This is a genomic window from Streptomyces sp. NPDC104307 (assembly GCF_055584045.1).
The window spans coordinates 1-341,056 of the sequence record NZ_JBVJMU010000001.1 but is presented as its reverse complement, the minus strand read 5'-3'; the positions used below and the strand labels follow the sequence as shown (position 1 = coordinate 341,056).

The 341,056-nt window shown below is 71.2% G+C and carries 242 protein-coding genes, 4 pseudogenes and 1 riboswitch; of the genes and pseudogenes, 134 read left to right on the top strand and 112 right to left on the bottom strand.

Going from position 1 to position 341,056, the window contains the following annotated elements; genetic code table 11:
• Positions 1-127: 127 nt before the first annotated feature.
• Positions 128-1,447, top strand: a complete 1,320-nt coding sequence (locus tag ACZ601_RS01230) for a tetratricopeptide repeat protein (protein WP_469531848.1) — start codon at positions 128-130, stop codon at positions 1,445-1,447.
• Positions 1,444-3,162, top strand: a complete 1,719-nt coding sequence (locus tag ACZ601_RS01225) for an urease accessory protein UreH domain-containing protein (RefSeq protein WP_469531846.1) — start codon at positions 1,444-1,446, stop codon at positions 3,160-3,162. Before ACZ601_RS01230 ends, ACZ601_RS01225 begins: the two co-directional genes overlap by 4 nt.
• A 1-nt stretch (position 3,163) precedes the next feature.
• On the opposite strand, the gene ACZ601_RS01220 is transcribed toward ACZ601_RS01225, so the two are convergent.
• The 4 genes from ACZ601_RS01220 to ACZ601_RS01205 are packed head-to-tail and all read right to left on the bottom strand — an operon-like array spanning position 3,164 to position 15,646.
• Positions 3,164-3,964 carry an ABC transporter permease gene (locus ACZ601_RS01220; RefSeq protein WP_469531844.1) on the bottom strand — a complete coding sequence of 267 codons (801 nt, stop codon included), beginning with the start codon at positions 3,962-3,964 and terminating at the stop codon, positions 3,164-3,166.
• A complete protein-coding gene (locus ACZ601_RS01215; RefSeq protein ID WP_469531842.1) occupies positions 3,961-4,974 on the bottom strand; it encodes an ATP-binding cassette domain-containing protein in 1,014 nt (337 codons plus the stop codon). Before ACZ601_RS01215 ends, ACZ601_RS01220 begins: the two co-directional genes overlap by 4 nt.
• A gap of 38 nt (positions 4,975-5,012) precedes the next feature.
• A complete protein-coding gene (locus ACZ601_RS01210; protein ID WP_440578049.1) occupies positions 5,013-5,219 on the bottom strand; it encodes an MbtH family protein in 207 nt (68 codons plus the stop codon).
• Positions 5,216-15,646, bottom strand: coding sequence for an amino acid adenylation domain-containing protein (locus ACZ601_RS01205; RefSeq protein WP_469531840.1), 10,431 nt, complete (start codon positions 15,644-15,646; stop codon positions 5,216-5,218). The genes ACZ601_RS01210 and ACZ601_RS01205 overlap by 4 nt, the downstream gene beginning before the upstream one ends.
• 445 nt (positions 15,647-16,091) lie before the next feature.
• Between ACZ601_RS01205 and ACZ601_RS01200 the strand changes: the two genes are divergently transcribed.
• Complete coding sequence (locus ACZ601_RS01200; protein WP_440578490.1) at positions 16,092-16,388, top strand: hypothetical protein; 297 nt, start codon at positions 16,092-16,094, stop codon at positions 16,386-16,388.
• A 99-nt stretch (positions 16,389-16,487) separates the two neighbouring features.
• Here ACZ601_RS01200 and ACZ601_RS01195 read toward each other — a convergent pair whose 3' ends face one another.
• Both ACZ601_RS01195 and ACZ601_RS01190 read right to left on the bottom strand, forming a co-directional pair.
• Positions 16,488-18,281: an ABC transporter ATP-binding protein gene (locus ACZ601_RS01195; RefSeq protein WP_469531838.1), complete on the bottom strand. Its 1,794-nt coding sequence runs from the start codon at positions 18,279-18,281 to the stop codon at positions 16,488-16,490.
• A gap of 111 nt (positions 18,282-18,392) precedes the next feature.
• Positions 18,393-19,634, bottom strand: a complete 1,242-nt coding sequence (locus ACZ601_RS01190; protein WP_469531835.1) for a benzoate/H(+) symporter BenE family transporter — start codon at positions 19,632-19,634, stop codon at positions 18,393-18,395.
• Positions 19,635-19,790: 156 nt separating this feature from the next.
• On the opposite strand from ACZ601_RS01190, the gene ACZ601_RS01185 reads away from it, so the two are divergent.
• Positions 19,791-20,387, top strand: coding sequence for a helix-turn-helix domain-containing protein (locus tag ACZ601_RS01185; RefSeq protein WP_469531833.1), 597 nt, complete (start codon positions 19,791-19,793; stop codon positions 20,385-20,387).
• Here ACZ601_RS01185 and ACZ601_RS01180 read toward each other — a convergent pair.
• The 3 genes from ACZ601_RS01180 to ACZ601_RS01170 all read right to left on the bottom strand — a co-directional run bounded on the left by ACZ601_RS01180 (position 20,360) and on the right by ACZ601_RS01170 (position 24,704).
• Entirely contained in the window at positions 20,360-21,991 is a 1,632-nt protein-coding gene (locus tag ACZ601_RS01180; RefSeq protein WP_469531831.1) for an ABC-F family ATP-binding cassette domain-containing protein, read from the bottom strand. The genes ACZ601_RS01185 and ACZ601_RS01180 overlap by 28 nt on opposite strands.
• A gap of 81 nt (positions 21,992-22,072) precedes the next feature.
• Positions 22,073-23,707 (bottom strand): ribosomal protection-like ABC-F family protein, encoded by a 1,635-nt coding sequence (abc-f, locus tag ACZ601_RS01175; protein ID WP_469531829.1) that lies wholly within the window; start codon positions 23,705-23,707, stop codon positions 22,073-22,075.
• 253 nt (positions 23,708-23,960) lie between these two features.
• Positions 23,961-24,704, bottom strand: a complete 744-nt coding sequence (locus ACZ601_RS01170) for an IclR family transcriptional regulator (protein WP_440577227.1) — start codon at positions 24,702-24,704, stop codon at positions 23,961-23,963.
• Between the two features lie 291 nt (positions 24,705-24,995).
• Here ACZ601_RS01170 and ACZ601_RS01165 point away from each other — a divergent pair, with 291 nt between their 5' ends.
• Positions 24,996-25,352 carry a VOC family protein gene (locus tag ACZ601_RS01165; RefSeq protein WP_469531826.1) on the top strand — a complete coding sequence of 119 codons (357 nt, stop codon included), beginning with the start codon at positions 24,996-24,998 and terminating at the stop codon, positions 25,350-25,352.
• A 62-nt stretch (positions 25,353-25,414) separates the two neighbouring features.
• Positions 25,415-27,793 carry an ATP-binding cassette domain-containing protein gene (locus ACZ601_RS01160; protein WP_469531824.1) on the top strand — a complete coding sequence of 793 codons (2,379 nt, stop codon included), beginning with the start codon at positions 25,415-25,417 and terminating at the stop codon, positions 27,791-27,793.
• Here ACZ601_RS01160 and ACZ601_RS01155 read toward each other — a convergent pair.
• Entirely contained in the window at positions 27,778-28,614 is an 837-nt protein-coding gene (locus tag ACZ601_RS01155; RefSeq protein WP_469531822.1) for a glutathione S-transferase C-terminal domain-containing protein, read from the bottom strand. The genes ACZ601_RS01160 and ACZ601_RS01155 overlap by 16 nt on opposite strands.
• Before the next feature lie 270 nt (positions 28,615-28,884).
• Positions 28,885-29,031: riboswitch (SAM riboswitch) on the bottom strand.
• A 555-nt stretch (positions 29,032-29,586) separates the two neighbouring features.
• On the opposite strand from ACZ601_RS01155, the gene ACZ601_RS01150 reads away from it, so the two are divergent.
• The 8 genes from ACZ601_RS01150 (at position 29,587) to ACZ601_RS01115 (ending at position 38,383) form a co-directional block, all read left to right on the top strand.
• Positions 29,587-30,591: an amino acid ABC transporter permease gene (locus ACZ601_RS01150; RefSeq protein WP_469531820.1), complete on the top strand. Its 1,005-nt coding sequence runs from the start codon at positions 29,587-29,589 to the stop codon at positions 30,589-30,591.
• On the top strand, positions 30,588-31,439 hold the full coding sequence (locus ACZ601_RS01145; RefSeq protein WP_469531818.1) for an amino acid ABC transporter ATP-binding protein: 852 nt from the start codon (positions 30,588-30,590) through the stop codon (positions 31,437-31,439). The genes ACZ601_RS01150 and ACZ601_RS01145 overlap by 4 nt, the downstream gene beginning before the upstream one ends.
• A gap of 160 nt (positions 31,440-31,599) precedes the next feature.
• Positions 31,600-32,625, top strand: a complete 1,026-nt coding sequence (locus ACZ601_RS01140; protein ID WP_440578696.1) for an ABC transporter substrate-binding protein — start codon at positions 31,600-31,602, stop codon at positions 32,623-32,625.
• Positions 32,626-32,701: 76 nt separating this feature from the next.
• Positions 32,702-33,427 carry a GNAT family N-acetyltransferase gene (locus ACZ601_RS01135; RefSeq protein ID WP_469531817.1) on the top strand — a complete coding sequence of 242 codons (726 nt, stop codon included), beginning with the start codon at positions 32,702-32,704 and terminating at the stop codon, positions 33,425-33,427.
• Positions 33,428-33,540: 113 nt separating this feature from the next.
• Positions 33,541-34,761, top strand: coding sequence for an LLM class flavin-dependent oxidoreductase (locus tag ACZ601_RS01130; protein WP_469531815.1), 1,221 nt, complete (start codon positions 33,541-33,543; stop codon positions 34,759-34,761).
• Between the two features lie 18 nt (positions 34,762-34,779).
• Positions 34,780-36,153 carry an NtaA/DmoA family FMN-dependent monooxygenase gene (locus ACZ601_RS01125; RefSeq protein ID WP_469531814.1) on the top strand — a complete coding sequence of 458 codons (1,374 nt, stop codon included), beginning with the start codon at positions 34,780-34,782 and terminating at the stop codon, positions 36,151-36,153.
• Positions 36,150-37,241 (top strand): LLM class flavin-dependent oxidoreductase, encoded by a 1,092-nt coding sequence (locus ACZ601_RS01120; protein ID WP_469531813.1) that lies wholly within the window; start codon positions 36,150-36,152, stop codon positions 37,239-37,241. Before ACZ601_RS01125 ends, ACZ601_RS01120 begins: the two co-directional genes overlap by 4 nt.
• A 14-nt stretch (positions 37,242-37,255) precedes the next feature.
• Positions 37,256-38,383 (top strand): MsnO8 family LLM class oxidoreductase, encoded by a 1,128-nt coding sequence (locus tag ACZ601_RS01115; RefSeq protein ID WP_469531811.1) that lies wholly within the window; start codon positions 37,256-37,258, stop codon positions 38,381-38,383.
• Between the two features lie 12 nt (positions 38,384-38,395).
• On the opposite strand, the gene ACZ601_RS01110 is transcribed toward ACZ601_RS01115, so the two are convergent.
• Together ACZ601_RS01110 and ACZ601_RS01105 are read right to left on the bottom strand one after the other, a co-directional pair.
• Entirely contained in the window at positions 38,396-39,310 is a 915-nt protein-coding gene (locus ACZ601_RS01110; protein WP_469531810.1) for a serine hydrolase, read from the bottom strand.
• Complete coding sequence (locus tag ACZ601_RS01105; RefSeq protein WP_469531809.1) at positions 39,307-40,179, bottom strand: LysR family transcriptional regulator; 873 nt, start codon at positions 40,177-40,179, stop codon at positions 39,307-39,309. The genes ACZ601_RS01110 and ACZ601_RS01105 overlap by 4 nt, the downstream gene beginning before the upstream one ends.
• 132 nt (positions 40,180-40,311) lie before the next feature.
• On the opposite strand from ACZ601_RS01105, the gene bla reads away from it, so the two are divergent.
• The 8 genes from bla (at position 40,312) to ACZ601_RS01065 (ending at position 48,486) form a co-directional block, all read left to right on the top strand.
• Positions 40,312-41,241, top strand: coding sequence for a class A beta-lactamase (gene bla, locus ACZ601_RS01100; protein ID WP_469531808.1), 930 nt, complete (start codon positions 40,312-40,314; stop codon positions 41,239-41,241).
• Positions 41,242-41,311: 70 nt separating this feature from the next.
• Positions 41,312-42,187 (top strand): glycosyltransferase family 2 protein, encoded by an 876-nt coding sequence (locus tag ACZ601_RS01095; protein ID WP_469531806.1) that lies wholly within the window; start codon positions 41,312-41,314, stop codon positions 42,185-42,187.
• A gap of 277 nt (positions 42,188-42,464) precedes the next feature.
• Entirely contained in the window at positions 42,465-43,226 is a 762-nt protein-coding gene (locus ACZ601_RS01090) for a DeoR/GlpR family DNA-binding transcription regulator (protein ID WP_469531804.1), read from the top strand.
• A gap of 107 nt (positions 43,227-43,333) precedes the next feature.
• A complete protein-coding gene (locus ACZ601_RS01085) occupies positions 43,334-44,698 on the top strand; it encodes an ABC transporter substrate-binding protein (protein ID WP_469531803.1) in 1,365 nt (454 codons plus the stop codon).
• Positions 44,695-45,678: a carbohydrate ABC transporter permease gene (locus ACZ601_RS01080; protein WP_469531801.1), complete on the top strand. Its 984-nt coding sequence runs from the start codon at positions 44,695-44,697 to the stop codon at positions 45,676-45,678. The genes ACZ601_RS01085 and ACZ601_RS01080 overlap by 4 nt, the downstream gene beginning before the upstream one ends.
• Positions 45,675-46,568 carry a carbohydrate ABC transporter permease gene (locus tag ACZ601_RS01075; protein ID WP_469531800.1) on the top strand — a complete coding sequence of 298 codons (894 nt, stop codon included), beginning with the start codon at positions 45,675-45,677 and terminating at the stop codon, positions 46,566-46,568. The genes ACZ601_RS01080 and ACZ601_RS01075 overlap by 4 nt, the downstream gene beginning before the upstream one ends.
• The gene (locus ACZ601_RS01070; protein WP_469531798.1) at positions 46,565-47,554 is read left to right on the top strand and encodes a zinc-dependent alcohol dehydrogenase family protein; all 990 of its coding nucleotides are present in this window, start codon (positions 46,565-46,567) and stop codon (positions 47,552-47,554) included. Before ACZ601_RS01075 ends, ACZ601_RS01070 begins: the two co-directional genes overlap by 4 nt.
• On the top strand, positions 47,551-48,486 hold the full coding sequence (locus ACZ601_RS01065) for a PfkB family carbohydrate kinase (RefSeq protein ID WP_469531796.1): 936 nt from the start codon (positions 47,551-47,553) through the stop codon (positions 48,484-48,486). The genes ACZ601_RS01070 and ACZ601_RS01065 overlap by 4 nt, the downstream gene beginning before the upstream one ends.
• A 243-nt stretch (positions 48,487-48,729) precedes the next feature.
• Here the strand turns inward: ACZ601_RS01065 and ACZ601_RS01060 are convergent, their stop codons facing one another.
• Entirely contained in the window at positions 48,730-48,909 is a 180-nt protein-coding gene (locus ACZ601_RS01060; protein ID WP_440577277.1) for a hypothetical protein, read from the bottom strand.
• A gap of 233 nt (positions 48,910-49,142) precedes the next feature.
• Between ACZ601_RS01060 and ACZ601_RS01055 the strand changes: the two genes are divergently transcribed.
• Positions 49,143-49,970 carry a hypothetical protein gene (locus ACZ601_RS01055; RefSeq protein WP_469531794.1) on the top strand — a complete coding sequence of 276 codons (828 nt, stop codon included), beginning with the start codon at positions 49,143-49,145 and terminating at the stop codon, positions 49,968-49,970.
• Positions 49,971-50,038: 68 nt separating this feature from the next.
• Complete coding sequence (locus ACZ601_RS01050) at positions 50,039-50,752, top strand: class F sortase (RefSeq protein WP_469531792.1); 714 nt, start codon at positions 50,039-50,041, stop codon at positions 50,750-50,752.
• Between the two features lie 773 nt (positions 50,753-51,525).
• On the opposite strand, the gene ACZ601_RS01045 is transcribed toward ACZ601_RS01050, so the two are convergent.
• The gene (locus ACZ601_RS01045; RefSeq protein ID WP_469531791.1) at positions 51,526-52,884 is read right to left on the bottom strand and encodes a COG1470 family protein; all 1,359 of its coding nucleotides are present in this window, start codon (positions 52,882-52,884) and stop codon (positions 51,526-51,528) included.
• 330 nt (positions 52,885-53,214) lie between these two features.
• Here ACZ601_RS01045 and ACZ601_RS01040 point away from each other — a divergent pair, with 330 nt between their 5' ends.
• From ACZ601_RS01040 to ACZ601_RS00960, 17 genes are all read left to right on the top strand, one after another.
• The gene (locus ACZ601_RS01040; RefSeq protein WP_440577281.1) at positions 53,215-53,937 is read left to right on the top strand and encodes a helix-turn-helix transcriptional regulator; all 723 of its coding nucleotides are present in this window, start codon (positions 53,215-53,217) and stop codon (positions 53,935-53,937) included.
• Positions 53,938-54,082: 145 nt separating this feature from the next.
• The gene (locus ACZ601_RS01035; protein WP_469531789.1) at positions 54,083-57,277 is read left to right on the top strand and encodes a hypothetical protein; all 3,195 of its coding nucleotides are present in this window, start codon (positions 54,083-54,085) and stop codon (positions 57,275-57,277) included.
• Entirely contained in the window at positions 57,274-57,978 is a 705-nt protein-coding gene (locus tag ACZ601_RS01030; RefSeq protein WP_469531787.1) for a Pvc16 family protein, read from the top strand. Before ACZ601_RS01035 ends, ACZ601_RS01030 begins: the two co-directional genes overlap by 4 nt.
• The gene (locus tag ACZ601_RS01025) at positions 57,975-60,143 is read left to right on the top strand and encodes an ATP-binding protein (RefSeq protein ID WP_469531785.1); all 2,169 of its coding nucleotides are present in this window, start codon (positions 57,975-57,977) and stop codon (positions 60,141-60,143) included. The genes ACZ601_RS01030 and ACZ601_RS01025 overlap by 4 nt, the downstream gene beginning before the upstream one ends.
• 185 nt (positions 60,144-60,328) lie before the next feature.
• Positions 60,329-61,882 carry a phage tail sheath family protein gene (locus ACZ601_RS01020; protein WP_469531784.1) on the top strand — a complete coding sequence of 518 codons (1,554 nt, stop codon included), beginning with the start codon at positions 60,329-60,331 and terminating at the stop codon, positions 61,880-61,882.
• 34 nt (positions 61,883-61,916) lie between these two features.
• Positions 61,917-62,357, top strand: a complete 441-nt coding sequence (locus tag ACZ601_RS01015; RefSeq protein ID WP_024494932.1) for a phage tail protein — start codon at positions 61,917-61,919, stop codon at positions 62,355-62,357.
• A complete protein-coding gene (locus ACZ601_RS01010) occupies positions 62,354-62,848 on the top strand; it encodes a hypothetical protein (RefSeq protein WP_469531782.1) in 495 nt (164 codons plus the stop codon). Before ACZ601_RS01015 ends, ACZ601_RS01010 begins: the two co-directional genes overlap by 4 nt.
• Positions 62,845-63,003: a DUF6760 family protein gene (locus ACZ601_RS01005; RefSeq protein ID WP_185092612.1), complete on the top strand. Its 159-nt coding sequence runs from the start codon at positions 62,845-62,847 to the stop codon at positions 63,001-63,003. The genes ACZ601_RS01010 and ACZ601_RS01005 overlap by 4 nt, the downstream gene beginning before the upstream one ends.
• Before the next feature lie 2,098 nt (positions 63,004-65,101).
• Positions 65,102-66,076 carry a hypothetical protein gene (locus ACZ601_RS01000; protein ID WP_469531780.1) on the top strand — a complete coding sequence of 325 codons (975 nt, stop codon included), beginning with the start codon at positions 65,102-65,104 and terminating at the stop codon, positions 66,074-66,076.
• A 24-nt stretch (positions 66,077-66,100) separates the two neighbouring features.
• A complete protein-coding gene (locus tag ACZ601_RS00995) occupies positions 66,101-66,526 on the top strand; it encodes a phage tail protein (RefSeq protein ID WP_073733939.1) in 426 nt (141 codons plus the stop codon).
• Positions 66,527-66,625: 99 nt separating this feature from the next.
• Positions 66,626-67,348 carry a CIS tube protein gene (locus tag ACZ601_RS00990; protein ID WP_440579320.1) on the top strand — a complete coding sequence of 241 codons (723 nt, stop codon included), beginning with the start codon at positions 66,626-66,628 and terminating at the stop codon, positions 67,346-67,348.
• Positions 67,345-69,159, top strand: coding sequence for a VgrG-related protein (locus ACZ601_RS00985; protein ID WP_469531778.1), 1,815 nt, complete (start codon positions 67,345-67,347; stop codon positions 69,157-69,159). Before ACZ601_RS00990 ends, ACZ601_RS00985 begins: the two co-directional genes overlap by 4 nt.
• Before the next feature lie 118 nt (positions 69,160-69,277).
• A complete protein-coding gene (locus tag ACZ601_RS00980; protein ID WP_311301568.1) occupies positions 69,278-69,595 on the top strand; it encodes a PAAR domain-containing protein in 318 nt (105 codons plus the stop codon).
• Complete coding sequence (locus ACZ601_RS00975; protein WP_073733935.1) at positions 69,595-70,017, top strand: GPW/gp25 family protein; 423 nt, start codon at positions 69,595-69,597, stop codon at positions 70,015-70,017. Before ACZ601_RS00980 ends, ACZ601_RS00975 begins: the two co-directional genes overlap by 1 nt.
• The gene (locus tag ACZ601_RS00970; protein ID WP_469531775.1) at positions 70,017-71,975 is read left to right on the top strand and encodes a putative baseplate assembly protein; all 1,959 of its coding nucleotides are present in this window, start codon (positions 70,017-70,019) and stop codon (positions 71,973-71,975) included. Before ACZ601_RS00975 ends, ACZ601_RS00970 begins: the two co-directional genes overlap by 1 nt.
• The gene (locus tag ACZ601_RS00965; RefSeq protein ID WP_469531774.1) at positions 71,972-72,535 is read left to right on the top strand and encodes a phage tail protein; all 564 of its coding nucleotides are present in this window, start codon (positions 71,972-71,974) and stop codon (positions 72,533-72,535) included. The genes ACZ601_RS00970 and ACZ601_RS00965 overlap by 4 nt, the downstream gene beginning before the upstream one ends.
• Before the next feature lie 4 nt (positions 72,536-72,539).
• Positions 72,540-73,634, top strand: a complete 1,095-nt coding sequence (locus tag ACZ601_RS00960; protein ID WP_469531772.1) for an NADase-type glycan-binding domain-containing protein — start codon at positions 72,540-72,542, stop codon at positions 73,632-73,634.
• A gap of 56 nt (positions 73,635-73,690) precedes the next feature.
• On the opposite strand, the gene ACZ601_RS00955 is transcribed toward ACZ601_RS00960, so the two are convergent.
• The 4 genes from ACZ601_RS00955 to ACZ601_RS00940 form a co-directional block, all read right to left on the bottom strand.
• Positions 73,691-74,380, bottom strand: a complete 690-nt coding sequence (locus ACZ601_RS00955) for a haloacid dehalogenase type II (protein ID WP_469531771.1) — start codon at positions 74,378-74,380, stop codon at positions 73,691-73,693.
• A 130-nt stretch (positions 74,381-74,510) separates the two neighbouring features.
• Positions 74,511-75,275: a phosphatase PAP2 family protein gene (locus ACZ601_RS00950; RefSeq protein WP_469531769.1), complete on the bottom strand. Its 765-nt coding sequence runs from the start codon at positions 75,273-75,275 to the stop codon at positions 74,511-74,513.
• A gap of 5 nt (positions 75,276-75,280) precedes the next feature.
• Positions 75,281-76,234, bottom strand: a complete 954-nt coding sequence (locus tag ACZ601_RS00945; RefSeq protein ID WP_469531768.1) for a YihY/virulence factor BrkB family protein — start codon at positions 76,232-76,234, stop codon at positions 75,281-75,283.
• The gene (locus tag ACZ601_RS00940) at positions 76,235-77,989 is read right to left on the bottom strand and encodes a bifunctional phosphatase PAP2/diacylglycerol kinase family protein (RefSeq protein ID WP_469531766.1); all 1,755 of its coding nucleotides are present in this window, start codon (positions 77,987-77,989) and stop codon (positions 76,235-76,237) included. It lies immediately after the preceding gene.
• A gap of 279 nt (positions 77,990-78,268) precedes the next feature.
• Here ACZ601_RS00940 and ACZ601_RS00935 point away from each other — a divergent pair, with 279 nt between their 5' ends.
• The 3 genes from ACZ601_RS00935 to ACZ601_RS00925 all read left to right on the top strand — a co-directional run bounded on the left by ACZ601_RS00935 (position 78,269) and on the right by ACZ601_RS00925 (position 79,963).
• Positions 78,269-78,652 carry a VOC family protein gene (locus ACZ601_RS00935; protein WP_469531764.1) on the top strand — a complete coding sequence of 128 codons (384 nt, stop codon included), beginning with the start codon at positions 78,269-78,271 and terminating at the stop codon, positions 78,650-78,652.
• A gap of 101 nt (positions 78,653-78,753) precedes the next feature.
• Positions 78,754-79,188 (top strand): SRPBCC family protein, encoded by a 435-nt coding sequence (locus ACZ601_RS00930; RefSeq protein WP_440578347.1) that lies wholly within the window; start codon positions 78,754-78,756, stop codon positions 79,186-79,188.
• A 160-nt stretch (positions 79,189-79,348) separates the two neighbouring features.
• Complete coding sequence (locus ACZ601_RS00925; protein WP_469531761.1) at positions 79,349-79,963, top strand: hypothetical protein; 615 nt, start codon at positions 79,349-79,351, stop codon at positions 79,961-79,963.
• Here ACZ601_RS00925 and ACZ601_RS00920 read toward each other — a convergent pair.
• The 3 genes from ACZ601_RS00920 to ACZ601_RS00910 are packed head-to-tail and all read right to left on the bottom strand — an operon-like array spanning position 79,944 to position 84,657.
• Positions 79,944-81,254 carry an MFS transporter gene (locus tag ACZ601_RS00920; RefSeq protein ID WP_469531759.1) on the bottom strand — a complete coding sequence of 437 codons (1,311 nt, stop codon included), beginning with the start codon at positions 81,252-81,254 and terminating at the stop codon, positions 79,944-79,946. The genes ACZ601_RS00925 and ACZ601_RS00920 overlap by 20 nt on opposite strands.
• 11 nt (positions 81,255-81,265) lie before the next feature.
• Positions 81,266-83,275, bottom strand: a complete 2,010-nt coding sequence (locus ACZ601_RS00915) for a PEP/pyruvate-binding domain-containing protein (protein ID WP_469531758.1) — start codon at positions 83,273-83,275, stop codon at positions 81,266-81,268.
• Positions 83,272-84,657 carry an ATP-grasp domain-containing protein gene (locus tag ACZ601_RS00910; protein ID WP_469531756.1) on the bottom strand — a complete coding sequence of 462 codons (1,386 nt, stop codon included), beginning with the start codon at positions 84,655-84,657 and terminating at the stop codon, positions 83,272-83,274. The genes ACZ601_RS00915 and ACZ601_RS00910 overlap by 4 nt, the downstream gene beginning before the upstream one ends.
• 367 nt (positions 84,658-85,024) lie before the next feature.
• Here ACZ601_RS00910 and ACZ601_RS00905 point away from each other — a divergent pair, with 367 nt between their 5' ends.
• Positions 85,025-86,182: a PAS domain S-box protein gene (locus tag ACZ601_RS00905; protein ID WP_469531754.1), complete on the top strand. Its 1,158-nt coding sequence runs from the start codon at positions 85,025-85,027 to the stop codon at positions 86,180-86,182.
• 34 nt (positions 86,183-86,216) lie between these two features.
• Here the strand turns inward: ACZ601_RS00905 and ACZ601_RS00900 are convergent, their stop codons facing one another.
• Positions 86,217-87,080, bottom strand: coding sequence for a helix-turn-helix domain-containing protein (locus tag ACZ601_RS00900; protein ID WP_440578075.1), 864 nt, complete (start codon positions 87,078-87,080; stop codon positions 86,217-86,219).
• A 151-nt stretch (positions 87,081-87,231) separates the two neighbouring features.
• Here ACZ601_RS00900 and ACZ601_RS00895 point away from each other — a divergent pair, with 151 nt between their 5' ends.
• From ACZ601_RS00895 to ACZ601_RS00865, 7 genes are all read left to right on the top strand, one after another.
• Positions 87,232-88,278 carry an NAD(P)-dependent alcohol dehydrogenase gene (locus ACZ601_RS00895; RefSeq protein WP_469531752.1) on the top strand — a complete coding sequence of 349 codons (1,047 nt, stop codon included), beginning with the start codon at positions 87,232-87,234 and terminating at the stop codon, positions 88,276-88,278.
• Between the two features lie 152 nt (positions 88,279-88,430).
• A complete protein-coding gene (locus ACZ601_RS00890) occupies positions 88,431-89,252 on the top strand; it encodes a FadR/GntR family transcriptional regulator (protein ID WP_440578073.1) in 822 nt (273 codons plus the stop codon).
• Positions 89,253-89,458: 206 nt separating this feature from the next.
• Entirely contained in the window at positions 89,459-90,769 is a 1,311-nt protein-coding gene (locus tag ACZ601_RS00885) for an ABC transporter substrate-binding protein (RefSeq protein WP_469531750.1), read from the top strand.
• A complete protein-coding gene (locus ACZ601_RS00880) occupies positions 90,769-91,731 on the top strand; it encodes a carbohydrate ABC transporter permease (protein ID WP_440576487.1) in 963 nt (320 codons plus the stop codon). The genes ACZ601_RS00885 and ACZ601_RS00880 overlap by 1 nt, the downstream gene beginning before the upstream one ends.
• Entirely contained in the window at positions 91,728-92,603 is an 876-nt protein-coding gene (locus ACZ601_RS00875; protein ID WP_469531748.1) for a carbohydrate ABC transporter permease, read from the top strand. The genes ACZ601_RS00880 and ACZ601_RS00875 overlap by 4 nt, the downstream gene beginning before the upstream one ends.
• 60 nt (positions 92,604-92,663) lie before the next feature.
• Positions 92,664-93,878, top strand: a complete 1,215-nt coding sequence (gene manD, locus ACZ601_RS00870) for a D-mannonate dehydratase ManD (protein WP_469531747.1) — start codon at positions 92,664-92,666, stop codon at positions 93,876-93,878.
• A 51-nt stretch (positions 93,879-93,929) separates the two neighbouring features.
• Positions 93,930-95,975: a prolyl oligopeptidase family serine peptidase gene (locus tag ACZ601_RS00865; protein ID WP_469533771.1), complete on the top strand. Its 2,046-nt coding sequence runs from the start codon at positions 93,930-93,932 to the stop codon at positions 95,973-95,975.
• Positions 95,976-95,990: 15 nt separating this feature from the next.
• On the opposite strand, the gene ACZ601_RS00860 is transcribed toward ACZ601_RS00865, so the two are convergent.
• The 4 genes from ACZ601_RS00860 to ACZ601_RS00845 form a co-directional block, all read right to left on the bottom strand.
• On the bottom strand, positions 95,991-96,182 hold the full coding sequence (locus tag ACZ601_RS00860; protein ID WP_440576484.1) for a hypothetical protein: 192 nt from the start codon (positions 96,180-96,182) through the stop codon (positions 95,991-95,993).
• Positions 96,183-96,325: 143 nt separating this feature from the next.
• A complete protein-coding gene (locus ACZ601_RS00855) occupies positions 96,326-97,009 on the bottom strand; it encodes a response regulator transcription factor (RefSeq protein WP_469531745.1) in 684 nt (227 codons plus the stop codon).
• Positions 97,006-98,295, bottom strand: coding sequence for a sensor histidine kinase (locus ACZ601_RS00850; RefSeq protein WP_469531744.1), 1,290 nt, complete (start codon positions 98,293-98,295; stop codon positions 97,006-97,008). Before ACZ601_RS00850 ends, ACZ601_RS00855 begins: the two co-directional genes overlap by 4 nt.
• Before the next feature lie 7 nt (positions 98,296-98,302).
• Complete coding sequence (locus tag ACZ601_RS00845) at positions 98,303-100,546, bottom strand: MMPL family transporter (RefSeq protein WP_469531743.1); 2,244 nt, start codon at positions 100,544-100,546, stop codon at positions 98,303-98,305.
• A 590-nt stretch (positions 100,547-101,136) separates the two neighbouring features.
• Here ACZ601_RS00845 and ACZ601_RS00840 point away from each other — a divergent pair.
• The 3 genes from ACZ601_RS00840 to ACZ601_RS00830 are packed head-to-tail and all read left to right on the top strand — an operon-like array spanning position 101,137 to position 104,465.
• Complete coding sequence (locus ACZ601_RS00840) at positions 101,137-102,675, top strand: CDP-glycerol glycerophosphotransferase family protein (RefSeq protein ID WP_469531740.1); 1,539 nt, start codon at positions 101,137-101,139, stop codon at positions 102,673-102,675.
• A 3-nt stretch (positions 102,676-102,678) separates the two neighbouring features.
• On the top strand, positions 102,679-103,395 hold the full coding sequence (locus tag ACZ601_RS00835; RefSeq protein WP_440576481.1) for an IspD/TarI family cytidylyltransferase: 717 nt from the start codon (positions 102,679-102,681) through the stop codon (positions 103,393-103,395).
• A gap of 29 nt (positions 103,396-103,424) precedes the next feature.
• Complete coding sequence (locus tag ACZ601_RS00830; RefSeq protein ID WP_440576480.1) at positions 103,425-104,465, top strand: NAD-dependent epimerase/dehydratase family protein; 1,041 nt, start codon at positions 103,425-103,427, stop codon at positions 104,463-104,465.
• Positions 104,466-104,569: 104 nt separating this feature from the next.
• Here the strand turns inward: ACZ601_RS00830 and ACZ601_RS00825 are convergent, their stop codons facing one another.
• The 3 genes from ACZ601_RS00825 to ACZ601_RS00815 form a co-directional block, all read right to left on the bottom strand.
• The gene (locus tag ACZ601_RS00825; RefSeq protein WP_469531738.1) at positions 104,570-105,379 is read right to left on the bottom strand and encodes an acyltransferase; all 810 of its coding nucleotides are present in this window, start codon (positions 105,377-105,379) and stop codon (positions 104,570-104,572) included.
• 171 nt (positions 105,380-105,550) lie between these two features.
• On the bottom strand, positions 105,551-106,693 hold the full coding sequence (locus ACZ601_RS00820; protein WP_469531737.1) for a glycoside hydrolase family 3 N-terminal domain-containing protein: 1,143 nt from the start codon (positions 106,691-106,693) through the stop codon (positions 105,551-105,553).
• A 106-nt stretch (positions 106,694-106,799) separates the two neighbouring features.
• On the bottom strand, positions 106,800-107,684 hold the full coding sequence (locus ACZ601_RS00815; RefSeq protein ID WP_469531736.1) for a GH25 family lysozyme: 885 nt from the start codon (positions 107,682-107,684) through the stop codon (positions 106,800-106,802).
• Positions 107,685-107,987: 303 nt separating this feature from the next.
• On the opposite strand from ACZ601_RS00815, the gene ACZ601_RS00810 reads away from it, so the two are divergent.
• Complete coding sequence (locus ACZ601_RS00810; protein ID WP_469531734.1) at positions 107,988-108,437, top strand: spore-associated protein; 450 nt, start codon at positions 107,988-107,990, stop codon at positions 108,435-108,437.
• Positions 108,438-108,459: 22 nt separating this feature from the next.
• Here ACZ601_RS00810 and ACZ601_RS00805 read toward each other — a convergent pair whose 3' ends face one another.
• The 7 genes from ACZ601_RS00805 to ACZ601_RS00775 all read right to left on the bottom strand — a co-directional run bounded on the left by ACZ601_RS00805 (position 108,460) and on the right by ACZ601_RS00775 (position 115,470).
• On the bottom strand, positions 108,460-108,843 hold the full coding sequence (locus tag ACZ601_RS00805) for a DoxX family protein (protein WP_469531733.1): 384 nt from the start codon (positions 108,841-108,843) through the stop codon (positions 108,460-108,462).
• Positions 108,843-109,766: an NAD-dependent protein deacetylase gene (locus ACZ601_RS00800; protein ID WP_469531731.1), complete on the bottom strand. Its 924-nt coding sequence runs from the start codon at positions 109,764-109,766 to the stop codon at positions 108,843-108,845. The genes ACZ601_RS00805 and ACZ601_RS00800 overlap by 1 nt, the downstream gene beginning before the upstream one ends.
• 66 nt (positions 109,767-109,832) lie before the next feature.
• The gene (locus ACZ601_RS00795; protein ID WP_469531730.1) at positions 109,833-110,876 is read right to left on the bottom strand and encodes a hypothetical protein; all 1,044 of its coding nucleotides are present in this window, start codon (positions 110,874-110,876) and stop codon (positions 109,833-109,835) included.
• The gene (locus ACZ601_RS00790; RefSeq protein ID WP_469531728.1) at positions 110,873-112,339 is read right to left on the bottom strand and encodes a phenylacetate--CoA ligase family protein; all 1,467 of its coding nucleotides are present in this window, start codon (positions 112,337-112,339) and stop codon (positions 110,873-110,875) included. Before ACZ601_RS00790 ends, ACZ601_RS00795 begins: the two co-directional genes overlap by 4 nt.
• A 285-nt stretch (positions 112,340-112,624) precedes the next feature.
• Positions 112,625-113,284, bottom strand: a complete 660-nt coding sequence (locus tag ACZ601_RS00785) for a class I SAM-dependent DNA methyltransferase (protein ID WP_469533768.1) — start codon at positions 113,282-113,284, stop codon at positions 112,625-112,627.
• Positions 113,285-113,400: 116 nt separating this feature from the next.
• Entirely contained in the window at positions 113,401-114,663 is a 1,263-nt protein-coding gene (locus tag ACZ601_RS00780; protein ID WP_469531726.1) for a phosphatase PAP2 family protein, read from the bottom strand.
• 297 nt (positions 114,664-114,960) lie between these two features.
• A complete protein-coding gene (locus ACZ601_RS00775; RefSeq protein WP_469531725.1) occupies positions 114,961-115,470 on the bottom strand; it encodes a DUF4232 domain-containing protein in 510 nt (169 codons plus the stop codon).
• Positions 115,471-115,898: 428 nt separating this feature from the next.
• Here ACZ601_RS00775 and ACZ601_RS00770 point away from each other — a divergent pair, with 428 nt between their 5' ends.
• Entirely contained in the window at positions 115,899-117,287 is a 1,389-nt protein-coding gene (locus ACZ601_RS00770; protein WP_469531723.1) for an MFS transporter, read from the top strand.
• A 187-nt stretch (positions 117,288-117,474) separates the two neighbouring features.
• Entirely contained in the window at positions 117,475-120,393 is a 2,919-nt protein-coding gene (locus ACZ601_RS00765) for an acid phosphatase (protein ID WP_469533766.1), read from the top strand.
• A gap of 15 nt (positions 120,394-120,408) precedes the next feature.
• Here the strand turns inward: ACZ601_RS00765 and ACZ601_RS00760 are convergent, their stop codons facing one another.
• The 3 genes from ACZ601_RS00760 to ACZ601_RS00750 all read right to left on the bottom strand — a co-directional run bounded on the left by ACZ601_RS00760 (position 120,409) and on the right by ACZ601_RS00750 (position 123,659).
• Positions 120,409-121,176: a class I SAM-dependent methyltransferase gene (locus tag ACZ601_RS00760; protein WP_469531722.1), complete on the bottom strand. Its 768-nt coding sequence runs from the start codon at positions 121,174-121,176 to the stop codon at positions 120,409-120,411.
• 28 nt (positions 121,177-121,204) lie between these two features.
• Positions 121,205-122,818, bottom strand: coding sequence for an MDR family MFS transporter (locus ACZ601_RS00755; protein ID WP_469533763.1), 1,614 nt, complete (start codon positions 122,816-122,818; stop codon positions 121,205-121,207).
• 121 nt (positions 122,819-122,939) lie between these two features.
• Positions 122,940-123,659: a TetR/AcrR family transcriptional regulator gene (locus ACZ601_RS00750; protein WP_469531720.1), complete on the bottom strand. Its 720-nt coding sequence runs from the start codon at positions 123,657-123,659 to the stop codon at positions 122,940-122,942.
• Between the two features lie 138 nt (positions 123,660-123,797).
• Here ACZ601_RS00750 and ACZ601_RS00745 point away from each other — a divergent pair, with 138 nt between their 5' ends.
• A complete protein-coding gene (locus ACZ601_RS00745; RefSeq protein WP_469531718.1) occupies positions 123,798-123,989 on the top strand; it encodes a DUF1737 domain-containing protein in 192 nt (63 codons plus the stop codon).
• Positions 123,990-124,018: 29 nt separating this feature from the next.
• On the opposite strand, the gene ACZ601_RS00740 is transcribed toward ACZ601_RS00745, so the two are convergent.
• The 6 genes from ACZ601_RS00740 to ACZ601_RS00715 all read right to left on the bottom strand — a co-directional run bounded on the left by ACZ601_RS00740 (position 124,019) and on the right by ACZ601_RS00715 (position 131,090).
• On the bottom strand, positions 124,019-124,540 hold the full coding sequence (locus ACZ601_RS00740) for a P-loop nucleotide/nucleoside kinase family protein (RefSeq protein ID WP_469531717.1): 522 nt from the start codon (positions 124,538-124,540) through the stop codon (positions 124,019-124,021).
• Positions 124,541-124,729: 189 nt separating this feature from the next.
• Positions 124,730-126,049 (bottom strand): nucleobase:cation symporter-2 family protein, encoded by a 1,320-nt coding sequence (locus ACZ601_RS00735; protein ID WP_469533761.1) that lies wholly within the window; start codon positions 126,047-126,049, stop codon positions 124,730-124,732.
• A gap of 19 nt (positions 126,050-126,068) precedes the next feature.
• Entirely contained in the window at positions 126,069-127,118 is a 1,050-nt protein-coding gene (locus ACZ601_RS00730; RefSeq protein WP_469531716.1) for an isopenicillin N synthase family dioxygenase, read from the bottom strand.
• A gap of 214 nt (positions 127,119-127,332) precedes the next feature.
• Positions 127,333-128,658 (bottom strand): amidohydrolase family protein, encoded by a 1,326-nt coding sequence (locus tag ACZ601_RS00725; RefSeq protein ID WP_469531715.1) that lies wholly within the window; start codon positions 128,656-128,658, stop codon positions 127,333-127,335.
• Positions 128,655-129,992 (bottom strand): uracil-xanthine permease family protein, encoded by a 1,338-nt coding sequence (locus tag ACZ601_RS00720; protein ID WP_469531714.1) that lies wholly within the window; start codon positions 129,990-129,992, stop codon positions 128,655-128,657. The genes ACZ601_RS00725 and ACZ601_RS00720 overlap by 4 nt, the downstream gene beginning before the upstream one ends.
• A 171-nt stretch (positions 129,993-130,163) precedes the next feature.
• A complete protein-coding gene (locus tag ACZ601_RS00715) occupies positions 130,164-131,090 on the bottom strand; it encodes an NmrA family NAD(P)-binding protein (RefSeq protein ID WP_469531713.1) in 927 nt (308 codons plus the stop codon).
• Positions 131,091-131,192: 102 nt separating this feature from the next.
• Here ACZ601_RS00715 and ACZ601_RS00710 point away from each other — a divergent pair, with 102 nt between their 5' ends.
• The 3 genes from ACZ601_RS00710 to ACZ601_RS00700 are packed head-to-tail and all read left to right on the top strand — an operon-like array spanning position 131,193 to position 134,212.
• Positions 131,193-131,807, top strand: coding sequence for a TetR/AcrR family transcriptional regulator (locus ACZ601_RS00710; protein WP_469531712.1), 615 nt, complete (start codon positions 131,193-131,195; stop codon positions 131,805-131,807).
• 57 nt (positions 131,808-131,864) lie between these two features.
• A complete protein-coding gene (locus ACZ601_RS00705) occupies positions 131,865-133,034 on the top strand; it encodes a DUF1266 domain-containing protein (RefSeq protein WP_469531711.1) in 1,170 nt (389 codons plus the stop codon).
• Complete coding sequence (locus ACZ601_RS00700) at positions 133,025-134,212, top strand: DUF1266 domain-containing protein (RefSeq protein ID WP_469531710.1); 1,188 nt, start codon at positions 133,025-133,027, stop codon at positions 134,210-134,212. Before ACZ601_RS00705 ends, ACZ601_RS00700 begins: the two co-directional genes overlap by 10 nt.
• Positions 134,213-134,239: 27 nt before the next feature.
• Here ACZ601_RS00700 and ACZ601_RS00695 read toward each other — a convergent pair whose 3' ends face one another.
• Positions 134,240-134,746, bottom strand: a complete 507-nt coding sequence (locus ACZ601_RS00695) for a cupin domain-containing protein (protein WP_469531708.1) — start codon at positions 134,744-134,746, stop codon at positions 134,240-134,242.
• Between the two features lie 138 nt (positions 134,747-134,884).
• On the opposite strand from ACZ601_RS00695, the gene ACZ601_RS00690 reads away from it, so the two are divergent.
• The 10 genes and pseudogenes from ACZ601_RS00690 (at position 134,885) to ssuE (ending at position 145,123) form a co-directional block, all read left to right on the top strand.
• The gene (locus ACZ601_RS00690) at positions 134,885-135,319 is read left to right on the top strand and encodes an RrF2 family transcriptional regulator (protein WP_469531706.1); all 435 of its coding nucleotides are present in this window, start codon (positions 134,885-134,887) and stop codon (positions 135,317-135,319) included.
• Positions 135,320-135,372: 53 nt separating this feature from the next.
• Entirely contained in the window at positions 135,373-136,236 is an 864-nt protein-coding gene (locus ACZ601_RS00685) for a DsbA family oxidoreductase (protein ID WP_469533759.1), read from the top strand.
• Between the two features lie 583 nt (positions 136,237-136,819).
• Positions 136,820-138,395 (top strand): annotated as a pseudogene (locus ACZ601_RS00680) (ABC transporter substrate-binding protein).
• Between the two features lie 52 nt (positions 138,396-138,447).
• Positions 138,448-139,476 (top strand): ABC transporter permease, encoded by a 1,029-nt coding sequence (locus ACZ601_RS00675; protein WP_440578553.1) that lies wholly within the window; start codon positions 138,448-138,450, stop codon positions 139,474-139,476.
• Between the two features lie 2 nt (positions 139,477-139,478).
• On the top strand, positions 139,479-140,369 hold the full coding sequence (locus ACZ601_RS00670; protein WP_469531705.1) for an ABC transporter permease: 891 nt from the start codon (positions 139,479-139,481) through the stop codon (positions 140,367-140,369).
• Positions 140,370-140,413: 44 nt separating this feature from the next.
• Entirely contained in the window at positions 140,414-141,256 is an 843-nt protein-coding gene (locus tag ACZ601_RS00665; RefSeq protein WP_469533757.1) for an ABC transporter ATP-binding protein, read from the top strand.
• On the top strand, positions 141,253-142,122 hold the full coding sequence (locus ACZ601_RS00660; protein ID WP_469531704.1) for an ABC transporter ATP-binding protein: 870 nt from the start codon (positions 141,253-141,255) through the stop codon (positions 142,120-142,122). Before ACZ601_RS00665 ends, ACZ601_RS00660 begins: the two co-directional genes overlap by 4 nt.
• A 40-nt stretch (positions 142,123-142,162) precedes the next feature.
• Positions 142,163-143,503 (top strand): LLM class flavin-dependent oxidoreductase, encoded by a 1,341-nt coding sequence (locus tag ACZ601_RS00655; protein ID WP_469531702.1) that lies wholly within the window; start codon positions 142,163-142,165, stop codon positions 143,501-143,503.
• Between the two features lie 205 nt (positions 143,504-143,708).
• Positions 143,709-144,476 carry an alpha/beta hydrolase gene (locus ACZ601_RS00650; protein ID WP_469531700.1) on the top strand — a complete coding sequence of 256 codons (768 nt, stop codon included), beginning with the start codon at positions 143,709-143,711 and terminating at the stop codon, positions 144,474-144,476.
• An 89-nt stretch (positions 144,477-144,565) separates the two neighbouring features.
• Positions 144,566-145,123: an NADPH-dependent FMN reductase gene (ssuE, locus tag ACZ601_RS00645; RefSeq protein WP_440574840.1), complete on the top strand. Its 558-nt coding sequence runs from the start codon at positions 144,566-144,568 to the stop codon at positions 145,121-145,123.
• A gap of 169 nt (positions 145,124-145,292) precedes the next feature.
• Here the strand turns inward: ssuE and ACZ601_RS00640 are convergent, their stop codons facing one another.
• The 8 genes from ACZ601_RS00640 to ACZ601_RS00605 form a co-directional block, all read right to left on the bottom strand.
• Positions 145,293-146,162: a carbohydrate ABC transporter permease gene (locus tag ACZ601_RS00640; protein WP_440574839.1), complete on the bottom strand. Its 870-nt coding sequence runs from the start codon at positions 146,160-146,162 to the stop codon at positions 145,293-145,295.
• The gene (locus tag ACZ601_RS00635; RefSeq protein ID WP_469531698.1) at positions 146,155-147,144 is read right to left on the bottom strand and encodes a carbohydrate ABC transporter permease; all 990 of its coding nucleotides are present in this window, start codon (positions 147,142-147,144) and stop codon (positions 146,155-146,157) included. The genes ACZ601_RS00640 and ACZ601_RS00635 overlap by 8 nt, the downstream gene beginning before the upstream one ends.
• Entirely contained in the window at positions 147,144-148,442 is a 1,299-nt protein-coding gene (locus tag ACZ601_RS00630; protein WP_469531696.1) for an ABC transporter substrate-binding protein, read from the bottom strand. The genes ACZ601_RS00635 and ACZ601_RS00630 overlap by 1 nt, the downstream gene beginning before the upstream one ends.
• A 759-nt stretch (positions 148,443-149,201) precedes the next feature.
• Positions 149,202-150,725: an acetaldehyde dehydrogenase ExaC gene (exaC, locus tag ACZ601_RS00625; RefSeq protein WP_469531695.1), complete on the bottom strand. Its 1,524-nt coding sequence runs from the start codon at positions 150,723-150,725 to the stop codon at positions 149,202-149,204.
• Between the two features lie 99 nt (positions 150,726-150,824).
• Positions 150,825-152,075, bottom strand: coding sequence for a GAF domain-containing protein (locus ACZ601_RS00620; protein ID WP_469531693.1), 1,251 nt, complete (start codon positions 152,073-152,075; stop codon positions 150,825-150,827).
• Positions 152,076-152,193: 118 nt separating this feature from the next.
• A complete protein-coding gene (locus ACZ601_RS00615) occupies positions 152,194-152,787 on the bottom strand; it encodes an N-acetylmuramoyl-L-alanine amidase (protein WP_440574834.1) in 594 nt (197 codons plus the stop codon).
• A 354-nt stretch (positions 152,788-153,141) separates the two neighbouring features.
• The gene (locus ACZ601_RS00610) at positions 153,142-154,662 is read right to left on the bottom strand and encodes an SWIM zinc finger family protein (RefSeq protein ID WP_469531691.1); all 1,521 of its coding nucleotides are present in this window, start codon (positions 154,660-154,662) and stop codon (positions 153,142-153,144) included.
• Positions 154,659-157,571 (bottom strand): DEAD/DEAH box helicase, encoded by a 2,913-nt coding sequence (locus ACZ601_RS00605; protein ID WP_469531690.1) that lies wholly within the window; start codon positions 157,569-157,571, stop codon positions 154,659-154,661. The genes ACZ601_RS00610 and ACZ601_RS00605 overlap by 4 nt, the downstream gene beginning before the upstream one ends.
• Before the next feature lie 256 nt (positions 157,572-157,827).
• Between ACZ601_RS00605 and ACZ601_RS00600 the strand changes: the two genes are divergently transcribed.
• Together ACZ601_RS00600 and ACZ601_RS00595 are read left to right on the top strand one after the other, a co-directional pair.
• The gene (locus ACZ601_RS00600; protein ID WP_440574831.1) at positions 157,828-158,889 is read left to right on the top strand and encodes a fatty acid desaturase family protein; all 1,062 of its coding nucleotides are present in this window, start codon (positions 157,828-157,830) and stop codon (positions 158,887-158,889) included.
• Positions 158,890-158,985: 96 nt separating this feature from the next.
• On the top strand, positions 158,986-159,168 hold the full coding sequence (locus tag ACZ601_RS00595; protein ID WP_024489709.1) for a hypothetical protein: 183 nt from the start codon (positions 158,986-158,988) through the stop codon (positions 159,166-159,168).
• A 75-nt stretch (positions 159,169-159,243) separates the two neighbouring features.
• Here ACZ601_RS00595 and ACZ601_RS00590 read toward each other — a convergent pair whose 3' ends face one another.
• The gene (locus tag ACZ601_RS00590) at positions 159,244-160,134 is read right to left on the bottom strand and encodes a hypothetical protein (protein ID WP_469531687.1); all 891 of its coding nucleotides are present in this window, start codon (positions 160,132-160,134) and stop codon (positions 159,244-159,246) included.
• Between the two features lie 125 nt (positions 160,135-160,259).
• Positions 160,260-160,568 carry a hypothetical protein gene (locus ACZ601_RS00585; RefSeq protein ID WP_440574829.1) on the bottom strand — a complete coding sequence of 103 codons (309 nt, stop codon included), beginning with the start codon at positions 160,566-160,568 and terminating at the stop codon, positions 160,260-160,262.
• 163 nt (positions 160,569-160,731) lie between these two features.
• Here ACZ601_RS00585 and ACZ601_RS00580 point away from each other — a divergent pair, with 163 nt between their 5' ends.
• Positions 160,732-161,634: an oxygenase MpaB family protein gene (locus tag ACZ601_RS00580; protein ID WP_469531685.1), complete on the top strand. Its 903-nt coding sequence runs from the start codon at positions 160,732-160,734 to the stop codon at positions 161,632-161,634.
• 28 nt (positions 161,635-161,662) lie between these two features.
• Here ACZ601_RS00580 and ACZ601_RS00575 read toward each other — a convergent pair whose 3' ends face one another.
• The 3 genes from ACZ601_RS00575 to tatA all read right to left on the bottom strand — a co-directional run bounded on the left by ACZ601_RS00575 (position 161,663) and on the right by tatA (position 163,292).
• Positions 161,663-162,262, bottom strand: a complete 600-nt coding sequence (locus tag ACZ601_RS00575; protein WP_469531683.1) for a class I SAM-dependent methyltransferase — start codon at positions 162,260-162,262, stop codon at positions 161,663-161,665.
• 147 nt (positions 162,263-162,409) lie between these two features.
• A complete protein-coding gene (locus ACZ601_RS00570) occupies positions 162,410-162,985 on the bottom strand; it encodes a TerD family protein (protein ID WP_073733877.1) in 576 nt (191 codons plus the stop codon).
• 142 nt (positions 162,986-163,127) lie between these two features.
• Complete coding sequence (gene tatA / locus ACZ601_RS00565; RefSeq protein WP_073734671.1) at positions 163,128-163,292, bottom strand: Sec-independent protein translocase subunit TatA; 165 nt, start codon at positions 163,290-163,292, stop codon at positions 163,128-163,130.
• Between the two features lie 195 nt (positions 163,293-163,487).
• Between tatA and ACZ601_RS00560 the strand changes: the two genes are divergently transcribed.
• Entirely contained in the window at positions 163,488-164,975 is a 1,488-nt protein-coding gene (locus ACZ601_RS00560) for an LCP family protein (RefSeq protein ID WP_469531681.1), read from the top strand.
• Positions 164,976-164,991: 16 nt separating this feature from the next.
• On the opposite strand, the gene ACZ601_RS00555 is transcribed toward ACZ601_RS00560, so the two are convergent.
• From ACZ601_RS00555 to ACZ601_RS00545, 3 genes are all read right to left on the bottom strand, one after another.
• The gene (locus ACZ601_RS00555; RefSeq protein WP_469531679.1) at positions 164,992-165,456 is read right to left on the bottom strand and encodes a GNAT family N-acetyltransferase; all 465 of its coding nucleotides are present in this window, start codon (positions 165,454-165,456) and stop codon (positions 164,992-164,994) included.
• A gap of 119 nt (positions 165,457-165,575) precedes the next feature.
• Positions 165,576-168,299, bottom strand: coding sequence for a magnesium-translocating P-type ATPase (mgtA, locus tag ACZ601_RS00550; protein ID WP_469531678.1), 2,724 nt, complete (start codon positions 168,297-168,299; stop codon positions 165,576-165,578).
• A complete protein-coding gene (locus tag ACZ601_RS00545; RefSeq protein ID WP_073733875.1) occupies positions 168,283-168,648 on the bottom strand; it encodes an ArsR/SmtB family transcription factor in 366 nt (121 codons plus the stop codon). Before ACZ601_RS00545 ends, mgtA begins: the two co-directional genes overlap by 17 nt.
• 260 nt (positions 168,649-168,908) lie before the next feature.
• Between ACZ601_RS00545 and ACZ601_RS00540 the strand changes: the two genes are divergently transcribed.
• The 4 genes from ACZ601_RS00540 (at position 168,909) to ACZ601_RS00525 (ending at position 172,099) form a co-directional block, all read left to right on the top strand.
• Positions 168,909-169,322 carry a roadblock/LC7 domain-containing protein gene (locus ACZ601_RS00540; protein ID WP_311301506.1) on the top strand — a complete coding sequence of 138 codons (414 nt, stop codon included), beginning with the start codon at positions 168,909-168,911 and terminating at the stop codon, positions 169,320-169,322.
• 169 nt (positions 169,323-169,491) lie between these two features.
• A complete protein-coding gene (locus ACZ601_RS00535; RefSeq protein WP_469531675.1) occupies positions 169,492-170,763 on the top strand; it encodes a DUF6397 family protein in 1,272 nt (423 codons plus the stop codon).
• Positions 170,735-171,223: a GNAT family N-acetyltransferase gene (locus ACZ601_RS00530; RefSeq protein WP_469531673.1), complete on the top strand. Its 489-nt coding sequence runs from the start codon at positions 170,735-170,737 to the stop codon at positions 171,221-171,223. The genes ACZ601_RS00535 and ACZ601_RS00530 overlap by 29 nt, the downstream gene beginning before the upstream one ends.
• 222 nt (positions 171,224-171,445) lie before the next feature.
• Positions 171,446-172,099, top strand: a complete 654-nt coding sequence (locus tag ACZ601_RS00525; protein ID WP_440574821.1) for an LAETG motif-containing sortase-dependent surface protein — start codon at positions 171,446-171,448, stop codon at positions 172,097-172,099.
• 176 nt (positions 172,100-172,275) lie between these two features.
• Here the strand turns inward: ACZ601_RS00525 and ACZ601_RS00520 are convergent, their stop codons facing one another.
• Entirely contained in the window at positions 172,276-174,411 is a 2,136-nt protein-coding gene (locus ACZ601_RS00520) for a SpoIIE family protein phosphatase (protein ID WP_440577682.1), read from the bottom strand.
• 229 nt (positions 174,412-174,640) lie between these two features.
• Here ACZ601_RS00520 and ACZ601_RS00515 point away from each other — a divergent pair, with 229 nt between their 5' ends.
• The gene (locus tag ACZ601_RS00515; protein ID WP_469531671.1) at positions 174,641-175,708 is read left to right on the top strand and encodes an enoyl-CoA hydratase/isomerase family protein; all 1,068 of its coding nucleotides are present in this window, start codon (positions 174,641-174,643) and stop codon (positions 175,706-175,708) included.
• 13 nt (positions 175,709-175,721) lie between these two features.
• Here the strand turns inward: ACZ601_RS00515 and ACZ601_RS00510 are convergent, their stop codons facing one another.
• From ACZ601_RS00510 to ACZ601_RS00480, 7 genes are all read right to left on the bottom strand, one after another.
• Positions 175,722-177,185 carry an arabinose isomerase gene (locus tag ACZ601_RS00510; protein ID WP_469531670.1) on the bottom strand — a complete coding sequence of 488 codons (1,464 nt, stop codon included), beginning with the start codon at positions 177,183-177,185 and terminating at the stop codon, positions 175,722-175,724.
• Positions 177,185-178,714, bottom strand: a complete 1,530-nt coding sequence (locus ACZ601_RS00505; RefSeq protein ID WP_469531668.1) for a rhamnulokinase — start codon at positions 178,712-178,714, stop codon at positions 177,185-177,187. The genes ACZ601_RS00510 and ACZ601_RS00505 overlap by 1 nt, the downstream gene beginning before the upstream one ends.
• 16 nt (positions 178,715-178,730) lie before the next feature.
• Positions 178,731-180,776, bottom strand: a complete 2,046-nt coding sequence (locus ACZ601_RS00500) for a bifunctional aldolase/short-chain dehydrogenase (protein ID WP_469531666.1) — start codon at positions 180,774-180,776, stop codon at positions 178,731-178,733.
• A gap of 71 nt (positions 180,777-180,847) precedes the next feature.
• Positions 180,848-182,014, bottom strand: coding sequence for an L-rhamnose isomerase (gene rhaI / locus ACZ601_RS00495; RefSeq protein ID WP_469531664.1), 1,167 nt, complete (start codon positions 182,012-182,014; stop codon positions 180,848-180,850).
• A 214-nt stretch (positions 182,015-182,228) separates the two neighbouring features.
• Positions 182,229-182,456, bottom strand: coding sequence for a hypothetical protein (locus ACZ601_RS00490; RefSeq protein ID WP_469531662.1), 228 nt, complete (start codon positions 182,454-182,456; stop codon positions 182,229-182,231).
• 87 nt (positions 182,457-182,543) lie between these two features.
• A complete protein-coding gene (locus tag ACZ601_RS00485; protein WP_469531660.1) occupies positions 182,544-183,035 on the bottom strand; it encodes a hypothetical protein in 492 nt (163 codons plus the stop codon).
• A gap of 105 nt (positions 183,036-183,140) precedes the next feature.
• The gene (locus ACZ601_RS00480; protein ID WP_469531659.1) at positions 183,141-184,514 is read right to left on the bottom strand and encodes an FAD-binding oxidoreductase; all 1,374 of its coding nucleotides are present in this window, start codon (positions 184,512-184,514) and stop codon (positions 183,141-183,143) included.
• A gap of 173 nt (positions 184,515-184,687) precedes the next feature.
• Between ACZ601_RS00480 and ACZ601_RS00475 the strand changes: the two genes are divergently transcribed.
• Entirely contained in the window at positions 184,688-185,542 is an 855-nt protein-coding gene (locus ACZ601_RS00475; RefSeq protein WP_469531657.1) for a pentapeptide repeat-containing protein, read from the top strand.
• 12 nt (positions 185,543-185,554) lie between these two features.
• Here ACZ601_RS00475 and ACZ601_RS00470 read toward each other — a convergent pair whose 3' ends face one another.
• Positions 185,555-186,079, bottom strand: coding sequence for an SRPBCC family protein (locus tag ACZ601_RS00470; protein ID WP_469531656.1), 525 nt, complete (start codon positions 186,077-186,079; stop codon positions 185,555-185,557).
• 234 nt (positions 186,080-186,313) lie between these two features.
• On the opposite strand from ACZ601_RS00470, the gene ACZ601_RS00465 reads away from it, so the two are divergent.
• A complete protein-coding gene (locus ACZ601_RS00465) occupies positions 186,314-187,681 on the top strand; it encodes a radical SAM protein (RefSeq protein WP_469531654.1) in 1,368 nt (455 codons plus the stop codon).
• Between the two features lie 39 nt (positions 187,682-187,720).
• Here ACZ601_RS00465 and ACZ601_RS00460 read toward each other — a convergent pair whose 3' ends face one another.
• Positions 187,721-188,620, bottom strand: a complete 900-nt coding sequence (locus ACZ601_RS00460) for a LysR family transcriptional regulator (protein ID WP_469531652.1) — start codon at positions 188,618-188,620, stop codon at positions 187,721-187,723.
• Positions 188,621-188,735: 115 nt separating this feature from the next.
• Here ACZ601_RS00460 and ACZ601_RS00455 point away from each other — a divergent pair, with 115 nt between their 5' ends.
• Positions 188,736-189,626 carry an oxidoreductase gene (locus ACZ601_RS00455; RefSeq protein WP_469531650.1) on the top strand — a complete coding sequence of 297 codons (891 nt, stop codon included), beginning with the start codon at positions 188,736-188,738 and terminating at the stop codon, positions 189,624-189,626.
• Positions 189,627-189,689: 63 nt separating this feature from the next.
• Here ACZ601_RS00455 and ACZ601_RS00450 read toward each other — a convergent pair whose 3' ends face one another.
• A complete protein-coding gene (locus ACZ601_RS00450) occupies positions 189,690-190,382 on the bottom strand; it encodes an NADPH-dependent F420 reductase (protein WP_469533754.1) in 693 nt (230 codons plus the stop codon).
• Positions 190,383-190,558: 176 nt separating this feature from the next.
• On the opposite strand from ACZ601_RS00450, the gene ACZ601_RS00445 reads away from it, so the two are divergent.
• The 5 genes from ACZ601_RS00445 (at position 190,559) to ACZ601_RS00425 (ending at position 196,113) form a co-directional block, all read left to right on the top strand.
• Positions 190,559-191,110, top strand: coding sequence for a glycoside hydrolase family 25 protein (locus tag ACZ601_RS00445; protein ID WP_311301490.1), 552 nt, complete (start codon positions 190,559-190,561; stop codon positions 191,108-191,110).
• Positions 191,111-191,238: 128 nt separating this feature from the next.
• The gene (gene adhP / locus ACZ601_RS00440) at positions 191,239-192,264 is read left to right on the top strand and encodes an alcohol dehydrogenase AdhP (RefSeq protein ID WP_469531648.1); all 1,026 of its coding nucleotides are present in this window, start codon (positions 191,239-191,241) and stop codon (positions 192,262-192,264) included.
• 104 nt (positions 192,265-192,368) lie between these two features.
• Positions 192,369-192,638, top strand: a complete 270-nt coding sequence (locus ACZ601_RS00435; protein ID WP_073733859.1) for a hypothetical protein — start codon at positions 192,369-192,371, stop codon at positions 192,636-192,638.
• A 256-nt stretch (positions 192,639-192,894) separates the two neighbouring features.
• Positions 192,895-194,442, top strand: a complete 1,548-nt coding sequence (locus tag ACZ601_RS00430) for a carboxylesterase/lipase family protein (protein ID WP_469531646.1) — start codon at positions 192,895-192,897, stop codon at positions 194,440-194,442.
• Positions 194,443-194,946: 504 nt separating this feature from the next.
• Entirely contained in the window at positions 194,947-196,113 is a 1,167-nt protein-coding gene (locus ACZ601_RS00425; protein WP_469531645.1) for a S1 family peptidase, read from the top strand.
• A 112-nt stretch (positions 196,114-196,225) separates the two neighbouring features.
• Here ACZ601_RS00425 and ACZ601_RS00420 read toward each other — a convergent pair whose 3' ends face one another.
• Positions 196,226-196,489, bottom strand: a complete 264-nt coding sequence (locus tag ACZ601_RS00420) for a hypothetical protein (protein ID WP_469531643.1) — start codon at positions 196,487-196,489, stop codon at positions 196,226-196,228.
• 203 nt (positions 196,490-196,692) lie between these two features.
• Here ACZ601_RS00420 and ACZ601_RS00415 point away from each other — a divergent pair, with 203 nt between their 5' ends.
• The 4 genes from ACZ601_RS00415 to ACZ601_RS00400 are packed head-to-tail and all read left to right on the top strand — an operon-like array spanning position 196,693 to position 200,782.
• Positions 196,693-197,664, top strand: a complete 972-nt coding sequence (locus ACZ601_RS00415) for an alpha/beta hydrolase (protein ID WP_469531641.1) — start codon at positions 196,693-196,695, stop codon at positions 197,662-197,664.
• Positions 197,657-198,817: an acyltransferase family protein gene (locus tag ACZ601_RS00410; protein ID WP_469531640.1), complete on the top strand. Its 1,161-nt coding sequence runs from the start codon at positions 197,657-197,659 to the stop codon at positions 198,815-198,817. The genes ACZ601_RS00415 and ACZ601_RS00410 overlap by 8 nt, the downstream gene beginning before the upstream one ends.
• Before the next feature lie 10 nt (positions 198,818-198,827).
• Positions 198,828-200,117 carry a sensor histidine kinase gene (locus tag ACZ601_RS00405; protein ID WP_469531638.1) on the top strand — a complete coding sequence of 430 codons (1,290 nt, stop codon included), beginning with the start codon at positions 198,828-198,830 and terminating at the stop codon, positions 200,115-200,117.
• Positions 200,114-200,782 (top strand): response regulator, encoded by a 669-nt coding sequence (locus ACZ601_RS00400; protein WP_469531636.1) that lies wholly within the window; start codon positions 200,114-200,116, stop codon positions 200,780-200,782. Before ACZ601_RS00405 ends, ACZ601_RS00400 begins: the two co-directional genes overlap by 4 nt.
• A gap of 100 nt (positions 200,783-200,882) precedes the next feature.
• On the opposite strand, the gene ACZ601_RS00395 is transcribed toward ACZ601_RS00400, so the two are convergent.
• From ACZ601_RS00395 to ACZ601_RS00380, 4 genes are all read right to left on the bottom strand, one after another.
• The gene (locus tag ACZ601_RS00395; protein WP_469531634.1) at positions 200,883-201,398 is read right to left on the bottom strand and encodes a DUF6630 family protein; all 516 of its coding nucleotides are present in this window, start codon (positions 201,396-201,398) and stop codon (positions 200,883-200,885) included.
• A gap of 166 nt (positions 201,399-201,564) precedes the next feature.
• A complete protein-coding gene (locus ACZ601_RS00390) occupies positions 201,565-202,494 on the bottom strand; it encodes a TIGR03619 family F420-dependent LLM class oxidoreductase (protein ID WP_469531632.1) in 930 nt (309 codons plus the stop codon).
• 68 nt (positions 202,495-202,562) lie between these two features.
• Positions 202,563-205,772, bottom strand: coding sequence for an alpha-L-rhamnosidase (locus tag ACZ601_RS00385; protein WP_469531630.1), 3,210 nt, complete (start codon positions 205,770-205,772; stop codon positions 202,563-202,565).
• A 212-nt stretch (positions 205,773-205,984) separates the two neighbouring features.
• Positions 205,985-206,620, bottom strand: a complete 636-nt coding sequence (locus ACZ601_RS00380) for a DUF1707 SHOCT-like domain-containing protein (RefSeq protein WP_469531628.1) — start codon at positions 206,618-206,620, stop codon at positions 205,985-205,987.
• 472 nt (positions 206,621-207,092) lie between these two features.
• Between ACZ601_RS00380 and ACZ601_RS00375 the strand changes: the two genes are divergently transcribed.
• The gene (locus ACZ601_RS00375) at positions 207,093-210,491 is read left to right on the top strand and encodes a CARDB domain-containing protein (RefSeq protein ID WP_469531627.1); all 3,399 of its coding nucleotides are present in this window, start codon (positions 207,093-207,095) and stop codon (positions 210,489-210,491) included.
• A gap of 113 nt (positions 210,492-210,604) precedes the next feature.
• On the opposite strand, the gene ACZ601_RS00370 is transcribed toward ACZ601_RS00375, so the two are convergent.
• Together ACZ601_RS00370 and ACZ601_RS00365 are read right to left on the bottom strand one after the other, a co-directional pair.
• Positions 210,605-211,441, bottom strand: coding sequence for an alpha/beta fold hydrolase (locus ACZ601_RS00370; RefSeq protein ID WP_469531626.1), 837 nt, complete (start codon positions 211,439-211,441; stop codon positions 210,605-210,607).
• Entirely contained in the window at positions 211,438-212,031 is a 594-nt protein-coding gene (locus ACZ601_RS00365) for a TetR/AcrR family transcriptional regulator (RefSeq protein ID WP_469531625.1), read from the bottom strand. The genes ACZ601_RS00370 and ACZ601_RS00365 overlap by 4 nt, the downstream gene beginning before the upstream one ends.
• 580 nt (positions 212,032-212,611) lie before the next feature.
• On the opposite strand from ACZ601_RS00365, the gene ACZ601_RS00360 reads away from it, so the two are divergent.
• From ACZ601_RS00360 to ACZ601_RS00335, 6 genes are all read left to right on the top strand, one after another.
• Positions 212,612-213,445, top strand: a complete 834-nt coding sequence (locus tag ACZ601_RS00360; protein ID WP_440576234.1) for a sterol desaturase family protein — start codon at positions 212,612-212,614, stop codon at positions 213,443-213,445.
• A gap of 98 nt (positions 213,446-213,543) precedes the next feature.
• Positions 213,544-222,966: a non-ribosomal peptide synthetase/type I polyketide synthase gene (locus tag ACZ601_RS00355; protein ID WP_469531623.1), complete on the top strand. Its 9,423-nt coding sequence runs from the start codon at positions 213,544-213,546 to the stop codon at positions 222,964-222,966.
• A complete protein-coding gene (locus ACZ601_RS00350) occupies positions 222,956-224,632 on the top strand; it encodes a phytoene desaturase family protein (protein ID WP_469531621.1) in 1,677 nt (558 codons plus the stop codon). Before ACZ601_RS00355 ends, ACZ601_RS00350 begins: the two co-directional genes overlap by 11 nt.
• 59 nt (positions 224,633-224,691) lie before the next feature.
• A complete protein-coding gene (locus ACZ601_RS00345; RefSeq protein ID WP_469531620.1) occupies positions 224,692-226,383 on the top strand; it encodes a phytoene desaturase family protein in 1,692 nt (563 codons plus the stop codon).
• Positions 226,380-227,435, top strand: a complete 1,056-nt coding sequence (locus ACZ601_RS00340; protein ID WP_469531619.1) for an MDR family NADP-dependent oxidoreductase — start codon at positions 226,380-226,382, stop codon at positions 227,433-227,435. The genes ACZ601_RS00345 and ACZ601_RS00340 overlap by 4 nt, the downstream gene beginning before the upstream one ends.
• A 162-nt stretch (positions 227,436-227,597) precedes the next feature.
• Positions 227,598-228,749, top strand: a complete 1,152-nt coding sequence (locus ACZ601_RS00335) for a cytochrome P450 (RefSeq protein ID WP_469533751.1) — start codon at positions 227,598-227,600, stop codon at positions 228,747-228,749.
• Between the two features lie 40 nt (positions 228,750-228,789).
• Here the strand turns inward: ACZ601_RS00335 and ACZ601_RS00330 are convergent, their stop codons facing one another.
• Positions 228,790-229,710: a hypothetical protein gene (locus ACZ601_RS00330; RefSeq protein WP_469531617.1), complete on the bottom strand. Its 921-nt coding sequence runs from the start codon at positions 229,708-229,710 to the stop codon at positions 228,790-228,792.
• Positions 229,711-229,940: 230 nt separating this feature from the next.
• Between ACZ601_RS00330 and ACZ601_RS00325 the strand changes: the two genes are divergently transcribed.
• Positions 229,941-238,046 (top strand): type I polyketide synthase, encoded by an 8,106-nt coding sequence (locus ACZ601_RS00325; RefSeq protein ID WP_469531615.1) that lies wholly within the window; start codon positions 229,941-229,943, stop codon positions 238,044-238,046.
• On the opposite strand, the gene ACZ601_RS00320 is transcribed toward ACZ601_RS00325, so the two are convergent.
• The 3 genes from ACZ601_RS00320 to ACZ601_RS00310 all read right to left on the bottom strand — a co-directional run bounded on the left by ACZ601_RS00320 (position 238,021) and on the right by ACZ601_RS00310 (position 243,245).
• Entirely contained in the window at positions 238,021-240,309 is a 2,289-nt protein-coding gene (locus tag ACZ601_RS00320; RefSeq protein ID WP_469531613.1) for an FAD-dependent oxidoreductase, read from the bottom strand. The genes ACZ601_RS00325 and ACZ601_RS00320 overlap by 26 nt on opposite strands.
• A 66-nt stretch (positions 240,310-240,375) precedes the next feature.
• Positions 240,376-241,335: an aldo/keto reductase gene (locus ACZ601_RS00315; RefSeq protein WP_469531612.1), complete on the bottom strand. Its 960-nt coding sequence runs from the start codon at positions 241,333-241,335 to the stop codon at positions 240,376-240,378.
• A complete protein-coding gene (locus ACZ601_RS00310; RefSeq protein ID WP_469531610.1) occupies positions 241,332-243,245 on the bottom strand; it encodes a DUF8034 domain-containing protein in 1,914 nt (637 codons plus the stop codon). The genes ACZ601_RS00315 and ACZ601_RS00310 overlap by 4 nt, the downstream gene beginning before the upstream one ends.
• Positions 243,246-243,381: 136 nt before the next feature.
• Between ACZ601_RS00310 and ACZ601_RS00305 the strand changes: the two genes are divergently transcribed.
• From ACZ601_RS00305 to ACZ601_RS00295, 3 genes are all read left to right on the top strand, one after another.
• Positions 243,382-244,206, top strand: a complete 825-nt coding sequence (locus tag ACZ601_RS00305; protein ID WP_469531608.1) for an amidohydrolase family protein — start codon at positions 243,382-243,384, stop codon at positions 244,204-244,206.
• Positions 244,207-244,306: 100 nt separating this feature from the next.
• A complete protein-coding gene (locus tag ACZ601_RS00300) occupies positions 244,307-244,543 on the top strand; it encodes a hypothetical protein (RefSeq protein ID WP_440575543.1) in 237 nt (78 codons plus the stop codon).
• Positions 244,544-244,599: 56 nt separating this feature from the next.
• Positions 244,600-245,334: a GntR family transcriptional regulator gene (locus ACZ601_RS00295; RefSeq protein WP_469531607.1), complete on the top strand. Its 735-nt coding sequence runs from the start codon at positions 244,600-244,602 to the stop codon at positions 245,332-245,334.
• Between the two features lie 63 nt (positions 245,335-245,397).
• On the opposite strand, the gene ACZ601_RS00290 is transcribed toward ACZ601_RS00295, so the two are convergent.
• The 6 genes from ACZ601_RS00290 to ACZ601_RS00265 all read right to left on the bottom strand — a co-directional run bounded on the left by ACZ601_RS00290 (position 245,398) and on the right by ACZ601_RS00265 (position 254,097).
• The gene (locus tag ACZ601_RS00290) at positions 245,398-247,377 is read right to left on the bottom strand and encodes a right-handed parallel beta-helix repeat-containing protein (protein WP_469531606.1); all 1,980 of its coding nucleotides are present in this window, start codon (positions 247,375-247,377) and stop codon (positions 245,398-245,400) included.
• 109 nt (positions 247,378-247,486) lie between these two features.
• Positions 247,487-248,407, bottom strand: coding sequence for a carbohydrate ABC transporter permease (locus ACZ601_RS00285; protein ID WP_440575549.1), 921 nt, complete (start codon positions 248,405-248,407; stop codon positions 247,487-247,489).
• An 18-nt stretch (positions 248,408-248,425) separates the two neighbouring features.
• Positions 248,426-249,391 carry a carbohydrate ABC transporter permease gene (locus tag ACZ601_RS00280; protein ID WP_469531603.1) on the bottom strand — a complete coding sequence of 322 codons (966 nt, stop codon included), beginning with the start codon at positions 249,389-249,391 and terminating at the stop codon, positions 248,426-248,428.
• Complete coding sequence (locus ACZ601_RS00275; protein WP_469531601.1) at positions 249,370-250,620, bottom strand: ABC transporter substrate-binding protein; 1,251 nt, start codon at positions 250,618-250,620, stop codon at positions 249,370-249,372. The genes ACZ601_RS00280 and ACZ601_RS00275 overlap by 22 nt, the downstream gene beginning before the upstream one ends.
• A gap of 260 nt (positions 250,621-250,880) precedes the next feature.
• On the bottom strand, positions 250,881-252,818 hold the full coding sequence (locus ACZ601_RS00270; protein ID WP_469531600.1) for a heparinase II/III domain-containing protein: 1,938 nt from the start codon (positions 252,816-252,818) through the stop codon (positions 250,881-250,883).
• Positions 252,819-252,822: 4 nt separating this feature from the next.
• A complete protein-coding gene (locus ACZ601_RS00265; protein WP_469531597.1) occupies positions 252,823-254,097 on the bottom strand; it encodes an alpha-L-fucosidase in 1,275 nt (424 codons plus the stop codon).
• Between the two features lie 97 nt (positions 254,098-254,194).
• On the opposite strand from ACZ601_RS00265, the gene ACZ601_RS00260 reads away from it, so the two are divergent.
• On the top strand, positions 254,195-255,004 hold the full coding sequence (locus ACZ601_RS00260; protein ID WP_469531595.1) for an RraA family protein: 810 nt from the start codon (positions 254,195-254,197) through the stop codon (positions 255,002-255,004).
• Between the two features lie 147 nt (positions 255,005-255,151).
• Positions 255,152-256,276 carry a DUF5954 family protein gene (locus ACZ601_RS00255; RefSeq protein ID WP_469531594.1) on the top strand — a complete coding sequence of 375 codons (1,125 nt, stop codon included), beginning with the start codon at positions 255,152-255,154 and terminating at the stop codon, positions 256,274-256,276.
• Positions 256,277-256,488: 212 nt separating this feature from the next.
• On the opposite strand, the gene ACZ601_RS00250 is transcribed toward ACZ601_RS00255, so the two are convergent.
• Positions 256,489-257,226 (bottom strand): VOC family protein, encoded by a 738-nt coding sequence (locus tag ACZ601_RS00250; protein ID WP_469531592.1) that lies wholly within the window; start codon positions 257,224-257,226, stop codon positions 256,489-256,491.
• Between the two features lie 71 nt (positions 257,227-257,297).
• Entirely contained in the window at positions 257,298-258,137 is an 840-nt protein-coding gene (locus ACZ601_RS00245; RefSeq protein WP_469531590.1) for an SDR family oxidoreductase, read from the bottom strand.
• Positions 258,138-258,229: 92 nt separating this feature from the next.
• Between ACZ601_RS00245 and ACZ601_RS00240 the strand changes: the two genes are divergently transcribed.
• Positions 258,230-258,646: a winged helix-turn-helix transcriptional regulator gene (locus ACZ601_RS00240; RefSeq protein ID WP_469531588.1), complete on the top strand. Its 417-nt coding sequence runs from the start codon at positions 258,230-258,232 to the stop codon at positions 258,644-258,646.
• Between the two features lie 103 nt (positions 258,647-258,749).
• On the opposite strand, the gene ACZ601_RS00235 is transcribed toward ACZ601_RS00240, so the two are convergent.
• Both ACZ601_RS00235 and ACZ601_RS00230 read right to left on the bottom strand, forming a co-directional pair.
• Positions 258,750-260,042, bottom strand: a complete 1,293-nt coding sequence (locus ACZ601_RS00235) for an RICIN domain-containing protein (RefSeq protein ID WP_469531587.1) — start codon at positions 260,040-260,042, stop codon at positions 258,750-258,752.
• A gap of 247 nt (positions 260,043-260,289) precedes the next feature.
• Positions 260,290-262,575, bottom strand: coding sequence for a protein kinase domain-containing protein (locus tag ACZ601_RS00230; protein ID WP_469531585.1), 2,286 nt, complete (start codon positions 262,573-262,575; stop codon positions 260,290-260,292).
• Between the two features lie 577 nt (positions 262,576-263,152).
• On the opposite strand from ACZ601_RS00230, the gene ACZ601_RS00225 reads away from it, so the two are divergent.
• Positions 263,153-263,452: a hypothetical protein gene (locus tag ACZ601_RS00225; RefSeq protein ID WP_469531584.1), complete on the top strand. Its 300-nt coding sequence runs from the start codon at positions 263,153-263,155 to the stop codon at positions 263,450-263,452.
• A gap of 228 nt (positions 263,453-263,680) precedes the next feature.
• Here ACZ601_RS00225 and ACZ601_RS00220 read toward each other — a convergent pair whose 3' ends face one another.
• Positions 263,681-263,956, bottom strand: coding sequence for a hypothetical protein (locus ACZ601_RS00220; RefSeq protein WP_469531582.1), 276 nt, complete (start codon positions 263,954-263,956; stop codon positions 263,681-263,683).
• 428 nt (positions 263,957-264,384) lie between these two features.
• On the opposite strand from ACZ601_RS00220, the gene ACZ601_RS00215 reads away from it, so the two are divergent.
• The 3 genes from ACZ601_RS00215 to ACZ601_RS00205 all read left to right on the top strand — a co-directional run bounded on the left by ACZ601_RS00215 (position 264,385) and on the right by ACZ601_RS00205 (position 268,847).
• Complete coding sequence (locus tag ACZ601_RS00215) at positions 264,385-265,908, top strand: flavin monoamine oxidase family protein (protein WP_469533748.1); 1,524 nt, start codon at positions 264,385-264,387, stop codon at positions 265,906-265,908.
• The gene (locus tag ACZ601_RS00210; RefSeq protein ID WP_469531581.1) at positions 265,905-267,290 is read left to right on the top strand and encodes a glutamate-cysteine ligase family protein; all 1,386 of its coding nucleotides are present in this window, start codon (positions 265,905-265,907) and stop codon (positions 267,288-267,290) included. Before ACZ601_RS00215 ends, ACZ601_RS00210 begins: the two co-directional genes overlap by 4 nt.
• A 207-nt stretch (positions 267,291-267,497) precedes the next feature.
• Positions 267,498-268,847 carry an FG-GAP repeat domain-containing protein gene (locus ACZ601_RS00205; protein WP_469531579.1) on the top strand — a complete coding sequence of 450 codons (1,350 nt, stop codon included), beginning with the start codon at positions 267,498-267,500 and terminating at the stop codon, positions 268,845-268,847.
• Between the two features lie 2 nt (positions 268,848-268,849).
• Here ACZ601_RS00205 and ACZ601_RS00200 read toward each other — a convergent pair whose 3' ends face one another.
• The 4 genes from ACZ601_RS00200 to ACZ601_RS00185 form a co-directional block, all read right to left on the bottom strand.
• Positions 268,850-271,933, bottom strand: a complete 3,084-nt coding sequence (locus ACZ601_RS00200; RefSeq protein WP_469531577.1) for an alpha-mannosidase — start codon at positions 271,931-271,933, stop codon at positions 268,850-268,852.
• Positions 271,934-272,016: 83 nt separating this feature from the next.
• On the bottom strand, positions 272,017-273,033 hold the full coding sequence (locus tag ACZ601_RS00195; RefSeq protein ID WP_469531575.1) for a LacI family DNA-binding transcriptional regulator: 1,017 nt from the start codon (positions 273,031-273,033) through the stop codon (positions 272,017-272,019).
• 124 nt (positions 273,034-273,157) lie between these two features.
• Entirely contained in the window at positions 273,158-274,081 is a 924-nt protein-coding gene (locus ACZ601_RS00190; RefSeq protein ID WP_469531574.1) for an ROK family protein, read from the bottom strand.
• Positions 274,078-275,790 carry a class I mannose-6-phosphate isomerase gene (locus ACZ601_RS00185; protein ID WP_469531572.1) on the bottom strand — a complete coding sequence of 571 codons (1,713 nt, stop codon included), beginning with the start codon at positions 275,788-275,790 and terminating at the stop codon, positions 274,078-274,080. Before ACZ601_RS00185 ends, ACZ601_RS00190 begins: the two co-directional genes overlap by 4 nt.
• A gap of 270 nt (positions 275,791-276,060) precedes the next feature.
• On the opposite strand from ACZ601_RS00185, the gene ACZ601_RS00180 reads away from it, so the two are divergent.
• The 5 genes from ACZ601_RS00180 (at position 276,061) to ACZ601_RS00160 (ending at position 283,583) form a co-directional block, all read left to right on the top strand.
• Positions 276,061-277,377, top strand: a complete 1,317-nt coding sequence (locus ACZ601_RS00180) for an ABC transporter substrate-binding protein (RefSeq protein WP_469531571.1) — start codon at positions 276,061-276,063, stop codon at positions 277,375-277,377.
• Positions 277,374-278,315 carry a carbohydrate ABC transporter permease gene (locus ACZ601_RS00175; protein WP_469531569.1) on the top strand — a complete coding sequence of 314 codons (942 nt, stop codon included), beginning with the start codon at positions 277,374-277,376 and terminating at the stop codon, positions 278,313-278,315. Before ACZ601_RS00180 ends, ACZ601_RS00175 begins: the two co-directional genes overlap by 4 nt.
• 2 nt (positions 278,316-278,317) lie before the next feature.
• Entirely contained in the window at positions 278,318-279,148 is an 831-nt protein-coding gene (locus tag ACZ601_RS00170) for a carbohydrate ABC transporter permease (RefSeq protein WP_371631526.1), read from the top strand.
• Between the two features lie 116 nt (positions 279,149-279,264).
• Positions 279,265-280,440: a glycoside hydrolase family 76 protein gene (locus ACZ601_RS00165; protein ID WP_469531567.1), complete on the top strand. Its 1,176-nt coding sequence runs from the start codon at positions 279,265-279,267 to the stop codon at positions 280,438-280,440.
• 56 nt (positions 280,441-280,496) lie between these two features.
• The gene (locus tag ACZ601_RS00160; protein WP_469531565.1) at positions 280,497-283,583 is read left to right on the top strand and encodes a glycoside hydrolase family 38 N-terminal domain-containing protein; all 3,087 of its coding nucleotides are present in this window, start codon (positions 280,497-280,499) and stop codon (positions 283,581-283,583) included.
• A 116-nt stretch (positions 283,584-283,699) separates the two neighbouring features.
• Here ACZ601_RS00160 and ACZ601_RS00155 read toward each other — a convergent pair whose 3' ends face one another.
• Positions 283,700-285,604, bottom strand: a complete 1,905-nt coding sequence (locus ACZ601_RS00155) for an RICIN domain-containing protein (protein WP_469531563.1) — start codon at positions 285,602-285,604, stop codon at positions 283,700-283,702.
• 377 nt (positions 285,605-285,981) lie between these two features.
• Between ACZ601_RS00155 and ACZ601_RS00150 the strand changes: the two genes are divergently transcribed.
• Both ACZ601_RS00150 and ACZ601_RS00145 read left to right on the top strand, forming a co-directional pair.
• Complete coding sequence (locus tag ACZ601_RS00150) at positions 285,982-286,671, top strand: TetR/AcrR family transcriptional regulator (protein WP_469531561.1); 690 nt, start codon at positions 285,982-285,984, stop codon at positions 286,669-286,671.
• A gap of 252 nt (positions 286,672-286,923) precedes the next feature.
• Entirely contained in the window at positions 286,924-287,349 is a 426-nt protein-coding gene (locus tag ACZ601_RS00145; RefSeq protein WP_469531560.1) for a hypothetical protein, read from the top strand.
• A 37-nt stretch (positions 287,350-287,386) separates the two neighbouring features.
• Here ACZ601_RS00145 and ACZ601_RS00140 read toward each other — a convergent pair whose 3' ends face one another.
• The gene (locus ACZ601_RS00140) at positions 287,387-288,118 is read right to left on the bottom strand and encodes an SDR family oxidoreductase (protein WP_469531559.1); all 732 of its coding nucleotides are present in this window, start codon (positions 288,116-288,118) and stop codon (positions 287,387-287,389) included.
• A gap of 94 nt (positions 288,119-288,212) precedes the next feature.
• Between ACZ601_RS00140 and ACZ601_RS00135 the strand changes: the two genes are divergently transcribed.
• Positions 288,213-289,061: a LysR family transcriptional regulator gene (locus ACZ601_RS00135; protein WP_469531558.1), complete on the top strand. Its 849-nt coding sequence runs from the start codon at positions 288,213-288,215 to the stop codon at positions 289,059-289,061.
• A 120-nt stretch (positions 289,062-289,181) separates the two neighbouring features.
• Positions 289,182-289,715 (top strand): hypothetical protein, encoded by a 534-nt coding sequence (locus ACZ601_RS00130; protein ID WP_469531557.1) that lies wholly within the window; start codon positions 289,182-289,184, stop codon positions 289,713-289,715.
• 89 nt (positions 289,716-289,804) lie between these two features.
• Here ACZ601_RS00130 and ACZ601_RS00125 read toward each other — a convergent pair whose 3' ends face one another.
• A complete protein-coding gene (locus tag ACZ601_RS00125; RefSeq protein WP_469531555.1) occupies positions 289,805-290,629 on the bottom strand; it encodes an SDR family oxidoreductase in 825 nt (274 codons plus the stop codon).
• Between the two features lie 747 nt (positions 290,630-291,376).
• Between ACZ601_RS00125 and ACZ601_RS00120 the strand changes: the two genes are divergently transcribed.
• From ACZ601_RS00120 to ACZ601_RS00100, 5 genes are all read left to right on the top strand, one after another.
• Positions 291,377-291,595, top strand: coding sequence for an MbtH family protein (locus ACZ601_RS00120; protein WP_469531553.1), 219 nt, complete (start codon positions 291,377-291,379; stop codon positions 291,593-291,595).
• Between the two features lie 402 nt (positions 291,596-291,997).
• The gene (locus tag ACZ601_RS00115; protein WP_469531551.1) at positions 291,998-306,541 is read left to right on the top strand and encodes an amino acid adenylation domain-containing protein; all 14,544 of its coding nucleotides are present in this window, start codon (positions 291,998-292,000) and stop codon (positions 306,539-306,541) included.
• Positions 306,538-314,106 carry an amino acid adenylation domain-containing protein gene (locus tag ACZ601_RS00110; protein ID WP_469531550.1) on the top strand — a complete coding sequence of 2,523 codons (7,569 nt, stop codon included), beginning with the start codon at positions 306,538-306,540 and terminating at the stop codon, positions 314,104-314,106. Before ACZ601_RS00115 ends, ACZ601_RS00110 begins: the two co-directional genes overlap by 4 nt.
• Positions 314,107-314,259: 153 nt before the next feature.
• Positions 314,260-315,843 carry an FMN-binding glutamate synthase family protein gene (locus ACZ601_RS00105; protein ID WP_469531548.1) on the top strand — a complete coding sequence of 528 codons (1,584 nt, stop codon included), beginning with the start codon at positions 314,260-314,262 and terminating at the stop codon, positions 315,841-315,843.
• Between the two features lie 13 nt (positions 315,844-315,856).
• Positions 315,857-317,605, top strand: coding sequence for a thiamine pyrophosphate-dependent enzyme (locus ACZ601_RS00100; protein WP_469531546.1), 1,749 nt, complete (start codon positions 315,857-315,859; stop codon positions 317,603-317,605).
• Positions 317,606-317,784: 179 nt separating this feature from the next.
• Here the strand turns inward: ACZ601_RS00100 and ACZ601_RS00095 are convergent, their stop codons facing one another.
• Both ACZ601_RS00095 and ACZ601_RS00090 read right to left on the bottom strand, forming a co-directional pair.
• Entirely contained in the window at positions 317,785-318,186 is a 402-nt protein-coding gene (locus ACZ601_RS00095) for a squamosa promoter-binding protein 15 (protein WP_469531545.1), read from the bottom strand.
• A 288-nt stretch (positions 318,187-318,474) separates the two neighbouring features.
• Positions 318,475-319,737, bottom strand: a complete 1,263-nt coding sequence (locus tag ACZ601_RS00090; protein ID WP_440576349.1) for a glycoside hydrolase family 99 protein — start codon at positions 319,735-319,737, stop codon at positions 318,475-318,477.
• A gap of 355 nt (positions 319,738-320,092) precedes the next feature.
• On the opposite strand from ACZ601_RS00090, the gene ACZ601_RS00085 reads away from it, so the two are divergent.
• Together ACZ601_RS00085 and ACZ601_RS00080 are read left to right on the top strand one after the other, a co-directional pair.
• On the top strand, positions 320,093-321,679 hold the full coding sequence (locus tag ACZ601_RS00085) for a GH39 family glycosyl hydrolase (RefSeq protein ID WP_469531544.1): 1,587 nt from the start codon (positions 320,093-320,095) through the stop codon (positions 321,677-321,679).
• 292 nt (positions 321,680-321,971) lie between these two features.
• Complete coding sequence (locus ACZ601_RS00080; protein WP_469531542.1) at positions 321,972-323,183, top strand: ROK family transcriptional regulator; 1,212 nt, start codon at positions 321,972-321,974, stop codon at positions 323,181-323,183.
• A gap of 74 nt (positions 323,184-323,257) precedes the next feature.
• Here ACZ601_RS00080 and ACZ601_RS00075 read toward each other — a convergent pair whose 3' ends face one another.
• Complete coding sequence (locus ACZ601_RS00075; protein WP_469531541.1) at positions 323,258-324,613, bottom strand: enolase C-terminal domain-like protein; 1,356 nt, start codon at positions 324,611-324,613, stop codon at positions 323,258-323,260.
• Positions 324,614-324,910: 297 nt separating this feature from the next.
• Between ACZ601_RS00075 and ACZ601_RS00070 the strand changes: the two genes are divergently transcribed.
• From ACZ601_RS00070 to ACZ601_RS00055, 4 genes are read left to right on the top strand one after another with little or no spacing between them, the layout of a single operon-like run.
• Positions 324,911-326,146 (top strand): ABC transporter substrate-binding protein, encoded by a 1,236-nt coding sequence (locus ACZ601_RS00070; protein WP_469531540.1) that lies wholly within the window; start codon positions 324,911-324,913, stop codon positions 326,144-326,146.
• Positions 326,143-327,156, top strand: coding sequence for a carbohydrate ABC transporter permease (locus tag ACZ601_RS00065; protein WP_469531539.1), 1,014 nt, complete (start codon positions 326,143-326,145; stop codon positions 327,154-327,156). The genes ACZ601_RS00070 and ACZ601_RS00065 overlap by 4 nt, the downstream gene beginning before the upstream one ends.
• Positions 327,153-328,049, top strand: coding sequence for a carbohydrate ABC transporter permease (locus ACZ601_RS00060; RefSeq protein WP_469531537.1), 897 nt, complete (start codon positions 327,153-327,155; stop codon positions 328,047-328,049). The genes ACZ601_RS00065 and ACZ601_RS00060 overlap by 4 nt, the downstream gene beginning before the upstream one ends.
• Entirely contained in the window at positions 328,046-329,005 is a 960-nt protein-coding gene (locus ACZ601_RS00055; RefSeq protein ID WP_469531535.1) for an NAD-dependent epimerase/dehydratase family protein, read from the top strand. The genes ACZ601_RS00060 and ACZ601_RS00055 overlap by 4 nt, the downstream gene beginning before the upstream one ends.
• 287 nt (positions 329,006-329,292) lie before the next feature.
• Here the strand turns inward: ACZ601_RS00055 and ACZ601_RS00050 are convergent, their stop codons facing one another.
• Positions 329,293-329,865, bottom strand: a complete 573-nt coding sequence (locus ACZ601_RS00050; protein ID WP_469531533.1) for a hypothetical protein — start codon at positions 329,863-329,865, stop codon at positions 329,293-329,295.
• Positions 329,866-329,974: 109 nt separating this feature from the next.
• On the opposite strand from ACZ601_RS00050, the gene ACZ601_RS00045 reads away from it, so the two are divergent.
• Both ACZ601_RS00045 and ACZ601_RS00040 read left to right on the top strand, forming a co-directional pair.
• Positions 329,975-330,574, top strand: coding sequence for a TetR/AcrR family transcriptional regulator (locus tag ACZ601_RS00045; protein ID WP_469531532.1), 600 nt, complete (start codon positions 329,975-329,977; stop codon positions 330,572-330,574).
• Between the two features lie 98 nt (positions 330,575-330,672).
• Positions 330,673-330,892 (top strand): annotated as a pseudogene (locus tag ACZ601_RS00040) (hypothetical protein); the annotation flags it as partial.
• Between the two features lie 90 nt (positions 330,893-330,982).
• On the opposite strand, the gene ACZ601_RS00035 reads toward ACZ601_RS00040, so the two are convergent.
• Positions 330,983-331,348 carry a hypothetical protein gene (locus tag ACZ601_RS00035; RefSeq protein ID WP_469531530.1) on the bottom strand — a complete coding sequence of 122 codons (366 nt, stop codon included), beginning with the start codon at positions 331,346-331,348 and terminating at the stop codon, positions 330,983-330,985.
• A 174-nt stretch (positions 331,349-331,522) separates the two neighbouring features.
• Here ACZ601_RS00035 and ACZ601_RS00030 point away from each other — a divergent pair.
• Positions 331,523-332,350, top strand: a pseudogene (locus ACZ601_RS00030) (CehA/McbA family metallohydrolase); the annotation flags it as partial.
• A gap of 201 nt (positions 332,351-332,551) precedes the next feature.
• Here the strand turns inward: ACZ601_RS00030 and ACZ601_RS00025 are convergent.
• From ACZ601_RS00025 to ACZ601_RS00005, 5 genes and pseudogenes are all read right to left on the bottom strand, one after another.
• Positions 332,552-333,145: pseudogene (locus ACZ601_RS00025) on the bottom strand (helicase associated domain-containing protein); the annotation flags it as partial.
• Between the two features lie 766 nt (positions 333,146-333,911).
• A complete protein-coding gene (locus tag ACZ601_RS00020) occupies positions 333,912-334,934 on the bottom strand; it encodes a TniB family NTP-binding protein (RefSeq protein WP_469533745.1) in 1,023 nt (340 codons plus the stop codon).
• Positions 334,928-337,216, bottom strand: coding sequence for a Mu transposase C-terminal domain-containing protein (locus ACZ601_RS00015; RefSeq protein ID WP_469531529.1), 2,289 nt, complete (start codon positions 337,214-337,216; stop codon positions 334,928-334,930). The genes ACZ601_RS00020 and ACZ601_RS00015 overlap by 7 nt, the downstream gene beginning before the upstream one ends.
• A gap of 212 nt (positions 337,217-337,428) precedes the next feature.
• Positions 337,429-337,869, bottom strand: coding sequence for a TnsA-like heteromeric transposase endonuclease subunit (locus ACZ601_RS00010; RefSeq protein WP_469533743.1), 441 nt, complete (start codon positions 337,867-337,869; stop codon positions 337,429-337,431).
• Positions 337,870-338,083: 214 nt separating this feature from the next.
• Positions 338,084-340,486: a helicase associated domain-containing protein gene (locus tag ACZ601_RS00005; RefSeq protein ID WP_469531528.1), complete on the bottom strand. Its 2,403-nt coding sequence runs from the start codon at positions 340,484-340,486 to the stop codon at positions 338,084-338,086.
• Between the last annotated feature and the right edge of the window lie 570 nt (positions 340,487-341,056).

Genomic DNA, 341,056 nt, shown 5'->3' with positions numbered 1-341,056 from the left:
CGGGTGCGCCCGCGGCTCACACTGGTTCCGGCCCCGGCGCGCGGGTCGGCACACCACCGCCGCCTCCCCCCCCGCCCGTCCCACATCATTGGGAGAACCAGTGCCAGCCCCGACCGACCAAGCCCCCGTGCCTCCTGCCCGAACCGGTAGACGACGGCTGCGCAGTGCCGCGGTCACCATCGCCCTGGGAGGCACGCTGTTCACGGTCGGGGCCCTGGGCCTGGCCCCCCAGCAGGCGCCCGCTCCCACGGTCGCCGCCGGCCAGGACGCGCCCCGCGGCAAGGACGCCACCGAAGCCCTGCGGACCCATGTACGCAAACTGCCCGCCGACCCCGGCGGCTGGTCCTCCCTCGGCATGGCCTACGTACAGCAGGCCCGAAGCACGGCGGACGCGGCCACCTACGACCGGGCCCGCACCGCCCTGCGCAAGTCCCTCGCCCTCCAGCCGGCCGGCAACTTCGCGGCGGAGACCGGGATGGGAGCCCTCGAATCCGCCCGCCACGACTTCGCCGAAGCCCTGACCTGGGCGCGGCGGGCCACCACCGACAACCCCTACAGCGCACCCGCCCAAGGGGTCCTGGCCGACGCGCTCACCCAGCTCGGCCGCTACGAGGACTCCTACGCGGCGGTCCAGCGCATGACCGACCTCAGGCCCGACAGCAGCGCCCTCGCGCGCGCCTCGTACAGCTGGGAACTCCGCGGCGACACGGCGCGGGCACGCGACCTGATGAACAAGTCCCTCCAGGCGGCCGGCACCCCGGCCGACAAGGCGTTCGCCCTGACCCACCTCGCCACCCTCGCGCTGGAGACCGGCGATCCGGGCACCGCCCTGAAGCTGGCCGGCACCGGACTTGACGTACTCCCGGGCGACGCCGCCCTCCTGGAGGCACGGGCCCGCGCCCACACCGCGCTCGGCCACTGCGCGCAGGCCGTCACCGACTTCACCGCGGCCGTCGCCGCCGCACCCCTGCCCCAGTACCTTCTCGGACTCGGCGACCTCCAGCGGTCGCTCGGACACCGCGAGAAGGCCGAGGAGCAGTACGACGTACTCAGGGCGCAGGAGACCCTGAGGAAGACGAGCGGAGGGGTTCCGGACGCGGACGCGGTGCTCTTCGAGGCCGACCACGGCAACCCGCGAACAGCGGTCGAGATGGGGCGTGCCGCACTGCGGCAGCGGCCCTTCATCGCGGTCCACGACGCGTACGCCTGGGCCCTGCACCGGGCCGGACGCGACGCCGAGGCGGTCGAGCAGGCCGACCTCGCACTCGCACTGGGCACCGTGAGCGCGCCGTTCCACTACCACCGCGCGCTCATCAACCAGGCCCTCGGCCGGACCGGGGCCGCCCGCACCGACCTCCGTCGCGCCCTGGACACCGATCCCCACTTCCACCCGGTGGACGCCCCACGGGCACGCACCGCGCTCAGCAGAATCGAAACCGTCCGATGAACCGAACCCCCTCGCGCCTCCTCGCCTCGCTGACCCTCACGGGAACACTCACGGTGCTCCTGGCCGGCCTCGCCACCACGGCGCACGCACACCCCCTGGGCAACTTCACGGTCAACCACCACACCGGGCTCACCTTCCGGAAGGACGCCGTCGACGCGCTCATCGTGGTGGACCGCGCGGAGATCGCCACCGCACAGGAACGCCCGCGCGTCGACCGGGACCACAACGGCACCGTGGACGCGGCCGAGACCCGGTCCTACGCCGCCGGGGACTGCGACCGGCTCACCCGGCAGCTGCGGCTGGACATCGCCGGTGCACCGGCGCGCTGGAAGACCGTGCGCAGCACATTCGAGTTCCGGCCGGGCGAAGGAGGCCTGCGGACCAGCAGACTCAGCTGCGCCCTCGCCGCCCCCGCGGACCTGAGCGGACCCGCGGACATCGACGTGCGCACGGAGTACGACGAACGGCGCGTCGGCTGGCAGGAGATGACCGCGCGCGGCCTCGGCGTCACACTCACCCGCTCGACGCTGCCCACCACCTCGCCCACCGACGAACTCCGGCACTACCCCAAGGACCCGCTGGCCACCCCCCTGGACCAGCGCTCGGCCCGGCTGCGCACCGAACCCGGCGAGAGCCGGCCCGCAGCCGTGGCGCGGACGGTGCTGCCGGGGGCGGGCCCGGTCACGGCGGCGCTGGACAGGGTGTCCGGAGTCTTCGACACACTGGTGGGACGACGCGAACTGACCGTCCCCGCAGGGCTCCTGGCCCTGCTGCTGTCCCTCGTGCTCGGCGCCTCGCACGCGGCTCTCCCCGGCCACGGCAAGACGATCATGGCCGCGTACCTGGCAGGCCGCCGAGGCACCCCGCGCGACGCGGTCACCGTCGGAGTCACCGTCACCTTCACCCATACCGCGGGCGTGCTGGCGCTCGGTCTCGCCCTGCCGCTCGCTACATCGCTGGCGGGGGAGACCGTACTGGCCTGGCTCGGGCTCGTCAGCGGACTGATGGTCACCGGGATCGGTCTGTGGCTCCTGCGCGCCGCACTCACGAAACGCCCGGCCCATGGCCACCATCACGGTCACGGCCACCACCATCACGGTCACGGGCATGACCACGACCACAGTCACGACCGCGACCATAACCACGACCACGGTCACGACCGCGACCATGAACACGACCACAGTGACGATCCGGGGCACCATCACGACCACGCACCCAAATCGGCGCTCCCCCCGCCCGTCCCGGCACGGTTCGTGCCGAGGCGGCGGGCCCAGCCGGTCGCGGCCGAGGAGCACGGAACGGTCCTCGCGCCGGCCAGGGACCGTACCCACAGCCACGTTCCCCGTCCGGCCCCCGCGGGCACCCCGCGTCGAGCCGGGACGTCACGCGCCGGGCTGATCGGGATGGGGATCGCGGGAGGCCTCGTCCCCAGCCCCTCCGCCCTGGTCGTCCTGCTCGGGGCGATCGCCCTCGGGCGCACCGCCTTCGGGGTGCTGCTCGTCGTCGGATACGGCCTGGGAATGGCCGTGACACTCACTCTCGCCGGCCTGTTGCTCGTGCGGCTGCGGGACAGGTTCGAGGCGCGGGCGGACAAGTACGCCCGTCCGCGCGCCTGGTTCGCCCGGTTCGCGGGGGCCGGTCCGGCCGCCTCGGCCGCGCTCGTGCTGGCCGTTGGAGCGCTCCTGACCCTGCGGGCGGCGGCCGGCCCCTGGTAGGTCAGCCGAGCGTGATGCGCCGGAAGCGGGCGAGGGAGGCGGCCATGAACACCGCGACGACGACCGCCGCACAGAGGAGCGCATACGGCAACGCGTGCACGACGGGCCATGCCCCGCTCTCCGGCATGCCCACCGGTGGCGGATTGCCGAAGAGATCGCGCACGGCCGTCGCGGTGGCCGAGACCGGATTCCACTCGGCCACGGTGCGCAGCGGGCCGGGCATCGTGTGGGTCGAGACGAAGGCCGACGACACGAAGGTGACGGGGAAGAGCCAGATCAGGCCGGCGCTCTGGGCGACCTCCACGCTCCGGGCCAGCAGACCGATGGCGGCCCCGACCCAGGACATGGCGAACGCGAAGAGCAGCACGAGCAGATAGGCGAGGACCGCGTCGGCCACGGACCCGGTGATACGCCAGCCCACCAGGAGACCGCACAGCGACGTCACGGTCAGGGTCACCGCGCTCATGACCAGATCCGACAGCGTGCGGCCGAGGAGCACGGCGAGCCGGGGCATGGGCAGTGCCCGGAAGCGGTCCACCATGCCCTTGTCCATGTCGTTGGCCAGTCCCAGGGCCGTGAACGCCGCGTTGAAGGTGACCGCCTGGGCGAAGATCCCGCCCATCAGGAAGGTGCGGTACCCGGCGCCGCCGAGGCTGCCCCCGAACACGTACGCCAGAAGCAGCACGAACATCACCGGCTGCACCAGGGCGGCGATCACCGAACCCGGTGTGCGGCGCAGGTTGAGCAGATTGCGCCAGGCCACGATGGAGGCGTCGCGGCCCAGCCGCCTGAGCCCGGTCATCGTCGCGCCTCCCCGCCGCCGGAGGTGCCGACCGGCGGAGCGCTCGGCCCGCGCGCCGGATCGGGGCGCCCGGTCAGGATCATGAACACGTCGTCAAGGGTGGGCGGGGCGAGTTCCACGTCCCGGACACCGATCTCGGCCAGCCGCAGCCGTCCGAGCGCGTCCTCCAGGGTGAGGGCGCCGTGCTCGGTGGTGACCGTGAGCCGCCCCGTCCTCGGTTCCAGCACCGGGAGGTGCGGTCCCAGCCCCGCCAGGACCTCCGCGGCCGTCGAGCGGAGACGCGGATCGGGCACGGTCAGCGACAGCCGCTCGCCGCCGACCCGGCTCTTCAGCTCCGCGGCGGTGCCGCGTGCGACGACCCGGCCGTGCTCGATGACGACGATCGTGTCCGCCAGCTGATCGGCTTCCTCCAGGTACTGGGTGGTCAGCAGCACCGTGGTGCCGCCCGCGACCAGTTCCTGGATCGAGCGCCAGGTGTCGGCCCGGCCCCGTGGGTCAAGGCCGGTGGTCGGCTCGTCCAGGACGACGACGACCGGCCGTGCGACGAGCGCACCCGCCAGGTCGAGCCTCCGGCGCATGCCACCCGAATAGCCACCGCTCGGCCGGTCGGCGGCCTCTTCGAGGTGGAAGCTCTCCAGCAACTGCCCCGCTCTGCGCCGGGCGGCGTGCCGGCCCATTCCGTAGAGACGGGCGACGAGATACAGATTCTCGCGGCCCGTCAGCTTCTCGTCGACCGCCGCGTACTGGCCGGAGAGGCCCAGGTTCTTCCGGACGCCCTCCGGGTCCTTGCGGATGTCGCGCCCCGCCACCCACGCCTCTCCGCTGTCCGGCCGGAGCAGGGTGGAGAGGATGCGTACCGCCGTGGTCTTGCCCGCCCCGTTGGGCCCGAGCACACCCAGTACGGTGCCGGGTGCCGCTTCCAGGTCCACCCCGGCCAGAGCATGTCTGTCGCCGTACCTCTTGGTGAGCCCCTCGGCACGTATCGCCGGCTGGTTGCGCCGCTCCGTCATGGTTGCCTCTCGTCGTGCGGTCGCGGTGATCGGGCGGGTCAGGCCATGGCGACGCGGGCGCTCCTGGGCGTCAGATCCGTCCAGTGCACCTCGACGTAGTCCAGGCAGGCGGCGTGGTCGGCGGGTCCGTACACGGCCTGCCAACCGGCGGGGATCTCGGCGAAGGAGGGCCAGAGAGCGTGCTGGTCCTCGTCGTTGACCAGGACGCGGTGCTGGGTCTTCGGGTCGTCGAAGGGGTTGGTCATCGGGTCTCTCCCTGGGTGGTGTCGTGGCCGGCGCCGAGTGCGGCGGCCAGCGTGGTCCCGATCCGCGCGCGGGCGTCGGGCTGCATCATCTGGGCGTGCGCGCACGCCACGTCGTGGTTCTCGACCGGGCCGCTGATGTACGGGGCCCAGAGGCCGAGTCCGAAGGTGTCGGCGGGGCGGCCCTCGGTGGCGGTGAAGAAGAGGGCCGGACCCTCGAAGCGCCGGGGTGTGTACTTCCGCATCAGCCGGGCCTGGCCGGCGAAGTTGTCCACCATCGCGTCGATGACGGCGGGCTCCAGCGAACCGAGCGGGCTCCCGCTGCGGCGGAACGCGTCCCGTACGGCGCTCGCCTCGACCACGTCCTCCGGGCCGAGGCCCTCCTCGCCCACCCCCATGTTGGACAGCAGCGCCCGGAACACCGTGTCCCGGTCCGCGTTGTCGAGGTCGTCCAGCGGAGCCAGCGGGAAGGCGTCCAGAATGGCGAGCAGCGCCACCCGCTCCCCGGCCTCCTGGAGCTGGACCGCGACCTCCTGCACCACGTTGCCGCCGAAGGACCAGCCCATCAGGTGGTACGGGCCGGCCGGCTGGACGGCGCGGAGCTCGCGCACGTAGACGGCGGCCATCGCCTCGATGCTCTCCGGGAACGGTTCGCCGCCCTCCAGATTCGGCGTCTGCAGCCCGTACACCGGCTGGCCGGGATCCAGATGGGGCAGCAGACCGGCGTAGGACCAGGCGAGCCCGCCCGCCGGGTGGACGCAGAACAGCGGGGGCCGGCTGCCCGTGGTCCGCAGCGGGAGGAGCGTCGTCAGGGCACTGTCCTGTGCCCCGTCGAGGAGCCGTTCCGCGAGCCGGGCCACCGTCGGCGCCTCGAAGAGGGTGCGGATGCCCAGTTCGACACCCAGAGCGGTCCTGATGCGTCCGGCCAGCCGGGTCGCGAGCAGCGAGTGACCGCCCAGCGCGAAGAAGTCGTCGTCGATCAGTACGCGTTCGATGCCGAGCACCTCGGCGAACAGCGTGCACAGGACGTCCTCGCGAGGGTTGCGGGGGCTGCGCCCCGCGGCGTCCGTGACAGCGAGGGGGACCGGGCGGGTCAGGGCGTTCCGGTCCAGCTTCCCGCTCGGGGTGAGCGGGAGGCGGTCCAGGGACTGCCAGCCGGACGGGACCATGTAGCCGGGCAGGTGCCTGGCCGCGTACTCCCTGAGTGCCGCGAGGCGTTCGGGTTCCGCCGGGGCCCGCTCACCCTCCGGTGGGACGGACAGCACCACGTGGGCGTCGAGCCGGGTCCCCGCCGCGCTGTCCTCGTGGGCGACGACGGCAGCGGCCACGACACCGGGATGTGCGGTCAGCACCGTCGCCGCCTCGTCGGGTTCGACCCGGAAGCCGCGCACCTTGATCTGTCCGTCACCGCGGCCGCCGAAGAGGAGTGAGCCGTCCGGCGCGCGCACCGCGCGGTCGCCCGTGCGGTACATCCGGCTGGACGCGGGGCCGTAGGGGTCGGGCACGAAGCTGCGGGCGGTCTCGGCCGGCCTGTCGTGGTAGCCGTGCGCCAGGCTCTGTCCCGAGAGGTACAGGTCCCCGGTCACGCCCAGCGGGACCGGGCGCAGCCTCTCGTCGAGCAGCGCGACCCGGGTGCCGGACACGGGCCCGCCGAGCACCGGGCGGACCGTGTCGGAGATCCGGGCGACCAGGGTGTCGACGGTGGCCTCCGTGGGACCGTAGAAGTTCCAGCTCTGTACGTCCGGAACGCCGTGCAGCGCCGTCCACAGCGCGGCCGGGACCGCCTCGCCGCCGAGGATCAGGGCCGTCGGGCGATGGCCCGTTCCGGCCGAGAGCAGCCCCGCCTCCAGGAGATGGCCGACATGGGTCGGGGTCGACTCCAGGACGTCGAGTTCCCGGGAGCGCACGGCGTCCACCAGGGCCTCGGAGTCGCGTCGGGTGCCGTCGTCCAGCAGGTGGAGCTCATGACCGTCGATCATCCACAGCAGGGGGTCGAGGGACGCGTCGAAGGACAGCGCCGCGGTCAGCGCCACCCGCAGCCGTCGCCCGCCGCGCGCCCGGACGGCGGGTGCGAAGACCTGGTGTCGGTGGTGGTCCAGCAGCCGTGCGAGCGAGCCGTGTCCCACCCGTACTCCCTTGGGCCGGCCGGTGGAACCCGAGGTGTGGATCAGGTACGCGGCGTCGCCCCGGGCCGGACGGACCGTGGGCGGGGGAGTGGCGGTGGCCGGTTCCGGTTCCGCGGCGCCGCCGAGCACCAGCGGACGCCACCGGCCGGTCGGCCGGTGCCCGGTCGCCCCGGCGACGACGACCAGCGCGGGCCGGGCGTCGTCCAGCACCGCTTCGATCCGGCCGTCCGGGAGGCTCGCGTCGAGCGGTGCGTAGAGCGCGCCCGCCTTCAGCACACCGAGCAGCGCCGCGACGGAGTCGAGGGACCGGGGCAGCAGCACCGCGACGCACGCACCCGGCCGGACGCCCTCGGCGCGCAGCAGGGCCGCGATGCGGTCGGAGCGGGCGTCGAGCCGTGCGAAGGTCGCCTCGCCGTCCGGGGCGACCACCGCGACGGCCTCGCCGTGTGCGGCGACGGTCTCGGCGAACCGGCACAGGACGGTCCCCGCCCCGGTCGCGCCGTCGCCGCCGTCGCCGAGGGCGAGCAGCCGGGAGCGCTCCGGACCGGCCAGCACGGGCAGATCGGCGAGCCGGGTGTCCGGCGCGTCTACCGCGTGCGCCGTCAGCGTGAGGAACCACTCGGTGATCCGGCGGGCGGTGGCGGTGTCGAAGAGGTCCCGGCCGAACTCCAGGGTGCCGTCCAGGTATGTGCCGCCGTCGGCGTCGCCGTCCTGCCGTTCCGTGAAGCTGAACGACAGGTCGAACTTGGCCGCCGCCGTGTCGACCTCGTGGACCCGGGTACGCAGTCCGGGCAGCTCCGCGTGGGGCGGCAGGGTGTTGTTGAGGGTGAGCATCACCTGGAAGAGTGGATGGCGGCTGAGCGAACGCGCCGGCCGCACCTCCTCCACCAGCCGCTCGAACGGAAGGTCCTGGTGGGCGTAGGCGGCGAGATCGGTCTCCCGCACCCGGGCCAGCAGCTCGTCGAAGTCCGGGCCGCCGCTCAGGTCGGCGCGCAGGGCCAGGGTGTTCACGAAGAACCCCACCAGCGGCTCCAGCGCCTCGTCGGTCCGGCCCGCCACGGGGGTACCGATGGTGATGTCGTCGCCGGAGCCGGTCCGGTGCAGAACGGCGGCCAGCGCGGCGTGCAGCACCATGAAGGTGCTGGAGGCCGACTTCCTGGCCAGCCGCGCGATGCCCGCCGTCGTCGCCGCGGGAACACGGAAGGCGACGGAACCGCCCCGGCCGCTCGGCACGACCGGCCTGGGCCGGTCGGCGGGCAGCGGTGTCTCCTCCGGCGCGCCCGCCATCTCCGCCTTCCAGTAGGCCAGTTGGCTGGACATCAGTGAGTCGGGGGTATCGGTCTCCCCCAGCAGTCCGCGTTGCCACAGGGCATAGTCCGGGTACTGCACCGACAGCGGTGCCCGGCCGGGCGGCCGTCCGGCGGTCCGGGCCGCGTAGGCCTCGGCCAGGTCCCGCGCCAGCGGGCCCATCGACCATCCGTCGGCCGCGATGTGATGCACGACCAGGAGCAGCGTGTGGCGTTCCTCCGACGTGCGGAACAGCTCCGCGCGCAACGGGATCTCAAGGGACAGGTCGAACGGACGCCCCGCCGCCTCGCGCAGTGCCGTCCGGACATCGCCTTCCGGCACCGCCCGGACCGGCATGGCGGGCCGGGCACCCTCGGCGGGAAGGACGGCCTGGAACGGCTCGCCGTCGCGGACGGCGATGAGGGTCCGCAGGCTCTCGTGCCGGGCCACCAGGTCCGCCACGGCCAGACGCAGCGCAGAACGGTCCAGCACGCCGTCCAGATCCACGGCGAAGGCGATGTGGTACGAGGCTCCCTGCGGATCCAGCTGGTTCAGGAACCAGAGCCGTTGCTGCGCCGGGGACAGTGCGGGGCGGGCGGGACGCACCGTCGGCCGCAGCGCGGGCCGGGCCCCGTCCGCCCCGTCCAGACGTCTCGCGAGGGAAGCCGGGGTCGTGGACTCGAAGAGCGCGCGCAACGGCAGTTCCACCCCGAAGGCGGTCCGGATCCGGCCGACGAGGCGGGTGGCCAGCAGTGAGTGGCCGCCCAGTTCGAAGAAGTCCTCGTCCCTGCCGACGTGCTGGTGGCCGAGGCACTCGGCGAACAGCGCGCACAGGATCTCCTCCCGGGGCGATCGCGGCGACTCCGCCGTCGCCGGGTCCGTCTCCCGGCGGTGCGGGGTGCCGCCGCCCGCGGGGAGCGCCCGGAAGTCGACCTTGCCGTGCGGTGTCAGGGGCATCGAGCCGAGGTGCGTCACGGTGGCCGGCACCATGTACGAGGGCAGCCGTTCCGCCACGAAGGAACGCAGCTCGCGCGCGGAGGGACGGCTGCCGTCCCTCGGGACGACCCAGCAGGCGAGCTGCCCGCCGCCGTCCGCCTCCGCGACGGCGGCGACCGCGCACCGGTCCACATCCGGATGGCCGCCGAGCACGCTCTCGACCTCGCCGGTCTCCACCCGGAAACCCCGGACCTTGACCTGGCCGTCGGCCCGCCCCACGAAGACCAGCAGCCCGTCCTGCCGGCGTACGAGGTCACCGGTGCGGTACATGCGGGCACCGGGAGCCCCGTACGGGTCGGGGACGAAACGGGAGGCGGTGGCGGCCGGGAGGTTCTCGTAGCCGCGGGCCAGCCCTGCCCCCGACACGTAGAGCTCGCCGGTCGTGCCGGGGGCGGCCGGCCGCAGCCGTGCGTCCAGAACCCGGGCAAGGGTGCCCGCGACCGAACGGCCCAGGTGCGGGCGGACGCCGGGGGCAACCCGCCCCATCACGCTGTCGACGGTGGTCTCTGTGGGCCCGTAGAGGTTCCACACGGTGACGTCGCGGAGCGCGGCGAGCTCCTCCCAGAGCCGTTCACCCAGGGCCTCGCCGCCGAGCGCCACCACCTTCGGGCGGCGCCTGCCGGCGGTGAACAGACCGTTCGCCGCGAGTTGCCCGAGGAAGGACGGGGTCGTCTCGATGACGTCGATCGCGCGGTCGTGGACCAGAGCGGCGAGGGCCTCTGGATCCCGCCGGGTGGTGTCGTCGACCAGGTGGAGTTCATGTCCGGCGATCATCCAGAGCAGCGGGTCCCAGGAGGCGTCGAAGGTCATGGCCGCCGTCAGCGCGACCCGCAGCGGACGGCCGTCGTTGAAGGCCTCCGCCGGTTCCATGAGCCGCTCGCGGTGGCTCGCGTACAGGGCGGCCAGGGCGCCGTGCTCCACCGTGACGCCCTTGGGCAGCCCGGTGGAGCCCGAGGTGTGCAGGACGTACGCGGCGTCCCCCGGCCGGGGCGCGGGCGGCAGCGGACCCCCGGTGGCCGCGTCCCCGGGAACCGGCCCGTCCAGGAGCAGCCGGGGCGTCGTCGCGGGAAGGGAGCTCTCCGTGCCGCTCGTGGTCAGCAGGAGCCGGGGCGCGGCGGTGTCGAGTATCAGCTGGTTGCGGGCCGCCGGCTGGGCGGGGTCCAGCGGTACGTGGACGGCCCCGGCGCGCAGTACGGCCAGCAGCGCCACGATGTGCCCGGTGGTACGGGGCATGGCGACGGCCACCCGGTCCCCGTGGCCGGCCCCCGACTGCCGGATGCGCAGGGCGAGGTCCTCGACGCGGTCCAGCAGCTCACCGAAGGTCTGCCGCCCGTCGGGCGCGACCACGGCGGTGCGGCCGGGCCACAGGGCGCCGCGCGCGGCGAGGACGTCCAGCACCGTCCGGTCCGGGACGCCGCTGTCCGGGGATGCCGCCGGCGGGCGGGCGCCGGCCTGCCGCGACGGTTCGTCGAGCGCCTCGGCGCGCTCGGCGGGGGTGAGGAAGCAGACGTCGTCGGCGGGCCCGTCCGGACCGGCGAGCAAGGCGGTGAGCAGCCGGGAGAAGTGCTCGGCGAACCGTTTCGCCGTGGACGGGTCGAAGAGATCGTGGCTGAACTCCAGCTCCCCGTCGATCCCGGCGGGCGCCCCCGCCCCGTCGAAGCGCTCGGCCAGGTCCCAGGTGAGATCGAACTTGGCGCCCGCGCCGCGTACCGAGGACTCGTGGCTGACCGCGAGGCCCGGCAGCTCCGGGCGGGGAACGGGGGTGTTGTTGAGGCTGAACATGACCTGGAAGAGCGGGTGCCGGGAGGCGGAGCGCTCCGGGGCCAGTGCCTCCACGACGCGCTCGAAGGGCAGATCCTGATGCGCGTAGGCCGCGAGGTCGGTGCGCTTCACCCGGGCCACCAGCTCCCGGAAGCTCGGTGCTCCGGAGGTGTCGGCCCGGAGCACCAGGGTGTTGACGAAGAACCCGACCAGTTCGGAGAGGCTTTCGTCGGTGCGGCCCGCCACCGGGGTCCCGATCGCGATGTCGTCGCCCGCACCCAGCCTGCTCATCAGGGCCGCGAGCGCGGCGTGCAGCACCATGAACCCGCTGGCCCCGCTGTCGGCGGCCAGATCGAGCAGCGCCCGGTGCGCGGCCGGGCCGACGATGACCGGGACACGCCCGCCACGGCCTGAGGACCTGGCCGGGCGCGCCCGGTCCGAGGGGAATCCGGACTGCTCGGCCAGGCCCTCCAGCGCAGTGGTCCAGTGCGCGAGCTGGCGTCCCGCCACGCTGTCCGGCTGCCGCGGGTCCCCGAGCAGCGACCGCTGCCACAGCGCGTAGTCGGCGTACTGCACCGGCAGCGGCTCCCACCGGGGCGCACCGCCGAGGGCGCGGGCCGCGTAGGCGGTGGAGAGGTCCCGCAGCAGCGGGCCGACCGACCAGCCGTCCGCGGCGATGTGGTGGAGCACCAGCAGCAGCACGTGCTCACCGGCGCCGGTCGGGAACAGCTCCGCGCGCAGCGGAAGTTCCCGGTCCAGCGCGAACGGGGCGGGGTCGGGCCTTACCTCCCGCACGGCGCAGGCCTCCCGCACGACCAGGAGCGAACCGGCCGCACCCGGTTCACGTACGCGCTGGCGGACCCCTTCGGAGTCTGCGGAGAAGACCGTACGAAGGCTCTCGTGCCGTGCGACGACGTCATCGAGCGCCGCGGAGAGGGCATCCCGGTCCAGCGCGCCGGACAGGCGCAGCGCCAGCGGCATGTGGTAGGCCGTTCCGGCGTCGCCCATCGCCTCCGTGATCCACAGGCGCTGCTGCCCGAACGAGGCGGGCAGCCGCCGCGGGCGGGGAAGCACCGGGCCCACCGCGGGGCGCGCGGGCGGCGCGGTGTCCAGCAGCGCGACGAGCCCGGCGGGCGTGGGCGCCTCGAACAGGGCCCGGATCGGCAACTCGACGCCGAACCCGGCCCGGATCAGGCCCACCAGACGGGTCGCCAGCAGCGAATGTCCGCCGAGCAGGAAGAAGCCGTCGTCCCGGCCCACCTCGGTCAGGCCGAGGCACTCGGCGAACGCGGCGCACATCCGCTCCTCCTGCGGCGTGCGCGGCGCGCCGCCCCGGACGGCCACCGGGCGGGCCGGGGGCAGCCGGCCGGGGTCCAGTTTGCCGTTGGGGGTGAGCGGCAGCCGTTCCACCGTCGCGTAGTCGGAAGGCACCATGTGGCCGGGAAGGACCCGGGCCAGGGCGTCCCGCACGGCTTCGAGGCCGAGGGCGGCACTCGCGTCGGCGGGCACCAGATAGGCGGCGAGGCGCTCCTCGCCGCCCCCTATGGCGACCGGCGTCACCGCCGCCTCGCTCACCCCGGGCAGCCGGCGCAGGGCCGCCTCGACCTCGCCGGTCTCCACGCGGTGACCGCGGATCTTGATCTGGCCGTCGCCGCGGCCGAGGAACTCCAGCATCCCGTCCTCGCCCCACCGCGCGAGGTCCCCGGTGCGGTACATCCGGGCGCCGGACGGCCCGAACGGGTCCGGCATGAAGCGTTCCGCGGTGAGTCCGGGCCGGCCGGAGTAGCCGCGGGCCACGCCCTCCCCGGAGAGGTACAGCTCACCGCTGCCGCCGCGCGGTACCGGGTGGAGCGAGGGATCGAGCACATAGGCACTGGCGCCGGTGACCGGCCGTCCGATGACCGGGTTCCGGCCGGCTATCCGGGTCGTGACCGCGTCGACCGTGGCCTCTGTCGGTCCGTAGAAGTTGAAGACGAGGAGATCGTCCCGCTCGGAGAGCTCCCGCCACAGGGCCTCGTCGACGGGTTCACCACCGAGGGCGATGACGCGGGGCCGGTGGGCAGGCGCGGTGAGCAGGCCGGCGGTGAGCATCTGCCGCAGATAGGTGGGTGTCGTCTCGATGGCGTCGATCCGTTCCCGCACGAGGTGGTTCACCAGCGCCTGCGGGTCGCGCCGGACATCGTCGTCGATGATGTGCAGTTCGTGTCCCGCCGCCATCCACAGGACGGGGTCCCAGGACGCGTCGAAGGAGGTGGCCGCCGTCAGAGCGACCCGCAGCCCCCGGCCGTAGGTCTCCTCCGCCAGGGCGTGGGACTCCTGCCGGTGGTGTTCGAGGAGATTGCTGAGCGAGCGGTGCTCGACGACGACGCCCTTGGGCCTCCCGGTGGAGCCGGAGGTGTAGATGACGTACGCGGCGTCCCTCGGCCCGGGGCCGACCGGTGTGCTCACATCGGGTTCCTGCCGGACGAGCTCCGGATCCACCAGCGGCAGCGCCCGTGCGGGATCGATGACGTGCGCGGACCCGGAGCTCGCGACCAGCGCGGCCGGGGCCGAGTCCTCGATCATGAAGGCGAGCCGCTCCGCCGGATACGAGGGGTCGAGCGGCAGGTACGCGGCTCCCGAGCGCATCACCGCCAGCATCGCCACGACGAGTTCGGTGGAACGGGGCAGGCCGACGGCGATCTTCGCGCCGGGCCGCGCCCCGGCGGCGGCCAGCACCGCGGCGAGGGCGTCGACCCGGCCGTTCAGCTCCGCGAACGTCAGCCGGGTGCTCCCGGAGACGACCGCTGTCGCGTGCGGGGTGGCCAGGGCCTGCCGGTCGAGCTGTTCGGGCAGGGTGACCGGCACGCTGCCGGTGCTGTCAGGAGAGGCGCGGTGCGGCGCGGCGAGGCCCGGGACCAGCCGGCGTTCGGCCTCGCTGAGGAAGTCCAGCGAGCCGACCGTGCGGGACGGGTCGTCGGTGAACCGCTCGATCAGCCGGCACAGCCGGCGGTGGTGCCCGGCCAGCTCCTCGGCCGTGTAGCGGGCGGAGTTGCCGTGCAGGTCGATGTGGAGCCCGCCGTCCGCGTACGAGGCGTGCACGGCGACGGCGAGATCGTCCACCGGGCCGATGGACAGGTTGTGCAGGGTGGCCCGGTGCGGGCCGAAGCTGAGACTGTCGTCGAACGCCAGGATGTTGACCGTGGGGCCGCTCAACGGCACATCCGTACCGGTGAGTCCGAGATCCCGCCGGAGCTCCTCCGTCGCGTACCGCTGATGCCGCAGCACCTTGCGGGCCTCCGCCGACGCCCGCTTCGCCACGTCGGACACCCGGTCGGACGGGGCGAGCGCCAGACGCATCGGCAGGATGGAGCTGAGCATGCCCGGTGTGGCACGGGCCAGGGGAGTGCGCCGCGCCGTGACCGGCAGGCCCAGGACGGCCTCGCCGACTCCTCGGCTCCGGTGCGTGTAGACGGCCAGCGCGGTCATGAAGAACGTCGGCCAGCCCACCCCCGACTCCCTGGCCGCTGCGCGCAGCCGGTCCGCCCGGCCGGGCGACATCTCGGCGCGTACCCGCAGCGACCCGCGTCCGGAGGCGGGCCCGTTCGCGTCCGGCCGGGCGGGAACGGGGGAGTCCGACAGGTAGCGCGTCCAGAACTCCCGGTCTTCGGAGTGCCGCCCGGACGCCCGGTAGGCGTGTTCCTCGTCGATGAGCGGCGCGAGCGCGCCGCCGGTCGGTGGCGGTTCCTCCTGGGACGGGGTGAGCGCGGCGGTGTAGGCGTCGGCGATCCGGGCGAGAGCCAGGGCGGCGCCGTAGCCGTCGAGCGCCAGGTGGTGCACCTGCTGGTGGAAGAGATGCCGCGTCTCCGTGAGGCGGTAGAGGGTCAGACGCACCAGCGGGCCGGTGGCGATGTCCGTGGGCTGCCGCAGCGCCGTCTCCATCCGCCGCAACGCCTCGCCGTGGGGGTCCTGGTGGCCCGAGAGGTCGACCAGCGGGACGTCGAGCGGGGGCCGGTCCGTGGCGCCGGGCCGGTGCACCCGTTGGACGGGGACGCCGTCACGCTCGATGAAGGTCACCCGCAGCGCTTCGGTGCCGTCCACCACCCGGCCGACCGCGGCCCGCAGGACGGCTGGGTCCAGCGGTCCCCGCACATCGGCGTACTCGGCCACGTTGTACGCCGCGCTGTCCGCGCCGATGCGCTGCGCGAACCAGATGCCACGCTGGGCCGAGGTCAGCGGAAGATCATCATGCGAAGTCGTGTTGTGCGGTGCGTCGGTCACGCGTTCTCACCTCTGTGGAAGGCCTGCGGTGCGGGGACGGCTCGCGGCGGGACGCCGGGGCAGGGCGGAATGAGGACGGGCCGGTCCCGTGCGGCGGCCGGTTCCCCAGCGGTCGGCCGCCTCAAGACCGCGCCCTCGACCTGGGTCGGCGCGCGTTCACGCATCGCTGCTGTGAACCACACCTCTGACGCACCAGCACGGCCCCACACACCTCCGGAAATGCCACCGTCGCCCCAATTGGGCTATCACATCAGTCGTTCGGAGTCACAAAGGTGTTGGATTGGTGATGTGACGCGGGACACAGCGTGGCGCGGCAGGGGTTTGCGCTTCACGAGTGCGTATCAGTCGAATGACTCATCAATTCGAGCCATCGGGCAAGCCGGGAGCCCGGCGGCCTCGAATCGTCCATGTCGAATGTCGCGTACTCATGAGATCTGGAGTGTCCATGAACATCCCCTCAGCAGTCCCGCGTTGGTGTGCGGCCCTGGCAGCCGCGGGAGTACTGGTGATCACGTCGGCGGCCGGTGCGGGCGCGGCCGGGCGGACGGCCCCGGCCGGCGGCTCCATACGGGCGGCGCAGCCGGCCTCGGCCGTGCCCGCCTACCGCGGTGTACAGGGCGGCAATCTGTGCCTGCTGGCGCGCTGTTCGGTCGGGAGCTCCGCCGAGGGCGGGAACGCGGGACCGAGCAATACGCAGGGCTTCAACCTGTGCCTGCTGGCGCTCTGCACCGTGCGCCCCTGACCCGGCACCCCGGTGGCCCGGGAGGTCCACGGACCTCCCGGGCCACCGGGCTCTCACGCCCCGCCCGGCGCGACCCGGACGAGGGATTTCAGACGTGTGTCACGGGCGGGCCGGCTGGAGCCCCGCGTACACCCCGCCGTTGTCCAGCAGTTCGCTGTGCGAACCGACCTCCGCGATCCGGCCGCCCTCCATCGCCACGATGCGGTCCGCGTTCCGGATCGTCGAGAGGCGGTGGGCGACGACGAAGACGGTCCGCCCGTGCACCAGGCGGGAGAGCGCCTCCTGGACGAGGGCCTCCGAGCGGTTGTCGAGTGCGGAGGTCGCCTCGTCGAGCACCAGCACCCGGGGGTCGCGGATCAGCGCCCTGGCGATCGCGAGCCGCTGCCGCTGCCCGCCCGAGAGCCGTGCGCCCCGCTGGCCGACGACCGTGTCCAGGCCGAGCGGCAGCTCCCGTACGAACTCCAGGGCGTTGGCGTCCGCCAGGGCGCGCGTCAGTGTGGCCTCGTCCGTGTCACCCATCCCGTACGTCACGTTGTCGCGGATGCTGCCCTCGAACAGGATCGACTCCTGCGGCACCACCGAGAGGAAGCGCCGGTAGCTGCGCAGGTCGAGCCCGGCCATGTCGACGCCGTCGAGCAGGATGCGGCCGGAGGTGGGCCGGATGAAGCCGATGAGCAGGTTGAGGACGGTCGACTTCCCCGCGCCCGAGGCCCCCACCAGCGCGATCGTCTCGCCCGGCCGCGCGGAGAGGGTGAATCCGTCGACCGCCGGGTCCGCGTCGTCGTAGGCGAACCCCACGTCCTCGAAGTCGATATGGCCGGTGACCCGCTCCACCTGCGCCTTGCCCGCGTTCTGTTCCAGGTCCGGGGCCTGGAGCACCTCTCCGGCCGAACGCACCGACTCCAGGCCCTTGGTGAGCACGGGCGCCAGGCCGAGCAGGGTGGTCACGGAGCCGGTCAGCACGGTGAAGAAGGAGCTGAGCATCACGACGTCGCCCGCGGTGACCGGCATCCACCCGTGATAGGCGACCAGGGCGGAGCCCGTCAGGCACAGCACTCCGAGCGTGTTGAGGATGACCCAGGCCAGCGCGCCGAACCGGCCGTTGACCGTGTCCAGGCGAAGTCCGGCCGCGAACACCTGGCGGAGCGAACCGTCGACCCGGCCCAGCGCGGTCCGCTCCAGCCCGTGGGCGCGGGTGATCGGGATCAGCGTGGTCATCTCGCCCACCCGGGAGGAGAGTTGCTCGACCTCGCGGCGGAAGGACTCGTTGTGGCCGCGCAGCCGCGCGCGCAGCTTCATCACCAGGAACCCGGCGGCCGGCACCACCACGAGGAAGACGGGCAGGAACGCCGGTACGCGCACCCCGATGACGACCAGGCCGCCGACCAGGGTCACCACGGCGCCGAGACCCATGTCCGCGCTCTGCTGCATCATCTGTTCCACCGACTCCACGTCGCGGACCACCTTGGCCTGCAGCACACTCGAACTGACCCGGGCGTGGTAGCCGATGGACAGCTGCTGCATCCGGCGGCACAGCGCGGAGCGCAGGGTGATGCCCATCCGGCGGATGCTGCCGCCGAGGAGCCGTACGTACCACTGGTGGAGCGGGTAGTTGATGAGGAGGATGACCAGCAGGATGCCGGTGGACTCCCAGAGTCCGGACTCCGGGCCGTGCTGGACGACCACGTCGAGGACGGTCGCGGTGATCAGCGGAAGCAGCCAGATCGGGCTGTGCTTCACAACGAAGACGAGCACCGCGAGTGCCAGCCGGCCGCGGTCGGGGTGGAACAGATGACCGAGGGTGCGTACCGGGTTCTCACCGCGGTAGCGGTGGTCCAGGTGGTCGAAGGGGGCCAGGGGTTCGGCGGAGACGGGCGCAAGCGCTTTCGGCATGGAGTTCATCCCACCGTGCTCACGCCGTGCGCGGCAACTCCGTTCCACGGACAGGACAGGGGCCGCCGCGCACGCGGCCGGTCCGCCGGGTACCGGCCCCGGCGGCCGGCTCTACGGGACGCGGAGTTCGCGCGGTGAGGGCTGCGGCTCGGGGGCCGGGGCGGGGGTGTCGCGGCCGGTCCGCCCCAGCGAGGCGATCGCGCTGGTGATCAGGCCCGCCAGCAGCCCCCAGAAGGCCGAGCCGATGCCCAGGAGCGTCACTCCGGAGGCCGTGGCGAGGAAGGTCACGACGGCCGCCTCCCTGGACGACTTGTCGGCCAGGGCCGTGGACAGGGAGGACTCGATGGTGGCGAGCAGGCCGATTCCGGCGATCGCCAGGACCAGAGCCTGCGGCATCGCGGTCAGCAACGAGGCGACGGTCGCGCCGAGCAGTCCCACGCAGAGGTAGAAGACGCCCGCCCAGACCGCCGCGAGGTAGCGCCTGTCGCGGTCCGGATGGGCCTCCTCGCCCGTGCAGATGGCGGCCGTGATGGCGGCGAGGTTGAGGCCGAACGCGCCGAACGGTGCCAGTACGGCGTTGGCCGCCCCGGTCCACGTCATCAGCGGGGACACCGGCACGTCGTATCCGGCGCCCCGGATCACCGCCACCCCGGGCAGGTTCTGGGACGCCATCGTGACCACGAACAGCGGGGCGCCGACGCTGACGAGCACCTTCCAGTCGAACTCCGGTGTGACGAACACCGGGGTGGCCAGGGCGAACCGGACCCTGTCCGGCTGCCAGCCGCCGGTGAACAGGGTGGCCACCACCCCGGCGCCGAGCGCCAGCAGCACCGCGTACCGGGGGAGCAGGCGCCGCCCCAGCAGGTAGAGCACGAACATCGGGAAGGCGACCGCGAAACTGCCGTGCATCGTGCTGAACAGGCCGGTGCCGAACCGCAGCAGGACCCCCGCCAGCAGCGCGGCCGCCAGCGGCACCGGGATGCGGCCCATGACGCGGCTGAACCAGCCCGTCACCCCGCTCAGGAGGATGAGCAGCCCGGAGAAGACGAACGCGCCGACCGCCTGGGCCATGGAGACACCACTCAGGCCGGTCGCGAGGAGCGCCGCTCCGGGCGTCGACCACGCGGTGACGACGGGGGCCCGATAGCGCAGCGAGAGCCCGACGCAGGTGCAGGCCAGGCCGACGCCGAGCGCGAGCATCCAGGAGGAGATCTCGCGCGAGTCCGCCCCGGCCGCCTTCGCCGCGGTGAAGACCAGGGCCGCGGAGCTGGTGACCCCGACCATGACGGCGATCAGTCCGGCGGCCACGGCCGAGGGCGGCGCGGCCGAGCGAATGCGGGCGATCACGAACATGAGTGAGCCACTTCCCCTGTGCGGTGCGGGACGCCGTTGACCAGCGACGGGACCGGCGTGCCGCGAGCATGTTCCGTATACGGAACGTTCTGTTTATGGAACACTAGAGAGGCGGGCTGACACCCGTCAACCGGGAATGGAGGTGGGTGCGCGCCGATGGGGCTGAACGAGGACGTGGGGCGCAGGTTGCGGGCGCTGCGCCACCAACAGGACCTGTCCCTCTCGGAGTTGTCCCGGCGCTCGCGGGTCGGAAAGGGCACGCTCTCCGAGCTGGAGAGCGGCCGGCGCAATCCCACCCTGGAGACCCTGTACGCACTCGCCACCGCGCTCGGCCGGCCGCTCAGCGCGCTGCTCAGCGACCCGGCGCCGAAAGGCCGCCCCGGTCCGGGACGGGGCGCCGGTGCGGTGTTCGGCGCCGGCCCCGACGGCAGCCTCCCCGGGGTCTCCGGCAGCGCGGTCACCGCGGTTCTGCTGGAGCGGCATGAGGACGCGGCGGCGGTCACCGATGTCTTCCGGGTGACCATCCGGGCGGGCGCCACCCAGGAGTCGGAGGCGCACGTCCCCGGCACGGGGGAGAGCCTGATGGTGCTGGCGGGCACCGCGGTCGTCGGCCCGCCGCACGACACCCGGACGGTCGGCCCCGGTGCGTCCGCGCAGTGGCGGGCCGACGTGCCCCACATCTACCGCGCACCGGAGGCCGACGTGCACGGCATCCTCTTCGTCCGCTACCCGACGGCGGCCCGCTCCGGGTGAAGCCGGATGCCGCGGCCCTGCCAGCGCTCGCGCAGCCAGCGGTCATGGCTGGCCACCACGACGGCGCCCGGCCCCGATCCGAGCGCCTCCTCCAACTCGTCGCAGAGCCGCGGGGACAGATGGTTGGTGGGCTCGTCGAGCAGCAGGAGCTGCGGAGGCCGGGCCGTGAGCAGGGCCAGCGCGAGCCTGCGGCGCTGGCCGGCCGACAGCCGTCCCACCTGCTTGTCCAGATCCCCCTCGTGCATCAGGCCGAGCGAGGTGAGCGGCACCTCCGCTGCCCGGTCCACGCCCAGGGCGCGTTCGTACGTGTCACGGACGGTACGGTCCGGCCGGGCGAACCGGGTGTCCTGCGCCAGCAGCCCGACCGTCAGCCCCGGCCGCCTGCTCACCTCGCCCTCCGGGGCCAGGCGCCCCGCGAGCACGGCGAGCAGCGTCGACTTCCCCGCCCCGTTGCCGCCCGTGACCAGCAGCCGTTCCGTCGCCGCCACATCAAGCCGCTCGACCGCCAGACGGCCCGGCACCCGCACCCCGCGCAGGGATACGAGGGTGCCCTCGGCCGACGCGTCCGCGAGCCCCGAGTGCCGGAACCGCAACGGCTGCGGCGGCTCTCCGGTCCGGCGGCGCTCCAGCTCCGCCAGCCGGCGCGAGGCGTTGCGTACCCGGCGGGCGATCTGGCTCTGCACCCGGCCCGCCCGCAGGCCGTACCCCATCTTCTCGCTGTCGCGCGGACCCCGGTCCGGCGCGACCTGCCGCGCCGTCACATCCGCCGAGCGGCGCAGCGCCTCGATCTCCTCCTGCTCCTCGGCGTGACGCCGTTCCCAGCGCGCCCGCTCCGCCCGCTTGACGGCCAGGTAGGCGCTGTAGCCCCCGCCGTACCGCACGGGACCTTCGACGGCCGGATCCAGATCGATCAGATCCGTGCAGACCGCGTCCAGGAAGGCCCGGTCGTGACTGGCGATCACGACGGGCCCCGGCATCCCGCGCAGCTGCTCCTCCGCGAAGGCGGCGGCCTCGTCGTCCAGGTGGTTGGTCGGCTCGTCCAGCAGCAGGGCCGAAGGGCGCCGCACCAGCAGCGCCGCCAGCGACAGCCGGCCGCGCTCTCCGCCGGAGAGCGATCCGACGTCGCGTTCGTACGGCAGAGCCGAGAGCCCGAGCCCGGTGAGCAGGACGGCGGCGCGCCGGTCGGCGTCCCAGGTCTGCCGCTCCTCCGCCAGTTCCAGCCGCCGGCCGTACGTCGCCAGCAGTCCGGGGTAACCGGGGGAGTCCTGCGGGGTGCGGGCCAGCTCCTCGGTGAGCCGGTCGATGGCCGCGAGGTCCTCCCGCGCCTCGCGCAGGGCGTCGTCCAGCACGTCGGCGATCGTCGCCGTGGCGTCGAAAGCCATCTCCTGGTGCAGGAAGCCGATATCGGCGGGCCGGGTCACGCTGCCGCCGTCGGGCTCGTCCGTACCGGCGAGCAGGCGCAGCAGAGTCGACTTGCCGACACCGTTCTCCCCGATCAGGCCGATGCGGTGGCCGGGCGCTGCGGTGAGTGACACCCCGTCGAGTACGCGCTTCGAGCCGAGGGTGCGCACGAGGTCGTGTGCGAGCAGTGCGGGTGCGGTCATGGTGGTCCCCTCCAACGTGATCGGTTCGCGGCCCGCCGGGCGGTCGGCCTCGGGCGCGGGCCAGGACGGCACGTCAGCGGTTCACATCTGCGGAGCCCCGGTCTCCAGCAGCTCGCCTTCCGCCAGCCTCAGCCACCGGTCCACCCCGATCCTGGTGAGGAAGGGCTCGTCGTGGCTGACCACCACGAACGCCCCCCGGTACGAGCTGAGCGCGCCCTCCAGCTGATCGGCGCTGGTCAGGTCGAGGTTGTTGGTCGGCTCGTCCAGGAGCAGCAGCTGCGGAGCCGGCTCGGCGCACAGGACGCAGGCGAGGGTGGCCCGCAGGCGCTCGCCACCGGACAGTGACCTGACGGGCAGGTGGGCGCTGTCGCCCCGGAAGAGGAAGCGCGCGAGCAGGTTCATCCGTTCCGCCTCCGGCCGGTGCGGGGCGGACGCGGCGAAGTTCTCCGCCACCGAGCGGTCGAGGTCGAGCAGGTCGAGCCGCTGGGACAGATAGGCGATCCGTCCCTCGGACCGCCTGATCTCGCCTCCCTCCGGCTGGAGTTCGCCGTTGATCAGACGCAACAGGGTGCTCTTTCCCGCACCGTTGGGACCGGTGAGCGCGATGCGCTCGGGGCCGCGGATCGTCAGGTCGACGCCCGCGCCGGTGAACTGCTCCCGTCCGCCGAGGCGTACCCGCACCCGCTCGGCGAGCAGGACGGTGCGTCCGGCGGGGACGACGGTGTCCGGCAGTTCGAGGGTGATGCGCTGCTCGTCGCGTACCGCGCGACCGGCTTCGTCCAGTCGCGCCCTGGCCTCACCCACCCGGGCGGAATGGGTCTGCCCGGCCCGGCCCGCGGATTCCTGGGCGCCGCGCTTCATGTTCCCCGCGAAGATGCGCGGGAGGCCGGCGTTCTTGAGATTGCGGGCCGCGTTGCTCGCCCGGCGCTCGGCGCGCTCGCGGGCCTGCTGCATTTCCCGCTTCTCCCGCTTCAGTTCCTGCTCGGCATTGCGCACGTTCTTCTCCGCCACCTCCCGCTCGGCCCGAACGGCCTCCTCGTAAGCGGTGAAGTTGCCCCCGTAGAGGCGCAGTTCGTCGCTGCCGAGTTCAGCGATGCGGTCCATGCGGCCGAGCAGCGCACGGTCGTGGCTGACGAGCAGCAGGGTGCCGCCCCACGCGTCGAGCGCGTCGTGGAGCGAGTGCCGGGCTCCGAGGTCCAGATTGTTGGTCGGCTCGTCGAGCAGCAGCACATCGGGCCGCTTCAGCAACTGGGCCGCCAGGCCTAGGGAGACGACCTGCCCGCCGCTGAGCGTGCCGATGTTCCGGTCGAGGGCGATACCGGTCAGGCCGAGCCGGTCCAGTTGGGCGCGGGTGCGCTCCTCGATGTCCCAGTCGTCACCGATGACCGCGAAGTGGTCCTCGCCCACATCGCCGGATTCGACGGCGTCGAGGGCGCGGATCACGGCGTCGATCCCCAGGACCTCGGCCACCGTCAGACCACCGGTCAGGGGCAGGCTCTGCGGCAGGTAACCGAGGGTGCCGCCCACCGAGACGGAACCCGCGGCGGGGCGGAGTTCCCCGGCGATCAGCTTGAGCAGGGTGCTCTTGCCGGACCCGTTGGGAGCGACGAGACCCGTACGGCCGCTCCCCATCGCGAAGGACAGTTCGTGGAAGACAGGGGTGTCGTCGGGCCAGGAGAAGGAGAGACCCGAGCAGATGATGGAAGCGTCGGACATGCGGGAGACCTCGCGTGAGACTCCGGGACAGCACGGAGTGCGGCCCCGGGGGGAGTGGACAGAGGGAACAACGACATGGCCACTTCGGCTGCGCTCCTGGGCGCCCGCCGGTGGCCGTCAGCTCCGGGTATCACCCGGAGATGTCGTCGTCACCCGCCATGTCTGATCTCCTCCGTACACGCTGAACAGCGTGATCACCCTAGCAGGCAGCCCGCCACCGGGCCTCGTGGGCAACGCCGCCCCGCACCGGGGCTCAGTCGGGAAGCGAGAGGCCCATGGTGACGCGCATCGCCGTGGACAGCAGCCCGGCCCTGACCTGGGTGGTCCGGTACATCCGGTCCGACCGGAAGGAGATGCCGATCGAACCGATCTGGTCACCGCTGTACACGGGCACAGCTATGCAGGTCGTACCCCGCGCGTACTCCTCCCGGTCCATGACGACCGGCGGCGCCGGCGGCGAGTCGAGCTGCCGCAGCAACTCCTCCCTGCGCGTGATGGTGCGGGGCGTGAGGTCGGTCAGCGGATGCCGGGAGAAGTACTCGGCGCGCGCCGCCCCGTCCAGTTCCCGCAGCACGCTCTTCCCGAGAGCCGTGGCGTGTCCGGCGTCCTGGAACCCCACCCAGAGGTCCACGCGCGGCGCGCGGGCGCTGTCGACGATCTCCATGACCCGGATCTCGCCCTCCTCGTACAACGTCAGGTAGACCGCGGCCGAGAGGTCGTCCCGCAAGGTCTTCAGGACGGGCCGGATACGGCTGGGCAGCCCGGCGCCCGGCGACAAGTGTTCCGCGGGGAGGGTGAACACCCCGGCGGCCTGCTCGGTCAGGTAGCCGTCCCGCGCGAGCACCCTCAGCAGCCGCTCGACGGTGGCCACCGGCAGACCCGCCTCCCGGGCCAGCTGCCGCACGGGGACATCCGACGAGTGCGCTCCTGCCGCCTCCATCACTCGCAGGGCGCGCTCGACATACGCGATGAGCTCGGGGCCGGCCTCGTCACCCATGCACATAAGCATGGACCCGGTGCCGGAAGGCGGCAATACTTCCTGCGCACAGCCCTGACCTGGGCGCTTGCGGGCGGGCGAAGGGTCGCGGCCGGCGTCCTGGACGGCAGGCCGGACCGGTCAGGAATGGAGAAGCGCGGTCACCGGGCCGCGGCTAGCGTGATGGCCAGACACCGAGCGCCCGGACACCGGGCGCCGCCCGCGACCGCCGGGCCCGTACCCCGTACCGGCGTCGGCCCGGCGCGAACGTCCGCACGGGGCCGACGCGCCCCACGAACCACAGGAGTGACCATGACCGGCTCTGCCACCCAGGGAATCAAGACCGTCCTGCACCCCGTGTCCGATCTGACGGCCGCCAAGGCGGTGTACACGGCCCTGCTCGGCGTGGCGCCGACGGCGGACGCGCCCTATTACGTCGGTTACGAGGCCGGGGGCCAGCACATCGGGCTGGTACCGGACGGGGGAGAGCAGGGCACGGCCGCGCCCGTGAGCTACTGGGAGGTGCCCGACATCGAGGCGAAGCTGGCCGAGGTGACGGCCGCGGGCGCCACCGTGAAGGAGCCCGCGCACGACGTCGGCGGCGGCCGTCTGGTGGCCACCTTCACGGACCCCGACGGCAACGTGCTCGGGCTGCTCCAGGACAGCTGAGCCGCGATCACGTCATCATGGGCCGGTCTACCGGCCGACAGACAGATGGAGAACCGATCAGCATGGCCACCAGGAAGGGCGCGGCTTCGTCCGCGCCGCACGCTGCCGACGTCCACGATGTGATCCGCGTGCACGGCGCGCGCGTGAACAACCTCAAGGACGTCAGCATCGAGATCCCGAAGCGGCGGCTCACGGTCTTCACCGGGGTCTCCGGCTCGGGCAAGACCTCGCTGGTGTTCAACACGATCGCCGCGGAGTCGCAGCGGCTGATCAACGAGACGTACAGCGCCTTCGTCCAGGGCTTCATGCCGACGCAGGCGCGGCCCGAGGTCGACGTCCTGGACGGACTGACCACCGCGATCATCGTCGACCAGCAGAAACTGGGCGCCGATCCGCGTTCCACGGTCGGCACGGCCACCGACGCCAACGCGATGCTGCGGATCCTCTTCAGCCGCCTCGGGAAGCCGCACATCGGTCCGCCCGGCGCGTACGCCTTCAACGTCCCCTCGGTCCGGGCGAGCGGGGCCATCACCGTCGAGCGCGGTGCGAAGAAGGCGGTGAAGGCGACCTTCAACCGCACCGGCGGCATGTGTACGCGCTGCGAGGGCCGGGGCACCGTCTCCGACATCGACCTCACCCAGCTCTACGACGACTCCAAATCGCTCGCCGATGGCGCCTTCACCATCCCCGGCTGGAAGTCCGACAGCTTCTGGACCGTCCGGGTCTACGCCGAATCGGGCCTGCTCGACCCCCACAAGCCGATCCGTAAGTTCACCAAGAAGGAGATGCACGACTTCCTCTACCGGGAGCCGGTCAAGGTCAAGGTCGAGGGGGTCAACCTCACCTACGAGGGACTGATCCCCAAGATCCAGAAGTCGTTCCTGTCCAAGGACAAGGAAGCGCTGCAACCCCACATCCGCGCGTTCGTGGAGCGCGCGGTCACCTTCACCACCTGCCCCGAGTGCGACGGCACCCGGCTCAGCGAGGGCGCCAGGTCCTCGAAGATCAAGCGGATCAACATCGCCGACGCCTGCGCGATGCAGACCAGCGACCTGGCCGCCTGGGTCGGCGAAATCGACGAGCCCTCCGTCGCACCGCTGCTCACCGCGTTGCGGCAGACCCTCGACTCGTTCGTGGAGATCGGCCTCGGCTACCTCGCGCTCGACCGGCCGACGGGCACCCTGTCGGGCGGCGAGGCGCAGCGCGTCAAGATGATCCGCCACCTCGGCTCCTCCCTCACCGACGTCACCTATGTCTTCGACGAGCCCACCGCCGGCCTGCACCCCCACGACATCCAGCGGATGAACAGGCTGCTGCTGCGGCTGCGCGACAAGGGCAACACGGTGCTCGTCGTGGAGCACAAGCCGGAGACGATCGCGGACCATGTCGTCGACCTCGGCCCCGGCGCCGGCACGGCGGGCGGAACCGTCTGCTTCGAGGGCAGCGTCGAGGGACTGCGGGCCGGGGACACCGTCACGGGCCGTCACTTCGACGACCGGGCCACCCTCAAGGACACCCGGCGGGGGCCCACCGGCGCGCTGGAGGTCCGGGGCGCGGACGCGAACAACCTGCGCGGCGTCGACGTCGACATCCCGCTCGGCGTCCTCGCCGTGGTCACCGGCGTCGCCGGCTCCGGCAAGAGCTCACTGATCCACGGCTCGGTCTCGGGACTGGACGGGGTGGTGTCGATCGACCAGGGCGCGATCCGCGGCTCGCGACGGAGCAACCCCGCGACGTACACCGGACTGCTCGACCCGATCCGCAAGGCGTTCGCCAAGGCCAACGACGTGAAACCGGCCCTGTTCAGCGCCAACTCCGAGGGCGCCTGCCCCGGCTGCAACGGCGTCGGGGTCGTCTACACCGACCTCGCGATGATGGCGGGCGTCGCCACCGTCTGCGAGGAGTGCGAGGGGAAGCGGTTCCTGGCCTCTGTGCTCGAATACCGCCTCGGCGGCCGCGACATCAGCGAAGTGCTGGCGATGTCGGTGACCGAGGCCGAGGAGTTCTTCGGCAGCGGCGAGGCACACACCCCGGCCGCCCACCGCGTCCTCGGCAGGCTGGCCGACGTCGGACTCGGCTACCTCAGCCTGGGCCAGCCGCTCACCACCCTGTCCGGCGGTGAGCGGCAACGGCTCAAGCTGGCCACGCACATGGGCGAGAAGGGCGGGATCTACGTCCTCGACGAGCCGACCACCGGCCTGCACCTCGCAGACGTCGAGCAGCTGCTCGGCCTGCTCGACCGGCTGGTCGACTCCGGGAAGTCCGTCATCGTGATCGAGCACCACCAGGCGGTCATGGCGCACGCCGACTGGATCATCGACCTGGGTCCCGGCGCCGGTCATGACGGCGGCAGGCTCGTCTTCGAGGGCACCCCCGACGACCTCGTCGCGGACCGCTCCACCCTCACCGGCGAGCACCTCGCGGCCTACGTGGGAGCCTGAGGCAGTGAGTCAACGGCGGCCACCCCGCCCGGCCCGTCCGGAGCCCCCGGCATCTGCGGTGTCCCGGGGAAGGCGGGGTGGCCGCAGAGGCGGCGTACGTACTCCTTGAGCCGGGGGCGGTCGCCGAGGGCGCCGACCGGGCCGAGACGCACGAGCGCCACCCACAGGTCCACATCCCCGGCGGTCAGCTCCTCGCCCAGCGCGTAGGGCCGCCGGTCGAGGGACCGGTCCAGCAGGTCCAGGGCCGCCGACCGCTCGGAGGACCCCGCGTGCGGGGTGACGTCCCGGTCCAGCAGCTCGCGCAGGGCCTCGATGCCGTCGGCGAGCTCCGGAGGACGCAGCGCAGAGGGGCGGGCCTCGTCATGGCCGGAGAGCAGGCCCGCGAGATCGCGGAGTATGTCGGGCGTGTGGTTGCTGACGATGCGCCCGCTCCACCGGTCGCACAGCGCGGGCGCCGTCAGCGGCCCGTCGTAATGGTGCAGCGTGGCCTCGTACGCGCCGCGCAGCGAGGCGTACGCCTCGGGTGTCCCGGCCGGGTGCCCCAGGAACGTGGTGGCGACCGAGTCCCGGAGACCGAGCAGGCCGAGGGTGATCGAGATACGCAGCGAGCGCGGACAACTCGCCGACAGGAAAAGCTCGTAGCGGTGCGGAGCGGGATAGAAGCCTCCGGCCAGACCGACCCCGATACGGCTGTGGATACGGGAGGGCGGCACGGCGATGGTGGGACGGGGGTGCGTGGCGCACGGACTCGGGCCGGATGAGATCGAGCCGCACGTGAGGGAGTTGCCTGTGCTGGAACTGCGCGAAGCTGTCTCGGGCATGACTCTCCTGTGGAGATCCCTGTGGGAACGAGGAAGCCACCGTCGCCTTGTGGGCACCAGCGGCCGGATGTGGAACGGCTGCGCTCGCGCACCGGTCCGAATCACGACAGCGCGGACGTGGGCGCGTCATACGCGACAACGGACCCGTGCGCGTGCGGTATTCCGGGCTAGTAGGCGCTGGAGACACGCAGCAGATCGATGTGCAGGCGCCTCGTCAAGCCGTTCCTGGACAAAACCCACCCGTCCCGACTCCGGGGCCCGCGAGACGCGGGGCCACGCTTGCCCCGCCACACCGGCGGGACCCGGTCGTCACCCGGGGCACCCCGTCGCGGTGGAAGGGTTGCCTGCCAGCGGGCCGGGGCCGATGAACCCCGTGAGCAGGACGGATCCCGCACGGGGGCGCTGACAATCGTGACCGTCCACGTCAGTTTCGGTGCGCCGGGTGACGCCGTCAAGGAGGCCACAGGGGCCATCTCGCCTGTTGGTCACCCGCGTTGACATTCCTGTCGGCCCATGCATAACTTGCGGCGCGGAACGGCTCCGGGTAGCGGCGATACGCCCCGGCCCGCCGGCCGGCGCCCCAGCACACCGCGGGGTGCCGCAGTTGAGGACCGGACGGTGTCCGGCAGGCGCGAGGCCCCGCGGGGCGGATCGGTGACGGTGAGAGCGATGCACGCAGCTGAGGGGATGGCTGCCTGGCGGTCCCGAGGCCGCGTCCTGCTCTGCGCGGACCGCTCCGTCGACCTCCAGCGTGTCAACAGCGCGCTGTGTACCGCCGCTTGTCGCGCTCTTCGTCAAGGCTGACGGCCCTCTGACTCCCTGACGTCCACCGCTGCCGCGGTGCGTCCCCTCCCCGCCCGGCCCCCTGCTCCGCGCCGTGCTGCCCGCGCCCCGCCGCGTCGTTCCCGACGACCGGCGTGGTGAGGCGCTGCCGTCCGTGGTCCGGGCCGTCCGCATCCGCTGGAGCCCTCCGTGAGTGAATCCCCCGGCGTAGCTGTGTCCCCAGGGTCAGCGCCGCCCGCCGAGGCGGCCCCCCGCCCCGGGCCACCCGTCGTGCCGAAGCCGCCGGTCCCGCAGCGGGTCCGCCCACTCCTGCGGCCCGGCCGCTGGATCGTCACCGTCGTCGTGCTGGTACTGGTCGCCCAGATCGTCCACGGCCTGGTGGCCAATCCCTTCTACCAGTGGGACCGGTTCCGGTACTGGTTCCTGCGGCCCACCATCCTCGACGGCCTGCTCGTCACGCTCGAAGTCGCCCTGTTCAGCGCCGTTCTGGGGCTGCTCGGCGGCGTGCTGCTGGCCCTGGCCCGGCTCTCCCCGAGCCCTGTGCTGCGCGCGGTCAGCTGGGTCTACACCTGGCTGTTCCGGTCGGTCCCGCTGATCGTGATCCTGCTGTTCCTCTACAACTTCAGCGCGCTCTACCGGACGCTGAGCGTGGGAGTGCCGTTCGGCCCGGCGTTCTTCAGCTTCGACGAATCACGCCTGGCCACCGACATGGCCGTCGCCGTCATCGGTCTCAGCCTGAACGAGGCGGCGTACGCCTCCGAAGTGGTGCGCGGCGGCATCCTCTCCGTCGACCAGGGCCAGCACGAGGCGGCAGCCGCCCTCGGCCTCCCGAAGCGGTACCGGTTCGCGAAGATCGTCTTCCCGCAGGCCCTGCGCTCGATCACCCCGAACTACGTCAACCAGCTGATCGGCCTGATCAAGGGCACCTCACTGGTCTTCTACGTCTCGCTGCTCGATCTGTTCGGCTCCGTACAGAGCATGGGCAGCACCTACCCCGGCGACATCGTGCCGCTGCTGCTGGTCGCCACCGCCTGGTACCTGATCCTCACCAGCGTGGTGTCCGTCATCCAGTTCTACGTCGAGCGGTACTACTCGCGGGGCGCGCTGCGCACCCTGCCGCCCACGCCGCTGCAGAGGCTGCGGACCGGACTGGGTGATCTGCGGGCACGGGTCCGGAAGGAGACAGCGATATGACCGCGGAGACGACGACCGGAACAGCGGAAGCGGCCGAGCCCGCCGGGACACCGGGTCAGGCCGGCGCGGTCGCGGCGCCCCCGGCGCGCCCCGCCGCGGTCGAGGTGCACGATGTGCACAAGTGGTACGGCTCCCAGCGCGTCCTGGAAGGTGTGGCGCTGACCGTGCGTCCCGGGGAGGTCACGGTCGTCCTCGGACCGTCCGGCTCAGGGAAGTCCACCCTCCTGCGGGTGATCAACCACCTGGAGAAGCCCGAGATCGGTCATGTCAGTGTGAACGGCGAGCTGATCGGCGTACGCAGGCACCGGGGGCGTCTCAAGGAGCTGAGCGAGCGCGCCATCCTGGCGCAGCGCGGCCGGATCGGGTTCGTCTTCCAGAACTTCAACCTCTTCCCGCACCTCACCGTGCTGGACAACGTGGCTGCCGCCCCGGTCGCGACCGGGAAACTCACCAAGCCGGAGTCCCGGGAGCTGGCCCGCGATCTGCTCGACCGGGTGGGACTCGGGGACCGGGCGGCCGCCTATCCGCGCCAGCTGTCCGGCGGGCAGCAGCAGCGCGTGGCCATCGCCCGAGCCCTCGCCCTGCGGCCCGGGGTCATCCTCTTCGACGAGCCGACCTCCGCGCTCGACCCCGAACTCGTCGGCGAGGTACTGGCCGTGATCAAGGACCTGGCCGGCAGCGGCACCACCCTGCTGGTCGTCACGCACGAGATCGGCTTCGCCCGCGAGGTCGCCGACCGGGTGGTCTTCATGGACGGCGGCCGGATCGTCGAACAGGGCCCGCCCGAGCAGGTGCTCGACCACCCGAGGCACGAGCGGACCAGGGACTTCCTGAGCAAGGTGCTCTGATCCCGCCGACTGTTCCAACCGCCGCCCGTTCCAACCGTCGCCCGTTCCACCCGCCACCCGTTCCGCCCGCCGCCCGTCCCTCCCCTCCGCCCGCCGGTCCGCGTCCGGCGTGCCCCCTCGTCTCCGTACACCCTCACCGCACCCGACAAGGACAGCCACCATGCGCACCCCCATCCTCCGCAGCAGACTCCGCCGAGGTGTCGCCGCCTCCGCCGCGTTCGCCTCGCTCGCCGCCGGTCTCGCCGCGTGCGGCGGTGACGGCGACGCCGCGACCAGGACCGACAGTGCGCCGGCCGGAACGGTCACCGTCGGCGCGCTCTCCAACGGCGCCGCCGAGGAGACCGAACTCAAGGTGCCGGAGGTGAAGTCGATCAGCGCCGAACTGCCCAAGCCGGTGGCCGATCGCGGCAAGCTGGTGATCGGCGTGGGCGCGCTGCCCGCCGGATTCCCGCCTCTCGCGTACGTGGGTGAGGACCAGAAGACCCTCACCGGCGCCGAACCCGATCTCGGCCGGCTGGTCGCGGCGGTCCTCGGGCTGGAGCCCGAGCTGAAGAACTCGACCTGGGAGAACATGTTCGTCGGCATCGACAGCGGCAAGGTCGACGTGGCCCTGTCGAACGTCACCGACACCGAGGAGCGCAAGAAGAAGTACGAGTTCGCCTCCTACCGGCAGGACAACCTCGCCTTCGAGGCGCTGAAGAAGAACACCTGGAACTTCGACGGCGACTACCGGAACCTGGCCGGGCGGACCGTCGCCGTCAGCGCCGGCACCAATCAGGAGCGGATCCTGCTGGAGTGGAAGGCGAAGCTGGCGAAGCAGGGCCGCAAGCTCGACGTCAAGTACTACCAGGACAACAACGCCACGGCCCTGGCACTGGCCAGCGGGAAGATCGACCTCTCCTTCGGGCCCAACCCCGGCATCGCGTACCACATCACGCAGACCTCGAAGACCCCCAACCCGACCCGTAACGCGGGCAAGTTCTCCGGCGCGGGCGCGACCCTCCAGGGGCTGATCGCGGCAACCGCGAAGAAGGACAGCGGACTCGCGAAGCCGCTCGCCGACGCGATCAACCACCTGATCGAGAACGGCCAGTACGCCAAGTGGCTCGCCGCCTGGAACCTCTCCAACGAGGCTGTGCCGTCCTCCCTGGTCGACCCGCCCGGACTGCCGCTCGACAACTCCTGACCCGCGCCCGCGCCCCGCTCCGGCCGGATCCGGACACCTCCCGCCCATGCCCCAGATACGGAGACCCCGCGCCACCATGTCCACCAGCGTCCATCACGCCCCGCCATCGAGAGCGGTACCGCCGCACATCCTGGACAACGCCGCCTGGGCCGCGCTGACCGGTCCGCACGCCCACCTCGCCGAGCGTGTCGGCCGGGCCGCCCGCTACCCCACGGACATCTCACCGTTCAGCGCCCTGGAGGACCCCGCCGACCCGCGGGCCTGGGACGATCTGGCCGCCCTGGTCGGACCCGGCGTCGTCACCCCGGTCTCCGGGGCGCGCACGGTCCCCGACGGCTGGACCGTCGAACGCGGCGGCGACGGCGTCCAGCTGGTCGACACCGCCCTGTACGCCGAACCCGCACCCGAGGCGGAACAGCTGGGGCCCGCCGACGTGCCCGAGATCCTCGACCTGATCGCCCTCACGGAGCCGGGCCCCTTCCTGCCCCGCACCATCGAACTGGGCGACTACCTGGGCATCCGGGACCACGGGCGGCTGATCGCCCTCGCCGGAGAGCGCCTGCACCCGCCGGGCTGGACGGAGATCAGCGCCGTCTGCACCCACCCGGACCACCGCGGCCGGGGCCTCGCCACCCGGCTGGTGCGCGCGGTCGCGGCGGGCGTCAGGGAGCGCGGCGACACCCCCTTCCTCCACGCGGCAGCGAGCAACACCCGAGCGATCCGGCTCTACGAGTCGATCGGATTCACCCTGCGCCGCCGCACCCGGTTCCTGCTCGTCCGAGCCCCGGGGGAGCGAAGGTGAGGCACCTCCTGCGCGTCGCCGGCGCACTCTGTCGGCCCTGACCTGTTGCCCTCGCAGCCGCCCCGTACCGGGGCCGGCTTCATCGTCCGGTCGATCAGGAAGGCACCGATCCCGTGTCCTCTTCACCCTCTTCCCCTTCCCTGCGCCTCGCCGTGGCCCTGGACGGCGCGGGCTGGCACCCCGCCGCCTGGCGCGAACCCGTCGCCCGCCCCGGTGAACTCCTCACCGCCGCCTACTGGACCGAGCTCGTCGCCGAGGCCGAACGCGGACTGCTCGACTTCGTGACCATCGAGGACGCGCTCGGCCTCCAGTCCTCGTCCCACACCGAGCCCGACGGGCGCACCGACCAGGTCCGCGGACGGCTGGACGCGGTCCTCATCGCGGCGCGGGTCGCCCCGCTGACCCGGCACATCGGGGTGGTCCCGACGGTGGTCGCCACGCACACGGAGCCGTTCCACATCTCCAAGGCCATCGCCACCCTCGACTACGTGAGCACCGGGCGCGCGGGCCTGCGCCTCCAGGTCACGGCCCGAGCGCACGAGGCCGCGCACTTCGGCCGCCGGACCTTCCCGCCGTTCGGCGTCGAGGACTACCGGACGCCCGCCGGGCAGGAGCTGGTGAACGGCCTGTTCGACGAGGCCGCCGACTACGTCGAGGTCGTGCGACGGCTCTGGGACAGCTGGGAGGACGACGCCGAGATCCGGGACGTCACCACCGGACGCTTCATCGACCGCGCGAAGCTGCACTACATCGACTTCGAGGGCACGCACTTCCGGGTCAAGGGCCCCTCGATCACGCCCCGGCCGCCCCAGGGCCAGCCGATCGTCAGCGCCCTCGCGCACGCCACCGTCCCGTACCGGCTGGTGGCCCGCTCCGCCGACATCGGCTACGTCACCCCGCACGACGCCGGCGAGGCCCGTGCCGTCGTCGAGGAGATCCGCACCGAACAGGCAGCGGCCGGACGCGCCGAAGAGACCGTGCACATCTTCGGCGACCTGGTGGTCTTCCTGGACGACGACCCCGCGACGGCCGCCGCCCGCAGGGAGCGCCTGGACGAGCTCGCCGGCGAGCCGTACACCAGCGACGCCCCGGTCTTCACCGGAACGCCCGCCGGGCTCGCCGATCTGCTCCAGGACCTGGCGGCCGCAGGGCTGACCGGGTTCCGGCTGCGCCCCGCCGTGGCCGGCCACGACCTCCCGGCGATCACCCGGGGCCTGGTCCCCGAGCTCCAGCGCCGTAACGCCTTCCGCCGGCAGTACGAGGCCGAGACCCTGCGCGGACTGCTGGGGCTCAACCGCCCCGCCAACCGCTACGCCGCCACCGCGACCGCCTGAGCCGGAAGGACACCGACCATGAGCAAGCCCCTCAAGCAGATCCATCTCGCGGCCCATTTCCCCGGAGTCAACAACACCACCGTGTGGAGTGATCCGGAGGCCGGCAGCCACATCGAGTTCAGCTCCTTCGCGCACTTCGCCCGGACCTCCGAGCGCGCGAAGTTCGACTTCCTCTTCCTCGCCGAAGGACTGCGTCTGCGCGAACAGGGCGGCGAGATCTACGACTTGGACGTCGTGGGGCGGCCCGACACATTCACCGTCCTCGCGGCGCTCGCCGCCGTCACCGAACACCTGGGCCTGACCGGGACGATCAACTCGACCTTCAACGAGCCCTACGAGGTGGCCCGCCAGTTCGCCAGCCTCGACCACCTCTCCGGCGGACGCGCCGCCTGGAACGTGGTCACCTCCTGGGACGCCTTCACCGGTGAGAACTTCCGGCGCGGCGGCTTCCTGCCGCAGCAGGAGCGCTACTCCCGGGCCAAGGAGTTCCTGGCCACCACGAACGAACTCTTCGACTCCTGGCACGGGGACGAGATCGTCGCCGACCGGCAGACGGGCACGTTCCTCAGCGACGCGAAGGCCGGCGCCTTCGTGCACAAGGGGCAGCACTTCGACATCGAGGGACAGTTCAACGTGCCGCGCTCCCCGCAGGGACGGCCGGTGATCTTCCAGGCGGGCGACTCCGAGGAGGGCCGTGACTTCGCCGCGTCGAGCGCGGACGCGATCTTCAGCCGGTACGCCACCCTCAAGGAGGGGCAGGCCTTCTACGCGGACGTCAAGGGCCGCCTCGCCCGGTACGGCCGCCGGCCCGACCAGCTGCTGATCCTCCCGGCGGCCACCTTCGTCCTCGGCGACACCGACGCCGAAGCGGAGGAACAGGCCCGCGAGGTACGCCGCAGCCAGGTCAGCGGCGCCACCGCCATCAAGCACCTCGAATTCGTCTGGAACCGGGACCTGTCCGGTTACGACCCGGACGGCCCCCTCCCCGACATCGACCCCGACCCGGGCGAGCACACCGTCGCCCGCGGCCGCGCCCAGGTACGGATGTACCGCGACCCGTCGGCCGTCGCCCGGGAGTGGCGGGAACGCGCGGAGGCCAACAAGTGGTCCATCCGCGACCTGGTCATCGAGACCGGGAACCGCCAGGCCTTCGTCGGCTCCCCGGCCACCGTCGCCACCACGATCAACGACTTCGTCCAGGCCGACGTCTCCGACGGCTTCATCCTCGCCCCGCACATCACTCCGGGCGGCCTTGACGCGTTCACCGACCTGGTCGTCCCGCTGCTCCAGGAACGGGGCGTGTACCGGACGGAGTACGAGGGCACCACCCTGCGCGACCACCTCGGCCTCGACCACCCCGACGACGCCCGCGAGGGGCGTGAGGCGTCATGAAGTTCCTCGCCATCACCCTGATCGTGCACGGCCCGCACCCCGTGACCGGCGTGCGGAAGCCGACCAGCGACCGCTTCCACGAAGTGCTCGACAACGCGCTCCTCGCGGAGGAGCTGGGCTTCGACGGCTTCGGCGTGGGGGAGCGGCACGAGCGGCCCTTCATCTCCTCCTCGCCACCGGTCGTACTCAGCCACATAGCCGCCCTCACCTCCCGGATCCGGCTGTTCACGGCCGTCACCACGCTCAGCCTCCTGGACCCGGTGCGCGCCTACGAGGACTACGCGACGCTGGACCACCTCTCCGGCGGACGGCTCGAACTCATCATCGGCAAGGGCAACGGCGCCGCCCAGCGGGACCTGTTCCAGGTCACCCCGGAGGACCAGTGGGACCGCAACGCCGAGAGCTACGAGGTGTTCCGGCAGCTCTGGCGCCAGGACAGGGTCACCGCCGCCACCCGCTTCCGCCCGGAACTCAAGGACGCCGAGGTCTGGCCCCGACCGCTTCAGCAGCCGGTCCGGGTCTGGCACGGCAGCGCGACCAGCAGGGAGTCGGTCGACCTCGCCGCCCGCTACGGCGATCCGCTCTTCTCCGCCAACGTCACCAACACCATCGATCCCTACGCCGAGTTGATCCGCTACTACCGTGAGCGCTGGGAGCACCACGGCCACGATCCGGCGGACATCGCGGTGGGCGCGGGAACGGCCGGCATCTACGCGGCCCATACCTCGCAGGAGGCGCTCGCCGCCTACCGGCCGGTGTTCGAGGGGAACCTCGCCTTCCAGAAACAGCTGGGCCTGGAACCGGTGTTCACCACTCTGGAGGACTTCGTGGAGCGCAGCTCGGCGCTGATCGGCAGTCCGCAGCAGATCATCGAGAAGGTGCACCGCTACCACGAGCAGTTCGGCCACACGGTCCTTCATCTGCACGCGGACGCGGGCGGCCTGACGGATGCTCAGCACCGGGACTCGCTCGCGCTCTTCCAGTCGGACGTCGCACCCGTGCTGCGCCGGGAGATCCCCGATCCGCCGTTCGCCTGGGGCCCCGTCCTCGCCGGGCCCGCACCAGAACCCGTTCCCGCCGACCGCTGAGGAGTCCTCGCGTCATGTCCGACATTCCCCTCGGGGTCCTCGACCTGGTCCCGGTCGCCTCCGGGTCCACCGCCTCCGAGGCGCTCCGCAACTCCATCGACCTGGCGCGGCGGGCCGAGAGCCTCGGTTACGCCCGGTACTGGTTCGCCGAGCACCACCTCAACCCCGGCGTGGCCGGTACCTCGCCCGCGGTCGTCCTCGCCCTCACGGCCTCCGCGACCACGTCCATCCGGCTCGGAGCGGGCGCCGTCCAGCTCGGCCACCGCACCGCCCTTTCCACGGTCGAGGAGTTCGGCCTGATCGACGCGCTGCATCCCGGCCGGCTCGACCTGGGCCTCGGACGCTCCGGCGGACGCCCGCCCGGCGGGTCCGCCGCCCCGCGGCCGTCCGCGACCCCGGTGGTCGACGGGCGCACGCCCAACGGCCTGCGCATCCCGCCCCGCTTCTCCTTCGAGCACCTGCTCGGCTCGCCCCGTATCGCGCTCCAGCGCAAGCTGCTCCAGCAGCCGCACGCCGAATCGCAGGACTACGGCGAGCAGATCGACGACATCATGGCCCTGCTGGCGGGCACCTACCGTTCGCAGGACGGCATCGAGGCCCATGCCGTCCCGGGGGAGGGTGCAGAGGTGGAGCTGTGGATCCTGGGCAGCAGCGGCGGGCAGAGCGCCCAGGTCGCGGGCCGGGCCGGGCTGCGGTTCGCGGCCAACTACCACGTCAGCCCCGCCACCGTGCTGGAGGCGACAGAGGGGTACCGTGCCGCGTTCCGGCCCTCCGGCGTCCTCGCCGAGCCCTACGTCAGCGTGTCCGCCGACGTCGTGGTCGCCGAGGACGACGAGACCGCCCGCGAACTGGCCACCGGTTACGGTGCCTGGGTCCGCAGCATCCGTGCGGCCGAGGGCGCCATCGAGTTCCCCACGCCGGACGAGGCCCGCGCCCACATCTGGACGGACGCCGACCGTGCCCTGGTCCAGGACCGCCTCGACACCCAGTTCGTCGGCTCCCCGGACCGGGTCGCCGGCCGGCTGGCGGAACTTCAGGAAGCCACCGGTGCCGATGAGTTGCTGATCACCACGATCACCCACGGACACGCGGACCGGGTGCGGTCGTACGAGCTGCTGGCGCAGGAGTGGGGCAAGAGGTGAGAGCCGGCGCCGTCAGGTGACCTGATGCCCCCGTAGCTCCTCCACCGCGGCCCGCGCGGCGGCGCCGATCACGGCGTCGGCGCGCGGCAGCCTGCTGTCGGCCCTGGCCGCCTGGGTGAACACCACCGCGGTGTAGGTGCTGCCGTCCGCGAGTTCGACGACGCCGGCTTCGTGGCGGAGCGAGCCGAAGGTGCCGGTCTTGCCGTAGACGGTGACGTCGTCGTAGGGAAAGCCGGAGGCGAGCCGGTGTGTCCACGGCTGCCCGCGCATGACCTCGCGCATGAACGCGCAGCCTTCGGCGGAAGCGGCCTCATCCGTCCAGATCGCCCGCAGGAGCCGGGCCATGTCCGCCGGTGTGCCGGACGCCTTGAAGGCCGGGTCGTACACACCCGCCGGCGCCACGGTGTCGTTGTCCGCCACCTGGGCCAGGGCCGCGTCCAGCGACGGCGCGCCCGTCTCCGCGACGAGCCTGCTGAACGTGGCGACGACACCACCGTGGATACGGGTGTCCGGCATGCCAAGGTCCCGGCAGAAGGCGTCGACCGCATCGGCGCCGACCGCCCGCAGGACGGCGGCGGCCGCGGTGTTGTCGGAGACGGTCATCATCAGCGTCACCAGATCGCGCAGTGACATGGTGACGGGGTCGTGCAGGACGGAGATGCCGGTCGGACCGGGGACCCGGTCGGCGGACTCCAGGGTCACCCGGTGGCGCGGGTCGAGCCGCCCCGTGTCCGCGAGGCGGCAGAAGGCGGCCATCAGCGGCACCTTGTAGACCGAGCCCAGCGGCAGCTGTTCGCCGGGCTCGATGACCACACGGGCCGAGGGGCGGTGCAGTTCCGCCACGTGCAGCCAGCCCCGGACGCCCGCGTCGTCGAACATCTCGCGGATGGCGCGCTCCACGCCACCGCCGTGCCGGGGCCGGCTCACGGTGCCACCTTCCGGGCCAGGGCGTCCTCCAGAAGCCGCGCCGTCCCGGCGGTCTCCCGCGCACCCGGGCGCCGAGGATCCCAGGCCACCCGCAGCCGCAGGGGGAGCGGCGGGTCCGTCGCCGTGCGGCGCTCCACACCGGACGCCGTCAGCGCGTCGTCCGCCGTGACGAGCACCGCCTGACCCGCCGCCACGAGGGCGAGCCCGGCGCGTTCGTCGGACACCACCACCGTGTCCACCCGGCGGCCCCGGCTGGCCAGGGTGTCGATGAACAGGTCATGGGCCGCGGGCGCTTCGGCACGCGGGCGCACCGCGACGGGAAGCCGTGACGTCGTCGTCCCACCGGGTTCGCGGACCCCGGCGGGGGACAGCACCCAGGTCGGCAGCAGGATCACCCGGCCCGCGGCGAGGCCGTGCAGCACGGACGGGTGCCGGATCACGGCGATGTCGACCCTTCCGGCCGCGACGTCACCGAGCAGCGCGGACGTTGACGCCGTCACCAAGCCGATCCTGGCGCGCTCGCCCGCCCGGACCGGCGCCGCCGCCACCTCCGCGGCCAGCGGCGCCGGTACCTCAGGGGCCAGCCCGATCCGCAGCCGCCGGCCGTCCGCCCGCTGACGGGCGCCGGTCTCGCGGAGCTCCGCGAACGCGGCCAGGGCGCGGCGGGCGTGCGGAAGCAGCAGGGCACCCTCCTCGGTGAGGAACACCCCCCGCTCACGGTCGAACAGCCGGACCCCGAGCAGCGCCTCCAGTCTGCGCAGACCCTGCGACAGCGGCGGCTGGGTCATGCCCACACGCTGGGCGGCGGCACCGAAGTGTTCCTCCTCCGCCAGGGCGACGAAGATTTCCAGGTGCCGTTCGGTGAGCACTCCGTACCTCCTGGCATGCGGTGATATGGCATGTGAATGAGCTCAATGCCGAGATGGTATTCGACATGTGGTGCGGCGGCGGACTTGAATTCGGGACAGACACGTCCCATCGGAACAGAAAGCCCGTATGCCATGCACACTCGAACTTCGCTGTCCCGCCGTGCCGTTCTCACCGGCCTCGCCGCCCTCCCGCTCGTCGGCTGCGCGAGCGGCCCGGAGGCCTCACCGAAACCGTCCGGGCCCGCTCCATCCTCTGCCCCGGCCGATCCCCGTACCGAACAGGCCTTCCGCGCACTGGAGCGGAAGTTCGACGCCCGCCTCGGCGTCCACACGCTCGACACGGGCAGCGGCCGGACCGTCACCCACCGGCCCGATGAGCGATTCGCCTACGCCTCCACCTGCAAGGCGCTGCTCGTCGGCGCCGTACTGGACAAGAACTCGCTCCGGCAGATGGACCGGCTCGTGCGCTACGGCCACGACGATCTCGTCAGCGCCTCACCGGTCACCGAGCGGCACGTCGCCACCGGGATGACCCTGCGCGAGCTGTCCGACGCGGCCATCCGGTACAGCGACAACACCGCCGCCAACCTCCTCTTCCACGAGCTGGGTTCCCCCCGCGCCCTCCAGGACGCCCTCCGCGCGCTCGGTGACGACGTCACCCGGTGCGACCGCTACGAGACCGCGCTCAGCGACGCCACCCCCGGCGACCCCCGCGACACCAGCACACCCCGCGCCCTCGCCACCGGGCTGCGCGCGTACGTGCTCGGCGACACCCTCCCCTCGGACAAGCGGGCCGTACTGACCGACCTGCTCCGGCGCAACACCACGGGCGACCACACCATCCGCGCGGGTGTGCCGGACCACTGGCAGGTGGGCGACAAGACGGGCACGGGCGGCTACGGCACCCGCAACGACATCGCCGTCATCTGGCCCCCCGGCGGCGCCGCCCCGATCACCCTGGCCGTCCTCTCCCGCCGCGACGCCAAGGACGCCGAACGCGACGACGCCCTCATCGCCGGTGCCGCGAAGGTCGCGCTCGACGCCCTCGGAGCGCTCGGGTAACCAGCCGTCCGCGTCCTGCTCGGCCCGGCGCTAGCATCAGCATCCTCACCAACCGCTGGAGCAGACCGCCATGCCATTGCCGCGCCTCGGAGTTGTCATCGTCACGATGGGCACTCGCCCCATTGAGCTGGCCGCCCTGCTGGCCTCGGTGGAGAAGCAGGACGTGCCCGCGGCGAGAGTGGTCCTGGTCGGCAACGCGACGCCTCTCACCGGCATCACGGCGGACGTGACCAGGATCCCGCTGGAGGAGAACCTCGGCTGCCCCGGCGGCCGCAACGTCGGGCTCAGGGCGCTGAGCGAGTCGGGAGAGGTGGACGTGGTCATCGAACTGGACGACGACGGCCTGCTCATCGCCCCCGACGTGTTCCGCCGGGTGCAGCGGCTGTTCGCGGACGACCCCGGGCTCGGCATCGTCGGTTTCCGGGTCGCCGACGAGAACGGGGTGACGGAGCGCCGCTGGGTGCCCCGGCTGCGCGCCGACGACCCGATGCGGGGCGGTCCGGTGACCGCCTTCCTCGGCGGCGGGCACGCCTTCTCGATGCCGATGCTCGACGGGATCGGCCACTGGCCCGCGGAGTTCTTCTTCGGGCACGAGGAGTCCGACCTGGCCTGGCGCGCCCTCGACGCGGGCTGGACGATCCTGTACGAGCCCGGACTCGTTCTCCAGCATCCGAGGACGTCCCCGGCCCGGCACGCCACCCACTACCGCTTCACCGCCCGCAACCGGGTGTGGCTGGCGCGCCGGCGCCTCCCGGTCCCGCTGGTCCCCGTCTATCTCGGTGTCTGGATCTCCCTGGCCATGGCACGGATGCGCTCGGCCGCCGGTCTGCGGGCCTGGTGGGGCGGTTTCGCCGAGGGGCTGCGGACGCCGTGCGGTCCGCGCGAGCCGATGAAGTGGCGCACCGTGTGGCGCATGACCCGGCTGGGCCGCCCGCCGGTGCTCTGAACCGTCCCCGAAACGGGCAGCGGCCAGGGGCCCCGGCGAGGGAGTGCCGACCGCCACGGGCGCCGTTCGGGCGCACGCGGGGCCTTGATCGGGCAGGAGTCCGGGCGGGGGCAGCCGGTCCGTGCGGCCTGACCAGCCGATACGGCCTCGGCGAAACGGGCACGAACGGGCACAGGTGGGGTGGTGAAGAGCCTGGTCGCCGCGGGTCCCTTGCTTGTACAAACGATTCATGAGCCCGAACGGGGCCTGAGTCGCAGCGAACGCAGGGAAGTGTGTCGTGGACACCGACGAGCGCCGACGAGAGATCCTCAAGATTGCCAGACGCGAAGGGTCGGTGGACGTCACCGCACTGGCCGGCACGCTTCAGGTGGCCAAGGAGACCGTCCGGCGTGATCTGCACATCCTGGAGGAACACGGTCTGGTACGCCGCACCCACGGCGGCGCCTACCCGGTGGAGAGCGCGGGCTTCGAGACGACGCTGGCCGCCCGTACCAGCCGTCTCGTTCCCCAGAAGTCCAGGATCGCGGCGGCCGCGGCCGACCTCCTCGGCGACGCGGAAACGGTCTTCGTCGACGAGGGTTACACCCCCATGCTCGTCGCCGAGGCACTGCCCAGGGACCGCTCCCTGACCGTGGTCACCGCGTCCCTCGCCGTGGCGACCGCGCTCGCGGACGCGGAGAAGACCACGGTGCTGCTCCTCGGCGGCCGGCTGCGCGGTTCCACGATGGCCACCGTCGACCACTGGACGACCCGGATGCTCGCGGGATTCGTCATCGACCTGGCGTACGTAGGAGCGAACGGGATCTCCCGCGAGTACGGGCTGACCACGCCCGACCCGGCCGTGAGCGAGGTGAAGGCCCAGGCCATGCGCAGCAGCCGGCGCCGGGTCTTCGCCGGAATCCACACCAAGTTCGGCGCCGTCAGCTTCTGCCGCTTCGCCGAGGTCGGTGACTTCGAGTCGATCGTCACCGATACGGGTCTGGCCTCGGCGGAGGCGCAGCGCTACTCGCGTCTCGGCCCCCAGGTCATCCGCGCCTGACGCACCCCCGCGGCACGGCCCGGCCGCCCGCGTCCGTCAGCCGGCATGGCTGACATGCACCTTACAAGCTGAGCAGTCCCTCGATGACGAGTGATCAGGAGAACCACATGCTCCACCTTCAGCACCACCGAAGCAGGCTGAGCGTGCGTCTGGGTACCGGCGCCGCCCTCACGGCGCTGCTCGCCGGGTGCAGCGGCGCCGGCGGCGGCAGCTCGTCCGGTGACAGCGAGTCGATCAACGTGCTCATGGTGAACAACCCGCAGATGGTCCAGCTGCAGAAGCTCACCGCGGCCAACTTCACGAAGGAGACCGGCATCAAGGTCCACTTCACGGTGCTGCCGGAGAACGACGTACGCGACAAGATCACCCAGGACTTCTCCAACCAGGCGGGCCAGTACGACGTGGCCACCATCAGCAACTTCGAGGTGCCGTTCTACGCGAAGAACGGCTGGCTGCACCCCCTCGACTCGTACGCCTCCAAGGACAAGGCGTTCGACCAGGGCGACATCCTCAAGCCGCTCCGGGAATCCCTCACCGCGCAGGACGGTAAGCTCTACGCGGAGCCCTTCTACGGCGAGTCGTCCTTCCTCATGTACCGCAAGGACGTCTTCGCGGAGAAGAACCTGAAGATGCCCGCCAAGCCCACCTGGCAGCAGGTCGCAGACCTGGCGGCCAAGGCGGACGGCGCCAGGAGCGGCATGAAGGGCATCTGCCTGCGCGGTCTGCCGGGCTGGGGCGAGGTCATCGCCCCGCTCACCACCGTGGTCAACACCATGGGCGGTACCTGGTTCGACAAGGACTGGAACGCGAAGCTCGACACACCCGAGTTCAAGAAGGCCGTCCAGTTCTACGTCGACCTGGTGAAGAAGCACGGTGAGGCGGGCGCGCCCCAGTCCGGCTACGCCGAGTGCCTCAACAACATGACGCAGGGCAAGACGGCCATGTGGTACGACGCCACCGCGGGCGCCGGATCACTGGAGGCCGCCGGATCCCCGGTCAGGGGCAAGGTCGGATACGTGGCCGCGCCCGTCGAGAAGACCGACACCTCCGGCTGGCTCTACACCTGGGCCTGGGGCATGCAGAAGGCCTCCAAGAAGACCGACAGCGCCTGGAAGTTCATCTCCTGGGCCTCCGGCAAGGGGTACGAGAACCTCGTCGGCGAGAAGGTCGGCTGGCCCGACGTGCCCGCCGGCAAGCGCGCCTCCACCTACTCCAACCAGGACTACCTGAAGGACGCCGCCGCGTTCGCGAGCGTCACCCGGCAGGCCATCGCCGGCGCGAACCCCCGCGACCCCGGCACCCAGCCGAGGCCGACCGTCGGCATCCAGTTCGTCGACATCCCGGAATTCACCGACCTCGGCACCAAGGTCTCGCAGGAGATCAGCGCCGCCATCGCCGGCCGCCAGTCGGTGTCCGACGCACTCAAGACCTCGCAGACGCTCGCCGAAAAGGTCGGCAAGGAGCAGCGGTGAATGCCCCCGTATCCACCCCGGACGTCTCGCCGCCCGGCACGCCGGATGACGCCGCCCCGCCCCGCAGAACCGGAAAGGCCCCCGGCCGGGCGCGCGTCTGGGCCACCCGCGCCCCACTGCTCCCCGCCCTGGTCTTCCTGATCGCCGTCACCCAACTGCCCTTCGTGGCAACCGTGGTTGTCTCGTTCTTCGACTGGAACTCGCTCTCGCCCGACCAGCGTGCCTTCACCGCGTTCGCCAACTACAAAGAGGTGTTCAGCGACCCGAGCCTGCGCGACTCGGTGGTCACCACGGTCCTGCTCACCGCCGGTGTCGTGATCGTCAGCGTGGTGCTCGGACTCCTGCTAGCCCTGCTCCTCGACCGCAGGTTCATCGGGCGGGGGTTCGTCCGTACCCTGCTGATCACCCCCTTCCTGCTGGTGCCCGTCTCGGCGGCGCTGATGTGGAAACACGTCCTGTACAACCCGGAGTACGGGCTGCTGAACGGGGCCTGGGCCTGGTTCACCGGACTGTTCGGCGCCGACAGCCCCGCACAGCCCGACTGGATCTCCGACATGCCGCTGGCGGCGGTCGCCACCGCCCTCATCTGGCAGTGGACCCCGTTCATGATGCTCATCCTGCTCGCCGGTCTGCAGAGCCGGTCCGCCGAACAGATGGAGGCCGCCCGGCTGGACGGCGCGAACGCCTGGCAGATGTTCTGCTTCCTGACCCTGCCGCACCTGCGCCGCTACCTGGAACTCGGCGTACTGCTCGGCTCGATCTACATCGTGCAGAACTTCGACGCGGTGTTCACCATCACCGCCGGCGGACTCGGCACGGCCAACCTCCCCTACACGATCTACCAGACCTTCTACCAAGCCCATGAATACGGACTGGCGTCCGCCGCGGGCGTGATCGTGGTGATCGGCACCATCGTCGTCGCCACCTTCGCCCTGCGCGTGGTCTCGTCCCTCTTCAGCGAGGAGGCGAACCGGACATGAGCAGCACCCTGACCGCCACGCCCACCGCCTGGCCGGGCCGCACGGAGTACCCGCGGACGGCGCGCCGGGGCAGGCGGCGCTCCACCGCCCTCGGCGTGGTCGCCTGGATCGTCGGCATCGCCTTCTGCGCTCCCGCGCTCTGGATGCTGCTGACCTCCTTCCACTCGGAGGCCGACGCCGCGACCAATCCGCCGTCGCTCGGCGCGCCCCTCACCCTCGACGGCTACCGGGTGTTCTTCGGCGCCGGGGGCGGAGCGAGTCCCTGGCCGCCGCTGATCAACTCGGTGACCGCATCGGTCTTCTCCACGCTCTTCGTGCTCGTACTGGCCCTTCCCGCCGCGTACGCGCTCTCCATCAAGCGAGTGGAGAAGTGGACGGACGTGATGTTCTTCTTCCTGTCCACGAAGATGCTGCCGGTCGTCGCGGGGCTGCTGCCGGTGTACCTGTTCGCCAAGAACACCGGAATGCTGGACAACATCTGGTTCCTCGTCATCCTCTACACGTCGATGAACCTGCCGATCGCGGTATGGATGATGCAGTCCTTCCTGGCGGACGTGCCGGTCTCCATCATCGAGGCCGCCCAGGTCGACGGCGCCCGGCTGCCGACCGTGCTGACCAGGGTGGTGGCGCCGGTCGCCGCACCCGGAATCGCGGCCACCTCCCTCATCTGCTTCATCTTCAGCTGGAACGAGCTGCTCTTCGCCCGGGTGCTCACCGGGGTGACGGCGCAGACCGCACCCGTCTTCCTGACGAGCCTCGTCACCAGCCAGGGGCTCTTCCTCGCCCAGCTGTGCGCCGCCTCCGTCGTCGTGTCCCTGCCGGTGCTCGCCGCCGGTTTCGCCGCCCAGGACAAACTCGTCCAGGGCCTTTCTCTTGGAGCTGTCAAATGAGGGCTGCGATCATCGAGTCCATCGGCAAGGTGTCGGTCGAGACCGTCCCCGACCCCACCCCCGGCCCCCGCGACGTCGTCGTCGCCGTCCGGGCCTGCGGACTCTGCGGCACCGATCTGCACATCCTGCAGGGCGAGTTCGCCCCCGCGCTGCCGATCATCCCGGGCCACGAGTTCGCCGGCGAGATCGTGGAGACCGGCTCGGAGGTGACCGAACTCGCCGTCGGGGACAAGGTCGCCGTCGATCCGTCGCTGCACTGCCACGAGTGCCACTACTGCCGCAGCGGGCGCGGGAACCTCTGCGACAACTGGAACGCGATCGGGGTCAGCAAGCCAGGCGGGGCCGCCGAGTTCGCCGTCGCCCCGGTGGCGAACTGCGTGAAGCTCCCGGACCACGTCGACGTGGCCACCGCGGCGCTCATCGAACCGCTCTCCTGCGCCGTACGCGGCTACGACGTGCTCAGCTCCACGCTGGGAGCCAAGGTGCTCATCTACGGCTCCGGCACCATGGGCCTGATGATGCTGGAGCTCGCCAAACGCACCGGCGCCGCCTCCGTCGACATCCTGGACGTCAACCCGGACCGGCTCACCACCGCCGTCAAGCTCGGCGTCTCACGCTCCGCCGCCGCCGCGGACGAACTGGAGACGGTACGGGGCTGGGACGTCGTCGTCGACGCCACCGGGAACGCGGGCGCCATCCAGGACGGCCTCGGCCGGGTCGCCAAGGGCGGCACGTTCCTCCAGTTCGGCGTCGCGGACTACGCGGCCAAAGCCGTCATCGAGCCGTACCGGATCTACAACCAGGAGATCACGATCACCGGCTCGATGGCCGTGCTGCACAGCTACGAGCGTGCCGCCGCGCTGTTCGCCGGGGGAGTCATCGACCCGGCGGTCTTCATCAGCGACCGACTGCCGCTGGAGCAGTACCCCGACGCCCTGGAGCGGTTCAAGGCCGGCCTCGGCCGCAAGATCGTGGTCGAGCCGTGACCGGTGGTCCCGATGCCGTTCTGGTGATGGGCGAGGCCCTCATCGACCTGGTGCCGTCCGCGGACGATCCGCGGACGCACCGGGCCCAGCCCGGCGGCGCACCCGCCAACGTCGCCGCCGGGCTGGCCCGGCTGGGCACCCCCAGCTGGTTCGCGGGCGGGCTCGGCGGCGACGGATTCGCCCGGCTGATCGAGGAGCGGCTGGTCTCCGCCGGTACCCGGCTCGACCTGTGCGCCCGCTCGGAGCTGCCCACCGCACTGGCCGTGGCGGACCCGGGCCCCGACGGCACCGGCTACCACTTCCACCTGCACGACACCGCCACCTTCCGGCTGCCGGACCGTACGGCGGAGGTGGGCCGGTTCGGCGCCGTGTACGCGGGCGGGCTGGCCGCGGTCGTCGCGCCCGCCGCCGGGGCGGTGGCCGCGACCGCGCGCGCCGGGGCCGGACAATCCGTCCTGGTGGTCGACCCGAACGTGCGCGAGGACCGGACGCTCGACCACGCCTCCGCCGCGCGCCGGCTGCGGGAGCTGTGCGGGCGGGCCCGGATCCTCAAGGTCAGCGACGAGGACGTGAACCTGCTCTGGCCGGGCGCTTCCCCGGAGGAGACCTGCGAGCGGCTGGCCGGGGAGAACCGGCTGGTGGTCCTCACCCGGGGTGCGGCGGGCAGCACCGCGTTCACCCCGGGCCTGGAGCGGGCGTCGGTGCCCGCGGAGCGGGTCGAGGTGGTCAACACGATCGGCGCGGGTGACGCGTTCATGGCCGGGATGCTCAACTGGCTGGGCGAGGCCGGGGCGTTCCGCGACGGCGGCGACGTACGGCTGTCGCGCGACCGGGCCGCGCAGATGCTGACGTTCGCCTCGCGGGTGGCGGCTTCCGTGGTCGCGCGGTCCGGGACGGAGCCGTCGCGGCCGCCGGCGGCCGGGTGGCGATAGGGGCGGAATTCCGGACCCGCTTCGGGGGCGGGGCCCACTTCGGGCTCCAGGCGTTCCGGATCGTCACGGTGGGGGCTCATGACTGTTGACCTTCCGCCATTCGGGCAAAGGGGTGCAGAACACTGCTACCGGGCAAAATATGCGGACCGGTAGCAGTGCGCCACTCGACGTCCGGAACGGTTGCCGGAGCCGAGGCCACCCATATGCACGAGCACCGGGACAACGTGCTTCCCGGGCCCCGCGTCAGCGTCTGCGCGAACCGCCCCGCCCCCATCCGGTGCCGATGCCGCCCACGTGCAGGGCCAGGGCCGTGAGCCCGAGCAGCATCACATTCACCGAGGAGAAGGTGTCGTTCGTGGCGATGTCGGCGGCGTTGATCAGGAAGGCGATGAAGAAGAGCACGGCTGCGACGATTCCCAGCATGGTCGGGACTCCCTTTCGATCGGGTGAAGTGTGGGTGCAGCCCGTGTGCCCGTGTTCAGCACACCCATGTGTCGACAACACGTTCGATGTGTCGGGTGGTTGGTGGTGACCGCCGGGGGTTCGCCGACGGGCCCGGACCAATCCGGTACGCCCACGGCACCGAATAGACGACATCAGCGACCGAACACGGTTCCGGTTCTGTGACCGGAACCGCCGGAAGGGGATGCGTCTTCGTGAATGCCCGCCGTTCAACCCGTCTCACCGCCCTGCTGGCCGTGCCCGCCGCGCTCACGCTCTGCGCGGCCGTGCCCGCCATGGCGCACGACGGCCATGCCGCCGGCAGCACGACGAAAGCCGCCGACGGTGACACGTACCAGATCGATCTGAACCAGCTGAACAACTCCGGCGCGAGTGGCACGGCCATGGTGAGCGTGGAGGGCGACAAGCTCACCGTGAAGATCGAGGCCGAGGGACTGGTGCCCGGCCAGCCGCACGCGCAGCACATCCACGGTTCGACCGACGGCCACGACTTCCGCTGCCCGGACATGAGCGCGGACAAGGACGGTGACGGCATCGTCAGCACGGCCGAGGGGCTGCCGGTGTACGGGGACATCAACATCTCCCTGACCACCAAGGGCGACACGTCCAAGGACAGCGGCCTCGCCGTCGACCGGATGCCCGTCGCGGACAAGGACGGGAAGCTGAGCTACTCCCGGACGATCCCCGTCCCGCACACCGTTGCCGAGCACATCAAGGATCTGCACGTCGTCCAGCACGGCATCGACCCGAACGGCAACGCCAAGTACGACTTCGGCAAGGGGAAGAGCGAACTCGACCCGAAGCTGCCGCAGGAGGCCACCGCTCCGGCGAGCTGCGGCATGGTCGAGGGCGCAGCCGTCGGCTCCATGCCCGCGGGTGGCGTAGAGACCGGTGGCGGGAGCACGGCGGGCGTGGAGTCGCCCGGTCTGTTCGCGGCGGGCGGCGCGGCCGTTCTCGCGGCGGGCGGGCTGTTCGTCGTACGGCGCCGGACGCGCACCGCGGACGCCCGGCACGACAGCTGAGGCTCCCCGCACCGATGGACGCCCCGACGGATGCCCCGTAACGGCCGGACGCAGGGACAGGTGAAGCGATGAATGGGACACCCGACGAAGGCGCGCACCGCACGAGGGTCCGGCGGCGCGACGTCACGCTTGTTGCCCTCGCCGCAGCCCTGCTCCTGGCCGGTGGGCTGCTGCTGGCGCTGGGAACCAGCCGGCAGCAGCCCGCTCCACCCCCTGCCGCGGACAAGGGCGGCCCGGTCGTCGCCACCGAACAGCCCCCGGCGACGCGGCAGGGGGCGGAGAGCCCGGCACCGTCCGGGAAGCCGCCCACCAAGGCGCTGCCCGCGTCCCGGCCCGTCAGCATCACGATTCCCTCGCTCAAGGTGACCTCCACCCTGGAGGAGCTGGGGCTCGGCAAGGACCGGGCCATGGAGACCCCACGGGACCCGGACAAGGCCGGCTGGTACCGGCCGGGGGCCACACCAGGGGCCGTGGGGCCCGCCGTGATCGCGGGGCATGTCACCTGGAACGGGGCCCCGGGGGTCTTCTTCGGGCTCGGCAAGCTCGGTCCCGGTGACCGGATCAGCGTCCGGCGCGCGGACGGGCGGACCGCCGACTTCACGGTCGACCGGACCGCGCTCTACCCCAAGGACCGGTTCCCCACCGTCGAGGTGTACCGCAACCTCGACCACGCCGGGCTCCGCCTGATCACCTGCGGCGGCGACTACTCCAAGGACGACAGCCGCTACGCCGACAACGTCGTCGTGTACGCCACGCTCACCGGCAGTCACGGTCACGGCTAGGGCCTGTCCGCAGGCGGTCGGGTGCTACTTCGGCCGTACAGGTGAAGCCGGTGCCGATTCCGCTCGGGTCCAATCCGGCGGCCCCCCGGCTCCGAATGACTGACGGAGCGGGGCTCACGGCGAGAGGCCCGTCTCTGCCGCCCGGGGCCGGGCCGGCCATCGGCACGCATCCGGCCCCGGGCATGCATCACCCCACACGTGCACCGGACCCGTCAACGGGACCCAGCCACCGCACGGGACCTCGGTCCGGAACCGATGCCGTCGGATCCGGACCGAGGGCCGAGGAGCCGGAACTCCTTCGGTGGCCCCGTCGTCCGCTGCGCGGGTCCCGTGCCGGCTCGACAACCTCCACTCGTGAGCCGGAGCGGGACCGGCGGTCTGCCGGTGCCTGCAGCCGGCGGACCGCGCCCATCCCTCCGTGCTTACGGCTCCTCCGCGCATACGGAGTCGAAGCGCTTCCGGACCCGCTCCCGATCTCCGGTCCGGGACACGCGCGTGGTCACGGCGAAAGTCGGCCAGTTTGTGACCGGTGCGGGTCGTTGCGGCTTCGGGACGCGGAGCCGCCGGCAGCGCCCGCCGGGGACCTGGCCATGTGTCGTGACGTGCGGGACAGCCACCTGATGGGCGTCGGCTCCGTCATCCCGGCAGGCCGCCCCCGGCCTCCCGTCGGCCGACGGCCTTCGATCTCGCGCGGTGTCGATTTTCAGACGAAACGATAAATCTGCCGTTTCGGACGACACCGCACTGGTCGATATTGTCCCGGAAGGCCTGGTTCATTGCTTGACGGGGCTGAGCACACCACTCACGTTCAGGACTTCGTGGCACTCCTGAGCCCGGCGTCCGGTGGCCGGTGTGCCCGGCTTCGCACAGGTCACGTTGACGGTCACGGTCTCGTTCTCGGTGATCTTGATAGGGGTGACCCAGTGGTAGTCCTGGTTGCGGAAGGTCTCCAGCGCGATCGTGGTGATCTTCCGCTTGCCGAACGTGATCGTGAGCACCCCCTCGTCGCCCTGGAAGTTGGCGACGACGATGTCCGTGATCTCGAAGGCGTGATCCCGCGGCACCTTGTACGTACCGGCGTTGCTCGTCCCGCCGGATGTCTTCAGGTCGATGGTGGCCGAACTCTGCTGCCCGTCGCCCGTCGAGGTCCCGCCGCCGCCCGCGCCGGGCGTGGCCCCGGGGCTCGCTCCGGGCTGCGCACCCTCGTCGCCGCCGGACGGATTGCCCTTCTCGCCGCCCGAACCGGTGCCCGGCGACTGGCTGTCCTGCGCCCCGCCCGGATTGGGGCGCGCCTGGACCTCCTTCGTGGCGGCCTCCTTCGCCGCGCTGCGCACCGCCGGACGGACCAGGGTGAACCAGGCGAGGAGCAGCGCGAGCAGCGCCGCGAGCACGGCCAGCAGCCACTTCGGGAAGACCGGGATCTGGACGAACTCCGCGTTCAGGGGCGGTCGGACGGCGGTCTCGTCGCGCCGTGCCTCCTCCTGGTCGGCGGACTCGGCGGACTCGGCGGTCTCCGCGGCGTCCAAGGTGAACGGCCACACCACCGGGGAGCCGAACCACACCGGCTTGCCCGTGCGGACCCGCAGCCGGATCTCCGCCGTCTCGCCGGGTTCCAGCTTCGGCTTCGCGGGGCTGAACGTGAACCGCAGCTCCTCGCCCGCCTGGCCCGGCGCGAAGCCCACCTGCGTCGGGGTGTTGCCCAGGTTGCGCACCGCGAGCCGGTAGCGGCCACGCAGCCAGCCCCGCCGCCGGCGCGGTGCCAGCTCGGTGTGCAGCTCGCGGAACTCCTCGACGTGCACGGTGGTTTCCGGGACCCGCACCGACTCCGGGTGCTCGGCCGGCAGCACGCGCACGCCGAGCGGAATGTCACCGGGCCGGGTCTCCGGCGAACGCGGCGGATCCAGTCGGATCGTCACCGTCTCGGACGTGCCGGGATAGAGGGAGACCCGTGGAGGTTCCACGGTGGCCCAGGGGGCGCAGTCCCCGACGACCTCCAGGCTGTACGCCTCGACGATGTCGCTGTCGTTGCGGACGGTCAGGCTGGTGGTGGCGGTGCTGCCCGGCGCCACGGTCACCGCCGGGATGTCGAGGCCGGGCGCGCTGGGGCCGGAAGGGGCTGCGGAAGGCGTCACACCGTCACGGTAGGACCGCGGTACGTCCGCCGCGAGGAGCGCAAGGGCAAGACCCGGGCAGTCGCGGTGCCCGGGGGGTCAAGACCAACTCCACTGAACCGGTGAGCTGTTGATCCGTACGTTCACCTCGCGGGCCTGCCGCCCGCGTCCGTGACGGCCGTTGATCCGCTCTCACGTCCGCAGCTCCCACATCCTGCCGCCCATGAACCATTCCTCACGAACCCTCCGCATTTTCTCTGCTCACGAACCCTCTCCGAACGAACTCTTTCCTCACGAATCCTTTCCTCACGAACCCTCTGCCCACGGACTCATGAATCAGGAACTCCGCCCATGACCTGCCCAGAGCAGTACCGTCCGGCCGTGTCCGTCACCGCACCACGTCTTTCCGCCCAGGCACCGGCCGCGCACCGGGCCTCCTCGTCCGACCGAGTGGACCAGGTGACCGTCGCCGTGTACGCCGCCGACCCGGTCCTGCACGTCGGTGTCGTCCAGCAGTTACGCCGACGGCCCGAGGTCAGTCTCCTCGACGACGCCTCGGCGGAACAGGCCCAGGTGTCGCTGGTCGTCGTCGACAGCGTCGACGACGACGTGGCAGCCCTGCTGCACCGGCTCCGGCACAACACCGCCACCCGCACCGGCCTCGTGGTCGGCACCCTCGGCGCGGGCGCGCTGCAACGCGTCATAGAGTGCGGCGTCTCCGCGGTACTGCGGCGCGCCGACGCGGGCCAGGACCAGCTTCTCCACCTGGTCCTGGCGATAGCCAACGGCGAGGGCGTGCTCCCCGGCGACCTGCTGGGCAAGCTGCTCACCCATGTGGGCAGCCTCCAGCGCTCCGCACTCGACCCGCGGAGCCTCTCGCTGTCCACGCTGACCACCCGCGAGGCGGACATGCTGCGCCTGGTCTCGGAAGGACTGGACACCGTGGAGATAGCCCGCAAGACCGCCTACTCCGAACGGACCGTCAAGAACGTCCTGCACGAGATCATCACGCGGCTGCAACTGCGCAACCGGGCCCACGCGGTCGGCTACGCACTGCGCAACGGGCTGATCTGACGGCGGCCGGGCACCGCGGAACTGCCCGAAAGCGCACCGCACGTTTCCCCCGGGTACGTCCCCGCCGCCCTGCCGCACCGCACGAGGACCCGGCAGGGTGGCGGGGGACAGCCCGAAACCGCACCAGACAGCGAGGTGGACCGTGATGCGCACCGCCGGCCCCGGTGGGCGGTTCCGCCCGGGAAGACTCGCGGCGTCGTTGCTGCTCCTGATCCCCCTCCTCGCGGTGACAACGGCCGCCGGGGAGGGCAGCGCAGACCCTCGGCCGCAGGCGGCCGAGGCCTCGGCCACCCGGATCGCCTACGCCGGTACCCGGCACCGCAGCCTCGGCCGGGTGGAGAGCGACACCCACAGCGCACCGCTGTTCGGCGAGGGCCCCGCCCACTTCGACCTCCAGCCGTCCGCGCTCGGGGACCAGATGGTCTTCGCGAGCCGCCGCGACGAGAAGGCACCGCAGGTCTACCTGCGGACCGCCGACGGTTCGGTGCGCAAGCTGACCAGCGGCCGGTACGCCGGGCACCCCCAGCTGACCCCGGACGGCAGCTCCGTCGTGTTCGACTCGGCCGAGCCCGGGGGCGCGGACGGCGGCAAGCAGCGCGACCTGTGGATGGTGCGCACCGACGGCACCGGCCTCACCCGGCTCACCGACACCCCCTGGGACGAGGAGTGCCCGACGGTCTCCCCGGACGGGCAGCGCCTGGCGTACTCCGGCTCCAACCAGCCCGCGGCCGGCATGCAGATCTACGTACGCCCCCTGGCGGGCGGCGACACCGAGGCCTCCCCGGGCGGCGACACCCTGCTCACCGACCCCGCCAACGGCGCGGCCACCGAGCCGGCCTGGAACCCGGTCGACGATCCCGCGCACCGCGAACTGATCGCGTACACCTCCGCCGGACCGCCGGGACCCCGGCTGCGGGTGACGGACGGGCGCACCGACGGGCCGCTGCTGGGGGGCGTACCGGCAGAGTGGCGTACCCACGGGGCAGCGTGGCTGCCCGACGGGGACGGCGTGCTGTTCCTGAGCCCGGACCGCACCTGTGACTGCAAGGGCGACTGGGACCACGTGTACCGGGCGCCGCACTCCGGCGACGAACCGTTGCTGGAGCTCAGCGAGGACCGCGAGGTCGAATCGCCCACCTGGACCGGCACGGTCCAGGACGGCGGTGTGGTGGTCGAGCGCGTCTCGGCCGCGGGCCCGCACGAGGTGACGCTCCAGGACGCCAGGTCGGACGGTTCCGACCCCCGCGACCTGGGGGTGAGCATCCTCAACGAGGACCCGGCCGCCGACACCGACACCGATCCCACGCACGACCCGCTCTTCCGGCCGACCACGGGGGACCCGTGGACCGAGCGGCAGAACTACACGCCCGACGGCCGCAGGATCGTGCTGACCCGCTTCGAGGGCACCAAGGAGCACCGGGTCGAACGGATCTGGATGGTGGACGCCGACGGCTCCAACAAGGCGTACATGAAGCTCGACGGGCGCGGACCGGACGACTGGGACACCGACCCGACGTTCTCCCCGGACGGCAAGTACCTCGCCTTCACCCGGACTTCGCCGGGCGGCGTCGGTGACGCGGCGGGCCCCAGCAGCATCCTGATCGCGGATGTCGCGACCGGCGCGATCCGCGACCGGATCACCGCGCCGGCCGGGTACCCCCAGGGCGGCGACGCCCAGCCCACCTGGTCCTCCGACGGCACCACCCTGGCCTTCACCCGTAACCAGGTGATCGACGGGGGCGGCGGCAACAAGCACATCTGGACCGTGCCGGTGAACGACCTGGCCGCGCAGCGCGACCTGAGCGACACGGTGTGCCCCGGGAACTGCGAAGTCATCGACGACAGCCCGGCGTTCTCCCCGGACGGGCTCAGCATCGCCTTCAACCGGAAGAACGGCGGCGGCCTGACCGACCAGCGCAACGGCATCCTGCTGACCTCCCTGGCCGACAACAGCTGCCAGGTGCTGCTCCCGGAGGCCGCCCACAACGTCCCCGACGGCTGCCGCCAGGAACTGCCGGACACCTCGCTCACCGGCCCCTTCCAGCCGCGCGACGCCGCCTGGACGGCCGACGGCACGGGCCTGGTCATCAGCTCCCGCGAGGCGCTCCCGGCCAACAGCCCGGAAAAGCTCTACCTCCTGGACATCGCGACCTGCGCCCTCAGCCCGCTCACCACCGGCCTTCCGGGACGGCAGAAGGAACCCAGCGTCCAGCAGTCCGTGGACCTCGCGGTGCACGCCCCCGGCAACGTCCCGGCGGTGGCCGTCGGCCGCTCCACCACGATCCCCGTCGACGTGGTGAACAACGGCCCCGCCGCCTCCCCGGGCACCCGGCTGACCATCGCCCCGCCGCCCGGCGCCCGGGTCACCGGGCTGACCTGGCCCGGGGGCACCTGCGACGCGGCCTCCCTCCAGTGCGACGTCGGAGTGGTGCGCCCCGGCACCACGGTCCCGGTACGCGTCACCCTCGTCGGAGTCACCCCCGGCGACGCCCCGTTCGACTGGTCGGTCACCGGCGCCGTACAGGACCCACTGCCCAGCGACAACTCCGTCCGGACCGTGGTGCCGGTGCGCGAGGACACCCCGCCCCCGACGACGACACCGCAACCGCCGACCCCCACCCCCGCGCCTCCCACCACCGAGCCGCCCCCCGCCACCACACCGCCCACCGTGCCCCCGGCGCCGCCCGAGCCCGCCGCCGGACCCGCGGTGCGCGTCACGGCGCAGCCCAACCCCGGCTACGTCGGCGGACGCGTCGTCGTGACGTACACCGTGCGCAACGGCCGTGAGGCCCTGGCCACCGGGCTCAGGCTGAAGGTCGGCCTGCCCCGGTCCGTCCCGAACAGCGGCCCCCCGGCGGGCTGCGACCGCTCCTGGGTGTGCGCGCTGCCGGACCTTACCCCGGGCGCCAGCACCGTCGTCCGCGTCGTCCTCAGCCCCGACAAGGCACTGACCAGCAGCGTCACCGGGCTGCTCACCACCACCGGCACCGACGCCGACCGGAGCGACAACAGCGCCAGGCAGCCACTGCGCATCCTCCAGCCGCGCATCGTCGCGGTCCCGCCGATCGGCAAGCCCGGCTTCGTCACCTCGGTGCGCGGCAAGGACTTCCCGCCCGGAGCGCCGGTCCGGTTCACCTGGAAGCCGGGCATCACCGCGGCGGCGGCGCCGACCGTCCCGCTGCCCGACGGCACGTTCATCGGCCAGCTGCTCATCCTCGCCAAGGACGAGACCGGACCACGCGTCATCACGGCCAGGGGACCCGGATTCTCAGCGGTGAAGACCGACTTCTTGGTGGTCGTCGGCAACTGGCAGCCGCCCGTTGAGATGACCCGCCGGTGATCCACGAGGTCGACGAGGCGATGCGCCGCCTGCTCGGGGAGTCCGGACTGGAGGCGTCGGGTGTCGACGTGGTCTTCGACGCCCCCACCAAGGACTGGGCCGCGCGCCGCAACACCCCCACCGTCTGCGTCTTCCTGTACGACATCCGGGAGGACGCCACCCGGCGCGGCAGCGGCGCCGGCGAGGTGTACGACGCCGACGGGCACCTGGTCGCGCGCCGCACCCCGCCACGCTGGTTCGAGCTGACCTACCTGGTCACGGCATGGGCGAGCCGCCCGCAGGACGAGCACCGGCTGCTCTCGCAGGTGCTCGCCTGCCTGGTGGCCACCGACACGCTGCCGGCCCGGCTGCTCACCGGTACCCTCGCCGAACTCGGCCTGACCGTCAGCCTGGACACCGCCGGGGGCAGGCTCGACGCCCCGGCCGCCTCGGACGTGTGGTCGGCGCTCGGCGGCGAGCTGAAGGCATCGCTCGGCGTACTGGTGCGGGCACCGCTCGCCGGAGTGAGCACCGTCGTCGCGCCGCCCGTCACCGAAGGGCTCGTCGTGCGCTCCGCCGCCCGGAACGAGAACGGGGACGCGGTGCCGGGACGGCGGCTGCGCTATACGGGAACGAGCGAGGCCGGACCGGACGGCTTCGCCGGACCGCGCGAGCGGCGGCCCGCCCCCGCGCGCCGCCGCCGGGGAGACCGCCAGCCGTGACCCACACCGCCGAACCCGCTGTCCTCGCCGAGCCCGGCCCCGCGAACCGGCATGAGGGCCAGCCGGATGTCCAGCCGGACGTCCAGCCGGATGTCCGGCCCGCCGCCCCGCCGGACGCCGAGGAGTCACACCTCTGGGCGCGGCTCCGCCTGGTCGAGGAGCGGGTGCGGCGCGCCGTGGAGGACCGCCGCACCAAAGACCCCGATCCCGACGACCCGTACCGGGGCCAGTACTTCACCCCCGAGGCGATCACCCGCATCCTGGACGAGCCCGGCGGCCTCGGCGTACCCGAGCAGGAGCCCCGGCAGCCGGCTCCCGGCTCGCTGCTCGAAGGCCTCGCCGTGCGGTTCGGCCTGTCCCCGCTGGACCTGGACCTGCTCCTGATCGCGGTGGCGCCGGACCTGGACGCCCGGTTCGAACGGTTCTACGGCTACCTCAACGACGACCTGACGCGCCGGCGCCCCACGGTCGGGCTCGCCCTGGAGCTGTGCGGGCTGGCCGGCGCGGCGCCCGCCCGGTTCCGGCTCGCCCCCGGAGCACCGCTCGTCGAGGGCGGTCTGGTCCTGGTCACCGAGCCGGAACGGCCGCCGCTCTCCCGCGTCCTGGCCGTCCCCGACCGGGTGACCGGGCACCTCCTGGGCAACGCGCACCCCGACGCCCGGCTGACCGGGGTGCTCGGCGAGACCGCTGAGGACCCGACCGCGGAGGCGGCGGAGATCCAGCGGGCCGCGGCCGCCGCCGCCAGCGGCACCGGCCTGGTCCACCTCCGCAGCCGGGGCGGCGACGCCGAGGGACTGGCCACCGCGGCGTTGCGCGCGGCCGGGCTGCGGCCGCTCGTCCTGGACGCGGTGGCGCTCGCCCGGCGCTCCGGCGATCTGCCGGAACTCGCCGCGGCGACCGCCCGCGAAGCCCGGCTGACCGGCTCCGGGGTCGTCCTCGGACCGGTGGAGGCGCTGCCCGCAGAACCCGCAGAGCGGGCCCGGACACTGGGGACGTTGTGTGCGGCGCTGCGGGGAATCCCGCTGTTCACGCACGGCGCCACCGGCTGGGACCCGGCGTGGGCGGGCGACGCGCCCGTCGTCCTGACCGTGCCGGCTCCGTCTCCGCAGCGGCAGTCCGCGCGCTGGCGCTATGCCCTCGACCGGGCCGCCGGCGCAGGCTCCGTGACCGGTGACGCCGAGGCGCTCGCCAGAGCGGTCGCCGCACACCGGCTGGACTCCGGGCAGTTGCGCCGCGCCGCGGACGCGGCGGTGCGCACCGCCGCCCTGGCCGGCGGCCCGGTCCGTCCCGAGCACCTGCAGAGCGCCGTACGCGCCCAGAACGGCGCGGGGCTCGACCGGCTCGCCCGCCGGGTCGAGCCGGGCGTCGGCTGGGACGACCTGGTTCTCCCGCCGCTCACCCACCGTCGGCTGCGCGAACTCGCGCTGCGCGCCCGCCACCGGGAGCAGGTGCTGGGCCAGTGGGGGATGCGGCCCGGCGGCGGCCGGGGGCGTGGCGTGATCGCACTGTTCGCGGGCGAGTCGGGTACCGGCAAGACCATGTCCGCCGAGGTCGTCGCGGCCGACCTCGGCATGGACCTGTACGTGGTGGACCTGTCCACGGTCGTCGACAAGTACGTCGGGGAGACCGAGAAGAACCTGGAGCGGATCTTCACCGAGGCGTCCGCGGTCAACGCGGTCCTGCTCTTCGACGAGGCCGACGCGATCTTCGGCAAGCGCTCGGAGGTGAAGGACGCCCACGACCGGCACGCCAACATCGAGTCGGCGTACCTGCTCCAGCGCATGGAGTCGTTCGACGGGATCGCCGTGCTGACCACCAATCTGCGGGCCAACCTGGACGAGGCGTTCACCCGCCGCCTGGACGTGGTCGCGGACTTCCCGGTGCCCGACTCCGGCCAGCGCCTCGCCCTCTGGGACCGGTGCCTGGGCGACCGGCTGCCCCGGGCCGACGACCTGGACCTCGGCTTCTGCGCGGACCGCTTCGAACTGGCCGGCGGCTCGATCCGGGCCTGTGCGGTGACCGCCGCGTACCTGGCGGCGGAGTCCGGCAGCCCGCTCACCATGCGCCAGGTGGTGACCTCGGTCGTGCAGGAGTACCGCAAGCTCGGACGGCTGGTCCTGGAGGGCGAGTTCGGCCCCTACATGACCGAGGCCGCGGGCGCCTGAGGCGCGTACGGCCGTGAACCAGGCCGCCACCACCCGCCACCTGGCCCGGACGGTCAGCGCGGAGCGTCCCGGAAAGGCAGCGGTCTTGCCCCCGGCCAGGTCCGCGAGTCCCTGTCGCCGCGGCGGGCCGGCAGCGAAGACTCGGCCTGGACACAGGTGACCCGTAAGGACGCGAAGGAGCGAGTATGCCGACGTACCTCACCCCGGGTGTGTACGTGGAGGAGGTGCAGTCCGGTGCCCGACCGATCGAAGGGGTCGGCACCGCCGTCGCCGCGTTCGTGGGGTTCGCCCACAACGGACCGTTCCACGCACCGACACTGGTGACCTCATGGGACCAGTACACCCAGCTGTTCGGCGGATTCGCGGAGGGCACCTACCTGCCCCACGCGGTCTACGGGTACTTCGCCAACGGCGGCGGCGCCGCGTACGTGGTCCGGATCGGCGGACCCGCCGAGGGCGCCTCCCCGGCCGACGGCGCCCAGGGGTCACAGCCCAGGGCGGCCGAGCCGGTCGAGCTCGGCGGCTTCCTGTTCGCGGCCCGGCCGGGCATCTCCGGGGTATCGGTGGAGATCGCGGACGCGGACGGCGAGAACCCGCCGGAGGACCGCTTCAAGGTCCTGGTGCGCCAGGGCGACAAGGTCGTGGAGACGTACGAGGCCTCGACCCGCAAGAACGTCAAGGGGTACCTCGTCACCCAGACGCGTTCCTCCACCCTGATCGCGGTCACCGAGCAGCGCAACGCCTCCCAGAGCAGGCCCGCCGCCCAGACCCTGGCCGTGCCCGACGCCCCGGCCCCGCCCTCCGCTTCCGGCTCCGGCGAAGTGGCGCGCCTCGACGCGTCCGAGTACGTCGGTGACGCCGCCGCCCGTACCGGCTTCGGCGGCCTGGAGGCCATCGACGAGATCACCATGGTCTCTGTGCCCGACCTGATGAGCGCCCACCAGCGCGGCGACATCGACGCGGAGGGCGTACGGACGGTGCAGCTCGCCGTGATCGCGCACTGCGAGCAGATGGGCGACCGGGTGGCCATCCTGGACACCCCGCCCGGACTCTCCGCCCAGCAGGTGCGCACCTGGCGCAACGACGAGGCGGGCTACGACTCCCGGTACGCCACCCTCTACTACCCGTGGGTGCGGGTCTTCGACCCGGCCGCCGGACGCAACACCACCGTCCCGCCCAGCGGCCACATCGCCGGTGTGTGGGCGCGCAGTGACGCCGAGCGCGGCGTGCACAAGGCGCCCGCCAACGAGGTGATCCGCGGCGCCGTGGATCTGGAACTCCGGCTCAGCAAGGGTGAGCAGGACCTGCTGAACCCGATCGGCGTGAACTGTGTGCGCGCCTTCTCCGGCCGGGGCGTCCGGGTATGGGGTGCCCGCACCCTCTCCTCCGACCCGGCATGGCGCTACCTGAACGTGCGCCGGCTGTTCAACTACCTGGAGGAATCAATCCTCCTGGGCACCCAGTGGGTGGTCTTCGAGCCGAACGACGACCGGCTGTGGTCGAGCATCCGGCGCAACGTCACCGCGTTCCTCACCGAGGAATGGCGCAGGGGCGCACTGTTCGGCCGCACCGCGGAAGAGGCGTTCTACGTCCGCTGCGACCGCGACAACAACCCGCAGGAGTCCATCGACCAGGGCCGGGTCATCTGTGAGATCGGCGTCTCGCCGGTCAAGCCCGCGGAGTTCGTGGTGTTCCGGCTGGCTCAGTTCTCCGACACCACCAGCCTCATCGACGAGTGACCCGCGGGTCAGTAAAGAAAGGTGACAGACAGTCATGGCAGAGGGCGATGCTCTTTCCACCCACGTCTTCGGCGTGCAGCTCGGCGGCTACCTGGTCGAGTCGATTCAGGAGATCAGCGGGCTGACCGTCGAGGAGGAGGTCGTCGAGGTCCGTCAGGTCAGCGCGGAGGGCAAGCAGATCATCCGCAAGCAGCCCGGCGCCCGGCAGGCCGGCGAGGTCACGATCACCCGTGGACTCGACCAGAGCAGTGAGTTCACCTCGTGGATCAAGGAGACCCTCAACAAGGGTGCCGTGGACGCCGCACGGCAGAACCTCACCATCGAGATCAAGGACTCCGAGGGCAGCACGGTCCGGCGCATCCAGCTGATGCAGGGCTGGGCCTCGAAGTGGGAGGGCCCGTCGCTCAAGGCGGGCGAGTCCGCCGCGGCCACCGAGTCCGTCACGATCGTCTTCGAGGAGATCGTCGTCGAATGAGGCGTCGAACGGTGTCCGCGGGCAATCTGGAGGAGATCCTCCAGGCGACGGAGCCCGCCCCGGTACCGGAGCAGGCGGCGGCAGCCCCCGCCCCCGCTCCGGCGCCCCGGGAGGACCACAGACTGCGCACCGAGTTCGAGTTCGAGCTCCCGCGCGGATACGTGGACGAGGCGGGCACGGTGCACCGGCACGGCTCGATGCGCCTGGCGACCGCCCGTGACGAGCTGCGGCCCCAGATCGACCTGCGGGTCAAGGAGAACCCGGCGTACCTGAGCGTGGTGCTGCTCAGCCAGGTGATCACCCGGCTCGGCGCGATCACCGATGTGCATGCCGGGGTGGTGGAGCGGATGTACGCCACCGACGTGGCGTTCCTCCAGGACTTCTACCGTCGCGTCAACAGCGAGGGCCACACGCGGGCGGCGGTGACCTGCCCGCACTGTGAGGGCGGCTTCGAGGTCGACCTCTCGGGTGGGCGCCTGGGGGAATCGTGACGTACGCACTTCCCCGGCTCCGGGAGGAGATCGCGTACATCGCCTACCACTTCCACTGGCAACGCGAGGAGATCCTCGACCTGACGCACGGCGAGCGCCAGGAGTGGGTATCCGAGATAGCCCGTATCAACACCCGTGTGAATGAAGGCGGTTGAGCGCATGGCATGGCGGGACAGGCTGCGCCGCCGGACTGCCGGACCCGACACCTCGGACCGTTCCCGGGCTACGGAGCGCACCGGCTCGGACGGCCCGTCCGGCGGCGGCCGGGACCGGGGCGCGTCCGGCGGTCCGGCTCCTTCCGGTGGCTTGGTTCCCTCCGCCGGTCCGGTTCCTTCCGGTGGTTCGGTTCCCTCCGCGCCCGGCGACTGGGACGGCGGCTGGCGCCGCACCCCACCGCCGCAGCTGACCGTGGCCCGCGCCCCGCTCGGCGTCAGCGACGGCCTCGCCTTCCGCGACGGCCTCGCGGCCTGGCAGAACCCGTCGTTCGACGCCGGGCTCGGCCATGCCCTGCTGCCCACCGCCCCGACCGGCCTGGTGCGCGGCGTCACGCCACCCGCCGCCCCACAGCCCACCCGCACCGGCCGAGGCCCACTGCTGCTCCGCGTCCTGCGCCCGCAGGAGCCGAACGGCCCGGAAGGCGTCACACCCCAAGCCACCGCCCCGACTCCGGAAAGCGCGCAGGGCGGTACACGGATCCCGGCCGCTCGGACGCCGCAGATCTCGCGCCGGACGCGTCCGGGGGCGGCATCGGGCGGCACCGGAGCCGGAACGGTGGGTACGGGCTCCGGTCCGGCGCCTGCCGAGGCCCGCCCCCGCGGTGACAGCCCGGCGGGTGAACGCCGTTCGGGCGGGACGCCCCGCACCGGCCGTGGCATCACGTCCGCGGATTCCCCCGCCACGCTCCATCCGTCGCACCCGCCTGTCCAGCGGGCAATGGACCCGGCGACCGGCCCGGTCGTGACCCCCGCGGACACCGGTACCGGCCGGGTGGTGTCCGCTCCGCACATCCCGCTGGTACGCCGCGTGTCCGTGGTCCCGGGCCCAGCCGCCGCCCCGGCCCGGCCCGCTACCGGTGGACGCGCCTCGCGGACACCGTCCGGCGCCTCCGAGCCGCACCAGGCGCGCGGGTCCCGGCCGACCACCGGCTCCGCCAGCCGTACGTCATCCGGCCCGGCCGTCCAGCGCTCCACGACCGGGACGCCGGGGGCACAGCCCGAGCGGGGAGGCAGACAGCCGGCGGCATCCCGTGTCCCGGAGGCATCCCGCGTCCCGAGGGCCGAGAGGACGGCGGTGTCCGGCGAGGCCGTACGCGCCCGCCCCGTCGGGCCGTTGCCGACCGTCGCCCGGCGTCCGGCCGGACCGGTGCGCCGGCTTCCGGCCCTGCGCCCCGCCAACGCCCCGGCAACCGATGGCCGGGCCACCCCGGACGCACCCGGCTCCACCGCACCAGTGCGGGCAGGGTCGGGGACGCGCTCGGCGGCGCCCGTACAGCGAACCGCAGGGCGCGCGCCGCTCGGCGCACCGATGAGCGAACTGCCCTCCACGGCACAGCCGTTGGTGACCGATGAGACGGCTGTCCCGCCGACCGCACGTACCGCGTCCGCACCCGGTCCGGCGCTGCCCGTGGTCCAGCACCACTCGGAGACGACGGCCGGCCCCTCGGCCCCCGGCACTCCGAGCGCCCGCGCGAAGAGAGCGGAGACTCCGGACCGGACGGCTTCGGGCGGGAGGGCTTCGGATAGGACGATGCCGGACCGTACGACTCCGGGCCGTCGCACCGGGGCCCGTGCGCGCGGCAGCCTGGGCGCGCCGTTGTCCGAGCTGCCGCCCACCGCAGGCCTGCCGGGCTCGACCGGGTCCGGTGCCCGGCCTCCCCGTACAGCTCCCGGCCCCGATATCCAGCGTGCTCCGGCCCGACAGGCCAGTGGGTCCGGCGCGACCCCGGCGCTGCCCACGGTGGACGGGAACCGGGCAGCGGCAAAGGACGCGCCGTTGCTGGGCGCCTCTTCAGGGAACACACGAGGCGCCGATACGCCTTCGGGTGGTTCCGGGCCCGGCGCTTCGGGTTCCGACGGCCCGGGCTCCGGCAAGCAGCGGCCAGGGGACAGTAGCCCCGCCGCGCCCGCCCCGGTCGTCGTCGCCCGTGCCCCTGCACCAGGTGACGGGAGCCCCGCAAACACCACGACTGCCGCAGGCGGCGTGAGTACGACAAGCACCACAAGCACCACAAGCGCCACAGGCACGCCAGGCACCGTGAGCACCACAGGAACCACAGGCACCCCGACCATGAGCACCGTCGGCCCGCACCCCTTCACCGTGGCCCGCGCCGGAGCACACGCCGCCCCCGCGCCACCCCGCGCCCTCTCGCTGCTCGCCGCGCGCCCGCTCAGCCTGAACACCCGGGCCCCGGAAGGCGTGGCAGCCCCCGTGGCCGCCCGCCCCGCCGCCCGCCCCGTGGTGGCGGCGCGCTGGCCCGGCGCACCGGCCCCGCAGCGCAGTGGCTCCACGCGGCCGTCGCAGGGTCCGCCCGCGACAGCCCCGGCCACGCCGCGGATCCAGCGCGCCGCCACCGGAAGCTCGGGAGCGCGGACAGGGTCGGCGGGGCGCGGCGTACGGAGCAACGGCACTTCGGAGTCCGTCCAGCGCGTCCCGGTCGTCCGGCCCGCGCCACTTGGCCGGGGAACGGCCGGCGAAGGGGTATCGGCAGGTCCGGTTCCGGTAGGCCCGGCTCCGGCAGGCGCCGCACCGGCAGGGCGGGCCGTGCCCGTACGGCCCCTGCCGGTGACCGCCCCGCAGGCGCAGGCGCTCGCGGGCCGCCCCCCGGGCAGACCGGCACCGGCACGGGCGCCGGTAGGCACCGTCCCAGTGGTCCGGCCGAGGTCCACCCCGCCGACGGGCACCGCGCCCCCGATCCAGCGCGACGTGACCGGTGCGGGCGACAGCTCCGTACCCAACGGCTCCGTACCCAACAGCTCCGTATCGAACGGCTCTGCGTCCAACGGCCCCGTATCCAACGCCGCACAGGCCAAGGCCGAGTCGCAGCGGTCGGGCACGCCACCATCCGCCACCGGCGACGGCGCGGCCGGGCCCGCCGGTCTGCCGCAAGGGTCCGGGGCCGAGCTGGACGAGCTGGCGCGCCGCCTGCTGGACCCAGTGGCCCGGCTGCTGCGCACCGAACTGCGGCGTGGCCGGGACCGCACGGGCCGTCCCTACGACGGACGCCGCTGAGAGCACCGAACGGATGACGGAGCAATGACAGACAGCATCTTCGCGACCAGCGTGTTCTTCCGGCTCGCGATCGCCGGGAACGACCTCGGGGCCTTCCACACCTGCTCAGGCATGGGCGCGGAGGTGGAGATGGAGACCTATGCCGAAGGCGGCAACAACGGCTTCACCTGGCAACTGCCCGGACGCGTGAGCTGGTCGAATATCACGCTCACCAGGCCGGTCACCACCGATACGGCGAAGATCGGCCGCTGGCTCGACGAGACGCTGCGGCGGGTGGAGCCCAAGGACGGCGAGATCGTGGCGCTGAAACCGGACCTGACCAGGATCATCAGCTGGCAGGTCTTCGGGATCGTCCCGGTCCGCTGGCAGGGGCCGTCCTTCGACCCCGCACGGTCGGAGGCGGCGGTGGAGACCCTGGAGATCGCCCACCAGGGGCTGCGCCCTTCCTGACCCCGGAGCGGCCTCCAGCCCGAGCCGCAACCCCGACCTCAACCCCGACCTCAACCCCCGCCCCCGCCCTCGTATCCGCACCGGAAAGGAACTCCAGGCATGTCGCCAGCGGTGCGCTCCAGCCGGGCCAGAGCCCAGCTGACCCTCAAGGAGCCCCCGGCCTCGGTCGGCGCGAAACCAGGTGGGACGGTCGCGCAGCTCGACCTCCAGTTCAACCCCTCCACCCTGGAGCTGCGCAAGACCACCGAGTGGCGGCGCTCCCCGTCCCGGATGGCCGGGCAGTCGGCGCTGCCCGAGTTCGTCGGGAGCGGACCCCGCACGCTGAGCCTCGAAGTGTTCCTGGACGCCACCGCCACCCACGACAACTCGGTGGAGCAGGCGGTGGAGAAGCTGATGAAGGCGTGCGTGCCGACACCGGCCAGCCTGGGCCGGAAGAAACCGGCCAGCCCGTGGGTCCGGTTCGAATGGGGCACCGCGCGGACGACCGCGTTCGACGGGGTGCTGTCCAGCCTGTCGGTGAGCTACACCCTGTTCGACGTGGACGGCAAGCCGCTGCGGGCCACCTGCGCGCTGTCCATCGAGGAGGCGAGCGTCGACACGGCGGGCCAGAACCCGACGTCCGGCGCGCGCACCGCCCGCAGTACGCACACGGTCGTGGCGGGGGACAGCCTCGCCATGCTGGCCTGGCGGGAGTACGGCGACCCGACGGCCTGGCGGGTCATCGCGGAGGCGAACGGAATCGACGACCCCATGGCGCTCCCGCCCGGCACCGAACTGGTGGTTCCGGCGCTGCTGGACACGGACAGCGAGGAGGAACGGTGAGCACAACCGAGGCAAAGGGCAGCCGGTCGTTCGCGGCGGACCCCGTCGTGGAGACGCCCGCCGAACTCCCCAAGGTCTGGGCGGCCCAGCTGGTGAGCTGTGTGGTGGACGAGAGCGTGGGGCTGCCCGACGCGGCGGTGCTCACCTTCCGGGACCCCGATCACGAGTTCCTCCAGGCGACCGGCATCACCATCGGCACCCCGCTGCGGGTCTCGGTGGTCACCGCCTCCGGCCAGGCGCGGGAGCGGCTGTTCGACGGCGAGGTGACGGCTCTGGAGCTGGACGGGGACCGTACGGGCTCGTTCACGGTGGTGCGCGGGTACTCCAAGGCGCACCGGCTGCAGCGGGGCCGCAAGGTGGTGGCGTACCGGAACATGACGGCGGCCGCCATCGTCCGCAAGGTGGCCGCCGGGGCCGGGTTGGCCTGCGGAACCGTGCAGGCCGCACCGGTCACCTACCAGCAGCTGTCCCAGGCGAACGTGTCCGACTGGGACTTCCTGCAGTACCTGGCGGGTGAGAGCGGGGCGCAGGTGCGCGTCGACGACAAGGGCCTGCTCCAGTTCACCCGCCCGCAGAAGGCGTCCGGCGCGCCCGCGCCGTCGACCTCGGCCACCAAGAACCCGATGGTGCTGGAGTACGGCCGGAACCTCCTCGCGCTGCGGGCCTCGCTGTCGGCGGCGGACAGCGCGGCATCGGTCGAGGTGCGCGGCTGGGACGTCAGGACGAAGCGGCCCCTGGTGGCGCGGAACCCGTCGGTGATCAGTGACACGGCGGTGCCGGGCCTGAGTCCGTCGGCGAGCGCCAGGTTCGGCAAGGCGAAACTGGCTGTCACGGACACCCCGTACCGCACCCAGGCCGAGACGACGGCGGTCGCGGACGCGACGGCCGCCCAGGTCAGCGCGGGATTCGGGGAGCTGGAGGCGGTGGCAGAGGGCAACCCCCGGCTGCGGGCCGGCAAGCCGGTGGCCCTCGGCAACGTAGGGCAGGCGTTCTCCGGCCGGTACACGGCGACGGCCGTGCAGCACGTCCTGGAACCGCACGAGGGCTACCGCACGACCGTGTGGGTCGGCGCGGGCCCGGACCGCTCCCTGACGGGACTGGTGACCGGCGGCCCTGACCGCGGCCCCCGGATGCCGGGCCTGGCGATCGGTGTGGTGACGGACGTACGGGAGCCGGACGGCGCGGAGCGTGGCGCGGTCCGGCTTAAGTTCCCCTGGCTGGACGAGAGTTACGTCACCGACTGGGTGCGCACCGTGCAGTGGGGCGGCGTCGGCGGGGGAGGGGTGGTGAGCGCGGAGGTCAACGACGAGGTCCTGGTCGGGTTCGAACAGGGCCTGCTGGACAGTCCGTACGTCATCGGAGGGCTGTACAACGGCGTGGACCAGCCGTCGCCCCATGACGTCCCGCTGATCGACCGGACCAGTGGAAAGGTCAACCGCCGCTCGGTGGTGTCGCGTTCGGGACACCGGGTGGAGCTGCTGGACGCGCGGGCACCGGGCCCGTCCGGACTGCGGCTGATGACCGCCGACGAGCGCCTCGAAGTGCGCCTGGACGACCGGCGGGACCGGATCGAGCTGACCGTGTACGCGGGGCGTGGCCGCCCCCTCACCTCCGTGGTGCTCGACAAGGACGGCATCACACTGGACGCGAAGCTGGGCAAGGTGAACGTACGAGGCAGACAGGTGGACATCGACGGCACCGACGGAGTACGGATCGGGGGCCGCTCCGTGCAGGTCAACGGCACGACGGATGTCACCGTCGACGGCGGCCTGCTGGGCGTCCTCAAGGCCCGTCTCATCCGCATTAACTGAGAGGTCGTCACATGTGCCGCGCGGCCGCATGGCCCCGCAGCACTCGCAGCACCCGACACCCACCCGACCGAATCCGCGACCGGCCTCCGGGCCCAGGACCTTCCGCAAGGAGTGCCGCATGCCAGCCGCAGCCCGTACCGGCGACCCCACCAGCCACGGCGGGGTGATCGCCACTCCGCCGCCCGGCGCCGCCGCCGCGGTGATGCGGGTGCTGATCGGCGGCCGTCCCGCCGCCGTCGTGGGCAGCCTCCACACCTGCCCGATCCCCCCGCACGCACTGCTGGGGCCGGCCAATGTGATCCTGCCCGACCCGGCCGCGCTCGCCACGGGCACCGTACTGATCGGCGGGCTGCCGGCCGCGCGGGCGGGCGACCGCACGGCGTGTTCCGGGAACATCCTGACCGGCGCCCAGAACGTCCGCATCGGGGGCATGTGATGAGCGAGCGGTTCATCGGGCGCGGCTGGGCGTTCCCGCTGCGCGTCGGGCCGACCGGCGGGATCGCCATGGTCGAACGCGACCGGGAGATCGAGGAGGCGATCCGGCTGGTGCTCGGGACCGCACCCGGCGAGCGCCCCATGCGCCCCGAGTTCGGCTGCGGTATCCACGACTACGTCTTCGCCCCCGGCAACGGCGCCACCGCCGGCCGCATCGCGCAGCAGACCCGCGAGGCCCTCGAACGGTGGGAGCCGCGCATCGCGGTGGACGACGTGGTGGTCGCCTTCGACGCCGTCGAGGACGGCACCCTCTACATCGACGTGCGCTACACGGTGCGTTCCACCAACGACCGGCGCAACCTGGTCTTTCCCTTCTACACGATCCCCTCCGAGGAGGAGACCGAGGATTCGGTCGCGGACTGATGGCTCTGGACTTCCCCAACCTGGACGACCGGCGGTTCCAGCAACTCGTCGACGAGGCGAAGCGGTACGTGCAGCAGCGCGCCCCGGAGTGGACCGACCACAACGTCTCCGACCCGGGCGTCACCCTGATCGAGACGTTCGCCTATCTCGTGGACCAGCTGCTGTACCGGCTGAACCGCGTCCCGGACAAGAACTACACCGCTTTTCTCGACCTGTTGGGCATCTGCCTGTTCCCGCCCTCCGCCGCCGGGGCCGACGTCGACTTCTGGCTCTCGGCGCCGCAGCCGGAAACGGTGACGCTGCCCGCCGGCACCGAGGTGACCACCGTGCGCGGCGAGACCGAGGAGGCCGTGGTGTTCACCACCACGGACGAACTCCACATCGTGCCGAGCGAGTTGGTGAAGCTCGTCACCTCGCCCCGGACCGGTGAGCAGAGCGACCGGACGAGGACGCTCGCCGAAGGGCTCGACGTGCCCTGCTTCCAGGCGACACCGGAGCCGGGCGACGCGCTGCTGTTCGGTCTGCCGTCGCCGGTGCCGCGCTGCGTGGTCGCGGTGCGGGTGGACAGCCGGGTGGAGGGCATCGGCGTGGACCCGCGCCAGCCCCCGCTGGTGTGGGAGGCCTGGGACGGCGGCGGCTGGCGCGCGTGCGAGACCGGCACGGACACCACCGGCGGACTGAACCGTCCCGGCGAGGTCATCCTCCATGTACCGGCCGGGCACACCGCGTCGGTGATCGGCGGGACCAGGGCCGGCTGGCTGCGCTGCCGCGTCACAGAGCCCGAACCGGGCCAGCCGTTCTACTCGGAGTCACCGACCGTGCGCGAGGCGGCCGTGTTCACCGTGGGCGGCACCATGTACGCCGAACACGCGGAGACGGTGACCGACGTACCGCTCGGCACCTCGGAGGGGGTGGCGGGGCAGACGTTCCGGCTCGGCCGCCCGCCAGTCCTCCTCGACGGCGAACCCCCGGTGGTGGAGGTGTCCTCCGCCGAGGGGTGGCGCCGCTGGGAGGTGGTCGAGCACTTCGGCCGCTCCGGCCCCGCCGACCAGCACGTCCGGGTGGACGCCACCAGCGGCGAGTTCACCTTCCCCCCGGTGCTGCGCGAGCCGGACGGCACGCTGCGCCAGTGCGGCGCCGTACCACCCAAGGGCGCCCAGCTGCGGGTGGCCCGCTACCGCACCGGAGGCGGCCCGGCAGGCAACGTCGCACGCGGTGTGATCTCCGTACTGCGCAGTTCCGTGCCGTACGTGGCGCGGGTCACCAACCGGGAGGCGGCGCGCGGCGGGGTCGCCGGTGAGACCGTCGCCAACGCGAAGCTCCGGGCACCGGACGCGCTGCGGATGCAGGAGCGCGCGGTGACCGCCGAGGACTACGAGATCATCAGCCGCCGGGCGGCGCCCTCGGTGCGCCGGGTGCGCTGCATGCCCACCGGGGACGGCGCGGGCGCGGTCAAGGTCCTGGTCGTACCGGACGCGGTGGCCGACGAGGGCGACCGGCTCCGGTTCGAGCAGCTGATCCCGTCGGACCAGGTGCTCCGGGCGATCACCGCGAGTCTCGACGAGCGACGGCTGATCGGCACCCGCCTCGTGGTGGAGCCGCCGGTCTACCAGGGTGTCACCGTCGTCGCCAGGCTCGCGGCGGCGCCGGGCGACACCGACCGGGTGCGCGAAGCGGCGCTCGACGCGCTGTTCCGGCTGCTCAACCCGCTGCACGGCGGCCCGGACGGCACGGGGTGGCCGTTCGGGCGTCCGGTGCAGTACGGCGAGGTGTTCGGCGTCCTGCAACGCGCCACCGGCAACGCGCTGGTGGAGGAGATCCGGCTGTTCGCCGCCGACCCGACGACCGGGCGCAGGGGCGCGCCCGCCGACCGCATCGACGTGGCGGCCGGCGCGCTGGTCTTCTCGTACCAGCACCAGGTGGTCGTCACCGCCATCGAACCGGGGGTACGGGGATGAGCCGCGCGGCCGTACCCGGTCTGCCCAGCAGGCATCCGATCGGCGGACAACTCCCCGCCCTGTACGCGGACGACGACTTCGCGCAGCGCTTCACCGAGGGGCTCGACACCGTGCTCGCCCCGGTGTTCGCGACGCTGGACAACCTGCCCTCCTACTTCGACCCCCGGGTGGCCCCGGTCGATTTCCTGGTCTGGCTGGCGTCGTGGGTGGGTGCGGCCGACGATCCGCGCTGGCCCGTGGAACTGCGCCGTGAGGCGGTGGTCCAGGCGGTGGAGCTGCACCGCTGGCGCGGTACCCGGCGCGGCCTGGTGGAGGGGTTGCGGCTCGGGCTCGGCGTGCACGCCGCGATCAGCGGGGACGGCGGTGCGGCGTGGTCGCGCACCGCCGGTGCCGAACTGCCTCCGGAGCCTTCCGGCGAGATCCTGGTCCGGGTGTGGCCGGGCCGCGAGCCGGTGGTGGACGTGGACCGGGTCAACGAGATCGTCCGGGCCATGTGCCCGGTGCACACCGTCTGCCGGGTGGAGGTCCTGCCCGGCCCGCCCGCCGATGAAGGGAGGTGACGCCATGCGCGCGTGTCCCACCTGCGGGGCGTCCAACGGTTCAGCGGACGACTTCTGCGGCAACTGCGGCGCGTACCTGGGCTGGTCGGAAACCGAACCGGCCCCGGGCACGCCGCCCGCGAACACCCCGCCTCAGCCGGAGCCGCAGAGCGTCCCGGCTCCTGCGGAACCCACCCCGCAGACCGCCGCCGCACCGAGCACCACCCCCCACCAACCCGCACCCAGCACCACCCCGCCACCCGTCCCCACACCACCCGCACCCGCGTCGCCCGTGGCGAGTCCCGCCCCGGCCTCACCCGCCCCCGAGGCATCGGCGCAGGACCCCGTACTGCCCGTACTCCCCGCCAAGCCGGTGGCCCAACGCCCCGTCGTACGGCCCGTGGCGGCGCCGGAAGAGGCGGCGGGGGTGCCCTGCCCGGCCTGCGACACGCCCAACCTGCCGGGCCGCCGGTTCTGCCGCCGCTGCGCCGCCCCACTGAACCCCGAGGCGAAACCCGCGCCGCTGCCGTGGTGGCGGACCGTGTGGCCGTTCCGCCGCCGGGCGCGGGCCAGTTCGGGCCGGGTGGTGCGGGGACTGGTGATCCTGGCCGTGCTGCTGGCCCTGTGCGCGGGCGGCCTCCTGCTGCTGCCGGCCGGCCGCGCCCTGTTCGAGGACACCAAGGACAAGCTGGGCAAGCCCAAGGCGGTGACCCCGGTCGACATCGCCGCCAGCGCGGAGATTCCCCGGCACCCGGCGAAGAACACCACGGACGGGCTGAACAACCGCTACTGGGGCGCACCCGGGCCGCAGGCCTCGGTCACGTACACCTTCAGCAAGCCGTTCCGGCTGGTCGAACTGCTCATCACCAACGGGGCGTCCAAGTCTCCGGAGGACTACGCCCGGCAGGGGCGCGCACTCCGGGTGGACCTGGAGGTGACGACGCAGGACGGCGACAAACAGACGAAGCGGGTCACCCTCAGCGACAAGCCGGGCGCCCAGCAGGTGTCAACCGGGATCAGCGACGTGAAGACGGTGCGCCTGGTCCTGAGCTCGCCCGCAGGCCTGACCAAGGGCCGTCACCTGGCCCTGGCGGAGGTGGAGTTCTTCCAGCGGAGCTGAACCGGACCCGCGGAGCACCGCCCCGTACGCACCGTCACTGTGTCATCGGGTGCCGCTCAGCCCACGCCCAACTGTTCCGCCAGGTCGGCCAGGCTCTCCGCGTACAGGTCGAACCGGTCCGAGCCGGCGGGTGGATCACCGACCGGACGGGCGACATAGGCGGTGCGCAGGCCCAGCGCCTGCGCACCGCGCAGGTCCCACGCATGGGCGGCGACCATCAGCAGCCGCTCCGGCGGCCGTCCGGAGACGGTGACGGCCAGCCGGTAGACCTCGGGGTCCGGCTTGTAGGTACGGACCTCCTCCGCGGACAGGGCCTGGTGCCAGCGCAGTCCCGCGTGGGCGTTGAGCCCGAGCAGGGCCGTCCGGCTCGCGTTGGAGAGCCCGATCAGCGGGTACCGCCGCGCGAGCCGGGCGAGGCCGGCCACGGAGTCCGGCCAGGGCGGCACCCGGGTCCCCGAAAGGGCCAGTTCCGCCACGGCGGCCGGATCGTCGAAGCCTGCCGCGCCGGCGACCGCCTCTGCGGCCTCCCGGTCCAGGGCGTCGCTGGGCAGATAGGGCCGGCCGCCGTCGAGGACGCGGCGCTGCTCGCGGTCGATGTGCCGCTGCCACAGCGACAGCAGGAGCTCGGTCCCGGCATCGTCCAGCGACGGGTCCAGCTGGCGGATGCCCGCGCGGATCCCGGCCGGTTCGTCGACGAGTGTCCCGAGCACGTCGAAGACGAGGGCATCGAACTCTGGTTCTGACATGAGGTGAGGTCTCCCGGACGAAGCAGGGCCGTACAAGCGGCTGTTGACCGAACAAACCGCGGCACCGCCTGATTCCCGGCCGGTACGCCCGGCGCGTTCCCGGCGACCGCTCTGCCGGGACCGGGGGCCTTCACCGCTCCGGGGCGGCTTCGGGCAGTTCGGGCTCCAGGCCTTCGGTCATCCCGCTCCGGCGGCGGCCGGAGTCGGCGCGCCAGGCTTCGAAGGCCCAGGCGGTCGACGCCACCACGGCGAGGCCGAGCAGCCAGCCGCCGACCACATCGCTGAACCAGTGGACGCCGAGCGCGACCCGGGTGAAGCCGACTCCCAGCACCGAGAACACCGCCACGCTCCAGCAGACGACCCGCCAGCCACGCGGCACCAGAGGCAGCAGCACGAGCAGCAGGACGGCGAACGAGGTGGTAGCGGTCATCGCGTGCCCCGAGGGGAAGGAGAAGCCCGGCGCCCGGGCCACCGGATCGGCCAGGGACGGCCTGGCCCGTTCGACGACCGTCTTGACCAGCAGCCCCGTGAGTCCGCCGGCCACGGTCGTCACGGCGGACCAGGCGGCCAGCCGCCAGGCACGGCGGTAGAGCAGCCAGATGGTCAGCAGCGCGACCGCGCAGCGCAGCGCCGCGGGGTCCCAGACCCAGTCGGACAGGAAACGAAGGGTGCTCGTCCACGCGGGGTGAGCGAGCGCGGTGCTGTTCAGCCGCCGGGCCGCTCCCGAGTCCACGGCATGCAACGGGCTCCAGCGGCTCTCGACGAGCACGAGGAGAAGAGCGAAGGGGACTGCGGAGACCGCCGCTACGGCGGCGGCGACGAGCAGACGTACGCCGAACCTGCGGTCGGCGGCAGGGCGCGGGATCTCACGAAGCCGTACCGCACTGGCGCGCATCACATTCACGCTCCCGGATCGGATTGGACAGGACCGGGCTGTCGGGCGCGGGCCGCCTCCAGCTGCGCGGCGAAGGACAGCCCGAGGAAGAGGGCGATGGAGGTCAGATAGGACCAGAGGAGCAACGACATGAAGGCACTCAGCGGACCGTAGACCGTGTCGAAGGACCCGCTGAGCGAGAGGTAGAGGCTGAGCAGCCAGGTCAGCGTCGTCCACAGCACCAGGTAGAGGGCCGCGCCGAACGCCAGCCACGTGTAGCCGGGTTGCCGGCGACGCGGGGAGCGATGGAAGATCACGCTCGCCGAGATGAGGGCGAGCAGCAGCCCGCACGGCCAGCGCAGCAGATCCCAGGCGTGCCTTGCTCCGTCGCCGAGATCGTAGACGCTCACGGCAGCCGCCACGAGGTCGCCGCCGACCACCATCAGGATGAAGCCGAAGCCCAGCGGGATGCCGGCGGTCAGGGCCATCACCAGACCCCGGGAGTACTTCTGTTGGAAGGGGCGGTCGCGTTCGATTCCGTAGATCCGGTTGGCCCCGCGTTCTATCTGGCACATCGCCGTCGTGACGTTCACCAGCGAGAAGGCCAGGCCGAGCCAGAGAGTGAGCTGAGAGCCCTCCCCGGCACGCCGCCGGCTCCGTTCCAGCGCGTCGTCCACCACTTCGGCGCTGGGTCCTGCGGCGATGCGGTGAATGGTGAGTTCCGCCAGTTGCCCCACGTTCTCGGTGTGCAGGGAGGCGGACAGTCCGACGAAGGCGATGACGAGCGGAATCACGGAGAGGACGGTCTGCAGGGCGAGCGCGCGGGAGTGGCTGAAGCCGTCGGCGTAACGGAAGCGGACGAAGGAGTCCCGTACCAGCGGCCAGCGGCCGTAGCGGCGCAGGGATGCCAGCGCCTCGTCGGCGGAGAGCTCGTCGCCCGCCATGTCGCGGGTCTGCGGGACCCGGGTCGCGGTGCCCATTCACTCGCCCCTTGTCGGCAGGAGTGCGGTCAGGGCCCCCGGCCTGACCTCCGCGATGAGCAGTCGGCCCGGCCGCACCGGATCCCCGTCGAGCTCGCGCGGTTGCGTTGAGGCGAAGCGGAGTTCGGCACGGCGGAAGGTGAAGTACTCCACCGGGATGCCGTGGTCCGTGCTGTCGGCGGCCGGGAAGCTGCCTTCCCCGGAGGGGCGGGGCGGCTTCGACCGGCCGCGCAGCAGGACGCCGCCGGCGCGCAGCCAGCCGCCGGGGCCGCGCGGGTCGAAGACGGCCAGATCCAGTAGTCCGTCGTCGGGCTCGGCGGCCGGGACGAGGGCTGCGCCGCCCTGCACCCTGCCGATGTTGGCGAGGAGCACCATCCGGGCGGTGCGGTGCAGGACGGGTCCGTCGTCCAGCCGGATCGACACGTTCATCCGGGGCGCTCGCAGGCTCCTGACACCGGCCACCACGTAGGCGGGCCAGCCGATGGCGGACTTCGCGGCGTCCCCGGTGTGCTCCAGCATCGCGGCGTCCAGACCTGCGCCGGACATGGCGGTGAAGTGCGTGGACGGGAGGGAGTCGCCCTCGATCCTTCCGAGGTCGACCGGGCGGACGCTGCCCGACAGCGCGGCGTCCAGAGCGGCCGCCGGGGTCAAGGGGAGGCCCAGGTTCCGGGCCAGTAGGTTGCCGGTGCCGCACGGCACCACGGCCAGCGGAACGCCCGTGCCGGCCAGCGCGTCCGCCACCGTCCGCACGGTTCCGTCGCCGCCGCAGACCACGACCAGTGAGGCGCCGTCGCGGACGGCGCCGGCCGCCTGGCCGCCGCCCGGGTCGTCAGCTGTCGTGGAGACGAACTCCACGGAGTGATGGCCGTGCTGCTCCAGGATCAGCCGCAGGGTCTCGCGTTGCGTGTCGTCGGTCACTGTCGGGTTGACGATCACGACGGTGTGGCCCGCGACGTGCTCGGTGCGTTCTGCGGTGGCCCGCAGCGCGACCTCGGCGGCGTTCGACGGCGGGGGTGTGGGAGCGCCGCTGCCGCTCATGAGGGCGCGCCCGACGATCAGCAGCGACAGCGTTCCGTTCAGCAGCCCGCCGAGCACGTCGGTGGGGTGATGCATCCCCCGGTAGAGACGTGCGACCGCGACTACCAGCGGTATGAGCAGCAGCAGTCCGCCGACGACTTTCCGCCAGGGTCCCCGCAGCCGGGAGAGCGCCAGCACGGCGAGGCCGCCGTAGAGCGCGGTGGCGGCGCCGGTGTGTCCCGAGGTGTAACTGGACGTCGGCGGAGAGGAGTCGAGGCGCTCGACATCCGGCCGCTGGCGGTCCACGGAGATGGTGATGACCAGGAAGACCAAGGCCTGGAGCGAGACGGAGACAGCGAGGAAGACCGCCTCGCGCCACTTGGGCAGCCGGGGTATGAGGAGCAGGCCCAGGCAGGTCAGCGCGGTGAGAACGACCACCGTGAGGGTGTTGCCGGCCTCCGAGGCGAGGAACGACACGTCGTTGAGGGGGCCGGTGCGCAGCCGCTCGAACCCCTCGTTGACGCGGTCCTCACCGGTCAGGGGCCAGACCCCACTGGCGGGACCGGTGATCAGGAGCCCCAGCCCGACCATCAGGGCGGCCTGGCAGACGGCCTGCGCCCCGATCCGGGCGGCGGCGCTGCCGCTGCCGCTGGTGAGAGCCGGTGAGTGTCCGGGCCGGGAGGGCGTGGCTGGTTCCGTGGTCCGGTCGACCGGTCTCTCGGGCAGGTGCACAGGCATGGCGCTCCCAGCATTGGGTGTGGTGGACGGGTGGTGACGGCGTCGGCGCTGACGGCGTCGGTGTCGGCCGGGGCCGGGCCTTCCGCCGTATGCCCCGAAATTCTTTTCTCAGCCATGCCCGCGACGCGTACGCCCCGGAGGTGCTCGCCGAGCGGTCCGGAGCACCGGGGCAGCGGTTCGCGAGTGCGGGGGAGTGCGGGTGTGCCGCCCGTCGGAGGGGGTATCCGGGACGAATGCCGGAGACCGGATGCCGGGCGACAGGTGGACAGGAGGACGGTTATGGCGGTGCCTAAGACGAGCGTGCTGGTGCTGGACTGCGCGGAGCCGAACGAACTCGCCGAGTTCTACGCCGCGTTGCTCAACGCGGAGGTCCAGGTCGGGCAGGAGCTCGACATCGTCGAGATAGTCGGCCACGACGGGGTGCATCTCGCGATCCGCCGGGACCATGGCTACGCGCCTCCCAGCTGGCCGCGGCCGGACGATTCTCAGCAGGCTCATCTGCGGATCCTGGTGGCACGTGAGGACATGGACGAGGCGGAGCGCGAGGCGGTCGGCCTCGGCGCGCGCCCTCTGGACACGAAGGACAACGGGGGCACCCGTGACACCCGCCTCTACTCCGATCCCGCCGGCCACTCCTTCACGCTGGCCACCCGGAACACCTGAGGTCCGTCCCGCACACCTTTGTTCCGTCCCACCCGACTGAGTTCGCTCCCGCGCGAACACGTCCCGGCCCTCCGGGCCGCCCGACAACCTATGGAGCCCGCATGTCTTCCTCGATCGTCGAAACCGTCGATATCAAGGCCTCGGTGGCCGTCAGCTGGGCGCTCTGGAGCGATGTGGAGCGGTGGCCCAGGTTCCTGAGCCACGTGCAGCGCGTCGACCCTCTGGACGAGCGTCGCTTCGCCTGGCAGCTCGCACTGCCGGGGGTCGACAAGGTCTTCGTCGCCGAGCTCACCGAAGTCGTCCCCGAGGACCGGATCGCCTGGAAGACCACGGAGGGCGTTCACCACGCCGGCGTTGTCACCTTCCACCGGCTGGACGACGAGTCGAGCCGGGTGGCCCTGCAGATCGAATACGACCCCAAGGGGTTCGTGGAGCACCTGGGAGCTCTCACCAACCTCGACTCGGTCCTGGCCAACTACGACCTCGGCGAGTTCCAGAAGCTGGCCGAGCGGACCGCCTCGGGGGACTTCGAGTGAAAGTCCTCTGACGAGCCGGAGTGTGGGTCCGTAGTGGCGGCGGCGTGGAGGGAAGACTTCCGGGCCTCCGCCCGCGGGGCGTGAATATCTGCGGCATGATGTGGCGTGTACAGAACAATCACGTACCGCGTGGTGCGTCCCGACGAAGGGTGCCGCCGTCATGAACAGATCCACCTCCCGGGGTCTCGTCCGGCTGAGTCTCGCACTGGGTGCCGCGATGGCGTCGACCGTACTGCTCGCGCCCGCGAGCACCGCTGTGCCGGGGACCGCCGCCGCACCGGCCAGTACCGAACGCCGGTGCGCCGTCGTGTACTTCGACCTGGGGGAGACCCTGGTGCACACGGCCGATGACGGCAGTACGAGCTACCGGCCCGACGCCGCCGCCTACCTGCGCGCGCTGCGCGAACGGCACATCGAGGTGGGCCTGATCACGAACGTGCCGTCCTCCTGGGGCGCGACCGACGCCGAGCGCGCGGCCAGGCTGAAGGAGGAGGTCGACGCGGGCTGGCAGGGTTCCTCGCCCTTCGCCTGGGACGATTTCGGCGACCGGATCCTCACCCCGCGCACCGAGGCCGAGCGCAAACCGGCGCCCGTTCTCTGGGAACGCGCCAAGGCCGGCTCGGGCGGCTGCCGTCTCGTCTACGAGGCCGAGACCGCCGAGGAGACCGCTGCCGCGGCCTCGCTCGGTTACCTGGCCTACCAGGTCGGGCAGCCCCACCGGCCCGCCTTCCTGCCCGTCCGCCTGATCGAGCTCCTCACACACCTGCCCCGCTGACCCCCGCGCCGCGTCCACGCGTCCCGGCCGCGATCACCCCGCTGCGCAGGACGAGCTGGAAGGCCCCGAGCAGAACCACCGTCGCCAGGGCGCTGTGCCACAGCAGCGTGTCCAGGTGCCCTGCGGAGAGGTAGGCGCCCGCGGCCACGGCCGCCAGCGCGCACACCGCACGGTCCAGGATGCTCTCGACCGACAGCAGCGTGGCTCGCGGGGCGTGGGCGGGCACGGCGTCGTTCATCAGTTTGCGCTGGACCGGGTAGGCGAAGCCGGTGGCGGCGGCGAACAGACAGAGCAGGGCGACGACGGTCCATGGGCCGCCCAGGGTGAGACCTGCCAAGGTGCCCGCGAGCGCGAGGCTCAGTACCGACACCCAGGCCACCGGTGTGAGGCGGCGGCTCAGCCACTGCGGACGGGCGGAGGCGACCGCCTCCGCCACCGTCATGGCGGCCAGCACCGCGCCGTGCGAGGCCTCACCGATGCCGTGGTCCAGCAGGATGGGTTGGAAGAGGTTGACCTGGCAGATCCGGGAGAGCGTGAACACGGCCACGCCCTGCACCATCACCAGGGCGAGCCACGGCGAGGAGGCGACGCAGCGCAGCGCGGAGCCCGCGTCGCGCAGGAACGCCCCGCCCCTGCGGCCGCCACCCGCTGCCCCGGCAGCCTTCCGCGCGTCCCCGGTGAGCGAAGGCGCGGCGAGTCTGGGGAGCGCCACCGCGCAGACCAGGGAGCCCGCCGCGCTCACCGCGCTCAGGACGTACGGGGCCGTGTGGGCGAGGGCCATCAGGGGGCCGACCAACGGCCAGCACACGACCTTGGCCGCCAGCCCCAGGGCCCGTGCCGTGCCCTCCGCTTTCAGGTAGTGCTCCTCGCACTCCTCGGCGCGCAGCCCGTCGTACAGGTAAGCGCTCGCCGCTCCCGAGGTGAGTGAGCGGCCCGCCGCGATGGCGAGGAAGTGGACGAGGAAGCCGGTGTACGAGGGGCTGAACACCGGAGCGAGGTTCGCCGCCGTCATGACGACGGCCCCGGCCCACAGGCAGTTGCGGGTACCGATCCGGTCGGCGATCAGCCCGGTCGGGATCTCGAACAGGCAGAAGGCCACGTAGTAGATGCTCTGAATGCCGAAGATCTGCCCGTCCGAGAGCCCGGCTTCTTTCTGGAAGGCGTAGAACACCGGCATCCACCACAGCAGGTTGAACAGCAGCTGGAAGCCGTAGTTCAGCCTGATGATGCGGCGGGCGGTGGCGGTAGGGCCGGTGGCCGGGGCGCCCGGACCGTTCCCGGGCCGCCGCATGAGGCGGGGCCTCACAGCGCGTAGGGGCGGATCTGGACCAGGCGGAGTTCGTCCCGGTCGGTCATCAGCCACTCGATGTCCAGGGGCTTGTCCACGTCGGACGCGCAGAAGTGGGACTGCAACAGCCGTCCGGCCAGGGACAGGTCGGCGAGCCTGGCACGGGCGGCCGAGGACAGCCCCTCGCTCCAGGAGCCGAGCGCGACGGTGCGGCCCCCTCCCTCGACCGTGTTGTACAGGTACTGCTGGGGCAGGACCGAGCCGTCGACGACCTGCTCGGGCGAGCCCGGGGAGCAGTTGAGGTAGACGTTGCGGAAGTCCTCGCGCCGCGTCGGGTTGCACGTCACGAGTACACCGCCGAGACAGGCGGGCACGTACTCCTGAATGATCACGCCCATGTACGTGTCGTCGAGCGAGATGCCGGCCTGGTGGCGCAGCCGCACACTGCGTGGCGACAGGAGGGAGGCCCAGACCTGGCGTACCGCGTCCAGGAGTTCACCGCGACCGCGCACGGTGGTCACGGAGTCGTAGACACCTGCTGCGGAGAAGCCCGGCAGGTCCTCGGCGTTGGAGGAGGAACGCACCACCAGACGGCTGCCCGCGGCCGGAGGCGCGGAAAGGGCCTGCTCGATCTGCCGGGTGACGGAGTCGGGCATGGGCGTGTGGCGGATCAGGTGCTGGAGCTGGAGGCAGAGTGGGTCCAGCATGTCGTCGGCGTCTAGTTCGAGCGCCATCTTCAGTTTACCGATGCCCTGTTGGAGCGCGGGGGATGAGGTGAGGAAGCGGTGCTGCAGCGCGAAGGGCAGGGCCACACCGTCAGGTGCCTCGACCGTGCGGGCCACGAAGGCGGCCGCTGCCGAGCGGAGTTCGCCGGCCGAGGGCCCGTCCAGGCCGAGCCGGGTCGCGAGATGCCCGTAAAGGTCCTCGCGCGGCGGACGGGGACGCCCGTAGAAGGCGGTGAGATCGGCTGTGCGGCTGTCGAGTACGTGGTGCAGTTCGCCGAGGTTGGCAGCCTTGGTGCCGTACCGGTCTCGGTCGGCGCTGCGCAGCCGGTACAGGGACAGGACGGGCGCGTCCTGGAGGAAGGGCGGTTCGAGGCGGATGCGCTGCTGGTGCCAGGCCGGCGCCTGCAGCACCGGTTCCCCGGCCTGCCGCTCCAGGGTGATCCCGTCCTCGCGGACCCGGTAGCGGACCCAGGCACCGTCCAGGCCGTCCCTCTCGACGAGCTGTTCCAGGTCGCGCACGACGGCGTTGGGTATGCCCCAGCCCGCGGCGAGCACGTTGGTGTGCGAGAGCGGCGTGATCGGCGCGGTGTTGAGGAATCCGGCCGTCCGGGGCACGTCGTCCGGGACGCGGGGCATGGCGACGATGTCCGCCCAGCCGAGCCCGGCCGCCTCGGCCGCGTACTCCTCGGTGGTACGGAAGAAGCGCAGCCGCCCGGTGGCGTCGCCCGGGTTGAGGGGCGTCCGGGTTCTGGTGCCGAAGAGTTCGTGGCTGAGGACGCGTGGCACCCGGGTCGGGCTGATCGCCGTCAGCTCCTCCTCCTGGCCGTGGTTCGCGGGCTTGAGCAGGAGCGGCAGACTGCTGTCCAGTCGCGCCCGGACGAACACGTAGAAGGATTCGAGCAGCGCGCCGTGCATGGTGTCGGCCTCGGTCGTCTCCAGGACGAGGAACGTGCGCTCGTTGCCCTCCGTTTCCTGCTCGGTGTGCAGGGACAGCACCCCGAGCAGGAACCGCCGTTCGGGGTCCATGTAGACGGAGGCATTGAACTCGTCGAGGGAGGCGTCCAGTTCGGCGAGTTCCATACCGAGGACGCGGGTGGCCGTGTAGTTGACGTGGAACGGGTGCGCGGCCGTGTCGAGGAGGTGCCAGGTGTTCTCGGCCAGGTCGACGACGACCTTGAGGTACGGGTGACCGGCCAGGACTCCGGAGAGTGTGCGGAACAGCGGCAGCGAGAGGTTCCCGCCGACGACCGTCCGGTCCGTGGCCGGTTCCGGGGTTCCGGTGCTGAGGAGGGCGCTCATGCGGAGACTCCCTCGGGCCGCGCCGCGGGCCGGACCTGGGGCAGGACCCGGGGCAGGGCGGTCACCAAGGTCTCGAAGTCGCGGAGCACGGTCCGCGAGTCCTCTGCGGACAGGAGGCACAGCGCCGCCATGGTGTTGGCACCGGCGGCCGGGTCGTAGACCGGTACCTCTGCGCCGTCGGGGAGCGAACACTCCGCCACCACAGACAGCGCGCTGCCCCGGCTGAGCGCCGTGCCCGCCGAGACCGCCGGGAAGTCCCAGACCCGCCGGTCCGGCCAGGCCGCGCCTTCGCCGTCGACGGCGAGGACGACGAGGGACCCGGCGGCGCCGCGCGCCTGATCAGGGGTGCGGGCGTCGGTGGGCCAGTCCACCGAGCGGCCGAGGAGGTGGTCGACCAGCATGCCGACGAGGTCGAGCCGGAAGACCTCCTCGATCTGCGGGACAGTCATCGCGCCGCCGAACCGGGCGGCTGTCTCGATCAGCCACATACGGCCCCCGGCGCCGAGCTTGATCTCGGTGTGCGTCCCGCAGTTGCGCAGGCCGAGGGCGTCGACGGCCTGCCGGGCGAGAGCCACGACGCGGTCCTGGCAGTCCTGCGGCAGCGGCGCGGGCGTGATGCCCGCGCGCTCGGTGAACGGCTCGACCGTCGGCATCCGGCCGCTGAGGCAGACCGGGTGGAAAACGCCGTCGGCCACGACACCCTCGACGCTGACGTAGTCGCCCCAGCCGGGTTCCGCGAACCAGTCCGATGCGGTACCGCTCACGATCTCCTCGACGACGAAGTCGGCGTCGGCCTCGGCCACATGGAGCTCCGAGTAGCCCAACCGGGCCGATGCGGACATCACTTCACGCGAACGACGCCAGGCGGCGGACGCCTCGTGCGGGGAGCGGATGATCTGGTGTGCGGTGGAGCCGGCGCTCCAAGCCGCCTTGAGCAGCAAGGGGAAGGACAGGGAGCCGGTGGCCTCGCCCAGGTCGGCTTCTGTGGCGACCGGGCGGAACTCGGGCTGGGAAAGCCCGTGTTCCTGCCAGGTGCGTCGCATGAGTCGCTTGTCGCGCGCCAGGGCCGCGGCGCTCCCCGCTCCGGCGAGACCGAGCTCCTCGCAGGCCTCGGCGACGGCGACGACCGCGTACTCGGAGAAGGTGAGCACCGCGTCGGCGCCCACGGCCCGCGCGTGCGAGGCGATCAGGGAGACCAGGTCGGTGCGCTCCGCCTCGGCGGGCGTCACGACCGAGGCGCACAGGCTCGCCGCGGCGTCGGCCGCCTCGGGAGGAAGGGCGCTGAGCGCCAACAGGTGTACGTGCGACTTCGCGGCCGCCCGGGACAGGACGTAGCCGAGCGGCGGACCACCCTTGGCATGCACCAACAACACCTTGCTCACTGAAGTTCGTCTCCATTCATTCGTGGTGTGCTCGCCCTTGCACACAAGGGAATCAGGCGCTGGAGGGCCGGAATGCCGTCGGAAGCGCCTGCCGTTCAGGCAAATGCCAGAGTCGCGCGGGCCCACCGTTTCCAGGTCGGCCGAGAACCGGGCATGCTCGCGCTCCGCGCGGGATACGCATGGCGGTGTCACCCCGCGTCAGTCGGACGACCCAGAACGGAAGGCCCCTGTGGACGATTCAGGTCTGAAGGAAATGCTTGAGCATCTACGCGTGTCCTGGTGGGAGGTTGATGGACAGTGGCGCGTTCTGGCGTGGGGAGGAGGAGCCTTCACCGACTTACCCACGGCGCAGCGGTTTCTCGACCGGATGCGCCAGGAACTGCCGGTCCCGGGACGCACGCCCGCGAACGGCTGCCGCCAGGCCCTGTTCGACGGCCGCACCTTCGATGTGAGCTGGCACCTGGACGAGAACCGCGGCCGGGGCCGCACGCGCGTACTCGCCGTGGAGGTCGGCGCCCGGCCCGAAAGCCAGCGCGGGTACGCCGCGTTCGCGGACTTCGCCGATCTCGCCCCGGCCGCCGCCTTCATCCGGGACCGCGACGGGCGCTACCTGTGGGCCAACCACGCCTATGCCCACCTCTACGGCACCACTGCGGAACACGTTGTCGGCAAGTACATCGAGGACTTCGACGCCCACGCCGACGCCGTCCAGTTCCGCGCGCTCGACCAGGAGATCCTGGCCCGGGGCAGACCGGTGCGCCACACGCTCGGCTACCAGCGCTCGGACGGCACCACCGGCCAGGCGGCGGGACACCGCTTCCCCGTGCGGGAGCACGCCCAGACCTGCGTCGCGGGCATCTACGTGGACATCACGGAACACACCCGGGCGATGGCGCAGCGCCGGGAGGCAGAGGAGAACCTGCAGGCGTTGCGCGACCACAGCGGCCTGCCCTGCGCCCTCCTGTCGGCGAACGGGCGCGTCGTACAGGCGAGCGCGGCGGCCGCCGAACTGCTGGAGACCCGTAGGTCCGACCTGGTCGGCCGGCGCGCGCACACCCTGCTCGCCCCGGCATCCGACCTCGCTCAGCTGCACAGGAGATGGAACGGCCTGATAGCCCGCCGCGTCAGGCGGGTGGAGACGTCCGCGGTGCTCGTCGACTTCCAGGGCCGGCAGCGCCGCGCGCAGCTGCATCTGACGACCGTCGGCCGGTCGGCCGCCCGTGCCCGCAACGTCTGGGCCGTCGTCACGCACCAGAGCCTCGCCCACGACGCCCACGCGCCGCTCACCGCCGCGCAGATCCGGATACTGGCCCTCCTCGCGGAGGGCAGCAGCAACGGTGAGATAGCGGCCTCGATGAGGCTGTCCCGGCAGACGGTCGACTACCATCTCAGCCGCCTGCGGGAACTCCTCGGTGCCGCGAGCAGACCCGCCCTCGTCGCCCGTGCCTACGTCCTCGGCATCCTGGCACCCCGCGCCTGGCCCCCGCGCTCCGCCACGGCGACCCATCCGCTCAGCTCCACCTGAGACGCGGCCCGGCCCGGTGTCCGGGGGAGCCCGGTCAGTGGTGTGCGGCCCGGGTATCCGTGTCCAGGCCCCAGCTGGCGAGCAGCCGCATCGACTCCTCGGACGCCGAACCGGGCGCGGCGTGGAACGTGATCAGGGACATGTCCTGGTCGGCGGGGAGTTTCAGCGTTTCGTAGGACAGGGTGAGGTCGCCCACCAGCGGGTGGTGCAGCCGTTTCGTGCCGTACCCCTTCTCCTGGACCGTGTGCGCGGCCCACAGCGTCCTGAACTCCTCGCTCTTCACGGACAGCTCTCCCACCAGCGCGGACAGCTGCTGATCGTCGGGCCAGCAGCCCGCGCACAGCCGCAGCGCGCTCACCAGCTCGATGGCCTTGCACTCCCAGTCCACGTACAGATCACGGGAGTTCGGGTCGAGGAAGACGATCCGCGCCATATTGCGCTCCTCGGGCGGCAGCGCCGTCTCGTCACCGAGCAGCGCCCGTGCCATCCGGTTCGACGCGAGGATCTCCATCCGCCGTCCCAGAACATACGCGGGCACCGACTCCATGGCGTCGATCAGATGCTGGAGCTCCGCCCGCAGCCGCTGCGGGCGGGCGGCGGCCGCGCGCTTCTTCTTCGTCTTCGGGTTCGCCAGATGGGTGAGGTGGGCGTGCTCGGTGTCCGACAGCCGCAGCGCCCGTGCGATCGCGTCCAGCACCTCGCCGGAGACGTTCCCGCTGTTCCCCTGCTCCAGACGTGTGTAGTACGCCACGGACACCCCGGCGAGCTGCGCCAGCTCCTCGCGGCGGAGCCCCGGTACCCGGCGGGCCCGGCCGAGGTTCGGCAGGCCCACGTCCTCGGGCTTGAGCCGGCCCCGGCGGAGGCGGAGGAATTCGCTGAGTTCGGCGCGCTGGTCCATGTCTCCCAGTATCCGGGTACGGCCCAGTGGTGAGCATGACCCTGCCGGTAGTACGCACAGCAGACGTAGGCACAGCAGTGACCTGGGTGTTTGCCGGGGTAGGCGGCAGACTGGAAAAGCAACCCCCCACTTCTGAGGAGATCGCTTCCGGATGACTGTCACCACCGTCGCCGCATACGCTGCCCCCGCCCCCAAGGCTCCGCTGGAGCGCACGACCGTGCCGCGCCGGCCGGTCGGCGAGCACGACGTCCTCATCGACATCAAGTACGCCGGGATCTGTCACTCGGACATCCACCAGGCCCGTGACGGCTGGGGCAAGGGCATCTTCCCGATGGTTCCCGGCCACGAGATCGCCGGCGTGGTCGCCGAGACCGGTCCCGGAGTCACGAAGTTCGCGGTCGGCGACCGGGTAGGTGTCGGCTGCATGGTCGACTCCTGCCGTACCTGCGACAACTGCAAGGCCGGCCTGGAGCAGTACTGCTCCGAGGGCAACGTCGGCACGTACAACGCCGTGGGCAAGGACGGCGAGCCCACCTACGGCGGGTACTCCACGCACGTGGTCGTCGATGAGAACTACACGCTGCGCATACCCGAGGGCATCGCGCTGGACGAGGCCGCCCCGCTGCTCTGCGCCGGCATCACCACCTATTCACCGCTCGCCCACTGGAACGCCGGCCCCGGCAAGAAGGTCGCCATCGTCGGCCTGGGCGGCCTCGGGCACATGGGTGTCAAGATCGCCCACGCGCTCGGCGCCGAGGTGACCGTGCTCAGCCAGTCGCTGCGCAAGGAGGCCGACGGGCTGAAGCTGGGTGCCGACCACTACTTCGCCACCAGCGACCCGGCGACGTTCGAGCAGCTCAAGGGCTCGTTCGACCTGATCATCTCCACGGTCTCCGCTCCGCTGCCGCTGGACGCGTATCTCGCGCTGCTCCGGACGGACGGCGCGATGGTCAACGTGGGCGCACCGGAGGAGCCGGTGTCGCTGAACCTGTTCTCCGTCATCGGCGGCCGCAAGACCCTGGCGGGCTCCGGGATCGGCGGGATCCGTGAGACGCAGGAGATGCTCGACTTCTGCGCGGAGCACTCGCTCGGCGCCGAGATCGAACTGATCAGCGCGGACCGGATCAACGAGGCGTACGAGCGGGTGCTCGCCAGTGACGTGCGCTACCGCTTCGTGATCGACACCGCCACCATCTGACGCCCGGCCCGCCCGTGTCCGGCCCCGTGCCCTGCTCCGGCCCGTCGGCGCGGGACACGGGGGAGGCCGGACGGCCGCGCGGCGGACCGGGGCGGCGCGAGAGGCCGGTCAGGGCTCGTGTACGGGCCGCGACCGGCCTGTACGCTGCGATCATGCAGCCGTCCGCCCCCTCCTCCCCGTCAGGTTCCGAGCGGCCGGGCCCGGTCGCGGACCCCGCCCGGCGCGGGCTCCTCACCGAGAGCATCGCCCGTCAGCTGGAGCACGACATCAGGTCCGGCGAGATCGCCGTGGGGACCAAGCTCCCCTCCGAGCGCGAGCTCGCCGCCCACTTCGGCTCCAGCCGCAACGTCGTGCGCGAGGTGCTGCGACGGCTGGAGGCCCAGCACCTGATCGAAGTCGCCCCGGGACGGGGTTCCTTCGTGCGGGAGCAGTCCTCCGGACAGGCCAGGGGGTACGACGCGCTGTACCGGGCGGGCCGCCCCACCGTGCGTCAGCTCATCGAGGCGCGGATCCCGCTGGAGGTGGAGATGGTCCGGCTGGCGACCGAGCGGGCGACGGACGAGGACATCGCGGTCATGCGGTCCGCACGGGACGCCCTGGAGGCGGCCACCGACGTCGTGGTCAAGGCCCAGGCGGACATGGACTTCCACGACGCCATCGCGGTGGCGAGCAAGAACCCGGTCCTGCGGATCATGCTGTCCTCGATCAGCGGGATGATGTTCGAGATGATGCTCCGCTCGAACTCCGATCCATCGATCGCGGAGGCCGGCGTGCCGCACCATCCGGAGATCTTCGAAGCGGTCGAGGCGCGGGACGTCGACCTCGCCTGCGCACGGATGCGGGAGCACCTGACGCTGGGACTGCGCACCTACGGGGCGGATCTCGACCTGCGGGTCGACACCATGGCCCGCAACCACATCGAGACGCTGCTCGACCAGGCGGAGGGCCGCCGGGGCGGCGGAGCCGGCGAGTAGCCGGCCACCGCTTCACCAGGACTTTCCCGCACGGACAATTCCCCTCAGGGGCTGGTCGGCAGGGCTCTTCTGCTGTTACGGTCCCGTCTGAACCAACTGGTCCTACCAGTTGGACCAGACGGTCGGGGTGGTGCGGACCGGGGCGCGACGCGCAGCCCCCGGCACCACGAGACCCGGCACCACACCGCACAGAGACGAGGACAAGGATGTCCACGAGCAGCCAGCTCCTGAGCCGGCGCGCCTTCGGGAGGCTGGCAGTGGGGGCCGCCGGGGCGGGGGCGCTGAGCGCCTGTTCGGCCGGCGGCGGGAAGCCCACGGCCAGTACGCCGCTGCGGATCATGGCGATCAACCACGTGTGGTCCCAGGCGGTCAAGCGCCGCATCAAGGAGTTCGAGGACCGGATCGGACGGCGGGTCTCGATGACCCTGCTCACCGCCGACCAGCTGTCGAGCAGCTACAACGTCAAGCTGAACGCCTCCGGCACCGACGTGGACGTCATGATGGTCCGCGCACTCCAGGAACAGCTGGTCTTCGGCCACAACGGCTGGCTCGCCGACCTCAGTGACCGGGTCACGGACGACGCGGAGTTCGGCTGGCCCGACTTCCAGAAGGCCCCGCGCGAGGCGTCCGTGACCGCCGGAAAGGTGCTGAGCGTCCCGGTGGTGACCGAACGCCCCGCGCTCTACTACCGCAAGGACCTGGTCGAGGACCTCGGCGGGCCGCCGCGCACCCTGGACGCGCTGATGGACGCCGCCCGGGAGCTGACCCGGCGCGAGAAGGGCTTCTACGGATACGTCGGCCGGGGCCAGCGCAGCGGCGCCGTCTCCCAGTGGTCGAGCTTCCTCTACTCGCACGGCGGGGACTTCGTCATCGACGGGAAGTCCGGCATCGGCAGCCCGGAGGCCCTGGCCGCGTACGAGTACTACGGCAGTCTGCTGGCCAAGGCCGGGCCGCCCGGCGCGACCAACATGAGCCTCGAACAGGCGATGCCGATCTTCGCGCAGGGCAAGGCGGCGTTCTACATCGACGCCGACGCGATCTACAGCAGCTTCCTCGACCCCAAGGTGTCCAAGGTGCGCGAGAGCGTCGGCTTCGCGCCCTTCCCGGCCGGACCGGCCGGCGCCAGACCGCACAACATCCCGTCCTGGAGCCTCGGCATCAACACCTTCTCCCTTCTGCGCGACGACGCCTGGGAGTTCATCAGGTGGGCCGCGGGCCCGGGGATGTCGGCCGCCCTCCAGTCCGACGGCATACCCGGCGCCCGCTCCTCGGTGTGGTCCGACCCGAAGACGCTGGCCTCCTTCCCGCCGGACCTCGCCGAAGCCATGCGGATCAACGCCGAACGCGGACGCGGCTACGACCGGCCCCGGGTCCTCCAGGTCGGCCGGGCCCGCGACATCGTCGGCCGCCCGCTGGTCGCGGGCATCCTCGGCGAGTCCGTACCACCGGTCGCACGCGACGCCGACGCGGAGTTCGCCGAGTTCCTCGTACGCGACAACCGCCACAAGGAGTCCTGATGTCCACCACCGAGGTCTCCTCTGCCCGCGCCACCCCCCGCCCGCCGGAGACGACGGCGCCCCGCGCACGCGGGCCCCGTACCTTCGAACAGGCCAACCGGCGGCTGAAGTGGATGATGCTCGCCCCGGCGCTCCTCTTCGTCGGCCTGATGATCGTCTTCCCGCTGGCCTTCACCCTCGACCTCAGCCTCACCGACGCCTTCGGCGCGGTGAACGCGGGCAAGAGCCACATCGGCCTGCGCAACTTCGCCGACGCCCTGGAAGACACCCGCAGGTTCTGGCCTGCCGCCCGCCGCACCCTGGTCTTCACCGTCGGCGCCGTGGTCCTGGAGACGGTGCTCGGGCTCGCCCTGGCGATGCTGATGCGCAAGCCGTTCCGCGGCATGCGCTGGGTGCGCACCGTCCTGATCATCCCGCTGCTCGCCACACCCGTCGCGATCGGCATCCTGTGGCTGCTGATCCTGGACCCCACCAACGGCATAGCCAACCACCTCCTCTCTGCCGTCGGTCTGCCCCGGCAGGAGTTCCTCGGCTCCGTCAGCCAGTCGCTGCCGACGCTGATGCTCATCGACGTATGGCAGTGGACGCCGATGATGACGCTGCTGCTGCTCGCGGGGCTCACCACGCTGCCCGAGGAACCCGAGGAGGCCGCCCTGGTCGACGGAGCCAACGGCTGGCAGCGGTTCCGCCACGTCATCCTCCCGATGCTCGGACCCACGCTCGCCACCGCCCTCGTGCTGCGCGCCGTCGACGCGCTGAAGACCTTCGACATCCTCTACGCCACCAAGGGCGCCGGCGGCGGGTCGGACTTCGAGGTGGAAACCCTCAACGTCTACGCCTACGGGCTGACCTTCGACTACCAGGAGTACGGGCTCGCCGCCGCCGTCCTGGTCCTGTTCACGCTCTTCATCATCGGCGTCGTGGTCCTGCTGCGCCGCCGTGGCGGAAGGAAGAACGCATGAGTGCCACCGTCTCCCGTGCCACCCGGCCCTCCGGCACCCCGCACCCCGCTTCGCGGGCCCGCGGGCGCCGGGGCGGGGCGTGGCTGCGCACCACCGCCATCACGATCGTCACGCTCGTCTTCGCGCTGCCCCTCGTGTGGATGTTCGCCGCCGCCTTCAAGACCAATGTGCAGGTCACCGACCCGTCCGTCGGGCTGTGGTTCAGGCCCACCCTGGACAACTTCCGCAGCATCGTCGAAGCCGGGCAGATCGTCCGCTCAATGGGCAACTCACTGCTGGTCGGCGTGGTGTCGACGGTCCTGTCCGCCGTCATCGCCGTGCCGGCGGCCTGGGCGGTGGGCCGGTTCAACATGCACCGCACCGGTTCCCTGATCCTCGTCGCGCGCATCGTCCCGGCGATCTCGCTCCTGGTCCCCTGGTACTACCTGTTCGCGCGGATGGGGCTCGTCGGCTCCTACACCGTGCTGGTGCTGAGCCACATGTTCGTCTCCGTCCCGCTGATCATGTGGATCATGATCAGTTTCTTCGCGGGGCTGCCGGTCGAACTGGAGGAAGCGGCCCGCACCGACGGACTGAGCGCCTTCGGCGCCTTCTGGCGCATCTCGCTGCCGCTCGCGGCGCCGGGCACCGCGACCGCCTCGCTGCTGGCCTTCGTCTTCAGCTGGAACAACTTCATGTTCGCGCTGGTCTTCGCCGACGACCGCACCCAGACCGTGCCGGTGACCCTGTTCAACTTCATCTCCTACGCGAGCACGGACTGGGGCGGACTGATGGCAGCCGCCACCCTCATCACCGTGCCCGTCGTACTGGCCGCCGTCCTCGGACAGAAATACCTGGTCGCCGGCCTGACCTCCGGCGCCACCAAGGGCTGAGAGACCGCCGCCCGGCCCGGCCCGCATACCCCCCCCGACATCCGGAAAGAGAACACACGCATGAAGATCGTCGACGCCAAGGTCGTCGTCACCAGCCCCGGCCGCAACTTCGTCACCCTGAAGCTGACGACCGACGAAGGACTCACCGGCCTCGGGGACGCCACCTTGAACGGCAGGGAACTCGCCGTCGTCAGCTACCTCACCGACCACATCGCGCCGCTGCTCATAGGCCTCGACCCGCACCGGATCGAGGACACCTGGCAGTCGCTGTACCGGGGTGCCTACTGGCGGCGGGGACCGGTCACGATGGCCGCCATCGCCGCCGTCGACGTGGCGCTCTGGGACATCAAGGCCAAGGCGGCGGGACTCCCGCTCTACCAGCTGCTGGGCGGCGCGAGCCGCGAACGCGTGCGCACCTACGGCCACGCCAACGGCCGGGACATCCCCGAACTCCTCGACTCCGTGCGGGCCAGGCTCGCCGAGGGCTACCCCGCCGTCCGTATCCAGTCCGGCATCCCCGGCCTCAAGGCCGTCTACGGAGTGGCGGACACCGACGACGACGGTGCGCAGATCCTGCACCAGCAGGCGCGCCCCCTGGTGGAGGACTGGGACACCGAGGCGTACCTGCGCCACATGCCCGCCGTCTTCGACGCGGTACGCGCCGAGTTCGGGCCCGAACTGCCGCTCCTGCACGACGCCCACCACCGGCTCACCCCGATCCAGGCCGCCCGGCTCGGCAAGGACCTGGAGCCCTACCGGCCGTTCTGGCTGGAGGACTGCACACCCGCAGAGAACCAGGAGGCGCTGCGCCTGGTGCGCCGCAGCACCACCACCCCCCTGGCCATCGGTGAGGTCTTCAACACGGTGCACGACTACCAGGCACTCATCACCGAGCAGCTGATCGACTACGTACGGTCCGCGGTCACCCACTTCGGCGGCGTCACACCGCTGCGCAAGCTCTTCGACTTCGCCGCCCAGTACCAGATCAAGAGCGCCGTGCACGGACCGGAGGACATCTCCCCGGTCGGCATGGCCGCCGCCGTCCACCTCGACCTGGCCGTCCACAACTTCGGCATCCAGGAGTACTCCGGCCACACCCCCCTCACCCACGAGGTGTTCCGCCACGCCTACACCTTCACGGACGGGTATCTCCACCCGGGCGAGACCCCCGGCATCGGGGTCGAATTGGACGAGGAGCTGGCGGCGGCCCACCCGTACGCCCAGGCGTATCTGCCGGTCAACCGCCTCCACGACGGGACCGTCCACGACTGGTGATCCTCGGGGCATCGGGGGGCGTGGTCCCGTCGCGCCTCCCGGACCTGCACAATTCGGGGTGTGATCGAAAACGACCCGTACCTGTGGCTGGAAGACATCGAGAGTGAGGCCGCGCTCGCGTGGGTGGCCGAACGGAACGCGGAGACGGCGGCCGCACTCGCCACCGACGAGGGGTTCACCTCCCTCAAGGAGGGGCTGCGGGAGGTGCTCGACGCCTCGGACCGCATCCCGTACACCGTCCGGCGCGGAGCCTTCCTCTACAACTTCTGGCGGGACGCCGCGCATCCGCGCGGCCTGTGGCGGCGTACGACGCTGGAGCAGTACCGCAAGGACGCCCCCGAGTGGGAGGTCGTCCTCGACATCGACGCGCTCGCCGCAGCGGAGGACGCGAAGTGGATGTGGGCCGGCGCGCGGGTCCGGTACCCCGAGTACGACCGGGCCCTGGTGCGCCTGTCGCGCGACGGCGGTGACGCCGTCGTGGTCCGGGAGTTCGACCTCACCACCCGGGCCTTCGTCGAGGACGGCTTCCAGGTGCCGGAGGCGAAGACCCGGATCGGGTGGATCGACGCCGACACCGTCTTCATCGGCACCGACTTCGGGCCGGGCTCCATGACCGACTCCGGCTATCCGCGGACGGTACGCAGATGGCGGCGCGGCACACCGGCCGAGGACGCCACCCCGGTGTTCGAGGGCCGGACGCAGGACGTGTCGGCCGGGGGCTGGCACGACAGCACGCCCGGCTTCGAACGGGACTTCGTCTTCCGGTCGCTGGACTTCCACCACAGCGAGACACACCTCCTGACCGCCGACGGCTCACTCACCAAGATCGAGGTGCCGGACGACGCCGACGCCTACGCCCATCGCGAGTACCTGGTCGTGAGCCTCAAATCCGGCTGGCTCGGACACCCGGCGGGGTCCCTGCTGGCGTTCGGCTTCGACGCGTTCATGGCGGGCGACCGCACCGCGGAGGTGCTGTTCACCCCGGACGAGCGGACGGCCCTGGCCGGGCACTCCTGGACCAGGCACCATCTGATCCTGGAGACGATGCGCGACGTCAGCACCCGCATCGAGGTGCTCACCCCGGCACCCGGCGGCTGGGCCCGCAGCCCGCTCGCCGACGTCCCCCCGCTGTCCGCCGTCAGCGTCGTCGACACGGACCCGGACGTCTCCGACGAGTACTTCCTGGACGTGTCGGGATTCCTCCAGCCGTCCACCCTGTACCGCGGCGAGATCGGCGCCGGTTCGGAGATCCTCAAGCAGGCCCCGGCCCGCTTCGGCACGGCAGGGCTGGCGGCGGAGCAGTACTTCGCGGTCTCCGAGGACGGAACGCGGGTGCCGTACTTCGTGATCGGCCCCGACCGCTCGGCCCCCGGCGCGGCCCCAGGGCCCGCCCTGCTCTACGGATACGGTGGCTTCGAGGTCTCCCTCACCCCGTTCTACGGCGCGACGACGGGCCGCGCGTGGCTGGAACGGGGCGGCACCTACGTGATCGCGAACATCCGGGGCGGCGGCGAGTACGGACCCGACTGGCACCGGGCCGCACTCGGCGCGAACCGTTCACGGGCCTTCGAGGACTTCGAGGCCGTCGCCGCGGACCTGGTGGCGCGAGGCATCACCACCCCGGCCATGCTGGGCGCGGCCGGGGGCAGCAACGGCGGACTGCTCATGGGCGCGATGCTCACCCGCAGCCCGCAGCTGTTCGGCGCGATCGTCGCCCAGGTGCCGCTGCTGGACATGCTCCGCTTCCACGAACTGCTCGCCGGCGCGTCATGGATCGCCGAGTACGGCGACCCGGACGACGAGGCCGACCGCCCCCACCTGCGCGCGCTCTCCCCGTACCACCGGCTCCGCGCGGACCCGGCCTACCCGCCGGTGCTCCTGACGACCTCGACCCGCGACGACCGCGTCCACCCCGGCCACGCCCGCAAGGCGGCGGCCCGGCTGCGCGAACTCGGCCACCGCGTCCTGCTCCACGAGAACACCGGCGGCGGCCACGCGGGCGCCGGCGACAACGAGCAGGCCGCCCACAACAGCGCCCTGACGCACACCTTCCTGTGGCAGCACCTCACTCCGCAGGAGCGGCCGGCCGACGGCTGACCGCGCGGGCGTCGCTCAGCCCGGTGTCGGCACCTCGATGTCGTAGACGAGCGCATACGTGATGTCCCGGGCCTGGCGCAGGTCGTAGCCCGTCGCATCCAGGATCACCCTGAGCGCCCGCATCCTGTCGCCGCCCAGCATGAACATGCGCGCGTCCACCTGCGCCTGGGCCGGCACCGGCAGGGCACGGGCTCGCCGTGGATCCACACCCCGCGGGATCTTCGGCAGCCCGCCCTCTGTCGTCTTCCTGCCCCCGAACACTTCGGTCCCTGCCCCTCACCCGTACGAACGGTCCGTGGAGGACATCCTATGCTGACGGGCGCTCAGTCGGCCCGGCTGCCCGAGTCCGGTCAGGGGCGGTCGCCGCCGGGAGCGGCGGAGGCCAGGCCCGTCCGGTAGGCGATGACGACGAGCTGAGCCCGGTCGCGGGCCTCCAGCTTCGTCATGGCGCGCTGCACGTGGGCGCGGACGGTGAAGGGGCTGAGGAACATCCGGTCCGCGATCTCCTGGTTGGAAAGGCCGGTCGCGACCAGGGCCACCATCTCGCGTTCGCGCGGGGTGAGCAGGGCGAGCTGTTCAGGGTGGCGGGGCTCGGGTTCGTCCGGTGTCGCCAGGAACCGGGCGACCAGGGAACGGGTCGCGACGGGGGACAGGAGCGTGTCGCCGGCGGCGATCGTCCGCACGGCGTCCAGCAGGTCCTCGGCCCCGATGCCCTTGCCGATGAAGCCGCCGGCCCCCGCGCGCAGCGCCTGAGCGACGTACTCGTCCGTCTCGTACGTGGTGAGGACCAGGATGCGGCTGGCCCGCAGCTCCGGGTCCGCGCAGATCTCCGAGGTGGCGGTGAGGCCGTCCATCCCCGGCATCCGGATGTCCATGACCACCACGTCCGGGCGCAGCTCCCGGGTGAGTCCCACCGCCTCCCTGCCGTCGGCGGCCTCGCCGACCACGGTGATGTCGTCGGCGCTGTCGAGCAGCAGCCGGAAGGCTTCGCGCAGCAGGGCCTGATCGTCGGCGAGCAGCACTCTGAGTGTCATGGCGTGTCCCCGGCCTTTCCGTCGTCCGTCGGTTCGCCGGCCGCCGCCCCGGCCGCCGGCCGGGCCCTGTCCCGTGCGGGCGAGACGGGGAGCTGGGCGCGGACGAGGAAGCCGCCCTCCGGACGCCTGCCCGCGGAGAGGTGCCCCCCGACCGCCGTGGCACGTTCACGCATCCCGATCAGACCGTAGCCGGGCGGCGGACGGCCCGGCGGATCCACCGGGCCGGTGGGGTTCGAGGCGCTGTGTGCATCACCTCCGTCGTTGGCGACGGTGAGGGTGACACGTTCGCGGCTCCAGTCGAGGCGCACCCGGGCGCTGCCGGTCCCGGCGTGCTTGGTCACGTTGGTCAGGGCCTCCTGGACGATGCGGAAGGCGGTGAGGTCCACCCCGGGAGGCAGCGGCCTGGCCGCGCCCTCCTGGTGCACCGACACCTCCAGGCCCGCGCGGCGGAAGGACTCCAGGAGGGTGGGCAGCCCGGACAGCCCCGGCGCCGGTTCCGCGGGCGCCGCCGCGTCCCCGGACTGGCGCAGCAGACCGACCGTGGCCCGTAGCTCGTCGAGCGCGTGGCCGGTGGTCTCGACGAGTTGCCCCAGGCTCTTGCGGGTCTGCTCCGGGCGGGTGTCGAAGAGGTGCGCGGCGACCGTGGCCTGCGCGTTGGCCAGGGTGATCTGGTGGGCCACGAGGTCGTGCAGTTCACGGGCGATGCGCACCCGCTCCTCCGCCACTCTGCGGCGCGCCTCGCTGTCCCGGCTCTTCTCGGCCCGCAGGGCCCGCTCCTCCACCGCCGCCAGATAGGCCCGTCGGTTCCGCACCGAGTTGCCGAGCACACCGGCCACCAGCACGAACGCCGCCACCGACATCATCCTGCTCGCGTCCTGCCAGGACAGGCCCCCGGACAAGGGGGTGGAGGCGGCCAGCAGCACCAGCGAGGCGAGTGCCACCGCGCCTACCGCGCGCCGTTCGGTGCGCGCGGTGAGCGAGTAGGAGTAGGCGGTGATCACGGCGGGGGCCACGACCGGCGGGCTCAGCAGGAGTCCCAGGAGCGGGACCAGTACGCCGCTCGCGGTCGTGGCCGCCAGCGCCGCCAGGGGCGCCCGGTGACGCGTTGTCAGCGCGGCACAGGACACCACGGCGATGACGTAGGCGGCGGCGGGCGGCGCCGAGAAGGTGTCGTCGACCTGCGCCACTCCACCGAGCAGACAGAGCGCGAACGCCGTCGCCGTGACCGCACTCTCCCGCCACCATGTGCTTCGCGGTCGCGGACCCGCGCCACCCGTGACCGTCACGGCGGGCTCAGTCCCGGGCGACGGGAAGCCGCCGCCCCGCCGAGGCGTCCGGCCCGCCCGCAGGGGCCGGTGCGGGCCTGCTCAGTGCCTCACCCTCGACATCCACGTTCGGCAGCACGCGGTTCAGGATACGGGGCAGCCACCAGGCCCGTTCCCCGAGCAGCGCCAGTACGGCGGGCACGATCGCCATCCGCACCACGAAGGCGTCGAAGAGGACGGCGGCGGCCAGGCCGACGCCCATCGTCTGGATGGTCGGGCTGCTCATCCCGATGAACCCGGCGAACACGCTGATCATGATGACCGCCGCCGCGGCCACCACCCGGCCACTGTGCCGGAAGCCGTTGACGATCGCCTCGCCGGGGGACGCCCCGTGCAGATGGGCCTCCCGCATCCGGCTGAGGAGGAAGACCTCGTAGTCCATGGCGAGGCCGAACACGATCCCGATGATGAGGATCGGCATCAGCGACATGACGGGGCCGGTCTGCTCGATGCCGATCAGGTCCGCGGCCCAGCCCCACTGGAAGACGGCGACGAGGACACCGAAGGCCGCACCCACCGACAGCAGGAATCCGAGCGCGGCCTTGACCGGGACCAGCACGGAGCGGAACACCACCAGCAACAGCAGTACCGCCAGTCCGATCACCACGGCCAGATAGGGGAGAAGGGCGTCGGCCATGGCCTCGGAGATGTCGATGTTCAGCGCGGTGGTGCCCGTCACCAGGACGCGTGCGTCCGTACCGGACCCGGCGCCGGACACCGCGCCCCGGATCGTGTGCACCAGGTCCTTGGTCGCGTCGCTGTTCGGCGCTGTCCGGGGGACGGCGGTGAGGACGGCCGTGTCCGCGCTCTCGCTCAGAACCGGATCACCGACAGAGGCGACCCCGTCCACGGCTCGCAGGGTCTTGATCACCCGGTCCGTGGTGGCCCGGGTGTCCTGGGAGTCCGGGGTGTCCACGACCACGGTCAGCGGGCCGTTGAAGCCGGGGCCGAAGCCCTCCGACAGCAGGTCGTAGGCGCGCCGCTCGGTGGTCCGCACCGACTTGGACTCGTCCCCCGGCAGCCCGAGCTCAAGGCTCAGCACCGGCAGGGCGACCGCGCCCAGACCGAGTCCGGCGACCACCAGCACGGCCACCGGCCGGCGCAGCACGAACCGCGCCCAGCGGGTGCCGAGACCGGGCCGGCCGGCCACTCCGGACGCCGGATGGCGCCCGCTTCCCGGCCGGAGGGCCCGGCGGACGGCGCGGGGCAGTACCCGGTGGCCGAAGAAGCCGAACAGCGCGGGGACCAGGGTCAGGGCGACGAGCACGGCGAGGGCCACGGCGCCCGCGCCGCCCAGCCCCATCCTGGTGAGCTCGGGAATCCCGACGACCCCCAGCCCGGCCAGGGCGATGAAGACGGTCGCGCCCGCAAAGACGACGGCGGATCCGGCCGTGCCCACCGCCCGGCCCGCGGCCTCCTGCGGCTCGGCGCCACGGGCGCGCTCCTCGCGGAAGCGGGAGGTGATGAAGAGCGCGTAGTCGATGCCTACAGCCAGCCCCAGCATCAGCGCGAGGATGGCGACGGTGGAGCTCAGGCCGAGCGGCACTGCCAGCGCGGAGACCAGGCCGAAGGCGATGGCCACGCCGATGAAGGCGGTCAGCAGCGACAGCCCGGCCGCGGCCGTCGATCCGAGGGCGAGGACCAGTACCACCGCCGCCACCGCGACGCCGATGATCTCCGTCGTACCGCCGGGTTCCTCCTCGGAATCCAGGGCCGAGCCGCCGGTCTCCACGGTGAGCCCCGCCCCTCGTGCCCGGTCGGCGGCGTCCTGGAGGGCGCTCCTGTCGGACTCGGTCAAATCGGCGGCGGCCGCGGTGTAACTGACCGTGGAGTAGGCGATGGCGCCGTCCTCGCTGACAGCGCCGCTCCGGTAGGGGTCGGTGGCCGACGCGAACTGACCGCCCCCGTCCAGCGAACCGAGCGCGTCCTCGACGGCCGCCTTGTTCGCCCCGGCCGTCACCCGCTGCCCGGCAGGGGCCCGGAAGACCAGCCGGGCCTCCGCGCCCTGGGAATTGCTCCGGGGAAAGCGCTCGTCCAGCAGGTCGAACGCCTTCTGCGACTCGGTCCCCGGCATGGAGAGGTCCTCCTCCTGCCCGGCCGGTGCGACGGCGGCGGCGATCCCGGCCAGTACCAGGGCGCTCAGCCACAGACCGGTCACCAGCCGGCGCCGCCGGAAGGCCCACCGTCCGATCCGGTAGAGAATTGTCGCCACTTTCCGATCACTCCAGACACCGAGAGGCAAGGGGAACGCGCAGGTTGAGCGCGCCTCCCACACTTCCCTCCGGCGCCCCGCCGGTCATCGTCCCGCGACGCTGTCCTCTCCTGGTGCAACCGGACCAGCCACTCGGGCGTCCTAGTACGTGCGCACCACAGGCCCACCCGGTTCGAGGGGCTTCGCATGAGGTGGCAGACAGGCTTACCGGCGCTCCTGGCTCCGGCCGGATCACGTTCTGCGGGAGGGCCCGAGGGCGCGCTCGACCGCAGCGTCCGGTGACGGCCCCCCGTCTCGACTTGGGGCTCGTGTGACTCGGTAAGCTATGCTCCGGCAATCGTCTCACCTGGCGCTGGCAGGCTCTGTGGCCGTCGCACATGCCTCGTAGAAGGCGTAACGGTTCACAAATTGGAAGGACGACGATGGCGCGTTGCTCAATAGCGACGATTTCCTGGGAGCGTGTGCACCTCAGTCTCGTTGTGGAGGTCGCCGACTTTACTGGAGATGCTAGTGCTCTCAGCTTCCTGATTGTTGACAATGGGCGCGAATTCCCGGTTAACTCTCGGCAAATCGGCGCCGAACAGCACCGCTTGGATATCAACGTCACGAACTTCGAGAACCGGCGCCAAGTGCCCAACGGCACATGGCGGATCGTCCCGGTGGTCGATGGCGAACAGCTGCCGGGGGCGACGTTCGACCTCAAGGCGACGGAAACGCTCGACGTCAGTTCCCGGGTCTTCCTCTACGACCGCAATCGCTCGGTCTACGTGATTTCGTTCGGTCTCTCCGACGATGACGAGAACCCCGAGTTCCTCATGCGGACGTACCAGTTGTTCCGCGGTGGCGGCGGCGGCAAGAAGCCCAAGACGAAGAAGCCCATCGGCAAGCGAATAGCACTGAAGGTGCTGCCGCGGGCCCGGCGACGCAAGCTCGCCAACCGCTTCTACTGGGCCGCCCGCCGTGTGAATCCGCCGCGCGGGAACAAGATTCTCTTCGCCTCCGAGATGCGTACCGGCCTCGGTGGCAACCTGGCGCGCGTCCACGACCGGATGATCGAGCGGGACCTGGACAAGAAGTACAAGTTCAATCACTCGTTCCGAATACCGTCGACCGCGAACAAGTGGAGCACGCTCCGCCTCATCTATCTGCTCGCGACGTCGGACACCGTGCTGATGGACGACTACTTCGGGCTTCTCGGCAATCTGACCATTTCGCCGGAAACCAAGATAATTCAGCTCTGGCACGCGGGAAGCGGTTTCAAGGCGGTCGGTTACAGCCGGTTCGGAAAGTACGGTTCGCCGAAGCTGTCCAACGCCCACCGCAAGTACACCTACGTCATCACCGGGTCCAAGCACCTGGTGCCGGTGTACGCGGAGGCGTTCGGCGTCGAGGAGTCGGCGGTCGTGCCGACCGGTCTTCCCCGCATCGACACGTTCCTCAACGAGGAGCACTCCCAGAAGGTCACGGAAGACTTCTTCGCCTCCTACCCGCAGTTCCGGGGCAAGAAGATCGTGCTGTTCGCGCCGACCTTCCGCGGGAAGAGCATCAGCGACGCGCACTACGACTACGACCGCATCGACTTCGAGAAGCTCCACGAGGTCTGCGGCGACAAGTACGTCGTGCTCTTCCGGATGCACCACTTCATCTCGGAGCCCCCGCCGATCCCCGAGGAGTACTCGGACCGGCTGGTCGACTTCGCGTCGTTCCCCGACACGAACGACCTGCTGCACGTGACCGACGTGCTGGTCACGGACTACTCGTCGGTCATCTACGAGTACACCCTGCTCGACAAGCCGATACTGTTCTACGCGTACGACAAGGACACGTACTCGGTGATCCGCGGGTTCCACCGCGACTACGACAGCGTCGCCCCCGGCACCATCTGCGTGACCTTCGACGATCTGCTCAAGGCCCTGCAGGACGAGGACTTCGACCTCTCGAAGGTCGAGGAGTTCCGGCGGGAGAACTTCGACTTCGTCGACACCAACTCGGCGGACCGCGTGATCGACTGGCTTGTGGTCGGCGATCACGGAGGCCGTGAAACGGGCGGCCGGCACCAGTGGCTGGACACCGTCCCGGACAACACCGCGGTGGGCGACCAGCCGCTCAGCGACCAGTCGGAGGAATGACCTGTGAACGTTGCCCTGCTTTTCGCCGGCGGCATTGGTTCGAGGATGAACAGCCGTGCTCTCCCGAAGCAGTTCCTGGAGATCCACGGCAAGCCGATCATCATCCACACCCTTGAACACTTCGAGGCGCACCCGGAGATAGACGCCATAGCCATCGCGATACTCCCCGAGTACCGCGAACTGATGGAGAAGCTCCTCAAGCGGTACGAGATCCAGAAGGTCAAGTGGGTCATCGACGGCGGCCGGACCGGTCAGGAGTCGCGGCACAACGCGCTCAGGACCGTCGCCGAGGAGTGCCCCGCGGACACCGTCGTGCTGGTGCACGACGGCGTGCGGCCGCTGATCGACGCCAAGTTGATCACCGCCAACATCGAGACGGTCCGCGAGCACGGCTCGGCCATCACCTGCACCAAGTTCAACGAGACCGTGGTGTCGAGTGAGTACGAGCACATCGACGACGTGATCCCGCGCGACCACATCTACGCCGCGCAGGCCCCGCAGAGCTTCCGGCTCGGCGAGATCCTCTCGCTGTACGACCGGGCGGTCGAGGAGGGCGAGCACGACACCATCGACTCCTGCTCCCTCATGCACCGCTACGGGCGCAAGATCTACCGGGTCGTCGGCCCCCGCTCGAACATCAAGATCACGACGTCCGAGGACTTCTACCTGTGCCGGACGTTCTTCGAGATCCTCGAAAACCAGCAGATCGTAGGTACGTGATTCCATTGACCACCGTTTCAAGTCCGGTCGTGGCGCACGACCTCGACGAGATCCTTGACCGCGACCTGCCGTGGAGCGAGCTGTCCGGCCGCACCGTGCTGGTCACCGGCGCGAGCGGCATGCTGCCGTCGTACGTCGTCTACACGCTGCTCGCACTGAACGACCGGCACGGCGCGGGCATCACCGTGCACGGTCTGGTGCGCAACGAGGAGAAGGCCAGGCGGCTGCTCGCGGACGTACTGGACCGCCCGGACTTCAACCTGGTCGTCCAGGACGTGTCGGTTCCGCTCGAACTGCCCGGCCCGGTCGACTACGTGATCCACGGGGCGAGCGCCGCACGCCCCGCCCTGCACGGCAGCCAGCCGGTCATGACGATCAAGGCGAATCTGCTCGGCACCTTCAACCTGCTCGACCTCTGTGTGGAGAAGGCCAGCCGCGGATTCGTCCTGATGTCCTCCGCCGAGGTCTACGGGGCCCAGGCCCCGGAGACCGAGCTGATCGACGAGCAGAGCTACGGCGGCTTCGACATCCTCAACCCGAGGGCCTGCTACGCCGAGGGCAAGCGCGCCGCGGAGACGATCTGCGCGACCTACCAGGCGCAGTACGGCATCGACAGCCGCGCCGTCCGGTTCGGGCACGTCTACGGTCCGGGGATGGCGCTCGACGACGGGCGCGTGCAGGCCGACTTCGCGGCGAACGTGGTGGCCGGCAAGGACATCGTGCTCAACAGCGACGGTTCCGGCGTACGGACCTACACCTACGTGGCCGACGCCATCGCGGGTCTTTTCTACGCCCTGCTCCGTGGCGACCAGGTGGCCTACAACGTCGCGGACCCGGCCGGGCTGGTCTCGATCCGTCGGCTGGCCGAGCTGTTCACCGAGGTGCGCCCGGAGCGCGGGCAGCAGCTCCGGTTCACCAACGAGTCCGACGCGCGCGCCTACAGCCTGACCAAGAAGCAGGGCCTGGACAGCGCCCGGCTCGCCGCACTCGGCTGGAGCCCGGTGGTCGATCTGCCGACCGGGCTGAACCGCATGGTGACGCATCTGGAGTCGAGCGCCCCGGCCCAGTAGCGCAATCGGATATCGCTCGCACGCGAAACGGCCTCGGGCCCGGACGGAAGTCCGGGCCCGAGGCCGTTTCGCGCGATGTCACCGAAGCGCCGCAAGCGGGTGCCTCAGTTGGAGCGGAACTTCCTGGCGAGCCGTCGCACCGGAGCCGGGAGGACCCGGGCCGCCCCCCGTCGCTGCGCCTTGGGCTGCTGCCGGATCACCGGCTTGGCCGGGACGTCGTCCTCGACGGTGGGATTCCAGTACTGCTCGGACTTCTCGCCCTTGCGCGGATACTGCTCGTCCGGGCGGCGCGAAACGACCTCGGGACGCTCCCAGGCGATGTCCCGCCGTACCACCCGCGCCGGTGCTCCCACCGCGATGCAGTTGTTGGGTATGTTCGAGGTGACGATGGACCGGAAGCCGATCACCGAGCCGTTGCCGATGGTGACGCCGCCCATCACGACCGCGTGCTTCGCGATCCAGACGTGCTCGCCCACCACGATCGACTGCGACGGGTTCGCCCGCTTCTCGGTGTGCACGTCGAAGATCGGGTGGGTGTCGTCGCCGCGCACCTCGATGTTCTTGGCGAACATCACATCGGCACCGATCGTCACGGAGACGCCCTCGACGGCCGAGAGGAAGGTGCGGCCGGCACAGCCCACGTTCTCGCCGACCCGGATCCGGGACTCGTGCCCGCAGCGCAGCTCGAAGCGGAGACCAGCGCGCTTCTTCGTGGTCTGTTCGATGTCGATCTGACCGTTGTCCCCGGTGAAGGTGACAAGCAGGTCCTTGACGTCAGCCTTGGGACTGATGACGAGCCTGTTGTTCGATCCCTTGAACCGGATATCGATCTTGGCGTCACGGATCTCGCCGTCATAGACGATCTCGTTTCCCTGATCGTCCTTGTAGCGCTCAAGCTTGTGTACTTGCAGCATCGTGATCTGAGGGGTGTCCTCGCCCGGGTCAGGGTCGGACCTGCCCCTCGTACCTCCGTTCCGGCCTGCGATTCGGCCTAAGCTATCAGGTGACCGTATTACTGGTCCTTGGCCGGACCTTGGCGTGATCGAACCGATAGCGGCCGTGCTGCCGGCCGCCGGCCCCGGGGCTCAGGCCAGGCCGCCTCGGAGCGCGTTGACGCGCTTCACACCCGCGTCGAAGGCCGCCCCGTCGAGGGTGCCCGCCGTCAGCGCCTCGCCCAGTGCGGTCACCGCGGCGTCCCCCTGAGCGGCGTCCCTGGCCGAGCACAGGATCAGGTCCATACCGGCCGAGGCCGCCAGCACGCTGCGCTTCGCCGTGGAGCCGTAGGCCTTGAGGGCCCCGGCCTCCAGCGCGTCGGTGACGGTCACGCCCCGGAAGCCGAGCCGGTTCCGCAGCTCGCCGATCACGGTGGGGGAGAGGCCGGCGGGCCGGTCCGCGTCCAGCGCCGGGTAGACGGCCCAGGACAGCATGACGAGCTTGGTCCCGGCGGAGACCGCCGCCCGGTAGGGCGCCTCGTCCACGCCCCGGAGGGTGGCCGCCGACGTGGTGAGGGTGACGGGGCCCAGGTCGGTGTTCTGGCTCGCGGAGGCGGGGCCGAGGCCGGGGAAGTGCTTCGCGGTGGCCGCCACCCCGGCGGCCTGCTGTGCGGTGATGAAGGCAGAGCCGCAGGACGCCACCGCCGCCGGGTCCTCGCTGTAGGACCGCTCGTACTGGTCGGTGAAGTCGCCTGCCGTGCGGTACACGTCGAGCACGGGTGCCAGGTTCACGTTCATGCCGACGCCCGCGAGGTTCATGCCCGCCCCGCTCCCGGTGAACTCCGCCTCCCCCTCCGGATCCGACGAGGCGCCGACGTCCTTCGCGGACCACACCGGCTCACCGGGCAGGCGGCGCACCAGGCCGCCCTCCTGGTCGGTCATCAGGAGCAGCGGGGCGCTCACCGGGGAGTCGGCGTGGGCCGCGTTCATCTCCTGGATGACGCCCTCGATCTGGCTCAGGCTCTTGATGTTCTCGGTGAAGAAGATCACCCCGGCCGTCCGCCCCTCGCTGATCGCGTCCATCAGCCGGGCCGGAGGCGTGAGCCCGGCGTAGGAGTGGATGACGCACTGCCCGGCGCGCTGTGCCGGGGTCAGGGCGGCCGAGGGGGAGCGTGCGCCCTCCGGCATGCGTACGGCCGCTTCCGTACGGCCCGCCAGCCCCAGCCCGCCGGCCAGAGCCGCCGTTCCGGCGAGCAGAGCGCCGCGCCTGCTGAGGGGCTGTGGTGTCGAGCTCATGAATCTCTCCTTCGCGAAATGTCGTTGCGCCCGGGGCCGGTCACGCCGTGGTCGGCCCCGGGGTGCGGTCACCGCTCCTGCGGTCACCGCACCCCGGGGCCCGCTGTCACGGCGTGTTGTTGGCGAGGGCCAGCAGTCGGGAGCGGTCACCACTGAAGCGGTCGCGGTCGACGTTGCCGGAGATGCCGCTCACCGAGCCGGTCGACGTGTACTGCCAGACGGTCCAGAAGGGGAAGCCCGTCGGGATGCTCGGGCTGCCCGCGGAGGTCCAGTGGGCCACCCACAGCGGGCTCTTGGCGGACATGCCGCTCCAGCCGCCGGTGCACGAGTTCCACCAGCTCGGGCTGGTGTAGATGACGACGTCGCGGCCGGTGCGGGCCTTGTACGTGTTGTAGAAGTCGAGGATCCAGGACTGCATCGCGGCGGGCGTCTTGCCGTAGCAGGTGCCCTCGATGTCCAGTACGCCGGGGAGCGTCAGGTTGTCGCGGGACCAGGCGCCACCGTTGTCGGCGAAGAAGTTCGCCTGCGCCGCGCCACCGGACACGTCGGGCCGCCCGTAGTGGTACGCGCCCCGGATCACCCCGGCGTTGTACGCGCCCAGGTAGTTGGTGCTGAACGTCGGGTCCTTGTACGTGGTGCCCTCGGTCGCCTTCATCCAGGCGAACTCGATGCCCGCGCCCCGGGCCGAGGTCCAGTTGATGCTGCCCTGGTAACTGGAGACGTCCATCCCCACGGGGTTCGCCAGGAGGTTCGCGTCAGGTGCCGCTTCGAGGGCCGGCTCCCGGGTGTCCGGCTTGAAGTCCTTGCTGTCCTGGACGTAGCCCACGCCCATGTAGCCCTTGCCCAGTGGCACGGTGCTGTCGGAGGGCAGCGGCGCCGAGGCGGCGGTACCCGACATCAGGCTGAGCGTCAGCGCGGCGCTCACGCCGAGGACACCGGCCACGGAGAGTCTTTGCTGCGCGGATGTGCGGGAGAGACGGCGGGGAAGCATGGATTCCTCCTGCTTGGTGGGGGGAGAGAGGCAGAGGATCTACGCGCGTCCACGTGACGCGAACACGACATAGTGAGCCACAGGGGGGTGCGGCTGGTAAATAGTTTTCCGATTCGTTAGTGGTATAGACCTATTCGCGCTCCGGTGAGCTGCGGAAACGGCCCGGTCTCGGCGGAACTTTCTCCAAGTGGTGCTGGTCGCCGGTGCTTTGGCATCTCAGGGTGCATCCGGCACAACCATCCTTGTCGTTCGAGGGTCACATCAAGTGGGAGTAATCCGCTCTCAGAGCTACAAGGGGGATATATGCGAATCGTACGTAATGTCGCGACTGTCGGAGCGTTGGCCACGCTGACGCTGGGCGCCACGGTTGTGCTCAGCACGACCGCCTCGGCCGCGCCCAACGTCACACCGCAGGGGGTCTGCGGCAGTGCCTACAAGACGGTGAACTCGGCGCCCATCGGCTCGCAGGGCACCGTCTACCTGACGTACAACTCCGCGAACGGCAAGAACTGCGTCGCGACGATCCGCGCCAACCCGGGCGCAGCCAAGAACATGTCCACGTCCATCTACGTCTCCGACACCGACGAGTGGGCCGGGGACGACGGCAACTACACGTCGTACGCCGGGCCCGCGTACGTCTACGGCAAGGGCCACTGCGTGAGTTGGAGCGGCAGCATCGGCAACGTGTACGTGTCGGTGGACAACTCCAACTGCGCGAAGCTCAAGGAACACCGGGTCACCGAAGTCCGCTGACCCGGTACACCGCCGGGCTCCATCAGTGAGGTGAGGCGCCCTCGGTACGGGCGACCTTGCGGGCCCACATGACCAGGGGAATCTGCAGGGGCAACCGGCCGAGGGCCGCGGCCCTCGGCAGGGCGGGGGAGTGCCGCGCGTCGAGGGCCATCTGGACGTTGGCGGGGAAGACGGCGACGAAGAACCCGGCGGTCGCGCGGGCCGCGACGGGCCGCGTCCGCCGGTGGACGAGCCCGGCGGCGAGCGCGAACTCGATGACCCCGCTCCCGTACGTCCACGCGCGGGGCGTACCGGGCAGGATCCTCGGAACGGTCCCGTCGAACACCTTCGGCACCGCCATGTGCAGAGCTCCGGCTCCGGCCATCAGCCCGGCGAGGAGGAAGGTGGAGCGGCTCGTCCGGGACATCAGTCTCCTTCGATGGCGGTTTCGCGAGGGGCGGCGGCGTCGTCGACGGGGACGCCCAGCCGGTCGGCCACCGTGGTGAGGGCCGTTCCCAGCGGGAGCGCGACGCGGGTGACGGCGTGCCGGTCGCCCCGGGTCGGGTCCCGGTTGACGATCAGCACCGGCACTGCGGCCTGTGCCGCCTGGCGGACGAACCGGAGCCCGGACATCACCGTCAGCGAAGAGCCTAGGACCAGCAGCGAGGACGCCGCTCCGACCAGTTCCCGGCAGTGTTCGACGCGGCGGGGCGGTACGGCCTCGCCGAAGAACACCACATCCGGTTTGAGGATGCCGCCGCAGACCGCGCAGGGCACCACGCGGAAGTCCCCGACCTGTTCGTCGGTGAGGTCGGCGTCGCCGTCCGGGTTGATCGCGGCGGCCACCGGCCGGAAGCCCGGGTTGGCCTCCTCCAGCCGCCGTGCGAGGTCGCGGCGCGAGCTGAGCGTGCCGCAGGAGAGGCAGACGACCCGGTCCAGGCTGCCGTGGAGTTCCACCGCGTCCTCGCTGCCGGCGGCCTGGTGCAGACCGTCGACGTTCTGGGTGATCACCCCCGAGAGCAGGCCCTGCCGCCCGAACGCGGCCACCGCCCGGTGGCCGGCGTTGGGCCGGGCGCGGCCGAAGGTGCGCCAGCCGAGATGGCTGCGGGCCCAGTACCGGCGCCGGGCCTGGGCGCTCGCCGTGAAGTCCTGGTAGGTCATCGGGGTGTGCCGGCTCAGGCTCCCGCCCTCGCCCCGGTAGTCGGGGATGCCCGACTCGGTGGAGATCCCGGCCCCGCTGAGCACCAGCACACGGCCGGCGCCCAGCGCCTCGGTGACCGGCTCCAGGTCGGTGGTGGCGGGCGGCAGGTCCTCCGTGGGGGACCAGCTCAGAGTGGGGCGCATGCGCATGCCTCAAGAGTACGTAACCGTCCTCGGCCGCCCTTCCGCGCCGTCGGCGGCCCGGGGCGGTCCGGGTCACCTCTGCCGCACCACGGGCACCGACGCGCAGCCGCGGAGCCGTGCGTCCCCGCGAGCCAGCCCCGGCGACGCCCCGGCCCCCACCACCCGGCCGTCGAGGACCGCGAGCCAGCCGCCTTCGGGTGCGTCGGACCCCAGCCCCTCCGGATCGGCGGGTTCGAGGGCCTTGAGCAATTCGGGGTCGGGGCCCTCCGGAGTGGCGGCGGCCGAGGCCACCGGGGCTCCCGAGCGCCACTCGGCGACGGTCCGCTCCGCTCCCCGTACCCGGACCCACAGCACATGCTGGAGCACGATCAGCGGGCCGAGCGCCGTGAGCAGCGGAAACGCCCCGGTCAGGGTCCCGGCGGCGAACAGCGCACTGACCGCCGCCGACACCGCCAGGCCGATTCCGGCCGCGAGGAGACCGGCGGCCCGGCCGAAGGCCTTGAGTGCCACCAGCGGGAAGAGCACCAGGAGCAACAGGTCGCCCAGCCCGAGTGCCACGGGAGGATCGCCCCGGGTGACGGCCAGCAACGGGGCGAACGGCAGCCCCATCACCTGGCCGGCGAACCGGTCCATGACCGAGGTGAGCCCCGTCGCCACCAGGTCGTAGCAGGCGAGCGCGCCCGCGAACCATGCGGCATGGGCGGAGCGCATGCCGCTCTGCGCCCACATGTTGGCCACCCCCACGACGGCGATCGCGAGCAGCACATCGGTGAGCACCAGCACGGCGAGGGTCCGGTCCGCGAACGCGCATCCGGCGGTGGCCGCGACCGAGCCCAGCGCGGTCACCCAGGCCCGGCCCCCGCCGAACAGAGGCGCGAGGGTGAACTGGAGCGCCGCACAGAGAACCAGACCGAACACGACGGCCACCGCGGCACGGGGCAGTTCCAGATAGACCAGGGGAGCGGCCACGACCACGGCGGACACCACGGCGACGTCGGGGAGTTCGTACCGGCCGACCGGCGGACGGGGCATCCGGACCCGGCCGAAGTAGGCCGCGCCGGCCGCCGTGATCGCGGCGACGCAGACGTTGAGGCCCACCAGGGCGACGGCGCTCATGCCGGACTCACGGCCCGCACCGCTGCGGGGCGCACCGATTCGAAGGTGCGCTCACGCAGATCGGCGCGGACCGGACCGGTCCGTGGCATCGCGGCCTGGTCGTCATGGAGCACCACGGCGTCCAGTGCGAGGCCCGCCGCGGTGGCCCGGTCCTCCAGCCTGCCGAGCAGGCCGGCTGCGGGCAGCCTGCGGACCAGGACATGGAGGCGCGGGCCCGGCGGCCCGTCGACCAAGGCGTAGCGCGCGGGCAGCGGAATGTCCGGCTCCGCCTCCAGCAGGTTCAGCACCGACCAGGTGGTGATCTCGCGGCTCAGCGGACCCGTCCAGCGGCCGAGCACCGGCGAGGTGGCGGGCAGGTGGGCCAGTTCGCACTCCGGCGCGCTCCCGGGGATGCGGACCAGGTCGCCGGTCGCGTACCGCAGGAGCAGGGTGCAGTCCCGGTAGGGCACGTACGGGGTCTGCACGATGATGCCGACGTCGCCCGGTGGCGTCGGCGCGTGGGTCACGGGGTCGAGTATCTCCAGGTGCCCGAACTCGGTGGTGTGGTGCAGATGCCCCTCGGTGCACGGCGTCCCGCCCGAGGGCACGGTCTCGGTCATCATGTACGAGGTGGAGATCTTCGCGCCCAGCGCCGCCGACGCCCGCTCCTTCAGCGGTTCGGAGAGTACTTCGCCGCCGACGCCGATGGACTCCAGGCCGAAGTCCGAGGGGAGCCGGCCGCCCCGCTCCGCCTCCTCGACGAGCGCGGAGAGGTAGGACGCGGAGACGGTCAGATGAGTGATCTGCGGGGCCTTGCCGCGCAGCCCGAGCGGGGTCGCCAGCCGGTCCAGCGCCACGGCCGGGTCCACGGTGCCGATCTGGACGAAGGAGGCACCGATCCGGGTCACCGACTCCGCCACGTTGAGCAGCGGCAGGGTCGCCCGGGAGCACCCCGCGTACGCGACGGTGTGGCGAGGGCGCAGGCCCAGGCCGAGGACGGCCGAGACCGTGCTCATGGCCACCGCGATCTCCACCTCGGCCCGGGAGTACCAGACCGTGGTGGGGGTGCCGCTCGTGCCCGTGGTGAGCGCCATCAGCGCGGGAGCGGAGGCGGCGGACACGAAGGCGGCCGGCAGTCCGCGCAGGGCCGCCTTCGGCGTGACCGGCACCCGGTCCCAGGTCTCCGGTGTGAGGGCGCCGGGGTCGAGTGCCAGACCGTCGAACGTCCGGCGGTAGTACGCCGTGTGCCGGGCCGCGGCCCGCGCCGTGGCCCGCAGGCTGCGCTCGGTCACGGTCCGCCGTACGGCGGGGTCGACGGCCCCCGCCCGGCCGGGCAGCAGGGCCGAGTCAGCGCCGGGCTCCCCGAACTCCGCGAGGGTCGCGACCAGGTCCCGGGCGATGCGCTCCAGGTCCTGCGGTCGGATGGGGCGGTTGCGCAGGATCGCCGCGCCGTACCGGAGCTGGCTGAGCGCGGTCGCGAACAAGGGAGCCTCCTGATGCCTGGACCGGGACTGAAACTCCCGGTCCAGGCCGGGGCTGATCCGTCAGACCATGCTGGCGAACATCGCCGCGGTGAGCGTGCTGAACGCGTACTTGATGTAGTGCTTGACCATGGTGGATCTCCCTTCTCCGGGCCGTCCCTCAGGGCGGCTGGGCTCCATGTGGCGCACTCCCGGCCGAGGACGGCCGGTCGATGAACGAGACATTAGAGGAGGGGAGTTGTTCCATCAACGAATCCTTCCGACTTGCGCGCGGCAGCAGGAATTCCGCTACGGGGCATCAGCCCGCCGGCGCGCGAGGAGGAGGCCCCCGAGCTTGCTCTCGGCCGAGGTGAGGGTGTGCTGCGCCTCGACGTCGAATCCGGCCTCTTCGAGCCGGGCGGCCAGCTGATCGGGCCGGCGCCGATGGACGTACACCTTCATCGGGTGGCCGCCGTACCCCTGCGTCTTCAGCTTCCGCTCGTCCCCGACGTGGAAGCTGAGCAACAGGGGGCCACCGGGCCTCAGCACGCGGTGGAAGTGCGCCAGGACCGAACCGATCTCCTCGTCGGGGACGTGGATGAGCGAGTACCAGGCGATCAGCCCGGCCACCGAGCGATCGGTGAGACCGAGCTCCGTCATGGACCCGGGTTCGAACCGCAGGCCGGGGTGGTCGCGCCGGGCCACCTCGATCATCCCGGGGGACAGGTCGATCCCGAACGCGTCCATGCCCAGTCCGTGCAGGTGGGCCGTGATCCGTCCCGGCCCGCACCCCACGTCCGCGACCGGACCTTCGCCGTTCTCCCGCACCCGGGCGGCGAACAGCGCCAGTACGGCGCGTTCTTCAGGCGTGTCGTCCAGGAGGTTCCGCACCTGGTCCGCGTAGCTGTCGGCCACGGTGTCGTAGGACACCCGGGTGTCCGCCAGCCAGTTGTCAGTGTTCTGTTCGATTCCCACAGCCGCAGGCTATCCGGGAGCGTCGGGCAGGAGCGGCACGCGTCGCCATGAAGACAGTCCGGCGGGCTCCGCCCTGCCCGGGGCGGAGCCCGCCGGACTGTTCACCGGTCTCAGACCGGCTCGGGCAGCGGCTCGGGCTGCCGCGCCGGGACGGTCTTCGGTTCCCACTGCTCGGTGGTCCGCACGTAGCCGTGGATCACCGAGGCCATCGCCAGGACGAGGAGCGGGCCGGACACCCAGGGATGGTGGGCCATCGGCAACGAGAGATAGCGGTACGACACCAGCAGCGCGGCGAAGACGGCGACGCCGTAGGCGACCAGCTTGACTCCCGACCGGTCCCAGCCGCGGTCGAACGTGCGCAGACCCGCCTCGATCGTGAGCGTGAACACCACGCCCGCGATGATGTCCGCGCCGTAGTGATAACCGAAGCCCAGCGTCGCGCAGAGGGTGGCGAGCAGCCAGAACGTGCCCGCGTACCGGAGGGCCCGCGGGCCCTTGCGGGAGTGGATGAAGATGCAGGTGGCCCAGGCCGTGTGCAGGCTGGGCATGCAGTTGCGCGGGGTGATCTCGTCGAACGACATGTGGTGCGGAGCGGAGATCTGCGGCATCGTGTTGGGCCACATGTTGGCCACCGCCCAGTGTCCGCCGTCGGCGCCGTAGGCGAAGACCGGCCCGACCACCGGGAAGAGCACGTATATGCCGGGCCCGAGGAGGCCTATGACCAGGAAGGTGCGCACCAGGTGGTGGCCGGGGAAGCGGCGGTCGGCCGCCACGTTGCGCAACTGGTACAGCGCGACGACGACCGCGGCGACCGCGAGCTGCGTGTAGACGGAGTCGAGGAACTTGTCCCCGACCGGGCCGGTGGCCTGGACCATCCGCCCCACCAGCCACGAGGGGTTGCCCAGTGCGTGATCGGCGGTCGCGACGTACTGGTCGAGCACGGCGGGGCGGGTCTTCGAAGTGATGAGCAGCCAGGTGTCACCGGTCTTGCGGCCCGTCACCAGCAGCAGACCGAGGCCGACGCCCTTCAGCAGCAGGATGCGTTCCTGGCCCGTGCGGCGTGTGACGGCGATGACGCCGCAGCCCACGATCACCCACAACGCCCCATTGCCGAAGGGGTGGCCGTGGGTGACCCTGGCGTCGGCCGCCCAGCGCACCAGCAGAATGACGAGATCGATTCCTATCGCGGTGCCCATCGCGATGAACCGTTGCCGCCAGGTGAGCACCACCATCATCAGCGCCATGCTGGCGTAGAGCAGGAAGCCCGACTGCGGGGCGACTATGACCTCTTGGGCCTGGGTGGTTATCGGCCCCGGCAGTCCGTAATGGCGTGCGGAGATCTCCAGCGCGACCAGGAATCCGAGGGTCACCACGGCCGCCGTGCCCCACAGTATCGCTCTTGGCCGACGCCACGGGGCGGTCGTGGTTCTGCTCGTTATTCGCGAAAACACCCGCGATACTATAGGTATCAATTGTTTGGCCGATTTGTTAGATGTTGGTTGAGTAAGACACTCTTCGCACCGGAAAACCCGACTTTCCGATGAATGGCGAGCGATGGGGATGCTCGTCGTGAGTTCGAACATGCTAACGGAGGCGTGCGGGTGCGTTCGCTGGTCGCGGGTGGTACGCAAGTCGGCCCGATCCAGCCCCCGGCCGTCCCCTGGAGGGTCTCAGGCGCCGCTCCGCACCGGACCGACGAGAGTGCCGGCCGCCACCCTGAGCCTGCCGTTGGCCACGGACGTGCCGGGGATCTCCCCGTCCGGAGCCCGGAGCGTGAAGGACACCTCGTCCGCGAGGACGCCACAGTCGTTGTTGGGGACCTGGATGTCGAAGTGCACCGGGCGCCCCGGGCCGAAGGTCACCGCGGTCCGCGCGCTGCCGTAGCGGCCGGCGGTGATCCCGCTCTCCGAGCCGTGGTTCGAGAACCGAACATCGGTGGGCGAACCCGCGAGCCGGCACGGGTCGTAGCCGCGCGGCGCGGTGAGGGTGACACGGTAGTGACGGTGCCCCGCGCTGCTGGACGCGTTGGTGATCTTCGCGAGGTGGTTGGCCGGACGGCATGCGGAGGGGGCGGCGCCGGCGGCCGCCACGGACGCGGCCTGCGCCGTTGTCCCGCCCGTGGTGCCCAACAGTGCGCTGGCGGCGATGGCGACGGCGATCTTCCGGGTGGTACGCATCATGAACCTTCCCTGCTGTGCTTGGCGGGCCCTGCGGGTGATCTTCCGTCAGGAGCGTGGTCACGGGGGGCTCCTGCCCCCGTTCTCACCCTCGCTGGGGTGACCCCAGGGCTATCACGGCGGCGGCACCGGTATGTGTAACCCGCACGGGTCGTCGTGGCCCGACCACGCACGCGGCGCAACAGCGACTCGCGCGGTCTTCTCCGCGCCTGGCATCGCGGCTAAGGTCGTGCCCTGCGAGATCCACTACGCGATCTCGGCTTCCCGCTCTCACCACTCAATATTTCTGCCGGCGCTGGAGCCGACGCCGACGCGGACCGTGAATCCGTCCCCGTCCGCGTCACCATGGACGACTCCTGGCGGCGGGGGGACGGCTCCCTCGGCGGGCGCCGTTGCCCCGCGCCGTCCCGCCGTGCAGCGGAAGGTTCGCCGTGACACCGCGGCACTGGTTCCGTCATCGCACCGTACGTTTCCACACCGTACATTTCGGTCACACCGCACGTTTCCGTCGTCCCGGACGCACGGTTCACCACCCGGAGGCGGCCGGGCCTGGGACGGTCTCTTACCGCTCGGCCCTGCGGACCCCCGGCGCCGCGGCCTTCTTCCTGGCCGCCGCCCCCGCCCGGGTCGGGGTGGCCATGGCCGGGCTCGGCATCGTCTGGCTGGTTCACGCCGAGACCGGTTCCTTCGCGGTGGCCGGCCTGGTCACCGGATCGTTCGCCGTGGCGGAGACCCTGGTGGGTCCGCAGGCGGCCCGACTGATGGACCGGTTCGGCCAGCCGCGCGTCCTCGTTCCCCTCCTCTGCGCCCACGCCGGGGCGATCACCGCCCTGGTCGCGCTGGCTCTGACCGGCGCGCCGGTGCTGCCGCTGATGGCCGCCGCTCTGGCCGCCGGGGCGACCGTCCCGCAGATCGGCGCGCTCTCCGCGGCCCGCTGGTCGGCCCTGCTGCACGGCAGAGCCGAACTCGCCCCGGCCTTCGCACTCGAAACGATGAGCAACGACGCCGCCTTCCTCCTGGGGCCCGCCCTCGCGGTGCTGACGGCGACCCAATTGCACCCGGCCGCGGGCACGGTGCTGGCGGGGGCGCTCGTCGTCGGGGCCGGACTCGTCTTCGCGGCACTGCGCCGTACCGCCCCGGCCCCCGCCGCGAGGGTGGCCCGGGGCGGTACGTCCGGCCGGGCGCCGGGCCGGCTGTGGACCCGGAACTTCGGCACGCTGCTGGCGGTCAACGCGGCCCTCGGCGTCTTCTTCGGCTCGATGCAGGTATCGGTGAGCGCCTTCGCCGCCCTCCACCACGCCGCTTCGGCGGCCGGGTTCCTGTACGGGCTGATGAGCGCGGCGAGCCTGCTGGCCGGTCTGGTCTACGGGCGCTACCACCGGCACACCCCGCCCGGCCACCGGCTGCCCCCGATCCTGACCTTCCTGGCCTGCGCGTCGCTGCTGCCGATGCTGGCCGATGCCCCCTGGCAGCTCGGCCTTGCCCTCCTGCTGCCCGGCGCCGGCGTCGCTCCTTGCGTCATCGTCTCCTCGACGCTCGTCGAGTCGGTCATGGACAGGTCGGTCCTCACCCAGGCCTTCACCTGGACGAACTCCGCCTGCGCGGCGGGCATCGCCGTCTCCGCGGCGGCGGTCGGCAGGCTCGTCGACGGTGTGGGGGCGCGAACCGGCTTCGCCGTCCCGCTGCTCGCGCTGACCGCAACGGCGGCCCTGACCTGGTCCAGCCGTACCGCGCTCACCGCGACCACGGCGTCCTCCACGGCCACGACGGCTTCCGGCCGACTGCCGAAACAGGCCGGTTGGGCCGGTGCCGCGCCCTGACCGCTTGTGGCGGGCGCCCGTGCCGTCCCGCCGTTCCACCCCGGCGGTGCGAACACGACACCCGGCCTCCTGGGCGTTGACATGTCTCCTGCTAAACCCTCAGGCTCGGCAGGTGACAACGTTGTCCGGAGAGAAGAGGCGAGTCGTGCGGGTGTTCAGCAGACGTGGGCAGGACGCGGGCGCAGGTGTGGTCGTAGCCGTGCTCGTGGCGGCGTCACTCGTGGCGGGGACGGGCCCGGCCGCCTCTGCCGCCTCCGCCACTTCGGCCGGACCGGCGGGCGCCGCCCCGGAGTTGGGCGGTTACTGGGCCACCTCCTACGAACCCGGGACGCCCCGGCCCGCGGGCTTCCCGGCCCGGGGCCGGGCGCGGAATCTGCGCGGCGAGACCACAGAGGTCACCACCACCGTGCGCGACGTACGGTCCGGCCACCCCAACGACACGAGCGCGCAGGAAGGCGTCACCAGCCTCTCCGACCAGGACTCCGCCACCAAGTGGTACGCCCGCGACAGCGGACGCCCCACCGGGGAGAAGCCCGTGTACGCGATCTACACCCTGCGTACCCCGGCGGCTGTCACCGGCTACTCGCTCACCTCCGCGAACGACGCGCCGCCGCGCGACCCCGCCGCGTGGACCGTGCTCGGCAGCGACAGCGACTCCGCCGCGACGGACGCGGACGACTCCTCGTGGCACGTCCTGGACCAGCAGAAGGAGCAGCGCTTCGGCGCCCGTGGCCAGACCGACTTCTATCCGGTCACCGCCACGCACGCGTACCGCCACTACCAGCTCCGCATCACGGACAACTGCGCCGACCGGTGTCAGGGTCCGGCCGCTGACCACTCGAAGCTCCAGCTCGCCGACTGGACCCTGCGCAGTTCCGCCGGATCCACGGCCTCCGCGCTCGGGGCCCGGGTCGAGAACGCCGACTCCGTCGGAGCGGCGGACGGCTCGGCCGCGCTGCGGTACGCGGGCCGGGTCCTCGCCACCGGACCGGCCTCCTCCACCGTGGTCCTGCGCTCCGGCCTCGATGTCCCTCTCATACGTGGCTCGAAGCTCAGCTACGCGATCCGGCCGGACGACTCCGCCTCCGCCCACGTCGCGCTCGACATCCGCTACACCGACCCGGACGGCCGCCACCCCCGTACCCGCGAGGTACGGGCGGCGAACAGCAAGCCCGCCCCGGGGGAGTGGAACACCGTCTCGGCCGACCTCGGCGCGCTCGCCGGAAAGCACGTCAGCGAGATCCTGCTGCGCTACGACGACGCGCACGCCAAGTCCGGCTCCGCGCCCAGCGGCTGGATCGACGACGTCAGCATCGGCAAGGCAGTCGTCGACGCCTCGACCAGCTGGAGCTATCTCGACACCCCGGACGTCGACCCGGCGCGCGGGAACGAGGACCGCACGGCGTGGACCCGGACCGGATTCGACACGGGGGACGTTCCCTGGAAGACGGCCACCGGTCCCTTCGGCGCGAAGAACGACGGCACCGACCTCGGGGACGGCTTCCCCGTCCGCACGAAGCTGCGGCTCCGCAAGGACGCGGGCAACAGCGCGGGTGACAGTACCGAGGCGTACTTCTTCCGTACCTCCTTCTCGATGGACCGCGCCTCCCTCGACGCGATGAGCGGGCTCGTCGGCACGGTCGTCTACGACGACACCGTGACCGTCTACCTCAACGGCAGGCGCATCGCCGGCCACGGCGACGGAAAGATCACGAAGAACCTCCAGTACGAGACCCCGGACGGGACCTCGGGCGAGGGAGACCCGGTCACCGCCCGCTTCGGCGTACCGGCCTCCGCCCTGCGTACGGGGGCCAACACCCTGGCCGTCGAGGTCCATCAGTGCAACAGCACCAGCTCGGACATCTACTTCGGGCCCGGCCCGCTCGCACAGACCACAGGCTCCCTGCCCTTCACCGACGAGCAGCTGGGCACCTCGTACGCCTCCGACACCCAGCCCGCCGCGCCCGGCGGCGGTGACTACTTCACCTGGCTGCTGCGCTCGTTCGACGCCGCGCGGAACGAACCGTCGGTCATGGGGGCCAACGAAGTCCTGCCGAAGGGAACGACGTACGAGGAACTGACCGCGATCGACGACCGGACGGTCGTCGACATCAACAACGCCCCCTCCGGCCCCGCCGATCCCCAGGTCCACAAGGCCCTCGTGGACGGCGCGAACAGCCCCTACCGGACCATGGCGGACGGACTGGGCACGACCCTGGGCGGGCTGTACGCGCAGGCGCTGAAGAACGGCGAACTCCCCAAGACCGAGGCGCTGCTGTCCGGCCGGGTCGAACACACCGCGGACTCGTCGGCCGACTGGTACCAGACAGCCAAGAACAACTACCAGTACAAGCGCCCCTTCGTCCGGATGGGGTTCACCGAAGAGCAGGGACTCATCAAGCCCTGGGACAGCCCCGGCGGCTACGCCGGTCTCGCGGGCGACGGCTCCTTCCCGAGCGGGCACACCAGCCACGGCTACGCGCAGGGCATCGTCCTCGCCACCCTGCTGCCCGAACTGTCACCGCAGATCCTGGCGCGCGCCTCCGAGTACGGCAACAACCGCATCCTGCTGTCCTTCCACTACCCGACCGACATCATGGGCGGCCGGATCGTCGGCGAGAAGACCGCCCAGCTGCGCTGGTCCGACCCGGAGTTCCGCACGCTCCTGGAGCAGGCGCAGACCGAGTTGCGAGCCGTCCTCGTACAGAAGTGCCGTGAGACCGGAGCGGGCGACTCGCTCACACGGTGCGCCGGCCGGGGGACGCCGTACCTCCCCACGACCGATGCGCTCAAGGTGTACAAGCAGCGGATGACCTACGGATTCCCGCACATCGGCGCCGAGGGCCTGCCGCCCGCCGTTCCGGAGGGGGCGGAGGACCTGCTGCGCACGGCGCACCCGAAGCTCACCGGCGCCCAGCGGCGTACCGTGCTCGCCGCCACCCAGATCCCCTCCGGCTCTGCCCTGGACGAACAGGGCGACGGGGGCAGCTGGCAGCGGATCGACCTCGCGCGTGCGATGACCGCGAAGGTCACCGCACACCACGACGGGACGCTGACCGTCGACGGGGTGCGGGTGAACGCGGACGGAACCCGGACCGGAGCGTAGCGACCCCGTCCCGTGCTACGCCTCGTACCGCCGACGGGCCAGATGGACGACGGTGGCGGTGGAGAGCTCGACCGTCTCGGGCAGAACCCGAAGGATCCGGCGGAAAACCTCGGCCTGCTGCGGCTGCGGCAGGAGGATGTAGGCGGAAACGGTCGAGAGATAGCCGACGAAGTCGTTCGCACTCATCGTCAGACTGCTCTCGATCACGGACTGCTGGACTCCGTCGAACCACTCGGACCGTTGGAGTTCCGTGCCCGGCCACTGCATGGGGTGGCCCTCAGGTGTCCCGTCCGGGGACGGGACATCGTCGCTCTCCAGGAACGGTGCCCGTGCCGCGCGTACGGCCTCCTCCACAGCCGGGTCGGCCAGTCCCACCGGCCTGGCGAACGAGGCGAACACGCCGCCCGGCTCCAGCAGTCCGGCCATGCGGGCCCACCGGCCCGCAGGCTCCGTCCAGTGCAGCGCCGATGCCGCGTAGACCAGCCCGTACCGTTCGCCCGGCCGCAGCTCCTCGAAGGCGGCGCGTGCCGTCCTGACGCCCGGCGGCACATGCTTGCGCAGCTCGGCGAGCATGGCCGCGTCCGGGTCTGTCGCCGTGACCGGCACCCCCCGCCGAGCCAGCAGGCGGGTGGCCTTGCCGGTCCCGGCGCCGATCTCCAGGGCACTGGAGACCGGCTGACCGGCGTACGCCAGCACCACGTCGAACAGTTCGACGGGATACCCCGGCCGGAACCGTTCGTACGCTTCCGCCATCGTCCCGAAGCTCAGTGCGCGAACAGACATGCCGAGCATCCTCGCACGGTGTGCCCCGTCAGCGCCCGGCCGTTTCGGGCGCCCCGGCCTCCCCCTGCCGGGGCGCGGGCGGCACGGGGAGCAGCGGCTGCTCTGCCGCGTCCTCGGGGCCGGGGGCCGCCTCCGCGGCCAGCCGCTCCATGCCGCTGGTGGTCTTGAGGGGCTTCTCCTTGATGAAGAGCACCGCCAGCAGGCCGAGGAAGGCGAAGGGGGTGGCGATGAGGAAAAGATCGCCGGTGGCGACTCCGTAGGCGTGCTCGACGATGTTCTTCATCGGCTCGGGCAGTGTGGTCATGTCGGGTACGGCGCTGCCGTGGCCCCCGGCCGGAGCCGGGAGGCCGTTCTCCGCGAGGCCCTTGGTCATCTCGCTCGCGACCCGGTTGGCGAGCACCGCGCCGAGCACGCTGGTCCCGACGGTGCCGCCGAGGCTGCGGAAGAAGGACAGTACGGAGGTGGCCGCGCCCAGTTCGTGCGCGGGTACGTCGTTCTGGGCGGCGAGCACCAGGTTCTGCATCAGCATGCCGACACCGATGCCCATGAACGCCATGTAGAGGCTGAGGAGTCCGAAGTGCGTGTCCGCGTCGATCGTCGACAGCATGCCGAGCCCGGCCGTCATGATCACGGCACCCGAGACGAGGTACCGCTTCCACTTGCCGGTCGCGGCGATGATCTGCCCGGCGACGGTCGAGGAGACCAGCAGACCACCGATCAGCGGAAGGCTCATGAAGCCCGCGACGGTCGGTGACTTGCCCAGGGAGATCTGGAAGTACTGCGACAGGAACACGGTTCCGGCGAACATGGCGATGCCGACGAAGAAGCTGCCCAGAGTGGTCAGTGTGACCGTGCGGTTGCGGAAGATGGCCAGCGGGACGATCGGCTCGGCCGCCCGTGACTCCACGAAGACCGCGGCGGTCAGCAGCACCACGCCGGTGATCACCAGGGCGGCGGTCTGCCAGGAGGCCCAGTCGAAGCTGTTGCCGGCGAGCGAGGTCCAGATCAGCAGCGCGCAGACGCCCGCGACGATCAGGAACGCGCCCAGCCAGTCGATCCGGACCTGACGCCGTACGGTCGGCAGCTTCAGGGTGCGCTGGAGCAGCAGGATTCCGGCCAGTGCGAACGGTACGCCGACGAAGAAGCACCAACGCCAGCCGAGCCACGAGGTGTCCACGAGGACACCGCCGATCAGCGGACCGGCGACCGTGCCGACGGCGAAGACCGCGCCGAAGATGCCCGCGTACTTGCCCAGCCTGCGCGGCGGGATGATGGCCGCCATCACGATCTGGGCGAGTGCCGTGAGGCCACCGGCGCCGATGCCCTGGATGACGCGGCTGACGATCAGCGTGTTGACGTCCTGCGAGAATCCGGCCACCAGCGAACCGACCACGAACAGGCCGAGCGAGAGCTGGAGCAGCAGCTTCTGGTTGAACAGGTCCGCGAGCTTGCCCCAGAGCGGCACGGTCGCCGTCATCGCGAGGAGCTCGGACGTCACGACCCAGGTGTACGCGGACTGGCTGGCGCCGAGGTCCGCGATGATGCGCGGCAGTGCGTTGGCGACGACGGTTCCGGCGAGGATGGCGACGAACATGCCTGCCATCAGGCCGGACATCGCCTGGAGTATCTGCCGGTTGGACATGGAGGAAGGCGCCTGTTCCGGCGCCTCGATTGCGGTCACGGTGTCCTTCTTCGGTGCTGGAGCAGAACAGAGGTCGGCGGTGAGGCGAGGGGGGCGGCCGTGCCGGTGGCAGGCGGCGGGGCTACCCGGGTGGCCGCGGGAGGCCGTGGGCGAGCTGGACGAACACCTCCTGGAAGGTGTCCGCGAGTTCCACCTCTCCGGGGTGGTCGCACCAGTGCTCGATGGCGACCCGTACCGCGGTCTGGGCGATCGCGGCGAGCAGCTGAGGGAAGAGGCCGTCGCCTGCGGGACGGGATGACGCCGGAGCGCCCCCCGAATCCGGGGCCGCGCCGGCGGACCCGGGGCCGGTGCCGGGGCCGGTGTCGAGCCAGTCGGCGATGGCGGCGGCCAGGGCCCGTTGGTCCGCCACCTGGGCCTGGAGGCCGCGTTGGATGAGGTGGGGGGAACGCTGGAAGACCTTGGCCTGAAGGGCCCAGAACTCCTTGCGCTGCTCGAATCCGCCGAGCTCCTCCGTGAGCGCGTCGCGGACCACGTCGAGCGGCGGACGATCGGCCGGGGCGAGGCGCACGGACTCCCTGATCCGCTCGCCCACCGCCTCGTCGATCAGCACGAACGCGTCGTCGTGGCTGGGGAAGTAGTTGAAGAACGTCCGGGGCGAGACCCCGGCGGCCTCACTGATCGCCTCGACCGTGACGTTCTCCACGCCGTGCTCGGCGGCCAGGCGTACGGCGGCTTCCGCGAGGGCGTTGCGGGTGGCCCGCTTCTTGCGCTCCCGAAGCCCCGGTGAGGAGGGCTTCTTGCGCTCGGAGGGGCCGGACGCGGAGGGCTTCTTGGTCGGCACATCTTGCATAGTAGGCAAAAATGCAGAACCTGCAAAATTATCCGGGGGTCGGGCGGTCGGCGCTCGGCTGTTGGCCGTCGTATCGGCTGCCGTCCGCCCCGTTGCGACCGGTTCGCAGGCGGATGAGATCCTCGCCTCATGAGTACGCCACCAGACGGACTGCCTGTGTACCGGGTCGTCACCGGGCCGGACGACGCCGCGTTCTGCCGACGCGTGAGCGAAATGCTCACACTTGGCTACGAACTGCACGAAGGGCCTGCTGTCACCTTCAACGGTGCGAATGTCATCGTCGCCCAGGCGCTGGTCTGGCGGGCGGCGCGCCGGAACTGACCGACCGGGCCGCTGCCTGCGGGCATCGCTCAGCCGTTGACGGCCTCCGCGATCTGCTGGGCGGCCTGGGCGGGGGTGAGCCGCGTGGTGTCGATGACCTCGGCCTCGCGGTGGAGCCAGGTGCTGGCGGCCTCCGCGTAGGGCTCAAGGTAGTTGAGGCGGAAGGCGGAAGGGCCGAGGTGGGTGTCGCCCTCGATACGCCCGCGGAGGGTGTCCTGATCGGCGTGGAGGACGAAGTGCCGTACCGGAATGTCGTGGTGGGCGAGGCCCGCGCTGATCTCACGCCAGTACGGCTCGACCAGGACCGTCATGGGCACCACCAGGGTGCCGCCGGTGTAGGCGAGCACATGGCGGGCGGTCTCGACCACGAGCGGCCGCCACGGCGGCCAGTCCTGGAAGTTGCCCGTCCAGGGCAGCCCCGGTGTGATGTCCATGAGCATCCCGCCGACCTGCTCGGCGTCGAACACCCGTGAATCCGGGATCAGCTGCTGCACGAGCGCGCTGGTCGTCGTCTTGCCCGCACCATGGGTGCCGTTGAGCCATACGATCATGGGATCCGATAGTAGGTGGCTGTACGGGCCGTGACGGTCATGGCCGGCCCGTACAGCGTCCGAGCGGTCCACCGGATCCCGCCCGCCCCGGCGGCGTACCGGACGGGTGAGCTCGTCGGCAGGGTGAGTGCTGCGGTGTTGCCGCTCGCCGGGTCCCGAGGTGGTTCTGACACCAGCTCACGGACGGCATCAGGCCGGTACGTCGACCGGTTCCGCGCGCCGAACGTGCTTCGGGCCCCTTCCGTTGAACGCCAGGTTCAGCCCGAACGCCACCAGCGTGGCGCTCGTCACGGGTGAGCCCAGCACGATCCCCACCCCTTCCGGGAGCCTGCTGTACAGGTCGGGCGCCACCTCCGGGGCCATGCCGGCACCGATCGACACGGCCACGATCAGCAGGTTGTGCGTGCCGTCGAAGTCCACCGTGCGGAGCGTGCCGATGCCGACGGTGGCGACCGTCGCGAACATCACCAGGCCCGCCGCGCCGACCACCGGCTGTGGCAGTCCGGCGACCAGCGCGCCCAGCTTGGGGATCAGCCCGAGTACCAGCAGCATGCAGCCCGCCACGGTGGCGACATGCCGGCTGCGGACCTTCGTCATCGTCACCAGTCCGACGTTCTGCGCGAACACCGTGTCCAGGAAGGCGTTCATGACGCCGCCCAGGACACCGGAGAGGCCGTCCGCCGCCAGGCCGCGTGCCAGGTCCGCGGTTGTCAGTTTCCTGCCGGTCAGCTCCGCGACCGCGAGGAGATCCGCCGTCGACTCGGCGAAGAGGACGAGCATCACCACGCACATCGAGAGCACCGCGACCGCGGGGAACTGCGGCGCTCCGAAGTGGAAGGGAGCACTGACGCCGATCCAGTCCGCCGTGCGCGCGGCCGAGACGTCGACCAGGCCGAACGGCACCGCGACCGCCGTCCCCGCCACCACGCCGAGCAGGATGCCGGTCCGGGCGAGGAAGCCGCGGCCGAAGCGGGCGACGAGGAGGATCACGATCACGACGAAGGCGGCGAGTGCGAGCCGCGAGGGCGCGGCGTGGTCGGCGGCCTTCGGATCGCTGCCGACGATCAGGTTCACGCCGACGCCGATCAGCGCGAGCCCCACCACCGTGATCACCACACCGCTCACCAGCGGTGGGAAGAAGCGCACCGCCTTTGCGAACGGGTAGGCCGCCAGCAGGCCGAAGAGCCCCGCCGCCAGCATCGACCCGTACACCGCCTGCAGTCCGTACTCCCCGGCGATGAGGATCATCGGCGTCACCGCAGTGAACGCCGCGCCCGCCATCACCGGCATCCGCACGCCCAGGATCCGGCCGACCCCGGCTCCCTGGATGATCGTGACGATGCCCGCGACGAGCAGATCGGCGTTGATGAGCACCGCGACCGTCGCGGCGTCGAGGCCGGCCGCCGCGCCGAACACCAGCGGCACGGTCACACACCCGGTGTACATCACGATCACATGCTGCAGGCCGAGTACCGCGAGCCGTCCGGTACCGGTGCTCCTCGTGGACATCGTCACGTCACCCTCTCCTCTACCGTGCGAAGTTGGCGGCGATGCGCTGCTGGATGTAGTCCGCGGCCGTGATCGCCGGGTAGCGGCCCCCGGGCCCCTCGATCACCACGTCACGGTCCGCCTGCGCGAAGAACGCGATGCTGTGGCGGGCCGACCGGTCGTCGCCGGGGCCGGGCGACTTGACCCGGTGGAAGTTGGACGGCAGCCGGTCATCGCTCCACCGCATCAGCATGTCCCCGATGTTGCAGGTGATCACGGAGCCGGCCGGTTCGACCGGCGTCCACTCCTGCCCCTCCGCCTCCTTGCCGGGGCACACCTGCAGCCCGCCCTGCCCATCGCGCTGAAACAGCAACGTCAGACAGTCGAAGTCCGTGTGCGCACCCGCGCGCCAGACATCCGCCGGGATCTCGACGTCCTCGGGGACCGCGAAGTAGTGCAGCATGCGCAACGTCGACTGGTACTGCTCACTGGCCGGGTCGTGGGCGCGCGTGAAGAACCCTTCGGGCAGCCCCAGCTTGTCGGCGAAGCAGGACAGCACGCGCATCGCCAGTTCCCCGCACCGCGCCTCGAAGGCGAGGGTGCGCTCCCGAAAGCCGGGCAGCTCGTCGTCCGGCCACAGCCCGTCCATGTGCGGCCGGGTCAGCTGGTACGACTCCTTCTGGTCCGGCGTCCCGATCGACGGACGGACCTGGGTCATGGACTCCCAGCCCGAGTTGAGTCCCTTTTTCAGGGCGTGCCGGGCCTTGGTCTCCTCCGGCAGCGCGAAGAACCGCTCGGCATCGGCGAACGCCCTTTCCACCGTGCTCTGTTCGATGCCGTGGTGCACGAGCTGGAAGAAGCCGATGTCGGTGGCGGCCGCCCACAGCTGTTCGGTGATCTCGGCCTTGCGGGCGTCGTAGTCGCTCAGGTCGATCCTGCGGATCTCCCGACCGGAGGTCTCCGTCCCGGCCCCGCCCATGCGCGTCTCCTTGGCCAGTTCGGCCAGGCTGTACGTCGTCCCGGTCGTCTCAGCCGTCCCGGTCGTGGCCGCCGTCTTCGTCGTCTCAGCTGTCTCAGTCGTGTCAGTCATCGCGGTTGTCGCTCCTTGAAGCGATCGTGGGTTTCCGGGATGCAGTCACCGCCCCTGCACTCCCCACCGCGGACACTCAGAGGCCTGCGGGCACGGTCGCGGCGGACCCCTTCGCGGGTCCGGCGCCGTGGGCTGGTGCGGGCCCCGTTGGCCCGGGACCCGCACGCGATGCGTTCAGCCTGCCCGGCGGGTGTTTCCGCCGGGGACCACGGTGTTACGCCGCCGTAAAGCTCAGCCCGGCCGCCAACTCCGCGGATGAGAGCCGGACATGCTCCCCGTCCCGCACCAGGACCTCGCCGTCGACCATGACCGCCGCCACGGTCCGGCTGCCCGCACACGTCAGCAGCGTGGCCCCCGGGTCACGTACCGGAAGGCAGGCGTAATCCCTGTCGAAGCGGTGCAGGACGAGGTCGGCCTGCATACCGGCGCGCACGCCGTCCGGGCGCTCCTCCAGGCCGAGAACGTGATTCGCGCCGTTCGACGCCAGCGAGAACATCTCCGGGAACCCGAGCAGATCGGCCTTGCGGTGGGCGGCCCGTTGCAGATAGGCGCCGATGCGCAGCGCCTCCATCATGTCCTGGGTGTCGTTGCTCGCGGCGCCGTCGACGCCGAGCCCGACCCGTAGCCCGGCGGCCAGCATCTCCGGCACCGGAGCGATCCCGCTGCCCAGGCGCATGTTGCTGAGTGGGTTGTACGAGATGCCGACGCCGTGCCGGGCGAGCGCCGCGCGGCCCGCCGCGTCGAGCTCCACGCAGTGCACGGCGAGCAGCCGCTCCCACAGGAACCCGGCCCGCTCCAGATAGTCCACGGCGCCGGACCCCGTGTGCTCGCGGCACATGGTGTCGTCCGTCGTCGTCTCCAGGAGGTGCAACGAGACGGGCAGGCCGCGCTCGTCGGCGTACGCGCGCACCGCGGCCATCCCCTCGGGCGTCAGACACCGCGGATTGGGTACGGCGACGCCCACCCCGACCCGGCTGTCACGCGCCGCCGCGATCAGCTCGTCCGTGTGCGCGAGCGCTTCCCGCAACGGCTGCATCAGCCGGGGGTCGAAGCCCCACCTGCGGCTGCGGTCGGCCCGGTCCGCGACGCCCCGGCACAGCACGGCCCGTATGCCGCTGTCGCGCAGCGCCCGCAGGACAGCGTCGTGCACCCCGGGCGACGGGTGCGGCCACATGTGCTCGACGAGGGTGGTGGTGCCGCCGCGCAGCGCCTCTGCGGCGGCGGCGGCCGCGGTCGCGTAGGCCCGCTCAGGGGTGAGCAGCGCCGCCTCCTCGCCGACAGCTCTGAGCCACGCGAGCAGGGGCAGTCCTTCGCCGATGCCGCGCAGGCCCGACTGGAAGAGGTGGGTGTGGGTGTTCACCAGGCCGGGGACGAGATGTCCGCCGGATCCCTCCAGGACCCGCTGCCCGCGCGGGAGTTCACCTGCCGGTACGAGAGCGCTGATCCGTCCCCCGGCCAGGTGGACGTCCGTGCCGGCCTGCCAGCGGCCCTCGCTGAAGACGGTGACGTCGGTGATCGTGTCGATGCCGGGCGTCGTCATCGGGCGTGGTCCTTCCGGAGCCGGGGCGTGTGGTGGAACAAGAGGTTCAGGGCGAAGGCGACGACGCCGGTGACGGCGATGCCGCTGTCCAGGACCGTGCGGGCGAACGAGGGGAGTGGGGCGTAGAAGTCCGGAGCGCCGACCGGGATCATCCCGAGCCCGAAGGCGAGCGCCGCGGTCAGCAGATCGCGGGAGTCGCTGAGGTCCGCCCGCGCCAGGATGCGCAGACCGACCGCGCCGACCATGCCGAACATGACGAGTGAGACCCCGCCCAGGACCGGGCCCGGCACGGCGGCGACGGCAGCGCCGAGTACCGGCACGAACGCGAGTACCACCATCAACGAGCCCGACAGCGCCACGACATGGCGGCTGCGCACCCGCGTCACGCTGACCAGACCCACCGACTGCCCGAACGTCACGACGGGGAACGAGGCCAGCGCTCCCGACACCATGGTCGCCACGCCGTCCGCGCGGAGTGCCCGTACGACGGTGGGCGCGTCGTCGCCGCGCCCGACGATCTGCCCGACGGCGAGGGTGTCACCGACGGACTCGACCATGTTCACGAGCTGTACGACGAGCATCGCGACGATCGCCGGTACGACGAACGTGGGCGCTCCGAAGGCGGTCGGATCCGGTGCCGTCACCGTGTGCGCCTCCGCGACGCCCGACCCGTCGAACAACCCCAGTGGCACGGCGAGCGCGGTTCCCGCGGCGAGGGCGACGAGCACGGAGAACCGGGCCAGGGCGGGCGGCGCGAGCAGCTCCACCAACACCACGAGAACCACGGTCACCGCCGCCAGGGCGAGTCCGCGCCCGCCCGGGGCGCCGCCCTGGCCCCCGGTGACGAGCCCGGCCGCCGATGGCACCAGTGAGAAGCCGATCACGGCGATGACGGTCCCGGTCACCAGCGGCGGAAACAAGTGCAGCCACCGTCCGAACCACGGGGCGACGGCCAACGTCACCAGGCCCGACACGATCGTCGCCCCGAACACGGCGGCGAGCCCGTGCTCCTTGCCGATCAGCACGGCCGGCGTGATCGCGGTGAACGTCGACCCCATCACGATCGGCAGCCGGGCCCCGACCCGCATCACGCCGAGCGACTGCAACAGCGTGGCGAGCCCGCTCACCAGCAGATTGGCGCTGATGAGCAGCCGAATCCGGTCCTCGGGCAGCTCCAGCGCGGTGCCCACGAGCAACGGCATCGTCGCCATGCCCGCGTACGCGACAAGCAGATGCTGCAGGCTCAGCGGCACCAGGCGGCGCAGCGGCGGCCGGACATCGACGGGGTGCGGGCCCGGCGGCGCGGGCGCGACGGCATGCGTGGACACAGCCATCGTTCCTCCCTGAAAGCTTGGCGGAAGACGGCTGGTTAGCGCCGGGGCCGGGAGAGCCTCCGCGCACACCGGCCGTTCGCAGCCATGACCGGTGTGAAGGAGACCGTAGGGACGGAGTGTTTCCCCCGCGTTGCCGTCAGGGGTCCCACACGTACGGCCGCGGGCGCGGCCCTACGCGGTGGGGCTCATGTACGTGCGCGCCCACGTCTCGAAGGTGGTCAGGGGGATGCCGAGGTCTCGCGCGTACTCGGGGCGGCCGGGCTGACCGGCCACGTTGAGGTACTCGTGACTGGCGCCCGGTCCGGGCATTCCGGCCGCCTTGGCCTGCGTCTCGGTCATGTCCGGTGCGGACAGGTGCGTGCCCAGGGCCTGGGAGAGGACCTCGGCGATCCGTGTCATCGACAGGTGGTCGCTCGCCAGCTCCAGTTCGACCTTGTTGAAGGTGTGCGGGTCCGCGACGGCTGCCGCGGCCGCGGCTCCGATGTCGTCGACCGCGACCAGGGACAGGCGGGTCTCCGGGTTCAGGACGCTGACCAGGCCCCCTTCGATGCCGCGCGGGAAGAGGAAGGCGCTTGAGGGGAGGAAGTTCTCCATGAAGAAGCCCGGCTTGAGGAGTGTCCAGTACGGAAAGCCTGCCGCCCGGACCAGCTCCTGGATCGCGGCCTTGGCTCCCAGGGTGCCCTCCATCGATGCCCAGCGGCCCTCCGCCCAGCCGGGGGTCTCGGTGTGCTGTCCGGCCCCGGTCACGGAAGTGTGGACGAAGTGCGGCACACCGGCCTCCCGGGCGGCCTCGATGAGGTTGCGGGCCTGAGCCACTTCGCCGTCGAAGTCGAAGCCGGTCCCGGTGAAGGCGGGCATCTGTACGGAGAACACCGCACGGGCTCCCGCGGCGGCGCGGGCCAGGGACGCGCGGTCGTCGAGGTCGCCGGTGACAAGTTCGGCGCCCAGCTCCTCGACTGCTCGGGCCCGCGACGCCGCGGCGTCGCGCACCAGGGCGCGGACGGGAGTTCCCGCGGCGAGCAGAGCGCGTGCGGTGGCGCCACCCTGCTTCCCGGTGGCGCCGGAGACGAGCACGGGTGCTGCGGTTGAGATCGGCATGGTCACTCCCTGAACGGTTAAACGGCGGGGGTCGCCGTTTCGTGTTGGCTACAATATGGCAGACCCCGCCGTTTAGCGGAAACGAGTCTGGAGACCCCCGCCATGTCCGCACAGCGCGCCGACGCCCGCCGCAACTACCTGCGCATCCTCGCGGTGGCGGAGGAAGAGGTCGCCGCGCACGGCGCTGACGCGTCCTTCGAGCAGATCGCGCGCACCGCGGGAGTCGGCTCGGCCACGGTGCGCCGCCACTTCCCTTCACGCCTGGCGCTGTTGGAGGCGGTCTCCCGTGAACGGGTCGAGGCCCTGCGCGCGCACGCCCGCGATCTGACGGGCAGTCCTGGCGGCGACCGGTACGCCGTTCTGATGGAATGGCTCGACGAGGTCGTCGCCTACTGTGTGCGAGCCCGCGGGCTGGCGGTCGCACTCTCCTACGACGGTTCCGTGCACGACAACAGCTGCTCGACGACACTCCAGGAAGCAGCTGGACCGCTACTGGGCGACGCCGTGCGAGACGGCGCCATGGACCCGGATGTCACGGCGGCCGACCTGATCACGTTGGCCGTCGGCCTCGCGATGGCCACAGAACATCATCCAGAGCCCACGGCTTCGGCGAAGCGGCTGCTCCGGCTCACGACCAAGGGGCTGAGTCTGCGCAACCCGCCGTGCGGAGGGGGCATCTCCCAAGTCGCCCTGCCGGCCGCCGGAGGCGTTCCGTAGGATCCGACTGTGACGACGGGAACAGGGGCAACGGGAACAGCGACAACGGAGACGGGTGTGCCGGGGGCAGGCGCGCAGTCGCCCGGGTGGGGGGCGCCGACCGAGACCGAGCGGCTGCTGCACGAGACGGCGGCAGCCGGCGACCGGGACGCGATGCTGGACGCCCTGGCCCGGAACAGGCTCTATGTGCTCGTCGCCCGACTGCACGCGGACACGCCCGGCTACGCTCCCCTGCTCACCGCCCACCCGGACCCCGTGACGCCGGGCCGGAGGTGTGTCACCGTGCATACCTCCGGCACATTGCCGCCCTGGCACCCGGAGTGGGTGTTCGAGACGATCGGCCTCGACGGGCTCGGGCGCCGCTGGCCGGACGGGGTTCGGTGGCTGGTCATCAATCCGGGCACGCCCTATGCCGTCACTGTCGCGGCCGGCCCGGGACGTCGCCGGGCGTGGCAGAAGGTCCACGAACGGTCCGCGGGGCCGCAGAACGGCCTGCTGGTGACACACCGGGCCGGCCAGCTGCACGGACCGCTCGCGCACGGACTGGCCCTCGGCGCCCATCTCGCCGTGCACAACGGCCTCGTCTGGAACGAGCTGGGCGCCACCTACGAGGGGTACTCGATGGATCGCGCCCGGCTTCGCAACCCCTGGGGTGTGCTGGACCGCGCGGCCTACCGGGAGACTCTCGAAGCACTGCTGACCACCCGGCTCGTCGGCCGCACCTACGAGTCGGTGCTCCAGATCCGTCGCTCTCTCGCCGGGCGCCTGGGCCGGACCCCCACGGTCCCGGAGTGGTCCGCCGCGCTCACCGACGCGCTGACGCGCCGCCAGACCGCACCGTCCGAGGCGGCCGAGGCCCATGAGGCCCTGCGGCTCGCCGTCACGTACGAGGGCAAACTGCGCGCGGACGGCGCCCTCGGCGCCGACGAGCGGGTCGACACGCTGGCCGCCTTCGACTACGGACGGGCCGTCAACGTCGTACGGCTCGCACTGGGCGCCCGCCTCTGCGATCCACGCGAAGCCGAACAGGCCGTGCTGCGGATCGGCGCCCTGGCCGGGCAGGCATACGGCTCCTGGGCGCAGTTCTCGCTCGGCTACTCGCTGGCCCGCGTGATGCACTTCGACGAGGAAGATCAGTCCGGGGTGACGTACGAGGAGTCACTCGCGCAGCACAGGATCCTGACCCAGGACCCCAACAGCCCCTACAGGAACATCGCATGGTCATGAGTTCTCCGCCCTCGTACCCCGGCCACCCTGCCCACGGCGTCCCCTGGGTGTCGCCGTCGATAACGGAACATCTGCTGTACGAGGCGGGAGCGCGTGGTGACGCGGAGGCCCAGCTGCGTGTGCTGGCCGGCGAGGAGCTGTACATCGTCGCGCCGAAGTCCGAGGCGGACGCCGCTCCCGACATGATCACCTGGCGCCCGTACCGGGACGGGACCGGCCGCAACTGCCGGCCGGTACTCACCCGTGGAATGCTGCCGCCCTGGCACCCGGACTGGGTGTTCCACGGTGTCTCCCTGAGGTGGGTGGCGGAGTTCGACTGGCGCGACCCGCATCAACTGCTGTCCGTGAACACGGGCACCCCCGCTCAGCTGCTCTTCCCCGCCACACCCCCGCACCGCGCGATGTGGCGGCGCTACCACGCGGAGAACGACCGCCCGAGAAGGGACCGGCTGATCGCGCTGCGCCACGGGGCACTGCACGGCCCACTGGCGTACGGGCTGGCGTGCGGGGCGCATCTGGCGGTCGGCAACGGCGTGCCCTGGAACGAGGTGGGCACCGTCTACCACGAGTACTCGTGCGAGCTGGAGCTGCTCCGCGACTCCTGGGGCATCACCGAACCGGTCGGCTGGCGAAAGCAGTTGGACGCCCTTCTGGACGCGCGCAACAGTCCGGCCGAGCCCGACTTCGTACTCCGGGTGCGTGAACAGCTCAGGGCCGGACTGGGCGAGCAGCCGTCCGCGGACGTGTGGCGCGAGACGGCTGCCGGGCACGCCCAGGACATCGGGGTGGGCCACGACATGGTCAGGGACATCGAGGAACTCGTACGGCGCATCGTCAGGTACGAGGCCCGGTTCCGCGCCGACGGGCTGCTGCCGCCGGACGGCCGGGTCACCACGACCGTCGCCTACGACTACGGGCGGGCGGTGAATCTGGCCAGATGGGGGCTGTCCGCACGGTTCTGTGTTCCGCACGAGGCGGAGCAGGCCATCGTTCACGCCGGCGCGCTGAGCAGATCGGCTTACCGCTCCTGGGAGGACTTCTCGGCGGGGTATGCGCTGGGCCGTGTGCTGCGGTTCGACGGCGAGGACTACGGCGACTACTACCGGAGCAATGTCACGGCGCACCGTCTGCTGACGGACAGCGAAGGCAGCCCCTGGCGGAACATTCCCTGGCGCTGAGCCCGCCGGCCTCCTCCTCCCCGGCCGTCAGGCCTGCGGGTCTCCGAGCGCGTACAGCCGGGGGAGGTTGACGACGATCGCTTCCTGCGTGCTGCGGGCGATCACGACCACGGCCTCCTCCGCCGGGTCGGGGTTCTCCTCCCGGTGCGGTACGAAGGGCGGGACGAAGATGTAGTCACCGGGGGAGGTGCGCAGCCGTACCTCCTCCGGTTCGCCGCCCGAGTCGTCCAGGAAGACGAACTCGGGGTGTCCGCTGACCACATGGATGGCGGTCTCGGACTCACCGTGGTGGTGGTCGGAGGAGGAGGTCGCGGGGGCCACGTGGGTCTGGCCCATCCACAGCCGCTCCGCCCCGACCGTCTTTCCGCTGACGGCGGCGAACCTGCGCATGCCTCCGGTCTGGGCGGTGTCGCCGTCCAGGGCGTCCGCACGGATGTGGTGCACCCGGCTGCGCAGTGGCGCGGCCGACTGGTCCGGGGCGTCGTGGAGGTGAGGGTGGAAGCCTTCACCGGGGGTCGTCAGCGGCTCACTCATGGCAGGGACGCTAGAGCGGCACGGAAAAGGATGTCAAGAGGTGTCCATTGCCCTTCACCTGCGGCAATGTTGCCGCAATGTAGCAGCGGGACTCCGCGAAGCCCTTGTCGCGGAAGGGCCGTCGGGCATGATGAGGGCATGCATATCTCCGCGAAGGCGGACTACGCCACGCGGGCCCTCCTGGAGCTCGCCCATGAGCCTGGCCGTCCGCTCACCTGTGAGGCCATCGCTTCCTCGCAGGAAATCCCGTTCCGGTTCCTGAAGTCCGTCGTGGGCGAGTTGCGCAGAGCCGGCCTGGTGCGCAGCCAGCGTGGCTGCGAGGGCGGCTACTGGCTCGGCAGGCCGGCCGGCGAGATCGCCCTTCTGGACATCGTGCGTGCCGTTGACGGCGAAGTGATCACCTTGCGCGGCGAGCCCCTGGCCGCGCTCGACTACCCCGGCCCGGCTGTGGGCCTGCCCGGTGTGTGGCGGCGGGTCGAGGCGGAGGCCACGGCGGTCCTGGGCGGACTCACCCTGGCCTCACTGCTTCCCGCGGGCGCGCTGGAGCGGCAGTCCGGGGTCGGTGTCTCGTGACGGGCGCCCCGCAACCGCCGCCCGTGGTGGAGGTGGTGGAGTACACCGATCCGATGTGCCCCTGGGCCTGGGGCTCCGAGCCCGTGTTCCGCCGACTGCGGGCGGCCCTGGCGGGCCGGGTCCGCTGGCGGCGGTCGTACGCCATCCTCTTCGACGTCGACGACGATCCGCCGCCCGACCCGGCGGCCGAGACCGCCTGGTACACGAGCTACGTGGCGGAGATCAGCTCGCACACCCTGGCGCCCCGCGCGGTCCGGCTGAGCCGGGTCGCGGCAAGCTCCTGGCCCTCCTCGCTCGTGGCCAAGGCCGCGGAGCTCCAAGGGGCCGGCGTGGCCGAGCGGGTGCTGCGGCGGCTGCGGGAGAGCGTGTTCGTGCTCGGGGAACCGGCGGACACCGACCTGCTCGCGCTCGCCGCGGCGCGGGGTGTGCCCGGCCTGGATCCGGGCCGGCTGAGGTCCGACGCGGCCTCGGACGAAGTGCTCGAACGGGTACGGGCCGACCGGGCGGAGGCGCGCCGGCCGGTGCCCGAAGTACTGTCCGTGCGCGACGGATCGCCACACCCCGGTGCGGCCAGGCCGACCCCCGACGACGGGTTCCGCTACGCGCTCCCGACCCTTCTGTTCCGCTCTCCGGCCGGGTACCGGGCAGTGCCCGGCTGGCGGCCCTTCGCGGCATACGCGGCGGCCGTCGAGGAGCTCTGCCCCGGGCTCCTGGAGACCCCTGTGCTCCTGTCTCCGGCCGAGGCCCTGGAGCGCTGCCGGAGCCTGACCGGACCGGAGGTGGAGCTGCTCACGGACGGGGGACGGCCGCCGTCCGACGCGGTCCGGGTGGATACCGGGAACGGGCCGCTGTGGCTGCATCCAGCGGAGGCCGCGGTGCACCCGGCTACCAGCCCCCGGCCCCCGGCGGGGCTCTGATCTGCGGTCAGAGACCGTTCCACCGAATGAGACACCAATTGGTGTCCATTGACAGACGCCGACGGCTGCCAGCAGGATGTGCACCATGTTCACGACGCACCCCGGTGTGGTGTGCCGATACGTGGATCTTCGGCGCACCTCCAGCGCACTCTGTCGCTGACCGGCCACCGCTCCGATCCACAGGCCCCGCCTGACGCCCGCCGGCAGCACTGACTGCCCGCTGTGGCGCCGAGCCGCGCCTGTCCACGCACTTTCTGCCGCTGTGCTCCGTCGCGCACCGTCGCGCACCGGATTCCGCACCCCGGCCCGTCCCTGAGTCCCGGCGCTCCTCGTGGAGTGCCGTCTCTCACGCACGGCCGGTCCTCCACCCTCCTCCCTTCCCGCCCCTGCCCGAGGGTCGGTCTACCCGCGTGCCCGAGGCCCGCCCTGTCGCCGCTGTTCGCTGTCAGCTGTCCGCTGTCCGGTGTCCGCACGCCCGTGTGCCGGCCGGCGGCCCGGCACGGGTGCCGAGCCGCCTCCCCTTCCCCGGCCTCCCGCCCCGATCCGGGCCGGGGCAGGGCGGGACTGTCACAGAGAGAATGAGATGCCCCCTCGACTCACGACGCTCCGCCCCGGACGCCACGTCCGGTCGGCCCGACGGGCCGGCGGCCTTCGGTCCGCGGCTCTGGGAACCGCCTTCGTCGCTCTTCTCGCCCCTGCCCTGAGTGCCTGCGGCGGCGACGTCTCCGCCTCGTCCGGCAGTGCCACGCTGAAGTGGGCCTCCTCCTACTTCCCCGCCCACTGGGATCCGGTGGTCTCCCGGCAGCGGAGCCCAGTTTCGTGAACTCGCCCTGGTGTACGCCTCGTTGACTCGGACCGACGAGTCCGGCAAGGCCGTGCCCGATCTCGCCGAGAGCTGGAAGTACAACGCCGCCGGCGACCGGATCACCTTTCACCTACGCCCCGGTCTGAAGTTCAGCGACGGTGAGCCGGTCGACGCCACCGCGGTCAAGGCCGCCGTCGAACGGGCCAAGAAGCAGAAGAACTCCGCCCTCTTCGGAGACCTGACGTCGATCAAGTCCGTGGACGCCGACGGACTGGACGCGGTCCTCCACCTCACCCAGGTCGACTACCAGATACCGCAGCTGCTCGGTGAGCGCGTCCTGCAGATCGCCAGCCCCAAGGCGGCCGAGGACCCGGCCGGACTGGACCAGCACCCGGTCGGGGCAGGGCCGTTCGTCGTCAAGCAGCTGGTCCCCGGCACCAAGGCCGTCCTGACGAAGAACCCCGGCTACTGGGACGCGAAGAACATCCACATCGACGACGTCGAGCTGAACTCCGCCCCCGACACCTCGACGGTCGTCTCCGGCCTCCAGACCGGTGTCTACAACTTCGCGGACCTCGATCCGAGCCAGGCGGACGCGGCGAAGAAGGCCGGGCTGGACGTCTTCTCCCAGCCGGGCTTCAACGCCTCCAACATCAGCCTCAACGTCAACAAGGCGCCGTTCGACGACGACCGGGTCGTCGACGCCGTCCGCTACGCCGTCAACCGCAAGGAATTCGTCGACAAACTGACTTTCGGCTACGGCGAGGTGACCAACCAGCCCTTCCCTAAGGGATACGTCGCCTACGACCCGAAGTCGGAGAACGCCTACCCCTTCAACCCGGACAAAGCCAGGAAACTGCTGGCCGACGCCGGACACAAGGCCGGTGACATCAAACTCAGCCTGGTCGTCCCGGCCGAGGACCCGCAGGCCGAGATCGTGCAGTCGCAGCTGGCCGCGGTGGGCATCAAGGTGACCATCAAGATCGACAAGAACTGGGCCACCCCGTTCTTCGCCAAGAACCTGACGTTCTCGCTGTACTCCACCACGGGCCGCGACTCCGCCGTCCAGACCCTCACGGCCCACTTCGGCCCCAACGGCCCGCTCAACCTCAGCACGCCGTACGAGCCGGACGGCTTCGAGGAGGCCGTGGCCAAGGTCCGCCGGACACCGCTGGACTCGCCGAAGTACACCGAAACCCTGCGCAAGGCGACCCGGGCCGGCCTCGGGAGCAAGGCGCTGGTCTTCACGTACTCCGCGCCGAACCTCTTCGCCAAGAGCAAGCAGATCTCCGGACTGCCGAAGAACCCGGCCCACATCGACTGGACCGGTGTGACCGTCAACGGCGCCAACTGATCCGTCACACAGGACAACTGACATGCATTCGCTGAAGAGAGGGGCACGCCCCATGACGACGAGCGCTCCACCGGTGGCTCCTGCCCGCCGTCGCGGGCTCGCCGCGGCCGGCGCCCGGCACGCGGCGGGCCGGGTCCTGGCCGCCCTCGGCCGGTCGGTCGCGATCTTCGTACCCGTGTTCCTGGTCGCGACGTTTGTGACGTTCGCCCTGCGGTCGCTGAGCGGCCTCAGCCCGGCGCGCATCCAGCTGGGTGAGGAGGCGACCCCAGAGGCGATCCACCGGATCGAGGCACAGTGGGGCCTGGACAAGCCCTTCCTGTCCCAGTACTGGGACTGGTTCACCGGAGTACTGCACGGACAGCTCGGCACCAGCTGGGTCAACGGAGCCGACATCTCCACCCTGATCGGCCTCGGCCTGGGTGTCAGCCTGTCGGTCGCCACGTTCGCGCTGATCATCGGGGTGGTGGCCGGGTTCGGCCTCGGCACCCTGGCCGCCCTGCGACGCACCACCGTCATCGACCGCGCGATCACGGGGTTCGTCACCGTGATCTCGGTGATGCCGGCCTTCGTCGTCGGCATCGTGCTGGTCGCGGTCCTCGCGGTCGGACTCCATCTGTTCCCCTCGGCCGGCTACATCCCGGCGGAGCAGGGCTTCGGCCCCTGGATCGCCCACATCACCCTCCCCGCGCTCGCGCTGAGCTTCGACGTCATCGCCGACGTCGCCCGCCAGTTGCGCGCGAGTCTCATCTCGGCCTACGACGAGAACTACGTGACCGGCGCGGTGGTACGGGGACTGAGCCCCCGGCGGATCTTCTTCGGCCATGTGCTGCGCAACGGTCTCGGGCCCGCGCTCGCCACGCTCGGCCAGAAGTTCCCCGCACTGGTCGGCGCCTCCGTCGTCACGGAGTGGATCTTCGGCCTCCAGGGCTTCGGCAGATTCGCCAACGACTCCGCCCAGGCCGGTGACGTACCCGCCGTGCAGGGCGTCCTCGTGGTGTCGATCGTGCTGGTCGTCTCCTTCAACCTGATCATCAATCTGGTGCTGGCACGCGTCATGCCGGCCTCGCAGCGGGGGGTGTGACCATGGTGCGCCGCGTGCTCGCACTCGTGTCCGGCCGGATCGCCGTCGTCATCCTCGTGGTGATCGCCCTGCTCGCGGTACTCGGACCGTGGCTCGCTCCACAGAACCCCCTGGCCACCAGCGACAACCCACTCGCTGACGTCTCAGGTGCCCACTGGCTGGGCACCGACTACCTCGGCCGCGACGTGCTCAGCCGGCTGCTGGACGGCTCGCGCGTCAGCGTGCTCGGCTCGCTGGAGGTCGCACTCATGGCCCTGCTCGTCGGCGCCGTGCCGGGCATCCTGTCGGTCTATCTCGGCCGGGCCTTCGAGTGGTTCACCCTCCGCCTGGCGGACACCCTCGTGGCCTTGCCGTTCCTGCTGTTCGCCATCGCCGTGATCGCCCTGCTGGGCAACGGCCTCACCCAGGCGATGCTCGTCACCGGAGCGCTGGTCTCGCCCCTCTTCTACCGGGTGTCCCGCGCGGCGACGCTGGCCGTCGCCCGCTCCCCGTACGTGGAGGCCGCGATCATCTCCGGCGCCTCGGTCGGCTGGGTCGTACGCCGTCACGTCTGGGTCAAGGTGCTCCCGCCTATCGCGATCGCACTCGCCCAGACCATCGGTGTCGGCTTCGTCATCGTGTCGAGCCTGACGTTCCTCGGCATCGGCGTCCAGCCTCCGGCGCCCACCTGGGGCGGGCTGCTCGCCTCCGACCTCGGCTATCTCAGCCACCAGCCGTGGGCACCGGTGGCGCCCGCCCTGCTGATCATGATCACTGTCTGGGCCTGCAACCTCCTCGCGGACGCCATCCGCGATGTCTCCGGCGAGGCCGGCCGGGCCCTGGTCAACAACCGTAAGGCCCGTGCCAACCGCCTCGGGCGGAGCGGTCCCGTCCCCACCGGAGGTTCCCTGTGACGACCGTGCCCCAGCACATCGCTCCCGGGCAGACCGAGCCCGCCATCACCGCAGCCCGGCCCGGCCCGGCGACCGCGCCGGTGCTCTCCCTCCGCGACGTACGCATCAGCGACCGCGTCACCGACCGGGAGATCGTGCACGGCGTCACCTTCGACCTCACACCCGGCAAAGCGGTCGGCATCGTCGGTGAGTCCGGCAGCGGCAAGACGCTCACCTGCCGGGCCGCGCTCGGCATCCTTCCCGCGCACTTCGAGGTCTCCGGCGGCTCGATCGAGATCGCCGGCACCGACATCGCGACCCTCACGTCCCGGCAGTGGACGGCCCTGCGCGGCGCCACGATCGCCGCGGTCTTCCAGGATCCGGCGTCCTACCTCAACCCCTCGATCCGGGTGGGCGCCCAGATCGCCGAGGTCCTGCGGGCCAAGCAGGGGCTGAAGCGGCGCGAGGCACGCCACCGCGCCGTCGAACTGCTCCGGGCGGTGCGGCTGCGCGATCCGGAGCTGGTCTACAGCCAGTACACCTACGAGCTGTCGGGAGGCATGCTCCAGCGCGTGCTGATCGCGGCGGCCATCGCCGTCGAACCGCGCACCCTCATCGCCGACGAGGCCACCACGGCCCTCGACGTCACCGTCCAGGCCGAGATCCTCGATCTGCTCGCGGAGCTGCGGGAGCGGACCGGACTGGCGCTCGTGGTCGTCTCCCACGACCTGGCCGTCGTCGCCCAGCTGTGCGACGAGGTCCTCGTGATGAAGCAGGGCGACGTGGTGGAGCACGGCCCGACCCGGACGGTGCTCCACGATCCGCAGCACGAGTACACCCGGCTGCTCATCGCCGAGCACGAGCAGTACGGCCTGGAGAAGTTCCTCGCGCCGAAGGAGGCGTCGTGACCACCGAGTTGACGCAAGCGGCAACAGCCGGTCGTGAACAGGGCGCCGGGCCCGTGCTGGAGGTCAGCGGGCTGGACGTGTCCTACGGACGGGGCCGACGGCGCCGCCGCGCCCTGCACGGAGTCTCGCTGAGCGTCGCACCCGGCGAGACCGTGGGGGTCATCGGCGAGACGGGATCGGGCAAGTCCACCCTCGCCCGCGCCGTTCTCGGCCTGGTTCCGGCCTCGGCCGGATCGGTCCTCATCGACGGGGAGGACGTGACCGCCTACGGCCGCCGCCAGTGGCGCACCCTGCGCCGCCGCGGCGTCGTCCAGTACGTCTTCCAGGACCCGCTGCGCAGCCTCGACCCGGATCTCACCGTCGAGGACTCCCTGACCGAACCGCTGCTCGTCCAGGGCGCCACGCGTAAGGACGCAACCGCGCGGGCCCGGTCGTTCCTGGACCGGGTCCACCTCTCCGGAGAACTCTTCGAGCGGTTGCCCGGCGAGCTCTCCGGCGGCCAGCGCCAACGTGTCGCCGTGGCCAGGGCGCTGGTCACCGAGCCCCGGCTGGTCATCCTCGACGAACCGGTCAGCGCACTGGACTCCGCCAACCGCGTCAAGGTCCTGAAAATCCTGAAGGAGCTACGGGCCACCGGCGTCGCCCTCGTCCTCATCTCCCACGACCTCGGGTCCGTGGCGGGGACCGCGGATCGCATCGCGGTGCTCTACCGGGGCGAACTCGTCGAGGCCGGTGCCTCCCCGGACGTCATCAACAGCCCCCGGCACGCCTACACCCGACTGCTCGTCAGCTCGGCGCCGACCCTGCGCACGGGCGCGGCCGACCGCTCCGAGCGCGAGGCCCTGCGCGCGCTGCTGAACGCCTGAGCACGGCGAACCCCGTACAGCCCTCTTGAGAGGAACAGCCATGTCCCGCACGATCCACCTCGCACTGCACCCCTACGGCGTCGGAGGCCCCGGACAGCACGGTCTGTGGAAGGACCCGCGCGTCGCCAAGAACGCCAGCATCGACATCAACTACTACATCCAGCAGGCACAGGCGGCCGAGCACGCGCTCTTCGACGCGCTCTTCGTCGTCGACAGCCAGTTCATCAACAGCACCTACCCCTCGCACTACCTCAACCGGCTGGAGCCCCTCACGCTCCTGTCCGCGGTGGCCACCCACACCAAGGACATAGGCCTGGTCGGTACGGCGAGTTCGACGTACAACTCGCCGTTCAACCTCGCCCGCCGCTTCGCCTCCCTCGACCACATCAGCGGCGGCCGGGCCGGCTGGAACGTGGTGACCAGCTTCGACACCGGCACCTCCAGGAACTACGGGCTGGACGAGCACCTGGACTACGCGACGCGCTACGGCCGGGCGCTGGAGTTCGTCCAGGTCGCCAGGGGGCTGTGGGACTCCTACGAGGACGACGCCTTCCCGGCCGACCCGGAACGCGGTGTCTTCCTCGATCCGGCCCGGCTGCACGCGCTCGACCACGTGGGGGAGCACTTCAAGGTCGCCGGACCGCTCAACATCTCCCGCTCGCCCCAGGGCCAGCCGGTCATCTTCCAGGCCGGGGTCTCACCCGAGGGGCGCGATCTCGCCGCGCGGGTGGCCGAGGGCATCTACGCCCCGGGCGGCTCCCTGGAACAGGCACAGGAGTACTACGCCGACATCAAGCGGCGCACCGCGGCCTACGGCCGCGATCCCGACCACATCAAGGTGTTCATCCACGGCGGCCCGATCGTCGGCGCGACCGACCAGGACGCCAGGAACCGCGAACGGGAGATCTTCGAGGAGGACAACGACTTCGAGAGCAACCTCGCGCTCCTGGGCCGCTCCTTCGGGGCGTACGACTTCGCCGGCCACGACCTGGACGCGCCCTTCCCGGACGTCTCCCACCTCGCGGAGAAGGGCGGCCGCACCGGCGCCGCGAAGATCATCGAGCGCGCCCGCACGGAGAACCTGACGCTGCGCCAGGTCGCCGAGTCGGTCAACGCGTTCCGCCGCTCACCGTTCGTCGGCGCCCCGGAGACCGTCGCCGACACCATCGAGCAGTGGTTCGACGCCGGCACCTTCGACGGCATCAATCTCGCCTTCCGCAACAACGACGACCTCAGCCTCTTCGTCGACGGAGTGGTCCCCCTCCTGCAGAAGCGCGGTCTGTTCCGCACGGAGTACGAGGCCGACACGCTGCGCGGCAATCTGGGCCTCCCGTTCGCCGCCAACCGGCACACGCTCGATCGCGAGCTCGTCCGCGACTGAGTACGCCGAACGCCCTGAGCTCCGGGACGTCCAAGGGCCCAACCGCGGACCGCTGTTGAACACCGCCTGATCCCTGAAAGGCATTCACCTCATGACCGACGAGACACCGCGGCCCCAGGCCTCATCGCGACCGAGGCGGCACCGGCCCCCGGCCACAGACCCAGGGCCGCCCCCGCCCCCGCCACCGAACCCGCTGGAGCCTGACATGCCCGAGTACAGCGACCACTTCGCCCCCGAGGGCCTCCGCATCCGCGGCACCGTCCTCGTGGTGCCGGGCCGGGGAGAGACCCGCGCGGCCTACACCCGGTTCGGCAGGCGTCTCGCCGCCGACGCCTACCGGGTCCGGATCATCGACGCGCCGGAGATCGACGCCGACGACCTGACCGGCTCACTGGCCGGCTTCGGCGCCCAGCTCGCCACGGCACTCGAAGGGACCGCCGCGCAGGACGGGGTCGTCCACCCCGTCGTGCTCGTGGGCGCCGACACCGGCGCGGCCGCGGTCGCCGCGCTGCTCGGCCAGGAGGAGACCCCGGCCGCCCGGCGGCCGGAGGCCGTCGTGCTCGCCGGACTCCCGGGACACACGGCCACAGAGGCCGGCGACTGGGACGAGGAACTCGACGTACGCACCTTCTGTCCCGCGCACCGGAGCACGCTCACCGAGGACGCCGGGGTCCGGCGGGGCTCTCTCCAGGAAGCGGTCCCGGACGCCCTGCTCGCGGCGGCGTACGGCGGCGACGTGGGCGTCCCGGCACTGATCCTCGTGGGCGACGCCGATCCGCTCGCCGACCGGGATGCCCTGGCCCGTACGGCTAAGTCCCTCTCCCTGGCCCGCCTCTCGGTGGTCCGGGCTGCCCATCACGATGTCCTCAACGACCTCCAGCACCGCTCGGTGGCGGCCGAGATCATCACGTTCCTGGAGACCCTGCGCAACGAACTGACCTCCGTGATCGCGGTCGAGTCCAGTGCGTGGTGACCGCGGCCGTCCGGTCGCACCGTCCGAAACCGCGTCCCGCCTGCCCCGTCCTCCGGCCCACCCGAACCCCCGACCCGAAAGGTGCCCCCATGGCCACCGTCCTGTCCGTCTCCGGCAGCCCCTCCCCGACCTCCCGAACCGCACGGCTCCTGCGTGACCTGGACGACCGGTTGAGGGATCAGGGGCACGACGTGACCTCCCTGGAGGTCCGCACCCTGCCCGCGGACGCGCTGCTCGGCGCGCAGTTCGGCCATCCGGCGATCGTCGCGGCCACCGAGCTGTTCGCGCGGGCGGACGGAGTGGTGATCGGCACCCCCGTCTACAAGGCCGCCTACTCCGGGCTGCTGAAGTCGCTGCTCGACCTGCTGCCCCAGTACGCGCTGACCGGCAAGACCGTCCTGCCACTTGCCACCGGCGGCAGCCTGGCCCACGTCCTGGCAATCGACTACGCGCTGCGCCCCGTGCTGAGCTCCATGGGCGCCGCGCACATCGTGCCGGGCTGGTTCACCCTCGACAAGGACATCAGCGTCGGCCACGACGGCGAGTTGACCGTGGCCCCGGGCTCCGCCGAGGCCCTTGCCGAGGTCACCGACCGCTTCTCCACCGCGCTGGGTGCCCGTACCGCGCTCCTGGCGGCCGCGGAGTGAGACGAACAGCCGTACTGGACAGGGAGATCAATTGGGAGAAGCCGGGTCAGGCGCCTTCAGTGAACCGCTGACCGGGCCCCGTGGTTCCTCCCCCTGAGCCGCCCGTTGCCGCGCAGGGGGAGTTCTCCAGCCGGCCCTCGGTACGGGTGGACATGCCGGTCAGGCGCGCTCAGCCCTTCATGCCGGAGAAGGCGATGCCCTGGATGAACTGGCGCTGCATCGCGACGAACACGATGATCACCGGGAGAGTCGCCAGGAGGGAGCCGGCCATCAGTACCGGGTACTCGGTCAAGTGGGCGCCCTGGAGCGAGGCCAGGCCGGCCGACAACGGCATCTTGGCCGGGTCGGTGTTCACGATCAGCGGCCACATCAGGTCGTTCCAGGACCACAGGAACGTGAGGATGCCCAGCGCCAGCAAACCGGGGCGGGCCAGCGGCAGGGCGATGCGCCAGAAGACGGTGAACGGATTGGCACCGTCCAGGCGGGCCGCCTCCTCCAGTTCCTCCGGCAGCCCCATGAAGAACTGGCGCAGCAGGAAGGTGCCGAAGGCGGAGAACATGCCGGGCACCACGAGGGCCTGCATGGAGTCCAGCCAGCCGAGGTTCTGCATGATCTGGTACTGCGGAAGCAGGAAGAGCTGTCCGGGCACCATCAGCACGGCGAGGAAGGCCAGGAAGATCGCCCCGCGCCCGGGGAAGCGGATCCGGGCGAAGGCGTAGGCCGCCATCGAGCAGAGCAGCAGCTGGGCCGCGGTGCGCAGCAGCGCCATCACGACGGTGTTGATGAACTGCCGGCCGAAGGGGATTCCGTCGAAGACCTTGCTGTAGTTCGACCAGTCCCAGTGCGCCGGCAGGATCGTCGGCGGCACCTGCACGGACTCACCGAAGCTCTTGAAGGAGGTGAGCAGCTCCCACACCAGGGGGAACACGGTGATGACCGCGCCGAGGGTGAGCAGGACGTGGGCGGGCCACATCCTGCCTTCGCGGCTCGCCCGCCGCTTCGGCTTACGCGCAGCGTCACGCACAGTCGCCTCACGCATAGTGGACCCACCTCTTCTGCAACCGGAACTGGACGGTGGTCAGCGCCATGATCAGGACGAACAGCACGCAGACGATGGCCGCGCCGTAGCCGCGCTGGTTGTCGAAGAACGCCTTCTGGAAGAAGAGCATCACGACGGTCTGGCCCTCGCCGTAGGCCGGGTTCTGGAGCGAGTTCGTCGTATTGGCGCCGATGATCAGGTACACGAGGTCGAAGACCTGCAGGGACTGGATGATCGAGAGCACGGTGGTGAAGAACAGGGTGGGGCTCAGCAGCGGCAGGGTGACCGAGAAGAACTGCCGCACCCGTCCCGCGCCGTCGAGTGCCGCCGCCTCGTAGTAGTCGCCGGGGATGCTCTGGAGGCCGGCGAGCAGCAGGATCATGTTGTAGCCGACGGTCATCCACACACCGACGATCGCTACCGCGAAGCGGATGGTGTGCGGGTCGGACACCCAGTAGGTGCCGTCGATGCCGATCGAGGACAGTGCGTGGTTGAGGATGCCGACGTCGCCGTTGTAGAGCCAGCGCCAGACCACCGCGACGGCGGCGGGCATCGTGACCACCGGCAGGAAGTAGAGCGTGCGGTACACGCCGGTGCCGCGCAGCCCCTTGATGTTGAGCAGCACGGCGAGCGCCATCGACAGCGGGATGCCGAGCAGTACCAGCCCGGTGTAGATGCCCGTGTTGCCCAGCGAGTGCCAGAACTCCGGGTCGCCCACCAGCGTGCGGTAGTTGGACAGGCCGATCCAGGTGGTTCCGCCGAAGGCGCCCCACTCGGTGAAGCTGTAGTAGAGGGTCTGCACCACCGGCCACAGGTAGAAGACCGCGAGGCCGAGGCCGGCCGGGGCGATCAGGGCGTAGCCCCACCACTTGTCCCGGTTCCTGAAGCGGCGCTCGCGCCGGCGCAGCTCGCGCTGGTCCAGGACGTCCGGCTCGGAGCGCTGCGCCGGAACGGCGGACCGTGTACGCACATCGAGGCTCATCAGGACCGGCCCTTCCTCTCCTGCGCGAGCAGCTGGTTCATGGCATCGGTCAGGGAGCCGGTGGCGCCCTTGAGGGTCGCGTCGCCGCTCCACGCCTTGGCGAGCCACATCTGTTCCTTGTGCTGCCAGGCGGCACTGTTGGCGGAGCCGGGGAAGGGCACCGCGTAGTCGAGCGCGTCCAGGTGCACCTGGAGGTCGAAGCGCGGCATTCCGGCCGCCCACGGCTTCGCGGTGCCGTTGCGGGCCGGGATGGCGGTGCCGTACTTGCCCTGGAGCAGCGAGGCCCGCTCCCCGCCGAGGAACCGCACGAAGTCCCGGGCCAGCTCGGGCTGTGAGGTCCGGGCGTAGACGACGTTGGCCAGGCCGTGCAGGACGGTGGCACGGCGGCGGCCCTTGGGCATCGGCGCGACGTCCACCTTGGCCCGCAGCTCGGGGTCGGCGTAGAACGTCGCCGCGTTGTAGGACGCCTCGTAGGTCATGGCCAGCGTTCCTGACTGGAACATCTGGGTGGGGTCCGTGTCGGTCATCTGCTGCAGGGACGGGGCGGCCCGGTAGCGGTGGATCAGGTCGATCCACAGCTGCAGCCCCTCCCGCGTGCGGTCGTCGGAGTAGCCGGAGCGCTCCTTGTCCTCGGATATGACCCAGCCGCCGGCCTGGGGTATCGAGTTGTAGTAGTTCTCCTGTGCGCGGACCGGGGCCCCGACGCCGTAGATCCCGCGCTTGCGGTCGGTGAGCCGCTGGGCGGTGGCGATCAGGTCCTGCCAGGTCCAGGAAGCGTCCGGGTAGTCGGCCTTGGCCCGGTCGAAGATCTCCTTGTTGAACCACAGTGCGACCGTGTCGAAGTCCTTGGGGGCGCCGTACTGGGTGCCCTTCCAGCGGTAGAGGGAGACCAGGTCGGCCGGGAAGTCGGCGGGGCGCAGCACGGCGTCGGACCCCTCGGTCTCCAGCGGGAGAAGCTGCCCGGCATCGGCGTAGAGGCCGAAGTTGGGCCCGTTCATCCAGAAGACGTCCGGTGCGGCGCCGCCGGTGCACGCGGTGCGCAGTTTGGTCCAGTACGTCCCATTGGGGGTGAGCTGCACATCGACTGTGACGCCCGGCCGCGTGCGCTCGAACTCCCGCGCCGCCCGGTTCATGGCCGGCACTTGGTAGACGTCCCAGACGCCGTAGGTGAGATGGCCACGCCGGGATCCGCCGCCCGAGGAGGGCGAGGGCGACGAGGAGGAACTGCAGCCGGACGCGAGCGGGGCCGCCGCGAGCGTCGTGGCGGCAGCCGCCGTGAGGAGGGAACGTCTGCGCACGCGGAGCCTTCCTGGGGTGGGGGCCACGGCCTCACCGCGTGGGAGAAGCCATGGGAACCGGCACGGTCCGTTCCGTGGCGGACGCTGCCCGAAAACCGGAACGCCCAGACGCTATTTGCTCAAAGTTGTTGGGTCAAGGGTCTTTTAAATCATCTTTGCGCATGCCTCGATCCTCTGTGAGCACTCTTCGTGGCATAGGAGGCGCGGCAAAGGTGTCTGCGGAGGGTGGCGGCACACCGCTCGCCCGCGCGGATTCGTACGATCCCGACGCCGGCCGCGGGCCCCACGGCCCCGCCCCAGGCGGAGCTGAGCGGGTGGGAGGCCGTGGCCGAGCGCAGCGGCCAGGCACGCGGCGACAGGGCGCCAGGACGTCGACGAGCGCGGCGGACGTCTCCACCCGTCTCACGCGGCGGGCTATCAGGCCGTTCCGTCTCCGTTGCGGCCGGCCGGGGGTTCGGGCGCCGTCGAGCAGGACGAAGTCCGGGTCGGCTTCGCGCAGGACTTTGAGCAGGCCGGCTGCCCGCACGGTGAGCAGCAGGAGCTTCGTGCGTCGCGGGTCCTGCCGCAGAGAGGAGAACGGGCTTGTCACACACCCTGACGCGGCGGTATTTCTGCCACCGACGGCGGAGGTGTGTGACAGGCCCGGGAGCTCATTGGATCAGGTCGGTGTGCGGATGCCCGGGGGAGGCCGGCGCCTGTGCGAGAACGGCCCGCACCCCTGACGGGTTGAATGCCTGGTCAGGTGCCCTTCTCTTCCGTCTAGAAGAAGCCCAGTTTCTTTGGCGAGTACGACACGAGGAGGTTCTTCGTCTGCTGGTAGTGCTCCAGCATCATCCGGTGGTTCTCCCGGCCGATACCGGACTGCTTATAGCCGCCGAATGCCGCGTGCGCCGGGTACGCGTGATAGCAGTTCGTCCAGACGCGGCCCGCCTGGATGGCGCGGCCGGCCCGGTAGGCGGTGTTCGTGTCGCGGGTCCATACGCCCGCGCCGAGCCCGTACAGGGTGTCGTTCGCGGTGCGGATCGCGTCGTCGAAGTCCGAGAAGGACGTGACGGCGACGACCGGGCCGAAGATCTCCTCCTGGAAGACCCGCATCCGGTTGTCGCCCTCGAAGATCGTCGGCTGTACGTAGTAGCCGCCCGCCAGCTCCCCGTCGTACTCGATCCGTTCGCCGCCCGTAAGGACCTTCGCGCCCTCCTGCCGGCCGATGTCCAGGTACGACAGGATCTTCTGGAGCTGGTCGTTGGAGGCCTGGGCGCCGACCATCGTGTCCGTGTCCAGCGGATGGCCCGGCACGATCTGTTCGGTACGGGCGATGCCCGCTTCCAGGAACTCGCCGTAGTGGCCACGCTGGATCAGCGCCCGGGACGGACAGGTGCAGACCTCGCCCTGATTGAGGGCGAACATGGTGAAGCCTTCGAGTGCCTTGTCGCGGAAGTCGTCGTCGGCCGACCAGACGTCGTCGAAGAAGATGTTCGGGGACTTGCCGCCCAGCTCCAGGGTCACCGGCTTGATGTTCTCGGAGGCGTACTGCATGATCAGCCGCCCCGTCGTGGTCTCCCCGGTGAACGCGATCTTCGCGACGCGCGGGCTGGAGGCCAGCGGCTTGCCGGCCTCCGCACCGAAGCCGTTGACGATGTTGACGACACCCGGTGGCAGCAGGTCGGCCACCAGGCTCAGCCACACATGGATGGAGGCCGGGGTCTGCTCGGCGGGCTTGAGGACCACCGCGTTGCCCGCCGCGAGGGCCGGGGCCAGTTTCCAGGTGGCCATCAGGATGGGGAAGTTCCACGGAATGATCTGCGCGACGACACCGAGCGGCTCGTGGAAGTGGTACGCGACGGTGTCCTCGTCCAGCTGGCTGAGCGAGCCCTCCTGGGCCCGCAGCGCGCCCGCGAAGTAGCGGAAGTGGTCGATGGCCAGCGGAATGTCGGCCGCCAGGGTCTCCCGCACCGGCTTGCCGTTCTCCCAGCTCTCCGCGACCGCGAGCTCCTCCAGATGAGCCTCCATCCGGTCCGCGATCCGGTTCAGGACCGAGGCCCGGTCACCCGCGGAGGTGGCACCCCAGGCCGGTGCCGCGGCGTGCGCCGCGTCCAGGGCATGCTCGATGTCCTCGGCGGTTCCCCGGGCGATCTCGGTGAACGGGCGGCCGTTGACGGGGCTCGGGTTCTCGAAGTACTGGCCACGGGCGGGCGGTACGTACTCGCCACCGATCCAGTGGTCGTAGCGCGACTCGTACGAGACGATCGCGCCCTCGGTGCCCGGCGCAGCGTAACGGGTCATCTCTGTGGCCTCCCGGATCCGGTGCCGCCCGCCGTTGGGCGGCCCTCGGCGCGAGGCTAAACAGCGCGACGTTGCAACCCCGTTGCGTACCGACAGGCCCTACCGCAGTTCCGCGTCCAGTGTCCTGGCCCGCGCCAGCAGCGCCGGCCGCTGAGCGGCCGGTGCGGCCTCGGCCAGCGCGTGCCACGCGGGGAGGTCGTCCTCGCCCCATGGACTCGACGCCCAGTCCGCCAGCAGCCCCGGATCACCGCGAGCGATCAGCGCGGCCCGCAGCGAGTCGTCGAGCCGGCGCCGCAGCCGTACGACCGACGGGGCCCGCGAACCCGGCAGCAGGGGGCCCGCGTAGGCGCTCATGGCCGAGGCGACCGCGCCAGAGGCCAGCCGCCGTGCGACCGTGTCGAAGTCCGCGTCGACGCGGGAGGCGAGACGGTAGGGGCGGGAGAGCAGCAGGTCGGGGCCGAGTAGACGGCGCAGCCGGGAGAGCTCGGCCCGCAGTGTCACCGGAGTGACCGACTCGTCCTCGTAGAGCTGGATGAGGAGATCCTCGCCGCCGATGCCCTCGGGGTGCCTGGCCAGCGCTACCAGGATCTCGCTGTGCCGGGGGCTCAGGCGGAGCCCCCGGCCGGCCACGGTCAGCAGCGCCTCGTTCCTGCCGAGCGCGCTCAGCCGTAGGGTGCCGGCGGCCGGGGGCGGGGCGAGCAGGGCCAGTTGGGACTCGGCGGCGCGGGCGACGGCCTGCACGAACGCCAGGCTGTGCGGATGCGCGAGACCGTTCCCGCCGGTGATGTCGACCGCGCCCAGTACCCGTCCGGTGTGCGGGTCGTGCAGTGGCGCGGCCGCGCACGTCCACTGCTGCACCGGGCGCAGGAAGTGCTCGGCCGCGAACACCTGGACCGGGCGGTCCACGGCGATGGCCGTTCCCGGCGCGTTGGTGCCGGCGACGGACTCCGCCCAGCGGGCGCCCTCCACGAAGTTCATCCGCCCGGCCCGCCGTCGGGTCACCGGGTGCCCCTCGACCCACAGCAGCCTGCCGTGCGCGTCGCACACCGCCAGCAGGTGCTCCCCGTCCGTCGCGTAGGCGCCCATCAGCTCCCGGATCACCGGCATGGCGCGGGCGAGCGGATGCGTCTCGCGGTACGGGCCGATGTCGTCGGCGTCCGGGTCGACCAGCGCGGCGCCGTCCGGGCAGACGCGGGCCCGCGCCGAGCGGCGCCAGGATTCACCCACCACCGGACGGACCGGCCGTTCAAGGCGGCCGGCCGCGGTGAACACCTCGTGCGCGTGGCGCAGTTCGCCGAGCCGTTCACCGGGGTCCGCGTCGGCTGCCAGGGCCAACCAGGGGTCCGTCAACTCACCCTCCCGTCCAGGGGCGCCGTACACCCCCATCGTCGTCGCACCGGACGCCTGCGACAACCGTGGTGCGGCGAGCAAATCGGCAGGGCCTGGCCCGGGTCCGCCCGGCTTTCGGTCAGCCCGTTCCGAGGAGGTTGACGAGGCGGATGTACCGGACCCAGTCCCAGTTCGGACCCGGATCGGTGTGGTCGGTACCCGGGACCTGTACATGGCCGAGAATGTGCGCGCGGTCCTTGGGGATGCCGTAGCGGTCGCAGACCGAGGCGGTCAGCAGCGCCGACTTCTCGTACATGGCGTCGGTGAAGTATTCGGGCTGGTCCACGTAGCCCTCGTGCTCGATGCCGATGCTCCGGGTGTTGTAGTCCCAGTTGCCCGCGTGCCAGGCGATGTTCTGCTCCCTGACGCACTGGTCGATGTAGCCGTCCGCCGAGCGGACCACGTAGTGCGCGGAGACCTGCTTCGCCGGGTTCTGGAAGATCGCGACCGCGTCCGAGAACGTCTCCTGGGTGACATGGATGATCACGTACTGCACGGGATACGCCGAAGGGCGCGTCGAGACCGTGTAGTTGGAAGTCGAAGCGGGCACCCAGTGGGCCGACGGGTAGTCCGTGCTGCCGGCCGCTGCCGCCGCGGTGGCCCGTGCGGAGGCGGGGAGCAGTGTGGCCGCGGCCGTGGCCGCCGCGCCCTGAAGGATCCTTCTCCGGTGCATGTGTACTCCAGCTGTGAGTGGGGGGAGCGGGCAGAGGGGTCCAGGAAGAGAGCCAGGGGTGTCCGAGGTGGCGGGAGACCGTGTGTTCGGTGCGGTGGACCACCGTGGGGGAGGCTGCCTTCCGCGGGGCCCCCGGGCATCGGGTCGGGGTCGGTATCTCCTGTCCGATGGCCGGAACGCGTTGTCCGATGTACGGCCGAGCGGCTCGCGGGCCCCACGGTACGGGGGCCGCGCGAGCGGCGGAAGACGGCATGAGGGCGAATTCACGCTCGGCCGGGTGACGGGACGGAGGTTATTTCGCGGCGGCGGGGGCTGGGGGCGATAGGCCTGCCCACGGCCACCGGTGACTTGCCGTCAGGCCTCGCCTCGGATTGCCCCGCTCCGCCCCGTGTCGCCCTGACCCGTGTCGCCCTGGCCCGCCTCGCTCTGGCCCGCGCCGGCCAGGGCCGCCGCCGGATCGTCGTCGGCGGGGCCGGCCGGGGTCCACCGACCGTTCTCCTTGCGGTACGGATACCAGCGCCCGTCCCGTCCGTAGCGGAGCTGCAGCGCGCCGTCCACCGACGTCCAGCGGTTGTGCTCGGCCCGCAGCCGGGGCGCCTCGTCCTCGTCCCAGGCGGCGGCGAGCTGCGTCCTGGCATGGGCCAGTGACGCCGCGTCCGGTGTCCACTGCTCGTCGAGGACGGAGAGCGCCGCGGCGCCGCCGTACCGCCAGGCGTGTACCGCGATCCGCAGGCCGGCCGGTCCGCGCCCCGACCCGGTAGCCAGCCGGGTCGCGATCCACGGCTCGGGACGCGCGGTGGCGGCCAGCCGTACCGCGTCCTGTTCCGGCGTCAGCGCGGCCGGAACAGGCTGCAGCCCGTGGCCCGGTGACAGGGCGTCCGCGAGCATCCGGTGCGCGCGTGCGGCGCTGTCCGTCGCCAGCATCTCCAGTGCCGTCGGGTCCACGCCGGGCTCCGGGTCGGTCTCCGTGTCCAGCGAGGGTGACACGCCTGCCTCTGCGGGAAGCGCCGGGGGAGGGGGCAGCGGCGGGAGGATGCCGCCCGCCGCGTGCGCCTCCGCCGCCGGGACCCCGCGCACGGCCCGGCCCGCGGTTCCGGCGGCCGGTGCGTCGGCGGGACCGGACGGCTCGTCTCCCGCGGCGCGGGCGGTGATCCGCGCCTGGAGTTCGTCGAGCAGCCGGCGCTCGCCGCGTCCGCGCATCAGCAACAGGACGAACGGGTCCTGGTCCAGCAGCCGCGCGACCTGGTAGCAGAGCGCGGCGGTGTGCGGGCAGTGGTCCCAGGCCTCGCAGGTGCACTCCGGATCGAGGTCGCCGATGACCGGGAGCAGTTCCACGCCCGCCGCGGACGCGTCCTCGACCAGGTGCGGGGGCATCTCGCGGTCGAGCAGCGCCGCGATGTGCCCGGCCCGGTCGGCCGCCATGTCCAGGAACCGGTCCCACTCCTCCTCGCTCAGCTCCTGGAGCAGCACGTCACTGCGGTACGCGCTCGTGTCCCGGTCCTGCACCACAGCCGTGATCCGGCCGGGCCGCACGGACACCACCCCGACCCCGCCCTCACGGGCGAGCCGGCGTCCCTTCTTGAGCTGCTGGCCGTCCAGCGCGGTGTCCTCCAGTGCCTTCAGCCAGGCCCGGCCCCACCAGGACTCCGCGAACGCGCGCCCGCTCGCGGGCGGCAGTGCGGCGAAGGTGCGCTCCTGCGAAGGAGGTGGGGGAGCCGTTCCGTCCTGCCCTCCGCCCCCGTAGGTGTCGTTATCGTCGCCGGGGCCGGAGTATTCGTCGGAGCCGTATTCATCGGGGTCGTATCCGTCGGAGCCGTAGCCGTCCGGTCCATCTCTGTCCGGCCCGTACGCGCCGGGCTCGTATCCGTTGCTCATCGTGCGCCCCCTCGCAGTTCGACCAGGTCGGCCAGTTCCGCGTCGCTGAGTTCGGTCAGGGCGCTCTCGCCGGAACCCAGGACCGAGTCCGCGAGCCCCTGTTTACGGGCCAGCATCCCGGCGATCCGGTCCTCGATGGTGCCCTCGGCGATCAGCCGGTGGACCTGCACCGGCTGGGTCTGCCCGATGCGGTACGCGCGGTCGGTGGCCTGGGCCTCCACCGCGGGGTTCCACCAGCGGTCGAAGTGCACCACGTGGCCCGCCCGGGTGAGGTTGAGCCCGGTGCCGGCCGCCTTGAGCGACAGCAGGAAGACCGGTGCCTCGCCCGCCTGGAATCGGTTCACCATCGCTTCCCGCGCGGCGACCGGAGTGCCGCCGTGCAGGAACTGGGTACGGACCCCGCGCGCCGCCAGGTGCTGTTCGAGGAGCCGGGCCATCTGTACGTACTGGGTGAACACCAGGACGGCCGCCCCCTCCGCGAGGATGGTGTCCAGGAGCTCGTCGAGCAGCTCCAGCTTTCCCGAACGCCCGGCGATCTGCGGCGCCTCCTCCTTCAGGTACTGCGCGGGATGGTTGCAGATCTGTTTGAGCGCGGTCAGCAGCTTCACCACCAGGCCCCGCCGGGCGATGCCGTCGGCGGCGGAGATCGCCGCCAGGGTCTCGCGTACCACCGCCTCGTACAGGCCCGCCTGCTCGGCCGTCAGGGAGACCGCACGGTCCGTCTCGGTCTTCGGCGGCAGCTCCGGAGCGATGCCCGGATCGGACTTGCGCCGGCGCAGCAGGAACGGACGCACCAGCGCGCCGAGCCGCTCGGCCGCCGCCGGGTCACTGCCGTCCTCCACCGCTCGCGCGTACCGGGTACGGAACGTGCCGAGCCGGCCGAGCAGACCCGGGGTCGTCCAGTCGAGGATCGCCCACAGTTCGGAGAGGTTGTTCTCCACCGGAGTGCCGGTGAGGGCGACCCGGGCCCGCGCGCCGATCGTGCGCAGCTGCTTGGCCGTCGCCGAGTACGGGTTCTTCACGTGCTGCGCCTCGTCGGCGACGACCATGCCCCACCGGGTGGCCGCGAGCTTGGGCGCGTCCAGCCGCATCGTCCCGTACGTGGTGAGGACGAACTCGCCGTCGGGGAGGTCCTCCAGACTCCGTGCGCCGCCGTGGAAGCGGCGCACCGGGGTGCCAGGGGCGAACTTCTCGATCTCCCGCTGCCAGTTGCCCATCAGGGAGGTCGGGCAGACGACCAGTGTGGGGCCCGCGGCCGATTCGATGGTCTGCCGGTGCAGATGCAGCGCGATCAGGGTGATGGTCTTGCCGAGACCCATGTCGTCCGCGAGGCAGCCGCCGAGTCCGAGCGAGGTCATCGTGTGCAGCCAGTTCAGGCCACGGAGCTGGTAGTCGCGCAGGGTCGCGGTGAGCGCCGCGGGCTGGCCGAGCGCGGGTTCGCCGTCCTGCGCCTGTTGGGATTCCGGATCGGCGACCCGCTGTCGCAGGGCCTCCAGCCAGCCGGTGGCCCGGACCTCGACCCGGCGGCCGCCGACCTCGGTGGAGCCGGTCAGTACCGCCCCGAGCGCGTCGATGGGGGTGACCTTGCGGTCCTGGGTCTCCCGGGCGCGACGCGCCTCTTCGGGATCGATCAGCACCCACTGGTCGCGCAGCCGCACCAGCGGCCGGCCCGACTCGGCCAGCCGGTCCAGCTCGGCGCGGCCGATGCTCCGGTCCCCGAGCGCGAACCGCCAGTCGAACGCGAGCAGGGAGTCCGCCGACAGGAGCGGCGCGGTGTCGTAACCGGTACGGGCAGCCGGCCGGAAACCGTCCGGTCCGGCCCCGTCGTTCTCGTCGTCGGGCGGGCCGATCACGGCACGCGCCGTGAGCTTGCGCGCCAGCTCCCTGGGCCAGTGCACCTGCACGCCCGTCGCGGCGAGCGCCCGTGAGGCGGGGCCGAGCAGTTCCCCGATCTCCTCGTCGGCCGGTTCCACGGCGTCCGGCACGGCGGCCGACAGCAGCGGGGTCAGAGGCGGCCAGGCGCGGGCGGCCCGGCGCAGCATCAGCAGGGCGTCCATCCGGGCCTTCGGTCCGAGGGCGGCGGCGGCCGGTCCGTTGCCCGTCCAGATCAGGGCGGCATCGGTGACCAGCGTGGGGTCGCTGACGCTGTGGATCTGCGGGACCACCCGGAAGGACGGGCCGGACAGCCGGCCGCCGGGCCCCTCGTCGGCCCGGTCGAGCCCGGACACCTCCACGCGCAGCGAGAGCCGGACCCCCGCGTCGTGACCGGCTGCTACATCCGAGGCCCAGGCGCGGTGGTCCGGCAGCCGCTGCGGAGTGTCCGCGGTGAAGGCCGGGCCACCGTTGGCGAGGGCCGCGGCGGGCGTGCGCGGCAGGCCGTCGGCCACCGCGTCCAGGAACGCCCGTACCAGCCACTCCGGTTCGGGCAGCAGCAGAGGCTCGGCAGTCTCATCCAGCGGAACGGCGTGGGCACTTGGCGGCATGGAGGCGGCCAGGGCGCGGATCCGGTCCTGATCTTCCGCGGAGAGCGGTCCGGCCCGCCACGCGTCCTGGTCCGTGCCGCTCAGCCCCGGCAACAGCAGCCCACGCGCGGTGAACTGAAGGGCAAGCAGCCCGGCCGCGCCCCAGAAGGCGGCCGACGCCGAGGCATGCGCGGAGGCCCGTGCGCGGGTCAGTACCGGCAGGGCGTCCCGCACGGGGAGCAGTCGCGCCGGTACTTCGTACGGCTCGGCGTCGGCGTCGGTCACGGTCAGGCCCTCGACGGTCCCCGGTCCATCGGGCGGACTGCTACCGTCTGGGCACCAGAAGGCGACGCGTCCGGTCCGGGAGGGATCCGCGGGCAGGAACACCACGGAACAGCCGATGAGTGCGGAGATCTCGGAGAGCGTTGCTGCGGGGAGGCTGTGCACAGCGATGTCAGATTCCTCAAATTTGACTAGTTGGCTGAGGCCGCCGAGGGTACTCCATCGCATCCTGTGACGGGGCTAGTCGCCGCATGTTTTAGATCACACACCTGTGTCCGGTATGTCGGTCAGGTGTAGTCAGCCCCCCTCCGGAATGAGGGGGCTGGCACCAGGAAACCTCGGGTGGTGGCTCCATGGCTGCCGTATATCTGCGACCCGTACGTTTCATCAGGTCAGCGCATCCCTTAAGACCGGAGACATCATGCCTCAGGCCGCAACCACCGTCGCGGAACGAACCCGTGACGGTGCCGGAAGTGCCGGAAGTGTCGGAAGTACAGGAAGCGACTTCGCGCCACTGCTGCGGGCCGTCAAGGGGCAAGGGCTCCTCGAACGCCGCACCGGTTGGTACGCGGCCGGCATCGCCGCCAATCTGCTCGCCCTGGGCGCCGTGCTCACGGGCATGGTCCTCCTCGGCAACACCTGGTGGACCCTGCTGCTCGCGCTGCCCCTCGCCATCTTCTGGTCCCGCACCGCGTTCGTCGGGCACGACGCCGGACACGCCCAGATATCCGGTGACCGCAGGGCGAGCCGGGCCATCGGCCTGGTGCACGCCAACCTGCTCCTCGGCATGAACGAGGCCTGGTGGAACGACAAGCACGTACGCCACCACGCCAACCCCAACCACGTGGACAAGGACCCCGACGTCGGCGTCGGCGCCCTCGTCTGGACCCAGAAGCAGGCCGCACAGCGCGAGGGCTTCGCCCGCTGGCTCACTCGCAACCAGGCCCGGCTGTTCTTCCCGATGCTGCTCCTGGAGGGCATCGCCCTGAAGATCTCCGGCTTCCAGTACCTGCGACAGCAGCCCGCCCGGGAGCGCGCCCTCTCCGCCCTGCTGCTCGTCGCCCACCTCGGTCTCTACGCCGCGCTGCTGCTCACCGTCATGTCCCCGGGCAAGGCCGTCGTCTTCGCTCTCGTGCACCACGCGCTCTTCGGCCTCCACCTGGGCATGGCCTTCGCCCCGAACCACAAGGGCATGGAGATGCCCGACCCGGACGGAGACCGCTGGGGTCACCTGCAGCGCCAGGTCCTCACCTCGCGCAACGTACGGGGCGCCGTTCTCACCGACTGGTTCCTCGGCGGGCTCAACTACCAGATCGAGCACCATCTCTTCCCGAGCATGCCCCGCCCGCATCTGCGGCTGGCGCAGCCCCTGGTCAAGGCCCACTGCGAGGCGCTCGGCATGCCGTACGCGGAAACCGGACTCATCGAGTCCTACCGCCAGGCACTCGACCACATGCACGAGGTCGGCGCGCCGCTCAGGTGACCGTTCCCGACGGGTTCGGGGCAGGCTGGAACCGATGGGCACGCACAGGCGTTCTCACAGCAGGAGCGGCCACTGGCCGCGAAGGAGGCGTGGACGATGTCGAACAGCGCAAAGATCGCCATCGGGGGAGTCGTCGTCGCAGTCGTCCTGATGCCGTTCATCGGGTTCTGGCTGTCACTGCTGGTGCTCATCGGAGTTCCCGCGATCGCCTACCTGGCACTGGACCCCAGCCAGCGGCGCAGGCTCCGCAGGATCAGCCGTAAGGAGATCGGCCGCTGAGTGGTGCCGGGCCCCTGATCGCAGGGGCCCGGGGCGGGGCACCGCCCGGCGTGCGGTGTCCTGGTCCGGGGCGCCTCAGGAGGGCCGCACGGCCAGCGTGTCCAGAGCCTTGAGCAGACCGGGCAGTGCCGCACCGCGCCGGACCGGCAGTATCTCGCCCGGCATCTCGTCCAGCAGCAGAAACGCCATGTCGTCGGTCCTGGCCACCATGGACCAGCCGGGGCCGTCGGCCCGGATCGTCCGGGCGTCCCCCGGCGCGAACGAGGACCGGACCCGGCCGGGCGGCGGCGGGGCGTCGAGGTAGGCCTGCGCCTCTGCGAGAGCCCGCCGGACACCGGGATGCGTGCCGGAGGGGACGCTGTGCGCCCCGTCCGGGAAGCTCACGTTCTCACCGCCCGCACCGGACGTCTCGTCGTCCTCGGGGGTCTCCTCCGCCTTCCCGTCGTCCGTCGCCGCGAGCGTGGTCTCGTCGTTGATCTGTTCGCGCCAGTCCGCCCACTGCGATGCGACCGCGTCCGCGCCGAGCCGGCGCTGGGCCGGGCCCCAGACTTCCGGGTCCGGCGGGGCCAGTGGCGGCAGCTCCCCGCCGTCCGCCTCGGGATCAGGGGCGGGGTCGTGCGGAGCGGCCAGGCCCGGCGCGGCGACCGCCAGGGCGAGCGGCCAGCCGGGCAGAGCGCAGACCACCGAGTGTTCGTCGGGGGACAGGTCGTACTGCATGCCGCAGTCCCAGGACGCTATCGCCACGGCCACCAGGGAGACGTCATCGACGACGACGGTCCATCTGGCCCCGTCGCCGTCCTGACCCATGACCAGCCCGTACCCCGTTGTGTGGGGGTCGAGACCGAGTGCCGCGCAGGCCGCCGGATAGTCGTCGCCGAGCACGCTCGGGAACTGCGCTGGGGTCAGCAGGACCGCAGTCAGTACGTACAGTGCGTCATCGGCGACTGCGTTGTCCGTCCCGGTCACTGCACCCTCCTCATCCGTCATGGTTGTCCGTCGGCGCACCTTAACCAGTGGGTAACCCACTCGTCGAGGCCCTGACAAGGCGGAGTGACTGGTGGTCCGGTGCCGGTGTGCCGAGGACGGAATCCCTACTCGCCGGCCAGTCCGAGGAGATCACGGGCCACCGTTTCGGGTGATTCACCGCGCTCGCGGGCGAGGGCGATGACCGCCCGGCAGGCCAGTTCTCCGACCCCGAAGGAGAGCGCTTCCGGCGACACCCAGCCGCTCGCCTCGTCCATCCGCTCCTGGTCGTCCTCCGCCGACGCCGCGACGAAGGTGGCCGCCGCGTCGAACAGGTTGTGCTGCCGGCGTTCCGGCGCCTTGGTGTCACCGGCGGGCCGGTCGCCCTTGCGGCCGGGGTTCACGGCTCTGCGGAGTATGCCGAACATGTCGCTCATGGGAACCGCCCATCCTGGATATGTATGTGTCTGACAGGGATCGTGCGCACGGGGGAGGATGTGCCTCGCGTGCACGGCGTTCCCTGTCCTGCGCGCGTACTCACGGTCCTGCCCGCGCGCGTAGGGTTGGACACGTGGCCTGGACGAAGAGGGGGACGGTGCGGTGAAGCGCTACGACCGGCTGAGGGATATCCAACGCCTCGATCCGGACCGGGACTTCCTGGAGATCTACCGGATCACGGCCACGTACGAATTCCCCTGGGACATCACCCGAGCCCTCGAACTCGCCCTGTACCGGACGTACGCAGTCCCCAGCATCGGCCGACTGCTCGCCGGGACAGCGGAGCTGACGAGCCGTTCGCAGAAGCGCTACGACGACACCGCGCTCCTTCTGGACGCCGTGGTCGAGCACGGTTTCGACAGCGTCCCCGGGCGTACGGCCATCCGCCGCATCAACCAGATGCACCGCAGCTACGACATCAGTAACGACGACATGCGCTATGTGCTGTGCACCTTCGTCGTCACCCCGAAGCGGTGGCTCGACGTCTACGGCTGGCGCCGGCTCTCCGGGCACGAGCAGGCGGCCTGCGCCGCCTACTACCGGACCTTGGGCGCGCACATGGGCATCAAGGAACTGCCGCACACGTACGAGGACTTCGAGCGGACCCTCGACGCCTATGAGAAGGAGCACTTCGGCTGGGACGAGGGGGCGCGCGAGGTATCGGACGCCACGCTGGCGCTGATGGCCTCCTGGTACCCGCGCCCCCTCGCCCGGTTGGTGCGCGGTGCGAGCCTCGCGCTCCTCGACGACTCGCTGCTACGGGCCTTCCGCTACGAGCGCCCGGGACCGGTGGCACGCGGGCTCACCCGGGGCGCCCTGCGGCTGAGGGCCCGCGCGGTGCGGCTGCTGCCGCCTCGCGCCACCCCGCACTACGCCCGCCAGAATCCCGAGATCAAGGGGTATCCGGGCGGCTACGAGGTTTCCGGACTCGGCACGTACCCCACGCCCGGCACCGGCGGCTGCCCGGTCCGGCACCTGAGCCGTCCGGACGCCCCGGCCGAGTGAGCCGTCCTCCGGCGCGGTGTGCGGGGGATCAGCTCATCCGTTCGGCCAGGGCGAGGAAGCGGGCCTCTTCGTCGAGGTACGTCTTCAGCCGCCAGCCCGAACGGGTCAGCATGGGGGCGAGGTTGGGCTCCGCACGCAGATCGCCGTCGGTGAGCGTGCGGCGGTGCCGTGCGGCCAGGGCCGCCCTGCCGATGGGATGGAAGAGCGCCAGCAATCCACCGGGCCGCACCACCCGGGCGAGTTCCGCCAGGTTCCGTTCCGGCTGCGGCAGATGTGCGATCAGACCGGCCGCGAACACGGCGTCGAGCGCCTGGGTCCGTACCGGGAGCCGGGCGGCGTCGGCCTGGATCAGCAGCCCACCGCGGTCGCGGCCCGCGCGTACCGCGGCCTCCAGCATGGCCGCGGTGAGGTCGGCGCCCAGCACGGCGCCCCGGGGACCGACCGCGGACCGCAGGGCGGGCAGGGCCCGTCCCGTACCGCAGCCCGCGTCGAGTACGGCGTCGCCCTCGCGCAGGCCCAGGGCGGAGACCGCGGCGGCGAAGGCCGGTCCGTCGTCGGGAAAGCGGGCGTCCCAGTTTGCGGCGCGGGCGCTGAAGAAGTCCTGGACGTGCGTGTGGTCATCGGCCATACGGACATGATCGCGTAACCGCTGCTCGCGGCAGTGCCCTGGACCGCCCGCAGCCAACGGGTACGGGTTCCGGCCCGCACTCCGCAGGCGGGAGAGCGGGCCGGGACCCGTGCATGTTCGGCCACCGCGCCGGACGTCCGGAAGAGGTCAGACGTTGACGCCGTAGTCGGACGCGATACCGGCCAGGCCGGAGGCGTACCCCTGGCCGACCGCGCGGAACTTCCACTCCGCCCCGTGCCGGTACAGCTCGCCGAACACCATGGCCGTCTCCGTCGACGCGTCCTCGCTGAGGTCGTAACGGGCGAGCTCCACCCCGTTCGCCTGGTTCACCACGCGGATGAAAGCGTTGCGCACCTGGCCGAAACTCTGCCCCCGGCTCTGCGCGTCATGGATGGAGACGGGAAAGACGATCTTCGCGACATCCGCCGGGACACCCGCCAGGTCCACGTTGATGGACTCGTCGTCGCCCTCGCCCTCACCCGTCAGGTTGTCACCGGTGTGCTGGACCGAACCGTCGGGGCTGTTGAGGTTGTTGTAGAAGACGAAGTGGAGGTCGGAGAGGACCTTGCCGGTCTCCGAACACAGCAGCGCGCTGGCGTCGAGGTCGTGATCGGCGCCCGTCGTCGTCCGTACGTCCCAGCCCAGGCCGACCGTCACCGCGGTCAGGCCGGGTGCCTCCTTCGACAAGGAGACATTGCCGCCCTTGGCCAGGGTCACACCCATGAACTTCCTCCAATGATCCAGTGATCCGTTGATCAGTACTTCTTCGGCCGTCACCGAGTTGAACGACGGCCCGCCCCCTGCGGTTCCCCGATTGCGCAAGCTATGAAGTGGGGAGCCGTCGCAGAGTCTGTGGCCGCTCCGCTCACTGAGGCGATTCTTCCTTCATGGCCTTCGCCTCACTCTTCAGGATCCGCATGGATTTGCCCAGGGCGCGCGCGGTGTCCGGCAGCTTCTTCGCGCCGAACAGCATCACCACGACCAGCGCGATGATCAGCAGGTGCCAGGGTTCGAGGCCGTTGCGCAGCATGCGCTTCACGCCCTTTCTTCGGGTGTCTTCCGGTCAATGATTCCGGCAGGCGTTCGTGGACCCTGGATGGGGCCGACCATGGACAGGTCCGGTGATCCATTCGGGCGCGAACACTTGCTACATTGCGCAACTGTACAACCATGTGTGGGCGGTGCGAGTCCGACTCCATGGAAGCCGGACGAACTGGGGTGGGACATGGCGGGCAGTCACAAAGGCGCGGGGACAGGGGGGCGCAGGAGCCGCCTGCGGCGGACGGGACTGTTCGGGCTCTCGCTCCTCGTGCTCTTGGTCGCCGGGGTGGGCTGGGGTTACCTCAAGCTGAACGGCAGCATCGACACGTTCAGCGCCGACGGCGTCTCCGGCGACCGCCCGCCCGACACGTCCGAGGGGCAGAACGTCCTGGTGATCGGATCGGACTCACGAGCGGGCGCCAACAGCGGCCTCGGCGGTGGCACGGGCGACGTGGGGCGCTCCGACACCGCGTTCCTGCTCCATGTCTACGCCGACCACAAGCACGCCGTCGCGGTGTCCATCCCCCGCGACACCCTGGTCGATATCCCGGCCTGCAAGAAGCCCGACGGCGGCTGGACGGCTCCGCAGCGGAACACCATGTTCAACGGGGCGTTCTCGGTGGGGGAGACGGCCGAGGGCAACCCCGCCTGCACCCAGAACACCGTCGAACACCTCACCGGACTGCGGGTCGACCACACCATCGTGGTCGACTTCGCCGGATTCTCCTCGCTGACCTCGGCGGTCGGCGGGATACCCGTCTGCCTGCCGCAGGACATCTACCAGCGCGACCTGAATCCCAAGCGGGCCACCCAGGGGTCCCTGATCTTCGCCAAGGGCCCGCAGACGGTCTCCGGACAGCGGGCTCTCGACTACGTACGGATCCGGCACGGCATCGGCGACGGATCCGACATAGGGCGCATCAAGCGGCAGCAGGCCTTCGTCGGTTCCCTCGTGAAGAAGGTCAAGTCCCGCGGACTGAGTCCGACCACCCTGCTGCCGCTCGCCAACGCGGCCACCGACGCGATGACCGTGGACCCGGGGCTCGGTTCGGCCGACCGGCTGCTGTCGTTCGCCATGTCGATGAAGAACGTCGACCTGCACAACACGAAGTTCGTCACCATCCCCTGGCGCTACCAGGGCGCCCGCGTCGCGATCGTGGAACCGGACGCCGGCGCACTCTGGGCGTCGCTCAAGGCCGACCGCACCATCGACGGGCAGAACGCCACCGGCAAGAAGGGAAGCGGCGACCCGGCGGCATCCGGCGGGGCGTCGCGCACTCCCGCCGCTCCGGTCTCCGGCGCGGGCACCGACGTGGCCGTATACAACGGCACCACGGTGACCGGGCTCGCGGCCAAGGCGGCGGAGCTGCTGCGCTCGCACGGCTTCACCGTCACCGGAACGGCCACAGCGAACTCCCAAGACCGGACCCGGACCCTGGTCAGCTACGGCCCGGGCCTCCGGGACAAGGCCGAGAACACGGCCCGGCTCTTCGAGGGAGCGCGCACCACGGAGTCGGCGGACGCCGGAATCCAGGTCGTCGTCGGCAGCGACTACGCCCAGAACCCCAAGGCCGCTCCGGCGGCACCGACGCCCGACGCCGTACCGTCCGCCGTCGCCGGCGAAGCCCGCTCGGCCGACGACGACCTGTGCGGCGACCTCTCGTACGGCTGACCCGCCCGATGACGGCTCAGGCCGAAGGCCCGAGGATCCGCAGCTGCAACGAGGGGTGCCGGGGCGGCGCGAATCCGAACGACTCGTAGAGTCCGGCGCCGTCCCCGGTGGCATTGAGGCTGACCACGGCCACGCGCGTCTCCTGCTCGAACCAGGTGAGCAGTGCGTCGACGCAGGCGCGGGCATGGCCGAGCCTGCGCCGCCGAGGATCGGTACTGACGTTGGACACGTGTCCGTGCAGCCCGCTCGGGTTGGCCGGACTCGGCGCGTGCGCGTCGCACGCGCCGACCGCGCAGGCCACCACGCCCAGCTCCGGATCCTCGACCAGGAATGCGGCGAACTCGTCCGACAGCGGCATCCGGCCGGCGAACCACCGCGCAGCGGCGGCGCGCCACGGCGCGCGCTCGTCGCCGGTGTCGAGCCCCATGTCGGACAGCATCAGGGCGCGCATCCGGACCAGCGCCGGAACGTCGTCGGACACGGCGCGGCGTACCCGCGCCGTTCGGCGGTGAGCGCTTCCCGCGGCGGTTTCCGGCAGTTCCGCGCCGGGTCCTGCCGCAGCTCGTGCCCCGGACCCCGTGCGGTCGTTGCTCGCCGTGGTCATGAGAGCCCCCGTTTCCGTTCGTAGCGGTTGCGCGCCGCCGCGAGGCCGTACGCGTACAGCGCGAGGACGCTGGCGAGCAGCAGGTAGTAGAGCGGCGGCAGCGCGCTCATACCCAGTGGCGGGCCGAGCGGCGTGAGCGGCAGCAGGACGCCGACGACCGCCAGACCGGCCGCGGCCGCCCGCAGCGGCCCGCCCGTTCGACCCTCCGCGGCGCGTCGCCCGGTGCGCAGCAGCAGCATCACCAGGGCCTGGGTGAGGAGGTTCTCGGTGAACCATCCGGAGTGGAAGGCCGCCTGGTCGTCTGCCCGGAAATCGTGCAGGGCGAGGGCCAGCACGGCGAAGGTCGCCAGGTCGGCGGCGGCGTTCAGCAGCCCGAACCGGGTGATGAACCGGAGGAAGTCCCGGGGGCGCAGCACCGTCGGCCGCCGCAGTACGGAGGAGGCGGGACGGTCGAAGGCGAAAGCGAGCTGCGCCGCGTCGAAACACAGGTTCTGGACCAGGACCTGCGCCGGAAGCATCGGCAGGAAGGGCAGCAGCAGACCTGCGGCCAGCATCGCGATCACGTTTCCGAGGTTCGAGGAGAGCGTGATGCGCAGATACGTGGCGATGTTGCCGCTGCTGCGGCGGCCTGCGGTGATCGCGTGGTCGATGGCGCCGAGGTCCTTCTCCGCGAGGACCACGTCGGCGGTCTCCCGAGCCACGTCGACCGCGTTGCGCGGGCAGATGCCCACGTCGGCGGCGTGCAGGGCGGGCAGGTCGTTGACGCCGTCACCGAGGAACCCGGTGGTGTGTCCGGAGGTACGCAGCGCGGCGACGATCCTGGCCTTGTGCCCGGGGGTGCAGCGGGCGAACACGGTCGCGCGGTCGGCCGTGCGGGCGAGCTCGGCCTCGGTCATCGCGTCGGTCTCCTCCGCGGCGACGACCTGCCCCGGATCGAGCCCCAGGTCCCGGCAGGCACGTGCCGCGGTGCCGGGGTGGTCTCCGGTGAGCACCTTCACGGCGACTCCGCGGCGTGCCAGTACGTCCAGCGCGTCGGCGGCGCTCGGCGTGAGCGCGTCCCGCAGGGCCACGAAGCCGAGAAAGGCGAGCCCGTGCTCGTCCGCCGGGGTGTACGTTCCGAGCCGTGCGGGCCGCTCGGTACGGGCGACGGCGAGCAGCCGCAGTCCCCCGGCGGCCTCCCGCGCCGCCACGCCGGCCAGTCGCTCCCGTTCCGCCGGCTCCAGTTCGCACCGCTCCAGGACGGCCTCCACGGCGCCCTTGGTGACCAGCACATGGGTGCCGAGTCCGCCTGGGAGCCGGACGACCGCGGTGGACAGGCGCCGCACCGGATCGAAGGGCAGGGCGGCCACCGCGTCGTACGAGCCGACGGCGGTACGTGGCCTCCCGCCGCCGGGACCGGACTCCTCCTGCCGCTCCGAGGCGTCCAGCACCGCCTCGTCGAGGGCGTCGGGCGCCGGCAGGTCGGCGAGCTGGAGCGTCCACAGCGCGTTGACCGCCGCCCAGTGCAGCACCTGAGGGTCCGGGCTCCCCGTCCGGTCCAGTGAGCGGTCGACGACGGGGCGGTCCTGGGTGAGGGTTCCGGTCTTGTCCAGGCAGAGCACATCGATCGCGCCCAGGTCGTGCAGCGCGGGCAGTCGCTTGACGATCACCCCGCTGTTCCGGGCGAGCTGCGAGGCACCCCGCGCCAGTGCGGTGGTGACGATGACCGGCAGCATCTCCGGTGTCAGCCCCACCGCCACGGCCACGGCGAAGGGCAGCGTCTCCAGCCCCCGGCCGCGCAGCGCGGCATTGGCCATCAGGACCAGCGGCGGGGTGAGCAGCATGAAGCGGATCAGGGTCCAGGAGATCCCCTGCACCGTCCGGTCGAACGCGCTGGCGCCGCGGAGGTGCGCCGAGCGGTCGTACGCGGCGGCGAACCGGGTGTCCCCACCGGTCGCGACCACCACGGCCGTGCCGCTCCCGGACGCGACACTGCTGCCCTGGAAACACAGCCGGCGCTGGGCGAACACGCCCCCGGCCCCTTCGGACACGCTGTGCAGGGCGGGCGGGACCTGCTGCCTCCGTCCGTCGTCCGGGGGATGCTTTCCGACGGGCGCGGACTCCCCGGTCAGGGCGGACTGGTGCACGGTGAGGCCGCTCGCGCGCAGCAACTGCACGTCGGCGGGCACGAGGTCGCCGGGCCCGAGCCTGATCACGTCGCCCGGAACGAGCTCACCGACCGGCACGTCGCGGGCCTGCGGCGTCGCCTCCGGCCCGCTGCGGCGCAACACCGTCGCAGTCGTCGCGACCAGCTCGCGCAGCGAGGCGGTCGCCCGGTCGGCCCGGTGCTCCTCCGCCGAGCGGAGCAGACAGCTGACCACCACCAGCACCAGCGTCACGGACGCCGTGCCCCATGCGTCCACCGCCGCGGATACCAGCCCGAGGCAGAACAGGACGGAGGTGAAGGGGTCTCGCAAGGTGCGCAGGAAGCGCAGAGGCCAGGGGACCGGGCGCCACGCGGGGAGGGTGTTCTCGCCGAACCGGGCCAGCCGCTCCTGCGCCTCGGCCTCGACCAGCCCGCGCGGCCCGCTGTCCAGCGCGCGCAGAACCTGGAGCGACGTGGGCGCCGAGGGCGGTCGCGGGGTGGCCCGCGGGTCGGTGGCGGCGCCGGGCATCGGCACGACGACAGCCCGCCCGTCGCCCGTCCCCGCCGTGGCAGCGTTCTCAGGCACCGAGCTCATGGAGCCGTACCGGTTGCGAGGCCGGGTACCCGGCGCGCTCCGCGAGCTGGCCGACCATGAGCCGTACGACCGTCACCACTTCGGGATCATCGACCAGGTACACCTGCCGGCGGCCCTCGCGCCGGGAGCGGACGAGACCGGCCAGCTTCAGCTTCGTCAGATGCTGGCTCACGGACGGCAGTGTGCCGCCCACCCGCTCCGCCAGGCCCGTCACATCACTCTCGCCCTGGGCCAGCGCCCACACGATGTGCAGCCGGGCGGGGGTCGCCAGCAGACCGAACGCGGCAGCCGCCTGGGCCAGCACCTCTGCGGGCGGATCCTGGAAACCGCCGCCGGCACCTGTCGACACTCTTTCACTCCCGTCCGCGTGGGCCGACTCCTCGCACCCGAGGGGACCAGTGTAGGCGTCGGACGCGGAACGTCCGGGGCGAGCGGTCGTCGGTCGCGGACCTGTTGCGTGGGATCCGGCTCCCCGGAGCGGTGGGCTCAGCAGACTTGGCCCGATTTCGCCCTGTCCGATCCGCGGAGGGGTGCTTGCCCGGACGTGACCCGTGCGCAAGGCTTACACGTAAGTGGGGCACGGGGAACGTATGAACGGGGAGGAACGGAATGGCACTGGACAGGGGACTCGACTGGCTCCTTGACGATCTCACCAGCCGGGTGGAACAGATACGGCACGCCCTGGTGCTGTCGAACGACGGTCTGGTGACCGGAGCCAGTACGGGTCTGGCACGTGAGGACGCGGAACATCTGGCGGCGGTCTCATCCGGGCTGCACAGCCTCGCCCGCGGATCGGGACGGCACTTCCGTGCGGGAAGGGCCCGGCAGACCATGGTGGAGTTCGACGAGGCACTGCTCTTCGTGACGGCCGCCGGGGACGGCAGCTGCCTGTGTGTGCTGAGCGAGGCCGAGGCCGATGTGGGGCAGGTGGCGTACGAGATGACGCTGCTGGTCAACAAGGTCGGGGAGCACCTCGGTGTGGCGGCGCGACAGGACGGAATCGGCGGATTCGACCGGCTCTGACGAGTCGACCCCTCCGCGCTGACGTCGGGCCCGGCTCAGTACCGCTGACCGGACCTGTGCTCACCGTTGTTGCCCGGCCCGGTGGTTATCCACAGGCAGGGCGGCCGGTGCTCTCTCTGAGCTACCTTTGATCACAGAGAGTATTCGGATCTCACGGGGGAGAATCGTCATGCCGGTAACGGATGCGGTAGGTACGAACGGGGCTCACATGGTCGCCGCGGGCCGGGCCGCGGCGGACCTTGTCCTGAAGCGAGGGGAGTTCGAGCTTGCGGTGCACCTGGGCATCGTCCGGGTGGAGGCGCTGCGCGGTGGTGGGCGGCCCAGGGTCCGCCAGGAGGAGATCGACCGGCTCCGCTCGGAGCACGGTTTCCCGGGGGCCCTGCGGGAGCGGGTGCGGACGGTGGGGACGGCGGAAGGCGCGCGGCTGCTCGGAATCAGCCCGGTCCGCTTCACCCGGCTGGCCCGCGCGGGATGTGTCACGCCGGTCGCGTTCTACCTCAACCGCTACCGGGCGGTGGTGTGGCTCTATCTCGCTCAGGAGCTGGGCGGACTGGCCGCCCGCTCGCCCGAACTGCTGGTGGGCAGGAGTCCGGCCTGGATGCGCGACCGGCTCGACTCCGGCAGGGACTGCCGCCCGCGCAACTGGCGCTCGCGGCGGATCGAACGGCTGCTGAGCCTCAGCGAAGACCCCTGGGCGCGTGCGGCGGTCGTGGCCCAGACGCTCGATCCGGCCCAGCTGGCGGAAGTGGTGGACGATCCCTACGAGCGCGCCTACTTCGCCCGGGTCCGGCCCGAACCGGTATTCGGTCAACGGGGGTCATCGGCCACGTGGGACACGATGGGGCGCCTGATGCTGGCCGACGAACCCGACGAGATCCTCTGGCGACGGGTCAACCTCATCATGGAGCTGGACGGTGCCCGCGAGGACCGTCAGGCGCCGCGGTCCGGTGACGAACGGCGCGCGGACCTGGAGGTGTTCGGCCGGCCGCCGGTGGCAGTCGGGCCGTTCGATCGTTCTGACCCGGTCGAACCGGCCGAACGAGTAGACCCGGTCGAATCGGTCGGCCCGGTCGAACCGGTGGGGCTGATGGGGGTGGGCGGACCCACTGGGTCTCCGCGACAGGCGGATCCGGACGGCGATCCGCTCGGGCCCGCCCAACCGGCCGCGAGCGGAAGCCCCCTTGGCCTGCTGGCCCGGCTCCGACTGCGCCGGGTGCGTGGCGGGCGGCGTCGTCAGGAGCGCGCTCCACGCCCGGCCGGCCGCCCCGCCGAGCGCCGTCCGCACGGCGGGCACGGTTCGCGCGGCCGGAACCGTCCGCCGGCCGGTCAGCAGGCGGGCCCACGGAGGGAGGGCGCCGCGGACAGGGGGCAGGGGGTCGCGGAAGGGGGCCGGAGCTGGCAGTCTTCGCGCAATGTTGATCAGGGAAGCAACCGTCAGTGACTGGCCCGCTATTTGGCCGTTCTTTCACGAAATCGTCGCCGCGGGCGAGACCTTCACCTACCCCCTCGACCTGGGGGAGGAGGACGCCGGCGAGTGGTGGCTCGTCAAGTCGCCCAGCCGCGTGGTCGTCGCCGTCGCCGACGACGGGACGGTTCAGGGTACGGCGAAGATGAACAGGAACCACATGGGCAACGGCTCGCACATCGCGAGCGCCAGCTACATGGTCGACCCCCGGCACGCCGGACGCGGCGTGGGACGGGCCCTGTGCCAGTACACGATCGACTGGGCCCGCACGGCGGGATTCCGGGCCATGCAGTTCAACGCCGTGGTGGAGACGAACGTCGCCGCCGTCGGGCTCTACCGCTCGCTCGGCTTCGAAGTCCTGGGCACACTGCCTGAGGGATTCAACCACCCGAAGCACGGGTTCGTGGGCGTGCACATCATGCACCGACCGCTCTGACGCCACCGCGAACGATACGGTCCGGTGTCATGCGCTCACTTCGCGCCACCGTGGACCGGCCGTTGCCCGGACCGGGGTGTCCGTCATGTCCCAACCAGCGACGATGTGCGGTTAGTTGTGACGCGCAATGGTGTGTGGGGCGGGTGCACATACGAGAGACTGGGGCAGTACTGTGCGCCCCACCGCCATTCGGGCGATGAAACATTTGCGGAGGAACAATCCATGACCATACCCAGGAGATCGCTGCGCGCTGCGGGAACCCTCGCCGCCGCTGCGGTTGTCGGTCTGACCGGAGTGGTTCTCACCGCCGGTCCGGCCGCAGCTCACACCCCTACCTGGGACGTGACCTGTACCGAGGTGAGCCTTCACCTCAGCGCGTACAACGACAGGGTCACCAACCAGGTGACCGTGACCGTTGACGGTAAGGAGCTGCTGCCGACGGAGAGCTTCGGCAAGGGGCTCGACAAGACGATCGACCTGCCTGAGCACGACAAGGCTCTGACGGTGCACCTGTCCGTCAAGGCCGGTGACGGCGACCGGTACTCGAAGGAAGACGAGAAGACGGCACCGGTGTGCGAGGGCCAGACCCCGACGCCCACGCCCACGCCTTCCGAGACGAAGCCGTCCGAGCCGTCCGAGCCGTCCACGCCGGCTGAGACGCCTACGACCTCGGCGCCCACCCCGGCCGACACCCCCAGCGAGTCCGCTTCGTCGTCTGCGCCCGCCGCAGCCGCGCCGAGCCCCTCCTCGCCGGACCTGGCCGAGACCGGTTCGTCGTCCGCCACTCCCGTCATCGGTGGTGCGGCTGTCGCCGTGCTGCTGGCCGGTGGCGGCATCATGTGGTCCGTGCGCAAGCGTCGCGCGGCTCAGCACTGACGTAGTCCGGCGGTCCGGGCGTTCGGCGCCCGGTAGGCCGGTCGAGGGGCGTGCCGCAACGCGTTCGGCGTGGCGGCACGCCCCTCAACGCTGTCCACCCACCGTGTCCATGGAACCGACACCCCGTCCGGGCGACTGACATCGCGTCCGGAGGCGGCCGCGGGACGCACCGGTGGCTACCGGGTGTCCGTGGACCGGTGGACCGGCGGGGATGTGGGCGGCGCAGCGGGGCCGATCTCGCACCAGACGGCCTTGCCCTCGCCGCGCGGCTCGATGCCCCACCGCGTGGAGACGGCGTCCAGGAGGAGCAGCCCCCGCCCGGAAGTGGCCGTCTCGCCCGGTGTCCGGCGCCTGGGCCACGCGCTGGAGCGGTCCTGCACCGACAGCCGTACCCGCCGCACCGGTTCAGGCAGTACCTCCAGAGTGAGCACCGCTCCGCCCTCCGTGTGAAGCAGCACGTTCACCAGCAGCTCCCCGGTCACCAGCTCCGCGTCGTCCGCGAGTTCGGCCATGCCCCAGTCGGTCAGCGCCTGCCGCACGATCGTCCGCGCGTCGGAGAGCCCCTCCGGGTCGGCCTGATGGATGTACTGGTGCAGCCGTGGCGCCCGGGGCGAACCCGGGTCCGGACTGCGTCGCAGCACCAGCAACGCCACGTCGTCGCCCGAGCCCCAGCGCTCCCACAGCCGGTCCGACAGATGATCGGCCAGCGCCTCCGCCCCGGCCGGGCCCGCGCTCACCTCGTTGACGAGTGTGCGCACCCCCGCGTCGATGTCGGCGCCGGGCTCCTCGACCAGCCCGTCGGTGTACAGGACCAGCGTCTCTCCGGGGACCAGATCGAGCCGCGTCTCGGGGTACTCCTCGTCCCCGAAATCGGTTGAGATGCCCAGGGGCAGGCCGCCGCGTACCTGCGGGCTGCCGACCCGGCCGTCCGTGTGCCGGATCAGCGGCCCGAAGTGACCGGCACGCACCACCCGCACCGTTCCGGTGCCGAGATCGACCTGGGCGTAGGTGCAGGTGGCGAACCGGTCCGTGTCCAGTTCGGCGAGGAACCGGGAGGCGCGGGCCAGCACCGTCGACGGCGGATGCCCCTCCCCGGCGTACGCACGCAGCGCGATCCGCAACTGGCCCATGATCGCGGCCGCATGCGTGTCGTGGCCCTGCACGTCGCCCACCACGATGCCGAAGCGGTCCTTCGGCAGCGCGATCACGTCGTACCAGTCACCGCCGACCTGACGGCCGCTCCACGCCGCGTGGTAGCGGACCGCGATCTCGCCGCCCTCGATGTCATGGATCCGCCGGGGCAGCATCGTGGACTGGAGACCGGTGGCGAATTCCCGTTCCTCGTCGAAGAGCTTGGCCCGCTGGAGGGACTGGGCGACGATCGCGGCGAGACCCAGACACAGATTGCGCTCGTCCGCGTTGAAAGCCGTGCGCTCACGGTAGAAGAGCGCCAGCCCGCCGAGTGAACGCGCCTGCGCGACGAGCGGCAGATAGGCCGCGGCCTGGAACTTCAGCCGTCCCACATACGGCTCCAGCACCGGATAGCGCCGGGTGAGCGCGCCGAGCGAGCTCACGAAGCGCGGCCGCCCGCTGAGAACGGTGTCGGCCAACGGGAAGCTCCGGTCGAGCCGGCCCTGCCCCAGCTCGTCCATGACCTCCAGGGAGTCGCCGCTCAGCGCGATGACATTCAGCGTGGCGTTGTCCAGGAGCCCGAGCGCGAGACCGTCGGCGCCCAGCCGGGCCAGACCGCCCGGTCCCGTCAGAGCGGCCGTCACGTCGTCCACGGTCACCGCCCGCGACAACGCACTCGTTGTACGTTCAACAATGTCGGTCTGGCGCTGACGGCGTTTTTCCAGTTCCAGCACGAAGGCCGAATGGGTGACTTCCGCCGTCGCGTCCCGCACCACCCCGATCACCCGGTGTGCCCGGCCGTCGGCGCTGCGCAGGATGCGCGCCTGGATATGGGTCCACTGGTCGCCGCTCTCGTCCGTCGGGACCCGGAAATGGACACTGTACGAGCTGCGCCCGCCTTTGACGGCCTCGTCGATCGCCGTATCGAGACGGGCCCGCTCCTCGGGCTCCAGCCGCTCCACCAGGGACTCCGGCCGTGAATCGAAAGTGGCCGGATCCAGGCCGAACACCAGCAGGCCCGCCTCGTCGATGTCCAGCGTCCGGGCATCGAGATCCCACTCGAAACTGCCGGTGCGGTTCATGGCAAGCCGCTCCGCCGTCCCGGTGTCGCCGTTGCGCGCCTTCCCGGCCGACGGGCCGGGCCGGACCGGGATGATCGGTGGCCGGTCGTGATCGGTCATTCCTGCTCCGAAGATCGTCCGGCGGGGCTGCCGTACTGCCTGAGCCAATTGTCCGGCCGGTCGGGTACGGCTGCCACAGCGGAAACCCTCCCGGACAGTGGCCGGGCCGCCGCCCCGTGGCCGCCACCACCCCTCGTACCCGGGCTCCGGGACCGCCGCGCACAATGGCATCGCAAGGCCGTCCGTGACCGGCGGAGCGGCACCTACTGGGGCTGACCGGAGCGCGCGCATGAACCACGAGGATCCCGTCCTGCTGCACACCGAGGGGCGCATCCGCCACCTCACGCTCAACCGGCCCCGGGCCCTCAACGCGCTGAACCACACCATGGTGCTGCGCATGGCGGAAGCGCTGGACGCGGCGGAACGGGACGACTCGGTCGCCGCCGTGGTGCTCACGGGTGCGGGGGAGCGGGGACTGTGCGCCGGCGGCGACATCCGCGCCATCCGCGACGACGCCCTGGCCGGCGGCGGGACCGCACTGGACTTCTGGCGTGACGAGTACCGGCTGAACGCCCGTATCGCCCGGTTCTCCAAGCCATACGTCGCGATCATGGACGGCATCGTGATGGGCGGCGGTGTCGGCGTCTCGGCCCATGGCTCGATCCGGGTCGTCACGGAGCGTTCGCGCATCGCGATGCCCGAGACCGGTATCGGGTTCGTCCCGGACGTCGGAGGCACCTACCTGCTGGGCAGGGCGCCCGGCGAGCTCGGCACCCACCTGGCGCTCACCGGGGCAGCCGTCGGCGCGGCGGACGCGCTGCTGTGCGGACTCGCCGGCCACTTCGTGCCGTCGCGGGAGCTTCCCGGCCTGGTCGCCGCCCTCGACCTGTGCACCACGCCCTCGGACGTCGCCGCGACGGTGCGGCGCTTCACCGGTGCGGCCGCCGGGGGCGAACTGGCCGCGCAGCGCGGCTGGATCGACTCCTGCTACAGCGCCGGAACGGTCGAGGAGATCGTCGAGCGCCTCGGTGACTGCGGCGAGCCCGCCGCGAAGGAGACCGCCGCCACGATCCTGGCGAAGTCGCCCACCGCCCTCAAGGTGACCTTCGAAGCCGTCCGCAGGGCGCGCCGCCTCGACCGCCTGGAGGCCGTGCTGGACCAGGAGTTCCGGGTCTCGTCCACCGCCTTCACCCGGCCCGACCTGGTCGAGGGCGTACGCGCCCAGATCGTCGACAAGGACCGGAACCCGCGCTGGAGCCCCGCCCGGCTCACCGAGGTCACCGACGCCGACGTGGAGCGGTTCTTCGCCCCCCTCGGCGACGGCGAACTCGGCCTGGACGCCTCGGCGGCTCCCTGAGGGGCCGCCCGCCTCAGAGGGCGTTGGGCCCGGTCACCGTACGGAAGGGCAGGCCCAGCAGGTCCGCGGCGGCCCGGAAGTCCCGCGCACGGTGGCCGGTGCACAGCGCCCAGTGGTGACCGATGCCCGTGGCGGACCAGGCATCGGTCCACTCACCGGGATCGAAGCCGAAGTCCACCCGGCAGGTCGTGTTGCCGATCTCCAGGAGGGGACCGGGCACGACCTCCCCCTCGGACGCGATCAGGACGAACGAGCCGTCGGCCTCCTGACCGATACCGAACGTGGTGACCGGCCCGTGGGTGACGTCGAATTCGACGCTGACACCCCAGCCGCGCTTGCCGTGGTAGACACCCAGACCGCGTAGCAGCGGGTCCTTCGCGCTGATCGCCAGATGGGCCGGGCCGTCGTGACCCATCTCCACCACCCGGTCGCGGAAGTTGAGCGCCTGGAGTTCGGTGAACGAACCGCCCGCCCCCATGGTGTCGGCGATCAGCATGGCGAGGCTGGTGCGCAGCTCGTACTCACCGGCCATCGGTACCCCGCGGGCGGTCAGCAGCGAGGCGCCCAGGATCATCCCGGCCCCCAGCCGCTCGTGGATCTCGCCCTCAAGACCCCGGTGGTAGTAGGCGAGGCTGTCGAGCGCGAAATCGGCCACCAGCCGGTCCAGACCGACCGAGACCCGGGCCGCCCAGGCGAGATCGCCCTCGTCGACCGAATCGTCCAGAGTGAAGACCTCCCGGGCCAGGGCGACCCGTTCGGCGGTCTCCTTCTCCGTGACCGCCGAGACCCTGACCCGCAGGTCGTCGAACTCCAGAACCTCGACATGGCCGCCCAGCTGCGAGGAGACCAGCGTCAGGTCGGTGGAGACGTCGAGCATGCCCGGGTACAGATGCCCCATCAGCCCGTGGCGGCCGTGGCGCAGCGCACCGCGCACCCCGGCGGCCGAGATCCAGCGGCGGATCCGGCCCCAGGCGTTCTCGTCGTGCAGATGGCCCGAGACCGAGCGGAACGGGATGCCGCTGCGCCGGAACACGTTGGCGACCTCCGGCAGCGGGCACTGACCGCAGTACGCCAGCCACTCGCCGGTGCCGGTGTTCGCGTGGTCCATGGCCTCGGTCGGCTGGAGGTCGATGACCAGCACCGGGGTGTGCGTGCGCTGGGCGACCGGCAGCACCATCGACGCGGTGAGGTACGTCGTCAGGAACGTCACCACCAGATCGCAGTCGGCCCGCCGCAGCTGCTCGGCAGCCCTGGCCGACTCCTGCGGATCGGAGACGAAGCCCGCGTCGACCACCTCGCACCCCATCTCCTCGATCCGCGCGGTCACGAACCGGGCCGACTCCCGGAGCTGTTCGAGAAGGCCGGGGAACTGCGGCCAGTACGCGCCGAGCCCGCCGGAGACCAGGCCCACCCGGGTCCGGCGGCGGGACGTGCGTGCCAGGGCGCCGTTGGGCTCGGTGGTGCGGTCGTCAGACATCAGGTATTTCCTTTCCTCGCAGCTGATTTCCCGGCAGGTGATTTCCCGGTGAGCCGGGCCTCCGCGCGGTCCCAGTCCCGCCCGTCCCCCCTCGGTTCGTAGTGCCGCAGCTCCTGGGTACGGGCGACCAGCCGGCGCATCCCGGCGAGGCCGCCCACCAGACCGTGGGCGCGGGCCTGCAGCAGGATGTTGCCGAGCGCCGTGGCCTCGGCGGGCCCGGCCGTCACGGGCAGCCCGCTCGCGTCCGCCGTCCACTGGCACAGCAGCTCGTTGCGCGAGCCGCCGCCGACCAGATGGATCCGGGTCGGCTCGCGGCCCGCCAGCTCGGCTGCCCTCCGCAACGTCCTGCGGTGGGCCAGCGCCAGGCTCTCCAGCACGCACCGCACGTAGCCGCCACGAGTCCCCGGGGGCTGCTGCCCCGTCCGCAGCAGATACGCGTCGATCCGGGAGGGCATGTCGTCCGGCGCGAGGAACGCCTCGTCATCCGGATCGATCACCGCGGCGAACGGCGCAGCCTCGGCCGCGCCGGCCAGCAGCCCGGCGAGTCCGGTGGCCGGGCCCTCGCGGTCCCACGCCCTGCGGCACTCCTCCAGCAGCCACATGCCCATGATGTTGCGGAGGTACCGGACGGTGCCGTCCACCCCGCGCTCATTGGTGAAGTTCGCCGCCCGCGACTCCTCGGACAGCACCGGGGCGTCCAGCTCCAGACCGGCCAGCGACCAGGTGCCGCACGAGACGTACGCGAAGTCCGGCTCGGTCGCCGGTACCGCCACGACCGCCGACGCCGTGTCGTGCGAGGCGACGGTGGTCACCGGGGTCCCGGCCGGCAGCCCCGTGGCCGCGACGACGTGGGCCAGCAGCGTCCCCGCCGGATCACCCGGCTCACGCAGCGGCGGAAAGAGCGAACGCGCCAGCCCCAGCCGCCCGATCAGCGCGTCCGACCAGCCACCGGCCCGCGCGTCGAACAGACCGGTCGTCGACGCGTTCGTGATCTCCGCACCCACAGAGCCAGTCAGCCAGTGCACCAGCAGATCAGGCATCAGCAGCACAGTCCGTGCCGCCTCCCACTGGGCCGTGGCACGGTGGGCCAGCAGCTGGAACACCGTGTTGAACGGCAGATGCTGCAACCCGCTCACGGCATAGAGCTCCGCCGCGCCGCAGCCCTCCGGCAGCCGCCGCGACATGCCGTCGCCGCGTCCGTCCCGATAGTGGAACGGCACCCCGAGCAGCGCCCCGTCGGCATCCAGCAGACCGTAGTCCACCGCCCAGGTGTCGATGCCGACCGAAGCGATCGGACCGCTGTGCCCGGCCGCCCGCAACCCGGCCAGCATCCCCTGGTACAGGGCCAGTACGTCCCAGTGCAGCCCGTCCGGCAGCCGCACCGGTTCGTTGGCGAACCGGTACGCCTCGGTCAGCACCAACGTGCCGGCGCCGACCCGGCCCGTCATCACCCGGCCACTGGTGGCACCGAGATCCACGGCGGCGAAGACGGCCTCGCCGGCCCGTCGGCCGGATGAGTTCACAGCCATCGGGATCGTGTCCGGGTCATCGCAGGAAGGCCGCGGCCACACCGGCGTCGACCGGGATGTGCAGACCCGTGGTGTGCGTGAGGTCGCCGCCGGTCAGAGCGAACACGGCGTTGGCGACATGCTCGGGCAGCACCTCGCGCTTGAGCAGGGTCCGCTGGGCGTAGAACTCCCCGAGCTTCTCCTCCTCGATGCCGTACGTCGCCGCCCGCTGGGCGCCCCAGCCGGCGGCGAAGATCCCCGAACCGCGCACCACACCGTCCGGGTTGACGCCGTTCACCCGGATCCCGTGCTCGCCCAGCTCCGCGGCCAGCAGCCGCACCTGATGGGCCTGGTCGGCCTTGGTCGCGGAGTACGCGATGTTGTTCGGACCCGCGAACACGGCGTTCTTGGAGGCGATGTAGATGATGTCGCCGCCGATGCCCTGAGCCCGCATCACCCGGGCTGCCTCCCGCGACACCAGGAACGAACCGCGCGCCATGATGTCGTGCTGCAGATCCCAGTCGCGCACCGTCGTCTCCAGCAGCGGCTTGGAGATGGAGATCCCCGCGTTGTTGACGACGAGGTCCACACCGCCGAAGGCGAGCACGGCGGCCTCGAACGCGGCGGCGATCTGCTCCTCGCTGGTGACGTCGACCGTCACCGCGACCGCCCGGTCAGCTCCGCCGAGGTCCTCGGCGACCGCGGCGGCGCTCTCCGTGTTCAGGTCGGCGACGACCACACAGGCGCCCTCGGCGGCCAGCCGGTGCGCGATGGCCTTGCCGATCCCCGAGCCCGCACCGGTCACCAGTGCCACCCGGGTGGCCAGCGGCTTCGGCTTCGGCATCCGGCGCAGCTTGGCCTCCTCCAGGTCCCAGTACTCGATCCGGAACTTCTCGGACTCCTCGATCGGCGCGTACGAGGAGACGGCCTCGGCGCCGCGCATCACGTTGACGGCGTTGAGGTAGAACTCCCCGGCCACCCGCGCGGTCTGCTTGTCCTTCCCGAAGGAGAACATGCCCACCCCGGGGACCAGCACGATCGCCGGATCCGCACCGCGCATGGCGGGGGAGCCGGGAGTGGAGTGCCGTTCGTAGTACGCCCGGTACGTCTCGCGGTACTCCGCGTGCAGCTCCCGCAGCCGCTCCCCGGCCTCGGCCGGTGGCGCGTCCGCCGGAAGGTCCAGGACCAGCGGCCTGACCTTCGTACGGAGGAAGTGGTCGGGGCACGAGGTGCCGAGCGCGGCGAGGCGCGGATGCTCCGCTCGGGACAGGAAGTCCAGCACCGGGGCGGCGTCGGTGAAGTGCCCCACCTGGGGGCGGTCCGTGGACGCGAGACCGCGGATCAGCGGGGCGAGCGCGGCGGCTCGTTCGCGACGCGCCGCCTCGGGCAGCGGCACCCGGTCCGGCAGTACGGGACCGAAGGGCTCGGCCCTGCCGTGTTCCAGCAGGAACGTCTCGGCGGTACGGATCATCCACAGCGCGTTCTGCTCACACGCGTCGGACGTATCGCCCCAGGCGGTGATTCCATGACCGCCCAGAACCACCCCGACCGCCTGCGGGTTCGCCTCCTTGACCGCGGCGATGTCGAGACCGAGCTGAAACCCCGGCCGGCGCCAGCCCACCCAGGCCACCCTGTCCCCGAAGCACTCGGCGGTCAGCTTCTCGCCGTCGGCCGCGCACGCCAGGGCGATCCCCGAGTCCGGATGCAGGTGGTCGACGTGCGCCGCCTCTACCAGGGCGTGCATGGCGGTGTCGATGGACGGTGCGGCACCGCCCTTGCCGTGCAGGCAGAAGTCGAAGGCCGCCACCATCTCGTCCTCGCGCTCGACGCCCGGGTACACGTCCTTCAGCGCGCGGACCCGGTCCAGCCTGAGGACGGCGAGACCCGCCTCCGTCAGTGTGCCGAGGTCGCCCCCGGAGCCCTTGACCCAGAGCAGTTCGGTCCCGCCACCGGTGACCGGATCGGCGCCGGCCGCCTTCACCGACGTGTTGCCACCTGCGTAGTTGGTGTTGCGGGGATCGGCGCCGATCCGGTGCGCGCGCTCCAGGAGCGCTGCGACCTCGGCGTGCGTCGCGGACGTCATAGGGGTTCCTTCGGGGTGAGAGGTGCGTTCACGGCGGGGGACGGACGGCGGGCGGGTACCGGCGGCAGGGGTCAGGCGCCCCAGCCGGCCTGGGTGCCGCCCACCCGGGCGGCCGCGATGCGCTCCTGGTTACCGGAGGCGAGGTAGGCGGCGAAGGGGTCGCGGGCCAGCCCCTGTTCCTCGCGCACCTCGGCGAGCAGCGGCCGCACATCGGTGTTGTACGCGTCCATCAGGACGGCGTTCGCCGCGAGCACATCGCCCGACCTCTGCGCGGCGCCGAGCGCGTCACCGTCCACCAGCAGCGCCTTCGCGGTCGCCTCCTGCACATTGGCGACCGACCGGATCACCGCCGGGATCTTCGCCTCGATGTTGTGGCACTGGTCGAGCATGAAGTTGACGTTGGTCTCCGGCTTGAGGCCGCCGTTCCTGACCACCTCGTGCATGATCCGGAACAGTTGGAAGGGATCGGCGGCGCCGACCATCAGGTCGTCGTCCGCGTAGAAGCGGGAGTTGAAGTCGAACGCGCCGAGCCGCCCCTCGCGCAGCAGGATCGCCACGATGAACTCGATGTTCGTGCCCGGTGCGTGGTGACCTGTGTCCACGACCACCTGGGCCTTCGGCCCGAGCTTCAGGCAGTGCGCGTAGGCGGTGCCCCAGTCCGGCACGTCCGTCGCGTAGAACGCGGGCTCGAAGAGCTTGTACTCCAGCAGCATCCGCTGGTCGTCGCCCAGCCGTTCGTAGACCTCCGCCAGCGCCTCGGACAGCCGGTCCTGGCGGGTGGCGATATCGTCCTGGCCGGGGTAGTTGGTGCCGTCGGAGAACCACAGCTTGAGATCGGGCGAGCCCGTCTCGTCCATGACGTCGACGCATTCCAGCAGATGGCCGGTCGCCTTGCGCCGCACCGCCGCATCGGGGTGGGTGACCGAACCCAGTCGGTAGTCGTCGTCCTGGAAGACGTTCGAGTTGATCGCGCCGATCCGCAGCCCGAGGCCCTCGGCGTGCCGCGTCAGCGCGGCGTAGTCCGCCACCTTGTCCCAGGGAATGTGCAAGGACACCTTCGGCGCGACCCCCGTGAAGGCGTGCACCTGCGCCGCGTCCTCCATCTTCTCGAACGGGTCGCGTGGCACCCCCGGCTGTGCGAACACCTTGAAACGAGTTCCGGAATTGCCGTAACCCCATGAAGGAGTCTCGATCACCTGAGACTTCAGGGCTGCCTTGACGACCGACACATCAGACATGAGCACCTCGTAAGCAGAGTCATCCGGCGACCGAGGCCGTCAGAGAGGATGTGAATCGTTTCATCTGGAACGTACGCTAGGTTTGGCGCCGACGACTAGTCAAGCGGCTGGCCAGTCTTGTTCGTCGTTTGAACCTCGTTTTGAATCAATTCACCACAGACCGGGGCGACCCGGCCGAAGGCGGGCCCGGCCTGCCCGAGCCGCACGGCTGGGCTCAGTGCCCGCTGTCCGACATGCTCGGGCGGAGCGACCGGACGAGTTCGAAGAACCGTGACTCGTTGCCCGAGAGCCCGGCCCGCCGCAGCGCGCCGTCGGCCTCCTCGATCGGTGCGGCGAGCAGGGGCATGTAGAGCGGGGCGTCATCCGGGTCGCAGAGGGCAGCCCGGGTGGCTTCCAGCAGACGGACGTACGCCTGCGCCGCGGCGAGTTCGTCATCGCGCATCTCAGCATCTCCCGGTCAGAGGTGTCGGACCCACAAGCATCCTCCATGGGTCTGACAACACCCCTCGGCCAAGCCCCAGCGCGGTCCCTACGGGCCGTCAGGCCCGCGCACGCCGGCCGGTGGCTCGACCTCCAGGAATCTCCGGCGGCGCGGGCCGTGGTACAGCAGCGCGATCCAGCCCGACGCCCGCAACGCCGCCGCGCACCGGTTCAGTTCGTCGGCCTCCTCGTGCGCCGCCCCGCTGCCGGGCGGGCCGAGCCATTGAACGCGTACGGTCCCCGGGGCCGTTGCGGCCTCCACCCGGTACCCGGTCGCGGTACGCCGCCCCGACGCGTCGACCGCCGAGGCGGACAGTCCCGACGCCTCCAGCGTGAGGGCGACGGCGCGTACCGGCCTGTGCAGCTCCCACGGGGCCGGAACGGACTCCGGGTCCGGGTGCCCGGAGTTGGCCAGCCGCCGGATCTGCACCATCCCGGCGAACGCTGCCCGTACCGCGGCGGCACGCTTCTCCGCCGGGCCCAGGGGTGACGGACCCTCACCGGTGGCCGGTTCGAAACCGGCCTCCTCCTCGGTGCCCATCCGCTTCCCCCTTCGCCCGTACGCGCTTGCCGCCAGTGTGCGCCGCCGCACTGACAACGGCGCGCCACTGGCCACGGGGCTCCGGCCGGAGGCCCGGGGCCGGTGTCAGGCGATGTCTGTGAGGACCTTGCCCGGGTTCAGGATGCCGTGCGGGTCGAGCGCCGCCTTCACCGCGTGGTGCATGGCGAGCACCGCGGGACCCAGCTCCTTGTCCATGCCGCGCATCTTCAGCAGTCCGACCCCGTGCTCGCCCGTGACCGTGCCGCCGAGCGCGATCGCGTCGTCCAGGATGTCCTCGAAGGCGGACTGCGCGCGGGCCCGCGCCGCTTCATCACCTGGCGGCGTGATGATCAGGGGATGCAGATTGCCGTCCCCCGCATGGGCGATGTTGGCGATCAGGACGTCGTGCCTGGCCGCCGTCCGCTCGATCCGGGCCAGCATCTCCGGAACGGCGGTACGAGGCACGCAGACGTCCTCCGTCAGGACCGGGCCGAGCCGTTCGAGCGCCGGATATGCCAGCCGTCGGGCCTGGAACAGGGCATCGGCCTCCTGCTGGTCGGTGGAGACCGCGGCCCAGCTCGCGCCGGCCTGTTCGAAGCAGTCCCGGATCAGCTCGGCCTCGGCGTCACCCTCGGCCCCGGGAGTGTCCACCCGCCCGAGCAGCACCACGTCCGCGTCCGCGGACAGCCCCATCTTCTTCCAAGCGTCCACGGCGGCGAGGCAGTGGCGGTCGACCAGTTCGAGTGCGGACGGGATGACACCGGACGCGGTCACGGCGCTCACCGCCTCACCGGCGGCGACCACCGACGAGAAGTAGCCCGCGACCGTCCGCTCCTGGAGGCGTGCCGGGCGCAGCCGTACGGTGATCTCCGTGATCACCCCGAGTGTGCCCTCGGAGCCCACCATCAGCCCGGCCAGGTCGTACCCCGCCACACCCTTCGCGGTGCGGCGTCCGAGCGAGACGACCTCGCCGAGCCCGTTGACCACTTCGAGGCCCAGCACGTAGTCGCGGGTCACGCCGTACTTGACGCAGCACATACCGCCCGCGTTGGTCGCGACGTTCCCGCCGATCGTGGACCACGGGGAACTCGCCGGATCCGGCGGATACCAGAGCCCGTGCTCCGCGCAGGCCGCCCGGAGGTCGTCGTTGACCACACCGGGCTGGACCACTGCCAGCCGCTCGGCGGCGTCGATGTCGACGATCCGGTTCATGTCCTCGAACGACAGGATGATCGCCCCGTCCACGGCGTTGGCCCCGCCGGACAGGCCGGTGCCCGCGCCACGAGGCACCAGGGGAATGCGGTGGGCGAGACAGCGGCGCACCACCTCCCGCACCTCGTCGGTGCTCGCCGGGCGGACCACGGCCAGCGGCATCCCGTACGGAGCCCACTCGGCCTCGTCGTGCTGGTACCGGGCCAGGCCCGCCGGATCGGTCAGTACCCGCCTGGCCGGAATGCTGTCGACCGGTGCGTTCGCCACGATGGTGGCCACCTCCCATAAAGATGTATTAACCACCATTGTCGCGCGCGGGACTGCCGGCTGCGGGGGAGGCCCCCCGTTCTCCCGAACGGGCACCGCGTGGACCGGGCCCGCCGGGGACCTCGGTAGGCTCGGCCGTTCATGGACCCCGCACACCGAAGGACACTCGCACCGTGCCCGATACCGACCGAGCTCCCGGCACCGACGACCCGGAGGGCACCGGCCGGGCAGGACTGCGCTCCGACTGCGGGAACTGCTTCGGGCTGTGCTGTGTCGCGCTGACCCTCACCCGCTCCGCGGACTTCGCCATCAACAAGGACGCCGGCAAACCCTGCCGGAACCTTCAGGACGACTTCCGCTGCGGCATCCACACCAGGCTGCGTTCCGAGGGCTTTCCCGGCTGCACCGTGTACGACTGCTTCGGCGCCGGACAGAAGGTGTCGGGGGAGACCTTCGGCGGACAGGACTGGCGCGCGGCCCCGGAGAGCGCCCAGCGGATGTTCGAGGTCTTCCCGGTCATGCGGCAGCTGCACGAGCTGCTCTGGTATCTGACGGAGGCGGCCGAGCTGGCACCGGCCCGCCCCCTCCACGGCGAGATCGGCCGCACCCTCGACGAGACGGAGCGCCTCACCCACCTCGACGCCGCCGCCCTCGCGGAACTGGACGTCGCCGCTCACCGTGACGACGTCGCCGCCCTGCTCGCGCGCACCAGCGAGCTCGTCCGCGCCACCGCCCCTCGTAAGAAGAAGCGCGACCACCGCGGCGCCGACCTCATCGGCGCCCGCCTCAGGGGAGCCGACCTGCGCGGCGGCGACCTGCGCGGTGCCTGCCTCATCGCGGCGGACCTGGCCGGCGCCGATCTCAGGCTCGCCGACCTCATCGGCGCGGACGTCCGGGACGCGCGACTGTCCGGTGCGGACCTCACCGGAGCACTCTTCCTGACGCAGGCACAGCTCAACGCTGCCCGGGGGAACGGCGCCACCCGGATCCCCGTGTCGCTCAGCCGTCCCTCGCACTGGGAGCATTGAGGGAGCAGCCGGTTACGCCTCCGGCGCGTCCCCGTCCAGCGGAGCCTCCAGCGCCGCCTTGAGCCGCTGGAGCGTCGTGCGGATGTTGCCGCGCTGGAAGTCCGCGAAGGTGTGACCCCGGGTGGCCGCCCGGTCGAAGGCGTTGGCCAGGAAGTCCGGCCAGCCGCGACGGTCGTCGGTCCAGGTCTCGGTGACCAGGGTGCCGCCGTCCACCGCCTCGAACCGGTACTCCCAGGTGGCGATTGCGCCGGGGAGCCGCGGCCGCCGGGCGCCGATCGCGTGGACCCGGAAGGCGAACCGCTCACCCGGATCGGCGGCGGTCACCGTGCACCGCGTCGTCCAGTTCATCCTGCCGCGCTTGTTGCGGCCCTCGAAGACCATGCCGACGTGCGCCTCCCGGCGCTCCCCGAGCACCTTCGCGCCCCGGTTCTCCGGACTCCAGCGCCCCATCGCGGTCGGGTCGCTGACCTGTGCGTACACCGCAGAGGGCGCGACGGAGACCACCGTGCTGTCCGAGACGGACATGGTGCGGGTCATGAAGCACTTCCGATCCGCGGCCGACTGCGGCAACCACCGGGCGTCGGGACGGCCGCACGGCCGACGGGCTCCCGGGCCCCACACCCTACTGGCCGGTCACATACGCTGTGGCGGCGGGCGTCGCGACCGTCCCCGTATCCGGTGCGCGGGATCGAGAACGCATCCGCTCCGCTGTTCGTTGCACAGGTGGCGTATCCGGATCATCACCGACAACCGGACCGAGGAGCCCCGCACATGCCCAGCCGCACAGACACCGGCCGTACCGAGCCAGACAGCACAGAGGCAGGCCGCACCCGCCTGGTCGAAGGCCTCATGGAGCGGTTCCCGCACGTGCCCAGGGAGGCCGTGATCAAGGAGGACCTGCTGCGTGGCGGCCTGGCCTTCGACGAGTCCGCGCTCAGCGACAACGAGGGCGGTGACGTCAAGCCGAAGTCGTACTTCATCTTCTCCTTCGACCACGGCACCCTGCCCGAGCTGGGGGCCGCCGCCCTGCGCCGGCCGCCGGAGGAGATCGTCCTCACCGGCGGACCGTACGAACTGCGGCGCACCGTGGTCTCCGTGCGGGTGAACCCCGCATCGCCCTACCGGGTCGCGGCCGACGCCGACGGCGTGCTCGGGCTCTACCTCGACGGCAGGCGGATCTCCGACGTCGGCCTTCCCCCGATGCCGGACTACTACCGGCACACGCTGGAGAACGGCAAGTCCGTGATGGAGGTGGCGCCCACCATCCAGTGGGGCTACCTCGTCTACCTGACGGTCTTCCGGGTCTGCCAGTACTTCGGCGCCAAGGAGGAGTGCCAGTACTGCGACATCAACCACAACTGGCGCCAGCACAAGGCCGCAGGCCGTCCGTACACCGGGGTGAAGCCGGTCGAGGAGGTCCTTGAGGCGCTGGCCATCATCGACCGCTACGACACCGCGAAGACGTCCACGGCCTACACGCTCACCGGCGGAGCCATCACCTCGCACATCGGCGGACGGGACGAGGCCGACTTCTACGGCCAGTACGCGAAGGCCATCGAGGAGCGCTTCCCCGGCCGCTGGATCGGCAAGGTCGTCGCCCAGGCCCTGCCCAAGGCGGACGTGCAGCGCTTCCACGACTACGGCGTGCAGATCTACCACCCCAACTACGAGGTGTGGGATCCCCGGCTGTTCGAGCTGTATTGCCCCGGCAAGGAGCGCTACGTCGGCCGCGACGAATGGCACCGCCGCATCCTGGACTCCGCCGAGGTCTTCGGCGCCCGCAACGTCATTCCCAATTTCGTCGCAGGCGTGGAGATGGCCGAACCCTTCGGGTTCACCACGGTGAAGGAGGCCATCGACTCCACCACGGAGGGCCTGCGGTTCTTCATGTCGCACGGCATCACGCCCCGCTTCACCACCTGGTGCCCCGAGCCCACGACACCGCTGGGGAAGACGAACCCGGACGGCGCGCCGCTGGAGTACCACATCCGGCTGCTGGACGCCTACCGCTCGACGATGGAGGAGTACGGACTGACCTCGCCCCCCGGCTACGGTCCGCCGGGTCCCGGGCGCGCGGTGTTCTCCGTGAGCTCCTTCATGGACAGCCTGCCGGCCCGCCCCGAGGACGAGAAGCCCTGACGGCGTACTGCTCTGACGACGTACGGCCCTGACCGGCGGTCAGCCGGCCGGCGCGTCCGCCGCGGCGACGAGCTCCCGTACGACCTGGACGAAGCCGCGTACCAGCGCGGTGTCCTTGCCGTCCGCCCAGGCGAGCACCACCCGCAGCGGTTCCACATCGGTCAGCGGGACCCAGACGAGGTCCGGCCGCGCGTAGTACCGGGCCATGCTCAGGGGGGCGAAGCAGACGGAGGATCCCTCCGCCACCTGCTCCAGCATCTCCTCGACGTTGTCATTGGTCGGCCCCCACTTCGGACTCGAACCGTCCGGCCGGGGGTTGACCGCCCACCAGTCCACCCACTCGCGCGGCGCGCGCTGGGTCCACAGCAGGGGCTCGTCGGCCACTTCGAGCACCGAGATGCCCGAACGGCCCGCCAGCGCGTGCCCGCAGGGCAGCCCCACGACACGGGGCTCGGTGTGCACCAGCTCGCCGCGCAGCCCGCTCAGGTCGTTGGGCAGCCAGACGAAGGCGACATCGGTCTGGCCCTCACGCAGCGCGTCGGCCTCCTGCCCCCAGTCGTAGCGCTTGGGCGCCACCCGTACCCCGGGGTGGCGCCGCGCGAACTCCGCGCGGGCTCGCGTGGTCAGCTCGCCGGCCCCGCTCGCCTCGAAACCCACCCGCAGTACGCCCGTCTCGCCGCGTGTGTGCCGCTCGGCCGCCGCCGACACCCGTTCCGCCTGGCGAACCGTCAGCAGCGCCTCGGCGATCACGTCCTGCCCTGCCGCGGTCGCGGAGACGCCCCCGGCGTGCCGGTCGAACAACCGCACCCCGAGCTCCGACTCCAGGCTCTTGAGGGCGTACGAGAGGGCGGGCTGGCTGACGAACAGCCGCCGGGCGGCCCGTCCCAGGTTCTCCTCCTCGGCTATCACGGTGAGGTAGTGCAGCTGACGCAGCTCCATCCAGGCATCATAAGTCGTCTTTATCAGTCCGGTGAGTCTCTGTCTTGGACCGCCAGGGGAGCCGGATGACATAACTGGATCACCGCAACGAACCCGAGAAAAGATGGAGTTGGCCATGAACGCCGAGCACCGCACGAATGACGGACACGCCCCGGCCACCGGGGACGGGACGCCGGGCCGGGTCTGGCTGATCACCGGCGCCTCCTCCGGTTTCGGCCGCGCCATCGCCTCCGCCGCGCTCGCCGCCGGGGACACCGTCGTCGCCACGGCCCGCAGGCCGGAGACGCTCGACGACCTCGTCGCCGCGCACCCGGACCGCGCCGTCGCGGTCCAGCTGGACGTCACGGACACGGCGCGCATCGCGGACGTCGTCGCGGACACCGTGCTCTGGTACGGGCGGATCGACGTGGTGGTCAACAACGCGGGGATGGGGATGATCGGGGCCGTGGAGGAGACCAGCGACCGCGAGCTGCGTGATCTGATGGACCTGCACTTCTTCGGGCCGGCCGCGCTGGTGCGCGCGGTCCTGCCGCACATGCGCCGCAACGGCTCCGGCGCCGTGGTCCAGATGAGCAGCATGGGCGGCCGCTTCACCTTCCCCGGTGTCGGCGCCTATTCGGCCACGAAGTTCGCGCTGGAGGGCCTGTCCGAGGCGCTTGCCGCCGAAGTGGCCCCGCACGGGATCAAGGTGCTGATCGTCGAGCCCGGGTCGTTCCGGACCGGGTTCGCCGGCGGCGGCGCCCTGCACCAGTCCGCGGCGCTGCCCGCGTACGAGGCGACCGTGGGCCCGGTCCGTGCCGATCTCCCGGGCTCGGACGGCAAGCAGGAGGGGGACCCGGCCAAGGCGGCGACAGCGATCCTCACCGCCCTGGACGCACCGGACACCCCGCTCCGGCTGCCGCTCGGGAACGACGCGGCGGACGCGGTGCTCGCCGCCCTCGACGCTTCCCGTGCCGAGGTCCTGACCTGGGAGAAGCTCAGCCGCAGCACCGCCTTCGAGGACTGACGGACCGAGCCGCCGGGGCGGGGCTCCGAAGCCTGCGTCAGGCCCGGACCCCCGAACCCGGCGTCAGGCCCGCCACTCGGCGGTGCGCTCGGGGGACGCCGCGGCCAGGGCCTTCTCGATGGCCGCCGCGTCACCCTGGTCGCCGTATACCGGCGTCCCCGGCTGCTGGCGCCACGACGTGTCGAGCCCTCCGGCGTCCACGGTGTCGAAGCCCAGCTCGTCGATCAGCTCACGGACCGCCGCCTTCGCGGCCGCGTCGTCACCGGCCACCGGCAGAGCCTGTCGGCCGGCCGTGCCGGACGGCAGGCCACGGGTGAGGATGTCCTGCGCGTACGTCCCGTTGAAGGCCTTGATGACGGGGTGACCGATCTGCGTCTCCGTCCAGCGGCTCTCCGGCAGGCCGTCCTCGATGGCGGCGATGCGGCCGTCGCGCTGTGGGTAGTAGTTGCCGGTGTCGATGACCGCGGCCCCCTCCGCAGCGGCGTCCAGGAATCCGGCGGGAAGCCCCGGAACGGCCTTGAGCGGAATGGTGACGACCACGACCTGGGCGCCCCGGGCTGCCTCCGCCGCGGTGACCGCCGTGGCTCCGGTCTCCCCGGCCAGGTCGGCGAGTGTCTCCGGACCGCGTGAGTTGGCGACGGACACCTCATGACCCAGTGCCGTGAGGCGCCTGGTGAGATTGCCGCCGATGTTCCCTGCGCCAATGATGCCGATCTTCATGGATCCGACCTCCGATGGTGCCTGCGCTGCCTGAATTGGTGCCCGCGTCAGGTGAAATGGCTCCTGCCGGTTCACCAACCCGGTCCGGCCCGGAGCTATTCCGGGTGACGGAGAAACGATTCCTCTACCCGGCCGACGGATGGGACGCGTAAGTCGCGGGCAGTGAACAAATGAGAAAGCGGAATCAGCCGGACCACTTGAAGGCGGTGCCCATGCTCCACGGTGTCGACGTCAGTTCGCATCAGTCGTCCATCGATACGGACGGTCTGGACTTTGTCTTCATCAAGGCCACCGAGGGACGCTCGTACGTCAACCCGCATCTGGCCGAGCAGACCAAACGCGCACGCGACGCGGAATGCGTGGTCGGCTTCTATCACTTCCTGTGGCCCGGGAATATCGCGGCGCAGGCGGCGTACTTCCTGAGCAAGGCCCCGGAGAAGGCGGGCGAACTGCTGGCCGTCGACTGGGAGGAGAACGGTGAGGGGACCCGGGCCAGTAACGCGGAGAAGGACCAGTTCATCCGCGAGGTCAAACGGCTGCGGCCGCACCACCGGGTCCTGCTGTACTGCAACCGCTACTTCTGGCTGAACCACGACACCACCTCGTACGCCGGGGACGGCCTGTGGATCGCCGACTACGTCACCGCCGGCAAGCCCCGCATCAAGGCCTCCTGGCGCATCCATCAGTACACCGACCACCCCCTCGACAAGGATGTCGCCGACTTCTCCTCGCGGGCCGCGATGCACACCTGGGCGAAGGGGTAGCGGCTCGACCGGTGGCGATAAGGGGCGAGAATCGGCCATCCGAAATACTCTGTTCCGAGGCTTGTGTGCCTGCCCGGCGCGTCTCCGCGCGGCGGACGGGCACACCGCACCGAAGCGGAGGAGTACGCATGAGGGCCGCCGTCGTCCGCAGCTTCACCGAGCCCCTCGTCGTCGAGGACCGGCCGGTCCCCACCCCGGCCGGGCACCAGGTCCTGGTCCGTATGGAGGCCTCCGGACTCTGTCACACCGACATCCACGCGGCCCAGGGGGACTGGCCGGTCAGACCGAGTCCGCCCTTCGTCCCCGGCCATGAGGGGATCGGCATCGTCGAGGCGGCCGGCGACCGGGTCACCCACCTCGCGGTGGGGGACCGGGTGGCCATCCCCTGGCTCGGCGAGGCGTGCGGACACTGCGACCACTGCGTCTCCGGGTGGGAGACGCTCTGCCTGGCGCAGGAGAACAGCGGTTACTCGGTCGACGGCAGCCACGCCGAGTACGCCCTCGCCCACGGCAACTACGTCGTGCCCGTGCCCGACGGCATCGACCCGCTGGACGCGGCGCCCCTGACCTGCGCGGGCGTCACCACCTACAAGGCGGTCAAGCTCTCCGGCGCGCGCCCCGGCACCCGCGCCCTCGTCTCCGGCATCGGCGGACTCGGGCACCTCGCCCTGCAGTACGCGCGGATCTTCGGCGCCGAGACCATCGCCGTCGACGTCACCGACGAGAAACTGGCCCTGGCCCGGGAGCTGGGCGCCGATCACGTCATCGACGCCCGGGTCCAGGACGTCGCGGAGGAGACCCGCCGGCTCGGCGGCGCCGACGCGGCGATCTCCCTCGCGGTGAGCAACGAGTCGTTCGGCGCGGCCTACAGCGCGCTGCGCCGGGGCGGCACCCTCGTCCTCGTGGCCCTTCCCGCGGAGGGCAAGCTCGAACTCCCGGTCTTCGACACGGTGCTGAACGGCACCAAGGTCATCGGCTCGATCGTCGGAACCCGCCAGGACCTGGCCGAGGTCTTCCAGCTGCACCGGCTCGGCCGCACCCGTGTGGTCCGCGAGAGCCGGGATCTGGCGGACATCAACTCCGCGATCGGCGAAGTCCTCAAGGGCCAGGTGTCCGGACGCCTCGTCTTCGATCTCGGCGGCACGCCGGCCTGATCGGCGCACCCGCACAGCGAAGGACGGCCGCGTCCGGGACGGCACCGGGCGCGGCGGCCAGGTCGCTGACCCGTTCCGTCCGCCCGGTGCGGCAGACTTCTGCGGTGACCACAGCTGCGGCTCAGCCGCCTCGTGACCGTGCGCTCGGGCGCGGTATCTCCACCCTCATTCCGCAGGCCGCGACCGCGACCCCGGCCGAACAGGCCGCGGCGGTCCTGACTGCGATGCAGAGCGTTCCGGTGCGCGTCGGCGTGCTCCAGGCAGCGGTGGTGCTGCTGGAGGAGCGGGTCCGTGCGACGAGCGACGACGCGGAACGCGCGGCGGCCGCGACGACCGTGGCGATGCTCCGTACGGCGATCAGCCAGGCCCGCTGACCCGGCCGTCCGGCATCGCGGGGGTTCCGGCTGGTTCCGGCGGTGCGGCATCGCGGGGTTCCGGCCTGTTCCGGTGATCCGGCATCGGGGGGTCCCACTCGTTCCGGCCAGGGCGGGGCGAGGACCGGCCGGACGGAGTCGCCGCGTCGGTCCGCCCTCGCGGTGACGGCGAATTCGGTCGTGCTGTGACCGAGTGCTCTGCCATCCTGATCCCCGCGCCCGGCGGGGGCGGGGCGTGAAGGGCGGCTGAGCGACGTTGACGAGTGTCTTCGAAACCACCTGCGGCCCGGTGCGGGGAAGGGACCCGGACCGGGACATCGTCGCCGTCCTCGGCATCCCGTACGCGGAGCCGCCCTTCGGGGCGGGCCGGTTCCGGGCGCCGCGCCCCCGCGGCCCCTGGGCGGGCATCCGCGACTGCGTGGACTTCGGACCCGTCGCGCCGCAGTCCGCGCAGCTGCCGGGCGCACCGGGCTGGTCGCCCGGTGACGAGGACGTCCTCAGCCTCAACATCTGGACCCCGGAGGCCGGGAACGCGGTCGCCGGGGCCCGGCTTCCGGTACTCGTCTGGATCCACGGGGGCGCCTACACCTTCGGTTCCGGTGCCCAGCCGGACTTCGACGGCGCCGCGCTCGCCCGCGCCGGCCTGATCGTGGTCACCCTCAACTACCGCCTCGGGTTCGAGGGCTTCGGCCATGTCCCGGCCGATGGCCCCGACCCCTGCCCGCCCAACCGAGGGCTGCTCGACCAGATCGCCGCCCTGACCTGGGTGCGCCGCGAGATCGCCGCCTTCGGCGGGGATCCGGACAACGTCACCGTGGCCGGGCAGTCCTCCGGAGCGGCGTCGGTGGCCTGCCTGATGACGATGGACAGCGCGCGCGGGCTGTTCCGGCGCGCGATAGCGCACAGCGTGGTCGGCCCCTGTTATTCACCTCGGCTCGCCGGGCACCTCATGGAGAAGGTGGCCGCCGAGGCAGGCGTTCCCGCGACAGCCGCCGGACTGACGGCCGCCTCGCCGCAGACGCTGGTCCGGGCATCCGACGCAGTCATGGACGGATACCGGCAGGACCCGCACTCCGGACGGCACCACTGGGACCCGGTCATCTACGGCCCGGTCGCCGACGGCGTGCGGCTGCGCGGCGACCCGCTCGCCCTCCTGGCCGGCGGGGCGGCCCGCGGCATCGACCTGCTCGTCTGCCACACCACCCAGGAGTACTGGCTGCTGGACGCGGTCGGCAGCAGCGCGAAGGTCACTACGGAGGAACAACTGAGCCGATTCGCTGCGGACTTCGGACTCCCGGACCCGTTGGTGCGCGGCTACCGGGCGCTCATGCCCGAAGCCTCCGTGGGCGACGTGCATCTCGCCCTGTACGGGGACCTGATGTTCGGTGAGTACAGCAGCCGGCTCGCCGACGCCCACGCACGGGCGGGCGGACGCACCTTCCTCTCACGCTTCGCGCGGCAGCGCGGTGGAGCGCGGCCGGTGGCGTACGCCTGGCACTGCGCGGACGTCCCGTTCGCCTTCGGGAACCTCGATGAGGAGAGCGTCCGGTTCCTGATCGGGGGCGCCCCGACGCCCGCCGACCATCACCTCTCGGACCGGATGGCCGCCGCCTGGGCCGGATTCGCCACCACCGGCGAACCGGGCTGGGAGCCGCTCGCCGATGCCGATGCCGATGCCGGTGGTCCGGTCCGGACCTGGGAGACAACGGATACCAGCAGGGCGCCCGCCCCCGGCCACTGGTCGGACAGCGGGACGGTCCGCGCGCTGTGGCGGAGCTTCGACTACCGGCCCCTGCGACCCTGACTCGGCGCGACCCTGATACGACGCGCTTGAGAGGCGAGAGCCGCAGGGACCCCCGCCCCTCCCGTACCTGGCCGGCCTCCCGTACCGGGCCCACCGGCTCGCCCCGTACATCCGTCGTCACCACGACGGCGCGGTCACCCAGGCAGCACTTCCCGCCGTCCGGCCGCTCGCAGTAGAGCACGTACCCGGTGAGCCGGCCGGCCCGGCTCCGAATCTCCGTGTTCCCGACGATCCGTTCATGCCCGTTCTCCTTGCCCCGCCCGGCTTGCTCAGGCGCCGTCCGTTGTTCATCCGGTTTGACCGTAGGGCGAGTTCGGGTGCGCGGGATGAGTAGGCCTACTCAGCGGACGGGCCGTCCAGCCACTCATGCATTGGCATGGACCTGCAAACAACTCTGGGCTACAGTCCGGAACGGCACACTCTGAGAGCGCTCTCAGACGAGACGCCTCCCGGACGCCTGCTGTTCCTCCCCCACTTCGCCGGAACAACAGAAGGGCCAATGCCTTGAGACGCAGCACAGCTCTGAGAACCGCACTGTCCGCCGTGCTCCTCGTCGGAGCCTGGGCGGGCGCGGGCTTCCCCTCCGCCTCCGCCGCCGACACCCCCGCCACCGCTTCCCGCGCCGGTTCCGACGCACTCCCGGCGTCCGCCGGACTGCTGACCGCCATGCAGAAGGACTTCGGACTGACGGAAAGTCAGGCGAAGGCGAGGCTGTCCGCGGAGAAGACGGCGACCGCCATCCAGGGAAAGGCGAAGCGCGCCGCCGGAGACTCCTACGGTGGCTCCTGGTTCGATCCGTCGACGGGTGGCCTCACGGTCGCCGTCACCAGCCAGAAGCAGAAGGCGGCCGTGCGGGCGACCGGTGCCGACGTCCGCCTGGTCACCCACACCGCGCGCCAACTCGACGCGGTCAAGGCGCGGATCGACACGTTCGACGCGCCCGCCGGGGTCAGCAGCTGGCACGTCGACCCGAAGTCCAACAAGGTCGTCGTGAACGTCGTCGCCTCCGCGCAGGGTGACAACGATGTCCGGGCGTTCGTCGAGAAGGCCCGCGAGGCCGGACCGGTCGTCGTCGAACAGACCGCCCAGGCACCGCGGACCTTCGCCGCCGGGACCGTGGGCGGCGACCCGTACTACACGGGCAACGTACGGTGCTCCATCGGCTTCTCCGTCATCGGCGGCTTCGTCACCGCCGGGCACTGCGGACAGGCGGGTGCGGCCGTCAGCGGCTGGGACGGCTCCGCCATCGGCAACTTCCAGGGGTCGTCGTTCCCCGGCGACGACTACGCCTGGGTGAGCGTCGGCAACGGCTGGTGGACCGTTCCCGTGGTCATCGGCTGGGGCACCGTCTCCGACCAGCTCGTGCGCGGCTCCGCCGAGGCCCCCGTCGGCGCCTCGATATGCCGCTCCGGATCCACCTCGCACTGGCACTGCGGCAACGTACTGGCCACCAACGACACGGTGAACTACAGCCAGGGCGCGGTCTACCAGATGACCAAGACCAGCGTGTGCGCGGAGCCGGGCGACTCGGGCGGCTCCTTCATCAGCGGCGACCAGGCGCAGGGAGTCACCTCGGGCGGCTGGGGCGACTGCACCTCGGGCGGAGAGACCTGGCACCAGCCGATCAACGAGATCCTGAACCGGTACGGGCTGACGCTCCACACTGCCTGATGTCCAGCGCGACCTGACGTTCCATCCGGCCTGGATCACGCCGAGTCCCGGGGCCTGTCGCGCGGAGCGCACCGCTCCGCGCGCCAGGCCCCTTCGCCTACCCCTCGCCTGCTCACGACCTCGCCGGACTGGTGGCCGCGGAGTCGGCGGCGGGCGGACGCACCGTGGAGCAGCCCACCACGACATCACCCAGAAACGAGACGGCCAGCCGGTTGCGGCGGGACCGCTCCTCGACCTCCTCGACCTCCGCGAGCGACAGAGCGGCCGGGGGAATGATCGTGTTGTGTACGTGCTGCCACGCCAGCAGCATGGCCTCGCCCGCGACCCACTCGATACGGGAGTCAGGCGGGGCGTTCGTTCCGGTCGTCGCGGTCATCGCAGCAGGAGAACCTGCGTACGGCGACGCGTCAACCCGCGCCCGCCGCAGCCCCCTTGAGCACCGGTCACCTTCCGGATACCCGTAGTACTTGAGAGCTACGCGGCAGGTGCGGTCCGGGGAGGGACGCCGATTACAGGGCGCGGTTCATAACTTCGTACCGGATGCAACTCACGCATCCGGTACGGAAGGACCCCCGCCCCATGCCCGTCCGCCTCCGCAACAGCCGGCTGCGCCGCACCCTGCTGGCCGCGCTCATCGCCGCCTCGGTCGCCGCGCCCGTGTCCGGAGCCTCCAGCCCCGCAGCGGTCCCGGCACCCGTTCCGGCCCCGCTCGCCCCGCTGCGGGACGCCGCTCGGGGCACCCTCGACGCACGGTACGCCGTCACCCGCGACGGCATCCTGGCCGCCGGGGGCATGGCCGCGCGTCACGGTGACCGGAAGCGGGCCGCCGCGCTGCGCGGGATGGCGGAACCCCGTCGCCACTTCCTCCTCTTCGACGGCCGTGACGGGGGCCGCACAGCCGAGGTCTTCGGAGACCTGACGCGGGCCGAACGGATCGCCGTTCTGGTGCCAGGCGCCGATACCAACCTCGACCGGTACTGGCGCCTGAGGAACGACTCCGCCGCCCTGCGAAAGGAGTTGGGGCCGAAGGCCGCCGTCGTCGCGTGGCTCGGCTACAAAACGCCGGCCACGGTGAGCCCCGCGGCGCTCACCACCGGACGGGCCGACACGGCGGCACCCGCGCTCGGGCGGTTCGCGGACGAGCTGCACACCGCCAGGCCGACTGCCAGGATCTCCCTGCTCTGCCACTCCTACGGCTCGGTCGTATGCGCCCGAGCCGCGCCCGGCCTGCGGGGAGTGGCCGCCCTCGTCCTCTACGCCAGCCCCGGCACCGGTGCCCGCGACGTCAGCGCCCTGCACACCCGTGCCACCGTCTGGGCAGGCCGCGGAACGGCGGACTGGGTGGCGGATGTTCCGCACACCCGGCTCCGCCTCCCCTTCGTCTCGATCGGATTCGGACCGGACCCCGTCTCACCCGGGTTCGGCGCCCGCACCTTCGACGCGGGAACCGGCGGGCACAGCGACTATCTCAAGCCCGGCTCCCGGTCCCTGAAGAACATCGCCCGCATCGTCTCGGGCACCGCACCCTCCGGGAGGAGCCGGCATGCGTGAGCTCGTCCAGCGGATCGAAGCCGCCACCCCGCACCACCGCGACCGGACCCTCGACGCGCTGCGTGCCCTCGCCATCCTCGGAGTCGTGCTCGGCCACTGGCTGGTGACCGCCATGGTCGTCGACAGCGGCAGCCTCCACGCCGCGAGCCCGCTCCAGCACACACCCGAACTCGCCCCGGTCTCCTGGGTGTTCCAGACCCTCGCGGTGTTCTTCCTGGTGGGCGGGCAAGTGGCGGCCAAGAGCTATGAGTCGTCCCGCGCCCGGGGCGTCACCTACGGCCGCTGGCTCGGCGCCAGGACCGCCCGCCTGTTCCGGCCGGTCGCGGCGCTGCTGGTGGTCTGGACCGTGACGGCCGGCACGATGTTCGTCTCCGGGGTCGGCTACGGCAATCTGCACGCCCTGCTCAAACTCGTGCTCTCACCCCTCTGGTTCCTGCTGGTCTTCGCCGGGCTCACCGCACTGACCCCGCTCGTCGCCCGCCTCCACCCGCTGTGGCCCGTCGTCGTGGTCATCCACGTCGACATCATCAGGCTCGGACTCGACGGCCCCGCCCGGCTCGGCTGGGTCAACGTGGCCGCCGGCTGGCTGGTGCCGTACTGCCTGGGAGCGGCCTGGGCCCGTGGGGAGCTGCGGTCGCGGACGACCGGCTGGACCCTGCTCATCGGCGGCGCGACCGCCACGGCGCTGCTGGTCCTCCTCGCCGGATACCCCGCGTCCATGGTCGGGGTGCCGGGCGCCGCCATCTCCAATCTCGACCCGCCCACCCTGGCCGCGGTCACTTTCGGCCTCGCCCAGTGCGGGGCGGCACTGCTCCTGTCGGGGCCACTGCGGCGGATACTCGTGAAGCCTGCCGCCTGGGCGGCGGTGGCTCTGGTCAACCTCAGCGCCATGACCGTCTTCCTCTGGCACCAGACGGCGATGCTCGCGGTGACCGCGACCGGGCTTCTCACCGGCCGCACCCTGCCAGGACTGCACACCCGGCCGGACGGGACGCAGTGGATCATCGCCCGGCTCCTCTGGCTGCCGGTCTTCGCCGTCGCCCTGGCGGCGTGCTGGGCGGCGTTCAGAACGTACGAACAGCGCCGGCAAGGACGCACCACGGTGGTGCGTCAAGGACAACCCAGTAGTGATTGCGAGACACGCCGTGCCTAGAGTGACAGCCATGCACAGGCTACGGGCGGGAGCCGGGGCGCAGCTGACGGGGCGTCTGAGAGCTGTCCCGCGCAGCCTCGTCCACGACCTCTGGACCACCGCTGTCGATCCTCCGCCCCGTCCGCACGGGCCCTCGCTCCGCGACTGGATTCCGGCCTTCCTGCTGCCGCTCGTGGTGGGCACGGTGCCGCTCGCGGTCTTCAGCATCAACACGCTCGTGGCGCAGTACGGACTGGACACCCGCAGCGCACTCTTCCTCGGCTTGCTCCAGTCTGTGGCGTTCATCGCCGCCCTGTACCGACCGGTGCTCGCCTGGTGGGCGGTGACCGCCGTCATGATCGTGGTCGCGCTGACCGCTCAGCCCCAGACCGGAGATGCCTCGCTGCCCTGGACCCTGTCCGGAATCGTCGTACAGGCAGGGGTGCTGCTGATGATGGCACTGCGACTGCGTCCCCGGGTCGGTGTCGAGGCGCTCGTGCTCAGTGTGCTGGCGGGACTGGTCTGCGCCCCGGAAGACCTCGTGCATCCGGCCGCCCCCACACGGGTCGCCGTGGCCGTCCTCGTTGCGGCCGTCGTGATCGGGGTGGCGCTGCGCGGCCGTCACGTCGCCCGCACCGAACTCGTGGTCCAGGAAGAACGCACCGCGCGGGAGCGCGGCCGCCGCACCCTCCTGGAGGAGCGCAACCGGATCGCCCGCGAACTCCACGACGTGGTCGCCCACCACATGTCGGTGATCTCCATCCAGGCGCAGGTCGCCCCGCACCTGGTGGAGCACCCCTCCGACGAGCTCAAGGAGAACCTCGCGGGTATCCGCGAGAACGCCGTCGACGCACTCACCGAACTGCGACGGGTCCTCGGCGTGCTCCGCTCGGAGGACGCGGTGTCCGCCGAGGCGCGACACAGCCCCCAGCCCACCCTCGACCGCCTGCCGGAGCTGCTCGACAACGTGCGAGGGGCAGGCCTCAAAGTCACCACCGAGCTCACGGGCACCCCCCGGCCCATCCCGCCCGGCGTCGATCTCTCCGCGTTCCGCATCGTGCAGGAATCCCTCAGCAACGCCATGCGGCACGCGCCCGGAACAGCGGTCCACGTCGGGATCGCGTACCGGCCCAGCTGCCTCGCCGTCCGGATCACCAACACGGCTCCGGACGAACCGGCCCCGCCCCCGCGCGACATCGCTCACGGTCTGCTCGGCATGCGGGAACGCACCGCCATGCTGGGCGGTGACTTCACCAACGGGACTACTCCCGGAGGCGGTTACGAGGTAGTGGCGATACTTCCCCTGGAGGAACCCGTATGAGCATCCGTGTTGTCATCGCCGACGACCAGATGATGGTCCGTCAGGGATTCACGGTCCTGCTCAACGCCGAGCCGGGCATCGAGGTCGTCGGCCAGGCGGTCGACGGCCTGGACGCCGTGGCCAAGGTCGCCGAACTCACCCCGGACGTCGTGCTGATGGACATCCGCATGCCCGGGGTCGGCGGCATCGAGGCCACCCGCCGCATCACCGAGCCCGCCGGGTCCACCGTCAAGGTCCTCGTCCTGACCACATTCGACCTCGACGAGTACGTGTACGAAGCCCTGCGCGCGGGCGCCTCCGGATTCCTGCTCAAGGACGCCTCGGCGGCCGAACTCGCGGAGGCCGTCCGGGTGGTGGCCGCCGGTGACGCTCTCCTCGCCCCGAGCATCACCAAGCGCGTGATCGCCGAGTTCTCCCGCGTCACCCGGACACTCCGCATCCCGGAACGGGGCCGGGCGGGCGACCTGACGGAACGCGAGACCGAGGTCTTGGCGCTCATCGCGCAGGGACTCTCCAATGCCGAGATAGCCGTGAACCTGGTTGTCGCGGAACAGACGGTCAAGACCCACGTCGGCCGGATCCTGGTCAAGCTGGGACTCCGGGACCGGACCCAGGCCGCGGTGTTCGCCTACGAGACCGGCCTGATACGCCCGGCCGGCCAGTGACGGCCAGGACTGATCCCGGCCGGCCAGTGACGGCCAGGACCGATCCCGGCCGGTCAGTGACGGCCAGGACTGATCCCGGCCGGCCGTCACTGGCCGGATATCAGTCACCGAAACCCCGGGCCGTGAAGCCCGCGCGGGCCGCGAGCGCGGACAGCTCCTCCACCCGCGCCGCCCGCAGGCACACCACCGGATAGCAGTCGGACCCGATGTCGAGGACTGCGAGCGCCGCGCCGACGTCGCGGAAACACCGGCCGCATGCCTCCAGGAACTCATGGGTCGGCAGAAGCATGTCGTCCGCCTCGACCAGTACCCAGGGATCCACCGATGGCCGGGACGCGAGCCCACGCAACTGGGACCGGATCTCGTTGGCGTCCTCCTTCCAGTCCAGCTCCGCCAGCAGCCGGTGCTCGGCCAGCGCGTCGACGAGCGCTGTCCATGCGAGACCGGGCACGGGCCCCTCGATGCCCCGGTCCGCCAACGTGTCCGCGTGGTCACCTACATAGCCCGCCGGGTCGTCGTGGGCGTGCAGTACCCGTGCGGCGACAGCCTCATGGGCCGGAGCGAGCAAGGCCGCGACAGCGGCCAGGGAGGTACGGGCTTCGTCGGTACCCGACATGGTGTGCTCCTTCGGCGGCCGTCCGACCGCGTCCGGCCGGGCGAATCCGGCTGCCTGATCCCCGGGCGGGATCAGGCAGCCGGATTCCGGCAGTGTGATCAGGACGCCTGGTCCGGCGCCCTGAAAAAACCCTGCCACAGGGGTACGACAACGGGCCCGGACGGGCTCAGACCCCCGCTGCCCGCGCGGCCTCGTACACCTCGGTCGCCACATCGATGAGCTCCGTGGCGTCACGCGTGGTGCCCTGGAGGTCCAGCATGATCTCCGTGACCCCCGTATCGGCGTGAGCCACCAGGTCCTCGACGATCTGCGCCACACTTCCGTGGAACGGCTGCCGGTCGTCGCCCTCCACCGGCTTGACGCTGTACCGCGCGTTGGCACGGGCGCAGACAGCGAGCGGCCGCTCACGCCCCCGCTCGGCGGCGACATCCCGCACCCGCTGCCACTGCTCGGCCAGCGTCGACGCCCCCATGGCCACGGGCATCCAGCCGTCCGCCCGGTCGACCAGCCGGCGAACGGCCCGGGGGCCGCTCGCCGCGAGGAGGACCGGGATCGGGCGAGCGGGCTTGGGCCCCACCACGGACGGGGCGATCGTGGTCAGGGTCCCCTCGTACGAGACGGGGTCAGGACCCCAGACGGCCGCGAACACGTCGAGCAGCTCGTCCAGGACCGCGCCGCGCTGCTCGAAGGGAGCGACGGACGCGGCGGCGTACTCGTCCAGGGACCAGCCCGTACCCAGCCCCGCGACCACCCGGCCACCGCTGGCGGCGTCCAGCGAGGCGAGCGAGCGGGCCAGCTGGAAGGGGATGTGGAGCGGCGCGACGAGAACGCTGGTGCCGAGCCGGGCACGGTCGGTCGCCGCTGCGGCCAACGCCAGGGTGATCAACGGGTCCGCGACGCCGCGGTAGTGGTCGGGCCAGGCCAGGCCCGGGACTCCATACAGCCCCTGGGTGGCCGGTTCGGGAAAGAGAACCCGCTCGAACACCCACAGACTCTCGTAGCCGGCCGCCTCCGCGGCCCGCGCCACATCGGGCACATCGCGGCCGATGTCGTACTGCTTCATCTGCGGAAGGCCAAGACCGAGCGGGATCGGCATACGAGTGTCTCCCTCTACGAGGTGTATGGGACAACTACCCTACGGCGCAGTGACGCTGACGGGGCGTCCTAGCCGGCAAAATGATGGCTCCCGGAGCCGACACGGTACACCGCGCAGCCGTCCTCCTCGCGCAGGAACGTCGCGCGGGTGTGAGTGACGGAGGCCGGGCCGTCCGTGGGAACCCACACCTCGGCCGTTGTGTTGGGAGGCACGGTACAGCGCAGGTCGATGCCACCCGAGCGCAGTTTCCACTGGGTGGAGACGGGGCCGTAGACCGAGGCGAACGTGGCGCGGGCCGAGGTGACGTCGCCGCCCGGCCGAGGACGGATGACGATCTCGCGGAAGCCGGGCCGGCCCACCGCGATGCCCGCGATGTTCGTGTACATCCACTCACCGACCGAACCGTGGGCGTAGTGGTTGAAGGAGTTCATGTCCGGGGTCTGGAAGCCGCCGTCGGGCTGGATGGAGTCCCACCGCTCCCACATGGTGGTGGAGCCCTTGTCGATCTGGTAGCCCCAGCTGGGGAACGAGCGCTGCTGAAGCAGGCGGTAGGCGACATCGGTGTGCCCGGTGTCGGTGAGGACGGGCAGCAGCCTGGGTGTACCGAGGAAGCCCGTCGACAGGTGCCAGTCCTTGGCCTCGATCAGCGCGACGAGCCGGTCCGCCGCCGCCGTGCGCAGGGTGTCCGGCAGCAGATCCATCGACAGGGAGAGGACGTAGGCCGTCTGGGTGTCCCCCTTCACCCGCCCCTCTCCGGTGACATACGCGGCCTGGAAAGCCGTGCGTATCCGCGTGAAGAGGTCGAGGAACGGCGCCGGGTCCTCACCCAGCTCCGTGGCCGTCCGGGCCGCGAGGTCGGCACTGTGGGCGAAGTACGCGGTGGCGATGACGTCCTTCGGCGTCTCGTCGGCGACGTTCAGCCAGTCGCCGTAGCCGCCGGTCGGCCGCAGCAGGCCGTCGCTGTTCTTCTCCAGGTACGTCAGCCAGGCCCGGATGGATGGCCAGGCGTCCTTGAGGACCTGCCGGTCCCCGTAAGCCTGGTACAGCGACCAGGGGACGGTGACGCCCGCGTCGCCCCAGCCGGCCGCGCCGTTGCCGACGTTGCCGACGATGGGGGCCACGTCCGTGAAGGCGCCCTCGGCGGTCTGGGCGTCGCGCAGGTCCACGAGCCACTTGGTGAGGAAGCGGGCCGACTCCATCGTGTACGCGGCCGTCGGCGCGAAGACGTTGATGTCGCCCGTCCACCCCAGACGCTCATCGCGTGCGGGCGTGTCCGTGGGGATGGAGAGGAAGTTGCCGCGCTGGCCCCAGGTGATGTTGCTGTGCAGTTTGTTGAGCATGGGGACGTCGGTCTCGAACTCGAAGGTGAACGGGGCGGACGTGTGCATGACGCGACCGGTCAGCGCACTGGCCGGGGGAGCGACGGGCAGGCCGGTCACCTCGACGTAGCGGAACCCGTGGAAGGTGAAGCGCGGTTCGTACGTCTCGGAGCCGCCGCCCTTGAGGACGTAGGTGTCGGTTGCCGCGGCGCTGCGGAGATTCGCGGTGTAGACGGTGCCGTCGGGATTGAGGACCTCGGCATGCCGCAGACGCACCGTCGTGCCCGCGTCGCCCGACAGGCGCAGCCGCACCGATCCGACCATGTTCTGGCCCAGGTCGAAGACGAAGACGCCCGGCGAGGGCTCGGTCACCTTCCTGGCGGGAAGCTCCTTCGCCACCCGTACCGGTCCGTCCACCTGCGCGACGATCAGGCGTGGCGCGTCCTCGTCCGCGCCGCTGGCCTCGGACCAGGAGCGGTCGTCGAAGCCGGGCGAGGTCCAGCCGGCCGTCTCCTTGCGCGCGTCGTACGTCTCTCCGCCGAGGAGGTCGGCGGAGAGGATCGGCCCGGCGGCGGCCCGCCAGTCCGTTCCGGACGTGACGCGCCTGCTCGTGCCGTCCGTGAACTCGATCTCCAACTGGGCAAGAAGAGCCGGGTGTTCGCCGTACTGATGGGGTCCGAACATGCCGACGCTGCCCGCATACCACCCCGGTGCCACATAGGCGCCGATGGCGTTCGCGCCGGGCCGCAGCAGCGCGGTGACGTCGTACGTCTGGTACTGGACGCGCTCGCGGTAGTCCGTCCAGCCGGGAGCGAGCTGATCGCGTCCGACCCGGCGGCCGTTGAGATGGGCCTCGTACAGACCGAGAGCCGTGGCGTACAGGCGCGCCCGAGCGACCTTCTTTCGTGGCAGCTCGAACCCGTGCCGCAGCTGGTTGGCCGCGAACAGGGCGGGTACGACCTTGCCCCACGGTCCGGCGCCCCACGCGGCGGCCTCCTTCGCCGCCGGCCAGCCGCTGTCGTCGAAGCCGGGGCCGCGCCAGCCGTCGGCGGGCTCCTCGTCCGTCGACTTCCAGGAGGCGTCGGTGACGATGCTCTGTTCGCCGGACGCCGTGCGCAGGGCGAGCGTAGCGATCAGCCCTGCGGCCCCTTCGCTCGCGTTGGCCGCCGAGACCGCGAGGACGTTCGTTCCGGTACGCAGCCGCGCGAGGACGTCGATCACCGCGGGGCGGCGCCAGCCGTCGTTGTCGGTCGCCAGGTCCGTACGCGCGGCCTCGGTGCCGTTCACGGAGACCGCGTACACGTTGTCCGCGCTGATGGCGAGGGTCGCCGCGGTGATCCCGTCCGCGAGATCGACGGTGTGACGGAACCAACGGGTGCCCTCCGGCGCGCTGTTGGCCGGGTCTCCCTCGGGGAACCAGATCCAGGAGCTGTTCTCCAGCGAGGGCGCGTCGGTGAGGGCCGGGGGAGCGGACACCCAGGCGGCGGACCACTCGGCGGGGTCCATGAGGCCGGTCTCCCACCACGAAGGCGTGCTCCAGCCGGACTCGCCTCCGGCCGTGTCCCACACCCGCACGGACCAGAAGTAGCGCGTCCGCGGCTTGAGCGCGGGCCCCGCGTAGGGGACGAGGACGGACTCGCCGGACATCACCTTTCCGCTGTCCCAGATGTCCGGGTGCGACAGGCCGGACGCGCTGGACGCGACCCGGACCTGATAGGCGCTCTGCTGGACGTCCGGTTCCTCCGAGGCGACCGGCCAGCTGAGCCGCGGGTGTTGCGCGTCGAGGCCCAGGGGGTGCGACACGTACTCGACGGTCGGCGCGGTGACGCGTGGCGCACCGCGCCGTACAGGTGCCTGGGCCGGCACCGGCGCCGGAGCTGCCCCGGCCGGTGCGACTCCGGCTGCTACGGCGCCCACCGTGGCAGCGGCGCTCGTCAGGATGTTCCGCCTGCTGATCAATGCGGCCCCTCACACAGAAAGTGATGAATCGATTCACACTGTGGACGTAGCTGAACGTAGGGGCGCGCGAGGTGTGGGTCAATGAGCGTGCAGGGGGTTTCTCGACGGAGCCTTGATCGGGCATGCGTCATTCATGTGCGCGGCCCTACAGGCGAGTTGATTGATTGAACGGTTTCAATCGATGGACTGGTGCGGGAGCAGCCGGGCCCGGCTCAGCTGCCGAGCTGACCGGGTGTGCGGCGCAGCCGCTCCGAGAGCTTCCGCTGCGGTGGCCGGGCGGTGAAGTCGCCGCCCCGGGACTGTCCGGCGACGAGCACGCGCAGGGCGGTGGGAACGTCGGCCTCCGACGCCGGGCGGATCTTGATGTCGCCACTGCTGCGTTCCAGCCCGTCGGCATCGACCACGATCCCGGGCCTGGTCACCAGGATCAGGTTCCCCCCGATCCGCAGGTCGACATCGATGTGAAGGGTGCTGTGCGTGATCAGCGCGTCGGTGAAGTCGAGCTTCGCGTCGCAGAACATCAGGCGGATCTCCATGTGGCGCGGAACCAGCCAGCGTCCGGTGCGTGAGACATCGCCGAACCGCTGGTCGATCCGGACCAGATCCTTGGCCTGCGGAGGCATTCCCTCCGAGGGCAGGTCGGCGGTCAGCCGGGCCAGCTCCCCGGCGGTGCGGGCGGACAGCGCCGCATCCAGGCGCTCGTCCAGCTCGGCGGCGGTGAGCCGGCCGTCGCCCGCGGCGACCTGGAGGATCTCCACGACCTGGTCCCGATCCCGGTCCGATGCCCGCATGTCGGGCCTTGCGCTGGATCCGGAAGAGTCGCCGGTCGGCCTGAGTTCACCCGTCATACGGGCATTGTGGTGCACCGTCCGGAGCGCTGCAAGGTCGACGATCACACTCCTCGCGGGCGGGGAGCCGCCCGCCGGATCCCGGGCTCCGGCAGGCCGCTGCCACTCGGCTTGGGTATGACAAACGATCCGATGTATGGATTCGCCGGCGGGTCGGTGACAGGTGCGGCCAGGCGCCTGCGGCGGTGGGTGCCGATGCGAGAACTGTTGACAAAAGCGTGACCTGCTAGAAACCTGTCACCTCAACGACGCAAAAAGTTGACCAGATCACTCAAAATACCAGGCAATGAGCGTGAGTTTTCCGGCAGGTGGCTCGCTCTTCCTTCTGCCGGCGTACCTGATCGTCCCTCCATCGGTGCACCGGCAGCCCACACCCCGGCCCTGACCTACCGCATGACGCACCGCGCGTCGTGCGGTCGGTGACGCGTCGTCGTGCCTCCCGGTCCCGCAGCCCCACGGAACAGAGGACAGCATGAGATGGAAGCAGTTCAGATGGCGGCTCCTCATCGGCGCGGTGACAGCCGCACTGATGACGGTCGGGATCCTGCCGGTCACGGCCTCTGCGGCCGTACCGCGTCCCGACCTCGCCCTCGGTAAGCAGGCGACGGCCAGCGCTTCGAACGGTGCCTACTCGGCCTCGAACGTCACCGACGGCAGCCAGCAGACGTACTGGGAGAGCCCGGGTACGTTCCCGCAGTGGGTGCGGATCGACCTCGGGGCCCGGTTCGACGTCGATCAGGTGGTGCTGAAGCTGCCGAACACCTGGGAGGCGCGGACCCAGACGCTCGCCGTCCAGGGCAGCGACGACGGCAACGGCTTCAGCACGCTGTCGGCTTCGGCCGCGCGGGTGTTCACGCCGTCGGCGGGCAACACCGTCACCATCGGCCTCTCCGCGAAGCAGACGCGCTACATCCGGGTGCAGGTGACGGCCAACACCGGCTGGAACGCCGCACAGCTCTCCCAGGTGGAGGTCTACGGAGAGAGCGGGGGTGACGACCCCGGCCCACCGGTGACCGTGGGTTCCAATCTGGCGCTGAACAAGCCGATCGAGGCCTCTTCGTCCACGCAGAACTTCGTGGCGGCCAACGCCAATGACGACAAGACCGGCACGTACTGGGAGTCGAACGGCTACCCCTCGACCCTCACGGTGAAGCTCGGCGCCGACGCCGATCTCGAAGCCGTCGTCGTCAAGCTCTCCCCGGACCAGGCCTGGGCGGCGCGCACCCAGAGCCTCCAGATCCTCGGCCGCTCCCAGTCCGCCACCGGCTTCACCTCCCTGAAGGACCGGGCCGACTACGCGTTCAGCCCGGCCGGCAACGAGAACACGGTGACGATCCCGGTGACCGGCCGGTACGCGGACGTCCAGCTCAAGTTCTTCTCCAACACCGGCGCTCCCGGTGCTCAGGTCGCCGAGATCCAGGTCGTCGGTACCGCCGCGCCCAACCCGGACCTGACCGTCTCCGAGCTGAAGTGGTCGCCTGCCTCGCCCTCCGAGAGCGACGACGTCACCGTGACCGCCACCGTACGCAACACGGGTACGGCGCCGGCCGCCGCGACGACGGTCGATGTCAGCCTGGAAGGAGTGGTGGCCGGCAGCGCGCCGGTGAGCGCCCTTGCCGCCGGCGCGTCGGACACCGTGTCCGTCGATGTCGGCAAGCGGCCGATGGGCACGTACAGCGTCTCGGCGGTGGTCGACCCGAGCGACACGGTCATCGAGCAGGACAACACCAACAACAGCCGTACCGCCGCATCGAAGCTCGTGGTCTCGCAGAGCCCCGGCCCCGACCTGGAGGTCGTCGGCATCACCTCCAGTCCGGCGAATCCCGCGGTGGGCTCCGCCGTCACGTTCACCGTGTCCGTACACAACCGGGGAACCACCGCGGTGAGCGCGTCGACGGTCACGCGTCTTCTCGTCGAGAGCACCACACTGAACGGTACGACCGGCGCGATCCCCGCCGGATCCACGGTCACCGTGCCGATCAGCGGGAGCTGGACCGCGAAGAGCGGTGGGGCGAACCTGACCGCGACCGCGGACGCGACCGGCGCCGTCGCCGAGACGAACGAGAACAACAACGTCTACTCCCACGCCATCGTCGTCGGCCGGGGTGCCGCGGTTCCGTACACCGAGTACGAGGCGGAGAAGGGCGACTACCGGGGCACGTTGCTGACCTCCGACAAGAAGCGCACCTTCGGCCACACCAACTTCGCCACCGAGTCCTCCGGCCGCCAGTCCGTGCGGCTCAACTCCACCGGCGAGTACGTCGAGGTCACCTCGACCGTCCCGTCCAACTCGATCGTGGTCCGCAACTCCATCCCCGACGCCGCGGCCGGCGGCGGGTCTGAGGCCACGATCAGCCTCTACGTCAACGACACCTTCGCCCGCAAGCTGACCCTCTCCTCCAAGCACAGCTGGCTCTACGGCGACACGGACAGCCCGGAGGGCCTGACCAACCGGCCGGGCGGTGACGCCCGCCGGCTGTTCGACGAGTCCAACGCACTGCTGGGCCAGACCTACCCCGCGGGTACGAAGTTCCGGCTCCAGCGCGACGCGGGCGACTCGGCGTCCTTCTACATCATCGATCTCGTCGACCTGGAGCAGGTGGCACCGGCGATCGCACAGCCGGCCGGATGCACCTCGATCACCTCCTACGGAGCCGTCCCGAACGACGGGATCGACGACACGGACGCCATCCAGCGGGCCGTGACGGCGAACCAGAACGGTGACATCGGCTGCGTGTGGATCCCGCCGGGGCAGTGGCGGCAGGAGCAGAAGATCCTCACCGACGATCCGCTGAACCGTGGTCAGTACAACCAGGTGGGAATCAGTGACGTCACCATCCGGGGCGCCGGGATGTGGCACTCGCAGCTGTACACGCTGACCGCGCCGCAGGACGCGGGCGGCATCAACCACCCGCACGAGGGGAACTTCGGCTTCGACATCGACGACAACACCAAGATCTCGGACATCGCGATCTTCGGCTCCGGCACGATCCGGGGCGGTGACGGCAACGCCGAGGGCGGCGTCGGCCTCAACGGCCGCTTCGGCAAGGACACCAAGATCACCAATGTGTGGCTGGAGCACGCGAACGTCGGCGTGTGGGTCGGCCGCGACTACGACAACATCCCCGACCTCTGGGGACCCGGTGACGGTGTCGAGTTCACCGGCATGCGGATTCGCAACACTTACGCGGACGGCATCAACTTCGCCAACGGCACCCGCAACTCGACGGTGTTCAACTCCTCCTTCAGGAACACCGGGGACGACTCGCTCGCCGTGTGGTCGAGCAAGTACGTGAAGAACCCCTCGGTGGACGTCGGCCACGACAACCACTTCCGCAACAACACGATCCAGCTGCCCTGGCGGGCCAACGGCATCGCCGTCTACGGCGGTTACGGCAACACCATCGAGAACAACATCGTCTCCGACACCATGAACTACCCCGGCATCATGCTGGCGACGGACCACGATCCGCTGCCGTTCTCCGGGGAGACGCTGATCGCCAACAACGAGCTCTTCCGTACGGGCGGCGCGTTCTGGGGCGAGGCCCAGGAGTTCGGTGCCATCACGCTGTTCGCCTCCGGTCAGGACATACCGGGCGTCACGATCCGGGACACCGACATCCATGACTCGACCTACGACGGGATCCAGTTCAAGTCGGGCGGCGGGTCCGTGCCCGGCGCGAAGATCTCGAACGTCCATATCGACAATTCCGTCAACGGGTCGGGAATCCTGGCCATGGGAGGTGCCAGGGGCAGCGCGACTCTGTCCGGTGTGACCATCAGCGGCTCGGCCGACGGTGATGTCGTGGTCGAACCCGGCTCACAGTTCGTCATCAACGGCAGCGCCGGCAAGGCGTCCGCCAAGCAGTAGCTCCGGTCCCGCACCGGACACGACCCGGCCCGCGGCCGGCACGCCGTCGGGGCGTGCCGGCCGCGGGCGCGCGTGCCCGCCGCTGTCCGCCGCCGTCAAGCCCTGCCGCTGCCTCAGGCGCGCAGGGCCTCGCGGAGGTGCTCGCCGAACTCGGCGGGATGCGTGCTGAGCCCGGTGTGCCCGCCGGGGAAGTGCCGGAGTTCCGTGCCGAGACGCTCGGCCAGCAAGGCGGCCGGACGGTAGGGCAGCTCACCGCGCGAGTCCCGGCCGCACGCCAGGATGAGCCGGTCCGAGAGCTCTTCGAGCCGGTGCATGTCCGGTACGTAGGACATGCACGCGGGCACGATGCGTCCGACGAAGTACGGGAGGTCCGCCATCGTCCGCTCGGCCCGCGCCGCCGCTCGCGGTGGCAGCTCGACCGCCGCGACCGGTTCGTCGGTGTCACCGTCCTTCTTCAGCCCCGCCGCGAATGCCGCCATCGCCGGACCTAGCCCCTCCGCGCGGAGCGTCTCGGTGACGCGCGCGATGAGGGCGCGATGCGCGGGAGCGTCGGGGAGGACCTCGACCATCGGCGGCTCGTGCGCCACGACCCGTTCTACGGCTGCGGGACGGGCGGTGAGCAGATGCACGGCGGCGATCGCGCCGGAACTGCAGCCGAGGACACGGGCGGGCTCACCGGGGGAGAGCAGCCGCAGCAGGCGGAAGGCGTCGTCGGCGTGGACGGCCACGCGCTGCCCGGCCTCGGGGTCGTCCAGCGTGCTGCGCGACATGCCGCGCGGGTCGTAGGTCGCGACGGTGTATTCGGCGGCCAGCTCGTCGGCGATCGGGTCGAAGGACGCCGTGCCGCCCGTCCCGCCGGGAATCAGCAGGAGGAGCGGTCCGCGACCGCGTACCTCGTAGTGCAGGGTCGCGCCGTCCACGCGGAGGCTGCCGACGGTCGGTTCGGTCATGCGCGGTCGCCTTCCCGGGACGCGGGCCAGTGCTCCAGCAGGGTGTGCAGGGCATCGAGCGCCCGCACCCAGGAGTGCTGAGGCGAACGCGCGTGCCCGAAGCCGCCCGCGGCCTCCAGGGCGACGAAGCCGTGGAACGTACTGCGCAGCAACCGGACCGCGTCGGTCAGATCGGGCTCCGCGAGTCCGTAGCCGCGCAGCATGCCGTAGGTCAGCTCGACCGCGCGCCGCGGTCCAGGCGCCTTCGCGGCCAGTTCGGGATCGATCTCGATGGGGGTCTGCGTCGCCGTGTAGCGGCCCGGATGCTCGTGGGCGTACTCCCGCCAGGCGTCCGCGAACGCGACCAGCGCGTCCCGGCCCGCCCGCCCGGCCGTCGCCTCCGCGATCCGCATGGTCTTCTCGTCCGCCGCGAGCAGGGCGATCCGCCCGCGCAGATCCTCCAGACCCCGGACATGCGTGTAGAGGCTCGCGTCCTTCACCCCGAGCCGCCGCGCCACCTGAGACATGGTCACCCGGTCGAGACCGACCTCGTCGGCCAGCTCCGCGCCCGCGATCGTCACCCGTTCGACTGTCAGTCCGGCCCGCACCATGCGTCCTCCCCAAGTTCCTAAGGGGTCTAGATATAACCTAGGGCCCCTAGGTTCAGCAAGCCGGGTTCCCTGCGGCCGGGGCCGCTCGGCGCGAGTCCGCCGGGTGGGTGTGAAAGAAACGAAAAGAATACTAAGTAACCCACATTGGCGACAGCGGGGCCTCTCCCTATTTCTTCCGGACCGAACGTCCGGTTCAATGAGTTGAAGATCAGTCGAGGCGCTCGGGGGGAATCTCATCAAGTCACCGGTCGAGGATTGAAGCCGCTGAAAGCGGACATGGATGTACCGGGTTCGTGCGGGATTCCCCGTATGAGGTCGCCGCATCGAATCAGCTCAAATTCTCGGCTACCCACATTCGCCCTCAAGGGTGCGTGGGTGCTTGCCATTCAATTTCCGTACGCCCCTGGGGCTTTCGGCTTCCGAGTGAAGCCCGGCAGCCCTGGTTCCCCTTGCGGCGGCGCAGGTGGCGCGGTCGGTCAGCATTTCCACGGAGGTGTTTCGGGTGTACGAATACGAACGGCGCGCCGACGGCTGCATTCGGCCCGAGCGACGATTATCGACGAGGGTCAATTCCCAGGAGATCCTCCGTTCCCTCGCTTATCCGCTGCTCCTGGCGGCCACCCTCTGCGTGGCCGCGAGTTCGCTGATCCTGGACTGGGATCCCGGCCGGGTCAGCCCGCTCTTCCTGGTGGGAACTCTCATCTACCTGGCCGTGCTGGAAAGGCTCATCCCGCACCGGCGCGACTGGCATCCCAGCCGGGCGGAATGGCGTTGGTACGGCGTCTACTTCCTCCTCACCATGGCCGCGAGCGCGCTGGCACAACTCGGGGTGACGACCGCGGTCGGGAGGATCTCACCGGCCGATCCGGCGCTCCCGCTGTGGGCCGAGATCCCGGCCGCCCTGCTGAGCGGGTCGCTGGCCAGCTACCTGGTACACCGGCTGGGGCACGCCAACCCGCTGCTGTGGCGGCTGCACGGGGTGCACCACGTACCGCAGAAGGTCAACGTCGCGAACAACGGCGTCAACCACGTACTGGACATCGTCCTCGCCCAGGGCGCCGTCCAGCTCACCCTGGCACTGGCCGGTTTCTCCAGTCGCTCCGTGCTCGCCACGGGTCTGTTCGTGGCCGCTCAGGGCTACTTCGTCCACGCCAACATCGACGTGCGCATCGGCAGGCTCAACCACGTCCTGGCCAGCCCCGAACAGCACCGTCTGCACCACAGCACGGATCTGTCCGAGGCAGGCCACTACGGCTCCGACCTGTCGTGCTGGGACCACCTCTTCGGGAGTTTCACCTGGCGGCCGGGGCGCGAGCCGGCCGCGGTCGGTCTCTGCGACCCCGCCTCCTTCCCCGGAACCGGCGAGATCCTCGGAAGCCTTCTCCACCCGTGGCGCCGTGCGAAGGGGGCCTGAGGCGAGACCGTCCGACCTCGGGGGCCCCGGCGGCCCCGCACCACAGACTTCGGCGCTGCCTCCCGGCAGCGTGACCACCTGATGAGGAGTGTGCGAACTTGGCTGACGCGATCAATGACGCTTCTACGGGCAAAGTAGCGATCATCGGTATCGGCTGCCGCTTTCCCGGCGAGGCATCGGACCACCGGGCCTTCTGGCAGAACCTGCTGGACGGCAAGGACTGCGTCATCCCGACACCCGCGAACCGCTACGACGTCACCACCCTGAGGAGCGGCCTCCGGGACAAGCCCGGCCGCCTCGTGGGCGGCAGGGGCGGATACATCGAGGGCTTCGACGAGTTCGAACCGGCCTTCTTCGGCATCAGCCCGCGCGAGGCCGACCACATGGACCCCCAGCAGCGCAAGCTCCTGGAGGTGGCCTGGGAGGCCCTGGAGGACGGCGGCCAGCGGCCCGCCGAACTGGCAGGCAGCGACACGGCCGTCTACGTCGGCGCGTTCACGCTGGACTACAAGATCCTGCAGTTCGCCGATCTGAGCTTCGGGACACTCGCCGCTCACACCGCGACCGGCACGATGATGACGATGGTGTCGAACCGCATCTCGCACTCCTTCGACTTCCGCGGCCCCAGCCTCTCGGTCGACACCGCGTGCAGCTCGTCCCTGGTCGCCGTCCACCTGGCGTGCCAGAGCCTGAACAGAAGAGAGAGCGGCCTCGCGCTCGCGGGCGGGGTGCTCCTGCACATGGCACCGCAGTACACCATCGCCGAGACGAAGGGCGGATTCCTGTCGCCCGAGGGGCGTTCGCGCACCTTCGACGCCTCGGCCGACGGCTACGTACGTGCCGAGGGCGTCGGCCTCGTCGCGCTCAAGCGGCTGGAGGACGCGCTGCGGGACGGGGACCCGGTCTACGCGGTGATCGCCGGCACCGGAGTCAACCAGGACGGCCGGACCAACGGCATAACCGTTCCCAACGGGGAGGCCCAGATCTCCCTCGTGCGGCAGGTCTGCGCCGAGGCGGGCATCACCCCCGGTGATCTGCAGTACATGGAGGCGCACGGCACCTCGACGCCGGTGGGCGACCCGATCGAGGCCAACGCCCTGTCCAGGGCCCTCGCCATCGGGCGCGCCCCGGGCGCCGCCTGCTACGTCGGCTCGGTGAAGGCCAACATCGGGCACACGGAATCGGCTGCCGGCATCGCCGGGCTGATCAAGACCGCCCTCGCGCTCAAGCACCGCCGGATCCCGCCCCACATCAACCTCGAAAGGATCAACCCGGCCATCGACCGAGGCGCCTCGCCGTACGACATCCCCACCCGGGTGACGGACTGGCCCGAGCACGAGGGACCCGCGCGGGCGGGAGTGAACGCCTTCGGCTTCGGCGGGACCAACGCCCACGCGGTCCTGGAGGAGGCACCCGCGCACACGGCGCGCACCGAGAACCCCAGGCCCTCCCCGACCTCCCCGCCCGTCCTGCCGCCGCCGGAGCGCGCCTGGAGCATCCTGCCCCTGACCACACGTCACCCGGACGCCCTCCCGCAGCTGGCGCGGGGCATCAGCCGCGAGCTCGCCGGAGGGTACGGCCCCGCCGTCGCACTCGACGACCTCGGCCACACACTCGCCCACCGGCGCCAGCACCTCGAATCGCGGCTCTCCGTCGTCTACTCCTCCAGGGAATCCCTGGACGAGGCGCTGGACACCTATCTGCGGGGCGAGCCGCATCCCCGGGTGGTGCAGGGACGCCAGCTGGACGCCCCGGACCGCCGTCTGGTCTGGGTGTTCACCGGCATGGGCCCGCAGTGGTGGGCCATGGGCCGCGGACTGCTGGCCAGTGAGCCGGTCTTCCGGAACGCGGTCACCGCGTGCGACCGGGAGATCCGGAAGATCGCCGGATGGTCCCTGATGGACGAGATGGCGGCCGACGAGAGCCGGTCGCGGATGGCGGAGACGTGGCTCGCGCAGCCCGCCAACTTCGCCGTGCAGATCGGTCTGGCGGCCCTGTGGCGTTCCTACGGCATCCAACCGGACGCCGTGGTCGGACACAGCACCGGCGAGATCGCCGCCTTCTACGAGGCGGGTGTCTACACGCTGGAGGACGCGGTCAGGATCGCCGTCCACCGCAGCCGGCTCCAGCACACCCTGTCCGGAACGGGCACCATGCTCGCCGTCGGGCTGCCGGAGGCAGAAGCCGATCGCCGGGTGCGCCCCTACGGGGACCTGATCTCCGTGGCAGCCGTCAACAGCCCCACCTCGGTCACCCTGGCCGGGGACGGGGCCGCGCTGGACGCACTGGCCGACGAACTGCGCACCGAACAGGTCTTCACCAAGTTCCTCGCGGTGGAAGTGCCTTACCACAGCGCCGCCATGGACCGGATCAAGGACGAACTCCTCATCGCGCTCGCCGGCATCGAGCCCCGCCCGGCGACGGTTCCGGTTCACCTGACGGGCCAGGAGGGCATCGCGCAGGGCGTCGAGCTGGACGCCGGCTACTGGTGGAAGAACGTCCGCGACCGGGTGCGCTTCCACGCGGCCGTGGACCGGCTGGCCGACGACGGCCACCGGCTGTTCCTCGAAATCGGCCCCCACCCGGTCCTCGGACACGCCATCCGCGAATGCCTGGAGGCCAAGGGCCGCACGGGAGTCCCGGTGCCGTCGGTGCGCCGCGCGGAGGACGAACCCGAGCGCTTCGCCCTGTCCCTGGCCACCCTGCACAACCACGGGTTCGACATCGCGTGGGACGTACTCCAGCCCGTCGGACGCACGGTCCCGCTGCCCCGCTACCCCTGGCGTCGTGACCGGCACTGGACGGAGCCGGTAGCCGTCGCACAGATCCGCCTCGGCTGGCTCGACCACCCCCTGCTGGGCCGCCGCACGGACCACACCGAACCGACCTGGCAGGCCCGGCTCGACACCGAGACGCTGCCGTACCTGGCCGACCACCGCATCCAGGATTCCGTGGTCTTCCCCGCGGCCGGATACCTGGAGATGGCCGCGCAGGCCGTACGGGAGCTGACCGGGGGCACGGACGTCGTGCTGGCCGACATCGATCTGCGCAAGGCGCTCTTCCTCGCCGAGGACGACGCCCGCACGGTCCACCTCTCCGTGTCGCTGGAGGACGGCGGCTTCGTCATCGCGTCCGCCGCGGCCGGGCCCGAGGCGGATCGGGTGGTGCACGCCAGCGGTGCGGTCCGTACCGCACAGCGCCGCTCGGCCGGACCGCCGCTGCACGCCGCCCCGATCAGGGACCGGTGCGCACGCCGGCTGGACAACGAGGAGTGCTACACCGCGCTGGCCGCGCTGGGTTATCAGTACGGTCCCGCCTTCCAGGCCATCGAGGAGGTCTGGATCGGCACGGACGAGGTGCTGGCCCGGATCACTGCGCCCGAGGCGATCGGAGGCGGGGCCGCGGACCACCACATCCACCCGGTGCTGCTGGACGCCTGCTTCCAGGCTCTGCTGACGCCGCAGCTCCTGCCCGGGGAGACAGCGGCGGGCACCGGCATCCGGTTACCTCTGTCGCTCGACGAGATGAGCGTTTCCCCCGTGGGCGACCGCACCTTGTGGGTGCACGGCACGGTGCGACGCCACGACGGGGACGAGCTGGTGGGTGATCTCGCGCTGTACGCCGAGGACGGGACGGCGCTGGGCAGTATGCGGGGATTCCGCGCGGCCGATGTGGAGAAGGCCTCGGGGGCCGTCTCTCGCGGCACCGTCGACTCCTGGCTCGCGGAACCCGTCTGGACCGACCGCCCATGGGCGGCTGCCCCCGGGGCACCGGCCGAGGCATCCGGCACCGGAGAGCCGCAGGACTGGCTCGTCCTGGCGGACAACGGGGGAGTGGGCGACGCCTTCGCGGAGCTGGTGACCGCGCGCGGCGACCGCTGCCGCACGGTACGGGCGGACGACGCCGGCGACCGGCCGGCGCGGGCCGGAGAACCGCCCGCCGCACCGGACCGCGCCACCCGGCTGGAACAGCTCTTCACCGAACTGGACCGCGACGGCACGGCCTTCCGGGGCACGGTCGTGCATCTGTGGAACCTGGACCAGCCAGGCATCGACGCCTCCGAGCGCCAGGATGTGGTGCGGGCCGCCGACACCGGGGCCTACTCCCTGGTCGCGCTCGCCAGGATCCTGCTGGCCCGGCAGACCGGAGGACGGCTGCACGTGGTCACCCGGGGCGCCCAGCCCGTGTCACCCGGGGAGGCGACCGAACCGCTCGGCGCGCCCGCCTGGGGCGTCACACGTGTGCTCCGGCACCAAGAGCTGGCCGGACACCCGGGCAAGCTGATCGACCTTGACCCCGCACAGGGGCCCGGCGCGTCCGGAGTCCGGGCGGACGCCGAGACACTCCTGCGCGAGTTCCTCAGTGACGACGAGGAAGAGATCGGGCTGCGCGGCGACCGCCGGGCGACCAGCCGCATCCGGCCCGCAGAAGGGCTGACCAGGCCACTGCCGCTGCGCCTGCGGGCGGACGGAAGCTATCTCGTCACCGGGGCGTTCGGCGCCCTGGGCCGGCTGCTGTGCCGGACGCTGGTGAAGCGCGGTGCCCGCCGGCTCATCCTGATGAGCCGGACCCCCGTACCCGGCCGCGACACCTGGCAGGACACCGAACCGGCAACGGCGCAGGGCAGGGCCGTGGCCCTCCTCAGGGAGCTGGAGGCCGCAGGCGCGCAGACCGTCCTCGCGCCGGTCGACGTGACCGACGAACACGCGCTGACCGACTGGCTCGATGAGCACCGGCGGGGCGGGGCACCACCCGTACGCGGTGTGTTCCATCTCGCGGGCCAGGTGCGGGACAGGCTGGTCCCCGACATGGACCGCCCCACGTTCGACGCGGTGCTCGACCCGAAGGCCGTGGGCGCGTACCTGCTGGACAAGCACCTGCGGGACGAACCGCTCGAACACTTCGTCCTCTTCGCCTCGATCGCCTCGCTGCTGACGACCGCGGGCCAGACCAACTACGCGGCGGGCAACGCCTTCCTGGACGCGCTGGCACATCGGCGGCGTGCCCAGGGGCTGCCTGCGCTGAGCCTCGACTGGGGCCCGTGGGCCACCGGAATGATCGAGGAACTGGGCCTGGTCGACCACTACCTCCACAGCCGGGGCATGAGCTCGCTGTCCCCGGAAGCCGGGATGAGCGTCCTGGAACGCGTCATCGGGCAGGACCGGGCGCAGCTGCTCGTCGCCACGGTCGTCGACTGGCAGACCTTCCTGGCCTGGTACGACTCCCCGCCGCCGCTGGTCACCGAACTGGCCGCGGCCGCGCAGGAACACGCCGTGGAGGAGGGCGGCGGACTCCTCGACGCCTTCCGCGACGCTGGGGAGGCGGACCGCCGCCGTCTGGTGACCGACCGGTTCACGGCGATCACCGCCACGGTCCTTCGCACCGCGGCGCACGAGATCGACCCCGGCGCCGGGCTCACCGGGCTCGGACTGGACTCGCTGCTCGCGATGGAGCTGCGCGCCAGGACACAGGCCGATCTCGGAATCGCCCTGCCGGTGGTCGCCCTGCTGAGCGGCACCTCCGTGGCGGAACTGGCCGGCCGGCTGTACGACGGCCTGACCGAACGGGTCGCGGCCGGCAGCGCGGGGGAGAGCGACGCGACGGCCGTGGAGGTGTTCACCGACGAGCTGAACCACCCCCTGACCCAGAACCAGAAGGCGCTCTGGTTCCTCAAGCAGCTCAACCCCGACGGCTACGCGTACAACATCGGCGGCGCCGTGGAGGTGCGCGCCGAAATCGAACCCGAGCTGATGTTCGAGGCGGTGCGCAGGCTCGTCGCGCGCCATCCGGCGCTGCGCGCCAACTTCCACCTGGAAGACGGCCTGCCGGTGCAGCGCACGACCGTTGGCACGGAGCCCGACCTCGGCCTGTTCGACGTCCAGGGCCAGGGCTGGGAGGACATCCGGCGCACGATCATCCGCGAGTACCGCAAGCCGTACGACCTCGAACGCGACCCGCTGGTGCGGTTCCGGCTGTTCAAGCGCGGGCCGAGCCGCTGGGTCATCATGAAGGCCGTCCACCATATCGTCTCTGACGCGATCTCGACGTTCACCTTCATCGAGGAACTGCTCGCCGTGTACGAGGCGCTGAAGCAGGGCCGGGAACCCGCCCTGCCGCCCGTCGGTGCCCGCTACCTGGACTTCCTCAACCAGCAGAACCGGTTCCTGGCAGGGCCCGAAGCCGGCGGAATGCTCGAATACTGGCGCTCCCACCTGCCCGCGGAGGTCCCGCTCCTGGACCTGCCGGTGGACCGGCCCCGCCCCGCCGTGCAGACGCACAACGGCGCCTCGGAGTTCTTCGTGCTCGACGCGGAGCTGAGCGCCCGGGTCCACGCACTGGCGCAGGAGCACGGCGTGACGCCGTTCATGGTCCTGCTCAGCGCCTACTACATCCTGCTGCACCGCTACTCCGGCCAGGACCACGTCATCGTCGGCAGCCCGGTGACCGGCCGCACCCACCAGGAGTTCTCCTCGGTCTACGGCTACTTCGTCAACCCGCTGCCGCTGCACGCGGACCTGTCCGCGGGCCCCACGGTCGCGGAGCTGCTGGAGCAGGTCCGCAGGACGGTCCTCAACGGTCTGGACAACCAGGAGTACCCGTTCGTCCTGCTGGTCGAGGAGCTGGGTCTCCAGCACGACCCCAGCCGCTCGGCCGTGTTCCAGGCGATGTTCATCCTGCTCACCCACAAGGTGGCCACCGAGCAGTACGGCTACCGGCTGGAGTACATCGAACTCCCCGAAGAGGAAGGACAGTTCGACATCACCCTGTCGGTCTACGAGGACGAGGCGGAGGGGCGCTTCCACTGCGTCCTCAAGTACAACACCGACCTCTTCCTGCCCCGGACCGTCCGCCGCATGGCCGCGCACTACGTCCAACTGCTCGACAGCATGACGCGGGCGCCCGCCGAACTGCCCACCCCGAGGCTGGAGATGCTCGGCGCCCAGGAGCGCGAGCAACTGGTCACCGAGTGGAGCGGCTCCTCCCGGCTGCCGGCCGTCGCCGGACGGGAACCGGCCCGTGACCGGACCGTCCACCAGCTGATCGGGGACATCGCCACCGCCCACCCCGAGGCCGTCGCCGTCTCCGTGCCGGACCTGCGGGGCCCCACGGAACACCTCACGTACGGAGAGCTCGACCGCAGGGCCGACGCCAGGGCTCGGCGGCTGCGCGAGCTCGGCGTGACCCAGGGGTCCGTCGTGGGGCTGTGCCTCGACAAATCAACGGAACTGGTCGTCACCCTCCTCGCGGTGCTCAGGGCGGGCGGCGCCTACCTGCCGGTCCACCCCGACCAGCCCGCGGAGCGCGTCGCCCACGTACTGTCCATCGCGGGGGCCGCCCTCATCGTCGTCGACGACACGCGCGCCGCGTGGGCCGGGAGCCTGCCCGTCACCGTACTGACCCCGGCGGGGCTGCGCGCCACGGAGACAGCGGGACCCGCACCGCAGGAGACCGCCGACCTCGACGCGCCCGCCTACGTCATCAACACCTCGGGGTCCACCGGCCGTCCCAAGGCCGTACGGGTCAGCCATCGCAGCCTCGCCTCGGCGTACGCGGCATGGTCCGGGGAGTACCGGCTGGTTGACGCGGCACGCGTCCACCTCCAGATGGCCGAGCCCTCGTTCGACGTGTTCACCGGCGACCTGGTCCGCGCCCTGTGCTCGGGCGGCCGGCTGGTGCTGGCCGACCGGGACCTGATCTTCGACACGACCCGGCTGTACCGCACGATGCGGACGGAACGGGTCGACTGCGCGGAGTTCGTCCCCGCCGTCGTACGGGGCCTGATGGACCACTGCGAGCGTGCGGGCGAACGGCTCGACTTCATGCGCCTGCTGGTGGTCGGATCCGACGCGTGGAAGGTGGCGGAGTACGAACGGCTGCGCGGTCTGTGCGGCCCCGGCACCAGGGTGATCAACTCCTACGGTGTCACCGAGGCCACCATCGACAGCGCGTTCTTCGAAGGGCCAGCGGACGGCCTTGAGCCCGGTCTCATGGTGCCGATCGGCCGCCCGCTGGCCAACAGCACACTCCACGTCCTGGACGAGCACGGCGAACCCGTCCCGCCCGGGGTGCCGGGCGAGCTGTGGATCGGCGGCGAGGGCGTCGCGCTCGGATACGCCGGCGACCCGGAACAGACCGCGCAACGCTTCGTGACACGGCACCTGAGCCGCGCGCCGGGCGCCAAACCGGTACGGCTGTACCGGACGGGCGACGTGGCGCGCTGGGACACGCACGGCCGGATGCACCTGCTCGGACGCAGCGACCACCAGGTCAAGCTGCGCGGCCACCGGATCGAGGTCGCCGAGATCGAATCGCACCTGGCGGGCTGGCCGGGCCTCGCCCGAGCCGTGGTGGCCGTCCGCCCCGACGCCGCCGGGGACCCGGCCCTCTGCGCGTACTGCGTGGCGGAGCCGGGCCGGACACTGGACCGGCGGGCCGTCCGCCGCCATCTCGCGGGAGCAGTGCCGGCCTTCATGGTGCCCTCCCACGTCGTCGAGCTGCCGGAGCTGCCGCTCACCGCGCACGGAAAGGTGGATGTCGCCGCGCTCCCGGTGCCGGCCGGGGCGGACAGGCAGCAGTCCTACGAAGCACCGGTGACCCTCTACGAACTCAGCATGGCCCGGCACTGGGAAGCGCTCCTCGGGATGGACCGGGCGGGGCTCGGGGACGACTTCTTCGAATCCGGCGGAAGCTCGATCAAGCTGATCGAGCTTCTCCACCACCTGCGGACGGAGTTCGGCATCGGCGTCCCGGTCAGCCGCCTGTACCAGGCCACCACCCTGCACGGCATGGCCGCGGCCGTGGAGGACCTCGTCAACAACACGACCTCGGAGGAGCTGCCGTACCTCACCTTCAACCCCGGGCCGGGACAGCCCGTCTTCTGCTTCCCCCCGGCCGGCGGCCACGCGCTCGTCTACCGGGGCTTCGCGGCACAGCTCCTGACGTACCCGATCGTCGCGTTCAACTACGTTCCCGGTGACGACAAGGTGGTCCGGTACGCGGATCTGGTGGAGTCCGTCGAGCCGGAGGGCCCCTGCCGGCTGCTCGGGTACTCGCTGGGCGGCAACCTCGCGTTCGAGGTGGCCAAGGAGCTCGAATCACGCGGGCGCGAGGTCTCCCACGTCGTGGTGCTGGACTCCCGCCGCATCCTGGAGACGTACGAGCCGGGCGAGGAGGGCGTAAGGATCTTCGAGGCGGAGCTGGGCCGGCATCTGTACCAGCACACCGGCTCGGAGATCGTCGCCAAGACCGTCCTCGAACACGCGGCCGAGTATGTCGGCTTCTGCGGCAGAACTCCCAACACCGGAACGGTGGCGGCCTCGGTCGGTGTCGTCACCGACGAGGAGAAGGCGGGCCTCTATGCCGTCGGCGCCCCTGGCACCTGGCACGGCAGCTCCACCGGCGGGACCCACGTCCTGCGGGGCTCCGGGACACACGCCGACATGCTCGACCCGAAACACCTTCCGCGCAACGCCGCCCTGGTACGCGCCCTTCTCACGGGGGACGCCGACCATGCCGGATGAGGACGACTGGGACAGCCCGCACCGGACACCCGGCAGCGCGCCCCGCGTCATCGTCATCGGCGCGGGGGTGGCAGGCCTGTCCACCGGCTGCTACGCGCAGATGAGCGGGATGCGGACCCGCATCTTCGAGAAACACGTGCTGCCCGGTGGATGCTGCACGGCCTGGTCCCGCGACGGCTACCTCTTCGACTACTGCATCGAGTGGCTGATCGGCACCGCCGCGGGCAACGACGCCAACCAGGTCTGGCGCGAGCTCGGCGCGCTCGACGGCAAGACCGTCAGGAACTTCGAGCTGTTCAACAAGGTCGTCGACGAGGACGGCCGGTCGGTGACCTTCTGGAACGACCCGGCCCGGCTGGAGGCACACCTGCTGCGCGTATCGCCCGCCGACGCACGGCTGATCCGTTCCTTCTGCCGTGACCTGAGAAGGTTCACGGAGATCGAGCTGTACCCGTTCCTGACCGCGCCGGCCCTGCGGACCGTACGGGAGAGGGCGGCGACACTGCGCACCGTACTGCCGGCGTTCCGCCTCTTCTGGCGCACCGCCGCCACCCCGATGCACCGGTTCGCGGACCGGTTCGAGGACCCGCTGCTGCGCAGAGCTTTCCGGAACATCTTCTTCCAGGACCCGGAGGGCTTCCCCCTGCTCCCGTACCTGTTCAACATGGCCAGCGCCTACCACGGCAACGCGGGCTTCCCGCAGGGCGGTTCGCTCGGCCTCGCCCGCTCTGTCGAGGAGCGGTACACCGGGCTCGGCGGGACGGTCACCTACCGCGCCCGTACCGAGAGGGTGCTGGTGGACCGCGGCCGGGCCGTCGGAATCGAGCTCCGCAACGGCAGGAGGTACTACGCCGATCACATCGTGTCCGCCGCCGACGGGCACACCACCGTCTACGAGCTGCTGGGAGGCAGATACACCGGCCCGAGGATCGACAAGCTCTACACCGAACTGCTGGAACGCCCCGGAACGCTGTTCCCCGCCGTGGTCTCCGCGTTCGTCGGCGTCCATGGAGGTCTGCCCGCAGGGGACGCCCACAGCACCACGTACCTGCTGGGGCCGGAGGAGGCCGCCGAACTGCCCGGCGCACTCCAGAACAGCCTAGTGGTCCAGTTGCGCTCGCGCTACTCGGACGGCTTCGCACCGCCGGGCAAGTCCGTGGTCCACTGCACCTACTTCAGCGACTACACCTACTGGAAGGCGCTGCGCCAGAGCGACCGCAAGGCCTACTGGGCGCAGAAGCGCAAGGTCGCCGACTTCGTACGGCGGTTCCTGGGACGGCTCTGGCCGGGCACCGCCGAGCGGATCGACCTGGTGGACGTGGCCTCACCGGCGACGACCCGGCGCTACACCGGAAACCACAACGGCTCGATCCTTGCCTGGAAGGCGTTCTCCGACGCCGACGACGTCTCCGCCGGCCTGGTCGGCAAGGACCGGATGCGGCTGCCCGGACTCAGCGGGTTCTCCATGGCCGGCCAGTGGGTCGGCATGGGCGGCCTGATCCGTGCCGCCTCCACCGGCCGCTTCGCCACCCAGTACCTGTGCGAGGAACTGGGCCTCCCGTTCAAGGCCTGGGAGAGCGGCGGCACCGCCCCCTGGCACCCGGACAGACTGGGAAAGCTGCCTCAGCTCGACCGGTGGTCCTCCAAGGAGGGAACCGGCTCATGAGGACAGAGAGGAGTGAGACGAAGAGGTCTGCGGCGCGGGGACCGCGCGACAGACAGACCATGATCATCATCGGTGCCGGGCTCGGCGGCCTCTCCACCGGCTGCTACGCCCAGATGAACGGCTACCGCTCCCAGGTGCTGGAGATGCACGAGATCCCAGGAGGGTGCTGCACCGCCTGGGAACGCGGCGACTTCACCCTGGACGCCTGCGTCAGCTGGATGCTCGGCAGCGGCCCCGGCAACGAGATGCACCAGATCTGGCTGGAGCTCGGCGCCCTGCAGGGCAAGGAGGTGCGCCACTTCGACGTCTTCAACATCGTGCGGGGGCAGGACGGCAGAGCGGTCTACTTCTACTCCGACCCGGACCGGCTGCAGGACCATCTCACCGAACTCTCGCCCGCCGACGCGAAGCAGATCCGGGAGTTCTGCCGCCAGCTGCGCTCCTTCCGCAAGGCGCTGGCCGTCTACCCGTTCCTCAAACCCGTAGGGCTGATGGGGCGGGTGGAGCGATGGCGCATGCTGGCGTCGTTCGTCCCGTACTTCAACGCCGTGCGCAAGTCGATCTCGGTGCTGATGTCGGAGTACTCGGCCCGGTTCAAGGACCCGCTGCTGCAGGAGGCGTTCAACTTCGTCCTGTACGAGAAGCACCCGGCGTTCCCCGTACTGCCGACGCACTTCCAGCTCGCCTCGCACGCCAACCTCTCCGCGGGCGTCCCCGAAGGCGGCTCGCTCGGCCTGGCCGAGTCGATCGAGCAGCGCTACCGCAGGCTCGGCGGCCGGGTCGCGTACAACACCAAGGTCGAGGAGGTACTCGTCGAGGACGACCGGGCGGTCGGCGTCCGGCTCAGCGACGGCCGGGAACTGCGCGCGGACATCATCGTGTCCGCCTGCGACGGACCCACCACGATGATGAAACTCCTGAAAGGCCGCTACCTGAACGACGCCTACCGACGCCTCTACACCGAGACCCTCCACGAACCGGGCATGGTGTTCCCCGGCTACTTCACCCTCTTCCTGGGCCTGAAACGGCCCTTCCCCGAGGGCGAACCGTGCACCACCTACCTGCTGGACGAGGCGCAGGCGGCCGAACTGACCGGCATCCGCCACCGCAGCATCAACGTCCAGTTCCGCAGCCGCCACTACCCCGAGCTCTCGCCGGACGGGACGACCATCGTCTACGCCACCTACTTCTGCGACATCGCCCCCTGGCGAGCCCTGGACGAAGGCCCGGAACAGATCACCCGGAGCCGAGGCGGCCAGGAGCTCCACACCCTCCCCGTGCGGCACGGACGCGGCTACTACGCGGCCAAACGGCGGGCACGCACGGCACTCGTGAGATTCCTGGAGGAGCGGTACCCCGGCCTGGAGGACGCCATCGCGGTACGTGACGTCTCCAGCCCCCTCACCCAGGTCAGGTACACCGGCAACCACGACGGGACGGTCCTGGGATGGCAGCCGTTCGTGGAGAGCGGCGAGACCCTGGAGGAGCTCATCAAGAAGCACGGCCCCGGGCTCCCGGGCCTGGAGAACTTCTACCTGTCCGGCGTCTGGGCGACCACGGGCGGACTGATCCGCGCGGCCGCGGCGGGCCGGCATGTCATGCAGTTCGTCTGCCGCGACGACGGCAGGGCGTTCACCGCCTCCCTCGACGAGACCCGGCCGCCGCCGACCCATCTCGTCATTCCGGTCGGGGGGCTCCCCGCGGCCCGGTCCGGATCCGGATCCACCCGCGTGGAACAGGAGCAGAAGTGAAGATCAAGGAGTGGGTCGTCCGCGAACACGTCGAGGGCACTCCCGACGTCGACCGGATCTACGAGAAGGTCGTCCGCGACATCGACGTGGACCTCGCACCCGACGAGATGCTGCTCAAGACGCTCTACGTCTCGGTCGATCCCTACCTCCAGGGCATCGCCCTGGACACCCCGCTGGGCGGGCACATGGGCGCCGACTCGATCATGGAAGTGCTCGATGCCGGCCCGCGGGCGGCGCACCGGCCCGGCGATCTCGTGCAGGGCTTCGGCGGCTGGCGCTCCCATCTGATCAGTTCCGGAGAGGAATCGCTCTGGCAGACGGGGACCTTCCCGATGGTGTTCCCCGCCTTCCGCCGGCTCGACCCGAGCTGGTACGACGACGCGCTGCCCCTGGCGACGGCACTGAGCGCGATGGGCGGTCCGGGCATGACCGCCTGGGGCACGCTCGCCACGTTCCTCGACGCCGGACCGGGGGACACCATGGTGATCAGCGGCGCCTCCGGAGCGGTGGGGACGCTGGTCGGCCAGCTGGCCAGGATCGCGGGCGCCCGGGTGGTCGGCACGACGTCGAGCCCGCAGAAGGCGCAGTACCTGTCGCGGCTGGGATTCGACGAAGTCGTCCTCTATCGGCAGGGCGACAGCGCCGACAGCGTGCGCGAAGCGCTCGCACGGGCGGCTCCGGACGGCGTGGACCGCTACTTCGACAACCTCGGCGGTGCCGTGACCGACGTGGTCTTCTCCCTGCTCAACGTCGGCAGCCAGGTGGCGGTGTGCTGGCAGTGGGCGACCCAGGTCGGCCGGGACGCGGTGGGGCCCCGGCTCCTGCCGTACATCATGTTCCCTCGGGCCACCGTGCGCGGGATCTTCTCCCTGGAGTGGTTCACCGAAGAGAACTGGAAGACGCTCCACACCGAGCTGGGCGACCGGGTCCGGCGGGGCGAGGTGGTCTGTGACCACACCCTTCACTACGGCTTCGACCGCATTCCCGCAGCCTACGGGAGTCTCTACCACGACCGAGGGGCCAACCTGGGGAAGGTGCTGGTCGAGCTGTGACCGTCCGGCCGATCCCCCGGACCTTCCCCCGCCCCCCTCCGGCCCGGCCGTCCGCCGGTCCGCTGTCCTGTCGAACCCGCACAGCCAGGAGGTACCTTGTCCACCGCAGTCAGCACCGGCAGCAGTGCCGGTCCCGAACCGCTGCTGTCGCCGCTCCACCGCATGGAGTTCGCCGCCCCGGGCCCGCCGCGGCTCACCGAGCTCCCGGACGGGTCGCCGGCCTGGCTGGTCAGCCGGTATCCCGATGTCAAACAGGTGCTCAGCGACAGCCGGTTCGGCCGCGCCGAGCTGTACGCGCCGGACGGCCCGTCCGTCACCCAGGCGCCGGGGCTGGTCAATGACCCGGACCTGATGTTCAACCAGGACGGCCCCGACCACCTGCGACTGCGCCGCACCCTGCGCCGCGCGTTCACTCCGCGAGCGGTCGCCAGGTGGCAGCCGTGGATCGCGGCGATCGTGGAGCAGCTGCTGGACGGGCTGGCGCGTGGCGAGGGGCGGGCGGACATCGTCGCGGAGTTCACGCTGCCGTTGCCGGTGGCCGTGATCAGCCGGCTGATGGGGCTGGACGAGTCCGCGCGTGAGCGGTTGCGGCACTGGAGCGATCACGCCTTCACGGACGGCTCCCGCAGCGGTGACGAAGTGGGCGCCGCCATGGCGGAGTTCTCCGAGTTCGGCGCACAGCTCCTGGCGGCACGGCGGCGCGAACCGGGGGTCGATCTGGTGAGCGGTCTGGTAGGGGCCGCCGACGAGGAGGGAGGCATCCCCGAGGCGCAACTGGTCAGCCTGGTCTGCGGGCTGGTGGTCGGCGGACACGACAGCACGATGACCATGCTCGGCAACTCGCTCCTCTACCTGCTCACCGAGAGGCTGGAGGCCTGGCCGCTCCTCGCGGCCTCCGAGGAGGAGGCCGGCACGCTGGCCGACCGCCTGCTCCACCTGATCCCCCTGGGCGACGACCGGGGAAGCACCCGCCGCGCCACCGAGGACGTCGAGGTCGGGGGCGTCCTGATCCCGGCCGGAGCGGTCGTCCTGGCGGACTGCGGCATGGCCAACCGCGACCCCGCCGTCTTCCCGCCCAGCACGGCGGACGACCTGTTCGCACCCATGGAGGCCCCCACCCTGTCGTTCGGCGCCGGACCGCACTACTGCCTGGGCGCCTGGCTGGCCCGGACCGAACTCCAGCTGGCCCTGCACCGTCTGGCGGCCAGGTTCCCGGGGCTCCGGCTGTCCCAGCCGCCGGAATCCGTCCACTGGCGGGTCGGTACCACCTCGCGCAGCCCGGAACACCTGCTGGTGACCTGGCCACGGACGTAGTCAGACACGGCCTACCACCTACCTCGGGTACGTGAGCCGCTCAGGAAGAGCGCACGAGGTCGGTGACCGGGTACGAAACGGTGTCCTGGGCGGGGCGGGAGAGATGGGCAGCGGTGTGGAAATGGCCGTCCGTCTCTTTCCCCCGCGGGTCCTCGCCGGCCGAGGTCACCGACTCCACGGCGAACTCCCGCTCCTGCGGACTGGTGAAGCGGCGCTGCACGAAGGTGTGGGGAGTGGCCTTCTCAGTGACCAGTCCGAAGGACTCCAGGCACTCCGCGATGGGCCGGTAGGAGCCGGTGCGCAGCACCAGCGACGCCACCCAGACCGGAGCTTCGGCCGACTCCAGAAGTGGCCGGAAGGTGCGCGAGGACAGGAAGCTGGCGCCGCCGGTGACCGTGATCAGACGGACGCGCCGTGCCGCGCGCAGCAGGGCGGCCGAGGGCGGCGCGACCTCCAGGTTCTCCCCGAACGCCTCGTCCAGCAGGCCCACCTCGCGTGCGTAGGCGACGGCGTTGGACGCCGCGTCGAGGCCGAACACGGGGACCGCGTCCGGGCGGCGACTGGCCCGGTAGAACTCGCGGTCCCAGGCGGTCAGTTCGTCGGTGGTCATCGCCGAGGCCCGGGGTGAGGTGTAGTGGTCGTACAGGTCGTCCAGCGTCAGATCGTGGTTCAGCAGGGCCGCGTTGATGCCGTAGGAACAGCAGATGTCCAGCACCGCTCCGGCCCCCGGTGCGCACACACCGGTTGCGATCAGCCGGCGGTGGATCTGCTGGGCATGGTGCGGCGTCCGGTAGCCCAGCGGCCGGAAGGCGCCGAAAAAGGCCCGTGGGTCCGGCCGGTCGTAGATCTCGTCGAAGGGCGTCATCGACTCCTGGGCCGAAGCGGTTCCGGCCGCCCCGGCTCCCGGATCGGCGCCCTGCCCGTGGTCGTTGCCCGCTCCGTCCGATGTTCCGACCGTCACACGCGCTCCCTTGTCGCCCCGCCCGCACCCGTCCCGGCCAGCATCGGTCCGAACCGCGGGAAACGGAACAGGCACCGGACGGGCACGGACGGGAACGAGCCAACCGCCGGGCGATCGGAACCCCGACTACCCGCCAACACGCCCCGTTCGAAACGGTGACAGGTTCACCCGACTGCCGATCCATACTGAAACAACATCAACTACCGTCCGAAGAGGATGTGTTCGTCCCGGTGACTTCACCCGTAGCCCAGATCCGGCCACTGCCCGAGCTGCTCAGGGAGCACGCGCGCAGCATCGGCTCCAAGGTCGCCTTCCAGGACTCCGTGTCCCGGGTGACCTACGAGGAGCTGGAGCTGCGGACCGGCCGACTGGCGGGCCGGCTGACCGGACTCGGGCTGCTGCACGGGGAGCGGGCGGCGATCTTCCTCGGAAACCGCGTCGAAGCGGTCGAGAGCGTTCTCGCAGTCACCAGAGCCGGCGCGGTCGGCGTGCCGATGGACTCGCGGAGCACCAGGGCCGAGCTCGCCCACATGCTGGACGACAGCGGAGCCGGGGTCGTCTTCACCGACCGGCCCCATCTGGCCACGCTGCGACCGCTCCTGCCTCAGCGCCCTCATCTGACCGTGGTGCTCGTCCACGCCGGCGGTGACGACGCGGCGGCCGATACCGCCGGCACGCTCTGCTACGAGGACATGGCCGCCACCGAACCACCGGTCCCCGCTCCGGACGACCTCGGGCTCGACGAGGCGGCTTGGCTGCTCTACACCTCCGGCTCGACCGGAAGCCCCAAGGGCGTGCTGTCCACCCAGCGCAACCGCCTGTCGACCGTGGACTCGGGCCTCGTCGGCGTCCTCGGCATGTCGCCCGACGACCGGATGCTCTGGCCGCTGCCCCTCCACCACGCCATGGGCCAGATCCTCTGCGTCATCGGGGTGGCCGCGACCGGAGCGTCCGCCATGCTCCTGCCGAGGTTCTCCGTGCCGGACGTGCTGGGTGAACTGCGCCGGACGGACGACCCGTTCACCCTGCTCGCCGGCGTGCCGACGACGTACGGCAAGCTCCTCGACGCCGTGCGCGACGAAGGTCTGAGGGCTCCCGCGCTCCGTGGCTGTGTCAGCGGAGGCGCGGCGGCCGCGCCCGCCTTCCGGCGCGACTTCGAGGAGACCTGCGGGGTCCCGTTCCTGGAGCACTACGGGAGCACGGAGGCGGGGCCCGTCACCATGCCGGTGCCGGGCGCCGCCCGGCCGGCAGGCTCGTGCGGCCGGGTGCTCCCGGGCACCCGGGCACGTATCGGCGACGGCAGCGTGAGCAGCGGCGAGGCCTCGGAAGAGGGCGAGCTGTGGGTCTCCGGGCCCGGGGTCATGGCCGGGTACCACGGCCGGCCCGACGACACCGCAGAGGTCCTGCGCGACGGCTGGTACCGCACCGGTGACCTCGCCCGGATCGATGGCGACGGCGAAGTCACCATCACGGGCCGGGTCAGCGAGCTGATCATCCGCGCCGCCGAGAACATCCACCCCTCCGAGGTGGAGGCGGTGCTGCTGTCCCTGCCGGGGATCGAAGACGCCGCCGTGACCGGCCGGCCCGACGACGTACTCGGTGAGGTGCCGGTCGCCTACCTGGTGCCGCGGACGCCCGGCTCGCTCGACAGGCGAGCGGTCCTGGCCGCCTGCCGCGAGCACCTGTCACCGTTCAAGGTCCCCGCCGCTCTCTACGAGGTGGCCGGGATCCCGCGCACCGCCTCCGGGAAGACCAAGAGGTACGCGCTCACAGAACTGCCGGCCAGGCCCCTGGAGGAAGCGGCCGGCACCACCTCGCCCGAGGGAACGGGAGCGGTGGATCTGCCCGCCCTGGTGCGGGGCGAGGTCGCCGCCGCACTGGGCTGCGCCGTCGAGGAGGTGGAGCCGGGCACCGCCTTCCGTGACCTGGGCCTCGACTCGCTGACGTCGACCTTGCTGGCCGGCCGCCTCTCGGCGGCGACCGGCCTCTCGCTCTCCGAGGCCGCCGCCTTCGAGTTCCCCACCGCGCAGGAGATGGCCGCCCACCTCGGGGCGCGGCTCACCGGCGAACCGGCCGGCGGCACGTCCGCCCGTACCCACGAAGCCGGTCCGGACGACGACCCCGTGGTGATCGTCGGGATGGCGTGCCGCTTCCCGGGCGGTGTGGAGTCCCCGCAGGACCTGTGGCGGCTCGTCGACGACGGAGTCGACGCCATCACACCGTTCCCCGCCGACCGCGGATGGGACATCGACGGACTGTTCGACCCGGACCCCGGGCGGGCCGGCCGGACGTATGTGCGCGAGGGCGGCTTCCTGTCCGGGGTGGACCGTTTCGACCCGGCGTTCTTCGGCATCTCGCCCCGCGAGGCACTGGCGATGGACCCGCAGCACCGCCTGCTCCTCGAAGTCGCCTGGGAATCCTTCGAACATGCCGGAATCGACCCCGGCTCGGTGCGCGGGACGCCCACCGGCGTGTACGCCGGACTGATGTACAGCGACTACGCCGGCCGGTTCGCCCGCACACCGGAGCAGGTGGAGGGCCACCTCGGCATCGGGAACGCGGGCAGTGTCGCCTCCGGCCGCATCGCCTACACCCTCGGTCTGGAAGGGCCTGCGATCACCATGGACACGGCGTGCTCTTCGTCGTTGGTGGCCCTGCACCTGGCGGCCCAGGCGCTGCGCAGGGGAGAGTGTTCGCTCGCGCTGGCCGGTGGCGTCACGGTCATGTCGGGACCCAACTCCTTCGTGGAGTTCAGCAGGCAGCGCGCGCTGGCCGCCGACGGCCGCTGCAAGGCGTTCGCCGCGTCCGCGGACGGCACCGGGTGGGCGGAGGGCGCCGGAATGCTGCTGGTGACCCGGCTGTCCGAGGCGCGGCGGTCCGGGTACCGGGTACTCGCCGTGTTACGCGGCTCCGCGGTGAACCAGGACGGCGCGAGCAACGGCCTGACCGCACCGCACGGACCGGCCCAGCAACGGGTGATCCGGCAGGCCCTGGCCGACGCGCGGCTGGAGCCCGCCGAGATCGACGCCGTGGAGGCGCACGGCACCGGCACCCGGCTCGGCGACGTCATCGAGGCGGAGGCCTTCCTGGCGGTCTACGGGCAGTCAGGGACCAGGGAGAACCCGCTGTGGCTGGGCTCGGTCAAGTCGAACCTCGGGCACACCCAGGGCGCGGCGGGCATGGCCGGTGTGATGAAGATGGTCCAGGCGATGGAACACGGTGTGCTGCCCCGTACGCTGCACGCCGACGAGCCGACCCCCAGGGTGGACTGGTCCTCGGGCGCGGTGTCACTGCTGACCCGCCCGGTGCCGTGGCCCCGGACCGGCCGCCCCCGGCGGGCGGGCGTGTCGTCCTTCGGGATCAGCGGGACCAACGCCCACGTGGTACTTGAACAGGCGCCGGAGGCCGCTGTCCGGCACGCCCCGGACAGCGGCCTCCCGGCCGAACGGGAGACCCCGGATCGGGCCGTGCCGTTCCCGCTGTCGTCGAGGAGCGCCGACGGGCTCCGGGCACAGGCCCGACGGCTGCACGCCGAAGTGGCCAACCGCCCCGGCACAAGCCTGCTGGACTTCGGATTCTCCCTGGCCACGACCCGCGCCGCCTTCGAACACCGCGCGGTGGCGGTTGCGGCGGAGCGGGACGGGCTGCTCGCCGCCCTCGACGCGGTCGCGGAAGGGCGGCAGCGACCGGGAGTGAGCACCGGCGGCCCCCGCCCGGCGGGCCCGGTCGTCTTCCTGTTCACCGGCCAGGGCAGCCAGCGCGCCGGAATGGGCCGGGAACTGTACGAGACCCATCCCGTCTACGCCCGCTCCTTCGACGAGACCTGCGCCCTGCTCGATCCGCTGCTCCCCAAGCCGCTGCGGGAGGTGGTGTTCGCGGACGCGGGCGCGGAAGGGCCGGAAGGAGACGGCCTCCTGCACACCACTCGGTACACGCAGCCCGCGCTCTTCGCCCTGGAAGTGGCGCTGTTCCGGCTGCTGGAGTCCTGGGGAGTACGCCCGGACCTCGTGGCGGGGCACTCCGTCGGAGAGCTGGCGGCCGCACACGCCGCCGGGGTGCTCACCCTCTCCGACGCCTGCACACTGGTGGCGGCACGCGGCCGTCTGATGGACGAACTGCCCGCGGGCGGGGCGATGGCCGCCGTACAGGCTGACGAGAAGGAGATCGCCGCGTTCCTCGCCGGGCGGCAGCTGAGCGTGGACATCGCGGCGCTGAACGGCCGCTCGGTGGTCCTCTCCGGCGACGAACCGGCGGTACTGGAGGCCCTGACGTACTGGCGCGAACAGGGCCGCGAGGCAACCCGGCTGAGGGTCAGTCACGCCTTCCACTCCGCACGCATGGAACCCATGCTCGACGCGTTCGCCGAGGTGGCGCGGGAGATCACCTACTCGCCGCCGCTGCTTCCCCTGGTGACGGCAGTGGCGGACGGGCCCGCCACGGACGCGGAATTGTGCTCACCGGGATACTGGGTGGACCAGGTACGCCGCCCGGTCCACTTCGCCGACGCGGTGCGGATTCTGCGGGAGCGCGGCGCCACCCACTTTGTGGAACTCGGCCCGGACGGTGTGCTCTCCGGCCTCACACGGGACTGCCTGTCCGACATGCACACGCCTGAGCCGGCACCCGACGGAACCGCGCCCGCACCCCAGATCGTCCCCACACTGCGCGGGCGCAGGCCGGAAACCGAGGCGCTGCTCACCACCGCCGCCGCACTGCACGCCCACGGTGTGCGCATCGACTGGCACGCGGTCTTCGCCGGACGCGGCGCACGCCGTACGGAACTGCCCAGGTACGCCTTCCAGCGCGGGCGGTACTGGCTCGAAGCCGACCGGCCGGACGCCACGGCGGAGCCGGACACCGCGCCCCATCCGTTCCTGCGCTCCGCCACGTCGACAGCCGACGACGACGGTCTGCTGCTGAGCGGTCTGCTGTCACTCGGCGGCCATCCCTGGCTGGCCGGCCACGTGGTGCTGGGCGCCGTGCTGCTGCCCGCGACGGCGTTCGTGGACATGGCGGTCCACGCGGGAGACCGGGTGGGAGCCCCCGTGCTTGAGGAACTCACCCTGACGGCAGCCCTGTCGCTGCCCCGCGACGCAACGGTCGAGCTGCAGGTGAAGGTGGCACGGGCGGACGCGCACGGCAGGCGGGCGGTGGTCTTCCACGCGCGGCCGCACACCCCCGGGTACGACGCACCCTGGACCCGTCACGCCTCCGGGACCCTCGCGCCCCAGGAGCTGCCGGAGCCCTCGGCCGCACCCGGCCCGTGGCCGCCCGAGGGCGCCGTCCCGCTGCCGCTCGACACGGGGGCCGGCGAGGACTTCTACGACCGGCTGGCCCACGGCGGGCTCCGCTACGGCCCGGCCTTCCAGGGCCTGCGGGCCGCCTGGCGGCTGGGCGACGACCTCCTGGCCGAGGTCTCGCTCCCGGCAGCGGAACACGGCGACGCCGGCCGGTTCACACTCCATCCGGCCCTGCTGGACTCCGCGCTGCACACCCTGATGCTCGCGGGAGCCGCGCCGGACGACAGCGGGGTGTCCCTGCCGTTCGCCTGGAGCGGTGTGCGACTGCACGCCTCCGGTGCCCGCCGGCTGCGGGTAAGGGTCTCCCCGGCGGCGGAGAACGGGGCACGGATGGAGCTGGCCGACGGTTCCGGGGCCCCGGTGGCCACGGTGGCGTCGCTGGTCCTGCGACCGCTGCCCCGAGAGCAGCTGAACGCGGTCCGGGCGCACGACGACTGCCTGTTCCGTCTGGACTGGACGCCCCTGTCCGCATCCAGCGCCTCGTCCACGGCGCCGGCCACCTCGGGTCTCCTGGGCGAGCCCGGCCCGCGACTGCGCGAGACACTTCTGCGGTCGGACGTCCGGCCCATGGCGTACGCGGATGTCGCCGCCGCGGGCGCCGACGCACCGGCCGTCGTCATCGCCTCCCCGCCGCTCACCGGGACGGACGGAGCGGACCGCGCGGCGGCCGTGCACCGCACCGCCGGATGGGCGCTGCGGCTCGTCCAGGACTGGCTGGCCGACGAACGCCTGGCCGACTCCCGCCTGGTCATCGTCACTTCGGGCGCCGTCCTCACCGGGGCGGAGACGGACGACCGCACCGCGACGGGCGACGAGGCTCTCGCCTGCGCGCCGGTATGGGGACTGTTCCGCTCGGCGCAGACGGAGAACCCCGGCCGTTTCGCACTGGTCGACACCGACGACAGCCCCGCATCCGCGGGAGCCCTGGCGCAGGCCCTGACGAGCCCGGAACCGCAGACGGCCCTGCGGGACGGAGTCATGTACGTACCGAAGCTGGTCCCGGCCTCCCGCAAGGCGACGGACGGAGGTCCGCCGCGCCGGCTGGATCCCGAGGGGACCGTCCTGATCACCGGAGGAGCCGGCTCCCTCGGCGTCTCCTTCGCCCGCCACCTCGTGGCCGAGTTCGGCGTACGCCACCTGCTGCTCGTCGGCCGGCGCGGGGCCGACGCGCCCGGCGCCGCCGGACTGAGCGCGGAACTGGCCGGGCTGGGCGCAGAGGTGACGGTGGCCGCGTGCGACGTCGCGGACCGCACCGCCCTCGCCGCGCTCCTCGCGGATATCCCGGACAAGCACCCGCTGACCGGTGTGGTGCACACCGCGGGCGTGCTGGACGACGGAGTGATCCCGGCGCTCACACCGGAGCGCCTGGACCGCGTGCTGAGGCCGAAGGTGGACGCGGCGCTCGCTCTGCACGAGCTGACCCAGGGCTGCGAACTGGCGGTCTTCGCCCTGTTCTCCTCGGTGGCGGGGGTGTTCGGATCGGGCGGCCAGGGCAACTACGCGGCGGCGAACTCGTTCCTGGACGCGCTGGCACAGCACCGCGGGAGCACCGGCCTGCCCGGCACCTCCCTCGTCTGGGGACCCTGGCAGCAGAGCGGCGGAATGACCGCCGAACTGCGCGACGCGGACCTGCGCCGGATGGCCCGTTCCGGTCTCGTCCCGCTGCGGACCGAAGAAGGCCTCGCGCTCTTCGACACCGCCGTCGGCGGCCGGGACGCGGTCCTGGTCGCGGCCCGGCTGGACCCGGAGGCGAGCGCGGCCCCTGGGGCGCCGCTCTCCCGCCTGCCCGGCCACGGGCCCGCCCGCCGGGCCCTCTCGGAGCCGGAGGGCGGCGATTCGCTGCCGCGACGGCTGGCCGCCACACCCCCGGGCGAACACGGCGCTCTGCTCCTGTCGGAAGTACGGGAGGAGGCGGCGGCCGCACTCGGCTACACCGAGGGGGAGTCCGCGGTCGAGGCGGACCGGCCACTGGCGGAGCTGGGCCTCGACTCACTGGCCGCGGTCGAACTGCGCAACCGGCTCGCGAAGATGACGGGGCTTGCCCTGCCGGTCACGCTCCTGTTCGACCACCCCACCCCGCGTTCGGTCGCCGCCCACCTGGAGGAGCAGTTCTCCGGGAACGCCCCGCAGCCGCCCTCCACCTCGACCGGGCTTCCGGCCGGGAGCCCGGCGCCCGGTGGCGGCGGCGCCGACTCCCTGTCCACCCTCTTCCGCACCGCCTGCGCCCGGGGCAGGGCCTGGGACGGCATGGCCCTGCTGACGATCGCCTCCCGCTTCCGCGAGGCCTTCGACAGCGTGGAAGCCCTCGGGACCCCGCCCGCGGCCCTCACCGTCGCCACCGGGCCCGCCCTTCCACAGCTGATCTGCTTCCCGGCGCTCAGCGCGCTGTCGGGCCCGCACGAGTACGCCCGATTCGGGCTGACCCTCCAGGACCTGCGGCACGCCTCCGTGCTGCCGAACCCGGGATTCCTGCCGCACGAGGCGATGCCCGCCACACTGGATGCCTTCGTCTCCGCGCAGGCCGCCGCCGTCCTCGCGTGCGCGGACGGCGAGCCGTTCGTGCTGCTGGGACGTTCGGCCGGGGGATGGGTGGCACACGCCGTCGCCGAGCACCTGGAACGCACGGGTTCGGGCCCGTCCGGCGTGGTCCTGATCGACACCTTCCCCGGCGACAGCGGGAACAGGACCGAGGACGGGTCCGCTCTCTCCGCGATGACCGTCGGAATGCTCGACAAGGCCGCCCAGTTCGCCTCGGCCGAATCCGACCGGCTCACGGCGATGGCCGGCTACCTGGAGCGGTTCTCCGGCTGGGAACCGGCGGAGCTGTCGGCACCCGTACTCTTCGTCCGCGCCAGTGACCCGCTGCCGGGCATCGAGGCAGCGCCCACCTGGAGCCTGTCCCACACCGAAGTCACCGTGCCGGGCGACCACTTCACCGTACTGGAGGAACACGCCCGCACGACCGCTCTCGCCGTCCACGACTGGCTCAGCGCGCCCGTGGCACTCCGGCTCAGCGCGCCTCGCCGTACGCCTTGAACGCGCTCACATGTGCGCGCGGCGCGCCGTGCGTCGCGTCGACCAACAGGCGCAGCGCGCGGGTGCCGACCGGGGCGGCGAGCCGGTGCACGCGGTGGCGGCGCCGGTTGGCCTCCTCCGAGACCAGCGTGCGCCAGGTTCCGTCCGGTGCCAGCGCCTGCAGGCGATAGGCGCGTACGAGTTCTGGCATCACCTCGAACGGGGTGCGGTGCCGGTGCAGGTTGTTGAGGTACTCGTCGACGTCGTCGTCGAAGACCACCCGTACTTCGGTGAGTGTCTGTTCCCGGTCCCAGTCCAGCCGCAGCCAGGTGCCGTCCGTGCCCGCGCGGGGCGGCGCGTCCGAGGACCACATATTCGGCCCGCCGTAAGGCCGTTGGAAGCCGCCGACCGCGTGGGAGGGGGCGAAGGCGCGGGTGTCGGGGGAGAGCCGGAAGCAGAACGTGTGGCGGCGCAGGCCGCGCGCCTGCCACTCCAGGACCGCCTGCCCCTCCTCCTCCGGAATGTCGTGGTCGACCGCCGCGTCCCCCTCGGCCCTGCGGCGCAGCGCGAGCACCCCGTCGGTGCGGTGCGGCACGAGGACGAGAGCGGCCCCGGGGTGGGCGCGCACGATGACGACGACGTTGTGCGCGGCCGGCGGGCGGTGGCCGAAGCGCGCGGTGACCCAGTGCGGGCCGCCGGGCTCCACCGTCACCGTGGTCGTCGCGAGGTGCCCCAGGGGTACGGCGTTCTCGGGGCGTCCGGTGTCCCACAGCTCGACGGTGAGATCCGCCGGTGAGGAGTCCCCGTGAACGAGCAGCTCGACCGCCTCCACCGAGGGGTCCGCGGGCAGGAGCAGCGCGAGGTCCCGGTCGAGCGGGTACCGCTCACCGGGCTCCGTGTCGGTCGGCTCGGCCGCCAGCCGGGACAGCCGGGAGGAGGCCGTGGCCACCGCGCCGAGCGCCAGGTTCCCGGGGTCGTCGTCGGCGGCCCCGATGACGGAGGCATCCTGCCGAAGCAGCGCACGCCGCACGGACTCGGGCTCCTTCAGGGCCAGTTCGCGCGGGGACAGCCCGGTGCTGACACACAGCGCCGCGGCCGTCCCCGCGGCCTCACCGAGCGTCGCGCAGGTCGCCATCACCCGGGTCGCGCCGAACGCGATGTGGGTCGCGGAGATGTTCCGTCCGGCGAACAGCAGGTTCGACACGTTCACCGAGTACAGGCAGCGCAGCGGGATGTGGAAGACGCCGTCCGCGTACCGCTGGCGGGCGCCCGGCTCGTCCGCGTACATGCCCTGGACCGGATGCAGGTCGACCGACCAGCCGCCGAACGCGACCCGGTCCGCGAAAGGGCGCTGCTCCAGGATGTCCTGCTGGGTCAGGACGTGGTCGCCGACGAAGCGCCGGTACTCGCGCTTGCCGGGGAGGCTGCCGACCCACTCCAGGGTGAGGTTCTCGGCGTCGGGGAACTCGCCGGAATTTTTGATGTGGTCCCAGATCCCGAGCACGACCCCCTGGAGCTCGTCGCGGATGCGCTCGTTGTCGTGGACGGTGTCCAGCTCCCCGCCCCACTCGATCCACCAGTAGTCGCAGCCGTTGTCGCCCGTGCGCAGCACCCGGTTGCGCAGGATGGGAGTGGCGGCGAGGTCGCGGGCGTAGGAGGGCGCCACGAACTTGACCGGGCGACCGGCGTCCTTGGTGTGGAAGAGGATCGTGGAGCCGAGCAGCGCGTCGTCGGCCTCCTCCGGCGCCCACGGCTCCCCGTGCTCGGCGCGCGCCTCACGGCCGATGCGGTAACGGGCCCCGGCCAGGTGACCCAGCAGTCCGTCGCCCGTGCAGTCGAGGAACTGCTCCGCGCGGAAGGTGATGCGACGCTCGGAGCCCATCATCCAGCCCGTGCAGCCGCGCACGCTGCGCGCGTCGGCCGGGCCGTCCGCCTCGGCCTCGCGGACATCGGTGTTCAGGTACAGGTCGAGCAGGGGTTCGGCGAGCACCGTGTCCAGGACGACCTGGTCCCAGTAGTACGGGTTGCCCTCGGGGTTGCGGTACTGGTTCTCGGTGTACAGCTCGCCCATGATGCCGCTCTCCCGCGCCCACCGGTGCACCCCGTGGGCGGTCGCCCCGCACACCCAGACCCTGACCTCGCTGCTGGAGTTGCCGCCCAGGACGGGGCGGTTGTGGATCAGGGCGACGCGGCGCCCGAGCCGGGCCGCGGCGACGGCCGCGCAGACGCCCGCCAGCCCGCCACCGACGACGACGATGTCGTGCCGGGTCTCTTCTTCGCGCACGGTAGGGGCTCCTCTGTGGAACGCGACGGGGTAAGAGGGGGTGTGCGGCGGTCCGCCGCACACCGGTTACGGGACGAGCTCCCGAGGTACGAAGCCCTCGTCGGCCAGGCACTGCCACAGCTCACCTGGTACGGGGAAGCGCGCGGCGGCCACGTTCGCCGTGACCTCCTCGGCGGACCGGCAGCCGAGGACGACAGAGGTGACGGCCGGGTGGAGGGAGGGGAACTGCACGGCGGCCGCCGTCAGCGGCACGTCGTGGGCGGCGCACAGCTCGTGGCAGCGCCGGGCCCTGGCGAGCGTCTCCTCCGGGACCGGGCGGTAGTTGAACATGGCGGCGGGGGAGGGGTCGGCGAGCAGCCCCGTGTTGAACACGCCACCCACGACCACCGCGGTACCGGTCTTGGCACACAGCGGGAGCAGGGTGCCCAGCGCCTCGTGGTCCAGGAGGGTGAACCGGCCCGCGATCAGCACGACGTCGACATCGAACTCCGCGACGTGGGCGGCCATCGGCGCGCTGTGGTTCATGCCGAAGCCGATGGCTCGCACCAGCCCCTCCTCCCGCAGCCGCCGTACCGCCGGATACGCGGTGCGCCGCACCTCGTCGGGGAAGTCGTCCGGGTCGTGCAGATAGAGGATGTCGACGTGGGAGCGGCCGAGGCGGCTCAGGCTCGACTCCAGGGAGGCGCGGATGCCGCGCTCCGACCAGTCGGGGACGACCTCACCGGGAGAGCCGTCGGGCCGGGGCCGCAGCAGCCATCCGGTCTTCGTCGAGAGCACCGGCTCGCTCACCCCGGCGGGCCCCAGGAACCGGCCGAGCCGTTCCTCCGCGAGGCCGTGGCCGTAGCGGGGCGCGGTGTCGAAGTAGGTGATCCCGGCGTCGCCCGCCGCGCGCAGCGTCCGCGCCGCCTGTTCCTCGCTCACCTCCGTGAACAGGCCGCCGAGCGGTGCGGTGCCGATGCCGAGGCGGGGCAGGCCGAAGGGCAGCCGGGTCGCGGCCCGGTCTCCGGTGAAGAACGTGTCGCTCACGCCGTCTCCCATGGTGACGCGCAGGCCGCACGGGCGCCGCGCACGGACATCGTCAGGGTCAGCCGGACGCGGGTCGCGGCGGGCAGTTCGACGCGGCAGTACGGCCCGTCGACCGGCACCGGGGGCCCTTCGTCCACGCGCGCCGTCCGGATCAGGTGCTCGGCGAAGGCGCCCGCCTGCACGAGCACCGACCGCGCCGTCGGTCCCGTGTTCACCAGCTCCACCACGGTGTTGCCGGGCCGGATGTCCGTCACCAGCGCCGCCGTGTCCGACGGCAGTCCGGGGCGGCGCTCGGTGGCGTCGTGGTAGCGCAGGTGCAGATGGGTGAGGCCGCCGTTGTAGAGGATCTGCGGCGAACCGGTCGTCAGCTGGAGCAGCGCCTCCGTGACCACCGGGTTGAGGTGCTGCCAGTGGTGGATGCCCAGCGCGTCCGGTCCGGTGGCCGGGTCCAGCGGATCGCTCTCGATCGCCGCCACCCGCTCGGCGCTGGACGCCAGGGCGGAGCTCAGCATCCGCTCGGGGAAGTCCGGATTGCGCCCGTGCAGGAACTCGTACCAGGGCTCCTCGTGTCCCGCCTCGTCCTTGATGCGCTGCGTGTGCACGGCCGACCAGTCCCAGCCGGAACCGGCCCGGAGCAGTTCCAGACGTTCCCGGTCGGAGTCCTCGCGGCTGAAGTGCCAGAGCGCCATGGGGAGCTGGGTGGGCATCACGGTGTGGTCGAACCAGCCGGAGTCGTTGTGCCGCTGCGGCACCATCAGGGTCCGCTCCGCGGTCATGGACCGCAGGTGCGGATCCCAGCGCTCGCCCAGCGTTCCCCGTTCGTCCGGACGGCGCTGCCCGGACTGGCGCAGCACCGCGTCCAGCGGGTTGCGGGCCAGCTCCAGGTAGCCGCGCTCGCCGGTCAGGAACGCCGCGTTGGTGGCGCCGACGAGGGCGCCGGAGGCCACCGAGGACAGGCCGTGCGGCCAGGACCAGCCGTAGTGGCCGCCGTACCAGCGGCCGTCCAGGTGCCCGCCAACGGTTCCGTCGAGCCCCACGTTGTCGGGCAGCACGTCCCGCCCGGCGAGCCGCTCCTGCCAGGCTCCGGTGTACGCGGCGACCCAGTCGGCGTAGCGGCTGTCCCCGGTCAGCAGGGCCGCGTTGGTGGCCAGCCCGGTGGCCGCCAGGTTCACCAGGGTGTCGCCGCGCCCCATCCGGTCCCACATCGCCCGGCCGTAGGCACGCGCCCGCTCCGGGTCGGCGGCCAGCTCGTCGAAGTGCGTGACGCCGTCGATGCCGTCCAGCGGCAGACCGTACGGGCGCAGCGCCAGGCTCCACGGGAAGCAGGCGTCCTCGTCCGCGAACCCCCAGCGCGGCCCCTCGGCACCGTTGTGCGGGGCCCGCACGATGCGGTGGTCGGCGTCGTAGTTCGGCCCGTCCGGCAGGTAGAGGTCCGCGAACCGCGCCGCCAGCCGGCGCAGCTCCGGGTCGGCCGGGTCGGCCAGGCACAGGCCGTAGAAGAGCAGCAGGCCCTCGCCCTGGTGGAACCAGTCGTAGCCGCGCTCGTACCCGTCGGCCAGCATGTTCATCTCGGTGAGCTGTGCGGTCACCCCGCGCCAGTGCCGGCGCGCGGCGGGCAGCAGGTCGGCGCTGCCGCCGAGGAGGTACAGCGTCGGCCAGTTGAAGAACGGCTCGTAGAAGTCGTCCACCCCGTCCCGGCCGTCGAGCCCGACCCCGAGCCGGTCACGGAAGACCAGCCGCCCGTCGCCCTCGGTGTAGCGGTCGGAGAACAGCCGCCACGCCTTGTCCAGCGCGGCGAACAACTCCCTTTCGAGCAGCGCCCACCGGGGCACCTCGGTCACCGGCCGGACCGCGTACAGCACCGGCCCGTGCGCCGGCGGCGCCCCGTTCGACCTGTCGACCCCGCGCATCCACGACTCCCGCCCTCGAACCGACATCAGGACCATCGGGCTCAGATAATCGCCCATCGATAGCCGATGGCTAGACTCACCGGCATACGGCCGAGGTGTCAATACACCGGACCCGGTCGATATGAGGAGGACGATCGTGATCGACTGCCATGTCCATCTGTGGGACCCGGCCGAGGGGTTCCCGTGGATCCGCCCCGGAACACCACTGCACCGGCCCTACGGAGAAGCCGAGTTGGCCGCGTCCGGCGCGGAGCTCGACCTGGCCGGCGCGATCCTCGTGGAGGCCTCGCGCGGCGATGCCGGAGAGACGCTCGCCCTGCGGGAACTGCGCCGGAGGCGACCGGATCTGGTCGCCGGCTACGTGGGCAATCTCCATGTCCACGGCGGCGCCGGACCCGGCGCTTTCCGCGCGCTCCTGGACGAGTCCGGCGACACCCGCCCCAACGGAATGCGGCTCGGCGGTCCGGACTGGGCGAGCACCCCCGAGCCGGCCCGCGCCCTGGTCCCGGTGCTGGCCGGGACCGGCCTCGCCCTCGAACTCAACCTGTACCGGGACGCTTTGAGGTCTGCTGCGGACGTGGCCGAACGGCACCCCGAACTCTCGGTGGTCGTGGACCACTTGGGTAACCCGCCGAACCTGGCCACCGGTGATCCGGGGGAGTGGTACGCGGACCTCGAACGCGCTGCCCGGGTGCGCAACGTCCATGTGAAGATCTCCGGCCTGCTCACCCAGCAGCACGGCGTGCCCGACAGTCAACTCGCCCACCTGGTACGGCATGTGGTGGACGCGCTCGGTCCGGAACGCTGCCTGCTGGGCTCCGACTGGCCCATCTGCCTGGCGCGCGGCACCCGCGCCGAATCGCTCGCCGCCTCGCGCACCGGACTCGCACACCTCACCCCCGCGCAGAACCGGCAGCTTTCGCGGACCACCGCGGAGCGGGTGTACCGGCTGCGCGGTTGACAGCCTTCCCGACACCCTGATTCGATTCTCTCGATGATCGATAGGCGATGACAGTGGCCCGCAGCCGGCCCCGCCGGCCAGACCGACGCGGAGATTCGACATGGCTCTCTTGGAGCTGCCCCTCGGCGAGCTGGAGAAGTACCCTCCCGAGCTGTCCGAACCCGGGGACTTCGACGCGTTCAACCATTATGGCGCGCTGTGGAATGTGGATCAGGCCGGCAAGGAGATACGGGCGTACCCGTTCAATGATCATGTGGGTGGCAGCCCCGCCCACGAAGTCGTCAAACTGGAATGGCCGGGGAAGCAGTGGGGGAAAGCGCGCGCATTCCATCGATAGGCGATGAGCACGTATAGTGTCCCAACTGACCTCCCCCAACGCAGGAATGGGAATTCATGGCAGCGAACGCGTCGGCGGGATTCGACTCCACACTGGCCACCAACAAGGACCGGTTCCGAAAGGCCCTGATCTCCGACCAGGTGTACGAGCTGCTGCGTCAGGCCGTCGTCGACGGTGACCTCGCCCCGGGTGACCGCGTGGTCGAGTCCGAGATCGCGCGACGGCTCGGGGTCAGCCAGGCGCCGGTCCGGGAGGCGGTGAAACAGCTGGCCCGGGAGGGCCTGCTGATGCATGTGCCGCGTCGCGGGCATTTCGTCGTCGAAATCTCGGAACAGGACGCGGAATACGCGCGCCAGGTGCGCGAGCCGCTCGAACGGCTCGCGGCTCAGCTCGCCGCGCAGCACATCACGAAGGATCAGCTGTCCGAACTCGACGCGCTGGTCGAGCGGATGCGCAAAGCCGTGACGGTCAAAGACGTGGGTGTCTTCAGGGACGCCGACATCGAGTTCCACACACTGGTCAGCCAGGCCGCCGGAAATCCGTTCCTTGAGCGGATGTGGGAGGTCATCGAGCCCAGCCTGCGCACGCTGCGGGCTATTTCCGACCCGCTGTTCGCCGGCGACTGGTCCGCGATGGCCGACGAGCACGGCCGCCTGGTCAGCCTGCTGCGCGACGGGGACGGCGAGGGGGCGGCCGTCGCGTTCGCCGACCACGCGGCGGGCCGGGGTCCTGTTCCGGACGGCCGCGCCACGAAGAAGCCGCGCGGGAAGGCCGCCACCGCCCGCGACTGACGTACCTGGCAAGGGGGAAGGCCCGGACCGAGAGGTCCGGGCCTTCCCCCTTGCGCGGGAACGTCAGCGCCGCGCGCCCGCCGTCCACTTCGGGGCGCCGTACTGGTAGGCCCCCAGGCTGGGCGCCGGGTCGGTGGAGCCGTCATTGATGCCCGGCAGCGCGATCGCCGCGTTCCTGGCTGGGGAGCCCGCGGCCAGGCGGTAGTCCCGGGCGGCCGCGTCGACGAAGAGCGGGTCGGTCTCCGCGGGCAGGTTGTTGGACATGACGAGACCGCCGTCGGTGGCGCCGTCCATACCGGCGATCTTCCCGATGTTGTTGTAGATCTTCGTGCCCGTCGACTGGTCGGGCCCCTTCACGTAGAACAGCGTCATGCCGCCCGTGTTGTTGTAGACGCCGTTGTCGTGCGAGCCCGTCCCCAGCCCGTTGAGCATCACCGTGCCCTCGCGGTTTCCCCAGCCCACGTTGTTCGCGATCACCAGGTCGCTCTGGCCGTTGTCGGCGTAGACACCGGAGATGCCGAACGTGGATGAGGTCGTCTTCGGTGCCGGGTCGTGCAGCACGTTGTGGTCGATGGAGGTGCCCATCATGTCGGCGCTGCAACAGGTGTACACCGCGGCGACGTCCAGGCTCAGCCGGGCATAGGCCGAGATGTCGTTGTACGCGATGACGTCCTTGCCCGGGTCGAGACCCGCCACGCTGTTCCACTGCAGGTTGATCCCGCTGCGTCCGACGCGGGAGATGGTGTTGTGGGTCACCGTCTGGCTGTTGCCCTGCACGGCGATGCCGGCCGCGTAGGTGCCCATGTAGTCGACGTCGTGGATGACGTTGTCGCTCGCCGTGTTGTTCTGTCCGCGCAGCGCGATGCCGTTGCCCGCGCTCAGCGACAGATCACTGTTCACCACCTTGTTGCCGGTGCCGTCCACGATGATGCCGCTGTCGCCGACGCCGCGCGTGACCGTACTGCCGCAGTCCGTCGCGCCCCTGGTGATGTCCGTGTAGTGCGACAGGTACGTGCCCTTGACGCCGTCGAGCGTGACGCCCGTGGTGGCGGCGCCCGTCTTGACCGTCGAGGCGAACAGGCCGACGCCGGCGACCGTGGTGTGGCTGGTGTTGGTCAGGTCGAAGCCCAGAGTGCGGCGCTTGGCCTCGACGGTGTGGGTGCCGGGGTCGTCGGCGCTGTACACGTACAGGCGATGGGCGGCGGGGTCGTAGAACCAGGTTCCGGGGTGGGCCAGTTCGCCGATCTTCCCGGCGAGCGCGTACCGCGTCTCCTGCGGCACCACCTTGTGCACACACGGCGGCGCCGCGTCGAGGGTCACCGAACCGGCCGTCGAGCCGGTCACCTTGGCGGTGGCGGAGACGTACCAGTAGCCGGTGAGGGCCCGCGCACCGTCCCAGTAGCCCGCCGGGCGGGTCAGGGCCGGGTCATTGATCGTCGCGTCCGCGCTGCCCGCACCCGCGTACTGGAGCACCGGGTCCATGGGGTCGAGGCCGGGGTAGGGCCACTGCGCCTCGATGTCCATCGCCTTGTCGGTGAAGACCTGCACGGTGCTGACGTCGCTGCCCAGGTCCACATCCGTGGAGTAGACGTGTCCGGCCGCGACGGCGTCCGCGAAGTCCGAGTCCGGCGCGTACGGGTCGCCCTGCCCGATCGCGGTGACGTCCGCGGCCGTGACGGGCTGCCAGCCGGTCACCCGAGAGGCGCCGCTCACCGTCACCTGCGCGCCGGGTGCCGCCCGGTAGGTGATCGGCGCCTGCGCCGTTCCGGAGTGCGCGGGTACGACCGTCTCCTCGTACGTACCCGAGTTGATCAGGCACGTGTCGCCCGGCTGCATGAGATCGGCGCAGCGCTGGATGTGGCGGAACGGCGCGGCCGAGGTGCCCGCCGCTGTGTCCTGGCCGTCCGTCGCCACGTAGTACGTCTGCCCGTTCTGGGCCGAGGCCGGGTGGGCGCCGGCCATGACCATGCACAGGGCCGCGAACAGGGTGGCGGCCTGCCACGGCCGGGTACGGGGGTGCGGGCCGCGTGCGCTGCCCGGCATCGGTGGGAGCGGTGGTACCGGAGCTGTTGGGGGGATCGGCATTCCAGGGTCCTTCTCTCGGTCCTTCTGGGTCCTTCAGCTGTCCTTCAGGGGGATGTGCCCGCCCGGGTCAGCCCTTCACGGCGCCCACGGTGAGGCCGCTGATGATGTGGCGCTGCATGTAGATGAAGAAGATGACCACCGGGGCGATGGCGAGCAGCAGGTTGGGGAAGACCTTGGTGAGGTCCGTCGAGTACTGGCTGATGCCCGCGTAGATCGCGGTGGTCACCGTGTAGTGCCCGGACGAGGGGCTCAGCAGGATCTGCGGGCTCACGAAGTCGTTCCAGATCCCGATGGAGTTGAGGATCAGGACGGTGACGACCGCGGGCCGCATGAGCGGGAAGATGATGGTCCAGAACGTCCGGTACCTGCCCGCGCCGTCGATCGTCGCCGCGTGGTCGATGTCCACCGGGATGGTGCGGATGAAACCGACGAACAGGAAGATGCTCACGGGCAGCGTCGAGGCGACGTCGTGTGCCACCAGACCGGTCACCGAGTTCGCCAGGCCGATCTCCCGGAGCACGTAGATCACGGGAATGATCACGGCGGCGCCCGGAATGAACGTCCCCGCCAGGAAGTACAGCATCACCAGCTGGGTGCGCTTCTTCAGGCTGCGGGCGATCGCGTACGCCGCCGGGCCCGCCAGCAGGATGCACAGCACGTCCACCATCACGACGAGGAAGAGCGTGAAGCCGTAGCCCCCGATGACGTTGAACTGCGGACTGGTCACCGCGGCCGACAGGTGCTTGAGCGTCAGCCCGCTCAGTGGGATGCCGAAGGGGTTGTCCAGGATGTCCTGCTGCGACTTGAACGCGTTCACGAGGAGCAGGTACACCGGCACCATCATGACGACGAGCAGCCCGCCGAGCATGATCCAGCGCAGGGGTGAGCGGCCTTCGCCCTGCTCGGTGCGGCCCGGCAGCCCCTCGGGGGCCGCCGGCGGCCTCTCCTTGGCCCTGTGGGCTTTCGCCTCTCGGGCCTTTGCCTCCATTACGACCACCACTGGCTCCTAACCTGTCGCAGCTTGATCTTGGCGGTTGCGCAGCGCCGTCACGACGAGGGCGAGCACGGCGGACACGATCATGAGGAAGACCGCCTGGGACGTCGCGTAACCGACCTTCGTGCCCTCGAAGGAGCGGGCCAGAATGAGGTAGGTGAACGTCTGCGTGGACCCGGCCGGGCCGCCGCCGGTGAGGCTGACGATGATGTCGTAGGCGCGGATGAGCCCCACCAGATTCAGGATGGTCGCCACCGTCACCACCGGAGCGATCATGGGGACGACGATCCCCAGGTTCGTCTGCCGCTTCGTCGCCCCGTCGATCGCCGCGGCTTCGAGGAGCTCGGCGGGCACCGTCTGCAGGGCCGCCACGAACAGCACCACGTTGAAGCCGAACCCGGCCCACACGATGACGGCGATCAGGGAGATCAGCGCCATCTTCTCGTCGAACAGGAAGCCGATCGGCTCGATGTCGAACTTGGCGAGCGTGTTGTTGATGGCCCCGTTGGTGCCGAGGATGGCCGCCCACAGATAGCCGAGGACCAGGGCGCTGATCACGTGCGGGAAGTAACCCACGGCCCGGAAGAAGGAGTTGGCACGCGAACGGCCCTTGAGGATCAGGGCGTAGACCAGACCGAGGCTGACCATGAACACGGTGCCGGACACGGCGATGACCGCGGTCACGTACCAGGCCTGCGAAGAGCTGGGGTCGTCGAACAGGTGCCGGTAGTTGTCCAGCCCGATGAACGAGACCGAGGAGAAGCCGTCCCAGTCGGTGAGGCTGAGATAGACCGCGACACCGACCGGGACGACCGTCAGCACGGTGTACAGCAGGACGGCCGGCCCCATCAGGCCGAGCGAGACCGCCGCCGCGCGCACCTGGGCGCTGCGCCGGCCGGCCGGCGAGGGGGGAGCGGGGGTGACCGGGGCGGTGTTGTCGCGCGGCCCCGGCCGCTTCAGCGCTGCGAGTTCCACCACTTGTCCAATCCGCCGGCGGCGTCCTCGGGAGAGGTGCCCGTGTACAGGGACTGGACCTGCTTGTTCAGTTCGTCGCTGAACCCGGCGATAGGCTGGTTCGCACCGGACTTCACGATCACCGAGGGGGTCTTGTCCAGGACCTTCTGCACGGAGGTGCCGAGGCTCGACATCTTGTAGCTGAACCCGGCGCGCAGGTTGCCGTCGGCGGCGAGCTGGCTCTTGATCGCCTCCGGGTCGGTGACGGCCCACTTGACCAGGTCCGTCGCCTCGGTCTTGTGCCGGGACTTGTCGATCACGACGTACGGGTTGGAGATGTTGCCGAACTGGCCGGACGGGTAGGCGCCGTCGGTCGGCATGCTGAAGACGCCGATCTCGTCGCTCTTCTTTGCGGTGTCCGCGGCGGGCACGAAGTACGACCCCATGATGTACATGGCGGACTTCCCCTTGAGGAAGGCGGTCTGCCCGTCGGCGTAGGTGAGACCGAGCGCGCTCTTCTTCAGGTAGCCGGCGTCGATCCACTTCTTGTACTGCGCGAAGTAGTCAACGTAGCCGCTGTCCGCGAAGGAGTTCTTGCCCGCGATGCGCTGGGCCGTCCACTTCGGCTCCGCCGTGAGCACGCCCGCGTCGGCCATCATGGAGAACTGACTGCCGGTCACCCACTGCCCGGCCGTCTGCAGCGGTTCGTACCCGGCCCTCTTCAACTTGCCCATCGCGGCGGTGAACTGGTCCAGGGTGCGTATCGAGCCCGCGTCGACGCCGGCCTCGGTGAAGGCCTGCTTGTTGTAGAAGACCAGCGACTGGATCTGCTCACCGACACCGACCACATACCGCTTGCCGCCGAGGGCGTACTCGTCGGCCAGCGGCGTCTTGGCCGTCCACGGCTGGTCCGAGAGGTCGGCGAAGAGGGATTCGGTCTCGGTGGTGGGGGTGATCTGCTGGGCGACGTCCGGCGGGTCGCCGGCCGCCAGGTCCTGGGTCAGCTTCGCGTTCGCCGAGATCGTGCCGGTCAGCTCCAGATCGACCTTCACCTCGGGATGGGTGCGTTCGTACCGGGCGAAGAGGTCGTTCCAGTACTTCTCCGTCAGGTTCGGCGTGATGTTCACGATGACGCGGAGAGTGGTGGTGCCACCCGCGCCCTCGTCGGACGTACCGCCGCCGCAGGCGACGGCCGAGGCCATCACCAGGGGGGCGGCGGCGAAGGCGCAAACACGGCGCCAGACTGCTTTCATCGGACACGCTCCGTTGCGTAGTCGTGAATAATCGATAGCTACTGTCGGTCGGGAAGTGCGGGTCGGAAGTGGTGCGCGGTGGAGTGGGGTGCCGCGTCGCGCCGGGCGGGAAGGCCGGCCGGCGTCGGCGGGCGATCGGCGGCCACGGACCCTGGAGATATGGGGGTCGGGACGCCTTCGCTCTTCGCTAATCGTCTATCGATTGCTGATGCTATGGCTGGCATCCCACAATGTTCAAGAGTGCTGCCGTAACCTGTTGTTCAAGCGGCCTGCTTCCACCGCACCCCAACCCTCCCGGCGCTGCCCGGAGTCCGCACGGTCAGGGTGAGACGCGTCAGGAAAGCGCCCCAACTCGCGCTGAGCAGGGGATCGTCGAGTTCCACGCGCTCTGTCGAGGCGACGGCGAGGGTGGCGTCCCAGTGCATGACGACTCCCGAACCCTCTGCCGTCACCCGCGCCCAGCCGTCCCCCAACTCGACGTGACCGGACAGCAGGTGCCGGAGTCGCACATACGGGAGCCGCCCCCGCCAGGTGTCCTCGACGTCCACGTAAGAGGCGGCCGCCCCGGCCGAACGCACCAGGCGCACCGTCCGGTTCCAGCTGGTCAGCGGACCGGCCGGATAGGCGCCGCTCAACTCCGCGCTCAGGACGCTCCGTGCGCCGTCGAGGCTCACGGCCACCTCGCGGGCGGTGAACTCCCGCCCGGGGGACTGCGGGTGCCCCGGTTCGGGAACGTTGTGCCACGCGCTCTGGAAGGGCCACGCCGCATACCGGTCGGGCCCGAACGTCTGCGTGGTGTACCGGGGCCGGCCCGCGTCGACGACCAGTGGCCGCCCGTCCACCGCCACCCAGTACGAACCGACATCGAGGTGGTTGTGGTGCTCGCCGTTGTGGCCCGCCTTCACGGCGAGCGTGAGTCCCCGTGTGGAAGCGGGCTCCTGACGCGCCACCAGCACCTCAAGACGGGGCAGCCACACCTCGCCGGCCAGCCACGGGGAGCCGTCGTCCGGAGCGGACCCCGCGGCGACCGCCCCGCACCACCGCGGATCGGCGAGCGCCGCCAGCGCACGGCCGAGGCCCGCCCTGGGCGGCGCGGGATCGCCCTCCTGCCGGGCGCCCGCCACCGCGTGTGCCGACGTCTCGGGCCTGCCGAGACGCACACCCCACCGGTACGGCACATGCCAGGGCCGGTCACCGGACAGGCGCGGCGGGGCATCGCCCACGTTCACGTACCAGCTCCCGCCCAGATGCATCCGCTGCGGATACCGCAACAACTGGGCCAGTAGCGGGAGCTCGCGAGCGTCGAGCGCCGGGCCGCCCACTCCCGCGAGCAGATCGAGTACCTCCAGGACCCGGCACGCCCCCGCCCACCAGTACATGATCCCCTCGTCCACGCCCCCGTCGTCCGGGAGAACCGCGACGTAGTGGTCGAGCCCCTCCACCACGAGCCGCACCAGACCGGCCCGCCGCGCCTCGTCCTCGCACAGCAGCAGCGCGCACGCCAGTACCGCACTGTGGATCCACGGATTCCAGTTGTTGGCGTTGCCGTCGGCACCGATCCACCGCCAGTCCCGCACCCGCTCGAACGGGGCCAGCACCCGAAGGTCCACCTCCCGGCGCAGCCGCCGCCGGAGCCCGGGAACCCGACGCTCCAGATGAGGCCCCAGCACGTGATCCGCCCATGCGAACAGCGCCGCCACCTCGGCCGCCCCCAGATCCAGATACGGCTCGTCCGCATCGGGCACCACCTCGCCGCGCGCCGCCGCGAACCGGTCGTGCGAGGCCCAGCACCAGGTACTCGCCTCCGCGAACCGCACCAGGCCGTCCACCGCGGCGTCCAGAAACGGGCACACCTCGCCGGCGTCGGTCGCATCGGCCACCTCGCCGGTCAGCACCGCCGCGAGGACCAGCCGGGAGACCCGCTCCTGCAGCTCCCAGGCCCGGTCCTCGTACGCGCCCCGGTCCCCGTCGCGCGCCGCGCGGGCCCAGGCCCCCGCGGTCAGCCGCGGCTCGGGGCGCGCCAGTTCGGCCCGCGCACCGGCGATCACCCGCTCACGCGCGGGGCGCGGCACTCCGTCCCACACCTCCCGGCACGTCACGTCCGGTACTCCGACCCGGCCCGCCGGATCGCCCAGCAGCCTTGCCAGCCCAGGGCCGAGCGCCGAACGGAACGACGCCCCCAGAATCCCCGTCGCCATGCGCCTAGACCTCCCCGTTCCCAGCCGCGTCGGGGTCCTCGTCCAGTTCCAGTTCGATCACCGGAAGGAGGACGTCCGGGCGGGCCGTTGGCAGGGTCAGGGTCAGCGTCCCCGCCGGCTGGCCCGGGGGCGTCATGTTGGTGTGCTCGTGCCCGGCGCCGTCCACCTCGTGGAAGCCGATCTCCGAGCCGTCGTGCAGGAACTGCGCGTACCGGACCCGCCCCGCCAGTCCCGGCAGGTGCACATGTTTCAGCGGCCAGGCGAGCAGATGGAGATACAGCTGACGGCCGCGACGCGTGTACAGGGCGTTCGCCGGCGGGGTCAGACCGCTCGGTCCCGCCCCGTGCACGGAGCGCGTGTGCGGCACTGTCCAGGAGCCGATCGCCGCCAGGGTCTCACGTGCGCGCGGATCAAGGGCGCCCCGCCCGGTCGGCCCGACGTTCAGCAGGAGGTTCCCGCCGCAGGCCACCGACTGCACCAGCATCCGCACCAGTAGCGCGGGATCCTTGTAGTCGTGGTTGTCGCGGTCGTACCCCCATGAACCGTTGAGCGTGTGGCAGGCCTCCCACCGCACCGGCGCACCGTCGCGCTCCAGCGGCCGCTCGGGCTGGTACTGCTCCGGGGTCACGTAGTCACCGGGTATCCCGAGCCGGTCATTGACCAGAATGCCCGGCTGCAGGGAGCGGACCGTGGCCATCAGTTCCCGCGCACCCCAGTCCGCGGCGGTCTTCGACGGATAGGTGAAGTCGAAGAAGAGGAGGTCGATCTGCCCGTAGCCGGTCAGCAACTCCCTTACCTGTCCGTGGAGATAGGCACGGTAGGCGTCCATGTCACGCGGTTCGTCCGCGGCCTCGGTGCCGCGCAGCGGATGGTGCTCGTCGACCGTGAAGCCGGGGTGGTGCCAGTCGAGAAGTGAGTAGTACAGACCCACGCGCAGCCCCTCCTCCCGCATCGCCGTCACGAACTCCCCGACCAGGTCCCGCCCGTTCACCCGGACCGAGGTGTAGTCGGTCAACTCCGAGTCGAACAGGCAGAATCCGTCATGGTGCTTGGCGGTGAGCACCGCGTACCGCATGCCCGCCTCCCGGGCGGCCCGTGCCAGCGCCCGCGCGTCGAAGAGATCCGGGTCGAAACGGCTCAGGTAGCGGTCGTAACTCTCCTGGTCCATCAACTCCCGGCTGCGCACCCACTCATGACGTGCCGCCAGGCTGTAGAGGCCGAAGTGGACAAAGAGCCCGAAGCGTTCGGCTTCGAACCAGCCGGGTGACGTGGTGGTCACGAAAATACTCCTGACACATTGACAGTACTAATCGATTAACTGTTATCTACCATCGATAGGCGATGATGTCACTGGCGCTGTGTACGGAGGCAAAAGCATGGACCCGACCAGGGATCACGGAGCACCGTCGACAGAGGAGATCCGGACGTACGCGTCGATGCGGGCACCGGTCCACACCTCAAAGTACGTGCGGCCCACCGCACGCATGGTGGAGGCCCTCGGCGAGGTCAGCGCGGCCACGGCCTGCGCGAAGCTCCATCAGATGGGAATCACGCGGACGTTCATCGACGGTCCGGTGCCGCTGCACCGGGAGCCCGACGTGCAGATCACCGGAGGTGCCGTCACCCTCCAGTTCCTGCCGAGGCGCGAGGACGTCTTCAACGGCGCGGAGCAGGAGGACGCCGAGCGGGAGACCGCGCTGTGGAAGGTGCTCGAATCCATCCGCCCCGGCGACGTGCTCGTGGTCTCGGCCCAGGGCAGCCACTACACCGGCTGCCTGGGTGACATGCTGGTGCGCTACTTCAAGCTGAAGGGCGGCGCGGGGATCGTCGTGGACGGGCGGATCCGGGACGCGGCCCGGGTACGCGCGCTCGGCGTCCCCATCTGGTGCACGGGCGTCACCCCGCACTACGCCTCGCAGACCGAACTCTTCCCGTCCGCGTTCAACGTCCCGGTGGGGGTCGGCGGCGTTCTGGTGGCCCCGGGTGACCTGATCGTGGCCGACGAGGACGGGGCCGTCGTGGTCCCGCAGCACAGCGCGGTGCCGCTGGCCGAGGACTCGATCCGGCATCAGGACCGGGAGGAGTTCGCGCGCCGTCGGCTCGACGAGGGCGCCCGGCTGTCCGACTATTACCCGCTCACCGCCAAGACGCTGCCCGAATTCCTGGCCGCCCACCCCGCCACCTGAGCCGGTCCGCCGCCGACCGCGGGCCGCGCGCCCGTCCGTGCCCGGCCCGCGGCCGGCGGCGGACCGGAAATGCGACAAGCATTCACCTGCTCGACCGAGCTGGTGAATCCAGGACGCGGACGCTCCCTTGCCGTCAGGATGAGGGGCATGAACGAAATGGGCGCGGGGCCGGCCGACTGGCCAGTGGTGGTGAGGGTTCCGGTGGAGCCGGTGGAGGCCGCGATGGAGGCCGACGCTCTCGACGCGGCGCTGCACAGCACCTTGGCTGTCAGAGGACCGCTGTTCGGGGTGGCCACACAGAGTACGGGCGACGGTCGGCGGTGGCGGGTGGCCGTAGAGGTCACCCAAGGCTGTCCGCAGCAGGCCCGGGACTCACTGAACTCCCTGCTCTGGTTCCGGGCGAAGGACGAAGCCAAGGACAAGGCCGAGCGGCGGGCGCTACTGGCGGCGGTCGCCCGGCTGGAGAGCGAGCGCGTCGACGAGCTCACCGTGCTCGACACCCGCTACCGCGTGGTGAGGGCCGAGGAGTACGCGGGCATGGACGCGAACGGTGACATCGAGACACCGCGGCCGACCGACCCCGAACCCCTCACCCCGGACTGGGGCCCCGGCACCCATGGCCCGAGGGTCGACGAGGACCTGGTGCTGGATCCGGACGCACCCCTTTCCCCTGTCCAGGCGTCCGAGCGGCTGTCCTTGCGCTCGCTCGTCTACACCGGTACCAGGTTCCCCGACTCCGTGCTGGGCGATTCGGCGCGGGCTGTGGAGAGCCACCCCGATGTCCTGCTCATGCCCGCCGCCTTCCAGGTCGTGGAGCGGTCCGGTACCAGGTCCTGGAGGCCGGGCAGCGCCCTGCACGTCAGCGCCCATGACGCACGCGTCACGCTGTACTTCTCCCTGATGTGGTTCAGGCCACGCCTGCGGGGGCTGATCGCCCACGATGCCGGCCGGGACGTCGACGCGCACACCGCCGCCCCCGAGGACGCCGCCGCGGCCGCGGAGCTGGCGGCGTTCGCCCAGGCCGCGGACCGGCTCCGCGCGGGCCGGCTCAACCAGGTCGAAGTCCCGGGCACCGCCCTCCGGATCGTCCGCACCCGCCGCCTGCTGCGCTGGGGCCCCGACGGGCCGGAGGGCCCACGCCCTTCCGACACCAACACCCAGGACCCCGAAGTCATCCACCCCCGCCTCGACGAGGACGGCGTCGTCCATTTCGAGGAGTCCGCGCAGGAAGAAGCTCCGCCTCCGTCCGCAGACGTAAGTGATCAGTCATGACGCCGGCACCACACGACGGCCCCGTCCGCATGCGCGACGTGCCCTTCGTTCCTGGCTGCTCCGCCCCTAGACGATGGGCCTGCCGCACCTGAACTGGCCCGCACTGACGGTCCTCGTCATGGCCGCGGGCCCCACGGCCCGGCCTCCTGCGTCGAGCGGCTCTTCCGGTAACGTCCGCCGGCCGGCCGGCCGGCCCGTGCCGTCGCGGAACGTCAGCGAGGGCTGAGGAGGCAGAACTCGTTGCCCTCCGGGTCGGCCAGGATCGTCCATGAGATCGCGGACTGATCGAAGTCAGGGACGGTCGCGCCCAGGGCGCGCAGCCGGGCTCCCTCTGCTGCCAGGTCGTCACCGGTGTAGGGCGAGACGTCGAGGTGGACGCGGTTCCACACCGTTTTGGCGCCCGGGGTGCGGATGAACTCCAGGTAGGGGCCGACGTCCTTGGCGGAGCGCATCGTCGCGTGGTCGTCGGTGACCTCGTGCAGCGTCCAGTCCAACGCTTCGCCCCAGAACCGGGCCATCGCTCGTGGGTCGGTGCAGTCGACCACTACCGCGGCGATCGGTCCGGTGTCCCGGTAGACCGGTCGGGGCTCCAGGACGCAGAACTCGTTGCCCTCCGGGTCGGCCATGACCGTCCAGGGGACGTCGCCCTGACCCACGTCGGCGAGCGTCGCGCCGAGACCCTTCAGACGCGCGACCAACTCCGCCTGATGCGTGGTCGAGGTGGTGGCCAGATCGAGGTGCACCCGGTTCTTCACCGTTTTGGGTTCCGGGCGGGCGATGATGTCGACGCAGACGGCTGTGGGGCCGGGGTAGGCGAAGCCGACGGGTTCGAGGTTGGTCACGCCGGGGCCCTCGCTGTCGATACCCCAACCGAGTGCCTCCGCCCAGAACCGGCCGAGCGCGGAGTCGTCCTGGGCCTTCATGTTGATCTGCACAAGTCGTGTCGCCATGCCGGAGATCATAAAGGGCCCCGTGCGGCCGTATTCGTACGGCCGCACGAGGCCCCAAGCCGAGTCCTGCCTCAGCGGAAAGCGGCGATGTTCCGGGCGACCCAGTCGCTGAAGGCGTGCGGGGCGCGGCCCAGGACTCGTTCCACGTCCGGGCTGATCCGCAGTTCGGCCGGGTTCGGAGCGGCGATGATGTCCAGGGTGTCGTCAGCGAGCTCCGGCGGAACGAACCGGGTCATCGCGGCTCTGGCTTCCTCGCGGGAGAGTTCGTGGAACCGTACCGGCGAGCCGAGCGCGGCGGCGACGGCCGCCGCCTGCTGACGCGGGGTGATCACCTCGGGCCCGGTCAGCTCGTAGGTTTCCCCGGCGTGCCGGTCGTCCAGCAGGCAGGCCGCCGCCATCTCCGCGATGTCCAGTGGGTCGACGATCGGAGCCCCGACCTCCCCGAACGGCGCGGCGACCGTCCCTTGCGTGCGGACGGACTCCGCCCAGGCCAAGGCGTTGGAGGCGAAGCCGCCCGGTCGCAGCACGGCCCAGTCCAGACCTGACCGCCGCAACGCGTCCTCCAGCGCGCGCATCGCGATCCGCGTGGGACCGAGCGGCCTGGTCGCCACGCCCTGCGAAGACAACAGGACGACCCGGCTGACCCCGCTGGCCACGGCGAGGTCGATGATGTCGGACGGACTGGCGTCGGGGGAGTGGAGGTCGCCGGACAACAGGAAGAACAGCGCCTTCGCCCCGTCCAGTGCGGGGGAGAGGCTTGCCGGCTCTGCCAGGTCGGCCGCCACGTGCCGGACTCCGTCCGGCACCGCCGCCGCCTGCCGGGACACCGCCGTCACCTGCTCGCCGGCCTCGGCCAGGGCCTGCGTCAACGGGCGGCCCACATTGCCGGTCGCTCCGGTCACCACGATCATGTTCAGCTCCTAGTCGGTTGTGCACTGCGGGGATTGACGCTAGGAGGCGGGCTTACTTTTCGTAAGAACATACCTAGAGGTAAGCTCCGAACATGAGGGAAGGCACGCAGCTCAGACAGGCCGGTGCGAGCGGCGGGTATGAGGTGTTTCACACCGACTGCCCCGCGCGCGACATGGTCGACCACGTGACCAGCAGGTGGGGCGTCTGGGTGCTGATCTCCTTGCGGGGCAACGACCTTCGGTTCTACGAGCTGCGCAACAGCATCCAGGGCGTCAGCGAGAAGATGCTCTCCCAGACACTGCGCGCACTGGTTCAGGACGGTCTGGTCCGGCGGGAGGTCGAGCCGACGACGCCGCCCCAGGTCACCTATGGGCTCACCGAGTTCGGCCGGCACGTCAGTGAGCCTCTGACGGAGTTGTTCGACCGGATCACACAGCGGATGGCTTCCGGTGGCGGGTCCGCCACGGAGCGGCTGGGCGCAACAGGTGCTCCTGCGGCAGGTTCGTGAGGCCGGACGCGGTCGCCCCCCGGCTTCGCGTCGCCCGGCTTCGCGTCGCACGAGGCGAAGCCGGGCGACCGGAGTCAGCCCGGTCGGGTAAGGCCGGGAGGCGTCAGGCCTTGACCAGGACGTACGTACCCGAACCGTCCTGCTTGCCGCTGCTGTACTGGCGCAGCGGCTGGCCCTCGGCGTAGCGGTCGTGCCCGATCATGTAGCCGGTGTACTTGTTCTGGACGCCGATGTTGTCGGAGCCGGGAACATCCCGGTAGACGTAGAACCGCTGGAGGTCGTCCGACTTGCAGTCGGCCTGCACCAGCGGAGACCCTTCGTCGGCCGCGGTCTGCTCCGCGATGGCCAGGCACTTATTGCTTGAGTGATTGACGAGGATCTGCTCGGCGACGCCGTTGTTCTCCGGCCCGTGGCACAGCTGCCACTGGTCCAGGTTAAGGCTGAGCACCGTGGAGGGCTTCAGCTGGACGTTGTCGCCCTGCAGGAAGCCGGGGGCGGTCCAGAACAGGGCCCGGTCAGCTGTGCCGATCTTGTAGTAGCCCTCGTCGCAGGTGAAGCCCGGTGCGACGCTGGCGCGGGTGGACCGGCCGGTCGGATTCGAATCCGCCGCCTTCCCGCTCTCCGCCGCCCTCCCGTCCTTTGCCGCCTTCCCGTCCTTTGCCGGCGCGGATGCCTTCTCCGCCGGTGCGTGCCCGGCACCGGCCGGCGCGGTTCCGCAGTCGAGGAGATCCTGCGCCTTGCGCATGATGCTGTTGGCCGGCACCGCGTCCTCGCAGCGCACCGCGCCCTCTTCGAGGGTCGTGTAGGTGGTGTAGCTGCCGTTGCCGGGACCTTCCACCCACTTCAGGCCGAAGGTGCCGTCACCCAGGTCGACACGGTTGCAGTTGAGGCTGCCGTACTCGCCGGTCACCTTCTTCGTTCCCTCGTAGAGGGCGTAGTAGCCGGGCTTCTGGAAGTTCCACGTGATCGACTTCGAGGTGCTGCCGGTGGAGGTGTAGGACATCTGCACGTCCAGGCCCACGGACGCGCCGGCCTTGCTGAGGGCTTCGACCTCGAAGCTGCTCTCTATGCTGGTCTTCTGGCCAACAGACACCGAGATGACGGTCTGGGTGCTGGTCTCGACCGTCTGGGAGCCCAGCGAGCCATCGGTGACGTACCAGCCCTTGAAGTGGGTGATCGTCGGGGCGACTTCGACACTCTGGATGAACGGGTGGCGTTTGCCGAGATCAGCGGCAGTGCAGGCGTCACCGAGTTCCGCCTGAGCGGCGGCGGGCAGGGCCGGTGCGGCGGCTGCCGGCGCGACGGCGAAGCTCATGGCGGCGATCCCGGTGGCAGCTGTGGCCGTGAAGGCCAGTAGCCCTCTGTTTAAGCGGTCGGTCCACCTTGCGTGACGCATCGTCTGTTTCCCCCTTTGGCCGAACCGCGCAGGCGGGGCCGGCCGGTCCGGTGTGGCCGTGTGATGGTGCTGAGCGCGAGTGAACATAGCGTCACCAGTAACGGCAGGACGACGCCGAAATCGGCCAGTACGATCACGCCGGGGCGCGATGGCCTGTTCTCGGTTGGTTTCACGCGGCCATCAGCCCTGCTCACCACGATGTGCGTCAGCCACGCGGCCGACGGGCGCCCCGGGGCCTCGCCTGGGATCAGCCCATGAGACGGACGGCGCGCAGTGTCTCCTGAGGGTCCAGGAAGGCGAGCGTCCGGCCCGAGGCCACTGGCGCGCTCTTGCGGATACTCGACTTGAACTCGCCCTGCCACAGCGTGCGGCCGTCCGAGGAACGGAGGATGCGGACCGCCTGCCGATGCTGGAACAGTCTCGCGGTGTGTGAGTGACGGATCATGGTGTAGTCGCCCGCGGAGTCGATCCTGAGGTCCGCTCCCCCCTTCGACCGCCAGAGCTCTGCCCCGTCTTCGGCGCCGAGACAGACCGCGCCGTCGGATGTGGGCAGGACGAAGCCGCCGGGAGTGGAAACCGGTTCGGGACCGAGGCCCGCAGAGCCGGCCTCCCCCTTGACGGCCCACTTCTGCTTCCCGGTGCGGACGTCGATGGCCGTGGGACCGCCGCGCTCGCCCTCAAGCCGTGGGAGCAGGAGGGTGGTGCCGGAGAGGGGGGCCGCCGGGGGAGTCTCCTGCGTGGTGCCGTTGCTGCCGGGTACGTCCTTGATCTCGGACAGGGGGATGCGCCACTTATCCCCGCCCGTGCGGGCACTGCGCAGGACGAGATCGATGCGTTGCTTCTTGCCGTGCTCATGGAAGAGGACCGCGTCGTCCGTCCGCTGCGGCGCGCTGACGTATTCCCCGAGGTCGCTGTACAGGTTCATGCGGGGCTGCTCCCACAGCCTCTTTCCTGTCGCGCCGTCGAGTGCCGTCGAGCCCACCAGCGCCAGATCCCCGATCGTCGTGATGCCGCCCGCTCCGGGCACCGACTGGCTCCAGCGTTCCTTCCCGGTACGGGCGTCGAGAGCCGTGACGTGCTGCTCGTTGGGATCGTCGCTGCCGAAGAGGACCAGTCCTCGGTCGAGCACGTGCAGGTCACGGTCGTCCTTGTCGTACGCCTCCAGCTTCCAACGGGTCCTGCCCGTGGCGCCGTCGAGGACGTACAGCACCGGAATGAGGTCCTCGGGCAGCTGGGCCAGCGCGATCACGGTGTCGCCGCCGTCGAGCGCGGCCGTCTGCGAGCGTCCGTGCAGAGGCCACTCAAGGCCGAGGTCGCGCTTCCACAGATGCTTGCCGCTGTTGAGGTCGAACGCCTGGATCAGAGCGCTGTCATGGGCGGGTACGAAGCAGCGTTCGCCGGACCGGATGGGCTGGTCGTATCCCGCTCCGTCCGAGCCGGGGTCGTACGACCAGGAGTACCGCTCCTGTTCGGGGCTGCCGGTGAGGTAGACACCCGCGGAGACGCCGACCGTGGCCACCGCGGCGACTCCGGCGCCGCGCCGGAGGAGTCCGCGGCGGCTCAATGGAGTGCGACCTGCTGCCCCCGGGGTGTCAGGACGCGTGGCCGTGACGGTGGGAGCGGCCTCGGGTGGCACCGCGGTGTCCGCGTGCCCGGGGCGCGGGGACGGCACGGGCCCCGTGGGAGCGGCCCGGCCCTCGCACTCGCGCAGCGCGTCGGCGAGTTCGGCGGCCGAGTCGTACCTGTCACGGGGATCCTTCGCCAACAGGCGCAGAATCAACCGGTCCCAGGCGGGTGAGACGCCCGGCCCCACGCCGCTCGGCACGGGTGGCACATCGTTGAGGTGCGCCGTCAGGAACCCGAGGGTGTCAGGTGCGCTGAACGGCAGCCGCCCGGTGCGGAGTTCGAACAGGACGCAACCCACCGCGTACAGGTCGCTGCGCTGCTCCGGGTAGCCGCGTGCCTGCTCGGGCGCCATGTACGCGGCCGTGCCGACGACGAGCCCGGTGCGGGTCAGCCGGCCGCCGGTGGCCGAGGGGTCGGCGGCTCGGGCGATGCCGAAGTCGAGGACCTTCACCCGACCCGACGACGCGACGAAGATGTTGGCGGGCTTGATGTCACGGTGCAGGACACCGACCGCATGCGCTTCCGCGAGGGCCTCGCAGATCTGTACGCCCCAGCGGGCCGCGTCCACCCCACCGACCGGCCCGCGGTGGACAGCGGCCTCCAGGCCCTCGCCGCGCAGCAGCTCCATGACCAGGAACGGTGTATCACCCTCGGGGGTGGCTGCCGTGCCCAGATCGTGCACGGTCACGATGTGCGGATGCTGCAGCGCGGCGGTGATCCGCGCCTCACGCAGGAAGCGGGCGCGTGCCTCACCGGCGGTGCTGCCGCCGCCCCCGAGCACCGAGATCACCTTCACGGCGACCGCCCGCCCCAGAACCTCGTCGCGGGCCTCCCAGACCTCGCCCATCCCGCCCTGTCCCAGCAGCCTGACAAGCCGGTACCGGTCGGCCAGTATGCGGTCCACCACAGCTTCAAGTCCCCCAGATCGCAGCGTGATTCCAGCCAACCGATCGCAGCGTAGCTCCAGGATCGGGCGTACGCACGGCCGGGTACGGCGAAGTCACGGATGCCGGGGTCCAGCGTCCGGCGGTCACCGCGTGGTGCGGGGTCCCGTGACCGGCCGTACCGCTGACCGGGCTCGGCCCTCCGGTCGGCGCAGGCGAGACGGTCGCGACAGCGCCTCGTCGCGGACATCAGGATCGCCGTCCGAGACCGGTGTCCCCACCGGGCGGCTTCAGCCCTGACGCCTACTCGATCGCGCCGCCCCGCACCGTCCGTGCTGCCGTGCGTAGTCCGTCATTGGACATCTCTTCTTCCTCCGGTCTCGGCACTGAACCCTCCGCCGCACGGCTCTGTCAGACGAGTGGCGTAACCCTCAACAAGCGGGACTGCAGCGCTCGTTCGACAGATCCAGGTGGTCTACTCATCGGCAGATGAGTAGTTCCGCCGATGCCGCGGGTTCGATGCCCCGGTTGGCTGGTGGTATGAGACACAGCGCTTTGGTCACTGATGAACGCATTCCGGCTTCGCCACGAACCCGCCGCGTGGGAATCTGCGCGTGGCTGGGGATCGTGCTGCTCGCACCAGGTTCGGCACTGGCGCTGGCCATGTCCGTGCTTCCTACGTTTGGTTCCTGCTACGACGGCGGTGAGTGCACGGTATTGCCCCCCACAGAGGTGCTCACCGGACTCTTCGGGCTGTCGCTCGCCTTCGGCCTCGTTGCCGCGCTCAGCCCGGCGCCCCGTTCCCGGCGCACCCCGAGGATTCGTGGCATTGCGCTGGGCGTCCAGTGGGGCGCGCAGCTCCTCCTGGTCCTGTTGCTCGCCACGGCCGGTTCCAGCTGAACGAGGCACGATCCTCACGGGCAGAGCGATGCTCATTCCGGACTGGCTGCGGTGCTGAGCCGTATGAGCCGCACCCATCGAGCTCAGCAGACTCGCGGCTTTCACTACTGCCGGCGTCTCGGACACCGCACGCGCCCGCGCCGCTTCCATCCGAAGACGTTCGCCGTCACCACAGGTACAGCGGCCCGCCAACGTCCACAAGGGCGTGCTTGACGCCGCTACGATCATCTAGGCAGGCCGACCCCAGACGGCGTCCGACCGGTTGACGATCTTTCGGAGTTCGCGGGCGCTACGTGGCGACAGAGCCCGCATCACCGTGTCGAGGAGAGCTCGGGCGTCGAGGGGGCTTCCGCAGCAGTACCAGTGCACGTTGCCCCACTCGTAGTCGCGCCACAGAGCACGCTCGGACTGGTGGACGTAGTCCTTCCACAGGGCCACAGCCCTGCTGACGTCGCCCGGCCGCAGGTAGTTCCGGGTGCGCTCAAGCTCGATGATCTCGGACATGGCACGCGAGGACAGGCCGTCGATGACGGGCCGTGCATCCGTTGACCGATGGTCGCCGGCGGTGGCTCGGCCCCGTCCTGGCCGCCTACGCGGCATGGGCCTTTCGGTTTGTCGTCATGCGGTACATGGTGCCATGGCCTCGAACGGAATCTCGAACGGATTCGCCCCAGGTACTCGCCGGGCCTGGGGGCGTAGCCGTGTCGTCGGCACCGCCCCGGAGGGACGTGCACGGCGGACGGGTCCGGTCTCCGGGCGAAGTCATCAGCGGTCGAGCGTTTCGGCCGCGGTGCTGATGACCATTCATATTCTGTGCTCGCCATCTCGGCGAACATTGTTGCGCGGCGCGGACCATCGGTTTTCGGAAGGTCAAAAAAGAGGAGTGTGAGGGGTTGTTCGACCGATGTTTTGCTTTTCCGGATGAATTACGTGTGGCTGAGCGGTCTTCCCCAGCGCGTGTCGGAATCATCGGCGGCGGGCTGGCGGGGCTGGTTTCGGCCTATGAACTCCAGCGGCGTGGAGTGGACGCCGTGATCTATGAACGAGCCGAACGCCCCGGAGGGCGGGTCCGCACGCACCGGTTCTGGGACGGCACATACGCTGATGTGGGCGCGATGCGCATCCCGGGGAACCATGAATGCGTGCTGCACTACGTGCGGGAGTTCGGGCTGCGGACCCGCCCCTTCATCAATCTGAATCCGGACGGGTATTACCACCTGCGTGGCCGACGGATGCGATTGAGTCAAGTGCGGCAACTGTATTCGGCCTACGGTATCGATGCCCCCGGCCGGAACGGACCGAGAGCGTGGTTGGACAGTGTGCTGCGTAAGGCGTGGGACGCGCTCTCTCCGCCACAGCAGATGAGCGTCCTGGAAGGCGACTGGCAGGACGCCGCCCTGGACGAGCTGATGTCGACGTCCTTGTGGCAGTTCGCCCGCCGGGAATTCTCCCAGGACGTCTGGGACCTGCTCGGACACACCAGCGGACTGGTCCACTACGAGCACGCCTCTCTCCTCGAAGTAATCGTCGACTACTTCGGTCTCTTCCACGCCGCGCCCCTCGAAATCAATGGCGGGATGGATACGCTGATCCGCGAGTTCGTGCGCCGCCTGAGGCCCGGAACGCTCCGACTTTCCACGCGCGTCGACGCCGTGCAGCTGTTCTCCGACGCGGCGCGGATCAGCGGTCAGTGTGTGGGCCGGCCTGTGGACGAGTCGTACGACGCCGTGATGGCCTGCGTCCCGCTGACCACGCTCGATCAGATCGCCATCACCCCGGAGCTGCCCCACCGGCAAGCGCGAGCGGTCCGCGGGCTCACCTACGCGAGCAGCACCAAAACCCTGGTTCACCTCCGCCGCCGAAGCTGGGAGATCGACGACGGCATCTACGGTGGCGGGAGTTTCACCGACCTCCCCATCCAGCAGTGCTGGTACCCGTCGGACAACGCCCGTGCTTCCCCCGTCACCGGTCTGCCCTCGTCCCAGCGGCTGACCGCCCTGAGCGCCGAGCTCTCGCACGAGCCAGGCGTACTCACCGGCGCCTACCTCTGGGGCCCACACGCACGGCGCTTCACCACGTTGACGCCGGCGGACCGCGACCGGGTCGTGATGCGGAGCCTGGAACAGCTGCATCCGGGCATCTGCGACGACATCGACGACATCCTGCACTGGGACTGGGACAACCAGCCCGGAATGAGCGGCGGGTCCTTCGCCTATCTCGCTCCGGGGGAGCACAAGAGATACCTCGGCGGCCTCGCGACACCGCATCCGGAGAGCAATCCCCGGCTCTTCTTCGCGGGCGAGCACCTCTCGGCCGCCCACGCGTGGATGCAGGGCGCCGCCCAGTCCGCGCTGCACACCGTCGGCCGCCTGCTCGATCGACTGTCCGCCTCCGAAACAGGGCTGGACGCGCGCCGCGAAGAGGACAACCTCATCAGAGAAGGAGCGACGTCATGAGCGCGCAGGACCCGCAGAGCAGCCGCAGCCGTCCGCCTCTGCGCATGCCGGACCTCCACAAGACCTTCCTCGCCCCTCCGGGCACGCGCGAGCGCATCGGCCTCGAAGTCGAGGCAGGTGTGCTGGACGAGACGACCGGCCTCGCCGCTCCGTACGACGGGCCGCACGGCATGGCGGCCCTCCTGCGGCAGGCAGCAGAGAAGTGGGGCGGTTCACCACAGAGGGCCGGAGACGTCCTGACAGGAGCTCACCTCCCGGACGGGACGAAACTGACGCTCGAACACGGCGGTCAGCTCGAATACTCATCCCCTCCCACAGACAACCTCGTCACGCTCGTGGCCGCCATGCGCCGCACCATGGAAGACCTGGCCGCCCTCGCCCAGCAGCACGGGCTGGCCATCGTCCCCGGCGGGAACCTCCCCTTCGACCGGGTCGAAACCTCCACCTGGGTACCCACCGCGCGCGGCGGAGTCATGCGAACGTACTTCGCCGGACTCGGCCCGGAAGGCGAGGGGGCACCACACATCATGAAGCTGTCGACCTCGACCCAGACCACCCTGGACTACCTCTCGGCGGACGACCTCGCCTCGAAGCTCCGCGTCCAGGTCGCCGCCTCGCCCGTCGTCGCCGCGCTGCTCGTCAACTCGCCGCTCTACGCGGGACAACCGGACGGAGTCCTCTCCCACCGCTGTCGCGACTGGCTCCGCATGGACTCCAGGCGCGTCGGTCCACCGGGCACCGCACTCCGGATCCCGCTCACGGCGGAGGCCCTCACCGACTGGGCACTCGGCCTGCCCATGATCTACCGCCACGGCCCCAGCGGCTACCGCCTCGCCGGCTCTCAGACCTTCGCGCACCACCTCCGCGAGGGCTTCGACGACGGCACAGCTCCGGACTGGGACGACTGGCTCTCCCACCTCGACCAGGTCTACACCACCGTCCGTGTTCGCCGGACCCTGGAGACCCGCGCGCCGGACGGCCCGCCGTACCCGCACATCCCCGCGGTCCCGGCCCTGTGGACCGGGCTGACCTATCACGCACCCTCGCGTGCGGCCGCCTGGGAGCTTCTCCGGCAGTACACACCCGAGGAGGGCAACGCCGCACACCAGGCCCTGCCCACGGACGGACTGGCCACCCGGCTGGGCGCAGACACCGTCCGCGAACTGGCGGGCCACCTGATCGCCCTGGCGCGCACCGGCCTGCGGGCCCGTATCCAAGCCGGGCTCGAACAACCCGAGGTGCTCGCCTTCCTCGACCCGCTCGACGAGATCCTGGACACGAACGAGACGTTTGCCGAGCGGACCGCACGCCACTGGCGGACCACCTACCGCAACGACCCCGCCCGCTACGTCACGGCACATCGAATCCCACCCGCCACCTGACGCGGAGCAGGGCACCGCCCGGCGGAACGGCCGCGCGGGACCACACGCCACGCACATCGGTGCCGGGCGGACCGACAGGCCGTTCCACCAGGGCCTTTCCGCCAGGGGCCGGAACGGGGCGGGGGAGCGGGGCCGTCGTGCATCACCCCCGTAACAAAGTGATCCGATTCCTTGTGCGGGCCGCGTCCATGCCCGTGAAGTGGGCTGATGCACTTTTCGACAGCAGGCGGTCCGATCCTCCGCCACCTGCGCATATGGCATGCCGTGCCCGCCTTGCTCGTCGTGGCGGCGGTACTGGCCTATCTCGTCCTCCTCCCGTCCGACGGCCCGCGCCCGGTGCCCAGCAGCCCCTGCAGACCCGCCGGTTCGGTCAATACGGTGCGCGAGGAAACGCCCGCGATTCCCGACCTCGACGGGGACGGATATGCCGATGTGGTGTACGAGAACTCCGACACGGAGAACTTCGACGTGATCGTCGTGCCCGGTTCCGGGCACGGCCCGGACCACGATCGTACGACCGTCCTCACCCGCGATGACCTCGGTGTGCCGGACCACATCCAGACGGGCGACGAACCGTGGGAGCCCACAGTCGCCGACCTGGACGGGGACGGACACGCCGACCTCGTCGTCAGCGGCGCCGCCCAGATCCTGTGGGGAGGGTCCAAGGGCCCGAAGGCCGGCGGACCGAGGGGGCGCGTCCCCCTGCCGGGCAGCGGATACAGCACCGCGCCGATCGCCGGCGACTTCGACGGGGACGGCCACACCGATCTCGTGGTCTTCAGGTTCTCCAACAAGGACCAGGAACTCGTCGTCCTCAAGGGCCCGTTCAACCGCTCCGGCGCCCCCGCCCGGACCGTGGAGATCCCCAGCCCGGTCGACGAGGGCGCGTCACCCGTGCTGGTCGCCGGGGACGCGAACGACGACCACGCCACCGATCTCGCGCTCTACGACTCCCCGTGGGACCCGCCCCTGCTGTTCACCGGCGGCGCCCGTACCGCCGGCGGACTGAGCAAGGAACCCGAGCGGCTGCCCGAGGGCGAGAACGTCGTCTTCGGTGACTTCGACGGCGACGGGCGACGCGACGTCGCCATCGGCCGGAGCTTCGTCGACAGCGACGACGAGGTCGACACACCCCACCGGCGTGGCCAGGTCAGGGTCCGCTACGGGAAGGAACCGGGGAAGTGGGTCACTATGGAAGGCGGCGACTACAGGGAGGGCTTCGGTACCGGGCTCGCCACCGGAGACTTCAACGGCGACGGCTGCGACGACCTGGCCGTACAGCTCACCAAGAAGAAGGAGACGGGGGACGCGCGGATCGAGGTGCTGCGGGGCGGCTCGGAGCACGGGCTCGGGTCGAAGCCCTGGCGCGCCACCAAGCGCTCCGTGCCGGGTGACTACGGCCCCGCCGACGGCACGCTCGTCTCCGTCCACGACTGGGACGGCGACGGCCGCTCGGAAATGGCCCTTTTCGGCGGGGACAGCTGGTGGATCACCGACGGCACGGACCGCGACGAGGCGTCCTTCCCGAACGCTCCGGGCAAGGAACGAAGGCCGTAGGTTCACCCCGGGTCGGCAGCCGAGACCTCGTGGCCGCCGGGCACCAGGCGAAGGGTCAGGATCTGGAACGGGCGCAGGGACAGCGCAACTTCGGTCCCCCGGAGGGACAGAGCGGGCTCGCCCTCCAGGTCCCGTTCCAGCAGATCCGTCGTCCCTGCCGAGGCCACGGGGAAACCGGCCTTGAGGGTGGTCCGCACGCGTCCGCCCGTGGACTCGTAGAGGCGGACGATCACATCGCCCGAGCGGTCGTCCGCGAGTTTGACCGCCTCGACGACGACACCGTCCTCATCGATCCGCACCAGCGGTTCGACGGCTGCGCCGCCGGGGACGGCGCGCTCGGGCAGGTTGAAGTGATACCCCTCGCGGATTGCGTCGTGGATGTCCGCGCCGAGCACCAGCGCGTAGCGCAGCCGGTGTTCCCCCCGGTCGCAGTCGGGGTCCGGGAAGAGCGGGGCGCGCAGGAGCGATATCCGCGCCGTCGTGGTGGTCCCACCGTCGGGGCGGATGTCCCGCGTCACATCGTGGCCGTAGCTGGAGTCATTGACCAGGGCCGCTCCCCAGCCGGGCTCCGCGACATGCAGGTAGCGATGGGCACAGATCTCGAAGCGGGCGTTGTCCCACGACGTGTTGGTGTGCGTGGGGCGCCGGACATGACCGAAGGGGATCTCGGCGCTCGACTCCGCCGCCCGTACGTCGAGCGGGAAAGCGGCCTTGAGGATCTTCTCGCACTCCCGCCAGTCGGCATCGGTCTCGATGTCGAGCCGGCGGCTGCCCTCGGTCAGGCGCAGCACCTGGGTGATGCGGGAGTCGTTGAAGCTGCGCACGACCCGGACACCGTCGGCCACCGCACTGACCTCGTCCGCCTCGGTGAGGTCGCGCACGGTGTTGCGGTAGAACGCGTCGACGTCCCAGGCGTCCCACTGGTTGGGAAAGTCCTGGTGCAGTTGGAGGAGATTGCCGACCGTGCCCGGTGCCAGCGCCTCGCGCCCGGCCGTCAGGTCGAGGGCGGAGGTGACCAGCCCCCGGGCGTCCACGGTGACGCGTACGAGGCCGTTGTCCAGTACGTACCCGCCGTCCCGCGTGGACCGGGCGGGGACCGGGCCGGCGGCCCGTACGCGCGGTGAGGCGCCGAGTGCGGCAACGCCGTCCCGGGCGTGCGGCGCCGCGTTGAACACGGTCTCACCCCCCGCCTTCCCGCTCCCGCTCGCCGCCAGGCCGCGCTGCGCGGTATCGATGACCTCGCCGAGCTCACGGGCCACCTCCGCGTACGTCTCCTCTGCCTCGCGGTGCACCCAGGCGATCGACGTGCCGGGCAGGATGTCGTGGAACTGATGCAGCAGCACGGTCTTCCACACCCGGTCCAGCAGCTCGTACGGGTACGGCCGGCCCGTGCGCACGGCAGCGGTGGCGGCCCACAGCTCGGCCTCCCTCAACAGGTGTTCGCTGCGCCGGTTGCCCTGTTTGGTGGCGAGCTGGCTGGTGAGCGTCCCCCGGTGCAGCTCCAGATAGAGCTCGCCGACCCAGACGGGGGCGTCCGCGTACTCCTTGCGCGCCTTGGTGAAGAACTCCGCCGGGCCCTCCATCTCCAGCCGGGCCGAGCCTTCGAGATCCTCCAGCCTGCGCGCCCGTGCCAGCATCTCCCGGGTGGGGCCACCGCCGCCGTCGCCGTAGCCGAAGGGGACGAGAGAACGGTTGGCAGCGCCCTTGTCCCGGAAGTTGCGCTCGGTGTGCCCGATGTCGGCTCCGGAGAGATCCCCGTTGTAGGAGTCGACGGGAGGGAAGTGACTGAAGATACGGGTGCCGTCGATGCCCTCCCACCAGAAGGTGTGGTGGGGGAAGGCGTTGGTGGTGTTCCAGGAGATCTTCTGGGTGAGGAACCATTCGATGCCGGCCAGCTTCATGAGCTGGGGCAGGGCCGCGTTGTAACCGAACGTGTCGGGCAGCCACATGTCCTTCGTCTCGACCCCGAACTCGTCCAGGTAGAAACGCTTCCCGTGCACGAACTGCCGCACCAGCGACTCCCCGCCGGAAAGGTTTGTGTCGGGCTCCACCCAGAGACTGCCGGTGGGCAGGAACTGCCCGGTGCGCACCTTCTCGACCACCCGGGCGAACACCTCGGGCCGCTGCTCCTTGAGCCAGGCGAGCTGCTGTGCCTGGGACATGACGAAGCGGAAGCCCGGGTGGTCGTCCATCAGGGCGGTGACGTTGGAGACGGTCCTGGCCGCCTTGCGGACCGTCTCGCGTACGGGCCAGAGCCAGGCGGTGTCGATGTGGGCGTGGCCCACGGCGGAGACCCGGTGGGCGCCCGCGTGTGCGGGGGAGGCGAGAGCGGGGGCGAGGGCCTCGCGGGCGCGCGCGGCCGTGCCGCCGATGTCCTGGAGGTCGACGGCGTCCAGGGCACGGTCCACGGCGTGCACCAGCTGCCAGCGCCGGGTGGAGTCCTCGGGCAGCTGGTGCATCAGGCCGGAGAGGACGTCCAGATCCTGGACGAGTTCCCACACGACGGTGTCGAAGACGGCGAGGTCCATCCGGTTCAGCCGGTAGAGCGGCTCACCCGCCGCAGTCCCGCCGCGCAGCCACGGGGCGACGGCACCGTCCGGGGTCGGGACGAAGGGATCACCGTCGGTACCCGAGTCGAAGATGACCGGGTTGGCGGCGGCCTCGATGTAGTAGGTGAACTCCTCCCCTCCCGCGGCCTGTCCGGTGACCGGGAGCCAGGCGTTGCGGGGATTGAGGGCCTTGACCGGCGTTCCGTCGGCACGGTGGACGAGGCCTTCGGCGGAGAAACCCGGCTGGGTGGTGCCGAAGCCGAGGTCCACCACCGCCTCGACCCGCTGTCCGGCCCAGGCGGCGGGGACGGTGCCGCTGATCCGGAACCAGCTGGTGGACCAGGCGGGCCCCCACATCGCACCGCTGCGAACCGGCTCGTACGGGGCGGCGATTCCTTCGGACACGGGAACGGGCTCACCGGTGACGTTCCACATCGCGACGTCCAGGGGCAGGCTCTCGCGGTACACCGCGGGCCGCAGGCGCTGGTCCAGTACGCGGGCGAGCCGGCGTTCGGTGACGGTTCGGTCGTGGTGCATGGGTGCTCCATGAGGGATTGCGGGGGAGGCGAAAGGGCATGCCGGTGCCGTGGAAGGGGCGGCAGCGGGGTGGCTGGGCCGGGTCAGTGCGTCCCGTAGCGGATGACGTGGGTGGGAACGACGGTTCTGCGGGCAGGGATCGGCTCGGTGGCCGTACCGTTGATCCGGTCGATGAGCATCTGGCCCGCCCGCCGGCCGATCTCGTCGGCGTCGTACGAGACGATCGTCAGCGGCAGGCCGAGTACGTCCGCGAGGTCGAAGTCGTCGAAGCCGGCGATTGCGACCGGTCTGCCGAGCTCCCGCACGGCGCGGATGGCGCCCTGTGTCAGACGGTTGTTGGTGCAGAACAGCGCCGTCGGCGCGTCGGGTGCGTCGAGCAGCGCCAGGGCGGCGGCCCGCGCGGTGGCGACATCGGTGAGCCCGCGCCGCACCCGGCTCTCGTCCGGTTCGATCCCGGCGCTCTCGTGCGCGGCCCAGTAGCCGCGGAACCGCTCCGCTCCGGTGTAGAGCGCGGGCGGGTTGCCGAGGAAACCGATGCGGCGGTGGCCGTCCGTGATGAGCTGTCCGGTGGCCTGCTCGGCGCCGCCGAAGTCGTCGACCAGGACGCAGTCGGCATCCATCCCGGCGGGCGGCCGGGACGCCAGCACGATCGGCATGCCGCGCAGCGCGGCGGGCGCGAGATGACGGTGACTGCTGCCCGCCGGGACGACGATCATGCCGTCGACCTGACGGGACGCCAGATCCTCCACGAGCCCGCGCTCCTTGTCGACCTGCTCGGCGGTGTTGCTGAGCAGCACCCGAAGGCCGTGCTCGGACGCCACCTCCTGCACACCGAGCGCCAGTCGCGAGTAGAACGGGTTGGCGAGGTTGGTGACGACCAGTCCGATCATCCCGCTGCCGCCCAGCCGCAGACTGCGTGCCGTCTCGTTGCGCCGGTAGCCGAGTGTCTCGACGGCGGCGAGCACGCGCTCGCGCGCCGTCTCGCTGACCCGGGCGTCGTTCTTGAGTACCCGGGAGACGGTCATGGCGCTGACACCGGCACTTGCGGCCACGTCGCGCATCGTCGGGGCGGCGCCGTCGCCCGACCGGTGCTGTGCCATGGGCGGTTCTCCTGCGGGGTCGTCGGGTGGCCGGGAGGTCGCGAACGCCGTCATTCTAGGGAGTGTCCGCACAGTATGGCCGTCCGCCCGGAGGGCCGGCCGGGCGAGAAGTCGCGGACGAGCCTCAGGTCGGTACCGGGGGAGTGGCGGACCTGTGGAGAGCCCAGTGGGCGGCGCCGATGAGCGGTGCGTCGGCAGGGCGCACAGCCGTGACGGTCGGGGGCGCGGTCCCCGGTGCCCACGACTCGAAGCCCTCCCTGACGGCCGGCCCCACGAGGTCCCAGGAGCCGGTCATCGAGCCCCCGACGACCATGAGGTCGGGCCGGAACCGCTCGCACCAGGGAGCGAGCGCCCGTCCCAGCGCGCCGAAGCAGTGCCGGACCGTACGCAGGGCGTGGGCGTCCCCGGCGCGGGCCGAGCCGGCGATGTCGTGCACGTCCGGGATCCGCCCGGTGCCGGGCAAGGCGGCGGTCCGGGCGTAGAACAAGCGGATCGCCCGTCGTGAGACCACCTCCTCCAGCGGGGTCCCGTCGACGGTGAGCCGGTGCACCCTGCCGTCGGGCGGCACATCGGGGCCTTCCACGACCGGGTGCCCGGTGTCCAGGAAGGAGGAGCCGACGCCGGTGCCGAGCGTGATGCACAGGGCCCGGCGCCTGCCGGTTGCCGCGCCCGCCCGGTACTCGCCCATGGCGAAGGCATCGGCGTCGTTGACGAAGCTGATGCCGTTCGGCGCCCCCGGGAGCCGGCCGAGCAGCTCGGCGCCCACGTCCACACCGTGCAGCGACTCGAACTTGCCGATTCCCCGGAAGCGCCCGACCCCGGTGACGTAATCGAAGGGACCGGGTATCGCCACGCCCCAGTGAGCGGCTTCCGGGACGTCCACGCGGTGGGCGACCGAGGCGATGGCGTCGAGGAGTTCAGGGGCCGCCGCGTCGGCGGGGACCGGTTGCCGTACGGCCGGGAAGGGGACGGGCAGCCGCGCCTCGGTGTCGATGACGGCGGCCGTCACATGTGTGCCGCCGATCTCCAGCACGGGAACGTGGCTCATACTCGCGTCACCAGGGACTTCACCACGTGCACCGGCCCGCTGCCGACCGGGTGCAGCCGGTACGGGCCGACGGACGCGGGCACGGTGAGGGTCTCGGCGAAGGCGAGGTCATGGCGCAGACCGCCGGCGGTCTCCACGACGATGCCGTCACCGGCCGAGACGTTGAGGATGTGGAAGCGGCCCGCGGTGTCGTCCTCGGCCGCCTCGGTTCCCTCGATCACGAAGCGGTGCACGGCGTAGAACATGCCGGGCAGCGCGCCGACGACCTCCTCGCGCCAGCCGTGGCCCTCGCGCAGCGTCCGCGGCTGCTGGACGAGGTCCGTCAGGACATCGTCGCCGCGCCGCGAGGTGTCGAGGTTGGCGAAGGCGTGCGCGTACGAGAGCGGTCGCGGCGCACCGGAGACCCCCTTGCGCAGCCAGTCGTAGAAGCGCAGCGAGTAGAGGTAGGGCGTGGCGCTGATCTCCAGGACGAGGTTGCCCTCGCCGGAGGAGTGCGGGGTGCCGGCCGGGATCATGAACAGCTGGCCCGCGTCCGCCGGGTGCTTCATGACGTGGTCCTCGACGCGCAGCGGAAGCCCGTCCGCGGCGGCGGCCTCGACCTCCTTGCGCATGACGTCCACGTCAGTACTGTCCCGCAGGCCGAGATAGACCTGTGCGCCGGGTTCGCTCGCGGTCACGTAGTACGTCTCGTGCTGGGTGTACGGCCAGCCGAACGTCTCCCGCATGTACCGCTCCCGCGGATGCAGGTGCAGGGACAGGTTGCCGCCGCCGACCGTGTCGAGGTAGTCGAACCGGATGGGGAAGGACGTGCCGAAGCGGCGGTGGACATCCGGGCCGAGGAACTCCTCGGGGTGGAGTTCGCAGAGCAGCTGGAAGGGGAGCTCGACCTGGGCCGCCTCGTCCTGGCCGACCAGGATCCCGGCCTCGGGGGCGATGAGCTCGTAGCCGAGGGCCGTGTTGCCGCCCCGTGGCTCGAAGCCCAGCTCCTGTACGGCCCACTGCCCGCCCCACGGGGTGGAGTTGAAGAAGGGGCGGGTGCGGACGGGGCCGGTCGCCAGGGCGGCGAGGGTGGCCCGCACGGCGTCGCCGTTCAGTGAGGCGGGGCCCTGTTCGCCCTGCAGGTCGACCCATCGGTCCACCCGGTGGGCGACGGCGTCGCGGTGCCGGTCGCCGACCGGCCAGTCGGTGTAGAAGAGGCTGCGCAGCTCACCGGGGGTCCGGGGCCGGCCGAGGTTGGCACCGAGCGGCAGTTCTCCCCGGGTGACCGCCTCCTCGGCGTACCGCCTGGGCAGGTCGGCCCACCACAGCAGATCGGGCTCGGCCAGTGCCGCCCCCGGGCCGAAGACCAGCAGGACGCCGGCCTGCGGACGCTGCTGGAGCGGGGGCCTCTCGAAGAGGTCGCCCATCGAGAACTCGGCGAGGGGCAGGAAGAACGGGTCCGCGTCCGGGCCCGGGACACAGAGCCGTTCGACGGCCGCCGCGGACCAGAGGTCACGCACGTCGCACAGGGCGACCTCGGCGCCCCGGGCACGGAGAGCGGCGGCGAGGGAACCGGCGGCCCCCTCCCAGTCCAGTGCGGCGGGCCCGTCGAGGGCGAGGACGGTGGAAGCCGTCGGCACGTCCGCCGCGGCGGCCGCCCAGCCGGTGACGACGGTGCCGCCGGTGGCGGTGTACCGAGGGTTGCGTTCGTAGGGACGGGGCTGATGCACAGATGCTCCTGAGGACGGGACCGGCAAGCGGGTGAATGGTATCGATAACACTCCACGTGGACAAGATTTGCAAGGTGGCATCCCATCAACACCCGCACTGAGGTGCAGATATGTCGATTCGCAAGAGAAACCCTTGTTTCGAACGTGTGGTGTCGTTAACATCCTGGCAACCCGGAGCGCGGAGACGAACGGCGTACGCGCATCCGGTGGATCTCCACACCGCACCCCAGAGCCACGGATCCCCGGCGGGGTCCAGAGGGAAGTGAACCCATGAGATCAACCGGCGGGACGACAGAGCAGTCGTCTCCCCCGCTCCGCCGACGCACCGTGCTGGCGGGCCTCGGGGCCGGCGCGGCGACCGTGCTGGCCGGCGGCTGCGCGCGGGGCGACAGCACCTCCTCCATACCCGGAACGACGTCACTGGCCAACGACAACGCCACCTGGGACGCGGGCTACGTCGCGGCCGGACGCGAACTGAAGAAGCTCACCGGCTACGCGCTGCGCCCGCTGTCCAACCCGAACCCCACCGCCTACACCCAGGTCACGCAGATCTCCCTGCAGACGACCAAGGCGACGGACCTGATCAAGTGGCAGTCCGGCTACAACCTCAAGCAGCTCGCCCGCACCGGCAGCCTCAGCGATCTGACGCGGGTGTGGGAGGCCTACGAGCGCAAGGGCTGGGTGACCAAATCCCTGCGCGAAGCGATGTCCTACCGGGGCTCCGTGTACGGGGTGCCCCTCTACCAGTCGTACTACGTGCTGTTCTACAACACGCAGGTGTTCGACAAGCACAGGCTGCGGGCGCCGGAGACCTGGGACGAGCTGCTGCACAACGCGGAGGTGCTCAAGAAGGCGGGCATCACCCCGTTCGTCGCCACGCAGAGCGGCAACTGGCCCGCGTACGAGTGGTTCGAGGAGCTCATCAGCAAGGTCGACCCGGCCTTCTACGCCGACCTGATCGCGGGCCGGGCCCGGTACACCGATCCGCAGGCGCACAAGGCCATGCAGATCTGGCAGGACTTCATGAAGAAGGGCTGGATGACCCCGGCCGACTTCGACCAGAACAACGGCCCCGCCGCCCTCAAGACCGGCAAGGTCGGCATGTTCCTGCACGGTTCCTGGCAGTCGCAGGGACTCGCGGCGGCGGGGATGAAACCGGGAGAGGGCTTCGACGCCTTCGTCCTGCCTCCGGTCGACGCCGCCACGAAGCGATCCGTGATCACCGAGGCGGGCGTCCTCGCCGTGCCGGAGAAAGCCGTCTCGCACGACGCCGCCATGGCCAACGCCGCCCACTGGCTGCACCCCTCGGTCCAGCGGGTCTGGACCGACTTCCTCCAGGACGGCTCGGCCAACCCGCAGGCGGTCACCTCCAATCCGGTGCTCGCCCGCCTCAGGAAGAGGGCGCTGCGCGAGCACTGGACCGAGCTGCCCCGCTACGGACAGTCCGGGCCGCCCAACCTCATGCAGGGAAACACCGATGACCTGGGAGCCTTCATGACGCAGGCCATGTCACCCGAGGCGACGCTGCGCAGTATGGCGAGCCGTGCCGCCAAGGAATGGGCAGCCTGGAACAAGGACGAATCATGACATCGGCAGTCGACAGGCGCCCCGCGGCGGCCCCCTCATCCGTGCCGCCGCCCGTACCCCCGGTGCGCACACCCCCGCGCAGGCTGAAGGACAGGCTGGCCGGAGCCGGCTTCCTGGCCCCCGCCGTCCTGTTCGTCGCGGCCCTGCTCCTCACGCCGTTCGCGGTGACGATGTACCGGAGCTTCTTCAGCGACGGCCGGGTCTCCGGCTTCACCTGGTTCACCAACTACGGGCTCTTCCTCAGCGATCCGGTCCTCGCGAAATCCATCGAGAACACCCTGATGTGGGTGGTCGGCACGGTCGCCCTGCCACTGGTCCTGGGCCTGGGCATCGCCGTCATGACCAACGGATCCGGCTGGTCCCGGGTGGCGCGGCTCCTGGTGGTGCTGCCGTACGCGATCTCCGGATCCGCCGTGGCCGTCGTGTGGAACTTCATCCTCACCACGGACGGCGCGGCCAACCAGGCGCTCCAGTCGCTCGGCCTCGGCTCGTTCGCCCAGGGCTGGCTGCTCGAATGGCCGGGCAACACCCTGGTCATGATCGTCGCCAACACCTGGCAGTCCACCGGTGTGGCCGTGATCCTCTTCCTGGTCGGTCTGCAGACCATTCCGCCGGAGACCCTGGAGGCCGCGTCCCTCGACGGGGCCGACGGCCTGCGGAAGTTCTGGTACGTCGTCATGCCCCAGCTGCGGACCGTCTCCGTGATCGTCGTCGGCAGCAGCCTGGTCAACGGGCTCAAGTCGTTCGACCTGATCTGGGTGCTGACGCAGGGCGGCCCCGGCCGCAACTCCGAGACGCTCGCGGTCTCGATGTACCAGGAGACGTTCCTCGCGCTGCGTCCCGGCGCCGGGGCGGCGGTCGCCGTCGTCCTCACCGTCATCGTGCTGCTGGCCTCCTGGCTCTATCTGCGGCGCCAGCTGACCCCGAAAGGCGCATGAGCATGTCCACCCGCCGTATCACCGCCGGCACCGCCGTCCGCAACACCGTCCTGGTGCTGGTCTCCCTCCTCTGGGCCGTGCCGACCTGGCTCCTGGTGGTCAACGCGCTGGTGCCCGCCGCCGAGTACGGCGGCAGCCCGCACTGGCTGCCGCACGGGGGCTTCGGTCTCTTCGACAACATGTCCCAGGCGTGGACCCGGGCCAGGCTGGGCCCCGCGATGGGCAACAGCCTGCTGTACGCGGTGACCAGCTCGGCCGCGGCGATCGTGGTCGCCACGACCGCCGCGTTCGCCACCGTGATCATGCCCGTGAAGCGCAAGGCGCTGTGGTTCTGGCTGATCTACTCCGGCACCCTGCTGCCCCTCCAGGTCTTCCTGCGGCCGCTGTTCCTCGCGTACGCGCGCACCGGCCTCTACGACGCGCAGATCGGCCTGTTCGTGGTCTATGTCGCGGTGGCGATCCCGTTCGCCTACTTCATCATGCGCAACTTCGCCCAGACCCTGCCCGGTGAGGTGATCGAGGCGGCGAGGCTGGACGGCGCGTCCTGGTGGCGGGTCTTCTGGCAGATCCATGTCCCGCTGTCCAGGTCCGCGATGGTCGCCGCGTTCGTCTTCCAGTTCGTCGCCGTCTGGAATGACCTGCTCTTCGGGATCACCCTGTCCACCAGCCGCAACATCCGTCCGGTGATGGCCGCGCTCGCCGAGCTCCAGGGCAACTACTCCAACGTCGGCCCGCCGGTCGTACTGGGCGGAGCGCTGCTCGTCTCGCTGCCGACCGTCGTCCTGTTCTTCTCCGCACAGCGGTTCTTCGTCAGCAGTCTCAAGCTCGGCTGAGCCCGGCCGCCGAGACGGCACGCGACATCCTCCGCCCGCAGCGCGCACCGGCCCTGCCCGCCGCCCCGGACCACCCCCCGCTCCGACGCCCCGAGCCGAACCCGAAAGGCACCCCGGTGAAGATCCCCGCCCGCACCGCCCTCGCGCTGGCCGCCGCCCCGCTGCTGTGCGCCGCCCTGTGCCCCACGCCCGCTGCCGCCGTACAGCCGGCGGCGAAGCCGTGGAAGGACCGCGCGGTCCACACCTACGACGCACTCCAGAAGCACCTGTACCAAGGGCCGCAGAACCACGGCCTGTACCAGGAGAAGTCCCCGCAGCAGAGCACCGACAACGCGCACTCCTACCTCTGGCCGATGCGTGAGGCGGCGGCCGCGACGGTCGACATGGCCGCCCTCCCCGGCGAGGGCGGGCACTACACGGCGGACGCGGCCGTGCGCTTCGCCACCCTGGAGCTCTACTTCGAGCCCCGCGACGGCCGGCCCGGCTACGACTCGTACCTCCCCGCACCGCTCGGCCAGGGCGGCGACGTCTTCTACGACGACAACTCCGTGGTGGGCCTCTCCCTGCTGGACCAGTACCGCGCCACCGGAAACACCAGCTACCTCCACCGGGCCGAACTGACCTTCGACATCGTCAGCCGAGGCTGGGACGACGACCCGGCCAAGGAGTGCCCCGGCGGAATGGACTGGGTCGACTCCCCGGCCAACACCATGCGCGCCGCCAACGTGACGGGCCTCGCCGCGGAACTGGCCGCCCGCCTCCACCAGGAGACGCACAAGAGCCGCTACCTGACCAGCGCCCGGAAGTGGTACGAGTGGAACTGGTCCTGCCTGCGCGAGTCCCCGGGCCTCTACCGCAACAGCCGAGGTGACGACGGAACCGTCGACCCCACCCTGTGGAGCTACAACTCCGGAGCCATGATCGGGACCGCGACGACGCTTTACCAGGTCACCGGGGACCGCTCCTACCTCAAGCGCGCCGTGCAGGACGCGGAGGGCTCGCTCGCCTACTGGAAACAGGGCGAGCGTCTGCACGACCAGCCGGCGATCTTCAACGCGATCTACTTCGACAACCTCCGGATCCTGGCCGCGGTACAACCGGCCCAGACCTACCGGCAGGTGGAGAAGGCCTACGCGGAGCGCGCCTGGAAGGAGAACCGGGACCCGTCGAACGGTCTCTTCCGCTTCCAGCCCTCGGGCGGCGGCGACTACGACGCCTCCGCCCCCGCGGAGACCCTCGAACAGTCCGCGATGGTCCAGATCTTCGCGGGCCTGGCCACCGACGGCTCCTGACCCGGCCCCACCACCACCCCCGAACCGGCACCACGCCAGAGCGGAGAACCCTCTCCATGCCCCGCCCCGACCTGTCCCGCCCCTCCTGGTGGGACTCCGACATCGCCCGCGACATCCTGCGCGACCGTGGCGTGAGCGCCACCGGAGTCCTCGGCGGACACACCGTCCGGCTCTCCTGCGAGCCACTGCTGCGCGACGACGGCGACGGCGGGCTCCTGCAGTCCGTACGGGTGGGGGCAGGCCGCCCCCTCACCCGGGCCCACGTCACCACCCTGTCCGGTACGTCCGTACGCTGCGAGCTGATACCCGGCCCGGACGGCGACACCCGGCTGCTGGTCCCCGAGGTGGACTCGCCCCTCGCGGTCCAGGTGGAACTGCCCGAGCTGGCGCCGGGCGAGCGCGTCGAGGTGCTGCTGACCCCCCAGCGGCACTGGACGCTGCACCTGGTGCAGCACGCCCACCTCGACATCGGCTACACCGACCCGCAGGGGACGGTGCTCGCAGAGGGCCGCAAATACCTCGACTCCCTCCTCGAACTGTGCCGTGCGACGGACGACCGGCCCGACGCCTCGATGTTCCGCTGGGCGGTCGAGGGATTCCTCAGCTTCGAGAACTGGTCGGCGAACCGTCCGCCCGAGCAGGTGGCCCGGTTCCTGGAGCGGGTGCGCGAGGGCCGCATCGAGCTGACCGCGATGCCGTTCAACCTGCACACGGAGACCTGCTCCACCGACGAGCTGCACGAACTGCTGCGCCCTGTGCGGGAGTTGCGCGAACAGCACGGCATCGACATCACCACCGCGATGCAGACGGACGTCCCCGGTCAGGTCGTCGGGCTGCCCGACGTACTCGCGGACAGCGGCATCCGCTACCTCTCGGTGGCCCACAACTGGGCCGGCCGGGCGGTGCCGCACCACACCGGCGGCGGGGAACTGCCCCGGCTGTTCAGGTGGCAGGCGCCGAGCGGACGCGGCGTACTGGTGTGGCGTACGGACACCCCGCACGGGCTGGCGTACATGGAGGGCTCGATCCTGGGTTTCGACGAGTCCTTCGACCGGGTCGACGACCTCCTGCCCCACTACCTGTCGGCACTGGCCACCCGCCAGTACCCGCACGAGGGGCGCGGCATCCCCGGATTCCCGGTCCTGGACGAGGAGTTCAAGGGCGACCCGTATCCCTGGGACATCCTGCACCTGCGGGTGCTGGGCAAGTTCGCGGACAACGGTCCGCCGCGCCGGGTCATCGCGGACACCGTGCGCCGCTGGAACGAGGAGTGGGCCTTCCCCACCCTTCGCACCTCACGCAACGAGGACTTCTTCGCCGACGCGGAAGCCCGTTACGGTGACCGGCTGGAGACCTTCGAGGGCGACTGGACCGACTGGTGGGTGGACGGTGTCGGCGCCGGTGCCGTCCCGCTCGCGGCGACCCGTGACGGTCAGGCGGCACTGGCCGACGCCCAGTCGGTGGCCGGTCACGCGGAGATCCTCGGCGCGGCGGGCGCCGGGATCACCGCGGCGGCCCCCGACGTCTACCGGGCGGCCTCCCTGTTCAACGAGCACACCTGGGGCGGCGGCGACCCGTGGACGCACGGCGATCACGGCCACGCGTCCGGGGAACGCCAGTGGCACTGGAAGTACGCGCAGGCGCTGCGCGCCCACGACGACGCGAAGACCCTCCTCGACGGTGCCGGTGCGGCCCTCGGCGGCCGGCTCTCGCCGCGTGCGGGAACCCTGGCCGGCTACTACGTCACCAACACGTGCAGCTGGACCCGTTCGGAGACGGTCCGGCTCTTCCTTCCGGAGAGCACCGTCCCGCTGGAGGATCAGGTCCGGGTGCTCGACGCGCGGGACGGCTCACCGCTGGACCACACCGAGGAGGCGCAGACCAACGAACTGCACCGGGCCGCGGGCCGTTTTCTCCTCTTCCGGCTCGCCGATGTGCCCGCGCACGGGGCGGTGCGCGTGGACATCGTCGCGGGGGAGAGGACGTCACCCGCCGCGACGGACGACGCGCGGCCCACCGTCCTGGAGAACGAGTTCCTCCGGGTGAGCGTCGATCTGCGGTCCGCGTGGATCGGCTCGGTCACCGACAAGCGCACCGGCCGGGAACTGGTGCGGCAGGACGCCACCCTCGGGCTCAACGGCTACCTGTACGACGAGTACGCCACGGCGGGCGGCTTCAACCACCAGTCGAGCAAGACCACCGCGAACGGCTCGATGCACCTCCTCGCCTCCCGCACGGCCGCCCCGCCGGCCGCGCTGGTGGACCGCTTCCGTGACGCCACCGGGGAGACGCTGGTCTACGAGTGCGCACCGGCCGGTACGGAGCTGCTGCGGGTGCGCGTCCATCTCCCGCACGGACAGGCCCGCATCGATCTGGAGAACCGGATCGTGAAGCGCGCGACGCTGACCAAGGAGAGCGCGTTCTTCGCCTTCCCCTTCGCGATGCGGCAGCCGGCCATCCGTATGGAGGCCACCGGCGGCATGACGGGCACCGGTCTGCCGACCGTGCCGGGGTCCGCACAGCACATGCGCGCGGTGCGGCGCTGGGTGAGCTTCGAGGAGGACACCGTAGTCGCCGCGGTGGCCACCCAGGACGCCCCACTGGTGCAGGTGGGCGGGATCGCGATCCCGTACGCGCCCTATCCGCAGTCGCTCGCCCAGGACGAACCCGGCACCCTCTTCTCCTGGGTCCACAACAACATCTGGGACACCAACTTCCCCTCCGAGCAGGCCTTCGACCACGTGTTCCGCTACAGCGTGGCCGTGGGCGAGGCCCCGCACATCACCGGACCCGAGCTGGGCATGCGCACCGCGGCCGCCGGCAGCCGCCCGCTCCTCGCCGTACGCGCCCTGGGCGAGGAGACCGGGGAACCGGCGGCCGGCTACGGACTGCTGACCGTCAGCGACCCGAGGGTCCGTGTCGTCGGGCTCACCGTTCCCGCCCCCGGACAGGTTCTGGTCAGGCTCCAGTCCTACGCACAGGAGCCGGTCACCTGCCGGATCACCCCCGGCTTCCCGGTCACGGAGACGGTCGCCGCCGACTACCTAGGTGCCGCCGGCGCGCCCCTGGAACCGGACACCGGGGGCGCGACGACCATCGACGTGCCGACGCTGGGAACCCGGGCGGTGCTGCTGCGCCTGTAGCCTCCGGTTCCGGTGTTCCGGAAGGGCCCCCACGAGTCGTTCCGCTCGCAGGGGCCCTCCGTACTGGCGGCAGCCGGGCGTGGCCCGATGGCCGTGGCCCGCCCGGACCGAACGCGTCAGCCGTCCAGCGAGAACGTCTGCGCAGGTGATCCGTCGCAACTCTGCTGCGACAGCCTGGCCCCGTCGGCGGTGGAGGCGCCGTCCACGGACAGGCACTTGCCGCTGTTGCCCGCGACGAAGCGGTACCGCCCGGCCGTTCCGGCGGACTCCGCCTTCCACCGCTGGTTGGCGCCACCCACGTACGTCCACAGGTGAACCCTGGTGCCCGCCGCGGTGGCGCCGGGGCCACCGTCGACGTCCCACACCTTGGTGTTGTGCCGGTTGACGACCTGGTAGGTGCCGTCTCCGGCGGGCCGGAACTGCCAGCTCTGGTTGGCTCCGGTGCCACAGCTCCACTGCTGGAGCGCGGTCCCGTCCGCGGTGCCCCAGTCGGCGGCGTCGAGGCAGGCACCGCTGCCGATGTTCCTCACCCGGTACCAGGCGGCCGGATCGATGGAGCCCTCGGCGGGCGGCACGGTCGTGCCGCCGTCGGTGCCGCTCCACACGAAGGTGGCGACCGCGCCGGCGGGCAGCGTGTAGACGAGGGACTTCCCGTTGTCGGTCAGCGAGAACCGCTGCGCGCCCGAAGCCGTGTTGACGACGTACGCGGCACGGGTGCCGTCCGGGTTCTGGAAGGCGACGTTCTCCACCCCGCCGTTGCCCTGGCTCGTGGATCCGATACGGGTGGCGCCGGGCCTGACGAACTTGGCTACGTGGCCGAGGACGTAGTACTCGGCGTTGCGTGTGACGTTGCCGCCCGCGATCTCCACGACACCGTTGCAGCGATCGGCACAGCCGCCCTGGTGCGGTCCGCCGTTCTGGTCCAGAGCGAGGTTCCAGTCGACGACCGTCTCGCCGCCGTTGCGCATGTTCTGCACGACGAGGTTCTCGGCGTGCCACTTGAGGGTGTCGGCGAAGGTGGTGGACCGGTCGGCGCTCTCGGTGCCGGAGCACTCGGTGAAGAAGACGCGCTTCCCCGCGTCGATGACCTGCTGCTGCGCGGCGGGAGTGCCGCCGTAGCAGTGGAAGGCCGCGCCGATCACCCGGCTGATGCCCTGGGTCCCGTTGAACACGCCGATCGGGTAGTCGGGGTGGTCCCAGTTGTGGTCGAACGCCAGGAGATTCGTGGGCAGGCCGGCCGAGGTGAGAGCGCGGTCGAGTACCTTGAAGAATTCGGCCTGCTGCGAGGACGTCATGGTCATCGACGGGTAACTCGCCGCGAACTCCGGCTCGTTCTGCGCGCTCAGGTCGGTGAGGGTGATGCCCTGCTGCCCGTATGCCTGGATCGCCTTGACCAGGTAGTCGGCGTACGCCTGATAGCTCTCGGGCTTGAGGCTGCCGCCGTTGAGGGCGTTGTTGGTCTTCATCCAGGCGGGCGGGGTCCAGGGGGTGCCCATGAAGCGGATCGAGGAGTTGACCGCCGTGGCCTGCTTGAGGACCGGGATGATCTCGGCCTTGTCCCGGTCGATGGAGAACGACCCGGGCGTGTCCTCGTACGTGTAGAGGCTGCTGTCGGCGTTGAAGTCGCTGCTGCCGAGGGGCTGGCGCAGGTAGGTGAGCCCGATGCCGTCGCCGCCGGTGGAGAACAGCGAGGCCATGAGCGCGTCGCGCTTCTCCTGCGGAAGGCCCTGGATGAGGTGGGCGGAGGCGCCGGTGACCGAGGCGCCGGCCCCGGTGAACCGCTGGCTCTTGCTCGTGCCGTCGACGCGTATGTCGACGGGCTGCGCCGATCCGTCGAACGGGACGGCGCCCTCGGCGGAGAGCTTCTTTCCGCCGTCGGGGGTGGTGACCCATACCTGGGCCGTGGGGGCGGCGGCCTGCGCGGCTGTGCCGCTGCCGGCCAGGCCGATGGCCGCCACGGCCATCACGAGGGCGGCGCCTGCGGCGCGCGTCCGTGGGCGGAGGGGACTGGCGTGGAACATGTGCGGCTCTCCTTCGGTCGTGTCGCTCGTGCCTGTTGTGCGTGTCGTTCCTGTCGTTCCTGCGGGGAGGCGCGGCTGCCGACAGGGTGGTGCTCGGTGCGATCTCCCGTCCCCGGCAGCTACGAAGCCCGGGGACGGCCGGTGCCGGGAGCGGTGTCGGCAGGAGCGGGGGAGGCCATGCCGCATCCCTTCCGGCCGTGGCGGGGCGTGTTCCTTGGAGTTCCTTGGAGTTCCTTGGAATGACGGCGATATAGAAGCACACTTACTAAGTGGTTAGTAAGTGGTCGGTCCGGCTTTCCTCCTCCGCCCTGACGGGCCCCTGGTCAGCGGTGCGGGCTCAGCCCCTGCACCGAAATCCCAGCCCTTAAGCTGTGCCGGTGAGCAACCAGTCAGCGGGCGGTGCAGGCCGATCGGCCACGCCCCGCACGCCCCGCACGCCCCGAAGCCCGGAAGCCCGGAAGCGGCAGCGGGACATCCTGCACATCGCGACGGACGCCTTCGCCGCCCGCGGCTACAACAACGCCTCGCTCGCCGAGATCGCCGACCGGGCCGGTCTGACCCAGGCAGGGGTCCTGCACTACTTCCGTTCCAAGTCGCTCCTGCTCACCAGCGTTCTCGAACTCCGCGACCAGACGGACATCGAGCAACTGGGCCCCGACCGTCCTCATGGACTGGATTTCCTGCGCCACCTGGTCGACACGGCGCTGCGCAACGCCGAACGCGAAGGCATCGTCCGCCTCTACGCCGTTCTGTCGGCGGAGTCCGTCACGGACGACCATCCGGCGCAGGACTACTTCCGCGACCGGTACGAGGGGCTGCGAGCGTTCGTCGCCGACGCGCTGCGCGAGGCGTGCGACGTGTCCGACGAGGACGCTGAGAAGGCCGGCAACGCGGCCAACGCCGTCATCGCCGTGATGGACGGTCTGCAGGTGCAATGGCTGCTGGCGCCCGACGCCGTGAACATGGCGGCCTCGACCGACCTGGTGGTCACGGCCCTCCTGGCGGCGCTCGCGCCCCACAAGTTCGGCCCGAGCGACGCCCCGAAGCCGGACCGGGCCGGAGCGTAGCTCCACGTGGCGTGTCCGTTCCCCGATGCTCGTGCGGGTGTCTGTCCTTCCCGAACCGCCTCCAGCCGGCTCCGCCGGGCCTACGCTGGTCCGGGGGCGCACCCTCACCGCCCCGGACCCTGGGAGACCTCTGTGGCACAGCCCGTGGAAGCCGGCCCGATCCCGCCGTCGTATCCGCCGAAAACACCGCCGCCCCCGAAGAAGCCGCCGAACCCGCCCCGGCCGAATCCGCAAGACCCGAAGAAGCAGACCGTGGCCGACACGGTGGTGGTGCCGACAGCACGGCGCGGCACGGGCATGCGGAACCGGCGCGGCAGGAACTGGGTACTGGAGTCCGCCCCGTGGGCGGCAGGCAAGGCCCGGCCCGCGGTCGTGGAGCAGCTGGGGTCCTGGGGCTACCGGCCGGCCACGACCGTCCTGAACGCGGTGGAGGAGGTCACCACACTCCTCATCGAGGCAGCGGTCGCCGACGGCGGCACCACCGTGTCCGTACACCTGTCCGATCAGGACGGGCAGGCCTGCATCCTCGCCCTCTCCCACTGCCCCGGGCTCACCACCAGCCTCGACGAAGCGGGCCAGGACGTTCTCCACAGCATCACCGCACACCCGCCCGTGACCGGGTGCGGAACGGACACCGGACCGGACGGGCGCCGCATCTGGGCCGTCCTCACCCTCTGACCGACGCCCTGCCCACACCGGCCGACAACGCAGGTCATCACCAGGGCACTTCGCCGGCGTCCTCGAAGAACTTGCCGGTCGGGCCGTCGTCGGGCAGGGTCGCGAGTTCGATGGCGATGGCGGCGCCCTGTTCCGGGGTACGCACACCGCGGAAGCCGTTGAGGTCGGTCGCGACGTAGCCGGGGCAGCCGGCGTTGATCAGGATGTTCGTGCCGCTCAGCTCCCGGGCGTACTGGAGGGTGACAGCGTTCAGGAACGACTTCGACGGCGCGTACGCCACGGCCACCGGCCCCGTGGTCTGCTCGGCGGCGGTTCCCGACTGCCGGGTGAGGGAGCCGACACTGCTGGACATGTTCACGATCCGGGGTGAGGCGGAGCGGCGCAGCAACGGCATCATCGCGTTGGTCACGCGGATGACGCCGATCACGTTGGTCTCCACGACCGTCCGGATGATGTCGGGATCGACCTGGGTGGGCTCCTGCGGCATACCGCCGGTGATGCCCGCGTTGTTGACCAGCACGTCGAGACGCCCGGCCTGCTCCTCGATCAGCCGTGCGGCGGCGGTCACGCTCGCATCGTCGGTCACGTCCAGTGGTACGCCGAACGCGTCGACGCCGGCCGCGCGCAGCCTCTCCACCGCGGACCTGCGGCGCTCATCGTCGCGGGCGCCGATGCCGACGCTCCAGCCGAGGGCGCCCAGGCCTGCGGCGATCTCGTAGCCGATTCCCTTGTTCGCGCCGGTGACCAGCGCAGTTGTTCGTTCGCTCATGGAGGCAATGCTGCCCTCGTAGCCAGGCGGAGTCCAAGACCCATTGGGTGGACACCGATACCGCCAGGGTATTGATCCCGGGTACCGTGGCGATATGGAGACCCGGGAACTGCGCTATTTCGTCGCTGTCGCTGAAGAGCTGCACTTCGGGCGCGCCGCGCAGCGGCTCGGGATCGCGCAGCCGCCTCTGTCACGGGCGGTCCAGCAGCTCGAACGCCGCCTCGGGGCAGCGCTGCTGGACCGGACCAGCCGCACCGTCACGCTGACCGAGGCCGGATCGGTGCTGTTGGTGGAGGGCAGGGCGGCCCTCGACGCGGTCGACGCCGCCGAACGCCGGACCCGCCGCGCCGCTCTCTCTTCGGCCGGCAGCCCCGGCCTGGTCCTGGTCACGAAAGCCAGCGCGTCCAGAGAACTGCTGGCAAAGCTGCTCGACACGTATGCCGCCAAACCCGGCGCGGTTCCCGTCGACGTCATCCTGTGCGGCCCGTCCGAGCAGCAACGACTCCTGCGCCAGGGCCGGGCCGACGTGGCTCTGCTGCACCGGCCGTTCGACTCGACGGCCGGGTTCGACGCAGAAGAGCTCGGTACGGAGGGCCAGGTTGTGGTCCTGCCGTCCGGACACCCGCTCACTGCCCGGCCCCATGTGCGCATGGCCGATATCACCGATCTGCCGGGCCTGCCCCTGCCGCGCTGGCCCGACCCCGACGGCACCTACCCGCCCGGCCCCGGCCCGCAGGTCCGCGACCACGCGCAGTTGTTGCAGCTGGTCGCACTCGGCCGTGCCTGCGCGGTCTCACCGGAGTCATGCCGGGCCCAACTGCACGGTGACCTCGCGGCCGTGCCCGTGCTGGACGCGCCGACAGTCACCACCGTGATCGCCTGGCTGCCGCACAGCCGGTCCAGAGCCGTCGCCGACCTTGTCCGGACCGCGACAGGTCTCTAAGGGCTGTCCCGTTCACGGCAGGCCATGTCCCTTCCACACCCGCCGAGCCGGGCGCCTGCGCGCAGTTCGGCGCGTCGTGCGCCTGCCAGGGACTACGGGACAGCCCTTAGGGTGCGACCCATGGCCAAGGCCCGCGCCCACGAACCCGTCCTGCTGGACCCCAAGGGCCCGGTGATCACAGCAATCGCGTTCACTGTGGGCGCGGTCCTGTTCCTCGGTGCGGGAGGGGCTTTCGGCTACGTCATCGTCCGTACTGTCGCCGACCTCGATGAGACCGGCAAGGGGTGGGTGTGGGCCGGCGCGGGCCTCGCCCTGGTGGCGGCGTTCATCGCCTGCGTCGGGTTGTCCACCATCGTCTCCGCCCGTGAGGAACGGCGGGCCACGCTCCAGCTCGCTGCCCTCGGCGTCGAGGCGACCGCCCTGGTTCTGGCGGTCGCCTCAGCCCCGCCGGCCAACGACGACTACCACCAGGTCCGGCTCCGGATGCGTATCAGCGGCCCCGGTTTCGAACCCTTCGAGTGCGGCAACGAAGTCCCGGCGTACCGGTTCGGCAGCGCCACGCCGGGGACTGTGCTGCCGGCCCGGGTCAACCCGGTCACCCGCGCGTTCACCATCGAAAGACCGGCTGCGCCCCCGGCCCCCGCAGACGCATAGCGGGGACGCGAACCGCTTCCCCTGTTTGGACGCCGTTTCGCATCGTGACGTGAGAGCGATGACCGGCGGGCCGGGTCTCCGGCCCCGATTCAGCCCTGCGCCAGCTCTGCCACGGGCTGCCACTTCTCCCAGACGGCGAGGCGCTGCTCGTAGTCGGCCTTGGCGATGCCCAGCGGCGCCGAGCCGAAGAAGCAGCGCAGCGGCGGCTCGTCGGCGTCGACGATCTCCAGCACGGCAGCGGCGGACGCGGCCGGGTCGCCCGGTGTACCGACACGCTTGCGGCGCTGCTCCTGCACCTCCTTGTGCAAGTCGGCGTACGCGGGCAACGGGTCGGACGTGCTCGACGACGAACCCGCCCAGTCGGTGGCGAAGCCTCCGGGCTCGATCAGCGTGACCTTGATGCCGAACGGCGCCACCTCCTGGGCCAGCGCCTGGCTGATGCCTTCGAGGGCCCACTTCGACGCGTGGTAGATCCCGACCAGCGGGAAGGCGCTGATGCCTCCGATGGAAGAGACCTGGAGAATGTGGCCGCTCCCCTGCTCGCGCAGCAGCGGCAGCGCGGCCTGGGTGATCCACAGGGCGCCGAACAGGTTGGTGTCCAGTTGCGCGCGCGCCTCGGCCTCGGTGAGTTCCTCGACCAAGCCGAAGTGGCCGTAACCGGCGTTGTTGACCACCACGTCAAGACGCCCGAACCGTTCGTGCGCCTGCTGCACGGCGGCGAAGCCGGCTTCACGGTCGGTCACGTCGAGACGCAGGGGCAGCAGCCGTTCTCCGTACTTCTCGCGAAGGTCACCCAGTGTGGAGAGGTCGCGCGCGGTCGCGGCCACCGAATCGCCGCGTTCGAGGGCGGCGACGGCCCACTCCCTGCCGAAGCCGCGCGAGGCACCGGTGATGAACCAGATCTTCTGCGTCATGGTGTGCTCCTCCAGAAACCCGTCATCCGCTCGGACAACATCTCCCGTCAGACAACACCTTCGAGTGGACTCGAAGACAAGTCGTCCGGCGCGTGGCGGCCGCCGAAAACGCCGAGACCGGCTGCGCCCCGGCCGGCCGTGTCCTTGGCACTCCCGGAGGCGTTGGCTCTCCTGAGACGCGGCGGACCGACGCGTGAGGCGCGGCCGGTCTCACGCCGTGCGACGGACATCCCTCTGCCTCGCCCTGGCTGGGCGGGACGGGGCGCAGGAGGGGCGCGTGCCCGGCGTACGGGAGCGCGGTGTGATCTCGGTGTGTCAGAACGTCAGCGGGCGTACGCCACCGGCTATCCGAATTTGAACGGGTCGTATTCGGCGATACTCGCACAATAGGGACATGGGATGGCTGAATGTTTCTGTTGTGACCCGGCTGGCATATGTCCCGGGGGTGTCTCGCTCGTTGTAGGCCCTTTGGGTAATCGCGGGCAATGGGCTGAATTTGCGTCGTCGGCCGTCGAAAGTCCTCTATTGTGATTGGCGTGAGCGAGCCAAGTCGGGGGAGTCCCGCTCGGTCATCGGTGTGACGTCGTATCCCGAGGCGTAACGAATCTTCGCCCCGCGTGGTCGAGATATCGCACCGTGATGGGGCGGGCGGTTCGGTGGGTCGCCGCAGACATCGATTTGCGGTGTGCCAGAAACAAGGCTGATGAACATGCCGTGGAAAGTGCGAGAACAAGTGGGGGGACGGTCGTGACCAATCCTTTCGATGACGAGTCGGGACGGTTCGTGACGCTGGTGAACGGCGAGGGGCAGTACTCGCTGTGGCCGGCGCACATCGAAATCCCGGGCGGCTGGAGTGCGGGCGGCCCGGAAGGATCGCGTCAGGAGTGTCTGGACGCGATCGAGGCTGGGTGGACCGATATGCGGCCCACCAATCTGGTGCGGATGATGGAGGCCGACGCCGGGTAGTGGGGCGTCCGAGCGCTTGATGCCGCCGTAGGCGGCCACCCAGGACGGGGCATGCTCCGGCGCTCCAGCCCGATCGCCTTCGCTCGCAATCGAGCAGAATCGATCAGGCTGGAGCGGCAATCATTCACGTCCGGCTCATGAGCGATCATGTTGCCTTTATTCGGCTCTCGTGAATCATTGATGGACTGCCTCGCGGATCGTCCTCGATACGTGAAGTCGGTGGAGTGTCTGTCGATCCATCGGGTCGGCAGGGGTGCCACGGTGCTGATGCCATGGGTTCGGCGACGCTTCTCTGTGATTTCATCTGCCCGCAGTCGACCAAAGGCGAGGCGCCGGCGCGGGCGGTTTTGTCGCGCTCTTTTTCGTCCCCCGTAAAATCTCTCCCCAAAGGTGTGATCCGGCATGCGCGAAAACAACTCCGACTCCTCGGAATCTGTTCCCGAAGATTTGTTCGGGATGACCGTGGCTCAACAAGGGGTCTGGTACGGGCAACTGGTCGATCCGCAGAGCCCGAAATACAACATCGGGGAATGCGTCGAGGTCCGGGGCGGCCTTGACGAGGTGTTATTCGCTTCCGCGCTCGACCGGGCCGCCGCACTGTGCGACAGCCTCAACACCGTGTTCGTCACCGAGGACGGCGCGGTCCGCCAGCGTGTCGTCCGCCGCTCCCCGGACGGGACCAGCCTGCTCCGCCGGATCGACCTGTCCGGCGCAGAGGACCCCATCGGCGCGGTCGAACGCTACCTGGCCGACGACATGGCCGCCGTCGACACGATCGAGGCCCCGTCCCACCACTTCGCCCTGCTCCACGTCAGCGACCGACTGCACTACTGGTACGTGAGGTTCCACCACATAGCCGTCGACGGCCTCGGCGGCTCCGTCTTCACCCGCACCGTGGCCGACCTCTACGGGCGCGCGGTGCGGGGCGAGAACCTCGACACGGCCGAGGTGCCCGCCGCGTCCCTGCGCGATCTCGTCGCCGACGAGGAGGCCTACCGCGAATCGGACCGCTACGAGGCCGACCGCGCCTACTGGACCGGCCGATTCGCGGACCTGGTCGCCGATCGCGCCCCATCGGACACACCCGGCACCGCTGACACGCGCGGGCCGGGCGACGGAGCGGGCGCGCACGCCGGCCGGGCGCTCATCCGACGGCGCACCGACGCTCCGCCGCCGGCCGGCCCCGACGCACCGGAGGAGGTCCGGCTGCACACCGGCGAGGCGCTGCCCGTCGCCGTCCTCGACCGCCTGCGCACGATCGCCTCCGCCAACCGCACCACCTGGAGCGCCGTCCTGGTGAGCGCGGTCGCCGCTTACATCGGCCGGGCCACCGGAACACAGGACGTCACCGTGGGCCTCGCCTCCAACGGCCGTCACAGTGGACTCCGCCATATCGTCGGCATGACCTCCAACATCCTGCCGCTGCGCCTCACCGTCACCCCCGAGATGACGGTCGGCGCTCTCGTACGCGCCGTCGCCGCCGAGATGCGCGGCGCCCTGCGGCACCGCCGGTTCTCCCGCGAACAGCTGGCGCGGGAGCTGAACATGGCCGATGACGCGACCCGACTCACCGGTGTCGTCGTCAACATCATGGGCTACGACTACGACATGGACTTCGCCGGCAGCCCCGGCGCCTCCCGCGTGCTGTCCGTCGGACCGGCCGACGACGTGTCCTTCTTCATCTCGGAACGGGCCGACGACAAAGGCCCGTTGATCGGATTCGACGCAAGTCCGGAGCTCTACGGGCCGCAGGACGTGCGGCTGCTCCAGCACGCCGTCGTCTCCTTCCTGTCCGCTCTCGCGGACGCGGACCACGACCTCCCGCTGCGCGACCTGCCGCTCCTCGACGAGACCGCCACCGAGGCCCTCCGCGTACAAGGGCGTGGTGCCGCCATGCCGGCGGGGACCGTGACATCGAGCCTGCCGGAGGCGTTCGGTGCGCAGGCACGCCGGACGCCCGACGCCCCGGCCGTGGTGGACGGCGTCGTCACGCTCTCGTACCGGGAGCTGGCCGAAGCGGCGGAGGACCTCGCGGGTGCCCTGGCCGGCTGGGGCATCGGGGCCGAGGACGGCGTCGGCGTGCTCATCGGCCGCTCGGCGGCCGTGCTGTCCGCCACGCTCGGCGCGGTCCGCGCCGGAGCGGCGTACGTACCGATGGACGCGGCCTGGCCCGGCGAACGGCTCGACCGAGTCGGAGAAGCGGCCCGCGTACGCGCCCTGGTGGCCGACGAGGCGACGGCCCGGCAGCCCTGGGTACGGGAGCGGACAGCCGCCGGTCTGCCCCTGATCGTCCTCGACTCGCTCGGCGGCGTCCTGAGTGGCGCCCCGCCGCGGCCCGGACCGCTGCCGCGCCTGATCCGCGGTGACCGGCTCGCCTACGTGATGTTCACCTCCGGGTCCACCGGCCTCCCCAAGGGCGTCGGCGTCACCCACGCCGACGTCCTCGCGCTGGCCGCCGACAGCACCTGGACGGGCGGCGTGTCCGACGCGGTGCTGATGCACTCGGCGTACGTCTTCGACGCCTCCACCTTCGAGATCTGGGCGCCGCTCCTCAACGGCGGCCGGGTGGTCGTCGCACCCCCAGGCGTCCTGGAGGCACGGGTCCTCCACGACACGGTCGAGCGGCACCGCGTCACCGCGCTGTTCCTGACGACGGCCCTGTTCAACGTGATGGCCGAGGCGGACCCGGCCGCGTTCGCCGGGCTCCGCGTGGTCGCCACCGGCGGTGAGGCGGCGACGCCGGGCCTGATGCAGCGGGTCGCCGCCGCGACGCCCGGCACCCGCATCCTGCACGTCTACGGCCCCACGGAGACCACGACCTTCGCCACCCGCCATCCGGTGGTTCCCGGTACCACGGGCGTGCCGCCCATCGGCCGGGCCCTCGACGGGATGCGCCTCTACGTCCTGGACGGCACCCTCGCCATGGTGCCGCCCGGCGTCGTGGGGGAGCTGTACGTCGGCGGACACGGCGTGGCCCGCGGCTACCTGGGCAACCCCGCGCTGACGGCCACCCGCTTCCTCGCCGACCCGCACGACGCGCCGGGCCGCCGGATGTACCGCACGGGCGACCTCGTGCGCTGGATCGCGAGCGGCGACATCGAGTACGTCGGGCGTGCGGACGGGCAGATCAAACTCCGAGGGTTCCGCATCGAGCCGGCCGAGACCGAGAACGTCCTGCTGGCCTCCCCGGACGTACGAGGCGCCTGCGTCGTGGTCCGTGAGGACATACCGGGCGACCGCCGGCTCGTCGCCTATGTCGTACCGGCTTCCGGTGCCCGGCCGGACGCATCCGCCCTGGCCCGCAGAGCGGGCCGCGCACTGCCCGCGTACATGGTGCCCTCCGCGTTCGTGACACTGGACGCACTGCCCCTGAACCCCAACGGCAAGGTAGACCGGCACGCTCTGCCCGCGCCCCGCGCCGTCACGTCAGGGGGCCGTGCCCCGCGCACCCCCTACGAGGAGGTCCTGGCCGGTCTCTTCGCCGACGTCCTCGGCGTGGCGGCGGTCGGGATCGACGACAACTTCTTCTCCCTGGGCGGCCACTCACTGCTCGCCACCCGTCTCACCGGCCGGGTGCGGACGGCACTGGGCGCCGAACTCGGCCTCGGCACCCTCTTCGACCATCCCACCGTCGCCTCCCTCGCCGCGGCCCTGGACATCACCGGTGCGACCCGGCCCGTCCTCTCCCCGCAGCCCCGTCCCGAAGCGGTGCCGCTGTCCTTCGCGCAGCAGCGCCTCTGGTTCCTCAACCGGTCGGAGGGCCCCGACAGCAGCTACAACGTCCCGCTCGTCCTCGAACTCGACGGCCCCCTGGACGCGGACGCCCTGCGCGGCGCCCTCGCGGACGTCGTCGCCCGGCACGAGAGCCTGCGCACGGTCTTCGCCGAGCACGACGGCGTCGCCCGCCAGGAAGTCCTGGACGCGGACGCCGCCGCCTCGCTCGTCCCCCTCGCCGTCGAACAGCCCAGGGCCGGGGAGAACGCCGACACCTGGGCCGAGGAGACGGTACGTCACCTGACCACCGCACCCTTCGACCTCGCGGGCGACACCGCGGTCCGTGCCCATCTGCTCCGCCCGGGACCCGACCACCACGTCCTCGTCCTCGTCCTGCACCACGTCGTCGCGGACGGCTGGTCCCTCGCTCCGCTCAGCCGTGACCTCGCGGCCGCCTACCGCGCCAGAATCGAGGGCACGGGCGCCCCCGACTGGGCTCCCCTGCGTGTGCAGTACGCCGACTACGCCCTCTGGCAGCGCCGGCTGCTCGGCGACGACAGCGACCCGGACAGCCTGGGTGCCCGACAGGCCGGCTTCTGGAAGGAGGCGCTGCACGGCGCCCCCGACCTGCTCGACCTGCCCCTCGACCGGCCCCGCCCGGCCGTGCCCAGCCATCGGGGCGACGCCGTCCCCTTCGAGCTGCCCGCCGCCGCGCACGCCGACCTCACCCGGCTCGCCCGCGCCGCCGGCTGCACGCCCTTCATGGTGCTCCAGGCAGCCCTGGCCGTGACGCTCCAGGCCCACGGCGCCGGTTCCGACATCCCGCTGGGCACCGCCGTGGCCGGACGCACCGACGAGGCACTGGACGACCTGGTCGGGTTCTTCGTCAACACCGTCGTCCTGCGCGCCGACCTCTCCGGCGACCCGACGTTCCACCAACTGCTCGACAGAGTCAAAGCGTTCGACATCGCCGCCCTCAGCCACGGCGACATCCCCTTCGAGCGGATCGTGGAGGCAGTCAACCCCGAGCGGTCCGGCGACCACCACCCCCTCTTCCAGACCATGCTGGTCCTCCAGAACCAGGAGCGCACGAGTCTCGAACTGCCGGGCGTCACCGTCCACGACCGCTCGCGGCACCGCGGGGGCAGCAAGTTCGACCTGACGTTCTCGCTCACCGAAGTGACGCGACCCGCCGAAGCATCCGGGAGCACCAGATCCGCAGAGGTCACCAGACCCGCCGGGACCGGCGGACAGGCCGGCCCACCGCGGAGCGCCGCCGTGAGCACCCCGCCCGGTGCCGCAGACGTCGGCGGAGGCATCCGCGGCTACCTGGAGTACGCGACCGACCTCTTCGACGCCGCCACCGCGCGCGCCCTGAGCACCCGGTTCGCCCACGTCCTCACCCGGGCCGTGACAGAGCCGGACCGGCCCATCAGCGACCTGGACCCGCTCACTCCCGCAGAACGGGACCGCCTCCTGGCGCAGGGACGCGGACTGGAGCGGCCCCTGCCCTCCCGTACCGTCACCGAAGCGATCCGGGAACGGGCCGCGCGTGAACCCGGCGCCGTCGCCGTGCGCGACGCGCACACGAGCCTGACCTACGCCGAGCTCGACGCACGCGCCGACACCCTCGCCCACCTCCTGCGGGAACGCGGCGCGGGCCGCGAGACCAGGGTGGCCATCGCGGCGCCGCCCTCCGTGGACACCGTCGTCGCCATGCTGGCCGTGCTGCGGGCCGGCGCCGCCTACCTGCCGGTCGACCCGCAGTACCCGGCCGCCCGCGTCCGCCACATGCTGGCGGACGCCCGCCCCGTCCTGCTGCTCGGCACCACGGACGTCCACGCGGAGCTGTCCGACTGCGACGTACCGTGGCTCGCCCTCGACACTCCGGTCACGGGCCGCGCCGGGCGCGTCCTGGACCCGCCCCACCCGGCGGACCCCGCGTACGTCATCTACACCTCCGGATCCACCGGCCGCCCGAAGGGCGTGGTCGTCTCGCACGCCGCACTGGCCAACCACATGGCCTGGATGGCCGGGCACCTCGCGATCACTCCGGACGACCGGGTGCTCGCCCGTACCTCCTCCAGCTTCGACGCCTCCGTGTGGGAGCTCTGGCTCCCGCTGATGAACGGCGCCGAAGTCTGCCTGCTGCCGGACGGGGCCAACACCGAACCCCGTGCCCTGGTCTCCTGGATGAGCCGATTCGACGTCACACTCGCCCAGTTCGTCCCCTCCCACCTGGCCCTCGTGCTCACCGAGGCGGCCCACGCCGCGCCGCTGCCCGGCCTGCGCGCCGTGCTGTGCGGCGGCGAACCACTGCCACGTGCCCTCGCCGCCGAGGCCGCCGAGCTGTGGCGGGCCGACGTGCACAACCTCTACGGGCCGACAGAGGCCACCATCGACGCCACCGCCCACCGGATCGACGTGCCGGGGGACGGAGGACACACGGAGTCCGGCACACCGTACGAGACCGTGCCGATCGGCCGCCCCGTCGACACCATGCGTGCCTACGTCCTCGACGGCCGGCTGCGGCCCGTCGCGCCGGGCGTCACCGGTGAGCTGTACCTGTCGGGTCCCAACCTCGCCCGCGGCTACCTCGACCGCCCCGGCCTGACCGCCGCGCGATTCGTCGCGGACCCGTTCGACGGGGCGGGCGCACGGATGTACCGGACGGGCGACCTCGTGCGGTGGAACCACCAAGGTCTGCTCGACTACGTCGCACGCGCGGACGACCAGGTCAAACTGCGGGGCTTCCGCATCGAACTGGGCGAGGTCGAGGCCGCACTGCTGGCGATCCCCACCGTCACCGCCGCCTGTGCCGTGATCCGCGAGGACACCCCGGGCGTGCGCCGCCTCGTCGCCTACGCCGTCACCGGCGACCCGGCCCAGCGCCCCGTCACCCTGCGCGACGCCCTCGCGGAGAGCCTGCCGCACTACATGGTGCCCGGCGCCGTCGTCATCCTGGACGACCTCCCGCTCCTGCCCAACGGCAAGGTGGACCGGCGCGCCCTGCCGGAGCCCCCGCGGGGCTCGGACCACACCGACGGAGCGGGGCGGCACACCCTCCAGGAAGGCCTGCTCGCCGGCATCTTCGCCGACGTTCTGCGACGGCCCCAGGTGGGTCCGCACGACAGCTTCTTCGAGCTGGGCGGGCATTCGCTCCTCGCCATGCGCGTCGTCAGCCGCGTCCGCGCCGTCCTCGGTGCGGAGATCGCCGTACGCACCCTCTTCGAGCACCCGACCGTCGCGGGCCTGGCCCGCGTCCTGGACACCCGGAGCCGGGCCCACCCGCCGGTCGCACCCGCGGCGCAGCGGCCCGATCCGCTGCCGCTGTCCTACGCGCAGCAGCGCCTGTGGTTCCTCAACCGGTTCGAAGGACCCGGCTCCGCCTACAACATCCCGCTCGTCCTCGAACTCGACGGGGCCCTGGACACCGACGCCCTGCGGGCCGCGCTCCGTGACGTCGTGGAGCGGCACGAGGCGCTGCGCACCCTGTTCCCCGAACGCGACGGCGTACCGCATCAGGTGGTTCTCCCCGCCGGGACCGCCACACCCCGGCTGCCTGTCCTGAGCACCGCACCTGCGGATCTGGAGGCCGCCGTCCTGGCCGCCGTGCGCGAACCGTTCGACGTCATCACGGACCCGCCGCTGCGCGCCCTCCTCCTGCGGTCCGCGCCCGGCCACCACGTCCTGGTGCTCGTCCTGCACCACATCGCGGGCGACGGCTGGTCCCTCGCCCCGCTGGCCCGGCACCTCGGCGAGGCCTACGCGGCCCGGCTCACGGGCCGGGAGCCCGGACCGGCGGCCGGCACCCCGCTCCAGTACGCCGACTACACCCTCTGGCAGCACGCCGCCCTGGGCGACGGGGTGGCACCGCAGAGCCTCCTGCGGCAGCAACTCGACCACTGGCACACCGCCCTCGCGGGCCTGCCCGGCCTCATCGACCTCCCGCTGGACCGGCCGCGCCCGGTCACCACAGACCCCGCGGGAGCCGTCCACACCTTCGAGGTTCCGCCCGCCCTGCACGCCAGGCTCCTGCGCCTGGCACGGGAGTCGGGGAGCAGCCTCTTCATGGTGCTCCAGGCGGCGGTGGCCACCCTGCTGCACCGGCACGGCGCGGGCGACGACATCCCGCTCGGCTCGCCCGTCGCCGGCCGCACGGACGAGGCGCTGGAGGAGCTGGTCGGGTTCTTCGTCAACACGCTGGTCCTGCGCACGGACCTCTCCGGCAACCCGACCTTCCGCGAACTCCTGCTGCGGGTAAGGGAATTCGACCTGGCCGCCTACGCGCACCAGGACGTGCCCTTCGAGCGTCTCGTCGAGAGCGTGAACCCCGTCAGGGCGCGCAACCACCACCCGCTGTTCCAGACCATGCTGGTCCTGCAGAATCAGGAGACCGCCCTGCCCGGCCTGCCCGGTCTCACCGTCGAGAGCCGGCTCGTCCACAACGGGCTCAGCAAGTTCGACCTCACCTTCGCCTTCGACGAGGAGCGCGACGGAGACGGCCTCAGCGCCGGGATCGAGTACGCCACCGCCCTCTTCGACCGGTCCACCGTCGAAGCCCTCGCGGACCGCCTGGTCCGGCTCCTGGAGCAGGCGGCCGCCGACCCCGCCCTGCCCCTGACGGGCTACGACCTGATGACACCGGACGAGCACGCCCGCCTCACGCGCCGGGGGACCGGCGGAGCACTGCCGGCGCACACCGAGGACGCCACCCTGCCCGCGCTCTTCGCGGCCCAGGCCCACCGCGTACCGGACACCGTGGCCGTCACCGGCGACGGCGGCGCCCTCACCTACGCCGAACTCGACCTGGCCTCCACCGACCTGGCCCGCGCCCTGGCAGGCCTGGGCGTCCGCCCCGAGACCGGGATCGGCGTACTGCTCTCCCGGTCACCGGCGGTCGTGACGGTGTCTCTGGGCGCCGTCCGCGCGGCCGGCGCGTACGTCCCGCTGGACGCGCGCTGGCCCGCGGAGCGGCTGGAACAGGTGGCCGGGGTGGCCGACGTGCGGGTCCTCGTCGTCGACGAGAACGCCCTCGCCTCCCCCTGGGTGGCCGAGACCGCGCGCCGGATCCCGGTCGTGGTCGTGGACCGGCTCGGCCGTATCCTCCGCGGCGCGCCAGAGCAGCCGGGACACCCCGCCACCGTGCGGAGCCCCGGCGCCCTCGCCTACGTCATGTTCACCTCCGGCTCCACCGGTCTGCCCAAGGGAGTCGGAGTCACCCACGCCGACGTGGTGGCGCTCACAGCCGACTCCGCCTGGCAGGACGGCGCCGCCAACGCCGTCCTGATGCACTCGGCGTACGTCTTCGACGCCTCGACGTTCGAGATCTGGGCCCCGCTGCTGCACGGGGGAAGGATCGTCGTCGCACCGGACGGCGTCCTGGAGGCCCGCGCCCTCGGGGAGGCCGTGCAGGAGCACGGAGTGAGCGCGGTCTTCATGACGACAGCCCTGTTCAACATGATCGCAGAAACCGATCCGGGTGCCTTCACCGGCCTCCGGCTCGTCTGCGCCGGAGGAGAACTGGCCTCACCGGACGCGATGCAGCGGATCGCGGGCACCGCCGCCGGCACGCGCGTCCTCCATGTGTACGGACCCACAGAGACGACCACCTTCGCCACCCGCTACGACGTGGCGGCCGGCCTGCCGTCCGGCCCGCCACCCATCGGGCGCGCCCTGGACGGCATGCGGCTGTACGTCCTCGACAGCTCCCTGGGCCAGGTCCCGCCGGGCGTCACAGGTGAGCTGTACCTCGCCGGACGCGGCGTGGCACGCGGGTACACCGGACTCCCCGGACTGACCGCCACCCGGTTCGTCGCCGATCCGTTCGACGCGTCGGGCGGCCGCATGTACCGCACCGGCGACCTCGTCCGGTGGACCCGCGACGGACAGATCGCCTACGTCACCCGCGCCGACAGCCAGGTGAAGCTGCGCGGTTACCGCATCGAACTCGGTGAGATCGAGGGGGTGCTGGCGTGCTGCGAGGGCGTCGCGGACTCCTTCGCCGTCGTCCGCGAGGACACCCCGGGCGACCGGCGGCTCGTCGCGTACGTGGTGCCCGCGGGCGGGGCGCGTCCCGAACCCGCTGAACTCGCCCGAGCCGTCGGCCGGTCCCTGCCCGCCTACATGGTGCCCTCCGCGTTCGTCCCGCTGGAGGCCCTGCCGCTGACCGTCAACGGAAAGGTGGACCAAGGCGCCCTGCCCCGGCCCGCGCACCACGCACCGGTCCGAGGGCGCGCCGCCCGCACCGCGCGCGAGGAGATCCTCTGCGGACTCTTCGCCGATGTGCTCGGCCTCGAAGGGGCGGGCGCCGACGACGACTTCTTCGCCCTGGGCGGCCACTCCCTGCTCGCCACCCGACTGGCCGCGCGCATCCGCACCGCGCTCGCCGTCGAGGTCCAGGTCAGACACGTCTTCGAGCACCCCACACCGGCCGCGCTCGCGGCCACACTGGACGGCGCGGAAAAGGCCAGGAACCGGCTGGAGCGTGCTCCGCACCGCCCCGATCCGCTGCCGCTGTCCTTCGCCCAGCAGCGCCTGTGGTTCCTCAACCGGTTCGAGGGGCCCAGCGCCACGTACAACGTGCCGCTGGTGCTGCGCCTGGACGGCCCGCTCGACGCGGAGGCCCTGGAGAGCGCCCTCGCGGACGTCGTCGAACGCCACGAAAGCCTGCGCACCGTCTTTCCCGAGACCGACGGCGTGGCGCGGCAGCTGGTCCTCGACGCCAGTGGAGCCGACCTCGACCTCGGTCCCCGCGACACCGACCCCGCACACCTGGACGAGGTACTGACCGCAGAGGTCGCGCACACCTTCGACGTCGGCACCCAACTGCCCGTGCGGGCACGGCTGCTGCGGCTCGACACCGAATCCCACGTCCTCGTGCTGCTCGTCCACCACATCGCGGGTGACGGCTGGTCCCTCGCCCCGCTCGCCCGCGACCTCGGCCGCGCCTACCGGGCGCGGGCCGAGGGCGAGGAGCCGGCCTGGACGGAACTCGGCGTCCAGTACGCCGACTACACCCTGTGGCAGCGCGCGCTGCTCGGCGCAGAGGACGACCCGTCGAGCCAGGCCGCCCGCCAGCTGGACTTCTGGCGCACCGCACTCGCCGGAGCCCCCGACCTGCTCGACCTGCCGTGCGACCGCCCGCGCCCGGCCGTCACGGCGCACGGCGGAGACGCGTTCGCCTTCCCCGTCGACGCGGACACCCACCGGGCCCTCGCGGAACTCGCCCGGTCCCGGGGAAGCAGCCTCTTCATGGTGCTCCAGGCCGCGCTGTCCGTTCTGCTCTCCCGGCACGGCGCCGGAGACGACATCCCGCTCGGCACCGCCGTCGCCGGACGCACCGACGAGGCACTCGACGATCTGGTGGGCTTCTTCGTCAACACCCTCGTCCTGCGCACCGACCTGTCGGGAGACCCCACCTTCGCCGAAGTCATCGACCGGGTCAGGGAGTTCGACCTCGCCGCCTACGCCCACCAGGACGTGCCGTTCGAACGACTGGTGGATGCGCTCAGCCCGGTGCGGGCCCAGAACCACCACCCGCTGTTCCAGACCATGCTCGTCCTCCAGAACCAGGCGGACACCACCGTCGACCTGCCCGGTCTCACGGTGACCGGGCAGCCCGTGCACACCGGCATCAGTAAATTCGACCTGACCTTCACCTTCACCGAGACGCGCGACGGCGAGGGCCGCCCCGCAGGACTCGACGGCATCCTGGAGTTCTCCACCGAACTCTTCGTCCCCACCACCGCTCACGCCCTGGCCGCACGACTGAGCCGTCTCCTCACCGCACTCGCCGCCGACCCCGGACGGCGCGTCCACGCGGTCGAGGTCCTGGAGACGGCCGAGCGGCAGAGCCTGGAGCGGGCCGCACACGGCACCACCCGGCCCCTGGCCGCGCGCACCGCACCCGAGGCGTTCCGCGCACAGTCCGCCAGAACCCCTGCGGCGATCGCCGTGCGGGACGGCGCACACCGGCCCACCTTCAGCGAACTGGACGCGCTCTCCGACGACTTGGCCCACCATCTGCACGACCGGGGCATCGGCCGCGGCGACCTCGTCGCCCTCGCCCTGGAAGGCACACCCGACCAGGTCGTCGCCATGCTGGCGGTGGCCAAGGCCGGGGCCGCCTACCTGCCGGTCGACCTGGAGTATCCCGAGGCGCGGATCACGTACATGCTCGACGACGCCCGCCCGGCGCTGCTCCTCACCCACGGCACCGCACGCGCCGCGCGGTACGCCGCGTCCCTCCCGTGCCTCCCGCTGGACGACCGGGCAGCGTGGTCCACGGGGCGCGGGGCCCCGCCCGGCGCCGGACCGGCCCCGCTCGACGCGGCGTACGTCATCTACACCTCGGGCTCCACCGGCCGGCCCAAGGGCGTCGTCGTCACTCACGCGTCCCTGACCAACCACATGGCCTGGATGGCCGGCCACCTCGCGCTCACCGACGAGGACCGGGTCCTGGCACGCACCTCCCCGAGCTTCGACGCCTCGGTCTGGGAGACCTGGCTGCCGCTGCTGCACGGCGGCTCCACCTGCCCCGTGCCGCCCGCCGCCAACCACGACCCCACCGGACTGCTCGCCCGCATGCGCGACGCCGGGGTGACCCTCGCGCAGTTCGTGCCCTCGCACCTCTCGGTCGTCCTCACCGAGACCGGCCCGGAGGACGCGCCCGCGGCGCTGCGAGCCGTCCTGTGCGGAGGCGAACCCCTGCCCACCTCCCTGGCCGAGCGCGTCGGACAGGCCTGGCGGGTCGAGGTGCACAACCTCTACGGGCCCACAGAGACCACCATCGACGCCACCGCCCACCAGCACCGGAGCGAGGAAGCCGTCACCACGGCGGGCGTGCCGCTCGGCCGCCCCGTCGACAACACCCGCGCCTACGTCCTGGACGCCGGGCTCCGGCCCGTGCCGCCGGGCGTCACCGGAGAGCTCCACCTCGCGGGTGAAGGCCTCGCCCGCGGCTACCTGGGGCGCCCCGGCCTGACCGCCACCCGGTTCGTAGCCGATCCGTACGGCCCCGCCGGCAGCCGCATGTACCGCACGGGAGACCTCGTCAAACGGGACGCCGACGGCCTGCTCACCTACGTCTCGCGCGCCGATCACCAGGTCAAGCTGCACGGCTTCCGCATCGAGCTCGGCGAGATCGAGGCCGCGCTCACCGGACTCGACGGCATCGCCGCCGCCTGCGCCCTCGTCCGCGAGGACCGGCCGGGGGAGCGGCGCCTGGTCGCGTACACCGTTCCCGACCGGCGCGGTGACAGCGCGCGCCCCACGGACAGCGAACTGCGGACCCGGCTCACCTCCGCCCTGCCGCCCTACATGGTGCCCGCCGTCTTCGTCGCCCTCGACGCGCTGCCGCTCCTGCAGAACGGCAAGACCGACCGAAGGGAGCTGCCCGCCCCGGAGCGCCCCGCCGCCACCCGGCCGGGCGGGCAGCCGCGCACCGCGCCGGAACGCGTCCTGTGCGACGTCTTCGCCTCCGTCCTGCGCACCCCGGCCGTCCGCACGGACGACGACTTCTTCGCGCTCGGCGGTGACAGCATCCTCTCGATCCAGCTCGTCAGCCGGGTCCGGGAGGCCGGGTTCGGGGTCACACCCCGCGACGTCTTCGTCCACCGCACCCCAGAGGCCATCGCGGCCGCAGCCACCGCGCTCGACCAGGACACCACCGCACGGGCCGACCAGGGCACCGGCGAGATGCCGCCGACACCCATCGCCGCCTGGCTCCTGGAGCGGCCCGGCACCACGGACGGCTACAACCAGTCCGGAGTACTGAGCACACCCGCGGAAGCCGAGCAGGACACACTCGTCGCCGCCCTCCAACTCCTCATCGACCACCACGACATGCTCCGCCTGCGCATCACCCGCCCGGCCGGGGGCGAACCCCTCCTCGAAGCCCTGCCACCCGGCGCCGTCCCGGCCCGCCGCCGCTTCACCCGCGTAGACATCGAAGGCCTCGACGCCGAAGCCGCCCGCGCCGCCACCACAGCGGCCGGCGAACAGGTACGCAAACGGCTGCGGCCCGCCGAAGGAAACGTGGTCGAAGCCGTCTGGTGCGACGCCGGACCGCACGCCCGGGGGCGCCTGCTGCTCGTCGTGCACCACCTGGCCGTCGACGCCGTCTCCTGGCGCGTCCTCGCCGCAGACCTCGCCCGCGCCTGGCAGGCCGTCACCGAAGCCGGCACCCCGGGAGAGAGCCCTGCCACGGCCCTGCCCGCCGTCACCACGTCCTACCGAACCTGGGCGCACCTCCTCGCGTCCCAGGCGCGGAGCACCGAGCGGGAAGCCGAACTGCCCCTCTGGCAGGACGTACTGAGCACCCCCGACCCCCAACTCGGATACCGGCCGCTCGACCCCCACCTGGACACCGCCGACGGCACCCGCACCCTCGTCACCCACCTGCCCGCCACCTGGACACAGTCGCTGCTCACCACCGCCCCCGGCGCCTTCCACGCGGGAGTGGACGACATCCTGCTCACCGCCCTCGCCCTCGCCGTCCGCACCTGGCGGGCGGAACGGGACGCGGCCCCCGGCGCACCCCGGCCCACCGGCACCGGCGTCCTCATCGACCTGGAGAGCCACGGCCGCGAACAGATCGCCGACCACATCGACCTCTCCCGCACCGTCGGCTGGTTCACCAGCCTCTACCCCGTCCGGCTCGACCCCGGACCCGTCGACGCACGCGGACCAGGAGGCTTCGACACCGCACTGGTCGAACGCGCGGTCAAACGCGTCAAGGAACAGCTGCGGGCCGTGCCCGACCACGGCGTCGGCCACGGCATGCTGCGCCACCTCAACCCGGCGACCCGCCCCCGGCTGGCCGACGGTGCAGACCCCCAGATCGGCTTCAACTACCTCGGACGGTATGCCGCTTCACCCGGCACACCGGACGGCGGAGAGGGCGCCGACTGGGACGTACTGCTCGACGGCGGCGGGCCGCGCAGCCAGGACCCGGACATGCCCGTGCACCACGTCCTCGACATCAACGCGCACACCGAGGACCTGCCGGACGGCCCGCGACTCGTGACCCGCTGGACCTGGCCCAGTGACCTCCTCAAGGAGGAGGACGTGGGCGCCCTGACCGACGCTTTCACCCGGGCGCTGCGTGCCATCGCGGACCACGCCGAACGACCCGACGCGGGCGGCTACACACCGTCTGACCTTCCCCTGGTGTCGCTCAACCAGGCCCAGATCGACCGACTGCAGAACAAGTGGGGTGGACGCAAGTGACCGGTTTCCAGTTGGAGGACGTACTACCGCTGACGCCGCTTCAGGCAGGCATGCACTTCCACGCCTTGTACGACTCGCACGCCGTGGACGTCTACACCGCGCAGTTCGTCTTCGACCTCGAAGGCCCCGTCGGCGTCCCCGCGCTGCGCTCCGCCATCGGCAGCCTGCTGCGCAGGCACGCCAACCTGCGCGTCGGCTTCCTCCACGAGGGCCTCGACGAGCCCGTGCAGGCCGTAGCCGCCGAGGTGCCGGTGCCGCTGGAGGAACTCGACCTGACAGGCCCGAACGACAGGGGCACGACCGAGGAACGCCTCACCGCGTTCCTCGCCGCCGACCGCACCCGCCGCTTCGACCTGACCACCCCGCCCCTGCTGCGGTTCACCCTGGTGCGCACCGCTCCGCAGCGCCACCGCCTCGTCATGACGAGCCATCACATTCTGTTCGACGGCTGGTCGATGCCCCTGCTCGTACGGGAGCTCTTCGAGCTGTACGCGACCGGGGGCGACGACAGCACCCTGCCGCGCGTCACCCCCTACCGCACCTATCTCGGCTGGCTCGCCCGGCAGGACCGCGCGGCCGCGCTGGACGCCTGGGCCACCGCCCTGGCCGGGATCGAGGCGCCGACCCTGATCGCCGGACCCGGTCGCGTGGGCGCGCCGGACTCCGCCGAGCTGCCCGAAACCCTGGTGCTCGAACTGGACGCGGCCACGACGGACCGGCTCCGCGAGACCGCCCGCGCCCACCGCCTCACCCTCAACACCCTGGTACAGGGCGCCTGGGGCCTGCTGCTCGGACACCTCACCGGACGCCCCGACGTCGTGTTCGGCGCCACCGTGTCCGGCCGGCCGCCGGAGATCCCCGGCATCGAGTCGATGATCGGCCTGTTCATCAACACCGTGCCGGTACGACTGCGGCCCGAGCCCGGCGAGACCCTGGCCGCGCTCCTGACCCGGCTCCAGGAGGAACAGGGCCGGCTCCTCGGCAGCCAGCACGTGGGCCTGAGCGAGATCCGGGCCGTCACCGCACTGGACGAACTCTTCGACACCCTCACCGTGTTCGAGAACTACCCGATGGACGACGAGGCCCTGCGCACCGCACAGCGCGGACTGCCCGGTCTCGCCGTCACCGGGTTCAGCGGTACGGACGCCGCGCACTACCCGCTCACCCTCACCATCGCCCCGGGCGACACCCTGAGGATCACCTTCGGCTACCGGGCCGCCGTCCTGGACCACGACGACGTGGCCCGGACGGTCGCCCGCATGCGGCGCCTGCTGACGGCGATGGCACAAGGGCTCGACCGCCCCGCCGACGCCCTGCCCGTCCTCCTGGACGGTGAGCGCGAGACCCTGCTCTCCCAGGGGCGCGGCGCCGAACTGGCCACCGGATCAATCGATATGAGCATCCCGGACGCTGTCGCGAGGAACGCGGCCCGGCACCCGGACGCGGTGGCCGTGTCCGGCGCGGGCGAGCAGCTCACCTACCGCCGGCTCTGTGACCTCTCGGACGGTCTCGCCGGCGCCCTGACAGCGGCCGGGACCGGCGCGGAGGACGGCGTCGGCATCCTCGTGGCCCGCTCCGCCGCCACCGTCACCGCCTCCCTGGCCGCCCTGCGCGCGGGCGCCGCCTACGTGCCCCTCGACCCGCGCTGGCCGGTGGAACGGCTCCGCCAGGTCGCGGAGGTGGCCGCCGTGCGTGTCCTGATCGTCGACGAGAGCACCCGCACGCACCCCTGGGTACGAGAACTCGGCCCCGAAACAGCTGTGCTGAGCGTCGACGCCGCCGGCCGAGTCAGACAAGGGGACCTCGCCGGGCCGGGCGCTCTCCCCGCGGTCACGGGCGGAGCCCGGCTCGCGTACGTGATGTTCACCTCCGGCTCCACCGGCCTCCCCAAGGGCGTCGGCGTCACCCACGCCGACGTGACCGCCCTCGCCTCGCACCAGGCCTGGCAGGACGGCGCTGCCGACGCCGTCCTCCTGCACTCGGCGTACGTCTTCGACGCCTCCACCTTCGAGATCTGGGCCCCGCTCCTCAACGGGGGCCGCGTCGTCGTGGCACCCGAAGGCACGCTCCAGCCCGCCGTCCTCAGGGACCTCGTCACCCGGCACGGCCTGACGTCGGCGTTCCTGACCACGGCCCTGTTCAACGTCCTCGCGGAAGCGGACCCGGGCGCCCTGGGCCGACTGCCCATGGTCATCACCGGAGGCGAGGCCGCCGCACCCGGCATCCTGCAACGCGTCGCCGCCGCTCACCCCGGCACCACCGTCCTGCACGTCTACGGCCCCACCGAGACGACCACCTTCGCCACCATCCACCACGTCCGCCCCGGCGACGAACCCACCGGCGCCGCCCCGATCGGCCGGCCGCTCGACGGCGTGCGCGGCTACGTCCTGGACGCGGCGATGCGACCCGTCCCGGCAGGCGCGGAGGGCGAGCTGTACATCGCGGGCGCCGGAGTGGCGCGCGGCTATCTGGGCCGGCCCGGCCTCACCGCCACCCGATTCGTCGCCGACCCGTTCTCCGAAGCCGGGGAGCGCATGTACCGCACCGGCGACCTCGTACGCCGGGACGCCGAAGGCCTCCTCCACTACGTGGCCAGGTCCGACCAGCAGATCAAACTCCGCGGCCACCGCATCGAGCCCGCCGAGATCGAGACGGTGCTCCGCACCGATCCGTCGGTCCACGCCGCCTGCGTCCTGGTCCGCGAGGACCTGCCCGGCGACCGCACCCTCACCGCCTACGTCGTCCCCGCACCCGGGCGGCCCGCCCCGGACCCGGACCGGCTCGCCGCCCACGTCGGACACCACCTGCCCGCCTATATGGTGCCCTCCGTCATCCAGCCGGTCGACACGCTGCCGTTGACCCCCAACGGCAAGCTCGACCGCGCAGCCCTGTCCAGGCCCGACGGCCCGCCCGCCGCGCAGGGCCGCCCGCCGCGCAGCGCGATGGAAGAGATCCTCGCCGGTCTCTTCGCCGACGTGCTCGGCGTGGAGCGCGTCGGTATCGACGACAGCTTCTTCGCCCTGGGCGGCCACTCCCTGCTCGCCACCCGACTGGTGGGCCGGGTCCGCGCCACCCTCGACACCGAGACCGAGATCCGCACCCTCTTCGAGAACCCCACCGTCGCCGCACTCGCCACCGCCCTGGCGGAATCGGGCCGTCCGCCCCGCCCCGCCCTCACCCCGCAGGAACGTCCCGCCACGATTCCGCTCTCGTACGCCCAGCAGCGGCTGTGGTTCCTCCACCGGCTCGAAGGCCCCTCCGCCACGTACAACATCCCCTTCGCCGTACGCATCGGCGGACCGCTCGACACGGAGGCCCTGCGCCTGGCCCTGCACGACGTCGTCATCCGGCACGCCGCCCTGCGCACGGTCTTCCCCGAGGGCGACACCGGAGCGCACCAGCACATCATCGCTCCGGAAGACGTCCGGCTCCCGTTCGCCCAGGAGACGATCGACGAGGACAAGATCCGCCACAGGATCGCAGCCGCCACGGCAGAGCCGATCGACATCGAGCACCATCTCCCGCTCCAGGCGACCCTGTTGAGCCTGGCCGACGAAGCCCACGTCCTGGTGCTGGTGATCCACCACATCGCCGCCGACGGCTCCTCCCTCGCACCTCTCGTCCACGACCTCGGCGCCGCTTACCGGGCCCGGATCCGCGCCGAGCAACCCGCACTGCCCGCACTGCCCGTCGACTACGCCGACCACACCCTCTGGCAACGCGGCCTCCTGGGCGACGAGCACGACCCGGAAAGCGTCGTATCGCGCCAACTGGACTACTGGAAAATCGCGCTGGACGGCCTCCCGGAGATGATCGGGCTGCCCTGGGACCGGTCGCGCCCGGCCGTGCCCCGGCACACCGGAGCCACCTATGACTTCGCCGTCGCCCCCACCACCTCCAGGCAGATCGCGCAACTCGCCCGGACCAGCGGATGCAGCGCCTTCATGGTCCTCCAGGCCGCCCTGTCGACCGTACTGTCACGGCACGGCGCCGGCGACGACATCCCGCTCGGCACGGCAGTCGCCGGACGCACCGACGAAGCCGCCTCCGGCCTCGTCGGACTCTTCGTCAACACCCTCGTGCTGCGCACGGATCTGACAGGCGACCCGACGTTCCTCGAACTGCTCGACCGCGTGAAGGACTCCAACCTCTCCGCGTACGCACATCAGGACGTCCCCTTCGAGCGACTGGTCGAACTGCTCAACCCCACGCGTTCACAGAGCCACCACCCCCTCTTCCAGACCATGCTCGTCCTGCAGAACCACGCGCCCGCCGCCGCCATCGACCTGCCGGACCTGTCCGTGAGCGGCGTACCGGTCGTCGCCGGGGTCAGCAAGTTCGACCTCTCGTTCACCTTCACCGAGACGTACGACGAAAGCGGCGCCCCGGACGGCATGCGGGCCTCGGTCGACTACGCGACGGAACTCTTCGACGAGGCGACGGTCCACGGCCTCGCCGACCGGCTCGTCCTGCTGCTCGACGCCGTCACCGCGGACCCCGAGCGCCCCCTGCACACCTACGACGTACTCACCGCCGCCGAGCGTGCCCGCCTCACCGACTGGGGGACCGGGCCCGTCGAGCACCACACCGGGTCGACGGTCCCCGCACTCTTCGAGCAGTGGGTCCGGCGCACCCCCGACGCCCCGGCCGTGCGCGACGCCACGACCACCCTCACCTACGGCGAACTCGACGCCCGCGCCGAGACCCTCGCCCACCACCTCGCCGCACAGGGCATCGGCCCGGAGGACCGCGTCGCCGTCGCCCTGCCCCGCACCCACCACCTCGTGGTGGCCCTGCTCGCCGTCCTCAGGACCGGAGCGGCCTACGTACCGCTCGACCCCGACTACCCGGCCCAGCGCCTCTCGTACATGCTCGACGACGCCGCCCCGCGCCTGCTCCTCACCACTGCGGCCATCCACCGCCGCCTGCCCCCGGCCACCGTGCCGCACCTGTACGCCGACCAACTCGGCACCCGCGCCCCGGCGACCGCCCCCACCGGCACGGCTCCGCACCCGGCACATCCCGCGTACGTCATCTACACGTCCGGTTCCACCGGCCGGCCCAAGGGCGTCGTCGTCACGCACCGGGGCGTCGGCGCCATGGCACGGACCCAGAGCGACCGGCTGAACGTCACCCCGGGCAGCCGGGTCCTGCACATGGCGTCCGTCAGCTTCGACGCCGCGTTCTGGGAGCTGTGCATGGGGCTGCTCTCCGGAGCCTGCCTGGAGATCGACGAGCGCGACGCACTGCTGCCCGGCCCCACCCTGGCGGCGCTGGTCCGCGAGCGCTCCATCACCCACCTCACCCTGCCACCCGCCGCACTCGCCGTGATGCCGCCGGACTCGCTGCCGGCCGGCACCACCATGGTCCTCGCCGGTGAGGCGTGCCCGCCCGCCCTGGTGCACACCTGGGCGGGCGACCGGTTCCTCGTCAACGCCTACGGACCCACCGAGACCACCGTCTGCGCCACCATGAGCGGCCGCCAGCACGCGGACGGTCCACTGGCACCCGAGCGCACGGTGTCCATCGGAGCCCCGGTCGATGGCACCACGGTCCACGTCCTGGATGACCGGCTGGCACCCGTACCGCCCGGCGTAGTCGGTGAGCTGTACGTCTCCGGGGCGGGGGTCGCCCGCGGCTACCACGGCCGCGCCGCACTCACCGCCTCCCGGTTCCTGGCCAACCCGTTCGACCGCACCGGGGGCCGCATGTACCGCACGGGCGACCTGGTGCGCTGGACGGCGCAGGGGGAGCTCAGCTACGTCTCCCGGGTCGACGACCAGGTCAAACTCCGGGGCTTCCGCATCGAACTCGGTGAGATCGAGGCGGTCCTCGGCGCGATGCCCGGGGTGGCCGCGGCCTGCGCCGCCGTCCGTGAGGACCGGCCCGGTGACCGGCGCCTGGTCGTCTACACCGTGCCCGCGGACGGCACGCCGGGCCCGGACGAGGACGAGGTGCGCGCACACCTCGCGGCGAGCCTGCCCGACCACATGGTCCCGGCCGCCCACGTCAGCCTCGCAGCGCTGCCCGTCACCCCCAACGGGAAGACCGACCGGCGCGCACTGCCCGCCCCCGACCGTGCCGCTCCGGTGGGCGGCCGCCCACCGCGCACCGCCCGCGAACGCATCCTGTGCGAGGTGTTCGCGGAGACACTCGGCGTGCCGGAGGTGGGCGTCACGGACGACTTCTTCGCCCTGGGCGGCCACTCCCTGCTCGCCGTCACCCTGGCCCGGCGAATCGGGGAGCGATGCGGCCGGCGCCCCTCCTTGCGGGCCCTGTTCGCGGCGCCCACCGTCGAAGGGATCGACCGCCTGCTGGGGCGCACGACGGGGGAGGAGGACCAGGCGGACGCCGTCACGACGGACCTCGCCTCAGAGGTCCGGCTGTCCGAGGACATCTCGGGCGCCCGCCGGCCGGCCCCGGACCTCCTGCCCGCTCCGCGCAGCCCCCTGCGTCCGTCCACCCGGCCCCTGCTGACCGGTGCCTCCGGCTTCCTCGGCGCGTTCCTGCTGCGCGACCTCATCGAGACGACGGACGGGCCCGTCGACTGCCTCGTCAGGGCGCGGGACGGTCACAGCGCCGCCCACCGGCTGCGCGCCAACCTGGAGCGCTACGGCCTGTGGCGCCCCCGGTACGAGGACCTGATCCACGCTGTTCCGGGCGATCTCGCCGCCCCGGGCCTGGGCCTGTCGCCCGAGGACAGGACCGCCCTGGCCCGCCGCCTCGGCACCGTCCTGCACAACGGCGCGCGAGTCAACTTCGCCGCCGCGTACGGTGATCTGCGCGACGCGAATGTGGCCGGCACCGAAGAACTGCTGCGTCTGCTGGCCGACTCCGCCTCACCCGGAATGCACTACATCTCGACCACCGGCGTGTACGCCCCTGCCCCCGGCCCCGATCCCCTCACCATCACGGAGTCGACGCCGACGGGCCCCGCGCCCGAACTGCCCGACGGGTACGGACAGAGCAAGTGGGTCGCCGAAGGACTCGTCGGCCTGGCCCGCGAACGAGGCCTGCCGGTGACCGTCCACCGCCCCGGCCGGATCAGCGGCGACACCACCACCGGGGCCTGCCAGGACCGCGACCTGCTGTGGCAGCTCATCAAGGGCTGCCTCCAGGCCGGAGCGGTACCCGACCTGCCCCACGGTTCGACGGGCTGGGTACCCGTCGACTACGTCAGCGCCGCGGTCGTGGCCCTCGCCCTGTCCGGACCGGCCGGCGCGCAGACGTACCACCTCACCAACCCGGACGCGCCGGGCCTGGACCGCGTCTTCGAAGCGGCCGCCCGGCTCGGGCACGAGCTGCGAACCGTACCCGCGCCGCAGTGGCAGGCCCGCGTGGCCGCGCAGCCCGACAACGCCGCGCAGCTCTTCCTCGGCGACGAGGGCCGGAGCCGGCCGGAGGCCAAGGACCTCCGCCGCTTCGACTCCCGCCGGACAGCCGGAGCCGCGGCGGCATTGGGCATCCACCAGAAACCCCTCACCGACGAGATCCTGGTCCGCTACCTCACGTACTTCCACGGAACAGGCCACCTGCCCGCTCCGAAGGCACCGGCCCGTTCGTAGCGGACGGCCGGACGCCGCCTCGATGCCCGGCCGAGGCGGCGTCACCGTGCCGGAGACAGCCGGCCGGGGCGGGGCGGACCGACCGGCGATCTTTTGGACTCTCTTGGGGGAGCCCGGTGGCGTGAGCTGCCTGGACCGGGCAATCCGACTGCAGTGATACGAATCGGTTCTGTTGGTCTGACACTGCTCGCGGCTCTGGGGGCGGGAAGCGCGGCGGTATGGATTTCACCGTGGTGGTGGACCGCCTGTGTGCTGCTCGCTCTCCTGGGCCTGCTCGGGACATGGGATCTCACGCAGCGCGGACACTCGGTGCTGCGCAACTATCCCGTGATCGGGCACGCGCGTTTCCTCCTGGAGAAGATGCGCCCCGAGCTCCAGCAGTATTTCGTGGAGCGGAACTACGACGGCCGTCCCTTCGACCGGGACGTGCGCAGCCTCGTGTACGAACGTGCGAAGGGCACGGACGCGGAGGAGCCGTTCGGTACTGAGCGGGACGTCTACCGGCCCGGCCACGAATTCCTCGTACCGTCGATGGCGCCGTGTGAGGTTCCCGAGACACCACCGCGGGTCAGGATCGGCGGCCCCGACTGCACCCAGCCGTACGACATGGCACTGCTCAACGTCTCCGCCATGAGCTTCGGCTCCCTCTCGGCAAACGCGGTCCTGGCACTCAATACCGGTGCGGCACGCGGGAAGTTCGCGCACGACACGGGTGAGGGCGGCATGTCGGACTACCACCTGCGGCCCGGGGGAGACCTCGTCTGGGAGATCGGGACCGGCTACTTCGGATGCAGGACCGAGGACGGCGGCTTCGACGCCGTCAAGTTCGCCGAGAAGGCAGCGCACGACCATGTGAAGTGCGTGTCGCTCAAGTTGTCCCAGGGCGCCAAGCCCGGCATCGGTGGTGTGCTGCCGGGGGCGAAGGTCAACGCGGAGATCGCCCGGGTACGAGGCGTGCCCCAGGGGAAGACGGTGACCTCGCCCCCGTACCACCGGGTGTTCTCCACACCGCGTGAACTGGTCCGCTTCGTGGCACGGATGCGGGAACTGGCGGGGGGCAAACCTGCGGGGTTCAAGCTCTGCCCCGGCTCGCGGCGGCAGTTCCTCGCCGTGTGCAAGGCCATGGTGGAGGAGGGAACGACACCGGATTTCATCATCGTGGACGGGGCAGAGGGCGGCACGGGCGCGGCGCCGCTGGAGTTCGCCGACCACATCGGCACTCCCCTCACCGACGGTCTGCTCACCGTGCACAACGCCCTGGTCGGCGCCGGCCTGCGGGACCGGATCAGGATCGGCGCCGGCGGCAAGATCGCCACGGGGTCCGACCTGGTCAAGAGGCTCCTCCAAGGCGCCGACTACGCGAACTCGGCCCGCGCGATGATGTTCGCCGTGGGCTGCATACAGGCGCAGCGCTGTCACACCAACACCTGTCCCACGGGTGTCACCACCCAGGACCCCCGGCGTGCCCGCGCCCTGAACGTCGCCGACAAATCGGTGCGGGTCCAGAGGTTCCAGGAGGCGACGGTGGCCGGCGCGCTCCAGATCATGGCCTCCATGGGCGTCACGGACCCGGACCACCTGCGTCCGCACATGCTGCGGCGACGCGTCGATCCCTACACGCTGCGTTCCTTCGACGAGATGTACGAATGGCTCGCGCCGGGACAGCTCCTTACGGCGCCCCCTTCGTCCTGGGCCGCCGACTGGAAAGCCGCGGACCCCGACCACTTCACCGTCTGACCAGGAGGACCTTGTGCCCCGTACCGTTGCCCGTGTCATCGTCGACGCACTGAGCGAACTCGGCGTGAGCCAGGTGTTCGGCGTCGTCGGAGACGCGCTCAATCCACTGACAGAAGCCATCCGGCTCACCGAGGACGTGGAGTGGGTGGGCTGCCGCCACGAGGAGGCCGCAGCGTTCGCCGCGAGCGCCCAGTCCCAGCTCTCCGGCCGCCTCGGCGTCTGTATGGGAACCGTCGGCCCAGGTTCGATCCACCTGCTCAACGGGCTCTACGACGCGGCCAAGAGCCGCACTCCCGTCCTGGCGATCGCGGGCCAGGTGCCGCTGACGGAGATCGGCAGCGAGTCCTTCCAGGAGGTCGACAACGACGCCCTCTTCAGCGACGTCGCGGTATTCCGTGCCACGGTCTCCTCCCCGGATCAGCTGCCGCAGCTGCTGGAGACGGCCGTCCGCAATGCCGTGGGCCGCAAGGGCGTTGCCGTGCTCACCGTGCCGGGTGACATCGGCGACCGGAAGCTGAGCACGGACCGCAAGGCCCGCTTCTCCCTGAGCTCGGCGGTAACCCGGCCCGAGGATTCCGCCGTCCGGGACGCGGCCGGCCTCCTGGAGCGCGGCGGACGCGTGACGCTCCTCGTCGGCCAGGGAGCCCGCGCGGCCCGCGCGGACGTACTGGCGCTCGCCGACCGTCTGGCCGCTCCGATGGTGCTGACCCTGAAGGCGAAGGAGGGATTCGAGGGCGAGGGCAATCCCTTCCAGGTCGGCCAGACCGGGCTGATCGGCAACCCGGCAGCGGCCTCCGCGATGCAGGAGGCCGACACACTCCTCCTGCTGGGCACGGACTTCCCGTACCGCGAGTGGTATCCCGAGGGGCGCACGGTCATCCAGGTGGACACCGAACCCACCCACATCGGACGCCGGGTCCCGGTCCGGGCCGGCCTCGTAGGCGACGTGGCCGCCACGGTCCGCACCCTGCTCACCTGCCTGGGAGCCGGGGAAGGCCGCGACCGTAAGCACCTGGACAAGGCCCGCAAGGAGTTCGAGACCTGGCGTGACGGCCAGGCCCGGCTGGCCGATCCGAAGCACGACGAGCGGACGGCCGGGCGGCTCCGCGCCGCGTTCGACAACCCGGAACACGGGATCAGGCCAGAGGCACTCGCCGCGACGGTCGACCGGCTCGCCGCCGAAGACGCCGTCTTCACCTCCGACACCGGCATGGCCACGGTATGGCTCTCACGGTTCGTGGAGATGCGCGGTGAGCGCCGGCTGCTCGGCTCGTACAACCTCGGCTCCATGGCCAACGCCATGCCGCACGCACTCGGCGCCCAGTGCCTGAACCGGCGACGGCAGGTGGTCGCGTTCTGCGGCGACGGTGGCCTGAGCATGCTGCTCGGCGACCTCATGACACTCAAGACCGGCAAGCTCCCCGTCAAACTGGTCGTCTTCGACAACCGGCGCCTCGGCATGGTCAAGCTGGAGCAGGAACAGGCCGGACTGCCCGAGTTCGGCACCGAGCTGGACAACCCCGACTTCGCCGCCGTGGCCACGGCCATGGGCATCACCGGCATCCGGGTGACGGACCCCGACGAGTTGGAGGAGTCGGTACGACGAGCCCTCGACACCCCGGGGCCCGTTCTCCTCGACGTACTCACGAACCCCGACGAGATCGCCGTACCGGCCAAACCCACGGTGGGGCAGGGCTGGGGGTACGCCGTCGCCAAGGTGAAGGAGATCGCACGCGGCCAGGGGGAGTCCGACCGGAGCTGAGAGCCCGTGACGGACGCGATGCCCGCCTCCACAGCAGGCGGCGCGCGGGCGCGGCCACACGCGGGCCTCCGTCCAGCTCCCCAGCCGGCGTCAGGCCGTGGCCGTGACTCCCGAGCAGTGCATGGTCTCCACGTCCGTCACGCTTACGAACGCTGTCGGTGAGTCGCGGTCTCAGCTCATCAGCTCAGGTAGAAGCCCGGGTCCCCCTCGTTCGGCCGCGGTGGTGCGAACTGAACCAGTTCGTTGTCTCGGATCATCCACATGCGAAAGAAGCTCTCCTCCTGATCCATCACCAGAAGTTGCACCAGGTTCGGTTCGCGCCACGGCGTCCCGAACACTCGCTGCTTGAAGGCGTCGAGGTCGGCATGGTTCAGGGCACCCGCCCACACTTCGCACTCGGGGTGCTTCCAGCCACCCCATTGGTTTGTCTCAGGGCTGGTGAGCAGCTTCAAGAAGCCGACCCCATAAGTCTGCGCTTGGGCACGACGAGGGGCGTCTGTCCGCAACCACTCGCTCAATGCCTCCACACTCGCGCCGTCGGACATGTCAACCGACATCATCACGTTCGCCACCCAGCTCATACAGATCGTTGTACTGCAGCAGGCGGTACCTGTGCCCGGCCTTTTCTTGCAGGACGCGGCACCTACCCGCGCTCTCGCCCTTGTGTGCGTCAGTTGAAGAAGTGAATGCTCTGCTGAATCGGGGGAGCCGCCGGAGTCCAGGTCGCTGTACCGGAACTGCATCGTGGCTCGCTTCTGGCCGATACCGAAGCGGTATCCCTCGCGGATCATGAGGGTGTCTACGCCTCAAGATCCGCGAGGGTGCCGTGTTCGTTCCGCCCTCAGCCCCGTGCCACGACCGCCGTTCGGCTACACCGTGGTGGGGGTGGGCCGGGTCTCGGTCAGCGGAAGCTCACCCTTGAGCATGCGCCCGCCGTCGCCGGTCAGCCGCAGGTAGTAGTCCGAGGAGCAGGTGGTGCCGTCCTCGTCCAGCGCCCTGACCCCGGAGCCGGACGGCACGTCGGCGGCGGTCGGCGCCGTCTTCGCGATCTGGTTGCCCTCGTTGTACTCGTCGAACATCGAGATGTAGATGCCCTGCGCGCCCACCCGCTTCATGTTGTAGAACTGCCGCCACATGAAGTCCCCGTGGGCCCGGTGCCCCTCCTGGAGGTCACCGGGCATCACGCACGGCTGGTAGTCGATGCCGTGCGTGTCGCAGTCCGCCTGGTCGGGGGTGTTGATGTCGCGGTAGAACTGGTCGGACTGCTCGGCGCTGCCGATACGGCCCACCATCCACGGCGAGATCATGTGGAAGGCGCGGTAGACGTCCCCGAAGCCGGCCCGCGAGTCCTCGGTGCCGGTGCGCCAGTGGGTAGGAACCCCGCCGATGACGTAACAGCCCTGGTCCTTGAACCAGTTGACGACATCGAGGCACGGCGCCGGAGCGAAGGGACGGGCGTCGTCGCTGAACCCGAAGCCCCACACGCACACCACCGGCTTGCCGTTCTGCTGCGCGTAGGCGCTGGATGAGGTGTGGGCCCTCATCTTCTCGGTCCAGTCCTGCTTGATCTCGGACTGCATCGCGGTCCAGCCGGTGACGTCGTACATGATGTAGAACTTCCGGCCGTTGGCTTCCGCGGCCTGCCGCACCTTCTGCGCCATTCCGTCGCGCGTGGGTCCCTCCGGGCTGAACGGGTTGAAGCGCTGGAGCGCGGCGGTGTCGATGTTGTTCTCCCGCATCCAGCGGAAGTGGGTGTCCACCGACTGCTGGTCCCAGGACGAGAACAGAGCGGCCTTGCCGCCGCCGTTCAGGTCCGCCATCGCGGTGGGGTAGGTGTGGGTGTAGTCCGCCACGTCGGGCCAGGACTTGGCGCTGCTCGCGCCCTGCGCGGGCGCCTTGCTCATGTCCGGGCTCCAGTGCCACCAGCCGTCGATCGGGGCGCTGTCGCCCTTGCACGCGAACCAGCCCTGGTAGCCGACGGTTATCTTGCCGACCACGTCACCCGCGGGGGAGGCGGCCGGGCTCGCGGCAGGCGCGGGGGACGCGCCGGCCTGCGTCGCCGCGACACCACCTGCAGCCGCGGCCGCCACGGCGGCGCCGGACAGGACGAAGGAACGTCGGGAGATACTCATGGGGGATGCCCTCTCGGTCTGCCTCATCGGCACGGCCGCCCCCAGGGGCGCGGCCGCGCACGGATTCCGCGCCTGCTGGAGTGGGAGAGGTATGGCGGCGGCAGTCCGCCCCTCCGTCAACAGGCGCCCCGGCAACATAGTCGGGTCGCCAGGGGCACGACAAGACCCCGGAGACCGCGACACCGAGAACTGCCGCACCCCTCTCCGCGCCGCCGCGGTGCGGTTTCCCGCAATGTCACCGGCACGGTGGCGGTGCGCGGCGGAATGTGCTTCGTCGCGGTGGCTCACCTCACTGGCCTTATGTCTATCATTTTGATTTAATGAGAAACCCGCACGCCAGGACGGAAGGACCATCATGCCGGGCGACATCTCCGTCAGCGCCCTCGCGCACGCCCCATCGACGCCGCTGCCGCACTACTGGAGCCGCGTCGTCGGTGCCGGCCGGGCCAACGAGGGCCTGCGCGCCGACTGGCAGCGCCAGCTCACCGAGGCGCACGCAGCCTGCGGGTTCGAGTACATCCGCTTCCACGGGCTCTTCCACGACGACATGTTCGTCTACACGGAGACCGAGGACGGCGAACCCGTCTACAACTTCCAGTACGTCGACGCGCTCTTCGACTTCCTGCTCGACCTCGGGGTCCGCCCCTTCGTCGAGTTCGGCTTCAGCCCCCGCGCCCTGGCCCGCGAGACCAACACCGTCTTCTGGTGGGGAGCACACGGCTCCCCGCCCACGGACCTCGGCAAGTGGAGCGCCCTCATCGCGCGCATCACCCGCCACTGGATCACCCGCTACGGCCTCGACGAGGTCCGCTCCTGGTACTTCGAGGTGTGGAACGAGGCCAACCTCTGGGGCTTCTTCCACGGCACCCGCTCCGAGTACTTCGAGCTGTACGAGGTGACAGCACGCGCGGTTAAGGACGTGGACGCCCAGCTGCGCGTCGGCGGCCCCGCGACCTCCAACTTCGTACCCGACGAGCGCTTCGGCGGCGAGTCGGAGGACGTCTCCCGGCGCATCGTGGCCGGCCGCGACGACATCGACGACCTCGACTGGCGCCCGGTGTGGATGCAGGCGTTCCTCGACTTCTGCGTCGAGCGCGAGCTGCCCGTCGACTTCGTCTCCACCCACCCGTACCCCACGGACTGGGCGCTCGACGAACACGGCCAGGGCGAGAAACTCACCCGCGGCAAGGACGCCACTCCGGTCGACCTCGCGCTGCTGCGCGAACTGATCGCCAAGAGCGCCTACCCGGACGCCGAGATCCACCTCACCGAGTGGTCCTCGTCCTCCTCGCCGCGCGACCACACGCACGACACGCTGCCCGCGGCCACCTACGTGACGCGCTCGCTGCTGCACTCCCTCGACACCGTGCACTCGCTGTCGTACTGGACCTTCACGGACGTGTTCGAGGAGGGCGGGGCCGGCGACGAGCTGTTCCACGGCGGCTTCGGCATGATCACGCTGCCCGGCATCCCCAAGCCCACCTTCCACGCCTACCGCATGCTGCACGCGCTCGGCGACGAGCTGATCGAACGCGGTGAGGACCACATCCTGACCCGGCACGCGGCCAGTGGCCGGCTCACCGCGCTCGTCCACCACTACCCGCAGGAGGAACCCAAGTCGGTGCCCGCCTCCTTCGACAGCCGCGAGGTGGCCGAGACCACCCAGGCCAAGGGCACCCCCCGCCGACTCGTCCTCGAACTGGGCGGACTGCCCGCGGGCGCCCCCTTCCGGGTGGAGGTACTGGACACCGAGCACGGCAACGCGATCGGCGCCTGGCACGCGCTCGGCTCGCCGGCCGCACCCACCCGAGAACAGCTCGCCCACATCGACCGGCAGGCCCGCGCCACCGACGTGCGCACCGTCCTCACCGGCCAGGACGGCGTCCTGCGCGTCGACACCGTCCTCGCCCCCTGGTCGCTCGCCCTGGTCGAGCAGCTCTGAGGGCGAGGACGCGAACCGGCGCGACCCCCGACAGGGACGCGCCACCCCGGACGGGCGCAGGGGAGGCGGCACGCAATGGGACGGCGGCACCGGCCCGTGCCATCTCCTCTGCGCCACCCACCGGCCGCCGTACGCGGCCGCGCCCCCGGGACCGACCCCGCCCCGGCGCGCGTACGGCGACGGCCAGCGGCCGACGGCCGGTAGAATTCCACCGATTCGACGCACCCGGGGGACGAGAGCACGGACGACCGCGGTCCTCCTCGGGAGCGGGAGACGTCCAGGAGACACCACAGTGACGAGCAAAAGGGCGAGTGCCGGGAAGGCGTCGATCCGGCGCGGCACGAACCTGCCCCGCATGGGCGACTTCAACGAATCCGTCGTCCTTGACGCGATCCGCCGGGACCGCGCGGGCCTCAGCCGCGTGGAACTCGCAGAGGCCACGGGGCTGTCAGCGCAGACCGTCTCCAACATCACCCGCCGCCTCATCGACCAGGGCGTCGCCCACGAGACCGGCAAGCAGAGCAGCGGCAGCGGCAAACCCCGCACCCTCCTCCAGGTCGCGCCCGGCGCGCGCTACGCGATCGGCGTGCACCTCGACCCCGCCGTCATCACCTACGTCCTGCTCGACCTGCTCGGCACGGTCGTCGCCCAGCGCAGCGAACCCACCCCGCGCGGCGGCGACACCGACACCGTCATGACCGGCATGGCCGCCTCGGTGAGCGGACTGGTCGGCGGCTCCGGCGTGGACCGCGACCGGGTCCTCGGCCTCGGCATCGCGGCGCCGGGCCCCATCGACGTGACCCGCGGGCTCGTCGTGGACCCGCCCGAACTCCCCGGCTGGGGCAGCGTCCCGCTGCGCGACCGGCTTAGCGAGGAGACCGGCTACGCGGCCCTGCTCGACAAGGACGTGATCGCCGCCGCCGTCGCGGAACGCTGGTCGGGCGCGGCCACCGAGAGCCGCAACTTCCTCTTCTTCTACCTCGGTACCGGCTCGGGCATGGGCCTGGTCGTCGACGACACGGTGCTGCGCGGCTCCTCCGGGAACGTCGGCGAGGTCGGCGGGCTCGGCGCCGCCTGCTCGACCCGCGCCCTCGTCGAAGAGGCCATCGAACTCGCCGTACTGGGACATGAGTTCACGCCGACCGACCCGCAGGACGCGCAGCGCAGCCTGCAGCACCTCGCGTCCCTCGCGGCCGGTGGCGAGCCGCGCGCCGGCAGCATCATCGACCGCTGGGGCGTACGCATCGGACGCGGGGTCAGCGCGGCGGCGACCCTGCTGGACTCCGACACCATCGTGTTCGGCGGCCCCATCTGGACACTGCTGGCCGACCGGCTGCTCGCTGTGATCGAACCGATGGTCGCGCAGTCCCCGTTCGTCAAGCAGAGCCATCCCACGACGGTCACTTCGACGGCCATAGGCGAGAACGTCGCCGCCGTCGGCGCGGCCTCCCTGGTCCTCGACCGCAGTCTGTCGGCCCAGCCGAAGTCCCTGCTGCTGGGCTGAGCCCGGCCGGCCGCCTTCCTTACGCACATGAACCCGCGGGCTCGCACGGGCCCGCGGGTTCATGTGCGTGTGTGCTACGGCCGCTGCACGCTGCCGTCCGTGTTGCGCAGCAGCGCCCAGCGGTCATGCTCCAGTGGCTCCGTCACCGGGTACTTCGCGGCTGCCGACTCGTCGAAATCCACGCCGAGACCGGGCAGCGGCGAGGGATACAGCCGCCCGCTCTCGGGCACCGGCGTGCCGGGGAAGACCTCGCGCGTCGCCTCCCGGAAGGCCGCCGCCTCCTGGACGCCGAAGGCCGGGGAACTGATGTCGAGCGCGAGATTGGCCGCCATGCCCACCGGACTCACGTCGCCGGGACCGTGCGGCGCCGTGCGCGCGCCGAACAGTTCGACCGCCGCGACCAGCTTTCTGGTCGGGGTCAGCCCGCCCAGCGTGGGGATCCGGATGCGCGCGAAGTCGATGACCCGCGCCTCCAGCAGCGGCAGGTACATCCCGATGTCGTGGTACAGCTCGCCGACCGCCAGCGGCACCGAGCCGGCCGCCCGCAACTGCCCGAAGTGCGCCGCGTCCTCGGGCGCCAGCGCGTCCTCCAGGAAGAACAGCCTCGCGTCCTCGACCTCGTGGACCAGCTCGCGGGCCTGCGAGGGCGTGAGCCGCTCGTGCGCGTCGTGCAACAACTCGACGTCGGGGCCGACCCGTTCACGGATCTCCCGCAGCACGGGCGGCACGTGACGCAGATAGCCCAGCGAGTCCCAGCTGCCCGAGCGCAGCTCCCGGCGCCTCCGTTCGGCCTCGTCGCGCGGGGCGGTGCCGTAGGTGTCGGTGCCGGGGACGGCGACCTGGACGCGGACGTGGCGGTAGCCGCCCTCGGCCGCTGCGAGTACCTTCTCGGCGATCTCCCCGGCCTCGAAGCCGTCGACATGGGTGTACGCGTCCGCGGCCTGTCGGGCCCGGCCGCCGAGCAGCTGGTACAGAGGCAGGCCTGCGACCTTGCCCTTGATGTCCCACAGTGCGACGTCCACCCCGGCCAGCGCGTTCTGCCCGATCGAACCGCCCCGCCAGTAGCCGCTGTTGAGCAGCAGCCGGTGCAGGTCCTCGATGTCCGAGGGGTCGCGGCCCACGAGCATCGGCCCGTAGTAGTCGTCGACCACCGAGCGGATCGCGCGGGTGCGCTGCGGATCGCTCGCACAGCCCAGACCGTACAGTCCGGGCTGGTTGGTCTCGACGCGCACGATGACGTACGGGCAGCCCTGCGGGGCGCACAGGAAGGTGCGTACGGCCGTAACGCGCAGCGCGTCGGGGTCGGCGGAGGTCCACGGGGCGGGCGCAAGCACCTCACTCGGCTCCAGGGTGGCACCGGACAAGGTGCCGGCGTCCGGTGAGGGGGAGCGCGGAGTCACCGCGTCCGCTGCTCGTTCCGGTGGAGTCATGGAGGTCCTCCTCGAAGGTGACACGGCTGTGGTTTCTCATTGTTTTCCGTGTAGTTACGTCTATTGACATCGTACATCAAGTCGATTTAGATTCCATGTGCTGCTACGGCAGGAGCTGAACGGACAGCTCTCAAGAAAGGCGCTGGGAACGTGAAACGATTTCTCCCGACCACGCGCCGCTCCTCGATTCTTGCTTCGGTCGCCGTCATGGGCGTACTGCTCGCGGGGTGCGGGACGAGCGACGGGAATGGTTCCGGGCGTGGTGAACTTTCCATGTGGACCTTTAAACAGTCCCATGTGGCCGCCCTGCAGGCGGCCGCCAAGAAGTTCACCGCCGAGACCGGGACAAAGGTGAACATCCAGGCGGTGACGCCGGACGACGCGTTCCTGACCAAGATCCAGGCCGCCGCCCGCACCAACGACCTGCCCGACGTGCTCGAAGTGCACGCCAACGGCGACGACCTGGCCTTCGGCGGCGCGGGACTGCTGGAGGACCTCTCCAAGGACGTCGACCGCACCTGGCTCGACCAGTACCTCCCGCAGGTCCTGGCCGACGGCACCGTCACAGAGGACGTCTACCGGAACTCGCTGACCGAAGGCTCCAAGACCCAGGGAGTCGAGAAGGGACAGCGCTTCAGCGTGCCCCTCACCGTCGGCACCCAGGGCGTCGTCTACATGAACAAGAGCCGCGCCGAACAGGCCGGCATCACCGAGGCGCCCACCACCTGGGAGGGCTTCGTCGACGCGCTCGCCAAGATGAAGAAGGCCCACCCGTCCAACGGCGGGATGACCATCGGTATCAAGCAGCCCTCGACCGCCCTGGAATGGCTGATGCAGCCCATGGCCTACGGGATGCTCGGCAAGGACAGGTTCGAGGCGCTCTTCGGCCCCGACACCGCCAAGGGCTGGTCCTCCGCCGACGGTCAGAAGGTCCTGAACACCTACAACCAGGTCACCCCGTACTGGGTGCCCGGCACCCAGTCCAAGGGCATCGACGAGGCCGACCTCGCCTTCGCCCAGGGCAAGGCGTCCTTCGACATCGGCGGCACCTACACCCTCGCCTTCCTCGCAGAGAACGGCTACGACGCCGACAACCTCATGACGTTCCCGGTGCCCCCGCCCAAGGACGCCGCGATCCCCAACCTCCAGCTCTCCCCGTTCTCCCTGACCGGCCTCTCCGTCACCAAGAAGTCGGAACACAAGAACGAGGCTCTGAAGTGGCTCAAATTCCTTTCTCGTGACGGAATCGCCGCCGACTTCGGAAAGCAGGCACTCGACGTGCCACCGAACGCTCTCGACAAGAACCAGAGCAAAACACTCGGACCCGTCCTGAATTCCATGGAAACCGCGTTCGGATCCGGCGCGAAGGCATACAACGCCGGATACACCGCCTACCGGCCCAGCCTGTACGACCCCGGAAAGGTCGGCGCCGTACTGGCCCAGTACACCCCGCTGAAATCGCGTTCCGCGAAAAGCACGGGTGCCCAGATGAGTTCGATGATCAAGTCTTACTGGGCGGAGCAGAAGAAATGACCACAGAAACCGGTACGGTGCGGGGCGCGCGCCCCACCGGGAACGGACCCCGGGACGGCAACGGCCCCGCGGCCGGGACGCCCCGCGCGCGCGGACCGCTCGGCAGAATGCGCGAGAAGCGCAAGCAGGCCGCCTGGGGCTATCTCTTCATCGCCCCCGCGATCCTCCTGTTCGCCCTCATGGGCGTCTACACGATCATCTACGGCTTCTCACTCAGCTTCGCCCAGTGGAATGGCTTCTGGCCCGAATGGCACTGGAAGGGCTTCAAGAACTACACCGACCTGCTGGGCGGGAGCCCCACCTACTGGCCGATCGTGAAGAAGGCCGCGACCAACACCCTGTGGGTCGTCATCGGCGTCCCCCTCCTCACAGTCCTCGTCGCCTTCCCGCTCGCCCTCGTCCTCAACTCCGTCAAACGCTTCCAGGGCGTCCTGCGCTCCATCTACTTCCTGCCGTACGTCACGACCGGCATCGCCGTGTACTTCGCCTGGAACTACATCCTGGAGCCGGGCGGCGCGATCAACCTGCTGCTCAAGACCGTCGGCCTCGGCTCCCTCCAGGAACCGCAGGGCTGGCTCGGCAACCCCCACACCGCCCTGCCCACCATGATCGTCGTCATGGTCTGGTCCGCCGTACCGGTCGCGATGCTGCTCTACCTGACCGGCCTCCAGTCCCTGGACGGCTCCCTGCTCGAAGCCGCCCAGATCGACGGCGCCGGCTGGCTGCGCTCCACGACGACCATCGTGTGGCCGCTCATGAAGCCCATCACCGTCGTCGTCATCCTGCTGAACGTCCGCGACTCCCTCCAGGGCTTCCAGTCCTTCCTGATCATGACCAACGGAGGCCCCGGCGACTCCACCAGCGTGCTCGGCCTGGAGACGTACCGCCTCGCCTTCCTCAACGAGCTGTCCCCGACGCTCGGTCTGGCCAGCGCCCTTGGCTGGCTCCTGTTCATCGCGGCCCTGGTCGTCGCCTTCATCAACCAGCGGGCCATGAGGAGGATGGGATGAGCAGCCAAGCGCTCAGCACCCGGCGCCGCGCCGGCGCCCCGGGCCGCACCGCCCACACGAGCCGCACCGGAAGCCGCAGGCCCATCGGCCGCATCATCGTCGGCATCGTCCTCGCCGCCTACGCGGCCGTCAGCGTCTACCCCTTCCTTTGGATGGTGTCCGCCGCCTTCAAGACCAACGCGGAGGTCCAGGAGGGCGGGCACCTCATCCCGCACCACCCCACCCTCCAGACCTTCAGCGACACCTGGAACAAGCTCGACTTCTTCGACTACTTCCTCAACAGCGTCAAGGTCACCGTCCTCACGACGGTCCTCGTCGTGGTCATCTACTCGGCAGCCTCCTACGCCTTCTCGGTGCTGGAGTTCCCGGGCAAGAAATGGCTGTACCGGCTCTTCCTCGTACTGCTCTTCGTTCCCGGCGTCGTCACCCTGCTGCCGATCGTGCTGCTGGAGAGCAAGCTCAGCATCCTCGGCACCCACTGGGGCCTGATCCTGCCCTTCGTCAACGGCAGCGCCCCGCTCGCGATCCTCATGCTCACCAACTCCTTCAACGCCGTCCCCACCGAGCTGCGCGAGGCGGCCCGCATGGACGGCGCGGGCGAACTGCGCATCTTCAGCCGCATCTACCTGCCCCTGGCCCGCCCCGCGATCGTCACGATCGCGCTGCTCACGGCCATCCCGACGTGGAACGAGTACCAGCTCACCCGGATCTCGCTGAACGATCCGCACAGCTACACCTTGCCGATCGCGCTCCAGACGATGCAGTCCTCCAACGTCGTGCAGTACAACTCGCTGATGGCAGCGGCACTGATCATGGTGGTACCGGTGATCGCCCTGTTCCTCTGCGCACAGCGCTACTTCGTGAACGGACTGATGGGAGCGGTCAAGGGATGAGCGAGCGAACCGAACGGACAGCAACGGTCGGCACGGCCCCGGCGGCAACCGTCCTGGTGACCGGAGCGGCCGGCGGAATCGGGCGGACGGTCGTCACCCACCTCGCCGGCGCCGGCTACCGCGTCGTCGGCGCCGACCGCGAGCGCAAAGACGCGGACGCGGACTGCGCGGCCTTCGTGACCGGCGACCTCGCCGACGCCAAGACCGTCACCGAGTGCTTCGCCATGGCCCGGGAGACGGCGGGGGAGACGGGGCTCACCGGAGTCGTCCACCTCGCCGCCTACCCGGCACCCGGCATCGTCGCCGAGGACGAGACGCTGCGCGCCAACGTCCTCGCCGCCTACCTGGTGTACCAGGAGGCGGGCCGCACCGGAGTGCCCCGCGTGGTGGCCGCCTCCAGCGCCTCCGCCGTCGGCCTCGCCTGGGCCGACCGCGACCTGCACCCCGCCTACGTGCCGGTGGACGAGGAACACCCGAACCTCACTGTCGACTCCTACGGCCTCTCCAAGGTCATGTCGGAGGAGGCCGCGGCGTTCACCACCCGCCGTTGGGGCACCACCACCGTCATGCTCCGCTTCCCCTTCGTGGGCGCCGGCGAGCGGCTGCGCGAACGCCTCGACGAGGTGCGCCGCGACCCGGCGGGCAACCGCCGCGAACTGTGGGGCTGGCTGCACACCGAGGACGCGGCGGCCTCTGTGGCGGCGGCACTGAACGCGGACCTGGAGGGCCACCACATCATCAACGTCTGCGCGCCCGACAGCGCGGCCCAGGAACCGAGCCTCAGCCTGCTCGCCGCACACCACCCGGACGCCCGGGTGCGCGAAGGCTTCGGCGGCCACGATGCGTTCTTCGACACGACGCGCAGCCGGGAACTGCTGGGATTCACGGCTCGCCACACCTGGCGCCGAGCACCGGCCGGCCCTTGCGTACCGAGGGAAACCAGCGTGTTTGGTTGATGTGCCGCTGACCGGCGACACCCCCGCCGACATCGCTGCTTCGCCAGGACCCCGGTGTCCCTGTCCCTGGCCCACGCCGAGGTGTTCGGGGACTGTCACCGTGACCGTCCCCGAACACCTACTGCGGCGCGAGCGGCGGGCCTCGACCGGTTTCGCGCAGGAGCGCTGCCTGCCGCTCCCATCGGCAGCTCCGTCTGTGGTCCGCAATGCTGCTGCACCACTCAACGAAGCCAGAAATCTCGCGACTTCACCCCGTCATCATGCCTCCCATAGGTGTCGACGGGCGTTCAGTTCTTCCGGTCTGCGGACTTGAGGCGAAGCGCGGAGATGAGGAAGAAGACGCCGCCGAGGAAGGCGTACCCGGCAAGATTCGTGAGCGTGGCGCCGTCCTTGCCGGCCTGGAGGAGGAAGCTCGCGCCGGCGAGGGTGGAGATGGCCCCGCTCGCGATCATCGGCCACTGCCCGCCCGCCAGGCGCCGGACCAGACCCACGGCGAGCTGCGTGATGCCCGCCGTGACGGCCCAGACACCCCAGACCCGCAGGACGGCCGGGATCCCGGAGGTGAGCGCGACCGTCAGGGCGATGCCGGTGAGAACGCTGAGCCCGATGTTCACCCACAGCCGCTTGGCCGCACCGTTCCCCGCCGGGGTTGAGCGCAGGTCGACCACCGCGCAGGCGGCATCGAAGAGGGGATAGAGCACCAGCAGTGTCCCGCTGAGCGGGCCCAGCGTGTCGGCCGTCATGAATAGCAAGGCTGCCCAGACGGCGGCGAACGCGAAACGCAGAAGATACAGCTTACGCAGAGCAGCCCGGAGCGGGACCGCTGCGGTGGGAACGGGCTTGCTGACGACGGTGTCCATGGCGCAACCGCTTTCCATGACGAGGGAGAACGTTCGGTCTCTTTCATCATTGGGTGCTCTGACCGCCATGTCAAGACCGAACGTTCTCCCTCGGTTGTAGGGTGGAGCCATGAGCCGGAAGACAAAAGAGAACAGCACCTCCGAGGCCCGGGAGCGGCTGCTCGGGGCGGCGGTCAGGATTTTCTACGCCGAGGGGATCCACTCCGTCGGCGTCGACCGCATCATTGAGGAAGCGCAGGTGACCCGGGCGACCCTGTACCGCCACTTCTCCGGCAAGGAAGATCTCGTCCTCGCCTATCTCGAACTGGCCGACGACGGCATCAGAGCACAGGTGTCGGCCGCCCAGGCGGTCGGCAGAACCCCGGACGACAAAGTACGCGCGGTCGGCTGCTCCATCGCGGAGGGCATTAGGTCGCAGGGCTTCCGCGGCTGCGCCTTCCTCAACGCCGCAGCCGAGTATCCCGATCCGGCGCACCCGATCCACCAGGCCGTTCTCGCACACCGGCAGTGGTTCCTCGACACCGCCACGGACCTGCTGGCACAGGTCGGAGACGCGCCCGCCGAAGCGGCGGGACGGCACTTCGTCATGCTCCGGGACGGAGCCATGGCCGCCGGATGCCTCTCCGATCCGGGACTGATCACCGAGACGTTCCTGGAGGGCGTCGAAGGGATCCTGCAGGCGCGTTCCGCAGCACTTCCGGCAGGCTGAGTCCTGCTGCATGCCTGACAAGGACGCGGTTGTGCAGGTCGCAGGCCCGTGCCCACATCAACAGCCCGGGAGCGAAGCAGTCACATGCGACCGGACAAGTCCGCGGACGACGATGGGGTGGCAACTGCCGAACCCTTGAGACCATCGCGTGGGACCGCGCACAAGCGCCTGACCCGGTGGGCTATTGACGGCACCTGGGGACCGATCCTCACTCGGACGCTCACGTGGTGGCCTGATCACGAAGTTCACCTTGCCAGTGACGGCCAGGCACGACCATTGAGCTCCCACATCACCGCAGGCCAGGCCGGTGACGCACCGCCTCCGGCGGGGCAGCGCAGGAGGACGCCCGCTCAGGCCACACTCCACTTTGCCGCCATCCTCATCTGGATCCGGCAATACCTGGCGCGGTCAACGATCGACCGTCCAGCGCGCGTCCGCGGGCCAAGACCCACTGCTGACGATGTGGTCGACGATCCTGAACGCCTCTTCAAGCGGCACAGTGTCCACGTCCGGGTATTCGTCGTACTGCCCATTGGACAGAACGAAACCGTCGCTCGATCCCTCAGCTCCAGGGTCGACGGCATGCTCGCCAGCATCATTCTCACCGTTCATCAGCACCACCATCGCGCGCTCGCCATTGGTCACGAAGGCCAACTTGCGGCCGGACGAACTGGTCAGCCATGTCTCAAGCCGCCCTTCGCTAATTCTCGCCCGGAGGGTCTCCAGTACCACTTGCACAGCGCTGCCGTCATCAACAACCCAGGATTCGATCATGAGTACGACGATCCCACAGACGGATCTGAGAGACAGGCTCTTGGCCCCAGACGTGATCGTCGTAAATCGGCGTCCCCCCCCGCAGCGCGAGAGCGGAACTCAGCGCCTGCGCGTGGGCACGGGACCGACCGGAACCCGAAATGAGATCTTGGTCTGACGTCTCAACTGAGATGGGTGCTCAGTGAGCGATGGAACGGGTTGGCCCGGTGGCGCGTTGGCTCGATAGAACTCTGGGGGAGAACCTTGTCGAGTGTGAGCTTCCCGTCGACGCGGGCGGTCGGGCGCGGATCGGCCTGGTACCGCGGGGACTGCCATGTCCACTCCGTCCACTCGGACGGGGAACTCACTCCCGAAGAGCTGGCCGTCCGAGCGCGCGCGGCCGGGCTCGACTTCATCGCGACGACGGAGCACAACTCAGCCGCGGCCCCAGGTACCTGGGGGCACCTCGCCGCCGATGACTTCTTGATTCTTCTCGGCGAAGAGGTGACCACGAAGACCGGCCACTGGCTCGTGCTCGGCATCAATCCCGGCGAGGTCGTCGACTGGAACCATCACTTCAGGGACGGACTGGTTGGCAAGTGCCTGGACCAGGTCCACCGAACAGGGGGACTGTGCGTTGCCGCGCATCCGCATGCGCCCTACCCCTCAGGCGACTTCACGTTCCCCTTCCTCGGCTTCGACGTGGTGGAGGTGTGGAACGGGCTGTGGGCTTCGGACCGGCCCTGGAACGCTGACAACGAGGCGGCCCTGGCCGAGTGGGGGCGGAGCCTCGCGGCGGACCTCCAGACGGGCTCGTGGAGGCCGGCTATGGGCAACAGCGACACCCACTTGGAAGGGCAGATCGGGAACCCTCACACCGTGGTCTTCGCCGAGGAACTGAGCACAGAGGCAGTCCTGGCCGGGATCCGCGCCGGCCGCAGCTGGATCGCCGAATCGGCTGATGTGGACGTGTCGTTCACCGCCCATGCCGATGGGTGCGTTGCCGGGCCTGGAGAGCGGCTTGCGGCTCATGGTGGGCAGGTGGAAGTCCCTGCGGCAGTACGAGGCGTCCCGACGGGGACCGTCAGCTTCAACACCGATCGTGGGAACGTTCACCTGGAGTGGGCCGTGGGCTGCGGTGTGAGCGCGGGCTTGGTGCCAGGTGCGCTGCCACAGCGTGCTCCACGGCACGTTCCACCAGGGATAGACGCCGTTCAGAGCGGCGGCTTGGTGGGCCGGCATTCTGATGTGGCTGCTACGCAAGTTAGCGATCCATTGGCCCAGTGGGTAGCCATGCGGGACGTCTTCCTTCGGCACGGCCAGATGACCGTGCTGCTGGTGGTAGGCGTGGGCCTGGGCCAGGCCTGTCTGGAAGGCTTGCTCGGCTTGGAGACTGTGGCCGCGCAGCCGCTTGGCGGGTGGTCCGGGTGCAGGCGGGGTACCGTCGGCGGCCGCAGGGCGGGGGAGGAGGTCGCTGAGAGGGCGGGGCCGGTGGGCCGAGTACACCTTCCACAGTGTTCGCTGCGCCGCGGGTGCCGGGTCGGCGCGGGTGCGTGCGCAGGAGTGGGCCCAGGTGAACAGCGGCCCGTGGGTGACGGTGGCGAGGTGGCGGGGCAGCCACGACCTTCCGAGCTGGTCGGCGAGCTCGGCCAGCAACCCGGGTAGTTCGCCCAACCGATAGGGCAGATGGCCGCCCGATTCGGTGATCGTGCGTTCCTGCAAGGGATGGCCGGCCAGCAGGCCTGCGAGGGCAACAGCCTCGGGGTAAGTGATCAGGTCACGAGCGGCTACCTTCCACCAGCCGGCATCGGCATCCATAGGCCGCGTGACCTCAAGACGAGCTGGCCAACGCTGTTCCTCGCTCGGCCAAGGCTGCTCCCACCAGGAGCCCGTGATGGCGCGGGCGACCTCGAAGGCATCCGCTGCGGCGGGGGAGCGGTGCAGCAGCCGGACATGCCGCCGCTGGGCCTCGATCACCTCCAGGCACCGGCCCAGGGGCACAGGCAGCCCGCTGGTGTGAGGCAGGTACAGGAGCCAGTAGCGGTGGCGCGCGCACACACGTTCCTCGGGTGCCAGGTACCGGCATGCGGGGATGTCTCGTCCGGTGCGGGCGGCGGTGCATGCGGGGCAGGCCGGCCCCCATGCGGCGACGACCTCCTCACCACGCATCAGCCGCCCGGCCGGGCCGCTCCCGTACTTTCCGCTCGGCTCTTCCCTCGTCCATGCGGGCAGCGCCTGCTCGAGCACGTGCTGCGGAACGTGACAGAGTGCGGAAACGCTTGCGCGGGCCTGGGCGTTGAGGTGGATTTCGCTGTCCGGGTACAGCATCCCGGTGAGGTTCTGCTGGCCGCCGACGTCGGTGACGGCGGCGAGCACGTCACGGATGCCGAGGTGGTACCGGGCGGCGATCCTGGTCAGGAACGACAGCGTCAGCTCCCCGCTCAGCGGAGCGATGCGTCCTGCCGCGCCGCCGCTCATGGTGGGCACGATCCTGCCGGATGCTGCCCGTTCGCGTCCGGCTCGCCTGCCCCGGGGCAGGCGAGCCGGTGTGGGCGTGCTGGACCGGTGCGCCATTTCGGATGCCCTACTGCTTCCGTCGTGCGGGCCGGGCCGGCCGGGCCTGGGCCTCGGCGGCTGCGTCGAGTTCGACCTCCGCGAGCAGTTGCTTGGTGATCCGCTCGGTGCCTTCGGTGAGGGCGATCAGGGCGGCTTCGCGGATGAGGTGGGAGAGGCTGCCGATCCGCCCTGCGGTGCGGGCATGGAGGTAGGCGGCGTGCTTGACCAGGGTTCCGGTCCGGTGCGCGCGCAGCCGCAGCAGGTCTTCCATGGCCCGTACGAGGTCGTTCCAGACAGCCCGGTCCTGTTCGGTCGCGTACGCCAGCGGGCGGTGGCGGAAGATCTTGAAGCGGCCGGCGATCTGCGCGCCGCGTACTCCGCTGAGCAGGGATGAGGTCTCGATGTCGATCGCGGAGTAGACGAAGGTGGCCGGGATGCGTTCGCCGAGGTACTTGAGCTGGTCGGAGGTTTCCGCGCCGGCGCGCCGCTGGGTGTCGAGGAGGTGGACGTCGTCGATGAGGACCAACTGGGTGCCCAGCTCGCACAGAAGGTCGCACACGGCGCTGGTGATCTGGGTCTGGTTGAGGCGGTCGGTGATGGGCATGCCGAGGAACCGGGCGAATTCGCTGACGAGCATCTTCGGGGTGGCGGCGGGCGGCACGCTGATGAACAGCACGGGCCTGTGCTCGGCCCGTCCGGGGTGCTGGCGCTGGTCGGCGAGGTGGAAGGAACGTCCGAGCGCCATCATCGTGGTGGTCTTCCCGGTGGTGGCCGGACCGGAGATGATCAGGCCGCGCCGGGCGCCCGCCTGCTGGCGGCGGTTGACCAGCAGCAGCCGTCGCACGGTGGTGAAGACGCTGTCCATGGCCGGTGTGCGCATGACAGCGAGTTCGGAGTGGTAATCCTCGCGCTCCGTCTGGGACCAGACGGGATCGTCGGCCTCCCGGGCGGAGGCCGGCACCTGGTGAACGAAGGCGTCCCAGCCCTGCCATACGGTCGGAGGGCCCAGGGGCACGAACCCCGCGCTGTCCTCGGAGAAGCTACTCACCAGCGCAGCGACTCCTCAAAGGGGTCGTAGACCGTGACGGAGGAATCTCGCGCCGGACCTGCTTGGCCCTTGTTGTCCCCGGCCCCGACTCCGGCCAAGCCCTCGGCGCCGGCGGGCCCCGGCGGCTGGTACTCACCCGCGGCGCCGGCGGGCCCCGGCGGCTGGTACTCACCCGCGGCGTCGGCTTCCCCCGCCTCCGTCTCTGCGTCTTCGGCGAAGGCCTCCTCGCCGTGGTCGAAGCCGTCGTCCTCGTCGGGCCCATCGGCTGCTGTCTGCGGCTGCTGGCCGTACAGGATTCCCCACACCGCACCGCCCTCGTTCGCGGCGCCGTGGGCGCGGGCCCGGGCGGCGACGACCTTGTCCCGGCGGCTGCCGTGTCCGGCGGCGGCGCGTTCCAGGAGCTCGCACAGGGCGAGGGCAAGGTCGTGTTCGTGCTGGACGCGGCTGCCACGCTGGGTGACGGTGCTCCTGACGTGCTGCCAGGTGAAGTCGGTGAACGGGGCGCTGACCAGGGTGCGGTGGATCCACGGCACAGCCTCCCACCCGTACCCCCGCGGGCGGCCGGGTTTGGGCAGGCGCACCCATACCTCGTCGGGCGCGTGCGGGTTGTAGTGGATCTCCCACAGGCCGTCCGCCGCCGGCGAGGCTTCGCCACGGTAGGGGTTAAGGGTCTTGTGGTCGTAGGTGCGGTAGTCGATGCGGATGCCGTAATCGTTGATCTTCTGCCGCTTGACGGGCATCAGCTCGATGTAGTCCTCGCGCCCCAGCGGGACCGGGACGTATCCGCACACGGCGCCCAGTGCCGCCCACATCTCGTTCGGCGACAGAGCGCGGCGGGGCATCATCGGGTGCCGCAGGCCGTCGTGCTCGCGCGCCTGCCACCCGCAGATGATCCACTCCTGCAGCAGGTCGTCCAGCTGGGCGAGCGTCCATACCGCCTCGCCTTCGGTGTCCCGGCCCCGCTCGCCGGTGTGGGAACCCGTGTAGCCGGCCACGTGCTGGGCGAACAGCGTGTTGATCGAGGAGAACGTGCGCTCCACATGCCCTTTGGCCGGCCCGTTGCCCGGCGGCGCCGGCTGCAGGGAAATGCCCAGCGACCCGCAGGCGGCGACGAACGAGGACGAGACGAACACGCTGCCCTGATCGACCACGACGGTCTGCGGGGTGATGACCGGCCGTGCCGCGGCTCCTTCCAGGCGGGCGTCCACGCTCAGCAGCCGCTCGTACGGGATCACTGAACGTTCCATCGCCAGCGCCTGGGGCCATGCAGGCCGCATCGGCGCGGGGACCATCATCTGCGCCAGCAACTGCGCCGCGTCCACGCTGCGGGTTCCCTTCGGGCGCAGCACGGCCGCGCAGATGCTGCGGGTCGCCACATCCAGCGCGATGGTCAGCTCGGGCCGTTCCACCACCCCGTCGTCGAGTACCACGAAGGCATCCAGCAGGGTGCTGTCCATCATCACCAGCTCGCCCGGCGCCATCACCGTCGTGGGAACGAACGGGGGAGCCGGGCGCGCCGAGCGCCAGCGGCGCTGCCGCGCACTGCCCAGCAGCCCGCACCCGTCGGCCAGGGCGTGCACGAGGCGGTTGAACGTCGCAGGTGACGGCAGCGGCACCGACCCGTCGCCGTGCTGCTCGGCCAGCAGCCGCTCGGTATACACCCGAAACCGCCCAAGCGTCCCGCTGGAGCGTTCCTGCCCGGCCTCCAGCACCTCGAGCAGGGCGGCCACCACCCGCTCATCCGCCCGCCCCAGCGCCGACCGGGGCCGGGCGGCCCGCTGATCCACCAGTCCCCACACCCTGTCGCTGCGGTAGCGGGCCCGCATCCGCCGCACCGTCACCGCGCTGGTGGGCATCCCTGCCGCCGACAGCTCCGCCGCCTTCGCCTCCTCCCGCTGCGCCAGCGTCCGCGCATCCGGGTCGTACGCACCCCGCGGAGGGCCAGCCGCAGCGGATCCGCCCGGGCGCCCCGTCTCCACCTCCCGCACGTGCCGCTCCCACGCCAACGCCCGCTCCCGCACCGGCGCGGGCAGCGACTTCAGCAAGCCCAGCGGCGGCACCCGGCGGGCGGCGGGTGCCGCCGCAACTCCGAACCCCTCGTCGGCGAACAACAGCGACAACAGCAGCGCCGCCATCTCTCCGTTCTCGGCGATCAGCCGCACCTGGCCGCCATGGAGGGCGGCTACCGTCCAGGTCCGCCCCTCGAACCGCACCCGGGACCCCACCTCGACCACCGGACCGCCGGGCCCCCGGCCCCGTGCCCCCATCACGCCGCCTGCGCCCATACCGGCATCCGCTCATGCATCGGCGCGCCCAGATCGGCGGACAGCTGGCCCGCCCACAGAGCATGGAACAGCGCGGGAAGGACCACCATCGGATCCCCGGTCTGGCGCACGCCCTCCCACAGGGGCGTACGGCCGGCGAAACGACTCCCGCAATGCCGCGGCCAGCTGCTGTCCTCCGCGGTAGCGCGGATGCCGGTACCCGGACAGCCAGGTCACGTTGCGCCGGTAGACCGGATCGACCGGCCCCAGCACCCAGTACCGCCAGCCCACCGCCGCACACACCTCGCCGGCCGCCGCCGCGAGGGACCGCTGACGCTGAGAAAGCCCCCTGCGGCGGTGCAGTCCGCCAAGACCCCCTGGCCGTCGGCTAACCGGAGCATCACCTGCGGGAGATGCGTACGCACTCCGCCCGGCGCACGCCACCGCAGCTCCAGCGGCCGGCCGGCCAGACCTTGGACGCGTGGATCGCGATCGAGCAGCATCAGATGCAGCCGCATAGCCCCCGACCCGTAGTGCACGAGCCGCCCAGTGGTCGCCGACCACCACCATCCCGGCGCCGTGCGCTTGCCCTTGCGGACGGGAAACCGACTCAGCGGCGGACACTGCTCGAAGGCCACTTCGACGGCCGCCGCCGACCACGGCGAACACTGCATCGTCCCGCCCGCAGCCAAGAACCGTACGTCCACAGCTCCGACATCAGCCGGCCCGGCCCTTGCTGCATCCCATCCCGCTTCCGCGTTCCGCACACAGAGCCAAACGAATGATCGGCTCATCCGGTAATGGGCGTAACAAGCCAACGGGAAAACGCCTGCCGCAGTTCCGGGCCCGCCGGTCCTGCGGGGGCGTCCCTTGACCCGCAGACCGCTGTCAGCCGCGCTCAGTCTGCTCTGCGGCCCAGTCGAGCCCGAGGCCGGCCAACGCGGTGAGTTTGTCGGTGGTGAGCTTCCCGCGCCTGCTCTTACTGTTGCTCAAAAACACCCCTAGCCGAACATCGGTGCCATCCTCCAGCCGTTCGGTGTGCCCCCGTGGGACGATCAAGTGCCCTTCCCGTGCCTTGTACTGCGCCAGGGCCGCCGCCCCCTTCTCGAAGGCGCTCACCGGCGCCGTGGACGGCTTCGCCGGCGCTTCGAGCTCCGCCGCCAGCGGTACGACGCCGATGGCCTCCAGGCGTTCGCGCTGCCCGTCCGTCAGGCCCGACCAGACCTTCGGTGTCCGCTGCTTGGCCAGCCACTTCCCGATGTCCATCCCGTGCACGGTGACGCCCGGCTCGACGTAGCCGAGGACGGTCTCCTCGGCGAGCATCTCCCGCACCACGGCATAGTGCCGCTGCCACTCCGGCGGCCACGACGGGTTCCAGTCCTCATCGACCTCGCGCAGCGCCTCCTCCCACTCGGAGTGACCCTCCAGGGCGCCGGGGCGGCGCAAGTTGGACAGCCACTGCCCCACCGGCCGGTCCAGCGCCGTTGCCGTCCGGGGCGCGCACAGCGTCCAGTGCTCCTCGTGGTACGCCTTCGCGGCCTCCAAGTTCTCCTGGAACCGCTCATCGACGACCGACCAGACCATGCCCAACTGCTCAAGCCTCCGAGCGCGTTGGCCGCTCATCTCTCCGGCCTTGTACGCCCGCCGCTGCTCCGCCACCCACTGCCCAAGGGGTGTCGCACCCTCCCGGTGTCCGTAGAGCACCCTCGCGTTCCCTACCCGCTCGACGTACGCCTTGAGCTTCACCCAGCCGCGCGCCCAGTCCTGGCGTTCGGTGTCGATTACGTTGAAGGACACCCAGTCCGCGACCATCACCGGATCCCGCGGAGCCGCAAAACGGAGCAGCAGACGGGATTCGTCCTCGTCTTCCTCGGGCGGCGGACCGATGTACTCGGACGGCTGCGCGGCGTCCCTCTGCGGTTCCTGCGGAATCGCGAGCAATTCGATTGCCTCTTCGTCGTGAGCCCGTAGACCTTCAAGAACCTTCACCAAAGGCCGATACGATCCGGAGGTGAACATGTCTTCCGGCTTTTCTCCAGGCTGGAGAAATACCGGCACGATCAGAGAGGCGACTTTGCCCTGTCCGGGCTTTTGACGGAGCGCCCGGCCAATCGCCTGGACGATGTCGTGCGGGGCGCCCTTCGGGTCCAGCAGGGCCACGGAGTCCACCGCACGGATGTCGACGCCCTCGCCCAGGACCCGGCAGTTCGACAGCACCGCACGCCGGGCAGTGGACCCGAACTGCCCCAGGACGTCACGCCGGCGCTCGGGCACGTGCTCACCGCACAGCCAGTCCGCCCACACCTCAGCCGGGTACTTCTCGGGCTGGTCCGCGTGCAGCCGCTTCGCCACCCGCTCCAAGCCCTCCGCATACGCCGCGGCCTCTATCGTCCGGTGATGGAAAGTGATGCACGTCTGCAACTGGTGCTGCTCCATCGTGTGCAGGAGCGCCGCCTGGAGCGCCCCGAGCCGCTGCCCGCGCACCTCCTCGCTACGCCGCTCCTCGCCCATCAGCCGGTCCGGGGTGACCACCGGGTCCTGGAGTTCCAGGACGATGATCTGGTAGCGCGCAAGCAGCTTCCGCGACACCGCCGACGCCAACGAGAGCTTGTAGAGGACGGGCCCGAACACCGCCTCGTCATCCATGCTCGCCGCCATCTCCTTTGGCAGCGCCTCCCGGACACCCTCCGCGACCTTCCCGTTCGGGCGCTCCTGCCAGATCCGGGGTGTCGCCGTCAGGTACAGCCGTCGGTGTGCCGGAATGACGTGCTGATTGTGGATGTCCGCCCACGCCTTACCCATCGAGCCACTTGTTCTGTGCGCTTCATCAACCACGGCAAGGTCCATCGGCGCGAGCTGCTGCCCGTAGACGCCCTCGAACGCCTCCGCCAGCACACCGAGGCTGGCGTACGTCGCGAAGATGGTGACGGGCCCCTCGCCGTGCCACAGCGCCAACTGCACGGGGTTGGTGGTGGAGCGCACCTTGAGGTCCCACATATCCGGGTCGTCGGTGAGGCTGCACACCGCGACGGCCGGCCCCGCGCGCCCGGCGGAGCGCCACGCCTGCACCGTCTGGGTCAAAAGGTCCAAAGTTGGCACCATAACGAGAATGCGGCCCTTGGGAACAATGCGCTTCGCCGACGCCGCCGCAATGACGGTCTTCCCCGTGCCGCACGCGGCATGAACCTGCCCGCGTAGGCCGTTGACGGGGATACCGCCCGGCGGGACATCGAGACCCCGCACAATGGCGGCCACGGCCTCAATCTGATGGTCACGCAGTTTCACGGCCAATTCTGTGTTCTCCTTCTGGCGAAATTCTGCGCGCAATCAGTAAAGAAAACCCAGTGCGGAGCGGGGTGCCGAGGGTGCTGATGTCTGTACCCAGATTCTACACAGTCTAGACTCATGATGCATCACTCACGAGACAAGTTTCCCCCACGACTGACGCCTGGCCAATTTTCACCCGGGACGACGATTCGCAGCGTATGCCGATAGGGAGCTGTTGAGCAGCGACGGAGCGGCTTCGAGAATGGGGGAGTGGTCAGGGTGGAGCGCAGCGGAGCCCGTCACTACAGGGAAGCCGGCACCCGATCGGGCCGACGGACCATCACCCTCGTTGTGGAGGTACTGGTCGAGAATCCCAAGCCCTACACAGGCCCGCGCACGATGCACCTCCCCTCACAGCCAGCCCAGGCGACCGCGCTTGCGCGGGTGCCATAATTTGCGCTTGCGCGAATTATACTCCCTTCGGGAATTCCGCTTGCGGAATTCCATTCCCGCGCTTGCGCGGGAATTCGGCTTGCGCTTGCGCAAGCCGAATCACTCTGCAGCGGCTTGCCGCTGCAGTACCCGCTCCGCGGG

Coding starts and splice junctions, on each gene's coding strand:
- ACZ601_RS01225 (WP_469531846.1), top strand. CDS start 1,444: ATGAACCGAACCCCCTCGCGCCTCCTCGCCTCGCTGACCCTCACGGGA.
- ACZ601_RS01220 (WP_469531844.1), bottom strand. CDS start 3,964: ATGACCGGGCTCAGGCGGCTGGGCCGCGACGCCTCCATCGTGGCCTGG.
- ACZ601_RS01215 (WP_469531842.1), bottom strand. CDS start 4,974: ATGACGGAGCGGCGCAACCAGCCGGCGATACGTGCCGAGGGGCTCACC.
- ACZ601_RS01210 (WP_440578049.1), bottom strand. CDS start 5,219: ATGACCAACCCCTTCGACGACCCGAAGACCCAGCACCGCGTCCTGGTC.
- ACZ601_RS01200 (WP_440578490.1), top strand. CDS start 16,092: ATGAACATCCCCTCAGCAGTCCCGCGTTGGTGTGCGGCCCTGGCAGCC.
- ACZ601_RS01195 (WP_469531838.1), bottom strand. CDS start 18,281: ATGCCGAAAGCGCTTGCGCCCGTCTCCGCCGAACCCCTGGCCCCCTTC.
- ACZ601_RS01190 (WP_469531835.1), bottom strand. CDS start 19,634: ATGTTCGTGATCGCCCGCATTCGCTCGGCCGCGCCGCCCTCGGCCGTG.
- ACZ601_RS01185 (WP_469531833.1), top strand. CDS start 19,791: ATGGGGCTGAACGAGGACGTGGGGCGCAGGTTGCGGGCGCTGCGCCAC.
- ACZ601_RS01180 (WP_469531831.1), bottom strand. CDS start 21,991: ATGACCGCACCCGCACTGCTCGCACACGACCTCGTGCGCACCCTCGGC.
- abc-f (WP_469531829.1), bottom strand. CDS start 23,707: ATGTCCGACGCTTCCATCATCTGCTCGGGTCTCTCCTTCTCCTGGCCC.
- ACZ601_RS01170 (WP_440577227.1), bottom strand. CDS start 24,704: ATGGGTGACGAGGCCGGCCCCGAGCTCATCGCGTATGTCGAGCGCGCC.
- ACZ601_RS01165 (WP_469531826.1), top strand. CDS start 24,996: ATGACCGGCTCTGCCACCCAGGGAATCAAGACCGTCCTGCACCCCGTG.
- ACZ601_RS01160 (WP_469531824.1), top strand. CDS start 25,415: ATGGCCACCAGGAAGGGCGCGGCTTCGTCCGCGCCGCACGCTGCCGAC.
- ACZ601_RS01155 (WP_469531822.1), bottom strand. CDS start 28,614: ATGCCCGAGACAGCTTCGCGCAGTTCCAGCACAGGCAACTCCCTCACG.
- ACZ601_RS01145 (WP_469531818.1), top strand. CDS start 30,588: ATGACCGCGGAGACGACGACCGGAACAGCGGAAGCGGCCGAGCCCGCC.
- ACZ601_RS01140 (WP_440578696.1), top strand. CDS start 31,600: ATGCGCACCCCCATCCTCCGCAGCAGACTCCGCCGAGGTGTCGCCGCC.
- ACZ601_RS01135 (WP_469531817.1), top strand. CDS start 32,702: ATGTCCACCAGCGTCCATCACGCCCCGCCATCGAGAGCGGTACCGCCG.
- ACZ601_RS01125 (WP_469531814.1), top strand. CDS start 34,780: ATGAGCAAGCCCCTCAAGCAGATCCATCTCGCGGCCCATTTCCCCGGA.
- ACZ601_RS01120 (WP_469531813.1), top strand. CDS start 36,150: ATGAAGTTCCTCGCCATCACCCTGATCGTGCACGGCCCGCACCCCGTG.
- ACZ601_RS01115 (WP_469531811.1), top strand. CDS start 37,256: ATGTCCGACATTCCCCTCGGGGTCCTCGACCTGGTCCCGGTCGCCTCC.
- bla (WP_469531808.1), top strand. CDS start 40,312: ATGCACACTCGAACTTCGCTGTCCCGCCGTGCCGTTCTCACCGGCCTC.
- ACZ601_RS01095 (WP_469531806.1), top strand. CDS start 41,312: ATGCCATTGCCGCGCCTCGGAGTTGTCATCGTCACGATGGGCACTCGC.
- ACZ601_RS01085 (WP_469531803.1), top strand. CDS start 43,334: ATGCTCCACCTTCAGCACCACCGAAGCAGGCTGAGCGTGCGTCTGGGT.
- ACZ601_RS01075 (WP_469531800.1), top strand. CDS start 45,675: ATGAGCAGCACCCTGACCGCCACGCCCACCGCCTGGCCGGGCCGCACG.
- ACZ601_RS01070 (WP_469531798.1), top strand. CDS start 46,565: ATGAGGGCTGCGATCATCGAGTCCATCGGCAAGGTGTCGGTCGAGACC.
- ACZ601_RS01060 (WP_440577277.1), bottom strand. CDS start 48,909: ATGCTGGGAATCGTCGCAGCCGTGCTCTTCTTCATCGCCTTCCTGATC.
- ACZ601_RS01050 (WP_469531792.1), top strand. CDS start 50,039: ATGAATGGGACACCCGACGAAGGCGCGCACCGCACGAGGGTCCGGCGG.
- ACZ601_RS01040 (WP_440577281.1), top strand. CDS start 53,215: ATGACCTGCCCAGAGCAGTACCGTCCGGCCGTGTCCGTCACCGCACCA.
- ACZ601_RS01035 (WP_469531789.1), top strand. CDS start 54,083: ATGCGCACCGCCGGCCCCGGTGGGCGGTTCCGCCCGGGAAGACTCGCG.
- ACZ601_RS01020 (WP_469531784.1), top strand. CDS start 60,329: ATGCCGACGTACCTCACCCCGGGTGTGTACGTGGAGGAGGTGCAGTCC.
- ACZ601_RS01015 (WP_024494932.1), top strand. CDS start 61,917: ATGGCAGAGGGCGATGCTCTTTCCACCCACGTCTTCGGCGTGCAGCTC.
- ACZ601_RS01010 (WP_469531782.1), top strand. CDS start 62,354: ATGAGGCGTCGAACGGTGTCCGCGGGCAATCTGGAGGAGATCCTCCAG.
- ACZ601_RS00995 (WP_073733939.1), top strand. CDS start 66,101: ATGACAGACAGCATCTTCGCGACCAGCGTGTTCTTCCGGCTCGCGATC.
- ACZ601_RS00990 (WP_440579320.1), top strand. CDS start 66,626: ATGTCGCCAGCGGTGCGCTCCAGCCGGGCCAGAGCCCAGCTGACCCTC.
- ACZ601_RS00980 (WP_311301568.1), top strand. CDS start 69,278: ATGCCAGCCGCAGCCCGTACCGGCGACCCCACCAGCCACGGCGGGGTG.
- ACZ601_RS00975 (WP_073733935.1), top strand. CDS start 69,595: ATGAGCGAGCGGTTCATCGGGCGCGGCTGGGCGTTCCCGCTGCGCGTC.
- ACZ601_RS00970 (WP_469531775.1), top strand. CDS start 70,017: ATGGCTCTGGACTTCCCCAACCTGGACGACCGGCGGTTCCAGCAACTC.
- ACZ601_RS00965 (WP_469531774.1), top strand. CDS start 71,972: ATGAGCCGCGCGGCCGTACCCGGTCTGCCCAGCAGGCATCCGATCGGC.
- ACZ601_RS00960 (WP_469531772.1), top strand. CDS start 72,540: ATGCGCGCGTGTCCCACCTGCGGGGCGTCCAACGGTTCAGCGGACGAC.
- ACZ601_RS00955 (WP_469531771.1), bottom strand. CDS start 74,380: ATGTCAGAACCAGAGTTCGATGCCCTCGTCTTCGACGTGCTCGGGACA.
- ACZ601_RS00950 (WP_469531769.1), bottom strand. CDS start 75,275: ATGCGCGCCAGTGCGGTACGGCTTCGTGAGATCCCGCGCCCTGCCGCC.
- ACZ601_RS00945 (WP_469531768.1), bottom strand. CDS start 76,234: ATGGGCACCGCGACCCGGGTCCCGCAGACCCGCGACATGGCGGGCGAC.
- ACZ601_RS00940 (WP_469531766.1), bottom strand. CDS start 77,989: ATGCCTGTGCACCTGCCCGAGAGACCGGTCGACCGGACCACGGAACCA.
- ACZ601_RS00935 (WP_469531764.1), top strand. CDS start 78,269: ATGGCGGTGCCTAAGACGAGCGTGCTGGTGCTGGACTGCGCGGAGCCG.
- ACZ601_RS00930 (WP_440578347.1), top strand. CDS start 78,754: ATGTCTTCCTCGATCGTCGAAACCGTCGATATCAAGGCCTCGGTGGCC.
- ACZ601_RS00925 (WP_469531761.1), top strand. CDS start 79,349: ATGAACAGATCCACCTCCCGGGGTCTCGTCCGGCTGAGTCTCGCACTG.
- ACZ601_RS00920 (WP_469531759.1), bottom strand. CDS start 81,254: ATGCGGCGGCCCGGGAACGGTCCGGGCGCCCCGGCCACCGGCCCTACC.
- ACZ601_RS00915 (WP_469531758.1), bottom strand. CDS start 83,275: ATGAGCGCCCTCCTCAGCACCGGAACCCCGGAACCGGCCACGGACCGG.
- ACZ601_RS00905 (WP_469531754.1), top strand. CDS start 85,025: ATGCGCCAGGAACTGCCGGTCCCGGGACGCACGCCCGCGAACGGCTGC.
- ACZ601_RS00900 (WP_440578075.1), bottom strand. CDS start 87,080: ATGGACCAGCGCGCCGAACTCAGCGAATTCCTCCGCCTCCGCCGGGGC.
- ACZ601_RS00895 (WP_469531752.1), top strand. CDS start 87,232: ATGACTGTCACCACCGTCGCCGCATACGCTGCCCCCGCCCCCAAGGCT.
- ACZ601_RS00890 (WP_440578073.1), top strand. CDS start 88,431: ATGCAGCCGTCCGCCCCCTCCTCCCCGTCAGGTTCCGAGCGGCCGGGC.
- ACZ601_RS00885 (WP_469531750.1), top strand. CDS start 89,459: ATGTCCACGAGCAGCCAGCTCCTGAGCCGGCGCGCCTTCGGGAGGCTG.
- ACZ601_RS00880 (WP_440576487.1), top strand. CDS start 90,769: ATGTCCACCACCGAGGTCTCCTCTGCCCGCGCCACCCCCCGCCCGCCG.
- ACZ601_RS00875 (WP_469531748.1), top strand. CDS start 91,728: ATGAGTGCCACCGTCTCCCGTGCCACCCGGCCCTCCGGCACCCCGCAC.
- manD (WP_469531747.1), top strand. CDS start 92,664: ATGAAGATCGTCGACGCCAAGGTCGTCGTCACCAGCCCCGGCCGCAAC.
- ACZ601_RS00855 (WP_469531745.1), bottom strand. CDS start 97,009: ATGACACTCAGAGTGCTGCTCGCCGACGATCAGGCCCTGCTGCGCGAA.
- ACZ601_RS00825 (WP_469531738.1), bottom strand. CDS start 105,379: ATGCTGCAAGTACACAAGCTTGAGCGCTACAAGGACGATCAGGGAAAC.
- ACZ601_RS00820 (WP_469531737.1), bottom strand. CDS start 106,693: ATGAGCTCGACACCACAGCCCCTCAGCAGGCGCGGCGCTCTGCTCGCC.
- ACZ601_RS00815 (WP_469531736.1), bottom strand. CDS start 107,684: ATGCTTCCCCGCCGTCTCTCCCGCACATCCGCGCAGCAAAGACTCTCC.
- ACZ601_RS00810 (WP_469531734.1), top strand. CDS start 107,988: ATGCGAATCGTACGTAATGTCGCGACTGTCGGAGCGTTGGCCACGCTG.
- ACZ601_RS00805 (WP_469531733.1), bottom strand. CDS start 108,843: ATGTCCCGGACGAGCCGCTCCACCTTCCTCCTCGCCGGGCTGATGGCC.
- ACZ601_RS00800 (WP_469531731.1), bottom strand. CDS start 109,766: ATGCGCATGCGCCCCACTCTGAGCTGGTCCCCCACGGAGGACCTGCCG.
- ACZ601_RS00795 (WP_469531730.1), bottom strand. CDS start 110,876: ATGAGCGCCGTCGCCCTGGTGGGCCTCAACGTCTGCGTCGCCGCGATC.
- ACZ601_RS00775 (WP_469531725.1), bottom strand. CDS start 115,470: ATGATGCGTACCACCCGGAAGATCGCCGTCGCCATCGCCGCCAGCGCA.
- ACZ601_RS00760 (WP_469531722.1), bottom strand. CDS start 121,176: ATGTCTGTTCGCGCACTGAGCTTCGGGACGATGGCGGAAGCGTACGAA.
- ACZ601_RS00755 (WP_469533763.1), bottom strand. CDS start 122,818: ATGTCCAACCGGCAGATACTCCAGGCGATGTCCGGCCTGATGGCAGGC.
- ACZ601_RS00745 (WP_469531718.1), top strand. CDS start 123,798: ATGAGTACGCCACCAGACGGACTGCCTGTGTACCGGGTCGTCACCGGG.
- ACZ601_RS00740 (WP_469531717.1), bottom strand. CDS start 124,540: ATGATCGTATGGCTCAACGGCACCCATGGTGCGGGCAAGACGACGACC.
- ACZ601_RS00735 (WP_469533761.1), bottom strand. CDS start 126,049: ATGTCCACGAGGAGCACCGGTACCGGACGGCTCGCGGTACTCGGCCTG.
- ACZ601_RS00730 (WP_469531716.1), bottom strand. CDS start 127,118: ATGACTGACACGACTGAGACAGCTGAGACGACGAAGACGGCGGCCACG.
- ACZ601_RS00725 (WP_469531715.1), bottom strand. CDS start 128,658: ATGACGACGCCCGGCATCGACACGATCACCGACGTCACCGTCTTCAGC.
- ACZ601_RS00720 (WP_469531714.1), bottom strand. CDS start 129,992: ATGGCTGTGTCCACGCATGCCGTCGCGCCCGCGCCGCCGGGCCCGCAC.
- ACZ601_RS00715 (WP_469531713.1), bottom strand. CDS start 131,090: ATGCCGATCTCAACCGCAGCACCCGTGCTCGTCTCCGGCGCCACCGGG.
- ACZ601_RS00710 (WP_469531712.1), top strand. CDS start 131,193: ATGTCCGCACAGCGCGCCGACGCCCGCCGCAACTACCTGCGCATCCTC.
- ACZ601_RS00700 (WP_469531710.1), top strand. CDS start 133,025: ATGGTCATGAGTTCTCCGCCCTCGTACCCCGGCCACCCTGCCCACGGC.
- ACZ601_RS00695 (WP_469531708.1), bottom strand. CDS start 134,746: ATGAGTGAGCCGCTGACGACCCCCGGTGAAGGCTTCCACCCTCACCTC.
- ACZ601_RS00690 (WP_469531706.1), top strand. CDS start 134,885: ATGCATATCTCCGCGAAGGCGGACTACGCCACGCGGGCCCTCCTGGAG.
- ACZ601_RS00685 (WP_469533759.1), top strand. CDS start 135,373: ATGTGCCCCTGGGCCTGGGGCTCCGAGCCCGTGTTCCGCCGACTGCGG.
- ACZ601_RS00675 (WP_440578553.1), top strand. CDS start 138,448: ATGACGACGAGCGCTCCACCGGTGGCTCCTGCCCGCCGTCGCGGGCTC.
- ACZ601_RS00670 (WP_469531705.1), top strand. CDS start 139,479: ATGGTGCGCCGCGTGCTCGCACTCGTGTCCGGCCGGATCGCCGTCGTC.
- ACZ601_RS00655 (WP_469531702.1), top strand. CDS start 142,163: ATGTCCCGCACGATCCACCTCGCACTGCACCCCTACGGCGTCGGAGGC.
- ACZ601_RS00650 (WP_469531700.1), top strand. CDS start 143,709: ATGCCCGAGTACAGCGACCACTTCGCCCCCGAGGGCCTCCGCATCCGC.
- ssuE (WP_440574840.1), top strand. CDS start 144,566: ATGGCCACCGTCCTGTCCGTCTCCGGCAGCCCCTCCCCGACCTCCCGA.
- ACZ601_RS00640 (WP_440574839.1), bottom strand. CDS start 146,162: ATGCGTGAGGCGACTGTGCGTGACGCTGCGCGTAAGCCGAAGCGGCGG.
- ACZ601_RS00635 (WP_469531698.1), bottom strand. CDS start 147,144: ATGAGCCTCGATGTGCGTACACGGTCCGCCGTTCCGGCGCAGCGCTCC.
- exaC (WP_469531695.1), bottom strand. CDS start 150,725: ATGACCCGTTACGCTGCGCCGGGCACCGAGGGCGCGATCGTCTCGTAC.
- ACZ601_RS00615 (WP_440574834.1), bottom strand. CDS start 152,787: ATGCACCGGAGAAGGATCCTTCAGGGCGCGGCGGCCACGGCCGCGGCC.
- ACZ601_RS00610 (WP_469531691.1), bottom strand. CDS start 154,662: ATGAGCAACGGATACGAGCCCGGCGCGTACGGGCCGGACAGAGATGGA.
- ACZ601_RS00600 (WP_440574831.1), top strand. CDS start 157,828: ATGCCTCAGGCCGCAACCACCGTCGCGGAACGAACCCGTGACGGTGCC.
- ACZ601_RS00595 (WP_024489709.1), top strand. CDS start 158,986: ATGTCGAACAGCGCAAAGATCGCCATCGGGGGAGTCGTCGTCGCAGTC.
- ACZ601_RS00585 (WP_440574829.1), bottom strand. CDS start 160,568: ATGAGCGACATGTTCGGCATACTCCGCAGAGCCGTGAACCCCGGCCGC.
- ACZ601_RS00575 (WP_469531683.1), bottom strand. CDS start 162,262: ATGGCCGATGACCACACGCACGTCCAGGACTTCTTCAGCGCCCGCGCC.
- ACZ601_RS00570 (WP_073733877.1), bottom strand. CDS start 162,985: ATGGGTGTGACCCTGGCCAAGGGCGGCAATGTCTCCTTGTCGAAGGAG.
- tatA (WP_073734671.1), bottom strand. CDS start 163,292: ATGCTGCGCAACGGCCTCGAACCCTGGCACCTGCTGATCATCGCGCTG.
- ACZ601_RS00560 (WP_469531681.1), top strand. CDS start 163,488: ATGGCGGGCAGTCACAAAGGCGCGGGGACAGGGGGGCGCAGGAGCCGC.
- mgtA (WP_469531678.1), bottom strand. CDS start 168,299: ATGAGCTCGGTGCCTGAGAACGCTGCCACGGCGGGGACGGGCGACGGG.
- ACZ601_RS00540 (WP_311301506.1), top strand. CDS start 168,909: ATGGCACTGGACAGGGGACTCGACTGGCTCCTTGACGATCTCACCAGC.
- ACZ601_RS00535 (WP_469531675.1), top strand. CDS start 169,492: ATGCCGGTAACGGATGCGGTAGGTACGAACGGGGCTCACATGGTCGCC.
- ACZ601_RS00530 (WP_469531673.1), top strand. CDS start 170,735: ATGTTGATCAGGGAAGCAACCGTCAGTGACTGGCCCGCTATTTGGCCG.
- ACZ601_RS00525 (WP_440574821.1), top strand. CDS start 171,446: ATGACCATACCCAGGAGATCGCTGCGCGCTGCGGGAACCCTCGCCGCC.
- ACZ601_RS00520 (WP_440577682.1), bottom strand. CDS start 174,411: ATGACCGATCACGACCGGCCACCGATCATCCCGGTCCGGCCCGGCCCG.
- ACZ601_RS00515 (WP_469531671.1), top strand. CDS start 174,641: ATGAACCACGAGGATCCCGTCCTGCTGCACACCGAGGGGCGCATCCGC.
- ACZ601_RS00510 (WP_469531670.1), bottom strand. CDS start 177,185: ATGTCTGACGACCGCACCACCGAGCCCAACGGCGCCCTGGCACGCACG.
- ACZ601_RS00505 (WP_469531668.1), bottom strand. CDS start 178,714: ATGGCTGTGAACTCATCCGGCCGACGGGCCGGCGAGGCCGTCTTCGCC.
- ACZ601_RS00500 (WP_469531666.1), bottom strand. CDS start 180,776: ATGACGTCCGCGACGCACGCCGAGGTCGCAGCGCTCCTGGAGCGCGCG.
- rhaI (WP_469531664.1), bottom strand. CDS start 182,014: ATGTCTGATGTGTCGGTCGTCAAGGCAGCCCTGAAGTCTCAGGTGATC.
- ACZ601_RS00490 (WP_469531662.1), bottom strand. CDS start 182,456: ATGCGCGATGACGAACTCGCCGCGGCGCAGGCGTACGTCCGTCTGCTG.
- ACZ601_RS00485 (WP_469531660.1), bottom strand. CDS start 183,035: ATGGGCACCGAGGAGGAGGCCGGTTTCGAACCGGCCACCGGTGAGGGT.
- ACZ601_RS00470 (WP_469531656.1), bottom strand. CDS start 186,079: ATGACCCGCACCATGTCCGTCTCGGACAGCACGGTGGTCTCCGTCGCG.
- ACZ601_RS00465 (WP_469531654.1), top strand. CDS start 186,314: ATGCCCAGCCGCACAGACACCGGCCGTACCGAGCCAGACAGCACAGAG.
- ACZ601_RS00460 (WP_469531652.1), bottom strand. CDS start 188,620: ATGGAGCTGCGTCAGCTGCACTACCTCACCGTGATAGCCGAGGAGGAG.
- ACZ601_RS00455 (WP_469531650.1), top strand. CDS start 188,736: ATGAACGCCGAGCACCGCACGAATGACGGACACGCCCCGGCCACCGGG.
- ACZ601_RS00445 (WP_311301490.1), top strand. CDS start 190,559: ATGCTCCACGGTGTCGACGTCAGTTCGCATCAGTCGTCCATCGATACG.
- adhP (WP_469531648.1), top strand. CDS start 191,239: ATGAGGGCCGCCGTCGTCCGCAGCTTCACCGAGCCCCTCGTCGTCGAG.
- ACZ601_RS00420 (WP_469531643.1), bottom strand. CDS start 196,489: ATGACCGCGACGACCGGAACGAACGCCCCGCCTGACTCCCGTATCGAG.
- ACZ601_RS00415 (WP_469531641.1), top strand. CDS start 196,693: ATGCCCGTCCGCCTCCGCAACAGCCGGCTGCGCCGCACCCTGCTGGCC.
- ACZ601_RS00410 (WP_469531640.1), top strand. CDS start 197,657: ATGCGTGAGCTCGTCCAGCGGATCGAAGCCGCCACCCCGCACCACCGC.
- ACZ601_RS00405 (WP_469531638.1), top strand. CDS start 198,828: ATGCACAGGCTACGGGCGGGAGCCGGGGCGCAGCTGACGGGGCGTCTG.
- ACZ601_RS00400 (WP_469531636.1), top strand. CDS start 200,114: ATGAGCATCCGTGTTGTCATCGCCGACGACCAGATGATGGTCCGTCAG.
- ACZ601_RS00395 (WP_469531634.1), bottom strand. CDS start 201,398: ATGTCGGGTACCGACGAAGCCCGTACCTCCCTGGCCGCTGTCGCGGCC.
- ACZ601_RS00390 (WP_469531632.1), bottom strand. CDS start 202,494: ATGCCGATCCCGCTCGGTCTTGGCCTTCCGCAGATGAAGCAGTACGAC.
- ACZ601_RS00380 (WP_469531628.1), bottom strand. CDS start 206,620: ATGACGGGTGAACTCAGGCCGACCGGCGACTCTTCCGGATCCAGCGCA.
- ACZ601_RS00375 (WP_469531627.1), top strand. CDS start 207,093: ATGAGATGGAAGCAGTTCAGATGGCGGCTCCTCATCGGCGCGGTGACA.
- ACZ601_RS00370 (WP_469531626.1), bottom strand. CDS start 211,441: ATGACCGAACCGACCGTCGGCAGCCTCCGCGTGGACGGCGCGACCCTG.
- ACZ601_RS00365 (WP_469531625.1), bottom strand. CDS start 212,031: ATGGTGCGGGCCGGACTGACAGTCGAACGGGTGACGATCGCGGGCGCG.
- ACZ601_RS00350 (WP_469531621.1), top strand. CDS start 222,956: ATGCCGGATGAGGACGACTGGGACAGCCCGCACCGGACACCCGGCAGC.
- ACZ601_RS00345 (WP_469531620.1), top strand. CDS start 224,692: ATGATCATCATCGGTGCCGGGCTCGGCGGCCTCTCCACCGGCTGCTAC.
- ACZ601_RS00335 (WP_469533751.1), top strand. CDS start 227,598: ATGGAGTTCGCCGCCCCGGGCCCGCCGCGGCTCACCGAGCTCCCGGAC.
- ACZ601_RS00310 (WP_469531610.1), bottom strand. CDS start 243,245: ATGCGCGGGGTCGACAGGTCGAACGGGGCGCCGCCGGCGCACGGGCCG.
- ACZ601_RS00300 (WP_440575543.1), top strand. CDS start 244,307: ATGGCTCTCTTGGAGCTGCCCCTCGGCGAGCTGGAGAAGTACCCTCCC.
- ACZ601_RS00295 (WP_469531607.1), top strand. CDS start 244,600: ATGGCAGCGAACGCGTCGGCGGGATTCGACTCCACACTGGCCACCAAC.
- ACZ601_RS00290 (WP_469531606.1), bottom strand. CDS start 247,377: ATGCCGGGCAGCGCACGCGGCCCGCACCCCCGTACCCGGCCGTGGCAG.
- ACZ601_RS00285 (WP_440575549.1), bottom strand. CDS start 248,407: ATGGAGGCAAAGGCCCGAGAGGCGAAAGCCCACAGGGCCAAGGAGAGG.
- ACZ601_RS00275 (WP_469531601.1), bottom strand. CDS start 250,620: ATGAAAGCAGTCTGGCGCCGTGTTTGCGCCTTCGCCGCCGCCCCCCTG.
- ACZ601_RS00270 (WP_469531600.1), bottom strand. CDS start 252,818: ATGGCGACGGGGATTCTGGGGGCGTCGTTCCGTTCGGCGCTCGGCCCT.
- ACZ601_RS00260 (WP_469531595.1), top strand. CDS start 254,195: ATGGACCCGACCAGGGATCACGGAGCACCGTCGACAGAGGAGATCCGG.
- ACZ601_RS00255 (WP_469531594.1), top strand. CDS start 255,152: ATGAACGAAATGGGCGCGGGGCCGGCCGACTGGCCAGTGGTGGTGAGG.
- ACZ601_RS00250 (WP_469531592.1), bottom strand. CDS start 257,226: ATGGCGACACGACTTGTGCAGATCAACATGAAGGCCCAGGACGACTCC.
- ACZ601_RS00245 (WP_469531590.1), bottom strand. CDS start 258,137: ATGATCGTGGTGACCGGAGCGACCGGCAATGTGGGCCGCCCGTTGACG.
- ACZ601_RS00240 (WP_469531588.1), top strand. CDS start 258,230: ATGAGGGAAGGCACGCAGCTCAGACAGGCCGGTGCGAGCGGCGGGTAT.
- ACZ601_RS00235 (WP_469531587.1), bottom strand. CDS start 260,042: ATGCGTCACGCAAGGTGGACCGACCGCTTAAACAGAGGGCTACTGGCC.
- ACZ601_RS00220 (WP_469531582.1), bottom strand. CDS start 263,956: ATGTCCGAGATCATCGAGCTTGAGCGCACCCGGAACTACCTGCGGCCG.
- ACZ601_RS00210 (WP_469531581.1), top strand. CDS start 265,905: ATGAGCGCGCAGGACCCGCAGAGCAGCCGCAGCCGTCCGCCTCTGCGC.
- ACZ601_RS00205 (WP_469531579.1), top strand. CDS start 267,498: ATGCACTTTTCGACAGCAGGCGGTCCGATCCTCCGCCACCTGCGCATA.
- ACZ601_RS00200 (WP_469531577.1), bottom strand. CDS start 271,933: ATGCACCACGACCGAACCGTCACCGAACGCCGGCTCGCCCGCGTACTG.
- ACZ601_RS00195 (WP_469531575.1), bottom strand. CDS start 273,033: ATGGCACAGCACCGGTCGGGCGACGGCGCCGCCCCGACGATGCGCGAC.
- ACZ601_RS00190 (WP_469531574.1), bottom strand. CDS start 274,081: ATGAGCCACGTTCCCGTGCTGGAGATCGGCGGCACACATGTGACGGCC.
- ACZ601_RS00180 (WP_469531571.1), top strand. CDS start 276,061: ATGAGATCAACCGGCGGGACGACAGAGCAGTCGTCTCCCCCGCTCCGC.
- ACZ601_RS00175 (WP_469531569.1), top strand. CDS start 277,374: ATGACATCGGCAGTCGACAGGCGCCCCGCGGCGGCCCCCTCATCCGTG.
- ACZ601_RS00170 (WP_371631526.1), top strand. CDS start 278,318: ATGTCCACCCGCCGTATCACCGCCGGCACCGCCGTCCGCAACACCGTC.
- ACZ601_RS00160 (WP_469531565.1), top strand. CDS start 280,497: ATGCCCCGCCCCGACCTGTCCCGCCCCTCCTGGTGGGACTCCGACATC.
- ACZ601_RS00155 (WP_469531563.1), bottom strand. CDS start 285,604: ATGTTCCACGCCAGTCCCCTCCGCCCACGGACGCGCGCCGCAGGCGCC.
- ACZ601_RS00140 (WP_469531559.1), bottom strand. CDS start 288,118: ATGAGCGAACGAACAACTGCGCTGGTCACCGGCGCGAACAAGGGAATC.
- ACZ601_RS00135 (WP_469531558.1), top strand. CDS start 288,213: ATGGAGACCCGGGAACTGCGCTATTTCGTCGCTGTCGCTGAAGAGCTG.
- ACZ601_RS00130 (WP_469531557.1), top strand. CDS start 289,182: ATGGCCAAGGCCCGCGCCCACGAACCCGTCCTGCTGGACCCCAAGGGC.
- ACZ601_RS00125 (WP_469531555.1), bottom strand. CDS start 290,629: ATGACGCAGAAGATCTGGTTCATCACCGGTGCCTCGCGCGGCTTCGGC.
- ACZ601_RS00115 (WP_469531551.1), top strand. CDS start 291,998: ATGCGCGAAAACAACTCCGACTCCTCGGAATCTGTTCCCGAAGATTTG.
- ACZ601_RS00095 (WP_469531545.1), bottom strand. CDS start 318,186: ATGAGCTGGGTGGCGAACGTGATGATGTCGGTTGACATGTCCGACGGC.
- ACZ601_RS00090 (WP_440576349.1), bottom strand. CDS start 319,737: ATGAGTATCTCCCGACGTTCCTTCGTCCTGTCCGGCGCCGCCGTGGCG.
- ACZ601_RS00085 (WP_469531544.1), top strand. CDS start 320,093: ATGCCGGGCGACATCTCCGTCAGCGCCCTCGCGCACGCCCCATCGACG.
- ACZ601_RS00075 (WP_469531541.1), bottom strand. CDS start 324,613: ATGACTCCACCGGAACGAGCAGCGGACGCGGTGACTCCGCGCTCCCCC.
- ACZ601_RS00065 (WP_469531539.1), top strand. CDS start 326,143: ATGACCACAGAAACCGGTACGGTGCGGGGCGCGCGCCCCACCGGGAAC.
- ACZ601_RS00060 (WP_469531537.1), top strand. CDS start 327,153: ATGAGCAGCCAAGCGCTCAGCACCCGGCGCCGCGCCGGCGCCCCGGGC.
- ACZ601_RS00055 (WP_469531535.1), top strand. CDS start 328,046: ATGAGCGAGCGAACCGAACGGACAGCAACGGTCGGCACGGCCCCGGCG.
- ACZ601_RS00050 (WP_469531533.1), bottom strand. CDS start 329,865: ATGGACACCGTCGTCAGCAAGCCCGTTCCCACCGCAGCGGTCCCGCTC.
- ACZ601_RS00045 (WP_469531532.1), top strand. CDS start 329,975: ATGAGCCGGAAGACAAAAGAGAACAGCACCTCCGAGGCCCGGGAGCGG.
- ACZ601_RS00035 (WP_469531530.1), bottom strand. CDS start 331,348: ATGATCGAATCCTGGGTTGTTGATGACGGCAGCGCTGTGCAAGTGGTA.
- ACZ601_RS00015 (WP_469531529.1), bottom strand. CDS start 337,216: ATGGGCGCAGGCGGCGTGATGGGGGCACGGGGCCGGGGGCCCGGCGGT.
- ACZ601_RS00010 (WP_469533743.1), bottom strand. CDS start 337,869: ATGCAGTGTTCGCCGTGGTCGGCGGCGGCCGTCGAAGTGGCCTTCGAG.